This window comes from Pseudomonas sp. GL_091 (assembly GCF_057837725.1).
Genome location: NZ_CM174451.1, coordinates 2,884,845 through 3,346,217, shown reverse-complemented (window position 1 = coordinate 3,346,217; position 461,373 = coordinate 2,884,845). Strand labels below are relative to the sequence as shown.

The window sequence follows — 461,373 nt, the reverse complement described above, 5'->3', positions numbered from 1 at the left end:
CCCTGGAAATGTTGCGGCGCGGACGCGAACTGCCCCTTGAACAATGTTTCGCCCTTGAGCTGCATCTGGACCGCCAGTGGTTCGAGCGCGGCGACCTGATCGAAGGCGTGCGCGCCTTGCTGATCGACAAAGACAAGACACCACGCTGGAACCCGCCCACCCTTGAGGCGCTGGACGCCGAACACGTGGCGAGCTTCTTCAGCGAGTTTGACCAGAGCGAGAGCTGAGCCATGCACGATATCGAATTGAGCGAAGAGCAAGTCATGATCCGCGACATGGCCCGGGATTTTGCCCGCGGCGAAATCGCGCCCCATGCCCAGGCCTGGGAAAAGGCCGGCTGGATCGACGACGGTCTGGTGGCGAAGATGGGCGAATTGGGCTTGCTGGGCATGGTGGTCCCCGAGGAATGGGGTGGCACCTATGTCGACTACGTGGCCTACGCCTTGGCGGTAGAAGAGATTTCCGCCGGCGACGGTGCTACCGGCGCCTTCATGAGTATCCACAACTCCGTGGGCTGCGGGCCGGTACTCAACTACGGCAGCGAAGAACAGAAACAGAAGTGGTTGGCGGACCTGGCCAGCGGCCAGGTCATCGGCTGCTTCTGCCTGACCGAGCCCCAGGCCGGTTCCGAGGCGCACAACCTGCGCACCCGCGCCGAACTGCGCGACGGCCAGTGGGTGATCAACGGCGCCAAGCAATTCGTCAGCAATGGCAAGCGCGCCAAGCTGGCGATTGTGTTTGCCGTGACCGATCCGGACCTGGGCAAACGTGGCATCTCGGCGTTCCTGGTGCCGACCGACACTGCCGGTTTTATCGTCGACCGCACTGAACACAAGATGGGCATCCGTGCTTCCGACACCTGCGCGGTGACCCTGAACAACTGCACCATTCCCGAAGCCAATCTGTTAGGTGAGCGCGGCAAGGGTCTTGCCATTGCCCTGTCCAACCTCGAAGGCGGCCGAATCGGCATCGCAGCTCAGGCGCTGGGCATCGCCCGCGCTGCGTTTGAAGCGGCGCTGGCCTACTCCCGTGATCGTGTGCAGTTTGGCAAAACGATCAATGAGCACCAGAGCATCGCCAATTTGCTGGCCGACATGCACATGCAATTGAACGCCGCTCGGTTGATGATCCTGCACGCCGCACGCCTGCGCACGGCCGGCAAACCCTGCCTGTCGGAGGCGTCACAAGCCAAGCTGTTTGCGTCGGAAATGGCGGAAAAGGTCTGCTCGTCCGCCATTCAGATTCATGGCGGGTATGGGTACCTGGAAGACTATCCGGTGGAGAAGTATTACCGGGATGCGCGGATCACACAGATCTACGAAGGGTCGAGCGAGATTCAGCGGATGGTGATTGCCCGCGAACTCAAAAACTACCTGGTGTGAAGCCCTGTAGGAGCGAGCTTGCTCGCGATGGAGGTCAACGATGACGCGGGGCACCTGAATCAACCCGGTGCCCTCAGGTTTTTCGTCGGATCGCCGCCCGGAGCAAGCTCGCTCCTACAGGAGCAGGCTTGCTCAAAATGGCGTTAACATCACTTGCCTTGGAACTCGGCCTCACGCTTGGCAATAAACGCCGCCATCCCTTCCTTCTGATCCTGCGTCGCAAATGCCGCATGGAACACCCGGCGCTCAAAGCGCACACCTTCGGCCAGGCTCACTTCAAAGGCACGGTTGACGCTTTCCTTGACCATCATCGCAATCGGCAACGACTTCTTGGCGATCAGCGCCGCGACTTTCAGCGCTTCGTCCAGCAGCTCATCGCTCGGCACGATACGCGCCACGATGCCGCAACGCTCCGCTTCCACGGCATCGATCAGACGACCGCTCAGGCACATTTCCATGGCCTTGGCCTTGCCCACGGCGCGGGTCAGGCGTTGGGTGCCGCCCATGCCCGGCAGCACGCCGAGGTTGATTTCCGGCTGGCCGAATCTGGCGTTGTCACCGGCCAGGATGAAGTCGCACATCAGCGCCAGTTCGCAGCCACCGCCCAAAGCGAAACCATTGACCGCCGCGATGATCGGCTTGCGGCGGTTGGCCACGCGATCGCTGTCGCTGAACAGGTCGTCGATGTAGATCTGCGGATAGGTCAGCTCGGCCATTTCCTTGATGTCGGCACCGGCGGCGAAGGCTTTTTTCGAACCGGTCAGGACAATGCAGCCGATGTTCGAGTCAGCCTCGAAGCCATCGAGGGCCTGGTTCAGTTCGCTGACGATCTGCGCATTCAACGCGTTCAACGCTTGTGGACGGTTGAGAGTGATCAGGCCAACGCGGCCGTGGGTTTCCAGCAAAATCGTTTCATAGCTCACAGGGGACTCCTTCTTATAGATTGCGCGAAATAACCATGCGCTGAATATCGCTGGTGCCTTCGTAGATCTGGCAGACCCGCACGTCGCGGTAGATCCGCTCCAGCGGGAAGTCGTTGAGGTAACCGTAACCGCCCAGGGTTTGCAGCGCCGAGGAGCATACCTTCTCGGCCATTTCCGAGGCGAACAGTTTGGCCATCGACGCTTCGACCAGCGCTGGCTTGCCGCTGTCACGCAGGGCGGCGGCGTAGTGCACCATTTGCCGCGCCACGGCGATCTGGGTCGCCATATCCGCCAGACGGAAGGCCACAGCCTGGTGCTCGATGATCGGCTTGCCGAAGCTCTCGCGTTCGCGGGCGTAGTCGCGAGCCGCTTCGAATGCGGCGCGGGCCATGCCCACCGATTGCGAAGCGATGCCGACGCGGCCGCCTTCAAGGTTGGCCAGGGCAATCCTGTAGCCTTCGCCCTCCTCGCCCAAACGGTTGGCCAGCGGCACCTTCACGTCTTCGAAGAGGATCTGGCAGGTGTCGGACGCATGCTGACCGAGCTTGTCTTCGACCCGCGCAACGGTGTAGCCCTGCGATTCGGTCGGCACGATAAAGGCGCTGATGCCGCGTTTTCCAGCGCTCGGATCGGTCACCGCAAACACGATCACCACCCCGGCATTCTGCCCGGAGGTGATGAATTGCTTGCAGCCGTTGAGCACGTAATGATCGCCTTCCAGGCGCGCACGGGTTTTCAGGCCACTGGCGTCGGAACCGGCCTGGGGTTCAGTCAGGGCGAAAGCGCCGAGCATCGCACCGCTGGCCAGCGGTTTGAGAAAGCGCTCTTTCTGCTCATCGGTGCCGTAGTTGAGGATCGGCACACAGCCCACGGAGTTGTGCACGCTCATGATGGTCGAGCAGGCGCCATCGCCGGCGGCGATTTCTTCCAGCGCCATGGCATAGGCCAGGTAACCGGTGTCGCATCCGCCCCACTGCTCCGGCACCAGCATGCCGAAGAAGCCCAACCCGGCCATCTCGCCGATGGCTTCCTTGGGAAAGCGATGCTCGCGATCCCACTCGGCGGCGAACGGTTTCAGCCGTTCCTGGGCAAAGTCCCGGGCCATGTCGCGGATTTGTTGTTGGTCGTCATTGGGGATCATGGTGAATCCTTGAAGTTTAATTGCCCCCCTGTAGGAGCGAGCTTGCTCGCGAAGGGCCTGAGAGCGCCGCATTCATCCAGGCAGCCCTCGTCATCGTTGACGTCCTTCGCGAGCAAGCTCGCTCCTACAGGGGGGCGCTGGCCTTAATAGAGGCATTCCACGGCCATGGCCGTCGCTTCACCGCCGCCGATACAAATCGCTGCAACGCCGCGTTTCAGGCCTTTCTGGCGCAGGGCCGAAAGCAGGGTCACCAGAATCCGCGCACCGGACGCCCCGATCGGGTGACCAAGGGCGCAAGCACCGCCGTGCACGTTGAGTTTCTCGTGGGGAATTTCCAGATGAGTCATCGCGGCCATGCCGACCACGGCGAAGGCTTCATTGACTTCCACCAGATCGACGTCGTTGAGCGACCAGCCGGTTTTTTTCATCAACTTCTTGATTGCGCCAATCGGTGCCACCGGGAACAGGCCCGGGGTGTCGGCGAACGCGGCGTGACCATGAATCACCGCCAACGGCTTCAGGCCTTGTTTCTGTGCCTGCGACTGGCGCATCAGCACCAACGCGGCGGCACCGTCGGAGATCGAACTGGAGTTGGCCGCCGTCACCGTACCGCCTTCGCGGAACGCCGGTTTCAACGAAGAGATCTTGTCCAGCCTGGCTTTTGGCGGCTGCTCGTCATTGCTGATCACCACCTGCTCTTTGCCGAGCGTCACGGTCAGCGGGACAATTTCGTCCTTGAAGCTGCCGTCCTTGATCGCCTGCTGCGCGCGAGTGGTCGAGGCAATGGCGAACGCGTCCTGGGCTTCACGGCTGAAGCTGTTGGTTTCGGCGCATTCTTCGGCGAAGGTGCCCATCAGGCGGCCCTTGTCGTAGGCGTCTTCGAGGCCGTCGAGGAACATCGAGTCCTGCACCCGGCCATGGCCCATGCGGTAGCCGGCACGGGCGCGGTCCAGCAGGTAAGGCGCGTTGGACATGCTTTCCATGCCACCGGCGACCACGACGTCGGCACTGCCCGCCACCAGCATGTCATGGGCCAGAATCGCCGCTTCCATGCCGGAACCGCACATCTTGTTCAGGGTGGTGCAGCGAGTCGATTTATCCAGCCCCGCGCCCAGCGCCGCCTGACGCGCAGGGGCCTGGCCAAGGCCTGCCGGCAGCACGCAGCCGAACAACACTTCGTCGACAGAGTCGCTGGCAACGCCAGCGCGTTCCACCGCTGCTTTGATGGCCGCCGCGCCGAGTTGCGGCGCGGTCAGGCTTTTCAGTTCGCCCTGGAAACCACCCATCGGGGTGCGGACGGCGCTGACGATAACAATTGGATCGTTGGACAGGGTCATGACAAATCCTCCTTACTTGGCGGCCATGCGCAAGGCACCGTCGAGACGGATTACCTCGCCGTTGAGCATGCTGTTTTCAATAATATGCTTGACCAGCCCGGCATACTCGCCCGGTTTGCCCAGGCGCGGCGGGAATGGCACGCCAGCGGCCAGGGAATCGCGGACTTCCTGGGTCATGCCGGCCATCATCGGCGTCTCGAAGATGCCGGGGGCGATCGTCATGACACGGATGCCGAAGCGCGCCAGCTCACGGGCCGCCGGCAAGGTCAGGCTGACGATCGCGCCCTTGGACGCCGAGTAAGCGGCCTGACCGATCTGACCGTCATAGGCCGCAGCAGACGCGGTGTTGATGATCACGCCGCGCTCGCCGTCGGCATCCGCTTCGGTCTCGGCAATCGCTGCGGCGGCGAGGCGCAACATGTTGAAGCTGCCGATCAGGTTGACGTTGATCACCTGGCTGAAACTGGCCAGTGCGTGTGGACCATTCTTGCCGAGAATCTTCTCGCCACGCACGATGCCGGCGCAGTTGACCAGACCATTGAGGCCGCCAAAGGCTTTGACCGTCGCCTGCACCGCGGCTTCGGCCGCCGCTTCGTTGCTGATGTCCGCCACCACGCTTTGCGCGCCAAGGCGCTGGGCCTGGGCTGCAACGGCTTCGGCGTTCATGTCCACCAGCATCACTTTCGCGCCAGCGGCGACCAGCACCTCGGCGGTGGCGGCACCGAGGCCGGACGCGCCACCGGTGACGATAAAAATCTTGTTCTGGATCTGCATCATTGTTTCCCTGGATTCAAGCTGGAAGGTTCTTCGCCGCGGCCTCTTGAGCCTTGGCGATTTCCTGGTTGCGCAAGATAAAGCGCTGCAATTTGCCACTGGGGGTTTTCGGCAACTCGCTGACAAATTCGATTTCACGGGGGTACGAGTGCGCCGCCAGACGCTTGCGCACGTGTTGGCGCAGCTCTTCGGCCAACTCGGGGGCGGCGCGGTATTGCGGGCTGAGCACGACGAAGGCCTTGACCAGTTCGGTACGCTCCGGATCGGGCTTGCCGACCACTGCAGCCTCGACCACGGCCGGGTGTTCGATCAGCGCACTTTCCACGTCGAACGGACCGACCCGGTAGCCAGAGGTGGTGATCACGTCATCACTGCGACCGACGAAGCTGATGCTGCCGTCCGGGTTCCACTCGACGGTGTCGCCACTCAGGTAATAGTTGCCGACAAAGGCCTTGGTCGGCCCGCCTTCGTAACCGGCGAACCAGCACATCGGCGACTGGCTGCGGTCGATGGCCAGGATGCCGGGCTGGCCAACGCCGAGTTCCTTGTATTCGTCGTCCAGTACCACGATACGGTGGCCCGGCGAGGCAAAACCGGCGGCACCCATGTGAATCGGATGTTCCAGGCCGTGGTGGTTGCACAGCACCATGCCCAGTTCGGTCTGGCCGTAGTGGTCGTGGATGACCACGCCGAGGTTGTCGGCGAACCAGCGGATCACTTCCGGGTTCAGCGGCTCGCCGGCGCTGCTGACGATACGCAGCTTGCCCTTGATCGATCTGGCGAATTCATCGCCGCCGGCAATCAGCAAACGGTAGGCCGTCGGCGAACCGGTGAGGTTGGTGATCCCGTACTTGTTGATTACCCGGCAGGTGCTTTCGAGGGTGAACGGGCCATCGTAAAAGGTGATCGGATGCCCCATGGACATTGGCCCGGTGACACCGAAATAAATACCGTAGGCCCAACCCGGGTCGGCGACGTTCCAGAACGCGTCTTCCGGGCGCAGATCCACCGCATCGCGGGTGTAGCTCTGGAACGCAACGATGGCCTTGAGCGGCACCGACAGTGCTTTCGACGGGCCGGTGGTGCCCGAGGTGAACATCAGCAGGAACGGATCTTCGCCGGTCAGCAGCACCGGTTCACAGTCGGCGGAATAATTGGCCAGTTCGGCCCAGAAACTGAAATCGCCACGAACCAGCCCCTGCCCTTTGGCGCCGGTGACGGTCACCGTGGTCGGGCAATCGACGACTTCGGCGAGCTTCGGCCGGTTCACTGCATCGGTCACCACCACTTTGGCGCCAGAGCTGTTAAGGCGATGCTCGATGGCCTTGGGGCCGAACGCGGTAAACAGCGGTTGATACACCGCGCCGATGCGCCAGGTGGCGAATACGGTGATCAACAGTTCGATATTGCGTGGCAACAGGCCGGCGACCTTGTCGCCTTTCTTCACGCCCTGGGCCAGCAGGTAGTTGGCGAAACGCGCGGCCTTGTCCTGCAAGTCGGTGAAGGTGTACGTCGCACCGGTGCCGTCGCGTCCTTCCCAGAACAGCGCGATGCGACCCGGCAAGGCGTGCCGGTCACAGCATTCGACACAGGCGTTGAGGGCCGTCAGATCGCCCGCGAGTGCGGCATCGACGGTGTGCTGAAAGTTGAACTGAGAAGTAGCAGACAAGTAATCGCGCATTGCCAGAATCCCTCTGTGTTTTTATTAGGTTGGGGGGAACCGTAATCAACAGGGAAATACTCGCTCTGCGCGGGGTGGCGGGCAATGGTCAAAGCTATCAAGTTGTCTGACTGCTTTGGCCAAAGCCCGCAGGGTATCAAGCGATGAAGCGCACCCCGGGTTTGGCCCGTTCGTCCACGGTCAGTTCGAACACATCCGGGCGGGCGTAATGCCCGACCACGTCATAGTCGTAGCGGGCGCGTACCAGGTCGTCGGTGTCGATTTGCGCGGTGAGCAGCCCGGCGCTGTCGCGCAGAGGTCCTGCGAGGATGTCGCCCATGGGACCGACGATCACGCTGCCGCCGGCGATCAACGGCCGATCCGCCGGCCAGTTGGCGATGTCCACACCCAAGGCCTGGGGCGATGCCTGGACCTGGCAGGCGCTGACCACGAAGCAGCGCCCCTCATGGGCAATGTGACGCATGCTGACCTGCCACATCTCCCGCTCGTCCACAGTCGGCGCGCACCACACTTCTACGCCCTTGGCGTACATCGCCGTGCGCAGCAGCGGCATCATGTTTTCCCAGCACACCAGCGCACCGACGCGCCCGACCTGGCTGTCGATCACCGGAAGCGTCGAACCATCGCCCTTGCCCCAGATCAGCCGTTCGGTGCCAGTGGGCATTAGCTTGCGGTGTTTGGCCACCAGCCCGGCCTGCGGATCAAAGTACAGCGCGGTGCAGTACAAGGTGCTGCCCGCGCGCTCGATCACGCCTATCACCAGATTCGCTGCGGTGCGTGCGGACAGCGCGGCCAGCGCCTCGGTCTCCACGCCGGGTACGTTGATGGCATTGGCAAAATAGCGAGCAAAGGCTTCGCGCCCTTGCGGCAGGCGATAGCCCAATTGGGTGCCAAAGCCCTCGCCTTTGGGATAACCGCCCAGCAGCGCTTCCGGCATCACCACCAACCCGGCGCCGGACGAGATGATCGCGTTTTCATAGGACAGGATCTGTTCCAGGGTTTCAGCCTTGCCACCGGGCAAGGCGCCGATTTGCAGGGCCGCAACGATTGATTTGGGCATCTTGGAAACTCCATTCGCATCAGGTGTTGCTCATTCTCCGGCGTCACGTGATCATCAATAAAGACCGATTCACTGCTGAATGATATGAACCAAATGAATATCACCGACGTCGACCTCAACCTGCTCAAAGTCTTCGAAGCACTGCACGAAGAGTCCAGCGCCAGCCGTGCCGCACTGCGCCTGGGCGTGACGCAATCGGCTGTCAGCGCGGCCTTGCGTCGCTTGCGTGAGGTGTATGGCGATCAGCTGTTCGTGCGCACCGGACGTGGCCTGGCCCCCTCGCTCAAGGCCAACCAGCTCAAACCGGTGGTCAGCGATGCCCTGAACAAATGCCGGCAGAGCCTGGCGATGGTCGATCCGGCAGCGCAACAGTACGAAGGTCGCTCGGTCACCGTGGGAATGTCGGATGATTTCGAGATTGCCTACGGCCGGCGGCTGATCGAAGAAATCGCCCGGTGTGCGCCGAAACTGCGGCTGATTTTCCGCCAGACCCATAGCCAGATCGTCGCCCAGGCGTTGATGGAGCGCAGCATTGACCTGGCGATTGCCGCGGGCGGGTTCGCCGAGCGGCTGCTCAGCCGTCAGGTGCTGGGGGAAGGCGGCTATCTGTGCCTGGCGGACCCGTCGAGCCTGGTCGAGGGCCAGCAGAGCATCAGTCTCGAGGAGTTTGTGGCCCGCGAACACATTCTGGTGTCGTCCGGCGGTTTTATCGGGATTACCGATGAGGGATTGGCGGCGCTGGGGCTGAGCCGGAGGGTGTGCGCCTCGACCACGCATTTTGCCGCGTTGCCGCATTTGCTCAAAGGCAGCCGGGCCGTGGCGACCATTCCGGCCCATGCCGCCCAAAGCATCGCAACGCTCAGCGGGCTGGCGCTGCTGCCCTGCCCCCTGGCCTTGCCGCGCTACCCGATCGAACTGGGCTGGCGGACCAGTACCCAGCTCGACCCGGTGGTGTTGAAAGTACGTGAGGCGATCATCGCGAGCTTCGCCTGACGGCCGATGTTATTTGTTGGCCGCCATCAGACGATTGACTTCACTGCGCACCATGTTGGCGAATTCCGGGGGCGACATGCCGTCCAACTCGGCGCGCACCCATTCCGCCCACTTGCCTTTGCGCTTGGCCCGTTCGCCGAACAACCGCGCGGCCTCACCCTTGGCTTTGCCCAGGTTGTTTTGCCAGAGTTCGAACAGACGGGATTTCTCGTCTTCAAGCGCAGCGCGCTCGGCGAGGGGTTTGTCGGCCAGATTGAAGCTCATGGGAATTTCCTGCTGCGTAAAATAGGCGACATCTTACACTGTAGGACGAAATGTCCTGCGCCGGTTTTTCAGCAAGATGACCTCCCCGGGCAAATAGCTGCAACTTTTCCGACGACGGCTGACTCCATTGTTCACTGTCCACTTACCTGCAAGGAGTACTTCAATGGCCCGCAAAACCGCCCTGCAAGCCGCCGAAGATCAAATCAAGGATCAAGCGTTCAGCGAGCTTCAATCGCTGATCGAAGAGTCGGAAAAGCTGCTGAAAAGCAGCGCCTCGCTGGTCGGGGAAGAAGCAGAGACCCTTCGCGGACAAATCGCCCTGAAACTCCAGCAGGCCAGGGATTCGGTGAGTAGCGTACGCGACCGCACCCTGCCCGCGGTTGAGGCCACTGAAACCTATATCGGCGGGCATCCATGGCAAACCGTGGCGATTTCCGCAGGGTTTGGCCTGGTGGTGGGGTTGTTGTTGGGGCGTCGCTAAGCATTCCGATCAAACACCGCGAAAAACCCTGTGGGAGCGAGCCTGCTCGCGAAGAGGTCGTGTCAGTCAAAATCCATGTTGATTGATACACCGCCTTCGCGAGCAGGCTCGCTCCCACAGGTTCTACAGCGCCTGCTGACAGAATCAGCCCCCTGCCAACTCCCGCAAGTTCGCCAGCGTCCGGGCATCCAGTTCAATGCCATTGGCCAGCGACTTCGCGCGCTGATGATGACGCCGGTCACCCGGCAAACGCTTCAAGCCGACACCGTGCATTTGCCGCACCAGTTCCTGGCTGCGTTCGGCAAAGCTTTGCCCCGCCGCTTTGCTCGGGTCGATCACGATAATCAATTGGCCAGTCCAGGGCGTCTTGGCGCCGGGGTGGTTCTTCCAGTCGAATTCGAAGGAAAAATTGCCGCCGGTCAATGCCGCCGCGAGCAACTCGACCATCATCGACAACGCCGAGCCCTTGTGCCCGCCGAAAGGCAGCAACGCGCCGCCCTCAAGAATCGCTTTCGGGTCTGTGGTCGGCTGGCCGAGGCTGTCCACGCCCATCCCTGCCGGCAAGCGTTCACCCTCGCGGGCGGCAATTTGCACATCGCCATGGGCAATGGCACTGGTGGCCAGGTCGAAGACAATCGGTGCGCCATCGGCCCGCGGCGCAGCGAAGGCAATCGGGTTGGTGCCGAACAGCGGCCGGTCGGCGCCGTGGGGCACCACGCAGGTCATGCTGTTGACCACGCTCAATGCCACGAGGCCTTCATCCGCGAAGGGTTCGACATCCGGCCATAGGGCAGCGAAATGGTGCGAGTTACGGATCGCCAGCACCGCAATGCCGGCACTTCGGGCCTTCTGCACCAGTAACTCGCGTGCCGCCGCCAGGGCCGGTTGCGCAAAACCGTTATTGGCATCGACCCGCACAAACCCTGAAGCCACATCTTCGACCACCGGAACGGCCTGGCCATTGACCCAGCCGCTTTGCAGCGTCGAAACATAACCTGGAATGCGGAATACCCCGTGACTGTGCGCGCCGTCGCGCTCGGCACCGGCGCAGTTTTGCGCCAGCACCCGGGCAACCTCGGCCGATGTGCCGTGATGCAGAAAAATTTTCTCTAGCAAAGCGCTCAGCGCTTCGAGTGACAGGTGTGACGAGACCGCAGTAGACGCGTGATCGTGTGGCGCAGACATCTGAAGCTCCAGACTAATTATTGGAGGGAACAACAGCGTACAAAGACCCGCCGATTAACAACGCGCGGCGAGCAACCTGTCAACCTTTCGCTCAGGGTCGATGAGGTATATCCCTGTCACGAATGCCCGCGGTCCGTGCGTTATCTATTTACCACCCGTGTCAACGCACCGGCTTTTAGTCTCGATGCTCAATCCACAGGCGCCTTTGAGCGGCACCTTGAACGAGACTCGACGATGTCTACACCAGTAACTCCGCTGTTTTTCCCCGAGGCGCTGACGTTGCGCGGCAGCTGGCGTGAACTTGGCAAAACCCACGGGCTGACGCAAAGGGACTTCGAATGGTTCAGCCATATCGAACTGGCCAGCCAGGCACTGCGCGATGGGCAGACGCCGCCCATGCTGGCGAAGAAAATCCTGCTGAAAATCCCGGACCGGGAAGCCGTGGTTCTCGCCGGCAGTTTTTTGCTGACCGCGACACCCGATGACAACGGCTTGATTCTCTACACCCCGTACACCGGAATAAAAAAGTTCTCCAGCCGTACGGACCTGACCGAACAACTGGTGACGCAACTCAAGGCGGCCAGCGAAGACGATGACCTGCTGGCCTTCATGGCGCTGTCTCAACGCAAGGCCGTGGTGGACGCCGCCGACATTGAGCTGAACTTTCAAACCATTGACGGCGACGTGTTCGAAGACCAGCGCAACACCCTCTCCACCCATCAGCAACTCAACGACCAGGCCCTGCTCGACGAATTGAAAGCACTGCCGTCCCTGACATCGCTGCTCGACGCATTGCTCAATGAACAGCTGGCAGCGGCTTTCCCCGGTCTGGATCAGGGCCGGACCCAAGTGAACTTCTACCAGGCAACAACGCCAGAGAACGCTGACGAAAGCCATCCGGCGCGACGCTGGGTCAACTCCCTGTCCCTGAGTGAGGCCGTCCTCCTGCACTATCGCCATCAGCGTTGGCCGTCCGGGTCTTCCCCTGAGTTTTCCCATCCGAAAAAGTCCCCGGCAAAAGCCGACCAGCCACTCTGGGAGGCAGGCGTCACGACGATCTCGCGCCAACTGATCAGCCTGCTGGTCGGGCAGCTCGAAAGTTTCTGGGATGCGGCGAGCGCCGATGGCGCATCACGTCGCCAGTTCTTCAGCCAGGCCATTGCCGATCAGGCCCGAGTGCAACTGCTGCTCAAGCGCGAATCCGGGATCATCACCCCGGAGCAAAGCCAGGATTTGCACACGTTGATCTCGACGGCCAGCCGGACGAACGAAGCTATGACGGTCGAAACCGTGCGCCTGTGGGAGTACCAGGCCAATTATGTGGAGTTGGCCGGCTCACTGATGATCAGCGCCGGCAATGCGTTTCTCTACACGCCCACCGCAGGCCTGCAGGTGCTCGAGGACTATCAGGACTTGCGCGATACGGTGCTGAGCAAGTTCAGCGCGGCCGGTCACGAGGATGAGCTCTATGGCCTGCTGAGCCTGGAGGAGCGCCAGCGTTTCATTGGTTTTGACCGGCCGAATGTGACCGGGGAAGTGATTTCCGGCGCGATCTTCCCCAGGCTCTTCGACGGGATCATCAGCAAGCAACGGCAGAACATCGAATATGCCCTGCAGGTGTTCCGTCACAGTGACGGCAGCGTGGACATCCACGCCCTGTTCGACAAGGCGCTGGATATCCGCTCGATGATCAGCGAGCGACTGCTGACGCTGGCTACCTACGGACGCTGGAGCACGCGCCCGGTGTTATCCGGCAATCAGCATCCCTCTATGGTACTGGCCGATACGGCGGCCGCTTTCGTCAAGACCTTCAGCGACATAGAAACACTGATCAACACAGACTTTGCAGCACAACCGTTTGCTACTCTGGCCTTGCAACAGGACTATCTGCAAAACATCAAACCCCGCCTGGCCCATGCACTTTCCGTTGGCCTGCGTGGCGAGGCCAGCCTGCGGGTACTCGGCGCGACACTGCGGGATGCGGATCGGGCCATTGTCGAAACGGTCTTCAACCCGGACCTGCCCGACCGGAAAAACCGCCTGTCACTCAAGGGCTTTCGCCCCGATGCCTACTCGTTGACGCTGGAGCGCTCTGGCCAGGAGGATGTCCTGCCGTTGGCCCATTGTCTGCTGTTGACCGAGCGTGGCGGACTCGATCCCTCACATTCCGGCCGAACGATCCTGTGGACACCCGCCGAGGGCCTGGAAGTCTTTGACACCATCACTCATGCAAGGCTGGAACTGAACCGTCGCCTGCTCGAACCGCAACAACGCCTGGCGTTGCTGGAAAACCTCACCCCGGCCCAGCGCGCCTTTCACCAACGCTACTCACTCGGTCCTTTACGGCTGATAGAAGGGTCTGTATTGGAACGGGTCGCGCAATCGACCATCGAGCACTTTCTGGCTCGCTGCGAACACGTACGCACGTTCGACCTTAGCGACACTAAGCAGAAAAAAGCCCTTGAAGACCTGACCACAACGGTGCTCGACACCAACCTGCGAAGAGCCACGTCGATTGCCCGGGCGATCAGCCAGCAGCAGTCCCTGCCCGCCTGGCTGGGAATGGCTCCGCTGCAAGAGCAGCGACTGCACCTTGAACTGCTGGAGCAGTACCGCAACAGCGTTGATGAGGACAAAGACTATTTACACGCAATAAAACCTCTCAAGTCGTATGTGCATGAAACACTGAAATCGTTGCTCGCCAGCCGCTTCCCCGCAACAGCGCTGGACCCTGACAATATTGAAATCACCCCGAACCTGGCCTTGGTCGGCCCCGCCCGGAGCCTCACCGAGTTCGCCTTGCACCACGTCAACATTGCGCAAGGCACCGGGTTCAAAATCAGCTCGGCAACCACCCAAGCCTTGCCCGAGGGGCTGGACCAGGCGGCTATCCGCCAACTGCTGCTGTCATTGGACATTGCGCGAAACTACGCCAGACAGGTCTCGGACAGCTTGACGAAACAAGCGGCCGACGCCGAAAGCCGGTTGTTGCGCTTCGTCAAACAACTGCCCTGGCAGTTGCTGCAACACGCCCACGAACTCAAGTTGCAGCAGCGACTGTCCGATAGCGCCTTCGATTTGCTTCGGCAAGTGCTGGACATGCCGGACGCCATCGCCCGGGCGACCGTAGGAGGTGCTCACGCCATTGCCCGACCATTGGAACTGATCAAGACAACCGGTGCCACCGCCGTCAAAGCGCTGGGCCTGTACCTGATGGGTCCCGGCGAAGGCAAGACAGGCCCGCAAATCCTCTATGCCCCTTACCACCCCGGTGGTTCACCGTTCGTAGAGTTCGACAATGAGGCCAGCGTTGTCTCGGCGTTCAACACACCGGGGCCATTGCAGGACATGTTGATACGTCGCCTGCCGGACAGTCAGCAAACGGTGTTTCGCAACCTGTTCAAGTCCACCGCCGGCCAGTCGAGCGAAATCACCCTTGCGTCCAACCCCATCGACGGCAACCTGCTCACCCAATTGTTCCATGACAACACCCAACTGCTGGTGAAGATGCTCGGCAGCCAGGCAAACGCTACCGCTCAGTCTGACTGGGAGGCCGTCAAACACCTGATCGCCTCCGGCATAGAGCGCGTTTCAGGCCTGCTGCCGGGCAAGCTCGCGTATGTGCAGTTTCTTTGGAAGGCCTACAAGGACGCCCTGAACTCAGCCGAAGCCCTGCAGGACCATCACTGGACAAGCGCATTGCGCGACTTTATTGCCGGCGCGGCACAAATCCTGTCATTGGGTCGGTTGTCCCTTGAAGGATGGGCCGAAAGCGCCCAAGCAACCGGCGAAGCCGCTGCTCCTCCGGTTGTCACCCCCGTGATCGCGCAACCCTGGTCGCAGGTCCGGTCGACTGCCCCGTTGCGCACGCAGCTGCAGCCGTTCGAAACCACGGTCGAGCTCAAGGACCTGACGAAGAGCCGCACGGACGGCACCTATCTCGAAGCGGGCAGCCAGAAAACCTTCGCCGCCATTGCCGGCAAGGTGTACGGCGTGAACAAGATCGGGGCGGTCTGGAAAATAATCAAAGGGGAAGAAGAAGGCCCCGTGTTACAGGCGGCATCCGACAAGCAACTGGTGATCGATCCGGACACCCATACCGTCCACTTCGGCAAAGCCGTCTCGAAAATGCACAACCAGTTTGCCTATGCCCATGCCGCCCAGGAGGTGCTGAACATCGAGGCCCGGGGGATGGAAGAAATCCGCGCAAAACATCCCGAAAAAGCCCACATGATCGTGCAGGCCATCGACATGGCTCGCTATTACGCGTTCAACAGCCTGCACAACCTGGTGCAACTGCGCAAACTTCTCCCGGGCACACGACTGGATACGTTCCTCAAAAGCTTCTTTGGTGTTGATCAGGTCGACAAAGGGCTGATCGACAAAATCAAGCAGGCCATCGTCCCCATCTGCAATGCGCTGGTCGACCCCGATGATGACTGGATGAACTCGCAACGCTTTATCGTGGGTTCAAACCGGAATCCGAAGGACAACCTCGTTGCGTTTGTCCTGGACAAGGATCAACAGCGCAATGTGCATTTCACCGAAAGATTCTTCGATCAACAACTCGACTGGTACAAATCCTGTCTGTCACAACCCTTCAATGTCGACAGCCATAGCCAGGCCGCCACGTTGATACACGAATTCGCCCATTTGTTTTCCGGGGCCGTGGACATTGCATACCTTGAGGCCAGGCGGCCGTTCAGCGATCTGATATCGCCGATCACCGCCTATGGCGCAGCCATGAAACAGTCCCAACTGGATTTCCAGCGAGTAGCCTTGTCGATGGAAACGCCCAAGGAAGAATTGTTCGCACGCTGGAACAGCGGGCTGCGAACGTGGATCAGCCTGGATTCGATACCGGGTTCTTATCACATCGGCAAGACCGTCCTGCGGCTGACGGGGAGCAAGACCATGGATAAGGCACGGGAAGCTTTTTTAAACGTGCAGGATTCGAAATTCCGAACCGACGTCATTTTGCACAATGCCGACTCGATCGCCTTTCTGATCTGCGAAATGGGCCGACAACTGGACCCGGTGCCCGTCGCTTCGACCTCTGAAACCTGATCCCGACGTAATAACGCGCAGATCCCCGGATCTGCGCGCCACAATGGTGCTAGTTTTGATCTTTTTTTCACGCCCCCTATGGATACTGCTACCCGACAGCAGGTGCTCCAGAGGCGAGGCGCTGAAAAAAACTACCCATTGATGGTTAAATGCCATGACTGATGTTCTCGCAAACTTCCCCCAAGGTTAGAATGCAGAAAATCAGGATGGGCCAATGACCGACCACACGCTCTCAGAAGCCGAATACGATGCCATCACCGATGCCGCTGCGCATTGGTGCATGCGTCTGCACGCCAATGACTGTACCGAGCAAGAGCGCCACGCGTTCGAGCAATGGCGTGATGCGCATCCGCTCCATGCCTTCGAGTACGAAGCGATGCTGGAGATCTGGGATGTCGCCGGCGACTTGCCCCGTGCCGAACCTGTGGTGCCGCTGGTTCGCACCCAACCCGTAAACCCGTGGCGCCGCCTGGCTATTGCAGCGGCGGTGTGTGCCCTGGCACTGCCTTTGGCCGGTTATGGTGGCTGGCACCTGGGCTGGGTACCGAACGCGTACCAGAATTTCGAAGCGACCGACAATGTCCGAACGGTCACCTTGAAGGACGGCAGCCAGGTGGAACTGAACCTGGGCAGCGAGCTAACCTACAGCAACTACAAGGATCAGCGGCAAGTCACGCTGAAAAAAGGCGAAGCCTTCTTCAGTGTCAGCCATGACACCCGTCACCCTTTCGTGGTCAAGGCCGCCGAAGGCCGGATTCGCGTGACCGGGACCCAATTCAACGTCTGGATGTATGAAGACCAGGTCAAGGTCAATCTGGTCGAGGGTTCGGTACTGGTCAGCAGCAACGCCAACCTGCAAGGCGACGGTTTGCGTCTTGGCCCGGCGATGCAGGCCAGTTATCGCCACGGCGACTTCATCCCCCGTATCAGCCAGACCTATGACAATGACAGTTCGCTGGCCTGGCGCCAGGGCAAGCTGGTGCTCGACGATCTGGCCCTGAGCGATGCGCTGCCATTGATCAATCGCTACCTGGACAAACCGTTGATGGTGGCTGACAACAGCACCGGCTCGATCCATATCGGCGGCATCTACAACATCAAAGAGATCAACGGCCTGGTGAAGTCCTTGCCGCGGGTCCTGCCGGTCTACCTGACCCGCAACCAGAACGGCAATCTGGTGGTCAACGCGATTCCGCAAACATCCCCGAAAAGCTGAAAAGGCCGCCACCCTTGCGGGGTGCGGCCTTCAGCGTTCATGCAAAACGCCACTTCCTTATTGCTCGGCCACCTTGGCAGCCTTTGCATCCTGCTGACGAATCGTCTGCACCTGATAGTCCGGGTCGGACAGGATCTGTTGCTCGGTGAAGGGCAGCACGCTCCATTGCTTCCTGGCAAAAGCCTGCGTCTGGTCCCGTGAATACTTCGAGGCCGGGTCGCTGGGCAACGAGAACGCCAGCAGCCCGTTGGCCTGCGGTCCGTTTTCGTCAAAGGTCACCACTTGCAGGTAACTCGTGCCGCTGACCACTTCGCGCTTGCCATCGCTGCGCGGCACGCTCTGGATGGCGTTGTATACCCCCAGCGTCCCCGGCCCGCCGTGGATCGGCGTCTGTTGTCCGCCGCTGCTGACCACCTGGATATCGCCCCAACGGCTGTCCGGCTTGAGGCCTGCCGCCTTGACCTGTTCAGCCGAAGCCAGCATCGCTGCCCGTAGCGCCTTCGCCACCTCCGGGTGATCGACTGCCAGTCCCCGCGGCGTATGTTGCGGATTCTGCGGATCGAGTGCCACACGCCATACGTCCGGCACTGGCTCCAGCGCCTCCATGACATTCTGGAAGTGCACAAAGCCCAGACCGCTGCTCAGGTTGGCGTTGCGGTCCCAGGCCTTGAGGCTGGCGCACATTGGCGTGAGCGTTTTTGCATCGGCACCGAGATCCGCCACGCAGAATTGCAGCAGGTCCGGCATCACTTGATCCGCCTGATAAACCTGATCGTCCATGACCATGCGTTGCAAGTCCGCGGCCCCGACCTTGCCGGCCTTGGTCAGTGTAGTCAAACGGTCCAGGGCAAAGCGTGAGCGCAGCCCCAATGGCTGGCTGTCCTGACTGATCAATGGCGAGTAACCGGTCAGCGGTTGCGCCGGGTTGGTCATCCTTGCCGAGTCGTTGGCGTGCTGGACAAAATCCTTGCGCAGCAATTGCGGCAACTTGTCCGCTGCATAGATACCCTGTTGGGGCGCCTGCGGGTCGATGTCCCAGGCACAGGCGCTGTTGGAACCGTCGAGAATGATCATCTGCAAGCCCACTCGCGGATCGCTGCATTGCGCCAGCTTGTCGACGCTGACGTTGGGCACCACCGAGAGGTTCATGTACAGCGTCTGCCCCTGATCGTCCGCCGCCAGCGTGTTGACCCACGGTATACCCTGGATCCTGTGCACCGAGGCCTGGAAATCCTTGAGGTTTTCCGCGCGGTTCATCGCGTACCACTGCTGCAGAACGCGGTCGTTATCCAGATTGGCGTCGCGCAGGCTGAAGGCGTACTGACGATCCCAATCCAGTTTTCCAGGCCATTGCACGATCGGAGCGAATTTCGAGCTGTAGACCACATGTGAAATCGCCTGGACCTGCCCGTCCGCCTGCCTGCCTGACGTTGACGGTCACGGTCTGCCTGTCCATCGGCAAGGACTGGCCGTCGAGCAGGTAACGGGTCGAATCCTTGGGATCGAGTTGCAGGCGATACAGCGTGAAATGCCTGGACGAATCCACGGTGTGGGTCCAGGCCAGATGTTGATTGAAGCCGATGTTGATCAGCGGCAGGCCGGGCAACGCCGCGCCCATCACGTCCAGTTTGCCGGGAATGGTCAGGTGCATCTGATAAAAACGCATGCCACCCACCCACGGAAAGTGCGGATTGGCCAGCAACATGCCGCGTCCGTTGAAGCAACGCTCGCTGCCCACCGCGACAGCGTTGCTGCCCCGGTCCAGGGCAAAGCGCTGCATCCGCGTGGCGGCCACCTGGAACGCGGCCTGTGCACTCGACGTCTGGGCCACGGCCTGGGGTGGCGTGGCACCGGCCAGGGCTTCGGCAAACTGGCCGACGCCACCTTCGACCAACAGGCGCCGGGTCCGCCGCAAGGCTCAGCCCCAGGCTCAACCCCAGAGTCACACCCGCCAGGCTCAACCTGGTTAACTGGCTGGAAATAATCACGCTCGCTCCTGATCGAAAAAACGATGGCCACAGGTGCGCATATCCACGCACGCCGTGTCTCCCTGTAGGGACGAAGCTCACCACAAAAATTTAGGGATTTACTGCGCAACGGCCCATGGACTGACAGGTTGATCACGCGATGGCGACAAATTTTCTACATTTGAGCCTTCATGATTCGGGCTGCTCATACGTCTAGTCCTGTAAGAGCGCCCACTTTTTCCTGATCAGGCTCTGAAAAGGAGTTTTTGCAATGTACAACTCGCAACTGCCAACGGACGGTAGCAATGCGCCAAAGGGTACTTCCATGGGAGTCAGCGCATTCGAGCCGCGTACCGATCGCCACCGCAACGAGCGGATCAGGATCCTGCTCAAAAGCTTTGGCCTTCGAACCAGTCTGATCCGCCTGAAAGTCATCGACGCCCTGCTGACGGCCGCCGAAAGCGACCGCAGCCTTGGCGTGCGCGGCGTGCACAGCCAATTGCTGGACCTGGATGTTCCCCTGTCCTTTCTCAGCGTGCGTGAAGTGCTAAAGCGCTTGTGCAGCGAAGGCGTGATTGTCCTCAACCCCGACAAAAGCTACAGCCTGCATCCCCAGTCTGCTGCCATTCTGCGCAACCGATGATCGAATGATCAGGGCTTGACCTTGCGGCGCATCACGCCATTGACGACCACCACGATCACTGCCACACCGATGGCGATGTACTGGAACATTTTTTCGCTGATGACGCCGGTGTTCTGCAACCAGGAAAGGCCAAACATGATCCCCAGCACCACCAGGGAGATCAGAATCGAGTATTTCAAACGTTGCGACTGAGTCATTGCGGGTTCCTGAATCTGAAAATGTATCCGGTTTGTATCGACTCGCATGCCAAGCGCTTACCCGGTTTCGGGGATAAGCCGCTACAAGCGGGGTCTCATGTTACAGCCGATGAAGAGTTTTAGCTTCATTGCGGCGATAACCATGAGGACTTTCAAATGTTGCGTCGAATCACACTGCTGATTCCCCTGCTTGCCATCCTGACCCTGAGCGGTTGCATTGTTTTCCCCCACGGGGGCTGGCACCACGATCACTATGACAACCATGGCGGACCAGGTTACTACCAGCATCGTTAACCATTACTCAATGCCCTGAATCCTTGCGGTAAAAGTCATTGCCCGGCTGGGCACACAGTTCCACCAGCCAATCGACAAACACACGCACCCGCCGGGATAACTGGCGGTGCGGCGGATAAAGCGCCGTCATCGGCATGCCCGGTGGCGGCACTTCCTTCAGCACTTCACACAAACGTCCCTCCTCCAGTTGCCGCGCCACGTGATAATACGGCGTCTGCACCAGGCCATATCCCGCCTCGCACGCCGCCAGATAGCCATCGGCACTGTTGACCGCCACCTGCTTGGGCAGGTCGACCGACCGCACCTGGCCATCCACGACAAACTCCAGCCCATAGCGTTTGCCACTGTTGCTGGCGACATACTCGACCATCTGGTGCCCGCACAGGTCATCCAGGGTATGGGGCGCTGCATGTCGCTGCAGGTAGTCGGGGCTGGCACAGGTCACCTGATCCATCATCACCAGCGGCCGCGCCACCAGCGAATCGTCCAGCGGCGAGCCTCCACGCAACACACAATCGACGCCTTCGCGTATCAGGTCCACCGGCCGGTCGTTCAGACCGATTTCCAGTTCGATCAACGGATAGCGGGCGGTGAATTGCGGCAGCGCCGGAATCACCACCAGGCGCCCCACTCCCGCCGGCATGTCTACGCGCAACAACCCCTTGGGATTGTGCCGTGCAGCACTGAACACCGCTTCGGTCTCTTCCAGATCCGCCAGCAAGCGCACACAACGCGGGTAATAGGCCGCACCGTCGAGCGTCAGACTGATCTGCCGCGTGGTGCGTTGCAGCAGTTGCACTCCCAGATGCGCCTCCAGCTGCTTGATCAGAATGGTTACCGAGGCCCGGGGCAATTGCAGGCTGTCGGCAGCCCTGGCAAAGCCACCCAACTCGACGATTCGGGTAAAGACGCGCATGGCGTTGAAACGGTCCATTGCTGGCTCCACCGGCTGATTATTTAGATTTAACGAATAGTGATAGCCGTTTTAGCCGGTTTATCTTGTTTCTGTCGAGGTGAACAATGCCGGCTCACCTAACAGGGAGCTGATTTCATGCACGCACGTCAATTGGGAAAAAACGGTCCGCCGGTTTCGGCCATCGGCCTGGGCTGCATGGGCATGACCGACTTCTACACCACCGGCACCGACACCCGCGAAGCCACGGCCACCCTGCACCGCGCGCTGGAACTGGGCGTCAACCTGCTCGATACCGCCGACATGTACGGCCCGCACACCAATGAAGAACTGATCGGCAAAGCCATTGCCGGCAAGCGCGATCAAGTGTTCCTGGCCAGCAAGTTCGGGATCGTCCGCGACCCGGCCAACCCCACCGCCCGTGGCGTCAACGGTCGCCCGGAATACATTCGCCAGTCCATCGACGGCAGCTTGAAACGCTTGGGCGTGGACACCCTCGACCTGTATTACCAGCACCGAATCGACCCGCAGGTGGCCATCGAAGAAACCGTCGGCGCCATGGCTGAACTGGTCAGTGCCGGCAAGGTGCGTTATCTGGGATTGAGCGAGGCCTCGGCGGCGACCCTGGAACGGGCGCACAAGGTTCATCCGATCAGTGCGTTGCAAAGTGAGTATTCGTTGTGGAGTCGCGATCAGGAAGAAAACGGTTGCCTGGCAGCCTGCCAACGCCTGGGCGTCGCCTTTGTGCCTTATAGCCCGTTGGGCCGAGGGTTTCTGACCGGCGCATTGAAAAGCCCGGATGATTTCGCGGCAGACGATTATCGCCGTTTCAGCCCGCGCTTCCAGGGCGAAAACTTCGCGAAAAACCTGCTGCTGGTACAACAGGTACAAGCGCTGGCGGCAGAAAAAGGCGTGACGGCGGGCCAACTGGCGCTGGCGTGGGTGCTGGCCCAGGGCGACTACCTGATTCCGATTCCGGGCACCAAGCAACGCAAATATCTGGAAGAAAACGTGGCCGCTCTGGAGGTGACGCTGAACGCCGAAGAACTGCACGCGCTGGAAGCGATATTTCCGGCGAATGCCACCGCAGGCCTGCGTTATCCGGAAGAAGTCATGAAACTGCTCGACCGGTAAGGGCCGCCGGCCCGCTCAATGAACCGGGCGGGCCGGGCAACATGGCGTCAAGCCTCTTCCGAGAGAATACTGCCTGGCCTCACCATGGGGCCGTTGTTCTTGCCGTAAGTTTCCAGGTTTTGCAGCACGTAGATCGCTTTTTTGAACTCGGGAACCAGGTAGTTGGCGTACTTGTTACCCTTCAGATTGTTATTCTGGATGTTCTCCAGTTGCGTGGCGAAATATTCCAGCGCATTGAACTTCGCGTCAGGGTCCTTGATGCCAAACCGGTCGAACTTGTCACCGGCATTGCTCAGCGTGACCGCCGTCACATCACTGATCAGGCCACGCTCTTTCAAAAAGACACTGAGACTGCCCATGGATTTGACTGAAATATCAGTAGGATCAAAACCCTTCATCTGCTTGCGCAATTTCATCTTGTCCATCTTGACTGTATCCAGCTCAACTGGATTGTTGCCCACCAGGTCAAGCATCTGCCTGACCTTGACGCTCTGGGGAACAGGCTTTGATCTGCTGGCGGTATCTCGAACCAGCAGGCCCGCTTTCGCGGTCCAGGCGCCGGTATATCCGATAGTCATTGAAAACTCCTTGCTTTACCAAGTTAGGTGGCCAGAAGTATCGGCCTGAGCACTGACGCCACCAAACTTTAATTAAGAGCTTTAACAATTCTCATACAATTAAGATACACATTGTAAAACTTCTTGTTTATTGAGTCTCGACACTTCAATGAATGGTCTTTCAGACTTTTCTTACATGGCGACTAGTTGGCTTCCATCAACACCGACATTTACCCTCGCATTTCAACCTTACGATTTTGTAATGTGCCCTTCATCTGCCTGACAGCATTGATCTTCTACAATCGAACAACGGATCTTTGTAGTAATTCGAAACACTCCTTGAATGCCTGATCAAAAAAAATGGTCAGAATGCGTTTTTTTGCCCATTAGCCGAGACGAATCCCATGCGAAACCCTCTGCGTCTGATCGCCCTGAGCGCCCTGTTCATGTCCTCCCTGGCCCAGGCCGCCGACCTCATTCCGATCGAGGTTCATCGCGACGCCAACTGTGGCTGCTGCAAAAAATGGATCACTCATCTGGAGGCCAATGGCTTCAAGGTCGAAGACCACGTCGAAGCCAACATGAGTGAGTTCAAGCAACAGCACGGCGTGCCGCCGCGCCTGGCGTCGTGCCACACCGCGTTGATCAACGGCAAATTCGTCGAAGGTCATGTCCCGGCCGACCAGGTCCTGGCCTTGAGCAAGCGCGACGATCTGTTGGGCGTCGCTGCCCCCGGCATGCCCATGGGTTCGCCTGGCATGGAAATGGACGGCATGAGCGATGCCTATCAGGTCATAGGCCTGAAAAAGGACGGCACTGACGTGGTGGTTGCGGACTACCCCGCCCATTGATGTCCGGCGCGTACCTCGGGCTGTTTTTCGCGGCATTCGGTGCCGCCACGCTGCTGCCGTTGCAATCCGAAGCGGTGCTGGTCGGATTGCTGCTCAGCGATCGGTACTGGCTCTGGGCGCTGCTGGCGGTGGCAACGTTCGGCAACGTTCTGGGGTCGCTGCTTAACTGGTGGCTGGGGCGCGGGATCGAGCGGTTCGGCGACCGACGCTGGTTTCCGGTGAGCCCCCGGCACCTGGAGAAAGCCCGGTTTCATTACCAACGCTACGGCCATTGGTCATTGCTGCTCAGTTGGCTGCCGGTGATCGGCGATCCGCTGACGCTGGTCGCCGGGGTCATGCGCGAGCCGCTGGGGCGCTTCCTGCTGATCGTCACCCTGGCCAAAGGCGCCCGTTACGGCGTGCTGGCCGTGGCGACTTTGGGCTGGATGGGTTGAACCATCAAGGGCGGCGGTTGCCTGTGTTTAATGCCGCCCTAATCGAGCCGATCCAGCATCGGCGGATTTTCCATGGAGCTCTCCCATGTCGCGTCCCTTCTCCCGCTGGTTACCCGGTCTGCTGTTGACCACCGCCCTGCCCGTCATCGCCCACGCCGAAGGAGCGGAATACGGCCCTGAGTTGCAAGGTTTCGACTACCCCTACACCCTCAAGCACTTCGCCTTTGAATCCCAGGGCCAATCCCTGCAAATGGGTTACATGGACGTCGCTGCCCACGGCAAGGCCAATGGTCGCAGCGTGGTGCTTATGCACGGCAAGAATTTCTGCGGCGCCACCTGGGACAGCTCGATCAAAGCCCTCAGCGACGCCGGCTATCGGGTCATCGCCCCGGACCAGATCGGCTTCTGCACCTCCAGCAAACCGGCGCACTATCAGTACAGCTTCCAGCAACTGGCGACGAACACCCAGCAATTGCTCAAGGCCCTGGGCATCCAGAAAGCCACCCTGCTGGGGCATTCCACCGGCGGCATGCTCGCCACTCGCTATGCCTTGCAATACCCCGAACAGGTCGAGCAACTGGCGCTGGTCAACCCCATCGGCCTGGAAGACTGGAAAGCCCTCGGCGTGCCTTACCGCACGGTTGACCAATGGTACGAACGCGAACTCAAACTCAGCGCCGACGGTATCCGCAACTATGAACGCAGCACCTATTACGGCGGCCGCTGGAAACCGGAATTCGATCGCTGGGTCGACATGCTCGCCGGCCTGAACAAAGGCCCGGGACATACGCAAGTCGCGTGGAACTCGGCGCTGATCTACGACATGATCTTCACCCAACCGGTGTACTACGAATTCCAGAACCTGAAGATGCCAACCCTGCTGTTGATCGGTACGTCCGACACCACCGCCATCGGCAGTGACATCGCCCCGCCCGAGGTCAAGGCGAAGATCGGGCACTACGACGTCCTCGGCAAACAAGTGGCCAGGCTGATTCCCCAGTCCACGCTGGTCGAATTCCCGGGCATGGGCCACGCGCCACAGATGGAAGAACCGGCACAATTCCACCAGGCCCTGCTCGCCTGGTTGAACAAGACCAACCCCGTGCGTTGAAGAGGAAAGGCTGATGCCTGTGCAGATTGCAGTGATTGATGATTGGCAGGATGTGGCCCGGGATGTGGTGGACTGGTCGGCACTGGACAGCGTCGGCCAGGTGAGTTTTCTCCATGACTACCCCTCCGATACCCCAGCCTTGGCCGAGCGCCTGGCCGGGTTCGAGGTGATCTGCGTGATGCGCGAACGCACCCGGTTCGATGAAGACCTGCTGCGGCGCCTGCCGAAACTCAAACTGCTGGTGACCGGCGGCATGCGCAACGCCGCCCTGGACCTGAAAGCCGCTGCCGCGCTGGGCATTCAGGTCAGCGGTACCGACAGCTACAAACACGCCGCACCGGAACTGACCTGGGCGCTGATCATGGCCGCAACCCGCAACCTGGTGGTCGAAGCCAATGCCCTGCGTGCCGGCCAGTGGCAACAAGGCCTGGGCGGCGACTTGCATGGCAAGACGCTGGCCATCCTGGGTCTTGGCAGCATCGGCCAGCGAGTCGCGCAGTTCGGTCAGGTGTTCGGCATGCGCGTCATCGCCTGGAGTGAAAACCTCACGGCCGAGCGTGCGGCGCAGGTCGGTGTGACCTATGTCGGAAAACAGGAACTGTTCGAACAGGCCGACGTGCTGTCGGTGCACCTGGTGCTCAGCGAGCGCAGTCGCGGTCTGGTGGACGCGCAAGCCCTTGGCTGGATGAAACCCACGGCATTGCTGGTGAACACCGCTCGCGGCCCCATTGTCGATGAAGCGGCGCTGATCAAGGCGCTGCAGAAACAACGGCTGGCCGGTGCCGCCCTGGACGTCTTCGAGCAGGAACCGCTGCCCGCCCACCATCCGTTCCGGACCCTGGACAATGTGCTGGCAACACCTCATGTCGGTACGTGAGCCAACAGAACTACCAGCTGTTTTTCTCGCAAATGATCGAGGACATACAGGCCTGGTCGACGGGTGCTCCGATTCGTCTGCTGGGTTGATACCGCGTCATCATGCTTCGTCGGACCGCCGCCCATGTTGTGTTCGACGAAAATCCTATGTGGGATCGTCAGCGCACACACTGTGTAAGGCACAAAACCATGCCTGCGCCCCGATATGAGCTTTCCTTGAAAACACCGCCAGAACGTAATGAATAATTGTTCATGCTGCGGTGTTCTCAAGACATCAACCCTGAACATGAGGTTGCCGGGGCAGCAGGCCCCTTCAATTGTTCAAGCCGTTGGCTGTCTCAACCATGCGCTGCATCTGGCAGGGCGCGACCTGATCCGAAACCCATGAACCTATGGAGCAACGCCCATGAATATTCGTTTTGCTGTTCTGATGACCCCGTTGTTGCTGACCGCTGCGTTGTCCGGCTCCCTCGCCCTGGCCAACGGTGGTGGCGGCGGTGACGACATGCCCACCAGGCCCAGCTGCCCGAAAGGTCAGGTGCTGGATACCAGATCGCATCGGTGCGTCAGGCAGACCAGCAACCTGGTGCCGGACGAAGACCGCACCAACTATGCCTATCAACTGGCCAAGGCCGGGCGTTATGAAGAAGCCCTGGCCCTGCTCGACACGCTGAAACAGCCAAACACGGCAAAAGCGTTGAACTATCGCGGTTACGCCACGCGTAAACTGGGACGTACCGACGAAGGCATCGGCTATTACCTGCAATCGGTGAAACTCGACCCGCAGTACGCACAGGTCCGCGAATACCTCGGCGAAGCCTATGTGGTCAAAGGCCGGCTGGATCTTGCGCAGGAGCAACTGCAGCAGATCAAATCCATCTGTGGCAGCACCCAGTGCGAGGAGTACCAGGACCTGGCCGAAGCCATCAACGGTTCATCGAAAACCTGACAACCCGAGCGGACGGAGGTCGCCATCGCCAGCGATCAGGCAATACGAACGGAACTGAACCAGCATCTGGCGCGTTTATGGCGCTACGGCCTGCTGCTGTCCCGGCAACGGCATGTCGCCGATGACCTGGTGCAGGCCACTTGCGTGCGAGCGCTGGAACGGGCCGGGCAATTCATGCCGGGAACGCGCATGGACCGCTGGCTGCTGAGCATTCTGCATTCGATCTGGCTCAACGAAGTCCGCGCCCAACGGGTGCGCCAGGGTCAGGGCTGGGTGGATGCCGATCAGGCCTTGTCGTTCGATGGTGAATCCGTGGCCCAGACCCACGTGTTGGCGGCGCAGGTCATCCGTCGCGTCGATGCGTTGCCCGAGACCCAACGCGAAACGGTGTTTCTCGCCTATGTCGAAGGCTTGTCCTACCGAGAAGTCGCTGAAGTGTTGCAAGTGCCCATCGGCACGGTCATGAGTCGCCTGGCCACCGCTCGGGCGAAACTGGCCGAATATCCACCGTTGCACACGGTGCCCAACCCTAACCGAGGAGAACATTGATGAACGCGATACCCTCGGACGAACAACTGGTGGCTTACCTCGACAACCAACTCGATACCGAGCAGCGCTCGCGCATCGACGCGGCCATCATCGCCGACCCGATGCTCGGCCTGCGCCTGCAATGGCTGGATCGCAGCAGCCTGCCGTTCAAGGACGCCTACGATGAACTGGCCCGGCAGGCGCCGGTGGATCGCCTGCAAGCCATGCTCGCCACGCTGCCTTCACCCGCCCGCCCCGGGCTCAGTCGACGCTGGTTCCTGGCCGCCGCGGCCGGGCTTTTGGCCGGCGGCGTGCTGACGGACCGTTTGTTCCTCGGCTGGCAAGCAAGTCAGCAGACACACAACTGGCGCGGCCTGGTGGCCGATTACATGGCGCTCTACGTGCCAGAAACCCTGGATCATTTACCCGCCGATGAAGCCGCCCAACGGGCACAACTGCGAACCATCGATGCGCGCTTGGGCCTCGATCTCGCGCCGGCAAAACTGAGCCTGCCCCGTGCCGAGTTCAAGCGTGCGCAAATCCTCGAGTACGACGGTGCGCCCATCGCCCAGATCACCTACCTCGATCCGGCGCACGGCCCCATGGCGCTGTGCGTCACCCGCTCCAACAACGGCAGCCGCCAAATCGCCCGGGAACAGCGGCGCGAGCTGAACATCGTGTATTGGGCTGACATGGAACACGCCTGGATGCTGATCGGGCATCAGCCGATGGCAGATCTGGAAGAGATGGCCAAGTTGTTGCGCAGTCGACTGAGTGCCTGAGCAGCGCTATCCCGAGCGCCAGTCAAGCCGAAGCCGGCAACCATAAGCGAAAGCGCGCCCCGCCCAGCGGCGAGGCTTCCACCGTCAGCGTGCCGCCCTGGGCCTCCAGCGCGCGGCGGCTGATCGCCAGACCCAGGCCGAAACCACCCGTGGCGCGGTCGCGACTGCGGTCGAGGCGGTAGAAGGGTTCGAAGATCCGCTCGCGCTCGTCATCCGGAATGCCGATGCCGTCATCGTCGACCCAGATTTCACAGCCGCCGGCATAGACCTGCACACCGATCTGAATACGCTTCTCGCAGTAGCGCATGGCGTTGCGCAGCAGGTTTTGCAAGGCGCGGGCGGTCAGGCGCGGGTCCAGGCTGAAGCGTTCGAACTGGCCGTGGAGCAGCACGTCGATGACGATTTCCGGGGACTCCATTTCCTCGTCGACGCTGCCGAGAATGCTGTCGATGAATTCATCCAGCGACACTTCGACCTGCTCCGGTAGCCGCGCCGGGTTTTGCAGGCGACTGTAGGACAGCAGTTCCAGTACCAATTCATCGAGTTCACGAATGTGCGCCACCAGGCTTTGCAGGCGCTCGCGGCTGGCCGCCGGCAAGTCGTCGGACAGGGCCAGCGCCAAGCCGAAATCCAGGCGCGTCAGCGGCGTGCGCAACTCGTGGGACACCGCATTGAGCAAGTCCCGCTGCTGGTTGAGCAGGTTCTCGATGTCGCCGGCCATGGTGTCGAACACACCGGCCAGGCTGCCGATGTTGGAGCTCGGGGAGATTTGCGTGCGCTCGCCCAGGTGGCCCTTGCCAAAGCGTTCGGCCGCGCCCTTGAGGCGTTCCAGATCACGCCAGTGCGGGCGCAGCCACAGCAACAGGCACGCGAGCATGGTCGCGCCGATCAGGACGTTGATGCTCCAGTACAACAGGTTGACGTCCAGCGGGTCCGGTGGCACGACCATTTGCACCACGGTGCGCTCATTCAGCGGCGCAACCGCCAGCGTGCGCCAGCCCCAGTCGCCCACGCGCACGACGTTCTCGCCGCGGCGCAAGCGCTGCTGCTCATCAGGTGTCAGGCTGCTGTCGTCATTGTCACTGAGCACGATGTGCAGTGGATTGAAGTCCTTGTCCATTTCAGCGGCCAGGGCCGGCCACTGTTCGGCCGGTGCCGCGTGAAACTGTTTGACGATCAGCGTTTGCAGCCCGCGGGAATAATCGAGGTTGTAGGTGACAAAGCGCTCGTGGAACACCTTGACCACCAGATCCGGCACCAGGTAAATCGCGGCGCTGAACGAGACGATGGTCACCAGGTACAAACGAAAGAGGATTCTGAACATCGGCTCAGCATTCCCACTCGGATCGACTGAACAGGTAACCCTTGCCCCACACGGTCTTGATCTTGCGCGCCTCGCCGGCGTGGTCGTCGAATTTGCGCCGCAGCTTGGAAATCGCCACGTCCACCGAACGGTCGGTGCCGTTGAATTCGATGCCGCGCAGGCGTTGCAGGATCTGGTCGCGGCTCAACACTTCGCCGGCATGCCGGGCCAGCACCACCAGCAGGTTGTACTCACCGCTGGACAGCTCCACCAATTGCTCGCGCCAGGTCACGGTGCGTTCGGACAAGTCGATGCACAGGTTGCCCATCAGAATGCGGTCGTTGGCGGCCTGCGGCTCGCTGAGGCTGCTGCGGCGGAGCAAGGTCCGCACCCGGGCCAGCAGCACCCGCGGCTCGCAGGGTTTGGTGACGTAGTCGTCGGCACCCATTTCCAGGCCCAGGACCTGGTCGTGGCTGTCGTCGCGGGCAGTGAGCATCAGGATCGGCAAGGTCGCAGAATCGGCGCGCAACAGGCGACAGACTTGCAAGCCGTCGAGTCCCGGCAGCATCAGGTCGAGGATCACCAGGTCCGGCGGATTGAGCCGCGCACGTTCGCGCACATGGTCACCGCGACCGATCACGCTGACGGAATAACCGTTGCGTTCCAGGTAGCTGGCAATCAGTTCGGCGAGGGCGGTGTCGTCTTCGACCAGGAGGATGTTGGGCATTGGGTGTTTCCAGAAAGAGCTGTGGCGTCTGATCCGGCCTCTTCGCGGGCAAGCCCGCTCCCACAGGGATTTGAGGTGAACACAAATGATATGAACACCACCGATCACTGTGGGAGCGGACTTGCCCGCGAAAGCGATCTGTCGGGCGCAATAAAATTCAAGGACTGAAGGATATACGCCCTCACGCACACCTGAGTAAAACCCTTACACAATTTCACACAGCACCAACAAAGCTTCACCGCTACCCTCGCCGTCGCCCAGTAGGATGCTGGGGGTCTTTATTGGGGTATTACATGTCGAAGAATCTGCTTGCCAGGCTCAGCCTGATTGCACTGGCGTTGACACTGGGCGCGTGTGACAAGTCCTCGAACGCCGAGGAACAGGCGCCGCTGGCCACGGTTCGCATCGAGACCATCGAAGCGCGGCCACTGAGCATCAGCAGCGAACTGAGCGGGCGGATTGCCGCACCGCGCATGGCCGAAGTGCGTGCCCGCGTGGCTGGCGTGGTCTTGCAGCGCACCTTCCGCGAAGGCAGTGACGTGAAACAGGGCGATGTATTGTTCCGCATCGACCCTGCGCCGTTCAAGGCTGACCTGGACAGCGCCGAAGCGGCGTTGCGCAAGGCCGAAGCCAATGCGTTCCAGGCCAGATTGCAGGAGCAACGCTACGCCCGGTTGATCGACGACAAGGCCATCAGCGGCCAGGACTACGACAACGCCCGGGCCAACGCACGGCAGACCGCCGCCGACGTCGCTGGCAACAAGGCTGCGGTGGAACGCGCCCGGCTGAACCTCGGTTACGCCACCGTCACCGCGCCGATTTCCGGGCGTATCGGTCGCGCGCTGGTCACCGAAGGCGCGCTGGTCGGGCAGAACGAAACCACGCCGCTGGCACTGATTCAGCAACTGAACCCGATTCACGCCGACCTGACCCAGTCGACCCGCGAACTCAACGAACTGCGCCGCGCCTTCCGTTCCGGTCAGTTGCAGCAGGTCGGCCAGGACCAGGCCAAGGCCACGCTGATTCAGGATGACGGCAGCCTCTACCCGCTGCCGGGCAAAATGCTGTTCAGCGACATCACCGTCGACCCGGGCACTGGCCAGATCATCCTGCGCAGCGAGTTCCCCAACCCCGACCTCGACTTGCTGCCCGGCAGTTTCGTGCGCGTGCGCCTGGAGCAAGCGGTCAACCAACAGGGTATCAGCGTGCCGCAACGGGCCATCCAACGAGACAGCGCCGGCATCGCCCAGGTGCTGCTGCTCGACGCCGAACAGCGGGTCGGGCAGCAACCGGTCGAGCTGGGCGCCGTGCAGAACGATCGCTGGATCGTCACCAGCGGCCTGAAAGCAGGCGACCGCATCGTCATCGAGGGCCTGCAGCACGCCCGCCCCGGCGAGAAAGTGCAGATCGACGACACCCCTCTTCCACTTGCCCAGGCGACTGGTCAGTAAGCAGGACGCTTTTCTATGCCGCAGTTCTTTATCGATCGCCCGGTATTCGCCTGGGTGGTTGCCCTGTTCATCCTCTTGGCCGGTGCGCTGGCCATTCCGCAACTGCCGGTGGCGCAATACCCTGATGTGGCGCCGCCACAAATCGAAATCTACGCCGTGTACCCGGGCGCTTCGGCGCAAACCGTGGACGAGAGCGTGGTCAGCCTGATCGAGGAAGAGCTCAACGGCGCCGATCACCTGTTGTATTTCGAATCCCAGAGCAGCCTGGGCAGCGCCACCATCAAGGCCACCTTCCAGCCCGGCACCAACCCGGAACTGGCCCAGGTGGATGTGCAGAACCGCCTGAAAGCCGTGGAGTCACGCCTGCCGCAAGCAGTCATCCAGCAAGGTTTGCAGGTGGAGAAAGTCTCCTCCGGTTTCTTGCTGCTGATCACCCTGACCTCCAGCGACGGCAAGCTCGACGACGTGGCGCTCAGCGATTACCTGGCGCGCAACGTGATGAACGAGATCAAGCGTCTGGACGGCGTCGGCAAGGCGCAGTTGTACGGCGCCGAACGGGCGATGCGGATCTGGATCGACCCGCAGAAACTGCTCGCCTTCAACCTGACGCCGGCGGACGTCAACACCGCCATCGTCGCGCAAAACGCCCAGGTGTCGGCGGGCAGCATCGGCGATCTGCCGACCCGCACCACCCAGGAAATCACCGCGACCATTCTGGTCAAGGGTCAGTTGTCGACCCCCGAAGAGTTTGCCGACATCGTCCTCAAGGCCAATCCGGACGGCTCGACCGTGCGCATCAGCGATGTGGCGCGGGTCGAGATCGGTAGCCAGGAATACCAGTTTTCCACGCGCCTGAACGGCAAGCCGTCCACCGCCGTCGCCGTGCAGTTGTCGCCCGGTGCCAACGCCCTGAACACCGCGACCCTGGTGCGGGCGAAGATGGACGAACTCAAGCGCTATTTCCCGGCGAACGTCGAGTACTCGATCCCGTACGACACCTCGCCTTTCGTCAAGGTTTCGATCACCAAGGTGGTCTACACCCTCGGCGAGGCCATGCTGCTGGTGTTCGCGGTGATGTTCCTGTTCCTGCAGAACATCCGCTATACGCTGATTCCGACCCTGGTGGTGCCGGTGGCGTTGATGGGCACTTTTGCGACGATGCTGGCGCTGGGGTTTTCGATCAACGTGCTGACCATGTTCGGCATGGTGCTGGCCATCGGCATTCTGGTGGACGACGCCATCGTGGTGGTGGAGAACGTCGAGCGCATCATGGCCACCGAGGGCTTGTCGCCCAAGGAAGCCACGCGCAAGGCCATGCAGCAGATCACCGGGGCCATCATCGGCATCACCCTGGTGCTGGTCGCGGTGTTCATTCCGATGGCGTTCATGCAGGGCTCGGTCGGGGTGATTTACCAGCAGTTCTCGCTGTCGATGGCCACCTCGATCCTGTTCTCGGCCTTCCTCGCCCTGACCTTGACCCCGGCCCTGTGCGCGACATTGCTCAAGCCGATTGCCAAAGGCGAGCACCATGAAAAGTCCGGATTCTTCGGCTGGTTCAACCGTCGCTTCGAACAACTGACCGAGCGCTATCAGGCTTGGGTGGCCTACGCGTTGAAACGCACTGGGCGCTACTTGCTGATCTACGGCGTGCTGCTGATCGGTCTGGGCCTGGCCTTCAGTCACCTGCCCTCCTCGTTCCTGCCTGTGGAAGACCAGGGTTACACCATCACCGACATCCAGTTGCCACCGGGCGCGAGCAAGAATCGCACGGTGCAGGTGGCCGAGCAGGTTGAAGCGCACAACGCCGGTGAACCGGGCATTCGCGACAGCGTGGTGATTCTGGGTTTCAGCTTTTCCGGCAGCGGGCAGAATGCGGCGCTGGCGTTCAGCACACTCAAAGACTGGTCCGAGCGCGGCAGCGACGATTCGGCGGCTTCGATTGCCGACCGGGCCAACGTCGCCCTCAGCCAGATCAAGGACGCGGTGACGTTTGCCGTACTGCCGCCGCCCGTGGATGGCCTGGGTACGTCCAGCGGATTCGAGTTCCGCCTGCAGGATCGCGGTGGTCTCGGCCATGAGAGGTTGATGGAAGCCCGCACCGAGTTACTCGCGGCGGCGGAAAAAAGCCCGATCCTGATGAACGTGCGCGAAAGCGCCCTGGCCGAGGCGCCGCAGGTGCAACTGGTGGTCGACCGCAAGCAGGCCAACGCGCTGGGGGTGTCCTTTGCCGACGTCGGCAACGTGCTGTCCACGGCCGTTGGCTCGGCCTACATCAACGACTTCCCCAATCAGGGGCGGATGCAGCGCGTCGTGGTGCAGGCCGAAGGCGATCAGCGCAGCCAGGTGGAAGACCTGCTGAAGATCCACGTGCGCAACACCCAAGGAAAAATGGTGCCCTTGTCGGTCTTCGTGCAGGCCAAATGGACTCAGGGCCCGGCGCAGTTGACTCGCTACAACGGCTACCCGGCGATCAGCATTTCCGGTGAACCGACGCCGGGCCACAGCACCGGTGAGGCCATGGCCGAGATCGAGCGGCTGGTGGCGCAGGGCCCGGCCGGCCTGGGCCAGGAATGGACCGGGTTGTCGTTGCAGGAACGTTTGTCCGGCAGCCAGGCGCCGATCCTGCTGGGGTTGTCGCTGTTGATCGTGTTCCTGTGCCTGGCGGCGTTGTATGAGAGCTGGTCGATCCCGACCTCGGTGCTGCTGGTGGTTCCGCTGGGCGTACTCGGCGCGGTGCTGGCCGTGACCTTGCGCGGGATGCCCAACGACGTGTTCTTCAAGGTCGGGCTGATCACCATCATCGGCCTGTCGGCGAAGAACGCGATCCTGATCATCGAGTTCGCCAAGAGCCTGTACGACGAAGGCCACGACCTGATCGACGCCACCCTGCAAGCGGCACGCCTGCGGTTGCGGCCGATTGTCATGACCTCCCTGGCATTCATCCTTGGCGTGGTGCCGTTGGCCATTGCCACCGGCGCCAGTTCGGCGAGCCAGCAGGCCATCGGCACCGGGGTGATCGGCGGGATGATCACGGCGACCTTGGCCGTGGTGTTCGTGCCGGTGTTTTTTGTGGTGGTGATGAAGCTGGTGCGCAAGCGACACAAGCGTCCCTGACCCACACACCACCCTGTAGGAGCGAGCTTGCTCGCGATGGACTCCCAGGCACCGCGTTTATCCAGCAGACACGCGTTATCGTTAACGACCATCGCGAGCAATCGAGCGTCGACCGGCTGCTCCTACAAGGGGTGCGTTGATTTCAAGATTGCAGGCACCTGGGCTAAGGTGACTGCAAAGCCCCGAACCATCGAGCCTCCATGTCCTTCCTCACCCGCACCCATCCTCGCCTGTCCGCCGCCATCCTGTTGGGCATCGCGGTGGGCATTCTGGCGCCAGCCGATTCGCTGATCAGCAAGATCCTCTTCGGCTGGAATGCCGGCGTCTGGACCTACCTGATTCTGATGTCCTGGCTCACCGTGCGTTCGAAAGCGACTGACGTGAAACGCATCGCCGAAAAAGAGGACGAAAACGCCGGGCTGGTACTGGCGTTGGTGTGCATTGCGGCACTGGCCAGCCTGGCGACCATCACCTTCGAACTGGCCGGCAGCAAAGACCTGGAAACCACCCGCAAGCTCCTGCATTACGGCTTCACCGCGCTGACGGTGATCGGTTCGTGGCTGCTGATCGGGGTGATTTTCAGCGTGCACTACGCGCGCCTGTTTTACACCTGGGAAGGCAAAGAGCCGGCGCTGCGTTTTGCTGAAGGCCTGACGACGCCCAATTACTGGGACTTCCTGTACTTCTCGTTCACCGTCGGCGTGGCGGTGCAAACCTCGGATGTCGGCGTGGCCACCCGGGACATGCGCAAGATCGTGCTCGCGCAGTCGTTGATCGGTTTTGTGTTCAACACCGCCATTCTCGGGTTCTCGATCAACATCGCCGCCGGCCTGTTCGGCTGATGACTGCACAAACGTTCTAGTCATCGCCTTCGGTCCAGGCGTTAAATAGCCCGGCAACCCGTTTCGCAGGTGCCCCATGAGCGCTCACAACTGGATCGACCTGGCCCAGGATGCCGACACCGGCATCGAGACTCTGCGCGCGCATTTCGAAGGCCACGCCTACGACCCGCATTGGCATGACAGCTATCTGGTGGGCGTCACCGAGCAAGGGGTCCAGCAATTCAATTGCCGACGGGCCAGGCACCAGAGCACGCCGGGCAAGGTGTTTCTGCTTGAACCGGGTGACATCCATGACGGCGAAGCGCCGACCGCCGACGGTTTTACCTACCGCATGCTGTACCTCGACCCGCAGTGGTTGCAGCGCGAACTCGGCGCCGTGTTCGATCATGCCCCCGACAACAGCCAGCTGAGCTTCGCCGCCACCCTGGCCAGCGATGCGCGTCTGGCCCAGGCCACCAGCCTGGCGTTTGAAACCCTGCATCGCGGTGAACTGAAGATTGTCCGCCAGACCGCCCTCGACGGTTTGCTCGAACGCCTGACCAGCCACTTGCACTGGCGCGCCCGCGATGGCCAGGACCCGCGTCTGCCGCGAGTGGCGCACAAAGCCCGGGAATACCTGCATGCCAACGCGCAATACGACATCGGCCTCGATCAACTGGCAGCCGTCACCGGCGTCGACCGCTTCCGCCTGACCCGCGCGTTCAAGGCTGCCTATGGCATGGCACCCCACGCGTATCTGGTGCAACTCCGCCTGGCAACCGCCCGACGCCTGCTGGCCCGTGGCGAACAACCGGCGGCAGTAGCCATGGAGTTGGGCTTTGCCGATCAGAGCCATCTGGGGCGCTGGTTCATGCGCGCCTACGGCCTGACGCCAGCGCTGTACCGCAAACGCTGCTCAAATCTTCCAGACAGATAAGCCCGGGATTGTGAAGATCGACTTCACTGATCTTCACCGGAGTTTACCCGCGATGCTGCCCTCTTTCCCGACGTTACTGCCGTTCTTGCTGTTCGCCTTTGTGGCCTCGATCACCCCCGGCCCGACCAATATTCTGGTGCTGAGCAACAGCGCTCGATACGGCTTGGTCGCGGCAGTGCCGATCATCGTCGGCGCCTGCGCCAGCGCTGCGACCCTTGTGTTGCTGGTGGGCACCGGTATCGGTTCATCATTGACCGCGTGGCCCGCCGTGCAAAGCGTCATGCAATGGGCCGGCGTGGCGTGGCTGAGTTATCTGGCCTGGCAGATTTTCAGCGCCCCGGCGACGGCCATTGCCGCCAGCAACAGCGAAGCGCGCCTCGGATGGATGGGCGCCGCCAGCCTGCAACTGGTCAACCCGAAAACCTGGATGATGGCGCTGGCGGTGGTCAGCGTATTCGCCGGGGGTGGTGAGCATCGCGCAGTGCAGGTGGTGTATTTGTCCCTGGTGTTTTTTCTGGTTTCCCTGCCATGTCTCGCGGTCTGGGCGATGCTCGGTGCCGGTTCAAGTCGCTGGTTGCGCTCACCCCGTGCCATGCAACGCTTCAATCGCTGCATGGCGCTATTGCTGCTGGGTTCGGCATGGTTGAGTGTGCTGGCCTGACGGCCACTAGTCGGTCATTGTTCGACAATCAACCATTAGGGGCTTGACGGCGAATTGGCTTTTGGTGTCTTCTGAAACCGGTTTCAGTGCTATCTCACGAAGCACTCGACCTTATAAATCCAATAAGAAGGTTTCAGACCGTGAATGATTTCTCCGCCGCTCAGCGCAGCCGCGTGACCATGCTCGACGTGGCCGAATACGCCAAGGTCTCCAAGGCCAGCGTTTCGCGGTTCATTGGCGATGATCGTGCCCTGCTCTCCGATGCCATTGCCCAGCGCATCGAACAGGCAATTGCCGAACTCGGCTATCGCCCGAACCAGATGGCCCGCGGCCTGAAACGCGGGCGCACCCGCCTGATCGGCATGCTGGTGGCCGATATCCGCAACCCTTATTCAATTGCCGTGATGCACGGGGTGGAAACCGCCTGCCGTCAGCACGGCTATAGCCTGGTGGTGTGCAACACCGACCGCGACGACGAGCAAGAGCGCCAGCACCTGGCCCTGCTGCGCTCGTACAACATCGAAGGCCTGATCGTGAACACCCTCGGTCATCATCGTGACGAATTGCACGAACTGCATCGGGAAATGCCCCTGGTACTGGTGGATCGCAAGGTGGAGAACCTTGAAAGCGATATGGTCGGGCTGAACAACCCGCAAGCCATCGACATGGCCCTTAACCACCTTGAAGAACGCGGTTATTGCGATGTGTTGCTGGTGACTGAGCCGCTTGATGGCACCAGTTCGCGGATTGAGCGGGTCAGCAGCTTCAAGGCGCAAATCGAGCAACGCCCGGCGCTTCGCGGCACGCACATCGAAACCGGCAGCGAACTGACCGCACAATTGAAATCCTTCCTCGACACGCCTGGCCCCGGCCCGAAGGCGCTGTTTTGCGCGAACGGGATTGCAGCGCTAGCCAGCACCCATGCATTGCGTGAACTCAAGTGCAACCTGTTCGATGACGTGGGCTTGATCGCCCTCGATGACCTGGATTGGTACCCGTTGGTGGGCAGCGGCATTACCGCCCTCGCGCAGCCGACCACCGAGATGGGCGCCAGTGCGTTTGAGTGTCTGCTCAAGCGGCTGCGTGGGGATGACGGGGCGGTGCGGACACTGGATTTTTCCGCGCGTCTGGTTGTGCGGGGGTCGACCCTTGGAAATTTGCGTTGAATGTTAAGGCCCCTTCGCGAGCAGGCTCGCTCCCACAGCGGATTTGCGAATACAGGCCCATCGTGGGAGCGAGCCTGCTCGCGAAGAGGCCCCAAGTAGCACTGAAAATTTTTTTGAACAAAAATGAAACCGGTTTCAGAGGTAGAAAAACAATGAACAAACCAGCCGTTTCCATCAGCCTGTCCAGCTACGGCGCCGACCTTGTGCGTCAACGCGGCCAGGGCAGCTTCATCGAGATTCTCGCCGCCGCCGGCGCCACGCGCATTGAGTGGCGCGAAGAGTTGCTGACCATCGAGGACCCCGCTCAACTGGCCGATGCCACTCAAGCAGAGGGCCTGCAGAGCGTGTATTCGTCACCCATGGAGCTATGGCTGGCCGGGCAATCCAAACCCAATCCCGAACTTATCACGGCCTTGCAACGCGCCCAGGCGTTCGGCGCCAAATGGCTGAAGGTGTCGCTGGGCTATTTCACCGACAACAGCGATCTGCAAACCCTCGCCCGAGTGCTTGGCGAAAGCGCCGTGCAGTTGCTGGTGGAAAACGACCAGACCCTGCACGGCGGCCGCATTGAACCCTTCCAGCGTTTTTTCGCGGACGTCGAGCAGCACAAGTTGCCGATCAAAATGACCTTCGATATCGGCAATTGGCACTGGCAGGACCAGTCCGCCGCCAGCGCCGCGCGCTTGCTCGGACGTCACGTCGGTTACGTGCACTGCAAAGCGGTGACCCGCCGCGCCGACGGCAAACTGGTCGCTATCCCACCCGCCGTCAGTGACCTGCAACAGTGGGAACACCTGCTGCGGCACATGGCCCAAGGCGTTATGCGGGCCGCGGAATATCCGCTGCAAGGCGATGACCTGGTGCAACTGACCACCGAGCACGTTACCGCCCTCGCCCACCTCGGCCAGTCGCAGCTGGAGAGCGCTCATGTCTGAGATCGATATTCTGTCCTTCGGCGAGACCATGGCGATGTTCGTCGCCGAACAGGCGGGTGACCTGGCCAGCGTCGGCGCTTTCCACAAACGCATTGCCGGGGCTGACAGCAACGTCGCCATTGGTCTTTCCCGTCTGGGATTCAACGTGGCATGGCTGAGCCGTGTCGGTGCCGATTCGTTGGGCCGGTTCGTGGTCGACACCCTGGAAAAACAAGGCCTGGATTGCCGCCACGTCGACATCGACACCGCCCACCCGACCGGTTTTCAACTCAAGTCCCGCACCGACGACGGCAGCGATCCGGTGGTCGAGTACTTCCGCCGTGGTTCGGCGGCCAGCCACCTGTCGCCGCACTCGATCGTGCCCGAATTGCTCAAGGCCCGACACCTGCACGCCACCGGCATTCCCCCGGCGCTGTCGGAGTCGGCGCGGCAGATGTCGTTCGAGTTGATGACCCGCATGCGCGAGGCCGGGCGCAGTGTGTCCTTCGACCCGAACCTGCGCCCGAGCCTGTGGGCCAGCGAACGACAAATGATCACCGAGATCAACCGCCTCGCCGCCCTCGCCCATTGGGTGCTGCCGGGGTTGAGCGAAGGTCGCTTGTTGAGCGGGTTCGAAGACCCGGCCGACATCGCCGCCTTCTACCTTGACCAGGGCGCCGAAGCCGTGGCGATCAAGCTTGGCCCACACGGGGCTTACTACCGCACACATCTTGATCAAGGTTTCGTGGCTGGCGTACCGGTGCAAACAGTGGTCGATACGGTGGGCGCCGGCGATGGTTTTGCCGTGGGCATGATCAGCGCGCTGTTGGAAAACCAAAGCGTTGTCGAGGCCGTGAAACGCGCCAACTGGATTGGCAGCCGGGCGGTGCAGAGCCGGGGGGATATGGAGGGGTTGCCTACCCGATCCGAAATGGTCAGCGAATTTGAGGCCGCCATCGCGAGCAGGCTCGCTCCTACACGGGATTTATGTCGACCTTAGATCCAATGTAGGCGCGAGCCTGCTCGCGATGAGGCCAGTAAAGGCACCGAAGATTTAAACCGTTACCTGCTGCGACAAAAACAACAAGCTCAGGAGCACCACCATGAAAACCGCAACGCTCGCCACCCGCCGCTGGTGGTACATCATGCCCATCGTGTTCATTACCTATAGCCTGGCGTATCTGGATCGCGCCAACTATGGGTTCGCCGCCGCGTCCGGCATGGCGGCAGACCTGATGATCACACCAGGCCTGTCGTCGATGCTCGGCGCGCTGTTCTTCCTCGGCTACTTTTTCTTCCAGGTACCCGGCGCGATCTACGCGCAGAAACACAGTGTGAAGAAGCTGATTTTCGTCAGCCTGATCCTCTGGGGCAGCCTGGCGACGTTGACCGGGATTGTCTCCAATGCCTACTGGCTGATCGTCATCCGCTTCATGCTCGGCGTGGTCGAAGCGGCAGTGATGCCGGCGATGCTGATCTACCTGTGCCACTGGTTCACCCGCGCCGAACGCTCGCGAGCCAACACCTTCCTGATCCTCGGCAACCCGGTGACCATGCTCTGGATGTCGGTGGTCTCGGGCTATCTGGTGCAGCATTACAGCTGGCGCTGGATGTTCATCGTCGAAGGTTTGCCAGCGGTGTTGTGGGCATTCATCTGGTGGCGTCTGGCCGATGATCGTCCATCACAAGCCAAGTGGCTCAACGATCAGGAAAAACAGGACCTGGAAAGCGCACTGGCCGCAGAACAGGTCGGCATCAAGGCCGTGAAGAACTACGCCGAAGCGTTCCGCTCACCCAAAGTGATCATCCTGGCACTGCAGTTTTTCTGCTGGAGCATTGGCGTGTACGGCTTCGTGTTGTGGCTGCCGTCGATCCTCAAGGCCGGTGCGCAGATGGACATGGTCCAGGCCGGCTGGCTGTCGGCGCTGCCGTACCTGGCGGCGGTGATCGGCATGCTGCTGGTGTCCTGGGGTTCGGACAAGCTGCAAAAACGTAAACGTTTCGTCTGGCCGCCACTGCTGATTGCCTCGATTGCTTTCTATGGTTCCTACGCCTTGGGTGCCGAACACTTCTGGTGGTCCTACACCCTGCTGGTGATTGCCGGTGCCTGCATGTACGCGCCTTACGGACCGTTCTTCGCAATCATTCCGGAGATCCTCCCGGCCAACGTCGCGGGCGGCGCCATGGCGCTGATCAACAGCATGGGCGCCCTCGGTTCCTTTGGCGGCTCCTATCTGGTCGGTTACCTGAACAGCTCCACCGGCTCGCCCGGCGCCTCGTACCTTTTGATGAGCGGCGCACTGATGTGCTCGGTGCTGCTGACCATTTTCCTCAAGCCCGGCGCCAGCGATCGGGAGCGGCCCACGGCCACAGTAACGCGCACTGCCACGGCACATTCCTGAATTGAAGTTGAGATCTCAAAGATGAAAAAGCAGGTCGTCCTGTACAAGAAACTCTCGCCGCTGTTGATGGCTCGCCTGCACGAGCAGGCCGAAGTGACGCAGATCGAAAACCTTGATGCCCGGGGCCTGGCCAAACTGCGCGATGCCCTGCCCCGCGCCCACGGTTTGCTGGGTGCCAGCCTGAAGCTGGATGCCGAACTGCTCGATCTGGCACCCAACCTTCAAGCCATTGCCAGCGTCTCAGTGGGAGTCGATAACTACGACATCGACTACCTGACCGAGCGGCACATCCTGCTCAGCAACACACCGGATGTATTGACAGAAACTACCGCTGACACCGGTTTCGCGCTGATCCTGGCAACAGCCCGGCGCGTAGTGGAATTGGCAAACATGATTCGCGAAGGCAATTGGACCCGCAACATCGGCCCCACGCATTTCGGCAGCGACGTGCATGGTAAAACCCTGGGCATCATTGGCATGGGCCGCATTGGTGAGGCCCTCGCGCAGCGCGGGCATTTCGGGTTTGGCATGCCGGTGATCTATCACAGCCAGTCACCGAAACCGGCGGTGGAACAGCGGTTCAATGCGCACTATCGAAGCCTGCCGGAGCTGTTGCAACAGGCCGATTTCGTTTGCCTGACGTTGCCGCTGACCGCGCAAACCGAAGGGCTGATCGGCGCAGAACAGTTCGCCCTGATGCGTCCCGAGACCATCTTCATCAATATTTCACGGGGTAAAGTGGTGGACGAAGCAGCACTGATTGAAGCCTTGCGTGCGGGTCAGATTCGCGCGGCCGGGCTGGATGTATTCGAACGCGAACCGTTGAATCAGGACTCGCCGTTGTTGCAGTTGAACAACGTGGTGGCGACACCGCACATCGGCTCGGCCACCCATGAAACACGGGAAGCCATGGCCAGATGCGCGGTGGACAACCTGTTGGCGGCGCTGGCGGGTGAACGGCCGGCCAATTTAGTCAACGCTCAAGCGTGGAAGGCTTGAGGGATCTGGGGTTTGCCTCATAGCTATCGTCGGAACGCCGCCCGGAGCGAGCTTGCTCCGGGCGGCGTTCCGACGACGGGGCCCGCACACGCAACACAACGACCTCAGGCCCGCCGCACCTCCAGCAAATCCGTCGCACACAAAGCAATCCGCCGGCATGCATCAGCCAGCTTCATCTGATCCACCACCAACCCGATCCGGATATGCCCCGCCGCACTCGGCCCGAAAGCTTCACCGGCCAGCACCGCCACGCCATAGTCTTCCAGCAGGCGTTCGGCGAAGCGCTGGGCCGACAACCCGGTCTGGCCTACATCGACCATCACGAACATCCCGCCATCCGGGCGAATCGGCCTGAGGCCCGGACACTGGCTCAGACTTGCACACACCAGGTCTCGGCGCTGGCGATACTCTTCGCGCATCGAGGCCACTTCCGGCAAGTCCCGGTCCAGCGCCAACTGCGCAGCGTTCTGCACGAAATCCGGAATGCCGAACAACATGCTCAGCGACAAATTGACCAGGTGCCCGGCCATGGGTTTGGGCCCGATCACCCAACCCACCCGCCAACCGCTCATGGCATGAGACTTGGACAGGCTGTTGATTGTCGCCGTACGTTCGGCCATGCCCGGCAGACTCGCCGGGCTGATGTGCTCACCCTCATACAGCAGATCGCTGTAGACCTCATCGCTGATCAGCCACAAATCGTGGCGAATGCACAGCGCTGCCAATTCCTGCCAGATCGGCAACGACAGACTGGCGCCGGATGGATTGTTCGGACTGTTGAGCAGGATGGCGCGTGTTTTGGGTGTGATCCGCGCCGCGACATCCGCCGGGTCAACGCGAAACCCGTTCTGCGGGCACACTGGCACCGGGACCACTGTGGCCGCGCAAGCGCCGATCACGCCCTCATACGTCACATACATCGGCTCGGCGACTATCACTTCATCGCCCGGATCGAGCAGGCATTGCGCCACCGAATACACCGCGCACTGCGCACCCGGAAAGACGATCACATGCTCGTCATCCACCACCTGGCCACTGCGTTGCCGGTGCCGGCGGGCGATGCTGTCGCGCAGCCCTCGACTGCCGCGCACTTCAGGATAGTGCGTATCACCGGCCAACAGGCTGGCGATGGCGGCCTGGACGATGGGTTGCGGCGTATCGAAATCGGGATCGCCAATTGACAGCAGCACGACATCGACGCCCTGTTCGCGCAATTGCAGCGCTCGATCGTGAATCTGCCAAGCCGCCGCTCCGTCACCGGCGATTCGTTGGGTCAAGGCTGAATAGCGCATGTCGGTCTCCTGTCGCGCGGGTGCTCCCAGCCACAACCCTATCTCAAATCACGAAGCACGCCACCATGGCGTTCAAATCCACTGCCAAAACTGCCATCGGGGCTTTTGTGAAAAACCCTCAGCCGCAGCGGACAGCCATCCGCCAGACACGAGCGATATCGGTTGCCCGCTCACGCAGCAAGCGCGGCGCCTCGGCACAGGCCTGGTCCAGGGTCATCGGCCCGCTCGCCAGGGCAAACGCAGCGTCGACGCCATGCTCATAAAGCGCCTGATAACCGTCGCCCAAGGTGCCGGCGATGACGATGACCGGCACGCCATGTTCCCGGGCGACCCGCGCCACACCAAACGGCGTCTTGCCGCGCAGGGTTTGCGCATCGAAACGCCCTTCACCGGTGATCACCAGATCGGCGCCTGCAACGGCGTCGGCCAGGCCCACGAGTTCGGCTACCACTTCAACACCCGCCTTGAATTGCGCACCGAGGAACGCCTTGGCGGCAAACCCCAGGCCGCCCGCCGCGCCACTGCCCGGCTCGTCGCGTACGTCGTTGTTCAAGGCAGTCGCGCAATGGTCGGCAAAGTGCCCCAAGGCCCGGTCCAGTTGCTCGACCTGCACGGGCGAGGCGCCTTTTTGCGGGCCGAAAATCGCCGAGGCACCGTGGGGGCCGCACAACGGGTTGTTGACGTCGGCGGCGATGTCGAAGCGCACCTGTGCCAGACGCGGATCAATGTCGCTCAGGTCGACGCGGGCCAATTGCGCAAGGGCGAGGCCGCCCGGTGACAGCGTCTGCCCCTGGGCGTCGAGCAATTTCACGCCCAAGGCCTGCATGGCACCGGCGCCGCCGTCATTGGTCGCACTGCCGCCAATCGCCAGGATCACCCGTTGCGCACCGGCATCCAGTGCGGCGCGGATCAATTGCCCGGTACCGAAGGTGCTGCTGATGCACGCATCCCGTTGCACCACCGGGACCAACTGCAAACCGCTGGCCTCGGCCATTTCGATGATCGCGGTGTGGCTCTGCGGCAACCAGCCCCAGGCGGCTTCCACCGTGGCCCCCAGCGGCCCGCGAACCACGGTGCGGCGCTGTTCGCCTTCGCACGCGGCCAGGATCGACTCGACAGTCCCTTCCCCACCGTCGGCCATCGGGCATTTGATCAGTTGGGCATCAGGCCAGACCTGCGCCAATCCCAATGCAATGGCATCGGCCACGCCTTGAGCGCTGAGGCTGTCCTTGAACGAATCGGGGGCGATCACGATTTTCATGGGAATTCTCCAGTTCCAATGTCCACATGCTGCCAGCCGCCATGAACAATAACGCCGGTCCGCTGCACAAGCGCCGATGAGGATTATTGTTCATTTCCACAAAGCCCGTGGCAGACGCGTTACCGGGTGGGAGCGGGCTTGCTCCCACAGGGAATGTGTATGGTTCAGGGGTTCCCGTCTGTCTGGGGGAGCAGTTGCACGCCGAGGTACAACGCGAGCATGCCGTCCAATCTTAGTGGATCAACCCCGCTCAGCTCGGCAATCCGCTCCATGCGATAGCGCAGGCTGTTGCGATGGATGCCCAACGCATCGGCGCAGGCCTGGCTCTGGCCGTCGTGTTCGCACCAGCTGCGCAGGGTTGCCAGCAACTGGCCGTTGTTGTCCTTGGCAATGACCTTGCGTAGCGGATTGAGCAACTCATCGAGTGCGTCGTCGTTGCGGTGGCGCCAGAGCATCACCGGCAGCCGATAGCGGTTCAGCGTCAGCAATCGGGAGCGCGGCAACACCTCGCGCCCGTAGGCCAGCAAGTCACCGACCCGGCGATAGCAGCGCCGCAAGCCCGAAAGGCCATCGGCCTGCCCACCCACGGCAATGCGCAGGATGTTCCAGCCCAGGCCGTTGAGTTTGTCCAGCAAGCGCTCGTTCTCGACCGTCTGGCTCGCAGGTCGGCACCAGAGCAACGAAGTCTTGGCCGAGCTCACGCACCAACTGTCGGGATGACGGGTGGTCAACCAGGCGCTGAGTGCCTCGACGGTTTGCCCTGGCGCGTGTTCCAGGCCCAGTTCGAACAGGTATGGCACCCGGGTCATCTGTGGCTTGAGGCCCAACTGCTGCGCTTCATCGACCAGTCGCGGAGCATCCCCGGCTTCGCTGAGCAACAACGCCAGCAGATCATCGCAACGCTGGCGCCGCCATTGCTGTTCGGCCTGCTGGTTGCGCTGGCCCACCAGCATTTCGGCGGTCATGCGCACCAGCTCGGCGTAGGTGCGCAGTTGCTCCGGTTCGCCGGTGATGCCCAATACGCCGATCAGGCGCTGGTCCAGCATCAGCGGCAGGTTGATGCCCGGCTGCACGCCCTTGAGATGAATCGCCGTCTGCGCATCGATCTCCACCACCCGACCATTGGCCAGGACCAGTTGCGCGCCTTCATGCCGGGTGTTGACCCGCTCTGGTTCGCCGCTGCCCAGGATCAAGCCCTGGCTGTCCATGACGTTGACGTTGTACGGCAGGATGGCCATCGCCCGGTCGACGATGTCCTGGGCCAGGTCGTGATCGAGTTCGAACATGCAAGTGATCCTTGAAGACAGTGATGGAACGGGTTGTTCACCCGCACAGGCCTTGGTTGCAAACCCTGTGCTCAGGCACAAAGACAGCCGCCCTGAGGGTGGTCGAGACTCTCTGGGCGATCAACGTTACCCTTTGCATCGCAAAAAATCATAATAAAGAGAGAGCCGCCATGACACAGAGCGCCGTAGCGTCCGACGCCATCGCTGACGACAAAAACGCCGTCTACAAGCGCATTACCCTGCGTTTGATCCCCTTCATTTTCATCTGCTACCTGTTCAACTACCTCGACCGGGTGAACGTTGGGTTTGCCAAACTGCAGATGCTCGACGCGCTGAAGTTCAGCGAGACCGTGTACGGCCTCGGTGCCGGCATCTTCTTTATCGGTTACGTGCTGTGCGGTGTGCCAAGCAACCTGGCCCTGACCAAATTCGGCCCGCGGCGCTGGATCGCACTGATGATGATTACCTGGGGAAGCCTGTCGACCTGCCTGCTGTTCGTCACCACGCCGACCGAGTTCTATACCCTGCGCCTGTTCACCGGCGCGGCCGAAGCCGGGTTCTTCCCGGGCGTGGTGTTGTACCTCTCGCAGTGGTTCCCGACCTTCCGCCGTGGCCGCATCATGGCGCTGTTCATGTCGGCGATCCCGGTATCCGGCCTGCTCGGCAGTCCGTTCTCCGGCTGGATTCTCAACCACTTCGCGACAGGCCAGGGCGGCCTGGCCGGCTGGCAATGGATGTTCCTGCTGCAAGGCATTCCCACCGTCATCCTCGGGGCGCTGGCTTACTTCCTGCTCAGCGACAGCTACGCCAACGCCAAGTGGCTGACCCCGTTCGAGCGCTCGGTGCTGGAAGCCGACCACGCCGAAGATCTGGCGAACAAGCCGAAAACCACGACTGATTCGCTGCTGGCGGTGTTCAAGAACCCGGCGATCTGGGCCTTCGGCCTGATCTATTTCTGCATCCAGAGTGGCGTGTACGCGATCAACTTCTGGCTGCCGTCGATCATCAAGAACCTGGGCTTCAGCGATAACCTGGTGATCGGCTGGCTCAGTGCGATTCCATACCTGCTGGCCGCGGTGTTCATGCTGATGGTTGGCCGTTCGGCGGACCTGCGCCAAGAACGTCGCTGGCATTTGGTGGTGCCGATGCTGATGGGGGCACTAGGGCTGCTGATCGCTGTGAACTTCGCCGCCAACCCGGCCATCGCGATTCTCGGCCTGACCATCGCCACCATGGGCGCCCTCACCGGCCTGCCGATGTTCTGGCCGGTGCCGACCGCACTGCTTAGTGCTGGCGCCGCGGCTGGCGGCCTGGCGCTGATCAACTCGATGGGACAAATGGCCGGCTTCCTCAGCCCGTACCTGGTGGGTTGGGTCAAGGACAGTACCGGCTCGACCGATGCGGCGTTGTACCTGTTGGCGGGCGTGATTGTCTGCGGCAGTTTGCTGGCGTTGCGCATGACCCGTAACCTGCGCGCCTGATCACCACCATCCCCTTGTGGGAGCGAGCCTGCTCGCTCCCACAAGGGTTTCAGCGTTGGCTCGATAATTCGGTTTGCCCCGCAGAGCGATTCTGGTATCTGATTGAACCTTTCCCACTGGTAAAAGGATTTGCTCATGAGCTACCGCATGCTGGGCCATTCGGGTCTGCAGGTGTCCACCCTGACCCTGGGCACCATGATGTTCGGCGAACAGACCAGCGCCGAAGATTCCTTGCGAATCATCGACAAGGCCTGGGACCAGGGCATCAACTTCATCGACACCGCCGACGTCTACACCAACGGCCGTTCCGAGGAAATCGTCGGCGAGGCCATCGCCAGCCGCCGCCATGAATGGGTGCTGGCCACCAAGGTCGGCTTCGGCCCCGTGGACGGTGTCCCCAACCGCAGCGGCCTGAGCCGCAAGCACCTGTTCAACGGCATCGATGCCAGCCTGACGCGCCTGGGCACCGACTACCTCGACATCTATTACCTGCACCGCGAAGACCACAACACGCCGCTGGAGGTCACTGTATCGGCCATCGGCGACTTGATCCGCCAGGGCAAAATCCGCTATTGGGGCCTGTCCAACTACCGCGGCTGGCGCATCGCCGAAGTCATCCGCGTGGCCGACAAGCTTGGCGTTGACCGGCCGGTGATCAGCCAGCCGCTGTACAACATCGTCAACCGCCAGGCTGAAACCGAGCAGATCACGGCGGCGCAAAACTACGGTCTGGGCGTGGTGCCCTACAGCCCGCTGGCGCGCGGGGTGCTCAGCGGCAAATACGCGCCGGATGTGAAACCGGACGCCAACAGCCGTGCCGGACGCCAGGACAAACGCATCCTGGAAACCGAATGGCGCGTCGAGTCCCTGCGCATCGCCCAGCAAATCCAGCAATTCACCCAGGAGCGCGGCGTGGGCATCGTCGAGTTCGCGATTGCCTGGGTGCTGAACAACAGCGCCGTTACCTCGGCCATTGTCGGGCCGCGTACCGAAGCGCAGTGGGACGCCTACACTAAGGCGCAGGCGGTGAAGATCACGGCCGAGGACGAGGCGTTCATCGATTCGCTGGTGACCCCGGGACATGCGTCGACACCGGGGTTCAATGATGTGAGCCATTTTGTGTCGGGGCGTACACCGCGCACCAACTGAATCAACCCATAACCCAGTGTAGGAGCGAGCAGGCTCGCTCCTACAATTGGACCGTGTTGATCGATTGGACAATATTCAGCACAAAAACCACGTATCCTCCGCCCCCCGTTTCACCTTCAACCTCGCGAGGACAGCTTGTCTAAAGGTATCGCTCTATCGGTTTCAGCCTCGGTGCTGTTTGCCGTCATGTATTACTACACGTCGCTGCTCACCCCCTTGAGCGGCGTGGAAATCTTCGGTTGGCGCATGCTGCTGACCGTCCCGTGCATGACCGTGTTCATGGTGGTGTCCGGGGAGTGGAAGCGCGTGCTGGAGATTGTTCGGCGCGCCATGGCCAATCCGAAACTGATTGGCGCGCTGATCGCCTCCTCTGCCCTGCTCGGCGTGCAATTGTGGCTGTTCATGTGGGCGCCACTCAACGGCTACAGCCTCGACGTATCACTCGGCTATTTCCTGTTGCCGCTGACCATGGTCTTGACCGGCCGCCTGGCCTACGGCGAACGCCTGTCCTATCTGCAAAAAGTTGCCGTGGTGTTCGCCTGCCTGGGCGTGATCAACGAGGTGTATCAGGTTGGTGGTTTTTCCTGGGCAACCTTGCTGGTCTGCATTGGCTATCCAACCTACTTTATCCTGCGCAAACGGCTGGCGGCGGACAACCTCGGCGGTTTGTGGCTGGACATGGCATTGACGCTGCCGGTGGCCTTCTGGTTCGTGCAGAGCGGCGCGCAAGGTTTCGGTGTGTTTGACCAGCATCCATGGTTGTCGCTGTTGATCCCGATGCTCGGCGTGATCAGCGCGTCGGCTCTGGTGGTCTACATCATTGCCAGTCGCCTGCTGCCGTTCAGCCTGTTCGGCTTGTTGAGCTATGTCGAGCCGGTGTTGCTGCTGGGCGTGGCGTTGCTGCTTGGGGAGAGCATCAAGGCCGGCGAATGGCTGACCTACATCCCGATCTGGATGGCTGTGCTTGTGCTGGTGTTTGAAGGGTTCAAGCATCTGGTCCGGCAGAAGCGCAAACCGATGTAACCGAAACCAAAAAGCCCGATCATCTGATCGGGCTTTTTTTACATCCGCTACGGTTTAGTCGGTGGACAACACACCACGACGCACCTGGTCACGCTCGATGGATTCGAACAGCGCCTTGAAGTTGCCTTCGCCGAAACCGTCGTCGCCCTTGCGCTGGATGAACTCGAAGAACACCGGCCCCATCAGGGTTTCCGAGAAAATCTGCAGCAGCAGGCGCTTGTCGCCCGATTCGGACGAACCGTCCAGCAAAATGCCCCGCGCTTGCAGTTCGCCCACCGGCTCGCCGTGGTTCGGCAAACGGCCTTCGAGCATTTCGTAGTAGGTCTCCGGCGGCGCGGTCATGAAGCGCATGCCGATGCTTTTCAGGTGGTCCCAGGTCTTGATCAGGTCATCGGACAGGAACGCAACGTGCTGGATGCCCTCGCCGTTGAACTGCATCAGGAACTCTTCGATCTGCCCGGCACCCTTGGACGACTCTTCATTCAACGGAATGCGGATCATGCCATCGGGTGCGGTCATGGCCTTGGAGGTCAGGCCGGTGTACTCGCCCTTGATGTCGAAGTAGCGGATTTCGCGGAAGTTGAACAGCTTCTCGTAGAAGTTGGCCCAGTAGGCCATGCGACCGCGATACACGTTGTGGGTCAGGTGATCGATGATCTTCAGGCCGGCACCGACCGGATGGCGGTCCACACCTTCGATGAACACGAAGTCGATGTCATAGATCGAGCTGCCTTCGCCGAAACGGTCGATCAGGTACAGCGGCGCACCGCCGATGCCTTTGATCGCCGGCAGGTTCAGCTCCATCGGGCCGGTTTCGATGTGAATCGGCTGGGCGCCGAGTTCCAGGGCACGCTTGTAGGCTTTTTGCGAATCCTTGACGCGAAACGCCATGCCGCACACCGACGGACCGTGCTCGGCCGCGAAGTACGAGGCCACGCTGTGGGGTTCGTTGTTGAGGATCAGGTTGATCGCGCCCTGGCGATACAGGTGCACGTCCTTGGAACGGTGGGTCGCCACCTTGGTGAAGCCCATGATCTCGAAGATCGGCTCCAGGGTGTTCGGGGTCGGCGATGCGAGCTCGATGAATTCAAAGCCCATCAGGCCCATTGGGTTTTCGTATAAATCTGCCATGGTCGGCGCCTCATCATGCTTTTAGAATTAACAGCTGAAATTAACAAATGTTAGTTGCTAGCAATGCTGAGACCGGTGGGTGGCGCACAGGAGATGCCCCGCACACTGCGGGCGAGAAAGTCACCGTAGATCAGTTGAAACCCGAATATCTTCATTGTCGACCCAAGGCTCTTGCGGGCGAGGCTTCTGCTGCCAGAAGACGATTATTATTGTATGCGTAAACCGATTCTACACAGCGTAAATCAGTTTGTCCGCCTTCTGTATCAAATCCCCTTTTTCCTTGCCCGCGCAAGGGGTTTGTTGCAGAGGAAAATCCCCGCCAGTATCAGCCCACCGCCCAGGCACATGGCCAGCGTCAGCGGCTCGTCCAGCAGCAGCGCGCCAAGGATCACCGCTGTCAACGGGTTCAAGGCAATGAACACCCCGGAACGGGTCGCGCCGATTTTGCGAATGCCGTCGTAGTAGCCAACGTACGCCAGCGCCGATCCCAGCACCCCCAGGTACAAAAGGCTCAACCATTGCTGCGCACCCAGATGGGCGATCGCGGCGACACTCACCTCACCGCGCACGATGCAGGCCATCCAGAGCATGACGGTGCCCAGCACAATCGAATACGTCACCGTTTGCACCGGTCCCAGGGTCTGGTTCAGCTCTCTGGAGAACAGCGAGTAGACACCCCAGCCGAGGACGCACCCGAAAATCAGCAGATCGCCGAGCCAGACATCGGCACCGCCGGCCAGTAATTGCGGGTCGCGACTGACGATCACCATGCTCGCGCCCGCCATGCAGATCGCAATACCGACGACTTTGGCCCGGTTCAAACGCTCCTTGAACAGCAGCCAGGAAGCCAGGCCGATCACCGCCGGATTCAGCGCCACGATCAAGGATGCCCGTGAAGCGTTGATGTAATGCAGGCCATAAAAGAAGCATAGGTTGTAAAAAAAGATCCCGAAAAAGCCAAGCAATGACAATTGCAGCCATTGCCGGGGGCTGGGCCGGACCAGCGGTGTCCGCGCCATGCGTACAAACAGCAGCAACGCCACGCTGGCCAGCAGAAACCGCAGACTGGCCGCCAGTAGCGGACTGAGGCCGCCGGCCAGATAGCGCCCGGCGACGAAGGTGCCACCCCACACCATGGTGACCGCCGCCAGTTTCAGATACACCGGCAGATCCGAGGGTTTTGACAGGCTTTGCTCGCAGATCGTCATAAGAATCCAGGACCGGATGTCGGAGAGATGACGTATCATTCGACTAATACCCAGTCATCGTAAAATGAGCAAACACTCATGACCCTCACTCAACTGGAGATTTTCTCCCTCGTGGCCGAACTCCACGGCTTCACGGCAGCGGCCAATCGCCTGGGTATTTCCCAATCGGCGGTGTCCCATGCCTTGAAGTCCCTGGAGCTGGAGTTGGGGGTCGAGTTGTTGCGCCGCCATCAATCCCAGGTCGAGTTGAGCGACATTGGCCAGCAGCTGTTGCTGCGCGCCCGAGCGATGCTCGGCCTGGCCAACACCCTGCGCCAGGAAGCCGCCGATGCAAGGGGCATGAAACGCGGCACGCTGCGCATCGGCTCCTTCGGCCCGACCTCATCGATCAAATTGCTGCCGTTGATTCTGCAGCAGTACCGCGCCGCCCATCCCGGCATAGAAGTGCATATTGACGAAGGCCCCGACCGCCAGGTGCTCCAGTGGCTGGAGGAGCGACGGATCGACATCGGCTTTGTGGTATTGCCCGAGGAGCGTTTCGACACGGTCACGCTGATCGAAGACCAAATGGTCGCTCTGCTGCCCGCCGCCCACCCGCTGGCGGTTCACGACAGCCTGAGCCTGAAGGATCTATGCGATTTCCCGTTCGTGCTGACCGAGGCCGGTTCTTCGGAGCTGGTTTCACGCCTGTTCACAGTGGCCCGACTGACGCCCAATATCCGTTATCGCTGCTCGCAGTTGATCAGCACCCTGGATGTCGTAGCTCGTGGCGACGGGGTGACGGTCGTTGCCGAAGGTTCATTGCCCAATCAAATTGACCGCCGCTGTGTGAAAAAACCGCTGTCGCCGGCAGTATTGCGCCAGGTCGGCCTGGCGGTGCTCGACCGACGCCAGGCATCACCCGCGACGCTGGCCTTTATCAGCCTGGCCGAAAGCCTTGACTTGCGTTGAGCGGCATAACCGCCAACGGCCAACTATCATGGCCCATACCCGAACTCTGCATGGGAGGCGTTTTGCCCTGCCATCATTTGAGAGCCTTACTTCTTCGTGACAGGATTCGCGAATGCCGTTGAAAGCCAAAACCCGCAGTCGCAGCACAAGAATTGCTGTCACTCTGATCAGTGGATTGCTCCCGGTGCTGTTGGGGGCCGCCATTCTTTACATGCAAGCAGGAAGTGCGCTCAAACAAGACACCGAACAAACTGCCGAAGAAGCGATTCGCCAGTTCGACCTGATGCTCGACAACACCGCCCAGGCCGCTCGTGAACTGCTGCCGCTGGCGGGCCAACGTTGCGCTGACGTCAGTCTGGCCCTGCGCGAACAGGTCACTCGCCGCCCTTTCGTGAGCTCAACCAATCTGGTGTGGGACAACAACCTCTATTGCAGCTCCCTGTTCGGCGACTACCAGGAGAATGTCAGCCCCGGTGACTACACCCAGGGCGCCTTATGGCTCATGAGCGGCAATCCGGTAACGCCCGACACCGCCTTGCTGGTATACCGCCTGAGCGAAGGAAAAAAAGGTGCACTGACGACCCTCTATGGTCATCACTTGAGCAATATCCTGCGCCTGATAAGCCGCAAGACATTGCTATTGCTGCAAGTTGGCCCGGACTGGATATCCGCCGACGGCAAGGTTCACAGGGGCGCTGCGCCTGACCTGCCCGTTGCGCAAAGTCGATTGACCTCCGAGCACTATGCTTTTGCCGTGGAAGCGGGTTTCCCCAAAGGCGAAACCTGGCGATACATGAGCAGCGAATATCCACCATTGTTCAGCCTGCTGATTTTCTTCGGTGTGATTGCCGGGGCAATTGGTCACTTCCTGCAAAAGCGCTCATCGGCACCCACCCAGGAAATGCAACGGGCACTGGAAGCTGCAGAATTCATTCCGTATTTCCAGCCCGTGGTGCATGGCGACAGCAAAAGCTGGTCCGGCGCTGAAGTGCTGATGCGCTGGAAACATCCGAAGGAAGGCCTGGTGCGTCCGGACCTGTTCATCCCGTTTGCCGAGCACTGCGGGCTGATCGTGCCAATGACCCGCTCGCTGATGCGACAAACCGCCGCCCTGCTCGCGCCGCACTCCGCCAGATTCAACAAGCCGTTTCACATTGGTATCAACATCACCGCCAGCCATTGCCAGGACCTGGAGCTGGTCAAGGATTGCCGCGAGTTTCTCGATGCGTTCGAACCAGGCTCGATCCATCTGGTACTGGAACTGACCGAGCGCGAACTGATCGAGCCCACGGCCATCACCCTGCAACTGTTCGAACAACTTCGCGAACTGGGCGTGAAAATCGCCATCGACGACTTCGGCACGGGCCACTCAAGCCTTGGCTACCTGCGGCAGTTCAATGTCGATTTTCTGAAAATCGACCAGAGTTTTGTCGCCATGATCGGCATCGACACACTCTCCAGCCACATCCTGGACAGCATCATCGAACTGGCGGTCAAACTCGACCTTGCCCTGGTGGCCGAAGGTGTCGAAACCCGTGAACAGAGTGATTACCTGAGCGCTCATCAGGTCAACTTCCTGCAAGGTTATCTGTTCGGCAAACCCATGCCCGGCGCGGAGTTCATTAGTGCATTAAGCAACCATTAACTAGCGGATTTAACCGAGAAAACAACGACTACACGCACCAATTTGAATCAAAACACTACTGCCGTTACATGAAAAAAAAGACAGGATTTACTCTTGGCCAATTAACTACTACAATTTTACATGCCTGTGCTAAATTGGCAGGTGAGCCACTATCACCGAGTCGCTTCAAGGCTCTTGGCTTATAGCTTTGTTTGCGGTTGGTATCAGCCAAACACACTATTGGAGTAAAGATATTGTCCAGACTCGCTGAATTCCGTGCAGCCGAAAAGGCTCTTCAAGAACAGCTCAAGCAGCTGGAATCCCTGAAGAACGATGCCGGGCTCAAGAAAGAAATCGAATTCGAAGAAAAGCTCCAGGGCTTGATGAAAACCTATGGCAAGAGCCTGCGCGACATCATCGCCATTCTCGACCCTAACCCGGCAAAATCCGGCCTGCAGCAGGCAGCAGCACCTAAAACCCGCCGCGCCCGTGTGGTCAAGGTTTATCAGAACCCGCACACCGGCGAGCTGATTGAAACCAAGGGCGGCAACCACCGCGGCCTGAAAGCCTGGAAAGAACAGTACGGTGCAGCCACCGTTGATTCCTGGCTGCGTGGCTAACTCTCGCGGCGACAAAAAAGCCCTGCTTATGCAGGGCTTTTTCATGGGTTATCTAAATGCCCGGGGCGGATACCAGACAACTACCTGACTGCCAACAACTTTGTGCTTAATCCATTTGGATATCTAAAATTTTCTTCATGCATCGAAAAAGCACTGTCGCTTACTAAAGTTTCAAGCTGTTACGGGCAGCGTCTATTTCATCCTGGCTCGCCTTATATGCCTCGGCCTGCCCCGCGTAGGAAAGAACATAGGCCTTATCGGCATCCACCGCGGCCACCAATGTTTGAGAAAGCACATGCCTGCCGTTTTGCGTGATGGTGCAGGTTGTTTCCAGCGCGGCCAATCGACTCAACGTAGTCGAATGAATGCGCGTGCAGACACTTTGATACCCGCCCTGAAAGAAGTCTTTTTGAACCGACTTGCGCATCTCCAGCAATACGCCTTCGAGGTTTACCTGGTGATCGCTTTGCACCGAGCTCATGGTCAATTCCATCACCATAAGCGGCGATCCATTCTGATCATTTTTCACCGCCCGCTGACGACTTACCCCAGACGCCGATTCAGGCACGACTTCGACCTGCCAGCCTTCCGGCCAGGTCACCACTGGCGCATCGGCGCGAGCAGCACCAGCCAGCGAAAGCACGTTTAGCAGGATGAACAGCACTTTACGGAATCGAATCATTGCAATGGGCACTCACGGATCAAGCCGTAAAGTCTGGGCCCAGGCCGGCTGTCAGGCAATAGCCGACTGTTTGGGTTTGGTGATGTCCGAACCCTTGCGTATCATTGTCGCCATTCGTTAGCCCACATATTTCCCGGAGGGCCCATGAGCCTGCACGAATTGAACACCTTCCCCGGCGTCACCGCCCAACCGGACGCCGCTACGCAGAAATTTGTCTTCAACCACACCATGCTGCGGGTCAAGGACATCACCAAGTCCCTGGACTTCTACACACGCATTCTGGGTTTTACCCTGGTGGAAAAACGCGACTTCCCGGAAGCCGAGTTCAGCCTGTATTTCCTCGCGCTGGTCGACAAAAACCAGATCCCGGCCGATGCCGCCGCGCGCACCGAGTGGATGAAATCGATCCCGGGCATTCTGGAGCTGACCCACAACCACGGCACCGAGAACGATGCGGATTTCGCCTACCACAATGGCAACACCGACCCCCGCGGTTTCGGCCACATCTGCATTTCGGTGCCAGACATCGTCGCCGCCTGCGAGCGCTTTGAAGCACTGGGCTGCGATTTCCAGAAACGCTTGAGCAACGGCCGCATGAAGAGCCTGGCATTCATCAAGGACCCGGACGCCTACTGGGTCGAGATCATTCAGCCAGCTCCACTGTAGGAGCGAGCTTGCTCGCGATAAACCTGAGAACACCACGGGGCACCTGCCAACCAGCGTTATCGTTGACGACCATCGCGAGCAAGCCAGCTCCTACATGAGTAATGTGCAATCCACAAAAAACCCCATGATCACTCATGGGGTTTTTTGTTTTCAGCGCCGGCGCCGATGCCCCCCTCGTAGGAGCGAGCTTGCTCGCGATAAACCTGAGAACACCGCGGGGCACCTGCCAACCAGCGTTATCGTTGACGACCATCGCGAGCGAGCTCGCTCCTACAGGGTTTTGTGTTTTCAGCGCCGGGGTTTATGCCGGGGCGGACGTACGGATCAAGTGATCGAAAGCGCTCAGTGAAGCCTTGGCACCCTCGCCCACCGCGATCACGATCTGCTTGTACGGCACGGTGGTCACGTCGCCCGCAGCGAACACACCCGGCACCGACGTTTCACCCCGCGCATCGACGATGATTTCGCCACGCGGTGACAACTCGATCGTGCCCTTGAGCCAATCGGTATTCGGCAACAGACCGATCTGCACAAAGATCCCTTCCAGCTCCACGCTGCGCAATTCGTCGTTCTGACGATCCTTGTAGCGCAGGCCGTTGACCTTCTGGCCGTCGCCGGTGACTTCAGTGGTTTGCGCACTGGTGATCACGGTGACGTTCGGCAGGCTGTGCAACTTGCGTTGCAATACCGCATCGGCACGCAACTGCACATCGAACTCCAGCAGCGTGACATGGGACACGATACCGGCCAGGTCGATGGCCGCTTCGACGCCGGAGTTGCCGCCGCCAATCACCGCCACGCGCTTGCCCTTGAACAGCGGGCCGTCGCAGTGCGGGCAGTATGCCACGCCTTTGTTGCGGTATTGCTGCTCGCCCGGAACGTTCATTTCACGCCACCGCGCGCCAGTTGCGAGGATCACGGTCTTGGCCTTGAGCTTCGCGCCGCTGGCGAAGTGGACTTCGTGCAACTCACCTTCTTTGCCAGTGATCAATTTGTCTGCGCGTTGCAGATTCATGATATCCACGTCGTACTGCTTGACGTGTTCTTCCAGCGCCACGGCCAGTTTCGGCCCTTCGGTTTCCTGCACGGAAATGAAGTTTTCGATGGCCATGGTGTCGAGCACCTGACCACCAAAACGCTCTGCCGCGACGCCGGTGCGAATACCTTTGCGAGCCGCATAGATCGCCGCCGAAGCACCGGCCGGGCCACCGCCGACCACCAGCACATCAAAGGCTTCTTTGGCGCTGATCTTCTCAGCCTGGCGTTCGATGCCGCTGGTGTCGATTTTGGCGAGGATTTCTTCCAGACCCATGCGGCCTTGACCGAAGTTCACACCGTTCAGGTAGATGCTTGGGACCGCCATGATCTGGCGCTCATCGACTTCAGCCTGGAACAGCGCGCCGTCGATGGCGACGTGGCGAATGTTCGGGTTCAGTACCGCCATCAGGTTCAGCGCCTGGACCACGTCCGGGCAGTTCTGGCAGGACAGCGAGAAGTAAGTCTCGAAGTTGAAATCGCCCTTGAGCGAGCGGATCTGTTCGATCACTTCGACACTGGCCTTCGAAGGGTGACCGCCGACTTGCAGCAAGGCCAGCACCAAGGACGTGAATTCGTGGCCCATCGGGATGCCGGCGAAACGCAGGCTGATATCAGCTCCCGGGCGATTGATCGAGAACGACGGCTTGCGTGCATCATCGCCGTTGTCGAGCAAAGTAATCTGGGTGGAAAGACTGGCAACGTCTTTCAGCAGTTCGAGCATTTCCTGGGATTTCGCACCGTCGTCGAGGGAAGCAACGATCTCGATCGGCTGGGTGACCCGTTCCAGGTACGATTTCAACTGGGCTTTAAGATTGGTGTCCAACATACGGGCGATTTCCTTTTTGCTGTTTCATATAAAGCAGGCATAAAAAAACGCCCGAGCGAATCTCGCCCGGGCGTTTTTATTGGGCGGTGCAGCTTACCGAGTAGGTGCGGAGTTCCGCCCTGATGGTGCGATCACAGACTTAGATCTTGCCGACCAGGTCCAGGGACGGCGCCAGAGTGGCCTCGCCTTCTTTCCACTTGGCTGGGCAAACCTGGCCTGGGTGAGCAGCGACGTACTGGGCAGCCTTGATTTTGCGCAGCAGTTCGGAAGCGTCACGGCCTACACCGCCGTCGTTCAGTTCAACGATCTTGATCTGGCCTTCAGGGTTGATCACGAAGGTGCCACGATCAGCCAGGCCAGCCTCTTCGATCAGCACGTCGAAGTTACGGGAGATGGTGTGGGTCGGGTCGCCGATCATGGTGTACTGGATCTTGCCGATGGCTGGCGAAGTGTTGTGCCAGGCAGCGTGGGCGAAATGGGTGTCGGTGGAAACGCTGTAGATCTCGACGCCCAGCTTCTGGAACGCGTCGTAGTTGTCGGCCAGGTCTTCCAGCTCGGTCGGGCAGACGAAGGTGAAGTCGGCCGGGTAGAAGAACACCACAGACCACTTGCCTTTCAGGTCAGCGTCCGAGACTTTTACGAAGTCGCCATTTTTGAATGCGTCAGCTTTGAACGGTTTAACTTGGCTGTTGATGATAGGCATCGTTGACTCTCCGTCAGGGATTAAGAAGTTGATGGAGAGAACTTTACCCACTCGACGGACGGTTGGCTCATTGGCAAACCTGATGCTGCTGATTGGCTTTCGCTATTAGCCAGCGGTATTAATAGAAGAAAACGGTATCTAGGGTGACACGGGCTTTTCCGTGATGCGCGCCATGCCAAGGAACGGACTGGCTTCGATGTAACGCATGGCCGACTTCATGTCCTTCCAGCCCACATAGCTCATCAGCGACTTCAAATCCCAACCACTTTGATGCGCCCAGGTCGCAAAGCCACGGCGCAACGAATGACTGGTGTAGAGTTCGGCCGCAATGCCTGCGCGCTCTAGCGCCTGGCGCAATAACGGAATCACACTGTTGGCGTGCAATCCCTCCTCGCCCAAATGCCCCCAGCGGTCGATGCCACGGAATACCGGCCCACGCACCAGTGCTGCCTCGGTAATCCAGTCGATATAGGCCTGCACCGGACACAAGCGTTGCAAGGCCGGTGTCTGATAGGTCTTGCCGAGGTTGTCGCGATCACTCTTGCTGCGCGGCAGATAGAGACTGATGCCGGAACCGGCGCTGGCCTGCACGTGTTCCACCTGAAGCCGGCACAACTCATCACTGCGAAAGCCGCGCCAGAAGCCCAGCAGGATCAAGGCCATGTCGCGCCTGGCCCGCAGTAAACCCGCTCGATCGCCTTCGGCCCTGGCGGTTTGCACTTCTTGCTCCAGACAACTGACCACCTGCTCCAGATGCTGAAGCTGCAAGGGTTCGGCTTGCTTTTCCTGGGCCGGGTGCAGCGCGCGAATGCCCTTGAACACCTTGCGCACCACCGGCGCCTTGGTGGGATCGGCAAACCCCTGGCTGTTGTGCCATTGCGCCAATGCCGACAAACGCAGTTTTAGCGTGTTGATCGACAACACCCCGGCATGGGCCACCAGGTAACGCGCCACGCTGTCGCCGGTTGCTGGCAGAAAACCGCCCCACGTGACTTCGAAGTGTTCGATGGCCGCCCTATAGCTGCGACGGGTGTTGTCGCGCGTCGCCGCTTGCAGGTAACGATCCAGCTCAGTCATGGGGGTCAACTCTTGAATTCATACCGCTTTGACGGGTCAAAAACCGGTACTGGGTGTATCACACGGGGTAATACCAGTATATCCCGTGTCAGTAATATTCAGCATTTAACTTTATTAATTGAATGGTACAATGTGTATTTACGTGGTACGTACCACATCATCAAAACCCGGGAGATCTCATGGCACGCGGCGGTGTAAATAAAGCGGTGGTTCAAGCCGCTCGGTTGGCGATCCTCGCCCGCGGCGAAAACCCCAGCATCGATGCCGTACGCATCGAGATGGGCAATACCGGCTCGAAAACCACGATCCATCGCTACCTCAAGGAACTCGATGACAGGATCGAACCTGTCGAGGCACCGGCGGAACCGATTGACGACGAACTGATGGCGCTGGTGGCGCGGCTTGCACAACGACTCAAGGAGCAGGCGCAGGAACCCATCGACCAGGCGCGCGCGCAGTACGAAGAACAACGCAAGGCGCTGGATAACCAGCTCGGCAAAGCGCAAGAGGCCAACAGCGAACTGCACCAGCAATACGAATTTCAAAGCCTGGCGCTGACCCAGGAATCCGAGGCCCTGCAAGAAACCCGCGCCATTCTGCAAACGGAGCAAACCCGCAACGCCGGGTTGAACCAGGCGCTGACCGATTTCGAATTGCGCTTGAAAGACAAGGACGAGCAGATCCGCTCCCTTGAAGAAAAGCACCTGCACACTCGCGACGCGCTGGAGCACTACCGCAATGCGGTCAAGGAACAGCGCGAACAGGAAATGAGTCGCCATGAAGGCCAGGTGCAACAACTACAGATGGAACTGCGCCAGGCACAACAAAGCGCACTGGTGCGTCAGGATGAAATCACCCAGTTGCACCGTGACAATGAACGCTTGCTGACTGAAAACCGCGGCACGCTGCGAGAGCTGAGCCTGCTGCAAGAACAGCTCAAGCAAAGCAATACCCGCCAGGATCAGTTGCTGGAACAGGCCAACCGCGTCGACGGCGAGCGCACCCTCCTCCAGGAACGCCTGCGCGTCGCCCTGCTGGAAAGTCAGGCACTCAAACAGAACGTCGATGAGCAGTCGCAGCTCAACAGGTCACTGGAAATGGATTTGGCCAAGACCCGGGCGGATCTGGAAGAACGCGTGCGTCTGGCCGCGACCCTTGCGGCAGCGGCAGACGCAGCGAAGGACGCTTAACCGGCGACCGGCGTACGCATGGTGACGAACTCTTCGGCGGCCGTCGGGTGCACCCCAATGGTTTCGTCGAAGTCGCGCTTGGTGGCGCCGGCCTTCAAGGCAATCGCCAGGCCCTGGACGATTTCACCGGCGTCCGGGCCGACCATGTGGCAACCCAAGACCTTGTCGGTCCCGGCGTCCACCACCAGCTTCATCAGCGTGCGCTCCTGGCATTCGGTCAGGGTCAGCTTCATCGGCCGGAAGCGGCTTTCGAAGATCTGCACGTCGTGGCCGGCTTCGCGAGCCTCTTCCTCGGTCAAACCGACGGTGCCGATGTTCGGCAGGCTGAACACCGCCGTCGGGATCATCTTGTAATCCACCGGGCGATACTGCTCTGGCTTGAACAGGCGCCGTGCAACCGCCATGCCTTCAGCCAGGGCCACCGGAGTCAGCTGAACACGGCCGATCACATCGCCCAGCGCCAGAATCGACGGCTCGGCGGTTTGATACAGCTCATCGACCTCGACAAAGCCTTTCCTGTCGAGTTTGACCCCAGTGTTTTCCAGCCCGAGATTGTCCAGCATCGGACGACGACCCGTAGCGTAGAACACGCAATCGGCTTCCAGTTGGCGACCATCCTTGAGCGTGACTTTCAGGCTGCCATCGGCCTGTTTGTCGATGCGCTCGATGTCCGCGTTGAATTGCAGATCCATGCCGCGCTTGGTCAACTCTTCCTGCAAATGCTTGCGCACGGAACCGTCGAAGCCGCGCAGGAACAATTCGCCGCGATACAGCAGCGTGGTCTCGGCACCCAAGCCGTGGAAGATCCCGGCGAACTCGACCGCAATGTAACCACCTCCCACCACCAAAACGCGCTTGGGCAGCTCTTTGAGGAAGAACGCCTGGTTGGAACTGATGGCATGCTCGTGCCCCGGAATCTCCGGAATCTGCGGCCAGCCGCCGGTAGCGATCAGGATGTTTTTGGCGCTAAAGCGCTCGCCATTGATCTCGACCTGATGTGGGTCGACGATCTTCGCGTGACCTTCATGCAAGGTCACGCCACTGTTGACCAGCAGGTTGCGATAAATGCCATTGAGGCGATTGATCTCGCGGTCCTTGTTGGCGATCAAAGTCGGCCAGTCGAACTGAGCTTCATCCAGACCCCAGCCAAAACCGGAAGCCTGCTCGAAGTCTTCGGCGAAGTGCGCACCGTAGACCAGCAGTTTTTTCGGCACGCAGCCGACATTCACACAGGTCCCGCCCAGGTAGCGGCTCTCGGCCACGGCCACTTTCGCGCCAAACCCGGCGGCAAACCGCGCAGCCCGCACACCGCCGGAACCGGCACCAATCACATAAAGGTCAAAATCGTAGGCCATTTTCAATCTCCTCGGCAGGCCAACAGCATACCTGCGGACGGCCGCTGAGCAAGCATTGTGCTGAAATGCGCGGCCCAATCTTCGTTTTCGATCAATGCCCCTCTGCAGATTGCGTTTTCGATGTCCGCAGAGTGCGCCAAGCAATCAAAATCGCCATGAGTGCCAAGCCGAACGTCACCCACGAAACCAAACCGATTCCACCTTCGAATGCCCTTCCCGCCTGCGCCATCAATTCCCTTGCTTGATCACCCGACAAGTCTGCCGCCACATGACAGGCGCCAGACAGCGTCTCACTCGCCAGCATCATCTGCACTTCGCTCAGGAACCCCGGAAGCTGCAATGCACCGCGATAGTAGGCGGTGACGACACCGCCGAGCACTGCCGTCCCCAAAACTACACCCACTTCATAGGCTGTTTCGCTAATGGAAGACGCGGCGCCCGCCTTTGCCGGTGGTGCGGCTGACAAAATCACATCATTGGACACCGTCGCGATCGCGCCCACGCCAATGTTCAGCAAGGCAAAAGCCACCACTAGAACGGTCAGGCTACTGCCCATGCTGGCGACCAGCAAAAACGCCGCTCCAGCAAACGCCATCAAAATCGGTATCAGCACATGCACCTGTAATCGCTGTGCGACAGGCACGACCGCCATCCCCACTACAATCGCCATGACCTGACCAGGAATCAACGCGAGGCTAGCACTTAAGGGCGACATCTGAAGAACGATCTGCAGGAACTGAGTGGTAAAGAATACGAAGCCGACGAGAAACGCGAGACTCATCAAATTGATCGCGACAGAGCCGCCAAAGGTGCCACTGCGGAACAGACTCAGGTCCATCAACGGCACTGGCAGACGTAACTGTCGACGCACAAACATCCAGCCCGCAACTGCGCCTACTGCAAACGCTGTCAGCGTCATCCAGTCGATACCATTACTGGCGCTGTGTTTAATGCCATAAACAATGGCACCAAGGGCTACCATCGATTGCAGGATGCTAATTGGATCCAACGGTCCTGAAGCATCTCGCTCGGATTCGGGCAACAACAGTGGCACCAACACCAGCAGTGGCACCAACACGGGCACCGCCAACAGGAAAATCGACCCCCAACTGAAGAATTCCAGCAACACCCCACCCGCCAAAGGACCGAGTGCCGAGCCGACCGTCAACGTCGTTGCCCAGATCGCGACAGCTAGTCTGCGTTCTTCTCGGTCCTCGAACACCGAACGTATCAACGCCAACGTTGAGGGCATCAGCATTGCACCGAAAACGCCCATACAAGCTCGCCCGGCAATCAGTTGCGTGGCGGTATCGGAATACGCGGTTAGCACCGACACAATCGCAAAACCCAAGGACCCGGCCAGCAACAACTTACGATGACCGACTCGATCCCCCAGACTACCCATCGACACCAGCAACCCCGCCAATACCAGCGAATAAGCATCGATCATCCACAACTGCTGGCTAGCGCTTGGACGCAGCGCTTCGGCGATCTTGGGCAACGCGAATCCAAGTACCGTATTGTCAACTGTTACCAGCAATACAGGCAGCATCAGCACGCTTAGGCCTAACCAACGTTTTGATCTGCGTTGCGTCTCACCTCCTGTTAACGCCATCTACGAAATTCCTTTTACTCATAAAAAAACAAGGCAGCTTCCTTGCCCCGAGAGTCGATCTCTACGCACATTCGGGCAAATATTTTTGGGGATCTCACTGGATTGGAGGTCACTTCATTTTCGACTCGGACGCGGTCTTTTGTAGGAGCTGGCTTGCCAGCGATGGTCGTTAACGATAATGCGCGTGAACTGGATAAGCGCGGCGCACTTGAGTCCATCGCCAGCAAGCCGGCTCCTACAGGTATTGCGTTATCTGTGTTTCCCGGGATTGCGTAAAGAACCAAATATTTGGCCAGTAAAGCAACGCACCTACTGACCATCACATTAAATACAAACGTTACCAGGAAGCCGCAAACTCCTTTTTCCACTGCAACCAGACAATCAGGATTTTCTCTCGAAAACTCTGGCGATGGATGTCAGACAATACTTACTTTCCGTTAGTTTGAGCGGGTTCAGCCCGCACAAAAGCAAACGCCCCGAACAAGTCGGGGCGTTTGCCTGGACCTTCTTCAGCGTGTTTTCACACAGTCTGCGAAGGTGGTTTCTCTACAACAGGTCGCTGGCTATCAGTACGCCTTGCCCGTCTTGTAGAAGTTCTCGAAGCAGAAGTTGGTCGCGTCGATGTAGCCTTCAGCGCCACCGCAGTCGAAACGCTTGCCCTTGAACTTGTAGGCAATCACGCAACCATCCTGCGCCTGTTTCATCAGGGCGTCAGTGATCTGGATCTCGCCACCTTTGCCTGGCTCGGTTTGTTCGATCAGGCTGAAGATGTCCGGCGTCATGATGTAACGACCGATGATCGCCAGGTTCGACGGGGCATCTTCCGGCTTTGGCTTCTCGACCATGTTACGCACGCGGTACAGGTCGTCACCAATCAGGTCGCCGGCAATCACACCGTACTTGCTGGTTTCTTGCGGGTCGACTTCCATGATCGCGACGATGGTGCAGCGATACTGCTTGTACAGCTTGACCATCTGCTTCAGTACGCCGTCACCTTCCAGGTTGACGCACAGGTCATCCGCCAACACCACGGCGAACGGCTCGTCGCCGATCAGTGGACGACCGGTCAGGATCGCATGACCCAAACCTTTCATTTCAGTCTGGCGAGTGTAGGAGAACGAGCACTCATCCAACAGGCGGCGGATGCCGACCAGGTATTTTTCCTTGTCGGTGCCCTTGATCTGGTTTTCCAGCTCGTAGCTGATGTCGAAGTGGTCTTCCAGGGCGCGCTTGCCGCGACCGGTGACGATGGAGATTTCGTTCAAGCCAGCGTCCAGTGCTTCTTCAACGCCGTACTGGATCAGTGGCTTGTTCACCACCGGCAGCATTTCTTTGGGCATGGCTTTAGTCGCTGGCAGGAAGCGAGTACCGTAACCGGCTGCTGGGAACAAGCATTTCTTGATCATATAAGTCCTTGTAAGGGCTGTGCGTGTACGAGTTTCGGCGCAGTCTAATCAGGCGGCGTGCACCTTACAATGCCCCCGCGCTGGCTAACCGATGCCAACATAGAGAAATAAACTTGCCGATAGTTCCCTGCGGGAGTGCGCAGGTCACTGCGCAAGCCCTTATGCATAGCAGAGACTTGCGCAATTGCACGGCTTTCAACCGCCAGGAACGAACCACCATACGCCCATCGACACCCGTTGAGTGCGTTTGGCGGTATCATGGCGCGATTGAACCAGACAACGAGGCAAATAGATGTCGGCAGTAAAAAGCGTCAACGGATTCCTGATCAATCAGGAGAAAGACGGTCAATGGTGGGTGGCCAGTGTCGCCGGTGAAAATATCGCCGGACCTTTCCCTTCCGAAGCCCTGGCAATCGAAGTGGCTTCGGTGCTGGAGCTTGAGCACCCGGAACCCAAGCGACGCGGCAAGGACAAGAACTGATCGACGCCCCATGCGAAAAGCCCTGCCATTGCGCAGGGCTTTTTTATGAATGCATGCAATAACGTGGCGTTTGGCTATAACCTTTTGCCTGCGGCGCTGTCTCAGCCTTAGCCCCCCCTGACGATGATCAAGCCATGAATAAAATTTTGCCTTTGCTAACGGTATTGGCCCTGAGCGGCTGCGCAACGTCGGAACAAACCTACCTGGCCAATGGAGAGCAAGGTCTGTCGATCGATTGCTCCGGGGAAGCCAACTCCTGGGCGGCGTGCTACGAAAAGGCCGATGCGTCCTGCGCGGGCAGCGGCTACAAGATTGTCGGAACCGATGGCACCCCCGCGCTCAAGGAGAGCGAAAAGACCCTCGGCGCCGACGTCGGCAACTTCAAGAGCCGCAGCGTCGTGGTGATCTGCAGGTAAGGCACCACGCCCTACATATGGATTTCGGCGAATTTGATACCGAGCCCGCGCACGGTATCGATCAGATCATCAAGGCGGCTGAAGGATTCGACCTCATCGTTATCATCCACCAGGAAATAGCTGCGCCCGGCGCTTTTCTTGAAAAACACGATCCACTCCCCCAGCTCCGCCGGATTCTGAATCACATGAGTGGCAGAGATTAAACCCTCTGCATGGCGCTCCCGGACCTGCTCTCGCTTCATATTCGACTCCAGAAATAACGATGCCGCCAAAGCAGGGCTTTGGCGGCATCGGTGCTGATGGTCGATAGTCTATCAGCCGGAAATGCACTCGTTGGCAGCATTCTGTACGTCCATTGGCCGCACCGGGACATTGGACATGCTCTCGTGCAGCTTGATGCTGCTGCCGCCAGAGCGTTCTTCAATGTCAAACACGGCAGACGGCCCCGAGGAGAATTTGAGCGGCACGATCACACGCAAGCCATCCTTGTTCGGCTGGATCTGCAAGGCGCCACGGCTATCGGCCAGCTTTTCGCTCAGGCATTGCGCGTATTCATGGGGCTTCTTGCCGGAAATCACGTTCATCGTCGGCAAGGACTCGTTGATTTGCGAGACGTTCGCGCAACCACTGATCGTCAATGCCATCGGCAACAACCACAAACCCCACTTCATACTAAACCTCCGATAAAGACCCTCGGACAGCGCAACTGCGATTTTTCTCCGAGACAAACTGCTTTATCGCTCATCAAATGTGAAATAAGCGTTTTTAATTGTCTAAGCGGCCGGATAATAAGGCGTTCGGGCTGATAAACTGCGCCATTCGCCCATGCTATCGTTTTGATTTTGTAGAAAAAGCCCTTCTGGAGGCGCCTCATGAAATTTATCCATCAGCGCGAGCACCTCAATGAAGACGACATCGTCGTCATTCAATGCTCCCAAATGTGCAACATCCGCTTGATGAACGACGCCAACTTCCGCAGCTTCAAGAATGGCGGCCGTCACACCTATCACGGCGGTGCATTCGACACGTTTCCGGCCCGCATCACGGCCCCTAGCACCGGTTTCTGGAACATCACGATCGACACCGTCAACCACCGCGCTATCAGCGTGACGCGCAAACCCACCCTGACGCACTCGATCAAAATCATTCGCCGCTCCAGCACGAAACTGAGCTGATCAGCGAACCCGATACACAAGACAGGCAGATACAACCGTGGCCCAAACGACCAAGTACGTCATCAAATACAAACTCAACGGTGAGCGCCGCTTCGAGTTTGCCCAGCTTGAAAACGGCACCCCGGAGGAAGCCAAAGCGGCGCTGGATGCCATTCATGGGCAGGACGACGTCATCAGCGAAATCAACGTCAGCAAAGCGCTGTAACACGATCCGGAGCGACAATGGACGTCAGCTCCCACTCGCAGTTCGACCGCAAGCACCGGAGTGCCAGCTTCATCCTTGCCTTGCAGACTGGCCACCTCAACAACAAGAGGCCCGGCAATGAGCGAGCAATATCTGGACAGGCTGGACTGGCCCCGGCTGGAACAGCAACTTGATCAGGACGGTTGCGCCGTCATCCCGTCACTGTTGAGCCACAAGGCTTGCGGGCAAATCAGCGCCTTGTACCCTCGAACCGAGCTGTTTCGCTCCCACGTGGTGATGGCTCGTCACGGGTTCGGCCGAGGCGAGTACAAGTATTTCAGCTACCCGTTGCCGGAACTTGTGGCCCGCTTGCGCGGCGCGCTCTACCCACGACTGGTGCCCATCGCCAATCGCTGGCATGAACAGATGGGCTTGCCGGTCCGCTTTCCTGAAACCCTTCCAGCCTTCCTCGAACGCTGTCATGCCGCTGGTCAGAACCGTCCGACCCCCTTGTTGCTGCAATATGGTCCCCAGGACTACAACTGTTTGCATCAGGATTTATACGGTGAGCACGTTTTCCCACTGCAAGTGGCGATTCTGCTGTCAGACCCCGATCAAGACTTCACCGGCGGCGAATTTGTCCTGACTGAACAACGCCCGCGAATGCAGTCACGCCCGATGGTCATCGGCCTGAAGAAAGGTGACGGGTTGATCTTTGCGGTCAACCAGCGGCCGGTCAAAGGAACTCGCGGTTACTACCGTGTGACCCTGCGTCACGGTGTGAGTCGCCTGCACTGCGGCAAACGGCATACCCTTGGAATCATCTTTCACGATGCGTCATGAACCCATGAACCCGCTGACTTTCGATCTGTTTGCCGACATAGAACCCGAGCAACAGCCCAGGCGCGAGCAGATTGGCGAACAGTCCTACGTGCTTAGAGGCTTCGCCCTGCCCTGGCTGGAACGCTTACTACCCGCCCTGGAGGCGGTGCTGGTGGCCGCGCCATTTCGGCAGATGGTCACACCCGGCGGTTTCACCATGTCGGTCGCCCTGAGCAGTTGTGGCCAATTCGGCTGGACCACGGACCGTAGCGGTTATCAGTACACCCGCGACGATCCACAGACCGGCCGGCCCTGGCCAATGATGCCCGAGGTGTTTTTCCAACTGGCACAAGCGGCGGCGCAGGCAGCGGGTTTCACCGATTTTGCACCGGATTCCTGCCTGATCAACCGCTACATCCCCGGGGCAAAAATGTCATTGCATCAAGACAAAGACGAACATTCCTACACAGCCCCCATCGTTTCGGTATCCCTGGGTTTGCCGGCGATGTTCCTGTTTGGGGGTTTTGCACGCAGCGACAAAAGTCAGCGCGTTCCCCTGTTCCATGGTGACATCGTGGTCTGGGGTGGAGTGGATCGCCTGCGTTATCACGGCGTGTTGCCGATCAAGGACGGCCATCATCCGAAGCTGGGCGAGCAACGCATCAACTTCACCTTCCGTACCGCCGGATAAAGACTTCGAATTTGACCGCAAGCACCGGAGTGTGTGGGAATTGCCCCATGGTTAATGTGCAGGCAACCCCTCAATGGACGTGACGCCATGACAACCCAATCGACCAAGATCACCATCGAAAACGATCCGCGCTGGGCCGCCGTGGTCGCGCGCGATCCCAAGGCTGACGGGCAGTTTGTCTATGCCGTGAAGACCACTGGCATCTACTGTAATCCCAGCAGCCTCGCGCGCTTGCCCAAACCACACAATGTCGAATTCTTCGATAGCGCCGAACAGGCCCGGGCCGCGGGTTATCGTCCGAGCAAGCGCGCGACAAAAGATCAAAGCGAACTCGCCGCGCAACATGCCGCCACCGTGGCCGCCGCGTGCCGCCAGATCGAAAACGCGCAAACGCTGCCTGCCCTGGGCGAATTGGCCGAGGCGGCGGGCCTGAGCAGCTTCCACTTCCATCGTGTGTTCAAAGCCGTCACCGGCCTGACGCCCAAGGGCTACGCCGATGCTCATCGCTCACGCAAGGTGCGCGAGCGGCTGGCAACCGGCGGCTCGGTGACCGATGCCCTGTATGACGCCGGCTTCAACTCCAACAGCCGGTTTTACGAAGCGGCAGACCAGCTGCTCGGAATGAAACCCGGGGACTACCGCGCGGCCGGTCAAAACAACGACATTCGTTTTGCCGTCGGCCAGTGTTCGCTGGGCGCGATTCTGGTGGCGCAGAGTGAGCGCGGGGTCTGTGCGATCCTGCTGGGCGATGATCCGCACCAACTGGTCTGCGATCTGCAAGACAAATTCCGGCGTGCCAACCTGATGGGTGCCGATCATGAATTCGAGCAATTGATTGCCAGGGTCGTCGGCTTTATCGAGGCGCCGGCCATTGGCCTTGATTTGCCGCTGGACGTACGCGGTACAGCGTTTCAGGAGCGTGTCTGGCAAGCGCTGCGGGAGATTCCCGTGGGCAGCACTGCCAGCTACGCCGATGTCGCCCAGCGCATCGGTCAACCAAAAGCCGTTCGCGCCGTGGCTCAGGCCTGCGGCGCGAACAGCCTGGCCGTGGCGATCCCTTGCCATCGCGTGGTGCGCAGCGATGGCAATCTGTCGGGCTATCGCTGGGGTGTCGAGCGCAAACGGCAGTTGCTGGAACGCGAGTCGCAGTGATCAGCGATTCACATCCACCACCACGCGCCCACGCAACTGCCCGGCCAGCAAGCGCGGCGCGGCTTCGATGGCTTCGCTCAAGCCGATTTCGTGACTGATCAGCGGCAACAGATTGAAGTCCAGATCCTGGGCCAGGCGATTCCAGGCCTCCACGCGTTTGGCTTTGGGCTGGGTCACGCTGTTGATGCCGGCCAGGGTTACGCCGCGCAAAATAAACGGTGCAACGGATGCCGGAAAGTCCATGCCCTGGGCCAAACCGCAGGCCGCGACGGTGCCATTGGCCTTGGTGCTGGCGCATGCGTTGGCCAGGGTGTGGCTACCGACCGAGTCGATGACGGCCGCCCAGCGCTCCTTGGCCAAAGGTTTGCCCGGCTCGGACAAGGTGGCGCGATCAATGATTTCGCCAGCACCCAGTTGCTTCAGGTAGTCGTGCTCCGAGGTGCGTCCGGTGGACGCGACCACCCGGTAGCCGAGCCTGCTCAGCAAGGCGATGGCGAAGCTGCCGACGCCACCGTTGGCGCCGGTCACCAGGATTTCGCCCTGCTCGGGCGTCACGCCGTTGTGTTCCAGCGCCAGGATGCACAGCATGGCCGTGTAGCCCGCCGTACCAATGGCCATCGCCTGGGCAGCGGTAAACGCCTTGGGCAGCGGAATCAGCCAGTCACCGTTCAGACGAGCCTTTTGCGCCAATCCCCCCCAATGCCCTTCACCCACACCCCAGCCATTGAGCAAGACCTGGTCTCCGACGTTGTAGTCCGGATGCCCGCTGGTTTCGACGACACCGACCAGGTCGATGCCCGGCACCATCGGGAATTTGCGCACCACCGGACTGCTGCCGGTAATCGCCAGGCCATCCTTGAAATTCAGCGTGCTGTAGGCAACACGCACCGTGACATCGCCCTCGGGTAACTGATCGTCCTGGATCTCTTGCAGTGTGGCCCGGTAACCGCTGTCGTCTTTGTCGATCAAAATGCCTTTGAACATTACGGCCTCTCAATGGAATCAGTCTGGTGGTGGAGCCATTGAAATAACACATGGCAACAGATTGCCGTACCCGACTTTAAGCCAATCAGGCAAACCGCCGAGCGTTTTCAATGACGACGACTATGCTTTTTCGCAACCTTGAAATGCCGCAAGAAACTGTCTTGTCGATGGAGCTGACAATGCCTCAACTGCGTTTATTCAGCGTTTTACTGATGCTCTGCCTGGTTCCGCTCAGCGGCGCTCAGGCAGCACCGGAGCAGCCCGCCCAACCTCCCGCGAATCAGGCGACCGCCTCCCCCAGCTGGCCACAGGTGCTGGCTGCCGGCGACACCAAGTTGACCATCTACCAACCGCAACTGGACAGTTGGGACGGCTACACCCTGAACGCGCGGACTGCCGTGGAGGCCACGGGCACCGATGGCAAATCCACCTACGGCATCGTGCAATTCAGCGCCCACACCCTGTGTCGACAAGGCCACCCGCTGGGTGGCGCTCGATCAGTACACCATCACCAAGGCCGATTTCCCCGATAGCGCAACCAAGGCTGACAGCTGGGTCGCTGCGGTGAAGCAAGACGCCGAGAACCGCACGAAAACCATTTCCCTCGACCAACTCGAAGCCGCGCTCGGCGTCATCGCCGCCGAGCGAAAGTCCGGCAGCGAGCCGCTGGAAAATACCCCGCCGACCATTATTTCGTCCGAGGTACCCGCGCTGCTGGTGTACGTCGATGGCGAACCGGCCTATCGCCCCGTTGATGGCACCTCGCTGCAGCGGGTGATCGACACCCGACCGCTGCTGCTCAAGGATGCGAAGGGCAAACATTACCTGCACGTGTTCGATGGCTGGATGGTGGCGGACAACCTGGGCGGGCAATATGCGCCACTGCACCCGCCTTCAGCCGAGCTGGAGAAGGCCAAGAAAGCTGCGATCCAGGGTCGCCAGGTAGACCTGCTGACGGGCCAGAGCGATCCGAAGGACAAAATACCGACGCTGGCCAAGCCGCCGATTCCGCAAATTTATATCGCCACGGTGCAGACCGAGCTGATCGTCACTGACGGCCCACCGCAATGGCAGCCGATCCAGAACACCAAGCTGCTGTATGTGACCAACACCACCGGGCATATTTTCAAGGAGATCGCTGACCAGGACAGCTACGTGCTGATCTCGGGTCGCTGGTTCCGCGCCGGTGACATGAAAGGCCCCTGGACCTTTGTGGGGGCAGACAAGTTGCCGGCAGACTTCGCCAACATTCCCGATGACAGCCCCAAGGAAAACGTAAAAGCCTCGGTAGCCGGCACGCCGCAAGCCAGGGAAGCGGCGATTGCAGCGACCATTGCGCAGACCTCGGCGATCAAGAAAAGCCAGGTGAAAATGAGCAAGCCGGCATTTGACGGCGAACCGCAACTCAAGGCCATCAAAGGCACGCCCCTGCAATACGTGGTCAACAGCCCGATGCCGATCATCATGGTCGATGCACAAAGCTGGTACGCGGTGGAGAACGGTGTCTGGTTCGTGGCCACGGCGGTGCAAGGCCCCTGGACGGTCGCCTCTTCGGTGCCGGCGGTGATTTATTCGATTCCGCCCAGTTCACCGATGCACTACGTCACTTACGTGAAAGTCTACGAAGCCAGTGGCGATACGGTCGTCGTCGGTTACACGCCGGGGTATCAAGGTTCGACGCTGGACCCGGACAGCGGTGTGGTGGTGTATGGCACCGGTTATCCGTATACGCCGTGGGTGGGCAGTGTCTGGTACGGCCCGCCGGTGACTTACGGATTTGGCGTGGCGATTCGCTACACACCCTGGACGGGCTGGACGTTCGGCTTCGGTTTCGGCTGGAGTTGGGGCGGCAGTACGGTCGCCGTGGGTTGGGGCTGGGGCGCCTATCCGTGGTGGGGCAATTACGGTTGGGGTTACGCCTGGGGGCCGCATCTGTACCCTGCGCCAATGCCCTGGGGCGGGGCCGCTTACGGCTATCATGGCGGCGCCGTCGCCTGGGGCCCCGGTGGCTGGGCCGGCACGACCGGCAACATCTACCGCCAGTGGGGCGACCGCGCTTCGGTCAGCCGCTACGGCGGCGGTTACAACGCCTGGACCGGCAATCGCTGGGCCGGTCAAGTTGGAGCCTCCTACAACTCGCGCACCGGCATCGCCGCGGCCGGCCAGCGTGGCGCGGTACACAACGTCTACACCGGCAACTATGCCGCTGGCCGCAGCGGTGTGGCCGTCGGCCCCGACGACGGGGCCATTACCGGCCAGCATGTGACCGCCGGCAACGTCCGCACCGGCACCCAGGTCTCCGCCAATCGCGGTGCCGTCTACAACCCCAATACCGGCAACACCACCCAGTACGGTGGTATCCATGATCGCAACGGCGGCGTGGCGCATGTCGGCGACAACGTGTACGCCGGCCATGATGGCAACGTTTACAAGAGGACCGATAGCGGCTGGCAATCGATGGTCCAGGGCGGTGCAACCCATCTCGATTCGACCAACACTGCCCAGGTCCAGAATCTCAACCGAGAATACGATGCGCGCTCCTTCGGTAATGATCGCTTCAACAATTTTCACGACTCTTCCGGGTTTATGAATCACTCCTTCGGGGGTGGGGGTGGAGGCTTCCACCGACGCTGAAAAAAGCCTGACCCTCTGAAATGACGACTGGCCTTGCGCCAGTCGTTGCGTTACAAATCCTGTTCTACCGTCCCTGCCCGGATTCAACGTCGGAGAACACAGCACATGAACCAATGGCCAGATACCCGCATTCTTGACCTGCTCGGGATCGAACTGCCGATCATTCAGGGGCCGATGGCCGGTGCCACCAACTCGTCCATGGTGATTGCAACCTGCAATGCCGGCGGCCTGGGCTCGATGCCAGCGGCAATGCTCAGCACGGATCAACTGCGCGAAGAGCTGAAAACCATCCGCCAACACACCCAGCGCCCGATCAACGTCAACTTCTTCTGCCATCAGCCTCCAGCCCCTGACGAGCAACGCGCGCAGGACTGGAAAAACCTGCTGCAACCCTACTATCAGGAGCTCGGCATCGACTTCGATGCGCCGACGCCGATGTCCAACCGGGCGCCATTCGATAACGCTGCCTGCGAAGTGGTCGAAGCGTTTCGCCCTGAAGTGGTGAGTTTTCACTTTGGTCTGCCGGAAAAATCCCTGCTCGACCGGGTCAAAGCCACCGGTGCGAAGGTACTGTCCTCGGCTACCACCGTCGCAGAAGCGGTGTGGCTTGAGCAGCATGGCTGCGATGCAATCATTGCCATGGGCTACGAGGCCGGAGGCCATCGCGGGATGTTTCTCAGCGATGACCTGAGCAGTCAGGTGGGGACTTTCGCCCTGGTGCCACAAGTCGTCGATGCAGTGAAAGTGCCGGTGATTGCCGCTGGCGGCATCGCTGATGCACGAGGCGTCGCAGCCGCCTTCATGCTGGGCGCTTCGGCGGTACAGGTGGGTACGGCGTACCTGTTCACGCCAGAGGCCAAGGTCAGTCCTTCCCATCACAAAGCCTTGCGCACCGCCAGGGAAAGCGAGACGGCCGTCACCAATGTGTTCACCGGTCGCCCGGCCCGTGGCATCCTCAATCGGGTGATGCGTGAACTGGGGCCCATGAGCGCCAAGGCCCCGGCCTTTCCCCTTGCCGGTGGCGCGCTGATGCCGTTGCGGGCCAAAGGTGAAGCGGACTTCAGCAACCTCTGGGCGGGTCAGGCATTTACCCTCGGCGTCGATTTGACCACCGAGGCACTGACTCGAAAGCTGGCTGAAGAAGGATTAGCGAGACTGCTAGGTCGCCCCTGAGCATCACTTTCGTTAAAATTGTATACAATTCTGTGGCAACACATTCCGTTCAAAGGCAATTCGCTATATATTTATGTACATAACGATTTACCCCTGCCGCAATTGCCTTTAACGGAGCCGTTTCATGACCATTCGTGCCTCACGTTTTGCCCCTGCCTGCCTGACAAGCCTTCTCGCCGTATTCGCCTTCGGCTCAGCCCAGGCGGACGAAGTCCAGGTGGCTGTCGCTGCCAACTTCACCGCGCCTATCCAGGCCATCGCCGCTGATTTCGAGAAAGACACCGGGCATAAGCTGGTCACCTCCTTTGGCGCCACCGGCCAGTTCTACACCCAGATCAAAAACGGCGCGCCGTTCGAAGTGTTCCTCTCGGCAGACGACAGCACCCCGAAAAAACTTGAAGCCGAAGGCGATACCGTCAAGGGTTCGCGCTTCACCTATGCGGTCGGTACCCTGGCGCTGTGGTCGGCCAAGGAAAGCTACGTCGATGCCAAGGGCGATGTGCTGAAAAAGAACGAGTACCAGCACCTGTCCATCGCCAACCCGAAAGCCGCGCCTTATGGCCTGGCGGCTACCCAGGTGCTGGCCAAGGAGGGTCTGACCGACAAGGTCAAGGACAAGATCGTTGAAGGCCAGAACATCACCCAGGCCTACCAGTTCGTCTCCACCGGCAACGCCGAGCTGGGTTTTGTCGCCCTGTCGCAGATCTACAAGGACGGCAAGATCACCAGCGGTTCGGCCTGGATCGTTCCCGCCAGCCTGCACGACCCTATCAAGCAAGACGCGGTGATTCTCAACAAGGGCAAGGACAACCCGGCCGCCAAGGCACTGGTTGACTACCTCAAGGGGCCGAAAGCGGCAGCTGTCATCAAGTCCTACGGTTACGAAATCTAAATGTCGCTATCGAGTGCCGATCTTTCCGCCATCTGGCTGACCCTGAAACTGGCGTCCCTGACGACCGTCATCCTGCTGATTGTCGGCACTCCAATTGCGTTATGGCTGTCGCGCACCCGCTCCTGGTTGCGCGGCCCGGTCGGGGCGATTGTCGCCCTGCCCCTGGTGCTGCCACCGACGGTGATTGGTTTCTATCTGTTGCTGGCCCTCGGCCCTCACGGGTTCTTTGGCCAGCTCACTCAGTCACTCGGCCTTGGTACCCTCACTTTCAGTTTTGCGGGGCTGGTTATCGGTTCGGTGTTGTATTCGATGCCGTTTGTGGTCCAGCCACTGCAAAACGCTTTTTCCGCGATCGGTACGCGCCCGCTCGAAGTGGCCGCGACCTTGCGGGCCAATCCCTGGGACACCTTTTTCAGCGTGACACTGCCCCTGGCCCGCCCCGGCTTCATTACCGCGGCCATTCTCGGTTTCGCCCACACCGTCGGCGAGTTCGGCGTGGTGCTGATGATCGGCGGCAACATTCCCGAGAAGACCCGTGTGGTCTCGGTGCAGATCTACGATCACGTCGAAGCCATGGAATATGCCCAGGCCCATTGGCTGGCCGGGGCGATGCTGGTGTTCTCGTTCGTCGTTTTGCTGGCGCTGTATTCCAGCCGTAAAACCAAAGCGGGCTGGAGCTGATCGATGATTCAAATGCGTCTGAAACTACGTTACTCGGGCTTCGCCCTGGACGTCGACCTGCAGCTGCCGGGCCGTGGCGTCACTGCGCTTTACGGCCACTCTGGCTCGGGCAAGACCACTTGCCTGCGCTGCATCGCCGGCCTGGAGCGGGCCGATCAAGGCTTTATCCAGGTCAACGATGAAGTCTGGCAGGACAGCGAACACAAGATCTTCGTCGCGCCGCACAAGCGCGCGCTGGGCTACGTGTTCCAGGAAGCCAGCCTGTTTCCTCATCTGTCGGTGCTGGCCAACCTGGAGTTCGGCCTCAAGCGCATCCCCAAGCCGCAGCGTCGGGTCGACATGGCCCACGCCACCGAGTTGCTGGGCATCAGCCATTTGCTGGACCGGCACCCACAACACCTTTCAGGCGGAGAGCGACAGCGCGTCGGCATCGCCCGCGCCTTGCTCACCAGCCCGAAACTGTTGTTGATGGATGAGCCTCTGGCCGCGCTGGATGCCCAGCGCAAAAGTGAAATCCTGCCGTATTTGCAACGTCTGCACGACGAACTCGACATCCCGGTGCTGTACGTCAGCCACTCCCAGGATGAAGTCGCGCGGCTGGCCGACCATATCGTGTTGCTCAGCAACGGCAAGGCGCTGGCCAGCGGCCCGATCGGCCAGACCCTGGCACGCCTCGATTTGCCGCTGGCAATGGGGGATGACGCCGGTGTGGTGATCGAAGGTCGCGTCAGCGCCTATGACGCCGACTATCAATTGCTCAGCCTGCAACTGCCCGACACCACCCTCGACATTCGCGTGCCGCATACGCCAATGGACGTGGGTCAGGCACTGCGCTGCAAGGTCCAGGCGCGGGATGTGAGCCTGAGCCTGCACAATGCCGGGCAAAGCAGCATTCTCAATCGCCTGCCGGTCACTGTGGTCAGTGAAATGAACGCCGACAACGCCGCCCACGTGCTGATTCGCCTGGACGCTGCGGGCACGCCGCTGCTGGCGCGGATCACGCGTTATTCCCGTGATCAACTGAACGTCCATCCTGGCCAACAACTCTGGGCACAAATAAAAGCGGTCGCGGTGCTGGCGTAAATCCGCCGGCACGGCTGCACCGGACAGAGGTCACTGCCTGAACCGACGAATTAACTTGTCTATTTTTTGCACGATCACCAATGGCTTCTATAGTTGAACTGAACACGAAACAGCTGCGGAGACGCCATGGAAGACATTTTCGTCGTGAAGCGTTGCAACAAGATCATCATCCATGGCCGCCGTGAGGGTGAAATTGACCACCTGCCACCGGATGCCGCAGTCTGGTACCGCATCGCCGATACCCGCACCCAAGGCTTTATCGGTGATGGCTACGAAGTTGAAGAGGACGCTGTGCGTGTTTGCCGTCAGTTGAACGCTAAATCACAAGTGACAGCCCGACAAAGTTGACGGCTCGTCACCATTTTTTAACGGGGCTATACTGAAATAGTTGAAGGATCAGTAACCCTTTCGGCAGAAAGCTCGCTCCAGGCGGGCTTTTTGCTGCCACACCCAGGTTTCTTGAACGGAGGTGTCTCCCATGTCCGAAAAAGAGTCCATCACCACCCTGCTCACCTTGCTGGACTCGCGTCAGGCTCGCTTGGCCGCCGCCTGCAAGGAAATCGCCGACTGGGTCGATCATCAAGGCGGACACCCCACCGCCCTCAGAATTCGTGATCGCCTGAACGACATCGAGAAGGACACGCCGCTGATCCGGCATACGCTGTCGTCTCTCAAACCTGTCGACCGGCCTCTGCCTAGGTTCAGATGATCCGTCACGGATTTGCGGTACGAGGACAGGCCCGATTCGGGCAGCATGATCGGTGACAGTGACGTCTCCGAACGTTTGGCTGCCTGCTGGATTTCCATCCTTTCTCACAACCCGACCTGGTGTCGGGATTTTTGTTGCCCAAAACCAATCGAGAGACCTCATTACTTGTCGACGCCCTTGCGCGCGGGCTCCATGACCTCGCGCAGGGACATGCGTTTGAACGCCTCGACCAGTGCGCGCCCTTCCTCTGGCGCACAAGTAACCGCCAGGCGCATGGTCGCCTCGCCCAGGTGCCAGATCAAAAACGCGGATTCCTGAACCTGTAGCTCATCGCTTTCCGGAAATACACGAAGCATGGCCTGGGCCAGCAGCGCTCCGGCAATCCGGCTCTCCCCCAACTCCAGCTGCAATAACTGCTTGTCGGCCTGCATGCCGGACCAGATGTCACGCATCACCGGTGTCGCCATCACGATCTCGTAATACTGATCGAGCAGCTGCGTATAGGCGGCGCGCAAATCCTTGGCATCTTCGACAGCCTCCATTGCCTCTGCAATGCAACGACGGCTCTGCGCGTTGTAACGCTCGGCCAGCGTACGGATCACGGAACTCTTGTCGGGGAAATACTGATAAAGGGAACCGATCGAGATCTCGGAGCGCTCGGCGATTTCACTCATCTTGAGTTGGTCGCTGCCCTTGTCCGCAATCAATTGAGTGGCCATGGCCAGAATCCGCTCCTGACGATCGCGACTGCGTTGTTGCGTGGGATTACGTCGAACCGCTTGCGCAGCAGGCTGTTCGAGGGTTTCAGAGGGCTTTTTGCGCACGAGCGAATTCCCGATCAATAACGTGACATGTACTCACCTTAGCATCGACGCTCCCTACGCCCAATAACAGATGTCCACACGTCGGGGAATTCGCTTTGGCGGGTTGACGGCAAAACGTGAGCATCTATCATCTTTTAAACGTGAGCATAACTCACATTAACCGATGGAGATGAACGCGATGAAAACGGCTCAACCAATCACGCTGGTCCTCGGCGCCACCGGCAAAACCGGACGGCGAATCACACAACGACTCGAAGCGGCCGGCTTGCCCGTACGCCGGGGTTCCCGCGACGCCAATCCCCCCTTCGACTGGGAAGATCGATCAACCTGGGACGCCGTGATAGATGGCGTTCATTGCGTCTACATTTCTTTTCAACCTGATCTCGCCGTTCCGGGTGCCCTTGAAACCATCAAGGCCTTCACCGACCTGGCAGTGAAAAGCGGAGTCCGCAAACTGGTTTTGTTATCCGGGCGCGGCGAAGTTGAAGCGGAACAGGCCGAACGCGTCGTACAGGACAGCGGGATTGACTGGACGATTCTACGGGCCAGCTGGTTTTGCCAGAATTTCAGCGAGGCACACTTTCTTGAACCCATTGTGCAAGGTGAACTCGCACTCCCCGTCGGCCAGGTCGCCGAACCCTTTGTCGATGCAGAAGACATCGCCGAGTGTGCCGTCGCGGCACTGACCCAACCCGGACACACCGACCAGCTCTATGAGTTGACCGGCCCTCGGGCGTTGACCTTTGCTCAAGCCGTGACCGAGATTGCCCGCACCACCCGGCGCAACATCGAATTCGTGGCCGTACCGCCGGACGCCTATCGACAGGCAATGGAACAGGAACAACTTCCCCCGGAGTTTATCGATCTGGTGTTGTATCTGTTCACGACTGTGCTGGACGGTCGCAACACACCCGTGGCCGATGGCGTGCAGCGGGCACTGGGTCGGCCGGCCCGCGACTTTAGCGACTACGTACAGCGCACTGCCGCTACGGGAATCTGGGGAAATGGAAGTCCGATGTAAAGCAGTGGCGAGAACCTGCTTCGTCGACTAGGGTTTTTGCGTATCGAACTGCGGCGCCTTTATTGGCAGGAGCCTGATCAAGGAGGTACCCATGTCACCCAATCGTAGTGCTGAACAAACCTACCGCCAGTGGTCCAGCCCGATCCTGTTGGAACTCAAGGAGCGAGAACATCAAATGAACCCGTCAGACCGCCAGGCCTTGGAAAACGTACTGCTGGAAAGAAGGCTGATCGATACCGGCAACCCAACCGGCAGCGATCGCCGCAAGGCAGACCCGGCATCCTGAAAAACATCAGGCGACCACTATCAAGATAGAAATAATGGAGCAGAAACAAACAAGGGCTTGCATCCGCTTTCGCTTGCAAGCCCTTGGTTTTATGTGGTGCCCGACACTGGAATCGAACCGGCACACCCTTTCGAGCGGTAAATTTTAATTCCTGAGGGGAAATCAATCAGACTGTACTCTCCAATAGTTTGGCAAGTCGCATGCATTTCAAACAGGCTAGATACATACTCCCTACTACCCGACCATCAAATTCACTGGCGCTTTAACTTCCTTTACGACAAAGGAGGTGCAAACGTCTTTGACACCTGGAAAACCATTTATATTTTTTCTGGCAAACTCACTGAATCCAGCCAAATCAGTTGCCAAGACCGTTAACTGGTAATCATAAACACCTGAAATGCAGTGGCAGGCTATAACCTGCTCAAAAGAAGTTATCGACTCCTCGAAAGCATTCATATGGGTAGTATCCTTTTGATCCAGGGATACCTGTACAAAGGCAGTAATAGCGTACCCAAGCATTTCGGTATTAATGCTGGCATGGTAGCCTCGCACCAGACCTATTTCTTCAAGTCTTTTGACCCGTCTCCAACATGGAGATGCGCTCAGTGATACCAGCTCAGCAAGCTCCGCACTCGACAGCCTTGCATCCCGCTGGAGCGCCGCCAATATGCGGCGATCCGTAGAGTCTATCTTAACCTTTGGCATGATCATTTCAAAAACCCCAAAAATACAGAATATACATTCCATATCCTTTCAATAGAGCAAGGGATTTTAGCATAAGTTTTTTTCAAGACGGCCGTAGTGTCTTCCCACCGGTTCGCATACTGCGCTGGGCTGGGCTGGGAGCCCGCTGCCTTGAAGCGACCCCACAAGGGACTAGTTCTCGGTTAAGCAATAATATCAGTTTAAGCCCGAGGCGCGGCAAAGGTTAAATTTGCTAAAAATCCAAAATCCTGACATACAATTAATTTCATTCAGTGGCACCCCAAGCTCCCGGACTAACTTACGAACTGATGGTGAAGCGAACGGCAAAATTTCATTGGAAACTACTTTCTTAATGTTTGCCTGACAGCGTTATTGGGAATAATGGGCGAAAGCAATTTCGATGCCCCCTCACAAATTCACATCAACATTCCCAAGGGGCTGTTTCGTCAAATCCAATGTCGTATTTTTCAATTGCACGAGAACAGATTTCAGCACTAAGTTGCCCTTCGTGCACCAAGCCCCACAGGGCGCTAAGGACTATCTGATGACGGTCGACTTCAAAAAATTTGCGTAAAGCTGTGCGGGTATCGCTGCGACCAAAACCATCGGTACCCAGAACGACATAGTGATCCTCAACATAGGAACCAATAAGTTGCGCAAGCGCGCGCACGTAATCGGTCGCAGCAATGATTGGAGTCCCCTTCGGCAAACACTCACTCACATGGCTAGTCTTCTGATCGCCTTCAGGATGATGCCGGTTCCAGCGCTCTACTCCCCTGGCGTCCCTGGCGAGCTCTGTAAAACTCGTGACACTCCACACCTCGGAATCGACCTGCCAATCTGCGCTCAGGAGTTCTGCTGCAGCCATCACTTCGCGCAAGATGGTTCCTGATCCTAGCAGCCGAACTTTGTTCGATTCCGTTCCACACTTTTGTTCTGAGAAGAGGTACATGCCTTTGATGATGTCTTTCTCAACATCAGTCGGCAGGCTAGGCTGAGCGTAGTTCTCGTTCATAAGGGTGACGTAGTAGAACTCATCAACCTGCTCCTCCAGCATCTGACGCATGCCATGGTCCAGAATTACGGCGAATTCACCAGCGAATGCGGGGTCATAAGCTCTGCAATTTGGCACCAGAGCAGCCATCAAATGACTACTGCCATCTTGATGCTGCAGACCTTCCCCGCCCAAGGTTGTACGGCCTGCCGTGGCTCCGAGCAGAAAGCCTCTAGCCCTCTGATCAGCTGCCGCCCAAATGAGATCGCCGACTCGCTGAAAACCGAACATTGAGTAATAGATGTAGAACGGCAGCATGGGCAGACCATGGGTGGCATAGCTGGTTGCCGCTGCCACCCAGGAGCTGATGGCACTCGCTTCGCTGATACCCTCTTCGAGTATTTGACCATCCAGCGCCTCCCGATAGCTCAGAATCGAGCCAATGTCCTCTGGCTCATAATGCTGACCGACGCTGGAATAGATACCGATTTGCTTGAACAGATTCGCCATCCCGAACGTCCGGGCTTCATCTGCCACAATGGGAACCACACGCCGTCCCAAAACAGGATCTTTCAGCAAGCTGCTGAGCATCCTGACAAAAGCCATAGTCGTGGACATTTCCTTGCCTTGCGCTTTGGTGGCAAAGCTTGCATACACATCCAACCCGGGTACCGCAACCACAGGAACATTCGTTTGCCGGCTTGGCGTAAAGCCCCCAAGGCTTTGCCGACGCTCAAGGAGATAGCGAATGTCACGACTATCATCGGCAGGCTTGTAGAACGAGAGAGTCTCAACCTGCTCATCAGTCAAAGGAAGATTGAATCGATTTCTAAAGCCAATAAGGGTTTCGCGATCAAGCTTCTTTTGCTGATGAGTCGTCATTTTCCCTTGGCCGGCTTCGCCCATCCCATAACCTTTTTTGGTCTGGGCAAGAACCACAGTAGGCTGGCCCTTATGAACAGAAGCAGCGTGGTAGGCGGCATAGATCTTCACCATATCGTGGCCGCCACGTTTCAGCCGATCGATTTGTTCGTCTGTGAAACCTTGGGCAAGCTTTGCCAATGCTTCGTTTTGACCAAAGAAATGATCCCTGCTGTAACGTCCGTCTTTCGCCGCAAAAGTCTGGAACTGCCCATCAACGGTTTCCGAAAGGGCCCGCACCAGGCTTCCGTCAGTGTCACGGGCGAAAAGTCCGTCCCAATCAGACCCCCAAACCAGTTTTATGACGTTCCAGCCAGCCCCGACAAACAATGCTTCCAGCTCGTCGATGATTCGCCCATTGCCTCGCACCGGCCCATCCAACCGCTGAAGATTGCAATTGACTACCCAGATCAGGTTATCCAGCCCCTCCCTTGCAGCCAAAGTAAGAGCTGACATACTTTCCGGCTCATCCATCTCACCGTCACCGAAAACGCCCCACACTTTTCGCTCAGATGTGTTTAACAGGCCACGGTTGTGAAGATACCGCATGAATCGGGCCTGGAAGATCGAACTAATCGGGCCGATGCCCATCGATCCTGTCGGAAATTGCCAGAAGTCCGGCATTAACCAAGGGTGTGGATAGCTGGACAAGCCCTGTACCCCGTGGCTGGAAGCGGTGATCTCCTGTCGGTAATGCTGAAGGTTCTCTTCTCCCAGCCGCCCCTCAAGAAAGGCTCGCGCGTAAACTCCGGGTGCCGAATGAGGTTGATAGAAGACCAAATCGCCACCAAAAGAGTCGCTCCTCGCTCTGAAGAAATGGTTAAAACCAACCTCGAACAAATCAGCCGCACTCGCGTAGCTGGCGATATGACCACCCAAGTCCCCATATGCCTGGTTAGCACGTACGACCATGGCTAGAGCATTCCACCGAATTATCGATGACAGGCGCTCCTCGATTGCCAAATCGCCTGGGAATGCAGGCTGCTTTGTCACGTGGATGGTGTTGATGTAGGGCGTAACCAGCGTAGGTTTCCAGCCAATGCCGGGATCACGGACCAGACTGACCAGCTCATCGATGATTTCGCGAGCCCTCTCAGGGCCGCTATTTTTAATCAAGGAAAGTAGCGCATCACGCCACTCTGCAGACTCCTGCGTGTCGCTTTCGCTGGTGGAAAACTCCAAATTTTCAGGAGTACCGTGCCGGGAACTATTCATGGTTATCTCACCTCACATCAAGAAGTCTAGCCACCATTAGGAATGGTTGACTGTGGCTCCAGCAATAGCCGCGACATCCTGGTCACCCGACCATCAAACATAGGTCAACCAATGAGCGTACTTTTCATTAGTTCCATGTACTGCGCAAAAGTAGACCTCTTGAAGCTGCTGAGTGATAGGGCCTCGCGAGCCCGCGCCGATTGTCCGACCATCGAGCTCACGAATAGGTGTTACTTCAGCAGCGGTACCTGTAAAGAACGCCTCATCGCAGCAATACAGTTCGTCGCGAGTGATCCGTTTCTCCCGAATTTCGAAGCCCAAATCCCGAGCAATTAGCATAACCGAGTCACGGGTTATGCCATCAAGGCAAGACGCCAAATCGGGAGTGTAAATAACCCCGTCTCGAACCATGAAAATATTCTCGCCAGCACCCTCACTCACATAACCCTCGGTATCCAGTAATAGCGCCTCGTCAAATCCGAGCGAAGTAACCTCTCGGTTAGCCAGGATCGAGTTGATGTAATAGCCACAAGCTTTTGCACGCACCATGGAAACGTTGACGTGGTGGCGGGTGAAAGACGATGTTTTTACTCGAATGCCTTTTTCCATGCCCTCCTCCCCTAAGTAAGATCCCATGGGCCATGCAGCTATGGCGGCATGAATTGTGTTGTTTGTTGCTGCGATACTCAGAAAGTCTGAACCGACCCAAACCAAAGGACGTAGATAGCAAGCGTCGTACTTGTTTGCTCGAATGACTTCTTCGCACGAGTTACGAATAGTTTCTTCATCAAACGGAACTTCCAGCTGAAAAATTTTAGCCGAGTTAAAAAGACGACGAACATGCTCTTTCAATCGGAAGATTGCAGGGCCACGTGCAGTTTCGTATGCGCGCACACCCTCGAACACGCCCATGCCATAATGAAGTGTATGGGTCAAGATGTGAGTTTTGGCCTCACGCCACTCAATTAACTCGCCATCTTTCCAGATTTTCCCATCACGATCTGACATCGACATTTACAACCTCCAATACAAACCATAAAAACAATAAATACTCATCGATACCACTCGATGTTCAATTCGGTATTATCTTTTTAAGTTGAAAGCATCCAAGGCGTCTGTCGCCCCCTTGGCCAACCAACCTGTATCAGAGTGAAGTGCGATAAAGGTCACGCCCTTTTCCCTGTACTGGCGCGCTTCCTCCACCGAGGTCGCAAAGATTCCCACTGCTTTGGAATGCTTGCGGGCAGCTGTCAAGACTCTCTCTACCGCAACCTTGACATCATCGTGCCGGGTCTGCCCCAGTAGCCCCATGCTTGCAGACAAATCAGCCGTACCAATGAACAGGCAGTCAACGCCCTCGACTTCAGCTATAGAGTCGACGTTCTCTAGCCCTTCCACTGACTCGATCAGGACAATCGCACAAGCCTGGTTGTTTGCGGATTTGACATAGTTATTGTCCAGCCCATACGCCCCCGCTCTGACCATTCCAGCGACGCCCCTGACACCACTTTGATCTGGTAGTGGGAATAACATCGATGCCACTGCGGCTTGCGCGTCAGCCGCACCATTGATGTTCGGGAAGACAATAGTCTGTGCCCCACAATCCATGGCGCGCTTGACCAAAGAAGGATCATTGGCGGTTACTCGTACTGCACCTACGGCTCTTGCCCCATTAAAACCCGCCGCATCAATGGCTCTAAGTTGAGCAGCAATATCCTGGGTATCACTAGGGCCGTGCTCGGCATCGATGACCAACCAATCAAAACCACAATGAGCAATCAGTTCAGCGACCACAGGGCTCGCGAGCGTCAGCCAACAACCGAGGGTTGGTTTAGCGTTTTTTAAACTGTGCTTGATTGGATTTACAAAGCCCATGGCAGATCTCCTGGCATCGTGATGCGGCGGTAATCGATGGCTCATGTTAGGCAAATACCAGGGGTATTTTTTGCGCATTTTCATAAACAGAAACGACATGCGACAGAACATTCATTCCACTTTTTTGGCATCCGCGAAATCGTCATGCTGCTGTCGGTGAGTTTCAGTGGAATGCCGCCGAAGCCGAACTCACGCCCAAACTCACATAGACGTTTTCAGTTCACCGACATGCCAAAACCATTGAGTACATCTGGGTTATTTGTAACTACAGAAATCGTTGAATCGAGAGATCTTGGCTGTGAAGGTCAGATCGACGCACCCGGTCGAGTCGCCAAATTTTACGTCGGGTTAATCACCCATCTGCCACGCTAGAACCACCCACTCCGATCATCTTCCAGTTCCTGGCGGCATTGCTTGAATTGCGCGCTGTAAATTTCTGACTGCTTTTGCACTTTCTGGGCAACCTGCATCAGCCACGGTTTACTGCGATAGGAATTGCGCCTAAAGCCCCCACGCCCCTCGTGGTAAGCCAGGTACTGATAGTAGGTGTCCCATTGGGAGATTCCGAGCTGACGTTGGGTGCCGGTGGCGTACCAACCGATAAACATGATCGCGTCATCGAAGCTGTCACGCGAACCACCGTTATCAGTATCGTCCTTGTACTCACCCCACACCGGATCTTGAGCCTGCGCATAACCGTAAGCCGAGCTGACTCGCCCCCAAGGGATCACCCAGAGCAGGTAGTCACGAGGTGGCAATGCGTCCGCCACGTAGCTGCTTTCCTGCTTCATGATCGCCATGGCCACATGCAGAGGCGTTCCATATTCACTCTGCATTTGCAGTGAGTCCTCATACCAGTCGGGATACTCACGGTAAATACTGCAGAGATTGCTTTGATCTTTTGGTGGCATAGTCGTGCAACCTGTCAAAAACATAAACAACAAAGCCAACAACAAAACTTGTCCTTGTTTCATACATCATCCTCAAAAATCAGGGCATAAGGTGCCCTCCGTTTACTGCAAGGAGCCAGAGTCAGGCAGGTGCAGGTAAAATCGTCAGAAGCGGCCTTTCTCGAACCGTTAAATCCACGTCGCCTCAGGGCAAGCAGCCCCTACCAAAAGCGGTCGGTGAAACAGGGTCGCTACTATCTCCATAAATGGGGCATTACACCCACCCAATCGGGCGTTTATCACCTAATTTGAGGAATGCACCCCCCCTTCACCCTTTCCCTCGCTTGTAACACTCCAAATCAGCCTGTTAATTAATTTGAGCTTTTTCTTCGCCCTATTGAAATGGCTCATTAGTTGCACCACCCCCTGGTACCCGCAACAGCTGTCGTCCCGGACATCATGGATGACGGCGGGGCTCGCCAGATTCGGCATGACGCGAGGGGTGAGAAATGAAACGTGCGACACCACCATGCAGCTCCATCGCCTTGCTGCTCAGGTCAAGCCCGCCCTGTGCGATGCTCCTTACCGACCCCAAGGCCGCGCCGGCCGTTTTTGTTCACCCTGGTGCTGATGTTCCTCGCTTACATCGGCCTGGCACTGAGCATCTGGCCGAACATCATCCCGCCATCCGTCAGCCTGTGGTCGGCGGCGTCACCGGCCTCCAATCGGCTGTTCGCCCTGATCGGCGCGCTGTTCATCCTGCAGGTGATCCTGATGTACGCCTTCTGGAGCTATTAGGTGTTCCGCGGAAAAGTGAGAATTGATGATGGCTTCCTCTGATAAATCAATTGCTCGAATCACGAAAAGACCGATGCCCCTTTATAAGCAGGTCGCTCAGTTGGGCCTAATGTTTATCGCGTTGCTGATGATGCTGGCGTTGTCTGCTGCACTGGCGATGGAGTTGACCTTTGGAACGCTCTGACAAGTCCGGTAAAAAAAGCAAATCATCCTCTTGGTACCGGCCTTCGGGATGCGATGGATCTTGCCTGCTTGACCGGTCAGTGGGTGACTGACACACGACTTATGGACGAGCGAGACATTCGAGATGGGCAAATTTTGGTGCTACAGGGGAAAACAAACACCAAGTGGCGGATTGAGATCACGAGAGAACTGAAGATTTTGATTGATCGAATCATGTCCGGAAAGTCGGAACACAAGGTCCGCTCATTCGGCTGATCGTTACGGAGGTCGGCACACTGATGTCGGTGGCGATTTCGCGAGGACGGTTTGATGCGGCCACGATCAAAATTGCGACCCAGAAATCAACAAGGGTTTGCATTAGCTTTCGCCCGCAAACCCTTGATTTTAGATAGTGCCGAAGCCGGAATCGAACCGGCACCCCCTTACGAGCGGGGGATTTCAAGCCCCAAGAGAAAATCAATCAGGCCGCACCTTTCAATAGTTTTTTCGGGTCGCAATCACGCCTTTTTGGCTGCCATCCAGGCCAATGTTTCCGCATACCTTTCAGAGATTGCGGACCGGAAAAACCACCCATTTCAGAGCCAAAGTATGTTCTCGCTCCGAAGCGAACTACACCACAGATATGCCGATCACGCATACCATAGCGTTTCGCTGTGTGGTTCTCGGCCCCTAGCACCCCATGCTTGAAATGGCCATAAAGCCCAGCATTTGCTGACTCTTCTACTGGCGCACCGGAGTGAGCACGCAAGGGTAGCAATCGGCCGATTCTGTTGAAAAAGTCGGTGATCCAAAACTGCCTGATCATTGATCGGTGAAAACGCCTTTTTTTGCACGCTACTGCGTGAAATCTGCGTCTGCAAACCTCTGCCGAAAGTAAAGATTTCAATCTCGGACGCGTACTGTTCTGATGGGCAAACCGTGGCCGACTTTTTCAACAGAATCGGCCAGGAACGGACGTCTATAGATACGAGCACTTAACCCAGTGCCAGCTGAGATGCTTGTTCGCAACTAGGCTGGGTTCGCTGATGGGTTACGCTGCCGTTGGTCGGCGCCTTGCGCAGCAGTGCGATAGAAAACTGTAGGAATAAACACTCGTGCCGATATCAGTGAGGCAAGGCCTGCGCGCGCCTGAACTTGAACCTGAGCGAACGAGCACATTGATGAGTGACAAATCTTTGGAAGAAAAAGCGGCAGTGATGGTCGACCCACATGAAACGATGGCCAGTATCGGACAGATCACTGCCGGGCGCGATGCCCTGCAACAGCGCCTGGACAAGGCTGATCGCGCGGCTCAGGAGCTTCAGAAGCAACTGGACTTGGCAAAGACGCTGATGACCCGTCTGCTGGCGGCGAGTTTTGCGTCGACCGGCAAACCTTCCGCGCCCCTGACAAATTGGGGGCTAAATGAGATCGACGTTGTCGAACGGGAGATGGCCTGCTATTTGAATCCTACCAATGAGGCGAGTGCCGCTTGATAGGTCGCGCACTGAATGCCTACAGGCCGCGTAGATATTGGCTCCAAGCAGAATGCCGCTGTTGGGTTACCACAGCGGTTACCCATCGTGGTGTACCCAACCTGACTGGGCCTGCATGATCGCAGGCCCTTGGCGTTTCGGGTTGGGGTTACTCATGGGTTACCCCTTGACCAGTGACCGCCGCACCCGTATCAATGGATGCAGGATTCAGTTCGGTTGATTCCGGTCCGCTTGAACGAAGGGTTAGGCCTCATGCTGCAACATTACTTTGGTGGGAAGCGACTAGCTATCAATTCAGCTAGCTCGCCAAACCCGAGTGCCACTGCGATCAAGACCAACAGTGCCGTGATTGCTGCGAGGAAGAGTCTGTACCACCGTGCATCGTAAGCGCGTCGGACGGGCAGTACCGCGTACACGAGAGCTATGGATCCGAGGCACAGTTCAACGATGGCTCCTACTAGCAGACCGGTACGAGACAACGACTGACCCTGAATGAGCCAAATCATGCTCACGACGATATGGGTGAAGAGAACTTGCGTACCCTGTACATGCTTCTGCGTAAAATACGGATTTCAATCTCAGGCACGTGCTTTTCTGCCGTAGAAATCGAAGTCGACTTTTTCAACAGAATCGGCCGATTTCTGCCTTGGCCAACGACAGCTTTTGGATTTCAGCCCTTCGTGACAGGCAGCAATCGGCCAAAAACAGCCATTTACCAAGAATAGCGCAAACAACTACATTGAGAGCGACCCAGGCGCTGCGGTAGTTTCTGTCGGAACACACTGCCAACGCCCATCTAAACTGACCTCTGCTGACGGATCAGCCCCCATCCTTTTTGTTCGACCCCTTCTAAGCCCGCCCATGCGGGATTTTTTCGCCTACTGCTTACAGTGGACGCACCTCTTGGGTTACGCTTTTCTTGTTCATGGAGGAACCGCGATGCCAAATGATCTTAGCCCCACCCCGTTCAATCCTTCCGCTGAAAGCTTTATTGCTCACGGACATACTATCGATGAGGTTACTGCCTGGATCGACCAGTACGGCTCTTCGTCTGTATCTGATCGTATCAATAGGCCAAAGTTACAAACTTGGGCATTCAACAAACCCCAACGCCTACTTTCTAACAACCTAACGTCTATCAAGTTAACTCGCATGGAGTGCGTTTTGCTTGACTTATTAACAAGCAGCGAGAAGCGCGTTATTAGCAACGAGGAAATCCTTATAAAGTTAAACTGCCCATGTGTCTCAGTAGGCTGCAAGCGAAATTCAAGAAGCTCACTAAAGGCGACAGCCTCCTCCGCTCAGTAAGAAATCGTGGTTACTGCCTTACCCAAACAATAAATCCTGAATGAGTTTTAAGCCTCTGGTTCATGGCTGAGACCTCTTTCACGAAGCAATGGCACGCGATCAAGGCGATCAGTCCTTAATCACCGTCGCCAGTGATAGCGCCAATTCTTTGAGCTCACGCCAGTCCGTCCCTAGTTACTCAGCTTGGGCTGCAGGATCACCCGAGCCAGCATCACCAGAATGCCTAGAACGCCGTAGGCTGCAGGAGGCAGTACCGCCTGCAGCTGAGGCAGCATCTGCTCAGCAATACCCAGCGCTGCAATCGCACCGCCAGCCTGAACGCTGGACATCTTCAAAGCATCTTTCCAATTACTAATCAGTTGCATATTTTGTTGCCTCGGGTGCTGGGAAAGGTTCAGGTAAGCGCCTTCTGCGCGACCTGGTAAAACGCAAACTGGCGGACTCGCTATGAGCAAGAGAAAGCCCAACAACATGCGGGCGCGGATAGAGCGATCGTGCCGAGCACTGCTGAGTACCAACCATGTCGTGGTGGTGAAAATCGATCCCAGTGGCCACCAGGGCATGATCAACTGGAAGAGCTGCAAGAGTATCCGACCAGGCCAACGCCTCGCGGACGCGGTCTGCGACTTTGCTCACCGCTGGACGATCTTTCTCAGCGTCCAGTGCCGCGATCAACACGGGCACCGCTACACCAAATCAATAGAGGTAGCGCCACAAGGCAACTATCTGGCCGCGCACCTCGAAGACGTGATCGAGGAAACCTACAAAGACCTGGTCGCGGAGAGCAATCCGAATCATCGGGTCGCTTCGGGCTGGATCGCCATCCCCGCCGAGATATCGCTGACTGAAGAGCAGGCCGCAAGGGTGTTCGACGCCGTGGGTGTCTGGAATCAGCAGAGGGCAGCATGAAACGCATCAGCAACCAAGTGCGGCAGCGCCGACGACAGACATGGCTGGATCTACCGGCCCACGGAATTGAAGAGGCAGGCCATGGCCGAGGAACAGCAGGAGCCGACGGCGGAAGCCATCAAGCAGCGCAAGAAGGAAGCAGCCAAGAACGCCGCGCTGGGCATCAAGAAGTTCACGATTGAGGTGGCCGGGGTGTTTAAGCCGGACCTCAAGCGAGTGATGGATCAGCACGGCATCAACAACCAGCAGGACGTTCACCAGCGGCTGCTGCGAAACCTGATCGCTGCCGACATTGAGACTCAGGTCTGGATGCTGCGGAATGTCACGACACCTTATGAGCCAAGCGAAAAGGTGTTGCGACAGTTGTGGGCCGCCGGTCTCCAGCACCTTGTGAAAGACCCGGGCGAGCCTGAAGACGAGATCATCGAGCCCAGCTGAAAAGCAAAACCCCGGACATGCCGGGGTTCAGGGGTGTCTGGCGAGGTGCCTCCGAAGTCGATACCAACTCCACGTTGTTGGCGTTAGAACACTCAACCTGCTCGCTTCGATGAATCGAATCTAATCGATAAGCCCCGTAATCACAACCTGTCGCATCCGGTCACGGACGGCGGCGCCTACGACCCTACGTGCGAAAGCTCTTCATCAATGATTTGCTCTGCATTCTTCGCAGCGGTTGTCGCAAACTCGTAACAGACCCAGTAGTCCTGCTCTGTTACGGATGCAGATCCCTGCAAGTTCTCTAGGCAGCGCGTTAATGCATGCTTTATCAAGCCATTATTTAGAGCATTGCGGGCTGCCTCTTCACCTTCAACCGCTCGAATGGCAGCTTCAATTTCTTCGATCTGCTCAATCTTTGCCGCCAGCGCGACCTTGGCGAACTCATCTCGCTCGATGATTTTGGTCCAAGAGTGATCAACTATCAGCGTTTTCATTAGTAGCTCCCAGTCTTCCTGGCTCATTCCGGGTTATCAACCAATAGCCCACAAACTCACATCTCGCAACCGCATCCGGTCACGGAGGGCGGCGCCTACCCGATTAACGCTGCAAATTCAGCAAAGCTGTTTGCCACCGCCTGCATGCTCCCCTCTGGGTCTACACCATCGAAGGCAACTATCGGCCAGGGAGCCGCCACCCGCAGATTGAAAGCAAACATCTGACTACCGCCATCGCCTCCAAAAACAAATAGACCAGGAGCAGTTTTCGCATGCTGTATTCCAGCAACTGGTAGTACTCGTAGGGTAGTTCTCGGGGCGCTGCAGCACGAAGAGTGTCCAAAGCCCCAGCAGAGGCCCCCTCGTTACCGCTCCAGCTTGAATTGATTTTCACTGATAGGCCTACTTGTTCCGGCCCCGTGCCGGGCCGAACACAAATACCCCACATCAACGAATGACGCCAGCCGGCGAGGCTGGCGTCTGCCTGGAGATAGCCATGAGCACATTTGCAGTATTCGGAATGAATGAGCACTTCGCCCGCGAAGAAGCGAAGCGCAAGGTTCGGGACTTCAAGATCGAGAAAGGTAAGCGGATCGATATTTCCATGAGCCAGTGGCTCCAGGCTGTCGAAGAGCGCGTGATCAAGATCATGGACGGAAAGCGGGTTGCCCAACTCAGCAGCATGTTTGATGCCCCCCAGTACGCCGCCGAGTATGCGGAGCGCATCCGTAAGCTGGGGCGGTGCCGCGACGTGATCATCAGGGCGAAGATCAAGCTGCCGCAGAACGATGCAAAGCGGAAGTCGGCGACTGTCGAATCAATCTTTTCGACGATTCGGGAATCCGTCAGTGATAAGCCGTTGGCCTACCGTAGCAGCACAGGAAGGATGCATAGAAATAGTCTTTATTGTCCGTGCGTACGCATAGCCATCGTATCTAACGACTGCGTTCTCTATCGCTTTTCCGCACTCAAAGCAAAGGTCAGCAGGCGTAAGGCTTTCAAATAGCGGCGCGTTTTTTTGAGCGTCTACGTGATAGGTCATCTCAAGCTCCGTGATCCGGCTCCATGCCGGGCCGAACACCATTACCTCACTTCAACGAATCACGCCAGCCGGCGAGGTAATCGGCTGTCTAGAGCAATTATGAATCCCTACCTGATCGCGGGCCCTGCCCAAATCGGCCCCAATGTGCGCCGCTTACCACAGCCTGTCATCTGACCGTCCATACTTAGCCATCCAAGTTAAAAACTCATTACCTGTAAAAGTAATTCGAATCTTGCCATCCACTATAACAATAAGCTCCTTAGCAACAAGAAAATCTAAATATGGCTGCATCTGCCATTCATCCATAGCTGGTTTGAATTTCTCTTTGTGCACCTCCCACTCACGCTCCACCTCAGCTAAGGACATCCCAATGACACCGCGAGTATTTAGCAGTTGGAGCAGCTTAATTTGACCACCATAAATGTATGAATAAATACCTTCAAAATAGCAAAGCACTCGCCAGCCCGCATCATTAGCAATGAAGGTATTGCACCGCATCGGCGTCATTCTTTCCGTCGACTTCATTTTTAACGAGTTCTAAAGCAAGTCCAAATGTATGAGGAAAATCACCAATCGGTATATCTTTGAAGTCACCATCTTTGGTTGACGGTTGAACCGGAGGCGCTTGTGATTCAACCTCAAATCCATCCGCACCGATTTTCTTGATTCGAGGGATAACGCTTTTAATCTCTCCTTTGAAGTAGTAAACCCCAATACAGAACATAATCAGAACTGCGTGAGGCCAGCCCAATTCGCTCCACAGCGCTGCGAACACTCGCTCAATCCATTCCCACACAGCAATCACACCAAGAATAAAGCCAGGCCAGTCACAACTGGTGCCAGGTAATCCGCTCAAAACTCCTACTCCCCTTACCGGTCATACGCCAGATCATCAATCAATAGCCCACAAACCCAAATCACGCCACCGCCCGGCCATGACCCGGCATGGGACGCCCCATGCCCACAGAAAACAAAATCCCGGTCATCTACGTGGCCGGGCCGTACCGCGCTTCTACTCGCGAACTGATCACCGAGAACATCGCGGTAGCTCGATCGGTGGCGGTCAGCACCGCCCGCCTAGACTGGTTCCCGATTTGCCCTCACACCAACACCGCGCATTTTGACGATGACCTGCCGAATCAGGATCAGTTCTTCCTCGATGGCACCCTGGCACTGATGGAGCGATGCGATGCTGTGGTGCTGATTAACGGATGGCGTTACAGCGCCGGCACTTTGGGCGAGATTCATCGAGCGCGCGAGCTTGGCATCCCGATCTATGCATGCCTCGCCGACTTGCCGCCAGCCGCTGAATTCAACGGCATGACGGTTGTGAATGCCCATGATCTGGTATCGATGGGGTGACTGTCGGTCTCACCTTTTGTCGTAAGTCGATTGACTGACAGGGACCTTTGGAGCCCAGTAATCAGCTGGCTAAACCTGATCAGAAGAGAAACACCATGTCGAAGATAACGGTGATATCCGGTGACTTTCTGGCAGGTGATGCTGAATTTCAATCTGGACTGTTCATTTTAAAATCCGCAGTAAAGCCTTCTCTTGAAATAAAGATACCCATTTCAAAACTAGAAACTTTAGAAACAGCAACCGAGGAAATAGTTAATAAGAAAGGGAGCGTTATTCGATGGAGTCTGGCTGGAGCATTGCTTTTAGGTCCGGTTGGACTAGTTGCGGGCTGGTGGCTATGTGATAAAGAAAAGGAAATAACTTTTTACGCAAAATTCAAAGATGGCCGCAGCCTTCTTGCCACAACTGATATCAACACTTACTCCAAATTCTCTACCTCTCCCCACAAGTAACACCATTTTCCCCTTCAACGTCAGCCGCTATAGCGGCAAGGACGAGGTCATGCCTGAAGAAATCGTTTTGATCCAGCCAGCCCCTGTCGTCCGCGATAAGAATGGCAAGCCCCGACATAGGACGCCCCATGCCCACAGAAAACCAAACCTGTCGCGCCGCCATAGGATAAGCGCACGACGGTGATGAAGCCGGCAATCACCGCCGTGCAGCATGCACTTCGCCAGATCGAAGCAAGAACTTCTATCTAATCTGAAGTTACCGACTTTCTAGAACGATTCCGCAGGCTTGTAGATCTCTCTTCTGCATCCCGATGCAGTAAGGAAACGTTGTAATCGTAGGTCGATATCAATGGCAAAGGCTCCTCATTCCGGGACATATCAAGCCATCGCCTTGTGCGTTCGATGTCGAAGGATTCCTTCTTGAACTTCATCTTCGCAACAAGGTTCGCTGAAACCCTGAAGTGTCCACAACCAGCTGAGCATTTGACCTCTGACCAGTCTCCAGGCGCTTGAACAATCCCGGCAGCAGCCTGACAGATTAAGCACTTCATATTCGATCTCCATATCAGTGACCTATCAACTGTAGCCGATCATCGGCGAAGGACATCCCATGCCCACAGAAAACCGATTCACCCGGTTTCACCCGGACCCGCAAGACGCTGATTAGCATCAGTGCAACAGCCGCCGACTTGGCGCCTTCAGCAAACGAACTGCCACCTCCACTCACCCACCTTCTGCCGCCACCCGCGGCATGGAGACGCTTATGAACATTCAGTTTCTTTCCCACACGGAGGTCTGCGAGCTCACCGGCGCGCGGACCAAGGCAGGCCAGATCCTCAACCTCAAGAAAAACGGCATCAGGCACACCATCAAGGTGAATGGCTGGCCAAGCGTCAGGGCGATGGCCGTGACCGCGGTCGGTATGTTTGAGCCAGAGAAACCCGCATGGACACCACGCAAGGCTAGTTGACATGGGACGACGACCAAGCAACCCCGGATCAATTGCCCGGCTGAGAGAGCGCAAGAAAGCCAGCGGCCGGGTTTTCTATTATTACGACACCGGCGGCAAGGACCGCAAAGAGATCCCGCTCGGCAGCGATTACGGTCTGGCGATCATGGAGTACGCGAAACTTGAGCGCGATCGCACCGCCACCGACCTGGTGACCAAGGTGATCACCTTCCGTTACGTGGCCGAGAAGTATTTGGTCGACGTGGTGCCATCAAAGAAACCAGCAACGCAAAAGGACAACGTCAGGGAGTTGAAAAACCTGATGTCATTCTTCGACGACCCCCCGGCCCCGCTAGAAACAATCCAGCCCCTGCACGTCCGCCAATACCTGACGTGGCGCAAGGCCGCGCCGGTGCGCGCCAACAGGGAGAAGGCCCTGCTCAGTGCAATCTGGAACTTCGCCCGGGATATCGGCTATACGGCGCTCGCCAACCCTTGCGCAGAAATCAAGGGAAACAAGGAGACGAGGCGGGACATCTACATCGAGGACGCACTGTTCAAGCGCGTGTACGAGAAAGCGGACGCCGGCCTACGGGATGCCATGGACCTTGCCTATTTGACTGGCCAACGGGTGACCGACACTCGATTGATGGATGAGCGCGACGTCCGAGAGGGTCAGATATGGGTGCTGCAAGGCAAGACAAACGCCAAGCGCCGAATCGAAATCACTGGAGAGCTGAAGGTTTTGATTGATCGAATCATGTCCCGAAAGTCAGAACACAAGGTCCGCTCAACGCGGCTGATCGTTACCGAGGATGCCACACCAATGTCGGTGGCGATGTTGCGGGGAAGGTTTGACTTGGCCAGAGAAGCAGCCGGGGTTGCAAAATCCGAGTTCCAGATGCGCGATTTGCGCGCCAAAGCCGGCACGGAAAAGGCGGAGTCAAGCGGCGATATTTTGCAGGCCAGAGATCAACTTGGGCATACGACCGTCGTAATGACCGAGCAGTACATCCGCAATCGAAAGGGGAAAAAGGTCTCTCCAACGAAGTGAATTGCGGACCAGATCAATAATTGCGGACCAGTAACGAACAAGGGTTTGCATTAGCTTTCGCCCGCAAACCCTTGATTTTAAATGGTGCCGAAGCCGGAATCGAACCTTTCTCTTTGTTATTGAAAATAAAGGGAAATTTTTAGTTCGAAATTTTTTCTACCTCTATGTGTACCCTCAGTCTGCGAGCAGACTCAGTATTGAGCGTTGCTACCGGTTTCCACCGACAAGTAAAAACGACGAAGGGGCAAACACTGACCGTCCAGGATCTGGCCAAGGCGTGGCTGTTGGATGGTGTTGCACGCAAAGACGGTAACGCCGAACTACAACGCCGTTTTAACAAGGACCTTTTTCCGGCCCTCGGCAAGACAGCGGTGAACAATGTGTCCGAACACGATATTCGGGCGCTGATTCGCACCGTGGTCAACCGCGGCGCTCACCGGCAAGCCATCAGCTTCTTCGCCGATCTCATCCAGATGTTCAGTTGGGCCAGAAAGCGTCAGCCCTGGCGGGCCTTACTGCTCGAGGGTGATCCGACGGAACTGGTCGACATATCACCTCTCATCCCTGCCGACTACGAGGCCGAACGAAGCCGCATCCTTTCCCCGGCTGAGCTGTTGGAACTGCACAACCGCTTCCAGCAAATGACCGCCGATTACAACGCCCTGCCCGCCGGGCAAAAATACGACGGCATACGGCCGCTAAAGAAAGAAACCCAACTCGCACTCTGGATCAGTCTGGGCACGTTGTGCCGGATTGGCGAGTTGCTACAGGCCGAATGGAAAAATGTCGATCTGGACCGGCAGACCTGGTTCCTCCCCAGTGAAAACGTCAAAGGCACCCGGGGCAAGAAACAGGACCACCATGTCTTCCTCTCGCCCTTTGCGCTGCATTTTTTTCAGGAACTCAAGACCCTTACAGGAGACTCCCTGTGGTGCTTTCCGAACAAACAGGATGATGGCCATGTGGATGTGAAAGTGGTGAGCAAACAAGTGGGTGATCGCCAGGCCCGGTTCAAAAACCGCAAGGCCCTTTCCAGACGGCGTAACGACGATACCTTGGTCCTTGCCGACGGCCAGAACGGTGACTGGACGCCGCATGATCTGCGCCGCACGGGCGCGACCATGATGCAAGCCTTAGGCGTTAGCTTGGACGTCATCGATCGCTGCCAAAACCATGTACTGGCCGGCTCCCGAGTGAGGCGCCACTACTTGCATCACGACTATGCCGACGAGAAGAAAAACGCCTGGAACTTGTTGGGCGACCGACTGAGTGCCGTGCTGTCCTCGACCTACGAGCATTCTCCGGCCGAATCGATGATGTCTTTTCCTGCGTATACCGCGACTGGATCACTACCGTCTTTATAGGCCAGATTCATCGTTGCCTAAGCCCGCGTCAATCAAACCATCACTTACCGTTTTGCCAACTGCAGTAAGCGACGCCGATCTTCCGCTAGAGTTCTCTGCACATTATCCAGACTTCTGTGATCCGCACGTTTATTAAAGGCATCCTCCTGCAAGCTTTCAGCACAAGACGCCATCCGCTTATGCCCGATCAACCCAGCCAGCCGGTCAACTCATTATTAAAGAAAGGATACGCTCCATGTAAACCGAGATGAACCGCTACTGCGCGCAGTTCAGTCAGACAAATGACATCCGCGAGATCCTCATCAAAGGTCATCAATCGATCCAGGCAGAAATCTATCTACACCCTTCAAGTGCTGAGGATTTGACAGCGACTCGATGATCCTGAGTATGTACAAATCCAAGGAACAGTTATTGATGATCCGCAGAGGATCCTCCTTGTCCAGAACGGAGTTCTGTTTCTTCGAAAGCGTCGTTTTTTGGGTGTGAAAGAGAATATGGGCGCAAACAATCAGTTCGCGCAGCATGAAGGTTTGCAGCTCATCGTGCATGAAGTTGAGCAACGCCTCCATCTTCGCTTCCGGAATCTGAATACGTTCGGCTTTATAGATGAGGCGGCTATCGGAGCCACCATTACGTAGCTGCTATCCAACGAACTTTACGACAGTAGTTGAGTCGTCAAAGATTGGTGACCGACTGTGTCCTTACCTATTTACGACTCTTCACTACTGAAACCGACCTATTCAGGGAATGGTCTGTTGACCTATCGGGTGGATTCTATTAAGTACTATTTATCCGCATTAATAGGATAAATAGAAAAGATGCTCAATCGCCCGATCCGCCGCAAACGCCAGAAGCTTTCCGATGTGATTGTCGAGTCGGTCAAGCGCTCCATCGTCACCGACGCGCTGCGTCCGGGCGACCGTTTGCCCACCGAGCGTGAGTTGATGGAAAGCTTCCAGTGCTCCAAGGGCTCGGCGCGTGAAGCGCTCAAGGCCCTTGAGGTCGAAGGGCTGGTCAACACTCGCACCGGCCCCAGCGGCGGCGCGTACCTGAATGAAGCCGGCACCGAACCGGCCAGCCGTGCCTTGCGCAACTACCTGCACTTCCAGCACCTGGACGGCGAGCAGGTGTACCAACTGCGCAAAGTCATCGAGGTCGAACTGGCGGTGTCGGTGATCGGCCGCCTCAGCGCGGCTGACTTCAAAGCCCTGCAAGACAACGTGGATTTTTGCAGCGCACCGGAAGACAGCGAAGCCGGCCAGCGCGAACAGCGCCTGGCGGAACTGGAGTTCCACAACCTGCTGGCCCGTGCCTGCCCCAATCCGCTGCTGGCGTTCATGGCGCAATTTCTCAACGACCTGCTGCGCGATCTGGTAGTGCTGAAAAAAGCCTACAAACCCAAACGCAAGCAGTTCGACGCCGCCAACCTCGACTACCACAAACGCCTGCTGAACGCCTTGCAAGCCGAGGACGAAATCAGCGTGCGGCAATTGATGCATGAACACATGTGCGATGCCGAGCACCACATGAGTGCCCTCGAAGGGGAAGTCACCCGCCACTTTTTACTGGAGTTCGATCACACCCACTGAAGTCCGCTCCGACCTCCAATAAAAGGCCTGCCCACAGGCCGTGATGCGCCGTTTTGTCATTGCCACTCCTGCCAATAATTAAACCAGGGAGTTACCCCATGCAGCGTCGTACGTTGTTGAAAGCCAGTCTGACCGTAGCCGGAGCCCTCAGCCTTCCGCTGGGTGTGCGTCATGCGTTTGCCGCCGAGCCCTTTACTTTTTATGGGCTCAAATCGATGTCCGGCGCGTTCGCCAGTTACGGCAAGTTCGCCGACATGGGCTCACGCCTGGCGGTGGAGCAGTATCCGACCTTGCTCGGCCGGCCCCTGAACTACAAGGTAATCGACACCGAAGGCAACGCCGGCAAGGCAGTGCGCAAAGTCCAGGAGGCGATTGCCCAGGATGGCGCGCGTTTTTTCCAGGGATGTACCCTGTCGTCTTCGGCACTGGCGGTGGCCAAGGAAGTGGGCAAGGTTGGCGGTGTGTTCATGACGCCGGTGGGTGCCGATGAGGTCACCGGCAAGGACTGCAACGCCTCGACCTTTCGCTGGTCGGTGCCGACTTACGGTGCCATTCGCGAAACCATGGTGCCGCTGATCAAGCTGCTGCCCAACGCCAAGCGCTGGTACACCATCACTCCACAATACGTGTTCGGCGAAGCGCTGCTCGCCGGGGCGAAACAGGTGTGCGCCGAACATGGCATCGAACACATCGGCAACAGCTATCACTCGTTGCAGGAGCAGGAATTCTCCGGCTACCTGACCAACGCCATCGCCGCCCAGCCTGACGTGCTGGTGCTGCTCAACTTCGGCAGCCAGTCCTCCAACGCCCTGCGCCAAGCGGTCAACTTCGGCATCAAGGAGCGCATGAAAGTGCTGCTGGTGTGGTCCGCCGGGCTCGACCAGTTCCAGGAACTGGGCAGCGACGTGCTCGAAGGCGTCTACCTCGGTGCGCAGTATTGGCACCAGGTCGATACCCCGCTCAACCGCGAGCTGGTGAAAATCACCCAGGCCAAATACGGGATCAATCCCACCTACCCACTGGCGGCCGATTACATCGGCACCAAAATCATGCTCGATAGCATCATTGCCACCGGCAGCTTCGACGGCCCGACCGTGTCGAAGGCCATGCAGGGCTTGAGTTACGAAGGGCCGACCGGCCAGGAATCGATCCGCGCGGTCGATCATCAGGTGATCAAGGATTACTACTTGCTGGTGGGCAAGGCCACTGCCGACATGCGCGACAAGGATGACCTGGCGCAAGTCGTCAGCTCAGGCCGCTCGTTCCCGTCGGCAGACGCGACCGGCTGCGTTCTCGCCTGACCTGAGAAACCTTTCTACCGCTTGCCACAGGCAGCGGGCCGGGTGACGCCTTTGTCAGCCGGCTCCCTGCAGAGGGTTCCTGCATGCTCAATCTTTACCTGTTCCAGATCCTCAATGGCCTTGGCCTAGGGATGATCTACTTCCTGATCGCGGTCGGCCTGACGATCATTTTCGGCCTGCTGAACTTCGTCAACTTCGCCCACGGCGCGTTTTTCGTGCTCGGCGCCTACATCTGCTACACCGTCGTCAGCCTGAGCGGAAGCTTTTGGCTGGCACTGCTCCTGGCACCGTTGGTGGTGGCCGCCCTCGCCTGGGCCATCGAGCGATTATTGATCCAGAGGATCTACCACCTACCCCACACCTTCCAGATTCTGGTGACCCTTGGCATCGCGCTGATTATCCAGGAAGCCAGCGTGCTGATCTGGGGCCCGGTGGGCAAGAGCGTGGCGGTGCCGGAACTGCTGCGCGGCGTGTTGATCATCGGTGACTTCGTGTACCCCTACTACCGCTTGTTCCTGATCGTCTTTTCCGGACTGATCGGGCTGACATTGTGGCTGCTGCTGGAATGCACGCGTTTCGGCGCGTTGGTGCGGGCCGGCAGTGAAAGCACTGAAACCGTGTCACTCCTGGGCACCAACATCTTCCGCTTGTTCTCCATGACCTTCGCCCTCGGCGTTGCCCTGGCAGGTGTCGCCGGGGTGCTGTTTGCGCCCTTGCGCGGCGCCCAACCCTTTGTCGGCCCGGAGATTCTCGGGGTCGCGTTCGTGGTGGTGGTGATCGGCGGCATGGGCTCGTTCAGCGGTGCGCTGGTTGGCGGTTTGCTGGTCGGCGTGGTGCAAAGCCTGATGACCACCATCTGGCCCCAAGGCGCCAGCCTAATGATTTACGGCGCCATGGCGGCAGTCATTCTGGTCCGTCCCTACGGCCTGTTCGGGAGAGCATGATCATGAGCGAGAAAAATCCCCTGCCCTTTACCAAGACTCAGTCGCGCTCCATGCTGCTGTTGGTGATTGCGGTGCTGATCGGCCTGCCGCTGGTGTTGCCATCCGCGACCCTGGCCACAGAAATCCTGATCTTCGCCCTGGCGGCGCTGGCCTGTAACCTGCTGTTGGGCTACACCGGGCTGCTGTCATTCGGCCAAGGCATCTTCTTCGGCGCAGGTGCCTACTGCGCGGCGCTGTTGATGATTCACCTGCAACTGGGGTTGATCAGCGCCTTGCTCGGTGCCGCACTGGCCGGCGCGGTGCTGGCGTTACTGGTAGGCGCCCTGGCGATTCGTCGCACCGGCATCTATTTCGTGATGCTGACCCTGGCGTTCAGCCAGATGGCCTACTTCATCGCCTACACCCTGAGCGACTGGACTGGCGGCGACAACGGCCTGCTCAGCGTGCCGCGTCCGGAAATCCGCATCGGCGACACGGTACTGCTGTCGCTGAGCGACGCCCGTTACTTCTATGGGTTCGTCGCGGTGCTGTTCCTGCTGATCTTCATCGGCGCCCGCCGGGTGATTACCTCGCCCTTCGGCAGCACGCTGATGGCGATCCGCGAGAACGAAACCCGCGCCGCCGCCATCGGCTACGACACCCGGCATTTCAAGATCCTGGTGTTCATGCTGTCCGGCGCCGTGACCGGAATCGCCGGGGCGCTGTACGCGATGCTCCTGCATTTCGTGCCGCTGTCGAACATCGACCTGGCGATGTCGGAAAACATCCTGATCATGACCATCGTCGGCGGCACCGGCTCGCTGTTCGGCTCCTTGCTGGGAGCCGGCTCGATCGTGCTGCTCGGCGAGTTCCTCTCCGATCTCTGGCCACGCTGGCTGATGCTCCTGGGGATCATCCTGATCCTGGTGGTGGTGTTCATGCGCGGCGGGTTGTGGGGCGGACTCTCCAGTCTGGTTGAACGCCTCAAGGGTCAGCGCAAAACGATCGTGCCGGCCGAGGAGAAACTCTCATGAACAGCCCTGCACAGTACTTGCTGGAAACCCGCGACCTGGAACTGGCCTACGGCGCCTTCCACGCGGTCAATGGCGTCAACCTGAAGGTCGAGGCCGGCACCATCCACACCATTATCGGCCCCAATGGCGCAGGCAAGACCAGCCTGTTCCACTGCCTGACCGGTGAGCGCCAGGCCACCGCCGGGGCCATCCTGTTCAACGGCAAAAACATCATCAAGAAACCGGCTCACAGCCGGGTGGGCCTGGGCATGGCTCGTTCGTTCCAGTTGACCAGCCTGTTCCAGAACCTCAACGTACGGGAGAACCTGCGCCTGGCCGCCCAGGGCCGCGATGGCCTGGCGGCGCTGAACTTCTGGCGTCATGTCGACAGCCGCCGCGAACACCTGGAGATGGCCGATCAGGTACTCGAACGCCTGCAACTGACGACACGCGCCGACACCCTCGCCGGCGAACTGTCCCACGGCCAGCAGCGGGTGCTGGAAGTCGGCATGTCGATCTGTTCCAAACCAAAGTTGCTGATGCTCGATGAGCCCACCTCGGGCATGGGCATCGACGACATCCCGATCATGACCCAACTGATCAGCGACCTGGGCCGCGATCACACCGTGCTGCTGATCGAACACAACATGAGCATCGTCATGTCGATCAGCCAACGCATCACCGTCATGAGTCACGGCCAGATCCTGGTCGAGGGCACACCGGAATTCGTCCGCGCCGACGAGCGCGTACGCATCGCCTATTTGGGAGAAGCCGCCTGATGCTGACCGTCGAGAATATCCATTCCTACTACGACAAGAGCCACGTCCTCGAAGGTGTCTCGCTGCAGGTCAACGCCGGTGAACTGGTGACCCTGCTGGGACGCAACGGTGCGGGCAAGACCACGACCCTGCGCAGCATCCTTGGGATCATCTGCCCGCGTCAGGGGAAAATCCGTTTCAACGGTAAAGAACTGGTCGGCCAGAAAATCTTCGAGATCGCCCGCCAGGGTTTGGCGCTGGTGCCGGAACACCGTGGCATTTTCCGTTTGCTCAGCGTCGAGGAAAACCTGCGGATCGCCCAGCGCAAGACCAGCCGCTGGCAGCTGGAGGATGTCTACGCGATGTTTCCGCGCCTCAAGGAGCGGCGTAAAAACGCCGGCCACGCGCTTTCCGGCGGCGAACAGCAAATGCTGGCCATCGCCCGTGCCCTGCTCAATGACCCAAAGCTGCTGATCCTCGATGAACCCACCGAAGGCCTGGCCCCGGTGATCGTCGATGAGCTGGTGAAGATCCTGCGCAAGATCAAGGACGACGGCCTGCCGGTGCTGCTGGTGGAACAGAACCTGATGGTCTGCGACAAGCTCGCCGACCGCCATTACGTCCTCGAACAGGGCCGTGTGGTTTACGAAGGCAGCGCCGCTGACTTCCGCGCCGACCCGACCATCAAGAACCGCTACCTGGCCCTGAGCGCCTGACGGGAGAGATGAAATGAACCACCCGATAGTGTCTGCACCTCAGTTGCAAAACAACGCCCCGCTGATCAACCGCGAACGTCTCTGGCAGTCGCTGATGGACCTGGCGCAGCTAGGCGCCACCGTCAAGGGCGGCGTCTGTCGTCTGGCCCTGACCGACCTTGACCGGCAGGCCCGCGACCTGTTCGTGCGCTGGTGCGAGGAAGCCGGTTGCAGCGTCAGCATCGACGGCATCGGCAATATTTTCGCCCGCCGTGCCGGACGCGATCCCGAGCGCGCACCGGTGATGACCGGCAGCCATATCGACACCCAGCCTACGGGCGGCAAGTTCGATGGCTGCTACGGGGTGATGGCCGGGCTGGAGGTGATCCGCACCCTCAATGACCTCGGCGTGCAGACCGAGGCGCCGATCGAAGTCGTGGTCTGGACCAACGAAGAAGGCTCACGATTCCCGCCGTGCATGATGGGCTCGGGGGTGTTCGCCGGTAAATTCGATCTTCAGGACACCCTGAGTAAACAGGATGATCAGGGGTTGTCGGTGGGCAGCGAGTTGCAGCGCATCGGCTATGCCGGATCGCGGGCGGTGCTCGGCCATCCGGTGGGGGCGTATTTCGAGGCACACATCGAACAGGGCCCGGTACTGGAAGACCGCGAGACCACCATCGGCGTGGTCATGGGCTGCCTCGGGCAGAAATGGTTCGACCTGACCCTGACCGGGGTCGAGGCTCATGCCGGGCCGACGCCGATGCACCTGCGCAAGGATGCCCTGGTCGGCGCGGCGCAGGTGGTCAGTGCAGTGAACCGCATCGCCCATGCGCAACAGCCTCACGCTTGCGGCACGGTTGGTTGCCTGACCCTGCACCCGGGTTCGCGAAATGTAATTCCCGGTCAGGTGCACATGACCATCGACCTGCGTCACCTGCACGCCGACAAGCTGCAAGCCATGGTCGATGAAGTGCGCCAGGTGATCGAAGACACCTGCCAGCAGCACGGTTTGAGTTTCGAGCTGACCCCGACCGCCGACTTCCCGCCGCTGGATTTTGACCCCGCCTGTGTCGCCGCCGTGCGCCAGGGCGCCGAACAGTTGGGCTTGAGCCACATGGACATCGTCAGCGGCGCCGGACACGACGCAATCTTCGTCGCTGAGTTGGGCCCGGCCGGGATGATCTTCGTACCGTGCGAGGGTGGCGTCAGCCACAACGAAATCGAAAACGCCGCACCCCAGGACCTGGCCGACGGTTGCGCTGTGTTGCTGCGGGCCATGGTCAATGCGGCACAAGGGCAAGGAGGACATGCGGCATGAAGCAACACAGCGAAATCGCCGAGATGAGTGGCGTCGAACTACTGGCTCATTACCGTGACAAGCGCCTGTCGCCGGTGGAAGTGACCGAGGACGCCCTGGCGCGCATCGAGCGCTTCAATCCGCAGGTCAACGCCTATTGCCATGTTGATCAGCAAGGTGCGATGGACGCGGCGCGGGCCTCCGAACAACGCTGGCTCAAGGGCCAGCCGTGCGGTGCACTGGATGGTTTGCCGGCGTCGATCAAGGACTTGACCCTGACCCGTGGCATGCCCACGCGCAAGGGTTCGAAAACTACGTCGGGCACGGGTCCATGGGATGTGGATGCGCCCTTCCCGGCTTTTATGCGCAATGCCGGCGCGGTGCTGCTGGGCAAGACCACCACCCCGGAATTCGGCTGGAAAGGCGTGACCGACAATCCGTTGTACGGCATCACCCGCAACCCCTGGGACACGCGCATGACCGCCGGCGGTTCCTCCGGTGGTGCGGCCGCCGCCGCATCGCTGAACCTCGGCGTATTGCACCAGGGCAGCGATGCCGGCGGCTCGATCCGCATTCCCTGTGCGTTCACCGGCACTTTTGGAATCAAGCCGACCTTCGGTTACGTGCCACAGTGGCCGGCCAGCGCCATGACCCTGCTCTCGCATTTGGGACCGATGACCCGCACCGTCGACGATGCGGTGCTGATGCTACAAACCGTCGCGCAACCGGATGTCCGGGACGGTTTCGCCGGAGCCCCACGCAGCACGCCTTGGCTGGCTGAGAGCAATGATCTCAAAGGTATGCGCATCGCCTACAGCCCAGACTTCGGTTATGTGAAGGTCGATCCGCAGGTGGCCAAGGTGGTGGCCCAGGCGGTGGAACGCCTGGCACAATTGGGCGCGCATGTCGAACCGGTCGACCCTGGCTTCAGTGATCCGCTGGAGTTGTTCAACACCCTGTGGTTCGCCGGTGCCGCACGGCTGGCCGGACAACTGAGCCCGGCGCAACGCGCACAACTCGATCCGGGGCTGCTGCGCATTGCCGAACAGGGGGAGCGCATCAGCCTCCACGACTACACCCTGGCCCTGGAAGCCCGCGCCGCGCTGGTGGCCCATATGGCTGAGTTCCACAGTCGCTATGACCTGCTGGTGTCGCCGATGCTGCCGATCACCGCCTTCGCCGCCGGGCACAACGTTCCGCCGGACTCTGGTCTGGGCGAATGGATGGAATGGACGCCCTTCAGCTACCCCTTCAACCTGACCCAGCAACCAGCCGCATCCATGCCTTGCGGCCTCACGGAAGACGGATTGCCAGTAGGCCTACATGTGGTCGGCCCGCGATTTGCCGATGACCAAGTCTTGCGAGTATGTAAGGCCTACACGAAGAACTTCCCCACTCTGCATCCACGAACTCCGGTTGGGCACATTAGATGACCTCGTGCTACTGCCTAGAATCTCTAATAATGACTATGGCTGCATAAAAGCCCGTAGGTTTTAAATCTATGGCATGAACAGTGAAAATATAAAAGCAGCCCTATTACTTACGTAAGGGGGCTGCTAATTTCACTAGTTGGGGACAACCTAGTCTAATCGAGCCTCGAATAACCTAGGTCATGCGCTCTCTACTGGTAGTCGAGCACCACTTTATAACCCGCAAGACTACCGACCTGTCTGTCGAGCAATCCGAGCGCGACGCACGAATTAGGCCTGTCCGGACTTGCATTGAGGACGAGTCAAACTGCGCATCGTCGTCGCCCTCCCCTTAAAAGATGTAGTCGGTGGTCAAGAAGTTAGACTCTCGACGGCGGATGATCTCGCTGATCAACTGTTTGTTGTCGTCCTGAAACTTCGCCGCCACCAGTGTGCGGATCGAGAACACGCGCAACGCGTCATGCACCGATAAGGTACCTTCAGCAGAGTTTTTGCGCCCATTGAACGGGTAGCTGTCCGGGCCACGCTGGCACTGCGCGTTGAGATTGATCCGGCCAACCTGGTTGGCAAAGGCATCGACCAGTTTGCCGACTTGTGCCGGATCGGAGCCGAAGATGCTCAACTGCTGCCCGAAATCTGAGTCCAGCACATAGTCGATCACGGTCTGCAGATCGCGGTAAGGTACCACCGGAACAACGGGTCCAAACTGCTCTTCCTGATAGACGCGCATCGACGGATTGACCGGGTAAAGCACAGCTGGGTAGAAGAAGGTGTCCCGCATCTCACCGCCGCGCGGATTTACCACCTCAGCGCCTTTGGCAATCGCATCGGCCACTAGCCCACTCAGGAAATCGGACTTGCCGGGTTCCGGCAGTGGCGTCAGCGTCACACCCGGCTCCCAAGGCATGCCAGACTTGAGGCTGGCGAGCTTGTGGTTGAACTTCTCCAAAAAGCTGTCGACGACGTCTTCATGTACAAAGAGGATCTTCAACGCGGTGCAGCGTTGTCCGTTGAACGACAGCGATCCGGTGACGGCCTCGTTCACGGCATTGTCCAGATCAACCTCGGGCAGGACAATGCCCGGATTCTTCGCATCCAATCCCAAAATCGCACGCAAGCGATGGGGGCGCGGATGCAGTTTCTTCAGGGCGCTGGCCCCTTTGTGGGTGCCGATGAAGGCGAATACGTCGATCTTGCCACTGGCCATCAGCGCACTAACTGTTTCCCGCCCGCTGCCATAAATCACATTGATCACCCCGGCCGGGAAGCTGTCACGGAAGGCTTCGAGCAACGGACGGATCAGCAGTACGCCGAACTTGGCCGGTTTAAACACCACAGTGTTGCCCATGATCAGGGCCGGAATCAGCGTAGTGAAGGTTTCGTTCAGCGGGTAGTTGTAGGGGCCCATGCACAGAGTCACACCCAACGGCACGCGACGGATTTGACCCAGCGTGTCTTGCTCGAGGTCGAAGCGGCTGGAGCGACGATCCAGTTCCTTGAGCGCGGTGATGGTGTCGACGATGTAGTCGCAGGTGCGATCGAACTCTTTTTCCGAGTCCTTGAGGTTTTTGCCGATTTCCCACATCAGCAGTTTGACCACCGCGCTGCGTTGCTCGCGCATGCGCGCTAGAAAGGCTTCAACGTGCTGGATGCGCTCGGCCACACGCATGGTCGGCCATAAGCCCTGGCCCCGATCATAGGCGCGGACGGCGGCGTCGAGAGCGACCAGCGCCGCCCCCGCGTCAAGCAGTGGCGTGCTACCGAGAACCGCTTGCTGATCGCCTTCTGCGGTGCTGAGAAACACCGGGCTGCGCACGGGGGCCAGCGGGCCGTTCCAGATATGCAGTTGGCCGTCGACCAAATACTCGCGCTGTTCTATCGGAGCACCGAGGCGATACTGTTCTGGGATGTCAGAGAGAGTAGGAAACAAAGACTCAAGGCAATAAGTGGACATGAAAACAACCTCTTTTAATTGTCAGTAGCAAAATAGCTGAGCGACGGATCTGGACTGAGCACCGCACGGGGTGGGGGTTAGGGCCGAGCAGCCCGACAGATCGCCGCGAACGAGGCGGCGTCCAGCGAAGCACCGCCAATCAGTTCCCCCATCAATATCCGGCTGAGCAGTCCGGTTTGACGCTGCCGCCATAGTGAATCGACGTGGTTGCCCCGCCAGGATGCAATCCTGTTCTACCAGCAGTGCACGGTTTTTTCGGTGTACCGCTCGGGTCTGCGCCGATGACCCGTTTGCATTTCATCGAAATCCTTCCAGGCGCCCTTCCAGCAACGCGACTGCACTGTAAGGCGCACGGTCCTGCAGTGCGTCTTCGATACGCAACAACTGGTTGTACTTGCCCACCCGATCAGAACGACAGAGCGAACCGGTCTTGATCTGACCGGCACAAGTGGCTACGGCCAGATCGGCAATGCTGGTGTCTTCCGTTTCGCCCGAACGGTGGGAAATCACCGCGGTGTATCCCGCGTTCTGGGCCATGCGAATGGCGTCGAAAGTTTCGCTGAGACTGCCGATCTGGTTGTACTTGATCAAAATTGAGTTACCGATGCCACGCTCAATACCTTCCTTGAGAATGCGCGTGTTGGTGACAAACAAGTCGTCGCCGACCAGTTGCACACGCTTGCCCAGCTTCTCGGTCAGATACGCCCAGCCGTCCCAATCGCTCTCATCCATGCCATCCTCAATCGAAACGATCGGGTAGCGTTGGCACAGCCCGGCCAAGTAGTCGGCAAAACCTTTGGAATCGAAGTCCTTGCCCTCGCCTGCCAACACGTAACGCCCGTCGCGATAGAACTCGGAGGCCGCACAGTCCAGGGCCAGGGTGATGTCCTGACCCAGCACATAGCCGCTACGGGCTACCGCCTCCTCGATCACAACCAGCGCTTGTTCATTGGACGCCAGCGAAGGAGCGAAGCCGCCTTCGTCACCGACTGCAGTGCTCAAACCACGTTCGGCGAGTACTTTTTTGAGGGTGTGAAACACCTCCGCGCCCATGCGCAAGGCTTCCTTGAAGGAGCCTGCACTGACCGGCTGGATCATGAACTCTTGAATGTCGACGTTGTTATCCGCGTGTTCGCCACCGTTGAGAATGTTCATCATCGGTACCGGCATGCTGAAGACGCCAGAACTGCCGTACAACTCAGAAAAATGCTCGTACAGTGCAATATTCAGGGACGCCGCCGCCGCTTTGGCCGTGGCCAGGGACACCGCCAGAATCGCATTGGCCCCCAAGGTGCTTTTGCTCTCAGTACCGTCCAGGGCAATCATTGCACCGTCAACCTCACGCTGGTTCAGCGCATCCAGCCCCACGATGCGCTCGCGTATCGCGCCATTGACGTTAGCGACCGCGCGCTCGACCCCTTTGCCATGGTAACGGACAGTGCAGTCACGCAACTCCAGAGCTTCGCGGCTGCCAGTGGAGGCACCGGACGGCACACTGGCCGATCCCACAGCACCACCACTTAGCGTGACCACCGCTTCGACAGTCGGATTACCTCGCGAGTCAAGGATTTCCCGTGCGTAAACTTGTTGGATCAGAGTGTTGTTATTCATCTGTGTCAGCACCACAAAGAGGGGTTGAGACGACGTTCTGAGCGTCATACATATCGAGCAGTTCTTGCTGTTCGGCACGAGCCTGGGAGAAATCGAAATCACGCGGCCAAGACTGTTCTTCGTCCGCCGCCGGATCTAACCTGGCTACTTGATTTTTTGAGTCAATCACAGCCATCACCTCACTCAGTAAACTTGATCACCCACACGAATCACGCGCAAACAGTTAGTGCCCCCTTGAGCGCCAGCGTGATCGCCTCGCGATATCAGGACATGATCGCCCTGCACCACCACACCACGGCGTTGCAACTCGTCCACGGCCCGGCTATTGACCTCAGCAATCGGAAAGGCATCGCTATCGAATGGAACAGTTTGAACACCCCGGAAAAGGGCAACACGATGCTGCGTACGCCCGTTGCGGGAAAACGCGTAAATGGGCAAGTGTGAGCGAATCCGTGACATCAACCTTGGCGTGTCGCCGCTTTCGGTCATACAGATAATGGCCTTCACTCCGTGCAAGTGATTGGCCGTATACATCGCTGCCATGGCGATTGACTCATCGATATTGTGAAACACCTCATCCATGCGATGCCTGGAGCGATGCGCCAGCGGATGTTTCTCTGCACCAACGATCACCCTGCACATGGCTTCTACGGTTTCGACCGGATAAGCGCCGCTGGCGGTCTCGGCCGAGAGCATCACCGCATCGGTACCATCAAGCACTGCGTTAGCCACATCGAACACTTCGGCACGGGTTGGCATCGATTGGCTGATCATGGACTCCATCATCTGCGTCGCTGTAATCACCACCCGATTCAAGGTACGTGCCCGCTCGATGATCAACTTCTGCACGGCAACCAATTCAGCATCGCCAATCTCCACCCCCAGATCGCCACGCGCCACCATCACCCCGTCGGAAGCCTCGATAATGGCATCCAGTACCTGCAGGTCATTGACGGTCTCAGCCCGTTCGATCTTAGCAATCAGCCCTGCCTCGCCACCTGCCTCGCGCATCAAGCGGCGCGCCAGATGCATGTCGGCGGCATCCCGCGGAAAGGACACGGCCAAGTAGTCGACCTGCATGTGTGCGGCAGTCTTGATGTCGATGCAATCCTTCTCGGTCAGCGCCGCCGCCGAAAGCCCACCGCCCTTGCGATTGATGCCTTTGTTGTTCGATAGCGGCCCACCGATCACGACCTCGCAGAACAACTGGTTGGCCTCGACGTTCAACACCTTGAGTTCGATACGCCCGTCATCCAGTAACAAGATGTCGTCGGGGCGGCTGTCGCTGATCAGTGCCTCGTAATCAATGCCGACGCGCCGCTCGTCGCCGGCGTGTTTATCCATCCTGGCATCCAGGACGAACGTCTGTCCTTTATGTAACTGCACCCTGCCTTGGGCGAAGCGCGCGATGCGAATTTTCGGCCCTTGCAGGTCCGCCAGCACCGCGACGAAACGTCCGTGCCTAGCGGCTAGTTCACGTACCAGCAGAGCGCGGGCGATGTGCTCTTGCGCACTGCCATGGGAGAAATTCAGTCGTACAACATCCACCCCGGCACGGATCAACCCTTCAATAGCTTCTGGGCTTTCTGTGGCCGGGCCTAGCGTTGCTATAATTTTTGTTCTACGCATCATGATGTTTTTCCATTCTCATGCCGAAACTACCGGCGCAACACGGAGCTCAGGGATATGGGCAACACCAAGCCCGGAGATTTAAAGAAATCTCCGCGAGGCATTGCTGTTGACCATGACGAAACGACGGTCGAATTCGGCGCCAGCAGGCGAACAACACGCTAAGTTTGTTCACTTGCTTTTTCTTTACCGATTCAACCGCGATGACGTCTGCGGAAGTAGTCGACTAGGCCCTGAGTCGAACAGTCGTCGGCGGGCGGTGGATCGAATCCCGTTAAGCTGCCGTAGACACTAGTCCCCAGCTCTTTGCCCAACTCCACCCCCCACTGATCGAAGGAGTTGATTCCCCAGACCACTCCCTGCACAAAAACTTTGTGCTCATACAGCGCGATCAATGCGCCGAGTCGCCGTGGGTCGAGGGTTTCCATCACCAGGGTATTGCTTGGACGGTTGCCGGGGATCACCTTATGCGGTGCCAAGCGCTGGACATTCGCTTTCGACAATCCCTTGGCCCGCAACTCGACTTCAGCCTCCCTTAGACTCTTGCCTCGCATCAGCGCCTGACTTTGCGACAAACAGTTGGCGTACAACCATTGATGGTGGTCAGCCACTGGCTTGTGACTGACAACCGGGACGATAAAGTCCGCAGGGATCAACGCGGTCCCCTGGTGCAGCAATTGGTGATACGCATGTTGGCCATTGCAGCCGACGCCACCCCAAATTACCGGCCCGGTACCGCAGGAAACCGCCGAGCCATCCTGGCGAATGCTCTTGCCGCTGGACTCCATATCCATCTGCTGCAAGTGCTTTACGAAGTTTCGCAAGTAATGATCGTAGGGCAGAAAAGCGTATGCCTGGGCATCCCAGAAGTTGCGATACCAAATGCCAAGCATCGCCAGAAGCACCGGCATGTTGCTTTCGAACGGCTCATTGAGGAAATGGCAGTCCATGGCGTAGGCACCGGAGAGCAACTCCTTGAAATTGGTCATGCCGATAGCCAGGGCAATTGGCAAACCTATCGCCGACCATAACGAGTAACGGCCACCGACCCAGTCCCACATTGGGAAGATGTTCTTCTCGCGAATGCCAAAATCGATGGCCGCCTGATTGTTGCTGGTGACGGCAATAAAATGCAGGTGCAGTTGCTGCTCATTGCCGCCACTGCTCAGAAACCAAGCTCGGGCCGCCTGGGCGTTTTTCAGCGTTTCCAAGGTTACAAAAGTCTTGCTGGAAACGATAAACAACGTAGTTTCGGCGTTCAGGCGAGCGGTCAATTCATGGAATTCACTACCATCGATGTTCGCCAGGTAATGGCAGCGCACCCCAGAGGGGTGGCTGTAGGGTAAGAGCGCCTCGGACACCAGTTCCGGCCCCAGGAAGGACCCACCAATGCCAATATTGACCACGTCCGTTATCGCTTTGTCGCTATAGCCACGCCATAACTTGTTATGGATGCGGTCCACGATTTCAGTCATTTTCCCGAGGGTATCGTGGACGTCGCGCATCAGGTTACGCCCGTCGACGGTCAGGCGATCCCCTAGCGGACGGCGCAACGCCGTGTGCAACGCAGGTCGTTTCTCCGAGGCATTCACCTGCTCGCCACCAAACATCGCCTGGATCGCCTCGCCGACTCCCGACTCCCGAGCCAGCTGAATCAGAAGATCACGAGTTTCTCCAGTGATCAGATTTTTCGAGTAGTCTAAGAAAAGACCACAACTGGAAGCTGAGAACTCCTTGAAACGCCCTGTGTCAGACTCGAATGCTTCGCGCATGTTGAAGCGCTGCATAGCCTCACGGTGCTTTTGCAGTGCTCGCCAGGAAACCAGGTCGGTGGCATCAAGCGGTTGCAGATAATGTTTAGCGGGAGACTTCCGGCCAGAAGCTGCCCCGCCCTTCGACTTCGACTTTTGCAGGAGTGGCGTCACGCTAGAGCGCAGCGCCTCAATATCAACATCTGCCTGCATGACTATTCCTCCACCGCCGACTTAGTCAGCAGGGTCTGCGCCGTATCAAGCACGCTTTCGAGGGTAATCCCGAAGTGCTCGTACAACGCCGAAGCAGGCGCCGACTCGCCGTAGGTGGTCATGCCAATCACGCGACCTTCCAGGCCCACGTACTTGTACCAGTAGTCCGCGTGGGCAGCTTCGATGGCGATACGGGCGCTGACCTGCAACGGCAGGACCGATTGCTTGTAGCCGGCGCCCTGGGCATCGAACACGCTGGTACACGGCATGGAAACCACGCGAACCTTGCGGCCCTGCTCGGTCAGTTTGTCGAAGGCTTGAACAGCCAGGCCGACTTCCGAACCGGTAGCGATCAGGATCAGTTCAGGCTCGCCGGCGCAGTCCTTCAACACGTAACCGCCACGGGCGATGTCAGCGATCTGCCGCGTGCTGCGCTCCTGATGTTGCAGGTTCTGACGCGAGAAAATCAGCGCCGAAGGACCATCCTTGCGTTCGATGGCCTTTTTCCAGCACACCGCCGACTCAACCGCATCGGCCGGGCGCCAGGTGTCGAGGTTCGGCGTGCTGCGCAGGCTGGTCAGTTGCTCGATTGGCTGGTGCGTCGGGCCGTCTTCGCCCAGACCGATGGAGTCGTGGGTGAACACGTAGATGATGCGTTTCTTCATCAACGCCGACATGCGCACCGCGTTGCGCGCGTATTCCATAAACATCAGGAAGGTCGCGCCGTAAGGCACCAGGCCGCCGTGCAGGGCCACGCCGTTCATGATCGCGCTCATGCCGAACTCGCGCACGCCGTAGTACATGTAGTTGCCGCTGGCGTCTTCGGCGGTGACGCCTTTGCAACCTTTCCACAGGGTCAGGTTGGAACCGGCCAGGTCAGCCGAACCGCCGAGGAGTTCCGGTAGCAGCGGGCCGAACGCGTTCAGGGCGTTCTGGCTGGCTTTACGGCTGGCGATGGTTTCGCCCCTGGCGGCCACTTCAGCGATATAAGCCGAGGCATTTTCCGCGAAGTCCGCCGGCAGGTCGCCGCTCAGACGACGGACCAGTTCGTTGGCTTCAGTCGGGAAAGCGGCGGAGTAAGCCGCGAAACGCTGGTCCCACTCGGCTTCCACGGCGCGACCGGCTTCCTTGGCATCCCACTGGGCATAGATCTCTGCCGGGATTTCGAACGGACCGTGGTTCCACTTCAGCGCCGCACGGGTCAACTCGATTTCCGCGTCACCCAGTGGGGCGCCGTGGCAGTCTTCCTTGCCTTGCTTGTTCGGCGAACCGAAACCGATGGTGGTCTTGCAGCAGATCAGGGTCGGCTGGGCGCTTTTGCGGGCGGTCTCGATCGCGGTCTTGATCTCTTCCGGGTCGTGACCGTCGACATTGCGGATCACTTGCCAGCTGTAGGACTCAAAACGCTTCGGCGTGTCGTCGGTGAACCAGCCTTCGACTTCGCCATCGATGGAGATGCCGTTGTCATCGTAGAAGGCGATCAGTTTGCCCAGGCCCAGGGTACCGGCCAGGGAAGCGACTTCGTGGGAAATGCCTTCCATCATGCAGCCATCACCCAGGAATACGTAGGTGTGGTGGTCGACAATGTTGTGGCCAGGACGGTTGAACTGCGCCGCCATGACTTTTTCCGCCAGGGCAAAACCCACGGCGTTGGCCAGGCCCTGGCCCAATGGACCGGTGGTGGTTTCAACACCCGGCGTGTAGCCGAACTCCGGGTGACCCGGGGTACGGCTGTGCAGTTGGCGGAACTGCTTCAGGTCGTCGATCGACAGGTCGTAGCCGGTCAGGTGCAGCAGCGAGTAGATCAGCATCGAGCCGTGGCCGTTGGACAGCACGAAGCGGTCGCGGTCGGCGAACGATGGATTGCTCGGGTTGTGCTTGAGGTAGTCGCGCCAAAGTACCTCGGCGATATCCGCCATACCCATTGGGGCACCGGGATGGCCGCTGTTGGCTTTTTGCACGGCATCCATGCTGAGGGCACGAATGGCGTTGGCCAAGGTCCGCTGGTTTGACGTCACACTCTGTTCAGGCAGGTTCAAGCTACACCTCCGGAAAGTTTCTTGCGCAGCAACGCTTCAAGTTTCAACTGATCCGCTTCAAAACCCCGGATGCCTTCGGCCAATTTCTCGGTCGCCATTGCATCCTCATTCATTTGCCAACGAAATTCGGCTTCGGTCAGTTGCTTTGGTAGAGAGCGATCTTGATCGGCACTATTAATTTGCACAGGCGTCAATGAACCTTTCAGACCGTCAAGCACCTCTAGCAAAACCGGACTAATGGTCAGGCGGTCGCAACCGGCCAGCGCCTGTATTTCTCCCACATTACGAAAGCTCGCCCCCATGACCACGGTCGAATATTGATGTTGGCGAAAGTACTGCAGGATGCGTTTCACCGATTGCACACCCGGTTCTTCACTAGGTGCATAAACAACTTCTGGGTTGGCTCTTCCATACCAATCGAGAATGCGCCCCACAAAAGGCGAAATCAGGTAAGCCCCTGCTTCAGCGCAGGCGCGCGCTTGAACAAAGTTAAAGATCAGCGTCAGGTTGCATTGGATACCCTCAGCCTCCAGCGCTTGTGCAGCACGCACCCCTTCCCAGGTCGCAGCCAGTTTGATCAGGATGCGATCACGCCCAATACCAGACTGCTCATACAGTTCAACCAAGCGGCGAGCCTTGGAAATACTTGCCTCGCTATCAAATGAGAGTCGTGCACTCACTTCGGTCGATACTCGCCCGGGCACGAACTCAAGAATCTGTTGGCCCATGGCGACCACCAAGCGGTCGCAAACTTCATCTATCGCGTCTTCGACGCTCAACTCAAGACCCCGCACACCATCCAGAATCCGATCGACCAGAGAGTCGTATTGACCGGACTGGACTGCCTTCAAAATCAATGAAGGGTTGGTCGTAGCATCCTGAGGCGCGAAGCGGCGGATCGCGTCGAGGTCACCGGTATCGGCCACTACAACGCTGTGTTGTCGCAATTGTTCAAGCAGGTTGGACATTTTTTGGGCTCTTGTTGATTTGTGTTTCAGTCCCTGGCGCTTAACCTGACCAGACTTGGGGCACCGTAAATCCCCGTTTATTTTTCAGGCAGTTCCCTGTTCGCCTTCTCCACCGCCGCGATCCGCTCGACCTTCGAACCGGAACGTTCAGCTTCGAACTCAGACTCAAGAAAGATTTTGACAATGCTCTTGGCCAGCTCAGGACCGATCACGCGCGCACCGATGGATATAACCTGCGCGTCGTTGCTTTTGCGTGCTCGCTCGGCCGAGTACGTGTCATGGGCCTGCGCGGCACGAATGCCTTTGATTTTGTTGGCGGAAATAGCCATGCCGATGCCGGTGCCACAAACCAACACGCCCAAACGATGTTCGCCTGCGCTGACTGCCGTCGCCACTGCCGCAGCAATATCTGGATAAAGCACCGGGCTAGTCGAATAGCAGCCAAAGTCCTGAAGCCTATAGCCCAAGCCTTCTATGTGGAGCTTAAGCAGCTCCTTGAGCTCGTAGCCCGCCTCATCGCTACCGATGGCCACAGAAAACGCTTTGTTTACAGCCATGAATTTCCTCCAATGTCACTAGAAGTGACCAGTCTGAACATATGTTCATCTTGTGAACGAATGAACATTCATTACGACGCTCAAAACACACCTTCGTCAAGCGATTTTTTGGAGAAAACCTAGGAAATCCGCACAACAAAACAAAACGAGCAAAAAAAACAACCTCAAACCATTGACACACTCAGCGACCAGGAATAAACATATGATCACTCGCCGATCATATGATCAGCGTGACCTAACAATAAAATCAGCAAGAGGTCACATCAATGGCTACGCCATTACTGCTCCAGGCTGAACATGTCGCGAAAGCCTATGCAGGGATCCCCGCCCTGCGTGACGGGCGCCTCTCCCTCCGGTCCGGCAGCGTGCACGCCTTGTGCGGCGGCAACGGTGCAGGAAAGTCGACATTTCTCAGCATCCTCATGGGCATCACACAGCGCGACGCGGGCAACATTTTGCTCAACGGCAAACCGGTGCAGTTCGACCGCCCCAGCGACGCCCTGGCTGCAGGAGTGGCCATGATCACGCAGGAGCTCGAACCCATCCCCTACATGACAGTCGCCGAGAACATATGGTTGGGCCGCGAACCACGGCGTGCCGGCTGCATTGTTGATAGCAAGGAGCTAAACCGGCGAACTCGCGAACTCCTGCAAAGTCTGGAATTCGACGTGGACGCCACCAGTCCGATGCATCGCCTGAGCGTGGCGCAAATCCAACTGGTAGAGATCGCTAAAGCATTCAGTCATGACTGCCAAGTGATGATCATGGATGAGCCGACCTCAGCCATCGGCGAGCGCGAAGCGGAAACCCTGTTCAAGGCTATCCGCCGCCTGACCGCCCGTGGTGCCGGCATCATCTATGTGTCCCACCGCCTCAGTGAACTGGCGCAGATTGCCGACGAATACACCATCTTTCGCGACGGCGCTTTCGTCGAAAGCGGGCGAATGGCCGATATCGATCGCGCACATCTGGTGCGCGGAATCGTAGGTCAAGAATTGAAACGCATTGACCATAAAGTGGGTCGCGAATGCGCCGCTGACAATTGCCTGAGCGTCACCGGTCTGAGCCGTGAGGGCGAGTTCCAGGACATCAGCCTGCAACTGCGCCAGGGAGAAATACTCGGCATCTACGGCTTGATGGGCTCGGGTCGCAGCGAATTCCTCAACTGTTTATATGGTCTCACTGAACCCGATTCCGGGAGCGTCACACTCCAGGGCCATCCCCTGCCGATCGGTTTGCCAGCCGCTACGATTCGCGCCGGCATGTCGCTGGTGACAGAGGACCGCAAGGACAGCGGCCTGGTGCTCAGTGGCAGCATCATGTCCAACATCGCGCTCTCCGCTTACAAACAGCTGTCGAGCTGGTCAGTGATCAATGCACGCAAGGAAAACGAACTGGCCCAGAGCATGGTCAAGCGCCTGCAAATCAAGGTCTCGTCCCTCGACCTGCCAGTGGAGTCCATGAGTGGCGGCAACCAGCAGAAGGTCGTGCTTGCCAAGTGCCTATCGACTCAGCCGATCTGCCTGCTCTGTGACGAGCCGACCCGCGGCATCGATGAAGGCGCCAAGCAGGAAATTTATCACCTGCTGGACGAATTCGTACGCGCCGGCGGCGCGGCTATCGTGGTCTCGTCCGAAGCCCCGGAACTGCTCCATCTGAGTGATCGTATCGCGGTATTCAAAGGCGGCCGACTGGTCACCGTCAGCACCGATACCGCCCTTTCCCAGGAAGCCTTGTTGAGTCTCGCCTCATGAACACCAAAATTCTTGCCACACCTGCCCCCACCGCTGCCTCCCCAACCACCAGCCCACGCGCTCGCTTGCGCACAGCCTTGGACCGCTTTGGCCTGCCGCTGGTATTCATTCTGCTGTGTCTGGTGATGGCCTTCGCCAGCGAATACTTCATGACCTGGCGCAACTGGATGGACATCCTGCGCCAGACCTCGATCAATGGGATTCTTGCCGTCGGCATGACCTACGTGATCCTGACCAAGGGTATCGACCTGTCGGTAGGCTCGATCCTGGCCTTCGCCGGTTTATGCAGCGCGCTGGTGGCCACTCAGGGTTATGGCTTGCTGGCAGCCGTCAGTGCCGGCATGTTCGCCGGCGCAATGCTCGGCGTGGTCAACGGTTTCATGGTCGCCAACCTGTCGATCCCGCCCTTTGTCGCCACCCTCGGCATGCTCAGCGTGGCCCGTGGCATGACCTTCATCCTCAACGACGGCAGCCCGGTCACCGACCTGCCCGAAAGCTACCTGGCCCTGGGCATCGGCAAATTCGGCCCGATCGGTATTCCCATCCTTATCTTTGCCGTGGTCGCACTGATTTTCTGGATGGTCCTGCGTTACACCACCTATGGACGCTACGTGTATGCCGTGGGCGGCAACGAAAAAAGCGCCCGCACCTCCGGGATCGGCGTACGCAAAGTGACGTTCTCGGTCTACGTGATCTCGGGCCTGCTGGCCGGCCTCGCCGGTGTGGTGCTCGCAGCCCGTACCACCTCGGCCCTGCCCCAGGCCGGTGGCTCTTATGAACTGGATGCCATCGCCGCCGTGGTAATCGGCGGCACCAGCCTCTCCGGCGGTACCGGCAGCATCGTCGGCACTCTGTTCGGTGCCCTGTTGATCGGCGTGATCAACAACGGCTTGAACCTGCTCGGGGTGTCCTCGTATTACCAGCAAGTTGCCAAGGGTTTGATCATCGTGCTCGCGGTGCTCATCGATGTCTGGCGCAAGAAAAAACGCTAAGCCTTTTCACTGAACCTTACGACTAAAACAATAAAGGAGTTCCTCATGAAAATGTCCACCAAGAAGATCGGCCAGACCCTCGCCGCCGTAGCGACTGTATCCCTGCTCTCCAGCAGCATCGCCTTTGCCGAGGGCAAGACCTACAAGATCGGCGCTGCGGTGTACGGCCTCAAGGGCCAGTACATGCAGAACTGGGTACGCGAAATCAAGGAGCACCCAGCGGTAAAGGACGGCACCGTACAACTGACCGTGTTCGACGGCAACTATGACGCCATGACCCAGAACAACCAGATCGAAACCATGGTCACCCAGCATTTCGACGCGATCATCTTCGTGCCGATCGACACCAAGGCCGGTGTCGCTACCGTGACCCAGGCCCAGATCAGCGGTGTCCCGGTGATCGCCTCCAACACCAAGGTCGCCGGCGCCAACGTTCCGTTCATCGGTAACGACGACGTCGAAGGTGGCCGTCTTCAGGCCCAGGCCATGGTTGATAAGCTCAATGGCAAAGGCAACGTAGCGATTATCCAGGGGCCGATTGGCCAGTCGGCGCAGATCGATCGGCAAAAAGGCGAGATGGAAGTCCTGCTGAAAAACCCGCAGATCAAGATCATTGAGATGAAGACCGCCAACTGGTCTCGCGCCGAAGCCCTGACACTGACCGAAGACTGGCTGAACGCTCACCCCAACGGCGGCATCAACGGCATCATCGCGCAAAACGACGACATGGCCCTCGGTGCCTTGCAGGCTGTGAAGTCCCGTGGTCTGTCGCCAGACGATGTACCGGTGACCGCCATCGACGGCATGCCCGACGCCATCCAGGCCGCCAAAAAAGGCGAAGTCACCACCTTCCTGCAAGATGCCCAGGCGCAATCCCAAGGCGCTCTCGATATTGCCCTGCGCACCCTGGCAGGCAAGGACTACAAACCCCAGTCGAAAATCTGGGACCACTATGCCAACGACGTGAAATGGGGCGAAGGTACGGACAAGGTGTACATCCTGCCGTGGGTGCCGGTCACCGGCAGCAACGCCGATGCCTTGTACTCGCAGGTCACCGGAATCAAGTAAGCGTTTGCCCAACCTGAAAACCCGGGCCGGATACGGCCCGCATGGAGTGTATGCAATGTCCAATTTCTGGAACCAGGCGTTCGACCTCAACGGCCGCTGCGCCGTGATCACCGGCGGTGCCGCCGGTATCGGTCTGGCCTGCGCCAGCCTGCTGGTGGAGCGCGGCGCCAGGGTCGCCCTGCTGGATCGCGATCCAACAGTGGTCGAAGTGGCCGCCAGCCTCGGCGCCGAGCACGTGGGCCTGGCCGTCGACCTGCGCCAACTCGATCAGGTAACCGCTGCGGTCGACCAGGCCGCCGAGCAGCTCGGTCGTCTTGATTTCCTGGTCAACAGCGCTGGCGTCGCCTTGCTGGACAAGGCGCTGGACGTCAGCGAAAGCGCGTGGGACACCACGTTGGATATCAACCTCAAGGCCAGTTTTTTCGTGGCCCAGGCCTGCGCCCGGCACATGATCCAGCAAGGCAACGGACGTATCGTCAACCTCGCCTCCCAAGCCGCAGTGATCGGTCTAGACCGGCACGTGGCCTATTGCGCGAGCAAGGCCGCCGTGGTCGGCATGACCAAAGTCCTGGCCATGGAGTGGGCGTCACACGGAATCAACGTCAACGCCGTCTCGCCAACCATCGTTGAAACCGCTCTGGGCAAGAAAGCCTGGGCAGGAGAACTGGGTGAACGAGCAAAATTGCAGATCCCGATCGGACGCTTCGCCCAACCCGAGGAAATCGCCGGCCTGGTGCTTTACCTGCTCAGCGACGCGGCCAAGATGATCACTGGCGAAAACGTGGTCATCGACGGCGGCTACAGCATTCAGTAATCAGCTTCCACATTACAAGAACAAGGAAACACTTCATGAATCGAGTCATAAACGATCCGGATCAAGTGGTTGAAGACATGCTGCAAGGTATCCTTGTAGCTCATCCGGAGCTTGCCCAATACGAGGCCAATCCACGGGTCATTCGCAAACGTAAAACCTCGCCTGCAGGCCAAGTGGGTATCGTCACCGGTGGCGGCTCCGGCCACGAGCCGGCATTTCTCGGCTATGTCGGTCCCGGCCTGATTGATGCCGTGGCCGTCGGCGAAATTTTCTCCTCGCCCACTGCCAAGAGCTTCTTCGATGCCTTCCGTGCCGCCGATCAGGGCGCGGGGGTTGCGTGCCTGTACGGCAACTACGCCGGCGACAATATGAACGTGAAGCTGGCGATGAAAATGGCCGCCAGCAAAGAGATGAACATCCGTACCGTCGTGGCCAACGATGATGTGGCCTCCGCTCCCCCACAAGACATTGCCAAGCGCCGTGGCGTCGCGGGTGAGATTTTCATGTGGAAAGTTGGCGGCGCGGCAGCGGCCCAAGGCTATGATCTGGACGGCGTGATTCGCGTCGCGCAGAAGGCCGTCGACCAGTGCCGCTCCATCGGTGTCGGCCTTACCTCGTGCATCATTCCGGCGGTAGGCAAGTCGAACTTTCAGATCGCCGACGGCATGATGGAACTGGGTATCGGCCACCATGGCGAGCCGGGGATCGAAGTCATCCCGGTTGAATCCGCAGTAGTCATGGCTGAACGCATGATCGCGCCGATTCTCGCCGACCGCGATTTCAGTCAAGATCAAAGTGTCGTGGTGCTGGTCTCCGGCCTTGGCGCCACCCCGGTGATGGAGTTATACATTTTCTACGCAGAAGTTGAACGCCAACTCACAGCCAAGGGCCTGCGAGTTCATCGTTGCTATGTTGGCAACTATTTCACGTCGCTGGAAATGATGGGCGTGACCCTGACATTGCTCGGGCTCGACGCTGAACTGACAACCTTGATCGATCAACCTTGCCGCTCCATCGGCATGTCGCAGGCGGAGTGAACCATGAACCAGCATTTCTCGAGTAGCAACGGTAGCACCATCGTAACCAACCTGGTTTCGATCATCGTCGCCAACCGCGAATACCTCAGCGAAGTCGACGGCGCTATTGGTGACGGCGACCACGGCATTAATATGGCCAAGGGATTCACCCGCTGCGGTAAAAGCCTCGAAGGTCGCCAGCTATCCCTGGCCGAAGCGCTTGACGAGCTGACCTTGGCACTCATGGAAGGTATCGGCGGCTCAATGGGTCCGCTGTACGGCAGCCTGTTCATCGGCATGGCCGACGAAGTGCGTGGCCGCGAAGAAATCGATACGGCGAGTTTCGCCAGATTGTTGCGCGGCGGACTTACGTCGCTGCAAGACATCACTAGTGCGGGCGTCGGTGACAAGTGCCTAATGGATACATTGATTCCGTCGGTCGAAGCCTTTGAGCAAGCACAAGCAAGTGGTGCTTCCTTCAGCGAAGCCTTGAGCCAGATGAAAAGCGCAGCGTCCAAAGGTCGGGACTCCACCCGAGACTTGGTCGCGAAAATTGGTCGAGCCAGTCGACTGGGTGAACGCTCCCTGGGGGTACTGGATGCCGGCGCGGTGTCTTGCTGCCTGATCCTCACCAATCTTGCCGAGTCGATTGAGGCGCAACTGCAGAGTTAATGGCGCCCCCTCCATCCGGTACGTATTTCAACGACCGGATGGAGGGACCTCTCCCCTGGTCGATGGCTCTATTTGCGGGTTGCATCGTCCAGCGCGAGTATCGTGTAGGCATTCGACACCGTCGTCGCCAATGTATTGATCACGCCGGAGCGCAATGCCCCCAACGTAGCCGCCGCCTTGGTGTTCTCGCTGGCAATCGCCACCACATCAGGAATGCGCCCCAGCTCCTGCACTGTCAATCCGATCACCCGCCCTTGCATGGCGTTCACCGCCGGCCGACCGTGGATATCTATAAAGTCATACCCCATCATGTCGCCGACCGTACCGGACACACGGGCCTCGGCAATTTCCTGAGGCGAGAACCACCCCATCCGTACCATGTTGCTGTTCTCGCTCATGTCGCCAATACCGATCAACGCAATATCCGCGCGGCGGGCACGATCAAGGGTCGATCGTACGGTGTCGTTATTGATCAAAACACCGCGCAACTCCGGATTAGCCACTAGGGCTGGTGCATACAGCGTTTCGCTCTCCGCCCCGAAGCGCAAGGCCAGGCGACGACAAATATGGTCCGGATTCATGTACTCGCCAGCCTTCAGAGAGCCGCCGATGGCGCAGACAAATGTACAGTTACGCGTTATCGGCAAGAACACATTTTCGGCCACCGCCCCGACATTGCGGCCCATGCCGACAGCGACAATCATCCCATCGCTCAAGGTCTTGTTCAGGTAATTGGCGACTAGGCTGGCCACCGCCGAGCGTTGGGTATCAGGGTCTCCATGATCGACCGCAATCAGCGCCCGGTCCAGCTGGAAGCGCTCGACCAATGCCTGCTCCAGCTCAGTGTTCAACGCAGGATGCTGCAGTACACGCACCTCGACCACACCTTCATCACGTGCACGCTTAAGCAGCCGACTGACCTTCACCCGGGACAAGTCAAAGCGCTTGGCAATCGCTTCTTGAGTGATGTTGTCGAGATAATAAAGCATGGCAACTTCAGTCATCAGATCGATGTCGCTGGCTGCACGCTGTGTACTGTCAGTCATGTGAGCTTCCCATTTCGCAACAAAGAAGCATTGTCCCTATTCGGTACGGGTTAAGTCCAGTGTCTAATAAGCTTCGCCGTAGTACAGAACTGACCGTTGATAAGCCCCCAATTTCGAACTCGACCTGGGCATGACCTACCTGTCTGACGGGCGACTGAATGAATTCCAGACACTGCCACTGTTCTTTGATCAGCAGCTCATGTAGGCAAGCCCATTGAGGTCTTTGACCAGCCCAAAAGCTCAACATTGGTGACGATGAAAACCCTGGCGTGCGAATAGCCGTGGATCGAGCCATCTACGAAGGTGTTGAGCACCATGTCTTCGACAGCGATTTGGGCGTGATCCTGCACGCTTATACCATCACGGTTCACAAGAGCCAGGGCAGGCATTCAGGCGGGTGATCGTGCCGGTACGCAAGTCGCGAGTGCTGGATCGTACCTTCATCTACGCCGCTACCTCACGGGCAGCGGTCTAGGTGATCCCAGTCGGGAGCATCGATGCAGTGAAGGAAGCTGTTGGGCTGCCGCTGAAGGCATTTGGTCGGCAGGTTGGGCTCGACGAGATGCTGATTGCCGGAAAATAAAAACTCCCAGTGGCTATCGCCGACCGGGAGTAGTACAACCAATAGTACATGTGCCAAAAACTAGATAGCACCAGAGGCCACGCACTCACACACAGCGAATTAGTACATTTTGGTGCTGTTAAGAGGTCAAAGAGGTGTTCCTTCACGATTGCTGAGCACGGTAACCGCGAGTTTGTTTACGCTTCTGGCGCTCCAGCCTTGACCTCATGATGCTTTGGCGAATACATCCCCCAACCAGTCCACAAACACCCGAACCCGTGGCGACATGTGACGGTTATGCGGGTACAGCACCGACACCGGCATGGGCGGTGGCGGTGTGTCGGTGAGGATTTCCTTCACCAGTCCTTGGGCGATTTGCGCTTCCATTCGGTAGTGCGGGCACTGGATCAGGCCAAGTCCGGCAATGGCCGACGCGGCATAGATCTCGGCGCCAAAGACCGAGACGGCGCCGTTGATGGCGACTTCCTTCAGTTCGCCATCGAGCATGAATTCGAATGGAAACAACTTGGCAGTGGTGCGCGAGACGTAGTTCACCGCGCGATGATGTTTCAGGTCGTCGAGATGCTTCGGCTCGCCATATTTGCGCAGGTAAGCCGGACTGGCGCAGGTGATCTGGCGCAGGTTGGCGACGCGACGGCCGATCAGTGCGGAGTCGCCTAGCATGCCGGCGCGCAGCACGCAGTCGACGCCCTCGGCAATCAGGTCGACAAAGCGGTCGGCCTCGCTGATGGACAACTCAATATCCGGGTAGCGCGCCATAAACTGCGGCAATGCCGGGATCACGAAGTGCTTGGCCAACGTGCCGTGCAGATCGACACGTAACCGCCCTTTCGGCGCCACGCCGCGAAATGCCAGTTCGGCTTCTTCCAACTCTGCCAGCAATTGCACGCAACGCTGGTAGTACGCCTCGCCATCCAGCGTAGGACGCACTTTGCGAGTGCTTCGCTCCAATAAACGTGTGCCGAGCCAGGCTTCGAACTGATTCAGAGTGTGAGTCAGCGTCGCCCGCGGCAGGTTCAGGTCGTCGGCAGCCAACGTGAAGCTGCTGCGCTCGTAGATCCGCACGAAAACCTTCATCGCTTTGACTTGATCCACGCGGGTCTCCTGGCGGTCGATTGTTGGCGATTATTGAACAGTCAAGGCAACTTTCGCGCATTTATCGCATTGAGTAAACATGTGAATCTGGCTTCACACCGAGCAACAACTCACGACTCAAAAGGAATCACCGCCATGACTACTCAAACCTCAAAAGTTGCCATCGTAACCGGCGCCTCTCGCGGCATCGGCGCCGTGATCGCCAAACAACTGGCCAACCAGGGTTTCGCCGTCGCCGTCAACTACGCCAACAGCGCCACCGAAGCCTCGGCGCTGGTTGCTGAACTGCATCAGGCCGGCCGCCAGGCCATATCGATCAAGGCGGATGTGTCGAGCGCTGAGGACGTGCGCCGGCTGTTCGATGAGACCGAAGCGCAACTGGGCAAGGTCGACGTGCTGGTGAACAACGCCGGCATTCTCAAGGTGCTGCCACTGGCGCAACACAGTGATGAACTGTTCGACCAGAACTTCAACATCCACGCTCGCGGCACCTTCAACACCCTGCGCGAAGCCGCCACTCGCCTGAACAGCGGTGGCCGGATCATCAACTTCTCCAGCAGCACCGTCGGCATGAACCTGCCGGGTTATGCGGTGTACATCGCCAGCAAAGCGGCGGTGGAGTCCCTGACCCAGGTGTTCGCCAAGGAAATGCGCGGTCGCAACATCACCGTCAACGCCGTGGCACCTGGTCCCGTGGCCACCGACCTGTTCCTGCACGGCAAGAGCGAAGAACAAATCCAGACCTTCGCCAAGATGGCGCCGCTGGAACGACTGGCTCAGCCAGAAGACATCTCCCGCGTTGTGTCCTTCCTGGTCGGCCCGGATTCGGCCTGGGTCAACGGGCAAATCCTGCGCGTCAACGGCGGCCTCGTCTGAGCCGCTTCCCCCCAAGCAGCATGATTGAAGGAGATCTGATCATGAGCCATCCAGCCAACACCCCCACCCCCACCCCCACCCGCACCCGCACCCGCACCCGCACCGGGCAATCGAAACTGATGTTCACGCTGTTCACCGCGGTGGCGGCTGCCAGCGCCGCACTGGCAGCAGGCTCCAGCCTGCTACTGACCTTGCCGATCTGGGCGATGTTTGTCGGCTGGGTGGCGTTCTTCAGCCGCGGCCTGACCCTGCGTGACGGCCTGGTGAACCTCGGCTGTGTGCTGATGGGCATCGTGTTCGGCATGGGTGCGGCGCTGAGCATCGGCGTACTGACCCCAAGTCTTGGAATGTTTGCCTTGCCGGTCGTGGTGTTTGTGGTGGCGATGATCGTGGTGTCGCTGCGGGCCTTGCCGGTGATGAACAACATCGTCGCCTACTTCCTCGGCCTGATCGCCTACTTCGCCGCGCACCTGGAACCGTCCCTGGCAAGCTTCACCGAGCTGGGCGGTGCCGGGGCTCTCGGCTCCTTCGCCGGCTGGTTGTCCCACGCCGTGCAACAACGTCTTCCCCGTCCTGCCTGAAACCATCATCACTTTGCAGAGGTTAATGTCATGAAATCCGTCATTCTGATTACCGGTGCCTCCAGTGGTTTCGGTGCACTGACCGCCCGTGCCCTCGCCGACGCCGGCCACACCGTCTACGCCAGCATGCGCGAAACTCTGGGCCGCAATGCGCCACAGGTGGCGCAAGTGCAACACTACGCCGACCAGCATCAGGTCGACCTGCGCAGCGTCGAACTGGACGTCGCGTCGAGCGAATCGGTCGAGGCTGGTGTCGCGAAGATTATCGAGGATTGCGGTCGTCTGGACGTAATTATCCATAACGCCGGGCACATGTCCTTCGGCCCCGCCGAGGCCTTTACGCCCGAGCAGTTCGCCCAGCTCTACGACATCAACGTATTGAGCACTCAGCGGGTCAACCGCGCCGCACTGCCGCAGTTGCGCAAACAGGGTCAAGGACTGGTGCTGTGGGTGTCATCCAGCAGCGCACGCGGCGGCACTCCGCCGTACCTGGCACCCTACTTTGCCGCCAAGGCGGCGATGGATTCCCTCGCGGTGTCCTACGCAGGTGAGTTGGCGCGCTGGGGTGTGGAAACCTCGATCATCGTGCCGGGCGCGTTCACCAAGGGCACCAACCACTTCGTGCATTCCGGCTCGCCCGCCGACCAGGCCCGCGCCGCCGAATACAACAAAGGCCCTTACGCCGGTGTACCGGATCAGGCACTCAAAGGGCTGGCAGCCCTGGAACCGGCCGACGCCGATGTCGGTGAGGTAGCCAACGCCATCGTCGAGATCGTCGACATGCCTTTCGGCACCCGCCCGTTCCGGTGTCATATCGACCCGTCCCAGGACGGTGCCGAAATCGTCAACGCCATGGCCGACCGGGTGCGGGCCGAGATGTTCCGCCGCATTGGCCTGGAAGACCTGCTCAAGGCGGCTATTCGCTGAGGCAGTCCTCCCTACAAAGCGGCCCAAGGAATTCCTTGGGCCGTCTTCGTCACCGAAAGATTGATGATCGAGCAGCACACGCTCAAGCAACAGACCAATCTCTCCACGCAGTCTTTCGTCGACTCGGTGAGCCGTTATTTCTACCCTGCCTCAGTAATGTCCAAATACATGATGTCAGGGGAGGATTCGACCTTAAACGCGCTCCAGCACCAACGCCACTCCCTGTCCTACTCCGACACACATCGTTGCCAGAGCCTTATGCCCGGAGCACTTTTCCAGTTGATGCACCGCCGTCATCACCAGGCGTGCACCCGATGCACCGAGGGGATGACCTAAGGCGATCGCACCGCCGTTGGGATTGACCCGAATGTCGTCATCCGCCAGCCCAAGTTGGCGGAGCACCGCCAAGCTCTGGCTGGCGAAGGCTTCATTGAGCTCGATGGTGTCGAAATCGGTGATGACCAAGCCCAGGTGCTGCAGCAACTTGCGCACCGCCGGAACCGGCCCCATGCCCATGATTCGCGGGGCAACGCCGGCACTGGCCATGCCCAGGACTTTGGCCCGCGGCGTCAACCCGTGTCGTTGCACCGCGACGGCCGAGGCCAGGATGAGCGCCACTGCGCCGTCGTTGACCCCGGAAGCGTTGCCCGCGGTGACCGTGTTATCACCGCCATTGACCGGCTTGAGCCGAGCCAGTGCCTCCAGAGTTGTTTGCGGGCGCGGGTGTTCGTCCTGATCCACCACCAGGTCGCCCTTTTTGCCCCTGATCAGTACCGGGACAATTTCCTCGGCGAAAAACCCCAGGTCCTGGGCACACATGGCACGCTGCTGGCTGCGCCAGGCGAACGCGTCCTGGTCAGCCCGAGAAACCTGCTGTTCATTGGCCACGTTGTCTGCTGTTTGCGGCATGGCGTCGACGCCATATTGCGCCTGCATCAAGGGGTTGATGAAGCGCCAGCCAATGGTGGTGTCTTCGATGGCCTGGCCGCGACCAAACGCACTGTCGGACTTGCCCATCACATAGGGCGCCCGTGACATCGACTCGACGCCACCCGCCACGGCCAATTCCATTTCGCCACTGGCAATCGCTCGAAACGCCGTGCCGACCGCGTCCATGCCCGAGGCACACAGGCGATTGATCGTCACCCCCGGCACACTCTCAGGCAGACCCGCCAGCAACAGCGCCATACGCGCGACGTTGCGGTTGTCTTCGCCGGCCTGGTTGGCGCAGCCGAGAAACACTTCATCGAGTTGCAGCCAATCCACCCCGGGGTTTCGCGCGACCAACGCCTTTAGCGTTACCGCTGCCAGATCGTCGGCCCGCACCGTCGCCAGACTGCCACCGAAACGCCCGATAGGGGTGCGAATGGCGTCGCAGATATACACATCACGACTCATGCCTTTTCCTCTTTTTTGCGCACGTAGAAGTACTCTCCCCTGGCTTGAGCAACAGGTGAAAGTTCGCATTGATTGAGTTCAAACGTTGTTGGAACAACTGCCCGTTGAATCAGTTGCCTTAATCCGGCAAGAACCGGTGTACTCATCCAGCCCCTAGAACAACGGCAGGCTGTAACTGATGATCAGCCGGTTCTCATCGACCCCTCGGGTAAAGTTGGAACGGTAAGTACTGTTACGCCAGCGGACGCCGACATTTTTTAGTACGCCGCTCTGGACGCTATAGCCAATTTCGCTATTGCGCTCCCACTCGCTGCCATTGCCGTCATGGGTCAAAACGTCTGCGTCATTGCCAGCAATGTAACGGGTCATCACTGTCAGCCCAGGAAGGCCGACGGTAGCGAAATCGAAGTCATAACGCAGTTGCCAGGTCCGTTCGTTGCGCTCGACAAAATCGCCGACCAGGGCGAAGTTACTGGTGTACACATCCGCCCCTCCTACATAGGGCATCGCCGTGCGGCCGGTCAGACTCTGGTAGGACACACCCAACGCGTGACCTTGCAGACTGTAGGTAAGAATGCCGTTAAAGGATCGGTTGTCGATATCACCGGCATTGGCTGCGCCACTCTTGTCGCTGATGAAGTAACGCAAATCGGTTTTCAGTTTTCCCGGCCCCAACGGCAAGGTGTGCACCAGACCCAGATAGTGCTGCCGGTAGATATCTTCCAGTTCTGCCGCTTGGTACGTCAGATTCAGCGTCGGGCTGAACGCATAATCCACCCCGCCAAAACGGAAGTGATCGGCTTGCGGCGTTGCGACGAAACGGCGATTGCGGTTGGTCAATGTCAGCGCATCGTTATCGGTGGAATCCCGTGCCACGGCACGGTTGATCGAGCCTGCGGTAAAGGTGAAATGATCCAGCTCTTTGGAGTCGATGACCCCACCCTGAAAAGTCTGCGGCAAGATGCGTCCGGTGTTGCCCACCAACAATGGCATTTTGAATTGCAAGGTTCCGACCTTCAGCTCGGACCTCGACACCTTCATTTTCCCGGTCAGTCCCAGCTTGCTGTATTCGCCAGCCGCCCTGCCGTCATCATGGACGGGCAATAATCCGGAGCCTGTCCGGTCAGGACTGGAGTCCAGACGAACCCCCAGCATGCCCAGTGCATCCAGACCGAAACCGACAGTGCCTTGGGTATATCCGGAGCGCAGATCGAGCATGAAACCCTGTGCCCACTCTTCTCGTTTCGACTGTCCTGCGCCGTCGCGAAAGTCTCGACTGTAGTAAAAATTGCTGGTCTGGAAAGTCCCGTGAGCATCGTCGATAAAACCGGCGGCCTGGCTCGCAGAGGCAAACATCATCGACGTCAGCAAGCCATTTCCCAACACGACAGAACCGCTCAGGATCTTTTTATTGTTATTCATCGCTGCTCCAGAATACGACCCGCCACAGGCGGGTCCGAGTCATTATTTTTATGGGGTATCAATAGGTAAAACAGGGCATTGCTGTGTTTTTCAGCTGGGCTCGCGCCCCTTAGCGACGCTCGATCAGTTTGATCATCACCGGGTAATAAGCATCGCCATGACCCGCCGCCGACGCCCGTTCCAGCAAAGCGGCGGTGGATTGCGCAGAGATCGCGTCGATGCCACCACTGGCTGCCAATTCCAGCGCCAGGCGGATGTCCTTGAGGGCGTAATCGACAGGAAAGGTTTTCACCGGAAACTCATCGGGCAGCAGCGAACTCATGCCTGGCACCCTCAACGCAAAGCTGTCGGCGGAACCCTTGGACAGTGCGTCGAACAACAACGCCGGCTCGACCCCGGCACGGCGCCCGATGGCTAGCGCCTCGGCCAGTGCGTTGACCGTCATCAGCACCACCATGTTGTTCATGATCTTGATCACTTGTCCGCAGCCGACCGGACCGCAATGCAGCACATCCGTGCCCATGCTGCCGAGCAGCGGATTCAAGGTGGCGAACTCCTCTGGCGTCGAACCTACGGAGATCATCAACGTGCCCTGACCCGCCGCTTCCCTTGAGCGCGCCACCGGCGCATCGACAAACCCGATACCCTTGTCGCGCAAGGTGCTGGCCAGGCTGCGTGAGCGCTCTACATCACTGGTGCTGGTGTCGACAATCAGTTTCAGGCGCCCCGCTGTTTCGGCGAGTCCACCCTTCCCCAGGCAGACCTTTTCGACTTGGTCGATGCCTGGCAAGGACAGGAAAACCACATCGACCCCAGCCGCCAGTTCGGCCAGGCTCCCACAACCATGAGCACCCTGTGCCTGCAAACGATTGACCGCCTGTGCATCCAGATCAAAGACATGCACTGGCACGTCACCTTTGCGTGTCAGGTTGATGCACATCGGCTCGCCCATGACACCCAAGCCGACAAACCCCACCACATCGATTGGTTTTTGCATGGTATTAACCTCATTTTTATTGTTCAGATCGTTGCGCCGAGCACGGCCATGACCTGTTCCACACTCGCCACCGGAATGCCCTGACTGGCCATGGTCAAGGCCCGTAACGAAGTGCCAAGCCACTGCGGGTCTTGGCGACGCGCCCAGAACAGTGGGCCGCCTTCCCAGCGTGGAAAGCCGTAACCGTTGACCAACACCAGATCGATATCACCAGCCTGTTGCGCGACCTTTTGCGCCAGTAGCAAAACGGCTTCGCTGACCATGCTGCTCAGCAGCCGTTGTTGAATTTCAGCGTCGGAGAATGTCTGGGGGACGAGGCCTTTTTTCTCGCGCTCCTGCGCAATCAACGTCTCGACAAACGGATCGACCAGACGCGTCTCATCGGCATAGCGGTAATAGCCGGCCCCCGTCTTGCGGCCCAGACGTCCGGCTTCGCAGAGTCGATCCGCAATCGCGACGTAACGCACACGCGGATCACGATCCACCGCTGCGGCGTTGCGCATACGCCAAGCGATGTCCAGTCCGGACAGATCAGCCACCGCGAACGGCCCCATGGCAAATCCGAACGCCTGCATCGCGGCATCTATCTGCTGCGGTGAGGCGCCATCTTCCAGCAGGTACTCGCATTGCCGGCGGTAGGCGGCGTAGATCCGATTGCCGATAAAGCCGAAGGCATTCGCCGCGATCACCGGCACCTTGCCCAGACGCTTGCCTACCGCCAATGCAGTGGCCAGTGTTTGCGAGGTGGTCGCGGCACCACGGACAACTTCCAGCAGTGGCATGACATTGGCCGGACTGAAGAAATGCAGCCCGCAGACCTTGCCAGGCCTGGCACTGGCGGCGGCGATGACATCCAGATCCAGATACGACGTGTTGCTGGCAATGATCGTCTCGGCCGGCAGCACCGCCTCGAGCCGCGTCATCAGCTCACGCTTCACCGCCATGTCTTCGAACACGGCCTCCACCACTAATTGGCACGCAACCAACGCCTCGAAGGCACAGGACGGATGCAAGCGCTGCAATCGCTCGTGAATGTCCTTCTCAGTCAGTTTTTTACTGTGCAATTGTCTGGCGTAGACCGCTTCGATGCGCTCCAGCCCGGCGGCCAGCGCCGCGGGTGATTGCTCAATCAAGGTCACACTGAAACCACCGTCGAGAAACGCCACGGCGATACCGGCCCCCATGGTGCCAGCGCCGATGATTCCGACCTGCTCGACGTCAATCGATCGGGCTCTATCAGCCTCCGACAGACGTCCCGCGCCCCGTTCGGCGAAGAACAGATGACGCAACGCTGCCGCTTCCGGGCTCAGCCGCAACCGTTGAAAGGCTTCACGTTCGTTGCTCAATGCCTGTGCGGCAGGTAGCCGCGCAGCATCGAGCACCGCCTCGATGGCCGCCTGAACCGCCGGGCGGCCGCGCCCTTTACGCAATGCCGTGGCGCAGGCCGCCTCCAGCTTCTTGGGAGTTTCTTCAGGAATCGGCATCGCCAATACCGGGCGCTTGCGCGCCTGGCGAGCAAAACGCACCGCCACCGTACGTAGATCGTCGTCGGCAATGGCATCGATCATTCCCGACCTCAGCGCATCGACAGCGTTAACCCGCATGCCTGAGCAAATCAACTCGATGGCTGCAGCCATTCCCACCAGACGCGGCAAACGTTGCGTACCGCCAGCACCGGGAATGATGCCCAGCGTGACTTCAGGCAGCCCCAGCAGACAGGTCTGGCTGGCGATTCGTACATCGCAGCCCATGGCCAATTCAAAACCACCCCCTAGCGCCGCGCCGTGTAGCGCGGCAACCACTGGTTTGGCACACGCCTCAATCGCGGCAATCACCTCCGGCAATTGCGGGTCCTGCAACGGCTGACCGAATTCGCGCAAATCGGAGCCGGCGATAAATCCTCGCCCCTGCCCGATGATCACTGCTGCACGCAGGTTGTCGTCACCGCTTACCCACTCGATGGCCAACAGCAATTCCCGGCGAACTTGCGCAGAGGCGGCGTTGATTGGCGGGTTGTCGATAATCAACACTGCAACGTCGCCGTCCTGCTCCACATGCACCACTGGCGCGAGGGTCATGGATTCAGCACCGCGACGCCGTCGGCGGCAATCACACCCTGGCCTTGCGGCAAGACAAACAGCGGGTTGATTTCAGCCTCCTCAAGGCGCTCGCCCAACTGCGCTGCCATGTTCGAGAACGCGACGATGGCCGACACCAATGCTGAAACGTCAGCTTGCGGACGTCCACGAAAGCCATCCAGCAGCGGCCAGGTTTTCAGTTCCTGAATCATGGCCAGTGCTTGCTCGCGATCCAGTCCGGCACCGGGCACCAGCATACGAAGGCTGGTGTCGTTGAACAGCTCGGCGGTGACGCCGCCCATGCCCAACAACACGGCAATACCCAACGGGTCACGGCGCAGTCCGAGAATCAATTCAACGCCACCCGGCACCATTTCCTGAACGATGAAATGCCCCACGGTTTCTCCGGTGTTGGCCTTGACCTCTTCTCGCATACGCTCCAGTCGTGGACCGACGTCGAGCGCGTAAAGGTTGACCGCGACGCCGCCGACTTCACTTTTGTGGGTGATGTGACTGGACAGCAATTTGAGCACCACGCGCCCGCCCAGTTCGCGGGTCGCTTCCTGCGCTTCGTCCGCGTTGGCAACGACGATTTCCCGTGCCACGGGCACACCGAAACGGGCAAACAATTGCTTGGCCTGCACTTCATTCAGCGTGCCATGCCCGAGGTCTGCCAGGTCCACCGATGTCTGAGTCATCGCCGTTGACGTTACAACAGCAGGACGCGACGCTTTGTCGAACATCGCAGCCAGTACCGAGGTGCAGCTTTCCGGCGTGGTAAACGCCGGCACCCCATAAGCATTGAGTACGCTGGTCGCTTCCGGCGCATGCGGGCTGACATAGGCCAGCACCGGTTTGTCGCTGGTAGGCAGACACTCCTTGATGGCGTTGGCCATCAACTCCGGCATTGCCAGGCCCGACGAACCGACAATCACCACGACCGCGTCGTAGTTAGGGCTGTCCAACAGAATACGAATAGCGCCTCGCAACAGATCCGGTTGCAGGCCGGCGAGGGTCACATCGATGGGGTTACGATCCAGCGCGGCCGGGCCACCTTGCTGCAAGTCACGCAGACGCGCTGCAGTGCTTTCATCGGGGGCTGGCGTATCGAAACCGGCCATCCCCAGACTGTCGGCAACCAACGTGCCGGCCCCCCCTGTCGAGGTGAGGATGGCCACTCGCTTGCCACGCAACTGACGGGCCGATGACAGCGCAAGCGGCAGATCGAGCAAGTCGGCAAAGGTCTGGGCCCGGATGATGCCCAGTTGCTGGAACAGCGCGTCATACATCCGGTCGGCGCCAGCCATCGCGCCAGTATGGGATACCGCCGAGCGCGCACCGGACTCGGAGCGTCCAATCTTGAACACCACGATCGGTTTGCCGGCACGCGCGGCTTTAAGGGCAGCCTTGCGGAATTTTTCCGGGTTACGCAGGCCTTCCATGTACAGCGCGATCACTGAGGTCGCGTCGTCGTCGACCAGGTAGTCGACGAAGTCCGCCAAGTCCAGATCCGCCTCGTTGCTAGTGGAAATCAGTTTGGACAGACCGATGCCCCGCGACGCAGCGCGCGACAGCAATGCGCCAAGAATGCCCCCGCTCTGTGAGACAACAGCGATGCCACCGACGGGAAAATGCTCCATTTCCAGAGCACCACTCGCTGACAGGGTAATACCGTCGGTGAGGTTCACCAGGCCGATGGTGTTGGGTCCCAGCAAACGCATGCTGCCTGCCGCTTCCAGTAGCGCTTGCTGGCGCTTTCCACCCTCACCGTCCAGTTCGGTGTAACCGCTGGCCAGGACGATCGCCGCGGCTGTGCCACGTAACGCCAGGGCCCGTACCGCTTCGTGGGCTTTTTCAGCGCCGAGCAGGACGATGCCCACGTCCGGCGCTTCCGGGAGCGCTGCAATGTCGGCGTAACACGGCAGGCCGGCAATTTCCTGATATCGCGGATTGACCGGGTAAATCGTCCCGTCAAAACCATGTTTTTTCAGATACGCGATCGGGCGGCCAGCGGTTTTGCTCGGATCCGACGACGCGCCAATGACGGCGACGCTGCGCGGACGCAACAGACGAGAAATAGCGTTCATCGGGTTATTCCTTACGCGAGGCGGCATTCAAAAAATCAGTTACGGCATCACGGTGCGCGCTGGTGCTGTAACACACCGCTTGCGCCTGACTCCCCTGAGCAAACACTTGTGCCGCAGAGAGCTCGAAGCTTTGATCCAGAATTGATTTGCCCAGCGCCAGCGCGGCGGCCGACCCTTGGCACAACTCCATCGCCCAGGCCTGTGCGTCGGCCAGCAAGGAGTCCGCCGGGCTCAAGCGGTCGGCGATACCCAGCGTCAATGCCTCGGCTGCGGCCACCGGTCGCCCGCTGAAAATCAGCTCTTTGGCCCGTGCCAGGCCCACCCGTCGTGGCAGGAAATACAAACCTCCACCGTCCGGAATCAAGCCGCGCTTGATATAGCTCCAGGTAAAACTGGCCGCCTGCGAGGCGATGACAAAATCACAGCTCAAGGCCATGTCCGCCCCCAACCCGGTGGCGGCGCCATTCACGGCGGCAATCGTTGGCTTGGGCATCTTGTGTAACAACGAAACCGTGTGATGCACGCGCTGCTGTCGACTCCAGCCGTTAAACGCCACTTCGCCTGCCGGTGCCTGCATGCGTTTGCTCATGCCACTGATATCACCGCCTGCACAAAAGCCTTTGCCGTTACCCGTCAAAACAACAGCACGTACCGAACTTTCCTGTGCCAGGTATTCCAGCGCGACAATCAATTCACTGCGCATTGCGTCACTGATTGCATTGCGTTTTTCGGGACGATTAAGTACCAAGGTTGCAATGCCCGACTCAATACGCAAGTCGATAAGTTGTAATGCTTCCATATAAGAAACCTTAAAAATTTTGAATGGAACTTCAATCAACCCAACTAACAGAAGGGTCTAGCCAACCACATTTAAACCGTGAAGATTAGTGCGAGTACACTCAATCAACTGATGAGCTTGGGTTTCTCACCCAACAACTTTCCTGGCACGAAAACCATCAGCATTACAGCGCCCAGGGTGATAACACCGGCATAGATCTGGAATCCAAGATCGAAACTTCCCGACAAGTCCTTGATCAACCCCAGTAAAGAGGGGGCCACCGCACCGCCGATCGAGCCCAGGGTGGTAATCAATGCGATACCCGCCGCGGCACCGCCGCCCGTCATGTAGCTGGACGGCATGGAAAAGATCGTCGGCAAGGACGAGTAATGTCCGGTAGCAATCATCGACAACAAGACAATGGACATGATCGGATCGTTACGAAACTCCGGCAGCAACGCCAACCCGATCGCCGCGCACAGCACAGGAATCACGGTGTGCAGGCGTCGCTCCATCTTGCGGTCGGAATGCCAGCCGACAATCAACATCCCGATGATGCCCATGAACGGTGGAATGGCCGCCAGGAATCCAACGTTGAGTATTTCGGCAATTCCGGAGTTTCTGATGATGGTCGGCGTCCAGAACGTGAGGGTGTTGGCACAGATGAAACTGGCAAACATGACGTAACTGATGACATAGACGCGAGGGTCACGCAGCACGCTCCATAACGAGCTGTGGCTACGATCGGACTTATTGCGGTGCTCTGCGCTCATGGCATCGGCAACGATGGCTTTCTGCGAAGGCGTCAGCCATTTGGCTTTCTCCGGGCGATCCGCCAGCAAGCTATAGGCGACGACACCCATGATGATCGAGGGCAGACCTTCAAGGATGAACATCCACTGCCAGCCGTGCATGCCCATGTAGGCCTGGAAGTTCTGCATGATCCAGCCCGACAACGGACTGCCGAAAATACCGGACATGGGAATGGCGATAAAGAACATCGCGGTGATGCGGCCGCGACGCTGTGCCGGGAACCAATAGCTCAAATACAAAACGATACCTGGCAGGAACCCGGCTTCGGCACAACCGAGCAAAATACGCGCGATGTAGAACTCGGTCGGTGTACGCATGAAGGCGGTCAGGCACGTCACCAGCCCCCAGCAAACCATGATACGCAACAACGTCTTGCGTGCACCGAGTTTGTCCAGCATCAACGTACTGGGGATTTCGAACAGGATGAAGCCTACATAAAACAAACCGGCGCCCAGACCATAAGCCGCATCACTAAAACCCAGATCGGATTTCAACTGAAGTTGGGCAATGCCAATATTGGTGCGGTCCAGATAGTTGAAAAAATAGCAAATAAACAAAACCGGCAACAATCTGAAGGCAATCGTTTTGTATGTGTTTTGTTTATCGATATCCGAGGATGCATTCGCAATGAGTGGCGTATCCAAAGTTCCGGTGTTCATGACTGTCTCCTTGTTAGGCAGTCGTTTATTTTTATTTTCACACTGCACGCGCTGATGTGCTGTTAAACACGACGGTGCCGATGAATTCTTTACTCGGACAGACATTGACGCAAATGAGTAATGGTTATAGTTTGGCCAACAAAATGTTAGCCATCGTCGAGTACATTTTATGAGGCGTCACCTGCCCCCGCTAAACCCCCTCAAAGCATTTGAAGCCGCTGCTCGCCACCTGAGCCTGACTCAGGCCGCGAATGAATTGCACGTCACCCAGGTTGCGATCAGCCGACAAGTGCGGCTGCTGGAGGAGAACCTCGGCGTGCAGTTGTTCCACCGTGGCCACCGCTCCATCAGTCTGACGCCGCAAGGGATACAACTGCAAAACGGCATCACCCACGCCTTCGATGAAATTGAAACCGTGACAAAAGCCATCAGCGTCCGTGGTCGGCGCGACATCCTGTCGATCCAGGCTTACACCACCTTTGCCCAGCGCTGGCTGATACCGTTGCTGTCACGCTTCCATCAGGACTTTCCCAATATCGAAGTGCGGCTGACAGCCTCGTTGAACCCGGTGGATTTCGAACGGCAAAATATCGATGCGGCCATCCGCTCCGGTATGCCCAAGGACTGGCCTACCCTCAGCGCCGATTTCGTCGCCCCACTGGAGTTGATGCCGGTCATCAGCCCTCGCCTGCTCGAAAACGGTCCACCGTTATCGAGCCCCGCGGACTTGAGCAAACACACCTTGCTGCACTCCATCGCCCGCTCTGAGGACTGGACCTCATGGCTGCAAGCCAGCGGTGCGCACGCACTCAATGGTCATGGAGGTATCAAATTCGAAAACTCCGCCATGGCTTATGAAGCGGCTATCCAGGGGATGGGGATTGCCATTGGCATACGGGTATTGGTCACCCAATACCTGGCCAGCGGCGCATTGGTCACACCCTTCAAAGATTCGGTACGGCTGCCGACCGGTTACTACCTGGTGAGACCTAACAATCGCCCTGAATCACAGGCGCTGAGGGTCTTCCGTCAGTACCTGATGGAAGACCTGCAACGCGCGGGCGCGATTTGAGCGCCAGGGTCAGCCAAGGCCCAGGTAAATGGTCTTGGCTTCCTGGTAGACGCGAATGCCGTAAAAACCCTTCTCCCGACCGATGCCGCTGTCTTTGAAGCCACCAAACGGCGTGGCAACACTCAAGGCTTTGTAGGTGTTGATCCAGACCGTACCAGACTCAATTGCCCGGCCAACGCGCCAGGCTTTTTTGAACGACTCGGTCCAGATGCCGCAGCCCAAACCATAAACGGTGCCATTGGCCTGGTCGATCAGATCGGCTTCGTCATCAAACGGCAGCACACACAGCACAGGGCCGAAAATCTCTTCCTGACACACCGTCGCCGTACTCGGCAGACCGGCAATGATCGTCGGCTCGTAATACGCACCCTTCTCCAGTTCTGGTGCATCCGGACGTTTACCGCCTACTAGAATCTGACCACCCTCCTCCAACGCTGAGGCGACGTAACGTTCAACCCGTTCGCGGTGAATAAAGGACGACAGTGACGCCACTTGGCTCTGTGGCGCGTCAGGTGGCCCGACACGCAGTGCACGAGTACGCTCCACGACACGCCCCAGGAACTCGTCGTAGATTGAGCGTTCGATGAACAACCGCGAACCGGCAATACACGACTGTCCGGAGGAACTGAAAATACCCATCACCACCGCATCGAGCGCCGCGTCGAGATCGGCGTCGGCGAAGATGATGTGTGGCGACTTTCCGCCCAGTTCCAGCGCTGTCGGCACCAGGCGCTCACCGGCGATTTTGGCTATCGTCCGCCCCGTGGCGGTGCCACCCGTGAACGAGATCATGCGCACATCTGGATGTTGTACCAGTGCCAGTCCGGCCTCTGGGCCGGACCCGGTCACAACGTTGAGAATGCCAGGCGGAAAACCGGCATCGATAAAAATTCGGCCCAACTCCAGCGCCAGGGTCGGCGTGAATTCGGAAGGCTTGAGCACCACAGCATTACCGGCAGCGACAGCTGCAGCGACTTTCTGAGCTTCCAGGGTCAAGGGCGAGTTCCAGGGCGTAATCGCTGCCACAACACCAAAGGGTTCGTAAACTACGGTCGACAGGTATTGCCCGCGTGATGGCGCAACTTCCGAAACCATGGTTTCGCAGATGCCCGCAAAATAGCGAAAGGCACCGGCAGCCGCAGCCGCCTGAAAGGAGCATTCGCTGAGCAGTTTGCCGTTTTCGCGCATTTGCTGAGCCGACAGCTGCGGGCCACGTTCGATGATCAACTCGGCGACCCGGTACAACAGACGTGCACGTTCGTGAGGGAGCATGTTGCGCCAGGAGGGCTGCCGTTGCGCCTGCAATGCGTTAGTCACTGCGTGATCGACGTCAGCGGCGCTAGCCGATCCCATGTAACCGTTAAGCTCACCGGTTGCAGGGTTGACGGATTCGATGGGCACAGCATTGCCCTTGATCCATTCGCCGCCAATCAAAAAAGGCTGGATAGACATTCAAAACACTCCACTTCAGATCATTGTTATTCGAAAAACGAACTCTTGTGGCTCGACTCTAGCGGTCCAGACAACCTTCACTCAAATGACTTAATGGCACTGCAAGCCCAACATTAAGTTGGGCTTGAGTACATGCCCCGTGCTGATCTCGCCAGCTGTTTTGGTGGCGGATTGTGGTAGCTGCAGCGATATAAGCTCATTCACACCCATTTGGCCCACACCTTAATAAAAGTGTGTAACGCATCTGTAGCATTCGAGTCACCTCCTTACGGCCGCACTATCGTTTATGAAGTTTTTCTTCATAGGGCATAGCCATTCAGAGGGGTTATCCATCGCACGACCCGCTCCTACCATGAAGCGCCCCTTACCAAACAATGATGTTTTGAGGGCGTTCAGGAGCGATAAACAGACAATGTCAGGCCAAACTGCACTTGTATCGGGCTTAGCGTCACGACGCCGTAACACCCACTATGGCATTGCCTTCGGATCGATAGCGGCGGTTATCTGGGGCGCATTTCTTGCCGTTTCCCGCCACGGGATTGGTGCCGGACTGCACGCCAGTGACCTTGCGTTCATTCGCTATGTCGTCGCCGGTGCAGTTCTGTTGCCGTGGGTGCTGATCCATTCACCTCGCACCCTGGCGGGTATCGGCTGGCGACGCGGCATCGTTCTGTCGTTGTTGGCCGGTCCGCTCTTTGTACTGATTGGCGCAAGCGGCTACCTGTTCGCCCCCCTCGCCCACGGCGCAGTCATTCAGCTCGGCGTCCTGACACTCATGAGCGTCTGCCTTGGCGCCCTGCTGCTTCGCGAACACCTGAGAGCATCACGGATCATCGGGCTCGGCGTCATCATCACCGGGCTGGTGACGATTGCAGGCCCAGGGATCCTGGATGGCCAGTCCCAAGCCTGGATCGGGGATTTGCTGTTTGCTGCCGCAGGGTCGATGTTCGCTGTGTTCACGGTGCTGGTGCGCCGCTGGAAGCTGGATGCCTTTGCCACAACCGCTGTCGTGTCGGCTCTCAGCGGTGTCCTTTATTCCCCTCTGTATTTGGCAGTGACGGGCACCCAGCGCCTGACCACAGCGCCGATCGCCCTGCTCATCGAGCAAGGCGTTGTTCAAGGCCTTCTCTCGGGCATCGTTGCGCTCTTCACGTTCGCCCGCGCCGTGCATTACCTCGGCGCCGGTCGAGCCGCCCTCTTTCCTGCACTGGCTCCCGCCGTCGCGATTTTGCTCGGCGTGCCGTTAGTGGGGGAACTACCCACCATTGGCCAGTGGTGCGGCCTGGTCGTCTGTACGTTCGGATTGCTGATCGCATTGCGCAGTGGCGCCACCCGAGCTCGCTGAACCGCCTTCCTTCGTTGCTTACCTGAATATTAAGGAACTCCCATGACTGAATCATTGATGTCGGGCATCAAGACGCCCCCTGCGCCCTACACGTTCGACGGACTGTTTATTAACGGAAAATGGCGCGCAGGCCTCGCAGGCTCCGTACTGGAAGTCAACAATCCCTATTCAAATGAACGCCTTGTCGAGATACATCAGGCCAATCTGGACGATGTTGACCGGGCCTGCCACGCGGCTGAATCAGCGCAATCACAATGGGAGCAAACCTTACCGGGAGAGCGCGCGGCCATCTTGCGCAGAGCCGTCGAAATCCTCGATACACGCCATGCCGAAGTCGTTGACTGGCTGATTCGCGAATCCGGCAGTACCCGCATGAAGGCTGAAATGGAATGGGGGGCCGCCCGCGCCATCATGCTTGATGCCTCTACGCTCCCGGCCCAGGTGTACGGTCGAATCATCGCCGGCGACATACCCGGCAAAGAAAACCGCATCTATCGCAACCCGGTCGGGGTCGTCGCGGTCATCAGCCCGTGGAATTGGCCACTGCACCTGACGTGTCGCACGCTCGCGCCAGCGATTGCCCTGGGCAACGCCGTCGTGGTCAAGCCTGCGAGTGAAACGCCGATCACGGGCGGATTGCTGATCGCCCGGATCCTTGAAGAAGCCGGGCTGCCGGCGGGTGTCCTCAATGTCGTGGTCGGTGATCCTGCGGTGATTGGCGACGGCTTTGTTCAACACCCTATACCTCGGGTCATATCATTCACCGGGTCGCTGGCCGTGGGTCGGCGTATTGCGAGCAACATCGCGACCAGCCCGCGACTGAAGAAAATGATGCTGGAGCTCGGTGGTAATGCGCCGCTGGTGGTGCTTGACGATGCCGATCTCGAGTTGGCCGTACAGGCGGCGGTGGTCAGCAAGTTCCTGCATCAGGGCCAAATCTGCGTCATTGCCAACCGAATACTGGTGCATGCAAAGCTCTACGACGAGTTCGTCGAACGTTATGTCGCCCGCGTCCAGAACTTGAAAGTAGGCAACCCTGATGAGCCGGATACCGTCATCGGCCCATTGATCAGCCAAAAGCAATTGCTCAACGTGCAACGTTCAATCGCGGCCGCCCATGCAGAAGGCGCTCGGCAACGCTTGGGTGGCCCGGCGGACGGCCTGATCGTGCCGCCTCACGTGTTCGATCGCATTACCCCGCAAATGGCGCTGGGTCGCAGCGAACTGTTTGGCCCCGTCGCGCCGATCCTTTCTTTCGCCAATGACGCCCAAGCGCTGCACATGGCCAACGACACCGAGTTTGGTCTTTCCAGTGCGGTCTTCTCCCGTGACACCTACCGGGCAGAGCGCTTTGCTGCCGGTCTGAAAACAGGCATGACGCATATCAACGACATCACCGCCGTTGACTTGCCCAACATGCCGTTCGGTGGGGAAAAGAACTCCGGTCTGGGCCGCTTCGGTAGCGAAGGCCTGATTCATGAGTTAACGACTGAACACTGGATGTCGGTGCAGCACACGCCGCGCCAATACCCGTTCTGATCTCACCGTCCCCTTCAGCACTGCGCACCCGGCCTCAAGCCGAGTGCGCAGCGTTTTTCAGCAGGGTGTCTTCAACTCAAACACTCGCCAATTGACTGGCATCGATTGGCAGCTTGCGCAGTCGCTTGCCCGTCGCCGCAAACACCGCGTTCACCACCGCCGGCGCAATCGTCACCGTGGACACTTCACCGATCCCGCCAGGGGTTTCATTGCTGTCGAGCAGGTGGGTTTCGATGAGGGGCGTCTCGTTCATCCGCAACACGCGATAGGTGTCGAAATTGCCCTGTTCGACTCGCCCGTCCTTGAACGTGATGTTGCCGAACAACGCGGCACTCAGACCAAAAATGGCCCCGCCCTGCATCTGCGCCACAACACTGTCGGGAACGATGGATCGACCGCAATCCACCACGCACGTCACCTTGTGCACGCTGACCTGCCCACGTTGATCGACACTCACCTCTGCCACTTGAGCGGCATAGGTACCGAAGCAGAACGTCAGCGCGACACCCCGGCCATGACCCTTTTCCAAGGGCGTTCCCCACCCTGACTTTTGCGCGACAGCCTCCAGCACTTTGCGCGCCCGAGGGTGCTTGTCCAGCAGTGCAAGGCGATAGGCCACGGGGTCTTGGTCGGCACTGGCGGCCAGTTCATCGATGAACCCTTCGACCATGAACACGTTTTGCGTATGCCCAACGCCCCGCCAGAAACCGGTGGTGATGCCTGCGGGCGGCTCATGCCGGATGTAGCTGACACCGATGTTGGGGAAATCGTAGGGGCCGCTCGGATCGCGCGTGGCATCGCCATCGACACCGTTGGCGAAACGCGCCGGCAACCAGCGGGCGAGGATCGAGGAGCCGGTGACTTTGTGCGTCCACGCAATCGGCCGCCCCTGCGCATCCAGCCCGGCACTCAGGTGATTGAAATGATAAGGGCGCAACGTGCTGTGACGGGTGTCTTCCTCCCGGGACCAAATGACCTTGAGCGGGAACGTGACCTGATTGGCAAACGCCACCGCCTGGGCGACAAAATCCACGTCCAGTCGACGGCCAAAGCCACCGCCCAACAGGTGGTTGTACACCTGAACCTTGGCCTCGACCAACCCAGTCAGTTGCGCGGCCACGGCTTGCGCGCGAGCCGGCACTTGAGTCCCCAGCCACAGGTCGCAACCCTGGGCGCGAACATGCACCGTGCAGTTCATCGGCTCCATGCAGGCATGGGCCAAAAATGGCACCTGATAGACCGCCTCGAATTTTTTATCGGCTTGCGCCAGCGCCTGCCCGGCATTGCCAACGTTGCGCACCACCGTGCCGGCCGGCTGCGACGCCTGTTCGATCGCCGTCAGCATTTGCGCCGTGGAATATTGCGCATTGGCGCCTTCGTTCCATTTGATATCAAGCAGGGCCAGCGCCTTGCGCGCCGCGCCCATATGCTCGGCAACCACCGCCACCGCGTTCTCGATCCGAATCACCCGCAGCACGCCTTTGACCGCCATGGCGGCACGCTCATCGACACTGGCGAGGGTGCCGCCGATGACCGGGCAAGCCATGACCGCCGCGACCTTGACCCCGTCCGGGTGGGCATCAATGCCATACAAAGCGCTACCGTTGACCTTGCCCGGCGAATCGGTGCGCTTGCTCGTGAGCCCGATCAACTGGAAGTGCTCCGGGGTTTTCAGCTCAACCTTTTCCGGGACCGGCAACGTCGCGGCCTTCTCTGCCAACTCGCCATAGGCAAGGGTGCGTTTACTGGCCTCGTGATGGACAACGCCTTCGCGGGCCACACACCTGCTGGGGGCAACCCCCCATTGCAGCGCTGCCGCTTGAATCAACAGCGTGCGGGCAGTCGCGCCAGCCTGACGCAATGGCTCCCAGGCGCTACGGATCGACGTCGACCCGCCAGTGACTTGAAACCCCAGCAACGGATTGGCGTAACGACTGTTATCGGCCGGGGCGTGCTCGATCACCACTTGATCGAGCCGCACCGCCAGCTCTTCAGCGATTAACACCGGGATCGAGGTGTAAGTCCCCTGCCCCATCTCTACCTGCGCGATGGTGAAGGTTACCTTGCCCTGGCGGTCAACCCGGATGAATGCATTGGGCTCGAACGCCTGGGCAGCGTCGGCGAAGCTGTCACCGATTGCCCCTGGCAACGCAAGACTCAGCAGCAAACCGCCACCGCTGGCGGCACCGATTTTCAGAAATCCTCGGCGCGAGACTGTGGCTGGATCGACCTTCATGCTCATGCTCCCACCTTGACGAACGTCGCCTGACCGGCGGCCTGTTTAATCGCGGCGTGAATTCGCACATAGGTGCCGCAACGACAGATATTGCCCGACATGGCGTTATCGATATCGCTATCACTCGGGCTGGGGTTGCTCGCCAGCAAAGCGCTGGCGGACATGATCTGCCCCGACTGGCAGTAACCGCATTGCACAACCTCCAGCGCCTGCCAGGCGTCCTGGATTTTCTTGCCGGCGGGGGTTTCGCCGATCGCCTCGATCGTCGTGATGTCGGCCTGGGCGGCCGCACTCACCGGCAATACGCAAGAGCGCACCGCCACACCATTCATATGCACCGTGCACGCACCGCACAAGGCCATGCCGCAACCGAATTTCGTGCCCGTCATGCCGAGCACATCTCGCAACACCCACAGCAACGGCGTGTCGTCATCGACATCGACATCGGTCGTGTGCACGGTGCCATTTATCTTCAACGTCTGAGCCATGTTCACCTCTTGCCAGTCAATGGGGTAGCGGCTCGGCAGACTCCGCCACTGATCAAAACGCTACCGGCCATCCTAGGACCAACTCGGCCCTCAGAGAATTTACACAGCCTTCATAGGCTTTGAAGTCCGACTAACAAGAGTGATCAAACATGGATGACTAATGACGGGGGCCCGCATGAACGATGGCAACAGACTGTATTCAGCCTTTAAAGAATTCGCAGCGACTCCGATGGGCGCAATGGCGGCGCCTCGGAAAAATGCCCCCCCGAAGGATCACGCAAGAAGTCGATGAGCGCTCGGAGCTTGCGGGTCACCCGGCGGCGATCGGAGTAATACAGCGTGAACCCGGGGAGTTCCGGCCCCCAGTCTTCGAACAGGCTGACCAACTCGCCACGCTCGATGAACCGGTCGATGTAGCCGCTGATCATGTAACCGATACCGTTGCCGTCCAGTGCGCTTTGCACCAGGGCGGCCGAATCATTGACGATCAGTCGGCCGCGCACGGGCAGTTGCAGGGTTTCCTTGCCCTTGGCCATATCCCAGCGCTCGATCACGCCGCCGGAGGATCGAAAGCAAATGCAGTTGTGATTGAGCAGGTCGGTGGGATGCTCGGGCGTGCCGTGACGCGCCAGATAGGCGGGAGAAGCAATAATGCGCATGCGCACTTTGGGGCCGACCTTGATGGCAACCATGTCGCGCTCGACAAAATCGCCAAAGCGAATGCCGGCGTCAAAGCCCAGCCGAACGATATCGACGAACGCATTCTCCATGCTGATTTCCAGATCGATCTGCGGATACGTCTCTAAAAAGGACGACAACATGGGTTGCAGAATCGACATGTAGGCTGAGCGAGGGACGTTCAAGCGCAGCAGCCCGGAGGGCGATCCCGTCGTGTCGCCCAGTTCCAGCGCCGCTGAGGTCAACACGTTCACGGCGGGCTGTACTTTGGCCAAAAATCCGATGCCGGCCTCGGTCAGCCCCACGCTACGGGTGGTGCGATTGAACAACGCGGTTCCCAGACGCCGCTCAAGATTGCGGATGACCTGGCTGACGGCCGAAGGTGAAACACCCAGCCTGATCGCCGCTGCGGAGAAACTGGAATGCTCGGCGACACAGACAAAGGTCACGAGCCCATCAAGTTGGTCCTGGCGCATGATCGCCCCCCGAAAAATCGATTTTTATACCACATGCATTATGAAGATTGACTTCAAGGCCTGAGTCAAATCCGGCGTATTGCCCGTCCCGAGGGAACCCTGAAGAATCTTCTGCATCATCAGAGGAATCATCATGGCTACCGAAAACGAGACTCAACAACCACAAAAAACCTGGCTGATCACCGGCGTCAGCTCCGGCTTTGGCAAGGCGCTGGCCACGACCCTGCTGTCGGTCGGCCAGCGAGTCGTCGGCACGTTGCGCACCGAGGCATCGCGCCAGGCATTCGATCAACTGAAACCGGGTCACTCGTTTGGACGACTGCTGGACGTCACTCATAGTGCCTCGATTCCCGGCGCGATAGCCGAGATCGAAAGCACTGTTGGCGCCATCGATGTACTGGTCAATAACGCCGGCTACGGTTATGAGGGTTTGATCGAAGAATCATCGCTGGAAGATTTTCGCCAGCAATTCGAGGTCAACGTGTTCGGTGCCGTGGCCATGATCAAGGCTGTGCTGCCGTTTATGCGTGAGCGTCGCAGCGGGCACATCCTGAACATTACCTCGATGGGCGGATTGACCACATTCCCAGGACTTGGGGTTTATCACGGCAGTAAATTTGCGCTGGAAGGGATTTCCGAAACCTTGGGCAAAGAGGTCAAGCCCTTCGGTATCGCGGTCACCGCTATTGAACCCGGCGCCTTTCGCACGGATTGGGCCGGCCGCTCCATGGTCCGGGCAGAACGCTTCATCGGCGACTACGACGCGACTTTCGACAGCCAGCGCCAGGCACGACTGGAACGCAGCGGCCAGCAAGCCGGCGATCCGCTCAAGGCGGCCCTGGCCATCATGCAGGTCGTGGCCTCGCCGACGCCTCCTGCCCACCTGCTGCTAGGTCGCGACGCGCTGCAATTCGTGAAAGAAAAGCTCGCGACGCTGCAGGCGGAGATAGCGCAATGGGAAACGGTTTCCCAGAGAACCGATTTCGCCTGATGGCAAAGCATTTGTTCGACGAATCAGATGTCACTCGACGCATCCCAATACGGCGGAGAACCGAAACGCTCGACAAGGAAGTCGACAAATGCACGGACCGTCTTCGAGGCGCGACGATTAGGCTGGTACACCGCGTAAATGGCGCCACCATCGCCCCCGAGCCCTACCTCCCATTCAGGTAGAACGACGCGCAGGCGCCCGGCCTCGATATCGGCTCCGACGAGCCAGCTAGGCAGCAGAACCAGGCCCATGCCACCAATTGCCGCTTCTCGAAGCACCTCGGAATTGTTCGTGCGCAGACTGCCGCTGACGCGGACGGACTCCTGGGAACGTCCCGAAAACCGCCAGAGGCTGTGGCCTCGGGTGTAGGAGAAGGTCAGGCAATTGTGGCTGGCAAGATCGGCGGGCGATCGAGGCGCTCCCCACTGATCGCAGTACTCCGGACTCGCACATACCAGCCGGCGATGAGGTGCAATCTTGCGCGCGACAACGCTTGAAGTTTCGACGCTGCCAAGGCGGATGGCCAGGTCAAGCCGCTCCCCCACCAGATCGACAACGTCGTCCGACAACGTCAGATCCAGCCGAATCTCTGGATACAACCTGGCAAAGGCCGGGATGGCAGGAGCGATATGCAGGCGCGCGAACGTCACAGGCAGGCTCACCCTCAACAACCCACGCGGCGGGCCTGCCGCCTCGCTGACCTCAAGGTTGGCGTTTTCCAGGTCTCCCAGAATACGTACCGCATGCTCGAAATAGCTCTCACCCATGCCGGTCAAGGTCACGCTGCGTGTCGATCGGTTGAGCAGCTGTGTCCCGAGGCTTCTCTCCAAGGCGTCGACTTGGCGTGTCACCGACGAAGTGGCGACCCCCATCTGCCGCCCGGCGGGCGCGAAACCGCCGCTCTCGATAACCGCGACAAAGGCCTTCAGCGCTGCGAATGTGTCCATGAACCACCTTTGCGTTTTGTGCAATGAGCCTCGCCGATTCTGCCCAATTATCAAGCCTGCCGCTACGACCTAAAGTGACATCCAAGCGAGGTGCAATCATGCCAACTTTGATCGATGTCACATCAACGTTCATTTTTCCCCAGTACTTTTTTAGCCGCGAAAGCGATCGTCGGAGCGTGACCCCATGAAGACGCCTGGACTGTCTCATCGACGGGCACTGATCATCGGCGGATCGCTCGGCGGCCTGTTCACGGGCAACTTGCTGCGACGTGCCGGGTGGGAGGTCGATATTTATGAGCGCTCGCCGCACAACCTCGACAGCCGTGGCGGAGGCATTGTTCTTCAACCCGAAGTCATCGAGGTTTTCCGTCAGACCGGTGTAGATCTCCAGGCGCTTGAGCTCGGCGTCCAGTCCCGGACACGCACTGTGTTCAGGCCTGACGGCTCGATCCAGAGCAAGCATGTTGCGCCCCAGACCCAAACATCGTGGTCGCTCATCTATTCGACAATGAGGGCGGCTTTCGGTGAGGAACATTATCACCAGGGCCGCAAACTGAATGGCGTCAGCCAAACGCCGGACCACCGCGTGACGGCGCTGTTCGAGGACGGAACCCAGGAGACGGCTGACCTTCTGGTGGGTGCCGATGGCAGCAACTCCACCGTGCGCCATCTGCGGTGGCCCGATGAGCAATCGACCTACGCCGGTTATCTGGCCTGGCGTGGCCTGGTCCGCGAAGACGAAATGCCGGCCGTCGCCCGTGAAGCCTTATTGGGTGATTTCAGTTTCGCCAGCAACGTGCGCTCGCACATCCTCGGCTATCTCGTTCCCGGTGATGACAACGATACGCGCCCTGGACACCGGCTCTACAACTGGGTCTGGTATCGCGTCGCCGATAACGCGCAATTGCACGACATCATGACCGACGCAGAGGGTCGCGATCGTGGCTATTCGATTCCCGAGGGAAAGCTCGCGTCCCGTTGGCGCGAACACCTTTATCGCGAGGCCGATGCGCTGCTGCCGGCGCCGTTGCGTGCCGTGGTCCGCGCCACCACGCAACCCTTTGCCCAGGCGATCCGGGATCTGGCGGTCGATCACATGGTCGACGGTCGCGTCATTCTGCTCGGCGATGCCGCCTCCATTCCAAGGCCTCACACCGCGGCAAGCACATCGAAGGCCGCTGCCAACGCCCTCTCGTTGCTGACGGCCCTGGAAACCTTTCCAGACGATCCCGACCAGGCGCTCATCCACTGGGAACCCCAGCAACTGGCGCTCGGCAGGTATCTGCGCGACCAGGGCAGCCGCATCGGCAATCACCTTTTGTTCCAGACGTCACGCTCAGTCGCCACCCGATAAACGCAATCGCTTTTCTTTCGCCAAGCCCTAGGAGTACGTCCATGAAATTCCTGTTTGAAGACGAATCTTTTTCTTTCGAAACCCTGCGCACGGCCGGTTTCGCCAACTACGGCGGCGCCGACCTCGGTGAGGTCCTGGTAACGGCACGCGCCATTCCTGAAGGCGATGAAAACGCCTGGTTGAAACAGTGGGAAGCCACGGCCGATCGCGTGGCGAAAATCGGCGAGAAATCACTTGCCGCAGGCCATCACGTCAGTGCGCGCCAAGCCTTCTTTCGCGCCTCGAATTACTACCGCACGGCAGAGTTCTTCAAGCGAGTCAGTCCGGTCAACGATGCCGATGTAGCCCGGTTATCCGGTCGCTCAACGCAGACCTTCATTCAGGCCGCCCAACTGCTCGATACGCCTTTCGAGATCGTCGAGATCCCCTACGAGAATACGACGCTGCCCGGCTATCTGTTCCTGGCCGACCGCACCGGCGAACCCAAACCGACCATCATCTACAACAACGGCTTCGATTCGACCCAAGAGGAATCGTATGTCGCCATCGGTGCGGCAGCCTTGAGTCGTGGCTACAACGTGCTCGCGTTCGACGGCCCTGGCCAGGGTGCGGCCATCCGCGAGTCGAAACTGACGTTCCGTCATGACTGGGAAAAAGTGATCACGCCGGTCATCGATTTCGCCCTGACCCGCAAGGAAGTGGCACCAGACAAGATCGCTTTGTTCGGCTACAGCCTGGGCAGCTACCTTGTCGCCCGTGCCGCCGCCTTCGATCACCGGCCTGCGGCAATCATCCTCGACGACGGCATTTTGGACTTCCATGCCGCCTTCGAACACATGCTGCCGCCGTACCTGGTGTCGTGGATACATGCGCAGAAAGACGACGAGGCCGATTCGGTGCTGCGAATGATCATGGCCCTCAAAACCGGCCCGCGCTGGGCCATGCAGAACGGTATGTGGACCTTCGGCACCTCCTCACCCAGCGAGTTCGTCCGTAAGAACAAGCTCTACACACTGGCCGGCATCGCCGGCGATATCACCGCGGCGACGCTGGTGCTCGATGCCGAGAACGACCAGTTCCTCAAAGGCCAGCCTCAGGCAATCCACGCCGCGCTGAATTCAGCGAAACAGCTGGTAACGCTGACCGAGGCAGAAGGTGCCGGTGAGCATTGCCATATGGGCGCGATGTTTCGCGCGCACCAGACCATCTTCGACTGGCTGGACGAAACCCTGGCCGGCTTCTGACCACCCAGCGCGCTTTGCCGATGGCCCATGCCCGGCCGAGCGCCTTTCTTACCTCACGCAAAACGTGACCACTTTTCCAAGGAGTAACACCTTGAGCACTCATCTTTTTCAACCGATCGCGCTGGGCGCTTCCACCTTGCAACACCGGGTGGCCATGGCCCCACTGACACGCTCCCGTGCCGGCCAACCTGGCGATGTACCGACCGAAATGAATATTGAGTATTACCGGCAACGCGCCGGCGCGGCCTTCATCGTCACCGAGGCCACGCAGATCTCTCGACAAGGCCAGGGCTACGCCTGGACCCCGGGCATCTACAGCGAAGAACAGGTCCGGGCCTGGCAAGCGGTCAGCGAGGCCGTTCACAGCCGCGCCGGCACGATCTTCATGCAGTTGTGGCATGTCGGTCGCGTCTCCCATCCGACCTTCCAGCCCGATGGCGCACTGCCGGTCGCGCCGAGCGCACTGCCGGTTCCCGGTAAGACCTTCATTGTCGATGATCAGGGCAATGGCATCTGGGGTGATGTTCCAGTCCCTCAGGAACTGACCTTCGAGGGCATCCAGGCGATCATCGGCGACTATCGCCGCGCGGCACGTAACGCCATCCGCGCGGGCATGGACGGGGTCGAAATTCACGCCGGTAACGGCTACCTGCTCGACCAGTTCATCAACAGCAACAGTAATCATCGCCAGGATAGCTACGGCGGCAACATTGAAAACCGCGCCCGTCTGCTGCTGGAAGTGGTCGAGGCCGTTGTCGACGAAGTGGGGGCTGAACGGGTCGGGGTGCGCTTGACACCGATGGGCCGATTCATGGGCATGGGGGATGAAACACCGCAAGCCACCTTCGGCCATATCGTCAGCCGGCTCAACGACTGGAACCTGGCCTATCTGCACCTGGTGGAACCGGCCGTTGTCGGGACCGTGAAGGATGAAAATTTCGACCCGCGCTGGGATGAAATCATCCACCAGCTCAGAACTCTGCACCGTGGCGTGCTGATGTTGGCCGGCGGCTACACCGGCGAAAGCGCTGAGCAGGCGTTGGCAAAGGGTCGAGCCGACATCATCGCGTTCGGACGGCCGTTTATTGCCAATCCGGACCTGCCCGTACGCCTGCGAGACAACCTACCGTTGAACGAACCCGACCCCGCGACCTTTTTCGGTGGCGACAGCCGCGGTTATATCGACTATCCAGCCCATTCTTGAGACGGCACGGCGTTGCCGGTCAGCCGCCCGCTTCCAGTGCCAGTTCCGAGCTGATGGTGTCAATCAATGCCCGGACACGGCGCGGCAGGACACGAACCGGTGGATACACAATCTGCAGCGCCGTTTGGCCGGGCGAATAATCAGGCAGAACTTCCACCAGTCGTCCAGCGGCGAGATCGGCCTGGACATCCCAAACGGATTTGTTGCAGATGCCGTGCCCGTCCAGGCACCACTGCCTGACCAGCCCCCCGTTATTCGCCACCCTCCGCCCCCTGACCACTACGCGATAAGCCTCGCTCGCGACCCGGAACGTCCAGACCCGATCGATGTTGGCGCCAAAGCGCATGACGATGCAGTCATGCTTCGCCAGATCGTCCGGGTGTTCCGGGGTGCCATTGCGCTCAAGGTATTGAGGTGCCGCGCAGATCACGCGCCGGTTCTCGCCAATCGGCTTGGACCGTAGCGTGCTGTCTGCCAATAGCCCGTAACGCACAGCAAAGTCGATCCCTTGACTGACCAGGTCGACGAAACCATCGGTGAGATTGAGGTCGATTGTCACCGAGGGATGCTCGGCCAGAAACCGGTCAAGGATCGGCACAATCTGCGATTGCCCGAGATCGACCGGCGCGCTTAGACGAATGAGCCCGGAGATTTTTTGCGTCCCCAAGCGGATGCTGCTTTCCAGTTCATCGGCTTCGGCCAGCAGGCGGCGGGCCCCATCGGCCAGCAGTCGACCTTCGTCAGTCAGGCTGATAGAGCGTGTTGTGCGGGTGAGCAAACTTGCACCGTAATAGCCCTCGAGCATCGCCAGACGCTCGGAGACTGAAGCGGGAGACAGCCCCAGCTCCCGGCCGGCGGCAGAGAGGCCGCCCTTCTCGACGATCATCAGGAACAGCGCCAGGTTATCCAGGGTCATCTTTCGGAATCTCCGAAATATAATTTCGAATCCTAAGCAATTATCAAATTACTTCGCAATGTCTATCTTCGCCACAACAACCGGCAGGAGATAGCCATGCACCTTGATCACGTCACCATCAGGACCCGCGACATCGCTGGCACCCGCGATTTCTTTCGTACCGTATTCGATTTGCAGGACGGCGAACGCCCGCAAGCCATCAAACGAATTCCCGGGCACTGGCTGTACACCGATGGCCAGCCACTGGTTCACATCATCGGCACCCAAGGCTATGGCATCGACCACGCCGCCGAAGCGATTGACCACGTGGGTTTTCGCATCGAAGGGTACGGCGCATTCCGGCAGAAGCTTGAGCGTCTGGGCATTCGTTACTCAACGATGGACCTGGAAGAATTGCAGGAACGTCGCCTGTTCTTCCGCGCCCCTGGCGGGCCTCTTCTCGAAGCCGTCTTTTCCGAACCCGTTCCACAGGAGACTCACCATGACTTTCACTGAAAACACCGTCTCTGTCGTCATCGGCGGTAACAGCGGGATCGGCCAGGCAGTGGTCACCGCACTGGCCGCGCGACCTGGCCAGGTCAATAGCGCCAGTCGCCGCACCGGGCTGGACATCAGCGACGAACAATCCGTGGAGCATTACTTCGCCGCCCTCGGCCCGGTCGATCACGTCGTCTTCACGGCCGGTTCACAGGCCCCCGGCGGCAAAGTGACGGACGTCAACATGAGTGAGGCCAAAGCCGCTTTCGACGTCAAGTTCTGGGGCTCGCTCGCCGTCGCCAAGGCGGCCGCCAAACATATCCGCCCTGGCGGCACGCTGACGCTGACCTCAGGCTTTCTGGCTCGCAGAACCGTACCCGGCACCTTCGTCAAGACCGCCGTGAACGCGGCGCTTGAAGCCGTGGCCAAGATCCTAGCGCGGGAGCTCAGCCCCATTCGCGTCAACGTCATCAGCCCTGGCCTGACGGATACCGAGGCTTACCAGGCGATGAACAGCGAGGCTCGCCACGCCATGCTCGAACGCGCCGCCGCCAGTTTGCCGGCGGGCCGGTTCGGTCGTGCGCAAGACCTTGCCATGGGCTACCTGAGCGTTATCGACAATCCCTTTATCACTGGCGCCGTCATCGATATCGATGGCGGTGCGCTGATCAACTGACTTTTACGAAAGGAGAGCTTTCATGTCACTGACTTCAAGAATGCCGATTCAGATCTGGATCCTGACCCTTTCCGCCTTCGCGATCGGCACCGCCGAATTTCTCATCGCGGGCATCCTGCCCCAGGTGGCCGACAGCCTGAAAATCAGCACCGGACAAGCAGGCAACCTGATCACCGCCTATGCCCTCGCCATTGTGATCGGCGGCCCCCTCCTGACGTTGTGGCTGGCACGCTTCGAAAAGCGCAATGTGCTGATCGTGCTCATGGGGCTGTTTGTCGCCGGTAACCTGATTGCCGCCTTCAGCACCGACTACACGACGCTGATTATCAGCCGCGTGGTGGCGGGCCTGACCCAAGGCCCCTTCTACGGGATCGGCGCGGTCGTCGCGACACGCATGGTGGCCGACAATATGGCCGGCAGAGCGGTTGGCCAGATGTTCGGCGGCCTGACCCTCGCCAACGTGCTGGGCGTACCAGCGGGTGCCTGGATCGGCAATGCCTTCGACTGGCACAGCACGTTTCTCGTCGTCGCAGTCATGGGGGTCGTCGCGATGCTGATGATCGCTGTCACGATCCAACGCAGCCCCGAAGACAAACCGGCCTCGGTACTGACCCAGCTCTCGGTTATTCGTGACCGCAACCTTCTGGCCAGCCTGGCCTTCACCATGCTCGGCTGGGTCGGCTTCATGACGCTGTACGGGTACATCGCGCCGGTTGCCGAACAGATCGCCGGATTTGACCGCAGTGCAATCACGTGGGTGCTGGTGGTGGTCGGTGCCGGCCTGGTCGTCGGCAACAGCATCGGCGGCCGCACCGCTGACGCCAACCTTCACCGCTCGCTGATCGTCTGGCCGATCGCAATGATCGCCGCGCTGGTGCTGGTCGGCTTCCTGGCCCCTTACAAATGGTTGTTCCTGATCGCGGCCTTCATCTACGGCGTGACGACGTTTGCCAACCTGCCGCCGATGCAAATGCGAGTGATGAAGTACGGTTCAAAGGCGCCTGAACTGGCGGCGACGGCGAACATTTCGGCCTTCAACATCGCCAATGCCCTGGGCGGTTTCATCGGTGGCGCCGTGATCGACAGCCACCTGGGCGCCGCCGCCATCCCGTTCGCTGCAGCGATCATCCCGGTGCTCGGTCTGCTGTTCATTTTGTCGCAAGAATCACGGTCGTCGAAAACACCCACGGTGGCTGCGGCCTGTGCAGCGCCTGGAAATTGATGCCGAGTATCACGTAGTCGATCCATCGTATTCGCCAATGCGCCTTGAATCGCATTGGCGAATACCACCCTGCACTCGTTTGACCAACACCGGTTTTCGGAACCTGTACCTGCCCCTTTCCCCGCCACTCTCCCTGCGCATGCCCGCTCGCCCCTCGACGACTTTTCATCCCTCCAGCAGCCACAATTCCCCCCTACAGCAATATTTTCTCAAAATCCCACAATACGAAATAATTGTTAAATCTCTATTTACAGAATTTTTGATCGGCGCTAGATTGACTCCATGGCCCACCTGCCGAAAAACGGGCCGCTAAAACAAAAAGAAGAGTCCATGCCATGCAAACCGTGCCTGAAACAGAAAACGTCCTGAGTGACGTGATCGACCCACGTCCCATGGGGCGTCTGCAGCTTGAATTGATCGGCCTGTGCGTGATCCTTGCCGCCATCGACGGCTTCGATACGCAAGTCATGGGCTTTCTGGTCGGCCCGATGGCTGAATCGTTGGGCTTGCAACCGGCCAGTTTCGGCCCGGTGTTCGCCAGTACCCTGCTGGGACTGATGGTGGGTGCGTTGAGCCTGGCGCCCTTGGCTGATCACATCGGCCGCAAAAAAGTCCTGCTGGGTTGCGTCGTGACCTTCAGTGTGTTCTCGCTGTTCACCGCCGTGACCCAGAACTACGAACAATTGTTGCTAGCGCGATTTCTCACTGGCCTGGGCTTGGGCGGCGCCATCCCTAATCTGATTGCCCTGGTCTGCGAATACACCCCAAAACGTCATGCTCGCAGTGCGGTCACGCTGGTGTTTTGCGGCATGCCACTGGGGGCTATGGCGGCTGGCTTGATTGCCGAACAACTGTTGCCGGCCCTGGGTTGGCGGGCAGTATTTATCTGCGGTGCACTGCTGCCACTGATCATCGCCGACCTGTTGTGGCGCAGTCTGCCGGAGTCGGTGGAGTTCCTGTCGCGTACACCGGCCAACCGCGATCACGTGCTCAGAATCGTTTCACGGTTGGCACCGAATCTGAAAACCCTTCCCGATGCGCTGTTTAATCGCCCATTGACGACTGCGCCGCGTGTTTCGCCACGCCGCCTGTTCGAGCAAGGCATGTGGCGTCGTACCCTGCTGCTGTGGCTGCCCTATGCCATGAACCTGCTGATTTTGTACTCGATCATGAGCTGGGTGCCGACGGTATTGAGCAGCGCCCAACTTCCCGCCCACACCGGCATCCAGGCCATCGTGCTGTTCAGCCTGGGGGGTGTCATCGGCTCCCTGGTGCAAGGCAAGTTGATGGATGCACTCGGCGCCCATCGTGTGCTGATTGCGCAGTTTCTGGCCTATCAGGTGCTGGTTCTGCTGCTGGTGATGTTGCCGCTCCAGGCCGCCAGTTTCCTGACCATTCTGTTTTTGATGGGCGTGCTGGTTCAGGGCGCTCAGGCCGGGCTGAACGCCTTGGCCGCCGAACTCTATCCACAAGAAATTCGCTCCACCGGTATCGGCTGGGCGCTGGGTGTCGGCCGGATCGGATCGATCCTCGGCCCGTTGCTCGGCGGCCTGATGGTCGGCCTTGGCTGGCATGTCCAGCAGGTTTTCATGGCGGCACTGATTCCCAGCCTGATTGCCTTGTGCGCGCTGCTGGCGATTCATTTCAGCCAGCGCCGCTACAACGCTTCTCACCCTACCCCGACTTATTAATCCTTTCAGGAGACACACCATGAAAATTGCCAGTTTCTTCAATCAGGGAATCCCGAGCTACGGCATTGTCGAAGGCGACCAGGTCATTGACTTGCAACCGCTCAAGGCCGACCTGGGCTACGACTTGAAAGCCGCGATCACCCACGGTCTGCTGAACAGCCTGACCCCGGCCAGCCTTGCCGCACTGCCACGGGTGGCCCTGAACGACGTCACCTTCATGCCGGTGATCCCCAACCCAGACAAAGTGCTGTGCATCGGCATCAACTACGCCACCCACGTCCGCGAAACCGGCCGGGACATGCCGACCTACCCGATGATCTTCACCCGCTTCGCCGACAGCCAGACCGCGCACCTGCAATCCATCCTGCGCCCAAAGGCTTCGCACAAGCTGGACTTCGAAGGTGAGCTGGCGATCGTCATCGGCAAGAAAGCGCGCTATGTCAAAGCCGAAAACGCCCTCGACTATGTGGCCGGTTACGCCTGCTACAACGATGGCAGCGTGCGTGACTGGCAGAAACATACGATTCAGTTCGTGCCCGGCAAAAACTTCCCGCAAACCGGTGGTTTCGGTCCATGGCTGGTGACCGCCGATGAAATCCCCGATCCGCAGGCGCTGGAACTGACCACCCGGCTCAACGGCGAAATCATGCAGCACACCAACACCAGCGACATGATTTTCGACGTGTGCAAACTCATCGAGTACTGCACCACCTTCACTGAACTGGCACCCGGCGACGTGATCGTCAGCGGCACCACCGGCGGCGTCGGCGCGTTCCGCGAACCGCCGGTGTGGATGAAACCGGGCGACGTGGTCGAAGTGGAAATTTCCGGCCTCGGCATTCTTCGCAACACCATCACGGACGAGATTTGAACCATGACTGACGCCAACAAACCCGCTGCGGCCCAAGCGCTGGCCGAGGCAACAGAAAGCGCCGCCGATACCAAGGGTTCTAGCCTGGAGCGCATGCTCAAAGTGCTGGACCTGTTCACCGAGCACCAACCGGTGTGGACCGTCGACGACCTGGGCGCTGCCATGGGCTTCACCCGCTCGACGATCTACCGCTATGTGCGTGAACTGGCCGACGTGGACTTGCTGTTCCAGGTTGAAGCCGGCCGCTATGCACTCGGTGCACGGATCATCACCTGGGATCGGCAACTGCGGGTCAGCGATCCGCTGGTGCGCGCCGCCAATCAGCTGGAGCGCGAGTTCCCGCAATGGAGTGAAGAACAAGTCTGGTTAACCTGCCGGCTGTTCAAGGACCAAGTGGTCTGCGTGCACCAGAGCGGCAGTCTCGCCAGTGAAGTCAGCTACACCCGAGGCTCGCCCCGCCCGCTGTTCCTCGGCGCGACTTCCAAGGCCATTCTCGCCAACCTCGGTTCGCGCCAGCACAACCGTCTGTACCTGGAGAAACACGAAGAGGTCCGGTTGAGCAATCTGGGGCAGAACTGGGAAGAGTTTCGCCGCTCGATGCAGCGCCTGCGCAAGAAAGGCTATGTCGTATCGCGGGCCGAAGTGGACAGCGGCATTTGCGGGGTCGCGGCACCGATTCTCGACAGCGACGGCAAGGCCATTGGCAGCATCAGTTGTGTACGCCCGGACCGTGAATGCGACCCCGCGCGCGATGACGAGTACGGACAGCAAGTCGTGGAACTGGCGCAGAAGCTCTCGCAACTCATGCAGGCCTTTTCCGGACGTCCCCGGCCGTTGGACTAAACAGCATCGGTATCGAAAATGACCACTTCCAAGATTATCAACACCGGCGTGCTCATCAGCGGCGCCGGCCCCACCGGCCTGACGCTGGCCAACTACCTGGGCGAAGCCGGTGTGGAGACGTTCATCATCGATCGCAAACAGAGCACTGTGGGCGAACCACGGGCGGTGTCGATCGACGATGAGTCCTTGCGCACCATGCAGGCCGTGGGCATGGATCAAGCCGTGCTCAAAGATGTCGTGCCCGGCTACGGCGTGCATTACTACACTCGTCCGGGCGGCCGTTGCTTCGGCAAGGTCGAGCCGACCTCGACCCTGTATGGCTTCCCCAAACGCAACGCATTTCGCCAGCCACTGTTCGAAGCCACCTTGCATGAAGGCATGCATCGCTTCGACAACCTGCGCGTGGGCTTCGGCCATGAATTGCTGGATGTCGAGCAGGACGCGACGGGCGTTACCGCCAGCGTGCGCGATGCCAATGGAGAAACTCTGACCGTCAAGGCGCGGTATCTGGTGGCCTGCGACGGCGGCCGCAGCCCGGTGCGTAAACAGCTGGGTATCAACATGGTCGGTTCGAGCTTCCAGTCGCGCTGGCTGGTGGTGGACACCGACCAGGACGACGATCCGTTCTGGCAATGCCGGATGTATTGCGACGCGCGCCGTCCGACTGTGGATGTTCCAGGGCCCCATCGCACCCGGCGCTACGAGTTCATGCTCAAGGCCGATGAAAGCGACGAAGAGATGCTCGACGAAGAGCGGATCAAAGACCTGGTCAAACCCTTTCGTGGTGACAAACCGATCTCCATCGTGCGCAAGACCGTCTACACCTTCCACGCCCGGGTGGCCGAGCGTTGGCGCGAAGGCCGGATCTTCCTGGCCGGTGACGCCGCGCACCTGACCCCGCCCTACGCTGGGCAAGGCATGAATAGCGGTGTGCGTGATGCCCACAACCTGGGCTGGAAACTGGCCGGTGTGTTCAAGGGACACCTGAGCAGCGATGCGCTGGACAGCTATGAAACCGAACGCCGTGATCATGCCTGGGCGTTGATCAAACTGGCCCTGGGCCTGGGTGTGGTCATGGCACCTTCCAGTGTCTGGCGGGCGAACCTGATCAGCGCGGCCTTCCGAGTGATCGGCCTGCTGCCACCGCTGCGCGATTACTTCTTGCAAATGCGCTTCAAGCCCAAGCCGCGCTTCACTCAGGGCCTGGTGATCGGCAACGGCAGCGCCGGCCAGTTGAGCTGCGGGCAGATGTTCCCGCAACCGACGGTCGAGGACGCGGCGGGCAATTCGGTGCTGCTGGATAAAGTCCTCGGCACCGGTTTCGCCCTGCTGCAATACGCGCCCCTCGCCGACAGTCGATTGAGTGCCCTGAAACACCCGTTGTGGGAACGCCTTGAAGCACGGCGAATCCTGGTTCTGCCCAAGGGCAGCCTGGTTGATTCGACCCGCACCGAGCACGTCTGGGTCGACCGCGACGGCGCCCTCGCGACCTTGCTCGGCGAGCCTTCGGGACAACTGTTGCTGCTGCGCCCGGACCGCTATGTCGCGGCGATTTTCCCCCTCGCCGAGGAGCAAATCATCGCCAATGGTTTTGCCATCCTGCTGGGTATTCATCAGATCCCGGCCAGTGCCGCGATTGACCCGCGCGGCACCCTCGTCGACACCCTGACTCCGTAATCACCGCCAAGGAGACCGTCATGCATACGTTGCAGACTCAAACCCCCGCGCGCCTGTTATACCTGCACCTCTCCAGCAAAGAGCCGCAGCGCCAGGTCGATTTCTACTCACGCATGCTCGATTTGCAGGGCTACCGACAAGCCGATGGCACCTGGGTGTTGACCGGGCCGCAGCGCGCGGTCTTGATCAGCCCGGCCGACAGCAACGGCTTTCTCGCCGCCGCCTATGGTGTCGCCGACCAGGCCAGCCTCAGCCGTTTGCGCATCAACCTGCAGGCTCGCGATTGCCAGACCGAGGACGTCCGTTCGCCGTTGCTGGAAGACAACGCCTTCAGCATCCGCGACCCCCAGGGCCGGCAATTGCTGTTCGGCGTTGGCCGGGACATTCCCGACGCCAGCCACCCCGGCATGCCCGGCCGTTTGCAGCACGTAGTGTTCCAGACCACCGAGCTGGAAGCGGTGCTGGACTTCTACATCAACAAGGTCGGTTTCACCGTGTCTGACGATGTCGTCGATGAGGCCAACGGCGCACTCATGACCCGTTTCATGCGCTCGGATAACGAACACCATTCGCTGGCGTTCTTCCGCGGATCCAGGAACGAACTGGATCACCACTGCTACGAGACCAACGAGTGGAACGACATTCGCGACTGGGGTGATCGCTTCGCCGCAGAGCGCATCACGATCTTCTTCGGCCCCGGCCGCCATGGTCCCGGCAACAATTTGTTCTTCATGGTGGTGGATGCCGACCGCAACCGTCTGGAGATCTCCAGCGAACTGGAAGTGACCGGTCCGGAGCGCGAAGCCGGTGTCTGGCCGCACTGCGAATACTCACTCAACTCCTGGGGCAAGGCCTGGATCAGAACCTAAGCAGCGCCCCCTCTCAATCAACTCGACAAAAACAACAGACAGGTGACCTATGAGCGCTTCATTCACTCAGCAACTGCAAGGTGGCTGGACCCGTTTCATGCATGGCGAATTCGAATGCACGGTAATTACCGACGGCCCCTTGCACATGGGCGCCCCGCATCCGACCTTCATCGGGGCTGATCCGAAGGAAATCGACCAGTTACTGGAAGACAACTTTCTGCCCAAAGACCGGATGTCACTCAACCAGAACATCCTGATCGTCAACACCGGCAGCCAACTGGTGCTGTTCGATACCGGCTCCGGGGTCAACGCCGAGTTCGGCATCAAGACCTTCGGCGCGCAAACCGGCCAGGCCATCACTAACCTTCGTGCCGCGGGTATCGACCCGACGGACATCGACATCGTCGCGCTGACCCACGCCCACCCCGACCACTGCTGGGGCCTGGTGGACGATGACGGTCAGTTGCTCTACCCCAATGCGCGGATCGCCATCGACCCACGGGAGTTGGATTACTGGACCGACCTGAGCATCCTTTCGACGCCCAAGGGCGAAGCGATGAACCCGCACATGCGCGACCACTTCCTGGGTGCGCACAAGAACCTCACACCGTATGTGGAGCTGGAACGCATCATCCTGATCGGTGACGGTTTCGAGCTGCTGCCAGGCATCACCGCCGTCAGCACCCCCGGCCACAGCCCGGGCCACACCGTGTACAAAATCAAAAGCCAGGCACAGACGCTCGTACTCTGGGGCGATCTGTGTCACCACCAGATCCTGCTGTTGCAGCGGCCACAATGGGGCTTCTTGTTCGACTATGACAACGCGGCGGCAGCCCAAACCCGGATGCAAGTCCTCGAAGAAGTAGCACGCAAACGCTACGCCGTTTTGTCCTATCACTTCCCCTTCCCCGGGCATGGCCATCTGGTCAAACGCGATGGCAGCTACCGCTGGTTGCCGATCGAATTGCAATTGTATTGAGTCGAGGATTACCCATGTCCCTGCCAACCGATTCGACATCGCGCTGTCACTGCGGCCTGATCGATGTTCATGCCCATTGCCTGTCACCGACCTATAAGGCCGCGCTGACCAAGGCCGGCTTGCTGACCCTGGACGGCGGTTATCCGGTGCCGGAATGGTCACCGGAGAAAGCCCTCGCGGTGATGGACGCCGGCAATATCGACACGATGATCCTGTCCGTGTCGTCGCCCAGCGTAGGCTTTCTCAAGGAAAAACATGAACGCGTGGCCCTGGCCCGTGCGATCAACGAAGACACCGCCGCAGTGATTCAGCAACACCCCGGCCGTTTCGGCGGTTTCGCCACATTGCCGCTGCCCCACGTTCAAGAATCGCTGGCGGAAATCGCCTACGCCTTCGATGAATTGAAATTCGACGGTGTGGTGATCGAAACCAACGCCGACGGCAAGTACCTGGGCAGTGAAGACCTGGCACCGATTTTCGATGAGCTGAACCGTCGTCAGGCCACGGTGTTTCTGCACCCGACCTCACCGCAATGCTTCGACGCGGTCGGCCTGGGTCGTCCTGCTCCGTTGTTCGAATTCCCGGTGGACACCGCACGGACAGTAATCGACCTGGTGTTTTCCAACACCTTCAAGCGCTGCCCGGACCTGAACCTGATCCTGCCCCACGCTGGCGGTGTGTTGCCCTCGATTGCCCGACGCATCGCGCTGTTGTCCGGCATGCCGGCGATGAAGCCGGCCCCCAAGCCGGGGACCGAAGTGATCGAGGAACTGCAACGGCTGTACTACGACGTGGCGATGTCGGCCAACCAGCCGACCTTCGACGGATTACGCACGCTGGCGCCGCTGTCGCAAATCCTGTTCGGCACAGACTTTCCGTTCCAGCCGGCCGCCAATGTTGCAGCCAACGTGAACAACTTCCGCGCCCTCGAAGGCTTGAGCACCAGCGAGCACGAAGCGATTGCCCGAGGCAATGCGCTGCGCCTGTTCCCGCGTTTGCGCCGAGGCTGAGAACGCCCATGAGCGCCTGGCGCTCGCCCCCTATAGAGAGCGAAGATCATGATCACCAGTCATTACACCGGTTTTGCCGGCCAATACATCGACGGGGAGCAACGCAGCGGCGGCAGCGGTCGCCCGTTGCTGGACACCAACCCGTACAACGGCGACGTGATCGCCGAACTGCAACTGGCCGACCTCACCGACCTTGAGCACGCCTGCCAGGCCGCTCAAACCGCACAGGTACGCTGGGCACAGGCGCTGCCCGCCGAACGCAGTGCGGTATTCCACCGGGCGGTGCAGATCATGCAGACCCGCCGCGAGGAAATCGTCAGCTGGCTGATCCGAGAAAGCGGCAGCACCCGCACCAAAGCCAACATGGAATGGGCCGCCGTGCGCGACGGCATGCTGGAAGCGTCAACCTTCCCCAACCGGGTTGTGGGGCGGATCCCGCCGATCGATATCGCCGACAAGGAAAGCCGCGTCTATCGCAAACCGCTCGGGGTGATCGGAGTGATCAGCCCTTGGAACTGGCCAATGCACCTGTCACACCGCTCCATCGCCCCGGCGCTGGCCCTCGGCAACGCCGTGGTGGTAAAGCCATCGCAGGAAACCCCGATCACCGGCGGTCTGCTGCTGGCGCGGATCTACGAAGAAGCCGGGCTGCCGGCCGGACTGTTGAATGTCGTGGTCGGCCAGAACAGTGAGATTGGCGATGCGTTCGTTCAACATCCCGCGTTGCGCTTTATCTCCTTTACCGGCTCGAACAACGTCGGTCGCCATATCAATGCGCAGATCGCCGCCGCCAGCACCCTCAAGCATGTCGCGCTGGAACTGGGCGGCAACGCGCCGCTGGTGGTCCTTGATGACGCCGATCTGGAGCATGCGGTGCATGCCGCGGTGGTCGGGCGCTTCCTTCACCAGGGTCAGATCTGCATGAGCACCAACCGGATCATTGTTGATCGGTCGCTCTACAGCGACTTTGTCGAGCGGTTCGTCGAACGGGTGTCGCGTTTGAAGTTTGGCGACCCGGACGCCGCCGACACCGTGATCGGCCCGCTGATCAATCGACGTCAGATGGACGGTGCGTTGGCGCACATCGCCCAGGCCCGCGCCGACGGCCTGCCGCAACTGCTCGGCGGCGAGCCACAGGGGCTGGTGTTGCCGCCGCATGTGTTCGGTCCGGTCAGCAATGACTCGGCGCTGGCCCAGGCCGAGCTGTTCAGCCCGATTGCGCAGATCATCCGCGCCGACAACGAAATCCACGCCTTGAACATGGCCAACGACACCGAGTATGGCTTGAGCAGCGCGGTATTCACCCGCGACGAAGGCCGTGGCCTGCGCTTTGCCCAGCAGCTTCAGGCAGGGATGGCGCACATCAATGACATTCCGGCCAACGACAGCCCCAACAGTATGTTCGGCGGAGTGAAAAACAGCGGATTGGGACGTTTCAACGGTGACTGGATCATCGAAGCCTTCACCACCGACCACTGGATCAGCGTGCAGCACGCGCCACGTCCTTATCCATTCTGACCCGAGGAGTGATTGCTCATGCAACAGCCACAGTCAAACCTGCGCCGCGCCAAAGCAGCGGTGATCCGGGAAAAAGGCGGTCGCTTCCTGATGGAAGAGATTCAACTGCAAGCGCCACGCGCCGATGAGGTGCTGGTCCGGGTGGTGGCCTGCGGGGTGTGCCATACCGACCTGATCGTGCGCGACCAATACTTCCCTTGCCCGTTGCCGATGGTTCTCGGCCACGAAGGCTCGGGGGTGATCGAGGCGATTGGTGCCGATATGAAGGACTTCAGCATCGGCGACCACGTGGTGATGACCTACCTCTCCTGCGGCCACTGCGAACCTTGCAGCACCGGCGAGGCGACGTATTGCACGCACACATTCGCGTTGAATTTTGGGGGCAGTCGCCTTGACAGCAGCGGTTCGACCCAGGATAGCCACGGGCATGCGATCCACGATCACTTCTTTGGTCAGTCATCGTTTGCCACTTACTCGATTGCCAACCGCCGCAACATCGTCAAGGTCGACAAGGACTTGCCGCTGGAGATGCTCGGCCCATTGGGTTGCGGTGTGCAAACCGGAGCCGGGGCAGTGCTGAATGTCTTGCAACCGAAGGCCGGGACGTCATTTGCGGTATTCGGTGCCGGTGCCGTTGGCTTGAGCGCGCTGATGGCGGCGCGCATTGCCGGGGCGACCACGCTGATTGCGGTGGACATCACCCCCGGGCGCCTGGAACTGGCCAAGTCGCTGGGGGCCACCCACGTGATCAACAGCAAGGAAGTCGATCCGGTGCAGGAGGTCCGGCGCATCACCGGTGGCGGCGCTCACAGCACCCTGGAAACCAGCGGTCGCCCGGCGGTGCTGCGTCAGGCCATCGATGCGCTGCGCACCCGCGGAACCTGCGCCATTGTCGGAGCTCCGCCAGCCGGCACCGAAGCCAGTTTCGACGTCAATGACGTGATGACCCAGGGCCGGACGATTCGTGGGGTGATCGAGGGCGAAAGCATTCCCTCGGTCTTCATTCCGCGCTTGCTGGAGTTGTATCGCCAGGGCCGATTCCCCTTCGACAAACTGGTGCGTTTCTACGACTTCGATGACATCAACCAGGCCGTTGCCGACGCGCAGAGCGGCCTGACTGTCAAACCGATCCTGCGTATGGGTTAAACCCGACGCAAGCAACAGGCTGCCCTCCTGTCTTCAGGTCATCGCCTGAACCGGGCGGGCAGTGAATTCGCCTACCTACAAAAACAAGAGAAAAGGCAATGCATACCATCAAGATCACTCAGCTTGGTGCGGTTCTGGCCGCCTGCGTAACGCTAAACGTCCATGCTGCACCGTCCGAAGATCGGGGCGAAGGCGCCCTGTTTACCTCGATTTTTGGTGACAGCCTGGAGAAAGAAACCGGGATCATCGTCTCGGGCCTTTCAGAAACCACCTTCTCCCGGAACAACCGCTCCACGGCGGATGAACGCGAGGGTGGCATGACTAACTTCCCACTAATCGGTGCCGGCGATGAAGGCCTGGAGTTCGGCTCACTACGGCTGTTCATCGACAAACCGCTGGCGTCGAACGTGATTCCTCGGGTCACACCGCTACCCGGCCCGACACCCGAGAACTTTTCGTTCGGCTTCACATTCGAGGGTAACTACGGGCGCAATGCCCAGTTCGCCCGCACCTTCGGCTGGGACATGCATTGGGGTGTGAACTCCCCGGGCGACGATGACCCGGCCAAGGCCCAGCGCGACAAACAACGGTTCCTGGCCGTACCCAACCTGGCCGCCACCGCCTACCTGCCGATCGGCACTGGCCTGACCGTCATGGCCGGGATCTTTGGCCCGGGGATCGGCTATGAAATCCCGCCGGACATTCGCGAGGCGCGCAACGCCTTCGCCACCAAGACTTACGCCCTGGTCTCGGAGCCGGGAACGTTCTCCGGTGTGTTGATGGGCACTCGCCTGATGAGCAACGCCAGCGGCGTGCTGGGTGTCGAGTGGGGCGTGGTGCAAGGCTGGAACAACCTGCGTGACAACAACGACAGCAAATCGCTGACTGGCGCCGTGCGCTGGCGCACGCCAGACATGAAAACCTGGGTCGATTATGAGTTCGTCGTCGGTAATGAGGAGAACTCCAGCACCGACGATGTGCAGGCACCGATCCAACGGCTGATTTCACCGGACGGCCAACTCAAGCAACAGCACTCGGTGAACGGCTGGCATGCGTTCGATGAGCATTGGTCGATGGGCGCGGAAGTGGTCTACGGCCATCAGGCGGGCGACGGCAAACAGAGCACTGTCGACATCGTCAACGGTCCGGGTTTTGACGGCGCCAAGTGGTGGGGAGCGAACGCCGTGGTGACCTATCGCTATCGCAAAGACCTGGCCTTCTCAGTGCGTGGAGAGCACTTCAGTGACCCGGATGGTTTCGTCCTGTTCCCGGTCAGCGCCGCTCACGGCGACTTCAATGCCGTCACCGCCGGCTTTCGCTATGACTTCAACCGCTACCTCTCGCTGCGCCCGGAACTTCGTTACGACTGGTTCGATGGCAACAGTGAGGATCACCCCTTTGGAAACGGCCGCGACCGCAATCAGCTGACCGCCAGCATGGACGCGTTGATCTACTTCTAAACCGCTGTTTCTAAGCCGCACCTGGCCCCGGAATGCCTGGGCCATGGGCTCGTCTCATCCCTTAATCTGGAAACCCGAACCATGAACAACAACAAACCTGCATGGGATTCGCGTTACGAATGGAAAGCCGTCCTGCTCCTGGCATTCGGTTTTGGCCTGGTCGGCCTGGACCGCTTTATCATCCTGCCGCTGTTCCCGGCGATCATGAAAGACCTGGCGCTGGACTATCAGGACCTGGGCAACATTTCAGCAGTACTGGCGCTGGCCTGGGCGCTGTCGTCCATCCTGATCGGTCGTATCTCGGACACGTTCGGCAGACGCAAAGTGCTGATCCCTTCGCTGATCATCTTTTCACTGTTGGCCGGCGTCTCGGGGCTGGCCTCGGGTATCGCCTCGCTGCTGATGATCCGGGCCGTAATGGGGGTTGCCGAGGGTGCGTTCACCACCACCTCGATCGCCACCAACGCCGAAGTTTCTCATCCGCTGCGGCGCGGTCGAAACATGGGCATCCAACTGGGGTTCTTCCCCCTGCTTGGGCTCGGGCTGGCGCCGATCATTGCAACACAATTGCTCGCCGTGGTGCCGTCGTGGCGTTGGGTGTTTGCGATCGTGGCGCTGCCGGGGTTCGTGCTGGCCTGGTTGATCTACCGCAACCTTAAGGAAACCCGGCCGCAGACCACCAAAGCGACCACCACCACGGCCGACCCTGTCGAGAAACACAGTTGGCTGACCGTTCTGCGTCATCGCAACATGCCGCTGAACATCATCTGCATGTGTTGCGCGCTGACCTGCCTGTTCGTGGTCAGCGTGATGACGGCCAACTACCTGACCGATTACCTGCACCTGAGCATTCCACAAATGGGCTTCGTCATGTCGGCCATCGGCTTCGGCGGGTTCACCGGGGACATGATCATGCCCTCGCTGTCGGATCGCTTCGGACGCAAACCGGTGCTGCTGATTTCATTCGTGGCCACAGCGCTGTTCCTCTGGCTGCTGACCAACACCGGTGCAGAACCGCTGAAGTTGTTCGGCCTGTTGTTTATGACGACCTTCTTTAACTTCAGCATGATTTGCGTGATCAACGGACCGTTGACCAGCGAGTCGGTGACGCCTTCGCAGATCGCCACCGCGACCGGGCTGGTGGTGGGCGCGGCGGAGTTGTTCGGTGGTGCTGTGGCTCCCGCACTGGCAGGCTTCATCGCCCAGCACTACGGCATCGAGAAAACCCTGTTGCTGGCGCTGGGCAGTCTGGGAATCGGCCTGGTGGTGAGCCTGTTCTTGAAGGAAACCCTGCTGAGCAAGCGCAAGTCGCAGTCGGACCAAGGGTTCCCGGCCTCTGGACTGGGCATGAGCAACATCAAACCTGACTGATCTCGCTTCCCGTTGCGGCTTACCGGTCGCAACGGGTCACTCACATCAAGGCAGTGACCACGGCGCAACAGGATTGAAGGCCCCAACCAGGAAATCGATCATCACTCGAACCTTCGCCGGCGGCATGCGATCGGACGAACGCACCAGGTGAATGCCCCCCAGATCGGCGGACAGGGCGTCAAGCGTGACCCGTTCAAGCGCCCCCTGGCGAATGGCATCGGCGACGATGAACTCCGGCTCGTAGAGCACGCCCAGACCTGCGGCGGCCGCCGCTACCAGCGCATCGCCGTTGTTGGTGCGCAAGCTGCCTTTTACCGCCACACGCTTGTCGGCGTCTTTGCCAAATCGCCACTCGTCAGGACGCGACAGGCTCGACAAGGAAAAACTCAGGCAATTATGCGTGTGCAAATCAGCCCAGCGTTCGGGACGTCCATGCCGATTCCAGTAGTCGGGCGCGGCACACACGACCATCGCGCTGTCAGCCAGTTTGCGCGATACCAGACGGCTGTCTTTCAACGGCCCCACCCGAATAGTCAGGTCCCATCCCTCCTCCATCAGATCCACGACGCGATCATTTAACCCCAGATCAACGGTGACCCCCGGGTGCTTGCGATTGAACGCAGGCAGCAACGGCGCGACGAAGCGCACACCGAAAGACAGCGGTGTATTGAGCCGAAGCAACCCGCTCGCCTCCACACGCTGTGAGGCGATCATGGCTTCCACATCCTCCAGGTCCGGCAGTATCCGGCTGCACGCGTCCAGATACTGCTGCCCCGCTTCCGTCAGCGTGAGCTTGCGCGTGCTTCGATGAAACAGGCGCACACCCAACCGCACCTCCAGTGCATCCACATGTTTTGTCGCCATCGCCGGCGACACCCCCATCTGCCGAGCGCTGGCCGAGAGGCTGCCCAGATGGGCGGCTTGCGAAAAAATCTGCATTCCGGTAATGCGATCAAGCATTTTTATTTCTCGCTCTCATTAAAAACTGAATCACCAGATCGCTGGATTATCACCCTCGGAGTGAAGATATAGAGTGTGGCCCAAGTCGTCACCATGCTTGAGACAGGAATCAGTAATGGAGTCCACAACGCTTCAAAACGCGGCAGACACCAAAGAATTTTCCCGGCGCCAACTGCTCGTCACCGCTTCGGTGGGCGGGCTGGGCATAACGCTCGCCGGTCCCCTCTCCAATGCCTTGGCGGCAGCCCCGACATGGAATCGGATCAAGGCGCTGGACGAGGTGATCTTCAACGCAGTGAACAGCGGCCAGATTGTCGGCGCGACCGTTATTGCCGCGAAAAACGGCGACGTCGTCTACCAGCGTGCAGCGGGTTTCGCCGATCGGGAAAGCCGACGTCCCATGAACGAAGACGAAGTCTGTCGTTTGGCCTCGATGACCAAACCCATCGTGGGCGTAACGGCGCTGGCGCTGATCGACCGGGGCCAACTCGGTCTGGAAGATCCGCTGACCCGCTGGCTCCCGGACTTTCGTCCGAAGCTCGCGGACGGCCGCGAGCCGGTCATCACCGTGCGCCATCTGCTGACCCATACGGCGGGCCTGTCCTACGGTTTTCTTGAGGCGCCGGACGGCGCTTACCATCGGCTCGGCGTCTCCGACGGGTTGGATGCGTCCGGCCTGACCCTGGATGAGAATCTGCGACGCATCGCCTCCGCACCGCTGCTTTTCGAGCCGGGTACCGGTTGGCACTACTCGGTGGCCATCGATGTGCTCGGCGCGGTCATCGAGCGGGTGACCGGCCTGACATTACCCGAGGCGGTACGCACCCTCGTGACCGCCCCTCTAGGCCTTTCCAGCCTCACATTCGTCGCCGCCCCCGACACCGTTCTGGCCACGCCTTATGGCGATGCGGCGCCTCAGCCCAGGCGCATGACCGATCCCTTTTCACTCGGGTTCGGACCCAGCGCGATTGTCTATTCGCCCGTCCGCGCCTTCGACAGTAGCGCCTTCCCCTCGGGCGGCGTCGGCATGGTCGGTACTGCCAGGGACTATCTGCGGTTCATCGAAGCGATCCGCACGGGCGGTGCCGGGATCATTCACCCCGACACGGTGGCGGCCATGACCCGCAACGTCATCGGCGATCTGCCGGTCTCCGCAGCAGGCCCGGGCTTCGGCTGGGGGCTCGGAGTGGCGGTGCTCAAAGATTCGCAGGCGGCGAAATTGCCGCTGCGGGCCGGTAGCTGGAACTGGGCCGGGGTCTATGGCACGAACTTCTGGGTCGATCCCGCTGAAGGCCTGAGCGTCGTCGCGCTGACGAATACCGCGGTCGCCGGAATGAGCGGAGATTTTCCGACCGCACTGCGCCGGGCCGCCTACGCAGACTGACCCGTAGCAATGGTTCGTGCTCCGCAAACCCGGTTCTTTGAATCGATCACGTTACCTACGTCAAGGAAGCAAACATGAAGGCTTATCAAATCTTGGCCGGTACCGGCATCGCCGGACTCGAACCTGTCGAGCGTCCCAATCGCACACTCGACGCCCACGAAATCAAAGTGCGCATCGATGCGACCTCACTCAACCACCGCGATCTAAGCTTCGCGCGGGGGCAGTTTTATAACCCGCCGGGCTATCCGATCATCCCTCTGGTCGATGGCTGCGGGGAAATCATTGCGGTGGGCCGCGCGGTCAGCCGCTTCAAAGTCGGTGATCGGGTCATCACCAGCTATTACCCACGCTGGGTGGATGGCGCACTGTCGCTGGACAACACCGCTGTTTCGTTCGGAGCTCAATTCGACGGCACCCTCGCCGAGGAAATCGTGGCGAGCGAGGAGTTTTTTGCGCGGGCTCCCGCCAGCCTGACAGCGGCCGAGGCTTCGACCTTGTCCTGTGCCGGGGTCACGGCCTGGAACGCGTTGTTCGTCGCCGGCGCGGTCAAACCGGGTTCCAGCGTCCTCATTCTGGGCACCGGCGGCGTATCGCTGTGGGCACTGCAACTGGCCAAGGCGGCGGGTCTCTTTGCGATCGTGACCTCGTCGCAGGACGAAAAACTCGAACGGGTAAAAGCCCTCGGTGCCGATGCGACGATCAACTATCGCACCACGCCGCAATGGCAGGATGAAGTCCTGCGGCTGACCGCCGGTGCCGGGGTCGATCTGGTCGTCGAAGTCGGTGGCGAAGGCACATTGGCCCGCTCACTCAAATCCGCTGGTCCTGGCGCAACCGTCGTGGTCATTGGCCGGGTCAGTGGTGGCGGCGGCGTCTCGATCGAGCCCGGCATGCTCATCGGTGGTGCCAAACGGCTGGTTGGGGTCACCGCCGGTAGCCGGGCCATGCTCGAAGACCTCGTGCGCTTCGTCGACGTCAACCGGATTGTGCCGACCATCGACAAGGTCTTCCCGTTCGATGAAGCCGTCGCCGCTTACGAATATCTGCAATCGGGTCAGCATTTCGGCAAGATCGTGATCAAAACCCGATAAACACACAAATCCCACAATATTGGATTTGTGTTGAATAATCCCGTTGATATCAGCATTCTTTACCCCCCTTTATCACTTCAAAGGTCTTCACATGGGTCAGCTAGCAAAGCACTGGATCAATGGCGAGTGGATGGACAGCGGGCAACTGCGCGACAGCATCAACCCGGCCACCGGAGAGGCTTTCGCCTCGTTTTACGACGGGGGCGTGGCTGAGGCGAAAAAGGCTGTGGCCGCCGCTAGGCAAGTCTTTCTCGACAGCGACTGGAAAGTCGACGCGATGCGGCGGGCGACCGCACTCAGCCACCTCGCGGATGCCTACGAACAACGCTCGCAAGAAGTGATTGATTGCCTGACCACCGAGAACGGCAAGTTGAAAATCGAAGCCGGTTTCGAGGTCATGCAAATCGTCCGCGCCTTGCGTTTTGCCTCCGGCCTGGCGCTGCACACCTTCGGTCGCGTGGCCGAACCGCGCCCTGGCACACAATCCATGGCGCTGCGTCAGGCCGTCGGCGTAGCGGGCCTGATCGTGCCGTGGAACTCACCCGCGTTTCTGCTGATTCGCGCACTGGCACCAGCGCTTGCCGCCGGGTGTACTGCCGTCATCAAGCTACCGGCACAAGCCGCTCAGGCAGCCCGGTTGTCCGCGCAGATACTGGCCAGCGTTCCGGAGCTCCCCAAGGGCGCGGTCAACATTTTTATCGAGAGCGGCGCCGACGGCGCTAAGTTCCTGGTCGACTCCCCTGACGTACCGGTAATCAGCTTCACAGGCAGCACCTCGACGGGCCGCATGATCGCCCTCGCCGGCGCTGCGCAGTTCAAGCGTATCGGCCTGGAATTGGGCGGAAAGACACCGCACTTGGTGTTTGATGATGCCGACCTCGAGGCGGCAGTGCCGGCCATCGCTGCGTCATCGACAGTATTCGCAGGCCAGTTCTGTGTGACCGGCAGCCGAATTCTTGTGCAGCGTGGTATCGCGGAAAAACTCAAGGGGCAGCTCGGGCAACAACTGTCGTCCGTGCAACCTGGGCCTGCGGCAGACCCTGCCAGCCAAATGGGCCCGCTGATCGACCGTCAGGCGGCCGAGCGTGTCGACCAGATGGTGAAAGCAGCGCTCGACGATGGCGCGACAGCGATTGTCCGTGGCGGCCTGATCAGTGAAGGACCACTGGCCGGTGGCGCGTTCTACCGCCCCGCGCTGCTGGAGGTTCCGGCCTCGGGGCTGGCGATTTCGCGTGAGGAGGTGTTTGGCCCGGTCCAGACGTTACAAGTGTTCGACACCGAGGATGAAGCGATCGCCATGGCGAACGACAGCGAATATGGGCTGAGTGCCTGTATCTGGAGTCGCGATGTCAACCGGCCGATTCGCGTCGCCCGGCAACTCGATGCCGGTCATATCTGCATCAACGACTGGGCCAGCATGCAGGTCGAGTTCGAAGAAGGCGGCTTCAAGAACAGCGGACAGGGTCGGCTCGGTGGCCTGGCCTGCCTGGATGACTTCCTGGAGTACAAACAGATTCTTCAGGTTTTCCGTCAAGGGTAACGGCAAGTCGGCAATGGGCGGCGCACAAACAAGCCGCCGCCCAGATGCTCACTCAACGCCAGTGCTCACGAAGTTCCCCGTCACATCAGTGAAGACAGGAGCAGAAGATGCCGCCTATGGATCGTCGCGATTTTCTCAAAGCAGCGGCCGTTATTCCGGTCGCACTGTCAGGTCTTGCAGGCATGGCCCCTGCCGATGCGGCCGATACTGGGCAGGCATTCGTAAAACGAGCTCAACCGCCGTCTGAGCATTTCAACTACGTGATTGCCGGTGCTGGCCATAACGGCCTGGTCTGCGCGGCGTATCTGGCAAAAGCGGGTTACCGGGTACTGGTACTTGAAGGTGATTCCGTCATCGGCGGTGGCTGCAAGACGACCGAGCCACTGCTGCCAGGCTTCAAAGAGGATCTGTGTTCCAGCGCCCACGGCGCGATTCTCGCTAACCCGCTGATACGTGACCATGAACTGGACCTGGCGCAGTACGGCTATGAGCTCCTGTATCCAGACGTGGTGTTGCACTATCCATTCCTCGATGGCGCGTCGTTCACCGTCTTTCGCAATGATGTCGAGCGCACCGCCGCGACCATCGAACAGGTATCAAAAAAGGATGCACAGACTTTCAGGCGCATGGCTGCAGCCCGTGCAAACCTGTCCTTAATGACGCCCGAAACAGCGGCCACCACCCGTGACGGCCTCTACCTGCGACGACTGGGCGAGATGACGGGGTTCACGGCGGCCCAAGCGGTTTGGGAGAGCCCGCAGATGCGCGCGGCCGCCCTTTCCGGCGGGCGGTTTTTTGGCCCCCTCGGCAGCGACTACGGCACGGGGAAACAGGCGTTCTCGATGCTCGACCACCTGAAAGGTCGGCCCATTCCCAAGGGCGGTTCCGGGATGTTGAGTGTGGCGCTTGGGCGCTTTATCGAAGCGCACGACGGGGTGATTCTAACCCGCAAGCCGATTGTCCAACTGATCATCGAGAGTGGCGCGTGCAAGGGTGTCGAGTGCGCCGATGGCACGCAATACCGGGCTGACAAGGGCGTGATATCAAGCATCCACGTCAAGCACCTGATCGACATGGCGCCTCGCGAGCTGTTTGGTGATGCCGTTCTCGATGGGGTCAGCCTCATGCAACCGGAACTGGCCATGTTCCAGTTCCATTTTGCATTTACGCAAGAGCCCGAGTACCCGTTGGCCTCAGGCGGAACCCTTGCCAGTTGCGAAGCCTCGCTGATGGAAGAGCCCGCGAGTATTTTCACGCTGGCCCCGGACGACGTGCGCGGCGAGCTGAACATTGCGGACTACCCGCTTCAGGTCTGTCACCCGTCGGTGTTCGACAAATCCCGCGTGCTGGCAGGCCAGGGCCTGCTGAAAATTGAAGGATGCATGCCCTACAACCTCAAGGGCGGGCCGCAACACTGGGATGCCATCAAGGCTCAGGTCGCCGACGCTGTTTTAACGCGTTACATGCGTTACACGACCAACCTGACCAAAGACAAGCTTCTCGCCAGCTACCTGTTAAGCCCTCTGGATATTGAACGGATGAACCCTTCGATGTGGCGAGGCAGCGCGCACCACTTCGACAATCGCGGCAGCAACTTCGCCCCCTGCCGCATGGGCATTCCCGGCCTCTATCAAACGGGTGCCTGCACGGCACCGGGCGGATCAATCAGCGGTCTGCCGGGACGTAATACGGCACAAGCCGTATTGCAGGATCAAGGACGCACCCTGAAAGAAGTGGTTGCTTCAAACGCACTCGGTCGTCGAGCCACGACAGCGTAGCGATTGCTGTTTCCGTGCTTTCACTTGAGCCGGAACATTGCTGGACATCGCACGCGATTGTTGAGGTAAATGGAATTGTATAGTCAATTTTTGCGTCATTATCTTCGCCGAAAAACAGTCCATCATTCCTCGCTATCTGCCCCACACCCAGGCGCGAGGCATGTCCGACCGCCCTCTCGCAGGACTGTGATGAATTTCAATTTGAGTAACAGCGCGGCACCGCTACGCACGTGCCTGCAGATTGCAACCCTGGCGCTATTCACAACGATGGGGCTTGTGGCGTGTGGTGCTCAGCGTACGCCCGATGCCAAGCAGGAAATGACCATGAAACCTTCGATCACGTATTTGCATTTTCTGCGGCACACACCGTTTTTCACATCGCTGTCGACAGAGCAATTGCGCTGGGTCATCGACCATTCCCGGGAATGGGAAACCGAGGCGGGTTCGGTCATCGCCAAGGTCGATCAGACTGGTGCATCGGCGACGGATTACTGGGTCTTGCTCGACGGCGGATGGCGGGTTCACTACGACGGCAGCACCTTTCCCAGCAGACACGCAGCCCCGGGCAAGTGGTTCAACATTCGCGTAGCCCAAGGTGCAAACTGCGCGCTGATCACGACCGAACACAGCTATGTGATGCGCATTACCGAGGCCGACATGAACACCATGCTGGAGAAAGGCTTTGCGTTTGGCCACCACCTGGATGATGGCCGCCTTTATTACGGCTCGATGTTCCACAGCAATTCCCAGCCATTGGGGCCTTCGGGCCATTGAAGGAAGAGACAACGACAATGAAGGTATTGATTCTCGGCGCGACGGGACAGGTTGGGCGCAACGTACTTCAGCAAGCGCTGAAAGATGAGCGTATCGGACAGATTATCGCGCCCACCCGCCGTGCCCTCCCCGCACACCCCAAACTCAGTAATCCGGTGTCAGAGGATCTACGGCGTGCCCTTCCGGATGTCGCCAAGCGGTCAATCGATGCCATGATCTGCGCGATGGGAACAACGATCGCGAAGGCGGGTTCAAAACAGGCGTTTCGACAGGTCGATTACGTGTTGCCGATCAAGTTTGCAGAACTTGCTTTGTCGCTGGGAGCCAAGGCTTGCGCAGTGATCTCTTCGCCCGGGGCCTCTTTGTCCATTCCGCTTTACTATTGCCGGATCAAAGGTGAGCTCGAGCGGGATATTCAGAGCATCGGGTTCCCCTCGATGACGATTATCCGACCAGGCATGATCGGTGGCAGTCGTGAGGAGTTTCGTCCTGCCGAGCGCTTGATACTTCCATTGGCCGCCCTGCTTCGGCCGATATTGCCGCGAGGCCTGTGGATCAATCCCCCAGCCAATATTGCCAGGGTGATGATCGATGCCGTGCTGTCCAGGGCAGATGGCATTCACATGTTCACCTCCAGAGACCTTGTGTGAATGCCCGGTCAACTTGACGAACAGCCCGTGGGATTTACCTGTCACTCACCGGGATGACATTGCCGATGACTGCGGCCGTCGCGGCACCTCGGCTGTTGACGCCCAGCTTTGTGAAAATCGTCTTCAGATGCTGCTTGACCGTTTCCGGTGAAACGCCCAGTTCACGGCTGATCCTTTTGGTCGCCAGCCCCTGCACCAGCCAGTACATGACATCGCGTTCGCGGACGGTCAGTTGCACATTGCACTCGATTCTTCGACGTATCGCGGCCAGTCGGCCATCACGAATCCGGTGCTTCAATCCGATGATCGCCGTCGGCTCGTCGTCCCCTTGGGCTTCGAGCCAGGCGATGTCCACCAACTCATCTACGAACGGTTGAGAGATGCAGCCCTCAGCGGCGATGGCAAGTGCCGATTGCCACATCCTCCGTGCCCCGCACTCATCACCGATGGCGATCAGAACACGCATGTACAACAACCTGGCGGCGATCACCGCAGGACGCTCCTCCATCTGCTCTGCCAGTATCTGGAGTCGATCGGCATAAAGGCTGGCGTACTTCAAATCACCACGCGCCAACGCAAACCGAATGGCGGCACGACCGACGGCTTCTACGTCCGCCCACGGCAACTTGCGGATACCGCAAGCGTCCTTCCACAGACCTTTGAGATTGATCTGCATCGCCAACACTTCCATTTCGTCGTTGCGCCCCTCGTCGGCCAGCCAGACCAGCCTGGTGCAGGCGGCCAACACGCCAAGATGCGGCAACGTTTCGGCGTCGGCGAGCCGTTGTGCAGCGTCCAGTTGAGCCATCGCGGCCACCGAATCGCCAAGGGCGTACAAACAACGCGCGCGCTCGATGTAGACCGCGGCGGTCACCTCGAACAGAAGTCCGGCAGAGTGCGCTTCGATCCCCTCAAGAATGGCCAGGGCTTTTTCCAGTTCGCCGCTCAGGTTCGCAACGCGCGCGCGCAAGGCGGCCACCATGTTGCGGAACGACGTTTGCTCGAAGCGGATGACCGCATGACTTGAATCGATCGCCTTGAGCAGAATGTCTTCGGCCTGATCCAGGTGCCCGGACCCCACACATTCGCGCGCCCGATTAAAACGCACCCACTGGATGTTGTAATCGCTGTTTTCGGAGCGGTACATCAATTCGATCCGGGCGATGTAGCGAGCCGCCCCCGACAAGGGGCCATAGCGGTGCAAAAAGAGTATTTGCAGGGGCAGCAACAGACCGAGTATTCGCCAGTCATCGCAGAACTGGACCATCGCCAGGCGCGTGACCCGATCTAGTTGTGCCCAAGGTGAAATGATGAGTTCGTGCTCGGCCCGATTCAGCAGGACCAGGCAATCGACCAACGAGACTTCGAGCTGAAAATTTTCATCGGCAGCCAGCCGCGCAAATGGGCTGCCAGGCTCCGCCAGCTGCAGTTCGCGCTGCAATCGCTCCATGTCCCAGCACGCTTCACGGGCGTTGTTTTCAGCCAGCAGATGCGCGATGTACAGCAGACGCAGCCTGGGATGGGCCTGCCTGACCGCCGATGGCAGGCGTGAAAGCAGGACGTGGGTTCTGCCGATACCGGCATCGGCTATCAACCGTACGGCACCGTTGTGCTCGACAATTCGGGCCGCTGTTTCCGGCTCCCCGGCCTGTATGGCCTGGTCCACCGCCCGGATCAAATCCTGATGGGCCGCGTAGGCGTTCGCCGCTCGCAAGTGCCGACGCGCAATCACGTTATCCCCGCTGAGGCGAGCGTGCCAGATCAGGGATTCGCGCAGCCAGGGGTTCACATGAACCGACGTCGCATCAGTCCGATGTTTGATCAACGGAGCCAGCCCCGCGAACCAGGCGATATGATTTGCACTGTCAGAGCGTTCAAGCACTGCATTGGCAATGTCGACTGTCACCTCATCCAGTATCGATGTATCCAGCAGGAAGCGGCGCTCCTCGTCGGGCAATGGCGCCAGGATCTGCGAAGCAACGTAATCATGGGACTCCACCAGCGCGGCGGCCATCGGATTGAAATTGACGAATGATGCCTCCCTGTCCCCCGGTGATCTGAAGGCATGATGGTGCGCCATCAACTGCATCGCCGCGGGCCAGCCTTCACTGCGAGTCCAGGCCTGCGTCAATGCCTCGGTCGGCACACCGTCGGTGAACAGGCTCGCGGCCTCTTCGAACGTAAAGGCAAGATGCTCCGGACCGATCAGGCGGACGTAGCCTCCCAGTAGATACTGACTTAACCTCGCCTCTTGTCGACGCCGGCCGGCCAGGTAGCAACTCACGCCATCCGGCAGTTCTCTGGCCAATTCGATCAGTTGGGCATCTGCTTCCGTATCCAGCCATTCATCGTTATCAATGAATAATGCAAAGCGCCCGACACGCTCACTGACCTGGGCGAGCAGCTCGGTGATTCGCACGCAGGATCGGAATCCGCAAAGCCCCGAATGATGCAGCGCCTCAGACAACACATCAGACAGGGATGACATCCGGTCCTGAGATTGAGCATTCATCCATATCGTTGTAATGCCCGACGCCTTTAATTGCCGCGAATGCTGTGCGTAGAGCGTGGTTTTTCCAAAGCCGGCAGGCGCTCGAAGGATGGTCATTGACGCGCTGGCAACAGAGGTTCCATCCAGTTGCAGTAACAGTCGCTCACGCACTAACGCAGCATCGATTCGCACGTCCGGCATGAAGCGGGAAACGGCTTTGGATCGAACATTGGGTTCCACACACACTCTCCAATCAGAGGGGTTTGACGCCACCTTCCATGGCGGCAAAGCCAGCCCCGATTGACACGCTCAGGCCTGCCCGATTTTTTACGCCTCGGCGGCCTCAGAAGGACTTTACCAACAAGAAATTCAAAGAAGTGGTACGCGGTACGCCTTGATGGTGGTAATCGAAATCAAGCGTTCCTGCCAAGTAGAAATTATCCTTGGCGAATCCTAGGTAAGTGAAGGTCGGTCCAATCATCCCCTCCGAGGCGCGAGCATAATCCGAATCGCCAATGTTGTAGATATTGTAAGCATGGTGCAGCCCGACAATCAGGTCGTCCTTGACCTGATAACCCGCGGCGACATCCGCCAGGCTGACACTCAATGCGCCACGCATTTTCACGCTTTGCCCATCCTCCAGATCGGTCGAGTTACGGTTTTTAAACAGATACACCAGCGACACCGGCGCAAAGGTCGCGTGCCAGCGGCCATAAGCAACGTAGTTATTGACCGTGGTAGCAATCGACCATTGGTTACCACCCGCGCCAAACCCCGTGGTCTTGTCACTGCCATTCGGACCGTTGAACATCAGCTCGGGACTGACCCACCAGCTCCTGTACTCATCGCTGCCAAACGCTGCGCTACCTGGCTGGACGACCTGATAGTAATACTCGAACCCCAGTTCCGGCATCGTGACACCCCAGCTCGAATCCCTGGAGCCTTCGGGTGTGTCCTGGTACCCACCATAAAATCCCAGCCATGCCTCGAATTGGTCACGGGTGGTGCCGGTGAACCCCGTCTCGCTGTAGTAGGCCAGTTCCGAAAACATTTTCCCCGTATTGGTGTCAGGTTGTGAATGGGAAACCGAAGGCATCAGCAAGACACCGAAGGTGCCAGGTACACCCGGTTGAGCGAGGCCAATAAAGTTGCCCGCGCTGGACGTCGTCGCCCAGAGCAATGCGATGACAAAGACGGCAAACGAGCAAGCCACAGACTGGATAAACACTCCAGGGCGAGCGACGGCCAAACGTGAATTTTTCATATCAATGTCCCATTAATTATTGTGGGTAGCTTGTAGGGGCAGAAATTGAGCAAAAGCCTGGAGAACCCCTTCTTTCGAAGGGGCGAAAAGATCGTTCTTGTTTTGGGTTGCCGTGGGGAACCGACGTCGGCCAATCAGACCGTTAGGGTCGATCGATTCCTTGTATGTCCAGCAGCCAGTTCTTCGAGCGATATGTAATTGCTGTCAAAACCAAAGTGGCGCGGCCCGGCGAGTTCCAGGCCTGCCGGTGTACGCCAGGCTGTGTGGCTGGGCAGGCCCATGAGGGTGACACGCAGCCCGTATCGCATGGCCTCACTGGTGATCGGCTCGCCGGACTGGGAGTCCAGGCAACAGATAAGGTCGGGGGTCATCGCGATCACCTGGTCGTCGACACTCGCGTAGAGAAATTCGTTCTGCAGATCGAGCCTTGCTGTGCTGTCGGCAAACGCGTCGAGGCCCTGGAGAGTGACGACACCCCGCTGCCATCCACCTTCCAGACGCCGGTCGACACCGACGACCTTGCCTTGGAACAACCTGAAACCACCCAGCGCTTCGAGCAGACTTTGGACTGCGTCAGCGCCGCTGCGGCGGGCATCGAGCACCACCTGGCCAGCCCGTTGCAAGGAGCGAATCGATCCTCGAATCACGGCTTTTTTCGCTTGTGCACCAGTCATCGGGTACAAGGCACAGGCACACGAGCCGCCCATTTCCATCAGCGTACTGCGGGTGATTCGTTCGGCGAAGCTGTTGCCTCCCGACTGAATCATCAGCACGTTGAGACGATCATCAACCACCGCCATCGGCGTCGCCGTGATGTTGTTGAGGGTACAGGTGGTCATCTGCAACTCCGGAAATGCACGCCCCATGGTGTCCCCGTCAATCAGCGGAATGCCGAGACGGCTGGCGATCGAGAACGGGATGGTCGAGTTGTATCCTCCGGCCTCCAGACACAGGGTGGCGTCAGCCTTTCTACCGAGGTGTTTTTCCAGCGCCTGCAACGCGACGATAAGGGGCTCGACGCTAGGCAGCTTTTCCGTGAGAACCACGGGCGCTCCCGCGCCGGCCACCGGGATCACCAAGGCATCGTCCGACAGCGACAACACGTCGATCAAACTGACCGGGCCGGACTCTCGCAAGATGCGTTGGGCCAGCAGCTTGCCCAGATAGGGATCGCCACCGCCACCGGTGCCATAGATGGCGCTACCCAGGGCAATCGCTTCCATTTGCTCGGCATCGATGTACGACATGTCATGTTCTCTGGAGGTTGTGCAAGGTGAGCCGTTCATAGCTGGAGGTCTCCAACCATCTTCACGCGGATGCGCGTGGCCTTTCCCGGCAAATAAGCCAAGGGGGTGTCTTCGATGTCGATGGTTTCAACCGTATCGGCCACGCCGCCTTCGTCGATGACCTTCTGCCGACAACGCGCAGTGGCATCAGCAATGGCCTCATCGCGACTGATGTCCGAAAAGCGATAGACGTGGTCGATCTCTGCGCCAATCTGGGCGATGGCCGCACCGACCGCATTGGCCACCTCAAACGAAGGCGGTCGAACAGTGGGCAAGCGATCGATGTCGCCAGAGAGCAGGACACTCCCGCCACCCACCACCAGCACCGGTATCGGCGCATCGGACACGCGCATGCGATCGACAGCGGTCGCCACCATGTCTTGCATGCGAGAAACTGCCCGGCGAACCGCCGAAGCATCCAGATGGGCAACGAGCGCTGCCTCACCGAACCTGGCGATGCCGGCGGCCACTGCAATATCACTGGCGGTCAGGACATCGCCCCCAAAGACCAGTGCTTTCTCGTAGAGTCGATAGCCGACACTGCGCGGGCCGAACGTGCAGGCATTGAGGTCGACGTGCGAGCCGCCACCCAAACCAATGCAATGCACATCAGGCATCCGGAAGTTAGTGCGCACACCGCCGACTTCGACCGCCACCCCCGACATCCTCGGGAAGCCTTTCTGCAACAACCCCACATCGGAGGTGGTGCCGCCGATATCCACGACGATCGCATCTTGGGTGCCAGACAGGAAAGCCGCGCCACGCATGGAGTTCGTAGGACCGGAGGCGACCGTCAGGATCGGAAAGTCCGCGACCCGTTCTGCCGCAATCAAGGTGCCATCGTTCTGCGTAAGAAAAAAGGGCGCGACGACCCCAGTGGTTCGCATCGCTTCGGCAAAGGAACGACTGATGCGCTTGCCCAGGTCAACCAGGGCGGCATTGAGAATGCTGGCATTCTCACGCTCGAGCAGCCCTAGATTCCCGAGAGAAGACGAAAGCGTGATGTGGGCATCCGGCAAGACCTTGCGAATGATGTCGGCCGCCTCAAGTTCCTGGTGGGGCACCAGTGGAGAAAAGACGCCAGATATGGCGATGTAATGAATGCCGGCCTTCGCACACTCCTCGGAAAACTGGACTACGGACGAGGTGTCGATGCCAGAAATTTCCCGCCCATCGAACTCATACCCTCCAGCGCTCAACCGCACCAGAGGGTTGATGGCCTCTACAAGGTCCGCCGGCCATCCCGACAACGGAGGTATATCGGAACTCGCAGGAAGCGCCAGGCGAAGTACTCCGACCCTGGACAGTTCACGCCGCTCGACGACGGCATTGGTGAAATGTGTCGTGCCGATCATGACGGCGCCAAGATCGGCGGGTGTCACCCCGGACTCACGCAACACCCGAGAAAGGGCTTCGAGTACACCACCCGTCACGTCATGAGTCGTTGCCGTTTTAGTGCCGCAGATAACTTCACGACCTCGCATCATTACGGCATCGGTATTAGTACCGCCCACGTCAATTCCTACACGATACATATAATCCTCTTTTTATATAAATGAGGCGCTGGAGCATTAAAACTCCGAAAAATCGAAACCTGACATAGAGATGAACCGCCAGGAATCAGACTCAACCACAGCACAACACAGATAGGCCTTACAGGCAGGGTTTGTTATATAAACCGTATACAGAAACCCATCTGTCACAAGCCCTTAGTAAAGTTCGCGTATCGACTGAACTCTTCCGGATTCTATGGACAGACTTCGTAAAATAGGAAGGCGCTTGATGGGGTAGCCTCATATGCATTTTGGGGGATAAGGCTCTAGTTCGGCCATCGACATGGCATCACCTTAGCGATTAGCACGATTCCAGGTACACCCCCTAGCCAATCTGCCGATAACGGGACGAGTGACCAGGGATCAAACTCCATAACCATCACCTCGTGCCCTCCCCCACATTGACGTATTCCCTCCCCCATATTAGTTGTGCATGCACTATCTATATCGCCATACGATCAGCTGCACGGTACTCGTAGCGCTATACCCAATTAATGCAACCTTTGAAATATCGCGCACTAACATCCGCCTACGGATACCCAAACAACACCCAACCCACCTGACAAGAAGTCACAACCCTATAAAAGAAACTTAGTAACACCCAGACGAGGCAAAATAATAAACACCCCAACAAAGTTGATAACAACACCTCATTTTTCTTCAGCAGGTATATGTACATGAGCCGTTTAATCAAGACCGCAAACCCTCAGAATTCGATGAAATATCGTCAGAGGAACGCCGCAGAAACACACCTCATCGGCGGTATAAGAATTGCTTTGGTCCTGCTCGGCGTAATGATCGCCCTGCCAGCGTTCATGATGGGGGCAAGCATCAGTCGAGCGCTGGGTGTAATGGGGGGGATTCAGGCCAGCCTGATCGGTGGGCTCGTTCTGGCCCTGGTCGCACTGCCGGCCGCCATCGCCGGCGCACAAAGTCGAAAAAACAGCTATCAACTGATTCAACAGGCCTTTGGTGAACGAGGAGGATTGCTCGTCAATGTCGTCGTCGTGATCGCCATACTGGGCTGGTTCGGCGTCATCGCCATGATGTTCGGTCGGGCATTCCAACCGACGCTGCCGACAACGCTGGCAACGATCCCGGTGAGTTGGCTGGCGTTTTTCGGCTGCACACTGATGACACTACTGACCATTTTCGGCTTTCGCGCACTCGACCTTCTCAGCGTGTTGGCATCACCCTTCAAGATCGTTGTATTGCTCTGGACGCTCATTGCAGCGCTGGCGAACGTCAAATGGTCAACGGTACTGGACACGCTCCCGACACACGATTTTTCCATGACCACCGGCATCTCAATGGTGGTGGGCGGCATCATGACCGGGGCCATGCTCGCGCCCGACATCTCACGTTTCGCACGAACCCCGAAACAAGCAGCCTTTGCCTGCGCACTCGCCTATGGCGTCGGCTTCCCTCTCGTGCTGATCTTGTCTGGCATACCCAGTGTTGCGACCGGCCAGATGGACATCGTGACCATCATGCTTTCCCTCGGGTTGGGCATTCCGGCAATGATTGCGGTGCTCCTGATCGCTCTGACCACCAACGCCTACAACCTGTACGCGTCCACTCTGATCCTCTCGACCCTCACGCCTCTTCGCCCGAAGTGGCAATTGGCGCTCGCAGCCGCTGGAGTCGGCACGACGGCCGGACTCATGGGCATCAGTGAGGGGTTCGTCCCTTATCTGATCCTGCTGAGCATTTCTATTCCACCCATCGCTGGTGTCTACCTGACCAACTACTATCTGGGCGCCAGACTCGCGCTAACCGGCGAAGGCACGCAATGGCGAACAGAGGCTTTCCTGGCCTGGATCGCCGGTAGTGGATTCGCCTATGCGGCCAATCACATCCACTTTGTGGTCACGTCCATTCCTCCACTTGATTCACTGCTGGTGTCGAGCCTCACTTACGTGTGCCTTCGATACCTGATGGCACGTGCCCAAGTGGCAAGACTCGAACGGCAAGACTCCTGATTTCCCGATAGCAAAGATGCCCACACTTGCGGCCAGCACCGTCGCCACACTCTCAATCGATGCGATATCCCCATGACCAAAGCCAACCACCCCCAGGAACAAACGATTAGCCACACCCATCTGGAAGACATCATTGCGATGGTCATCGGCACCACGCTCATAGCCATGGGCTTGAACCTGTACAAGGATGCCGGGTTATTGAGTGGTGGCCTCGCCGGAGTGGCCTTCATCCTTCACTATGCATTGAAGGTCCCGCTGGGACTTTCCTTCTTCCTGCTGAATATCCCTTTCTACCTCCTGGCGATAAAGCGCATGGGCATTGCGTTTACGCTGAAAACATTCAGCGCGGTCACCCTGCTTTCACTCATGACAACCCTGATCCCCATGACGGTCACTATCGGCTGGGTACACCCGGCGCACGCCAGTATCAACGGCGGGATTCTTTTGGGGATCGGTACATTGGTACTGTTTCGCCACAGGACCAGTCTTGGTGGTATTGGCATCGCCGTTCTCTACCTGCAAAACAAATTCGGCTGGCGTGCCGGAAACATCCAGATGTTGGCAGACAGCTCAATCGTGCTTTGCGCGCTTTTATTTATCGAACCCAGCCGTGTGATGTGGTCCGTACTGAGCGCCATCACACTCAATCTCATTCTTTCCATAAACCACAGAGAGGGTCGTTACCAGGGAGAATAACTGTCAGGGCGTGACGGTGACCGTGATATCGACCTGCGCAGAGTATTGCCTATCGATTTGGCGGCGCAGTTGATACAGCGTGTCGAGACACTCGACCAGCAAGTCGAGACGATGGGCAAGACGGTCGACACCATGGGCAGAAAGATCCACCGCGATCAAACCATCATCGAGCAGCTGACCCACGAGATCGCCATCCTCAAGCGGCACAGGTTTGCCAAGCGCAGCGAGCAGATCAGCCCTGAGCAAGGCAACTTGCTCGACGACCTGCTCAATACAGATCTTGAGGCTATCGACGCCGAGTTGAAGGCCCTCCGACCAGCTCCCGCTCCAGAAGAGAAACGCCAGCAACCCAAGCGCGAGCCGCTGCCACCGCAGTTTCCACGCACCGTAATTCATCACGAACCGGAAAACACCCAGTGCGTCTGCGGCTGCCAACTTCAGCGCATCGGCGAGGACGTCAGCGAGAAGCTGGATTACACGCCGGGCGTGTTCACCGTTGAACAGCATGTGCGTGGAAAGTAGTCCTGCCGGCAGTGCGAAACGCTGATCCAGGCACCGGTACCGTCCCAGGTGATCGACAAGAGAATTCCAACCGCAGGCCTGTTGGCTCATGTGATGGTGGCGAAGTTCGCCGACCACTTGCCGCTGTACCGGCAGGAGAAAATCTTTGGCCGAGCCGGCTTGGCCATCGCGCGTTCAACTCTCGCGCAATGGGTTGGGCAGACCGGTGTACAGCTTCAGCCATTGGTTGATGCCTTGCGAGAAGCCGTCCTCGCCCAGCAAGTTGTCCACGCCGACGAAACTCCGGTGCAGACGCTTGCGCCCGGAGAGAAGAAAACTCACCGTGCTTATGTCTAGGCTTACTGCACTACGCCGTTCTCGGCGCTTAAGGCCGTGGTCTACGATTTCAGCCCGAGCCGCGCCGGTGAGCATGCGCGCAACTTCCTCGGTTCCTGGAATGGCAAGCTGGTATGTGACGCCTTCGCTGGCTACAAAGCTGGCTTCGAGAAAGGCATGACCGAAATCGGCTGCATGGCTCACGCCCGCCGCAAGTTTTTCGATCTGCACGTGGCGAATAAAAGTCAGTTGGCAGAACAGGCGCTGCAATCGATTGGCGGCTTGTACGAAGTTGAACGCCAAGCGCGGGACATGAGTGATGAGGATCGCTGGAGGACGGCAAGAAAAAGCGGCGCCGTTAATGAAAGCACTGCACGACTGGATGTTGACCCAGCGCGATCTTGTGCCCAACGGATCAGCGACGGCCAAAGCCTTGGATTACAGCCTTAAACGCTGGGTAGCGCTGACGCGCTACCTGGAAGATGGGGCTGTACCAATCGACAACAATCCTGTCGAAAATCAGATCAGACCGTGGGCTCTTGGACGCTCGAATTGGTTGTTTGCCGGGTCGCTCCGCAGCGGTAAACGGGCGGCGGCGATCATGAGTTTGATCCAGCCGGCGCGCATGAATGGGCACGATCCATATGCCTATCTCAAAGATGCGCTGACGCGGTTGCCAACGCAGTGGGCAAGTGAAATTGACCAGTTGCTGCCACATAGGTGGCAGCATTCATGAAGAGACCACGAGCCTACGCCGGAATCGCTGCCTCCAAGCGCAAAACGGTTGCGGGGCCAGTCCTAAAGCTAGGACTGCGCGCGTCTGCTGCAATCATGTGACTTGTCGCATCATGAGCTTCCAGCGCTGAATCTGACGCCCACCGTTCAACCAAAACGAACCGATCTTCATCGCCGGCAACTCTGTGAAGATCGTATTGCAAACACCCTTCTTCATTTTTCACAAGCGGAGCTAACTTTTCAAAGGCATCAATTTGCTCCTGCCCTCGTCCTGCCTGCGTTGTAATTAAAATTACTAGCCTTACTTCATTAGGCATACATGCTCCATGCTGGTGTTCAGAGGTGGGGCACACCTGACTTCAGGCGGCCGATGCGATGACCATGGCAGGGAAGCACAATTTTACTCGACACATCAAGCTTGAGCGGCCGTTCACCTGGCAAGGTGACTTCGCCGGACGCTTACGAACAACGAAGCTTTAGAATCGACCCTTTCCGTAAATCCGAATCGGTAGATTTTATTTGTGTCCGAATGATGACCGTTTCGGTATGGAAGATTCCCGCCCCCCCCCAGCCGACCAGCTTGCCCAGGATCAAGCTGGATCAAATTGTGGCGCTCGGCGATCTCTCGCCACAATTCGACTTTTTCGTTCATGTGGCGTGCAAGCGCCAACGAAATCGGCGACGCTGTTTCCATCCCTAAATGTTTGGCCGTGTCTTGCCACATACGCCCCCAAAGGCAAATGTCGCCGCCGGCCACATTGAAAGCCTCGCCACGGACTCGCTGAGCGCAGCCCAAACACTGGCCCATGCCCGCAACCCGGCGCCCGTGAATTGCAGTAGCTGGCCGTAGGCCTTATCGGTGCAGGGGAATCGCATCGGGATATTTAGCGCACGGGACAGCTCGGCGAAGACAGCGATGACCAACGCAATATTCATCGGGTTGCCGTAGATATCCCGGACCACGAGATCAGGATGCAACGCCACATAATCCCAACCGCTATGCTCGCCACGCTTTCTGAGTTGGGCTTCCTGAGCGACGTACAGGTTCGGTGGCGTATGCCCCGCATCGCTCTCCAGTGGAGGCGTGCGAACCTTGGCCCCAAAGGAGGGAGCAGTAAATTTTGAAGCTCTAATAGATGACCACGCGCCGCAACGCAGAATTGGCTTGCTCGAGTCCGTCGAGCACGTTGGCCAACATGGCGGCGTTGCGACTGGCTTCCACCACCAGATTCTCTCCGACTGCCTGATGAGCTATCAACCAGGTCCATCTCCCCCTCCATCACCAAACTTCCTGGGTGGGCATTGGCACACCGAAATCTTGCGTCCATCTCCTTCCCTAGAGGTGAGGATTCCACCAAAAGCCAACCGTTCTGTAGGGGTAAAAACGACAAAAAATAAAAAGGGGTCGCAAGACAAAATCTCGCAACCCCTTGAATTATATGGTCGTGACGGAGTGATTCGAACACTCGACCCCTAGCACCCCATGCTTAAACGTACTATTGGTCTAATCGTGTTCACCCTGCTAGCCGGCTGTCAGACCGCACAGAAAAAGGAATATCTGGCAGCTTGCCAGCGCGCAGAGGTCCCATTTTCATGTGAGATCGATATGAATCGGCCCTGCTGTGGGCCGATAAGCCTTAAGGTGGAAACTTGCTCTCGATTCATCGAAAAGGCGATGACTGCAGAGGAAATTCAGCAAGCCCGGGCTAAGGGATTCGACAACACCCGGTATCAGAACCCCGGGGCCCCGAAGATCTTGCTGGGCATGAAAGATCTGACCACTACCCAGGTTCCTGTCTACCTTGATTCCACCAGCTTGGAATCCTACGTGCGCTCACTGGACCTGGCAAAGATCCTGCTCGCTTCCAAGACGGCAAAATATACTGCAGCGGCGCAGTCATACCTGGAACAGTCGGCTGCGGGCAAGACGGGTGACGTGAAGGCCATGGAAGCTGCAATTTCCGATATCCAGAAGCTGAAAGTTCCTCTTGAACAGGCCGCGGCGGCCGGCGCCCCAATCTCCCGGTTCTACGCTGCCCTGCCTCCATTCTATTACCGAATTGAGGTGAACAAGCTCAGCAACCAGTTGGAGTATCGGAACGAAGTTCTGATCTACGGTGGCCAGCGCGCCATTAGCCGTCAGCAAGCATCGTTTCCCTACCCTTCGACAATCTTGGCGGATGTAGCCGTCGCTCAGTTCGGCACCATGGCCGACGAGGTGGACAAGGCCTGGCCTTCAAAGCTCACACAGGATATGGCCCGTGGTAAGACTTTGGCTGCAGCCTATGTGCGGCAGAAGGCCAGAATAGCAGCAGCACAACAACGAGAGCGGCAGTACCACCAGATGTACCAGGCAGCGCCGGAACCTCGGAAGTCAAATGGGTACAGCGATGGAGATTGCTCGTGCAGCGGGAGGAATGTTTGCTACGGGCCGCGAGACGGCCGCTATTGCATAACTTCAGGCGGGAACAAGCGTTACGGCATCTGATCTCTACCGCCAAGTGAGTCTTGAAGATCATGGCCTGCAGCAGTTCACAGACAACCGAGATGATCAGGGCGGCTAATAGCGCGCCCTCGATTCGCTTGAAAAAGGCTGGGATGAACGTAGGTTCCGCTCATCGAGCGAACGCAGGATGTTTAGTATCGCTGACAGCAAATGGTCATGTGGTAATGAAAGATGCAGAACCCCATACTTGCTTAAGAGAACAACTGAAACGGCGGGGTTTGAGCTCCGTGTCATTCCCAATGATGTCGCCGGATTTTCGAGTTCAATCGTGGTTTTGCCATCCCGACGCAATGATCATTTTGCGGAGGGGGGTAGGCGCCTCGCTGCTTTATCTGAATTTTGCACTACCGTTGTACCTACTGAACAGCGCAGTAAGCCGCCTGACTAATCCTTCGCTCAATTAGAGGGCAATGCCATGTCTGTCACCGTCCAATCTATTGTTGCTGCTGCGCTCAAGGAGTGGGATCACTGGGGAAACTCAACGTGGAGTGTCTCCCAAGGCCAAAAGGAAATTGGCCACACGGATGATGAATACGATTTTGCTCAGTATGTAATTGACACCTATTGCTCCATTGGTGGCGGCAATCCGACCCATTGGGCTATCCAGAATGACGACTACTTTTGGTCGGCAGTCGGGATGAGCGCTTTCATGTCGATGGGAGGGTTTAAGAAGGGCCAGTTTCCCTTCTCCCAAAGCCACTCCACCTTCATTCGAAGGTTCGTCGCCGCACGTAAAGAAAATGACAGCGCCTCTCCATTTTGGGGCTACCGCGTTGGAGAGATAGGCTTCTCCCCCGAAGTGGGTGATTTGGTCGCCTATGCTAGGGGCGACGGAATAACGGCAAATAAAGCTGCAACCTACTACGACAGAACGTCTTCCTACTCGAGCCATTCAGACCTAGTGGTTGCCAAGCGGGACGGTGAGATAGACGTCATTGGGGCTAATGTCCTTGACTCGGTGACAATGAAGACGCTGTCACTGGATGAAAATGGCCACATAGTAGATCCGCATCACTACTGGTTTGCCGTGGTCAAGCATCGTTTCTAGAAAATCGGGTATATGAACACCGCACACGCGTCGAACTAGACGTGCAGGATGCTCGCTGCCAACGTTACATGCCGCCATCGGCCAACAGCGGACATTAATTAGGACGCTTCGTTGAAGACTGGCACAAACCATTTGGGAATCTACAATCCACTCACGCGCGCCTTTGACAATGTAACGAAGCCATTTGCTCACCAGAACAAGCTGTTCGATTCGTAACATCCTCAGCGCCTATCAGCCAAATCGGTAACGACTTGGCAAGCCTAGGAACCGCTTACAAAAGGAAAAATCGAATGCCAAGACTTATTCTGGGACACACAACGGACACTTCCGCCAAGGTCTGGGTCAGAGCGTCATCCCGTTGGCCAGTGGCTTTCGTTCAGTTAATCAATCCTGCCAACAACAAGAAATTGGCTGAATTCTCTATATCCACCCAAGAGTCCGAGTTCTTTACCGCTGTTCATGAGTTCACCGCATTGGCTGCCGACACTGATTACAAGATCAAGGTAGCCTTTGGAAAAACACTCAAAGACCCGGTTGATGCACGTGTGAGGGAAGCCTATGCCGAAGGCCGATTCAAAACGTTCCCGAAAACCAACAAGCAGCCTTTCACCTTTTTGCTCGGTTCCTGCAACCTGCACTCACTCGGCATCCTGGAGCGGCCAGACCAATCTTGGATAACTATCTCCAGAGTCGCGGCAAAAACCCAGGCGCGCTTCATGATCCATGCCGGCGACCAGATATATGCCGATATTCCGCTCAAACCTGAGGCCAGTCTGGAACATTATCGGGACAAGTATTTGGACGCCTGGGATGACTGCATCCCGGCCAAAAAAGCACTGACCGAGTTGCCCCATTACATGATCCTGGATGACCACGAGATCATTAATAATTACGAAAATGGTCGCGGGGGACTCGGGAGTACCTTGCCACGCATAGCACTCAAAGCTTATTGGGAATTCCAACACTCGCACAACCCGGTCACACTGGGCACCCCCGACCAGTACTACTACGCCTTCAGCTATGGCGACGTTCAGTTCTTCGTGCTGGATACGCGCACTTCACGCATATCCGGACTTAAGCAGATGATCGACGACAAGCAACTTCAAAGCCTGCTCGCCTGGATGAGTCAGCACAAGAACAACACCAAGTTCATCGTTACCAGCGTTCCCTTCGTTGGAGCAGTGAAGAACCCGGAGCAGGACAAATGGTGTGACCCAGCCTTCATGGTTCAACGAGAAAAGATCCTGGAACACATTCTGAAGAAAGGCATTAGCGATGTTGTATTCCTGACCGGCGACATGCACACCTCGTACTGCGCCGACATGGAAATATCTGATAGCTCAGGAAACAAGACCGTTATCCACGAACTCATGTCCAGCCCTATCAACCAATTCACACCCAGTCTTCCTCTGGAGTTCTACTACGAGTCGCCCAAGACAGAGACTAGTGATGGACTTCAATACAAGTCCACGATCAGGAAAAACACTTTCTATGGCGCACACTCGAACGTCATGAGCATCACTGTCGCCAGCGGCCAGCCGATCGAATTCAGCATCTTCAGAACGACGGAGGATTCGATCAAACCTGCGCTCAAAGGGAAGATCTGAGCCCGGTTCAACGATGGCTCAATGTTGTGTAGCGTCCAGGCATTCCCCGTGAGGGGATGTGCCTCATCTCCCCATCCGAGGGCTGGCACCATGACGATATTCAGGCTCAATCCAAAACTTATGGCGATCGGCGACTCGCTGCCCCAAGGCTGCAGAAGCCTGACCGTGAAGGCAGAGTACTGTGCGCAATCCTGGCCGGCCAGAATCGCTGCCGAACAAGGCTGGAGCTTCGTATCCCCCGATCACCCACGACCGGTGTTGTTCGACCTTGAGGAAGAGCTCAGGCGCCTGGATCCCGTGCTGCTATCCCCCAAGACGCTGGCTCTGGCAGCCGGCCTGCCTGCGCGACTGACAAACAACCTCAAGCAGTGGCGCACGCAAGCGCCGCAATCAAGGAGCCAGTCCTTCGATAACCTTGCCATCGCCGGAAGCGAGGTTCACGACTTGTATAGTCGCACCGCCAGTCTCTATGAAAGCGACATCAGCGAGCGCGCCCGAGGCAATATTCTGGAGCACCTCGACAACATTCCCGATCTGCACGTCGCCATCAACGGCAAGTACGTTCTGAACCCGCAAAACCACCCCAATTTCAATGATTTTTCCCCGTTGGATTGGGTCGAGGCCCGGCAGCCGGAAATCCTCCTGATTCAATCAGGGCACAATCACGGACTGTTCGAGTTCGGCTTCCAAGGGAAACCCGGACTTGGCATTACTCAAGGACAGGACCGAGAAGGCCGCGATTACTTTGAACAATGGGAAGTGGTGGCGCAGCGCATCGCGAAGTTGCCCGCAGGGACACGCCAAATTGTGGTCATGCTACTGCCGAAGGTCAGTGGAGTCGCGGCCCTGCTGCCGACGTCCAACGACCGCCAAGAGGGCTATGCCGAGGCTTATTTTCCCCGGTTGCTGCCCGGCGCAGCCAGGCTTGCCGGCACTCTCGTAGCCAGCGTCGACCGGAAGGTGGCGGAGGTGAACCAGCGCATCCATCAGACCTTCCTTGAGGCTGCGGCCGCTACCCACACCGAAGACCGACTGCACTTCATCAACAGCTACAAACAGCTGGACGAGATCGACTACAAGAATTACCTGGATCCGCACCTGCGCATACGGGCGAACTCCGAGCAATTCGTCGACAACCGTTACCTGGACGGCAAGCTGGACTTTTCTTCACCCCAGCTGACCCGCCTGAAGGCCGGCGGTTACCTGAGCGTGGACGGCATGCACCCAAGCGGTTTCGGTTATGCCGATATTGCTTCCAAGGTGATGACCGAGCTCAACTTACCCCATGACCGCCAGCGCCTTTTAGCGAGAGCGTTCCAGGAAGACGGACTGCTCTGCAACTACCCTTTGGAGCTGGATGCAGTAACCCGCTACATCGACATGCTCAGGTCGTTCAGTCTGGCCAACTGGTTCGTCCCCGAAGCTACTCCCACACTTCGTGACGATACCCATTTGATCCAGACCCTCGACCTGTTCTCGAGGCCATTCTTCAGATGAGCCGACGCCGGGAGCGCCAATAACAGCGACATCGGAGAACCCCAAGCATGCGCAGGCCCCTATTACTTGTTCTGCTGATGCTCACGGCTTGCACCCATGCTCCCGAACGCATGGGGTTACCGGTGTCGGATCTGCACGACTTGACAGAGCCGAAAATCGAGTTCCTCGGTGTTGGCGGTTGGCTGTTGTACTGGAAAGGAGAAGGCCTGCTGTTGGCACCGTCCTTCAGTAACCCGGCGACCTTGGGTATCGTGGGGCTTCCTCCACTAACGGTAGAATCCGATTCGGAGAGAATCGACCGGCATATGCCTGACGCAAAGAAAGTGACCATGCTGCTGGTCGGCCATGCTCATTATGATCACTTGCTGGACGTTGCCCATGGGGTGAGTGTTCAGGCGCCAAATGCGGTGGTCTAACCGCCCGTGAATCGGTCCATGCAGCGCCTCCTCTAAAATCAAGCGGTCGGAACGTTTACAACAAACCCCATCGGGCGTCCATGAAAGATGCGCCAGCCTTCTCGGCGGTAGGCCTTCGTCACGGGCACGCAGGACGGTGGCAGTAGCGAGGCTGCCTCCCGCCGACCACGGAGCGATCCGCACCCTGAGCGGGAGGTGGTCACTACCAGGATGCAAACCCGCCCTTCCATCGTTAATAGTGTTCGATAGACCCGAGTAGCTCAGCCAGTGCAATCTTTTGTTCAGGCTCAACTTCCATATGCCATTGTTTTAAAAGCTTATGCAGTTGATCGATAAAAACCTTATCGGGCAAATTAGAGAACTGATAAGCCGCTACCTCGATCTCCAATGACCGTCTCACGGAGTCATTCTGAACAGCTAATAGTCGATCAACCAGCGTACTACAAATATCACGCGAACGACCGTACCATTGGTGAGCTAAACCGATGACTATCTCACCCCGATCTTTCAAATCGTGTCGCCTTGATGCCAAACTTGCCAAGCGTTCGGGGATGTCATTGTCCAAAAGGTTTACCTGTGCCGCCCTTGCAAGCGCTACTGTTGCCGCGTCCCCATTTACAGAAATTATGGTTGCTCCGCGGTAGTCCGTGGCTACAGAAGGAAACCTGGATACCGCTGAAAGACGGGAGACAAGCATATTGATAATTGAAGCAGGAAGCATTTCATTCTTCGCAAGGAAGCCTAGCGCCTCATGGATATTTTCATCGTATTCGGACTCTGGAGAAACAACTTCGAGCCATTCACGAAGCCGCTTTTTATGAGCAGTATCAAGGTACTTATAATTTCTCGATAAAATTTTTGCCGCCACATCGCCCTCATAGGTTTTTGTAGCCACAGGTAAAGTCAGTACATTAAATAGCGAATCAATAGTATCGGGATCCAGTTCCTGAAACGACGCAATCGATGTTAGGAGTTCCACTGCCGCCATAGAGTCTGAAACAATTTGTCCGTTTTTTTCGGCTACCTGCCGCGCAGTCATTATCGTTGAGAGGCTAAGCTTTCGTCTCTTGGATATTTCACCGAGACTTAAAATTGCGTTCTTTTGATCGGTACTCAGGAGATCCCCTTGGGTCGACCTGTCGTAACCTTTCAAAATGGACAGTAATTCCACCTCAGCTTTAACACTATCGGCTTCATCGCCCAAAACACCCTTTACCAGGCTGGCATGCAAAGAACACCAGGTTCCTTGCATTTCATGCAGGTGCGGTCCCAAATCATCAAAAACTTTGGACTTATTCGAAGCTTTAGAGAGTCGTTCGACAACTGCGACAAAACTATGAAACTCAGCGATTCGCTTGTCCCAATCATCTTCGTAATAGCTTCTGTAAGCAGCCACCTTAATTAACTGTTTTAACATGGCTGCTTGTGCGTAAGAAGAGTCAGAGGCAGTTTGCGCAATCCAGTCCATATCCCTGGCAAATACTGCCGAACCGGGAAGCATTAATTCAAAATTCATTATATGGTCAATACTGCTCTGACAGGGCGTTTCCTGAATCAACTTAACCGGATACGCCTGAGCGCCCAACTCGGAGATTGACCTTTGCAAAACAAGCGAAAGAAAACGTACGGCACGTGTAGGGGGCTCATCTTTGTCTGGATCTAAAACAGGCAGATCTCCATTCGTTAAAGCGCGAAGCTCGACCACTTTATGTGATACCAAACTCGGGAGCAACTTCGCTAACCAAGGCTTAAGTCCAGAAGAGTCACGGTGTGTTGCCACCCCCCACAATGATCCAGTTGAAAGTGCTGAGAGAAAATCATTATCGCGGGGATTCAAATCAAACACCATCAAGTTCGTATCGACGGTTCGAGTAAGATGCACAGGAAGAAGATTATAGGTAGTTGCAAAACCAGGACGCACTAACAGTTTACCGTTACTATCAACCACAAAATGATAGATCAGCAAATCGAAACATATCAAGCTTATGACAGCGACACAAACCGCTGCAATGACGACGCGTCTGACACCGGCCCTTATCGTTTCAGCTATCGTCAACGGACGCCCAAGAGAACGACCGGAAATAACAGGCAGCAGGATAGTATTGGCTAAAAATCCGTTAGTAACGATGGTCTGTTCTGCTCCCCGTTTTAACGCTGACGCTGCCATAGGAACTTGCTGGCGAAGATAAGGAATGAGTTTCCCCTCGACATCCACCAGCCCCTGCCCATCAGAAAGTTCAGTGCCAGAAGAAAGCCCCCTGAGCAATACATCTGAGAAAATCGAACGCTGTAGGCTTTCAACCTCCCATGCTTTTTGATTGTATCGAGCGGACGCGATTAACAACCCGCCCTGTCGAGGTGTACCGACATTGAAAAAATGGCAGCCTGAAGAAATAGCTTCGGCGTGGCAGCAATCAATAAACACCAACACGTAGTTGGCTTTAATTTGCCGCAGTAGAGAATCTAGCGCCTTAGAATTTAAACTAGGCTTACCCGGCACCGCATCCCATAGACAAAACCAGCCGTCACCACCTTCGTTAATCTCGCCATGCCCACTCAGGTATAGAAAAAATACATCAAAAGTCCTCGAAAGGCCTTGCAGTTCATTAACTGAGTTTGCAATCGCTTCCAGAGTGGCCTCCTGATCCACTAGTACAACATGGTTTTCCGGATGATCAGGCCACGCTTGGCAAACATATTTATAAAATGCTTGGGCATCACTCACTGCGTAATTCAGGCGCATGATGTCTGAATACTGCATATTCAAATAATTCACAACTCCGAGAGAAACCGATGCACAGAGCATTTGAGTCACCAGTTAAGAAATGAACCCAAGGATATATTGCTGCCCCTCCCCCCAGGTATCGCAGACGTTGTAGTTGTCAGTTTCTGTATGAGCAACGGCGTGGACAGACCAATATGAAAGGTCATTATCGCCTCTGCCTGAGAACCGAAATATAACAACGCCATCCCGCCGCCTGACAAAATCATGACCAGCGTCACAATCCAGTAGAAAGGTCGACTGGCATAAGCGGGAAGTTTCGCCGCCTGGCGAATGTTGTACCAATGCAACATCTCCAGAGTTGCGCCACCCGCCAGCCCAACAGCAAAGACTTCCATAGAAGTAGAAAGCATTTCCCTGCCCCTCATTACGATGTGTACATTAAGTTGCTTTCAAAGCAACAATTCAAATCCCCCCTATATTACATCGGCCGCTTCCCAGCTTTCGCCTCGGAAACTGAAATTCCGCTCGGCTGGACATGAGTAGGATCCCAACCAACTTTGATGTTGGCATCCCACTTTTCATCATGAATTGCTTGATCAATGGCTTTGACGAACTTTACGGGCACACCCCAGCGAATACCTGTTTCCAGCCCCACCTTTTTTGCAGCAGCGGCCAGTTGCAGTAGATACCGCCTCCCTGGGTCCAGCGGAGAATCGTCGTCAAGGAGATCCACAGCCAATGACTCCGGTGTTCCGTCCTTTGCAGTAACGTTGTGAAATCCGAACAGCAATTTAGAGTGGCCATCATCAAAGACCTTTTTTTGATCGGCAGGAGACCTCCAGGCATCTTGGATTCGAGGGCGAAGGTGTTTCTCCTCAAGAAGATTAATCAAATTTTCTAACCGAGCGCGAAACGATGGATATAACTGAATCAGTCGTTCGGTGTTACGTTTTTTTCGATCTGACTCGTTCATCATGCCGTCCTTTTCCACGAAGGAATTCTCAAGAAATGGATGCGTTACTCAACTAAAAAATATCTGCTGATGATCGTTGCTTCACTATAGGTGAAGCTAATACTCGCTCCTGGCCAACTAAAAAACTTCGAATACCTGAGGCAACCCTCCTACAGAAATACAGCAATCGCTGTGTTCACCAGAATCGTTACCACTCCCGTTATAAACAAATCCCACCGGGCTTGCGCCAGACCGGCCTGTTTAAGCGCATGGAGCCTACCAAGACTTCTTTCACCTTTAATCAAGGATTTGAATTCATCGGCGTTTATTTTTTTCTCCGTTAGCAGCACGGCCCACCTTGAAATATTTTCTCTAGCCTGTTTCAAAAAGTCATTTACATCCTTTTCCGCAGCACTATTAAAATCAGAAAAATTGTCCTTTGCAAATTTAACCAAAGGATCTTTTAACGCACCCAGATAATCATCAAAATTAGCCATAACAGCTCCAGAATGCTATTTTTTGTTCTTCCCACCTTCCAACCCGATTATCTGATCGAAGCTGGAAGCTATTTGCTTTTTCTTTTCATCAACAGCACTCGCATTTAGTATTTTTTTGCGTTTCCACAACTCCAAAGTCGAATACAAATTGCCATTATCATTGGCTACCCATTGCTTTTTATCCACGCGATAGACGTACCCTCTTATTTCATTCCACAGTCCCACTACAACCTCGTTCTTTGGAATGCCGTTGGCATACTCATAAGCTTTTTCGACTTCCAGTCTCAGTTTCTCTACTTCTTTTATATGAGTATTGTAGGGGTCAGATGCCTTATCCAAAACAGCAAGTGCTTCTGCCTTGGTAGATGTCGTCAGCTCGTAAGATTTTTGGTTATAGGGAGCTATTGTAGGTCAACCCGTCAACCCAATAAATCCAAATGCAAGAACCAGAAACTTTAGCCTGCTGTTTATTTGCATTGCTCTCTTCCCCTCTAAAGCAGATCAATCCATAAGGCCTTTGGACAATTGCGCTCAATGAGCACTTCGCGTTCGATTTCTGCCGATGAAATGTAAGTATCGAACAGCGCACACGAGGAAAGCATCAACAGCACTGGCAACACCGCAACAGGCGTTCTGTTCATAGTGACCACCCCTGATTGCATTACGTGCGAACGATGCAAGCTGGTCTACAGGCCGTGATGACGTCGAGGTGCGCGGGCTAATTCAGGATGAACAGGTCCCCTTCTACATCTGTATCGCCGTGTTTACGCCTCTTCGCCGAGGAGTCGTAAAGGATCAACAGAACCTCCCCAAGTTGCTCTCCCGATTCGAAGAGACACATGCCCTCAGCGTGATCGTTGCCTTGCCCGAAAGGCACCTCCAGCACCCTCTCCAATTGATCCGTAAAGACCACACGTTCCTCGTCGGAGGCGAAACCGCCGCGCCACCGGTAGACCGTAACCGGACCGTCCTGGTCCATGGTGGGACCCGCCAGGATCAGCAGATCGTCACCGCTAGTGCACAGGTCACGCACGCCGAGGCCGTTTAGAGCGAAGAAGTGCTTGCGGTAGCGGCGCCCATCCGGGCCGATCTTCTTGAGCACCAGCGTGTCAGTCGAGGCGTCGTTCAGCTCGGTCTCGATCTCCAGCAACACAGCCCAGCCGCGAAGGACCGGTCCACGCAGCCCCAGCAAAAGGCGCGAGCCGATCACCGCCAACCCTTCAATATCGAAGCCGTTGTCTTTACCCGGGATACGCAGGAAGTCGCGTAGCTGATGATCTTCAGCAATTGCCGCGGTCAGGTCGTTACCGACTTTGTTGCCATTTAGCTGCGCTGCCGTACGTCCATCGGCGTCCACCTTTCTGGCGAGTGCATAGCCGTCGCTCTGCTGTACCACAGGTATGCGGGCCAGCAGAAAGCGATTGCCGTCCGCCTCTACCGTCGATAGGCGATTGATATTCTTCTGTGCAGGATTGCCAGCCTCGGCCTTCTTTCGCTTCAGGCTATGGGAGCCCACCACCCAGAGGTAACCACTGTCCTGGGCATAGGCCAAGCCCTCAATATCGATCTCGGCGTCTTGATTCGGTACGGGCAGGACCAGATACTCCAAGAGCTGGAACGATTGGTGCTCATCGCACCTCACGACGTCACCGGGCGCAGGAACCTGGATTTTCAGGCGTTCCAGGCTCGTGGTTTCGTCGTTGGCCACCCAAAGTGAATCGCCAATCTGCTGAGAGACCGAAAGGCCATCGCGCAACGACGCAAACGCCGGATCAAATCTCAACATCGCTGCATTGCTTCGGTCGCTCATGAGCGCTCTCCTGTCTACATGGTGTTGCGTGCCGGTCATTCAGAGCCAGATTTTTCGCGTCTTCTTCGTCCAGTCCTTGCGCTCGTCCAAGCCTACCGTTCCACCGTTGATAGCTTCGGTCACTTCAGTGACACTGTCCCGATCTGCGTACTTGTTGCAACCGCTTGCTTTCCATTTCGCCGCGGCAACGTGCAGGCACCAATCAGGGCTGAGCACCGCGTCCGGATCGATAACGAAATCCGGGGCAGCCGGCAGCCACTGGTGCAGCCAGATCGTGATATCGCGGTAGCCTTCTTTTCCAGTGAGTTGCAGCAGCCCCCGCCCGCGGTACTTGAAACCGTCGCCGGGCTGATCGTTACCCAGCCGTCCGCCGTATACCGCATCGCCCAGTTTCTCTTCGTTGTAGGCGTAATCCTTGGGCTCGAGCATCCCTTTTGGTTTGAAACGCTTGGGCCATACTTCCGGGAGGCGTTTGGGTGTGTAGTAGAGCGATTCCCATTGGATCTTCAGGGCACCGCATTCGTGGAGCACTTGAGCCATGAAGTGGACGACTCGCAGCGGGTTATCGCTGATCTCGTAGTGATCCAGGATCGGTTGCCCCACATCAAAAGCTGTGCTGTAGCTGGAGCGAACGTTCGGCGCCAGTTTACGGATCTGAGCCAGGGTGACGGTGACGGTCATCGATGCCTTCCGAATTTTCCCAGTAGTGAAGAACCTGTTGTCGAGGCTAGTGGCTGCCCGACGACAATCAAGGCCATTTGCTAGTACGTTTTCTCACAGTCAATAGAGCGATGAGAAATAACTTGAAAGGCGGCCTGAGCCGTAGATGTAGATCTTCAGTAGGATCGCGAGGTGGTAAGCAAGCCGGCCAGTATCGTCTGGAACGATGCCTTCAAAATCCAGATTGGCCAGGTCGAGTTCATCGACGGATGACGTAGTCGTCAAGGCTTCCGGGAAGCAAGGAGCTTTGACCTCGATGTGGCTCTTCCTGGGCGATCCCTGCGATGAATCCTCAGAACCATAGTAAGGATTCGCGGAGGCGTTTTTACACACTTTGGGCCGATTTCAGCCCTTCGTGACAGGCAGAAATCGGCCGATTCTGTTGAAAAAGTCGGTCTGCCCAAACTGTCTGATCATTGACTGGTGAAAGCGCCTTTTTTTCACGCTGCTACGTGAAATCCGAATCCAGATGCCTCTGCCAAAAGTAAAGATTTCAATCTCGGACGCGTACTTTTCTGATGCGCAAACCATGGCCGACTTTTTCAACAAAATCGGCCACAAGCGGATAATTAACGTCTCACGCACATTCATCGCACCCCAAACCTTTGCGCCTGCATCTCGCGCTATAGAGGCGGATGTCTATGTCCAGGGCGTGAGATCGCAGTAGCGCCGTAGGGCTTCGGCATCATAGATTATGTCGGCCAATAGCCATTGACAGCGTTTGCCAGGACGACCGCGCAGACTGCAAATGTAGGCTTTATCCAGCAACGGTTGGGCATACGAGATGTAACTGGCTTGTCCGCCCGAAAGCAGAAAGCGCAGCAGTATGCCGTTGGCATTGCACAGCATATGGATCTTGGTCGTCAGCCCGGGACTTCGCCTAGCGCATGATCTGAGGGTTCAAACCGTTGGTAGACCGTTGACCAGGGCCCGAAACGCTCAGGCATGTCGCGCCAGGCAGCGCCTGAGCACAGAAAACATCCCCGCCGAAGCGGGGAAAAGAAGAAGCACTGATAAAACCATCCCGCGATGCTCTGTTAGGCCTAGGCACATCCGGTGTTGGCGTCGCGATGTTGATGCCGCGCTTTATTTGCCTACAAATGTGCAAACATAGACGAATTCGCCACCGGCGCCTCTGTTCAAATCTCCCGGCACCTTGTCGTAACCATAGGGCGCATTGATATCGGCGTTGCCGCCGCCGATAACGGTGACTTTGTTGACCGCGTTGTTGGTGTCGTAGGTGTCGGCTTTGTAGCAGAGATACACATCATCACCGCCTGCGCCTTTGTTCAGGTCTTGAGGCAATTTGATATAGCCTACCGGTGTCTCCTCCCGGTTATAAATGATCTGGATTGCAGTCACGGCCGGTTTAAGGTTGTCAGGCTCCCACGCTTGCTCGTGGTAGCAAAGGTAGATGAAATCGCCGCCGGCACCAGTATTGAGGTCGTAGGGAACCTTGGCATAACCAGCAGGCGGTTCGATGGTCGAACTACCGCCGGTAATCACCACCAGTTGGTCGATGTAGTTCGGCTTGAGCCGGTATTTCTCCGATTGCGCGGGCGCCCATATCGTTTCGTAATGCAATTTCATCGCGTCAGCTTGTTCGTCGGTTTTGCACAGGCTCCAGATTTCCTGCATCGGAATTGTCGGCACGAAGTCTACGAAGTCGGGCGATGCACCAACGCTGTCGACCCATGCCTGGAAGCCTTCCTGGCCGTTGAACACGCCATGCGCTTTGGTGCCATCGCCACCGCGGACTTCCTGGTGGGTATTGGAGTTCTGGGTGAAGCTGCTGATGGATTCGCCGTACTTGGCCTTGGCTTCTGCACTCAACTGACCGGTCAAACCTTCGTAACTGGCTTTGGCGACGACCGAAATTGAGTAGTCGCGTTTGACCGTCAGCTTGTTCGTCGATGAGGCGAGTATGGCCCGTCCTCCCATCACGATGCCGGTCAGAAAGTGGCTGCCCACATGATCAAAATACTTGCTGACGGCCTCCGGCTTCGTTACATCCAGCTCGTCCAACTGCTCCCGCATGTGCGGCAGCATGAGGTCGCGTAGTAACTTCACCGATGGCAGTCGCAGCGACCAGAGACTAATCGACTGCTGGATGCGGCTAAACTCGCTTTCGGCATTGCGCAACGAGTTTTCTTCGTAGTCGGTGGACAGCGATCCGCTAAAGAAGTTGTACTTCCCTTCAATGGCCACGCTGGTTGCAAGGTTTTTCTGGTACTCGGAAATAGTGCTACCACTGATGTTTGTGTAGCTTGCACTATCATTCTGCTGAACGTCGACGATTTCAGGGACGACAAAACCCGGCTTGAACGACACATTTTTCTTCTTCGCACCGTACCAGTCGAAGAGTTGGACGGCTCCGCTGTCCACACTTGCATAGCTAAGGAACGGGTTGTAGCTCAGTCCAATGGCTTCTACGCCCGGAAGCACATCTTCGCTTAGGCCTGCCTTGAAGCGTAACAACTGCAGGTGGTGATTAGCGGAGAAGTTGACGCGTCCCTTCGGTAAGTCGACGATCTGCATGACGATTTCCTTATGAGTGAAATTGATGTGCAACCGACTTATGCTGTCTGCATAAGCAGGAAATCAGCATAGACGCTTTCATACATGACATAGGCGGGGTAAGGCGAAATATAAAATCGTTTTATATCAGTCACATACAGTCTTTACATCCTGGCTTTCCATTAATTTGGCATAAAGGCGCACATCGGGGCCGACGTCGAATCGGGCCTGGTACATCAAGTCCATGCCACGGCCGTCAATGAGGCCGACGTGGCGGAAGTCGCTGAATTGCGCCATGGCGAATATAACGTCGTGTGTGCCGACGCGGGTTATATCGGCGTGGAAATACATCTTGAGCATGAGGGGCGAGACGTGATTAGGCAGATTGCAGCCCGCTATCACGCTCTGAACATACCCGATAACTGAACGTGTTTACCGTCCGTCAGCACCATTGCGAATCCGTCAAAATAACGGCAAAACGCGTTACAAAACGCTGATGCCACCCCTTGTAGAATGTGGCCTCCAGCGGAGCCAAAAAATGATCTGTTTAGAATGAAAACAAGCTACAGGCCACGAATTACGGGCGTTTGTACCTCGGACTTGAAAACCGTCGACTGTCCATGAGTTCGCATCCCATCGCCTCCGCCATCTTTATACGACAAAGCCCTGATTTTTCAGGGCTTTGTCGTTTCTGACTTTTGGTAAAGTTTCCCAGCCCACACTTCAGCCCACACCTTGGATGAAGTCTAGCTTTTCGACTAACGGCTAATTTTTGAATGATCTCTCGCCAGCATCTGTAATCCTAAGGAACGGGATTGAAACAGCTTTTTCAGAAAATGCCGGACCGGAGCTAGAGATCGTGGCCTCTCTTTGTTGCAGCCGAACAAATTGCATGCAGCCGTAAACGCCGCTCAGTAAGCGGCGCTTTTTTTGTGTCCGGATCGAAAAACGATACTCACGACCAGCGTCCGGCCCTTCGAAATCCAAGAGTTCTTTTACTCATGAAACGGGGGTGAACTCGATTCTGAATCTGTATTGGGTCGGTTTCCTCCTACTTCGCCGTAATCACTGACAACTTGGTAATTCCCGCCCGCTCGATGGACGCCATGGCGCGGGCCACTTCGCCATAGTTCACCCCATTGTCCGCCTGAAGCTGTACCCGCACTTTGGCGTCTTTGGTCTTGGCGGCCTTGAGGTTGGTTTCCAGCAAGTCAGGCTGGATTTCGTCCTTGTTGATGAACACCTTGCCCTTGTCGTCGATGCTCACCACCAGCGGATCTTTCTGCTCCACTGGCGCCACCGCTTCGGTCTTTGGCAGGTTGATCGGTATGGCGTTGGTCAGCAGCGGCGCGGTGACGATGAACACCACCAGCAGCACCAACATGACGTCCACCAGGGGCGTGACGTTGATCTCGCTGAGCACTTCATCGCTGTCTTGGGTTGAGAAGGCCATATCAGGAGGCCTTCTTGACTATCTGGCCAGCGACCGTGGCGCCGGATTTGCTCAATACCGGGTGCAACAGCACGCGGAACGAGTGCTTCTGCGCCAGGCTGTAGAAGTCGTGGGCGAAGTCATCCAGGTCGGCGGCAGTCAGCTTAAGGCGACGCAGGAAGTAGTTGTAAACCAGCACCGCCGGTACCGCGACGGCGATGCCTACACCCGTGGCGACCAGTGCCGCACCGATCGGCCCGGCGACGGTTTCCAGGCTCGCCGAGCCCGCCGCACTGATACCTTTGAGCGCCGACATAATTCCCCACACAGTCCCGAACAGTCCGATAAAGGGCGACGTGCTGCCAATGCTGGCGAGGATGGCCAGGCCGCTTTCCAGCGAACGCCGTTCACGCACGATCTGCTGGCGTAAGGCACGTTCGAGACGGTCCTGGTGGTTGATCGACTGACTGAGATCGGTGCTCTGGTTGTCGCTGACCTGAATGGCCGCATATCCCGCCAGCGCCACGCGGGCCGCCGCGCCAGGCTGGTTATGGGCGAGTTCGGCGGCCGAATCCAGGCTGGAAGCGGCCCAGAATTGTTTATGGAATTTTCGGTCTTGTGTCTTCAGGCGGATGAACTGCAAACCCTTGAGCAAGGCCAGGCCCCAGGTCGCGACGGAAAAGAGGATCAACAGCCAGATGACGGCGTGTTCGATGGATTCGAAAGGGGATGCGATTAGGTTCATGGTCAGGCTCTCCAGCAAGGCATTGGATCGGTTGTAGCGATGCGCCTTGTGTCAGGTAGCCCGCGGTGTTTAGCGATTGAGTTGAACTATTTGATTTTGAAGTCGATCGGCACGCTGACCCAGCCGTCCTGGGCGATATCGCCCTGCTTGGCCGGCACAAAACTCCAGCGTTTGACCGCTGCCAGCGCCGCGTCATCGAGTTGATCGCGGCCACTGCTTTTCTGGATCTGGATGTCACCCGGTTTGCCGCTGGCCAATACATGCACCCGCAGCAACACCGTGCCTTCCCAGCCACGACGCATCGCCAGCGACGGATACTCCGGTGCCGGATTGCGCAAGTAAGCGGCGCTAGCCGAGGCCGGCGTCACCGGTTTTGATGCAGGCGGTGCCGGAGGAGCTGGCGCGGCGATCGGTTGTGGCGGTGCAGGCGGCTGTTCCACAGGTTTTGCCACGGGTTTAGGCACAGGCTTGACTACCGGTTTTGGTTTGGGGACCGGTTTGGGTGGCGGTGGTTTCACGGCCAGTTCATCTTCCACCGGCGGTGGCGGTTCGACCACCGGCTGCGGGATCGGCTCGGGCGGCGGTACCACCACCGGTGGTGCCGGTTGCGAGAACTCGATGGTCATCGGCGGAATCTGCGGCGGCACCACGGGCAGCTGAGGCGCAGGTGCCTGGTTGATCCAGACAATGACCGCACCATGCAACACCAGCGCGAGCACACCCAACAAGACCACTTCGCGACGACTCAACACGCGCTTGGGCGTACTGTGCAGCCGCGACAACGCCAGGGGTTCGCGAAAAACCCGGCCAAGGTCGAGCAGTTCGCCGCCGGGTAGCGGGTGTCGGAACACCTCTACGGCACTTGAGGCGCTCTGGACATTGCCCATTGATAGACTCCTGTAATTCATCAAATTGAACTTGCGCCGCGACCCGGACTACCGCGCCGACTCTGACTGCGTCACCGTCAACGGTGCCGCGGAAAACACCGCAGTGTCCGTGAGCTTCTCCACGTCGACGCGATGGGGAAAGATGTTCTTTTCCACGAGCAAATCATCGACTTGCTGCAAGGCCTGGACATCCCGCGACTCGACCGGCAATAGCGACTCGTCGCCCCAACTGCGCAGGCGTTGCGAGACATCCAGCGGTATGTCGTTGACCTTGGCGAAGACCCGGGCGTACTCGTCAGGGTTCTGCCGGGCCCACTCGAACGCCTTGGCGAAACGCTGCAGCACGTCACTGAGCGCTTTGCGCTTGAGCGGGTCATTGAGGACTTCATCCGAGGCGGTAATGAAAGTCAGCCCGGTGTTGATGCCCTCGCCGCTGATCAACACCCGTGCGCCCTGCTGCTCGGCAAACGCCTGATAGATACCGAACGTGGCCCACGCTTCGATCTTGCCGGCATTGAATGCCGCCAGCGCGTCGGTCGGCAGGACGAAGCCGACATTGACGTCTTTCTCGTCAACCCCGGCATTAGCCAGTGCGCGAATCAACAGGTATTGGGAAATGCTGCCTCGGGCCGAAGACACCACGACATTTCTGCCTTTCAGATCCGCCACGTCATGAATGGACGAATCGGCGGGTACCAGGATCGCAATCCCTCTTGATTGACTGCGCCGAACGGCGACGATGCGCAACGGTGTCCCGCCGGTGGCGGCCGCAAGCACTGGCGTATCACCGGCCGGGGCCAGATCGACGGCGCTGGCGCGCAGGGCTTCGAACAAGGGCGCCGCGCCCTGGAAGTTCGCCCACTCGACCTTGTAGTCGATGCCCTCCAGCGCATTCGCTGCCTCGACCACAGTGCGCAAGCCTTTGGCTTGATCGCCCAGCACCAGCGTCACACCAGACAAGTCAGACTGGACAGCGGATGCCGTTTTGTTGTCGACCGTTTCACCGCAACCGCTGAGCAGCAGAGCGGCTCCCGAGAGCAACACAGCTGCAGATTTCCATACGCGTAACGACATGGCGGACCTTCCCTGAATCAATAGACTGGAAGCGAAATCAGCCATGGGCGAAACGCCGGACCGAAGTGTTGGGTGCCCGGCGCTCAGCGACGGTAGCGGTTTCCACTTCAACGCCCAACAGACCCAGCAACCGCGCGCGGATGGCTTGAAAACCTTCCTGGCCGGAGTCTCGGGCCCGGGGCAGATCGATGGTCAATTGGTCGGCGATCTTGCCATTGGCCAGCACGATGACCCGGTCAGCCAACAGGATGGCTTCATCCACATCGTGGGTCACCAGCAACACCGCCGGCGTGTGTTTACGCCACAACTCGATGATCAGCCGATGCATGCGAATCCGGGTCAACGCATCGAGTGCAGCGAACGGTTCATCCAGCAGCAACAGTTTGGGTTCGCGGACCAAACCACGAGCCAGGGCCACGCGTTGCGCTTCGCCGCCGGAGAGCGTGGCCGGATAGGCTTCGAGCCGATGAGCCAGCCCCACTTCGGTCAACGCCTGCACTGCGCGAGCCTTGGCGTCCGGGATGTGCAGGCCGAGAATCACGTTTTTCCAGGCGCGCTTCCAGGGCATCAGGCGCGGCTCCTGAAACACCGCCGCCCTCGCCTTCGGCACCAGCAACTGACCACTGTCGATGCTGTCGAGCCCGGCCAGGCTGCGCAGCAATGTGGTCTTGCCCGAACCGCTGGCCCCGAGCAACGCGACGAATTCGCCGGGAGCGATATCCAGATCCAGGCCATCGATGACCCGTTGCTGGCCAAACTGGCGCACCACATTGCGCAGTTGTACCGGTGCTGCCGAATGTATTGCTTTGGACGCGTCCAGAAGATCGATGCTCGACATATCAATTCCTCACAAAAGTTGGGCGCCAGGCCAGGGCGAAACGCTCCAGCGTGCGGATCAGTCCGTCGATCAACAGACCGAGGACGCTGTAAATCAGCAGGCAAATGACGATCACGTCGGTGCGCATGAAGTCCCGCGCATCACTGGCCAGGAAGCCGATGCCGGCGGTGGTATTGATTTGTTCGACGAACACCAGCGCCAACCAGGAAATCCCCAGGGAGTAGCGCAGGCCGACAAAGAATGAGGGCAAGGAACCCGGCAGAATCACGTGCCAGATCAACTCGCGGCGGCTCAGGCCCAGGGTGTTGGCGGCCTCGATCAGTTTGGGGTCGATGTTGCGAATCCCGGCGAACAGGTTCAGGTACACCGGGAAGGTCGTGCCGGTCACGATCAGCGCAATCTTGGTGAATTCGCCGATACCGAACCAGAGAATGAACAGCGGCACCAACGCCAGCGAAGGAATGGTGCGCAGCATTTGCAGCGGTGAATCGAGTATCACCTCGCCGCGCTTGGACAGCCCGCTGATCAAGGCCGCGACCACACCAACACTGACGCCGATACTCAAGCCCACCAGCGCCCGTTGCAGTGACACCAGCAAGTGCTTGCCCAGTTCGCCGGACGCGATCATGGCCCAGAGTGTCCCGCCGATCTGCGAGGGCGCCGCGATGACACGCTGCGGAATCAGCCCCGCTTGCGACGCCAGTTCCCATAACAGCAACAGCGCGATCGGGCTGAGCAAACGCAGCAACACTTCTGGTGTCCGCCAGTTGCGCAGCCAATTGGGGAGCAGCTTCGACGCGCCCTGCAACTCACCTGTGTGGCGAGCAGCCTTGGTGACGGAAAACGAGCTGCTGGCGCTCGATGTATCGAAGGTCTTTTCAGTCATCAGGCTTCCTTCCTCATAAAGAACATGGCCAGAGGTGCCATGCGTGAGCTTCGGTTTTCATGCTATTCGCATAAAAAACCTCAGTGAAATTCTTTTTGGGAATAACCTAATATGATTAAAAATCAGATAGCAGGCCAACCTGATAAATTGTTTGCATGATAAGTACAGCCGCTGCGGGCTGCATGGAAGGCGCCGCTTAAAATGCGCGTTACTCATACACGACAATTTCAGTCATTCATTATTTTAATAATTAACTTAGAACCAAACGGCATTTCACAGCCACACCCTGCTACGCCTATTTTTGGCTCTACAGACCGACCCCAATGCCAGGTGGAGGCTTGAATCACATCTATTCAATGAAAAGGAACTCCCCATGACGATTGAATTCATCGGCTACATCGGCGGTCACCATTCTTCGGAAATCCACCCTCGCAGCGGCCCCACCCTGCAGCCCGAGTACGTGGAGAAAGTTGCACGCGCCCATGACGAGGCCGGGTTCGATCGAGCCTTGATAGCCTTCCACTCCAACAGCCCGGACAGCACGCTGATTGCCTCACACGCCGCCAGCGTGACGAAAAATCTCAAGTTCCTGATTGCCCATCGCCCGGGTTTTGCCGCGCCGACCCTGGCCGCACGGCAGTTCACCACCCTTGACGTCTTCAATGGCGGGCGCACCGCCGTCCACATCATCACCGGCGGCGATGATCGGGAACTGCGCGCCGATGGCAGCTACATCGACAAGGACGAGCGCTATGCGCGCACCGACGAATACCTCGATGTGCTGCGGCAGGAATGGACCAGCGAAAAACCCTTCGACTATAAGGGCAAGTATTACCAGGTCGAGGGTGCGCACTCAGCCGTGAAGTCACCGCAACAGCCGCACATTCCCTTGTATTTCGGCGGTTCATCGACGGCGGCCATTGAAGTGGCGGGCAAGCATGCGGACGTGTATGCGTTGTGGGGCGAAACCTACGAACAGGTGCGCGACGTGGTGAAACAAGTGCGCGCCGAGGCCGCCAAACATGGTCGCAGCATTCGTTTCAGTTTGTCGCTGCGCCCGATTCTGGCAGACACCGAAGATCAGGCCTGGGAACGCGCCGAGCGCATCCTGCAACAGGCCTCCGCGCTGGCCGAGCAGAACGGATTTGTGCGCCGCGACCCACCCAACGAAGGCTCTCGCCGCCTGCTCGCCGCTGCCGCCCAGGGCTCGCGTCTGGACAAGCGACTGTGGACCGGTATCGCTGGACTGCTTGGCGCGCAAGGGAACTCGACCTCACTGGTCGGCACTGCGCAACAAGTGGCCGAAGCGTTGCTCGACTACTACGACCTGGGCATCACCACGTTCCTCATTCGTGGCTTCGATCCGCTTGAAGACGCCATCGACTACGGCAAGCGCCTGATCCCGCTGACCCGCAAACTGGTGGCCGAACGTGAGCGGCAAGCGGCGGAAAAAGTCGCCTGATCCCAAGCAAATGCAACGGTATGAAAAAGGGGCTTACCTCACGGTAAGCCCCTTTTTCAATACTGAATCCTGATCACTCTTTATAAGTCGTATCGCTACGCTCCAGCTGACGGATCAGCGCATCCCAGTGCCGCGCCACGCCCGGCCCGTCGCCGCTCTTGAATACCTCGGCCTGTTTCTCGACCTTGGCCACCACTTCGGCTGGCGGGAAGATCAACTCGGCGTTGCCAGCAGCCTGTGCCGCGATCTGGATATTGCAGGCCCGCTCCAGACCGTGCAGCTGTTGAAACGCATGCTCGACGCTGATGCCCGCAGTGAGCAAGCCGTGATTGCGCAGGATCAACACACTCTTGTCGCCCAGGTCCGCCACCAGGCGCTCACGTTCGTCCAGATCCAGCGCCACGCCCTCGTAACCGTGATAAGCCACTCGCCCGGAAAAACCGATCGAATGCTGGGAGATCGGCAACAATCCGTCGCGCTGAGCGGACACTGCAATGCCGTCGCGCGTATGGGTATGCAGGACTGCTTGCAGGTCTGGCCGTGCCGCGTGAATCGCACTGTGGATCACATAACCGGCAGGGTTGATGCCGAGCCCGCTGGGGTCGTCGACGATGGTGCCGTCGATGTCGACCTTGACCAGATTCGAGGCGCTGATTTCGTCGAACAACAACCCGAAGGCGTTGATCAGGAAATGTTCGTCCGGCCCCGGCACCCGTGCGGAAAAATGCGTGTAAATGTGATCGGTCCACTTGAACAGGGCCGCCAGCCGATAGGCCGCAGCCAGTTTTACACGCACTTCCCATTCTTCGGGACTGACCCGTTGGCGAACATTTTTCGAGACGCTGGATAACGGACTGACGCTACTCATGGCAAAACTTCCTGGATGGCCTTAAGGATCTCCAGCAAGCCTATGGGAAGGCAAAAAATAATAAAAAGCACATTTTAATCTAAGCTAATTATTATTTTTTTTTATTATATTTCTGCCCGAGCATCACGCTGCACGCTTGATCTTCTGCAGTGATCCGGCGACCAGTTTGCCAAAGGCATTGACCGGCCCTTGCAGATTGCCCAGGAAATGCGGATAGATCAGCCACAGGTCCATCACCGGCTTGAAGTCCTTGAGCGGCATCACCGCCAACTGTTCGAAATGAGCACTGCGCTCCAGCAACGGACGTGGCACCAACCCCAGTCCCATGCCATCGGCGACCAGGCCCAGTTGCAGTTCGGTGCCGAAGGTTTCCAGATTGACCCGCAAGGCCAGGCCTTGGTCCGAGAGGGTTCGCTGCAACCCGGCGCGGAAGCCGCAGCCATCGGGATTGAGAATCCAGCCACTCTGGTAAACGTCGGCGAGCTTGCACGGACGCTTGGGCAACTGGGACTTGGCACACACCACCACCAGCTCCATCTTGCCAATCGACTCGCCGACAATGTTGTCCGGGAAAATCTTGCCGGCCGGGAACAGCGCCGCCGCTGCGTCCAGCTCACCTCGCTCGATCTTTGCGACCAATTGACTGCCCCAGCCCGTGGCCACCTGAGCCCGCAGCTCGGGGTACTCGATGCGCAAATGCTTGAGCGCATCAAGCAGCACCACATCGCCAATGGTTTGCGGAACGCCCAGGCGTAACAACCCGGTGGGCGGTGCGTCGGTGGCAACCAGCTCGCGCAGCGCATCCATTTCCCGCAGGATCAAACGGCACTGTTCATACACCCGCGTACCGATCAGCGTGGGCTTGAGCGGTTTGGTGTTGCGATCGAACAACTCCACGCCCAACGCCTGCTCAAAGTTCTGCACGCGCCGCGTGATGGCCGGCTGAGTCAACTGCAACGACTCGGCGGCATGGCTGATGGACTGGCAACGAATCACTTCGACAAAGGCGTCGATATCATCAATTTTCATTTGGCCCGCACATAGAGAACAGTCATTAAGATGTCCGAAAAGCATAGTTCCATTGTCAAGAGAAGGATAGCCCGCCCCACGCCGGGCGACCGATCAATAGCTTCTGGCGCTATGCGATAGGGTTATAAATTCTTTTCAGCTATAACCTAATCATTAAACAATCGCATATTGATATAAAACATTATGCTTAAATCCAAGGGTCAACTTTCACAACGAACGATGGAATCGCCATGACCCAGGCCCGACACCCGGAGAGACTCAGAGCATTCATAGGCGCCTTGGCGGAATTGATCGACAGCAACCCTCGCGAGGGTGATCTGTTGCATCGTGGCGGCAAACTCCTCAGTCAACTGGTCAGCCATGATGACTGGCTGCCCGAAGACTTTGCCCAGCCGAATCCGGAGCGCTATCAGCAATTTCTGTTGCACGCCGATTCACGGCAGCGCTTCAGTATCGTCAGTTTTGTCTGGGGGCCGGGGCAAAGCACGCCGATCCATGACCATCGGGTCTGGGGGTTGATCGGCATGTTGCGCGGCGCAGAGTATTCGCAAGGTTTCCAGCGCAGCAGCGACGGTGCCTTGATCACCGACGGTGGTCGGGTGCAGCTGCGGCCAGGTCAGGTCGAAGCGGTGTCGCCAAAAATCGGAGACATTCACCAGGTCAGCAACGCCTTCGATGACCAGGTCTCGATCAGCATCCATGTCTACGGCGCCAACATCGGGGCCGTGCGCCGTGCGGTGTACCAGGCCGACGGCAGCGAGAAGCTGTTCATCTCCGGTTACTCCAACGCCTTTCTCCCCAACATCTGGGATCTGTCCAAAGAGAGCCAAGCCCTATGAGCACTGCACTCACCCGCTCCTACGCTGAAATACGCCAGGCCCTGCTGAACCGAGAAGAACTGGCGCTGGTGGATGTGCGCGAAGAAGCGCCCTTCGCCGAATCACACCCACTGTTCGCGGCCAACATTCCATTGTCAAAGCTTGAGCTAGAGGTGTACTCACGGATTCCACGGCGCGATACCCAGGTGACCGTCTACGACAATGGTGAAGGGCTGGCGACCATCGCCGCTCAGCGTTTGCAGGACTTGGGCTACATCAACGTCAGCCTGCTCGAAGGTGGACTGGACGGTTGGCGCCGCGCCGGTGGCGAGTTGTTCATCGACGTCAATGTGCCGAGCAAAGCCTTCGGCGAACTGGTGGAAAGCCAGCGCCACACGCCGTCGCTGGCGGCGGAAGAAGTCCAGGCACTGCTCGACAGCGAGGCCGACGTGGTGGTGCTCGATGCCCGGCGTTTCGATGAATACCAGACCATGAGCATTCCCACCGGCATCAGCGTACCGGGGGCCGAGCTGGTGCTGCGTGCCCGGGAACTGGCACCGGACCCGGCCACGCGCATCATCGTCAACTGCGCCGGCCGCACCCGCAGCATTATCGGCACTCAATCGCTGATCAACGCCGGCATCGCCAACCCGGTTTCGGCCTTGCGCAACGGCACCATCGGCTGGACCCTGGCTGGACAGAAACTGCAGCACGGGCAGTCGCGCCAATTCGCGCCGACCAGCGAAAAGCATCGGCAAACTGCCGCCCGCGATGCCCGTCGCGTCGCCGACAAAGCGTTGGTGGGTCGTGCCACGCTGGCAGACTTGCAACGCTGGCAACAGGAGCCGACCCGCAGTACCTATCTGTTCGACGTGCGCACTCCGGAAGAATTCGCAGCCGGCCACCTGCCCGCCGCCCGCTCGACACCCGGCGGCCAATTGGTGCAGGAAACCGACCACTTCGCCAGTGTGCGCGGCGCACGCCTGGTGCTGGTCGACGACGATGGCGTGCGAGCCAACATGTCGGCTTCCTGGCTCGCGCAACTGGGTTGGCAAGTGCATGTGCTCGATGACGTGCAGCCTGCGCACTTCAGCGAGAAAGGTGCGTGGCAGGCGCCCGTTCCCGCGCCACGACAGGCCGAGGAAATCAGCCCGCAGACACTGGCGCAATGGTTGAGCCATGGCGATAGCGCGGTGCTGGATTTCACCAGCAGCGCCAACTACGTCAAGCGCCATATCCCGGGTGCGTGGTGGGCCTTGCGCGGGCAACTGCGCGAAGCCTTGGCCAAGGTGCCGTCAGCCGAGCGCTACGTGCTGACCTGCGGCAGCAGTCAGCTGGCTCGACTGGCGGTGGCAGAGGTCGAGGCGTTGACCGGCAAGGCGGTGTTTCTACTCAAGGGCGGCACGGCCAACTGGATCGCTGCGCAACTACCCCTGGAGGAAGGCGAAACCCGGCTGGCCTCACCGCGTATCGATCGCTATCGCCGCCCTTATGAAGGCACCGACAACCCGCGCGAAGCGATGCAGGCCTACCTGGACTGGGAGTTCGGACTGGTCGACCAACTGGCTCGCGACGGCACCCATGGCTTTTTCGTGATCTGAAGCTCCCCCTCGCTTCCTGTGTTCTTTGCAAGGCACAGGAAGCCCTCCTGCTCCGCACCTCCCCTTCTTTACTCAGGGCTCGCCTGCATGGTCGCGGCCTACAAAATACATATAGAGCATATTAACAATTAATATAATTACTTTTTTTAATAATTAATATATAACCAAAAAGAATTTCACAGACAATTCTTATAGGAATAACGTTAAAGCCAGACCGACCCCTTCTCCAGGCGGAGGTGACCCATCTCAGCAAGATCCGCCTGGAGTACGCCGTCATGAGCTTTACCCTGCCCGTCAAACGATTGTTGATCGCCGGCGCCCTCACCTTCTGTGCGACCACCCACGCCGCAGACCTTCAGCCACTGCTGGTGGCCAATCAGAAATCCACGATCAAAGTGCTGCTGGAAGTCTCCGGCGAGCTGAAGAACGTGCCCTACGACATCCAGTTCTCAGAGTTTCCGGCCGCCGCACCGCTCGGCGAAGCGCTGAATGCCGGTGCGGTGGACATCGGTGCCCTGGGCGATGCGCCTTACGTGTTCGCTCTCGGAGCCGGAGCGCCGATCAAAGTGGTCAGCATCGTACATGCCGAGGGTCGCTACACCACGGCCATCCTCGCGCCCAAGGATTCACCGCTCAACAACGCCAGCGATCTCAAGGGCAAGCGAGTCGTCACCACCCGCGGCTCCATCGGCCACTTCCTGGCGATCAAAGCCTTGCGCAATGCCGGCCTGAGTACCCACGACGTGCAGTTCATCTACCTGCTGCCGAGCGAGTCGCGAATCCTGCTGGATAACGGCAGCGCGGACGCCTGGTCGACGTGGGATCCCTACACCACCATTTCCACCACCCAAAGCCAGGCCAAAGTGTTGGTCAGCGGCGAAACCTTGCTGACCAATCATTTGTACTTCGCCGCCACCAGCCAGGCGATCACCGGCAAACGCCAGCAACTGGACGATTTCATCGCCCGGGTCGATCGCGCCTACCGCTGGACCAACGCCCATCCCGAGGAATATGCCGCCGCCCAGGCGCGCGTCACCGGCCTGCCGCTGGATGTGCACATCGCCGTGGCCAAGGGCACGCACATGCAACCGGTGCAGATTGACGACCAGGTCATCGGCGGTCTGCAAACCACCGCCGACATCTATCAGGAAGAAGGCATTCTCGGCAAACACATCGACGTATCCCAAGGCTTCGACAAGAGCTTCAACGCCAAGCGCGCCCCACTCAACCAGGCATCCCGCTAACGATGCGACGGATAAAGGAGTAACACCATGAGCAATCAACGCCAACTGAAACTCGGTGCAATGGTCCATGGCGTCGGTCACGGATGGGGCGAATGGCGCCACCCGCAGGCCCAGCCCAACGCCAGCGTGAACTTCGATTTCTATAAGCAACAGGCACATCTGGCCGAAGCGGCCAAGTTCGATTTCGTGTTCATCGCCGACAGCCTGCACATCCACGAGAAGTCCAGCCCGCACTACCTCAACCGCTTCGAGCCGTTGACCATTCTCTCGGCGCTAGCGGCCACAACGCACAACATCGGTTTGGTTGCGACCGTCACGGTCAGCTACACCGAGCCGTTCCAGGTCGCCCGCCAGTTCGCTTCGCTGGATCACATCAGCGGCGGTCGCGCCGGCTGGAACGTGGTGACGTCGTGGCTCAGCGGCACCGCCGACAACTTCGGCAAGACCGAGCACCCGCCGCACGCCGTGCGCTACCGCATCGCCAAAGAGCATGTGAATGTGGTCAAGGGCCTGTGGGATTCCTGGGAAGACGATGCCTTTGCCTACGACAAGCAAAGCGGCGAATTCTTTACCCCCGGCAAACTGCATGCCCTGGAACACAAGGGCGAGTTTTTCTCAGTGAAAGGCCCGCTCAACATTTCCCGTTCGCAGCAAGGCCAGCCGGTGATTTTCCAGGCCGGGACTTCTGAGGCCGGACGCAATTTCGCCGCGGAAAACTCCGATGCGATTTTCGTCAGCCCCGAAGGTTTCGACGATGCGCACGCCTACTATCAGGACCTGAAAAAGCGCGCTGCCCATTTCGGACGCGATCCGCAGAAGCTGTCGATCCTGCCGGGCATCCGCCCGATCGTTGGCCGCGATGAGGCCGAAGTGGAAAGCCGCTATCAGCAAGCCGTTGAGCTGGTGACGATCGAAGACGCCATTGTCGCCCTAGGCCGGCCATTCAATGACCATGACTTCAGCCAGTACCCACTGGATGCGCCGTTCCCCGAGCTGGGCGATCTGGGCTCCAACAGCCAGAAAGGCGGGTCGGACCGGATCAAGCAGCTTGCTCGGGAGGGAGGCCTGACCTTGCGTGAAGTCGCCCTGCGCTTCTCCCGGCCGCGCCGCGATTTCGTTGGTACTCCAGAGCAAGTCGCCGACGCGCTGCAGAAGTGGTTCGAACAGGGTGCAGCGGACGGCTTCATCATCAATTCATTGTTGCCGGACGGCTTGCAGTATTTCACCGAACTGGTGGTACCGGTGCTGCAACAACGCGGCCTGTTCCGCGATGAGTACAGCGGCAACACCCTGCGCGACAACCTGGGCCTGCAAGTCCCCGTCAATCGTTACGCGCGCCTCGCCGTCAAGGCGCAGGTAAAAAGCGAGGCACTGGCATGAGCGAATCCCTCAACCAGCTGCTGGCGGACTTGCACGCACAACGCGTGGCGACCTGGGAACCGGCAGCCCTGCAGGTCAACATCGATCAGCGCCAACGCCTGGTGGATGAAACCAAGGCCGAAGACTTCGTCAAGGTCGGCGACTCCCTTGAGCCCTTCACATTATTGAAGGTCGAAGGCGGCAGCCTGAGCCGTGACGAATTGCTGGCCAAGGGGCCGGCGGTGCTGATTTTCTTCCGATTCGCCGGTTGCCCGGCCTGCAACATCACCCTGCCCTGGTACCAGCGTCAGCTCTATGCGCAACTGCACGCACTGGGCGTACCGCTGGTGGCGGTCAGCCCGCAGGTGCCTGAACGCCTGGTGGACATCAAGACCCGCCACAACCTTGAGCTGCAAGTGGCCAGCGACCCGGACAATCACCTGGGTCGACGCTTGGGCATTCTCTACAGCTTCGATGAAGCCTCACGTAACGCCGCGCTGGCCAAAGGCAACAGCATCGGTGAAACCACCGGCACTGGCACCTGGGAGTTGCCGCAGCCGACCGTCGTGGTCATCGCCCGGGACGGCACGGTGGCCTTCGCCGAGGTCAGCCCGGACTGGTTGGTGCGCACCGAAGCCGCTCCGATATTGCGTGCGGTCGAACAACTGCTCGGACAAACGCCCGTGCAAATTGCCATCTGACAAGGGCCTGACCATGACGAAAAAGATCACACAGGGACAGTTCAATCGTCGCGGCTTTCTCACGGCCAGCTCGATCGCCCTTGGCGCGTTGGGGCTGTCCTCACTGGGACTGGCCTCCCGTGCGTTCGCCAAAGCAAACAGCCTCGCGGACCTGACCCTGGGCGTCGCCACTTATCGCGGCCAGGACTCGTACTTCACCGAAGACGCCGGTACCGCCAATACCCCTTACAAAGTTGAATACGCGGAATTCGCCGGCGGCAACCTGATCGTCGAAGCATTGGCCTCGGGGAGTCTGGACGTTGGCGGGATGAGTGAAATCCCGCCGATTTTCTCGATCCAGAGTCACCGTCAACCGAGACTGATCGCGGTGCTGCAAGGCGACGTGAACAACCAGGTGTTCCTGATACCCAAGGACTCGAACATCGAATCGGTCGGGCAGTTGCGCGGCAAGCGGGTCGGCTACGTGCGCTCCACCACCTCGCACTACTTCCTGATCAAGGCACTGAAAGAACAAGGCCTGACCATGAAGGACATCACCGCCGTGGCGCTCACGCCTCAAGATGGCTTCAGCGCGTTCCAGAGCGAACAGCTCGATGCCTGGGTGATTTATGGCGTGTTCATCCAGTTGGCGAAATTCCGCAGTGGCGCCCGCGTGCTGAAAACCGCGCTGGGGTATTTGTCCGGCAACTACCTGATCGCCGCGCGCCCCGCCGCGCTGGAAGACCCGCTGCGCAAGCAGGCCATTCAGGACTATCTGCAACGACAAGCCCGCACGTTGGAGTGGATCAACAACAACCCCGAGCCCTGGGCCGCCAAATCGGCGCAACTGTTGGGTGTCGATAAAACCGTGTTCCTCGACATGTACAACAACCGCAGCCAGGCCTCGAGAATCATCGAAGTGAACGATCAGGCCATCGCCTCGCAGCAAGAAGTGGCAGACCTGTTCTTCAACGCGGGAGTGTTGAGCGAACGGCTCGATGTCAGCCCGCTTTGGGACCGACAGTTCAAGCTGCTTGCGCTATGAGCCGGCTCTCACCTTTTTTGATCGAGTGAAATCACAATGAGTCTTCCATCCCAACACCCACCCGTACTGCGCTCGGTCGAAGTGGCCAATTTCGAAGCCTTGCTTGAACGCATCAGCGAACAGCTGGGCGCCACTGCCCACGTTTATGACGAAAGCGGCGCTTTCCCCCATGACAACTTCAAGCTGTTGCATGAGCACGACCTGGTTGCGCTGACCGTGCCCAAAGCCCTGGGTGGTGGCGGCGCGAACCTGACGCAGGCGCGCAAAGCCATCAGCGCAATCGCCAAAGGCGAGCCTTCGACGGCGTTGATCCTGGTGATGCAGTACCTCCAGCACTCACGCCTGCAAGACAATCGAAACTGGCCCGAAGCGTTGCGCCTGCAAGTGGCCCGGAACGCCGTCGAGCAAGGCGCGCTGATCAACGCCTTGCGCGTCGAACCCGATCTCGGCACTCCCGCGCGCGGCGGTCTGCCGGCAACCGTCGCAAGACGCACTTCGGCTGGCTGGCGGATCAGCGGCCGAAAAATCTACTCCACCGGCAGCCATGGCCTGAGCTGGTTCAGCGTCTGGGCGCGCAGTAGCGATGAAGATCCGCTAGTCGGTGCCTGGCTCGTACACAAGGACACGCCGGGCATCAGCATCATCGAAAACTGGGATCATCTGGGCATGCGCGCCACGTGCAGCCATGAAGTGGTGTTCGACAACGTGCTGGTGCCGCTGGATCACGCGGTCAGCGTCAGCCGCTGGAGCGCGCCGCAACCCGAACTCGATGGTGATGGTTTTCTGTGGATGTCGGTGTTGCTGTCATCGGTCTACGACGGCGTTGCCCAAGCCGCCCGCGACTGGTTGGTGCAATGGCTGGAAACCCGAGCGCCGTCCAACCTCGGCGCAGCGTTGTCGACCCTGCCGCGCTTTCAGGAAACCGTCGGCCACATAGACACTTTGCTGTTCGCCAACCGTAGTTTGCTCGATGCCGCCGCCGAGGGCCACACGCCGGCCAACAATGCGGCACAGCTGAAATACCTGGTGACCGGCAATGCGATTCGTGCCGTCGAGCTGGCCATCGAGGCGTCCGGCAATTCGGGCCTGTCACGTAATAATCCGCTGCAACGGCATTACCGCGACGTGCTGTGCAGCCGCGTCCACACCCCGCAAAACGACGCCATTCTGCAAGGCGTCGGTAAAGCCGTATTCGCCCAGCGCCAGATTAAGGAGCGCCCATGAGCCAGCTTGTCATCGCCAGCCAACTGGATGAAGATTTCAATGAAGTGATCCGCCAGCGTCTCAGTCAATCTCATCCCGAGGCCCGCGTCATCGGCGTGCCGGCCGGGGTGCCTAGCGATCTGCCGGCGGAAGTCGGCATTCTGCTGGCACGGCCAATCAATGTGCGTGGCTATCAGGCCCCGGACACACCGCCACCGGGCTGGCCCTATGGACTGCAATGGATTCAAGTGGTGTCGTCAGGCATCGACTTCTACCCGCAATGGCTGTTCAACGGCCCGCCGGTGAGCACCTCGCGGGGCAGCGCCGCCGATAACATCGCCGAGTTCGCCCTGGCCGCGATTTTCGCCGCGGCCAAGCGTCTGCCTGATATCTGGGTGCATGATTCGCAATGGAATTTCACGGCGCTGACCCCGCTCAAGGGCACCACGCTGGGGATTCTCGGCTTTGGCGCCATTGGCCGCAGCCTGGCGACCAAGGCCCACGCCCTGGGCATCAAGGTACTGGCGCTGCGTCAGAGTCAGACGCCGTTCGAGGTTGAAGGTGTCGAAGCGGCGCGGGACATCCATGAGCTGTTTGCGCGCTCCGATCATCTGGTGCTGGCCGCACCGTTGACCGACGCCACTCGGCATATCGTAGATAGTGCGGTGCTCGCCAACGCCAAACCTGGCTTGCACTTGATCAATATCGCCCGTGGTTGCCTGCTCGACCATCAAGCGTTGCTGGAAGCACTGGACACCGGACGCATCGGCCTGGCGTCGCTGGACGTCACCGAACCCGAACCCTTGCCGGACGGTCACCCGCTCTACGCCCATCCGCGGGTGCGTTTGTCACCCCATACCTCGGCGATTTCCAGCAACAGCCGCCATGAAATCGCCGACAGTTTCCTGGGCAATCTCGAGCGGTTTCTCAATGGTCTGGCGTTGGAGAATCAGGCGAACGTGCAACGCGGGTATTGAGTTTCTACCGAACTGACGTCATCGCGGGCAAGCCACGCTCCCACAGGTTTTGCATTATCTGTGGGAGCGTGGCTTGCCCGCGATTTCGTTTTTGCGGCCAACACACAACATCAGACTTACGCATTTTGATTAACGACTTAATGCCTATTTTTTATAATTAACTTATAACTAATCGGACTTTTACAGCCGCCACTTATATAAATATTGTTACAACCATCACCGACCCCTGACCAGGTGGAGGCCCACGGAACTACCGCTTTTCCGGCCGACACCACTCCACGGTCAACCGCTGCATCCAAACCAGAAACCGGCTCAAGCCACCGCTGCCATGGTCCTCAAACCACGGCCCCGGCAACGCTTTGCCCAAAGAAATACAACAACGCCAACGCAGCACTTACACACCCGGGGTTCACCATGCACAACACTTTCCGCTCAAACCGTCTGACGCTGGCCGTGTCGCTGGCGATATTCGGCTTGTCGGCTCACGCCGAAGAAAACACCAAGGATGGTGCCCTCCCTGTCGTTACCGTCACCGCCGAACACCACACAGAAGACCTGCAAAAGACCCCGCTGGCAATTTCCGCATTCGACGAAAAGGCCCTCGAGGACAAGCAGATCAAAAGCATTCGCGACCTCTCCGGACAGGTGCCGAACCTGACCCTCAGCCGCCAGTCGATCTCCTACAGCGCGCAGACTTACGGGATTCGTGGCATCGGTGAAACCGACCCGATCCAGGAGTCGGCCGTCGCGGTCTACGCCGATGACCTGTACATCCCACGAGCCATTTCCTCGATGCTCGACTTCAACGACGTCGAACGCGTCGAAGTGCTGCGCGGCCCGCAAGGCACGCTGTATGGGCGTAACAGCAGCGCCGGTGCGATCCGCGTAATCACCCGCGATCCGACCCAGGAAACCCGTGGTTTCTTCGAACTCGGCGCCGGTGACTACAACGCGCAGAACGGCCGCCTGCTGATCAGCGGTCCGCTGGTAGACAACGCATTGTTCGGCAGCTTCTCGGCGATTCGCCTGACCCGTGACGGCACCGTCTCCGACCCGACACGCCACACGGATGTGAACAACATCGACATCCAGTCCTATCGCGGCAAGCTGCGCTACAACCCCGACGATTCACCCTGGGATGTGCAGCTGACCCTGGCCGGTACGTTCGACCGTGGCGATACCACCAGTTACACGCCGTTCGATGCCAACGGTCACTTCGACAAATTCAAGAGCTACAGCAGCCTAAATCCGAAAAACCGACTCGACCAGGGCAGCTCGGTGCTGCGCGCGATCTACACGATTGACGACCATCTGAACGTCAAATCAGTGACTGCCTACTCCGCATTCAACCAACCGGTGGACTACGACAACTCGGGGCAGGCAGCCCTGATTCAGAACAACCTGATCAACTACAACCAGGACTACACCACCCAGGAATTGCAGCTCAACGGCGACTACGACGATTTCAGCTTCAGCACCGGCCTGTACCTGTACCACGAAAGTTTCGACGCCGAGCGCGACAACCTGACCTTTTCCATCGCGCGCAACCGGGTGATCGGTCAGGGCCAATACAGCACAACCAATACCGAGAGCTACGCCCTCTATGGCCAGGGCAGTTACAACATCACGCCACAGCTGGCGCTGATCGCCGGACTGCGGTTTACCCGCGAGCACAAGAATTTCGATTACACCAACTACGCCATCACCACCAGCCGACAGATCACAGGGACCAACTTCAGCGCCGACTCAAGCAAGTCGTGGCAGTCCACCAGCCCGAAACTCGGCTTCGAGTACGCCTGGACCCCGCACCTGAACCAGTACGCCTACGTGGCCAAGGGATTCAAGGCCGGTGGCTACGATAACCGCGCGCCGACCAAGGCCGCCGCCGAACAGGCGTTTTCACCGGAAGACGTGACCACCTGGGAAACCGGCTTCAAGGGTGACTTCTTCGACCGTCGTCTGCGCGCCAACCTCGCGCTGTTCTATAACGACTACAAAGACCTGCAGACCAACGCCTATGACCCGGCACTGGGCGTCAGCCTGCGGACCAACGTCGGCAAGGCGCACACCTACGGCGTCGAGCTGGAAACCCTGACCGCACTGACCAACGACCTGCAATTGACCGCCAATGTCGGTTACCTGGAAAGCCAGTACGACGACTTCCAAAACGCCGGTGGCGCGGGTGTCGACGCCAATGGCAAGCATCTGGTGTTTTCACCGCGCTGGAACGCCAGCGTCGGCCTGAATTACACCATCCCGGCTGGATTGCCTGGCGCCTGGCTGGCGGGCACTGATGCCCAGTTCCAGACCAAGTCCTTCGCCAACGCTCTGAACGACGACATCCAGGAAATCCCCCAGCAGACCTTCTGGAACGCCAACACCCGCTACATCTCCGGCGACGGCCACTGGACTACCACGCTGTCGGTGAAAAACCTGCTCGATCGCGCGTACCCGCAATCGGTCGGCTTCGTACCGTCCAGCGGCGCCCGCTATTACGCGATCAACGACCCGCGAACCCTCTTGTTGTCCGTGCGCTACGACCTTTAACCCCCATACAGACAAGCATGCCAAGGAGCACTTTTATGGCTTTCACCCGCAGGGAACTGATTTCCCGCATTGCCGCCGTCGGTGGCTATTCTGCCGCTGTCAGCGCCCTCGGTGCACTGGGGCTGACGCCCCAGGCCGTGGCATCGACGTTCAATCCGCTGCAACTGGGCAGCAGTGGCAAAGGCAAGCATGTGGTGGTGGTCGGTGCCGGTATTTCCGGGCTGGTCAGCGCCTACGAGCTGCGCAAGGCCGGTTTCAGCGTGACCATTCTTGAAGCCCGCGAGCGCGTGGGTGGACGCAACTGGACCTTGCGCCGCGGTACCAAAGTCGATTTCGACGATGGCGTCAGCCAGACCGTCGACTTCGATGACGGGCAGTTCTTCAACGCAGGCCCTGCGCGCATCCCCAGCCACCACCAGACCATCCTCGGCTACTGCCGTGAGTTGGGCGTAGAGCTGCAAGTGCTGGTCAACAGCAGCCGCAACGCACTGGCCTTGCCGGACCCGAAACAACCGGCATTCCAGTTGCGCCAGGCGGTCAACGACACTCGTGGGCAACTGTCCGAGTTGCTGGCGCGAACCGTCAGCCGCAAGGCTCTGGACCAGGACTTGAGCGCCGACGACCGCAAGGCGCTGCTGAGTTTCCTCAAGGTCTATGGCGACCTGAATGCCGACCTTCAATACAAAGGTTCGGTGCGTTCGGGGTACACACGGGTGCCCGGCGCGGGTGATCAAACCGGTATCACCCGCGCCCCACTGGAACTGCAAACTCTGCTCAATCCCAAGCTCTGGGGCGCGTTGGTATTCGATGAGATACCGGAGTTTTCCTCGACCATGTTCCAGCCGGTCGGTGGCATGGACCGCATTCCCTATGCGTTCTACGAAAAACTCAAGGATGCGGTGCGCTTCAATGCCGAAGTCAGTGACATCCAGACTTCCGAGCAAGGCAGCCGCATCGCCTACCGCGATCGCAAGACCGGTACCACCCAGACCCTGACCGCTGATTACGCCATCGTCACCGTGCCGCTGCCGCTGCTGGCGAAGTTACCGAGCAACTTCAGCCAACCGTTCAAGCAAGCGATTGAGACCGCACAAAGCGATCAGGCGAACAAGGTCGCCTGGCAGTCGCCGCGGTTCTGGGAAACCGACTTCAACATCTACGGTGGCCTTTCTTACCTGGACCATGAAGTCAAAGGCTTGTGGTACCCCAGCGATCGCCTCAATAGCGCCCAAGGAATTCTGGTCGCGGCCTACAACACCAGCGAATCGGCCCAGGCCTTCAGCAAGAAATCCCTCGCCGAACAATTCGCCTCCTCCCGGCAAGCCGTGGAACTGCTGCACCCCGGACACAGCACCAAGCTGCAAAAACCGGTGGCCATCAACTGGGCCAAGGTGCCGTTCAGCAAAGGCCCGTGGATCGTCAACGACGAGGTCGGCGAGAACGCCTACCACCTCCTCAACCAACCCCAGGGCCGCACCTATCTGGCCAGCGATGCCCTGGCCCATGGCGGCGTCGGCATCTGGCAGAACAGCGCCGCCGACTCGGCGCGGCGCATCGTTTCGCTGATCGGCCGACATGCCGAACGCAATCAACCGGGCGTGGCCGCCTGACTCACTCAATAAAAGGATTGAACGATGAAAACCATCACTTTGCTGACAGGACTGCTCATGACCGCGACCACCCTTGGCAGCCACGCCGACGAGATCAAACGTATCGCCCTGCCCAACTCGAACTTTCCGATTTCGCTGGCGGTGTCCGTGCCGGCACAAACCGACCTGCTGTTCGTCAGTGGCCTGCTGGCCGACCTGCACGACCCGAAAGCGCCCAAGGATTCCTTTGCCGCCTATGGCGACACCGCGACCCAGACCACTTCGATCCTCAACAAGCTCAAGGGCGTGTTGGAGGGCCAGGGTCTGGGGCTCGGGGATGTGGTGCAACTGCGGGTGTTCCTGGTGGGAGACCCGGCCAAGGGCGGCAAGCTGGATTTTGCCGGACTGCAAGAAGGCTATACGCCGTTTTTCGGCAGCGCCGCGCAACCGAACAAACCGGCACGTACTGCCATTCAAGTGGTGGCCCTGCCGCTGCCCGGCGGCCTGGTCGAAATCGAAGCCGTCGCCGCTCGCAAGAAGTGACACGGAATTCACCAGCCATTCAGGAGTTTCACCTTCATGCTCAACTGCCCGGTGCGCCGAACGGCGCCTTCCTTTCGTCCCTTGTTAGTCCCGTTGTCGTTTGCCTGCGGCCTTGCCTCGTTCAACATCGAGGCCGCCGACACCAGCTCGCCGACCCTCAACACCGTGGTTGTCACCGGCAACCGTGGCACCGAGCAACGCACCGTCACCACCAGCCCGACACCGATTGACGTGGTGACCGGCGATCAACTGCGCGCCGTCGGCAAACCAAGCCTGCTGGAGGCGCTGAGTAAATTCATTCCGTCGTTCAACCTGCCCGACCGGGCGGGCTGGGATGCCAGCGGCGTAGTTCGTTCGGCCACTCTGCGTGGCCTGACCGCTTCCCACGTGCTGGTACTGGTCAACGGCAAGCGCCGGCATACCAGTGCGACGCTGAACATCAATGGCATCAACAGCGGTGCGGCACCCAGCGATCTCGACCTGATTCCGGTGGCCGCCATCGATCATATCGAGGTGCTGCGTGACGGCGCGGCCGCCCAATACGGTTCCGATGCCATCTCCGGGGTTATCAACATCATCCTCAAGCAGACCACCGGCGGCAGCTCGGACACGATCCTGGGCCAGAACTACGACGGTAAGCGCGGTACAGGGCAAGAAGCGCTCAACTATGGCTTCGAAGTCGGGGACGCCGGCGTGTTCAATGTCTCGCTCGATACCCGCTACCAGGAGCGTGACAACAAGGCCGGCAGCAATGGTTACAGCTCACATTACTATCCATTGGCGGACGGTTCGCCCGACCCGCGCGAGGCCACGGCCAGCCATCACACTTACAAAGGCTACGGCTTGCCGCGCAGCCAGTTGGCGGATGCTGCCTACAACCTCGACCTGCCGCTGAACGATGCCGTCACGCTGTACTCGTTTTCGACACTGGCCACCCGCGAAAACAACGACGGCCAGAATTTCCGCCTGCCCAGCGGCCGCAACACCATCACCACCGGTCCCAACGGTTTCCCCGACGGCTACAGCCCTTACTGGTTGATCAACGAGACCGACTTCCAGTCAGCCTTCGGCGCCCGAGGTGATGATCTCGGCGGTTGGGCCTGGGACCTGAGCAGCACCTACGGGCGCAACTACGCCAAGCAGCGCACCTATGACAACCAGAATCCGTCACTGGGGGAAAACACCCCGAACAAATTCACCTCCGGCATCTTCATCGCCGATCAGTGGACCAGTAACCTGGACCTGAAAAACAGCTACGACATCGGCCTGACCAAGCCACTGGATGTCGCCTTCGGTTTCGAGCATCGACGCGATGGCTACGAGACCCGGGCGGGCTCCGAAGCCTCTTACATTGACGGCGGCTACGTGTTCCCGGCCGGCCATCCGCGCGCCGGACAACGCCCCGATCCTGGCGCGCAGGTCACCAACGGCATCAGCCCTGACGACGAGCAAAAAGTCAGCCGCAACAACGTCGCCAGCTACATCGACCTGGGCTTCTACCCCGTCGAGCAGTGGTACCTGGGCGTTGCGGCGCGCTACGAGCATTACAACGAAGGCGTGGGCAGTACACGCAGCGGCAAGCTCAGTACCCGCTACGAGTTCAACCCGGTGTTTTCGGTGCGCGGCAGCATCAGCAATGGCTTTCGCGCGCCGTCGCTGGCCAACGAGGTCTTCACCGCACGCTCGACCGGGTTCGACACCATCAATGGCGTCTACCAGTCCTACAACTACGTGATCCTCCCGGTGGACTCGGCGGGCGCCCAGGCACTCGGGGCCGAGTCCCTGAAGCCCGAGCGCTCCACCAACTTCAGCCTCGGCTTCGCCCTGACGCCTAGCGAAGACCTGAGCCTGACCGTGGACGGCTACGTGATCAACCTGCGCGATCGCCTGGTACTCAGCGAACGCTTCCAGGGGCCAGGCGTCGCCGCCTTGCTCGACAGCATCGGCGTGCCGGCCACCGCCGGGGCGCAATTCTTCACCAACGGCGCCAGCACTCGCACTTCAGGGGTCGATGTGGTGGGTAATTACTGGCAGAACCTGAACAGCTTCGGTTCGGTGAGATGGACCGCGGCGCTGAACTACAACCACACGCAAATCCTCAGCGTCAACGATACCCCGTCGCAACTCACGGCCCTGAACAGCAGCTTTCAACTGCTCGGTCGCCAGGCCCGTGCGCTGATCACCAAGACCTCCCCCAGTAGCAAGGCGATTTTCTCCGCCGACTGGGCGATCCACGACTTCGACGTCAACCTGCGCCTGACCCGTTTCGGCACCTACACCGAGGTCAACAGCTCCGCCGATCCGAGCCTGGACCGCGAATACTCCGCCAAGTGGATCACTGACCTCGATGTCGCGTACGCACTGACCAAACAGCTGACCGTCGCCGTCGGCGCGCAGAACCTGTTCGACAAATACCCCGATCATATCGGTGTACCCAACTCTTCGTTCGGCGACAACTGGGGCAGCTTTTCACCGTTCGGCTTCACGGGCGGGTACTACTACACCCGTTTGCAGTACGCGTTCTGACGGAAGAAAACCCCACTAAGCTAATTCTTAAAAAGTATTTATAAAGTATTTTTTATAACCATATTATTCAGGCCAGTTGAACCTTTCTTTTCCTGATATCGAGCGTGCCATGTCGAAATCCACCCCATACACTGAAGCAAAACTCCGTCGTCCCGTGCTGGCCGGTCTGGTCGTTGCGCTGGCCTTGACGCTCTCCCTGCCGTCCCAGGCGCGGGAAACGCTGCGGATCGGCTACCAGAAGTCATCGACCCTCATCACCCTGTTGAAGACTCAAGGCACCCTGGATAAAACCCTCGCGCAGCAGAACATCGACGTGAGCTGGCATGAGTTTCCAAGCGGCCTGCCTCTGCTGGAGGCGCTGAATGTCGGCAATGTCGACATCAGCGCCGACGTGGCGGACACCGTGCCGATCTTCGCCCAGGCCGCGCAGGCCAGACTGACCTACTTTGCCCAGGAAGCGCCCTCGCCTTCGGCCCAGGCAATCGTCGTGCACAAGGACTCGTCCCTGCATCAATTAGCGGATTTGAAAGGCAAGAAAGTGGCCGTCACCAAAGCCGCCGGCAGCCACTATTTGCTGATCGCCGCCCTGACAAAAGCCGGCCTGGCGTTTTCGGACATTCAACCGGCCTACCTGTCGCCCGCCGATGGCCGTGCCGCCTTCGAGAACAACAAGGTCGACGCCTGGGTCACCTGGGAACCCTTCCTCACCAGCGCCCAACGGCAACTGCCGACCCGCACGCTGGCTGACGGCGCAGGCCTGGCCAACTACAAACGCTACTACCTGACCAGCACCCGCTATGCCGAGGAGCACCCGCAAGTACTCAAGGTGGTCTACGACCAACTGGAAAAAACCGGTAGCTGGGTAAAAACCAATCCCCGTGAAGCCGCTCAGGTGTTGAGTCCGTTGTGGGGCAACCTTGGCCTGGATACGGTCGAGACCGCCAATAGCCATCGCAGCTATCAGGTACAGCCGGTGAAAAGCGATGAGTTGGGTGAACAACAGAAAATCGCCGATGCTTTTTTTGCCGCCGGCTTGTTGCCCAAGGTGGTGGATGCGCAGGATGTCGGGATCTGGCGGCCGTGAGGCGTGGATGATAACGATGTTTTGCATTCAAAGAGAGCCCGGCCAAATGCCGGGCTTTTTTGCAATGGCGACGTTTTTCATCATTCCTTCGAATTGAAGTCGGCTGTGGATCCAGGTTGTTCCAAGCAGAAGACTCAACTCACGCTTTGGATCAGCCTGGGTACGCTGTGCCGGATTGGCGAGTTGCTGCAGGCCGAATGGAAAAGTGTCGATCTGGACCGACAGACGTGGTTCCTCCCCAGTGAAAACGTCAAAGGCACCCGCAGCAAGAAACAAGACCACCATGTCTTCCTCTCGCCCTTTGCCCTGCATTTCATTCAGGAACTCAAAAACCTCACGGGAGATTCTCAGTGGTGCTTTCCGAACAAGCAGGATGATCAGCATGTGGACATGAAGGTAGTGAGCAAACAGGTCGGTGACCGCCAGGCCCGCTTCAAAAACCGCAAGGCCCTTTCCAGACGGCGTCATGACGATACGCTGGTCCTTGACGACGGCCAGAACGGCGACTGGACGTCATCGACCGCTGCCAAAACCATGTGCTGGCCGGCTCCCGGGTAAGACGGCACTACCTGCATCACGACTATGCCGAAGAGAAGAAACGCGCCTGGAACCTGTTGGGCGACCGACTCAGTGCCGTGCTGTCCTCAACCTATGAGCACCCTCCGGCCGAGTCAATGATGTCTTTTCCTGCGTACGCGGCGACGGAGACGCGGTCCCCCACATAAAGTCGGACTGCGTTCAGCCATTGACGACAGGCAGGAGCCGGCCGAGACCGTGTAAAAAAGATTTGGATTGACGCCTCTGCCTGAGACCATGAGGAAAATCGCGTTCCTACGTAAATTTCAGGTCTGTGAGTAGCGGGTCTTCACCTGATTCCACGTAGGAACGCAGACTTCGAAACCACGAGTGCGTTTTTACACACCCAGGGCCACAAGCGGACCTAGTTCGAATGTCCGTTTGTGGCTGTGGATTCAACCGGTCAACTGTAACAGGTCCATGAGTTCGAACCCCATCGCCTCCGCCATCTTTATACGACAAAGCCCTGATTTTTCAGGGCTTTGTCGTTTCTGGCTTTTGATAAAACTCCACAGCCCACACCCCAGCCCACACCGAGGGTGAAGTCTTGCTTTTCGACAGGCGGCTAGTTTTTCGAATGGCCTGTTACCTGCACTTACCTCCTTGAGAAACGGGCTCAGGGATAGTTTTCGCAGAAAGCGGCGGAACGAATGTAGAGTTCGCGATCTTTTCCTCGGCACAGCCCAGCAAATCACACACAAACAAAAACGCCACTCAGCACAGACTGTGTGCAAACGCAGCCTGCCAAGGCCAAAAACAAATGCCCCGACTTGTCGGGGCATTTGTTTTTCTGAGGAGCGCAGGAAAAAAGGACCTTTCAGCCCATCAATGCCATCAATTGACTCGCTCCCATTACCTTCGCTCTTTCCAAGTTATAGGCCTGCACCGCCAGTGCAGGAAATTGGCGTTCGACTCAGCCGCTCAATACTGCTTTGAGTAACGGATCATTCAGGTACGCGACATTCAATCTCGTCCATGGATTTATACGCGATTGCTCCGGTGAAAAAATGTGTCCCGGAGCGATCATGAAACCCTTCGGAAGTAGTCGACGGGTTAGCTCCCTTGCATCGTCAATGTGAGGAAACCTGGCCCACAAATATAGACTTTGCTCTGGACGAACGAATACTTCGGCGCCAATTTCATCCAGCATCTGCAAACCTGCCGCGGTGGCACTTTTTAAGCGTTCTTGTAAGCGGATTAGATGTCGGAGGAAATGCCCCTCCGTCAGAATGACATCAACGGTTCGCTCACAAAGCTCCGAGGTGCTGGTATGCAGCAGCATTTTCAGATCACCCAGTTCATCTATGATGTCTTTACTGCCTGCGATAAACCCAACCCTCAATGCCGCAGAAACCGATTTGGAAAAGCTCCCCACGTACAGTGAGCGTCGCAACTGATCCAGTGCAGACACCTTGATTGCCGATGCCGGTTTGAAATCTGCCAAAGCGTCGTCGTCCACCAGGATGAAGTTGTGCTCTTGCGCTAACTGAACCAACCGATGGGCTTTGCCGGGTGAAATGTCGGAGCCCGTCGGGTTGTGCCCAACAGACTGCATGAAAAATAATTTTGGCTTATGCAGAAGCAGATGCTGCTCCAGCACCTCCATGTCCGGCCCATCCGGCAATCTGGGTACGGATAGCATCCGGGCTCCTTGTAATTGCAGCTTGCCGAACAGCGGGTAATAGCCTGGATCCTCGACAAAAACGTAATCCCCCGGGGCAATAAAGCGGCGGATTATCAGGTCCAGTGCGTGATTGGCCCCATGGGTGGTGACGATCTGGCGAGGGCTTGCAGCAATTGAGTAGGTAGCCAGTTTTTGCACCAGGTGTTGACGAAGAGCGGCATTCCCCAGCCGGTTGCCGTATCGGAAAAGCGTCGTTACACCAATACGCATGATCTGCCGAGTGAACTTGTCCAGGCGCAAATCCATCAGCCACTCTACGGGCGGAAAACCTTCACCGAGTGGCGAGTGACCGGGTTCACGGACAAACTGCTGTCGCATGAGCCAGATGGTGTCCATCGCCCGGGTGAAAGGTAGCGGTTCTTCCGGTTCGTTGCTGCTCGGCGCTCCTTGTTTGACGAAAAAGCCCTGCCCATGGCGCGCTTCGACAAGTCCTTGGGAGGCTAGCGATTCATAAGCATTAATCACTGTGTTTTTCGAATGGCCAAACAGGCGCATGCACTCGCGCAGTGATGGCAACCGGTCACCGACCCGGTAGGTGCCATTGCCGATTTGCTCGACTAATGATGCCGTCAGTTGCTGGGCAAGTGTCAGCCGCGCCATCGCATAAAACCCCTGAATGAATTAATCGCTGAGGGTACAGCTTAGGTACTGTCTGTCCAAACTGTACCTTTTTTACTCAGACACATACGAATAGGGTGACAGCCACTCAACAACAATAACTGCACCAGGACTCTTCACATGAGTATCGACTCCCGCCTCCCTATGTTTCGCAGCATGTCGCCGGCCGAACGCCTGGGTCACTTGCAAGAACTGCTCGAGCTTCCAGAAGCTGATGTTGCCCTGCTACGCGATGCCGGCGCCCTGCCCTTGGAAATCGCCGACGGCATGATCGAGAACGTAATTGGCAAGTTCGAATTACCCTACGCTGTCGCAAGCAACTTCCAGATTAATGGTCGCGACGTCATCGTGCCGTTGGTGGTTGAAGAACCTTCGGTCGTCGCGGCAGCCTCGTTCATGGCGAAACTGGCACGTGAGGCTGGTGGTTTCCAGACATCCAGTTCTCTGCCGCTAATGCGCGCCCAGGTGCAGATTGTCGACATCGAAGATCCCTTCAATGCACGTCTGAGCCTTTTGCGCCGCAAAGACGAAATCATCGAACTCGCCAACCGCAAGGATCAACTGCTTAACAAGTTGGGCGGAGGTTGTCGCGACATTGAAGTGCATACCTTCGCGCAGAGCCCTCGTGGGCCGATGCTGGTAGCCCACCTTATCGTGGACGTGCGGGACGCCATGGGTGCCAACACCGTGAACACAATGGCTGAAGCAGTAGCCCCGCTGATGGAAGAAATTACCGGAGGCAAGGTACGACTGCGCATTCTGTCCAACCTGGCCGACCTGCGTCTTGCCCGCGCCCAGATCCGCATTGCTCCTGAGCTGCTGACGACCGCAGCCTACAAAGGCGAAGACGTCATTGAAGGGATCCTCGACGCTTACAACTTTGCCGTCGTCGATCCCTATCGGGCAGCCACTCACAACAAGGGCATTATGAATGGCATCGACCCACTTATCGTCGCCACGGGTAACGACTGGCGCGCGGTGGAAGCCGGTGCACACGCCTATGCCTGCCGTAACGGACATTACGGTTCGCTGACCACTTGGGAAAAAGATGGCAAGGGTCATCTAGTGGGAACCCTGGAAATGCCCATGCCTGTCGGACTGGTCGGCGGCGCGACCAAGACTCACCCACTGGCACAACTGTCGCTACGCATCCTGGGGGTGAAGACGGCGCAGGATCTCGCCGAAATCGCTGTGGCCGTCGGGCTGGCACAAAACCTGGGCGCGCTGCGTGCTCTGTCTACTGAAGGAATACAACGCGGCCACATGGCTTTGCATGCGCGCAACATTGCGCTTTCCGCTGGAGCCAAAGCTGAAGAGGTCAACTGGCTGGTCAAGCAGATGGTCGAGGCTCGTGATGTGCGTTCAGACAAAGCGGCTGAACTACTTAAGCAAAAGCGAGCGCTGTAATGATTATGGCCGACGATCCTGTCCGGTTGGTTGAGGTAGGTGCAAGAGACGGCTTGCAGAATGAGAAGCGGACACTACCGCCGCAGATCAGAGTGCAGTTACTGGAAAGGCTGGCAGATGCGGGCTTGCGGACTTTGGAAGCCGGAGCATTTGTTTCGTCACGCTGGGTACCGCAGATGTCGAGATCTGACGAAGTGCTCAAAGCGCTCACACCGCGCGCCGGCGTAACCTGGACAGCGCTGGTTCCCAACGTAAAAGGACTGGAAGCAGCCATAGAGGCAGGTTGCCGAGAGGTCGCGATATTCGCGTCCGCCTCCGAGGCGTTCTCACAAAAGAATATCAACTGCTCTGTTGCGCAAAGCCTGCGCCGCTATCAGGAAGTGATGGTGCGCGCGCGCGATGCCGGCGTCAGGGTCAGAGGCTACGTCTCGTGCGCCATGGGTTGTCCTTTCACAGGCCACGTCGAACCCGAGGCCGTCGCAGCGGTCAGCGCTTCGCTCTTCGGGATGGGATGTTATGAGGTCAGTCTGGGCGACACCATTGGCGCGGGTACACCTGCGGCAACGAAAACATTGATCGATGCCTGTCGCCAGGTTGTTCCCGTCAGCGCTCTCGCCGGACATTTTCATGACACCTATGGCATGGCCATCGCCAATATCCATGCTGCGTTGGAGGCCGATGTCCGGATCTTCGACAGCTCAGTTGCTGGCCTGGGCGGCTGCCCGTATTCGCCAGGGGCCACCGGCAATGTTGCCACCGAAGATGTGATTTACCTGCTGAACGGCCTGGGCATGAACCATGGCATCGATCTGGATGCATTGATCGAAGTGGGTGAGTTCATCAATGCCGAACTCGGGCGAAAAACTGCATCCCGAGTGTCCCGTGCCCTGCTCGCGAAGCGAGGTCTTGTAGAAACGAATTAAGCCGCATCTCTTCACGTTCATAACAATAAAAGCCCGCAGGGGCGGTGGGAGAACCCTTATGAAACCCGAACTGTTTGAAGTATGGGGCGACACGGTTGACGGTCGCCACTTGATCTACTCCATCGGCATTGGCGCAATCGTCAGCCTCGGCGCTTTCTTCCTGGCGCAGTACCTGTTTGTCGGCTGGGTAGAGTCAATGCAGATGGCGCGTGCATACGCGATGCTGGTGGGTATTGTTGGCTGCCTGGCAGGAGGAGCCATCAGTGCGGCGATGTTCAAACCCAAGCGTAATGTCGTAGAACATCTGACCGATCCGGCATGGCGCTCAAAAATCCTGATTGAGTTGCAAAATGAATATGGCCCACTCGGCAGTCTGAGTGACCTGCCGCCTGCCACGATAGCGGAACTGCGTGAAATGGATCTTTATGATCTGTTCGCGGATTACGAGAAATGTCTTCTCTATCCGGCGGAAAGCCTCGATGCCGCCCCTGTCGTACCCGTCGCTGCGGCGGGCATCAATGGAGGCCGGTCATGATCGAACCACTCCTGGATCAGATATTGATAGCGTTGGGCATGGGTATCCTGGGGGCGGTGATTTTTGCCGGGATCGGACTCATCTCCGGCAGCGATGAAACCACTACACTCGCCCCGCTGACGTTGCTGGTCGTTCTGCTGGGCGTTCCTGCCGCCGGTGTGCTGACATTCTTCCTGGCGGGCGCCGTGGCCAAACATATGACCCATGCCGTACCGACGGCGCTTCTGGGCATTCCGGGCGACACCATGGCGACGCCCCTCATGCGCGAAGCCAATTTCTTGCGCAATCTAGGCGTACCTCACATTGCACTGCGCAAGATGATCTCGGGGGCGGTCATTGCTGCCTTGATTGCTGTTCCGATGGCCGTCCTGTTCGCCGTGATGCTCGCGCCGTTCGGTGACATGATCAAGCATGCCGCACCTTGGGTTTTCCTGCTTGCAGCGGTCGCTATCGCATGGTTTTCCAAAGGCCGCTTGGCCGCGGTGCTGACGCTGATCCCCTTCGTCATGGTGATTGTCGGCCTGCAAAGCATCACCGGCCAGTATGGGGTCAAGCTCAGTGTCAGTTACTTCCTTGGCATCGCCATCGGCCCGCTGATCGCCGCGCTGTTCTCCCTGCTTGCCCCTGCCGAGCGAGAAACAATGCGACGCCAGGAAGTGCGCACTTTTTCCTTGTCTCCTGACGTAAAAAGCTGGGGCGGATTTTTCCCTAATCCACTCAGGGTATTGGATAGCAAACAGAGCATGTGGACGGCCGTCACCGCCGTCGTCTCCAGCGCTACCTTCGTCTTCAGCCCGGTTGCCATGACCGTCATCATGGGCGAAGTCGTCGGCTCGAGGGTCAAGCACGTTTACCACCGCTTGACCACAGTCATAACCGCTCGAAACGGGGTCACCGAATCAACCTACCTCGCCGAAGCGTTGATTCCGCTGATCGCTTTTGGCCTGCCACTGAGCCCTGTTGCAGCAGGCCCGGCAGCGCCACTCTTCAATGCGCCCCCGCGCTTTAGCGTCGACACAGCGACGGGGCAGGTGCACAACTTGCACTCGCTGCTCAGCACTTGGGAATTTCTTGGGTATGGCATGTTGGCAGTGGTCATTGCCATTCTGATTGCTTACCCATTCACCATGAATTACGCGCACAGAGCGGCATCCTATGTGTCGCGCAAAATCAGCCACGAAGCCGTGATCTCGACGTTTGTTGGCCTGATCCTGGTGATTGGCATCTGGGAAGGCGGCCTCCTGGGTTTGCTGGTCATCATCACCATCGGACTGCTGGGAGGATTTCTCTCGCGCTTCTTGGGTTTCAACATTGGCGTGCAGTTCATGGGCTATTACACCGCTGTACTCACTGTCCCTGCCCTCGTCGCCCTGATACACGCATGATTTCCAACAAACATAACAACAATATCCAGGTAACCATCATGCATAAAAATGTCCTCGCATCCCTGCTGTTAGTGTTGAGCACGACGGCGTTCATTACTGATGCTGCAGAGTCAATTCCTGCCCTCGCTTATCCCGCAGGCGACAAACAACTGCATGCCATTCCGGCCTCAGAAAAAGACTTTCCGACAGTTACTGCACAGCGCTGGATCAAAGTTTCGGACAAAGGAATGCAGCTGGAAGGACCGTCGTTCGATCGAGAGGGTAATTTGCTCTTTGTGGAGGTGTTCGGTGGCCAGGTACTCAAAGTCGACCCGCAAGGAAAGCTCAGTGTTGTCGTGCAGAAAAACGCTTTGGGTTCGGCAGGATTGGCCATACATAAGGATGGACGCCTGTTTGTAGCCGGTCTTGGAAACTTCAAGAACACAGGTAATCTTACGGTCTATAAATCGGACGGCTCGGGGAAGAAAGAGCTCATTTCGGGTAGCAAAAACTATCTGGTCGATGATCTGGTGTTCGACAGCACCGGGGGCTTTTACTTCACCGACTTCAAGGGCACGTCTACCGAGCCAACGGGCGGTGTTTATTACGTGCCCGCGGACGGTCAGTCTATCGTTCCGATCCTGCCCAAGCTGGCAATAGCCAACGGTATCGCCCTCTCCCCCGACGGAAAAACCTTGTGGGTCACGGAGTTTGCCACCGGCCTGCTTCATCGAATTGAACTCAAAGACGCTCAGACCATAGCGCCTTTTGGCGAGGCGGTGGTCTATCGATTCAATGGCCCCGCCCCCGATTCGATGCGCGTTGATCAGGACGGCAACTTATACGTGGCCATGTACAGCCAAGGACGTGTCCTGGTACTCAACCCAAACGGCCTTCCCATTGGCCAGATTCTGATCCCGGGACGCGAAAACGGCCACTTTCTGCGTTCGACCAGTCTGGCGCTCAAGCCAGATACAAACGAGGTTTACCTTGTCGCCAGTGACGGTGATCTAGGCGAAGGCAGTGCCATTTTCAAAGCCAAAGGCTTTGCCAAGGCATTGAAGCTCTACTCGCATGACTGACCGGGCGCGTTGGCTGAGCTCTACGGAGTAAGCATTTAGGCGTTTCACCCAATAACACTTTGGCGCAGACGTCCTTCTTCGCCAGCCATATCCAGAAAACCGTATTTTTTGCAGTCTTTCACTGCGAGGGAAGACTGCGCTCAAAAAAAAGGAAATAACAATAATGAAAATCCTTTCACGCAACAAAACACCGAGACTTACCACCCTCTTGAGGCCATTAGCAGTGGGCGTTATGAGTTCTACTGCGTCAATCGGGGTGTCAGCTGCAGGCTTGATAGACGACACAACGGGCGCTCTCAATCTCCGTAACTTTTATCAAAACCGAAACTTTGTAGACCCTTCCTATCCTCAGGGAAAGGCTGAAGAATGGACTCAAAGTTTCATTTTAGATGTGCGCTCAGGCTACACCACTGGCGCGGTGGGCCTCGGAGTAGACCTGCTGGGACTCTACTCAATCAAGCTCGATGGTGGACGGGGAACAGCAGGTACTCAACTTCTTCCGGTGCACGATAATGGCAGGCCGGCTGACGACTTTGGTCGCCTGGGTGTCGCGGTGAAAGCCAGATACTCCGCCACCGAACTGAAAATAGGTGAATGGATGCCCCTACTCCCGATCTTGCGCTCAGATGATGGCCGTTCATTACCGCAGACCTTTCGCGGTGCACAAGTTACGTCACGGGAAGTTGAAAATCTCACGCTCTACACGGGCCAGTTCCGGGGCAACAGCCCTCGTAATGACGCCAGCATGGATGACATGTTCATGACTGGACGCCCGGGAGCAACCTCGGATCGATTCAACTTCGCCGGGGGCGAGTACCTGTTCAATGACAAGGCCACACAGATGGGCCTTTGGTACGCCCAGCTTGAAGACATCTATCAACAGCAATACTTGAATGTGATCCATAACCAAAGTGTTGGCTCATGGAAGTTAGGAGCAAATCTTGGGCTCTTTCTTGGCGACGAAGACGGATCAGCAAAAGCAGGCCAGATGGATAACAAAACTGCTTCGCTGATGCTTTCAGCCAAAACAGGCGCTCATACTTTTTACCTGGGCTTACAACGGGTGTATGGGGAGACGGGCTGGATGCGAGTCAACGGCACGGCTGGCTACCCGCTAGCAAACGATACCTTTACTTCAAGCTATGACAACGCCCAGGAACGCTCTTGGCAACTTCGTCACGACTTTGACTTCGCAGCGCTAGGGCTGCCCGGACTGACGATGATGAATCGGTACCTCAGCGGTGATCATGTCCAGACCAGCGCCACTGACCATGGAAAGGAATGGGGGCGAGAATCCGAACTGGCCTACGTCATTCAAAGCGGCCCGTTGAAGGACATGTCGGTGCGTTGGCGCAATTCAACGCTGCGCCGAGATTTCAGCAGTTACGACATCGATGAAAACCGTCTGATCATCAATTATCCGATCAAGTTTCTTTAGCGACCATGTGTTCAACTCACAGACCTGAATTTTAGAAGGTGTGAAAACAATCGGCGTGATGAACTTGGACAGGCGCTTTTGAATGATCATCACTTGTCGCCAGGAGGCCAAATAACCAAGGAAATCTGAATCTGGCCTCCGCGCCGTCATTCGAGTAGTGATGGCGCTGACCGCTTATGCCCTGGCCCCGGACACTCCCCAGGGCCCTGAGTCATAGAGGTCTCAAAGTTCCTTGAACCGGTGCCGGGGAACGCCGGGGATCGGCAGTCGGATGCAGTAGATATTCCGGATTCGGGGAAGTCCGCCTGCTCGGCGGGCGACATACTGAATTTGGCGCTGGTGATGAATAGCGTGCGCATGTCCGCCCCGCCGAAGCAACTTCTTCCAGTCAGGGGCAGCTGCATTTTCCCGTCGGTTTTGGCGTGGTCAGCGGTCAACCGGATTTGTGGTGTACCTATGCCGCCATTCGCAGCCTGGCCTGGGTCGATCAATTGCACAGCGCCGACCAACCGCAGATACGCCGCTACATCCAGTCCCGGTACAACCGCGACGGCGGCTACGCATGGAGCAAAGGCATGCCTTCGGATGCCTGGGCGACGTTTTATTGCACCGAAAGCCGCGCTGGTCCTGGGGCGCTGGGCGCCCGGGGTCACCGACATCCTGTCGTTCGCCCCCAGTGATCACAGTTACGGAATGATCCTGGGGCAGGTCGGCGCTGACCCGATGCGCGCCGGACGCGCGTTGTCGCTGGTGTGGACCGGGCTGACCCTGTTCATTGCCTTCGGCGTGCCTATGGGGACGTTCTTCGGCAGCTTCTGGTCATGGCGAGTGGTATTCCTGGCCATCGGCGTATTGGGCCACATCAGCACCTTGGGCCTGGTAGTGCTGATGCCAAAACAACCGCCGCCCACTCCCCATGAAACCCCAAAGGCCATGCAAGGCCTCAAAGCGATCATGCACCATCAACTACTCATGGCCGCGACGATTGTGATGCTGGTGAGCGTGGCGACGTTTTCGTTCTTCACGTTTATCTCACCGTTCATGCTCGACATCACGCAGCTCAGCGTGCAGACGTTAAGCCTGGCCATGCTGCTGTTTGGCGGCTGCTCCATTCTGAGTAATTTGCTGGGCGGTCATCTTGTGGACACCTTCGACACCGACCGATGCCTGCTTGGCGCATTGATCGCTCTGGTGCTGAATTTGCTCGGGCTGTATCTGTGGGGCACTTCGCCGGTGGTGACACTGACGCTGATCGGTCTTCTGGGGGTGATTTTCTTTGCCATCGTGACCATGTCGACCCTGCGCCTGCTACGCCTGGCCAACCAATATATTCCGCAATCCAGCGCCGTCGCCGCCGGCCTCAACATCGCCTCCTTCAACTTCGGCACGGCCCTAGGCGGGGTCAGCGGAGGGCTCATGATAACCTACGCAGGGCTGGCCTACGTACCCATTGGCGGCATTAATTGCCATTGGCACACTCTGGTTTCAAATGAGCTCGCGCTGCGCCTAAACACTCTTCTTCCCAGAGTTCTCTGACGACTCCGGTGAGTCCCCTGAGTAGTCGGTGATGGCAGCGAACTCACGCGAGTAGCGTGGCAGCGATCGCCTCCGCCATATTTGTACATCAAGGCACTGATTATTTGAGGGGCGTTTCTTTCAATTAGTAAAATCTCCCAACTAACAAGGCGCAAAGGTCTTGATCTCTGGTGACACTCAACATTCCGGGCGGGACAGCGTGGGCAACGCTCTAAGGTTTGGATTCAGGAGGATTGTGAGTGGCCGTTCTCAATTCCGGCGCAGGAGTGTATGAGGTGCCACACCAAAGGTCTTGCGAAAAGCGTGACTGTAATGGGAGAAATCGGAGAAACCAAAATCCAGTGCGGTTTGAGAAATGCTGCGTACCTGGCCGCGCTCTATTGCCTCGCGACTGGCGAGCAAGAGTTCTTTCCAGATCTCCGCGACCGGCGATTTCTGGTAACGGGCGAAAGCGCGCGTGACCGTTCGCGTGGACACATAATGCACTTGAGCGATGCGCTCGATCGACAGGTCCGGATCGGTCAGATTCTGGTGGATGTAGTTCATGATCCGACCAGTCGCTGATTTCATCCCACTCGGTTGAAAAAGTCTTGTGATGCTGCTGTATCGGCTTGCCGCTGACATCGGTTAACAAGGCATGCTCGAGAAGCATAGAGACACCTGTTTTTTATGGCTGGGTTAATGCGTTCACTGTCTTGAGACCATCAGGAGCCTGTACTCCTTTGCAAAGGGCATTTTTTAATGTCGCGGTGGATCATATCGGCAGGCTACGAATTTAGGTTCGGTGGCGAGCCAAATCGAGTCGATGCGAATCATCGTGTTAATCCGCGCACGAACCGGAAAAACCTCGGGATCGGTATCAGGCCAATGCACAGTCAGCGCTGCTTGCTCGTAGGGGACGTTGATGATGGATGTCTCGGGACTAGCCTGAATGTTCGGCTCGAGCTTCAGAGCTATGAAAGCCGGCAAGAGCTCGAAGGTTTATCGCGGGAAAACGGTAACCATTTGCGTATCAGGCTGAAGCTAAAAAGTCTGAGCCCTATTGAGTACAGGCTCAGGCCGGTAGGGGCTAGAAAATCGTCCAACTTTTCAGGGTTAGATCAAGCAGTGCACCGGTAAGCCCCTGGAGTGCTACCTGTCCATCCCCGAAACGCGCGATGGAAAACTGCGTTGGAGTCAAAGCCTAACCCCAGGGCAATTTGGGTAATCGAAAGTGTCGTGTGAATCAGTTGCTGCACGGCGATATCTCGACGTAAGGCGTCCTTGACTAGCTGGTAGCTAGTACCTTCATCCTTAAGCCTGCGGGTCAATGTGCGAGTGGACATGAGCAGCGCGACGGCAGCGCCCTGCAAACTGTCATCATGCTTCAGGTTCGACATTAAGTATTGGCGCACCTGCTGAGCCACCAATCGCTCCTTCAACGTGGTAAACAACCAGTAGCGCGGGGCGACCTCAAGAAAGGGCAGTAGCTCGGCCTTATTTCGGCGAAATTTCCGAGCCCCCCATTCAGCGTCAAAACAGAGTGTTGTACAGGGTTGCTCGAAGCTAATCGGTGCCGGGAACATGTGCATGTATTCCGAGGCGTACACGGGCCGAGGAAAGGAAAACATAACACTGCACAGAGGAATTTCCTGCCCGATCAACCATGACGCCACACCATGAGCCAGCTTCATCATTAACTCATGGCCGAAGCGTTGTAGCTTGGCGGAACTGTCACGTGCTTCGAGGGAAATCACAATCTTGCCCGAGTCTTCGGCGTAACCGAGCTGGTAGTCATCAAGCAACAAGTTCCAAAATCGAGTGAAACGGTACATGGCGTTGGAAAGGGAACTAGCGTCAAGAAGGCTCAAGCACAAGTACTTGAGTGTGCCACTACGAATACGCCTGGACCATAACCCCATCATTTCGTCGCCACTGCCCACGGCCACTTGCTGGTACAAGCGCACAAACTGATCGTAGGTCACCCGCGCGTCAGGCGCTCCAAGCAAGTGTTCGGCTATACCTGCTGCCGTGACAAAGCCCTGTATCTCGGTTCGACTACAGATATTAGTAGCCCCCTCTAACAGTCCCTGGACGAAGGTCATAGATAAGGTGTTATCCACCGAATGGTCCACGCGTCGCCACTCCTCTGCGCATCGCCAGACTGGCGTGATATGCAATTAATTCGGCGTATCGGGCTATTTCAAGCCCGATAAGTAGCTAGTTAAGCTAAGGCTCAATCGATACCGAGCGCAGCCCCGCCCCAGAGCCATATCAAAACACAAGTGAGACGTAATACAAGTCGATCACGAACAACCGCGCCCCATTCGGGGCCATTCAAAAAGCAGTCCTTAGCAATTCGTCAGGTAGTAAGCATTTGCCAGTTTCACGACTGCTTCCGCAGCCGAACTGGAGCAAACGCTCTCGCCAAAATTTCTGCACCCGACGCGTCTTTTACAAGTACTACCCCGAACATCGAGCCGTGAAGCCCGATGCGGGAACCCATTAATCCAGAATAATAATCAAGGGGTTTCACCATGGACCGTCACACCTGCACCCTCGCTACCCGACTGCTGCTGGCCGGCGGCGTCATCAGCCTCTCGGCACCCGCCGCTGCTGATTTTATCCAGGACAGCAAGGCCAACCTGGAACTGCGCAACTTCTACTTCAACCGCGACTATCGCCAAACCAACGCCCCACAATCCAAGCAAGAAGAGTGGGCGCAGGGCTTCCTGTTGCGCTACGAATCGGGTTTCACTGAAGGCTTGATCGGTGTCGGTTTCGATGCCATCGGCCTGCTCGGCGTAAAACTTGATTCCAGCCCCGACCGCGCAGGCTCAGGCTTGCTCAAACGCTACAGCGATACCAGCAAAGGTGCCCATGACGAGTATGGCGAACTGGGCCTGACAGCCAAAGTGCGCGCCTCCAAAAGCACCCTGAAACTCGGCACGCTGCTGCCGAAAGTGCCGACGGTGCTGGCCAACGATTCACGGCTGTTGCCGCAAACCTTCGAGGGCGGTCAGTTAACGTCACTGGAAATCGAAGGCCTGACCGTGGATGCCGGGCGGCTGACACAGGTCAACCAGCGTGACTCCTCGGACTACGAGGACATGGGCATCACCCGCACCGGTGCCAAAGGCATTACTACGGGACATGTGGATAGCGACAGCTTCGATTTCGCCAGCCTGAATTACAAATGGACCAGCAACCTCGCCACCGGTTACAGCTACGGTCGCCTCGACAACTTCTACAGCCAGCACCTGGTGAACCTGACTTATGTATTGCCGGTGACCACGGGCCAGTCATTCAAGACTGATCTGCGCTTCGCCCGCTCCACGGATGATGGCGGTAGCAACATTGACAACCGCGCTCTGGGCGCGATGTTCACCTACACCCTCGGCGGGCATGCGTTAGGCCTGGGCTATCAAGCCATGAGCGGCGACACCGGCTACGCCTACATCAACGGCAGCGATGCGTTCCTGGTGAACTTCGTACAGATCGGCGACTTCGCCAGCAAAGACGAAAAGTCCTGGCAAGCGCGCTACGACTACAACTTCGCGGCCATTGGCGTGCCTGGTCTGACCTTCATGACCCGCTACATCAATGGCTCGAACATTGATCTGGGCAGCAATCGTCCTGAGGGCAAGGAATGGGAGCGCGATACCGACATCGGCTATGTCATACAGGGCGGCCCGCTGAAAAACGTCGGCGTGAAATGGCGTAATGCGACAGTGCGCTCGACCAACTTCGGTAGCGACCTCGACGAGAACCGTCTGATCCTTAGCTATACACACGCACTCTGGTAAGCATCCCGGCAAAGAGGGTGCAGCAGCGCCCTTCCCCTCGCCGACCGACCGGCCCGTATCCGTTTTTTGCGCAAATTATCACCATGATCGATGGAGACTCCAATGAACAGCAACTGCCAACTCTTCCTCGCGGCTCGGGACTTCCTACTGATCCAACGTACCGGGTGCCAGACCTTCAGCCTGCAAGGTAATGGCGGCCTAGACTTCTCCACCATCATTAATCTGTTCCGTGGGGAAGCCTGAGCATGAGCGAGCAGCAATCCCCGGTGCTGGCGAGTGTACGCAACCGCGTCGGCCACTTGACGCTGAATCGACCGAGCGCGTTGAACACCCTGGACCTGCCCATGGTATGCCTGCTGTGCCGGCACCTGTGGGTCTGGGAACAGGACCCGGAGATCGTCGCCATGACCATCCGTGGCGCCGGGGAAAAGGCCTTCTGTGCGGGTGGCGACATTCGCATGCTGTACGACAGCCACAAGGCCGGCGACAACATGCACGAACTGTTACTCGAGGAGGAGTACGCCCTTGACGAGTATCTGCATGGCTACTCCAAACCGGTGCTGGCGATGAGCAAGGTTTTTTCCATGCCTTGCTGGGTATCTTCAATGCTATTGCCCCTGCTGCCTCCCACGCGCTGGCGGCATTGGCCAAAGGCGACATGGCGTGGTATCACGCACTTCTCGACCCTACCGTGCCATTGGGGCGATTAATTTTCAGCAACCCGACCCAGTACTACAAAACCGGCGTGGTGTTCCTGGCCTATCTCAACGGCCACCAAGGACACTTCATCATGCTCGGTGGCCAGCAAGCCGTGCGTCCCCTGCCCTACTTCTGCGAGATTTTCCGCCTCGCCGATCAGGCAGGATTGCTGAGTAATCCCCCAATGCGCTACATGGCGACTCCTCGCTCAAAATGACTCGCCTGAATCGAGCCTCTGTGAAGCGAAGTCTAAGAAGGATTCATTGTTCCGATAAGTTATCCCTTGGCGTATGAAGTATCGGTATTTTCAGGACAATCCATGCACAGAACAGGAATGACCGAGCAGGAAGTGGTTCTGGCCGTTGCGCGCCGCTGCAGCTTTCGTGGCGCGGCACAGGAACTGGGGATGTCCACCACCGCCGTGAGCAGCGCGGTGGCCGGCCTGGAAGCGCGCCTGAAGGTGCGCCTGTACAATCGCTCCACGCGTAGCGTTGCCCTCACCGACATCGGGCAACTCTATGTGGAGCGCATCGCCCCTGCCTTGGCGCAGATCAAAAGTGCCGACGAAGAGGCCAGTGACCTAGCGGCACACTGCGCATCAATGCACCGCATGGCGCGGCCTACCTGCTGCTGGATCCGCTGTTCAAGCAGTACGCTGAGCGCTATCCCGAGGTGCGCATCGACATCGTCAGCGAATCAAGCCTGGTCGACATCGTCGCCGGAGGCTTCGACGCCGAGGTTCGCCTGGCAGAGTCCGTACCGCAAGACATGATTGCCGTGGCGTTGTCTGAAGACATCCGGATGCTCGTGTTGGCAACGCGCGAGTACCTCGAACGCCACGGCGTGCCCGAGCACCCGCGAGACCTGCTCACCCACCAGAGCATCGGCATGCGCATGCCCCATGGTGGCCTCTACCATTGGGAATTGGAGCAAGACGGCCAGAAACTGCAGATGGAGCTGCCGGTGCGCTTCGCCTCCAACGAGTTGCTGGCCATCAAACAGGCCGTGTTGTCGGGCCTTGGCATCGGTTTCATTTCCGAGTGGTTCATTCAGGAAGAACTGGCACGCGGTGCCCTGATAGCGGAGCTAATGCCGTGGTGTCCGTCGTTTGCTGGGTTGAGGCTTTACTACTCGGGTCATCGCTTCGTGCCGGCACCATTGTACGGAGCCGACCAAATTGCTCCTGGAGATTGGCACAGGCTCTCAGCGTTGACTGCAGGTTCTCAACACAGGCCTCGTTGAGCAGGTTCAGTTCACTGATGTCACAGTTGATGGTTTCAACCACGGCGCTCTGTTCCTCGGTTGCCGTCGCTACCGATTGGTTCATCAAGTCAATCTCACTGATTTTTTGGGTCACTGCACTTAGTCGCTGGCCAGCTTGGTTAGCTCTGTCAACGCTGTGAGCGCTGTGTTGTTGGCTCCGACTCATGGTACCCACAACCATCTGGGCGCCAGCCTGGAGTTCTTCGATAAGCGTATGGATTTGCTGGGCCGACTCCTGGGTACGGTGGGATAGATTTCGCACCTCGTCAGCAACGACCGCGAACCCACGCCCAACCTCCCCTGCACGAGCGGCCTCAATGGCCGCGTTTAGCGCAAGCAGGTTGGTTTGCTGAGACATCGCCGTGATGACCTCAAGAATCTGACCTATATCACCTGTCTTGCCGTTCAGGACTTCAAGATCGGCGCTCGAAGCTTGGATCAGATCAGAAAGACGGGTTGTGGCCTCGATATTCCGCCCAACAACCTCCATTCCTTCATCGCTCTGGATGCGCGCAGCACTCGCATGATCCGACGCAGAAGCTGCGTTGCCAGCGATCTCATTAGACGCCGCTCCCAACTCGTTAATGGCTGCTGCAACACTGGCAGTACGCGTACTCTGTATCTGCGAACTGTCGATAGCGGCCTTGGTCGCCTCGATGACTCCACATGCAACTTCATCGACCTGTCAAGTAGCACGGGCGACTTCCCCTAAAGAATGGTGCATGCGTTCAACGAAGCGGTTGAAGGCACTAGCCAGTACGCCAAGTTCATCGCGGCTGCTAATCGTGATGCGCTTGGTAAGATCCCCGTCACCTTCGGCGATATCCTCCATCGCACGAATCATTGCATTTAGTGGGCGCAGCAAAATGCGGATAACAACTCCAAGGAGACTGACCAACCCCATCACGGCTACCAATGTGGCCAGCGAAGCCGAAAGCCGAAAGCCGAAACGCATTAAGCATTCCGAAAGCACTGTTCCTGTCGATAGAGATGCCCACGTACCACTTCGAATCTGGTAACCCCTGAACTGGCATGAAGGTGACGATACGATCGCCCTCAATGGAGGCCGCCTCTGTCAGCGTTCCATCTTCCACCTCTGGCTGCATGGCCGGGAATAGTTTCTGTAATGGCTGCATCATGAGTGAACGATCTGGATGGACAAGGATCTTGCCTTCACCATTTACCAAGAACGCATACCCGCTCCCGTCGAAATTCACGGAATTGAGCAGGCTGATCATTGCTTGGAGATTCAAGTCCGCCCCCACAACCCCAACACCCTTTACAGGCGTCGCGATGGTCATGATCAATTGCCAAGTGTTGGCATCGATGTAGGGTTCAGTCAGTTTACTCTTTCCAGCACCACTGGCAGCGGAATACCAAGGGCGGGCACGAGGGTCGTAGCCGACTGGCATTGACGTGGTCGGGTATATATCGAAGCGGCGTTGATCGCTGCCAAAAAAGATAAAATCGACAGCCTTGGTCAGTGTCTGCTACTGAAGTAACGACGCCCTAGATCCCGAGTCGCCAGTACGAGATAAAACATCAGCCAGACTCTTGAGCCGTGTGATACGTCCTCCCAACCAGTTCTCGATGTTTTCGGCGGTGATGTGCGAGATGTTGTGCAGGTTACGTTGCAGATCACCGCGTATTACTTGTCTTTGCTGATAATCATTGTATAGCGTAAAGAGTACAAAAGCGCTGAAAACCAAACAGGACGCCACAATCAGGATTTTGTGACTAAAACCGAGCTACTTAATCATACCCCCAGCACTACAAAATGCAAGTGTGCCATCTTACTAACTCGAACTTACATCGTCTATCAGCATAGCTGACCGACAGCACTACATGTATGCAAACACATATAATTCGTGCGCAACACTCGCTGCGCTGCGTGTAAAAACGGAAATCAAATAGACTATGGAATGGCGTTTAAATTTACTCGGAAACCTTGGGCTTACGAAACCGCAACGAGTTCGCCAGCAAAATCATCAACGACAACACAATCGGAGGGAATGCTATCTCGCAAACTACGACCCACCCATAGTGTGACAGAACGCCACCCGATGAAAGCGATGCAATGACCATCGAGCCGAATATCAAAAAGTCATTCAATGCTTGAACCTTATTTTTCTCCTCCGGCCGATGTGTTTCTAGCACCATGGCAGAAGCGCCGATGAACCCAAAGTTCCATCCCACCCCGAGTAATATTAAAGACCACCAGAAGTGATTTACGCTTAGGCCAGCCAAGCCTACGGCAGCCGCAGCACCGATCAAAATAATGCCTATGAATACAATAAAGCGGGCACCATATCGATTGATCAAAGCCCCGGTAAACAAGCTCGGTGCGTACATACCTATGACATGCCACTGCAATCCGGTATTAGATGATTCCTGAGTGTGGCCGTGCATATGCATTGCAAGCGGAGCAGAGGTCATCAGCAGGTTCATCAGGCTGTAACTCACCACGCCACATGTAACTGCGATCAAGAACGCAGGTTTGAGGGCAATCTCAGACAGAGGTCGGCCCTTGGAAATAAATTCTGTCTTCGTGACTCTGGGAATCTTGATACCACTCAATATACATGCGCTCAGAGCCGCTACACCTGCTTGGAACAGATACGTAGCAGAAAAAATATGCTCTTCATATAGGCCCATGGTGAAATTCACCATTTGCGGCCCTAACACACCCGCAGCGACACCCCCAACCATGACGGCAGAGAGTGCCTGTGCTTTATGGTTTGCCGGGACACATTCAGCTGCGGCAAATCGAAATGTAAGAACGACAGCCGCGTAAATCCCCCCGAACATCATCGCCAAGCAAAAGAGCCAGAAACTGGAGACCCATATCGCCAAGGCAGATAGCAGTCCGGCCGCTATACCGCAAGCATTCCCGGTCAAAAACGAAGCTCTACGCCCAAATCTGTTAGCTATTAGTCCTGTAGGTAGAGTGCTCAACGCCATACCTATTACAAAGGTAGTAATGGGCAAGGTCGAAAGGGTTGGATCAGGTGCCAGAGCGTTGCCTATGATAGCTGCAGTTGCGTAAATAACCGTAGTATTCGCCCCCGCTAGCGCTTGGGCAATTACTAGCCTCATCACATTCCCATTTCGTAATGTTTGGATCATTTTTTATTTCCTAACTACGTAAATTGATAATGCTTTCTTAGAACCTTTGTGATTTTCTTAGATTGGCAAATTACCCGACCTTTTGACTTCCCTGAGGGAAAAACCGGTATTCATGGCCTTGACGTAGCTTAACGACTGAATGCGCTTCATCACGACTTCTTGAAAATCCTCAAAATCCCTGGCAACAACCTGAAGGAGATAGTCATATTTTCCGCTTATATTGTGACAGGCAAGAACATTCCTAAGATCCAAGATTTCTTTTTCAAATTGCTGCGCGGCATCAGTAGAGTGCGAGCACAATGTGATACTAATAAACGCAAATACATTTAAACCCAAAGCTTTTCTTTTCAAGCTGGCGTGGTAGCCCTCGATCACATCGTGCTCAAGGCGCTTCAATCTTTTCCAGCATGCGGGCGGAGAAAGATTAATGCGCGAAGCGACTTCAGCATTCGTCAGTCGCCCGCTCTGCTGGAGAAGTTCTAAAATAGCGCGATCGGTACTACTCAGCTCAACCATCATTTTTCCTATTCATTAAAGCGACGCATCATTTCGGCAGCCCCAGAGGCATCGAACAAACCTGAAAACAGGAAATTTTCTTCGCAACACAATGACACCACCGCTATGCAGAAAACACATATCTAGCGCCAAGAATATTCAATATGGATGTGAAATCCGCTTAAGTAAGTCCACTTAGAAAAGCTCATAAACCGTCGCTTATACGGGAGGCGTCAAGCACGGCGATGCCTCCTAAAACTCAAATGGATGCTTTATCAAAATCGCCCTCAGCCGCTCCGGAGTAGTGTTACTTCGGCTTGCTCCTGTCATCACCAACGGCTTACCACTCAATCGAAAGCAACACCAACAGCGCTCAGGAAATTGCCTCTCCGCTGGCCTGTCGATCAGCGTGATAAGAAGATCGAACAAGTGGCCCAGAGGCGACGTTCTTGAATCCCAATTTAGATCCCTCCTGCGCGAGCCACTCGAACGTATCTGGATGAACGAACCGCTGCACAGGAATGTGGTGCTTTGAAGGCTGCAAATACTGGCCCAACGTGAGCATGTCGATGTCGTGCTCACGCATCCTGTGCATTACCTCGATAACCTCTTCATCCGTTTCTCCTAGCCCGAGCATAAGACCCGATTTCGTAGGCACGCCGGGAACGAATTTCTTGAAACGCTCCAACAGATCTAATGACCATTCGAAGTCGGAGCCAGGACGAGACGATCGATAAAGGCGCGGAACCGTCTCGAGGTTGTGGTTGAACACATCCGGTGGCTCGATAGCGGTGATCTCCAGTGCAGCATCCATCCGCCCCCGATAGTCAGGTACCAGGGTTTCAAGCTTGACCGCTGGGCTGAGCTTGCGAATTTCACGAAGACAGTCGACAAAGTGTTGTGCGCCACCATCACGCAAGTCATCCCGGTCGACGGAGGTGATTACCACATACTTTAGCCTTAGCTCAGCGATTGCAGTCGCTAGGCTGACGGGCTCATCTAGATCGAGGGGCTTGGGTCGACCATGGGCCACGTCACAGAAAGGACAACGCCGAGTACAAATATCCCCCATGATCATGAAGGTCGCTGTTCCGCCCGAGAAGCATTCTGCGAGATTGGGACAGGACGCTTCTTCACATACGCTGTGAAGTCGGTGCTCGCGCAGAAGCCCTTTTATGCGCTCTACCTCCGGTGATACTGAAAGCCGCACCCGAATCCAGTCTGGCTTCGTGAGCAGGACTTCTGTCGGGATGATCTTTACCGGAATACGTGCAACCTTTTCAGCACCACGTTGCTTGATGCCAATTTTCTCTACGTCTTGAACACTGCTCACAAGCTGTATCCCCTTGCGTCTAATTGCTGGGGCAATCGGCTTGGAAAAATTGCTCCGTCCAAGCCGATCACCTTCTTCAACATCTACTTCCGGGGAGGCAGATCTGTACAGGTGCCCAAGGAGGCTTCCGCAGCCAAACCGACTGACTCGCACAAGGTTGGATGCGGGTGAATGGTTTTGCCGATGTCCACGCCATCGGCGCCCATTTCAATTGCCAAGCAAACTTCGCCGATGAGGTCGCCGGCATGTGTGCCTACGATCCCACCCCCAATGATTTGTTTGGTTGCTTTGTCGAACAGTAGCTTCGAGAAGCCCTCCTCTCGACCATTCGCAATTGCCCGGCCTGACGCCGCCCATGGGAACAGCCCTTTTTCATAAGCAATGCCCTGTGACTTGCACTGCTCTTCGGTCAAACCTGCCCATGCCACTTCAGGGTCGGTATAGGCCACCGACGGAATTACACGGGCATCGAAGAATGCCTTCTCTCCGTGTGCAACCTCAGCTGCAATATGCGCCTCATGGACAGCTTTGTGAGCCAGCATTGGTTGGCCGACAATGTCGCCGATGGCGAAAATATGCGGCACATTCGTACGCATTTGCTTATCCACCGGAATAAAGCCCCGCTCATTGACCAATACTCCCGCTTTGTCAGCCGAGATCATCAATCCATTGGGCGCACGCCCTGCTGCTACCAGCACCATGTCATAGCACTGTGCGTCTGCCGGCGCCTCATTCCCCTCGAAGGTGACCCAGATACCGTCGGGCTTAGGCTCCACCGCAACCGTTTTGGTCTTGAGCATGACACGGTCGAAACGGTGTTGATTCTTGCCGAACCATACCTTCACCAGATCGCGATCAGCCCCTAGCATCAGTCCTTCAAGCATCTCTACGACTTCAAGACGTGCGCCAAGAGCCGAGTAGACAGTACCCATTTCCAGACCGATGATGCCGCCACCAATGATCAGCATGCGCTTGGGTACAAACGGAAGTTCAAGGGCGCCAGTGGAATCCACGATTCTTGGGTCTTGTGGAATGAATGGCAACTTCGTGACGCGAGAACCAGCAGCAATGATTGCCTGTTTGAACCGAACGATTCGTTTAACGTCAGCATCGCTAGCCTGTACTTCAAGATGGTGAGCGTCGATAAATCTGCCGCTGCCCCGGACGACTTCGACCTTGCGTACTTTGGCCATGCCCGCCAGGCCACCTGTCAGTTTGCCGACGACCTCCTCCTTGTAACCTCGCAACCGGGAGATTTCGATCACGGGATCACCAAAGACGATCCCACTGTCCGCCAGGTGTTTCGCCTCTTCCAGCACAGCAACATTGTGCAGGAGGGCCTTGGAAGGAATACAACCGACATTCAGGCACACACCGCCCAACGTGTCGTAACGTTCCACGAGAACGGTTTTCATGCCCAAGTCAGCGCAACGGAAGGCTGCGGAGTAGCCGCCAGGCCCTGCTCCTAATACCAGCACGTCACATTCAATATCAGCTTGAGACTGTATCTTGGTGGTAGAGGAACTATCTGCCAGCGCAGGTTCAACGGGAGGATTGGGATCTACAGCAGAAGCGTAGACAGCATCACTTGCCTCTGCCTCTAGCACAAGGATCCTGGTTCCTCGTGAGACCTTGTCACCCAGCTGGATGCACAGCTCCTTAACAACCCCTGAGGACGACGCGGGCACTTCCATAGCCGCCTTATCAGTCTCCAGCATGATCAACGAATCATTTTCGTTGACCCGATCACCGGGCTTTACGAGAATTTCAATAACTTCGACGTCTTTGAAGTCGCCGATATCTGGAACCGTTATTTCAATTTGATTGCCCATACTGCCGTTGTTCCCATCGTGAATTTACATCAAAGCGCAAGCGTGGGAGAAAGCCCCTTGTGCTCGCCTCATGACTAAATTGCGACCCGCCGAAAATCGCTCAACAGCTTGCCGAAGAATGTGAGGAATCGAGCAGCTTCCGCCCCATCAATCACACGATGATCCCAAGACAAGCTCAGAGGTATCGTCAGTCTTGGCTCGAATTCCTTTCCGTTCCAATGAGGCTTCATGTAGGCACGACCAGCCCCAAGGATGGCCACTTCTGGAGCATTGATGATTGGTGTGAACGTTGTTCCGCCAATTCCACCAAGGCTGGAGATCGTGAAGCATCCACCCTGCATGTGTTCCGATTTGAGTTTGGATTCACGCGCCAGGGCTGCGAGCTCACCCATTTCCTTGGCAATCTGCACCACACCTTTCTGATCCGCGTCACGCACTACAGGAACAACCAGACCGTTTGGTGTGTCAGCCGCGAACCCCAGGTGGCAATAACCTTTCAACACCAACTGCTCGCCTTCAAGTGAGGCATTGAAAGTAGGGAATTTCCTCAGAGCGACAGCCACAGCTTTCAACATGAAAGCAAGCATCGTCACCTTCACTCCGCCCTTCTCATTCTCTTTGTTTAGTTGAACTCGCAATTCTTCCAGGGTGGTGACATCGACCTCGTCATTGTTAGTGACGTGGGGAATCATTACCCAATTGCGATGCAGGTTCGCTCCGGAGATTTTCTTCAATCGACTAAGCGGTGAGCGCTCAACGGGGCCAAACTTCTCAAAATCAACTTTCGGCCATGCAAGCAAATCGACGCCGCCAATACCCGATGCTGTTCCAGCCGGCGTGCTTCCCGCTGCGAGCTTGGTTTTCACGTATTGTTCGATGTCCTCCTTGCGTATCCTATCGCGGGGGCCTGTACCCTTGATCTGAATGAGATCTACGCCCAGCGATCGAGCAAATTTGCGAACGGAAGGGCTGGCATGGACTTGCGAATAATCGTGCTTGTCGCCATAGGATGCTGTCGGGAGTCTAGGTGCCGGGGCTTCAGCATTCGGTGTGCTTAATACCGGCGAAACGGCCGCCTCGATAAGCGCCGGCGCTACAATCTCCTGAGCAGCCTGAGCTACCACTTTGGTATCCCCGGAGGAACCCGCTTCGAGCACAAGAATAAGGCTTCCTTCAGAAACCTGGTCACCCACCTTAACTTTCAGTTCTTTGATTTTTCCTGAGATGGAGGCAGGCACTTCCATTGCAGCCTTATCTGTCTCCAATACAATCAGAGAGTCATTAATTACTACTGAGTCGCCAACCTTGACCAAAACTTCAATAACGCTAACTTGCTTATAGTCCCCAATATTTGGAACCGCAATCTCAAAAAAGTTACTCACTTCCATTTTCCTCAATGTACTCGGAACAATAGTCCCCTATTGAACCTCGTATGACTCGAGATTCTTTCAAGCAAATTTAGAAAGTCTGGAGGGGCATAGTCGGATAGACCACACCACCTTCAGACACCAATTCAGGATGCTTTTGGCAAGGAGTTGGCGAACGGCGAACGGATATCTGACAGGAACCGCTGAGCGCGGGGATGTGCTGGCTGAGTGAAGAAAGTATCTGGTTCTGCACTCTCCAATATCCGTCCTTGATCCATGAACACCACACGATCAGCAACGTCTCGGGCAAAGCCCATTTCATGGGTAACGCAAACCATCGTCATACCCTCTTTGGCCAGTGACTTCATTGCCAACAGCACTTCACCGACCATTTCGGGGTCGAGGGCAGACGTAGGTTCATCAAACAACATTACGGGAGGCTTCATCGCCAGCGCACGAGCAATAGCCACACGTTGCAGCTGACCTCCAGACAACTCGGATGCATAAGCGCAAGCCTTGTGCGCCAAGCCAACTCGCTCGAGGAGACTCATCGCTAGTCCCTCAGCTTCCTTCTTCGGCATTTTTCGAATTCGGATCGGGGCCAATGTACAGTTCTGTAATACCGTCAAGTGAGGGAAAAGATTGAACTGCTGGAAAACAAAACCAATGTGACTACGCAGCTCATTAACCTTGGTTTTCCGATCGTGAACATCCACTCCATTGATATAGATGTTTCCACCCTGGATTTCCTCCAGCCGATTGAGCGTACGGATCATGGTTGATTTACCAGACCCTGAAGGCCCACAGACAACGACAACCTCACCTTTGGCGACTGTCAGGCTAACGTCGGCCAGTGCGTGATATTCACCGTACCACTTGTTTACCTTATCAAGCTTAATCATTGTAGTTATACCTTTATGATACGAACGGCAAGGCGTCTTTCAAGCCAGTAAGCGAACCGGGAAAGGCTGAAACACATCACAAAGTAAGTGAAGCCAAGCACTGCATAAACTTCACCAGGCTTCGTCGGCACCATTGTGTTGATCTGAGAAGCAATGAATGACACTTCTGACAAACTAATGATGTAGCCAAGCGATGTTTCTTTTACTGTTGACACAAATTGATTCACCAGCGACGGGAGCATATTCCTGAATGCTTGAGGCAGAACAACAAGAAGCATGGCCCAAACATAGGAGAAGCCGAGTGAACGAGCACATTCCATTTGTCCCTTCGGCAGCCCAAGGATGCCCGCACGAATAATCTCAGCAAGATAAACCGCATCGAAAATTACCAGCGCTGCCAACATCGTACTGAATTGATCCGTTCGCTCTCCGGTGATCGTGGGCAATAAGAAATATGCCCAGAAGATGATCATCAGCAGCGGTGTGCCACGGATCAGGTAGGTGATACCCGTCACTGGCACCCGCAAGTACGCGAAAGGACTGATGCGGCAGAGCGCTAAGACCACCCCGACAGGAAACGCCAGCACCAGTGCAGCCAGCGCAAGAAGCAGCGTGAGCAGCAAACCTCCAAGCGGGCCGTTGGGATACTGACCGATAAGGTAGTAGAGACCGTATGTTTGGAATACGTCGATCATGGTCAGACACTCCTTACCGGATAGCGCTGCTGGTAGAGGTACGAGATTGCGTAAATGATCAAGGAAACCATGATGTATCCAGCAGTCGCGAAGGCAAATGATTCAAAACCACGGAACGTGGAGCTTTCCACTTGTTGAGCCTGGTACATCAACTCCGCGACCCCAATCACCATTGCGATACTGGTGTTCTTCCACAAATTCAGCGTCTGGTTGATCAGTGGCGGTACGGTCACCCTGAGCGACTGCGGAAGAATCACAAGCTGCATGGTCTTCATGAATCCGAAGCCCAGCGTTCTTCCCGCTTCCATTTGCTCTTTGGGAATAGAGCGCAGGCCACTGCGAATATCCTCTGACATAAAGGCCGCCGTGTAGAGTACCAAGGCAATGACAGCGCTAGCCGCTTCAAAGTTATGGTCATAAAGCCACTCCTTGATTCCCTCAGGCAAGAACTCAGGAGCGCCGAAGTACCAGAACAACATGTGAGCCAGTAACGGAACGTTGCGGATGGCCTCGACATACGAAATCGCCACGCCTCTAAGTACGGCATAAGGCGCCATTCTCAACGTAGCAATTATTATTGCCAGAGGTACTGCGAAAATCAGAGTTATTACAGCCAGTTGTACCGAAAGCAAGACACCGCTGACCAGCCATTCATGATACTGCCCAGACAACAGCATCGACAGATCGAAATTTTTCATGATCAAGTCCGTGGCCCGGCCGAAGCCGGGCTGCTGTCATATATCAGTTAGTGCTTTGTTCAAATTTGAACGCGCGACTCGCATACTTCATTTTTGTTGCTGGGCCAAACCACTTCATAAACAACTTTTCAGCGTCACCGGAAGTCTCCATGTCGAGCAAGACTTTATCGACTTGCGCTTTGAATGCAGGCTCATTCTTTCTGATACCAAGAGCCAGATTCTCGGTAGACAGATTTTGCGTGAGAATCGTGTAATTACCCGAATCGTCACCAAGCTCTGCATAGTGTTTCACAAGGGTTGCTTCGTCGGTAGCAAACCCGACACCTTTCCCTTGCTTCAGCGCGAGAAGTGCTTGAGGGCCAGTGTCAAACGAAATCACCTTGGCGGAAGGCACCGCAGTCCGAATGTTTTGTTCCATGGTGGTGCCTTTGATAGTCAACACACGCTTGTCGGCGAGTTGGCTAATGGCATCGATCCCACTCGACGTTTTGACCATGACTTTTGCACCGGTAACAAAGGTTGCCGTGGAAAAGTCGATCTGCTCTTCACGCTCTTTCGTGTGCGTGAGCGTCGCTGCCAGGATATCAACACGCCCTTGCTGCAACTCCGGAATACGAGCAGCTACCGACAACTGTTTGATCTCAAGCTTCACGCCCAGGCTGTCCGCAACGGCTTTACATAGATCCACGTCATACCCAACAACCTGACGGTTAGCCGGGTCGCCAATGAAACTGAACGGCTCGTCTGTTCCGAGAACACCGCACACCATCTCACCGCGTGATTTGATATCGCTCAACTGATCCGCTGACGCCCAAGTACTAATGCTCAATGCAATAACAGTGGCCGCAATTTTGAAACTAGCTTTGAAACTATTATTGTGTTTCATATTTTTATCCTTATTGGATTGAAAGCACGACAGAATTTAAGCTCAAGAATTTTCTATTAATGTTCTTTCACACGCGCCCTGCTTTTCAGCGATTAGCCTCTCGCAGCCTCCCAAATGCGAGATTAAGATCCGCAATCAAATCCTTTGGATTTTCAAGTCCGATATGCAGCCTGATTAATGGCCCAGTTGCTTTCCATGAAGTTGCAGTACGAATAGCCGAAGGGTTCGCTGGGATAATCAGACTTTCAAAACCACCCCAGCTGTATCCCATGCCGAATATCTGCAAGCCATCGAGCATTGCACTCATGGCTGCATCCGAGGCCGGTTTCAACAACACGCCAAACAGTCCGTTAGAACCCGTGAAGTCACGCTTCCAGATTTCGTGGCCCTGATTGCCAGGCAGAACGGGCGACAGGATCTGGTCGACCTCCGGCTGGGCCTTCAGCCAATCCATTACCGCCGCCGCACTGCTTTGATGCCGATCGAGACGAGCAGCAAGTGTGCGCATACCGCGCAGCGCCAGGTACGCATCGTCACCGCTAACAGATACACCCAATTGCTTGTAGAACGTTCTGACTTTGGGATACAGAGCCTCTGTGGTCATGATGACCCCCATCAGCACATCAGAATGCCCCACGATGTATTTGGTCGCAGCATGAACCGAAATATCGGCACCATACTTGAACGATGCAAAATTGACAGGTGTCCCCCAGGTATTGTCGATAATCACAATCGCATGATGTGCGTGTGCGACCTCGGAAATGGCTGGAACATCTTGCACTTCAAATGTCAGAGATCCTGGCGTTTCCAGGAATACAACTTTGGTATTCGGCTTCATCAATTCGGCAATTCCCGCTCCGATCGTTGGATCGTAGTAGGTCGTCTCTATGCCGAAACGTGCCAAGGTCTCATTGCAAAAGGCCCGAGTCGGATCGTAGACCGAATCGGTCATCAGCAAATGATCACCTGGGCTGAGATTGGCCAGCAATGCCGTGGTGACAGCGCTGAGACCGCTCGGGGTAAGCATTGCTCCCCCAGCGCCTTCCAGATCACAAAGAGCACGCTCTAATGACCGAGTAGTCGGACTGCCATGGCGACCGTAGGTATTCAGCGTACCTTGCACGGACTGCAAAGCACTCACAGATGGGAACAGGAGAGTGGACGCCCGGTAAACCGGTGTATTCACAGTTCCGCCTATCTGATCGTGCTCCCGACCCGAATGAGTCAGGAGCGTTTCCGCATGGAGCTTGAGCTTGTCCATTCACAACTCCTCAAATCAGCAATCAACAAACATCTACCCGGTTAACGATTCCAAGGGGCAGCCATGCCCGTGTCGATTCCCAACCGCTGAATTGCATCAGCCAACAGTGAGCGATCCACGGTGCCCTCTGCTGCCAGAGCGTCGAGCGCAGCCAGTACAATGCTGTTGCTATCCACTTCGAAGAATTCACGGAGCTCACTGCGGGTGTCACTGCGGCCGAAGCCGTCAGTACCGAGGGCGATATAGCGGCCATCGATATAGCTAGAAATCAGCTGAGGAAGTGCACGCACGTAGTCTGTCGCGGCGACAACAGGCAACTGACCCTGCAGGCAACTCTGGACATGAGACATTTGTTGCTCTGCCTCAGGGTGAAGGCGATTTCCACGCTCTACCTCACGGGCATTGCGAGCCAACTCACTAAAGCTGGTGACGCTCCACAGCTCACTCTCGATCTGCCATTCGCGCGCCAGGATCTCAGCGGCCTTCTGAACTTCGAGGAAAATTGCACCCGAACCAAGCAGTCGCACACGCCCCTTGGGCTGCTCGAGCTTCTGCTCGTTGAATAGGTACATGCCCTTGATGACTCCCTCACGCGCAGAATCTGGCAGTGTTGGCTGGGCGTAGTTCTCATTCATCACCGTCAGGTAATAGAAGACGTCCTCTTGTCGATCCAGCATCTGGCGCATGCCATAGTCCATGATCACAGCGAGTTCGCCGGCGAATGCAGGATCGTAGGCGCGGCAATTCGGAATCGTAGCCGCCATCATGTGGCTCGAACCATCCTGGTGCTGCAACCCTTCACCACCAAGCGTCGTGCGACCCGCCGTTGCGCCAAACAGGAAGCCTCGAGCACGCTGGTCTGCGGCCGCCCAGATCAGATCGCCTACTCGTTGGAAACCGAACATTGAGTAGTAGATGTAAATCGGCAGCATCGAGACGCCGTGGACACTGTAGGAAGTAGCAGCAGCAGTCCACGAGGACATCGCGCCCGCCTCAGTGATTCCCTCCTCCAACAGCTGACCGTCTTTCGCCTCGCGATAACACAGCATGGATCCAGCATCTTCTGGCTCATACAGTTGACCAGACGGAGAGTAGATACCGATCTGACGGAACATGTTCGCCATACCGAAGGTACGCGCTTCATCCGCAACGATCGGCACCATACGCGGGCCAAGTTTGGAGTCCTTGAGGATGTTCCCGAAAATTCGCACTGCCGCCATGGTGGTCGACATCTCTTTGCCTTCCGCATCAAGAGCAAATTTGGCATAGCTCTCGATTACTGGAATCGGCAAAGAATCCCCACGTGGACGACGAGCTGGCAGCGAGCCACCAAGCTTTTCACGTTGTTTCTGCAGGTACTGCATTTCGAGGCTGCCGTCAGCAGGCTTCAAGAATTGCAAAGAGGCTACAGCTTCATCATTGAGCGGAAGCTTGAAGCGGTCACGGAAAGCCTTCAGGGTATCTAGGTCGAGCTTCTTGGCCTGGTGCGAGGTCATGCGAGATTCGCCGGCGCCGCCCATGCCATAACCTTTCTTGGTCTTGGCAAGAATGACGGTTGGCCGCCCCTTGTGAGCCTTCGCTGCTGCGAATGCCGCGTGAAGCTTCTTGAAGTCGTGACCACCACGCTCCAAACCATCAATTTCTTCGGGGGTCATGTGAGCAACAAGCGCTCTGACCTGAGGATCCTGTTCGAAGAAATGCGTGATGTTGAATGCACCATCATTCGCACCCAGGGTCTGGTATTGGCCATCGACCGTCGCGGCAAGATGGCGCAGCAGAACGTGGTCGGTATCTCTGGCAAACAGCGCGTCCCAATCAGAACCCCAAAGTACCTTGATTACGTTCCAGCCTGCCCCTGCGAACAGAGATTCCAGCTCCTGGATGATCTGGCCATTACCGCGAACAGGGCCATCCAAACGCTGCAGATTGCAGTTGATGATCATGGTCAGGTTGTCGAGCTTTTCCCTGGCCGCAAGCGTGAGCGCGCCGATAGATTCTGGCTCGTCCATTTCACCGTCACCGAACACACCCCAAACGTGGCGTCCGCTCGTCTCGGCCAAGCCACGGTGCTCCAGATATCGCATAAAGCGAGCCTGGTAGATCGAGCTCATCGGGCCGATGCCCATCGACCCCGTAGGAAACTGCCAAAAGTCTGGCATCAACCATGGATGCGGATAAGAGCATAAGCCGCCGCCATTTACCTCTTGGCGATAACGAGATAGCTGTTCTTCGCTCAGCCTCCCCTCAAGGAAAGCTCGCGAATAGATACCCGGAGCTGAGTGCGGCTGGAAGTACACCAAGTCACCACCACCCGGTGCGTCCGGGCCTTTGAAGAAGTGCTGGAAGCCCACTTCAAAGATTTCGGCTGCAGATGCGTAGCTGGCGATATGTCCGCCGAGATCGCCATAGGCCTGGTTAGCGCGAACCACCATAGCCAACGCGTTCCAGCGCAAGATAGCAGTCAAACGCTCCTCGACCGCCAAATCGCCCGGATAGCCACCCTGAGACTCCAGGGAAATGCTATTCCGGTAGGCCGAATATGGCCCCTGAGGGGTGGTTACACCCAACTCTTGGGCATGGATTTCGATCTTTTTGAGTAGGAACTGGACACGCTCGTGCCCGTTTGCCCTCACCAACCCGTCAAGCGCCTCCAACCACTCCTGCGTTTCGGAAGGATCAATATCACCGGAGTAGTGCAATGGAAGCACCCCTTTTGACACGCTGTTCATCTCTCACCTCGCTACTTGATGGCCTTAGCAGTTACGCAGAGCATTTTCTAGGTCGGCAATCAGATCCGACTCGTGCTCAAGACCAATCGATACGCGAATCAGACCTTCAGACACACCAACTTTGGCGCGTAGCTCGGCCGGCACACCTGATTGGGTAGTCGAAGCTGGGTGGCAAACCAGCGATTCGGTACCACCGAGGCTAACTGCAGACTTGAACAGGCTCAGCGCGTTGATGAACTTGAAGGCACGCTCGCGACCACCATCGAGAATGAAAGAAAAAGTCGAACCTGGCCCAGTGCACTGGCGCTCGTAAACCGCCTGATATGCTTTGTCCTGAATCAGCTCTGGATGCAGAACTTCGATTTTCTGGTGGGGGTTCTTGGCGAGCCACTGGGCAATCGTACTGCCACTGCGAGCAGCCTGCTTCATGCGCAGAACCAGCGTTTCCATCGAGCGTGAAATCATCCAGGAGGAATGGGGATCAAGCTGCGAACCAAAGGCGCTGCGAATGCCGCGAACCTTGGCGATGAGCTCCTTGCTACCGGTAATACCGCCGGCAACCAGATCACTATGACCACCCACATATTTGGTCAACGAGTAGACACACATGTCTATGCCGTGCTGAATCGGCTTCTGGAAGATCGGGCCGAGCAGTGTGTTATCGCAAACAACCAGCGGGCGATAGCCATGGCGGCCGGTGAACTCAAAAATCTCTGCCTTGATGGCCTCAAAATCAACCAGTGTATTGGTTGGGTTTGCGGGGGTTTCAATGTAGCAAATACGAGCCGTACCTTGCCGAGCCGCTGCTTCCAGCGCTTCTCGAATCGATTCACGCGAGAGGCCATCTCCGATTGCGTGAGAACCGATACCCCATTCTGGAAGGATTTTGGCGATCAGTGTCTCGGTACCACCATAGAGCGGCGCCGACTGAACGATCTGGTCACCCGGACGCAGGAACGCGAGCAGAACTGCAGCAATTGCAGCCATACCACTCGAAGTTACAGCTGCGGCTTCCGCACCATCCAGCACGGCCAGACGATCTTCTACGATCTCCAGGTTGGGGTGGTTGAATCGGCTGTACACCAGGCCTGCGGCCTCTCCCTCAGGGAGAGGCTTGCGACCGGAAACGACGTCAAAGAACTCTGCGCCATCTTCAGCGGTGCGGAAGGCGAACGTAGAGGTCAGAAATACCGGCGGCTTGACTGCCCCCTCGGACAGAAACGGATCGTAACCGTACGACATCATCAATGTTTCTGGATGCAGTTCTTGATCGGCAATTTTCTTCTTGTGATAGCTGGAGTAAGACATTTCCGCCTCTTCTTTTGTTTTGGAATCGAGAACCCACGCGCCTCTCGATCGCCCTAAGGGCGACGGTTCGGACTCGCTGTGGACGAAATCAGTGTATCGAGAACCCTCAAAAAGATTCTTTCCATTTTTGTCACGAAAGTCATAGTATGAGAAAGATCCTTCTACACAGGTTGCAATTCATGAAATCTCCATACGCTAAAATTGAACTTGACGAAACAGATATAAAAATCCTACGAATCCTTCAGGATGACGGCCGACTCAGCAACGCTGAATTAGCTGAGCGAGTCGCGCTCTCGCCGTCCCCATGCTGGAAACGCCTTAAACGCCTGGAGTCGATCGGTGTGATCAAGGGCTATCAAGCGGTGCTGGACAGGCACCTAATGGGCCTGGGGGTTGTCGTCTTCGTGAGCATCCTTCTGGACAATCACACCGAATCGACATGCCGCACCTTCGAGAAATGGGTTCTAGAGATGCCCGAAGTGATGGCTTGCCATAACATTTCTGGCCAGCACGACTACTTGCTTCAGGTACTCGCAGAAGACCTTGAAACCTTCTCGAAATTTGCATTGAATCGCTTGCGCACCATTCCGGGAGTTAAGGAAATGCAATCGAGTTTTTCACTTCTTGAACTGAAATCCTCCAGTAGAATTTGCGTTCGTTGATTCCGGTCAAATGAACCATCGCCACTAGCGATCTTTGTTCAGGACGCACTTACAAACTACCTGCTACTTTCAGACCCGTCTCCTCTGAAAGCACACATCACTTGATGTCGAGTTCTTCCAATGAAAAATTTCGCTTCGCTGACACAAATAACTATTTTTTCGCGAATAGCTGAGTTGGGTAGTCTTTCGTCGGCGGCCAGGGAACTCAGTCTGTCTCCTTCCGCAGTAAGTAAAAGCCTGTCACTGTTGGAAGAGCGCCTAGGCGTTCTCTTGATCAAGCGATCAACCCGTAGTCTGGTGCTCACCGAGCATGGTCGTATCATCCTCGAACGCGCGAACGCCATTCTTTCAGATGTAGAGAACACGCTTGATGTAGCACGGCAGTTCGTAAAGCCAGAAGGCAATCTCCGAATTTCAAGCTCTATTGCGTTCGGCTCTAAACAGGCTTCTCTCTTCTTAAGCAAGTATTTGGATGCATATCCAAAAGTTAACGCCAATTTACTGCTAGATGACCGTCTAATAAATTTGGCCGAGGAAGACGTAGACGTTGTATTGCGCATCACGTCCGACACCACGTGGACTTATGCCGCGAGAAAACTGGCACCCATTCGCTGGATTTATTGTGCTTCCCCAACCTACCTTGCCTCAAAACCTAGAATTCAGAGTCCTGAGCAAATAGACCAACTGGAATGCTTAGTCTATCCAGCAATGACGAAAGATGGCGCATGGTCGTTTCTTAAAGCTGGTAAACCCATCAACATCAGACCTTCTCCTCGTCTTTCATCGAACTCAAGCATCGCACTCCGTGAAGCAGCTGTGGCCGGCCAAGGTATCGCCTGCTTACCGACTTACTTGGTATCTGGAGACATCATCAACGGTCAGCTGTCAATCGTACTGCCAGACTATGAGCCAGTAATTCATCACACTCTGTACGCTATGTATTACCGATCAAAATATTCTAACCCTATGGTGCGGAGCTTCATTGATCACTTGGTAGTAGAGTTCGGTGAAACACCACCCTGGGATAAGGAGATCGAGAATTTCCGTAATAATACAGGCGTCAATTAACCAAGACTCAGATGACACCCCACAATATTTAGCAATTTAATTCTCTAAAAACATCATCAAAGGAACGACCAGCAACGCAACCCCGAACACCATCGTGTAGGTATTTTTGAAGCCCTTGAATTCTTGTAGCGCCGGCACCTTTAACACCAGATACGCAGGAACAATGCAGGCAACAAGACCATAAATTGGAACAGTGATCTGGATCAGCAACATCGCCGACACACCGAAAGCTACCCAAGCCCCCATCAGCGCAATTGAAGTCCAAACGACGACATACCCCTGAATTCGCTTGAAACCTTGCGCTTTATCGCCAAAACGCCCCATGACGTTCGAAAGAATGCCTTTTAGCGCATCTTGAAAGCCTAAGTAAATTCCGAAAAATGCCGTAAAGATAGCTACAACGTTCAGGACAGTTGACAACACTCGAACAAAATCACCGGGCATTACTTGAGCGGCAAGGGCCAGTGCCGAAATTTTTGCTGAAACAGCCTCAGTCGCCTGCTGATGATTAATCGACAGCATGAACGAAAGTGCGTAAAAACCGACACCTACAAGCAATATCACCAACGCTACGCGGTGAACACGAAGAGCTCTGTATGTAGCGACTTCAGGATCTTTTTCAATTTTCCTAAACGCTACGTTCATCGGGTTAAGGATTTGGCCGTAGAAAATTGAAAACATGGCAAATGGCAGCGTTAGCAGCACATCAACTAGCAAAGTAGAGAAGCTTGGAAAGACATGCAGACCTAAGTTGTTAATATTCCAGTATGGAATCATCGATAGACCAAGGAACATAACGATCGAAATCTTCACAACAATCATTGGCCCTGAAACCTTAAACAGGAATCGCTCGCCCCTGGACGCTATTGCAACCATCGCAGCAATGAAGCTGAATATATACCAAGGAGAGTTCGCAACAGACCCAGAGGTAATATGAAAGGTTTGAAGGTAAGAAGCGCTATCCCTCACGATTGCAGACGAGTATGAAAGCATACCGTTAAGCATGATTAGAAAATACAATATACTTAGAACGATACCCCAGTTCCTGCCAATGTACTGACTGACAATATTATTATAATCCTCACAGGCTTTACTTTTAGAAAGAGACCGAATATAGATCTCCTGCATAAAATGCACTGCCGGGTATGCAATGAGCAGCGAAATCAAAGAGACCCAGACTCCTTTTACACCCATCTGAATAGGCATAAAAATTACACCAGAGCCAATGGCCATCCCTATACACAAAACCACCCAACCCATATCATAGCTTGTAAACGGCACGGTTTTTCGAGACGCATAACCGCCCAAATACGCCTGTTGTTTTACGCCTTCCATACACTTACCTTACTGCCAATTAATTATTGTTAGTTAGCCGACTTGCCATCAGTACATCAAATACAAGCCTAAAGCAGAATATTTGGTTGAAGCGCGGGCTCTTTGGCCTCGTTATTTCATTTCTATAGTTCGTGAGCTTTTGCTCAGTTAGGTCTTCCGCAAATGGCGTCAGATCCAGAGAAAAGTCTGCACTAGCGCATCCTAAGCTAGCCCCTCGTCGGCATGCCCATTCTTAGCGATTCATCGCACTTTAAAAAGTGGGATTTAGGCGAGAGTTTCGTGAATTTTTGGCACAAATGAACTCAAAGCAGTTGGCACGCCTCTTCCCAGGCCTCTTGCACAGCAGAGGCTCGCAGGCGTGCGAATTCGGAGATAATGCGTGCGCCATAGCCCTCTCCACCACCGCACTTACAGCCCAATCCAGCCCACACCAAGGATGCAGGAGAGCGGTAATAACGGAGGTGGGTCAGAGCTTATCGTCAGAGACAGTCAACCACGAGGGCCTTCTTGGGCCGCCAGCAGAAAATATCGCATGTGTGGTGCCTCCAACGAATCGAGAGACAGGACTGCGTTGAGCGTTACATGCAAACCGTCCATTCCCAGCGATTTGAAAACCAGGCGACCTTGAGAGCAAACCCCACGAATAACCCAATCTGGCAGGCAACAAACAGCCCTACCAGTTGAGACCTGGTGGGAAACTGACATCAACGCGTCAGACGACCGATGCCGCGCCGGTTCAACACCGGCAGCCCCTAAAAACTGCTCGAAAATGGGCTGCTTGGAGCGCTCGGCGGATGAGGTGATTAACGTCTCCGTGGCTAGGTCTTCCGGGGTGATGAAGACTTTGCTAGCTAGAGGGTGAGTATTCGCCACCCCCAGCAGCAGCTCGTAAGTGAACAACGGCACGCTGATCACCCCAGGTGCCTTCACAGCACTGGCGCAAAGCAGCAGATCGACATCCATGGCACTGACAGCGTCACCAGGATTGCGCGGAAATTGAGTCACCATATCCAGCTCAACCTCAGGCCACTCTTCTCGAAATCGGTTGATTAACGGGATGAGCCAATGAGCCCACTCGCTACTTTCTACTGCCATCGTGATCCGGCCTGCGGCCGTTTCAGCCAAGTCGACCAGATCGCACTCAACCGAGCGCAGCTGTGGCAACAATGAGTCTGCTAGCTTGAGAATCCGTCGTCCGATACGGGTGAACTGTACCGGCCGTGTTCTGCGCTCAAAAAGCGACGAGCCGAGGTGCTTTTCCAATCCCGAAAATTGATGTGATAGAGCCGATTGAGTGACGTGTAACTTTTTTGCGGCCTCATGCAGGCTGCCGGTCTCCCGCAGCATGTGAATACCCATTAGATGACGAATTTCCAGCATGGGGCTCTCTCGCTCTTTGTGTCATAGAAAACGAGCCCGGGAACGCAGGCTATGGGCTCATATCTACAGCGGTTAATGCCGAGAAAGCCTATACCTCAGGGGGAAAAATTACTTTTCAAATAATGCCGCGCTTTCTTCGCATGGCAGCATATTTTCAATCAAAATAGACTAGGCAGGGAAACAAATGACCACAAACAGTAAAATTCAAGAACTCGCCATGTTTACCGAATCACCTTGGCAAACTGTGCAGCCTCTCCTGGCAGCGAATTAAGTGCCACCAGCCGTGGCCGCTCCGCAGTCGCAACATGTTCTTTGAACAAGGCGGAGTGCAAGCCCTCCAGAACTCTCAGCACCCTCAGGTCGGAAATGCTATAAAAAATCGACCTAGATTCCCGGCGCGTTTTGACGAGATTATTTTGCCTCAGCTCTGATAGCTGCTGAGATAGCCCTGGCTGACGCACTCCCAACTCTCTTTCAAGCTCAGCTACGGAACATTCGCCCTGGGCCAGGTGGCAAAGCAGCAGCAGCCTTGTCGGGGTACCTATCAGGCGCACTAGGTCAGCGGCGGCGACAGCTTCTGACTTGAGTGACTCAAGGGCTTCCTGCGTCAGGGACATCAGAGCTTCCTCCAGCGAAAGTACCATGCCTCATCAGCACGAGGCTCCACGAGCAAAACTTCGGATGCACTCAATGCCACGGGCTCAAGCATGGCGCCCCCCTTGACCCACCCTTCCGGAGTCGAGGCGCCACTGGCATCACAGGCCTGCAAGGCGGTAACCAATCGAATCAACTCGTCGACCGAACGCCCGATATTCATCGGGTACCAACTCATGGCACGAATAATCCCCTCGGGGTCGATTACATAAGTCACTCGAGCCGTGGAGCTATCAGCGGCATCAGGGCCAACCATGCCATATCCACGAGCGATCGCCATGGAGGGATCTTCAATGATAGGGAAATTGATCTCCACACCAAAACGGTCACGAATGTCCCGAATCCATGCCAAGTGAGAGAACAAGCCATCGACAGACAATCCCAACAGCTCGCAACCCATTTCATCAAAGTGCGGTTTGGCCTTGGCGAAGGCGATGAATTCGCTTGTGCAGACGGGTGTGAAATCCGCCGGATGGGAAAACAAGAGTAGCCAGCGACCACGGTAGTCGCTTAGCGACACGTCTCCCAAAGTTGTTCTCGCTGTGAATTCAGGCGCCCTCTCACCTTGCCGTAGCGGGGGCATAAATAGCTCGTCAGCGGGCTTGGCATCCAACGTCATACAGTCCTCTCCAGAATCAGCCCCCAATCGTAACCTGCATGGGCATCAGCGTCGACGAAGCCTTAAAAGCACCAGACAATTGCATACTTATCTAAATAGTGTAATCGTAAAAGAGTAAGTCTTCCAGGAGTGCCCTGATGCCTGATTTAAGCAATGACATCTCGCTGAATGTAGCCAGCCAGATCGTCGAGCGGGCAACCGCCAATGACTCGTGTCGCCCAATCGTCCACTCTTTTTTTGACCCCGAAACATTTACGGTCAGTCACGTGGTCAGGGGGCCGGATAGCAACGAATGCGCAATTATTGACAGCGTGCTGGATTTCGATGCCGCAAGCGGCAAAACAAGGGATTCCTCAGCTCTGGCAGTGATGAAGTACGTAGAGGAAAACAACCTGAGGGTTGGCTGGCTGCTTGAAACCCATGTGCATGCCGACCACCTTTCAGCCGCTCCTCTCATACAGTCCCGGTTGGGTGGACAAATTGCGATCGGGTCGGACATAAAAGTCGTCCAAGAAACGTTCGGAAAGCTGTTCAACGCGGGCAGCCCGTTCGCCCGAGACGGAAGTCAGTTCGATCATCTTTTCGTCGATGGCGAAAGTTTTACGGTGAGCGGACTAGAAGCAATTGCGCTTCATGTTCCAGGCCATACCCCCGCTTGCATCGCGTACGTGATTGGCGACGCGGTGTTCCCCGGTGACACGCTATTCATGCCCGACTACGGTACTGCCCGGTGCGATTTTCCAGGCGGCGACAGCACGACGCTGTTCAAGTCAATGCAGAGGCTCCTGCACTTGCCAGCTGAAGCACGAGTTTTCCTGTGCCATGACTACAAGGCGCCGGGCCGAGATCATTTTGAGTGGGAAACCACAATCGAAGCGCAACGTCAGTCAAACATCCATGTAGGCAATGGAGTATCTCAGGAAAGCTTTGTTGCGATGCGAGATGCAAGAGACGCCACCCTCTCTACTCCGCGATTAATGCTGCCTTCTGTCCAGATAAACATGCGCGGAGGGAGCTTTCCTGAGCCCGAGGACAACGGTATCCGCTATCTGAAAATCCCCCTGAACCTGCTTTGAAATAGCAGGGCAGGTCAGGTCAGGTCGCGGCACTGCCCTATCCGCTTAAGCGCGACCGCTAAAAAAGAGAGTCCTTGCATGCAAATAATCAACCTTGCAGATGGTATTTCTGTCTCACGACAGATCACTCCTGAAGATATTCCAGACCTGGTGAATGCCGGTATTCGCACAGTCATCTGCAATCGACATGACAATGAATCTGCGGATCAACCATCGAGCGAATCCATCGCGGCGGCAGTTCGGAATGCCGGCATCCAGTTTATATATTTGCCGGTTACAAGCGGATCCATTTCAAGCACCGATATTTCCGCTTTCGCCGTGGCCCTGAAACTAAACAACGATCCGATTTTGGCTTTTTGCAGAACCGGTACGCGCTCCACCCAGCTTTGGGCATTGGCCAAAGCGTCTTCGCGCCCGGCAACAGAGCTGATAGCTCAAGCGGCCCGGGCTGGCTTTGACATTTCATCGTTACAACCAAGTTTGATGGAAATGCAAAACCGAGCAGGCATTTCGGAAGAGCTCTATGACGTAGTCATCATTGGTGCTGGGGCCGCAGGCTTGGCATCCTGCGCAAGCTTGCTCAAGCGCCGTAAAAATTTGAAGATTTGTATTGTCGACCCGGCCACCAAACATTTTTACCAGCCAGGATGGACGATGGTAGGTGGAGGCATATTCACGCCTGATCAAACTGTTCGCCCTATGGCCTCTCTTATTCCCGACAGCGTGATCTGGGAGCGTGCTGCCGCCAGCCACTTTGAGCCAGAAGAAAATCGAGTTTACTTGAGCAGTGGTTCGAGCTTGAAATATCGAGCGCTGATCGTCGCTCCGGGTCTGAAATTGGATTGGGCAGCAATTCCTGGTCTTGAGGAGTCACTTGGCAAGAACGGGGTGACGTCTAACTACCGCTTTGATCTGGCGCCATATACCTGGAAGCTGGTTCAAGAACTGCAGAATGGACGCGCCCTGTTTACTCAACCTCCCATGCCCATTAAATGTGCCGGAGCGCCTCAGAAAGCCATGTACCTCTCCGCCGACCACTGGCGACGAGAGGGGTTGCTGAATCGCATCCAGTTCCATACCGCAGGTAATGCACTGTTCGGTGTACCGGACTACGTTCCAGCGCTGATGGAATACATCGATCGCTATCAGATCGACCTGAACTTTGGCTCCACACTGGTTGAAGTCGACGGTGATGCCCGAACGGCAAAGTTCGCTCGCCTGCAAACCGACGGCACCAAGGTGTTCGAAACCCTTGAATTCGACATGATTCATGTGTGCCCTCCCCAGACCGCTCCTGACTTCATCAGATCAAGCCCACTGGCAGGCAGTGGCGGATGGGTAGAGGTCGATCCTGTCACCCTCAGGCATGTTCGCTACACCAACATCTTTGGCCTCGGAGACGCCACCGACACGCCGAACGCAAAAACGGCAGCAGCTGCGAGGCAACAGGCACCTGTCGTCGCCGAGAATGTCCTCGCTTGCCTCGAAGAGGGGCCACTCACAGCAGGGTATGACGGCTATGGTTCATGCCCCCTGACCGTTGAGCGAGGAAAAATTGTACTGGCCGAATTCTGCTACGGCGGCAAGTTGAAACCTACCTTCCCCTCCTGGCTCATTGATGGACGGCGACCTTCTCGCCTCGCTTGGCACTTGAAGTCTTATGCCCTTCCAAGCATCTATTGGAACGCAATGCTCAAGGGAAGGGAGTGGCTCTGCTCGACTCGTCAAATCAATATCGCCACACTCTCGTGAGGGTATGTGATGCTCACGTTAAGTTTCTCGCAATACGCACTTGGTGGAGTTGCCGGTTCGGTAGTGGGCCTGACACTAGGTTTGGTGGGCGGGGGCGGATCAATACTGGCCGTACCCTTAATGGTTTACTTCGTTGGGGTAGATCAACCTCATGTAGCCATTGGCACGAGCGCAATCGCTGTTGCAGCCAATGCCGCCACCAATCTTGCCAACCATGCCAGACGCGGAAATGTGAAATGGCCCTGTGCAATGATTTTTACAGCTGTCGGTATGCTCGGTGCAGCTGTTGGCTCGACTATCGGCAAAGCCATCGACGGTCATAAGCTTCTCGCATTGTTTGCGATGCTGATGCTCGTAGTCTCCGCTCTCATGCTGAAGAATCGAAGCTCAGCCACTTCAGCCGAAACAGTGCGATGCAGTGAACATGCCCCAAGGTTGGCCCTCATGGGCGGCCTCGCTGGGACGCTCTCCGGGGTCTTCGGCATCGGTGGTGGATTTCTGGTCGTTCCAGGACTAATCGCTGCTACCAAGATGCCTATCCTTCTGGCAGTGGGAACTTCGTTGGTTGCTGTCACCGCATTTGGACTGACAACCGCTGCAAGCTACGCCCTGTCTGGTTATGTGGATTGGCCTCTGGCGGGCACGTTCATACTTGGTGGATTTGGAGGTGGAATGGTTGGCGCTTGCCTGGCATCGCGATTATCCAATAGCCGAGGAGCACTCAACATTGTGTCAGCCGCGACCATTGCAGCTACAGCCATGTTCGTGCTCTATCGCTCCCTGTGATCCACTTTGCCCGAGCATGCTGAAGCGGCCAAGCGACTGCCCGTAGTTTCTCTGCTTGAACCCGCATGCAGAATCGCATACTGACGGACAACAGTTGCTATTCCTGCGGTTTGGTCACCCTCGGTTGCGGGTTCGGCAGTTTGCTTTCGGAGTGATCCGAAAGCTTTTTTTTCAGTGGGTGCGAAAACACTTAGCGGCGGTAAAGCTATGGCAGAAATCGCAGCCTCTAATGGGTCAGTTTTCAGTCAGCAGCAACAGTTTAGGTTTGCTCAGTGTTTTTTACGCCTACTACCGTCCGTGGCGATTCACTGTCCCGTCCATCCGCGACTAGCAAATGGTTAAGACTCTCGCCCAAGCGCCTGCGAAAGACATTATTATTGATCGCGGTGTCGCTGAGAGCATTCACCTGGCCGCTTAGGTTCAGCGACTACAACTTAGCCTCAGCGGTGACCATGTTCAAACCAACGCCACTGACCATGGAAAAGAATGGGGGCGAGAATCCGAACTGGCCTACGTCATTCAAAGCGGCCCGTTGAAAGACATGTCGGTGCGTTGGCGCAATTCAACGCTACGCCGAGATTTCAGCAGTTACGACATCGATGAAAACCGTCTCATCATCAATTATCCGATCAAGTTTCTTTAGCGACAGACCTAAATTTTAGAAGGCCGCGTCTCGAAGCCAAGTGCCAGCGCAACATCCAGATTTTCGGCAAATCGTGTACCGGTGAACTGGCCATTGCTGCCTCGCAAAATTTGACTGGTCCCCGGTCACACCCCACATTCTGGTGAGGCAAAGGTCGTGATCCTGATGACACTCAACATTGCGCGCGGGACGGCGTGGGCAACGCTTTGCGGTTTGGATTCGAGGGGATTGTGAGTGGCCTTGCTCAATTCCGACGCAGGAGTGTGTGAGGAGCCACACCAAAGGCCTTGCGAAAAGCGTGACTGTAATGGGAAAAATCGGAGAAACCGAAATCCAGTGCAGCTTGAGAAATGCTGCGTACCTGCCCGCGTTCTATTGCCTCGCGACTCGCGATCAGGCGTTCTTTCCAGATCTCCGCGACCGGCGTTTTCTGGTAACGGGCGAAAGCGCGTGTGACGGTTCGCGTGGACACATAATGCACTTGAGCGATGCGCTCGATCGACAGGTCCGGATCGGTCAAATGCTGGTGGATGTAGTTCATGATCCGACCATAAAGATCCAATTCTTCATGGGTCGTCTTGAGGTCCTGGAGTTCCAGGCTGATCGCCAGAAGATCCAGCAAGGTGTTGGAGAAGCGGTTGGATAACCCCTCATCCTGAAAGTTCGCAGGAATGCTCGCCGCTTGATGCAACATCTCGCGCAACGGAATCACCCCTGGACGGCGATCGTCCAAAACCACGGCGGTGCAACCTGCTACGCCTGGCAACCGTTGGCTGAGCAACTGTCGCGGAATGCGAACCAGGTGGTTCTCGGTACCACCCAGACTGAATCGGAACGTTTGGGATGCGTCATAAAGAAACAAACTATCCGCCGCTAGCGTTGCCTTGCGCCCTGCCTGTTCCAGTTCACCATAGCCTCGCCGGGTGAAACCCAGCCACAGATCCTCATCCGGACCGCTGCGCAAGTGCCGGGGCGCGCGCTCCCAATAATGCAGTGGCGAGGACAGCGTACAGATGTCCAGCGGGCCCATGCCGTGCACCTCCAGCGCCCCGTCGAAATCGCTCTGCGCCAACGGTTTGCTGTCCGCCGCCAGGCAATGACGGCACACCACTTCTTTCCAGTAATCAAAGCGACGTGGAGCCGCAACGGCGAGGGTTGAATACTGATTGCTATGGCTCATGGCATTCACCTCGCGGCGGCGACTGAACAATAAGGGTGACGGTAACGTTGATTCCCTACTTAGCAAATAGCAGGCCACTCCCCTTTCGGGTTGCCAACGTTATGTGCGCCTGAAATGCCAGACGCTCGCACGCTCGGGATAGAGGCTGCGTGAGCGAATCCCGCTAACACTTCACACGGATTACTCCTGCCCGTTATCGATACATGCATTCGCCGCCTGACGGAGTGCGCGCACCAATTCAGCTCATCGTATTCCTGTTTTCAGAGCCTGTCCTTTCTAGCCAAACGGTTGTCCGTACGAGCCAAGCGTACTGCGCCGTCCCCGCCTAACTTCTACCCCACACCGTGCCCCTCCAACCACAACTGATGAGGTGTCCCATGCAACTGCCAGAGCAGCAGCGACAGTCCGATTCATCCTGGCTTTTGCAGATGCGCGACTTGGCACCTGAAGAGTTCGCCACCTACCTGTTAGAGCTGGGGACTCTGGTGCTGCGGCGTCGACTGGTTGCGCCAACCTCCAGGTACCCGCGCCCGTCGAAACGTTGAACAGATAACCGCATACCAAAAATAAAACCAAGGAGCCCACCATGGAATCTGCGATCGATAAGCACCTCAAATGCCCGCGGACGTTGTCTCGTCGCGTCCCCGATGAATACCAGCCCCCCTTCCCCATGTGGGTCGGACGCGCCGATGAGCGAGTAGAACAAGTAGTGATGGGGTATTGGGGTGTGCAATACCGCGGGGAGGACCAGCGTGAAGCGGCTCTGCACGCGATGCGCCACATTGCCGCCAGCCTGAGTTTGCCCGATGGCCCTCTGAGCCATGACCTGACCCACCACACCGACAACAGCGGTTACGACAACCTGATGATCGTCGGTTACTGGAAAGACCCCGCCGCGTATTGTCGTTGGCTGCGCACGCCTGAGGTAATCGAATGGTGGTCCTCGGAGGATCGCCTGAGCGACAGTCTCGGTTACTTTCGGGAAATTGTCGCGCCGCGGGCCGAGCAGTTCGAGACGCTGTATGGCTTTCGCGATGAGTTGCCCGGCGTTGGCGCCGTGATGGACACCATCAGTGACGACATCGAAGAACACGGTTACTGGGGATCGATGCGTGACCGCTTCCCGATTTCCCAGACCGACTGGATGGCTCCTTCCGGTGAACTTACGGTCATCGCCGGCGACCCGGCCACAGGTGGGCGCGTGGTCGTGCAAGGCCACGACAATGTCGCGCTGATCCGCTCCGGCCAGGACTGGGCGGATGCCGGCGAAGAAGAACGATCGCTCTATCTCAACGAAATTCTGCCGACGCTGCAGGCGGGTATGGACTTCCTGCGCGACAGTGGCAAAGACCTGGGTTGCTACAGCAATCGCTTCGTGAACTACATCGACCTGGACGGCAATTTTCTGAACCTGAGCTACAACATCGGTCACTGGCGCTCCCTGGAAAAACTCGAGCGCTGGGCCGAATCCCATCCGACCCATCTGCGGATTTTCGTGACTTTCTTTCGGGTCGCCACCAGCCTGTCGAAGCTACGGCTCTATCACGAAGTCTCGGTATCCGACGCCAAGGATCAAGTGTTCGAGTACATCAACTGCCACCCGCAGACCGGCATGTTGCGTGACGCGGTGATCCCTAAAACCTGACGTCTGACGCTACCCGGCGTCCACGGGCGGTCTTGATCCGAATTCCGCCCTGACACAGACCTCCCAAACATCTTTTGGCCCCCCATCTCTAGCGCATGGGGTTGGGGGCCCTTTTGTCAGGAAATCGATCATGAAGTTGAGTCACTCTTTACTCGTGCTGTGCATGCTGCCCTTTGTCAAAAGCCAGGCCATCGAGGTAGCTCCCGGTGATTTCGAACCATTGCCGGCCGGCGCCAACGCCTTGCTGCTCTACTACCAGCACGCCGACCGCTCGGATCTGTACCAGAACGGCCACAAGGTCTCCGACGACGCCAGACTCAGTTCGGACATCGGCATCCTGCGGTATGTGCACGCCATCGGCCTGTCAGAAAACCTCTCATGGGAACCGCAGATTTTGTTGCCTTTCGGTCAACTGAACGCCTCGGGAGATGTCGGCGCCTTGGGCGATACCCGAGGCATCGGCGACCCGATCATCACAGCGCCACTGAAGTGGACGCTGCCCACCGCGAACAAGGACATCTTCGCTTTGGCACCCTACCTGTCCTTTCCGGTGGGGAGCTACGATAAAAACGATGCCCTGAACCTCGGCGAGAACCGCTGGCGCGCCACGCTACAGGCGGCGTACATCCACCATTTCTCCCCGAAATGGGCGCTGGACACTGTGGCTGAAGCCTCATGGGTGTCGGACAACAATGACTTCGGCTCGACCGGGGCGAAGCTGGAAGAAAACACCCGTTACGAGTACCAGACCGCCGTGCGCTACAACTGGACGCCGAGCACCACCTTCGCCGTTGGCGGCGGCTACATCACTGGCTCGGCGACCACCGTCAACGGGGTCGATCAGCACGACGGGGTCTCCACCTCCTATGGGCGTTTCACCGTCACGCACTTCATCGAGCCCACGCTGCAGATTCAGGCCCAGATCGGCACCGACATCGAGGTCGAACAAGGCTTCAAGGAAGGCGCACGCCTGAACCTGCGCGTCTTGAAAGTGTTCTGAACGCGCCACGCGTAGCAGGTTGTCCTTTTCAACCAAGTGGCTGTCCTTCTCAGCCAAGCAAATGCCGAGAGGGATGCCTAACTTGAGCCCTGTTACCCACATCGATTGATGTCGCTCCAGGTACCAGGCGCGAGGTGTTTTGCGAACACCGTCGAACGCTCCCGTACTGACTGACCCGTCGTCGATCACAGACAAAAAGAATAGGAAAATCATGGCCATTGTTCGCCCTACCCTCGACCAACTGCAGGAAATTGCTGGCCGGCTGAATATGCAGCTGACCCACGAGCAGGCAGCGGAATACCTGGTACTTATGCAGCCAAGTTTCGACGCATATGACCTGGTCGACGAGTTGCCGGATTTCACCCCGCCAGTGCGCTACGACCGCAGTTCGGGCTACCGCCCGTCAAACCCGCAAAACCTGCTCAATGCCTGGTATTACAGGACTGAGGTGAATGGCGCCCGTGAGGGCAAACTTGCTGGCAAGACTGTTGCACTCAAGGACAACATCTCCCTGGCTGGCGTCCCAATGATGAACGGCGCCGCCCCACTGGAAGGCTTCGTACCGCAGTTCGACGCTACCGTGGTGACCCGTTTGCTGGACGACGGGGTCACCATTCTGGGCAAGGCGACCTGTGAACACTACTGCCTCTCCGGTGGCAGCCACACGTCTGATCCGGCGCCCGTACATAACCCGTATCGGCATGGTTTCGCCGCTGGCGGCTCCTCCTCCGGCAGCGCTGCGTTGGTAGCAGCCGGCGAGGTGGACCTGGCGGTTGGCGGTGATCAGGGCGGCTCGATCCGCATCCCTTCAGCGTTCTGCGGCACCTATGGCATGAAGCCGACTCACGGATTGGTGCCTTACACCGGCATCATGGCGATCGAAGCCACGATCGATCATGCCGGTCCCATCACCCGCAACGTGCGTGACAACGCGCTGATGCTGGAAGTCATGGCCGGTGCCGACGGACTCGATCCTCGCCAGGCCGCTCCTCAGGTCGACGCCTACTGCGATTATCTGGAGCGAGGTGTGAGCGGGCTGCGGATCGGCATCCTGCAGGAAGGCTTTCAGCTGGCCAATCAGGATCCACGTGTTGCCGACAAGGTGCGCAGCGCCATCGCCCGGCTTGAGGTCTTGGGCGCTCGCGTCGAGGAAGTCTCCGTCCCCGAGCACAACCTGGCGGGTTCGCTGTGGCACCCCATCGGCTGCGAAGGCCTGACCATGCAGATGATGCATGGCAATGGCGCAGGCTTTAACTGGAAGGGCCTCTACGACGTCGGCCTGCTGGATAAACAGGCCGGCTGGCGCGAACAAGCGGACGCATTGTCTGCGTCGCTCAAGCTGTGCATGTTCGTCGGCCAGTACGGCCTGGAACGTTACAACGGTCGCTTCTACGCCAAGGCTCAGAACATCGCACGCTTCGCCCGGGCCGGTTACGACAAGGCACTGGAGACCTATGACCTTCTGGTCATGCCGACCGTGCCGATCATTGCCCAGCCTCACCCAGAACCCGATTGTTCGATCACCGAGTACGTGGCCCGTGCGCTGGAAATGATCGGCAACACCGCGCCGCAGGACATTACCGGCCATCCGGCCATGTCGATCCCGTGTGGTCTGGTGGACGGCCTGCCCGTGGGGCTGATGTTCGTTGGCAAGCACTATGCCGAAGGCACGATTTACCAGGCGGCGGCAGCGTTCGAGGCCGCTGTCGACTGGAAGACGTTGTAAACCCACCTCACCCAACCTCCCGGACATCAATAAAAAACCGGGGAGCTGTTCTTCACTTTTTTGACCGTGTTAAACCGATGAGGAGTTACACCATGAGCGCCACTGTATCCCCAGCACCCACTTCGACGCCCAGCGAGCGAGCCTGGGCCTTGTTCAAGGTTATGAAAGACAAGGAACTGATTCCAGAGGGCTATATCGAGCAGCTAACCGAATTGATGGTGCACCAATGGAGCCCGGAAAACGGCGCCCGTGTAGTCGCCAAGGCGTGGGTCGATCCGCAGTTCCGGGAGCTGTTGCTCAAAGACGGCACCGCAGCGTGTGCGCAGTTCGGTTTCACCGGTCCGCAAGGCGAATACATCGTGGCCCTGGAGGATTTGCCCCAGCTGAAAAACGTCATCGTCTGCAGCCTGTGCTCCTGCACCAACTGGCCGGTCCTGGGGTTGCCGCCGGAGTGGTACAAGGGTTTTGAGTTCCGTGCACGTCTGGTTCGTGAAGGACGCACCGTGCTGCGTGAGATGGGCACAGAGTTACCAAGCGATGTGGTCGTCAAAGTCTGGGATACCAGCGCAGAAAGCCGCTACCTGGTCCTGCCCTTGAGGCCCGAAGGCTCCGAGCACATGAGTGAAGAAGAGCTTCAGAAACTGGTGACCAAGGATGTGCTGATCGGGGTTGCCCTGCCCCGCGTACGTTGACCCAAAAGACTCTTCATCTTCTAATTTTCGGAGATTTTTATTATGGATGGCTTTCACGATCTCGGCGGTTTTCAAGGCTTTGGCAAGGTTCCCCATGTCATCAATAGCCAGGATTACAAGCAAGTATTCAAACAGGAATGGGAGCACCTGGCTTATAGCCTGATGTTTATCGGCGCCGACCAGTTGAAAAAATTCAGCGTCGACGAAATCCGTCACGCCGTCGAACGACTTGATGTCCGCCAGCACGTTGGCACGCAATATTACGAACGCTACATCATTGCCACGGCCACCTTGCTGGTCGAAACCGGCGTTATTACTCAGGACGAACTCGATCAGGCGCTGGGTTCACCCTTCAAATTGGCCAACCCTTCCCACGACAAGGGCCGCCCCGCCATCACCGGCCGCCCGCCATTTGAAGTTGGCGACCGGGTAGTGGTTCGCGACGAATACGTGGCCGGCCACATACGCATGCCGGCCTATGTACGCGGCAAGGAAGGCATCGTCCGACACCGCACCGCGGAAAAATGGCTGTTCCCGGATGCCATCGGTCACGGCGATTTGAGCGCGGCGCACCAGCCGACCTATCACGTTGAATTCCAGGTAAAGGATCTGTGGGGTGATGCCGCGGACGATGGCTTCGTGGTCGTCGACCTGTTCGAAAGCTACCTGGACAAGGCCGTCGACGCGAAAACGGTGGCCGCATGATTGACGGGGCCCTGTCGGGCCGGTTGCCGGTGACGGTCCTTTCAGGCTTCCTCGGCTCCGGCAAGACGACCCTGCTCAACCACATCCTGCGCAACCGCGCGGGCATGCGGGTGGCGGTCATCGTCAACGACATGAGTGAAGTCAACATCGACGCCGAGGACGTGGCACGCAACGTGTCCCTGCACCGTGGCAGCGATGAACTGGTCGAGATGAGCAACGGCTGCATCTGCTGCACGCTACGCGCTGATCTGCTTGAGCAGATCAGCCTGCTGGCGCGTCAGCAGCGCTTCGATTACCTGCTGATCGAGTCCACCGGGATCTCCGAACCGATGCCGGTCGCCGAGACTTTCGCCTTCCTCGATTCGCAAGGCTTCAGCCTGAGCGAATTGGCGCGGCTCGACACCTTGGTCACCGTTATCGATGGCAGCAACTTCCAGGCGCTGCTGGCCTCGCGGGACACGGTCGGCGACGAGGACGAAACGGGCATGCCATTACGCCACTTGTCCGACCTGCTGATCGAACAGGTGGAGTACGCCAACGTCATCCTCGTCAGCCGGCTGGACCTGATTGGCGAGAAAGGCTTTCTGGAACTGAGCGCCGTTCTCGCGGGCCTCAATCCGCAGGCCGAAATCCTGCCCATGGCCTACGGTGCCGTCGATCTGTCGAAGATCCTCGACACCGGTCGCTTCGATTTGCCGAGTCTGGTGCAGTCACCCGGCTGGATGAAAAGCCTGGAATCGAGTGACGATCGTCCTCCCGAGTCGGACACCTATGGAATTGCTTCGTGGGTGTATCAGGAGCGTGCGCCATTCCATCCGCAACGTCTGCTGGAGTTCCTGCAGCGGCCGTGGCAAAACGGGCGGCTACTGCGTTGCAAAGGCTACTTCTGGGTTGCCAGTCGGCATCTGGACATTGGCATGCTGGTGCAAAGTGGCGGGCAATTTCGTTGGGACTATGTCGGGCGCTGGTGGACATTCATTGCGCAATCGCAATGGCCTCAGGATGACTATCGCCGCGAAGGGATAATGGCCAAATGGGACGAGATCACCGGGGATTGCCGACAGGAAATAGTCTTCATCGGCCAGGGTATCGACCTGGATACTTTGAAGCGGCAACTGGACGCCTGCCTGCTGACCCCGCAAGAGATCATGACCGGTCCGCAGGCTTGGTCAACCTTGCCGGGCGCAACATCCTTCGACCTCCAGGCATTGTCGCGCTGACCGCTCGGCAACCAGCCTTTCAATTCACCCACTTTAGCGAGGCCGGGCAAGCCTCGTTATGACCTTTAACTTCAATATCACGGACTGAGAGGAGCTGTATGTTGTTCTTCAGCAGAACTACCCATTGGGCACTGGTCTCACTCGCCGACAGGCTGGATCGACCCGGAATCTCTGGTTCATCGATCTCTTCGGCCGATCCGATGTTGCGGCGGATCCTGACAGGGGTAGAGTGCCTCCTCAACGAGAGGCGAGATCTGCGGGCGCGAGAGGAGGACCTGACCCAAAATCTGGAGCAAATCACCTCACGGCTCACCGATCGCGACTTTCAGTTGCAACAGCTAGAGACTCGCTGGGAACTCGTAGCTCAAGGGACGGGTGACCTGTTCTGGGAACTGGAGCTCGGCGCTACCACACAATCAGATACCGGTAGCGCACTGCTGTGGTCGGGGTCCTGGCCGATCCAGCCACCGATGCCTTACCAGTTCAATCTCTGGTGCGAGCGGCTGCACTCGGATGACCGCCAGCGCAACCACGATGCCTTGTCGAAGCATCTCGCAGATCGCAGCGGCCGAACCTCCTATGCCCTGGACGTTCGAAGGTGAATATCGCTGGTGCCGCATCCGCGGAGAATCCCGCCGCGACGCCCAAGGCATGCCCGCGGCCATCGCCAGAGTTTTGCGCGACATCCATGCACAACGTTTGCAGGACGAGGCGCTTTCGCTGGCTGCCACCCGTTTCGAGATTTCCCGGGAAATGCTCCACGACTGGCTCTGGAACATCGAGGTAGTGGCGGGCGATCCGGCCAATCCGAAGAACACCATCTGGTGGTCTTCACAGATGCGTCGCCTGCTCGGCCACACAACGACCGAAGAGTTTCCCAATACCCTGGAGGCCTGGTCATCACGCCTGCATCCCGAGGACAGCCAATGCGCTGTAGGCGCCTTCGTCGCACACTTCGACGACCGTACCGGAAAGCCCCCGTTCGACGTCGACTACGGGTTCAGACATAAAAACGGTGAATACCGTTGGTTCCGCGGCCGTCGCCAGACCCGATGCGCGGCTGACGGTTCGCCGCTGTGGGTGGTAGGCGTTATCACCGACATTCACGCGAGTCACGAGCAAAGCCAGTTGCGCGAAACCCAGGAACAACAACACCAGGCCATGCAGGGAAACCTCACCAACCTGACGCAGATCGTTGCCGCGATTCAGGGCATCGCCAACCAGACTAACCTGTTGGTGCTGAACGCAGCAATCGAAGCCGCCCGCACAGGCGAGGTCGGACGCGGCTTCGTCGTGGTCGCCGACGAAGTCCGCAAACTCGCCACTCGCACCAGCCAGGCGACCCAACAGGCAGCTGACATGATCGAGGGCTACTGACTCGCCCCTGAATACCCGTCCTTTATTTGCCATAACGCCTGCCGCCGGCGTGTTGCTCGGCCACTGTCGCGCTCAAATGGGGCCATGCCTCGCCCCGGACGACATAGGCGGGATGGCCACTGAGGTCTAAGGAAAATGAAGCCTTGCATGAGCAGTGAGAACATCGAGAAACTGGTTCACGCTGCTCTTTTGCTCCACTCCCTGGCGGGTAATGCAATGAAAGGCAGAACGATAAGCCAACCGCTGCGGCATGATCGATCGAAGCCTGCCGCTCTCGACCCAGCTCGCAGCATAGTGGGTGGGCAGATAACCGATGTAGGTATCCGAAAGTATCAGCAACGCGATCGCTTCCATGGAAAAGGCACTGACCGCGCTGGCGAACCGGAGCTCGCAGGGGCGTTTGTTCTCGGCAACATAGCCTCTATCGACATAGTCGGCCGTGCTTAATTCTTCAAATGTCAGGTCCTGATCCGCACGCAGGAAAAACGGGTGGCCGCTGCCGCAATACAGGTGCTGCTCTTCGTCGAACAAAGCCTGATAGTGCAGCCCGGACAAACGATGATGGAATGCGCCGATGGCGACCTGAATACGCTCTTCGAGTACCGCCTGCTCCAGCTCGTCGGGACGCATGACTTGCAGATCGATATGAACGCCCGGCTGTACCGCGCGCAACCGGGCAATAGCGGGCGGTACGGGGCTGTGTTCAAGGGTGATCAGGCTATCGACCGTGCCGATGCGCAACAAGTCCCGATGGCGACCGCTGAGCACCGCCGTGCGCTGTCGAAAATGCCCGATATTGGAGAACAACTCCTGAGCCGCGGCGTAGGTTTCCTCACCTTCCGCGGTCAACTGGAAGCCACTTTTCCCGCGTTTGCACAACGAGTATCCGAGTCTGACCTCAAGGTCGCGCACTAGCACGCTGAGGCGCGACAGGCTGGTGTTCAACGGCACCTGTGCGGCGGTAAAACCTCCGGCATCCACGATCGAGCAGAAAATCCGCAGCATGCGCAGATCCACATCGGTCAAATTCACCAGCATGCAGGCACCTCTCCGTTATTGTCGTCTCAACTGCAATCAGCCGTTCATCACGCCACCGCCATTGACGCCCAGGATCTGCCCGGTCATGAAACTGGCCTGCTGCGACGCGAGGAACACCACCGCGGCTGCAACCTCTTCTGCTGTGCCCAGCCGCTGCATCGGGTAGCGCAAAGCCTCTTCGCGAATGTAAGCTTCACCCAGGCGTTCGACCATCGGCGTCAATGTGCCGCCGGGGGCGACCCCGTTCACTCGTACGCCATGGACAGCCAGTTCCCGCGCCAATGACTTGGTCAGCGCAATGATTCCACCCTTGGCAGCTGAATAGTGGCAGAGATTTGCGCACCCCAGTTGCCCAAGGTCAGAGGCTATATTGACGATGGCCCCCCTGCCCTGACGTGTCATCAAGGCCGCCGCCGGCTTGCAGAACAGGAACGCGCCATACAGATGCACGCGGATCATCCGGTCCCAGGCCTGCAAATCCAGTTCGGCAAGCGGGGCTTCCTGCAAGAAACCGGCGTTGTTGACCAGGACATCCAGGCGTTCCAGCCCGGCAAATGCCCGTTGCGCCGTCGCCGGGTCTGCCACATCGCCCACCGCAAGGCGCACTTCCATGCCCCGCTCCCGCAATTCATCGGCCAAGGCCAGCAGCGCCGGGCTTTCCTGCAAATCATTGAGCACGGCAAGACTGCCTCGCTCCCCGAGTGCGATCGCAACCGCGCGGCCAATGCCCTGGGCCGCGCCGGTGACCAAAAAAGTTTTCATCAATGACCTCTGCTTTCCGGCGATTCAGTAAGGATGCTGTTCCAGCCACTGCGCATACATGGCAATGCCTTCGTGCAGATCGAACCGCGGGCGGTAGCCCAGTTGTTCGTCAGCCGCCGAAATATCAAAGCGCGCATTTTCATCCAGTACATTCAAGGTACCGGGGCCGATGCTGAATTGGGCACTGGGGTAAACCTTGCGCACCCGGGCCGCGACCGCCCGATAGCTGTCTTGCTCGCCGGCCGTGACATTGAATACCCGCTGGCGCAACTGCTCCTCCTCGACGGTGGCGGCCAGCAGGCAGGCGTGGGCGACGTCTACGACGTGCACATACTGAAAGCAGTAATCGCCACCCTCCTCCTCATGCCACGGCTGGTTGTCGATCGCGCTCCTGAGCAGGCTCTTGAGGTAACACTGCATGAACTGGCCAGGCCCATAGATCCAGCCCGGGCGCAGGGACACCACGCTGACTTGGTACAGATCGCTGTAGACCTGGCCGAGCTTTTCGGTGAACACCTTGGTACAGCCATAGGGCGTGGTCGGTTCAAGGGAGGCTCGCTCATCGATCACACCCAGTTGCCGATTCGGCCCATAGGCGCATTCGGAACTGAGGTTGACCACCCGAGGGATACCACTGAGCCTGGCGCATTCAAAGACATGGGTGGTACCCAGTGCATTGGTCAGCACCGTCTGCAGGGGAATACGCCGTGAATCGACCGGATGCGAGATCGCCGCGGCATGAACGATGGCATCTATGGGACGGCCCCGACAGCTCTCCAACAGACTCGCCAGGTCAGCCAGATCACCTTGAACGTATCGATAGGCAGCATGCTCGACAGCGCACACCTGGCTGCGGTCGTAGCCCACCACTTCGTCACCCCGGGCCAGCCACTGACGCACCACTTCCTGGCCAAGAAATCCGTTGGCCCCGGTTACCAGTATCTTCATGATCCGTCCTCAGTAAGGGTGCAGCGGCAGCGTCAAGTCACCTGCCTGCCAACGTGAATAGACCTCCTGCGGCGTACAGATCCAGGCATCGTCATAGCTTTGGATCTGTTGGATCAGCCGCTCGAGCATCGCAATGCGCGACGCCCGGCCGATCAATTGCGGGTGCATGGTCAGAATGAAATGACTGCCGTAGTGGCGCATGCCTTCGAGCTCCGTCGACCAGAGTCGATAGACCTTGTCCGGGTCCTCGATGACACTGCCCACCGCGGGTTCCGCCGAATAGGCAAACTGCTCCCAGTCGTCGAGCAACCAACTAACGGGCAATTCCAATAGACCCTGTCCGCTGATACCTACGCGATACGGCCTGTCATCGCCCATCAGGCTGCTGTCGGTGTGAAAGCCCAGGGCGAGGAGCGACTCGACGACATCCGGCGTCAGCTCCCACAGCGGCGCACGGTAGTCGGTAACGGGCCGATCGATGGTGGCCTCCAGAAGTGCCTTCGAGTCCTTGAGGATTTGCAGGTTCTGCTCGGGAGTCTGCTCATCGACACGCTCATGGTAGTAACCGTGGCAACCGATGCCATGGCCGGCGGCGGCGATGCTGCGCACCACTTCGGGGTCGATCTCGGCCACCCGGGCCGGGATATAGAATTGCGCCCGAATCCCGTAACGAGCCAGCAGTTGTAGCAGGCGCGGCACCCCGACACGGCGACCGTAGGCGCCCATCGACAGGAGGGAAAGCCGGCGCCCGCCTAGGCTGGAGGGCTCCCAGGCGGTTTCTGCATCGAGGTCGAAACTCAAGGTCACAGCAAAGCGTTTGTTTCCAGGCCAGGCAGTCATCAATAGGACTCCTTCGGCGTGCGGCGCTTGATCGAGTCGGCGAGGATGCACAGCAACTCGAACATCATGGTCGCGCCCACCAGCGAGGTCGCCCCGCCCACGTCGAAGGGCGGGGACACCTCGACCACATCGGCACCGACCAGATTCAGGCCCTGCAGGCCGCGGATCAGTTGCTGCGCCTGCAACGTGGTAATGCCACCGATCTCGGGGGTGCCGGTACCAGGGGCAAACGCCGGGTCCATGACATCGACATCGAAGGTCACGTAGGTCGGTCCGTCACCGACGATACGGCGTGCCTCGGCAAGAGTCGCGGCGACGCCGATGTCGGCGAACTCCTCCATGTGGATCACACGGATACCGCAATCCTTGGCAAAGTCTTCGTCTTCTGCCGAATAGATCGAGCCGCGAATGCCGATCTGTACTGTGCGTTTCGGGTCCAGCAACCCTTCCTCGATCGCTCGGCGAAAAGGCGTGCCATGGGTGTAGAGGTTGTCGCCGAAGTAACGATCATTGGTGTCGGAGTGAGCATCGAAATGGACCATGCCAATGGGCCGGTCCCGGGCGATGGCGCGCATGATCGGCAGTGTCACCAGGTGGTCGCCACCGACGGACAACGGCACCGTACCGACCTCATGAATCTGCCGATAGAAGCCTTCGATGCGCTTGAGCGAATCAAGCAGGTCAATCGGGTTGACCGGTGCATCGCCCAAGTCGCCGACCCGCACCAGGTCATAGGGGGCGATATGGCTGACGTGGTGAACCTTACGCATCATGCTCGACTGGTTGCGCACTTCCCGTGGCCCATGTCGGGCTCCTGCGCGGTTGGTGGTGCCACCGTCCCAAGGCACGCCCACCAGGGCTATTTGTACGTCTGCCGGGTCGGTAAATATGGGCAGGCGCATGAAACTTGGCATGCCGGCGAAACGCGGTATGACGGCGGCGTCCAGTGGTTGCGGGAAATCATTGGCCATCGAGATTGCTCCTGGCTATTGGCAGATGAACTGAGGAAAAAAAGAAGGGGGTCAGGCCTTCGCCGGCATCGCGCCAGCACTGCGGCGACGGCGTTTGCCCGAGAGCACGATCAGCACCCCGCTGACCAGCGATGCCGCGCCCAGGTACCAGGCGGTGTAGAGATCATCCGGGGAGACCGGATTGGCCCCAGCGGTGTAACCGATGTAGCCGAGCACCAGCAGCGCCAGCAACGCCGGGATCGACAGTAGTGTGGCGGTGAAGGCCTGGTGTTGCTTCCAGGTCATGACCATGAACGCCATCAACGCCGAGATGTAGGACATCACCAGGGTGATGGTGATGACGTCGTAGTACCAGACGAGCTTGTCCAGGGGTTTCCACCAGAGCAAGGCGATGCCGGCGAGCGACACCAGGCCCAGGGCGAACCAGGGTGCCTTGAAGCGGTTGACTGCGTGAAAGGCACCCGGCAGATGTCCCTCTTCACTCATGCGGTACAGGGTCCGTGCCGACGAGTTCGACGAAATCTGCAGGCCGGCGCACGCCGAGGTAATCACCACGAACAGCGCCAGCCAGGCCATGGCCGGCGGCAGGTACACATTGGCGACAGCGGCGATGGGACCGCCATTGCCATTTTCGACAATGGCTGCCAGTTGCTCCACTGGAACCGCGTATTGCCAGCCGATGGCGGCCAGGCTGTAGATCACGAAGGCCGAGGTCAGTACGATCAACAACGAACGCTGCACGGTGCGCACCGGCACGCGCGCCTCTTCGATGTAGTTGATGGCCGAATCGAAGTTCGCCAGCATCCACACACCAAACAACACACCCGGTCCGATCGCGGCCAGGCCACCGGCGTCTTCCAGTGAATACATCGAGGCGAACGACAGGCTCTCGACCTGGGGCTGGATCAGCCCCATGAAACCCAGCCCGGCGACCACGGCAATTTCAAAGATCAGAAAGGTACTGGCGAGCTTGGCGGTGACGCCGACACCGCGCACCGACACTGCGAAGAAGGTTACGATCAACAAAGTACCGATAATCTTCGCGTTGAGTTCGCCAGCGAGCGAAGGTATCAGCGCCTGGATGTACTCGGAACCGATCAATGCACACATGGGCGTGACCGCGATACAGGCCACCGCGTAGGTCCAGCCGAGGATGCAGCCGATATCCGGATGCAGGAAACGCGAGCAAAAGGTGAAAATGCCCCCCGCCGACGGCGCCTGGCGCGTCAGCGAAACCATGCACACCGCCAGCACCAGCATGGGAAAGAAGAATGCGATCAGGATCGCCAAGGGTGCCTGGTGGCCCGAGATCGAATAAAGGATCGACATCGAAGAAGCTGCCACCCAGGCCGGTGCGTTGAACCCCAACGCAGAAAAACTGACGTCCTTGGTACCGAGCTTGCCTTTGCTGAGCGCAGTATCGAGCTCGCTGACGGTACCGTGGCGGTCGTAACCGAAAAGTTCGTAGAGTTTCATGATGATTCCCAGGCTCGTTTTTTATTGGCAGTTAGCGAAAACGCTTCTTGTAGGACAGAGCTCTTGAGCAATACCCGATGCGTGCCGGGCATTTACGCCGACTCAAGATAGAGGGCCGGGGACGCGACACCAATTACCAAAGACGAAAGCTGACTTTCGCAAAACCACACGGATGCCGTCGGCAGGATTAACGGGCAAAAAAAAGCCGAAGCCCTTAATAGGCTTCGGCTGTTGTTATCGGTCTATTGTCGACCCGGTGATCTCAAGGGTTCGAAGATGCCTGGGCATTACCCGCCACCCCGTCCAGCGGGCTTTGACGGACCAGCAGTTGCTCCTTCGGCACGCGCAACGTCCATAGCAGGTAAACCCCTACCAGCCCGGCTGCCGACAGCGACAACATCCCTGCCCGAGGATCGGTGAACCAGACCTCCATATTGGCCTTGAGCATCGGCGCGACGAAGCCACCGATGTTGCCCATGGAACCGATCAGGGCAATACCGCCCGCAGCGGCGACCCCTCCGAGGTAACCGGTCGGCAGCGTCCAGAACAGAGGTTGAACAGTCACGAAACCCGCCGCTGCAAAACAGAAGGCCAGCAGCACCGGGGCAAAGCTGTTGAGCAAGGCCGAGGCGGCAATACCGAGGGCCGCCATGCCGAGCATGCACATCGCCATTTTCAGATGAGCCCCACGCCGGTCGGCATAGCGAGTCACGAAGTACATGGCGACGGCGGCGCACAACCATGGCAGCGAAATGAACATCCCCACCTTTAACCCGACCGTAGTACCCAACAGCTCGGCGATTCGCGTCGGCAGGTAGAAGATCACCCCGTACACACTGACCTGAACACTGAAGTAGATCAGAATGAACTTGAGCACGCGCTTGTTGCGCACCAGGCCCAACAGGTTGTTCGGGCCATGGGCCAACTTGAGTTTGTCTTCGGCTTCCAGCTCCTGGCTCAGGGCGGCCTTCTCTTCGCGGGTCAGCCAAGGGGCGTCCTGTGGCTTACTCTTGAGGTAGAACAGCGCAATGATCCCCACGACAACCGCCGCCAGGCCCTCCACCAGGAACATCCACTGCCAATTGGTCAGATTGAACATGTCGTGCATTTCCAGCAACCAGCCCGACAGTGGACTGCCCAGCATCAAGGCCATTGGCAAGCCAAAATAGTAGATACCGATGGCCTGGCCGCGACGCTGGGCCGGAAACCAATAGGTCAGGTACAGGATCACGCCCGGGGAAAAACCTGCTTCAGCCACGCCGAGCAGAAAACGCAGCACGTAAAACGTTGTTTCATCCCGGGTGAACATCATGGCGGCAGACACCAGCCCCCAAGTGATCATGATCCGGCTCAGCCAAAGCCGTGCGCCGACCCGGTGCAACATCAGGTTGCTGGGGACTTCAAAGATCGCATAACCGATAAAGAAAATACCCGCGCCCAGGGCGAAGGCGGCATTGCTCAAGCCGACATCGGTCTGCAACGCCGCCTTGGCGAAGCCGACATTGGAACGATCGATCATTGCCAACGCGAACATCAATGCCAGGAACGGCAACAGTTTCCATCGGCATTTGGCGATGGCGCTCTCGATAGCGGCCGCGTGCTCCGCGCTTGTTGTTTTTTTGCTCATCATTTGTGTGCCTTATTGTTATTGTCCAGCGACCACTGCTTCTAACTGCCAGGAACCTGCGGCAGACAAATCAGTGGATTGATTTACCTGCCATCAGGCCGCGAAGCGCCAGGTTGCCCATCAATGCGCGCAGGCCGTACGTCCATGGCGTTGCCTGATTGCTGTAGGTGACGCGATTGTGCAGGGTGCCCAGCAACGGACTGCCGATGCTGACGCTATCGCCCTGCTTGTGGGTGAAGCCACTGCCCTGCTCTTCCCGATCCTGAGTCGGCGCAAACAGAGTGCCGAGGAACAGCATGAATCCGTCCGGGTACTGGTGATTGCCGCCTATGGTCTGGGCCACCAGTTCCAGTGGGTCGCGGCTGATTTGCGCCATCGAACTGCTACCGCGCAGGACGAAACCGTCATCGCCTTCGACCACCAGGTCGACCACGCACTGGCGCACATCATCCAGAGAAAAGCCTTCATCGAACAGGCGAATGAACGGGCCGATCGCGCAGGACGCATTGTTGTCCTTGGCCTTGCTCAGCAACAAGGCGCTGCGGCCTTCGAAGTCACGCAGATTGACGTCGTTGCCCAAGGTGGCGCCCAGTATCCGTCCATGGCTGTTCACGGCGAGGACGATTTCCGGCTCGGGGTTGTTCCATCTCGATTGCGGATGAATACCCACCTCGTTGCCGCTGCCCACCGAAGCGAGAACCGGCGCCTTGGTGAAGATCTCAGCATCAGGGCCGATCCCCACTTCCAGGTATTGCGACCACAGGCCCTGCTCGATCAAAACGGCCTTTAGCCGGGCGGCTTCGCTCGAGCCCGGCTTGATCGAGCGCAGGTTATCACCGATGGCGGCCTTGACCACGCTGCGCACGCTCTCGGCCTTGACCGCATCGCCCCCGGCCTGCTCTTCAATCACCCGTTCGATCATGCTGGAGGCGAAGGTCACGCCGGCAGCCTTGATCACCTGCAGGTCAGCCGGAGGCAGCAGAAAAGCCTTGTCGGGATCGCAGCCTGTTCCCGTATTGGCCAGCAATGCCTCGACACTGCAAATGTATTGACCGCGAGCGCCGCGAACGGCCTCAAGCGGCGAGGCGCTCTCCAGCAGGTCGCTCAAGGTCGGGAATTCCCGGGACAGATCAAACACGCCATCGGCGCGCAGCACCACCGGCGAAGGTCCGGCGGCCTCTCCCGGGACCCAGGCACGACCGATCAGGGTGCCTTGCAGTCCATCGCTCGGGAGGGTGTTGTCTGGGGTCAATTTCAGTTCGGGCATATGCAGATCCAGGTCAGATTCGATGACGACCGGGCAAAACTAGTGCACGCTGCTGATAAATCCCAATGACATATATTCAGCATTTGATATCGTTTCGTTATCAACCAGACTTGAGCGCCCTATGGAAAACGACGAGATTTCTTACGCCAGCGTCAGCAAATGGCTGAAAATCAAGCACCTGGTGCTGGTCGATACGCTGGCCCGGACCCGCAACATGCACACGACTGCCGAGTTGATGAACCTGACCCAGCCGGCCATCAGCAAGATGTTGCGCGACATCGAACTGTTGCTCGGCTTTGCCCTGTTCGAACGGCAAACCCGCAGCATGGTCCTGACCGAGCTCGGCGAGTTTGTGGTTCGCTATGCGCGGATGACCCTGGACGACACGCAATCTTTCGTCGATCAGTTGAACAAGCTGCGCAAGGGTGGACATGGCCATTTGAAAGTCGGTGCAATTTTCGCTGCGACCTCGGTCGTGCTGCCCGAGGCCATCACCCGGATCAAGCTGGACCGGCCGATGCTGTCCATCGAAGTGATAGAGCAAACCAGCAATCAACTGCTGGAAATGCTCGAGCATAAAAAGCTCGACCTGATCATTGCCCGCTTCACCGACGAACGTTATCAGCAGCCCTTCGAGTTTCGTGCGCTTGGGCCCGAGCCCTTTTGCCTGGTGGTCAACAGTCGCCATCCCCTGGCGCAGTTCGATGAAGTGGCGACCGATCAGCTCGGCGATTGGCCCTGGGTCATGTATCCCTTCAATGCCCCCATACGGCGACGGATGGAAAGTGCCTTCACCGAGTTCAACGTACGTACGCCTACCAACACGGTCGAGACCATCTCGATGCCAACCTTTTTGCAACTGCTGCAATCGGGCCCCATGCTCGCGATGTTGCCCGAGTCGATGGTCCAGCCCCAGGTCCAGAGCGGTTTGCTCAAGGTGCTCAACACGCCGTTCAAGGTCGAACCCCAGGACTACGGCATCATCACACGCAAGGACGAACCGCTGAGCGAAGCCGCCCGGGAGTTCGCCGATACCTTGCTGGAATTCGCCCGGCTGCGACGGGAAGCCGACGACCGTTGAGCGATGTTTAACTCAAAAAACCTCGAACCAATGAAAAAAGGTTATCGATCAATCCAAAGGTCTCATTAGGCAGCCACCTGCGGCGGCTCTTATAGTGCGGCAACAAAGGTAAGGCGCGGCCCGTTCGCCGGCGACCTCCCACGCTTCATAGCCAGAGAGTTTGCGATGCAATTGATCATGAAAACCGGTGCAGCCGCCGTACTGCGCCTCAATCCTCTGGACGATGTATTGATCGCCCGTCGGCCGTTGCTGGCGGGTGAAGTACTCGAGCAGGAAGGCGTGACCGTGCGCCAGCCAGTGCCCGCGGGCCACAAGATCGCCGCACGCCGAGTCGAAGCCGGCCAGCCCTTGCGTCGTTACGGACAGATCATCGGTTTTTCCACCGGGGTTATCGAAGCCGGTGAACACGTACATGTGCACAACCTGACCATGGGCGATTTCTCCCGTGACTACGCCTTTAGTGTCGACGTGAAATCCAACAGCCCGTTGAACGTCGAACCGGAGTTCATGGGCATCGTACGAGCGGACGGTCGAGTGGCGACGCGCAACTACATCGGCATTCTGACCTCGGTCAATTGCTCGGCCACTGTAGCCCGCGCCATTGCCGACCACTTCCGCAGGGACATCAACCCTGCCGCGCTACTGGCGTACCCCAATGTCGATGGCGTGGTCGCCCTGACCCACTCCGCCGGTTGCGCCGTGGACCCCGACGGCGAAGGCCTGGCCCTGCTGCGCCGGACGTTGGCCGGCTACGCCACTCATGCCAACTTCGCCGCCGTGCTGGTGATCGGGCTGGGCTGCGAAACCAACCAGATCGACGGGTTGCTCAACACTCAAGGGTTGAGCCGCAGCGCTACCCTGCGCACCTTCAGCATCCAGGACAGCGGCGGCACTTCCAGGGCAGTCGCCAGCGGCATCGCCCAGGTCAAGGCATTGCTTGAGGAGGCCAACCAGGTCAAGCGTGAACCGGTTAGTGCCAGGCATCTGGTCATAGGCCTGCAATGTGGCGGCTCGGACGGGTATTCCGGCATCACGGCCAACCCCGCTCTGGGCAATGCCGTGGACCGTCTGGTGGCTTGTGGCGGTACGGCCATCCTTTCCGAAACGCCGGAGATTTATGGTGCCGAACACCTGCTGACCCGTCGAGCCGTCAACCGCGCCGTGGGCGAAAAGCTCATCGCCAGGATCCATTGGTGGGAGGCGTATTGCCAACGCATGGGGGCAGAGCTGAACAACAATCCTTCGGCCGGCAACAAGGCCGGCGGCTTGACCACCATCCTGGAAAAATCCCTGGGTGCCGTGGCCAAGGCAGGCTCCAGCAACCTGGTTGAGGTGTATGAATATGCCCAGTTGGTCAAGGCCAAAGGCCTGGTGTTCATGGACACCCCGGGCTACGACCCGGTATCGGCCACGGGTCAGGTCGCTGGTGGCGCCAACCTGATCGCCTTTACCACCGGACGTGGTTCGGCCTACGGCTGCACGCCCACGCCGTCGATCAAACTGGCGACCAACAGCGCCCTGTGGAACCGCCAGCGCGAAGACATGGACATCAACTGCGGCGAGATTGCCGAAGACACCCTGACCATCGAAGAGTGCGGTGAGGCGATTTTCAAGCTCATGCTGCGCATCGCTTCGGGCGAACGCAGCATGAGCGAGCAGCACGGTTACGGGCAGAACGAATTCGTGCCCTGGCAGATCGGCGCAGTCACCTGAACCCCTGCTCTTCGCCCCCCATTGCCCTGAAATCCCCGCAAAGGGGATTCGAACATTCTTTTCTGGAGTCAGAAATGCCATTGATCATCGGCCACAACTACATCGCCGGTCAGCGTAGTGCTGCCGGCAATATCATCGTCAACAGCGTTGATGCCAGCACGGGCGAAGCGCTGCCTCACGATTTTTACCAGGCCACTCCGGAAGAAGTCGATGCTGCGGCCAAGGCTGCCGCCGCCGCTTACCCGGCCTATCGCAGCCTGAGTGCGGAACGCCGGGCGCAATTTCTCGATGGGATTGCCGACGAACTCGACGCCCTGGGCGATGAGTTCGTCGCCCTGGTCTGCCGCGAAACCGCGCTGCCAGCGGCACGGATTCAAGGCGAGCGCGGTCGCACCAGCGGCCAGATGCGCCTGTTCGCCAAGGTGCTGCGACGTGGTGATTTCTACGGTGCGCGGATCGATCTGGCCTTGCCGGAGCGCAAGCCCTTGCCGCGTCCTGACCTGCGTCAGTACCGCATCGGCCTCGGGCCGGTCGCGGTGTTTGGTGCGAGCAACTTTCCCCTGGCGTTTTCCACCGCCGGCGGCGATACCGCCTCGGCGCTGGCCGCCGGGTGCCCGGTGGTGTTCAAGGCCCACAGCGGGCACATGGCCACGGCCGAACTGGTGGCCGACGCGATCATCCGCGCCGCGGAAAAAACCGCGATGCCGGCCGGGGTGTTCAACATGATCTACGGCGGCGGTGTCGGTGAGGCGCTGGTCAAGCACCCGGCAATCCAGGCGGTGGGCTTTACCGGTTCGCTCAAGGGTGGTCGAGCGCTGTGTGACATGGCCGCTGCCCGTCCTCAGCCAATTCCGGTGTTTGCCGAAATGTCGAGCATCAACCCGGTGATCCTGTTGCCCCAGGCCCTGGCAGTGCGCGCCGAAAGCGTGGCCCGTGACCTGACCGCGTCGGTGGTACAAGGCTGTGGCCAGTTCTGCACCAACCCAGGCTTGGTGATCGGTATTCGCTCGCCGCAGTTCAGCGCGTTCGTGCAGCAGGTGGCTGGACTTATGGGTGATCAGCCAGCGCAAACCATGCTCAATGCTGGCACCTTGAGTAGCTATGGCAAGGGTCTGCAAAAGCTGCTCGCTCATCCGGGCATCGAGCACCTCGCCGGCAGTCCGCAGCAAGGCAATCAGGCCCAGCCGCAGCTGTTCAAGGCCGACGTCAGTCTGTTGCTCGACGGCGATGAAGTCTTGCAGGAAGAAGTCTTCGGCCCGACCACCGTGTTCGTCGAAGTCGCTGACCAGGCACAACTCAGTGCTGCGTTGAACGCGCTGCACGGGCAGTTGACGGCGACCATCATCGGCGAACCGGCGGATTTCGAGCAGTTCGGCGAGCTGACGGCATTGTTGGAACAGAAGGTCGGACGGATCCTGCTCAACGGTTATCCGACGGGCGTGGAAGTCTGCGATTCGATGGTCCATGGCGGGCCGTACCCGGCGACTTCGGATGCGCGCGGAACGTCGGTGGGCACCCTGGCGATCGATCGTTTCCTGCGCCCGGTGTGCTTCCAGAACTACCCCGACAGCCTGTTGCCCGAGGTCTTGAAAGCTGCCAACCCTTTGGGCATCTCTCGCCTGGTCAATGGCCAAGCCACCCGCGAAGCTCAGTAACACTCGCGGTTTCATCCACGAGGAGCCGGCCAGTGGCTCCTCGTTTCAAGGGTGTAGTCGAACCCCGATGCCAAACATCCGACATCATCAAACTTTCCTTCCCAACACCACTGCTACCTTCACAAAAAACGCTTTATCCAGGACTGAACTCTTGCAGGGAAAGCACTGCTGACTGCCTTCATGCGCATGGCATGGCGTGGTGAATCAGTGTCACAGCCAAACGCTGCAAAGCGTCGTCGCGACATTTGCAGAAAGATCTGGGGGCGCTGTAACCTGAAACCGTCACCACTCTTCAGCGGTGGCGAAGTACATGCTGAAGTCCACAGCACCTGTATCGACAATTGTCGAAGTCTGTTCTCCCGAGCAACTTGCATCAGCCTCGCGTCAAGTTACCGCAACAGACCACGTGCAACTTCAGCAAAAACACTTCCTGTTTCAGTGACTGTCATGGTCTTCAGCACGTGGAGGTATCAATTGGATCTCATCACCCGCCGTACCCGGGAGGTGGTCACTCGTTATCACAAAGCTTGGATCGAACGTGACCTCGAGAGCATCCTGCAGCTGTATCACCCGGAGCTCGAATACTATGACTTCTTCAACAATCTGCGGCTCTCCTATGCCGATATGCAAGATTACGTCCGAACCGGAATGCCTAGAAGTGCCGAGCAGCATATAGAGCATATCGATCAAATACGTGTGGACGGGGACACCGCCTTCATCCAGTACTGTTCACGCCTTTCTCTCAGGCGAAGTAGCCGGTTGGCCTCGTTTCGCGCAAGCGAGGCTGTCACTGTCAAGGACGACCTCATCTGGCGTGTCCACGAATATGCCACCATGGTTCGTGACGTGCCGTTGGAGAGCCAAGGCAAGGTGCAACGTCTGGGCCTGTCAAAGCAGCAATTAAGCGTCATGCTGCTGGACCTGGAGCAGTTCTTTAGCACCCGTACGACGTACTTGGAACCCGACTTCGACCTGACTCGGCTGGCCGATTTAATTGGTTACACACGCAACCAGATGTCCCACCTGCTGAATCAGGTGCTAGGGCAAAGCTTCTATCAGTATCTTAGCCAGGCACGCATTGCCTGGCTGCTTGAGCGGCTGAAGGAGAACCCTGATCTGCGCCCTGACGATCTTGCTTTTATGGCCGGATTCAACTCTCTGTCGGTGTTCTACCGCTGCTTTCGCGAGTGCACAGCAATGTCGCCCAAAGCCTATGTGAGGCAGCTGGTCAGTAAAAATTCCTGACGTGCACGGAAGAAAGACACCGGACTGCCACTCCTCCTAACCTCCGTCATGCACGTTGATTAGGAGTCGCACATGAAGACTTTGAAACACATCAGTCTCTGGATGGATGAGCTCGACCATAAGGTCATCGCTCGTCCATGCCTGGATCGGGATCGCGATGTGGATGTCGCCATCATAGGCGCCGGCTTCACCGGTTTGTGGACTGCCTATTACCTCAAGCAGCAGGCTCCCCAACTAAACATCGTTATCCTCGAGGCGCAGACCAGCGGTTTCGGCGCCTCTGGTCGAAACGGCGGCTGGCTGATGGGTGGCATGCTCGGTGAGTCACGTGCACTGAGCAGCCTTAGCCCCGAACGCCGTAAAGTGGCTTATCAACTGCTACACGCCATTCCGGACGACGTCCACGCAGTTCTGCTTCGAGAAGGCATCGATTGTCACTACCGCAAGGCGGGGGTTCTAAACTGCGCGGCGCGCTACCCGGAACAGGCGACTCGCCTGCGCCATGAGCTGCAGGCGCTGTACGCAGAAGGACACGATGAAAACGATTACCAGTGGTTGAATTCGCAACAACTGGCAGACCACGTTCGTATTCCCGGCGCCTATGGAGCGATCTATTCGCCGCATTGCGCCACTATCAGCCCTGCCCGACTGGTCCGCGGTCTTGCTGACGCAGTCGAACGCCTGGGCGTGACCATCCATGACCACAGCCCGGTAAAGAGCTGGTGCAAACGCGAAGTCCGCACCGACAAGGCATGCGTCCGTGCTCAGTGGGTGGTGCCCGCCGTAGAGGGTTACGCCGCGGATTTCGCTTCGCTCAGGAAGATCCAGATCCCTGTTCAAAGCATGCTCGTCGCCACCGAGCCCCTACCGGCAGAACTCTGGGCGCGGATCGGTCTCAATCAAGGCCAGGCCTTGTCCGAGCACAGTCGCCAGGTGACCTACGCCCAGAGAACCCTTGATGATCGCCTGGTGTTTGGAGCACGAGGCGGTTATCGATTTGGGGGGCGTCTGCGTTCTGACTTCCAACTGACCGAGAATGAAATAGGTCTACGTCGCATGCTCATGGAATCTCTGTTCCCAGCACTGCGTGGCGTGCGCCTGAGCCATGCCTGGGGCGGAAATCTGGGGATGGCCAGACGCTTTCGTCCACACATGCTGTGCGACAAACAGCAGGGCATCGCTCTCGCCGGTGGATTCGGTGGCGAGGGTGTAGGCGCCACGCATCTGGCAGGCCAAACCCTGGCCGACCTCATCCTTGAGCGCGAGACATGCCGCGTCGAGCAGCCATGGGTGTTGCGGGAGAAATCGCTGAGCACACTGGCGACCTGGGAACCAGAGCCCTGCCGCTGGATTGCCTACAAAGGAATCATGTCGGCATTCGCCAATGAAGATCGCGTGTTGGCAGATCCTTACACGACACCTTGGCGCAGGACGCTGGCCAGCAAAATTGCCACGAGCCTCGAGCGCCTGATGCGCTGAAGGAAGCTGAATCACCTACAAGAAATGGTCTTACAAGCAACACGTCACAACACTTGCCAACTGCCTAGAACACTTCGTTACGTCGGAACGCACTTGCGTGCCGACCGCGAACCGTTCAGTCCAATACCAATAATGAAAGGAGTTGATCATGTCCATGCAATGCACATTCACCACACCACAGTTCGAGAAATCCGCAATCGGCATCGCCAGGTTCTTGCGCCCAATCGCAGCGCTGGTGCTTGCTGGGTCGCTGGCCTTCGCCAGCAGCGTCCAGGCACAAACCTACAAGGTCGGCACCACCACGTCGGGCATGCCATTCACCTTCCTTGATCTGGGATCGGAAAAAATTCAAGGCTTCATTCCGGATCTCATGCAGGCTCTGGCAGACGAACAGAACTTCACTTTTGAGCTGGTGCCCAGTCGCTTCGATTCGCTGATTCCTGCCATCGGCGCAGGCAAGATCCAGATCATCGCAGCCCCCATGTACATCACTGAAGAAAGACAAAAAATCGTCGACTTTACCCACCCCATCTACACCTACGGTGAGGGACTTTTACAGAAGGCTGGCGATAAAACTGACTACCGAAGCCTTGATGATCTGAAGGGCAAGGTCGTCGGCGTCGAAACCGGCACCACCTTCATCGAAATCCTGCAAAAGCGTGGCGACATCAAGGAAATCAAAACCTATGGTTCATCAGCGGACCTGATGCGCGATGTGGCTCTGGGGCGTGCGGATGTTGGTCTGTGGGATGCTCCGATTCTAGCTTTCCAATTGAAAAAGGACGTGAATACCAAGTTGAAGTTGGCGCCCGATTACACTGCGCAAATGTCTGGCAGCATTGGTTTCTCCGTCAAAAATGGCAACGGCGAGGTGTTGAAGAAACTCGACGACGGTCTCGATGCGCTCAAGAAGGATGGACGTCTTAACGCACTGTTGAAGAAGTGGTCGCTCGAGTGATTGGGCCTCTTGAGTTGAAGGCTCCTTTAACGCTTTGAAGAGATCGTCTAGTCATGATGGATAACGTTTATCAGTTCCTTCCACTTTTGCTGGCGGCATCAGTGGTGACGGTGAAAGTTTCACTACTCGCTCTCATCGTCAGCAGCGGTTTGGGACTCGTTCTGGCGCTACTGAAGCTTTCCCCCAACCGGGTGCTTTCCTATCCGGCAGGCGCGATGATCAACATCATCCGGGGGCTGCCAATCCTGATCGTGCTGTTCTACATGTACTTCGTCCTGCCGGAGTTGGGCATAGATCTCACCGCCTTCGAGGCCGGCGTGCTCGGCCTTGGGGTCGGCTATGCGGGCTACCAAGCGGAAATTTTCCGTGCAGGCATTCAGGCGGTTGATCAGGGACAGGTCGAAGCGGCCAAGGCTATCGGCATGAAATCCGGTATGACCATGCGTCGTGTCTTGCTGCCGCAAGCTCTACGCATCAGTCTGCCGCCATACGCCAACACCTTCACCATGATCCTCAAGGATTCGTCGCTGGTATCAACCATCACGGTGGCTGAGATGACTCATGCCGGCCAGTTGATTGCCTCTTCAACGTTCCAAAATATGACGGTCTATACCCTGACCGCCTTGCTTTACCTCGCAATGAGTCTGCCTCTGCTGTTCCTGGTCAGTTGGCTGGAACGGCGCATGCGCGGTTAAGGGGAGAGATATCAATGATCAAATTATCTAATGTGCGAAAACACTACGGTAGCCTCGAGGTGCTCAAAGGCGTCAGCCTTGAAGTAGCCTGCGGCGAAGTGGTTTGCCTCATCGGGCCATCAGGCTCCGGCAAGTCGACTCTTCTTCGTTGCATTAATGCGCTGGAGACTTACAGCAGTGGAGATATTCACATTGAAAGTCGGCGCGTCGATGCAACAAGCAAGGACATACATGAGCTACGCGCCAAAGTCGGAATGGTGTTCCAGCGTTTCAATCTATTCCCCCATCGCACCGTGCTGGAAAACGTCATAGAAGGCTCCGTACAGGTGCGTCGCGAGAGCAAAGCGGCGGCTATCGACTATGCCATGGAGCTGTTGACCAAGGTCGGTCTGCAGAGCAAACGAGACTGCAAGCCACAACAGCTTTCGGGCGGCCAGCAGCAGCGTGTGGCAATTGCGCGAGCCTTGGCGATGCGACCTGCAGCATTACTGTTTGACGAGCCCACCTCCGCGCTCGACCCGGAGTTGGTCGGAGAAGTGCTTGGTGTCATGCGAGAACTGGCGAATGAAGGGATGACCATGGTCGTGGTCACCCATGAAATGGGCTTCGCCCGAGAAGTCGCGGACAAGGTCTGCTTTCTCTACGACGGCGTCATCGCCGAGTGCGGGCCGGCAGCCCAGCTACTTGAGACCCCGCAACATCCGCGAACCCAGGATTTCCTGCGGCGCGTTCATCAAAACGCACATATCAGCACTATCAATTCCGCAGAGACTGTTTCATGACAACAATCAAACGAATCCAGCCCTACGCCGGGCTACTAAGTCATGCATCCATATACAACGGTGTGGTCTATGTAACCGGCCAGGTAGCAGACGACTGCAGCCAAAATGTTCATGGTCAGACTCAACAAGTATTGGCTCGCCTGGATGCCTTGTTGGCCGATGCCGGCTCTGACAAGTCCCACATACTCTTCGCCCAGGTATGGCTCAAACACGCCGTCACGGATTTCGAGGAAATGAACAGGGCCTGGCGTGCCTGGGCGCCACAGCATTCATTACCTTGTCGCGCCACCGTCGAAGCCAATATGGCCGGCGAGGACATCCTTGTAGAGATCGCAATCCAGGCGGCGCTCAAGGACTGAGTTTTTTTTACCAATCATCATTTGAGACCGGGTTTGTCCCCCGTTCTTTGGAGCAACCATGACGAAAAGAATTCCTCACCTGATCAACGATACTCATATGGTCAGTGCCGGGCGAAGCGCTGATGTCTATAACCCCTCCACCGGAGAAATCATCGCCCAGGTTGGTCTGGCGGATGCCGATGTACTGCGTCTGGCAATCGATGCTGCCAGCGCAGCCTACCCGGCATGGCGCAAAACTCCGCCGTCCAAGCGCGCCCAGATCATGTTCCGTTTCAAGCAACTGTTGGAGAAACACGAGACGGTCATCGCCCATCTGATCAGTGAAGAACACGGCAAGACCCTTGAAGACGCCACAGGCGAACTCAAGCGAGGCATAGAAAACGTCGAGTTTGCCTGTGCGGCACCGGAGTTGCTAAAGGGAGAGTACAACCGCAACGTCGGTCCCGACATCGACGCCTGGAGCGACTTCCAACCGATTGGCGTGGTGGCCGGGATCACCCCTTTCAACTTTCCTGCGATGGTGCCTCTCTGGATGTACCCACTGGCGATCGTCTGCGGCAATTGTTTTATCCTCAAACCCTCCGAGCGTACTCCCAGCGCCACCCTGTATATAGCTGAGTTGCTCAATGAAGCGGGCTTGCCCAAGGGCGTACTGAACGTCGTCCAAGGCGACAAACAGGCCGTTGACGCACTGATCGAAGCGCCGGAAGTCAAAGCCCTGAGTTTCGTCGGTTCCACCCCGATTGCCGAGTACATCTACAGCGAAGGCACCAAGCGTGGCAAACGAGTACAGGCCCTCGGCGGTGCGAAAAATCATGCCGTGGTGTTACCGGATGCGGACCTCGACAACACCGTGAACGCACTGATGGGCGCCGCTTACGGCTCCTGCGGCGAACGGTGTATGGCGATCTCCGTGGTGGTTGCTGTGGGTGATCAGGTCGCCGACAACCTGATCGAAAAACTGCTGCCAAAAATCCGCGCGCTGAAGATCGGTGCTGGTACTTCTGTTGGTCTGGACATGGGGCCACTGGTCACCGCGATGGCGCGGGACAAGGTCGAGGGCTACATTGCCACTGGCGTCGAACAGGGAGCCAAACTGCTGGTGGATGGGCGCGAACTGAAGGTCCCTGGCAATGAGGCGGGATTCTTCCTCGGCGGCACGATCTTCGATCATGTCACGCCATGGATGACGATCTACCAGGAAGAAATCTTCGGCCCTGTACTTTGCCTCATCAGAGTCGAGTGCCTTGAAGAAGCGATGGCGCTTATCAACGCCCACGAGTACGGCAACGGTACCTGCATCTTCACCCGTGACGGAGAAGCGGCGCGACTGTTCTGCGACGAGATTGAGGTGGGTATGGTCGGTGTCAACGTGCCGTTACCGGTGCCGGTGGCCTATCATAGTTTTGGTGGCTGGAAGCGATCGCTGTTCGGCGACCTGCATGCCTACGGTCCGGATTGCGTGCGCTTCTATACCAAGCGCAAATCCATCACTCAGCGCTGGACCAAGCGCAAGAGTCACGAAGCGGCTCAGTTCGCATTTCCTAGCAACAATTAACCGTTGGACCTTTAGTCCAAGCTCCCCTTTGGTCGACTGAACTCAGTCGACCTTTTTGCAGGGCGCAGGGGATGCAAGCATAGTGAAATCTGTATTGCGGTAACGGGCTTGTTGCCTTGTATGCCTTTGAATCAGATGCCGTCATGCCTGCAATAACAATCGAGTGAATACTCTCAGACGCTTCCGGCTTGTTTGACAATCCAATCAACGAACAACTTCACCTCGGGAGCAGCACTGCGCTCTTCATTAAAAATGCAAAAGTAATCCATCTCCGCTGGAACCTTGAGTGGGAAAGGTTGCACAAGTGTCCCCTCACGCAGATCCCGCGATGAGTTGATTTCGTCGCTCAGTGCCACCCCAAATCCGTCTCTGGCAGCTTGTAGTGCCATTGCGATCCATCATCCTCGTGCAGTAGCCGATGATGAATAAGGTCTGCAGGTTGCTTCAGTCGCGAAGCTCTGGCGTAGATTCGCAACTTGATGGTCGAAATCTTTCAGACTCTCCTCGGCCAGGGCTTGCTTGTCCAGCGCAAGCGCATAAAGGCCAAACGAGGCTCGCCAGTCATCCAGGCTGCCCACTTTCGGAATCACCGTCGGTGCAATAAGGCTGAGCTGGTCAAAGAGTTGCCTGGATAAATGTTCCCTGCCTTTTCCTGAAGATACTCCGGCACCTGGCTACCGCCCCGAGCCGCCAACGCTCCCAGGGGATGAGTATCCAGCGTCAAACTGGCGTCGAGCGCAGTTTCCCCCAGTCTTACCGCTCGCTTGGGCACGCCGTTGATTCTGAGCATCCCATAGGTGCAATCCAAAGTCCGCTCTGCCGCTGTCGCGACATGGCACAACAGGCCAAGTGAAACGACTGCGGCCGTGAGATACCGAGCAAACGCGAAGCGTGAAGATACCAGCATGAAATCCAATGAAAAGTCCGAAGCAGAGCATGTGGGAGACGGACGCCATTCTAAAACCGCGGGGGCTGATTCGCCGCTCGGAAACCTTTAAGCAGCTATCGATTTTGGTTATCGATCACTATTAACAAGTGATGTGCGAGGTTGCCTAGATATCGCACTCAATAGAAGCGTCAGCGTAGCGGTACCTACTTGCTGCAATCCTCAGCTGTCGACGCTTACGCTTAATCTTGAACACCTTCGGAACGTCTTGAACGGGATAGTTTTGGTCCGATTGAAGTCCACGAGCCCTCTGTGAAATCTCAACTCAAACCGAAGATGGTCGGGACGCGAAACCTAAGGCAGCAGTATTCTAGCAACTGGAATCCCCTCAGATCATCCAAGGGGCTACCGCGTAATTGGCAGGTCTCCAATGCAATGAGCTAAACGCTACTGAGCAGCGGCTTTGATGGCCGAATACATCTGCTTGCCAGCTTTGCTCGGGTCGGCACTCTTGTCGCTCATGAAATTGCTGACCACATCGAAGATTGCCCCCTGCACTGCCTGGGAAGTGGACATGTTGAACGCCATACTTGGTTCCAACGTACCAGCCTCTTCGGCTTCGGCGAAATCTTTGGCGGAAGCTTGAGCACAGCTATCAAACTTGCTCATGTCCAGGCCCTTGATAACCGGTATTGAGCCTTTGTTCTGATTGAAGACGTACTGGAATTCCGGTTCCAGAGCGACCTTGGCCAAGTCGTCGCGCGCCGCATTGTTGCCGGGCGTATCCTTCTTCTTGGACAATTTGAACATGACCAGTGAATCAATCGTGTAGGTATAGCTCCCTTGCGAACCTGGGAAAGGTACACACTCGTAATCCGTACCGGCATTCTTACCGGCCGCCGTCCACTCGCTTTTGACCCAGTCCCCCATGATTTGCATGCCTGCCTTGCCATTGATGACCTTTGCCGCTTCCAGGTTCCAGTCCTGACCGGTTCCATCAGAATCCATGTAAGACTGCAGCTTACGAAGAGCGGCAAATACCTCGGTCATTTTCGAACCGGTAAGTGCTTTTTCATCATTATCAATAAAGGCCTTCTTGTAGCCGTCTGCTCCCATGATGCTTAGAACCAGATCTTCAAATACCGTGGTGTCTTGCCATGGTTGACCACCGTGAGCAATTGCAACAAAGCCAGCAGCCTTAAGCTTGTCGCCAGCAGCATAGAGCTCTTCCAAGGTTGTCGGGGCTTTAGCGATGCCAGCTTTCTTGAGCACCTCAGGGTTGATCCACAACCAGTTGATGCGATGGATGTTCACCGGTACCGCCACATAGAGGCCATCGTATTTCATGATGTCGGCAACGGTCTGAGGCAGCAGACTGTCCCAATTGTTTGCCTTGGCCACGTCATCGACGCTGATTAATAAGTCCAACTTGCCCCACTCCTGGATATCCGGCCCTTTTATCTGTGCGGCAGAAGGTGGGTTACCGGAGATGGCGCGGGTTTTGAGCACCGTCATGGCAGCAGCACCTCCACCACCCGCCACAGCGCTGTCTTGCCAAGTAAAGCCATCCTTCTCGACAATCTGTTTAAGCGCGTTCACAGATTTGGCTTCCCCCGCTGATGTCCACCAGTGAACGACTTCGACAGTGCCCTTGCTATCAGCAGCATGCACAACGAGAGGAAAAAAAGTGGCCAAGGAAATGACAGTGGCGAGGCGATTAATCGCGTTCATCTTTGTACCTTTTTTTGTTGTTATAACGGGCAAACGTCGCGCTTGCCGTGTGAGGAGTTCATCCAGCAATTGAGCAATACAACAAGGACAGCAGCTTGCTATCAGGAGATACCTAACCCGTTACGACCGATGGCATTCAACTGCTCCAACTTGAATCGGTCTTTCCATGCCGTTTCGTAGTGTTCTGGCGGAAAATCATCCGGCGACTCGCCTGCCTCAAAAGCTCTGCATACATCCTTTGCATATTTGATATTTTTTGGGCACATCGGAGCAGCCGGCACGTACATTACGTTGCCCCAGCCCTCTTGGTTCTCAACAGGGGCGACACTATGGATAACATCGCAGTGCCACCAAACTGAGTCTCCTGCATGCACGTTGGGAATGGGTGTCATCCCTTGAACCAAAAGCGGATGCCATTTTTGCGAAACCGGAAGTACCTTGCCCGGGGCAACACCACACAATTCATCTTCTGGAACGTCACTGAGCAGCGGACGCAGAAGCATGTAGGCCATAGCTTTGGGGATAGGCAATGTATGCAGCACTCCTTGATCGGCTTTCATGTCGGACAATGCAGTCCATCCTTGAAAGGTTCTAAACGCTGAGCACTTCACTGTGTCTTTGTAAGCATACTCATCGACCTCCGTGCGATGCGCCGCATCCCAAGGGTCGTAAGACTTGAAATCATTGTTGTAGATTTTGTCGAACACCTTCAAATAGGCAGGATGCAGCCATCGCTCCAAAGCACCGGAGTCTGTGTGTGGCCCTAGCCCTTTAGAAGTGGTACCTGGTGGACGGCGGCGCACGCGGTCAGGGTAAAGCGCGTTGACATCCGGGTTGAACCAGTCCTGACCATGGGAATGAATTTTCCATAGCCGATTCAGAAATGATTGCGCTGCGCCCATGCGCTCATCCTGACGCAGTTGCATCTGTGAGTTCGACCAATAAATCGGAAAAATCTCAGGCCGCGAAGCGTCAAGGTTTCCAAAAAACTGATCGACAGGCCCACGATAGATCCTGTCAAAATCGTTCCTATCGAGATACTCCAATAGGTTCTTGTCCCACGCCAAGACTTGCTCTTTAGGGAAGTGGTTTCTAATGACCAGGCAACCGCGACGTTTGATTTCCGCTAATTGCGCCGGCGTCACTTTTCCTCTGGCTATGGCGTCGAATTCGAGAACAGGCCACCCCGAGCCGGTCAGAGCCTGCTGCTCTTTGAGCGATGCGATTTCGGCCGCAATGAATTCGCTGACCTCGGCAAAAAGGGATTCCACATCGCCTATCTGCGCGCGCAACGCCTTTTTCATTTTGACGATGCTGTCTTTGTAATTTTCGGGAAGGGCAGCACTTTCGAAAGCTTGATACTTGCTCATGACACACCTGAATTCTTGTTTTTTCATACACGAATGAAAACACTGCAACAGGGTTTACAGCAGTCTCTTTACTAGCGTTGAACAATACGATTCTGGCGTTTTTATCTGTGTTTCCAGAACGATCGAGCCAGTGCTAGTGCTCGACCAACGGCTTTCTCACTCACAACGATGCACGTGCTGTCGAAAAAACACCGCATTGCCAGAATCAATTAGCGTGGAAAAGATTCAGGCAATGACGGTGAAAAGTGACCGCGGAGAGCTAACGCCACATCCAAAATCGTCAGCACGAGGGCTGCAGCATGGACAATCATCTGCAATTTTTCAGGCTCGGCCTCGCTGTTTGATGCCATAGGCCGCTACAACAAGAAAGCACAACAGAGGAACAAAAAATGCCAGAGAAGTGCCGTATGAATCTGCGATTGTTCCCATGCAGTAAGGAGCAATGGCACCACCAACAAGGGTCATCACCAAAAATGACCCTGCTTTCTTGGTGTGCCCACCCAGGTTTTTGACACCCATTGCAAAAATGCTGGGGTACATGATGGACATGAAAAAAAACACTCCAATCAACGCGTAGACGGAGAATTCCTCAATGCCAGCGACGGCAACAGCGCACAAGACAGCATTGATGCATCCATACCCGATCAACATCGCCGCTGCGGGCAGATAGCGCATCAACCAGGTGCTGATGAATCGACCGACCATGAAGCTGAGCATTGCTATGGAAAGCAGGTAGGACGCTTTTTGCGTCGTCATACCGTTCCAGTGCTCCATGGCATAGTTGATGAAAAACGCTCCAACGCCGACCTGTGCTGCGATGTAGAAAAACTGCGCAACCAGTGCCCCGGTAAAGTTTCGATACGACCAAAGGGAGCGAGTAATACCAGCCTTATCGGAGTCAGAGCGTTGCACTTGTATTTCAGGCAGTGGAGTAACGGCGAATACCCCCATCATCAGAATGACGACGAAACCGAGACAGGCATACGTCAGCATCACCGGATCGAACGAGAAGCCAACAAGAGTAACTGGTGGGGCAAAGAACAGCGACCCACCAATCAGCGGCCCTACAAACACACCAAGACCGTTGAATGATTGGGCAAAGTTGAGCCGTCGCTCTGCAGTTTCAGGGGCACCTAACACCGAAGCGTATAGGTTCGCCGCCGTTTCCAGACAACCCAGTCCACAGGCCAGAACGAACAGTGCACCCACGAATGCAGCAAAGGTACCCATCTGGGTTGCCGGGATGAATAGCAATGCGCCCAAGGCGAAAAGTGCCAGGCCAACCAGAATCCCCGCTTTGTAACCGCATCGATTCATGAACGCACCGACGGGTAACGCCACAATGAAGTAAGCGCCGAAGTAAGCAGCCTGAATGAAACCTGACTGCGCCTTGCTGACATGCAGAGAATCCTGGAAATGCTTGTTCAGCACATCCAACAAACCGTGTGAAAGGCCCCACATAAAAAACAGGCTGGTCACTAAAATGAAGACGATTTTGGTCGCCGACGGTGCAGTTGCCTGCACCGATATTTCAAGTTGAACGTTCATACGAGCCTCGTGTTACTGGATGGTGTTGCCTACCCAAGGATCAAACATTTATGTCTGAACCGCGTGTTTCGGGTGCAAAGAACGTTGCAACAAACGAGATACCCGCCAGCACCACGACGTAGGTCGCTACGGGCCAATAATGGTTACCAGACCAACTCAGGAGTGCCGCCGCAACGAAGGGCGCAATACCGCCAGATGCTAGTGCTGCAAACTCCTTGCTGACAGCGATACCGGTATAGCGATATCGGGCATCAAACAGTTCTGGAAAATAAGCGGCCTGCACGGAATACATGCCGAAGGCGCCCAGACTGATGGCTACAACCATGCTCAACACAATCAACGTTGAGTCCATGGAGTTGAACAGCCAGAACGCTGGAAATGCCCAGAGCGCGGCGATCAGAGAAGTGACGCGATACATGATCCGACGGCCCAGACGGTCGGACAAATAACCAATGAACGGAATGGTAAACACTGACAATGCTGCGGCTGTAATCAGCCCAATCGTGCCGACAGACTTATCGACCATTAGTACTTTTGCGAGGTAGCTGAGGGCGAACACCTGGTACAAGTAAGAGGTGCCGTTTTCTCCAATTCGCAGGCAGCACGCTACAACCAGATTCTTACGGGAGTAGCGCAGGAGGTCTTTGACCGGCTGTTTGCTTGCGAGCTTCTTGCGTTTGATTTCCTCAAACACAGGACTTTCCTTCACCTGAAGCCTGATCACGATGCCGACTGCGATCACGACCACGCTGAATAGAAAAGGAATGCGCCAGCCCCAGGACATGAAATCTTCCTGGGGCAGTTGCTGAACGGCCCAGAACATTCCCGCCGCCATAAGGATCCCGATGATGATCCCGGCAAATGGAAGAGAGGCATAAAAACCTCGTGTTTCTTTGGGTGCGAACTCCGCAACGATCAACGAGGCGCCCGCTTGCTCAGCTCCAGAACCAAATCCTTGAAGCAGTCGTAATAGCACCAGGAGACCAGTCGCCCAGACACCTATGTCCGCATAGGTCGGCAGCAAGCCGATGAGCAGTGTCGAAATACCCATCAACAGGACAGTGGATACCAGCACAAACTTGCGACCTTTGCGGTCGCCAACCCTACCGAAGAACAGGCCACCAAAGGGCCTTGCGACGAACCCAACAGCGTAAGTCGCGAAGATCGCCAAAAGTGCAGATGCCTTATCCATTCCTGGAAAAAACAACTCCGAAAAAACCAGTGCGGACGCCGTCCCGTAGATGGAGAAGTCATACCACTCCATCGCGCTACCTGCGACGCTCGCCATAATGACCCGATGAAGGTCTTTCTTCTTAACCACCGCAGTGGATGTTGTTGGAACACTGCTAGCCATGGTGCTCATGGTGAACCTCTTATTATTGTTGTGGTGCACAGCGAGACCCACACAGGTGAGCCTCACCATCAAATAAAGCCGCTATCTCTATCCAGTTATCCCACCACAGACAGATGCCAGTCCCTTCATGCGCTCCACAGCAAGCTCAGGCTGAATCAGCACGCCTGCTTGATCCGCAAGGCGGAAGACCTCGCTGTAGTGCGATAGGGAGCGTGCAGACTGCATGCCACCCAACATGCTGAAGTGATCCTGGTGACCATTGAGCCAAGCCAGCAATACAACGCCAGCCTTGTAATAGCGCGTCGGCGCTTTGAAGATCTCGCGTGATAGCGCTACGGTCGGGTTCATCAGCGCTTGATAGCGGGCCACGTCGCCATCGGTCAGAGCTGCCAAGGCATGGGCAGCCACTGGAGCGATAGGGTCGAAAATCCCCAGAAGCGCGTGGGAATGGTGAGTCGCATCGCCAGCAATCAATTCACCAAAGTTGAAGTCATCGCCGGTATACAACTTCACGCCTTCAGGCAGACGACGGCGCAATTCAACTTCCCACTCGGCTTCCAGCAGCGAGATCTTAATGCCGTCGACTTTGTCGACGTTGGATTCAATGATCGACAGCACGGTGTTCATGGCAGTGGGTACATCGGTACTGCCCCAATAACCGCGCAGGTTGGCGTCAAACATCTCGCCCAGCCAATGAAGGACAACCTTTTGGCGTGCCTCGCCCAGCAGGATTGAATAGACCTTTTCATAGTCCTCCCCACTCTTGGCTACTGCACAGAGTGCGCGGCTGGCCATCAGGATGGCGCTGCCGCCGACACTATCGACGACCTCAAACTGCTCCCGATAAGCGCCCAGAACGTCATCCATGGTTGTCGACGGCGTAACGACCAACTGATCTGTGCCCACACCACAGCTCAATTCAGCGCCTTCGATTTGCCGGGCGTGAGTCACGCTACGACGAATCAGCTCGGCAGAATCCTTCCAGCCCAAGCCCATGCCGCGCTGGGCAGTGTCCATAGCCTCAGCAACCTTGAAGCCAAGGCTCCACAGGTACTCTCGAAAGCCCATAGTTTTGTCCCAGTCAATGGCGACTGTTTCGTCCCATGGATTGGCTGGACGGGCAGGATCAACCACAACATGCGCAGCGGCGTAAGCAATGCGGCTCAAAGGGCGCTTTTGAAAGGTTGCGTAAGGTGCATCCGCATTTTGCAGCGAGTAGCGTTCAACACGGCCATCAAGCGTAGGCAGCAGAATTTTCATGAGACTTTTCCTCTGATTGGGGGGCTTTGCCAAGAATGAGATCTGCCGCTTTCTCGGCGATCATGATGGTCGGAGCATTGGTGTTGCTGCTGTTGAGACGAGGCATGATCGACGCATCAACCACGCGCAACCTGTCGATGCCATGCACCTTCAGCTCGGTGGAAACTACGGCGTCTTCACCGTTACCCATGCGGCAAGTACCGGCTGGGTGGTGGTCGGTCTTGGCGTTGGCACAGGCGTATTCAAAAAGCTGCTCGTCACTGAACACATCCAGGCCTGGCAAGCGCTCTGCCAGCACAAAGCGCTGGAGCGCCGGCTGCGCAAGAATCTGACGTGCCAGACGCAACCCTTTAATGGACATCTCACGGTCATAAGGATCGGAGAAGTAGTTAGGGTCGATCAGCGGTGCATCGGATGGGTTGGCACTCGCCAAACGCACCGTACCGCGAGAGCGAGGCCGCAGGTAGGCCGAGTTCAACGTTACGCCTGGGTTTTTCATCTGAGCGACGCCAGCCTCAATGCCGGAACCAAGCCCGAGATGGAACTGGATATCCGGCGACCGCGCTTGCGAGTCGGCGTACCAGAAGCCACCGGTCTCGAACAGACTGGACGCTACCGGCCCCTTCTTCAGCAACAGGTATTGGAGCCCCGCCCATGCCGCCATGTGTGGTTTGCCATAGGGGTCGTAGGTGTGATTACCGGTGCATTCCGCGATAGCAAAAAGATCGAGGTGATCCTGCAGATTGGAGCCGACACCTGGGAGTGCGTGTTCAAGCGTAATGCCGACTTCGCTCAAATGGTCTGCCGGGCCAATACCTGATTGCATCAGCAGCTTGGGAGAGCCGATTGCACCGCTGCTGACGATGACTTCGCGGTCTGCATAGTAAGGCGTCGATTCGCTCGCGCCTTTGGGCACCACTTCGACGCCAATGGCACGCTTGTCCTTGATAATCACGCGCCGAGTAAATGCGCCCAGCATGACTGTCAGGTTGGATCGCCCCATCGCTGGACGCAGATACGCTGCCGACGTAGATGAGCGCTTGGCATTCAACTGGGTGAGTTGGTAGTAGCCCAACCCATCCTGAGCAGCCCCGTTAAAGTCCGGGTTGTAAGGAATCCCCATCTCTTGTCCGGCCTGGAAAAAAGCTTCACAGATCGGCAGAGGGCTGATTGGGTTTGAGACCCCCAATGGCCCTTGATACCCGTGATACTGATTGGCATAGCGCTGGTTATTTTCAGCACGTTTGAAGTAAGGCAAAACGTCCTTGTACGCCCAGCCTTCAGCGCCGCATTCGCTCGCCCACTCGTCGTAGTCCGCCGCCGCACCCCGTGTGTAGATCTGCGCATTGATAGAAGACCCGCCACCGATAACCTTGGCTTGGGTGTATCGCAATACGCGGTTCTTCAGGTGCTTCTGCGGCACGGTCGACCAGCCCCAGGAGCCTCTGCCCTTGGTCATCTTCGCAAAGCCTGCCGGCATGCTGAAGAGAGGGTGGCTATCGCCGCCACCGGCCTCTAGGAGCAGCACCTTGTTGCTTGGATTTGCGCTGAGTCGATTGGCGAGCACACACCCCGCCGAGCCACCACCAACGATGATGAAGTCGTATCTCATGACAGCACTCACAGGCGTGGGATGGCGAGCCCGCCATCGGCATGAATGACAGAGCCAGTCGCGAAACCGAACTGCCCGGAAGCCAAAGAGCTGACTATCGAAGCAATATCACTGGTTTCACCCCAACGGCCCATTGGTACCAAACCGTCCTTGAAGCGCTGCTCGTACTTGTCGGCGACGCCGGCTGTCATGTCGGTACGAATGACCCCAGGACGGACTTCAAACACACCAATGTTTTCTGGTGCCAGGCGTAAAGCGAAAAGCTTTGTCGCCATGCCGAGACCCGCTTTCGACATACAGTATTCGCCACGCTCAGGTGACGCCATTTCCACGCTGACACTGGAAACGTTGATGATGCTGCGCGGCTGCTCAGAAGACGCCTGGATCATCTGTTTTGCGACCTGTTGCGTCAGGAAAAATGTCCCCCGCAAGTTGGTTTCCAGTACCTGGTCAAAGGCTACCGGTTTCATGTCCAGCAGATCGCCGCGAACCGGTGAACCAATCCCAGCATTGTTCACCAGGCAGTCAACTACACCGCCCCATACCTGCACGCGCTCAAGCAACTGAGCATGTGCCTCAAGACTTTGTAGCTCGCTCGCAACCGCCAGGCCACGTCCGCCTAAGGTTTCAATCTCCGCACACAACTGCTGTGCAACTTCATCTTCATTACGACAGGTAAAGGCAACGTCAAAACCGTCACGAGCCAACCGCAGGACGATTGCGGCACCAATACCGCGACGTCCTCCGGTGACCAATGCTACTGGGCGTTTTGTAATTTTGTTGTTATTTGTCATGGCTTCATTCTCAACATTTGGAACGTTCCAATTTTTATACAAATGAGCGCGAAAATTACTTCGGCAACCACCAGTTCGTACGCTCGCCAATGTGCAATTGGACAGTTTTCTGCTCGGTGTAGTCTTCGACTGCGTGACGGCCCAGTTCCCGACCCAATCCGGAGTCACGGAAGCCACCGAAAGGTAATTCAGCGAAACCATCGAGGAAGGTGTTTACCCATACGGTGCCAGCGTCAATTTTCCGAGCAGCCTTCAGGCAGACATCGATGTCTTTGCTCCACACTGCAGCCGAGAGGCCGTAGCAGGTGTCGTTGGCCAGCGCGATAGCTTCGTCTGCCGATTCGAAAGTCAATACCGACAGAACAGGGCCAAAGACCTCTTCCCGGGCAATGGTCATGTCAGGGGTGACACCGGTGACGATGGTCGGTTGAATGTAGAGCCCACGTTCCGTGCCGTGACGTTCGCCACCCAAGCTGATGGTCGCACCGGCCTCTCTGGCCTCATCAATGGCAGCTTGGATACCGCCCATTTGCATTTCGCTAATGATTGCGCCGACCTTCACGTCTGGATGCAGCGGGTCACCCACCGGAACCTGGCGGGTACGCTCGATTACGGCTTGGGTAAAGCGTTCAGCGATATCTTTGTGCACCAGGATGCGACTGCCGCTATTGCAGCATTCGCCAGCGTTGAAATAGACGCCAAATACAACGGCATCCACGGCAGCGTCCCAATCACAATCTGGGAAAATGATCTGCGGGTTTTTGCCGCCCAGTTCCAGGGAAACTTTTTTCAGTGCGGCGCCGGCTTCGGCTGCAACCAGGCGCCCTACTCGCGTGGAGCCAGTGAACGAGACCATGTCGACTTTCGGGTGGCCGACCAACGGCTGACCCACGGCAGGGCCAAGGCCAGTCACGATGTTTACGACGCCTTTTGGCAAGCCCGCTTCAAGGAGGATTTCGCCCAGCATCAGGGTAGTGCCATTCGTGAGTTCACTTGGTTTGATCACAGCGGTGCAACCCGCAGCCAAAGCGAAGGGCAGTTTCTGACTCAGAATCCAGATCGGAAAATTCCACGGGGTGATCATCGATACCACGCCGACCGGTTGACGCAACACAACCCCCAGGTGCGACTCGCCCAAGGTGTTGTAGCTCTCACCGTGAAGGTTGCGTGCAAGAGACGCCGCATATTTCCACAGGTCAACGCAGCCACTGACTTCGCCACGAGCCTGGGTCAACGGTTTGCCGGTTTCCAGACATTCGATGAGTGCCATCTCTTCCACTCGGGCAGAAATACCGTCGGCCACTTTGAGCAACACATCGGCCCGCTCACGTGCAGACATGTTTGGCCAGGTGCCTTCATCAAAGGCTGCTCGGGCAGCATCAATGGCCCGTTCGGCATCAGCACGTGCAGCGTTAGGGTAGATGCCAACCACTACGTCATGAGCCGGGCTACGGCGTTCCGCCTGATCGCCACTCTGCGCATCACACAGTTCGCCATTGATCAGCATGCGGCCTTTGTACGGGGCCCCAATAATCTCGGCGCTGTTATCTACGGTCAAAAACTTCATTTCAAACTCCTTGGTAATCGGCTGGTCGACGTTCGTTGAAGCTGACTAAGCCTTCTTGTGCGTCGTTGGTGGTGGCGGCCAGTGCTCCAGCCATCCCCTCAAGCACGGCAGCTACATTGGTGCCAGTGCCCGCGTCGATGAGTTGTTTCGTGAGTTGCACCGAGATCGGCGCCTGCTTACTGATTTGATGTGCCAGCTCCAGGGCATGGGCCACAACATTTCCAGGCTCGGTGATGTCTTGAACCAATCCAACGCGCTGAGCTTCAGCTGCATCGATACGTCGCCCCGTTAAAGCCATCAGCTTCACCTGACTGGGGCCAATCAACTTGACCAAGCGCTGTGTTCCCGACCAGCCTGGGCAAGTCGCGATACCCGCCTCAGGCAATGCAAAGGTGGCGTTCGGTGCAGACACACGAATATCGGCGGTTGCCAGCAACTCAAGCCCACCACCAAATGCGTGACCGTTGATCGCTGCAATGACAGGCAGGCGCAGATTTGCCCAAGCATCGAATACACGATGCCCGTCTCGCACCCACTGTCGCCACATATCCAGAGGCTGCAGACCTGACCACACTTGAATATCGGCGCCCACGCAGAAGGCACGGTCACCGGTGGCGCTCAGTACCACTGCCCGTAGATCTGTGCGTTTATCCAAATCAAGCGCAATCTGACCTAACTGGGCAATCATTTCTGGAGTTAGCGCATGGAGCTTGCCTGGGCGCTCAAGTCGAACGACTGCAACCGTTTTTTGAATTTCTAGTGATACAAAACCTTCTACTGAGCTCATGCTTGGTGCTCCTTCATTTGCAGCCCCATCAGCGCATCAGTAAAAAGTCGAGGGCTCATAACTCGTACTTCGTCTGCTACAAGCAGCGGGAACTCTGCTTGGGCGAGAACATCTTTTTCCAAGTCCAGGCCAGGTGCGATTTCAGTCACCATTAGGCCATTGGTGGTCAGTTTCATCACGCAACGCTCAGTGACATAGGTGACGTCCTGCCCACGTTCCAATGCCATGCGACCACTGAAGGTCACGTGATCCACGTCCTCGACCAACTTGCGGGATTTACCGTCTTGCAAGATATTCAGACGCCCGTCATCCACAGACAGTTTGGCGCCGGCAGTGAAGAAGCCGGAGAACACAATGCGCTTGGCGTGGGTAGTGATGTCGACAAAGCCGCCGCAGCCAGCAGTGAGGTAAGGCTTTCCTGGCAGCTTCGAAACGTTGACGTTGCCGAACCGGTCGATCTGCAGGAAAGACAGCAAGGTCAGATCGAAGCCACCGCCTTGAAAATAGGTGAATTGAGCTGAAGACGGCATGATTGCGTCCGCGTTTGCTGCACAACCGAATGCGAAGCCCAGCAGCGGCATTCCGCCGACGGCGCCTTGCTCAATGACCCAGGTAGCGGCGCCGTGGTAACCCTCTTCCAACAGGATCCTAGGCACGTTTGCCGAGATGCCAAAACCCAAATTCACAGCCATACCCTTCTCAACTTGCATGGCGGCGCGACGAGCGATGACCTTTTCGGCGCCCCAGGGCGCAAACTCAAATGCTGATTCCGGCTGTTGGATTTCACCGCTGATGGCAGGGTCGTAAACAACTTGAGTGGTCTGCATTTGACCCGGCGCCACGACGATATGGTCAACCAGGTTGCAGGGAACATGTACATCGTGAGGCTTCAACGAACCGGCACGCACGACTCGTTTCACCTGAGCGATGACGATGCCGCCGTTATTGCGAACGGCCAAGGCCTGATCAAGAGCACCGAGTAAACCGCCTTCGTGTTCGTAAGAAAGGTTGCCGCGCTCGTCAGCGGTGGTCGCACGAATGATCGCGACCTTTGGAATGACGGTTGGGAAAAATAACCACTGCTCGCCCGCAAACAACACCTTCTCAACGATAGGCATCTCGGCAGCCAAAGCATTCATCGCACAGCCCTGGCGAGCTGGGTCAGCGAAGGTATCCAGCCCCACTTTGGTCAACACACCAGGACGCTTGGCCGCTGCGTCCTTGTGCAGATCAAACAAGATGCCGCTTGGCACGTTGTACGCTGCGATCTCGTTATCAGTGATCATCCGCCAGATCTCTGGCATCGGCATCGAAGAAGGGCCACTTGGATATGAGCCAGCCATCACTTTGCTGATCAGACCTGGTTGTGCCAGATGCTCAATGCCTTTGATGCCGTACATATCACCAGCGGCAATGGGGTGCAGCATTGTCAGACCTGCAGGGTGTGCAGAATTGCGATAACGCTCCCCTACAGCAGCTAACACTGCGTCGGGGCATGCAAGGCCACTGGATGAGCTGACGGTGACGGTATCTCCGTCGTGGATCAGGCTCGCAGCCTGCTCAGCAGTAATGAGCTTTTTCATAAATATTTTCGCCATATTGAAATCGTAATGGCAGCGCTGATGAAGCGACTGTCGTCTCAGTGTCTAGGACTAAAACCAGCGAGGTTTGCGCTTACGGCCAACCCCAAGGCACCAGCGAAGGCATCCGCGCTTTCTTGACGGAATGCGATCGTTTCGGATTGGGACTGGGAACAGGAAAAAGAGGAAAAGAAGAAACCGATACGAGTACGTAAACGCGAGCAGAGCACTGGGAGCGGAGAAAACACGTTCATCAGGAGTCACCAATTTTTGTTATTAAATCGTTCCAATGTATTATTGGAACGTTCCAAAAATGTAAATTGAGTATAGAGCCCTGTCAACACCATTTGTCGTTCAGAGCAAAGAAGCGAAGGAGCTGCTTTCTCGTAACGACAGGTTCAGGATGTTCTGGCTAGCAGACCGACCGCAAAAAAAGGTAATTTGGAACGTTCCGGCTTCGGTCGATATCCGCCTCCAACCGAGATTTTTACGTTGACCGATCATCATTTGCCCGAAGAGAAGGCCACCATCAACGACATCGCCAGGGTTAGCGGGGTATCCAAATCCACGGTGTCGCTTGTGCTGAATAACAGCCCCCTGATACGTCCGGCGACCGCAGAAAAAGTGCGCGCTGCCGCCGAACAATTGGGGTACGTCTACAATCGCAGTGCCGCGAACCTTCGACAGGGTGTCAGCAACGTTATCGGTATGGTTGTCAACGACCTGAGCAACTCATTCTTCGTTGAGTTGCTGATCGGCGCTGAGCGCAAAATGCTGGAATCGAACTACATCACCCTCCTCGCGCACACAGCCGAAGATCAGAATGTTCAACGCCAAGTTCTTGCATCAATGCGTGAACACAAGGCTGCCGGATTGATCATTTGCCCAACGTTTGAGACACCTATCGAACTGGTGACCTCACTTAGGCAATGGGGCTTGCCTTTTGTGACCGTCATGCGTGCGCTGGGTGGTGACGACACTGACTTTGTAGGTTGCGATAACTACCTTGGCATACAGATTGCGACAAAGCACCTGATCGACCTCGGGCACAAAGATATCGCCTTCATCGGACGAAACAGTACCTATTCGGTGAGCATGGAAAGGTTGAAGGGGTACAGCGATTGCTTGGAGAGTAATGGGATTACCCCTAACACTGACTGGATGATCGAGACACCGATCAGTTTGGCTGGGGGTAAAGATGGAATGAGTCGCTTGCTGGATCAGCAGCACCGTCCAACTGGAGTGATTTGTTACAACGATCTCATCGCCACAGGCGCGCTGAGCGAACTGAACAATCGGGGGCTTCGTGCAGGTAGGGACATCGCGATTATCGGTAGTGATGGTGTAGCCGCATCAGCCTATTGCAGCCCTCCCCTCACGACACTGGCGCTGGAGCCAGAACACCTCGGCGAGGTGGCGAGTGAAATGCTTTTAGCTAGATTGAAGAACCCCGATGCGCCTCCTATGAGATTTTTACTCAAGCCAACGCTGATCGTACGAGACACGTGCGGAGCCAATCTCCCTAAACGCTGAGTTGATGCTGCAATGCGAACGGAAATTATCTCGATGACGGCCTTGGAAGAAATGCTGGCCGGGGCCGACGCCCTGATTTTTGATTGTGACGGAACATTGGTAAACAGTTGTCCCGTTTATTCGGTTGCCTGGTCTGCCGGGTTCGCGCTGTCCGGAGCTACAACGGATGTGGACTGGTACGAAGCCCGTAATGGTCTTTCTGAACACGTCCTGATGGATCAATTCGAACATGAACATCATGTCGTTCTCGATCGCGAAAATGTTGTCGGAACCATGAGGCGATGCTATCTGGATCACCTGACAGCCAACCTCCAGGAGATAGCAGTAGTAACCGAGATTGTCAGACGATTCGCTGGCAAGCTGCCTATGGCCGTGGCTTCGGGTGGATCACGTGAAATTGTTACCAGCTCTCTAGATGCGCTCAGCCTCACGAAACACTTCGATAAACTCATCACTATCGACGATGTAGGCGCTCCTAAACCTGAGCCTGATCTATTTCTTGCCGCGGCTAAATATCTTGGAATAGCCCCTGAAAGATGCCTGGTATTCGAAGACAGCCCCCAAGGCATAGAAGCAGCTAGACGCGCATCCATGCCAGTTATAGATGTGGCACATCTTCTTATGAACCCCTCGCGCTTGTTTACGTCAAGTTGCGGATTTCACTTGAAATGATGGCCGTGCTGACGCCGAAACTCAGTCGGTGTCATACCCTTTAGAGCCTTGAACTGTCGATTGAAAAAAGCGACCGAGGGATATCCAACTTCCTCGGAGATCAAGGAAACTACAGTTCCACTTTCCATCAACAACGCGCAGGCACGGCCGATTCTCAACTTGGCAATATAGTCAAAAGCCGTACTGCGCGTGTGTCGTTTGAACATCCGATGAAAGGCAGAAACACTAACGCAAGCCATCTCAGCAAGATCTGGGATCATCAAAGCAGAGGCATAATTCGCGTGTATATGATCTAGAACGCGGTGAATACGTGCGTCCTCGTAAATAATTTCAGGCACGAACGCGGGTTCTGGTGGAATGATGCGTTGAGCTGCAGTGTCCTGGGTCAGTTTAATCAGGATGTGCAGCAGAGAAACCAGACGTTGCGGTTCGTCCCGGTGAACCATGTCTTCAATTTTAGGACGTAGCTCACGAGCTATTTCACTACTGAATGACACCGCGCACTGGGCAGCCGAAAGCAGGGTGCGAATCTGCCCCATCTCCGGAAATAGGGTGACCAGTGACGTTGCCCACGCCTCCGAAAACCAGATAACCAATGCAACATGGGGCTTCCCGGTATCGATCAGTTCGCGGGAACACCAGCTGTGTGGCACATTTGGGCCAACAAGCGTCAGATCACAATCGTCGTATAGCTGCACATCACTACCGATGTAGCGATGTCCTCGGCTGTTGAGGGTAAGGGTCAACTCGTACTCGGGATGATGATGCCACTCGAATGGAATCTCGTCAGACAAACGCCTGTTCAGCATCGTCCATGAAGCGTTGGCCTCACTGGGAACCTTCTCAAAACTCGGCTTCATGACAATCCTATCCCATCCATTCGATCGGTACAGACGCCATAATCGTATCACTCAACGCCCGTTACGACACTCCCCTTTTCATCGGAATCGAGGCATCCTGAACCTCACCAGTTTGTAAAAATAATAACTACCAATAGGTATTCAAATGGTTAATCCGCCGCGATACAAAGAGCTCAATCTGTCCCACCAACCAGACAATTTGTTAGCTCCTACGTAATCAGAATCTGCGTCTGATCGTTTCAAAATAAATTTTTCATGGGAAGTGCTTTAGGGCCTCTGAACGATCAGAGTTCCTGACTACGCACAACCGAAATTTCCTTTCCTACTACAAGAAAATATAGGGAGTGGATATTATGCAAGGCGTATATGTAGCAAAAAAAGAGTCCGGAACGTTTGCCAATAGCAACGTACAAAGACTGAGCTTTTTCGTTTTTACTCTCTTTTTCATATTCGGCAGCATCACCAGCTTAAATGATGTATTGATTCCAAAACTTAAAAGTCTTTTTAGCCTGAGTTACGCCGAGGCGATGCTCGTACAGTCGTCCTTCTTTCTCGCCTACTTTATTGCATCAATCCCTGCAGGACTGCTTATAGCCAAGATTGGTTACATGCGAGCTGCCTTTGTTGGGTTGCTCACGATGGCAGCAGGTTGCTTGCTATTTATCCCTGCGACCCAGGCTGGCATCTTCGGCGCCTTTCTAGGTGCGTTGTTTATTCTGGCAATTGGAGTGACTGTGGTACAGGTTGTCTCCAACCCGCTTATTAGCCTGCTCGGGCCCGCGAAGACTGCGCACAGTAGAGTCACGTTTGCTCACGCATTCAACTCGCTGGGTACCACAGTCGCTCCGTATTTGGGCGCCATTTTGATCCTGGGTACTCTCAACGAAGTGGACGCTTCCGCATTATCTCCAGCGGCGCTCTCTGAGTTCTTGGCCAAAGAAGCAGAAGTAATCAGCAGCACTTACGCTGGCATTGCCATTGCCCTCTTCATCGTCGCGATGATTGTCTGGCATCAACGCAAGCAGATTCCGGCGAGCACAAGCCCTCAACGCTCCAATCCGATTGCAGCCTTGAACCTTCTCAAGCAACCTCGTTTCGCATTCGGAGCTGCCTGCCTTTTCTTTTATGTAGGCGCGGAAGTTGCAATCGGAAGTCTGCTAACGAACTTCCTGATGCAAGAATCGACCTTCGGTTTCGACGCAGAGCTAGCAGGTAAACACGTTACTTATTACTGGGGCGGCGCCATGGTTGGTCGCTTTATTGGTGCCGCGCTCCTCCGTCACTTTGCCCCTGGCAAGATCCTCGCAGCCGCCGCAGCAGTGGTAATTGCCCTGATCACTGTCGCCGCTAACACCAATGGCTCTACCGCAGGTTGGGCAATCCTTGCCATCGGTCTTTTCAACTCAGTCATGTTTCCCACGATTTTCGCTCTTGCATCCGAGGGCCTGGGCTCACGCGCCGCTGAAGGTTCAGGACTGATCTGCTGCGCCATTGTTGGAGGTGCCATCGTACCGCCGCTGACAGGATTGACTGCCGACATGACCAGTCTCTCCTTCTCACTGGTTGTTCCTGCAATCTGCTACACCGCCATTGCCTTGTACGGCTGTTACGCCCGTCGAGCTGTGCGCTGAATCTCTCAAGATCACATTTAACAACTACAAGAGGAATAAACGATGAAATGGGGACTAATCGGTGCAAGCACCATCGCCAAAGAATGGGTAATTTCGGCTATCCGCGCAGTCGGAGATGATGTGATTGCAGTCGTTAGCGCTGACGATCAGCGAGCGAAGGAATTTGCACAAAGCAACGAAATCGTCCAATACAGCAGTGACATCAATGCACTGCTGGAGAATCCCGATGTGGACTCGGTATATATCTCCACAAAAAATCATCTCCATAAAGAGCAAGCGTTGCTCGCAATACGCGCAGGCAAGCACGTGATGTGCGAGAAACCTTTGGCGCTAAGCCTTGAAGACGCACATGAGATGGTTAAAGCGGCGGAAGACGCTGGATTGGTATTTGCTACCAATCACCACCTGCGCAATGCAGCTAGTCATACCGCAATGCGGCAAGCCGTCCAAAGTGGACTGATCGGTAAACCGCTGGCAGCACGAGTGTTTCACGCAGTATCTCTTCCACCTCACTTGCAAGGCTGGCGGATTGCTGAAGGAGCCGAGGGTGGTGGGGTCATCCTGGACATCACTGTTCATGATGCGGACACCTTACGCTACATCCTGAATGATGATCCTGTAGAGGTCACAGCCTTCACTCAAACGGGCGTCCTGAGCAAAACAGGATTAGCCGACTCTGTCATGGGTGTCATGCGCTTCAAGTCAGGCTTGATCGCTCAGTTTCATGACTCATTCACCGCTAAGCACGCAGACACCGGGTTGGAAATTATTGGCACCGAGGGAACCTTGGTAGCTCGTAATGTGATGACTCAACAACCAGTGGGTGAAGTCTCGCTGATTAACGCCCAAGGCACACGCAAGCTGATTCTGGAGCACGTCAATCTTTATGAGTCCGGGTTCCGCCAATTCAGTGAGGCTGTGGCCGGGTGCGCGCAACCTGCAGCGACAGGGAACGACGGCATTTGGTCATTGGCCACCGGCATAGCGGTCGTTCAGGCCGCACAATCTGGCCGAGCTACTCCAGTAGCTCACGGCTGAACCGTCGGAGGCAGCATGAAAGAGTGCCCTGATATCATCATCATCGGATCTGGCATTGGAGGGGCGACAGTAGCCGCCGGGCTTGCCCCCTCAGGTGCCCGCATCACAATTCTGGAGGCTGGCGAACACTTGATTGGCTGTCCTGAGCAAATAGACCAACAAGCTATTTTCCAGGAGCAATTCTTCCGTCCAAAAGAGGTTTGGTACGAGGAGAACGGCAAAGCATTCAGTCCTGGCAACTACTACAACGTTGGGGGCAACTCGAAGTTCTACGGCGCCGTGTTAGCCAGGTACCGAAAAGAAGACTTTGAGGAAATGGAACATCAGGAGGGGGTATCTCCGGCGTGGCCGTTCAGTTATGAGGAGTTGGAGCCCTGGTATAGCCGCGCAGAATCACTCTACAAAGTTCGGGGAGCGCTTCACCAGAATCCAACTGAGCCGTTCCACTCGCGCCCATATGATTACCCTCCCGTACCTGATGAGCCATCAATCTCTGAAGTTCGGCACCGACTGACAGCCAATGGTCTTCACCCCTATTCGTTGCCCCTCGGCGTAGACATTGATCGCTGGATAGCAAATCGGGCCACCCCATGGGACGCCCACCCTCATTGCAACGAGGGGAGAATGGATGCTGAAACTGCTGCACTCAGTACTGCGCTCGGGTACGAGAACGTCAGCCTTATAACGGGTGCAGCTGTCGTTGCACTGAAGGCATCTACAAAAAATGGCCCAATCACTGCCGTCGAATATCGAAAGGATGGCGCTGTTCATCAGATGAAAGCCAAACTGGTCATCCTTAGCGCCGGAGCAGTTCAGTCGGCTTCTTTGCTCCTAAGGTCAGCGGATGGCAATCACCCTGCAGGTCTTGCAAATAGCTCTGACCAAGTCGGCCGAAATTTTATGAATCATAATGCTTCAGCTGTGATTGGTTTTAGCCCGAGCTTCGTGAACAGCTCGGTCTATCAGAAATCATTTGGCATTGACGATTTCTACCTTTCCGACGGCAATGGTGGATATCCCCTGGGGAACATTCAGCTCTTAGGCAGGATTTCCGGTGCGATTCTGAAAGGAAGCATGCCGCTTGTCCCGGAATGGATACTGAATAAATTTAGCCGTCACTGCGTGGACTTTTACGCAATGAGTGAGGATCTCCCCTCACCCACCAACCGGGTGACTGTTGAAGGCGACCGCACTGTTCTTACCTGGGAGCGTACCAACTGGAATGCCCACCTAACGCTCGTCAACACGTTCAAAAAAGTCCTCAAAGAAGCCGGATTTCCTATCGTACTCACGCGTCCGTTTGACAAACGCACTCCTTCGCACCAGTGCGGAACCATCCGAATGGGCAATGATTCTGCCAGCGCACCGCTGGACATCTACTGCCGCTCATACGACCACCAGAACCTGTTTGTCGTCGATGCCAGCTTCATGCCGACCTCTGCCGCAGTGAACCCCTCGCTAACGATTGCAGCTCAGGCTCTAAGAGTGGCGGAACACATATCACTTGTAGACTTGAAGGCTGTTACTGACCTCAAATCACAAGCATTAATGTCCTGAAAAAGCGCAAGATAGCCTTTGAGTGTCAATGGCTATCGGCATGTCCTGCGAAGCCCTCCGCCAAAGAGCGTCTTCGCCTCTCATGGTAAGCCGGCAGCTGTCGCTAATTTTCCAATCGATGAAATGGCAGAACCTGAAGAAGTCGCTTAGCTCGTAGCATTTGTCTTGCGTAAATCGCGGGCTTCGCTGAATGGCGCGACATTGGACGTTAATGGAGGGAGTTACATCCGATGAAACCAAAGGCGATCCAACCCATTGGGGGCCCTTGTACTGATGGAGGTACTGCAATGAATTTGAAGGAAGAACTCGCATTATTGGTTCGGCAGGAAGAAGCGCTCCAGTTCAGTCGTTTCGATGAAAACACTGCGTGGCAGCTAGGCTCGCTGCTGCACGAACGGGCAGTAAATGAGGAATTGCCAATTGTGATCGACGTAAGACGATTCGACCGTGCATTATTTTTTGCGGCCAGGCCCGGGGTGACTTCGGATAATCACGACTGGGTACGGCGAAAAACGAACACCGTGCAGCGCTTCCTCCGCAGCTCTTATCGAGTCGCCCACCAGCTCGCTATTGAGGAGCAAGACATTCTGCAGCGCCACCATATTTCCCCTACTGATTTCGCCAGCTGTGGTGGGGGCTTTCCAATCATTGTTCAAGGAGCTGGGGTTATCGGCAGCGTGACTGTTTCGGGTCTGCCTGACCGTCAGGATCATCAAATCATCGTTGAAGTACTTTGCAATCTGCTCGGACATGACCAAGCAGAGTTTGCTTTATCAGATAAAGACTTCGCTTAGAAAGAGTTGCCGCAGAGGAAGCCCGCCTCTTGCGGGGAGTTAATGGTAAACCTATATAAAATCACCAGTGAACATTCAAAAAAACTAAACGATGCAGCACCCCACCTCCCCTTTGGATTCAAGGAAATATTCGACATCAGCAAACTTTCGCCACCAAACGCTCCTTACACCTTCACGACAGCAAGAAGCCCCCGGATGATCAGGACTCCTACCCTCTCAGTTCAAGGAGCTATACATGCTGGATCAACTGTCTCAGGAAATTGTCAGTCGCGCGGTGTCGCTGGCAAACGAGCAAGGCTTTGCAGTCTGTATCAGCGTGGTTGATGACGCCGGACTCTTGCGAGCCTTTCTGCGAATGGACGACGCCCTGCCCGGTGCCATAGAAGTCGCAACCAAGAAGGCCCGCACCGCTGCGTTGTTCCGTACTGATAGCGCCGAACTCGGTGTTCGGGCTCAGCCGGGAGGTGATATTTACTCCCTGGAAGGCACCAACGGCGGGCTGATCAGCTTCGGTGGCGGCATTGTTCTGCACGACCGCCAGGGCAAGGTCATAGGAGGGCTCGGGATATCGGGTGCAACAGTCGAGGCGGATCAAGTCATCGCACTGGGAGCCGGACGCCCACAGCTCTGACCACATTGAACTTTAATCAGCTACCTACTTGAGGATTGACTCATGCAGCCGTCTACAAAAAGAAAACTCGGCCGAGTGAACCTGGATGTCAGCAATTTTGCCTTTGGGACCTCCCCCGTCGGCAACCTGTTTCGTCCCACCGACGAAGCCACTTCGGATGCCATGTTCCAACGCGCCTGGGAAGGTGGTGTCCGCCTCTTCGACACTGCCCCAATGTATGGACACGGCCTCGCCGAACTACGCACCGGGCACTCGCTGCGCTGGAAGAATCGCGATGAGTTCGTGATTTCTTCCAAGGTAGGACGTGTTCTCAAGGCCAAGCCCCGTTCGCAAATCGATTTCAGTCCCTGGAGCAACGCCGCCCCAAACGAAATGACCTTCGACTACAGCTATGACGGCGTCATGCGCTCGTTCGAAGACTCTCTGCAACGATTGGCGCTGGAGCGGATAGACATCTGCTTCATCCATGACATCGACGTCTTTACCCGTGGATCGGAACAACCGCAGGTATTCAAACAAGCCATGGACGGTGCCTGGCGAGCCCTCTCACAACTGCGTGACGAAGGCGTGGTGAAGGCAATCGGTGTCGGAGTGAACGAATGGCAGGTCTGCCATGAAGCCCTGAAGCAACGGGATTTCGACTGCTTTCTACTCGCCGGTCGCTACACGCTGCTCGAGCAGGACTCCCTCGACGAATTCTTGCCACTGTGCGAGGAACGGGGAGCTGCCGTACTCATCGGAGGGGGGTTCAATTCAGGAATACTGGCCACCGGCGCCATTGATGGGGCTCGCTACAACTATGCCCCGGCCCCTGCACATATCCTGGAGCGGGTACGGGCCATTGAAGTCGTCTGCAAGGCCTATGGCGTACCGCTGCCGGCTGCTGCCATGCAGTTCGTTGTAGCGCACCCGGCGATTCCCTCGTTCGTTGCCGGCACTCGAACCCTGGAGCAACTGGAGAAGAACCTTGAGTGGTTCAGCCACCCGATTCCTGCCGAGTTCTGGCAGGCATTGAAACGTCACGGGCTTCTGCGCGAAGACGCGCCAACCCCTGACTGATAGGCGCTGCGTAAGGGATGCAAGGTCTGGTGCGTTTATCCTGACCTTGCATTTATGTCACAAGAAGCGACTTGAGCGTTCTCTTTACCAAAATGAACAAGGCACCTGAAAAAAAGCCACGACGTGCTGTCGTGGCTTTGCAGTAATGAGCTGAAGGTTCAGGTCGTAACGTTAAAACCTGCTTTGGATTTTTACCCCCGTCACCCAGGCATTATCAACCTCGCTGACGCCTCCCGGATTATGTACGTACTGAATGTTGGGCCGGATGATCAACCACTTCGTCGCGTGGACACCATAATACAACTCAGCGTCATACTCGTTACCCTGCACCGGCTGATATGCCCGGTTGTTGTAGTCCGTTTGGTTGTTGGCCTGGTTGATCGCTTTTTGATTGTTGCGATAACGCGAGTTGGTACTGATGCGCGCCACGCCAAACCCCAGATCATCCTGGGGACGGGCATCGAACAAGCCTTTGTAGGTTAACCCTGCCTGAATGAAGTGTCCGACCTGACTGGTTTTCCGGTCCTGCACCGTGACGTTGGCAAACAGCGATAAGCCGCGGCTGAGATCCCCCTCATGCGCAGTGACCTGCTGCTGAGCAACCAGCCAGTACCCATGCTTGCTGTCGCGTGAAACCGGATTGCTGGCAACGTCACCCGGCACTTCACGGCTTTCTACGTCGTCGGCATCGGCCGTACTGTAATAGGCACCCACGCGGTACTCGCCGGGCAACGAGTTCACCGTCGGCGTCCAAATCAGCTCCACCGGCAGGATCAAACCTTCCCCGCCACTCATGTTGAGTTTGAAGCCGTTGTTGTCCTCCAGCAGCGACGGGTTGTGTTCGTAGGCCCCTACCTGGACAAACACTTGCGATGCCAACTCGTACTTGATGCGCCCGGCCCACTGCGAGATCGGCCAGTTGAACCAAATTCCGCTACCGGCCCAGTTGCCCATCTGCGAACCGCACATCGCCAGGTTCTGGAAGTCGCAGGGGAAGCTGTTGAAGTCTTCACCTTCACCAAAGCGCCCGAACTTGAGGTTGAGTTTCTGATCCAGGTACGACTGGCTGATCCACATCTGCGTCAGCCGCCACGTCTGCCCTCGCCCCCAGACTTCCTGGTTCGAGGAGTACATCGGTGCGCGCGGATCACTGATCCGGTCATTACTGATATTGCGGCCTTCACGCTCGGTAATAGCCAACTTGAACGTTGCATCCTGCCAACCGAAGATTTTTTGCAAGTCCAACTGTGCGCCGAGGGTGAACTGCCCGGCCCAGCGCGCCGTTCGATCCTGGTCATAACCGCCATGGGCGTTGTAACCCAGCTCGCCGACATAATCGAGAGTGAAGTCATAACCCTGCTGCAGAAGTTCGTTGCGTGTCCCGCCCCAATCGCCGGTCATGCCCACAGCATCTTTGTCGAAAGGCCCCGCCGCCATGACCGGGTTAACTCCACAGAGCACCGAACCGATAGCGATCAAACCGGTAAATAGCGCGCAGGATTGCCTCCCGCGCAATTGAGCGTTAATCATTGTGTGGCCACCTCTGTTGTTATTGATATGAGTCTTGAGCGCACAACCCATCGCCCGCGGCCTGTTGGAGAACAGGCCACGTCGATGTCACTGACAGCGTTTACTTCAAATGCTTAACTAACGTTCTGCGGCCCTTACAGCGAAGACTGAAGTTCCGGCAGTACTTCAAACAAGTCCGCCACCAGGCCGTAATCGGCCACCTGGAAGATCGGCGCTTCTTCGTCCTTGTTGATCGCAACGATCACTTTGGAGTCTTTCATGCCGGCCAGGTGCTGGATCGCGCCGGAGATACCGACGGCGATGTACAGCTGAGGAGCAACGATCTTGCCGGTCTGACCGACCTGCATGTCGTTCGGAACAAAACCTGCGTCGACCGCGGCGCGCGATGCACCGACGGCAGCGCCCAGCTTGTCGGCCAGGGCGTATAGGTGTTTGAAGTTGTCGCCGTTCTGCATGCCGCGCCCGCCGGAAACGACGATCTTGGCAGCGGTCAGTTCCGGACGATCGGACTTGGCCAGTTCTTCGCCGACGAAGCTTGCGATGCCCGCGTCGTGGGCAGCGCCAACCGCTTCAACGGCAGCGGAACCACCAACAGCTGCAACCGGGTCGAAACCGGTGGCACGTACGGTGATCACCTTGACCGCAGCGTTCGACTGAACGGTAGCGATGGCGTTACCGGCGTAGATCGGACGCTTGAAGGTGTCGGCGCTTTCTACCGAGATGATCTCGGAGATCTGGTCAACGTCCAGGGCAGCGGCAACGCGCGGCAGGATGTTTTTGCCGTTGGAAGTGGCGGCAGCCAGGATGTGGCTGTAGCCCGCAGCCCCCGCCTCTTGAACGAGAGCAGCGACCAGAGGAGCGACGTTTTCCGGCAGCTGGTGCGCGTAGGCAGCGTTATCGGCTACCAGCACTTTAGCCACGCCAGCCACTTTCGCAGCGGCTTCAGCCACGGCGCCAGCGCCCTGGCCTGCAACCAGAACGTGGATGTCGCCACCGATTTTGGCAGCGGCAGCAACGGTGTTCAGCGTGGCCGGGGCCAGCACTTTGTTGTCCTGCTGGTCGGTTGAAAAGTCAGCAATAACCAGGATAGCCATTCAGATTACCTTCGCTTCGTTCTTGAGTTTCTCGACCAGTTCAGCCACCGACTTGACCTTGATACCCGCGCTACGTGCAGCCGGCGCTTCGACTTTCAAGGTTGTGTTGGTGGAGGCGGTGGAAACGCCCAAAGCGTCCGCAGTCAGCACTTCGAGAGGCTTCTTCTTGGCTTTCATGATGTTTGGCAGAGACGCGTAGCGCGGCTCGTTCAAACGCAGGTCGGTGGTGACGATGGCCGGCAGTTTCAGGGAAACTGTCTGCGCGCCGCCGTCGATTTCGCGAGTCACGGCAACGCTGTCACCGCTGATTTCGACTTTCGAAGCGAACGTGCCCTGACCGTAACCGCTCAATGCAGCAAGCATCTGGCCAGTCTGGTTGTTGTCGCTGTCGATGGCCTGTTTGCCAAGGATCACCAGCTGAGGCTGTTCCTTGTCGACAACAGCTTTCAACAGTTTGGCAACAGCCAGGGAAGTCAGGTCTTCGGCGGACTCGACGAGGATGGCGCGGTCGGCACCCAGAGCCAGCGCGGTGCGCAGTTGCTCTTGAGCGGCGGACGGGCCGACGGAGACGACGACGATTTCAGTCGCAACACCCTTCTCTTTCAGGCGTACGGCTTCTTCCACGGCGATTTCGCAGAACGGGTTCATCGACATCTTGACGTTGGCAAGATCGACGCCGGAATTGTCTGCCTTGACGCGGACTTTGACGTTGTAGTCGACCACCCGTTTGATTGACACAAGGAGTTTCATTGCTGTTTTTCCACCGTTTTACACATGATTGGTTTCAAGGCCGGATACAGTCGCAAAATCCACGAACATCCGGTCGTACCAGGCGACGCTGGCCTCACTTCACTGCCCAGGTTTCAAAAGGACCTTGATCGACTTGACCGAGTTGGCCAGGGCAAAGGCTTCCTCCCAGTTTTCCAGCGGGAAGTCATGGGTGACGATGCCCTTTGAGGTCACCAGGCCACGAGCGAACAAGTCGATTGCCACCGGGTAGCAATACGGTCCGAGGTGCGCTCCCCGCACATCCAGTTCCTTGCGGTCGCCGATGATCGACCAGTCGGCACTGATTTCGCTGCCGAACACACTGAACTCGACAAAACGACCGAGCTTGCGGATCAGGTCCAGCCCCTGGGTCACCCCCACCGGAACTCCGGTGGTCTCAATGTAAACGTCACAGCCATAATTGTCGGTGAGGCCATTGATGATCGCCCTGGCGTCTTCACGGGACGGGTTGATCACCACATCAGCGCCGAACTGTCTGGCCAGTTCCAGGCGCTCGTCGACCATGTCGATTACCACCAGTTTTTTCGGCGTCTTGAGTGCGGCCACTTGCACCATGCACAAGCCCAAGGTGCCGGCTCCGGCGATTACCAGCACATCATCGAGCTGGATTTCGCCACGGTTGATCGCGTGGATCGCGCAGGCCATCGGCTCGATCATTGCGGAGTCTTCAAGGGATACCGACTCAGGGATCTTGTGCACGATAGCGGTCTTGGGGATGCGCATGTACTGCGCCATGCCGCCTTCGGCCACTTCGCGCTGGAAACCGAAGATGTTGTGCACTTCGCACATCCAGTACTTGCCTGACTTGCAGAAGCGGCATTTGTCGCACGGCACGATCTGTTCGGCGATGACCTTGTCACCCACCTTCACATCGAAATGCGCCTCGGCACCCTCACCGGCTTCGACCACGTAGCCAAAAAACTCGTGACCCGGTACCACAGGTGCCTTGACCCACGGGTTGTCGCCGCCCCAGAACATGGCTGCGCCCGAATGGCATTTGCAGTCACTGGCGCAAATACCACAGGCGGCGATGTGGATCACCAGTTCGTCAAACCTGGCTTTGGGCTTGCCGATCCGCCCGAGACGGTAGTCATTCGGGCCGTGGCAAACGATGGCTTGCATGTCGTGCACAGTGTTTTTTTCCATGGTGATTCAACCTTTCAAGTCATGTCGGGATCCGCCACGACCCTCACGAGCCGCAGTGGAAACTGGTTTTCTTGATGCTGGGCGATACGCCCAACGGGATGTCTTACTTGACGACCGGAAGCTTCGAACGATCGATGGTGAACGCTACGGCGATAATCAGAATCACGCCGAAAACGATCTGTTGGGCAAATACGCTGACACCCACGAATGTCATGCCGATCCGCACCACGGAAACCAACAGTGCGCCGATCAGTGTTCGCCAAACGCCCCCCACACCACCGGTCAATGCCGTGCCCCCCACCAGTACCGCCGCGATTGCTGGGAGCAGGAATTCATTGGCCAACGTGGGCGAACCGCTGGACAGCCGTCCGGCCATGATGATTCCGGACAAGGCCGCCAGACCGGCCGAGATGGCGAAGGTCATGATCTTGATGCGATTGACGTTGATACCCGACGCCCAGGCAGCCGGCTCACCAGCGCCAATGGCGTTGCCGAACCGACCGAAAGGCGTCTTGCGGTGCAGGAATATGCACAACATGAACACTACAAAGGCCACGCAGACTTCATTGGGAATTCCGCCAGTATGGCCAGTAACCCAGCCAAACCAGGCATTGCGCTCTGCGGCATCAATATTGATCGACCGGTTGTTCGACGCGAGCATGGTGACGCTGGTAACGACGCCGCCGACCGCCAGGGTGACGATGAACGAGGGAAGCCGCAGCCACGTATGCAACAACCCACTGAGTGCGCCGGTCGCGATGCCCAGGCCGAGGCCAATCGGAAAAGCCCAGAATCCGTAGGCCGGCAACAACAGCGCGACAATCACGCTGGCCATCGATGCCACGGCCTGGGAAGACAGGTCGATACCGCCGATCAGCAATACAAAAGTAATGCCGGTCGCCATCACAAACAGTGTCGAGGTGTCGGCGAGCAGGCCAAGAACAGCACCGGGATGAATGAAACCAGGGTCATATCCGCCGATCAGGGCAACCAGGACAATCAAGGCCAGCAATGGCGCCTGACTGCGAAATCCGCTTAGGGAAATGGGCATTTTTGTGTTCTCTCAAACCATGTACTTGATCAGGTCTACTTGCTGCGGCTTGGCGCCGGGCAGGCAGTCGAAGGACTGAGCAACTTCACCATCACGCATGACCAGAATCCGGTGACTGAGCCCAATCATTTCCTCCAGGGTATCGGCGGTCAAAATCACCGAGACCCCCTGGCGAGTGATCTCGCGGATCAACTGGTAAACGTCTTCCTTGGCGCCCACATCCAGCCCGCGAGTCGGATGATCCAGAATCAGAATCGTCGAGCCGGCATTGCGCCACTTGGCCAAGACCACCTTTTGCTGGTTGCCACCACTGAGGTTGAGCAGCAATGCATCCGGCCCCGGGGTTTTAATGCTCAGGCGCTTGATCCAGTCTTCGGCAATCGAACGCTCTTTTCGCTCATCAAGCAGCCCGAGCGAGGTCACTTGACCGATGCGCGCCAGCGTCATGTTCTGCGCCACGCTAAGCATCGAAACGATGCCTTCAACTTTGCGTTCGCGGGGGATATAGCCGATCCCGGCACGAATCGCCGCCCCTGGACCTCCAGCGTCCAGGCGCCGGCCTTGTACCTGGATCTCACCGCGGCTTTTAGGCATCAAACCGGCCAACACCCGACACAACTCCTCGCGGCCCGAGCCGATGACCCCGGCAATACCGAGCACTTCTCCACGATGCAAATCGAAATTCAGACTAGAAAAGCTGCCGTCGAGCGCCAGCTCGCGGGCCGACATCACCACCTCGGATAAACACGGCTGCTGGAGTGATTCACGATAAAACTCAGCATGCAGCGACCGCCCGACCATCAAGGTGTGCAAACGGTCTTTTGACGCCTGGGCAGCGTCCATTTGCGCCACCACTTCCCCGTCTTTCATGACATAGACCCGGTCACTGAGGTCGAGTAATTCGTCCAGCCGATGGGAGACAAAGATGAACGAAGCGCGGGACTTGAGTTGCCGCACCAGGCGGAACAAGGTATCGATTTCCTTTTGTTCGAGTGCCGAGGTCGGCTCATCCAGCAGGATAACCAAATGACCGTCTGTACGCTCTTCCAGCGCCAGGGCTTTGGCCAGTTCAATCATCTGGCGCTGACCGAAACTCAACTCACTGCACAACACACCCGGGTCGATATCCAGATTGACTTTGGCCAGTTGCAGGCGAGCAGCCTTGTGCAGTTTTTTCCAGTTCAGGCAGCCAAAGCGCGAGAACTCATCCTCGCGCCCCATGAACAGGTTTTCAGCGACCGACAGGTTGAGCAAGATCGATTGCTCCTGGTACACCATCGCGATGCCGTTGGCGGTTGCTCCGCGCGGGCCATCGAGCAGGATTGGCGAACCGTCGAGTTCCAGATGACCTTCATCCGGTTGGTAAACACCGGTGAGGATCTTCATCAACGTCGATTTGCCTGCACCGTTTTCGCCGATCAGCCCGACGACTTCGTGCTTGCGCACTTCAAGCGAAATGTTCTTCAGCACCGTGATGCCGTTGAATCGTTTACTGACATTATTGAGCGTGAGCATGGGACCTCCTCACTTGACGACGCGTGCTTTCGCACGGTCGAGGGCGATGGCTACAGCGGCAATGATCAGCACGCCCTGCACGCCTTGCTGGACGTAAGGTGCGACACCCATCAACACCATGCCGTTACTGACGACCACCACGATCAGTACCCCCAGCAATGTGCCCAACGGACTGCCATTGCCACCGGCCAATGAGGCGCCGCCAACGACAATCGCGGTGATCGCCGTGAACAGTTGGCCTTGCGCAATCAATGCATGCCCTTGCCCGAACTGCGCCACGGCGAGAATCGCCGCCAGCCCGTAAAAGGCGCCAGCCAAGGCGAAAATGGTAATTCGCGTACGGTTGACATTGATGCCATTGAGCCGCGCCAGATCCTCCCCGCCGCCAATGGCCAACGCGTGCCGCCCCAGAATCGTGTGCCGGGAAATAAAGTGAGCGACACCCAGCGCCAGCACCACGATCCAGACTGATAGCGGCAATCCCATCAAACGATGCAAGGCAATCGCCCGGATGTTCATATCGAGCACCCGTACAGTGTTGCCTTCAAGTAAAGCGGTCGCCAGGCCAATACCGATGAAGCCGACGCCCAGCGTGGCCATGAACGAAGGGATGCGCATTTTGACTTGCAGCAACCCGTTGATGAGACCGGTCAGTGCGCCAACCAGAATCGCTATCGGCAGCGCCCAAAAACCAATGGCATGGGCATTCACGGTGTTGCCGATAAGCAAGGCGAGACAAACCGCCGAGACCGCTACAACCCCTTCAACGGAAAGATCGATACTTCCCATCTGAATAACGAACAACCCACCCAATGCCATCAGCAGTGGTATTGACGATGTGGTGGCGATTCGAGCCAGGTTCATTGGGTCAAAAAAAACCGGATTGACCGAACCGATAAGCAAGCCGATGAGCAGCAGGACAATAAGCGATGAAAACCGTCGCAGGCGGACCATGACGATAACTCCGGAAACAGGCATTGAATAAGCGTTCATGCACCACTGCACCAACGGATCGAGGGCGCAGCAGAAACACGAAAGACCGCGACTGAAGGGTTACGAGTTGTAGCGAATAGGCCCGGCAATTCGACCCCAGAAATCGCTGACATCCAGTGCCGGCGTCGCCTTGAAGTTCGCCGCGTAAAACGTTTCGACGTTCTTCTTCGTGATCAACTGCGGACGAACATAAAATTCGCGATGTTCGTGAGGCTCTTTAGCCGGATCGAACTGGCCGGTCTTGGCCGCATGCGCCAATGCCAATCCCATGCTGCCCAGCCAGTACGGATCCAGGTTGGAGGTAGCGACATATTCACCGGTACGAATGGCATCGACTGCCTGTTCGATAGCATCGATTCCCACCACCGGAATCGCACCCGCCAACCCTTCGCCACGCAACGCTTCCAGTGCGCCCATGCCCATGTCGTCGTTGGCGCACCAGATGCCTTTGATTTCGCTGCCGAAACGCGTCAGCCAGGACTGCACAATCGGGAATGCCTTGTTTGCACTCCAGTCGGCCGCCTGGAAATCCAGCAGCTTGATTTCGGGATATTTTTTCAAGGCAGCATCAAGACCGCTGCGGCGCCCGATCGAGGCAACGTTACTGAAAATACCGCCCAAGCCGACGATGCCGCCCTTGCCACCCATTGCTTCGAACAGTTCAGTGGCCACCGCTTCACCCACGGCCTGGCCATCCTCGGCCATGTGAGCCACCCAATAGGGGCTGTAGTCCCAGGGGTGCATGTCATCCGGTTTGTTCCAGATGGTCGTGACGTACACGCCAGCCTTGACGCATTGCTCGATGATTACCCGAGCATCGGCGGAGTCGTTCGGTTCAACGTTGAGGATCAGGTTACCGTCAGTCTTGGCGATCAATGCGCGAATGTCGGCAATGCCCTTCTGGCTGTTGCCTTCGGTCACCAGCGGCGAGTAAGGCAGCTTCTGGTTGGCGGCATAGGCTTCGCCACCCCGATTGAAAATCGCGTGGTAGGGATTGGTCAGCGAACGGAAGGAGTTGGAGAAAGTCAGCGTTGTCTGTGCCCACAGCATCGTGGGAAACAAGCCCGCCACTGCACCGGCACCGGCCAGGCTGGCGGCACCCAACAGCAGCTTGCGTCGGCTCATTTCCAGGAGCCGAACTGGATCATTTTCATTGTTGTTATTCATGTGACCTCCGGGCGCGCCTCACCGGGTGATAAGCGCTTTATTGTATTTGTAGTAACCAACTAGTTATTTATAAATCTAATGCAGCGAGGATGCAATCGTTAGAGATTGGGGGAGGTTAAAAATTCTCAAACGGTTGATAGCCAACAAGCTCCCGCGCATCAGAAGTCGTCATCAATGCGCAGGAACCCGAGCTTTATATGATTTGATCCTGGGACTGAAGACCGATTCTGGTCTGTACCTCAGACGGCGTCATTGTGCGCCCCAGCAGAAGGTCAGCGCCCTTCTCGGCAATCATGATCGAAGGTGCATTGGTGTTGGCACTGATCAGTCGTGGCATCACTGAAGAGTCGATGACGCGTAGCCGCTGCACACCGCGCACACGCAGTTGCGGGTCGACCACAGCGAGTTCGTCTACCCCCATTTTGCATGTCCCGACGGGGTGATAGCCGGTTCGCCCACAGCGTCGTGCGTAGTCCTCGTAATCCGCCTGGGTGCGCGCGCTACCGCCGGGAAAATGCTCGGATTTGAGGTAACGGCTCAAGGAGTGCTGGGCCATGATTTCCCGGCTCAACTTGATGCCTTCTACTGAGACATGCAGGTCATACGGGTCGCTGACGTAATTGGGATCGATCGACGGCGGCTGCAATGGATCAGCGCTACGCAACTTGACACTACCGCGACTGCGAGGACGCAGGAAGTACGAGTTGAGCGTGCAGCCCGCCCCTGAAGGAACGGGAGGAATACCCGCTTCGACGCCTGCTCCCGGCAAAAAATGAAACTGTAGATCAGGTGTAGTGGACCGTGAGTCGCCATACCAGAAAGCACCGGCTTCAGCGATGTTCGAAGTCACGGGGCCTTTGTTGAACAGCTTATATTCCAGGCCCGCCATCAGCATCATGTGCGGTTTGGCGTACTTGTCCAGGCTTTGCGAACCCTTGAGCTCATAGACGATGTCGATATCAAAATGGTCTTGCAGGTTCTGGCCTACACCAGGCAAGTCCTGCTTGACTGCGATCCCCAGACCGGCCAGTTCTTCGGCCGGACCGACACCCGACAGCATCAGAATTTTGGGTGAGCCGATTGCACCTGCCGCCACCACGACTTCGCGCTCGGCTGCGGCGAATTTCACCTCGCGTGAACCGCTGCCCTGAACATATTCCACACCGGTGGCCTGGCCGTTCTCGATACGAATCCGAGTGACCAGGCACTCGGTCTGAATGGTCAGATTGGGTCGATTGCGAATCTTGCTCAAATAGCCTTGAGCCGCGCTGCAACGACGTCCACCGCGTTGCGTGACTTGATAGGTGCCACAGCCTTCTTGTTTGGCACCATTGAAGTCAGCGTTGTACGGAATCCCCGCTTCCTGGGCAGACCGCACGAACGCCTTCGTCAGCTCGTTGACAGTGATCAGGTCGGAGACACCCAAGGGGCCTTCGGTGCCATGGTACTCATTGGAGAACCGTTCGTTGTCCTCGGCCTTGCGAAAATAAGGCAGTACGTCACGATAAGACCAGCCGCGACAACCTTCCTCCTGCTCCCAATCGTCATAATCCTTGGCGTTGCCTCGGGTATAGACCATCGCGTTGATTGAGCCGCCTCCGCCCAAAACCCGCCCCTGAGGAAAGAGAATCGAGCGATTCTGGATGTCCCCCTGCGCCACCGTGTCATAACCCCACGTGAGCGGGCCACCGGTCATTTTGAAAAAGCCCACCGGCATATGAATGTAAGGGTTGGTGTCGGCAGGCCCGGCTTCGAGCAGCAGTACTCGAACATCAGCCGGTTCGCTCAACCGGGCGGCCAGTACGCAACCGGCCGAGCCTCCGCCGATAATGACGAAATCGTACATTTTGTTGTCTCCAGTCTTATTTTTGTACTGAGGCAGTTCAGACTTCAACCCAGCGGGGGCGCTCACCCAACTGCACATGGACAGATTTGAGTTCAGTGTATTCCTCAACCCCATAGCGACCGGTTTCACGTCCGATGCCCGATTGCTTGAAACCACCAGAAGGCAATTCCGGACCGCCGGCTATGGTGGTGTTGACCCACACCCGACCGGCCTTGATTTGCCGCATCGCTTGCAATGAAGTTTCCAGGTCGCGACTCCAGATACTCGCCGCCAAGCCGAACGGCGTGTCGTTGGCCAGGCGCATGGCTTGGTCGAATTCGTCAAACGCGGTAATGGTCAGCACCGGGCCAAAGATCTCTTCGCGGGCAATGACCATGTCCGCAGTCACCTGACTGAAGACCGTCGGTTGCAGATAAAGCCCCTGCGCGGATTCGATCCGGCTACCGCCATGAACGAGTACGGCACCCTCTTTGCGGCCTTGCTCGATGTAACCCAGGATTCTCTCCAGATGCCGTTGCTCGGTAATCGAACCGACTTGCGTCGACTCTTCCAGCGGGTCGCCGATGCGCACTTTGGCGATCAGCGAGACTATTTTTTCGGTCAACAGCTGTTCAACGGAATGATGGACCACCACGCGGCTGCCACTGACGCAACATTGCCCGGCGTTGAAGCAAATACCAAAGACAATGGCATCGGCCGCCGCGTCCAGATCAGCGTCGGCGAAAACGATCTGCGGATTCTTGCCGCCGAGCTCCAGACCAATTTTTTTCATGTTGCCAGCGGCGGCAGCCATGGTCAGGCGTCCAACTTCCGTGGAGCCGGTGAAGGACACCATATCGATGTCGGCGTGTTCAGAAATCGCCTGCCCTACCACCGAGCCCGGTCCGGTCAGCACGTTAACGACGCCGTCGGGCAAACCGGCCTGTTTCAGCAGGCCTGCCAGCATCAACGTGGTGCCGGAAGTCAGCTCGCTGGGCTTTACAACCACAGTACAACCGGAAGCGAGAATGAAGGGCAACCGCTCCGCAAGGATGAAGAATGGGAAATTCCACGGGGTAATCAAACCCACCACACCCACCGGCTCACGGGTCACCAACCCAAGCAGGTTATCGCCCAGATTGTTGAACGAATCACCGTGCAATGCCCTGGCCTGCCCTGCGGCATATTCCCAGATACCCGCGGCACCGAGTACTTCACCGCGAGACTGATTGATCGGTTTTCCGGTTTCGAGCGTTTCGCAAAGCGCCAGTTCTTCACTGTTCTGGCGAATCAATGCCGCTGTTTTCAACAGCACCGTGGCACGAAAATCCGACCCGGACTTGGTCCAAAGCCCATGATCGAACGCCCGGCGAGCGGCTGCCACCGCCTGATCGACATCGGCCACACCACCCGATGGGTACTGACTCACCGGCACATTATGCGCCGGACTCATGCGCGTTACCTGCTTGAGTGCCGAGCCCTGCGTCCATTGCCCGTCAATGAACATGTCAAAGTGGCGCGGTTGAGCTGGCAGTTGATGAATCCGGGTGTTGCCATTGTTGTTATTCACAAAAACGTCCTCTGTACAGCGTTCGATTCAGGCAGTTCATGCTCAAAAAACGGAGCAGATAAACCGCCAGCCAAATATATATAACTAACCAGTTGTTTACATACAAGCCTCAGGCTAAGCTTTATTTGTCAGCCCCATGGCCCTACGGCTAAGCTCATCGCCCTGCCGCGTGGCACGCCATATCCGCGTAATGAGTAACAACACCTATGCTCTGGAGAGCGTTTTAAATGTCCACGAAAACTACCGACGACACGTCGGCGCGCCCTACTCGCGATTCCGATGCCACGCGCCTGAGAATTCTGAACGCAGCTAAAATCGAATTTGCCAAGTTGGGGCTTGGCGGTGCCCGCATTGACAGCATCGCGCTGAGAGCAAAATCCAATAAACGAATGATTTACGAGTACTACGGCAATAAAGAAGGTTTGTTCGAAGCCGTACTTGAACTGGCTTATCAAGACATTCGCCAAGCGGAACGCAAACTCAAACTGGAAGAACTGGAACCGGTCGAAGCGATCAGCAAACTGGTGAGCTTCACCTGGAAGTACTACCTGAAAAACCCTCATTTCCTGACCCTGGTCAACAGTGAGAACCTGCACAAAGCCGCGCATTTGAAACGGTCCCGGGAAAAGATGCATGACATGCATGCGCCGATGGTTTCGATGGTCGCCGAGATTCTGGCTCGAGGCGTTGCACAAGGCGTGTTCCGTGAAGGTATTGATCCAATCCAACTGAACATCACGATTGCCGCGATCAATTACTACTACCTCAACAACCGTTTTACCGGCGAGATCATCTACGGCTTCGATCTGATGTCTCCGGAAGCGCTGCAAGCCCGTATCGACTTCAATATTCAGACGATCCTCGGCATGCTGCGCCCCGACTGAAAGTGCCACACTCGATCGCCCCTTTTCGCTCGAGCGCAAGCCAAAAGGGGCCAACATCACACCAGCTCCGCCACTTTGACGTCGCGAATGATCGGCACGAATGCCATGCGATCCAGCACGTCACGCTCGATATCGACGCCTTGTGCGACCTCGATCAACTCAATGCCTTCAGGTAAAAGCCTGAACACCGCGCGCTCCGTGACATAGAGCACCTCTTGTCCGGCAAGCACGGCTTGCGGACCGCTGAAGGTGATATGACGAACCTTCTCTACCAGCTTGGGAACCTCACCGAGCCGGTTGAGCTGCAACTCGCCACCGACCTTCGCCACCTCCAGGCCCTTTGCCTCGAACGCCCCGCAGAACACCACTTTGCGAGCGCCCTGCGTAATGTCGATAAACCCACCGGGACCGACCAGCGTGCCACCGAGGCTGGAAACGTTGACGTTGCCCTGGCTGTCCATTTCACCCATGCCGAGAAAAGCCAGGTCCACCCCGCCACCACTGTAAAAATCAAACTGGTCAAGCGAGGTGACAATCGCTTGCGGATAGCGCGCTGCGCCAAACATCGCGCCGCCCATCATCCGGCCGTTGTGAATGCCCTGTTCGATGCTGCCCCAATAGCTGTCTTGCAAACCGCGCTCGGCCAGCAATGAAGGAATGCCACCCGGGATGCCAAACCCGAAATTCAAAGACATGCCGGGCATGAACTCGTCAGCGGCGCGTTGCGCAATGATTCGACGGATGTCGTCGGGAATGGCGTTTTCAATCTCCGCCGATTGCGCAAGGCATTCGCCACTGATGGCCGGGTCATAATCGGCCGCCACACATTGCCGCTGCTCGGGCACGACGACCACTTCATCGACCAGCACGCCGGGAATACGCACCAGCCGCGCCGGAACAAAAGCACTGTCGCTCAATTCACGGACCTGCGCGTAAACCTTGCCGCCACTGTTATGAGCGGCCAACGCCAGCGCATAGGCATCCAGATCCGCCGCTTCGTGACACAAGGAAATATTGCCGCTCGGATCGGCCAGGCTGCCGCGAACAATCGCCACATCGACCTTGAACGGCTTGTAGCGCAAGTAGGTTTTGCCATCGATGTCCAGACGCTCAACGATCGCCTCAGTCGCCCGGGCGTTGCATTTGCCACCTGCGACCAGTGGATCGGCGAAGGTGCCCAGGCCGATATGCGTGATCAGGCCCGGACGCGCCGCGCCGATCTCACGCATCAGGCTCATGATCACCCCGGCAGGCAAGCTGTACGCCTCGATTGCATTGTTGCGCGCCAACGCCTGCATCTTGGCCGACCAGCTCCAATGCCCGCCAATGACCTTCTTCACCAAGCCTTCGTGAGCGAGTCGCTCTAGGCCGCTGCCTTGCCCATCACCAATGCCCAGGGCGTGGACCACAGTCAGCCCACAGGGATGGCCTGTACGCAAAAACGACTCTTCGATCGCCGCAAGCAGCGCGTCAGGTTCCAGCAGAGTGCCGGAACCACACACCGCGATCGTGGCCCCGTCACCAATCCTGGTGACCACTTCTGACGCTGATGAACAGCTTCTTTTCATTGTTGTTTCCTCATCAATACGTTTGCCGCAATCGAATCCGAGAATTTTCAGAGAGCGCTTGACGCCTTCCGAAAGGACGCATTAAATAAATAACCAGTTGGTTACTTAAATCCACTTTAATCCAGCTGAAAAAAGAACACAACCCAAGCGATGAAGGTCATTCCCGTCGCGCAACAGAAAGGAAAAAAACAATGCAGCTTTCTGAAACCCACGTGCAGATCCGTGATCTGGCCCGTCGATTCGCCGACCAGGCGATCCGTCCGCTGGCTGAAAAGCTCGATCACGACGAAAGCTTCCCTGCCGCGCTGTACCGTCAGATGGGTGAACTGGGCCTGTTCGGTATCACCGTTCCGGAGGCGTTTGGTGGTGCCGGCCTGGATACCAGCGCCTACGCCTTGGTGATGGAAGAGTTGTCGCGAGGCTATGCCTCGATAGCGGACCAATGCGGTCTGCTGGAACTCATCGGCACTTTACTTTCGGTGCACGGCAGCGCCGAACAGCGTGAACGTTTTCTGCCGTCTCTGCTGAGCGCACAAAAGCACCCAGCGTACTGCATCACCGAAGCCGAGGCTGGCTCGGATGTGTCGGGTATTCGCACCACCGCTGTTCGTACCGAGAACGGTTGGCTGCTGAACGGTTCGAAACTGTGGATTCATAACGCACCGGTGGCTGACCTGGCGTTTGTGTTGGCGCGCACCGACCCGGCGGCGGGCAAACGCGGGATGAGTATCTTCATCGTCGATTGCCATTTGCCCGGCGTGTCCAAAGGCCCTAAAGAACACAAGATGGGACAACGCGCGTCGCAGGTCGGCGGTTTGAATTTCGACAACGTCGAACTCGCTTCCGATGCCCTGCTCGGCCAGGAAGGCCGTGGCTTTCACATTATGATGAGCGCCCTGGACAAAGGCCGGATCGGTATCGCCTCGCTGGCGGTGGGCATTGCCCAGGCCGGTCTCGAGGCGGCGCTCGAGTACGTGCCGCAACGCAAACAGTTTGGCAAACCCATCGCTGACAACCAGGGGCTGCAGTGGATTCTGGCGGACATGGCCAAAGACATTCGTGCCGCGCGCTTGTTGGTACTCGATGCCGCGGATCGCCTGGACCGCGCTGACAACGCCACCATTGCCTGCTCGATGGCCAAGTGTTTCGCCGCAGACATCGCCGTGACGCACACCGCCAATGCCGTGCAGTTGTTCGGTGGCAGCGGATTCATCCGTGGTTTCGAAGTCGAGCGTCTGTACCGCGACGCCAAGATCACCCAGATCTACGAAGGCACCAACCAGATCCAGCGCACGATTATTGCCCGTGAACTGCTCAACCACGGGGCACGGTCATGATTGCGCGTCCAACCGCGCTGGTTACCGGCGCACGCGGGGGTATCGGCCGCGCCATTGCGGTGGGCCTGGCGCAAGCCGGTTTCGATCTGGCCGTGGTGGATTTGCAGGTCGATGAGGCGCTGCAGGAAACCGTACGGCTCACCACAGAGGCAGGCGCACACGCCGTTGCACTGGCCGGTGACATCGCGGCCATCGAGCAACATGAAACGCTGCTCAATGCTGCACAGGCAGCACTCGGCCCGCTGACATGCCTGGTCAACAATGCCGGGGTGTCGGTGCTATCACGGGGCGACTTGCTTGACGTCACCCGGCAGAGCTTCGATCGATGCCATCAGGTCAACACCCGCGGCACGTTCTTTCTGACCCAGGCGTTTGCCCGGCGCCTGAAGTTGCAAACGCCGAGCGAACGTCATCGCTGCATCATCACCATCACCTCCTCCAACGTGCATGCGGTGTCGACCTTGCGAGGCGAATACGGCATTTCCAAGGCTGGCTTGTCCATGGCCTCGCGCTTGTTCGCGGTGCGTCTGGCCGATGAAGGCATTGGGGTCTACGAGGTGCAACCAGGGCTGATCGCCACCGAGATGACGGCACCGTCCAAGGCCCGCTACGACGCGGAAATCGAACATGGCCTGACCGCCATCAAGCGCTGGGGACTGCCCGAAGATGTCGCGCGTGTCGTGATCACCATGGCTACCGGCGGTTTGCCCTACACCGTCGGCCAGGCAGTGCCGGTGGACGGCGGCCTACTGATTCCAAAGTTCTAATTTGCCAAGAGACAAGCACATGCCTTTAACCATTGATTTGTTGACCACTGACGCGGCCCGCCCGCTGCAGAAATACTCGTTGACTGGCGAACCTCTTTTGCCGCCGGCCAGACCGTTGCCCAATAACCGAATCGCCTTGTCTGCCGCACACGTCGTCGCCGATCCGTTCAGTGCCAACCAGCCCGGCAGCACCGCCGCCATCGATTGGGACAAAACCCTTCAGTATCGGCGCTATCTCCTGCAACAGGGCCTGGGCATTGCAGAGGCAATGGACACAGCCCAGCGTGGCATGGGCCTCGATTGGCCGACCGCACTGGAGCTGATCAAGCGCACGCTCGAAGACACGCGCGACATCAAGCATGCGGTGATTTTTTCCGGCTGCGGGACTGATCAATTGGCGGTAAATGACGCCAGTAGTCTTGATGATGTTCTCAAGGCGTATGACGAACAACACAGCGCCATCGACAAGCTCGACGGGCGCATCATCCTCATGGCCAGCCGCGCCCTGGCGCGTGTCGCCAAAAGTGCCCAGGACTACAAGCGGGTTTACCGCAAGGTATTGGCGGATGCCCGGCAACCGGTGATTTTGCATTGGCTGGGTGACATGTTCGATCCGGCCTTGACCGGGTACTGGGGCAGTCAGACGTTTGAGCACGCACTGGATACCTGTCTTGAGATCATTCACGAAAACCCTGCCAAGGTCGACGGGATCAAGATTTCGCTGCTCGACAAGGAAAAGGAAATCCTCCTGCGACGCCGGCTGCCGGAATCGGTGAAGATGTACACCGGTGACGACTTCAACTATCCGGAACTGATCGCCGGTGATGAACAGGGTTTTTCCCACGCCCTACTGGGTATTTTCGATGCCATCGCACCGGCGGCCTCTCACGCACTGGCGGCTTTGGCAGAGGGGGATGTGGCGCGTTACCACGCCCTGCTCGATCCTACCGTGCCACTGGCACGCCTGATTTTCAGCAGTCCGACTCAGTACTACAAAACCGGTGTGGTGTTCCTGGCGTACCTCAATGGTCATCAGGATCACTTCATTATGCTCGGCGGCCAGCAAGCCATGCGTCCCCTGCCCTACTTCTGCGAGATCTTCCGCCTCGCCGACCAGGCCGGGCTGCTCAGCGACCCGACATTGGCCGTGGCCAGAATGAAAGCCTTCCTCGGTCTCTATGGCGTAGACGCTTAACGAGTTACGCGGAGCGCCGCCTGTGCCGCGCTCCGTGATGGGACCACCTGCATTCGTGGAGAATTGAATGATATTGCGCACGCTGGAAAACCGGCTCGACCTCTGCTCGATCAACACCGCCACGCTAGGCCATCGTCTGCCCATCGAGCAGACCCTGGACCTTATTGCCCGCGCGGGATTCGGTTACGTCGCCCCATGGCGCAAGGATATGCAAGGCCGCACGCTCAGACAGGTTCGCCGGCAGTTACAGGACAGCGGGCTCAAGGTAAACGCCTATTGTCGCTCGACCTACATCCCGCAAGCCACGCGTCAGGACTTCGACGCCGCCATTGCCGATAACCTCAAAGCCATCGAAGAAGCCGCCGAGTTGCAAGCGCAATGTTTCGTCATGGTGGTCGGTGGCTTGCCCGCAGGCTCCCGGGATCTGGCGGCAGCACGCGAGCAGGTAGCTGAAGGCTTGGCCTTGTTACTTGAACACGCCAGACAGCATCACGTATCACTGGCTCTGGAACCCCTGCACCCGATGTATGCGGCGGACCGTTCCTGTTTGTCGACGCTGGAGCAGGTATTGGACTTATGCGAAGTGCTCGAGCCTGGAAACTACCAACATCTGGGCGTTGCCGTGGACGTCTATCACTGTTGGTGGGACCCCAAACTGCACGAGCAGATACAACGCGCCGGCGCACAACACCGGATATTGGGCCTGCACCTGTCCGACTGGCTGGTGCCTACCCAGGACTTGCTGCTGGATCGCGGCATGATGGGCGACGGCGTCATCGATTTGCGTGGCATTCGCCAACAGGTTGAAACGGCCGGTTATGAGGGCGCTGTCGAAGTCGAAATCTTTTCCCGGGACAATTGGTGGAAGCGCGACGAAGCCGAGGTTTTGCGCGTGTGCGCCGAACGTTTGCAGCGCTGTTGTTAACTGCCGTGTCCCCACAAGATCACAAGAACAATAAGAAGCGAGATGCCCAAATGTCACATCAATACCGCTGGCAAATCTGTGCGCTGCTGTTTTTCGCCACCACTATCAACTATCTCGACCGACAGGTGCTTGGCCTGCTCAAGCCACTTCTGGAACAACAGTTTCACTGGAGCGAGACGGACTACAGCTATCTGGTCATTGTCTTTCAAGCAAGCTACGCAGGTGGCTTGCTGGTCTTCGGCAAACTGATCGACCGTCTGGGCACCAAGCTCGGTTATGGCTTGTGCATCACGGTCTGGAGCATCGCGGCGATCGGCCATGCCGCGGCGCACTCCACCTTGAGTTTCATGTACATGCGGGCGCTGCTGGGACTTGGGGAATCCGGCAACTTCCCGGCGGCGATCAAAGCCGTCTCAGAATGGTTCCCGAAAAAAGAACGTGCCCTGGCCGTTGGCATTCTCACTGCCGGGACCAGTGTCGGTGCGATTCTGGCGCCGGCCTGTGTGCCCTGGCTCGCAGCAACGTATGGCTGGGAGTCAGCATTTGTAATTACCGGCCTGACCGGATTTGTCTGGCTGGTGTTCTGGAAGTTGTATTACCACACCCCTGCCGCCCATCCACGGATCAGTGCCGGCGAACTGAGCTACATCAATCAGGATGCGCACGTTGAGCCCGTCGACAAGGTCAAATGGGCCGATCTGCTAAAGCTGCGCTCAACCTGGGTGTTTGTCACCGGCAAGTTCCTCACCGACCCGATCTGGTGGTTCATGCTGTTCTGGTTGCCGTCCTACTTCTCCAGTCGCTTCGAACTCGACCTCAAGCACCTGGGCCTGCCGCTGATGATTGTCTACTGCGCGACCTCCATCGGCAGCATCGGCGGTGGCTGGCTTTCGTCGCGAATGATCAGTGCTGGCTGGTCGACAACAAAAGCCCGCAATAGCGCGATGTTGATCATGGCGATAATGGTTTTGCCTATCGGGTTCTCCAGCTACGTCGACAACATGTGGGTCATGGTCGGTCTGCTGAGCCTGGCGGCGGCTGCGCATCAGGGATGGTCGGCCAACCTGTTCACCACCGTTGCAGACAATTTCCCGCGCTCGCAAGTCGCCTCGGTCATGGGCATTGGCGGCACGGCGGGCTCAATGGGCGGGATGATCTTTCCATTCATCGTCGGCCTGGTTCTGGAACACTACAAAACAATGGAGAATCTCACCCTCGGCTATAACCTGATTTTCATGGTGTGCGCGAGTTCTTACCTGACCGCATGGATAATCATGCGGCTCATGGGCAGTCGTGGCGCGTCCGTGCTTCAAGAACCTGTGACAACCTGATATCCGGGCTTTCGCCGAACCACGAGGCACTGCGCCTCGTGGACCTCAGACTCATTACAGGCCAACGAACGTCCCTCACATGATCAACGAGAACAAAGGCATACAGTCCGTCGAACGCGCGATGATGATTCTTGAAACCATCGCGGCGGCAGGTGGCGAAATCCGCCTGGTAGACCTTGCGGCGCAGTCGGGCTTGCACAAAAGCACCTTGCACGGTTTGCTCAATACCCTGGCCGCCATGGGCTACATCGCCCGTCGCGGCACGCACTACGCCCTGGGCTTGCGTCTGCGGGAGATAGCGCAGCCGTTGAGCGATGCGGATGCACACTTGCGTGAAACCTTCGCCCCTGCCCTGCGTACACTGGCCGAACGCAGTGGCGAAACCTGTTTTCTCGCGGCACCTTGCGGCACCCGCGAATACTTCTATATGGACGCCCTTGAAGGCACCGGCAGCCTGCGCGTTGCCAGCCCGCGTGGGCGCCGCGCGGGCCTGACCACCTCGGCCATCGGCAAGATATTCCTGGCCTTCGACGAAGACTTGCGCCGCAGTTTGTGCCGTGCGCAATTGCTACCTGTGGAACTGGAGAATGAATTGGCAAGCATCGTCACAGATGGCTATGCATTGGACCTTGAAGAAGCCGAGGCCGGGCTCAATTGCGTAGCGCTGCCCCTGCGCTTGCAAGGTCGGGTAGTCGCGGCACTCGGCGTCGCGGCACCGGCGTCTCGCTTGCCCAAAAACGCGTTGCACAAGCTGGCGACCCAGGCCATGCGGGAAATGTTCGACATGCTCAAACTTTAGTCGCCAATGACCGGGGGTATATTCCCCTGGAAAGCAATCATCGGGATCATCGGGACTCTGTCGTTTTACTCAATGGAGCCCCAAATGTTTGAGCAACTGTCCCTGCAAGTGATCAACCGTGCAAAAGCGCTGGCGCGTGATCAAGGCTTTGCCGTTTGCATCAGCGTGGTCGACGATGCCGGACTTCTGCGCCAATTCGTCCGTATGGATGACGCCGTGCCAGGCGCCATTGATGTTTCGCTGAAGAAAGCGCGCACTGCAGCATTGTTTCGCACCGACAGTGCCGAACTGGGTGTGCAGGCGCAACCGGGTGGGCCTATCTACTCGCTGGAAGCCACCAATGGTGGGCTGATCAGCTTTGGTGGAGGCGTGGTGTTGCACGATGACCTGGGCAAGGTCATCGGCGCCGTAGGCGTCGCCGGTGCCACCGTCGAGGCTGATCAGGTGATCGCTCTGCAGGCGGCAGGCCGTCCATGAGTCAGGCCATGCAACGCATTCATCCAGGCGTACTGGCATTGGCGGTGACAGCCTTCGCTATCGGTATGGCCGAGTTCATTGTCGTGGGTATCCTTCCAGCTATCGCCTCTGACCTCGACATACCACTGGCGCGTGCGGGCAGCCTGGTCGGGCTGTACGCACTGGCGCTGGCCATAGGTACGCCATTGACGGTTCTGGCTTTGGCACGTCTGCCGCGAAAACCGGTGTTGTTGACGCTGATTGCGATATTTCTGGGCGGGAACCTGCTGGCCGCACTGTCCACCGATTACCGCTCGCTGTTGGCAGGACGCGTTGTGACAGCACTCGCGCATGGCAGTTTTTTTGCTATCGGTGCCACCGTCGCCGCCAGCCTGGCGCCGAAGGGACAATCAAGTAAAGCCATCGCAGCGATGTTCGCCGGCCTGACGCTAGCAATGGTTGTCGGTGTACCGCTTGGCAGTTTCCTGGGCAACGGCATGGGCTGGCGACTGCCGTTTTATGCCGTCGCGTTGTTGGCCGCAGTGGCCCTGGTGGCTACCGCACTATGGTTGCCTAACGTGCCAACGCCACCCTCGGGAAAGGCGTTGACTCAACTGGCGGCACTCGGGCATCCAGCCATTCTGGCGATGATGGCAGTGACCGTATTGGGCTTCGGTGCAAGCTTCGCCGCGTTCACCTTTATCACGCCGATCCTCACCGACATCAGCGGTTTTTCCACCGAAACCGCCAATCTGCTGTTGGTCGTATTCGGCATCGCGACACTGGCGGGCAATCTCGGCGGGGGCCGGCTAGCGGCCGCAATTGGCTGGCAACCTGCACTGCGCATTATCTTCGTAATGCTGGCATTGGTACTGGCCGCTGTCGCGCTGTTGCTGCCCTATCAAATGCCGATTGTGGTGATGCTGTTTTTCTGGGGAGCACTGGCTTTCGGCCTGTCACCCGCAGCGCAGGCGGGGATGCTGGCCACCGCTGAGCGTTTCACCCCACAAGCCATAGCGTTCGCCTCGGCACTGAACATCTCGGCATTCAACCTAGGCATCGCCCTGGGAGAAACCAGCGGCAGTGCCCTGGTCAACAACGGGCAGATGGCCCTCACACCGTGGGCGGGCGTTGTGACGGTCATCGTTGCGCAGTTGCCGCTGGTTTGGCTGGTGTCGCGCAATCGTAGAGATCAGCGCCATGTACGCCGGAGTTCGACTGTCGGTTGAGGCAATTTTTTGAAGCTGCCAGACAGACAGACAGTAGTGGCCTGATTCACTTTTCAGATGATCAGCTCCACCCACCTTTGATGGGGGCGTCAGTCATCCATCAAATCCCTCTCTTACAAAGGTGAAATACATGAATGAAGTCCGCGTCTCAATTGCCATTGAACGTCCCATCGAACAAGTCTGGTCACTTCTGGGCGGCTTTGATTGGCTGCCCCGTTGGCTCAGTGTCATCGTGAGCAGCACCCTCAGCGACGGAGGGCGCCTACGCCATCTGAAAACGGCTGACGGCGCAATCATTGTTGAGCGCTTGCTAACGTTTGACGAAGATCAAAAACAATACACCTACGCCCTTCTTGAGGGCCCATCACCGGTCATTGATTACGTTGGCACGATGTCGGCCAAGGATGATGGCCAAGGCGGCACACTGGTTTCTTGGTCCAGTACCTTTTTGGTCAAGGATGCAGATGAGGCTGAGGTCACTCGGCTTTTTGAGGACTTGTACTGCGAAGGTCTGGAACACCTGAAAAACATCATCGAGTCCACGAACTGACGATGGCGACTGGGGTGATGTCTGCACCGGCGAGTTGCAGGAAATCACCCCGGGCTGGGTTGGATCTACGATACCCAATCCATTTCCGGTCATAGACTACCGTTGAGTTTTCGCTCGCCATACTGCGATCCGAGTTACACGATATTCAGATTTCGACTTGCCATCGGGGAGTGCCGATTTAAGCTCGTAAAATATCCAAACTCACAATAGGTTTTTTGCCTTTATCCATTTTCGAATACGGACGCGCGCATTCGCGTAGGGCGAAGATGTGTTGAACTGGATCATGCGTCCCATCGTCCACTTCTCATACCAAGAACGGCCGTAGAGATCGTCGTTGCTGCGGGCCTCTATCGAACAATTCGAGCCTTAGCGGCTTCCAGTCGCTCAACAAGCTGCGGGAACGGCACGTCTTCATAATCGCTATAGAACTTCTCCGCGAGCCGACCTAGCTCATTCCATTTGAAGCCTTTTTCGGGAAAGTCAATCGCTTCGCCGGCGACGCTCCGGTCGAGCCATTTCAAGACCAGTTCATTCCATCCGACTAAGTAGGCTGTGAGATTGGCAATGCTCATCTGTGTTCCCTGAGCGTGCCCCTCTATGCAGTATTCATCAACCGTCGACAACGGGACGCTGCGCAGGTCTTTCAAAAGCTTGTCGAAATTCAAGTTTATCGCGGTAAGAAGTTCGTCTTTGTTTTGAGGGATCATGCTCTTCTGCTCATATGAGTTACCAACAAAGGCCATACACGCTCGCAATCCTAAACAAGCAGTGACTGGCACAACTCACGAACATAGCCTCCTACGACTCTGGCCGCTTTGGACAACGGGTGTTGGTGAGTGAATGCCAAGGCAATCGTTCTTTTAATCTCCGGCTTGTCTATCCTCACCGCGTCAAGCAATCCGCGTTCGACATCGTCCTGTACTGCCAGAAAAGGCAGAATCGTGAACGCCCCCCCAACAGCCGCGACATCCTTCATTGCGTTCAACGTGTCGACCTCGATAGCCACGTTCAAAGAGACCTGATGTTTACGCGCCAATTGGTCGAGTGTTGTCCGCAAGCCATTTGGCCGAGAGGGCAAAATCAATGGAAAACCCGACAACGCAGTAAACGCAATCGGCTCTCCATTTCCAGCAAGGCTTCCGGCCTTGCCCACCAGGTAAGTATCAACAACTCCCAATGTCTCTTCGTCACGGGCGGTGGATATGCCATACCGGTTCACGACAATCAGGTCCAGGGAACCTGCCGCCAATTGCTCATCAAGATCACCACTGAACCCCTCCACCACATGCAAGCGCACCCCTGGAGCATGGGTTTGCAGCTCAGTGAAAAGCATCGGCAGCAACTTGCGCGACATCGATGGCAGGACGCCGATATGCACAGTTCCCGCCGGTACGCCCGAGGACTCTCTGACCAATGTTTCCAGGCGCTCAGCCTGCGCGAGCAACAAACGGATTTCTGGCAGCACAAGTCGCCCGAAGTCCGACAGCACCAGGCCTCGCCCGGTGCGCACGAACAACTGATCGCCCCACTCAGTCTCCAGTTGCGCCAGTTGGCGACTGACCAGCGACTGGGCGGTGCCTAGCGCAACCGCTGTTCGGGAAATAGACCCGAGCTCCTCCATCAGCAGCACGCTTTGCAGTTGTTTGAGATTCATCAGTCTCGTCCTCGTCGCCCCGGTTCCAGAGGTCGAAACATAAACGACACACGCAGCTCCAGCCATCATTTTTTGTTGTATCTGATATCGCCTATATGACTCTTCCGGATGCCACCCCCTCTCCCTAGACTCGATTCAGACCTGAAGCCAACCCTCAGAATCGAGAGCCCTCATGGCACATAACAAGAAAATCGGTTCAACAGCGCTGTCGCTGTTTGACCCTTCAAGCGTCGCCATCATTGGCGCGTCGGACGATCCCAACAAAGTGGGTGGCCGGCCCATTCACTACATGCGCAAGTTCGGTTACGCCGGCCGCATTCTGCCGATCAATCCCAAGCGCGAGTCGGTTCAAGGATTGCGCTGCTATGCCGATCTGGCCGCACTCGACGTTGTTCCGCAGGCGGCCATTATCGCGGTGTCGGGTCTGGCGGCCGTAGAAGCCATCAAGGCCTGCGCAAAGCTCGGCGTCGCAACCGCTGTGGTCATGGCCTCAGGCTTTGCCGAGACGGGCGAGAGCGGTCGCCAATTGCAAAATGAACTGGTGGAATTCGCCCGCCTGCATGGCATGCGCCTGATCGGTCCCAACGCTCAGGGCTTCGCCAACTTTGCCAACGGTGCGGTGTTGAATTTCAGCACCATGTTCATGGAAGTGCCTCCGGCGGACGGGCCTATTGCAATTGTCAGTCAAAGTGGCGCGGCGAGTGTCATGCCTTACGCGATGTTGCGTGAACAGGGTTACGGCGTGCGCTACCTGGCCGCCACCGGCAATGACGCGGACCTGGGTGTTTCGGAGCTGACCCGGCTACTGGTGGATGACCCGCACATCCGCCTGATTCTGGTGTACGTGGAAACCGTTTCGAATCCGATGCTGCTCGCCGAAGCCGCACACATAGCCCGTCAAAACGGCACTCACATTGTGCTGCTCAAAGGTGGCGTGAGTCACAAGGGCGCCGCCGCAGCCGCCTCTCACACCGGAGCCATGGTGGGCCAGGACGGCGCCCTCGATGCCTTCCTCGAAAAGCACGGCATCTGGCGTGCCCATGATATTCACGAGCTGGTAAACGCAGCACCTCTGTATCTGAGCGGCTTTGCTGCCGGTGCGGGGCGGACGGTAGTGATGAGTCACAGTGGCGCAGTGGGCGTGCTTTGCGCCGATGCCGCTGAACGGGTCGGACTGCCACTGACCGAGCTGGCCCCGCCGACCACTGAGCGCTTGAAAGGCCTGATTCCTGACTTTGCCAGCGCTGCAAACCCGCTGGATCTCACCGCCGCGCTGCTCGGCAACGGAGACATGTTTCCTGCCGTTCTGAAAACCCTTGGCAATGACCCGCAGGCGGACATGTTTCTTATCGGGATCCCTGTGGCAGGACCGGGCTACGACGTGCCGGGACTGGCTGAAACCTCAGCACGGTTCATGCACCAGACTGGCAAGCCCGTGGTTATGACCGCGCCGCAGGCCGATGTTCGAGCTCATTTCCAGCAAGCGGGTGTTCCGAGCTTTCGCAACGAAAGCGACGCAGTGGCGGCGCTTCGTCAGTATGCCCGGCATTGCCAATGGCAAAGTTCTCCCCTGCCCGCCCCGTCTGCCGCGACGCCGAGCACGCATGTCGGCCTGCAGGACGAGGCTGTCAGTTTGAAATTGCTGGCGGATGCCGGTGTTCCGGTGGTCGAGCACCTGGTGTGCCATGACCCTGAAAGCGCCGCACGCATCGCCGCCGATTTCGGTGGGCGTGTCGTCATCAAGGGGTGTGCAGCGCAGGTCCCTCACAAGAGTGAACACGGCCTCGTTCATCTGAACCTTGCTGATCCGCAAGCAGCACAGGAGGCGGCGCGTCTGTGCCTGGGCGCATTGGACAAACTGGATGTCCCCCATGGACAGCTGATCGTCGCCCGTTCGGTCAAGGGCCTGCATGAATTCATGCTCGGCGTTGTCGTCGATCCCTTGTTCGGCCCGCTGGTGGTCATTGGTGAAGGTGGAACCCTGGTCGAGATTCGCAAGGACACCGTTTCGTTGCTGGCCCCGTTCACACAGGCACAGGCACTGGAAGCGATCAGCCGACTGCGCATTGCCCCGGTGCTCAAGGGCGCTCGCGGTCAGCCGGCACTCGATGTCGATGCCCTGGCAAAAGCTGCGGTGGCACTGGGCAATTTCGCCCTGCAACACCAGGCCAATCTGCTGAGCGTGGACGTCAATCCGCTCATGGTGCTGGCCGAAGGCGTGGTGGCTGTCGACGCCGTTATCGAATACAGGGAGGCACCATGAACATCAGTCATCTCGATAACCAACGCAGCGTCCTGGTGGATATCAAGGATCACGTCGCACTGGTCACGCTCAATCGCCCTGCCAATCTGAACGCCGTCAACCAACACCTGCGCAGTGCATTGATCGCCACGTTGGAGCAGCTCAATCAGGATCCGGGCGTCAAAGCGCTCGTCCTGGCGGGCGCCGGTGACCGGGCGTTTTGTGCCGGGCAGGATCTGGAGGAAGCATGCGCAGTCGACTGGAAGCAGATTGCTCCGTGGCTGAACGCGCAACGTGCCATGTATCAGGCCGTACGCGATCTGGACAAACCCTGCGTGATCGCCATCAATGGCGTCGCCGCTGGTGCCGGCATGCAACTGGCGCTCTGTGGCGACTGGCGTATTGCCGCGCCGGATGCCCGGATTGGTCAACCGGAAGTGAAAGCCGGTCTGGCCAGCATCGTCGGCTCCTATTTGTTGTCATTGCACGTCAGCCTGACCCACAACACGCAGCTGTCGTTGTCCGGTGAACTCGTCAGCGGGCAACGGGCTTATGAGATGGGCCTGGTCAGCGAGCTTGATTCCTCGGACGTGATTGGCGCTGCGTTGGCACGTGCCCGCACGTTGGCGCAACTCCCCCAAACAGCTATCCGCTTATCCAAACAACGCTTTCGCGCGCTGACCCAACCGGGCTTTGACGATGCCTGCACGGCAGGCATTCGCGCCCAGCTTGAGTGCTACGCCAGCGGCGAGCCTCAAACCTTGATGAGCGCGTTTCTAGACGCGCGTGCACGTAAAGGAACCCAACAATGACTGCCTATCAACATCACCTGATCAATGGAATCTGGACGCCGGCGCAATCAGCCAGCACCACCACAATCCACGATTCCGCAAGCGCAGCTGAGCTGGGAAAAGTCAGCCACGGCACGAGCGAAGAAATCGACCTCGCCGTTCGGGCGGCAAAAAACGCCTTTGCAGCCTGGTCGACGTTGCCTGTCAGCACCCGCGCGGACTATGTGCGCGGTATCGCCAATCAATTGGAAGAACAGGTCGAGCCGTTAGCGCGAGGCGTCGCGGCGGAGGTCGGCATGCCGCTCAAGTTGTCTCAGCGGATACAGGTGCAGGCGCCGATTCTCGCCTGGCGCGCAACGGCTGATCTGGCGGTCGAGTGTCTGGCGAACGTCTCGCTTGGTCACTCCACCATTAACCACGTCCCGGTAGGCGTCGTCGGTGCGATCACGCCGTGGAACTACCCGTTGCACCAGATTACTGCCAAGGTCGCCGCGGCCTTGGTCGCCGGGTGCACCGTGGTACTCAAGCCTTCCGAGCTGGCACCCTGTACCGCTCGTGCATTGGGTGAAGCTGCGCTCGCCGCAGGCTTGCCCAATGGCGTACTTAACATTGTCCTGGGGGATGCCACCACCGGCCAGGCGCTGGTCGATCATCCGGATGTCGCCTTACTGTCTTTCACCGGTTCGACCGCCGTGGGCCGACGTATTGCCGCCTCGGCAGGCCAGGCCTTGAAGCGTGTTTCCCTGGAACTGGGGGGTAAATCAGCCTGCATCGCCACCGCGGATGCCCCCGCTGAAACTGTGGTGCGCCAGGTAGTCGGGTCGTGCTTTCTGAACTCGGGCCAATCGTGCAACTCGCTGACCCGTTTACTCGTGCCCATCGAGTTGTATGCCACCTATCGCGCCTTGCTCGCTGACGCCGTCACTCGCCTGACGTTAGGCGACCCCCTGGATCCAGCCACGCGCATGGGCCCCCTGGTGTCAGCAGCGCATCGCGATCGCGTTCACGCGATGATCGTCGAGGGTGAGTCTCAAGGCCTGGACCTGATTGCCGGTGGCAGCCAGGCGCAGGTGCCTGCGAACGGATACTTCATTGCCCCGACGATTTTCGGTCGCGTCCCGCCTCAGTCAACGCTGGCGCAACAGGAAGTGTTTGGTCCGGTGCTCAGTGTCATCACCTACGAGAGCGAACAGCAAGCCCTGGAAATTGCCAATGGCACGGCCTATGGCCTGGCCGCTGCCGTATGGGCAGGTCAGATCGATCATGCGTTGATGCTCGCCGGTCAATTGCGCGCAGGACAAGTCGACGTCAATGGCGCGCCGTATAACCCGGCGGCCCCCTTCGGTGGCTTCGGTGACTCCGGTCTGGGCCGTGAAGGCGGGAAGTACGGCATCGAGGAGTTTGTGGAGATACGCGCCATCCAAATGCCCGTCAGCAGTGGGAGGGAAAAATCATGAATTTCAAGCAAATCGAACTCAGCCGCTTCGGTGCTCAAGAGCACGTGGCCGTGGTGACACTGATGCGCACCGATAAAATGAATGCGCTGACCAAGGTGATGGAGGCTGAACTACGTGAAGCTTTCACTCAGCTGGATCGCGACGACAGCGTTCGGGTCATCGTGTTGACCGGCAACGGTCGGGCATTCTGCGCCGGCATGGACATTGATGAACTCGAGGTGCTACCACCTGACGACATCAGTGAAATGACCTGGATGCGTGCCTACGACATGAACCGTCGAGCCGACTATCAAAGCCGTTACTCGTATTTTCCTGGCGTACGAAAACCCATCATCAGTGCGATCAATGGCGCAGCCGCGGGGCTGGGGTTGGTATTGGCCCTGTACAGCGACATGCGTTTTGCCAGTGATACGGCGGTGTTTTCCACGGCTTTCGCCAAGCGCGGGCTGATTGCCGAACACGGCATTGCCTGGTTGCTGCCACGTATTGTCGGGCCAGGCCACGCCGCCGACTTGCTGCTCTCTTCACGCAAGGTAACGGCGCAGGAGGCATTGAGCATGGGTCTGGTCAACAGGCTGTTTTCGCCAGACAGTCTGTTGGAGCAAACACTGAAATACGCCGAAGATCTGGCAATCAATGTCTCGCCCCGCTCTGTGCGAGTCATCAAGCAGCAGTTAGGTGAATCGCCTTTTCAGACACTCACAGAATCCATCGCGCAGGCTAACCGGGAGATGTTCCTGAGCATCCAGAGCGACGACTTCAAAGAAGGCGTGGCGCACTTCATGGAGCGACGACCGGCGCGTTTCAGCGGCACCTGATTATCCCGAATCACTGCAGAGCTGCGACAATCGTCAGCGGAGCATAGCTTCGACTGTTGCGCTGACGATTACACGGCATTTGATATCACGAGCACTCCATAACAATAACAAGGAGTCAGCGATGACTACTCTCAATACAGCGCAGCAACACACCGGCGTGCAGGTCCCTACCCTAGCCGACTCAACGTTCAAGAAGGTCATGTGGCGATTCATGCCATTGTTGTTCCTTTGCTATGTCGTCAGTTACCTGGACCGGATCAACGTCGGCTTCGCCAAGCTGACCATGCTCAACGATCTGTCCTTCAGCAACGCGGTGTATGGCCTGGGTGCCGGTGTGTTCTTCATTGGCTATTTCTTCGCTGAAGTGCCCAGCAACATGATCCTGCACCGGGTCGGAGCGCGACGCTGGATCGCTCGCATCATGATCACCTGGTCGCTGATCTCGGCGGCGACCGCGCTGGTGCAGACGCCGATGCAGTTCTACATCGCGCGATTCTTCCTGGGTATTGCCGAAGCAGGCTTTTTCCCGGGCATCGTGCTCTATCTCACCCTTTGGTTTCCTGCTCATCGTCGGGGCAAGATGGTTGCGTTCCTGATGGCGGGCAATCCAGTCTCCGGCATCCTCAGCGGCCTGGTATCGGGCTATATCCTGCATACCATGAACGATGTGCACGGCCTGGCGGGGTGGCAATGGTTATTCATCATCGAAGCTGCGCCGGCACTGATACTCGGTTTCGTGGTGATGTTCTTTCTGACCGATAAAGTCGCCGACGCCAAATGGCTGAGCGAAGAGGAAAGAACACTGATAGCCGAAGAGATCAGCAACGACAACAGCACCAAGACACACAGTTCGGTACGCCAGGGCCTGCTTGGCGGCAGAGTGTGGTTGATGTGCGGGATTCTGTTTTTACTGGTCATGGGGACCAGCACCATCGGCTTCTGGCAGCCCAGCATCATCAGCAACTCGGGCATCACTGATCCGAGGATGATCGGAATCATTTCGGCAGTGCCCTATCTGGCAGCACTGCTGGGCATGTACCTGGCCGGCAAAAGCTCCGACCGCCACCGTGAGCGTCGTTGGCATGCGGTGATTCCATTGCTGGTGGCAGTACCGGGTTTTCTGATCTGCGCGTTCTTCCCGTTGACACCTTGGCTGGCCATTACCGGCCTGGTCATCGCCACGGCCGGGATCATCACCTCGTTGCCCATGTTCTGGGCTTTGCCGACGTCCTTCCTGGGTGGTGCAGGAGCGGCAGCCGGCATTGCGCTGATCAACTCCACCGGCAACCTGGCAAGTTTCGCCGGCCCCGCGCTGCTTGGCGCCCTCAGAGACCTGACTCAATCGATGACTACGGGCCTGGTAATCGTCGCTGGCTGCGTGTTCCTGTCGGCCGTGATCATCCTGGTGTTCGTGCCAGCCAAAATGGTCAACCGATGAATCAGCAACCTCTGTAAGTAACCCGTCGCAGCTTCCGGGCTCAATCCAGCAGAAGCTGCGCTCACTTCTCATCCCGCACGGGCGTTGTTGCTCATGCGGATGTCCAGCCAGAGATGATCATGAACAGCCAACTCAACCCCGATGCATTTGACGTAGTGCGGGCAAACGAACGGGAAGCCGAGTACTTCGAGTACAGCAAGGCCGCGAACCCGATCAGCGCCAACCTCATTAGCCGAATTCCATACCATAGCTTTGCGGCGACACTCTATGACACTGGACCAACGCGGGTCGTACCGCTGGACCTGAGTGACGCCCTGGGCTGTGAAGGTCCCGCAACAGGGCCGGGCCTATGCGCAAACTTCATCCGTCTCAATGCGGGTGACAGCCTTACGCTCCAACCCAATGCGACCTCACAGGTTTTTTATGTGATTGCCGGCGCAGGCAAAGTGATTCAGGGTGAACACGTCATTGAATGGTCTAAAGGCTGCTTCATTGCGCTGCCAGGTCTTCTGGATGCCTGTTTCAGTGCCACTGAGGATGCTCGCCTCTACTATGTGCATGACGAGCCTCTGCTGCGTTATCTGGGTGTCACCGGCAGCACCGATCGGTTTGCGCCTACGTTGTATCCGGCGCAGACCGCCAACGCGAAGCTGCGTGAAGCTGCTGATGACCCGCGCGCTCAAGATCGCAGCCGTATCAGCATCTTGTTAGGCAATCGTAATTTTCCACAAACCAGAACTGTGACCCACGTGCTCTGGGCCATGTACGGGATTCTCCCTGCTGGTTCGATCCAGAAGCCGCACCGGCACCAGTCCATTGCGCTGGATTTCATCATCGACTGCCCAACGGGTTGCTATTCATTGGTTGGGCCTGAACTGGATGCTGACGGCCAAATACGCAATCCTGTTCGGGTGGATTGGGCTCCTGGGTTGGCATTTGTGACCCCACCGGGCTACTGGCACGCTCATTTCAACGAGTCGGATCAAGAAGCGTTTTTGATCCCCATTCAGGATGCCGGGTTGCAGACGCATCTTCGCACACTGGACATTCGTTTCAGTTGAGCCTGGCTGGCACCGGATCGCTCTCGGCACGCGCGCTAGCCGATGTGACGAGCCCTGCTGGCCAGATTGCCCACGACGTGGGCAGTTCGCCTCCGGCTATCAGGATTGATAAGGCAAAGTTATCGGATTATTAAAACCTTCTAAGGTGCCGTGACGAATCCAATCCCTGGCTCAAGGCGCCACGATAAACATCAAGGCGAACATGCGTGCAAAGCGTCCTGTGAATGGCTGCTTTGGGTTGTGGATTCAACCGGTCGACGCAACAGACAGCAATCGGCCGATTCTGTTGAAAAAGTCAGTCATCCCAAACTACCTAATCATTGACTGGTGAAAACGCCTCCTTTGCACGCTGCTGCGTGAAATCTGCGTCTGGAAGCCTCGACCGAAAGTAAAGATTTCAATCTCGGACGCGTACTTTTCACCTGCGAAAACCATGGCCGACTTTTTCAACAGAATCGGCCAAAAACAGACGTTCCCGATTGGCTACTTACGACTGTGGATTCAATCGGCGAGCAAAAGCTTAGCCTCTAAAAATTCCGCGAACGTAATGCTCCTGACTTGGCGTGTTAGATTTTTTAGTGCGATATTCAATTTCAACAATAAACTTTGTGGCAGCAGCGATCACAATTGCATCTTGCATCTTGCATCTTGCATCTTGCATCTTGCATCTTGCATCTTGATGTTTGGCGTTTCAGTGCTACCATGACCAGATAGCGGCATTGTATTCCTAAGACCGTATATTTTGCCAACAACATCCTTTACATCACTCGGGGAGTGATGATTCTTTTTTGTATCTCTCAATGAAACCACCCAGTGTTTGATTGTTTATGCTGTCACTTTTGATTATGTCCTTAGCTGTTGTTTCAAGTATATTTGCTGCGGCATGCAAAACTCCTGCAGGGTCATTATTTTCAAGACATTGTTCCATCCTGCCTATCAAGACCACAACGTTAGAATGAGCCAGCCTGTCAAATTTACCTATGCCTTTTGAATTGAACTCATGAACTTGGCTATAAACGCTACAGTCTAAATAGTGGCATGCTGAAATATATCCCCATTCATACCTCCAGTCGCCCGGAATATTTTCCCTTTCCGCAATCCTATGCCCGCAATCCTTATCAATTTCATCCACGTACCTGCCTAGATAGTTTGCGTAATAACGAAAATAAGCAAAAATCACTTCAGGACAAAAATTCGAAAATGAACTCGGCTTTCCATTAGACCCGCTTATGCTGGTATCGTCTTCGCCAATAACTGGTAACAGCCTTGAGTCTTCCCAGAATGCATCCAAAGCTTCTTTTTTATCAGCATTAATAGAGGTGATCATCCTAGCCTCGCCAGCATATATATACTTGCATAGTACCTTGGGCACTTATGTACATTCGCATAAGGGCACGAAGAAGGAGCACCCCTCTCAGAACTCTTGTTTCTATACCAGGAGGAATCAGGAATAGTGATAGGCATCGCTATTACTCCTTAAAAGTTTAACTGCTATTAGACGGCACGCCATGCCATGCCGGATGGCCTATCATATAACGCGCATTACCGCTGTTCTTTCTGACTTTGGGTCGGTCGCGCCATCCCACCCAGCCAATAGAACCCTACTCAAATCTGTCACGCCCTCTACTTCAACTCAGGGCTGAGATCACGGGAACGTACCTTTGCAAAAATCCGCAATGACACCAGAGATAGTCACACTCTTAGGAAAATCGAAGAAGTAGCGTTTTGCGCCGGCTGACACTTTGTAACGACGCCCTCCGAAATCGATTTTCAGCTTTTGATCTGCCAAATAGCCATGCTTATCAGAGAGTTTATCTTCTAACTTAACAAGATACTCCACCTCATTTCGAGACCTTTCTTGCGGTCTCGGAAGAGTTAAGTTTCACACGCGCCGCGAGACGGCTGCACTTGAGCCAGCCGCCATTGAGCCTGCGCATCAAGGAACTGGAAAGCGAGCTGCAAGTCACGCTGTTCGAACGATCCACTCGCAACGTCGCACTAACGCCGGCCGGACAGGTGTTTCTCGACAAGCTGAATGAGGCCATGCAAATGCTGGCAGGAGCCGTGGAGGCGAGTCGACAGGTAGAACGAGGCATCGTTGGCAAGTTGCGAATTGGCTACACAGGCCTGGCCAGCGATCTAGTACTGCCACGCCTGATCCGCGAATTCCGGGACCAGCATCCTGCCATCGGACTCGACATCGTGGGTCCATCGCCATCCGGGGCGATGGAACTGGCGCTGCTCAATAAGGAAATAGATGTAGCGCTGTGTTTCCTGCCTCTGCACCATGTCGACCTTGAGTCGCGGACACTGATCACCAGTGAACTCGCGGTCGTTCTGCCCTATCGGCACCCGCTCGCCGAGTTGACGAGTGTGCCGGTAAAGCAACTGGCCGATGAAGCATTCGTCGCATACCCGGCAAACGAGGGGTTTCATCTTCGCGAAGCGGTCGATATCGAGTGCTTCCGTGCCGGCTTTCGCGCACGGATCGTCAAGGAATCTGCGGCCTCCCAGACACTGTTGTGTCATGTGGCTGCCGGTAATGGCGTAGCCATCATGCCACTTGAGAATCAAGCGCGCGGCATCGAAGGCGTGACCTTCCGCCCTCTCTCGCCCAAGGAAGCGCCGCTGCTCCACGGAATGGCATGGCGCCGGTCAGATCAGAGCGCCACGCTCAGTCAGTTTCTCGCGGTAGCCGCTGAAGTGTTCCCTTGACGTGTCTTCGTCACCCTCTATGACCGCGCCGCTTCACATCTGCTAATTCAGTATTCAGATCAGAAAATGAGTGGTTTGTAGAAATAGAGGTTTTTTCAGAATGAGATGAGATCCACTCGCGGGCGTGCGCTGATCCCGATGGCGAGTCAGCAAGAGCCCCAAGTGGAATTGCTTAGGGCTTTCCTGGACGGCGACGCGGGATATAAAACGCTGCTGCTAGCACTCCGCGCCCTCGGCGTCGGACCGCTGATCGCCCTGCAGCTCAATGAAATCGTCCCGGCAAAAAGCAAGGTACACAGTGATGTGCAACTGCCAGACAACGACTCAGTGTTGATCGACAGCAAACATGAATAATCAGTGGTACCTAGAATTACGTCGAGTCAATTGATGATTCCTGATCACAACTCCTTTGCGTAATTCAACGTTCTCCCCATGGATGCCTGAAGGGATACTACCGGCCTTAAGTGTGGCGCACCCATGACCACTCGAAGCCTGTTACCAGATTGAAATAGCTTCAATCCGACCTTTCATGAGGACTCCCGATGCACGCTGATTTCGCCGCCTGGTCCTGGACCGCTGGTCAAGGTATCCACGGATTACAACTGATCCGCAAACCCCTTGTGCAACCTGGCCCGGGTGAGGTTCTGATTGCCAACCGAGCGCTGGCGCTTAACCCGGTGGACTGGAAAATCATCGAATGGGGTCACCCCGCGTGGAACACCGGCCACGTGCCTGGCGTGGATGGCATGGGCGTTGTGGTTGCCTGCGGTGCCGGAGTCCCAATCAAACCAGGGACTCGCGTGGCATATCACCAGTCACTGGAACGCGATGGCAGTTTTGCCGAGTTCTGTTTGCTCGATTCCGCGACCGTAATGACGGTGCCGGCCGCGCTCGATGACGCCATCGCCGCGTCGCTCCCCTGCCCCGGCCTTACCGCCTGGCAAGCATTGGACAAAGTACCGGTTAGCGGGCCGAGCGATATGTTGGTGGTCGGTGCCGGTGGCGCGGTGGGCCTGCTATTGGTACAACTGGCAGTGCAACGTGGTTGCCGAGTGTGGGCCACGGCGGGCACAAAGCATCAGGCGAACTTGAAAGCGCTGGGTGCCGTTGGCGTATTCGACTACCAGGACCGCAACTGGCAGCAAAACCTTCAAGCTAGCCTGGGTGAGCGTCGCCTCAAGGTTGTTTTCGATACTGTCAGTGGCGCGCATGCAGCGGCGCTGGCACCTCTGCTGGGTTATAACGGTCATCTGGTGTGCATTCAGGATCGGCAGGAAACTGCACCGCTGCCGGCCTTCAGCACCGCGATTTCCTTGCATGAGGTTGCGCTCAACAGCTTCCATTCCTACGCAAGCCTGAGCGATCGACAACTGCTTCGAGACGCTGGCGAACACCTTCTCGAAAGCATGCTGGGCGGTCGCCTGACAATACCTGAACGTCGAATCTTTGATTTTCGTAACCTTCCTGAAGCCCTGCTGGCTCTCAAGCAAGGTGGCGAAGGTGGAAAATGGATTGCCCTGTTGAACGAGTCAGGCGTCACGCCTTCCGGACAGCCGTAAAAAGAAATCGCCCGAGGCTCTTTTAGGGAGCACTCGGGCGACAGATCAGCATGACCGAACGGAGGCGCTCTGGTTATACCTCCGCGAGATTTTCCTTTTTCTCCAACCAATCGATCATCAGCTCACCCCAAGCGATGTCCGCTTGCAGCGCGTCTTTGGCCTTGGTCGAGTCTCGGGTGCGCAAACCTTCCAGTACTTCGAAATGCTTGTGTTTGGCACTGGCCAGCTCCCGCTTGGGGACCTCGGCGTGAAACCGGCTCAGCAGCGGCCCCATGATAACCCACATATTTTCGAGTGTTTTCGACACCACGGGCATGCGTGCTGCAGAGATCAACCCGAAGTGAAACTCCCGGTTGAGCAACGCTGCTTGTTTGTAATCGACCGTTACCGCTTTCTGGAACGCATCCTGAATGGCTTCGAGTTTCTCCAGTTCAGGTCGGGTGATCCGCTGGGCCGCTACACCCGCCGCCTCGCCTTCCAGCAAATGGCGGATCAGCTGGATTTCACGCAACTGGCTGACCGTCAGCTCCGGCACATAAATCGAGGTCGCGGCTTTCATGTCTAGCGCATGGTCGCTGACCAGACGGAAAATAGCTTCCCGCACGGGGGTGATCGAAACACCGAATTCTTCGGCCAATGTACTGATGCGCAATCGATCCCCGGGCTGGTATTGCCCGTCCATCAACGCGGTGCGGATGATGGAATACACCTGTTCGCTCAAGTTGCCTTTATCAATGGGCTTATGCACAGTCACTGTTACTCGATCTCCATGGTCGATTACTGTGCGTCGGGCGACAGACTTGTGAATCTGCCGACCTGAAACGTCGATAACGCATCATACATCATCAACTTGCGCCTGCCACTCCGGCTGACGACTTGCTTATATGCGTGCATCGCGCCGACCGACGCCTTGCAACAACACCGCGATGACGATAATCGCGCCTTTGATGATCTGTTGTGGATAGGCCGGCACACTCAGCAAGTTCATGATGTTGCCGATCAACCCCAACACCAGCACACCCACGACGGTGTAGAAAATCGTGCCTTTGCCACCGGACAGCAGTGCCCCTCCGATCACGCAAGCGGCGATGGCGTCCAGTTCCAGGGCCATGCCGGCGCTGGGTGTGGCTACACCTGAGCGCGAAGCAATCACCACCCCAGCCAATGCTGCCAGGCCGCCGCAAATACCATAGGCGGCGAGTTTGTAGCGCTCCACCGGAATACCCGCCAGGCGCACAGCGGTTTCATTGCTGCCACTGGCGATGGTCAGGCGGCCATAGGCGTTGTAGCGCAGGATCAAGGCAAATACCACCGTCACCAGCCCCGCCAGCCACACCGGCCACGGGATCCCCAGCACGCCGTCGGCCAACCGGCCGAAATCACGTAACAACTGGGCACTGACCAGTCTGTCATCCAGCCGTTGTGGCTGACCGTTGGACAGGATGAACGCAAGGCCACGAGCAACCGTCATCATGGCCAGGGTCGCGATAAAAGGGGCCATGCGGAAGTACGCGATAAAGGTGCCTGTCACCAGTCCCATCAGGACACCGGCCGCCACCGCAATCGCCACAGCCAGCAGCAACCCGAAACCACCTTCAACCGGAAGCACATTGAGGGTCATCGCAACCACGATTCCACCCACGGCAGCGACCGAGGCAACGGACAAATCGATGCCCGCTGTCAGGATCACAATCAACATACCGATGCTGACCAGCAGCAACGGCGTCAATTGGCGCAACAGGTTGCCGAGGTTCTGATACGTGAAGAAGTCCGCCGAGAGCACGCTGGCGACGACGGCCAGTACCACCAGCATCACCAGCGCGTTGTGTTCCAGAAACAGACGCTGCAACGAACGTCGGCCTGCCCGGCTTTCTCGAGCGTGATTGTTTTCCTGCAAAAGCTCGGCCGTGGCCAGCTTGGAATTAGGGTTACTCATGGTGCTCGACTCCCATTGCCAGGCAAATCATTTCTTGTTCTTTAATGCGCTCGCCCACCAGTTCGCCGGCGATCGCGCCTTCGCGCATTACCAGCACGCGATCACACATGCCGATGATTTCAATCATTTCCGAAGAGACCATGATGATCGCCACGCCCTGTTCAGCGAGGTCATTGATGACCCGGTAGATTTCCGTTTTCGCGCCCACATCCACGCCACGGGTAGGCTCGTCGAGAATCAGCACGCGGGAGCCCGCATCGACCCATTTCATCAGGGCGACTTTCTGTTGATTACCCCCTGACAGGTCACCGACCAACTGCTCGATCGAATGCGTCTTGACCGCCAGTTGCTGGCGCAAGGCTTCGATACCCTGGGTCTCCCGGCCACTAGCAATCCAGCCCATACTCCCGGTATAGGGGCTGTTAGGACGAAGCGCGCCGTTGACCCGTATAGACATCTCCAGCAACACGCCTTGTTGCTTGCGGTCCTCGGGCAACAGGCCGATGCCATTGGTAATGGCTTCCCGTGGTGTTCGGTTGTGGATCTCCCGGCCATCGAGGTACAGCGCGCCGGAGGTTTTTCGATCAGCCCCGAAGATCGCGCGCATGGTTTCGGTCCGTCCGGCACCGACCAGCCCACAAAAGCCGAGGACTTCTCCCGCCCGTACCTCAAAGCTCACATCGCGCACCAGACGTCCCGCGCACAGGTGCTCGACCTTCAGCAACACCTCGCCGATGCATGGAGTGCGCGGCGGGAACAGGTCACTCAGCTCGCGACCAATCATCATCTCGATCAAGCCACGCTCGGTAATGTCAGCCAGTTCCAGTGTGCCGACCGTCTTGCCGTCCTTGAGCACCGTGGCGCGATCGCAGATCCGGAAAATTTCATCCATGCGGTGCGAGACGTAAACGATGCACGCGCCTTTGCGGCGCAATTCATCAAGGATTTTGAACAGCTTCTCGGCCTCATGGGAGGTGAGCACTGCCGTCGGCTCATCGAAGACCAGCACCGACGAGTTACGCGACAGTGCCTTGCAGATCTCCACCGCTTGCTGGTACGCCACCGGCAAACTGCCGACCGGCTGGCGTACATCGATCTCGCTGAAACCCAGTTCATCGAGAATCGCCCGGGCTTTTTTGCGCATGGCGGCCCACTGGACAAACCCCTTGCTCTTGCCCAGATCGTCGATGCAGATGTTCTCGGCCACCGATAAATGCGGGGCCAGGGCAAACTCCTGGTAGATGATCGAAATACCCAGCTTGAGCGCATCGCCGGGTTTGCGAATATCGACTTTCTCGCCGTTCAGACTGACCCCGCCGGCATCGCGCACGTAGGCCCCGGAAAGGATCTTCATCAAGGTTGATTTGCCAGCACCGTTCTCGCCCATCAGTGCGTGGATTTCTCCCGCACGGGCCGAAAAACTCGCGCTGTTCAGGGCACTGATACCTCCGAACTTCTTCGAGATGTCGAGCATCTCTACGGCAGGTTTGTGCATCGCGTTCATTGTGTTCACCGTCTATAAACTGTTGCCATTCGAGCTGTGGCCGCCGTCAAACACAGCGGTCACAGGCCGGTTAACCGTGCGTAATCACTTCATCGCGGTTTTGATCTGCTCGATGGAGCGGAACGGCGGGACGGTTTCAGTGGACGGCGGCAAGCTGTCGGCCTTGATGTAGGTGTCGACGTTGTCCGGTGTGATCAGCGTGACCGGGAAGTAGGACGCCAGCGGCAAGTTGTTGGCATCCAGTCCCTTGTCGAGAATCTGGTGGATCAACTCGATAGCGGCCACACCGGTTTCCGAACCGCTGTTGGTGGCACTTACCAGCAACTTGCCTTGCTTGATCAAGTCCAGCGCCACGCTAAAGCTGCCGGCGGCGGAAGCGACCATGACGCTGTTTTTCTTACCGGCATTTTCCAGGGCATTGATCGCGCCAATGGCAATGAAGTCGTTCTCTGCCAAGACCAGATTGAGTTTGTCACCCTGGGACGAAAGGATGTCTTCCGTGGCCGCCAGACCACCCTCTTCGGTCCAGTCACCACGACCCCAGGCGAGTACGTTGAAGCCACCTTCCTGCCAGCTGAAGCTGCCCTTGGCCTTGACCTGCTGGAACAGCTTGAAGCCCTTGAGCATTGCGTCTTCTTTGGAAAGGCCCAGCTTCCGCTCTTGCGAGCGCGCATAAACGATCCCGGAGATCATGCCGTTGAGTCGGCTTTCGGACGTCGAGTTGCCCATCACCCCAATGACCATGGCCGCGTTGATCACCTTGGCCGGATCGGTCTTGGCCGCAACGTAACGCCCTGCCTCGAATCCACTGCCGTACGGGTTGCCGGTGCTGGTGGTGATCACCGGCGCGCGGGCGTCCGGGGCGGTGCCGACGGTGATCACCGGAATACCGGCGGCCACTGCCCGCTCGACATCCGACACCGAACCGAGGACATCGGTCGGATCGATCACGATCAGATCGACGCCCAGGGTAATGAAGTTATCGACCTGGGCACTCTGCTTGGCGACATCGCTGTCAGCCACTTGCAGCTCAATATCGTAGTTGTACTTTTTCGCGATGGTTTTCGAGTCGTCGATCATCTTGTAGATCAGATCGCGCTTGCTGCGCGGCAACTTCTTGACCACGCTCTTCGCCGAGGCCCTGACGGCGTCGTCTGTCCCATGGATACGTGCTGCGAGCAGAAGCACGAGCGTGGCGTCAGTGAGGTTCATGGCAAGACCCAAAAAATATGCACCGCAGTGTACCGACTCTTTTCTTTTTCGTACCAGCCCCCTAACAAAACGATGTCTAGCAGTATCCATATTCCGATTGCCGCACAAAGGGACACGAGCCAAAAGGACGGGTAAGGGTTGGAAGGGAATGGGGACTCAAGGGTAAGAGCCCTATCCGAAAAGGCTAAAAGGCCACTGACCCAGCGACTTCCCGGAGGTCACGATGCTCAGTCTGTTTCGCCACAAAAGGCAGAAGCCCCCTCCGCCACCGACCGTCAACGTCGCCGAAGGTTACTTACCTGTTGAGTCAGCCCACAGCTTGTTGGCGGCGGAGCATCGCCGCCAGTTGCTCGATCGCATCTGGCAATACACCGCCCTCTCTCACGCACAATTCACCCAACTCTATTTAAATCCGATCCATCGCTATGCCGAACTGGTCCAGCAACTCCCGGCCAGCGAGACACACCACCATGCGTATCTCGGCGGCATGCTCGACCATGGCCTGGAGCTGGTCGCTTGCAGTTTGAAATTGCGTCAGTCGTATCTGCTGCCCACCGGCGCCGCACCCGAAGACCAGGCCGCCCAAACTGACGCCTGGTCGGCGGGCATTGCTTATGGCGCCCTGCTGCATGACATCGGAAAGATCGCCGTGGACCTGCAGGTCGAACGCCAGGATGGCCGGCTTTGGCATCCTTGGCAGGGTCCCCTGGATCAGCCCTACCGTTTTCGTTACCTCAAAGGTCGTGACTACCATCTGCACGGTGCCGCCGCAGGCTTGCTCTACACCCAGATTCTCGACCGGCCGATCCTCGATTGGCTCATTGGTTTTCCGGCGCTGTGGGCCAGCCTGCTGTATGTCCTGGCGGGCCAATACGAACGTGCCGGCGTGCTGGGCGAATTGGTCATTCAGGCCGACCGCGTCTCTACCGCGCAGAATATCGGCGGGAATCCAAATAAGGCGCTGCAAGCGCCGATTCATTCGCTGCAACATCACCTGATCAGCGGGCTGCGTCATCTGGTTCAGCACGAGTTGAAACTCAACCAGCCAGGCGCCGCGGGCTGGCTGACACACGACGCCCTGTGGCTAGTCAGCAAGGCAGTCACAGACAAGCTACGAGCTTATTTGCTTTCACAAGCGATTGAAGGCATTCCCTCATCCAACATTGCCGTGTTCGACGAACTCCAATCGCATGGATTGGTTGAGTCCACGCCGGAAGGCAAAGCCATCTGGACTGCGCTAGTGGCACAGGGAGACTGGCAGCAGAGCTTTACCTTTCTGCGCCTTCAACCGGCGTTGATCTGGGGGAACGAAGATCGGCCTGAGGCTTTCAGCGGAACGGTGAGCATTGCAACTGATGGTCACTCGAATGACGCTTCGGCATCACCACCAGTGCCTAAGACTGTCAGTACAGGATCGCGTCAGAGCTCTTCGCCGACAGATCCCATAGCGATGGAAGATGCCGACTATCTCGGGACGCTACTGGATATGTTCGACTCGGCAGAACCTGAGGTTCGTGAAGAACCGTCAGAAAGCGCTCTCGGAATTTCAAATCCCACTTCGGACAACCCTGGCCAGGCATTCCTGAATTGGGTCAAGGAAGGCATCCTAAGCCACAAGGTGATCATCAACGACAGCAAGGCCAAGGTGCACACCGTGAGCGGTTTGGTGTTTCTGGTAACACCTGGTCTCTTCCAACGCTACGCCCAGGAGTTTCCCGGCGTCTCACAGGGTGCCAATCAAAAGATTGAAGAATGGCGCTGGGTGCAGAAGCAGTTCGAGAAACTGAATGTCCACAGGAAGCGTGAAAATGGTTTGAACATCTGGACTTGCCAAATCGAAGGTCCGCGGAAGAGAGCGACACTCAAAGGCTATTTACTTGAAGAATCAAAACTGCTGTTCGAATCGATACCATCCGATAATCCCTTTCTTAAAATCGACAAACTTCCAATGACATAGCGCCAAATAGGCCAGGCGCATAGTTCGGTGGGGCACCGCGACTTACCTGGGCACGGACGGGGCCGTCACATACATCGTCTTACTAAGCTCATGGTTGGCGAAGGACAGTGGCATCTACATTGACAGCATTATGTCTTTTAGCCACTAATACAAATAGATGGAAATCATCAATGGCCACCGGCTCTGCGATCAAGAAGATCACAAGGGAACCCACATGACATCGCTTACCAAGGTAAAGGCCCCCAAGGGTTCACTTAAGACCCTACTGGAGCAATGGACGGCGATGGTGGAGCGTTACGCGGCGATCCATAAGTATGTCGATAACTGCTGGTGGTACAACGAGCGTGCCACTCTTAGCTCGCTGGCCGGCGCCGCCTGGTCCATGGAAAACTGGGTGGCCTTGGAGGAGTTCTCCACGGGCAAGCGCCACAAAGTTAAAGCCGATGGCGTGGAATCGGGCGACCTGCGCCCGGGACGATGTGATCTCTATGTCACCAATCGCAAGGTTTGCTTCGGTTTCGAGGCTAAGCAAGCTTGGCAACGGGTCGGGCCACGCTCCAACCCAACACGCAATGTGCACAAGGGCTTGCAGGCTGCCTGGAAGGACAGCGGGCATCTGGCTAACGATACAGACCACCGTTTCGCCGCCACCTTCATCGTGCCTTCGCTGCCACTAAACGCCGTCACCGACGAATTAGGGAATGTGGATCCGGAACAAGTCATGGCGCTGCTAAATACCTGGCTAGAGGAGCAGCGGGGATTTGTACGTCCCGGAGGCAAGGAAACCAGTTATGCCTACACCTTTCCACACCTCGGTCATGAAGGCTTCATTTCCGGTCCCAGGTATTACCCAGGTGTGGTGCTGGTGCTCGAAGAGAGGTTCAGGGCGGCTAAGTTGTTGGATGGGGAGAACTGAGTTTCGGTGCAATGCAACGTTGCCGGATTAGCACCTTTGGTACGGGATCGCCTGACACCATTACCTGCCTTGCTCACTCGATACATACGCCTTGATCAGCGCCCAAACATTACTCCACCTCAGTATCTAATTGTATCGACACGACTAACGCTCGACGATAACGTAAAGGCGATGCATGAAAATCAACGACCAGCACGTGAGGGGCAACGGATACCAATGTTTTCATCCGTTCCACAGGAACTGAGACGTAGACCGAGAGCAATCGACCATTTGCGCTCATCGAACCAATACTTGGAGTAATACTCTCATTTTGGATCAAGGTAACACGTTCCACCAATTGAATTTCTATCTCCGGATACTTAAATTCCTCTGGATAAACCACAGTACCTTTGAAAGTGAGGACAGCGAACTCTTGGATAGAGTCCTCCCCAGACGATACTTCGCGTCGGGTAGCCATTCGAAATGACCACGAAAAGCCCCAAGAAGTAATCTTCGCCTGGTACCATTTCAGAGAATATGGTGAGCGAGTCTGAGCACGCCTAGCACTTTTACCTCGACCGTTGTTAGGCTTGACCATATCCACCTCCCTACAGGGTCGAGTGCCGAACCTGGCAAGGAAATTAACCACTAAACTCAACAATCAAAGCCTAGACCTATCCGGTGAATTACACACTGTGCATAGCTCTACTTTCTTTACACGAGAGTGGCTACACCACCGGCCCTCTATAAATACATCCACTTGTACATGTCTCGTGAATACGTACTGCGGATAGTTCCGGAAGTAATGGCTTTAGTTCCTGCCAAACCCAAACGGCTAAAACCTCGCTCGTCGGATTTTCCAGTCCGGGTATTTCATTAAGATAATTGTGATCTAAGCGTTCATACAGAGGCGCGAAAATCTCCTTTATCTCGGAAAAATCCCTGACCCAACCCGACGTTCTATCGACTGGGCCATCAATATGAATTGCAATACGAAAGGAGTGACCGTGCAGACGCCCACACTTGTGCCCTTCTGGGACATTGGGCAGTCGATGAGCGGCCTCAAAAACGAACTCTTTAAAAATCTCCACTGATTCCTCCCGTATCCCACGCGACAAAAAACCAAACAGCTAAACTAAACCTTCCAAGATTCAAGGTCGACGCATAACGATTCAAACAAAAACTCTACAACTTTGGCTCGCCCCTCACCCAGCGCTGACGCAAGGGTGATCACGGAAACCAAAATGGAGTTAACAGTGCGCAAATCGGTTACATCACTCAAACAATTCAATATTTCTTCGAATTTCCCCAACATAGCGGCTTGGGAAAAATTTAATGCCTGCACCACATGGGTAGATGGCGTTAGGTAGAGAATATTCGCACGCGTCCGCAAACCGTAGGCTTCAGTCAGCATGCCATACCCTTCCGAAGGGAAAGCTTCGTCCTGCCCTGAAAGCCTTCTCAATGCCTCCTGAAAAGCCATGGATAGATGAAGAATGACTTCAGAGAACTCTTTTACACTGGCGTCACTGGCCAGGGCTGGAGACAGATCCGAGGAAACCAAAGTAGTCATAATGCCTCCTAATTATTAGTCATGAGCACCAGTTAGCTAGGTACGAGTTCCGAACTTCGAACCACCCTGGTCAAATGATCAGTCAAAAGATGAATATCACCATGTAAATTCTGAACTCCATTCCATGGCCGGTTGCCTGTTTTGAAGGACCACTCTCCCGAATCGAGCGTCCAAGCTGTATATCCTTGTAGCTTTCTAAGGCCTAACTTGAATACTGGGGCCAGTGGCGCTCCTGTAGCACACAACTGCTCCATGACGAACCCCATGGAAATAATCCCCGCGCTATGGACGAGACGAGAGCTTTTAGGGGTATGACCATGCCAAGCATTTCCAAACACCTCCTGGACCGCCTGGAAAAACTCACTGATAGCCAAGAAACACCGATCCTCACCTCCCGACAACTCAATCACCTCCCGACAGTAACCGTCGGATAGGGAATTCATTACCAGTTTCTGGAGCGACGTATCGCCGATGACTCCTGAGGGGTTGGTATGCTGCTTGATCTGTCCTTGCAAAGAAGATCGATCGTCATAATTCAGCATTTCCACGATGCGGGCTGCGCGGGCGCGGGAAGTCATTCTGAAAGGAAGGCCGCTGACAGACGGGAGCAGCTCATATACCAGCGACTTCGGTAATGGACTGGTGTTGTTGACGAGAATGAATTGCCGGCGAAGCTCTTCCTGATTTTCACACACAAGAGCAGACACCAATAGCTGGAACGAACTCCCCTCGAGCCCAGCTAACGCAGATAGGCGCTGCTGACCATCCACAACGAACCCAGGAGGGCCGGATGAAATATCCACCTCAATTTCTGCATAGGCTCCATTTCCTTCCACCACCCGGACTCCACTGGTAAACGCTAACACCACAGCATTGGGCATTACCGCATCGGGACGGGAGAGGTAGTCGCGGATCTCTCGTATGTGCTTGGACACCTGTGGCCGCTGAAAGCCATGAAGGGCGCCACGATCATCACGCTTGACTCGGTCGATGCTAGCGATCGCCAAAATCTGCTCAACGGTAGCCGCAAACGATACCACTTGGTGGGTTGGGCTCTGTAACGCCTTGATTGCGCTGAACTTAAGCAATGAGTCTCTTCCTTCATCGAACGGCCACCCAGAAAGAGGGGTAGCAGCAGTATTGAGGCTCTTATACCAACCCTTCCGCATAAAAACTAGCCTAAGCGCATTGGCCCATACAGTTATTAAATGGTAAATTGTCAGCCTCAGATAAATGCAACACCCGTCAAAAACAGGCCTACAGTTTTACCATGAGAACCGTCATCATCACCAACTGCACCAATCGAAAACGTCTCGACGGCCTGCCGCCGGTGGTGCTGAACGACGAGTGTTATTCATCGATTGCAGCCATGGCAAAGGCGTGGAAGGGGCAAATAGACCAACGTCCCACCACTCTGATGGCATCTTCACTTTACGTGGGCAGAAGCGTTTCTGACGCGAGGCGCGTAGCAACGAAGTTGGACGCGAAGCTAATGTTTGCGTCGACCGGCTTAGGGTTAATTGAAGGCGATCAGAGATGTCCACCGTACAACCTGACGGTGGCTCAGGATCCGAATTCTATCATCCCACGCCTCGAAAAATTGGGTGTGCGCGCCTCAGATTGGTGGGAAGCCGTGAATGTCACCCAATCAAAGGGAAGCGCCCTAGCAGACCTCGTCAGCCAACCCGACGTCGGCTTGGTGCTCATTGCCCTCTCTTCAAACTATGTCCAGTTGATAGGCGAAGACCTTGGAAAAATCAGGGACACGCAGATCGACAAGCTCAGAATATTCACTTCGCGCCCAGGCATCGAGATGCTTCCCAGCCATTTACGACGCATCGCGATGCCTTATGACGAACGCCTTGAAACCTCAACACTACCAGGCACTCGCAACGATTTCCCTCAGAGAGCCCTGCGTCATTTCATTGAGATTCTTGAACTGTCGAGTGCTCCTGCTGAGATCGCTCGAAAGAGCGTCAGCGCGGCGATGGATCTTTTATCCCTAGCAAAAACGACCATCCGGCGGCGCGCATCGGACAGTGAAATTGCCTACATGCTTGAGTGTGTGTGGGCTGACTACCAAGGCAGTTCCACCCGATTGTTACGCTACTTAAGGGATGACGCCCTGGTGTCGTGCGAGCAGTCGCGCTTTCGGAGGATCTGGCAGGACATCAAAGGTCAAGACAGCATAGAGAGCAAAGCATGACGAGCGAAGATGCGATTGTGGTGCGTGCACTACGCACCACGCAAGGCGACAACCTTGATGTGTATGCATTATTCATCAGGGGATCTGACCTGGTCCGAATTGCCGACATCAGCCGCCTGTCGCGCGAAGACAGCAGTCCCCTCAAGGGTTTTCAGCGCCCCGAGATTAAGAGCCATGTCAAAGGGATCACTGAGTACCTCAATCAGGGAAATGTACTTTTTCCCAATGCAATTATCTTAGCGCTGTCTCCTGACCTGCGTTTTGTTGCTGCACGCGGAAGCAAGCCGACAGGCGACGCGGGGCTTTCGCAAGCGGGTACGCTGACAATCCCTATCAGGGAGGAAGGAATGAGGTCTGCCTGGATCGTGGACGGGCAACAGCGCTCATTGGCGTTGGCGAAAGCGGCCAATTCGGATCTTCCTGTACCCGTGATCGGCTTTGTGTCCGACAGCCTGACCACCCAGCGCGAACAATTCATTTTGGTCAACAAAGCCAAACCGTTGCCCACTCGACTGATCAACGAACTACTGCCGGAGACAGGCAGCATCCTTTTGCCCCGCGAACTGAGTGCTCGCAAAGCACCAGCTGAGTTGTGCGGGCTGCTTAGTCGTGACCCCAACTCCCCTTTCCACAAACTTATAAAGCGGTCGTCCGAGCAAAATAGCAAAGCAGTGATCACTGACACCGCTGTAATAACGATGATCCGCAACAGCATCGGTAATCCGTTGGGAGCGTTGGCCCCCTATACCTCCAGCATCGACGGAGCAGCGAACGTTGAGTCAATGTACAACCTACTGACGACCTTCTGGCGGGCAGTGCGTGATACGTTTCCTGAGGCATGGGCACTTGAATCCAAGAACAGTCGACTCATGCACTCAGCGGGGATCATCGCCATGGGCGTGCTTATGGATCGGATCTACGCCAAAATCGGTGGTCAGCGCGAAACCTACGAAGCCGTGTTACAAGAACTGGCCAGAGTCGCCCCTTACTGCGCATGGACAACAGGTCAGTGGCCGATGATTAATGTCCAGTGGAATGAAATCCAAAGCACCCCTCAAGATATCAAGGCGCTGCAAGAAACCTTGATCCGCCTCTATATGACCAGCGCTCACCAATGAAATTTTTATACGCCGACACCCAAGACTACGTAGACCCGGACTACGATTTCATCAACGATCGAAATGCGCCGGGCCGGAAGAGATACTGGGATGACCAGTATGCGCACGAAATGATGACGCCCGTCCCTTATGACGGGCTCTTGGTCTCGATGAGCGCAGTGCGACCGGCAAATGGCGTCGCTAATTCAAAGGTTCGGTACTCGACTTCCGAGCAGCAGCGCTTCTTGAGAGAAGGCGCACGCAAATTTCTACGACTCGATGGCATTCAGTTCAAAGATACGATGGTCCTAGGGGACTGCGGGGCTTTCGCCTATGTAGAGCACCCTACCCCTGCGTATAGCCCAAGCGAAGTAGTAGAGTTCTACTCAGATGCGGGATTCACCCACGGTTGCTCGCCGGACCACATCATATTCAACTGCGACTCCAGCAATCCTCCAGCATTGAGCCAGTCGGAAGATGTGCTGTTTCGGTACGAAATTACGCTCACAAATGCAAAAGAGTTTCTGCGTTTAGTGAAGGAGGCGGAATGGCCTTTCGAACCTCTTGGAGCGGTACAGGGCTGGTCTCCTCAAAGCATGGCGAACGCTGCAAAACAACTCGAAGACATGGGTTATCGCTACTTGGCGATCGGAGGTCTAGTACCTTTGAAAGTCGATCAAATCCATGAGGTTCTGAAAGAGCTTCGAGCGGTCCTTAAGCCCGAGACAAATATTCATCTGCTGGGTTTTGCTAAAGCTGAGAACATCCATGAATTCACTGGATATGGCATTACCAGTTTTGACTCAACCTCCCCCCTTATACGCGCATTTAAAGATGCGAAGTGTAATTACTACATGGGCAACAATACAAGTAAACTGGATTACTACACAGCTATCCGCATTCCTCAGGCGATTGAAAATCCACGCCTGATGCAAGGAATAAAAAAAGGCACTCTGAGCGCAGAAGAGTTACAAATCAAAGAAAAAGCGGCGTTGCTAGCGATCCGCGACTACGATAAAAACCTGCTCGACTTTGATTCAACTTTAGCTGTGTTAATAGACTACCTGCGACTGACTCTTTCCGGTTCAATATCGTCATCATTAGAAATGGAAAAAGAAATCGCCAAGCATGTCCGACTAATCTCACCCACGCTGAGAGATAAACCGTGGCAAAAATGCCAATGCTCGATTTGTCAGTCAGCGGGTATCGAAACTATTATCTTTCGAGCCAGCAATCGAAACAAAAGACGCGGATTTCATAATTTAGGTGTGTACCACCGCCACCTTCAGAAAACTCTGGAGCTTTCGAAACAATGATCTATCGATTTAAGGGTCTGCGCGCCCAACAGGCCTCCGGGCATGATGTATTTACGTTTGCGGCCACTCCAAATGAAATTTTAGAGTTTTCTGAAATTGAGAGAGTCGGCCGCGATGAAGAAGGTCACCTCAAAGGCTTTCAGCGACATCAAGTCGCGTCGCACATCAGAGATATTCGTGACTATCTTCAGCGCGACGATGCATTGCTCCCTAACGCAATTATCTTGGCCTTTCTGGATGGGGTAACGATTAAAGACCTCGGCGAGGGTATTGTAGAAATCACTATTGATTCTACCGAATCCAAACCAGGCTTCGTGGTCGATGGACAACAACGACTCAGCGCCCTTGCGACGATGGAGAAACCTGGGTTCCAGGTGTTCGTATCTGCATTGATTTGTAAAGACTACAACGAACTGCGGCAGCAGTTTGTGCTCGTTAACAATACGCGACCGCTGCCCAAATCGCTGATCTATGAGCTTTTACCGACGGTTGACGGCCTGCCAGAACGGTTCACCAGTCGTAAATTTGCTGCTCGCATTATTGATTTGTTGAATTTTTTGCCTAACTCCTCTCTATTTGGCGAGATCAAGCAACATACGAATCCTAAAGGAGTACTAAGCGACATGGCGATGCAGAAGTTCGTGATGAACTCTGCAAATGATGGCGCGATCCGTAGCTTCATGAAGTTTGATGACTTTGAGGGACGCAGCATCGAACTTATCAACAACTTCTTCCATGCAGTGCGAGTAGTTTTCAAATCAGAATGGGAAGGACTAGCGCCCAGGAACTCACGCTTGAAGCATGGAGCGGGCTTGGTTTCTTTGAGCTTCGTTATGGAGTTGCTTTACTCCGATCAAGGCACAACCAGCAAGGATGGTTTTATCAAAGGTCTAAAACTTTTGAAACCGCATACGGCATGGACAAGTGGCGATTGGCACATTTCTGAAACCGACCGACGCCCCTGGAATGGTATCCAAAACACGCCCACTGATATCGGATTGCTCACTAAGTATCTGACCGAAAAACTCAAGCAAGAACTGAAACGGCGCTAAATCAGACCCAGTTCCGAGGAGAGCAGTATGCACAGCAAAGCCTTAGTTCTTTTTTCTGGCGGACAAGATTCAACCACCTGCCTCGCCTGGGCGCTGGAACGTTACGAGCACGTCGAGACCATTGGCTTTGATTATGGCCAGAGGCATAGAATCGAACTCGAATGTCGGTTGAGTATCTTGCAGGAGGTACGTAACAGATTTCCGAACTGGGCCAAGCGACTCGGTGAAGATCACGTACTTGACCTCAAATTACTCGGCCAGATCAGCGATACAGCGATGACCGCTGAGAAGACTATAGAGTTTGAAAAGAATGGACTTCCCAATACGTTTGTACCCGGGAGGAATCTGCTGTTCTTGACGTTCGCAGCCACGATTGCCTACCGACGGGGCCTCACTGTGTTGGTTGGGGGAATGTGCGAAACCGACTACTCAGGCTACCCAGACTGCCGGGACAACACCCTTAAAGCCACCCAGGTGGCCTTGAGCCTCGGGATGGACGCTCCGGTAATCATTGAAACACCCCTGATGTGGCTCAACAAAGCGCAGACCTGGCGTTTGGCTGAAGACCTAGGTAATCGAGATTTTGTCAGCCTGATTCAAGAAGAGTCCCACACCTGCTACCTCGGGACTCGACAGAAGAAACATGAATGGGGCTACGGATGTGGAACGTGCCCAGCTTGTGAACTACGCAAAACTGGATATGAGCAGTACATTCAAGAACGAGATTGACGATGGTTCAGCGGTGGCGGATCAAAGCACTCGCCACCCATTTGAATCAGGTGAGTAAACAAAATGACTTACAGTATCAAAGAAATGTTTTACACCCTTCAAGGGGAAGGCAACCAAGCGGGTCGACCCGCGGTATTCTGCCGATTTTCAGGATGCAACCTCTGGTCGGGACGGGAACAGGACAGGGCTAGCGCGATTTGTACTTTTTGCGACACGGAATTTGTTGGAACGGACGGGTTGGGTGGTGGAAAGTTCAAGGATGCGAATGGCCTTGCGCTCGCAATAAATTCATTATGGCCTATCTCCCATCAAGGTCATAAGTATGTGGTATTGACCGGAGGAGAACCCCTGCTACAGGTAGATGATGCTTTAGTAGAAGCGCTGCACAAACATAGTTTTACTGTGGCATTGGAAACCAATGGCACAATAACACCACCAAGCGGGATTGACTGGCTTTGCGTCAGTCCTAAATCCACAGCCGAATTAAAGATTACTCAAGGCGATGAATTAAAATTAGTTTTTCCACAAACTGAAGCGCAACCAGAAAAATTTGAACACCTCACCTTCAACCATTTCTATCTCCAACCAATGGATGGACCAGAAGCCCACCTAAACACGGAATTGACCATAAAATATTGCAAGGCTCATCCAAAGTGGAAGCTCGGCCTACAAATGCACAAAGTGCTGATGATCCCTTAGAACAGGTCCATCTGAGATATCAGTTCACACCAACCCCTAAATAGCCTTCCGCTTTAATCCTTCTATAAACTCACGAACTATGCTTGAAGCACCTTTACCATACGGGTAGATAATATCACTTCTTACATTTATCACCGGATAGAATGCTTGATGCTTTGAACTACGAGAAGAGAACACAAAATAATCGGCCGTTTTGGCCAGATGGCACAAGGCTGGAGTAGCGGTATGATCACTGTTGATCTCGACCTTCAGTCCTGTGAAAACCATTTCCAGTACGTCCCGAGCGCGGCGCGCGGCACCTTCTGTGAGAGTGTAAATACCCAACAACTTCCCTTGTAAATCAGGGATTAATTCTATCACTGAATCGATATCTGATTCAGACTCTTTATTATTGCTAAAATCTGGGACTAGCTCACCAACTTCAAGAATTTCCTGCATTAATACAAAGGTCAACTCGCGTATCGCTGGATCTTTAATTTGTCTCCAATGCTTTGTCGCAAAATCCTGTAGTGATTGCCAGACTTGACGACGCAATGGCTCTGCTGGGCAGGGTGCGTCCAGCAGTACATCCACCAACTCAAGCATGCCGGTATACGCTTCAGGCCCTTTATTGACCTCCCAGAGCATCAATATAGAGTCGACCAACCGCGTATACTCATCGATTGCGAACGGTTGCTCCAACATCAGTTGCGTCAATTGTGCAGCCAGCGACAGCAGTGCTGGATTGACTATAGAATCAAGAGCAAGCAATTCCAACAATTCTAACCAGACAACTCCTTGGCAAGCCACATCGCGCTCTTCCAACCAATCTAGCAACAACGGTAGCGTGTTACGAAGAATCGTCTGCCCCACAGGGGATCCGGTCTTAATGCACTTAAGCAATCTGTCTGAATTAAAGGACTCAACTGTCCAATTTTCGCAATACTCTTGTGCATCTCTCTCCAGTACACCAGTCGGTAACTCAGTATCAACCAAGCGCTGAAACCAACTATCCCAACCACCCAACTGCTCTCTAGAATAGCGTTTTTGCAAGTCTTGCAAAATCGCAGTCATCATAGGTAATGATTTCAGTGGTTCAAACCACGACGTAGGCATGGCCTGTAATTGCTGCCACAATTGCTGCAACTCAACTAATGGAACATCCAGCGAGCGTTGCAGTAACGCTTGCACCGCCCCTGGTCCCTCCTTCTGATCTTCTGACTTACCAACAACCGATTCTATTTCAGCTTCAGATTGATTTACCGCAACCAAATCCGCCCAATGAAGTAGCTTTCGAAACCAGTCCGAGTCGAGAAATTCAGGTATTTTCTGCTGAGCCTGTGCACACCTCAATGTAACAGCGCCGGCAACCCACAACTGCCAATCTTGTTTAAAGCTTTCGTGAGCTTCAAACAACGGAACAGTCATAAAAAGTGGGCTCAACGGGCGGCACAAATCGGCCAATTCGTCCCTACGCGCCTCACCTATGGCCTCAGTAATTAGTAGTCGATTAAGCCCCAACTGCCCTAGTGCTCGAAGCAATACGCGAACTAGTCGTAACGGAATACGGCCGCCGAGCAGACTGGGCAACCGTGGATGATTAACGATGTCCTGCCAACGATCCCCTGAAGCTAAAGCCTGCAACTCCAACGACAGCAGGTTAGGTGGAGTGAAGCCTCCCGAGTTCTTAAGCTCTCCGTAAAAACGCCAAGCATCCTCACCATCATGTAATCGGTAGGCCAACATAAAATCACGTAACACTCGACCTATTGGCCGCTTGGCTAACGACGTAAGCGCAGGACGTTGTCGATACAACTGCAGCACGTTAGCTAGCACTGTAAAGACCCGGTATTTTTGCTGTTCGTCCACCTCGTCAAGTAAATCAATACGCAATAATCCGGCTGGGGCATGCGCTAGCAACGCACTCTGTCCCTCATTACTTGGAGTGATGATCAGGCCATAATCAAAACAAGTATCCACTGTTCCCAAAAACGCCGCCAATACCTGGCGTAGCTCTTCCAGAGCGCGGCCATCCTCCGCAGCTGCGTAGAAACATAATCCCGGCGGACGACTGTATGGCAACAGTAAAGGCCACTGCCCCGCACAGGCACTTTGCACCAAAGGCTCCAACAAATTCTGATACGGCTGCGGGTATTTCCCGGCAAACACTTTGTCCGGATCGATCTGGTTATCGATCGCAAAAAAGGACTGCAACCATGTCGGTATCGTGTTCATGAATGCGCCTCGAAGCGATACTGTTCTTCAAACTCCAGTAATGCTTCAGAAATTATCTGAGAATTACTGGTCAGCATGACATGTTCATCATTACGGTTTGTTCCACTCCAGGTGTAATTCATTGAGCCCTTCAAAAAACAACTGTGGGTAAGTAGACCTTTGGTATGAACTTGTTCACTGAACTGGCAAGAAAAATCAAGACCGGCAATTAGGCGACCGCTCAACTGCTGGACAAACCGACGACTGTACGCGTCGTCACGGGTCACTACCCGCAACCGGCACCCGCCATTAACCGCCTTCGCTAGCACTTCATTAAAACTAACCTCTCTACTGCCCCAACCTGGTTCTATTGCATCCCACTGCCCTGAACAGTTGTCCAATAGGGGGAAGTCACTCAGCCAGGGCGATACCAACCAAATAGGCTCAGGGTTAAGCAATAAGCCGGCCATTAGCCCACCTAGTACCTCGCGAAATTGCCGACGACCTAGGGGACCGTGTAGAAAAATTTGCCGCTGTTCATTCATAGTAAAACTCTTATTGAATGGCCTCGGCCAGTTCGACCCTCAATACCATGCTATCTTGGAACCGCCTCATAGCCCCTATGCGTGGATATAACCATAGCCCGGAGTGATCAACCGGATTTAGCTGAATCTCGGCTATTAGTTTTGAGATTGAGGCAATCTGCGTACGCGGTATTAAAAGATCCACCCGTCCTACTCGTTTTAACACGTGATGTAGTTCAGCCAAATAATCAACTGTTAACTGGACATACGACTCTTGCTCCGCAAATAGAAGGCTACCTAGCAGCCGTTCAGTCGTGGCGACACCCGTTTGGAAAGGGTTGTAGTAGCTCATTTCAGACTGACGGATGGCGTTACCACGCGGCCACAACAACCCTTGATTACGACAAAGTCCCTGGAACACTTCAACAGTAGACGCCTGAGCACCGAGATCTTTGGCGGATAAAGCATGGGCGGCAATATTTAAACCCCACTCCAAGCCGCTAAAACTTTCTAAGTGTCGCCACTGCTCCAGCAAGTTCAGAAGGTACTTATCGGTGTTGGTATTGCTGCCTGGCCTGAGGACCCTTGAGTGCAAAACACTTAAAAAACTGTGGCTAAGGGCAAAGCCTTCACGAAGCAGAACACGGTGCAACTCTGCGTTGGCATCACGCCGTTGTTGCAAATCACTGCATCCGCGCACCTCAGCAAACGAGCCAGCCAGCCCCCCCCCTTTCACTACCAGGCCAAGCAACTGAAAGAGATCAAAGTCGATTTGCTCATAGTCACTTGGCTGCAGGCTGCGCGCGAAGACATTAAGTACGCGCAATGGATCCTGAAAATATGCCAGTTCTAAACGAGTGATGATGCCATTACCACCCGCCTCTGCCTCACTCAACCAGACCTCTAAGCAGCCCTCACGCCACAACGCATCAGCCAAGACAACCCGTTCATCAACATCGGGCAGCAACACACACATGGATTGCTGAGCTGCCGCGGCCAGAGTATTGGCCAACAAAGCGCGCGTCCATTGGCCCAATCCCGGTAGTACATGCACATCAGACCAAAGGGCATTTGCGCACACTTTTAGGCTGCAAAGTAGATCATCTCGATCTAGTAACTCCCGAAGATCTGCCTGTAACTTTTGCTCTTGCACTGAATCAAGTTGCTCATCAGGCTGAAATAAACTCTGTGGAATGCTGCGCAATCGCTCAATACCCGCATTCGAGTGCAACCGAGTCAACGCACTGATTAGTGGTTGCGGATCGATTGGATTCAAATCTAGCAATTCACCCGCGACTGCAGCCAGATAGCACTCAGCTATCCAATTAGCCTTAAATGGGTCACCACCAAAGAGATCCAACTGATCCACAAGATGCCGGAAGTAGATCGGGCGCAATCCTTGTAAAACCTGCGGATTTTCTAACATACCAGCTATTACCTGATCATTGATAGCAAAGCGCAGTCGCATGCCATCAACCCACTGCCGGGCACCAATAGCAACGGATTCGCCATTACGCTGCCAGTCAAATCGAATTTTGGTAGTTGCTCCTTTACTAAACCGTAAAGTGGCATCTGCGGCGGTACTAAAGCGCAGCACCTCAAGAGGTGTCATTTGCTGATGCAAGCAAAAAGTCACATCGGCCAAATGCTGGCCCCAACTGCCAACTGGGGGGTTGTGCACCTCAGTTAGTGCTGGAGCGCGAAATTCGGACTGCCATATAAGTCGCGCGTTACTTTTCTCAGAAAGGCCTAACTTTGGTTCTAGACGCCTGGTATATATGGAGTTAGGGCGCAGTACCGTCAAAGTTTTATCCGCATCACCAGAAACCAAGCCTTCATCGCGTAACTGCTCGCCAAAAGCCTCACAGACATCAAACCCGCGTTGCTGAATGGTATCCGGCTCAGCTACAAAATTTGCAGGCACTAACCAGTCTGAATCAAGGTTACTGTCAATGGCATATCGCTTAGAAATTCGCCCCGGGGCAAACTCACGCAGGGCTTGAAAAATTGGTAAATCCGTCCATTCGATACGCTCCTCCGCCCCCCGTACCAAAGCAACAAACACACTCGGCAAACTAAGTTCGGCAAATAGCGCCTCAGGAATAAACTCCGAGAGCGGTGAACTTCCTTTTACCACATCCGCCCAGGGTTGGCCGTTAGCACTCCAGTCTGTCACCAGTTTGCGCTGCAACGTAGGCAACACTTCAAGCATTACCGAACGCGGCGGCGCCCAGAGAATGCGCTTCAGCGTATCGTCATCGACCTGCAGGGCATCTTTCAAATAAGTTTTGAACTGCTCTTGCTGACTACCTGGTCGTAGCAACTGCTCGACTAAGATCAGTAGTTTCTTGCAGTAGTTCTTATTAATTTTCGGTTTGCGTAGAATCGTCCACACGGCACCACTACCTAACTGCGCACTGAGCCAGTCAAGCAGCGCCATAGTTGCCTGCATTTTTTGAATATGGCTGTTGTGCAGTGGCAGACCTTGCCGCTTAATTTCGGGGCTAAGCAACTCTTCATAGCGTTGAAATGCGACTCGATCACGACCGAACTCGGAGAGAACTACAAGCATCCACGGACGCATGGTGCGCAAGCGACCGGCACGGCCCTTGCGCTGCAAATAGGATGCAACATCACGCGGCGCCTTGTGTTGCAGCACAGCCCCCACTGCCGGATCATTGAAGCCCACCTCAAGAGACGCCGTGGCAACGACAATCTCTGCGTCAGCATCCACCCCAGCGTCCTGGCTTGAGGTGCGCCCGATTACCGCACGATCATCCTCATCCAGCGAATGGCCTATATCTGTACCCGCTCGCCAGTCTTGTCCCAGACGAATACGTTCGAGCGGATTGACTGCATCTTGCCCGCCATCATCCTGCCCGTCCCTTGGACCACGCAGACTAGCAAGCGAGGGATGATGAGGCTTAAGCCCCCATTTACTAGTGCGCCAACCTTCTGCATCTGCTAATTGATGATAAAGACGGTTGTTGGCATCCAAATCGTCGGTAAAGACAAAGGTTTTACTACCCCAGGTACCCTGTGAGCGGCTCTTGCGGACATCCAAAATACGCCTAGTTAGCATGCAGGCTTGAATGGTCGTCGACAGCAACGCAGTCTGGGAAACTGGGTCGCCGCGAAGCACCATTAGGTACTCCGCACCCTCATCAATCATTTCATCAGGCAGCGCCTCGACCAATTCAACATGCTCTTGGCGTGCTCCGACCAACTCGGCAAAAAAACGTTCAGCATCTGTCAGGGTTGCAGACAGCCCCACAAAGTGCGGGCGGCATTGAGCGTGCTTCATCCAGCGCCTAAGTAAGTAAGCAACCTGAGCTCCGCTGCTGCCACCGTATGTGTGCACTTCATCGAGTAGCACCAACATCGGACCTGCCTGCTGGCCCACACCAAATAGGTGGTTACAACTGAAGTCACCAAGTCTACGATTGAGCATCTCGGTGGTGGTAAACAGAATATCCGGAGGTAAGTCTGTCTGACAACTACGGGTCAGCGCCACCTCATCATCCGTAACACGGTGTCCGCAGCGACTGCACTTAACCTCTTTAAGATTAGCATGCCACTCCATCTGACCAGTACAACTGCCACTGGTGCAGCGCAGTAGGTCAAACTCTGGCTTTTGTTTCCCCGTTTTATAATCCTTCCCGGCCATACCCCAATTGTAAGGTGTATCACCATACAGAGCACCAATGCGAATTTTTCGACCCACTCCTGACTGCATCAGTCCATCGAGCTTTCGGCACTGCCCCCAAGCTTCCATGAACTGATCTTTGAGCAGTTCATTACGCGGGTAGATTGCAAGAATTCGTACTCTCGGCGAGGGATCAATTAATAGATCCGCCGCTAGTGAAGCGAGTCCTGGCAGATAAAACGACAGCGTTTTGCCGCTGCCCGTTCCCGCACAGACAATGGTGCCAGAAGCTTGGCTACTACCGCCGCGCTGCTCGCTGTAGGCCTGTAAGATGCGCGCAGTTGCTCGCGCCTGAAAACCAGCCAAATGCAGGTTACTGTTCAGGCCAAGCAACAGTTCAATTGCTGTTTTCAACTGCTGAATATTACCAAGCTTCGGTATTTTTAACCACTGAGGCAGTAACTTTCCTATAAACTGATCACGCATAGGGTAACTGCGTGGGCGTCGAATAAAACGAAAATCCGATACCAAAGTACGAGAACGATCAAGCGCTTGACCTAAGAACCATTGACGCAGATTGCGGTATAAGTACGCAGCCTCACCCATGCGCGTGCGATACACATTGGTCAGACCCTCAGGGTGCGGTGCTTCAATAAGCATCGCATTCTCGGTTAACTCCATCAGCACATCGTAAGGATCATGATCGGGAAGCACATCTTCCAATATCGTGAGAACCTCATTTTCACTAAAAAAACCGTCAGCATCGCCCCAAACCAGCAAGCGTGTTTCCTGCTCCTCTAACTTGTCCAAGCATGCATGCAACTGCTCCAGCATAATGGTCATCAGTAAGCTTTCCGACTAACCACAAACTGCGCGAGCAGATCGTGATCTTGAAGCCACTGGAAAGTTTCCACTGTCATCATGGACAACGGCCCTCGCCCTAGACTTCCAACCTGGTTAAGTTGATTAAAAAAAATACTAACATCTGCTGGCAGATCAAAATCCATCTGATCCCTCACCTGTCGCATACTCGCGGCCAATCTTTCTAGTTTTTGAATCGCCCAAACATTCGTCGGAAGTTGTTTGGCCTCGACCATGAACTGTTTACGCAGAACGACATAGTCCGTATAGAAACGTTCGACACCGGGAATACCTTGTTGGGTATCAAGCATCAGTTGCTCTACCCGGCATGAACTTTCGAGTTGCGCAGTCCAGGCGTTCCAACAAGACACAACTTTTGCCTCTAACTGAGCCACCAACTCCCTGAGCGCTGCGTGGGTATTATCAAGTGCATCATCCTCGCGGGCAGAGGACTTCTTCTGTTGCCAAACACCAGAAAAAACTTTCAGACTCGCAATTGCCTTGGTGCGTTGCTCCAGTATTTCGGCACTAAGTTGCATCGACTCTGGCGCATCTTCCGGCAAGTCCTGGAGCACTGCAACGTTAACCACGATAGCTTTTAGGCTACTGGCTATATCTTGGAGGCGATCGTAAATATGTTTACAGTCCTCAATATCCTCATGGTGCTGTTCTGCAGATTGGCTTAATAACTGCTCCGTACGAAGAAGTTTTATCTGTTGTTCAAGCACACTCATTTCGTGCCTCCTGCAGGTCAGTCACAGATTTAGTTAATTCATCAAGTAGACCGGTCACGCTGCCCTGAGACTGCTTCAATCTATCCCCCCCCCACTTCTGATTTTCCGACTCCAACCGGGGTAGTACGTACCCGTTAAAGGCTTTCCAATCCTTCAGCACCCTCACCACCTGCTCCAACTGCAAACCGTCTATTTTGTTGACGCGGTGAAAAAACTTAGTGACGTCGATCTCATCACGGAGTGCAAGTAGGTCTTTGACCACAACCCAACTCTCACTACCTTTCAAAGCAACCAATGCAGTTTGCATTTTTTTGCTGCCGGGAATGTCTGGAGGATAATGTTTCCCTTCTAAACTGATGTCCCGAACCAAACCCGCCATATCATCAAGTAAGGCACAGAAGGTATCTTGTCGCGTGCACCCATCTAACACTTCAACGACGCTGATTGACGCTTTCAACGCCTGACTTATTGTGCTAGAAAACTTAACCATTTGAGAATCCGGATTGCTTTTGGCGACCTTAAACGCCTTGAGTGCTAGATCACCATCCATCCCGTGATCATTGTAGGACACCAATTTCAACCAGACCTCACGCTGAGCATCCCAACATTCAAGCGCTTGCGCACGCACCTGCTTTAATTCAGGAACAACCGCGGCTATCTCGACTGCTCGAATTTCCTCCGCACCTCTGAGTAATTGATTTAAACGCTGACGATCACTATTACTGTCCCCCAGCAATCCCAACGCCATGGCTGACTGCAGTTGCTTACTGATCAAGTCAGGTAGGATTTGCCGCGCCTCGATCATCAATGTTTGCGAGACATCCGGCACCCACCGTGCTGCGAAATTCTGATAGAGAAGATAGTCCTCAAAACCGTTGGAATATTCCCAACCGACGACGCGAACAAACTTCGGATTGAAATTTTCGTAACGTAGCATTGCAAGTGCTACACCTTGCAGAAATGCTGCTTTCTGCGGGTTCTTAAAGTCCGCCTCCAAACAAAACTTCACCTTGCTCCCGGCCATGTTACCCACGGCATAAGGGAGTTCTATATTCACAAAATTCCCGCTTTTCAGAGACGGCCTTTCCTTCACGCCGAGCCAATCTAGATGTGTATATTGCTCATATATACCAAAAAGCCCTGTTCGCAGAATACGCGCCTCATCCTGTCCTAGTTTTTGCTTACCCTGAAACCACAAGGTGACCGTCTCCTCCAACTGGTGCAGTTTTTCTTGGTCAGGGTCAACTTTTATCAGAGATGCAACTAGTTCAGTGCTTGGGTTTCTTTTTATTGAAACACCAGAAACAGCGATCACACTTGAAGCAGTAAAAGCCACTCCGCCTTTGAGTATCGCTGTCAGTCCGTCTAGGCCAAAGGCCTTGGCAACCCGCCGATCCAACTTACCTTGCAGGTGCTCGATTGAGGGACTGTCATATCCCCAGATCGCCGCGACTGTTTTGCATCGCTCTGGCTTTTCAAGTTTCTGTAAATCACCCAATAACCCAGCCCTAACCTTAATTCCGGCAAAGTCTGCCGGAGGAAACTCCTGCGCTTTGCACGTTTGCCGATAATCACGTAGGGTGCGCAACAAAATCTCGTTCAATACTTGCCGCGGATTAAACTTGAGTTGTTCATCCCCTTTGCGACAAAAGTTATCTGCCAGAGCGGCAATGGCATTACGGTTAAAAGGAAACAGCGGCGTCCCACACTGCGCAAATCCGAACGCTTTTATATCTTCGCCATCATCATCTGGATCAGACCAAACCGGCGGCCATGCCCCTTCCCCTCGAGTCGACCAAGAAAACTTCAACGCGTCACTTCCATAACGGGCAGCATTGATGTAGCGTCCGCAAAAATCTGTAATCCGTCCTAGAGTTTGCTCACGATCCTGCCCCAGTTCGCGAATATGCCATTCATACTGCGCACGAGTTTTAATCGTGTCCTGACGGCGTAAATAACCCTGATAGCCATCGGTTACTGCAATGGCCGAGCGCAGTGTGCACAACTCCTTCTCACCATCACGCACAGCCTCTTCCAACAGACTGTCAATCAGCACATCTTCAATCGCGGATATGGCTGCCATATCCTCTACAAGCACCACCAGAGTGCGGTCCTGCTGCTTTAACGAGCGACGGATTTCCTTGAATAGGTCTTGGAAACTTCCACCATTGAACTGAAAAAGATATCCAAAAACTGTGCGCGTAGATTGACCAAGAACTTCGTTTAGTACACGGGCCGCGCCCTCGCGAGCAGAAGGATTAGTATTCAGTTGCGTCTTACTAACGCAGTCGCGCGCGCTTGCGCACAAGTCGTCAAGATTGAAACTAAAATCTAGATCACTGTCTTTTATTTGATAGTCGTTGCGATTCAGTTCATGATCACTCGCGCCCTGCGTCAAACGACTGGCAAACTGGTATATGCAGTGTTGTGGATTAAGCAGACTCTTTTTGAAGTTGGGATCAGTTATTAACTCTGAAAGGCCACTCCCCGGTAGCGTATAAGTTTGAATATCGAGCAAACGCTGCTTTTCTTCAAGTTTCAACTGCTGCCGTGCTTCTGGGTGCTCACGGTAATATGCCTGCTTGTGAACCACATCCTGGCGCAGTTCATTCAGCTTTTGTGACATGAACGTCAGCAACAGATCCGCAACCGCCTCTGTCTTTAGTTGTTCACCAACAAAACTAATCCGACTACGAGCCTGCTCGAAATCATCCCCATCGAGTCCAGCCAACAAGATTTCCAGCACCTGTCGTAAACTGGCATTTTTTGGAATGCGCACGACGTGCCAATTCGTGTAATCAGGGTGCAACTTGAGTTGGGCATGCAACCAGCGAATCAGATGGGACTTACCGACCCCGGAACGTCCGATTATCGGAATCGGCCGCTCCACTGCTAGGAAGTGCTCAAGCAGATTTTCCTCATTGCACAGTTGATCCTCGCCAACCCCCACGCGTAACAGTTGCATAGGTTCATGAACCGCCAGCAATACATGCTCTGCAAGCTCTTCTGCCTCAGTACGAATGCATTGGCTGATATATTCAGGCTGCGGCCAGTAATTTATCAGGTTCATAAGGTCACCTCAGGAACGTAAACAACCTCACTGACAAGGCGAAAAACTCCGTTAGGCAGTTGTAATTGCATACTAAAGGTGTCGTCGGAGGCCTTGTCCAATCGCAAACGAAATGCACCCTCCAAACGCAGCAGTGCGTGACTTAGTGCCGGGCTGACTTGATGAGCCTCCCTCGGATGCCAGCCTAATTCCTGCATCGAGGGTTCGAGTAGACTACGGAAACGCCCACCGTCCAACAGTGGTATTTGGGCAGCCAATCTTTCAATAAAGACCTTCAGCGGCAATTTTTCTTCACCGGCAAACGCACCTTCCAAATACGGTTCAATGGCGCGTGTTGGATCGACGAAATAACCTGAGCCGAATGGTTCAAGGAATCCAAGAAAATCGCCGTACTGTAAAAAAATAGACAACTCGTTACTTAGGTTCAGGCCTCGCTCGCCAGGCAGCCAGTTATTGACCGCTTCTTGTGCATTACCATTTATGCCAGGAGACACCACGTCCCCCCCCATAAACGTATAACTCTGTTGCGCCAATAGACAGGTCATCGCTCGTAAAAACGGCTCTACCCGCTTCTCATCTAGAAGGGCTTGATCTGTACTTTCCTTAGTATTACCGATTATTAATGCTAATACTCTTTGCGCTAGATTTCGATCGTTCGCCCCACCCGGCACCGAGATCATGTTAGTGTCATCTTGCAGCCAAAGACCCTCCTTTAGCCAAAAATCTAGATTTCCTTCAAAACGCCATTTGGCATTCTCTGTTTTAGGTAGTTGATCTGGCCGAAAGGTCTCCAGAATCTCGGAACGAGATATAGATTTGCCTTTTCGTACTAGCGCTCGATCAATCAAATTTAGCAACACCAAACTGCTGCCTGGATGAGCATTATTCACCATCGACATTATTTAAATTCCTGCTCAAAGCTTTCCAGCACCATGCTGGTGGGACTGCACTCCCACCAGGTGCGATGAGGCAAAAGCGCGTCAGCCAATCCTTCCGGCGCGACTATCACTCGGGGGGGAGGGTCAATATCCGATTGTGGCAAATGAGTTTCCCCCGGCATCAAAAGTACCAATTCTGACCAAAGTCCAGCGCTGTCTTCAGGCTCAAGCGAACACCAGAATGGTAGCGTTTTCAGAGATTCGTCTTGGCGCATCTGCTCCAGTACGGTCCGACTGGCACGCACAGCCTGAACTTGCTTAGTACGTAACAAACCCTGCAACCAGTAACGCCACCTGTGTAGCATAGCTTTGGACGTAACTCTGGCGCTCGACTCAGGTCGGTAGCGTACCTTCAGCAACTGCGAAGGTGGCATCCAGTTAGCTACATGCGGCGACTGCACTCCGCGCAGTTCGGAACATACTCCCAGAGTAGGTGTGAAAGCTTTGCGACCCTGATCACGACAGCCAGGACAACCGCCACAACTGTACTCAGGAACGACGCCATTAGGCCGATATACATCGGCCAACAGCCAACACAACCGCTGGCGCGGATCCTTTAGCCAACTGGTTAAACGAGCAAAGCCAGCAGTCCTTGTCTGCTTTTCCTGATTGCGTCGTTTGCCTACCTGCTGTTGCCACACCTCAGGAGTCAAATGAGCGTCACTTAAAATTTCTACGCCGATCCGGTTGTAATAAGCCTCAAAGTACTGTGTTCGTTGTTTCTCATTCTCTGTCGTCAACTCGACTTCAAACTCGGGCGGTTCGGGTGGGGCAAAAAACAGACGAATCAACCCCGCACGCTGCATCAATTGCAGGGTGCGTAAATTCCATTTCTCATTACGCTCGCTGTGCCGTGGCAAACCCCGGTGTAGGGCCGACCGCGAAATAGTGAAGTGCTCACCGCAGGTCTCTCGGCTTTTCAGCAACATTTTCCAACGTTCCAACCCCAGTTCCGTAGAGATCAACCTTTCCTGCGATATGCTTTGCGCAATATTCAATTGCCCTGGGTGGTAGATCAACCAAGACCAGCAGGCCGTACCGTCACGCCCACCACGACCGGCCTCCTGATAGAACCGATCCAGACTTTCTGGCACGGCCGCATGCAGCACGGAACGCACGCCGGATTTATCCATACCGACGCCGAAGGCGGAAGTTGCAACCATGATGTCTAGTTCGTCATTCCCCCACTGGAGAATCAAGTCGTCGCGTTGATTCGCAGGGGTTGCACCATGGAACACCCCCACTCTAGTGAACCCTTGCTCAAGCAGTATTTGTCTCCAGAGTTCAGCCTCTTTTTGCTTGGTGGTGTACAGAATAAGAGGCCGAGGCAAAAATCTAAGAAACTCCAGTACTGCGAATTGATGCTCTTCTGCACTCGAAGTTTTCAAAACATTGTAATTCGGTTCTGGCCGTAAAAAGCTGCCGTGAATCTCTATAGCTTGTTCGCCTTCAAGGACAAACGAGTTTTTAAGGAACTGCAGAGTCGGTTCACTGAACGTTGCAGACATTAAGACTATTCGAATGGCTCTTGACGAGTGCTCCTTTAGTGAGAGAAACAGTGGGGCTAACAACTGGAATTCTGGACGAAACTCCGCACCCCACTGATCGACAATATGTGCCTCGTCAATAACCAGAGCTTCCAACTGCCCCTGTTGGGCCAACCGAAACAGCGCCGGCCGCAACTTGCCAATAGCTATCTCAGGCGAGCAGAACAAAATACGCTGAGTGCCGCCGCTTATCCGCTCGAGTACTTGCTGACTCTCATCATCATTCTGCCCCCCATACAAGGCATAACTACCTCCATGACCACTGTCCGCGCGGTCAAGCACCTCAGCGGCACGGCTTGCTTGCTCCAGCGCCAACCCCACTGTTGGCACAATGACCAGCACCAGTTTCTGCTTGCCTGCAAAAAGGCTAATCGCATGAATCACCAGCGTTTTTCCGCAACCGGTTGGCAAGTTGATAATCAGTGTGCTGTCTGGCGGAGAGGTAAGAACAGTGCGTATCGCTGCTTGTTGGCCAAGACCCTGGTATGTATTAAATTCATCATTTTTAAGTTTCTGCTGCAACGCCACATCCATTGGCACCGTCTTCAAATGACGGCGACGGCGATGTCCATAAACAGCAAGCTCATCATCATCCAGTACGTTTTCCATACGCACGTCGCCGGTCATAGCATCCCGGGCTAAGCCGACACATAAAAGATACAAGTCATCAACTGCGCCAGCAGGTAGTCGCAATATAGGTTCGATGATGCCGTGCGCCAATGCACAACCCAGGGCATCCCGACACATTGCAGCGCGGTCAGCCGGACCTGAAGTTCGATCACGAAAAACCGTTAGCAACCGAAGAAAAAAAGACTCAGACAGCGCACCAGCCTCGCTAACTAAACTCGGGTTCAATAATGCAGCTTGTAGTGCATTCCACTGTGCTTGCATCAAGCCCCCTTCAGCATCTTGTTCGTGCACACCACTACCGCATGCATCGATAGCAGATGCAGTTGCGGCTCAAACGAAAAGATCTGCGCCTGGGGCAAGTCAGCCAAAATCTGTTGGCGACTTCTAGAGGCGATCTCCAAGATCATTCGTTTCCAATGCTCTGAAGGTAACAAAGACTCCAACTCAGGCCAAACGCCACTACGCAGATTAAAATCTTGAAAGCTGGGATTAGTTTTGTCATAAGGCCACTCCAAAGACCTCAACATGCTCTCAGCAACCACCAGACTGCCATCCTCCGCCAGCCAATGGCTCTGCACTGAAGGCATCAACATCTCATCGCCACGGAGTTGCTCCAGGCGACTAGCCCCAAGCTTTGTAGCGGTTATCAACCAATTAAGGCGGAAGAATATTTTCGGTGAGCTAAAACTGCCCTTTTCGAGTACGCGCAGAAACGCACTGGTTGCTCCTCGGGAATCAACCGTAACTAAATTATAAATTGAGTCTACAAACGGCTGACCATATCGAAATGGATACACACCGGACTGACCAGCAACCTGAGCTCTAGAAACACTCATTGGTGCAGTTGCCGGGGGATTGCCACTGTCGGGATCGATACCGGTTAGGCAGGTAGCAACAAAGGTTTGGACGTCCACTAACGTCTTGGCACCCTCACGTGATCCCTCTACGGCGAACCGGAGTCTAAATGGACTTTGCAAATTACCCTCAAAATTGAAGTGCAGCCCCTTAGTCATCCATGCGCACATCCGCTTGGCTTGCTCTTCAGCTGAGTCGTCGGCATCAGCTATTTGCTCGGCAAAGTCCTTAGCCTCGCTAACCTCATCATCTAGCGCCAGCAATTCTTCCTGTACCTTCACGCGACGTCGTTCACGTACAAGCAAGCCATCATCGCCACTCAGGCCTGCGGCGCTCCGAAGCAGCGCCTCATCACCCGACAAGGCTACTGTTTTCCAGGCCATCTCAAGATGCTCCTCCAGGACATATTGCAAGCTGGCTACCGTATTGTTGAACAAGCCTACTGACAGATCCAGAACATCAATCCAGCGGCGGATTAATCCGTCATGCTCAGGAAGTAGCGCCAAACTTTCTACCGGACGTACCCCGACCAAGTTGGCGCTGTAACGATTGAGTCGACCAAGTCGTTGCTCAATGCGGCTGAAGGAGCGCGGCAAACTGTAATGCACCGCAATTCGCTGACCACCGTGCAAGTTAAGGCCGTCCTCACCACGCTGATCACAAACCAAAACTCTGATAGAACTCTCGGGGCGGGTGAACCGTAACTCTCGCTCAGGGATATAACGTTCAACCGCCACGTCTAATTCGCGAGCCAGTAAAGTGAATATATGCTGTGCCACCTCCTCAACACTACAGAATACCACCGCCTTGCCTTTTTTATGCGCAGCAAGCCAATTGTGCAAGTTTTCAACCAAACAACTGTCTTTGTCTATCTGTTCGCGATGGGCCTGCTGGGAAATATCATTAAGCAACTCCTGTTCAGCCTGCTTCAGCGAACCAGACAGACGTTGAATGGCCTGATGAGCGCGCCGCCCAACTAGCAAAGGGCTGACCAATAGATCATCTACCCATTGCAAGTACACCTCGGCGCTCATCGCTTGGAAATCATCAGGGTCACGACTTGCTTGACTGCGATACTCCTCAAGCAACAAATCTAAAGACGGCATTTGCTCTGTCAATGGCCAATAATTGCGTTTTAAGCCAGCAAGCCCTGGAAACAGCCATGCCAGTTGGTGCGACTCGCGCCGGTTTCGCAACATGCGCTGATGCAACCGGTAGTGTTCTCCGATATAACACCTTAAGGTTTGGACTGCCTGCGTTCTCAGATCACCAATTTGTTCAGCAAAAAAGTCTACTAGTGGAAGGGTCTCATTGACCAAAGATTGCAGAGACTTATCATCAGGGAATTTACTCACAAAAGTTTGAAGTATCTGCTCCAAAGCAGCGTTGGAGTTACTTGGCGTTAGGGCGCTGTACCAACCACCGACTAATTCCCGCTCAGCAACCTGGGCAGTAAAACGATGCACACCCTCCTCTGACAGTTCATAAGCCTCAGGGCTAAGGCAGTGCAGCATTGCCAGAAAATTCTTCTCATTTCCGTTTAGCGGAGTACCAGAAAGAAGCAGTACAACCGAGGCCACCTGACAGCCTTCAGCCAAGGTACGGAAACGCTCACGCACGGCAGATTGCTGATCCCATGCCCAAGGTGCAATTTGGTGAGCCTCATCGACCACCAGTAAGGTAGGCAACCACCCCTTGATGACACTATTTACGTGTTCATGCGAGCAAATTCGAATCAATCGCTTCGGCTCTGCCTGGCTTGCCAACAGTTCACCAAGGTGAAAGCGCCCAGACAACTCATCTCGCCATTGCTCGATAAGTGCCGCAGGCACCGTGATAAGCACTCTTGAATCGTGTTTGTTCTCTAGCACATGCTCACGAATGATCATGCCCGCCTCAATGGTTTTGCCTAGGCCTACTTCATCTGCCAAGAGGTATTTAGGTACTGGATCTTGTAGAACTCGACGCACTACAGCAATCTGATGCGGTTCCAACTCAACACTACTGCTGGGAATTGACGAAATTGAACGACAGGCTGCACGCTGCTCGATATAAGCGCTCAAAAAATCATGCCGTAAGGAGCAGAAATACGGTGCGTCATTTGACCGTGCAGCCAAAAACGCCGCAGGATCCAGCAGTTCTCCCGGCCCTATATTCAGGCAATTAAGTTGATCAATGTCGACCTCTTGCTGATCTCCATCAGCCCGAAATATCACTAGATGCCTGTTACCAGGGCGAGGACCAGCGTACCTACCTCGCCTCCAAATACCGCTTGCACGATCCTGACAATACACAATCGACTCTTCGTACAACTGCACACTCTCAAGTGAAGCAACATCTACAGTTTTCAGTCGACACTCAGAATTAATGGGCGACTCAAAGAATCCCACCACACCCTCATTGCTCTTGTGATCCACACTCAGCAATTTTCCTATACCGGAAAAATTACTGGAACACACGAGATCGCCAACCCTTAATCCACTCATTCCATTCCCTAAATGTTCGTCATATAGCGATATTTGAGTGCAACAAAACCACAACCACTATGGGCACGGACAGACAGCAGCAAACAGAGATGATCCAGGTCAGGCGTGTCGATTGCTTCGAACCGCTTTTGGAGGGCCATCCTTGGAGAACTGTGACCTGCCTTGCATGAACTAAACGTCACATTACCCATGTCACCAACAGGTGGTAAAGCAAACCAGGTAAGCCAATGGTATTTTTTCGTATTGCTAGTCACCTTATTCATCCCACTTGCCATCCTTTTCTTGGTAGCAATCCGTATTGCCGTGATCCTGATCCCAACTGCGTTCATTAATCGAGATCACGATCTGTGCCGCCTTTGTCGTGGCCCCATCAGCGGTCGTTACCCAGATCGCATTCAGGTGCCACCTTATTGTAGTCCCACTTACCATCGTTGTTCATGTCACTATCCTGAGCCTGAATGCTGACGCATGCCGGCATGACCAGCGAAGTCAAAATCAAGCTGCAGACCCGCAAGGCAGCACCTTTGCTTTGGTTTGAACGCTGTGTTGATTGCATCGCAGCCTTCTTTCGCCCACTCAAAAACTCACTGTCACGCCAGCTAGGTAATCTGTGAGCAAACCTTGGATCAGCCGAACTTTGCGCTGCAACTGCTCCACATGCGCACGTTCCGCTCGTAGTGCCGTGTACGTCTCCCAATATTCCTGCGCCGGTTTCTTGTTGGCTGCCTGTTGGCGAGTCAAGGCGTCGGCCCGTAGCGCATGAGCATCCTGGATAGCAAGCAGGAGCAACACGCCATCATCAGCGTGATGATGACCAAGTCTGCCCCACCCAAAATTGCCCACACCAACTCCATGCCTTCCATCTCGTTCGCCCTCCCAACACTCGCGGTCAATCTTGAACCGCAATCGAAGAATATGTAGCCTTTGACGACAGGTCTACAATGTAGGCATATACAGGTAAAGTTTCCGCACAGATGGAGGCGTCATGAAACGCGAGCAGTCGGTTGAGCAAGTACGCTGGGATCTAGCCTTACGCTATCGCCTGATCGAGACCATTGTCTGGTGGGAGGGCCGCCTGACCACAGGGCACCTGATGCAGAGCTTTGGCATCAGTCGGCAGCAGGCGTCGAAGGACATTAACGGTTACATCAATGAACATGCGCCTAAAAACCTTACATATAGCAAATCGCTGAAGGGCTATGTGCCGAGCAAAGCATTCAAGCCACTGTTCATTGATGACAGTGCCAGCGCCTATCTACATCTGCTCAACCAGAATCACGAACGCGCGCCGCACATCGACGGCCTAGCTCTGGCCTATGCCCATACTGAAGTACTGCATGTACCGGACCGCTCGATCCGCCCAGAGGTGCTGCGACCGCTACTTAAGGCCTGCCGTGAAGGCCTCCGACTGGAAACCGAGTACGTATCATTTACCACGCCGATTTCAGAAATCCGACTGATTGCTCCGCACACGCTCATCTACACCGGCATGCGCTGGCATGCACGCGCTTACTGCGAGAAGAATGGAGCGTACCGCGACTTCGTTCTCAGTCGCTTGCGGGGTGAACCGGAAGTATTGGACACCTCGGCATTTAGCCGCGAGGCAGATACAGCTTGGAACACCCTGGTTGATGTAATCATCGAACCTGACCAACGCCTGACACCCGAACAAAAGAACATCATTGAGATCGACTACGGCATGCAAAACGGCCAACTCATCGTCCCTAGCCGTGGTGCTCTGGTGCAGTACGTATTGCAGCGATTTCAGATTGATGCGAACAAAGTGGAATCCAAGGCCAGCGCGCAGCAAATCGTGGTAACCAATCTCGACGCGCTACAGCCCTGGCTGTATCACTGAACAGCAGAATACGTGTGAGCTGCGACTGCGCCCGCGTAAGTTGCTTCAATTCCGCTGCCAGCCATAGGCTGAAACAGCAGACACCGGCATAAGTATGTGGCTGCCAAGCAGCGCTATTTGCCCCCCGCTCCCAGAACTCCCCCCGAGCAGGACGTATACGATGATGGCGAGCACCAGATACGTTGCCTGCTGAAGACTGGCGATTGCCTACGGCACTACGCCAACCTATCCGCATCCAGATTGGGGGACGCGCAGAGATATGCTCGAGTTTCAGAATGGTAGTTGCCTAATAGATCCTGTCAGAGAGTGACGGGAATCGAACCTTTACAGACGCTGACTGACCGAAAACGGCTAAATTACAGAAGGGTGCTAACGGAATTCTTAACACCAAAGACCCTGCAAAATTCGCCAGTCAGAAGCATTCTTGCCAGTGAAAAATATCTCGCACGCTTACAACAAGGCAACATCACGACTAATGGTCGAAAAATCTGTGGGGGTAAATGTGGGGGTATTTTTCAGACATGAAAAAGCCCAACCTTTTCAGATTGGGCTAAGTCATTGAAAAATATAGTCGGGACGGAGTGATTCGAACACTCGACCCCTAGCACCCCAGAGGGTAGAGAAATATTTAAATTTTTCTGCCGGCTGTGGCTGGCTTGTAAATAAAAAACCCGACACGAAGGCCGGGCTACCCACCCTCTCCGAGACGCAGCCCCCAAATGAGAGGGATGGAGAGCCGGCAAGAGAGCGTGGGGGCGAGATATTGCCAAATGGTGCTCTCCTGCGCAATAAAAAATCCGACTCAAGGGCAGCATATCGTGATCAATAGCCCGTAGAAATCAGATGCTGGCCGTCATTTTTCGAGTTTCTCCCGATGCCTCAGGTGGCATGTGAAGTCCAGCCCTCCAGTGGCAACTCGAAGAACAACAAACGCCCATCAGAAGCACTCAACTGTAACGGTAACATCCTTTGCCACCGCTCGAAGTTAATACCTCAGCTTGAGCCCAGGGCACTGCACACGAACCCCGTGGTCACGTCGAAATTATCCGGAGTGAGGACATCAATTGGCGAACGACCTTTTAATCGCCACCCCAACGAAGCATTACCGGTACGCCTACTTCATTGCGCCACGTTTTATTTTTAACCGAGTGACATTCTCGTCGGCCTGATTCGCAAACTCGTGAGGGGTGACATGCTCCTGAAGATTGGCCTCAAGGTACCGGCTCCACCAGTTCATGATCAGCCTGCGCTCTTCAATGAACTCTGCCTTGTGAATGTAGGCGGCACGAACGCTGTTCCGCTCTCGATGGCTCATCTGTCTTTCAATAGCCGTCTCTGACCACAGCCCTGACTCAACCAGTGCGCTGCATGCCATTGAGCGGAAGCCGTGACCACAGATCTCGGTCTTGGTTTCGTACCCCATAGTGCGCAACGCTTTGTTCACGGTGTTTTCTGACATCGGCTTCCAGGCCCTAGCATCACCGGCAAATACCAGGTCGAATTTGCCAGTGAGGGTGTGGATCTGTTCAAGCACGGCCACAACTTGCGGCGATAAAGGCACAAGATGAACATCGCCCGCCATTTTCGTCCCCCGCGTTGAATGGCGTACGTCCTCCAGTTCCGGCCGAGTATCCGGGATCTCCCATACGCCACGCTTGAGGTCGAACTCACACCAGCGAGCGAAACGTAATTCACTCGAGCGAACAAACACGTGCAGCGACAGCATGAGCGTTAGCCGGGTCAGCTCTCGGCCCTTGTAGGTATTGATTCGTGCCAGCAATTCAGGCAGGCGTGATAGGGGCAATGCAGGCCGATGGGAGACTCGCGGCGCTTTGATCAAGCCCTGAAGATCGTACGCAGGGTTTATCGGAATAAGACGAAGGCGTTTTGCCTCACGCATAATACTTTGCAGGTATCTTTGTACCCTTAAGGCGACGTCAATCGTTCCTCGTTTTCTGATCGCCTCCAAAGGTTGCATCAGATCATAAGTATCGAGATCAGCAATCGCGCGGGCACCGATAAACGGGAAAACATAGTTATTCAGACGGTTCAACACATTCTTGGAATGATCGGGTGTCCATCTCGCCGACATGTTCTTGTGCCAGTCCAACGCAACGCTTTCAAAGGTACGGCCGTTGACAGCATCTTCCGCTTTGGCTTTACGCTTGTTCTCAACGGGATCAATGCCGTCTGCGAGCATCCGCTTCGCATCTAAACGCTTCTGGCGCGCATCGGCAAGGCCAATCACAGGATAGCTGCCGAGGGAGGTCAACCCCTCCCGGCCGTCAGGCTTTACGTACCTGAGACGCCAGCCTTTACGGCCATTGGGTTGGATTAGGAGATAGAGACCGTCGCCGTCGAAAAGCTTGTAGGGACGGTCTGTTGGCTTGGCTAAACGGCAAGCAGCATCGGTAAGCGGAGCAGTTGTGCGCGACATAAGGGTACTATCCTTAATCGAACCAAAGACTACCCCTAATTTTAGGTTCTTCACGGAATCCCGGGAAACACAGAAACAAGAACGCCGATTTGATTGATGATGTTCGTGCGAGCAAACACATCTAACAAACCGGCGTTCTTATGCGTGATATTAATACTTTCCTTCCCTTTTGGGAGGGCTTTTCTGTCGTCACGATCAAGCCCGATGGCGATGATCTACAAATCGACCTGACGCCCCACGCCACCCGATTTCCTTCCTGTGGCGGCTGCCAAAAACCGTGCTCAACCACGCATGAGTACTGCCAGCGGGTCATTCGTGATTTGCCCATTCTCGGCCGTGCGGTGCGCCTCAGCGTGTTGCTTCGACGTGTCGGTTGTCGCGACTGTGGCAAATGCATGGAATCCGTCAGTTGGCTGGATCGCTATGCCCGCATGACGCGCCGCCTGGCCGAGGCCGTCATTCAAGCCTGCGAACGCCTGCCCACGCTGCATGTGGCTCAACTGTTCGGGCTGCATTGGGACAGCGTTCGGTTGCTGGAGCGTCGAGCCTTGCAAGCGGCGTTGAGTGTTTTGCCAAAGGCGCAGCCACGGCGCTTGGTCATGGACGAATTCGCGCTGTTCAAAGGTCATCGCTACGCCAGCGTGGTGCTGGACGCCGATACCCGGCGAGTGCTGTGGATTGGCGAAGGTCGCAGCCGTGCGGCGATCAGGCCATTCTTCGAAGAGCTGGGGCCAGAGGGTTGCGCTCGCATCGAAGCGGTGGCGATGGACATGAACACCGCCTTTGACCTGGAGGTTCGTCAGCACTGCCCAAAAGCGCGCGTGGTCTACGACCTCTTCCATGTGGTGGCCAAATATGGCCGAGAGGTGATTGATCGAGTCCGCGTCGACGAAGCGAACCGGCTTCGCCATGACAAACCTGCCCGAAAGGTCATCAAGCAAGCGCGATGGCTGTTGCTGCGCAACCCGCAGAACCTGAAAACGCCGGAGCAACAGGTCCGTTTGGAGGATCTGCTGGCGGCCAACCAAGCGTTGATGACGGTCTATTTGATGAAGGCTGAACTCAAAACGCTTTGGACACCGAGCACCGCCTGGGGCTGGCGATCAGCCTGGCAGCAATGGCTGCGCCATGCGCATGAAAGCGAGATACCGGCCCTGATCCAGTTTGCCAAACGACTGAAGGGTTACTGGCGGGGCATCGTCAGCCGTGTTCGCTGGCCGATGCATACGGGCCAGTTGGAAGGCATAAACAATCGAATAAAGGTCATCAAACGGATGGCGTACGGTTACCGGGATAGCGAATTCTTTTTCATGAAGATCAAGAGCGTCTTTCCCGGTAATCCGTGAAGAACCTAATTTTACCCTCTAAATGACCGGATTCCAGAAGAATGGACAAGCATCCGACGGAATGCTAAAACGAAAAAACCCGCCGGAAGGCAGGTTTTTCAAGGCCTCCAAAGAACTCAAAAGCGCTCTGTGGAATGCAAGATGGTGCCCGAAGCCGGAATCGAACCGGCACGCCCTTACGAGCGGGGGATTTTAAGTCCCATGCGTCTACCAGTTTCGCCATTCGGGCGGTAGCGCGGTGATGCGTCCAGGTTTTGCCAAATAACGATCTGGCAGTTCTGACGCTTGTGCAGCAGAGGTGGAAATATATACATCCCGTCCCGGTGAAGCAAGTTCGCAAATGCCCTTTTCAAGACTAAATCTTGCAGGCTATTGCAAATAAAAAAGCTCCGTAAATCATAGATCTACGGAGCTTGTTTATTAGTGGAGGCCGAGGTCGGAATCGAACCGGCGTAGGCGGATTTGCAATCCGCTGCATAACCATTTTGCTACTCGGCCTCAAAACATTTGGTGTCAGTAGCACGACATCAAATGCGTACAAACTTGGAGCGGGAAACGAGACTCGAACTCGCGACCCCGACCTTGGCAAGGTCGTGCTCTACCAACTGAGCTATTCCCGCGTCTTGGTGTGGCGCATTCTATAGAATCCAGAAGCCCCGTCAACCCTTTGATTCAAAAAAGTTTTATTTCTTTTCAACGTCGGTCTTCAGATGTGGCCAGGCAGCCCGCAGGTACTGGACCATCGACCACAAAGTCAGGCCAGCCGACACCATCAGCAAGGTGTAGCCCAGCAAGACCCAGAAACTGAAATCCTTGGGATTGGCCAGCAGGATCACCAACGCCAGCATTTGCGCGGCGGTTTTCCATTTGCCAAGGTTCGACACGGCAACGTGGGCACGAGCGCCCAGTTCGGCCATCCATTCGCGCAGTGCCGAGACGACAATCTCGCGACCGATGATCACGGCAGCTGGCAGCGTGAGCCACAGGTTTCCGTGTTCCTGTACCAACAGCACCAATGCAACCGCAACCATCAGCTTGTCGGCAACCGGATCGAGAAAAGCCCCGAACGGTGTGCTTTGTTCCAGACGGCGGGCCAGGTACCCGTCCAGCCAGTCGGTGGCGGCAGCGAATGCGAAGACCGAGGCGGAGGCCAGGTAACTCCATTGGTAAGGCAGGTAGAACAGCAAAATAAAGATTGGTATGAGCAGAACGCGTAGAACGGTAATCAGATTAGGGATATTCATCGGCACAACTGGCTACGAGGTGAGGGGGCATTCTACTCGCTGTGCAGATTTGCATAAATCAACTCTGCGAGCTTTTTACTGATCCCGGGGGCTTTGGCAATTTCTTCGATGCTTGCACGAGACAGCTCCTGCAATCCACCAAAATGTTTCAGCAAATCCCGCCGACGTGTGGGTCCGACGCCAGCGACGCCTTCCAGTGTAGACGTCCGACGGGTTTTTCCACGCCGGGCGCGGTGCCCGGTAATGGCAAATCGGTGGGCTTCGTCGCGAATCTGCTGAATCAGGTGCAGCGCGGGAGAATCGCCGCGCAACGTGAACTCATGTGCAGCGTCATTCAGGTACAGGGTTTCGAAACCGGCCTTGCGCGTCGCGCCTTTTGCCACGCCCAGCAGAATCAGGTCAGGCACGGCCAATTCATCGAGCACATTGCGGGCCATGGACAACTGACCTTTACCGCCGTCCACCAGCAGGATATCCGGCAGCTTGCCCTCCCCGTCCTTCAGTTTGCTGAAGCGTCGGGTCAACGCCTGGTGCATCGCCGCGTAGTCATCGCCGGCCGTAACGCCCTCAATGTTGTACCGGCGGTAATCGGCCTTGATCGGGCCTTCGGGGCCGAAGACCACGCAGGACGCCACCGTCGCCTCGCCACTGGAATGACTGATGTCGTAGCACTCAAGTCGTTGAGGAGGCTCATCCAGCTTCAGCACCTCGGCCAGCGCATCGAAGCGTGCAGTAATGTGCTGACGATTCGCCAGGCGAGCACTCAGTGCCTGCTCGGCATTGGTCACCGCCAATTGCTGCCAGCGCGCCCGCGTACCCCGCACGCGATGGCTGATGGTCAGTTCACGACCGCGCAACTCGTCGATGGCGGCGATCAGTGTTGGAAAGTCATCGTGGACCACATTGACGATCAGCTCACTTGGCAAGTCGCGTTCAGGACTGCTGATGAAGTACTGGCCAAGAAACGCGGCCATGACTTCAGAAACGTCTTCTTCAATACCGACTTGAGGGAAGAAGTTCTTGCTTCCCAGTACCCGCCCGCCCCGCACGCTGATCAAGTGGACACAGGCACCGCCCGGGTTGACGAAGGCGGCAATCACATCGACGTCCCCGGTCCCGCCTTCCATGCTCTGTTGATCCTGGACCCGGCGCAGTAATGCAATCTGGTCCCGCAACTCGGCTGCTCGTTCAAATTCGAGATTGATCGCCGCTTCTTCCATCCCGGCGGACAACTCGTCAGTCAGCGCATTGCTGCGCCCTTCAAGAAACATCACCGAATGGCGCACATCTTCGGCGTACACCTGGGGCTCCACCAGCCCGACGCAAGGCGCCTTGCAGCGCTTGATCTGGTATTGCAGGCATGGACGTGTGCGGTTCTTGTAATAACTGTCTTCGCATTGCCGAACGAAAAATGTCTTTTGCAGCAGACTCAGGCTTTCGCGGATCGCACCGGCGCTCGGGTAAGGCCCGAAATATTTGCCCTTGGCCTTTTTCGCGCCGCGATGAATGCTCAGGCGCGGAAACTCTCCGTCGGAGAGATAGACGTAGGGGTAGGATTTATCGTCGCGCAGCAGGATGTTATAGGGCGGGCGCCATTCCTTGATCAGCGTCTGCTCAAGCAACAAGGCTTCGGTTTCGTTGGCGGTGATCGTCGTTTCGACCTGGGCGATACGCGCTACCAGTGCGGCGGTCTTGGGGGCAAGCCCGGTCTTGCGAAAGTAACTCGACAGGCGATTCTTGAGGTTTTTCGCCTTGCCGACGTAGAGCAACCGCGCTTCGCTGTCGAACATGCGGTACACGCCGGGGCGCCCGCTAACGGTCGACAGAAAGGCGCTCGGATCAAAGGTGTCGGTCATTTTCAGAGGCTGGCGTCGACCATGCCATGACGAACCGCCAACAGCGTCAACTCGACATCACTGCTGATCGAAAGCTTCTCGAAGATGCGGTAACGGTAGGTATTCACGGTTTTCGGGGACAGGCACAACTTGTCGGAAATGATCTGTACTTTCTGGCAGCCGACGATCATCAGCGCGATCTGGATTTCCCGCTCCGACAAGGCATCGAAAGGCGAATCGTTGGTGGGCTGGAAGGACTTGATCGCCAACTGCTGGGCAATTTGCGGGCTGATGTAGCGTTGCCCGGCGAACACCAGACGGATGGCCTGGACCATTTCCGGCAAACCTGCCCCCTTGGTCAGGTAGCCTGCCGCACCGGCTTGCAACAGCCGCGTAGGAAACGGGTCCTCTTCACACACGGTCACCGCGACGACTTTGATATCCGGATGACTGCGCAATAACTTGCGAGTGGCTTCAAGACCGCCGATACCCGGCATTTTGACGTCCATCAACACCACATCGGGTTTCAGCTCACGCGCCTTGAGCAGGGATTCCTCACCCGACTCGGCCTGGCCGACTACTTGCAGGCCATCGATGTCAGCCAGCATTCGTGTAATGCCTGTACGAACGAGATCATGGTCATCGACTACTAGCACCCTAATCAAGCAGACACCTCGCGATATGGTCTTATTGGGTTATCAGACACCTTAGCAAAAAGCATCTGGCAGACCTAGCGGAAAGCGTCAGATTAAAAGTTTCAATTCATCTTGAAAGGCTTGTCGCAAGCGTGTTGCAGCAATTACGGTCCGGGATATCCAGCTGCATCCTCAAGAAACATTCGTCCTTGACCACCACCCTCAATCCCTTGCGCTCGTACAACGCTCGCGCCGGGTTGTTTTCGAAAACCGTCAGGCGCAACGCCGGACGCCGCTCCTGGCGCGCCAGAGCCAGTGCCTGATCGATCGCCCAGGACCCAGTGCCCTGCCCACGAAACGCTTCGACGATATGCAATTCGCGGATATACAAGGCTCTGGCATCACGGCTCAGGCTGACATAACCCGGGACATTGTCGCCCCGCGCAATCAAGCGGTTGTCTCGCCCGGCCCAGGCCACCTCAAACGCTTCGTCCTGCCACAACAGGTCATGCTCAATGTAGTAACGCAGCATGCCCTTACAGGTCAGTTCGCAGGCGAATCCCAGGTCATCAGGTGTTGCCGGACGCCATTGGCGCTCCATCATTCCAGCTCCACTGCCAATACCTTCCCGGTCCAGCCCGCGGGATTACGCCGGGCAACGACCATCTGGTTGCCGGTACCGGCGGCGGCCGCAATCAGCGAACCGTCCGGCGCCCACACCGCGCTACGTCCTGCCGACTCCCAGCCACCCGTTGCGCCGCCATGGTTGGCCATCAACACCACCATTGAATGGCCAGCGGCATAACCCTGCAATAACGCGGTATCCGGGTCGTAGCCTTTTGCTGTGATCAACACACCAGCGACATATATGCCTGCGCCTTTCAGTGCGGCCATAGCCGCATGATCGGCATGGTTGAAATCCGCGCACACGGCCAACGCAATCGTGTCGGTGCCGATTGTCAGCGGCTCGCCCCCCGCTCCCGGCGCAAACGCCTCCTCCTCCCCCGGATGCAGATGCTGTTTGCTGTAGACCGCGAGAGAACCATCGGCACCCAAAGTCAGCGCGCCAATCAGCACGGGCGATGTGTCCGTCAGCCGAATCGGCATGCCGACGACGGCCGTCACGCCGACTTCCTTGGCAAAATCACGCAGCGGCTGCAGTACGGCCGCGTCCGGCGCAATAGCCAATTGCGCCGCAAGCCCCCGTTCATAGCCGGTCAGCGACAATTCAGGGAACACCAGCAATTGCACGCCCTGCTCCGCAGCCAGCTGCATGAAACGTTGATGTCTGGCGATATTGCCGGCGAGATCTCCGGCGATGGAGATCGATTGAGCCGCGGCGATAGTCAGTGCCGTCATGATGCGTCCTTGTGACGATGTGTTTTTTGTTGAGGGGCAGAGTGTGTCACAACCTTCAGGGCGCTCAAGCGATAGAACGCGTGGTCGTTGGCCGATAGCATTTTCTGATTGAATCTGCGTACCGGCCTCTAGTAAGCTCGACCCATCCATCGGAGACAGACCATGTTCAACACCCTCTTACAGCTTCGTACCGCCAGCGCCCTGCGCTCGGTTGCGGCTGCCCGGGTGAACGACGGTTGTGCTCCGGTCAGCTTTTATTTTGGGTATTGGTTTAGCCACTGGCGCGCCTGATACCCACACGGCGCCCACTTTAAACGGGTCGCCACCAGAGAATTCTCAACCCCCGGTCGGCCTCCCGACCGGGGGTTTTGTTTTTTCAGCCCCAACACTTTTAGCGACACACCAGACATTCAGAGGATTCAGAACATGAACTACGCCACTTATTACCGTTACGACAGTTTTACCGCCTGGCGATTTACCACCCTCCGCTCGGGACAGCCTGCCGCCTCCGATCGGTCACCCACAGGTGGCAAGCACACACACGCAGCCAATTTGGCCAATTGTCGAACACCCCAGTAGGGCCGAGCGCGCGGGCACGAACCCGCCACCAGCCCAGGAAGCCTTGAATATGAACTCGTCCGTCTCTGCACTGCCGCTGCCCACCTTGAGCCCTGCCAATGAAGCGCTGACCCTGCGTCTGCCCAGCTCATTGCAACTCAAACAGCAATTGCCCCTCAGCAACGCCCTGTCCCGGCAAGTCACCGCCCACCGCCAGGCGGTTCGCGCGATCCTCAACGGTGAAGATTCCCGTCTGCTGGTCATCGTCGGCCCATGCTCGATACACGATCCGAAATCAGCCCTCGAATACGCTGGCAACCTTGCCCGCCTCGCCGCCGAAGTCAGCGACGAAATGCTGCTGGTGATGCGCGCCTACGTCGAAAAACCCCGTACCACGGTTGGCTGGAAAGGCCTGGCCTACGACCCGCACCTGGATGGCAGCGATGATATGGCCGCTGGCCTGACGCTGTCCCGCGAGCTGATGTGCGAAATGCTCCGTCTGGGTCTTCCTGTTGCCACTGAACTGTTGCAACCAATGGCAGCCGGCTACTTCGACGATCTGTTGAGCTGGGTCGCGATTGGCGCCCGGACCACGGAGTCGCAGATCCACCGGGAAATGGCCAGCGGCCTGGGAATGCCGGTCGGCTTCAAGAACGGGACTGATGGCGGTGTCGGTGTCGCCAGCGACGCCATGCGTTCCGCCGCCCATCCCCATCGCCATTTCGGTGTCGATAGCCAGGGACATCCGGCGATCATTCAAACCCCGGGCAATGCGGACACTCACCTGGTATTGCGCGGCGGCCATCGCGGGCCGAACTACGACAGCGCCAGCGTCGCCCAGGTAAACAGCGACCTGACCAGACTCAAAATTCCGGCTCGAATCATGGTCGATTGTAGTCACGCCAATAGCGGCAAAGACCCGTTGCGCCAGCCAGCAGTGTTCAAGGATGTACTTGAACAGCGTCTGCAAGGTGATCGTTCGCTAATCGGCATGATGATCGAGAGTCATTTGTTCGAAGGCTGCCAGCCGCTAGGTTCGACGCTGAAGTATGGCGTGTCGGTTACGGATGGTTGCCTCGGCTGGGCCGGGACAGAACAACTGTTGCTTGAAGCGGCAGATCGGCTGCGAGTGGAAAACAACGCCCAATAATCAGCATCATCCGTCCGCCCTCCGGCCTTCATGCGAAGACTGGAGGGCAAATGGCAATTAATGCCCCATCAGGGACTGCACCTGAACCGGCGTCACCCCGGATTGCTGGAGTGTGCCGTCACGGCGCTCGACTGAATAGGAAACACGGATCGCAGAATCTCGATGTTCCCTCCAGAACCGGTAGGGAACGATGAACACCAACGGCTCGCCGGCGGTGTCTCCGGTTACTTCGCGGTCGTCACGGTGATCGAATTTCTCTCCGTCGCATTTCAGGCATATCAGCTCCCCTTTTTCAGCCCTGGTGTTTTCGATGACGACGGTCACGCCATCCTGCGCATCATGCAGATCCACCCACCCTTCGTCGGCTTCCAACACAGTGGGAGCTGGCAATGGTCCCCGCTCCATCCTGCCAATCATCAGTGTCGTCAGTTCAGAGTAACGAGGACCGTTCCCTGCTTGCTTGACGCAATAATCGACGGAAATGGAGGAACCCAGATTGGGCGCAATGCACTCCGGGCTGACCCAAAACGACAGTTCGCCCCCCACAGCAAAGGACTCGACCTTGAGTGCATCACTGAAACTTCCTTCGACCGAAACGCCCGCCCAGGTCAGCAACACCCAGTCGCCCGCCGCCATGCGCGCATAGGGTTTGATCGTAACGATCGCCCCTTCTTTCACTCGATCCGGATCAAGCGTTCTACCCACCGCATCGTTCACCGTCGCAGGCAACAGGTCGGATTGCACGTCACCGACACTCAGCTGCAATCGATGGGAATGCACGGGCTCGGCAAAACGGGTACTCGTGAGTGAGTAACTGATTTCGAGTGAACCACCGTCAAGCGCCGCGATGTGTGCGCTACCCACGGCAAAGATTATCTCCTCGCCGACCCGGTCCTCACTGACAAAACGCGCCACCTGATGATTGCAGGCGAGGCCATCGGCATCCAGACCCGCCCAATTCAACAGTAATTTGTCGCCGCAGGTCATGTCTGGATAAGGCTGGACCCTGATGACGGCTTTTTTGTCAGAGGGACTCAGAACGCCGTTTTGCGCCTGCTCAAGTATGGGAGGTGGTAATGGTTGCTGCGCGAGATTCAAGGTATCGGGTTCATAAACAGTCATTCATTCGCTCCAGTCCTTGGAATAAACACCGAACGGGTGGCCGGCTTTGGATGACGCCTATTTAATCTCACGGCAAACAGCCGTGATGTCGGCCACTTACTCCGGATCGCTCGGAAAATCGATACACACGAAGTAGGTCTTTGTTCAGCAGCAAGCTGATTGCCGTGAAAAGTCCTCAATCTGTTCCGATTAAGGCCTCAGCCACTCTTTAGTATTCGCACCTGTTCTATTCCGTTATCCGCAAGCTTCGGCGGACTTTTCATACACCGCGCCAACCTCGAGTGTTTTAGAGTGAAGTGCCATGCAGTCCCAACGAATTACTGTGCAAAGGTATGAACATGCAAAGGAATGCAAGCACTTGTTACCCAATACTGCTGGTCCATGGCCTTTTCGGCTTCGATAGAATCGGCAAGTTCGAGCTCTTTCACGACATCAGGCAGGCGCTGAGGAACGCCGGAGCAAGGGTGTTCGTTCCCCACCTGTCGGCCACCCACGACAACGAAGCACGCGGTGGCCAATTGCTCTCGCAGATCGAACGGGTACTGGAAGGAACCGGTGCACGCAAAGTCAACCTCATAGGCCATAGCCAGGGCGCACTGACCGCACGTTATGCCGCAGCGATTGCGCCACACAGTGTGGCGTCGGTGACCTCCGTCAGCGGGCCGAACCATGGCTCGGAACTGGCCGATTTCCTGCGCAAGGCATTGATACCAGGCTGCCTGCCGGAACAGGTGGCCGAGACGGTGGTGACCCTGTTCGCCGACTTCCTCGCGACATTAAGCGACAATCAGTACCAACCGAAGAACGCCATTGCGGCCCTCAATGCACTGACCACCGAAGGCGTAGGCGCATTCAACGACAAATACCCGCAAGGGCTGCCCACTACCTGGGGTGGCAAGGGGCGCGAACGGGTCAACGGTGTTCGTTACTACTCGTGGAGCGGCGTGCTGCCGTTGAATGTTCTCGAGGCCGGGCTCAATGCGTTCGATCCGCTCAACGCCTTCTGCCGGGCCCTTTCCGGTTATTTCGTCACGGAAAGCGAGCAGAACGACGGGTTGGTCGGTCGCTTCAGCTCCCATCTGGGCACGGTTATCCGTTCCGACTATGCGCTGGATCATCTGGACACCATTGGCCAACCGACCGGCCAGTTGCGCACAGGCGTCGATCCGATTGAGCTATATGTTCAGCACGCCGAGCGCTTGAGAGACGCCGGCCTTTGAGGTACTACCTGCCGTGGATCCCGCGTGGAGCGGAACTTTGAGGAGAAATAGCTCACTGAATCCGGTAGGCTCAGCACTTTATCGAGTATTGAAAGGAGTATTTTTCCATGGCTAAAGCCACTGCCCGTCACATCCTTGTTGCCTCCGAAGCCAAGTGCAACGAACTCAAAGCCCAAATCGAGGCTGGCGCCGATTTCGCCGAAGTTGCCAAGGCAAACTCCACCTGCCCTTCCAGCCGCCAGGGCGGTGACCTGGGTTCGTTTGGTCCGGGCCAGATGGTCAAGGAGTTTGACACCGTGGTCTTCAGCGCACCGCTCAACGTGGTCCAGGGCCCGGTCAAGACCCAGTTCGGTTTCCACCTGCTGGAAGTGACCAGCCGTCAGGACTGATCGACGCTTGAGCTATTCACACAACGGCCCGCCTTTTGGTGGGCCGTTGTGTTTGCGATGCGTAATACGGCTGGCGAGGGACGCGCCGCTAGCGTACAAATTGTCGTTAACGACCACCCGGCTCCAAGGCTGACAATGCGACTGGCTTTCCCTACCTTGTTGTTCACTGCCGCGGCCCTGCTGATGGGTGCCACGGGTGTGAATGCGGCACCGCAACCGGCAATGACCGTGTACGGCGAACCGGCGAAATACCCTGCCGGCTTCAGTCATTTCGCCTACACCAACCCGCAGGCCCCCAAAGGCGGCACGATGCGGCGCTCGGCGATCGAGATCGGTCAGTTCGACCATGTTTTGCCTTACATCGACAAAGGCATCGGCGTCACACAGATCGACGGTTTGCTCTATTCACCACTGGCCCAACGCTCGCTGGACGAGCCTTACACCGTGTACGGCCTGGTGGCAGAGAAGATGGAGCGCTCTGAGGACGGCCTGTCCCTGCGCTTTTACCTCAACCCCAAGGCGCGTTTTGCCGATGGCAAACCGATTACCGCCGAAGACGTGCGTTACACCTTCGACCTGCTGATGACGCAGGGTAGCCTGCGTTACCGTACCCAGTTCGCCGACGTCAAAAGCGTCGAAGTGGAATCGCCGCTGACCGTGCGCTTTGATTTCAAGAACAACGAAAATCGCACCCTGCCCCTGGATATCGCGACCTTGCCGGTGTTTCCCGAACACTGGTGGAAGAGCCGCGATTTCGCCGGTGGCGGCGGCTATGAAGCGCCGCTGGGCAGCGGTCCCTATAAAGTCGGCAAGATCGATTCCGGACGCAGCATCACCTTCGAGCGCAATCCCGATTGGTGGGGCAAGGATCTGCCGGTCAGCCGTGGCCTGTACAACTTCGATCATTTCAGCATCGAGTACTTCGGCGATACCGACGTGGCGCGCCAGGTCCTGCGCGGCGGCGCCTTTGACTACAACCGCGAATTTTCCGCCACCGGCTATTCCATCGGCTACGACAGCCCGGCCCTGAGCGACGGTCGCCTGCAAAAGGCTCACCTCGCCACAGAGGCACCGCAGCCGGCCCAGGGTTTTGTGTTCAATCTGCAAAAGCCCATGTTCCAGGACCGTCGCGTGCGCCAGGCGCTGGTGATGTTGTGGGACTTCGAGTGGAGCAACCGGCAGATGATGCGTGACATGTACATCCGCCAGCAGAGCTTTTTTTCCAATACCGATCTCGCGGCCCGGCAACTGCCGGATGCCGGTGAGCTGGCGATTCTCGAACCGCTGCGCGGGCAGGTTCCCGACGAAGTCTTCACCCAGGTGTTCGAAGCGCCGAAGACCGATGGCAGCGGCGTGATTCGCGACAAGCAGCTGCAAGCCCTGGACTTGCTCGAACAGGCCGGCTGGAAACCCGATGGCGACCAACTGGTCAATGCCGACGGCGAGCCGCTGAGTTTCACCTTCCTGGTCAGTCAGAACGGCATGGACCGCCTGCTGCTGCCCTATAAACGCACCTTGAAACAGATCGGCATCGACCTGAACATCCGCCGTATCGACTCGTCCCAATACGTCAATCGCCTGATGAGCCGCGACTACGACATGATCGTCACCGGCTACCCGGTCACCACTTCTCCGGGAAACGAACTGCTCAACTATTTCGGTTCGGCGGCGGCCACCGATCCTGGCTCCAACAACTACATGGTGTTGAAGAACCCGGCCGTGGACACCCTGATCACCGGGCTGATCCGCGCCAATACCCAGGCTGACATGCTGCACTACGCCCATGCCCTGGACCGGGTGCTGCAATGGAATTACTACTGGATTCCCAACTATTACCCGCCGGGCACCTCGACAGTGTGGTGGAACCGCTTTGGCATCCCGAACGTACAAGCGAGCAATGACGAAGCCATCGAGAGCTGGTGGGAGATGAGTACCACGCCATTGACCAACCAACAGATGACGGCCGAGCGTATCAGCCGTGGCAAACCCGGAGGGCCGCACTGATGTGGGCTTACATATTGCGGCGCCTGTTGCTGATCATTCCGACGCTGGTGATCATTCTCCTGGTCAACTTTGTCATCGTCCAGGCCGCGCCGGGCGGGCCGGTCGAACAGGCCATCGCACACCTGCAAGGCATTGGCGGTGCCGCGGTTGGCGGTGGTTCCGGCGAAGCCATGAGCGGCAAGTCCCGGGCCAGTCGCGGGCTTGATCCGCAGCTGATCAAGGACATTGAAAAACAATACGGCTTCGACAAACCGGCACACGAACGCCTCTGGCTGATGCTCACCAGCTACGCGCGCCTGGACTTCGGCAAGAGTTTCTTCCGAGGCGCCACCGTCACTGACCTGATCCTCGAAAAAATGCCGGTGACCATTTCCCTCGGGCTCTGGGCGACGCTGATCACCTACCTGGTGTCGATTCCCCTGGGCATCCGCAAGGCCGTGCACCATGGCAGCCATTTCGACATCTGGAGCAGTACCGCAATCATCATCGGCTATGCCATGCCGGCGTTCCTGTTTGCGATGTTCCTGATCGTGGTGTTTGCCGGTGGCACTTCGCTGAACTGGTTTCCGGTTCGCGGGTTGGTCTCGGACAACTTCGAATCGCTGTCGACCCTTGGCAAGGTGGCCGACTACTTCTGGCATCTGGTGTTGCCGGTGACCTCCCTGGTGATCGGTGGCTTCGCCACGCTGACCATCCTGACCAAGAACTCGTTCCTCAATGAAATCACCCGCCAGTACGTGGTCACCGCCAGGGCCAAGGGACTGAGTGAACGACGGGTGCTGTATGGGCACGTGTTCCGCAACGCCATGCTGCTGGTGGTATCGGGCATTCCCCAGGCGTTCATCAGTGTGTTTTTTGCCGGCTCACTGCTGATCGAGGTGATCTTCTCCCTCGACGGCCTGGGCCGCATGAGCTACGAAGCGGCGGTATCCCGGGACTATCCGGTGGTGTTCGGCTCGCTGTTCATCTTCACCCTGTTTGGCCTTCTGATAAAACTGGTCGGCGACCTCTGCTACACCCTGGTCGACCCGCGTATCGACTTCGCCGCGAGGAACGCCTGATGCTCAAGCTTTCACCGCTGGCCCGTCGCCGCTTCGAGCGTTTCAAGAAAAACCGTCGGGGCTGGTGGTCGCTCTGGCTGTTTGTCGGCCTGTTCCTGATGACCCTGGGCGGCGAACTGATCGCCAACGACAAACCGCTGATGGTCAGCTATCAGGGCCAGTGGTACTTCCCGGTCTTCAAACGCCACACCGAACAGGCGTTCGGCGGGCAACTGCCGTTCCAGGCCGACTACCGCAGCGACTACGTGCAGCAACTGATCAAGAAGGATGGCGGCTGGTTGCTGTTTCCGCCGATTCCGTTCAGTGACGACACACCGAACTATGACCTGAATAAACCCGCACCCAGCCCGCCCTCCAGCGTCAATTGGCTGGGCACCGACGACCAGTCACGGGACGTACTGGCCCGGGTGATCTTCGGCGCCCGGGTATCGATCCTGTTTGCCTTGATGCTGACGTTTGTCAGTGCCCTGATCGGCATCGCCGCCGGGGCACTGCAAGGTTATTACGGCGGCTGGGTGGATTTGCTCGGCCAGCGTCTGCTGGAAGTGTGGTCCGGGTTGCCGGTGCTGTACCTGCTGATCATCCTGTCGGGCTTCGTCGAGCCGAATTTCTGGTGGCTGCTGGGGATCATGGCGCTGTTTTCATGGCTGGCTCTGGTGGACGTGGTGCGGGCCGAGTTCCTGCGCGGGCGCAACCTGGAATACGTCAAGGCCGCGCGCGCGCTGGGCCTGACCGACCGCAAGGTCATCGTGCGGCACATTCTGCCCAACGCCATGAACGCGACCTTGAGCTACTTGCCGTTCATTCTCACCGGGGCGATTTCCACCCTGACGGCGCTGGACTTCCTCGGCTTCGGCATGCCTGCCGGCAGCGCTTCCCTGGGCGAGCTGATCGGCCAGGGCAAGCAGAACCTGCAAGCGCCGTGGCTGGGGCTGACGGCGTTCTTCACCCTGGCGCTGATTCTTTCTTTACTGGTGTTCATTGGCGAAGCGCTGCGCGACGCTTTTGATCCTCGATCTTGATTCGGAATGCAGAGATGACCAACCTGATCGAAATCCGTGACCTCAGCGTGGCCTTCAGCGGCCAGACCGTGGTGCGCAAACTGTGCCTGGACATCCGCCCCGGCGAATGCCTGGCGCTGGTGGGCGAATCCGGATCGGGCAAGTCGGTGACGGCCCACTCGATCCTGCAACTGCTGCCACATACCGATACCGAGACGACGGGCAGCATCCGCTATCGCGGCCAGGAACTGGTGGGCGCCGATGCCGGCAAGTTGCGACAACTGCGCGGCAATCGCATCGCGATGATCTTCCAGGAGCCGATGACCTCCCTCAACCCGCTGCACAGCATCGAAAAACAGATCGGTGAAACCTTGCTGGTGCACAAAGGCCTGGCGGGCAAAGCGGCGCAAGCGCGAATTCTCGAATTGCTGCACCTGGTGGGCATCCAGAAACCCGAGGAACGCCTCAAGGCCTATCCCCATCAATTGTCTGGCGGGCAGCGCCAGCGGGTGATGATCGCCATGGCCCTGGCGTGCGAACCGGAACTGCTGATTGCCGACGAACCGACCACCGCGCTGGATGTGACGGTGCAGCGCAAGATCCTGCTGCTGCTCAAGTCCCTGCAGCAGCGGCTGGGCATGTCGCTGCTGCTGATCAGCCATGACCTCAATCTGGTGCGCAGCATCGCCCAGCGCGTGTGCGTGATGAAGGCCGGGGAAATTGTCGAGCAGGCGCCTTGCGAAGTCCTTTTCACCGAACCGAAGCACCCTTACAGCTGCGTATTGCTGCACGCCGAACCTGAGGGCGAAGCCTTGCCCCTGGACGAGCGAGAAAACGTACTGGAGGTGGACAACCTGCAGGTGCGGTTTCCCGTCGGTGGCGGCCTGTTTCAGCGCAAGACCTGGCTGCGGGCCGTCGATGGCATCAGCCTGAACATTCAACGCGGCAAGACCCTGGGCATCGTCGGCGAATCCGGTTCGGGCAAGTCCACCCTGGGTCAGGCGATCCTGCGTTTGCTCGACTCCGAAGGCGGTATCCGCTTTCAGGGCCAGGCGCTGGACGGCCTGACGCAAAAACAGCTACGACCGTGGCGCAAGAAGATGCAGGTGGTGTTCCAGGACCCCTTCGGCAGCCTCAGCCCGCGAATGTCGGTCGCGCAGATCATCAGCGAAGGCCTGGAAGTGCACAGCCAGTTGAGCACTGAAGAGTGCAACGCCGAAGTGATCCGGGCTCTGAGCGAAGTCGGCCTCGACCCCCGAAGTCGCCATCGCTATCCCCACGAGTTCTCCGGTGGCCAACGTCAGCGCATTGCCATCGCCCGGGCGCTGGTGCTGAAGCCGGCGCTGATCCTGCTCGACGAACCGACCTCGGCGCTGGACCGCACGGTGCAGAAACAAGTGGTCGCCCTGCTCCGCCAGCTTCAGGAAAAATACGGTTTGACCTATCTGTTCATCAGCCATGACCTTGCAGTGGTGCGCGCCCTGGCCCACGACATGATCGTGATCAAGGACGGCAAAGTGGTGGAGCGCGGCGCCAGCCATGAGGTGTTCGATTCGCCGCAGCATCCGTATACCAAGGAGCTGTTGGCGGCGGCGATGTTGGGGCAGGCATAATCTGGCCGTTAGACCGCATCGCGGCCTTCGCGAGCAGGCTCGCTCCCACAGTTGATCTGTGTCGTTCACAAATTCCCTGTGGGAGCGAGCCTGCTCGCGAAGAGGCCAGCACAGGCAAAACATAATCAGGATCAGCCCATGAACACCACCGAAAGCCTCAAGGACTACCAGCGCGTTCGCTTGCTGGCGATCCGTTCGTTGTTCGAAATCATCGAGCAATCGAGTGAAGGCACGGTAATTGTCGACCGCGATGCCAACATCGTCTGGATGAATGAACGCTATGCCCGGCGCTTCGGCCTGCAATCGGCGCAAGGCGCGATCGGCAAGCCCTGCGAAAGCGTGATCCCCGGCAGCCTGCTGCGTGAGGTGGTGCGCACCGGCCGGCCGATTTTGCTGGATATGCAAGACACCCCCAAAGAGCCGTTGGTGGTCATGCGCCTGCCGATTCACGACGATGCCGGCGTAGTCATCGGCGCCATCGGTTTCGCCCTGTTCGACGAATTGCGCAGCCTGTCGCCTATGCTCAAGCGCTACATGAGCATGCAGGAAGAACTGGCCTCCACCCGCTCGCTGCTGCGCGCGCGGCAGACCAAATACAACTTCGCCCACTTCATCGGCACCAGCGCCGCCAGCCTGGAAGTCAAACGTCGCGCCCGGCGCAGTGCGAGTACCGAATCGCCGGTATTGCTGCTCGGCGAAACCGGCACCGGCAAGGAGTTGCTGGCCCAGGCGATCCACAATGCCTCGCCCCGCGCGCACAAGGCGTTTGTCAGCATCAACAGCGCGGCGATTCCCGAATCGCTGCTGGAGGCCGAATTCTTCGGCACCGCCCCCGGCGCGTTTACCGGAGCCGACCGCAAGGGCCGCGCCGGCAAATTGCAGATCGCCCAGGGCGGCACGCTGTTCCTCGACGAAATCGGCGACATGCCGCTGCCCCTGCAAAGCAAACTGCTACGGGTGTTGCAGGAAAAGGAATTCGAGCCGGTGGGCTCCAACGAAGTGATCCAGAGCGATGTGCGGGTGATCGCCGCGACCTCCACGGATCTGGAAGCCGCGATCAAACGCGGCGAATTCCGCGCCGACTTGTACTACCGGCTCAACGTGCTGCCGATCCAGGTTCCGCCCCTGCGCGACCGCCTGGATGACGTGCCGGCACTCAGTGAAGCGATTCTTGAGGAACTGCGCAGCCAGCATGAACTGCACCACGAAGCCCTGGAACTGTTGGGCCAACACGCCTGGCCGGGGAACATCCGGGAACTGCGCAATGTGCTGGAGCGGGCCGCGTTGCTCAGTGATGACTTGCGCCTGACGACAGCGGATATCCGCGCGGCTATTGGTACATTCACACCGGTGGAACGCGTGGCGCCCTTGACCATCGAACCGCTTGCCCATGAGACGTTCAGTGCGGCGCGAGAGCGATTTGACCGACAACTGATCGAAACGACCCTCGCGCAATGCGGGGGCAAGGTGATTGAAGCAGCAGCACGATTGGGCCTCGGGCGGTCGACGTTGTACAAGAAGATGGTGGCGCTGGGGATCGCAGAGTCTCCATAAAGAGATATGCATCTCCATTGTTAGACAGATCTTCGCGAGCAGGCTCGCTCCCACAGGGAGACAGAGTAGTTCGGGAGAACACGGTCTACTGTGGGAGCGAGCCTGCTCGCGATGAGGCCGGCACTATCGCCATAAGTCTCCGATTAGAGACAAAGCATTTGAATCCCGCCCACAAAAGTAAAATATACCCTTATATTTCAACAGCTTAAGCATCTGGCACAAAACTCGCTATACGCCTCTCCTACCAGGCTTCACCCAACAAAAATAACAACCCAGGAGACACACCATGAGTGTGATCATTGCCTTGGCAGCCCTCGCGCTGCTGATGCTGGCTGCCTACCGTGGCTACAGCGTTATCCTTTTTGCCCCGATTGCCGCCCTCGGCGCTGTCCTGCTGACCGACCCGTCTGCCGTCGCCCCCGCTTTCACCGGGGTGTTCATGGAAAAAATGGTCGGTTTCATCAAGCTGTATTTCCCGGTATTCCTGCTCGGCGCGGTGTTTGGCAAGCTGATCGAACTGTCCGGCTTCTCGCGTTCCATCGTCGCGGCGGCGATTCGCCTGCTCGGCACCCGCCAGGCGATGCTGGTGATCGTGCTGGTCTGCGCCCTGTTGACCTACGGCGGCGTATCGTTGTTTGTGGTGGTGTTCGCGGTCTATCCGTTTGCCGCTGAAATGTTCCGCCAGAGCAACATCCCCAAGCGGCTGATCCCGGCGACCATTGCCCTGGGCGCCTTCTCGTTCACCATGGACGCCCTGCCCGGCACGCCACAAATCCAGAACATCATCCCCAGCACCTTCTTCAACACCACCGCCTGGGCGGCGCCGTGGCTGGGTGTGATCGGCACGATCTTCGTGTTCTGCGCCGGCATGCTGTTTCTCCAGCGCCAGCGCAACAAGGCCCAGCGCTCCGGTGAAGGCTATGGTTCGGACCTGCGCAACGAGCCGGAAACCGCCGCCGACCTCAAGCTGCCCAACCCGTGGCTGGCGCTGTCGCCACTTCTGGCGGTGGGCATCATGAACCTTTTGTTCACCCAGTGGATTCCGCAGGTGTACGGCAAGACCCACAGTCTCGCGCTGCCGGGCATGACTGCGCCGGTGACCACGGAAATCGCCAAGCTTACGGCGATCTGGGCCGTACAGGCAGCCTTGCTGGTCGGCATCCTCATGGTGCTGGTGTTCGGCTACAAGGCGATCAGCCGCAAGCTTGCCGAAGGCAGTAAAAGTGCGGTCAGCGGTGCCTTGCTGGCGGCAATGAACACGGCCTCGGAATACGGTTTCGGCGCGGTGATCGCGTCCCTGCCAGGTTTCCTGGTACTGGCCGACTGGCTCAAGAGCATTCCCAACCCACTGGTCAACGAAGCGATTACCGTGACCCTGCTGGCCGGCATCACCGGTTCCGCCTCGGGTGGCATGAGCATCGCGCTGGCGGCGATGTCCGAGCAGTTCATCAGCGCCGCCCATGCTGCGAACATTCCGCTGGAAGTGCTGCACCGGGTCGCCGCGATGGCCAGCGGCGGCATGGACACCCTGCCGCACAACGGCGCGGTGATTACCCTGCTGGCGGTCACCGGGCTGACCCACCGCGAGGCTTACAAAGACATTTTCTGTATTACGCTGATCAAGACCCTGGCGGTTTTCGTGGTGATCGGCACCTTCTACGCCACTGGCATTGTGTGAGGTATTCATGACGACTCTTTCGGGCAAGACCGCACTGGTCACCGGTTCCACCAGCGGCATCGGCCTGGGCATCGCCCTATGTCTGGCCAAGGCCGGGGCCAACCTGATCCTCAACGGCTTCGGCGATGCGTCCAAGGTGATTGCCGAAGTAGAACAATTTGGCGGCAAGGTCGGCCACCATCCGGCCGATGTCAGCGACCCTGCGCAGATTGCCGACATGATTGCCTACGCCGAGCATGAATTTGGCGGCGTCGATATTCTGGTCAACAACGCCGGCATCCAGCATGTGGCGCCGGTGGACGAGTTCCCGGTGGAGCGCTGGGATTCGATAATTGCGATCAACCTGTCGTCGGTGTTCCACAGCACCCGTTTGAGCCTGCCGGGCATGCGCGCCAAGGGTTGGGGCCGGGTGATCAACATTGCCTCGGTGCATGGACTGGTCGGTTCGGTGGGCAAGTCAGCCTATGTCGCCGCCAAGCACGGGGTGATCGGCTTGACCAAAGTGGTCGCGCTGGAAACCGCGACCACCCAGGTCACCTGCAACGCGATTTGCCCAGGCTGGGTATTGACGCCGCTGGTGCAGAAGCAGATTGATGATCGTGCCGCGAACGGGATTGATCCGCAGCAGGCGCAGCATGATTTGCTCGCCGAAAAGCAGCCATCGCTGGAATTCGTGACACCGCCGCAACTGGGTGAACTGGTGTTATTTTTGTGCAGCGAAGCCGGCAGCCAGGTGCGGGGCGCGGCGTGGAATGTTGATGGTGGGTGGTTGGCGCAGTAACTGTCGTTTGCTTTTGTGGCGAGGGAGCTTGCTCCCGCTGGGTGGCGAAGCCGCCCCATAAGTCTCACAGACAAAAACCGGTTGGCTGGATTTGCGACTGCTACGCAGCCGAGCGGGAGCAAGCTCCCTCGCCACAAGAACCTGCTCCACATCAGCCTGTGTGAAGGCATAAAAAAGAAGAGGCAAACCATGTCCGACATCCTCTGGCAACCCGACGCCAAACGCATTGGCAAGACCCGCATGGAGGCCTTTCGGCGCTTCATCAATCAGCGGCACCACCTCAAGATCGACGACTACCCTGCCCTGCACCAGTGGTCCATCGATCAACGCCCGGAATTTTGGCAGGCCATTGTCGATTTCTTCGACATCCGCTTCCACGAGCAACCCGACGCCGTGCTGCTCGAAGGCCCGCAGATGCCCAGCGCCCAGTGGTTCCCCGGCGCAACGCTGAACTTTGCCGAACACCTGCTACTGCGTCGCGATGATGCGATCGCCGTGATAGCCGTCGGCGAAAACGGTCAGCGTGAACATTTGACCTGGGCCGAACTGGCCGAACAGGTCGCCGGTTTTCAAAATGGCTTGATCGCTGCTGGCGTCGGTGTGGGTGACCGGGTCGCCGCCTGCATGCCCAACACCTGGCAGACACTGGTGGCCATGCTCGCCACCACCAGCCTTGGTGCAATCTGGTCCTGCTCTTCGCCGGACTTCGGCACCCAAGGGGTGGTTGACCGTTTCGGCCAGATCGAACCGAAAGTGCTGGTGACTTGCGCCGGCTATCGCTATGCCGGCAAAGAAATCAACCAGACAGCCAAGGTCAACGAAATCCTCGAGCGCCTGCCTTCGCTGCAACAGTTGATCGTCGTGCCTTACGCCCGCCCACAGGCGCACATAGAAGAATTCCGTACCCAGGCCAACGTGACGCTGTGGGATGACTTCTATACGCCCGGCGGCGAACCGGATTTCGTCCCGGTGCCCTTCGCCCATCCGCTGTACATCCTCTACTCCAGCGGCACCACCGGCGTGCCAAAATGCATCATCCACAGCACCGGCGGCGTGTTGCTGCAACACGTCAAGGAACACGGCCTGCATGGCGATCTCGGCCCCGGTGAACGGCTGTTCTACTACACCACCTGCGGCTGGATGATGTGGAACTGGCTGGTGTCGGCGCTGGCGACAGGCAGCTCCGTGGTGCTGTACGATGGCTCACCGTTCCAGCCCGAGCCGCAACGCCTGATCGACCTGATCGACGACGAACGCATCAGCGTCTTCGGCACCAGCCCCAAATACCTCGCGACCCTGGAAAGCAGCGGTATCAAGCCGCGTGAAAGTCATGACCTGGACAGCCTCAAGACGTTGCTCTGCACCGGCTCGGCACTTTCGCCGCAGAGTTACGACTTCGTCTATCGCGACTTCAAGGCTGACGTGTGCCTGGCTTCGATGTCCGGCGGCACCGACATCGTCTCGTGCTTCGTCAACGGCAACCCGATGTCGCCCGTGCGGCGTGGCGAAATCATGGGCAAGAGCCTGGGCATGGCCGTCGAAGTGTGGAACGACGCCAGCCATCCAGTGATCGGTAAAAAAGGCGAGCTGGTCTGCACCCGCCATTTTCCGGCGATGCCCATTGGCCTGTGGAACGATCCCGATGGCGAAAAACTGCGCGAATCCTATTTCAGCCTATTCCCCGGCGTCTGGGCCCAAGGTGATTACGCCGAACAACTGCCCCATGGCGGGATGATGATCCACGGTCGCTCCGATGCCGTGCTCAATCCCGGCGGCGTGCGCATCGGCACGGCGGAAATCTATCGTCAGGTGGAAAAAATCCCCCAGGTACTCGACAGCGTGGCCATCGGTCAGCAGTGGCAAGATGACGTGCGGGTGGTGCTGTTCGTACGCTTGCGCGACGGGCTCGAACTGGACGAGACACTGCAACAGCAGATCCGCGAGACGATTCGCGCCAACACCACGCCGCGTCATGTGCCGGCGAAAATTGTCGCAGTGACGGACATCCCCCGGACCATCAGCGGCAAAGTCGTCGAGTTGGCAGTGCGCAATGTGGTGCATGGGCAGAAGGTGAAGAACACTGATGCACTGGCCAATCCCGAAGCGCTTGAACAGTACCGAAACAGGCCCGAACTCCTGGATTGAAAAAGGGTTACCTGTGCAAGAATAGACGCCTGCTAAATCGACTCAGGCGCAGGACTCCCAGATGAACGCAACACCAACCGCCAGCGATGCCCAGGCCTTGATCGCCCGAATCGACTGGGCAAGCAGCCCGTTGAGCGCGGCAAGGGTGTCGACAGCACGGCAGAGCCCAACAGCGAGAGCGCTGTAGCCAGCAACGCGAATTTGCGTAATGCCGGCGGGCGGCAGATACCCACACCCATGGCAGGCTCACTCATAGACCTTCCCCCATTATTATTGTTAGGTCGTTCAACCTTTCTGGGCGCCGCAAGGGTGCGTGTCTGGACCGGCTGTTTCAGAGCATAGTCCTGAAACCCGCAATCCAGAGCCCCTTTGGAAGCTGGCTTATCCTATCGGTGTTTTTGAAGGGCTGACAGTCGACGGCACGTTATGTTTTGTTAACCGGGGATGGATGCGTCCCGGGTGAATGGTCAGGTATTGCTGAGGCTGATCGAGTTGTCCATGGACGGTCTATGCTCGCGTTCGGCTTATTCATGCAGCCAGGCGAATTGTAACCATGAGCGTTTTTTGTCAGAACCCGACTTGCCACCCCTCCTATGGTGGTGCGCATCGATTACCCATGGACGACAAGAAATGTTTCGACCCACAAGCGGCGCAAGCGTCCCCTTATCCAGCCTCACTCCCGCAAACGATAACCCTCCAAAAGGCCACACACCCGTTGCAAAAGCGTTGAAATCCGCTCGCCAGGGACAAGCGAAATTAGAGTCGCCCGTGCAATCGGCGGGACTGAAGCCGCTGGGGGGTGTCCGCAAGATGACAGTCGCCGCGATGAAGGAGCAAAAGCAGCAGCGCATCGCAGAGCTAAATCGGAATTACGAGAAGTTCGAGGAGGTGCAACTGATACAAATGCAAAAAAACGTTGATAGCACGTACGAAGACATGCTGAGCAAAGAAGAGGATCCGTCATGCTCCGAAGAAGTACGCGCGCAGTGCAGGCAACGTTACTTCGCCGCACTGGCCGCTCAAAGCACAAGCTATGTCACGCTGCTGCCCGAGACCATGGAATTGATTACCTTGGGGGGTGATCCTCGCGCTATTCGACGACAGTGCGACCTACTGGTAAGTCTTGTCAATAATGCTCGCGCGCAAATCGCGGTAGCGATCGAGGATGCCAACGCCGTTATGCGCAAGTGCCCCCTTTCCAAGAGTAATGCGGAGCAGATCGGCATAGCCCTGCAAACCGAAGGCACTGTCGTAGTGGAAGATGTTTTGAAATTCATGGGCGAGAACTCCAAGATCTACGGGACTATGATCAAGCTCCATACCGATGTGGGGAGCTGGCTTGACCAACTTAAAAAGATGTCGCACCAGGGGGCCAATGACTTGAAGCAATTAACCAGCAACAGGCCCGATAATGAAGTGGAAGTGCTGGATTCCAAGTTCAGGCAACTGGCCACTTTGCCCTTCCTCAGTGCAACGAAGCCTTTCAGCGACACGTCGGCAGCACTGAACAGCGCTATGAATCCTCTGCTGTTGGTGTCCAAGTCCCATATTGAGCTTCAAGTCTCACAGCACTATGAAAGCGGCGATCGTATCGCCGTCTTGGACAACCTGGTCAAACACTACGGCAAAGCATTGCACCATTTCACCAGTATTCGCATCTTCCGCGCCGATGAATTGCAGCTAGCCCCGTTCAACCGTCTGTATGAAATCGTCGGACAATTGCACGATGATGCCAAGCGCCGTCTGGTTGATGAGCTGCAGAACCTGGCGGACTCTGAAAAGTCCTCCCCGAAATCGACAGCGGACCAATTTCCCGTCAACCGCGCCTCTTCATCGCCCTCCCGCAAGCGGGTCATCCACACTGTCAAAGGCGCATTGATCGGTGAAGTTCGGCCGCGAGTTGCCAATCAGGGCGCAAACATTGTCGACATCAAAAGCCCTTTCGAAGACAAACCACTGGCCTCTTTTCACGAACATGAGCCGAATGCCTGGATAGAAACCGTCGAAGCCAGAACACCCGCACCGAAAGCGCGCGTCACTCCTTTCCCGCAACTCAAGGGCGATGCTCGAAAGGCGCTGGCAAAAATCGCTGAACAGATGCAAAAATTCGAGGGCTACGCACAAGGGACGAGCCATCCAAAGGGAATCGAAGAGAGCTTGCAGAACACGGCACAGAATCTGATCGACTATGCGGACCGCCTGGAAAGCCATGAAAACGCACCGTCAAACTCGCAGAATGATGCCGTCCTCATCACTGGGCTACGGGCCCAAGCGCAATCTATCAACGACAAGGCAACGCAGCTACGCATCCAAATGTCCCTGGCCCAAGCCCCTACCAGCGAAGCCGTGGAGTATTTGTTGAGTCGCGAGGAAATTCATCCGCAAAAAATCGGCGAGCGCAAACAACTGAAAACCGGACGCAAGGATTTTTTGCAGGAATACGTCCTGTTGAACCGTGACAATCGGCCGTTGTGGTTTGCACACTTTCATTACAAAAAATTAAATGATGCCACGGCCGATTACACCGCTGCCAGCCTGAAAACCAAAGAACAGCGCTTCGCTACCAATGCCACGGCACTGGCCGAGGCACAAAACCCTCTCCAGAAAATTGACATCTATCGCGGCCACATCGACAAGGAACTGGCCACGAAGTTTTTCTTGCTGCCGTAACCTGTTCGCCGCGTAGTGACTGGCACTGCGCGGCATCAGGATCAGGCCAGGCTTTTGCTGACCACCTCAAACACATCGCTGGACAATTGACCCGAAGCCCGAATCCGCTCCAGCTCGCCTTTCATTAGCGCCTGACGAGCATCGTCATACTTGCGCCAGCGAGTCAAAGGCGCCAACTGGCGAGAAGCAATCTGCGGATTGAAGCCATTCAACTCGATCACCAGATCCGCGAGGAAGCGATACCCGGAACCGTCAGCGGCATGGAAGTTGATCAGGTTCTGCCCGGCAAACGCACCGACCAATGCCCGCACCTTGTTCGGGTTCTTGATGTTGAACGCCGGGTGCTGCATCAACGCCTCAACCCGTGCCAGGCCGCCGGGCAACACGCTGCCCGCCTGGACGCTGAACCACTGGTCCATCACCAGCGGGTTGTCCTTGAAGTGCTCGGCGAAGCTGGCCAGCGCCTTGGCCTTCTCGGCTTCAAACGGCGAGTTGACCAGCACGGCGAGCGCGGTCAGGCGCTCGGTCATGTTGTCGCATGCGTCGAACTGCTCCAGGGTTGCCGCCACAACTTCCGGCTTGCCGCTGAGCATCAGGTACGACAGCGCGATGTTCTGCAAGGCACGACGGGCAAAATGCTCGGCTTCGGCCACGTACGGCGTCTGCTTCGACAACTCGCGGTTGGCCTGATAACGCAGCCACAGGCCTTCGAACAACGCATCGGCCAATTGCTTGCGGGCAAATTCACGCGCCGTGTGAATCGCTTCGACGTCCGCCACTTCGCTGATCTCGGTCAGGTACGCCTCGCTTGGCAGCGACAACATTTCGGCGACCATAGCCTGATCCAGCGACTCATCCGAGAGCACCGTGCGCAGCGCCGACACCAGACGCTGATCGAGTACCAGCGCTTCGCCCTTCTGCTGCTGTCCGATCAACTCTTGCAGCACCTGCACCGACAGTTGCTGGCCGGCATCCCAGCGGTTGAAGCCGTCGCTGTCGTGCTGCATCAGGAACATCAACTGGTCGCGGTTGTACGGGAAGCTCAGCTTCACCGGTGCCGAGAAGCCGCGCAGCAACGACGGCAGCGGCTGTTCGGCGATGTCGACGAAGGTGAAGGTCTGCTCGGCTTCGGTCACGGAAATGACCCGCGAGGTGCCTTGCGCGGTGGCTTCACCGGACAGACGCAGGGCAATCGCTGCCCCTTTGGAATCCAGCAGCCCCAGTTCGACCGGGATCACGAACGGCAGTTTTTCAACCTTGTCCGGGGTTTCCGGGCAGCTCTGACGGAAGGTCAGGCTGTAGGTTTTCGCCGCCGCATCAAAGGACTCGCTCACCGCCAGGCGCGGTGTGCCAGCCTGGCTGTACCAGCGTTTGAACTGGGTCAGGTCAACGCCATTGGCATCTTCCATGGCCTTGATGAAGTCATCGCAGGTCACGGCCTGGCCGTCGTGGCGTTCGAAGTACAGGTCGCTGCCTTTGCGGAAGCCTTCGGCGCCGAGCAAGGTGTGGATCATGCCGACCACTTCCGAGCCCTTTTCGTACACGGTCAGGGTGTAGAAGTTGGAAATCTCGATGAAGCTGTCCGGGCGCACGGCGTGGGCCATGGGGCCGGCGTCTTCGGCGAACTGGTGGGTACGCAGGTACGCCACGTCCTGGATGCGCTTGACCGTGGCCGAGTTCATGTCCGAGGAGAAACCGGCATCGCGGAACACCGTGAAGCCTTCCTTGAGCGACAGCTGGAACCAGTCGCGGCAGGTCACGCGGTTGCCCGACCAGTTGTGGAAGTATTCGTGGGCGACGATCGCCTCGACCCGCTGGTGTGCGGCATCGGTGGCGGTTTCCGCTTTGGCCAGCACGGCACTGGAGTTGAAGATGTTGAGGCCCTTGTTCTCCATGGCGCCCATGTTGAAGTCATTCACGGCGACGATCATGAAGATGTCCAGGTCGTACTCGCGACCGTAGACCTCTTCGTCCCAGCGCATGGATTTCTTCAGGCTGTTCATGGCGTGCTGGCACTTGTCGATGTTTTCCGGCTCGACGTAAATGCGCAGCGCCACGTTGCGCTCGCTCAGGGTGGTGAAGGTGTCTTCGACGCACCACAGGTCACCGGCCACCAGCGCAAACAGGTACGCCGGTTTCTTGAACGGGTCTTCCCAGGTCGCCCAGTGCCGGCCGTCTTCACCGGGACCGGAGGCAATCGGGTTGCCGTTGGACAGCAGCACCGGGTAGCTGTGTTGCTCGGCGACGACCGTGGTGGTGAAGGTACTCATCACGTCCGGGCGGTCGAGGTAATAGGTGATCTTGCGAAAGCCTTCGGCCTCGCACTGGGTGCAGAACATCGTGCCGGACTTGTACAGGCCTTCCAGCGCGGTGTTGGTTTCCGGGTGGATCCGGACGCTGGTGTCGACCGTGAAGGTGGTGCTGGTCGGGTGCAGGGTCAGGTGATTCTCGGTCAGCTGATACTGCGCCTCGGAAAGCTCCTGGTCGGCCAACGTCACCGCCAACAGCTCAAGCTGCTGGCCGTCCAGCACCAGCGGCGGCAGGCCCGGGCCACGCTCGGGGTTGCGGCGCATCACCAGTTGCGCATGGACCAGGCTGTGGTCCTCGTACAACTCGAAGGTCAGGTGCGTTTCGTCGATCAGGTACTCGGGCGCCTGATAGTCCTTGAGGTAGATCATCTTCGGTTGTTCGGTGCGCATGCTGGAGTCCTTACTGATGCACGGCGAGCTGGTAAGCCGTGTATTTACGAATATTGATCACGCCGGTGTCGAAGATCAGGTATTGGCCCTTGATCCCCATCAGCGTGCCTTCGGCAATCGGGTTCTTGTCCAGGTTGAAGCTGACGATCTTCGCTGGGTACTGCTCGACCGGGTAGCGGATTTCCAGCGGTTCGACATCGGTCACCGGCTGGATCGCCTGCAAGCCAAATCGCTGCTGCAACCCGAGCAAGCCTTCAGCGCAGCTGTCGAACAGTTGATCGCGGACCTCGGCCAGGTTCACCGCCGCCGCATCGCCCTTGAGCAAAGCACGCCAGTTAGTCTTGTCGGCCACCTGGCTGCGGAACAGATCCTCGACGAAACCGGACTGCTGGCGGGTCGATACGCGCATGATCGGCAAGGCCTGGCTCGCACCCTGGTCGAGCCAACGGGTCGGCAGTTGGGTGGCGCGGGTAATCCCGACTTTCACCCCCGACGAGTTGGCCAGGTACACCACGTGGTCAGTCATGCAGAACTTCTCGCCCCACTCGGGTTCCCGGCAGGTGCCGGCCTCGAAGTGGCAGCGCTCCGGGCTCATGATGCACACGTCGCACTGGGCCAGTTTGGTCATGCACGGGTAGCAGTAGCCCTGGCTGAAACTGGTCTTGGTCTTGCGTCCGCAATGGATGCAGTGGATCGCCCCCAGGTATTCCAGGCGCACCGTGGTACCGATCAACGGATTGACCGGGACCTCGGTTTCGCCCAGACGAAATGCATATTGCACGTTCGGCCCGTCCAGGCGCGCCGACATTTTGCTGATTGCACCGCGGCCAATCTCGATCAATGGATGGCATCCGACTTGAACAGGATATTCGGCACTTGAATCGACTTCGAGCTGCATTCCTGCGGGCCCATGTAGCCGGTGCGCTGGTCCTCGGGCAGGTTCTGGATTTCCCAGGCGATCATCGCCTGCAGCGACAGCTCGCGTTGTTCGGCGGTGAGCTTGCCGCCGTCGGACCATTTGCCGATTTCCACGGCCAGTTTCAGGCTCTCGTAGATATCGTGGGTGATGTTGTTGATCATTTCGTTAAAAGAGGACATTGGGTCTCCGTCTCTTTATTGCATGTTCTTAAATTAGGCGGCCAGTTTACGGCGGTTATACAAACCGCCCAACAAACCGGTGAAGCATCCGATGAGTAACCCGCTGACGTGGGCCGCGTTGGCGATTTCGCCGAAGCCGATCATCGAGACCAGCCCGGACAGACACAGCAGCAACCACACCAGCATCATCACCAGCACACCACGGGGCAGGCGATAGGCCGGGTTCGGCGCCAGCAACTGGAAGATCCAGCAATGCCCGAGCAGGCCGTACAGTACGCCGGACAAACCGCCGAACAAGGTCGGGCCGCTGAAGAAATACTGGGCGAAGTTGGACACCAGGCTGAACAGCAGGGTCAGGCCGATCAGGTTGATGCTGCCCTGACGCGACTCGATGCGCCGCCCGAGCTCCCAATACCACATGCCGTTCATCGCCAGGTGCAGAATGCCGAAGTGGATCAGCATCGGCGTGACCAGGCGCCACCACTGCCCCGCAGCCAGGCTGTCGGCCAGTGGCGTGAAGTGGAGGTACTCGCCGACCACGCGGAATTCGAGGAAGGTCAGCCAACGCATCGTTTCAAGGTTGTCGCCCAGTAACGTGATCGCGCCGACGATCATGCTCAGCAGCAATACCAGCGCGGTGGCCTTGGCGTATTTCAGCTGCTCGACGAACCCCGGACGCTTGACGGTTTGCGCCACTGGAATGTCCAGCTGTTGGTCGGGATCGCCCGCCGGAAAACGTTCGTACAGCGCACGCACGTCTTCACTGATGTTGTCCGGCACCCACAACACCTGCTCGCCAGCTTCCTCGCTGACCCGGTGGGGCACTTGCATGCGCTTGAGCAGGGTGACGAACCCGCTCAAGTCCACCGCCAAGGGCAGACGCAATACCGCTACAGCACTCATTGCAGCACCTCCGGCCGCTCGACATCGACCCAGACGAATTTTTGCGGATCCAGGCGGGTTTCCTGATCCAGTCGGTAGGCAACCAGTTTGCCGTACAGCACCGCGCTGTAATCCAGACAGGCCAGGTTCGGCCGGATCGGTGCCGGCTTGCCGCTGCGCCAGTAATGACCGACGAACAACAGCGGCTCATCGATGCCATAACGCAGCAAACTGTTCTTTTCGGTAGATGTCAGCGGCGTCCGGGCAACGGGTTCGGGCAGTGCATCCGGCTGGAACACGATGTCGCCGTAGGTTTTCGGATCGTCTTCCCAGAACTTGGTCCGGAAGAACGAACGCACCAGGCCGTCGCCGCTGGTCATGGTCAGGCCATGGGGCAAGCGCATGTCCGTGCCGCGCAACAGCCGATCGAATACGGTGCATGCAAAAGAGCCCGATTCCGCCGACGCCTGGAGAAAATGCTCATCGACGCAACCGTTGGGGAACAACGCCCGCAGCGGCTCGATCAGCCCGGCGTCCCAGCAGGCGTGGACCACGCGAAAACGCCCGGCATCGACGAACAATGGCAACTTGTAGAACCATTGCTGGAAGTCGTGCCAGTCACCCGGATGGTGTTCGAACTGGGTCAGGGTTTCGTGCAGCAGGCGGGCATGGCGCGGCGTGTGCTCGCGCACGAACTGCTTGCCGCTGCCGGGCAGCGCCGGCGTGGCCCAGCCCAGCGCATTGAACTCGTGGTTGCCCATGATGCACAGAGCCTGACCGGCCTCGACCATGTCGTGGACGATATGCAGAGCCTCGCGAATCCGCGGGCCGCGGTCGATGATATCGCCAACGAACACCGCCATGCGCGAGGCATGCCGCCAGACGCCACCCTGCTTGTGATAACCGAGTCGGTCGAGCAAGTGCTCCAGGGTCAGAGCGCAACCGTGCACGTCACCGATCAGGTCGTAGCTACGCGCGGGATCGAGCATCAGTCGCCTCCACCCCCCAACTTGCTGCCCCAGCCGAGCTTGGTCCGGCAGACTTCATAGTAGTTGTGGTCAAGCGGGTGAATCAGCCGCAGTTTCTGGGCTTTCTTGCTGACGGTAATGGTGTCGCCGGGCGCGCAGGTGAAGTGGTTCTGCCCGTCACACGAGACTTGCGGGTAAATCTGCATATCCTTGGACACGACGATTTTCAGCTCACTGTTGCCATCGACCACAATCGGCCTACCCGACAAGGTATGGGGGTACATCGGCACAATCACAATAGCGTCGAGCTTGGGATGCATGATCGGCCCGCCGGCGGACAGCGCATAGGCGGTGGAACCGGTCGGCGTCGCGACGATCAGGCCGTCGGCCTTCTGGCTGCAGACGAACTGGCCGTCGATGTACAGCTCGAATTCGATCATTCGCGTGGACTTGCCAGGGTGCAGCACCACATCGTTCAGTGCATCGCCCTGGCCGATGGCCTCGCCGTGGCGGCGGACTTCGGCCTGCAACAGGAAGCGGTTTTCCACCAGATAGTGGCCGTCCAGCACTTCGGCGACCTTGGTTTCCAGCTCATCGGGACGGATGTCGGTGAGGAAACCCAGGCTGCCGCGGTTGATACCGAGCACCGGGATATTGTGCTTGGCCAGCGCCCGGGCGGCACCGAGCAGGCTGCCGTCACCACCGACCACTATGACCATGTCGCAGACTTCGCCGAGCATCTTGCGCGATGAGGTTTGCAAGCCGTGCCCTGGCAGCACTTCGGCGATGGTGTCTTCGAGGATCACGTGCAGGTGACGATCGAGCAGAAACCGTTTCAGTCGGCGGACGGTATCCAGCACCTGGGAACTGCCCAGGCGACCGATGATGCCGATATTGCGAAATTGCTCCATGGGGCTCCTGCGGGGATCTGCGTGGCGGCGAAAACCACGATTATGGGCGAAAGCCTCCCGTAGACAAAATCCTTTCAGCTTCAAGGGTGTGCCCGGGTTTCAGGCTATGCTCGCAAGATGATGCTATTTCCTGATTTGCTCCACCTGCCCCATCAGTTACGCCATCCCGAAGTGCGTGACCTGGCGTGGGTCATCCTCGCACCGCCCATGCTGGACGACACCCCGTGGCCGCAGCGCCACCCGCTGGCCGGCAGCGATTGGGTGCAGGCACCGGATCGACTGGAGCATTGGCTGCGGCAGCTGGATCGGGACAGTTATGGCCTGTTGCACTGGCTGGCCCAGGCCCGCACCCGGCGCCTGGGCTTGTACTACGAACGCCTCTGGCAATTCGCCGTGCAACATGCACCCGGCATCGAACTGATTGCCGCCAACCTGCCGATTCGCCGCGAGGGGCACACCCTGGGTGAACTGGACATGCTGCTGCGCGACCGCGACGGCGTGCATCACCTGGAACTGGCAATCAAGCTCTACCTCGGCCCGCAATCCGGCGACGGTCATGACACTGCCCAGTGGCTGGGCCCGGGCTGCCACGACCGGCTCGACCGCAAACTGGCGCACCTGAGCCAGCATCAATTGCCGATTTCCGCGCGCCCCGAGAGCCGTGAAGTGCTGGCGGCGCTGGATATCCAGGCGTTCAGCGCCCATTTGTGGCTGGGGGGGTATTTGCTGTACCCGTGGCCCGGACAGGCTGCCCCGCCGTCGGGTGCCCATCCCCAGCATTTGCGCGGTCGCTGGTTGCATCAAAAGGATTGGCCGGCGTTGTTGGCCCAGAGCCCGCCCGGTCGCTGGCAACCCCTGCCCCGCCACGCCTGGCTGGCGCCGGCGCATTATTCGGCGGAGCACACCTGGAACCCCGGACAGATGCAGACGTGGCTGGATGACCTGGACCCGTTGGCGCCGGCACAATTGCTGGTGCGCCTGACGGAAAATGCCAGCGGCGACTGGGAAGAAGACGAGCGATTGTTTCTGGTGGCGGACCTTTGGCCGAATGTGCCGGGACAGGGTTGAGTCTTGTGTTGCCTGAGGCGGCCCCTTTCGCGAGCAAGCCCGCTCCCACATTGGGCCTCAGCCGAACACAAGTATTGTATCCACTGAAGATCCCTGTGGGAGCGAGCCTGCTCGCGATAAGGCCAACCCGGTCTAAAGAGATAACCGCATCGCCGGTTATCCAGCGCCTGGCAGGACAAAACTCTGGCCAATGACCATCAAACTTTCTTGTGCTGTTCGACCCATTGCCCATAGGCATTGATGAATTTTTGCAGGAACGGCTTGACCGACTCGGACAACTTGCCCGCCTCGTCGAACGCCGAACCGGCGTTCCCCAGATAGGCCTCCGGTTGCTGCATCAGCGGCACATTGAGAAAGACCATGGATTGACGCAGGTTGTGATTGGCACCAAACCCGCCGACGGCCCCCGGCGAAACGCTGATAATGGCGCCCGGTTTACCATTCCAGGCACTTTTTCCGTATGGACGCGAGCCCACGTCAATCGCATTTTTCAACGGTGCCGGCACCGAACGGTTGTATTCCGGGGTCACGAACAACACCGCGTCGGATGAGCTCACCTGTTGTCGGAAAGTGCTGTAGGCTGCCGGCGGTGAAGCACCATCGATGTCTTCGTTATAGAGCGGCAGATCGCCAATTTCGACGATGTTGAGCTTGAGATTGGCCGGTGCCAGTTCCACCAGGGCCCGTGCGACCTTGCGGTTGATCGATTCCTTTCTCAAGCTGCCGACCACGACGGCGATCGTATAGACGTTGCTCATGGGAGTTTCTCGACTGTCCGATAGGAAGAGCTTGTAGTTATAGATGACGATTCAAGCAGCGGGCGACCGAAAACGCCGTCCCTGACTATTTTTTTCCTGTAGGAAAACTTACCTCGCCCAAGCACGGTCTACAGTGCCGCAAATTGAGTGATTTATCTCCAGAGGTTCTAAGCAGATGGCAGCAGTACTCGTCGGTCAGTTCCATGCAAGAGATGCGGAAGGCCGTATTTATTCGGTGCACGAGTTCCAGGACTCCACCCCGGCGGTAGACGGTTCAGGCCCTGTCACCACCTACAAGCTGGCCATTGGCGACCGTGTCAACAAGGTCGACGACAATGAATTCATGCTGGTGCAAACCGGCGTGACCATTACCCGCGAACCGCAAACCGCAAGCGTTTCATAACCCGTCGTTATGAGCAGAAGTCATATGCGCGGACTTGGGGTAGGATTCAGCCACTGACTCCTCCACCTGCTGAACATGGACTTCACGCATGCGTTTACGCCATATCGAAGTGATCCAGGCGCTCCTGCAGACCGGTCACCTGGGCACCGCCGCCGAATGGCTGCAGTTGCCGGTGGCCGAAGTCGAGCGTTTGCTGCGCGACGCCGAGGATCAGTTGGGTTTCATGCTGTTCGCCAGCGTGCGCGGGCGATTGCAGGCCACCCGCGAAGCGCGGGAATTGCAGGTGGAAATTGCCCGGGTCTACGATGCGCTCGAACCGGTGCAGCGCCTGGCCAACAGCCTCAGGCAATACCTGGCGCCGCCGCTGCGCATCGTCTGCACTCCGCCTCTGGCCAACCAATTGTTGCCACACAGCATCGCGGCCCTGCGCCGACGCCTGCCCGATGCGCCTTGCACACTGCTGTGCCAGCCCACCCGCGACATCGTCAGAAGCCTGCTGCTGCGTGAAAGCGATCTGGGCCTGAGCCTGCATGACCCCGATCACGCCGACCTCGATTGCCAAGTGATTGCCCAGGGCAAACTTCAGTTGCTCGCCCCCCATGGCTGGCTGCAACCGAAACAGAAATACATTTCACTGCAGGATCTGGCCGGTCAATCAATGATCGGCCTGGAGGGGCACGACCCATTGAGCCCTGCGCTGGAAAACAAACTGCACGGCTTGCGCCCTGCCCCGGTGATTCAGACCCGGGTCCAGACGCATCAGATGATGCGCAGCATGGTCGAGGCCGGCGAAGGCCTGGCCATCGTCGACCCCTTCACCGCCCTCGGCGCCAAAACCTCGGGACTGGACGCCTGCCCGCTGGCGCCGGCGGTCCCGATCAGTCTCTACGCCCTGACCCTGAAAAACGCCGAACCCTCTGCGGCGGTTCAGGCACTGTTGACCATCGTCACGGAACAAGCCGCGGCGATGCTGACGAACTGAACGGGTTTTCCAGCGGGTTTTCGAACAGTCGATACCAGAACAGTGCCACTTCGGCGGTATTCGGATCGATGCCGCGATAGCGCAGGTGGTCAATCCCGCCAATCACGTAACCGCAGCGTTCATAGAGCCGGCAGGCCCCCAGGTTGTTGTTCTGGGTTTCGAGCATGATGCCCGGGAGCTTTTTCTTGCGGCTCCAGAACTGCGCCACATCCAGCAGGGCCTTGGCCACACCATGCCTCCGGGCCGGTGCGTGCACCGCCAGTTCGTCGATATGGGCAAAGCCGTTCCAGTTGGTACTGACCACCAGGTGCCCCACGGGCTGGTCATCCAGATACGCCATGAAAATCGCGCTGTCGGCGCCATCGCGAAAGCTGCTGAATTCCTCGGGGTCGATGCCGTAGCACTTGCGATAAGGCGTGATCGGGGTGACCGGCCACTGTGCCACCGGCTTGCCTATTTCGGCCGCACCGTAGGCCGCGACTTCAAAACTGAAATCACTGCCCCAGATATAGGCGGCAAAACCCTCGTCGGCAACCCGTACCGACAACCCTGGGACATTCGGATTTATAACCGGCTGCATACTGGGAAAGGTCCTCACTCCTTGATGCAATCGACGGTGTAACACCGTCCACTGCCCTGATCTTCGTGTTGCAATCCGTGCACATCAGCAACGAACCCCGGGAAACTGCTATCGAACGTGCGGGCAAACGCCAGGTAATCGATGATCGAGCGGGTCGACTCGGTAAAACGCTCGCCCGGCATGATCAGCGGAATGCCGGGTGGGTACGGCACCAGCATCACCGCGGCGATCCGCCCGTCCAGCGCATCGATCGACACGGCTTCGACTTCACCTCGCACCAATTGATCATAGGCGTCCGCCGGCTTCATCGCGACTTCCGGCAGTACGGTGTACATGCGCTTGAGGTGCCTGGCGGTGGCGTTGCTGCGATAACAGGCATGCAACTGATCGCACAGATCACGCAGCCCCATGCCCTGATAGCGCGCGACATTCTCTTGCGCCACACAGGGCAGGCAACTGGCCAGACTGACGTTGGCGTCGTAGCTGCGCTTGAACTCCAGCAGTTCGGTGAGCAGCGTACTCCACTTGCCCTTGGTGATGCCCATGGAGAACAACACCAGGAACGAATACAGCCCGGTTTTCTCGACCACCAGGCCACGCTCCCAAAGGAACTTGCTGACCACTGCCGCCGGAATTCCGCGCGCGCTGAGGGTGCCACCGGCCGTCAATCCCGGCATCACCAGCGTGACCTTGATCGGGTCGAGCAGCACATAATCGTCGGTCACGCCGCTAAAGCCGTGCCAGTCGGCATCGGGCTGCAGCAACCAGTCCTCGGTGACGACCCGCTCGATGCCTTCCGCCGACGGCGGTTGCCAGATCGAAAACCACCAATCATCCGCGGCAATGTGCTGGCGCAAGTTAGCCAGCGCCCGCCGAAAACTCAGGGCCTCATCGAACATTTCCTGCAACAGCGAACGCCCGGCCGGCCCTTCCATCATCGCCGAAGCCACATCCAGCGAGGCAATGATGCCGTACTGCGGCGAGGTCGAGATGTGCATCATGAATGCTTCGTTGAAGCGATCCCGGTCCAGTTGCCGCGCACCGCCATCGCGCACGTGAATCATCGACGCCTGGCTGAAGGCCGCCAGCAACTTGTGGGTGGAATGGGTGGTGAACACCAACGGGCTGTCTTCATCACGGGAGGTGCCCATGCCGTAGCGCCCGGCAAAAAACTCATGAAACGCCGCATAGGCGTACCAGGCCTCGTCGAAGTGCAACACCTCAACGCTATTGCCCAGTTGCTGCCTGATCAGCTCGGCGTTGTAGCAGAGGCCGTCATAGGTCGAATTGGTCACCACCGCGAGCTTGACCTTCGGTGAACGACCCTTGGTCAGCGGACTGGCGTCGATCTTGGCCTGGATCGATTCGCGGCTGAACTCACTCAGGGGAATCGGGCCGATGATCCCCAGTTCATTACGCTCCGGACACAAGTACAGCGGGATCGCGCCGGTCATGATGATCGAGTGCAGCACCGACTTGTGGCAATTACGATCCACCAGCACCAGGTCGTCGCGAGCGACCACCGAGTGCCAGACAATCTTGTTGGCCGTGGACGTGCCATTGATCACGAAAAAGGTGTGATCGGCGCCGAAATTGCGTGCGGCACGGGCCTCGGCTTCAGCCAGGGGACCGGTGTGATCGAGTAAAGAGCCGAGCTCCGGCACCGACACCGAAAGGTCCGAGCGCAGGGTGTTTTCACCGAAAAACTGGTGAAACGCCTGCCCGACCGGACTTTTGTGATACGCCACACCACCGCCGTGACCGGGGGTGTGCCAGGAGTAGTTGGAGTCCGCCGTGTGCTGCACCAACGCCTTGAAAAATGGTGGCAGCAGGCCATCGAGATATTTGCGCGCGGCGCGGGCCACCTGCCGGGCGAGAAAGGGCACGGTGTCTTCAAACAGGTAAAGAATGCCGCGCAACTGATTGAGCTCGGCCATGGCGTCGGCGGGCGCGTTTTCCAGGGTCACTTTTTCGCCCAAGGCGAAGATCGGCAGATCCGGCGCACGCACCCGCGCCAGTCCGATCAGTTCGGCCATATTTTGCAACAAATGGGAATGGGTGCTGGCGTCTTCAGAGGCAATCAGCATGCAGGACAGGCCATGGTAGGTCGACGCCACCAGTCGCCCTTCGGTGTAGTCCACTGCCGAAACGACGCTGAACCCTTCCTGCTCCAGCTCCCGGGCAATCCCCCGCACGCGGTCACCGGCGACGCTGTCGGCCTTGATGTCGCGATGGACAATCAGGACCGGGAATTTCAAGTCTTTATACATGAGGCTCAGTGTCCTGAGGCGGCAGACCAGAGCCTGCCAATCACCTCAGGGTAGAGTGTTGCAGAGGATGTGGCGAGCGAGATGCACCAACTTGTGGCGAGGGGGCTTGCCCCCGTTGGGTCGCGAAGCGGCCCTTCATTCTTTCAGACAGGCCACCTTAGATGGATTTACGACTGCTTCGCAGCCCAACGGGGCGGTGCGGCGTTCCGACAAGCCCCCTCGCCACAAAAAGCAGTGTCTGCCAAATAGGGTGTTATGCCTGCGCTTCAGCCTCAGCCAGCTGCACCCACAACGCCGGAGCGCCAGCGGATTTGCCGATGATTTCCAGGCGCGCCGCGTGGCGGGCCAGGTCGTCTTCGCTGGCGCGGATGATACGCGTTGGCTGGCGGTCCGCTGGCAAACGGCGAATCTCGGTGGCCGAATTGTCCGCCCCTTCACCGGAGCCATTGCCATCGGAGGCATTGCCGGCCAGGGACAGACTGGTCTGCCCCCCGGTCATGGTCAGGTAGACGTCGGCGAGAATCTCGGAGTCGAGCAAGGCGCCGTGCAGTTCACGGCCGGAGTTGTCGACGCCATAGCGTTTGCACAAGGCGTCGAGGCTGTTGCGCTGCCCCGGGTGACGTTCCCGGGCCATCATCAGGGTGTCGAGGATCGAGCAGTGCTGCGTGATGTCCGCGCGGTCCTGCTGGCCCATCAGGGCGAATTCGTTGTTGATGAAGCCAACGTCGAACGCCGCGTTATGGATGATCAGCTGCGCGCCCTTGATGAACTCGAAGAACTCTTCGGCCACCTCGGCAAAACGCGGCTTGCCCACGAGGAATTCGTTGGTGATGCCGTGGACGCCGATCGCGCCCTCATCACTTTCGCGATCCGGTTGCAGGTACACGTGAAAGTGCCGGCCTGTCAGGCGTCGGCCGATCAACTCGACACAACCGATTTCGATAATCCGGTGGCCGTCGGTCACCGGCATGCCGGTGGTTTCGGTGTCGAGTACAACGGATCTGGTGGCCATCAGTGCTCAGCTCTCAATCGGTCAATCGTGCAAAAGCGCGAATCTTAACATGCTCACCGTACGGGAGGTTGATCAGCCCTGTTTGTACCCACGCACTTCATCCACGCCACGGTTGGCCAGCTGGTCGGCCCGTTCGTTGCCGTGATGGCCAATGTGTCCGCGCACCCATTTCCAGGTGACCTTGTGGCGGTTGACCTGCTCGTCGAGCAGCTTCCACAGGTCAGCGTTTTTCACCGGTTCCTTCGCCGCGGTTTTCCAGCCGCGCTTCTTCCAGTTGTCCATCCACTCGTTGATGCCTTTCATCACGTACTGGGAGTCGGTCACCAGCAGCACCTCGCAGGGACGCTTGAGCTCTTCCAGGCCACGGATCGCACCCATCAGTTCCATGCGGTTGTTGGTGGTATTGGCTTCGCCGCCCCAGAGTTCCTTTTCGACGCCCTTGCACACCAGCAGTGCGCCCCAGCCGCCAGGGCCGGGGTTGCCTTTGCAGGCGCCGTCGGTGAACAGTTCTACGCTATCGCTCATGCCAATCTATCCAGAAAATGCGCTGGCCCGCCGATCGCTGATCGACGACGGCCGAAGCCGGGACAGGCCCGGCCGCAAATAAAAAGTGTGTATTACGGTTCGATGTTGCGCCGGTTGACCTTGGCCATCGGCAACGGGATCAGCTTGCCCATCGGCTCGCGCCGCTCCTGACGGACCGGCCGCAAACCCACCACGATCTTGCGCGCCACCAATAAATAGAAGCCGCCGCCCGACAGTTGCCAGTCACCGGCCTTGCGCTCCCAACCGGCCAGGCGGGTCTGCCACGCCGGTGACGCAAGCGGCGGACGATAGCACCCGAAGCGGCGTTTCTCCAGCGCGAAGCCCAGCAGGTTCAGCCAGTCCGCGACCCGTGACGGCGAAATGCAGCGCGCCTTGCGCAGCGCATCCTGGGCAAACACATGCCGCAGCCCCCAACTGCTCCAAGGATTGATGCCAATGATCAGCAAATGCCCGCCGGGGCGTACGCTGCTCGCCGCCTCGCGAAGCAAACCGTGGGGCGACAGACAGAAATCCAGGCCATGCTGCAGCACCACCACATCGGCGGCATGCTCGCTCAGTGGCCAGGCCTGCTCCTCACAAACGATCTCGACCCCCGGCAACGGCGCGCCAAGGCGCACGTTGCGCTGCACCTGCGGGGCCGACGGCGGGGTTTGGGCCGAGGGACCGTAATGCACCAGATAGCCACCAAAGAACCGCCCGAGCTCGTCTTCGAGCATGCGCCGCTCTTCGTCCAGCAGAAATTGCCCGAGGGGACCGGCCAGCCATTCACGGGCCGCGCTGATCAACGCCAGCCAGTCAGGATCGGCCTGTGCGAACGCTTTATCAGTCATTGCATTCTCCAACGCGCCAGGAAGTTCTAAGATGCGCCATTGTTTTCCGCTTGGCGAATCCGACGATGATACAGATCACTGCCCTGCCCGCCTTCACCGACAACTACATCTGGTTGTTACAAGACCACGACAGCAAGCGCTGCGCGGTCGTCGACCCGGGTGATGCCGGCCCCGTACAAGCCTGGCTCGCGGCCAATCCGGGCTGGGTACTGAGTGATATTCTGATCACTCATCACCATCATGACCACGTCGGCGGCGTCGAACAGCTGAAAAAAGCGACGGACGCGAAAGTCTATGGTCCGGCCAGCGAAACGATCCCGGCGCGGGACATTGCGCTCAAGGACAACGACAAGGTCAGTGTGCTCGGCTGCGACTTCGACGTCCTCGCGGTCCCTGGTCACACCCTGGGGCACATCGCCTATTACCATCACGGCTTGCTGTTCTGCGGCGACACACTGTTTGCCGCCGGCTGCGGACGCTTGTTCGAAGGCACGCCACAGCAAATGTACAGCTCGCTGACACGCCTGGCCGGGTTGCCGGATGACACGCAGGTGTACTGCACCCACGAGTACACCCTCAGCAACCTGAAGTTTGCCGCGGCCGTCGAACCGAACAATCCGCACACCGCCGAACGCCTGGCCAAAGTCACCCGCCAACGGGAATCCGGGATCATGACGCTGCCGTCGACACTGGCACTGGAAAAGCTCACAAACCCGTTTTTGCGCTCCGGTGAAACATCCGTTAAAGAAAAAGCGGACGAACGGACCGGCACCGATAACTCGGCGCCCGATATGGTTTTTGCTGCGCTTCGAGCGTGGAAAGACAGGTTCTAAAGGGGCTTCTCAAGATTGCAACAATTCTGAAAGGTTGACCGCGCAGGGTGCGCTTTCTAGAATCGCCCGACATTTTTGCCCGGAACTTACTTCCAGCCAATGTCGTCACCTATTCGCAAAGCCATCAGTTCAGACGCATTGACCCGCTTGGCTCAAGCCATAGCGGTGGCTGTGTCCGCCACCCTGGCGGGCTGTTCCAGCCATGCGCCGCAGACCGATGCGGCGCACACGCAGAACATCGCCGCGCGCGCCAAGCAGAAGCCGATCTGGCTCAGCGAAAAACCCAGCCCGCAAATCCCCCAGGACGTCTGGGAGCGCATGCGCCAGGGCTTCCAGTTGCAGGACGGGCTGGGCGTCAACCCGCGCATCGAGCAACAGCGCCTGTGGTTCGCCAGCAATCCATCTTTCCTCGAAAACGCCGGCGAGCGTGGCAGCCTCTACATTCACTACATCGTCGAACGCCTTGAAGAACGCAACATGCCGCTGGAACTGGCCCTGCTGCCAGTGATTGAAAGTGCCTACAACCCGATGGCCTACTCCCGGGCCGACGCGGTGGGCCTTTGGCAGTTCATCCCGTCCACCGGGCGTTATTTCAACCTGCGTCAAACCCGTTTCTATGATGGCCGTCGTGACATCACCGCGTCGACCACCGCCGCGCTGGATTACCTGACCCGCCTGCATGACATGTTCAACGGCGACTGGATGCTGGCCCTGGCGGCCTACAACGCCGGCGAAGGCACCGTCAGCCGGGCCATCGAGCGCAACGAACGTCTCGGCCTGCCAACCGACTACTGGAACCTGCCACTGCCCGCCGAAACCCAGGCTTATGTGCCGAAGTTGCTGGCACTGTCGCAAGTGGTGATGGCGCCGGATGCCTACGGCGTGAACCTCAACCCGATCGCCAACGAACCTTACTTCAAGGTCGTCGAAATCAACCAGCGCATGGACCTGTCCAAGGTCGCTGAAGTCGCCAACATCGACGAAGACGAACTGTTCCAGCTCAACCCGGCCTTCAAGCAGCGCACCACCATCGACGGCCCGCAGCACCTGCTGGTGCCGACCTCCAAGGCACAACTGCTGACCAGCAGCCTGCAGACCATGCGTCCTGAAGAACTGATCAGCAAGAAATCGCTCAAACCGGTCTTCGAAGGTGCCGACGACACCCAGGTCGCCAGCGTCAAGCGTTCCTACCGGGTCAAACGGGGTGACAACCTCGGTTCCATTGCCAAGGCCAACAACGTTGACGTGAAGGACCTGCAAAGCTGGAACAATCTGACTGGCAAGAACCTCAAGCCAGGCCAGACCCTGGTCATGCAGGACACCGGCAAACGCAGCTCCGGGCGCGTCAACACCGTGATTGCAGCCAATACCAAGAAGCAGCAGACCACGTACAAGGTCCAGCAAGGCGACTCGCTGTACATCGTGGCCAAGCGCTTCAACGTAGAGATGCAGCACCTCAAGCGCTGGAACCCGCGTGTCGGCCAGGCGCTGAAGCCTGGTCAGATGCTGACGGTGGCCAATCCGCATTAAAAAACAGCCCCTGAATCCAGGGGCTAATGAGATGGTCACCCCCACACCCTGCGAGGGCTACGCTTTCGCAGGGTGTTTTGTTTTCGGAGGCCATCATCATGATCCAGTCAGCACTGATCGGTATCGATCTCGGCAAACATAATTTCCACCTTCACGGCCAGGATAAATCAGGCCGCGAGGTGTTTCGCAAGAAGCTCTCTCGGGCGCAGATGATGCAGCTTTTCGGCAACGTGCCGAGTTGTATCGTGGTGATGGAAGCCTGTGCGGGGGCGCATTTTGTTGCTCGTCAGCTAGCGGCAATGGGACACACGGCCAAGCTGATTTCCCCGCAGTTCGTTAAGCCCTTCGTCAAGGGCAACAAAAATGATTTCGTCGATGCTGAAGCGATCTGTGAAGCGGCTTCCCGTCCATCTATGCGCTTTGTGACGCCTAAGACCGAGTCCCAGCAAACCCTGTCTGTTCTGCATCGGATGCGCGAATCGTTGGTGCATGACCGCACAAAAACGGCTAATCAGATGCACGGTTTTCTACTGGAGTTTGGCGTCAGCTTGCCCAGAGGCTTGGCCATCATGAAGCGTCTAGCAGTTGTTTTGGCTGGGCATGAGTTTCCCGTTCGTTTGACGGTGTTGTTGCAACGTCTGCACGATCACTTCGTCTACCTGGATGAGCAAATCAAGGCGCTGGACAAAGAGCTGGCGAGCCAACTGGCCGACGATGATCTAGGTAGTCGTTTACTGAGCATGCCGTGTGTCGGCCCGATCACCGCCAGCCTGCTGGCTGTGGAGATGGGCGATGCTAAGCAGTACCGACGCAGTCGCGATTTTGCCGCCTCAGTGGGACTGGTGCCCAGGCAGTACAGTACGGGTGGTAAGGCGAATTTGCTCGGGATCAGCAAGCGGGGTGACAAGCACCTGCGACAACTGTTGGTGCAATGTTCCAGGGTCTATATGCAGAGGCTGGATCACCAAAAAGGGGCCTTGGCTGACTGGGTACGAGCCTTGCTCAGTCGACGACATTCGAATGTCGTGGCCTGTGCCCTCGCTAACAAACTGGCGCGTATCGCCTGGGCGATCGCGACTCACCATACGCAATATGAAGCAGGGGCAGACGCCTTGAACGCCTGACCCTGCGGTTGTTGCAGTACCACGATTCACCCTTCAGGTTTTGCGATAGCTGAACAACAGATGACGTGAACGGCCTACCGGCCTGGCGAAGATCCTGGCATAAAAATCGGCTTTAAGAAGCCGATGGGCTTTTTAGGATCGTCAGGCGCGATTCTCATCGTGGCGCTGGGGCATGCCCCAAACAGACGCCGGATAGATTTAAGCAAGCCAACCACACCACCCGTTAATCAGTATTGCAAAAATGGGGGCGACCATAGATTTTTTATGCCTGCGCAGTTTTTGTGGCGAGCACAAAACCTGTAGGAGCTGGCTTGCCGGCGAAGGCGCCGGCACAATCAACATCCATTTCGTCTGTCAGGCCGCCTTCGCGAGCAAGCTCGCTCCTACAGGATTGTGGCCCGGCCGATATTGCGCATTAACCCCCCGTCTTTTTCCTGTCCATACAAGCTGTTACTGTACGGTCCACAAAGCCCAAGCCGCCTGGATCGGATCCCCTATTTGAAGCGTCCCCTGCCCCTGCTCCTGATCAGCCTGGCCTTGAGCTCCACCGCAAGCGCGACGATCAGCGAAAGCCATGGTTATGCGCAGTTCGGCACGCTCAAGTACCCAGCCCGATTTACCCACTTCGACTGGGTCAACCCGCAAGCGCCCAAGGGCGGTACGTTGCGGGTCATGGCGTTTGGCACCTTCGATACGCTCAACCCCTACACCTTCAAAGGCACCAGCCCGGTCACCACGCCGAACTTCCTGCAATACGGTATCAACGAGCTCAACGAGCCGCTGATGGTCGGTACCGGACAGTACGCGCCTTCGGGTGACGAGCCCGCGTCCAGCTATGGCCTGATCGCCCAGTCGGTGGAATACAGCGAGAACCGCAGCTGGGTGGTGTTCAACCTGCGTCCTGAAGCACGCTTCCATGACGGCACGCCGATCACCGCCTACGACGTCGCGTTCTCCTATCGCGTGTTGCTCAAGGAAGGCCATCCGCTGTACCGCACCAGCCTTCAGGAAGTGTCGCGGGTCGACATCCTCAACCCGCAGCGCATCCGCTTCGTGTTCAAGCGCGCCGGCAATCCGCTGCTGATCCTGCGCCTGGGCGAAATGCCGGTGCTGGCGCAGCACTACTGGAAAGGCCGCGACTTCAAGGCCACCACTTTCGAGCCGCCGCTGGGCAGCGGGCCGTATCGCATCACCTCGGTCACGCCGGGACGACAGATCGTCTTCGAACGGGTCAAGGACTACTGGGGCAAAGACCTGCCGGTCAATCGCGGCAAGTACAACTTCGACCGCATGGAAGTTGAGTTCTACCGCGACAGCGACGTGGCGTTCGAGGCGTTCAAGGCCGGTGAATTCGATATCTACATCGAGCATCAGGCGAAGAACTGGGACACCGGCTACAACTTCCCCGCCATACGCCGCGGCGAGGTGATCAGGGCACAGATTCCCCACCAGATCCCGACCCAGACCCAGGGCCTGTTCATGAACAGCCGCCGTCCGGCTTTCTCGGACGCCAAGGTCCGTGAAGCGCTGGGGCTGATGTTCAACTTTGAATGGACCAACCGCACGCTGTTCGGCGGCGCCTACCAACGCGCCATGAGTTACTACCCCAACAGCGAGTTCTCGGCCAGCGGGTTGCCGGTCGGGCATGAATGGCTGTTGCTCAAGCCCTATCGCGAGCAACTGCCGGCCAGGCTCTTTACCGAGCCGTTCAGCCTGCCGCAGACCGACGGCAGTGGCATCCCCCGGGAGACTCTGCGCAAAGCCCTCGGCCTGCTCGCCGAAGCTGGCTGGAAGCTCAATGGCCAGCGTCTGCAAAACGCCGCCGGGCAGCTTTTGCGCCTGGAACTGCTGCTGGTCAACCCGAACCTGGAACGCATCCTCCAGCCTTACATCGAGAACCTCGCCAGCATCGGCATCGATGCGCGGCTGCGCACGGTCGATCGCGCGCAATACAAGCAGCGCCTCGACCAGTTCGATTTCGACATGATTCTGATGACCCTCAACCAGACGCTCAGCCCCGGCCTGGAACAATGGCAGTACTTTCACTCCAGCCAGGCCGGGGTCAAGGGCAGCAAGAACTTCGCCGGCATTGCCAACCCGGTGGTCGACCATTTGCTCGAACAGTTGCTGGCCGCCCAGACCCGCGATGAACAAGTCGCCGCCGGCAAGGCCCTCGACCGCGTGCTGCTGTGGCAGCACTACATCGTTCCCAACTGGTACCTCAATTATCACCGTCTGGCGTACCGCAACCGGCTCGCCTTCGTCACCACGCCGCCTTACACCCTGGCCCTGAACGCGTGGTGGCTGAAATCTTCGGAGAAAGATCAATGAAACCCATCCGTGCCCTGCTCCTGCAGGCCAGCGGTCTGCTATTCGCCGGGCTGGCCTGCGCCGCCCCGCAACATGCCGTGACCCTGTACAACGAGCCGCCGAAATACCCGGCCGATTTCAAACACTTCGACTACGTCAATCCGGACGCGCCCAAGGGCGGGATTTTCCGTCAGGCCGGTTTCGGTGGCTTCGACAGTCTCAACCCGTTCATCAGCAAAGGCGTGCCGGCGGACGATATCGGCAACATCTACGACACCCTGGCCAAGCAAGGCCTGGACGAGCCGTTCACCGAGTACGGCTTGATTGCCCGGCTGATCGAGAAAGCTCCGGACAACGCCTGGGTGCGCTTCTACCTGCGCCCCGAAGCACGCTTCCATGACGGCCATCCGATACGCGCCGAGGACGTGGTATTCAGCTTCCAGATGCTGACCAAGGATGGCGCGCCGATGTACCGCGGCTACTACAACGACGTGGCCGAAGTGGTCGCCGAAGACCCGCTCACCGTACTGTTCAAGTTCAAGCACACCAACAACCGCGAACTGCCGCTGATCCTCGGCCAGTTGCCGGTGCTGCCCAAGCACTGGTGGGCCGACCGCGACTTCAACAAGGGCAACCTGGAAATCCCGCTGGGCAGCGGCCCGTACAAGGTCAGCGAAGTGAAGGCGGGACGCTCGGTGCGTTACGAGCGGGTCAAGGACTACTGGGGCAAGGACCTGCCGGTCAATCGGGGGTTTTACAACTTCGACGTAATGACCACCGATTACTACCGCGACAACACGGTGGCTCTGGAAGCGCTCAAGGCCGGGCAGTTTGACTACTGGCTGGAAATGACCGCGAAAAACTGGGCCAATGCCTACAACACTCCGGCGGTCACCGAAGGTCGACTGGTCAAGGAACAGATTCCCAACGGCAATCCGACCGGCATGCAAGGGTTCGTCTTCAACCTGCGCCGCCCGGTGTTCCAGGATGTGCGCGTGCGTCAGGCCTTGTCGCTGCTGCTGGACTTCGAATGGACCAACAAGCAACTGTTCAACGGTGCCTATGCGCGTACCCGCAGTTACTTCGAAAACTCGGAAATGGCCGCCACCGGCCTGCCTGATGCCGATCAAGTGGCGATCCTCGAGCCGTTCCGCGGCAAGCTGCCACCGCAGGTGTTCAGCGAAGCCTTCCAGAACCCGACCACCGACGGCAGCGGCATGATCCGCGCCCAGCAACGGCAAGCCTATCAACTGCTGCAAGAGGCCGGCTGGCGCATCGTCGATGACAAAATGGTCGATGCCACCGGCAAACCGGTGGTCATCGAATTCCTGTTGGCCCAGACCGAATTCGAACGGGTGCTGCTGCCGTTCAAGCGCAACCTGAGTGACCTGGGCATTGATCTGGTGATCCGCCGGGTCGACGTCTCGCAATACATCAACCGCGTGCGTTCCCGGGACTTCGACATGATCGTCGGCAGCTTCCCGCAATCCAACTCGCCGGGTAATGAACAACGGGAATTCTGGATGTCGGCCGCTGCCGACAAACCCGGCAGCCGCAATTCCATGGGGCTGAAAGATCCGGTGGTCGATCAACTGGTCGAGCAACTGATCAACGCCGATTCGCGCAACAGCCTGGTGGCCCACGCCCGGGCGCTGGACCGGGTGCTGCAATGGGGCTATTACGTAATACCCAACTGGCACATCAAGACCTGGCGCGTGGCGTACTGGAACCACATCGGCCATCCAAAGGTCTCGCCTAAATATGACATCGGCACGGCGACCTGGTGGGTCAAGCCCGACATCAAGCCGGCGATAGAAGTCGAAACCACACTGCAGGCCGATCCTGCGGGCACGGAGTAATCAGATGCTGGCGTACATTTTTCGGCGACTGTTGCTGATCATTCCGACCCTGTTCGGCATCTTGCTGATCAACTTCGTGATCATCCAGGCCGCCCCGGGCGGGCCGGTGGAGCAGATGATCGCCAAGCTCGAAGGCTTCGAAGGCGCCACCAGCCGCATCGCTGGCGGCGGTGCCGAAGTCTCGGTGGCAGGCTCGGCCTATCGCGGCGCCCAGGGCCTGGACCCGGCGCTGATCAAGGAAATCGAGCACATGTACGGCTTTGACAAATCGGCGCCGGAACGCTTGTGGATCATGGTCAAGAACTATGCGTCCCTGGATTTCGGCGACAGCTTCTTCCGCGACGCCAAGGTCATCGACCTGATCAAGGAAAAGATGCCGGTGTCGATCTCCCTCGGACTATGGAGCACGCTGATCATGTACCTGGTGTCGATCCCGCTGGGGATCGCCAAGGCCAAGCGGCACGGCAGCCACTTCGACGTCTGGACCAGTTCGGCGATCATCGTCGGCTACGCGATCCCGGCATTCCTGTTCGCCATCCTGCTGATCGTGGTGTTCGCCGGCGGCAGTTACCTGGACTGGTTCCCGTTGCGCGGGCTGACCTCGAACAACTTCGACGAGTTGAGCATGGGCGGCAAGATCCTCGACTACTTCTGGCACCTGGCGCTGCCAGTGACCGCGCTGGTCATCGGCAACTTCGCAACCATGACCCTGTTGACCAAGAACAGCTTCCTCGACGAGATCAACAAACAGTACGTGATCACCGCCAGGGCCAAAGGCCTGACCAACCGCCGCGTGCTGTACGGCCATGTGTTCCGCAACGCCATGCTGCTGGTGATCGCCGGTTTCCCCTCGGCCCTCATCGGCATCTTCTTCACCGGTTCGTTGCTGGTGGAGGTGATCTTCTCCCTCGACGGCCTCGGCCTGATGAGTTTCGAAGCGGCGATCAACCGCGATTACCCGGTGGTGTTCGGCACGCTGTTCATCTTCACCCTGCTCGGACTGGTGGTTAAACTGATCGGCGACCTCACCTATACCTTTGTCGATCCGCGCATCGACTTCGAAAGCCGGGAGCATTGAGATGAACCTGTCCCCTCTCAATCGCCGACGCTACGAACTGTTCAAGGCCAACAAGCGTGGCTGGTGGTCGCTGTGGCTGTTTCTGATCATGTTCGGCGCCAGCCTGGGCGCCGAGTTGATCGCCAACGACAAGCCGCTGGTGGTGCACTACGACAACAACTGGTACTTCCCGGCGCTCAAGCGCTACCCGGAAACCACCTTCGGCGGCGAATTTCCGCTGGAGGCCAACTACAAGAGCCCGTACATCCGCGAACTGCTCAAGGCCAAGGACGCCTGGGTGCTGTGGGCGCCGATTCCCTACAGCTACCAGAGCATCAACTACGACCTGAAAGTCCCGGCCCCGGCCCCGCCCTCGACGGATAACCTGCTGGGCACCGACGATCAGGGCCGCGACGTGTTGGCCCGGGTGATCTACGGTTTCCGCATTTCGGTGCTGTTCGCCCTGACCCTGACCGTGCTCAGCTCGATCATCGGCGTGATCGCCGGGGCCTTGCAGGGTTTCTACGGGGGCTGGGTGGACCTGGCCGGGCAGCGGTTCCTGGAGATCTGGTCCGGACTGCCGGTGCTGTACCTGCTGATCATCCTTGCCAGTTTCGTGCAGCCCAACTTCTGGTGGTTATTGGGGATCATGCTGCTGTTCTCGTGGATGAGCCTGGTGGACGTGGTGCGCGCCGAATTCCTGCGCGGGCGCAATCTGGAATACGTGCGCGCCGCCCGCGCCCTGGGCATGCAGAACGGTGCGATCATGTTCCGCCATATCCTGCCCAACGCGATGGTCTCGACCATGACCTTCATGCCGTTCATCCTCACCGGCGCCATCGGTACGCTGACCGCCCTGGACTTCCTTGGTTTCGGCCTGCCGGCGGGTAGCCCGTCCCTGGGTGAACTGGTGGCCCAGGGCAAATCCAACCTGCAGGCGCCGTGGCTGGGCATCAGCGCCTTTGCCGTGCTGGCCTTGATGTTGAGTTTGCTGGTGTTCATCGGCGAGTCCGCTCGCGATGCCTTCGACCCGAGGAAGTGAAATGAATCAGAACAATCTGATCGAAGTGCGCGACCTGTCCGTCGATTTTGTCGTCGGCAATCGCTGCCAGCTGGCGGTCGAAGGTGTCAGCTTCGACATCAAGCGCGGTGAAACCCTGGCTTTGGTCGGCGAGAGCGGTTCCGGCAAATCGGTCACCGCACACTCGATCCTGCGCCTGCTGCCCTACCCGCTCGCGCGGCATCCGTCCGGCACCATCTTGTATTCCGGGCAGAACCTGCTGGACCTGAAAGAAAAAACCATTCGCCACATTCGCGGTAACCGGATTGCGATGATCTTTCAGGAGCCGATGACTTCGCTCAATCCGCTGCACTCGATCGAGAAGCAGATCAACGAAGTGCTGGGCATCCACAAGGGCCTGACCGGCAAGGTCGCGACCAAACGCACCCTGGAGCTGCTGGAGATGGTTGGCATCCCCGAGCCGCACAAGCGCCTCAAGGCCCTACCCCACGAATTGTCCGGCGGTCAGCGCCAGCGGGTGATGATCGCCATGGCCCTGGCCAACGAGCCGGAACTGTTGATCGCCGACGAGCCCACCACCGCGCTGGACGTGACCGTCCAGCTGAAAATCCTCGAATTGCTCAAGGAACTGCAGGCCCGCCTGGGCATGGCGCTACTGCTGATCAGCCACGATTTGAACCTTGTGCGAAGAATTGCGCATCGCGTATGTGTCATGCAGCAAGGTTGCATCGTCGAACAGGCATCGTGCGAAGAATTGTTCCGCGCGCCGCAGCATCCGTACACTCGGGAACTGCTGGCAGCGGAGCCCGGCGGCAAGCCTGCAAGCAACGTGATCGGCCCGCCCTTGCTGGCGGTCGAGGACCTGAAAGTCTGGTTTCCGATCAAGAAAGGCCTGCTCAAGCGCACGGTGGATTACGTCAAGGCGGTCGACGGCATCAACTTCAGCCTGCCCCAGGGCCAGACCCTGGGGATCGTGGGTGAAAGCGGTTCCGGCAAATCGACACTGGGCCTGGCGATTTTGCGGTTGATCGCCAGCAAAGGCGCCATTCGTTTTGAAGGACAGCAGCTAGACTGCCTGACGCAGCAACAGGTCAGGCCGCTGCGGCGGGAGATGCAGGTGGTGTTTCAGGACCCGTTCGGCAGCCTGAGCCCGCGGATGTGCGTGAATGACATCGTTGGCGAAGGCCTGCGGATCCACAAGATGGGCACCGCGGCGGAACAGGAACAAGCGATCATTGCAGCACTCAAGGAGGTAGGCCTGGATCCGGAAACCCGGCACCGCTACCCCCACGAATTTTCCGGCGGGCAACGGCAGAGAGTCGCCATTGCCCGGGCATTGGTGTTAAAACCGGCGTTGATTTTGCTGGACGAGCCGACTTCGGCCCTCGACCGCACGGTACAACGCCAGGTAGTGGAGCTTTTACGTTCACTGCAAACCAAGTACAACCTGACGTATCTGTTTATCAGCCATGACCTGGCTGTGGTGAAAGCGCTGAGCCACCAGTTGATGGTGGTCAAGCATGGCCAAGTGGTCGAACAGGGGGACGCGCAAAGCATTTTTGCCGCCCCCCAACATCCGTATACACAGCAGTTGCTGGAAGCCGCTTTTCTGGCTCCGGCCACTGCGCAATAACCTGAAAGAGGAGCAACACATGGGTTTTCTCGCCGGTAAGCGCGTACTGATCGTCGGTGTCGCCAGCAAGCTGTCCATCGCATCCGGCATCGCTGCCGCCATGCATCGCGAGGGCGCTGAGCTTGCCTTCACTTATCAGAACGACAAACTCAAGGGTCGTGTCGAAGAGTTCGCACAAGGCTGGGGTTCGAGCCCTGAGCTGTGCTTCCCGTGCGACGTGGCCAGCGATGAAGAAATCGCCAAGGTCTTCGAAGAGCTGAGCAAGAAGTGGGACGGCCTGGACTGCATCGTGCACTCCGTAGGCTTCGCCCCGGGCGACCAACTGGACGGCGACTTCACTGAAGCCACCACCCGTGAAGGTTTCCGCATCTCGCACGACATCAGCGCCTACAGCTTCGTGGCCCTGGCCAAGGCTGGCCGCGAAATGATGAAAGGCCGCAACGGCAGCCTGCTGACCCTGTCGTACCTGGGCGCCGAGCGCACCATGCCCAACTACAACGTGATGGGCATGGCCAAGGCTTCCCTGGAAGCTGGCGTACGTTACCTGGCCGGCTCCCTGGGCCCGGACGGTACTCGCGTCAACTGTGTATCGGCTGGCCCGATCCGCACCCTCGCCGCTTCCGGTATCAAGAACTTCCGCAAGATGCTGGCCGCCAACGAGGCGCAAACCCCGCTGCGCCGCAACGTCACCATCGAAGAAGTCGGCAACGCCGGCGCCTTCCTGTGCTCGGACCTGGCGTCCGGCATCAGCGGTGAAATCATGTACGTGGACGGTGGTTTCAACACCACGGCCATGGGCAGCCTCGAAGAGTAATCTTCGGTCAGCCAAAAAAACCCGCCTCTTTTGGCGGGTTTTTTATGCCTGCGATTTCCCCGGGCGATGCAGCCCCCCTGTAGGAGCGAGCTTGCTCCGGGCGGCGTTCCGACGAAAAACCCGGGCACGCCGCGTTCATCCAGACTGCGCGCGTTATCGTTGACGACCTTCGCGAGCAAGCTCGCTCCTACAGGGTTAGTGTTGTGTCAGACATTGCGCAAACAACTGCTGAATCGGCTGCATCCGCTGGCTGTAGCGCTGCAACAACACAATCTCTCGATA

399 protein-coding genes, 3 tRNA genes and 19 pseudogenes (2 of these 421 running past the window's edge) are annotated in these 461,373 nt (G+C 57.4%); 235 read left to right on the top strand and 186 right to left on the bottom strand.

Annotation, left to right across the window (positions count from 1 at the left end; genetic code table 11):
* Together AC3ITY_RS15325 and AC3ITY_RS15320 are read left to right on the top strand one after the other, a co-directional pair.
* On the top strand, positions 1-227 hold the 3' portion of the coding sequence (locus AC3ITY_RS15325; protein ID WP_489310407.1) for an enoyl-CoA hydratase/isomerase family protein. The gene continues 880 nt to the left of window position 1, outside the view; the window shows 227 of its 1,107 coding nt (coding positions 881-1,107); the start codon falls outside the window, past its left edge; the stop codon is at positions 225-227.
* Between the two features lie 3 nt (positions 228-230).
* The gene (locus tag AC3ITY_RS15320; protein ID WP_489310405.1) at positions 231-1,382 is read left to right on the top strand and encodes an acyl-CoA dehydrogenase family protein; all 1,152 of its coding nucleotides are present in this window, start codon (positions 231-233) and stop codon (positions 1,380-1,382) included.
* Positions 1,383-1,531: 149 nt separating this feature from the next.
* Here AC3ITY_RS15320 and AC3ITY_RS15315 read toward each other — a convergent pair whose 3' ends face one another.
* The 6 genes from AC3ITY_RS15315 to AC3ITY_RS15290 form a co-directional block, all read right to left on the bottom strand.
* On the bottom strand, positions 1,532-2,305 hold the full coding sequence (locus tag AC3ITY_RS15315) for an enoyl-CoA hydratase (RefSeq protein WP_057714717.1): 774 nt from the start codon (positions 2,303-2,305) through the stop codon (positions 1,532-1,534).
* A gap of 13 nt (positions 2,306-2,318) precedes the next feature.
* Positions 2,319-3,446 (bottom strand): acyl-CoA dehydrogenase, encoded by a 1,128-nt coding sequence (locus AC3ITY_RS15310; protein WP_489310403.1) that lies wholly within the window; start codon positions 3,444-3,446, stop codon positions 2,319-2,321.
* A gap of 143 nt (positions 3,447-3,589) precedes the next feature.
* Positions 3,590-4,783 (bottom strand): acetyl-CoA C-acyltransferase, encoded by a 1,194-nt coding sequence (locus AC3ITY_RS15305; RefSeq protein WP_489310401.1) that lies wholly within the window; start codon positions 4,781-4,783, stop codon positions 3,590-3,592.
* Between the two features lie 12 nt (positions 4,784-4,795).
* The gene (locus tag AC3ITY_RS15300) at positions 4,796-5,557 is read right to left on the bottom strand and encodes an SDR family NAD(P)-dependent oxidoreductase (protein WP_489310879.1); all 762 of its coding nucleotides are present in this window, start codon (positions 5,555-5,557) and stop codon (positions 4,796-4,798) included.
* Between the two features lie 16 nt (positions 5,558-5,573).
* Complete coding sequence (locus AC3ITY_RS15295; protein ID WP_489310399.1) at positions 5,574-7,238, bottom strand: AMP-binding protein; 1,665 nt, start codon at positions 7,236-7,238, stop codon at positions 5,574-5,576.
* A gap of 136 nt (positions 7,239-7,374) precedes the next feature.
* Positions 7,375-8,298: a carbon-nitrogen hydrolase family protein gene (locus AC3ITY_RS15290; RefSeq protein ID WP_489310397.1), complete on the bottom strand. Its 924-nt coding sequence runs from the start codon at positions 8,296-8,298 to the stop codon at positions 7,375-7,377.
* An 84-nt stretch (positions 8,299-8,382) separates the two neighbouring features.
* On the opposite strand from AC3ITY_RS15290, the gene AC3ITY_RS15285 reads away from it, so the two are divergent.
* A complete protein-coding gene (locus tag AC3ITY_RS15285) occupies positions 8,383-9,291 on the top strand; it encodes a LysR family transcriptional regulator (RefSeq protein WP_489310395.1) in 909 nt (302 codons plus the stop codon).
* Positions 9,292-9,300: 9 nt separating this feature from the next.
* Here the strand turns inward: AC3ITY_RS15285 and AC3ITY_RS15280 are convergent, their stop codons facing one another.
* Positions 9,301-9,555 carry a hypothetical protein gene (locus AC3ITY_RS15280; RefSeq protein WP_057400121.1) on the bottom strand — a complete coding sequence of 85 codons (255 nt, stop codon included), beginning with the start codon at positions 9,553-9,555 and terminating at the stop codon, positions 9,301-9,303.
* A 163-nt stretch (positions 9,556-9,718) separates the two neighbouring features.
* Between AC3ITY_RS15280 and AC3ITY_RS15275 the strand changes: the two genes are divergently transcribed.
* The gene (locus AC3ITY_RS15275) at positions 9,719-10,036 is read left to right on the top strand and encodes an ElaB/YgaM/YqjD family protein (protein WP_489310393.1); all 318 of its coding nucleotides are present in this window, start codon (positions 9,719-9,721) and stop codon (positions 10,034-10,036) included.
* A 144-nt stretch (positions 10,037-10,180) separates the two neighbouring features.
* Here AC3ITY_RS15275 and AC3ITY_RS15270 read toward each other — a convergent pair whose 3' ends face one another.
* On the bottom strand, positions 10,181-11,221 hold the full coding sequence (locus AC3ITY_RS15270; RefSeq protein WP_489310391.1) for an Ldh family oxidoreductase: 1,041 nt from the start codon (positions 11,219-11,221) through the stop codon (positions 10,181-10,183).
* 234 nt (positions 11,222-11,455) lie between these two features.
* On the opposite strand from AC3ITY_RS15270, the gene AC3ITY_RS15265 reads away from it, so the two are divergent.
* Complete coding sequence (locus AC3ITY_RS15265; RefSeq protein WP_489310389.1) at positions 11,456-16,288, top strand: dermonecrotic toxin domain-containing protein; 4,833 nt, start codon at positions 11,456-11,458, stop codon at positions 16,286-16,288.
* Positions 16,289-16,502: 214 nt separating this feature from the next.
* Entirely contained in the window at positions 16,503-17,504 is a 1,002-nt protein-coding gene (locus AC3ITY_RS15260; RefSeq protein WP_489310387.1) for a FecR family protein, read from the top strand.
* Positions 17,505-17,561: 57 nt separating this feature from the next.
* Here AC3ITY_RS15260 and pvdQ read toward each other — a convergent pair.
* Positions 17,562-19,419 (bottom strand): annotated as a pseudogene (gene pvdQ / locus AC3ITY_RS15255) (bifunctional acylase PvdQ); the annotation flags it as partial.
* 323 nt (positions 19,420-19,742) lie between these two features.
* Between pvdQ and AC3ITY_RS15250 the strand changes: the two are divergent.
* The gene (locus tag AC3ITY_RS15250; RefSeq protein WP_489310385.1) at positions 19,743-20,114 is read left to right on the top strand and encodes a fe2+ zn2+ uptake regulation protein; all 372 of its coding nucleotides are present in this window, start codon (positions 19,743-19,745) and stop codon (positions 20,112-20,114) included.
* 8 nt (positions 20,115-20,122) lie between these two features.
* Here AC3ITY_RS15250 and AC3ITY_RS15245 read toward each other — a convergent pair whose 3' ends face one another.
* Entirely contained in the window at positions 20,123-20,311 is a 189-nt protein-coding gene (locus AC3ITY_RS15245) for a hypothetical protein (RefSeq protein ID WP_007983579.1), read from the bottom strand.
* Between the two features lie 156 nt (positions 20,312-20,467).
* On the opposite strand from AC3ITY_RS15245, the gene AC3ITY_RS15240 reads away from it, so the two are divergent.
* Positions 20,468-20,605 (top strand): hypothetical protein, encoded by a 138-nt coding sequence (locus AC3ITY_RS15240; protein WP_008054152.1) that lies wholly within the window; start codon positions 20,468-20,470, stop codon positions 20,603-20,605.
* Between the two features lie 7 nt (positions 20,606-20,612).
* On the opposite strand, the gene AC3ITY_RS15235 is transcribed toward AC3ITY_RS15240, so the two are convergent.
* On the bottom strand, positions 20,613-21,539 hold the full coding sequence (locus AC3ITY_RS15235) for a LysR family transcriptional regulator (protein ID WP_489310383.1): 927 nt from the start codon (positions 21,537-21,539) through the stop codon (positions 20,613-20,615).
* 117 nt (positions 21,540-21,656) lie between these two features.
* On the opposite strand from AC3ITY_RS15235, the gene AC3ITY_RS15230 reads away from it, so the two are divergent.
* On the top strand, positions 21,657-22,652 hold the full coding sequence (locus AC3ITY_RS15230) for an aldo/keto reductase (protein ID WP_489310381.1): 996 nt from the start codon (positions 21,657-21,659) through the stop codon (positions 22,650-22,652).
* A 47-nt stretch (positions 22,653-22,699) separates the two neighbouring features.
* On the opposite strand, the gene AC3ITY_RS15225 is transcribed toward AC3ITY_RS15230, so the two are convergent.
* Positions 22,700-23,230, bottom strand: coding sequence for a hypothetical protein (locus AC3ITY_RS15225; protein WP_489310379.1), 531 nt, complete (start codon positions 23,228-23,230; stop codon positions 22,700-22,702).
* 383 nt (positions 23,231-23,613) lie between these two features.
* Here AC3ITY_RS15225 and AC3ITY_RS15220 point away from each other — a divergent pair, with 383 nt between their 5' ends.
* From AC3ITY_RS15220 to AC3ITY_RS15190, 7 genes and pseudogenes are all read left to right on the top strand, one after another.
* The gene (locus AC3ITY_RS15220) at positions 23,614-24,060 is read left to right on the top strand and encodes a DUF411 domain-containing protein (RefSeq protein ID WP_150753558.1); all 447 of its coding nucleotides are present in this window, start codon (positions 23,614-23,616) and stop codon (positions 24,058-24,060) included.
* Positions 24,060-24,494 carry a YqaA family protein gene (locus AC3ITY_RS15215; RefSeq protein WP_489310377.1) on the top strand — a complete coding sequence of 145 codons (435 nt, stop codon included), beginning with the start codon at positions 24,060-24,062 and terminating at the stop codon, positions 24,492-24,494. The genes AC3ITY_RS15220 and AC3ITY_RS15215 overlap by 1 nt, the downstream gene beginning before the upstream one ends.
* An 85-nt stretch (positions 24,495-24,579) precedes the next feature.
* Positions 24,580-25,605 (top strand): alpha/beta fold hydrolase, encoded by a 1,026-nt coding sequence (locus AC3ITY_RS15210; RefSeq protein ID WP_489310375.1) that lies wholly within the window; start codon positions 24,580-24,582, stop codon positions 25,603-25,605.
* Between the two features lie 13 nt (positions 25,606-25,618).
* Positions 25,619-26,571, top strand: a pseudogene (locus tag AC3ITY_RS15205) (D-2-hydroxyacid dehydrogenase family protein).
* 316 nt (positions 26,572-26,887) lie between these two features.
* Complete coding sequence (locus AC3ITY_RS15200; protein ID WP_489310373.1) at positions 26,888-27,430, top strand: tetratricopeptide repeat protein; 543 nt, start codon at positions 26,888-26,890, stop codon at positions 27,428-27,430.
* Between the two features lie 66 nt (positions 27,431-27,496).
* Positions 27,497-27,979, top strand: a complete 483-nt coding sequence (locus AC3ITY_RS15195) for an RNA polymerase sigma factor (RefSeq protein ID WP_411741647.1) — start codon at positions 27,497-27,499, stop codon at positions 27,977-27,979.
* On the top strand, positions 27,979-28,740 hold the full coding sequence (locus AC3ITY_RS15190) for an anti-sigma factor (protein WP_489310371.1): 762 nt from the start codon (positions 27,979-27,981) through the stop codon (positions 28,738-28,740). The genes AC3ITY_RS15195 and AC3ITY_RS15190 overlap by 1 nt, the downstream gene beginning before the upstream one ends.
* Positions 28,741-28,762: 22 nt before the next feature.
* Here AC3ITY_RS15190 and AC3ITY_RS15185 read toward each other — a convergent pair whose 3' ends face one another.
* Both AC3ITY_RS15185 and AC3ITY_RS15180 read right to left on the bottom strand, forming a co-directional pair.
* Positions 28,763-30,064: an ATP-binding protein gene (locus AC3ITY_RS15185; protein ID WP_489310369.1), complete on the bottom strand. Its 1,302-nt coding sequence runs from the start codon at positions 30,062-30,064 to the stop codon at positions 28,763-28,765.
* 4 nt (positions 30,065-30,068) lie between these two features.
* Positions 30,069-30,770 carry a response regulator gene (locus AC3ITY_RS15180; protein WP_489310367.1) on the bottom strand — a complete coding sequence of 234 codons (702 nt, stop codon included), beginning with the start codon at positions 30,768-30,770 and terminating at the stop codon, positions 30,069-30,071.
* A gap of 293 nt (positions 30,771-31,063) precedes the next feature.
* Here AC3ITY_RS15180 and AC3ITY_RS15175 point away from each other — a divergent pair, with 293 nt between their 5' ends.
* The 10 genes from AC3ITY_RS15175 (at position 31,064) to AC3ITY_RS15130 (ending at position 43,235) form a co-directional block, all read left to right on the top strand.
* Positions 31,064-32,221, top strand: a complete 1,158-nt coding sequence (locus tag AC3ITY_RS15175) for an efflux RND transporter periplasmic adaptor subunit (protein WP_489310365.1) — start codon at positions 31,064-31,066, stop codon at positions 32,219-32,221.
* A 15-nt stretch (positions 32,222-32,236) separates the two neighbouring features.
* Positions 32,237-35,335, top strand: coding sequence for a multidrug efflux RND transporter permease subunit (locus AC3ITY_RS15170; protein WP_489310363.1), 3,099 nt, complete (start codon positions 32,237-32,239; stop codon positions 35,333-35,335).
* A 200-nt stretch (positions 35,336-35,535) separates the two neighbouring features.
* Positions 35,536-36,177 (top strand): DUF1345 domain-containing protein, encoded by a 642-nt coding sequence (locus AC3ITY_RS15165; RefSeq protein ID WP_489310361.1) that lies wholly within the window; start codon positions 35,536-35,538, stop codon positions 36,175-36,177.
* A 76-nt stretch (positions 36,178-36,253) separates the two neighbouring features.
* Entirely contained in the window at positions 36,254-37,093 is an 840-nt protein-coding gene (locus AC3ITY_RS15160; RefSeq protein WP_489310359.1) for an AraC family transcriptional regulator, read from the top strand.
* Between the two features lie 52 nt (positions 37,094-37,145).
* Complete coding sequence (locus AC3ITY_RS15155; RefSeq protein ID WP_489310357.1) at positions 37,146-37,754, top strand: LysE family translocator; 609 nt, start codon at positions 37,146-37,148, stop codon at positions 37,752-37,754.
* 140 nt (positions 37,755-37,894) lie between these two features.
* The gene (locus AC3ITY_RS15150) at positions 37,895-38,920 is read left to right on the top strand and encodes a LacI family DNA-binding transcriptional regulator (protein ID WP_489310355.1); all 1,026 of its coding nucleotides are present in this window, start codon (positions 37,895-37,897) and stop codon (positions 38,918-38,920) included.
* Between the two features lie 152 nt (positions 38,921-39,072).
* Positions 39,073-39,855: a sugar phosphate isomerase/epimerase family protein gene (locus AC3ITY_RS15145; protein ID WP_489310353.1), complete on the top strand. Its 783-nt coding sequence runs from the start codon at positions 39,073-39,075 to the stop codon at positions 39,853-39,855.
* Complete coding sequence (locus AC3ITY_RS15140; RefSeq protein ID WP_489310351.1) at positions 39,848-40,834, top strand: sugar kinase; 987 nt, start codon at positions 39,848-39,850, stop codon at positions 40,832-40,834. The genes AC3ITY_RS15145 and AC3ITY_RS15140 overlap by 8 nt, the downstream gene beginning before the upstream one ends.
* A gap of 103 nt (positions 40,835-40,937) precedes the next feature.
* Positions 40,938-42,236: an MFS transporter gene (locus tag AC3ITY_RS15135; protein ID WP_489310349.1), complete on the top strand. Its 1,299-nt coding sequence runs from the start codon at positions 40,938-40,940 to the stop codon at positions 42,234-42,236.
* Between the two features lie 21 nt (positions 42,237-42,257).
* Complete coding sequence (locus tag AC3ITY_RS15130) at positions 42,258-43,235, top strand: 2-hydroxyacid dehydrogenase (protein ID WP_489310347.1); 978 nt, start codon at positions 42,258-42,260, stop codon at positions 43,233-43,235.
* A gap of 104 nt (positions 43,236-43,339) precedes the next feature.
* On the opposite strand, the gene AC3ITY_RS15125 is transcribed toward AC3ITY_RS15130, so the two are convergent.
* The 3 genes from AC3ITY_RS15125 to AC3ITY_RS15115 form a co-directional block, all read right to left on the bottom strand.
* Positions 43,340-44,527 (bottom strand): pyridoxal phosphate-dependent aminotransferase, encoded by a 1,188-nt coding sequence (locus AC3ITY_RS15125; protein ID WP_489310345.1) that lies wholly within the window; start codon positions 44,525-44,527, stop codon positions 43,340-43,342.
* Between the two features lie 118 nt (positions 44,528-44,645).
* Positions 44,646-45,788, bottom strand: coding sequence for a glycerate kinase (locus AC3ITY_RS15120; RefSeq protein WP_489310343.1), 1,143 nt, complete (start codon positions 45,786-45,788; stop codon positions 44,646-44,648).
* Positions 45,789-45,952: 164 nt separating this feature from the next.
* Entirely contained in the window at positions 45,953-47,074 is a 1,122-nt protein-coding gene (locus tag AC3ITY_RS15115) for a sugar diacid recognition domain-containing protein (RefSeq protein ID WP_489310341.1), read from the bottom strand.
* A gap of 170 nt (positions 47,075-47,244) precedes the next feature.
* On the opposite strand from AC3ITY_RS15115, the gene AC3ITY_RS15110 reads away from it, so the two are divergent.
* The 3 genes from AC3ITY_RS15110 to rarD all read left to right on the top strand — a co-directional run bounded on the left by AC3ITY_RS15110 (position 47,245) and on the right by rarD (position 50,727).
* Positions 47,245-48,555, top strand: coding sequence for an MFS transporter (locus tag AC3ITY_RS15110; protein WP_489310339.1), 1,311 nt, complete (start codon positions 47,245-47,247; stop codon positions 48,553-48,555).
* A gap of 135 nt (positions 48,556-48,690) precedes the next feature.
* A complete protein-coding gene (locus AC3ITY_RS15105; protein ID WP_489310337.1) occupies positions 48,691-49,704 on the top strand; it encodes an aldo/keto reductase in 1,014 nt (337 codons plus the stop codon).
* Between the two features lie 135 nt (positions 49,705-49,839).
* Positions 49,840-50,727 carry an EamA family transporter RarD gene (gene rarD / locus AC3ITY_RS15100; protein WP_489310335.1) on the top strand — a complete coding sequence of 296 codons (888 nt, stop codon included), beginning with the start codon at positions 49,840-49,842 and terminating at the stop codon, positions 50,725-50,727.
* A gap of 54 nt (positions 50,728-50,781) precedes the next feature.
* Here rarD and hppD read toward each other — a convergent pair whose 3' ends face one another.
* Both hppD and AC3ITY_RS15090 read right to left on the bottom strand, forming a co-directional pair.
* Positions 50,782-51,858, bottom strand: coding sequence for a 4-hydroxyphenylpyruvate dioxygenase (hppD, locus tag AC3ITY_RS15095; RefSeq protein WP_095966635.1), 1,077 nt, complete (start codon positions 51,856-51,858; stop codon positions 50,782-50,784).
* 263 nt (positions 51,859-52,121) lie between these two features.
* Positions 52,122-53,066 (bottom strand): DMT family transporter, encoded by a 945-nt coding sequence (locus AC3ITY_RS15090; protein ID WP_489310333.1) that lies wholly within the window; start codon positions 53,064-53,066, stop codon positions 52,122-52,124.
* A gap of 78 nt (positions 53,067-53,144) precedes the next feature.
* Here AC3ITY_RS15090 and AC3ITY_RS15085 point away from each other — a divergent pair, with 78 nt between their 5' ends.
* From AC3ITY_RS15085 to AC3ITY_RS15075, 3 genes are all read left to right on the top strand, one after another.
* A complete protein-coding gene (locus tag AC3ITY_RS15085) occupies positions 53,145-54,017 on the top strand; it encodes a LysR family transcriptional regulator (protein WP_489310331.1) in 873 nt (290 codons plus the stop codon).
* A gap of 112 nt (positions 54,018-54,129) precedes the next feature.
* Entirely contained in the window at positions 54,130-55,662 is a 1,533-nt protein-coding gene (locus AC3ITY_RS15080; RefSeq protein ID WP_489310329.1) for an EAL domain-containing protein, read from the top strand.
* A gap of 233 nt (positions 55,663-55,895) precedes the next feature.
* Positions 55,896-56,261 carry a histone-like nucleoid-structuring protein, MvaT/MvaU family gene (locus AC3ITY_RS15075; protein WP_008075430.1) on the top strand — a complete coding sequence of 122 codons (366 nt, stop codon included), beginning with the start codon at positions 55,896-55,898 and terminating at the stop codon, positions 56,259-56,261.
* Between the two features lie 163 nt (positions 56,262-56,424).
* Here the strand turns inward: AC3ITY_RS15075 and AC3ITY_RS15070 are convergent, their stop codons facing one another.
* On the bottom strand, positions 56,425-56,943 hold the full coding sequence (locus AC3ITY_RS15070; protein ID WP_489310326.1) for a DUF4946 domain-containing protein: 519 nt from the start codon (positions 56,941-56,943) through the stop codon (positions 56,425-56,427).
* A 144-nt stretch (positions 56,944-57,087) separates the two neighbouring features.
* On the opposite strand from AC3ITY_RS15070, the gene gloA reads away from it, so the two are divergent.
* Positions 57,088-57,609: a lactoylglutathione lyase gene (gene gloA, locus AC3ITY_RS15065; protein ID WP_489310324.1), complete on the top strand. Its 522-nt coding sequence runs from the start codon at positions 57,088-57,090 to the stop codon at positions 57,607-57,609.
* Between the two features lie 301 nt (positions 57,610-57,910).
* On the opposite strand, the gene ahpF is transcribed toward gloA, so the two are convergent.
* The 3 genes from ahpF to AC3ITY_RS15050 form a co-directional block, all read right to left on the bottom strand.
* Positions 57,911-59,473, bottom strand: coding sequence for an alkyl hydroperoxide reductase subunit F (gene ahpF / locus AC3ITY_RS15060; RefSeq protein WP_489310322.1), 1,563 nt, complete (start codon positions 59,471-59,473; stop codon positions 57,911-57,913).
* Positions 59,474-59,612: 139 nt separating this feature from the next.
* Positions 59,613-60,176, bottom strand: coding sequence for an alkyl hydroperoxide reductase subunit C (gene ahpC, locus AC3ITY_RS15055; protein WP_489310320.1), 564 nt, complete (start codon positions 60,174-60,176; stop codon positions 59,613-59,615).
* A gap of 138 nt (positions 60,177-60,314) precedes the next feature.
* Positions 60,315-61,253, bottom strand: coding sequence for a site-specific integrase (locus AC3ITY_RS15050; protein WP_489310318.1), 939 nt, complete (start codon positions 61,251-61,253; stop codon positions 60,315-60,317).
* 179 nt (positions 61,254-61,432) lie between these two features.
* Here AC3ITY_RS15050 and AC3ITY_RS15045 point away from each other — a divergent pair, with 179 nt between their 5' ends.
* On the top strand, positions 61,433-62,443 hold the full coding sequence (locus AC3ITY_RS15045) for a DNA-binding protein (protein ID WP_489310316.1): 1,011 nt from the start codon (positions 61,433-61,435) through the stop codon (positions 62,441-62,443).
* Here AC3ITY_RS15045 and gorA read toward each other — a convergent pair.
* The 3 genes from gorA to galU all read right to left on the bottom strand — a co-directional run bounded on the left by gorA (position 62,440) and on the right by galU (position 66,819).
* On the bottom strand, positions 62,440-63,798 hold the full coding sequence (gene gorA, locus AC3ITY_RS15040; RefSeq protein ID WP_489310314.1) for a glutathione-disulfide reductase: 1,359 nt from the start codon (positions 63,796-63,798) through the stop codon (positions 62,440-62,442). The two genes, AC3ITY_RS15045 and gorA, sit on opposite strands and share 4 nt — an antisense overlap.
* Positions 63,799-63,889: 91 nt before the next feature.
* Entirely contained in the window at positions 63,890-65,413 is a 1,524-nt protein-coding gene (locus AC3ITY_RS15035; protein ID WP_489310312.1) for an MFS transporter, read from the bottom strand.
* 566 nt (positions 65,414-65,979) lie between these two features.
* Positions 65,980-66,819, bottom strand: a complete 840-nt coding sequence (galU, locus tag AC3ITY_RS15030) for a UTP--glucose-1-phosphate uridylyltransferase GalU (protein WP_007975949.1) — start codon at positions 66,817-66,819, stop codon at positions 65,980-65,982.
* Positions 66,820-67,111: 292 nt separating this feature from the next.
* Between galU and AC3ITY_RS15025 the strand changes: the two genes are divergently transcribed.
* A complete protein-coding gene (locus AC3ITY_RS15025) occupies positions 67,112-67,300 on the top strand; it encodes a hypothetical protein (protein WP_489310310.1) in 189 nt (62 codons plus the stop codon).
* A 134-nt stretch (positions 67,301-67,434) separates the two neighbouring features.
* Positions 67,435-67,716: a hypothetical protein gene (locus AC3ITY_RS15020; protein ID WP_489310308.1), complete on the top strand. Its 282-nt coding sequence runs from the start codon at positions 67,435-67,437 to the stop codon at positions 67,714-67,716.
* A gap of 11 nt (positions 67,717-67,727) precedes the next feature.
* Here the strand turns inward: AC3ITY_RS15020 and AC3ITY_RS15015 are convergent, their stop codons facing one another.
* Both AC3ITY_RS15015 and AC3ITY_RS15010 read right to left on the bottom strand, forming a co-directional pair.
* The gene (locus AC3ITY_RS15015) at positions 67,728-67,958 is read right to left on the bottom strand and encodes a hypothetical protein (protein WP_008053025.1); all 231 of its coding nucleotides are present in this window, start codon (positions 67,956-67,958) and stop codon (positions 67,728-67,730) included.
* Between the two features lie 72 nt (positions 67,959-68,030).
* Complete coding sequence (locus tag AC3ITY_RS15010) at positions 68,031-68,387, bottom strand: hypothetical protein (protein WP_489310306.1); 357 nt, start codon at positions 68,385-68,387, stop codon at positions 68,031-68,033.
* A gap of 201 nt (positions 68,388-68,588) precedes the next feature.
* Here AC3ITY_RS15010 and AC3ITY_RS15005 point away from each other — a divergent pair, with 201 nt between their 5' ends.
* The 5 genes from AC3ITY_RS15005 to ada all read left to right on the top strand — a co-directional run bounded on the left by AC3ITY_RS15005 (position 68,589) and on the right by ada (position 71,740).
* Positions 68,589-68,891 (top strand): DUF1883 domain-containing protein, encoded by a 303-nt coding sequence (locus AC3ITY_RS15005; protein ID WP_046038396.1) that lies wholly within the window; start codon positions 68,589-68,591, stop codon positions 68,889-68,891.
* Between the two features lie 37 nt (positions 68,892-68,928).
* Complete coding sequence (locus AC3ITY_RS15000) at positions 68,929-69,096, top strand: hypothetical protein (RefSeq protein ID WP_489310304.1); 168 nt, start codon at positions 68,929-68,931, stop codon at positions 69,094-69,096.
* Positions 69,097-69,213: 117 nt separating this feature from the next.
* A complete protein-coding gene (locus AC3ITY_RS14995; protein ID WP_489310302.1) occupies positions 69,214-69,918 on the top strand; it encodes a 2OG-Fe(II) oxygenase in 705 nt (234 codons plus the stop codon).
* A complete protein-coding gene (alkB, locus tag AC3ITY_RS14990) occupies positions 69,908-70,588 on the top strand; it encodes a DNA oxidative demethylase AlkB (protein ID WP_489310300.1) in 681 nt (226 codons plus the stop codon). The genes AC3ITY_RS14995 and alkB overlap by 11 nt, the downstream gene beginning before the upstream one ends.
* A gap of 87 nt (positions 70,589-70,675) precedes the next feature.
* Positions 70,676-71,740, top strand: a complete 1,065-nt coding sequence (gene ada, locus AC3ITY_RS14985) for a bifunctional DNA-binding transcriptional regulator/O6-methylguanine-DNA methyltransferase Ada (protein WP_489310298.1) — start codon at positions 70,676-70,678, stop codon at positions 71,738-71,740.
* Here ada and acuI read toward each other — a convergent pair whose 3' ends face one another.
* Positions 71,741-72,724: an acrylyl-CoA reductase (NADPH) gene (gene acuI / locus AC3ITY_RS14980; protein ID WP_489310296.1), complete on the bottom strand. Its 984-nt coding sequence runs from the start codon at positions 72,722-72,724 to the stop codon at positions 71,741-71,743.
* A 179-nt stretch (positions 72,725-72,903) separates the two neighbouring features.
* On the opposite strand from acuI, the gene AC3ITY_RS14975 reads away from it, so the two are divergent.
* From AC3ITY_RS14975 to AC3ITY_RS14940, 8 genes are all read left to right on the top strand, one after another.
* Complete coding sequence (locus AC3ITY_RS14975) at positions 72,904-73,257, top strand: hypothetical protein (RefSeq protein ID WP_489310294.1); 354 nt, start codon at positions 72,904-72,906, stop codon at positions 73,255-73,257.
* Positions 73,211-75,358 carry an autotransporter gene (locus tag AC3ITY_RS14970; RefSeq protein ID WP_489310292.1) on the top strand — a complete coding sequence of 716 codons (2,148 nt, stop codon included), beginning with the start codon at positions 73,211-73,213 and terminating at the stop codon, positions 75,356-75,358. Before AC3ITY_RS14975 ends, AC3ITY_RS14970 begins: the two co-directional genes overlap by 47 nt.
* 105 nt (positions 75,359-75,463) lie before the next feature.
* The gene (locus AC3ITY_RS14965; protein WP_489310290.1) at positions 75,464-76,531 is read left to right on the top strand and encodes an NAD(P)H-dependent flavin oxidoreductase; all 1,068 of its coding nucleotides are present in this window, start codon (positions 75,464-75,466) and stop codon (positions 76,529-76,531) included.
* Positions 76,532-76,655: 124 nt separating this feature from the next.
* Complete coding sequence (modA, locus tag AC3ITY_RS14960; protein ID WP_489310288.1) at positions 76,656-77,423, top strand: molybdate ABC transporter substrate-binding protein; 768 nt, start codon at positions 76,656-76,658, stop codon at positions 77,421-77,423.
* Positions 77,424-78,104 carry a molybdate ABC transporter permease subunit gene (gene modB, locus AC3ITY_RS14955; RefSeq protein ID WP_489310286.1) on the top strand — a complete coding sequence of 227 codons (681 nt, stop codon included), beginning with the start codon at positions 77,424-77,426 and terminating at the stop codon, positions 78,102-78,104. It abuts the gene before it with no gap.
* A gap of 3 nt (positions 78,105-78,107) precedes the next feature.
* Positions 78,108-79,187: a molybdenum ABC transporter ATP-binding protein gene (gene modC / locus AC3ITY_RS14950; RefSeq protein ID WP_489310284.1), complete on the top strand. Its 1,080-nt coding sequence runs from the start codon at positions 78,108-78,110 to the stop codon at positions 79,185-79,187.
* 126 nt (positions 79,188-79,313) lie between these two features.
* Complete coding sequence (locus AC3ITY_RS14945) at positions 79,314-79,535, top strand: hypothetical protein (RefSeq protein ID WP_223460652.1); 222 nt, start codon at positions 79,314-79,316, stop codon at positions 79,533-79,535.
* A gap of 130 nt (positions 79,536-79,665) precedes the next feature.
* Positions 79,666-79,896 carry a hypothetical protein gene (locus tag AC3ITY_RS14940; protein WP_057714650.1) on the top strand — a complete coding sequence of 77 codons (231 nt, stop codon included), beginning with the start codon at positions 79,666-79,668 and terminating at the stop codon, positions 79,894-79,896.
* 161 nt (positions 79,897-80,057) lie between these two features.
* On the opposite strand, the gene AC3ITY_RS14935 is transcribed toward AC3ITY_RS14940, so the two are convergent.
* Positions 80,058-80,720 carry a TetR/AcrR family transcriptional regulator gene (locus tag AC3ITY_RS14935; RefSeq protein WP_489310281.1) on the bottom strand — a complete coding sequence of 221 codons (663 nt, stop codon included), beginning with the start codon at positions 80,718-80,720 and terminating at the stop codon, positions 80,058-80,060.
* A gap of 178 nt (positions 80,721-80,898) precedes the next feature.
* Between AC3ITY_RS14935 and AC3ITY_RS14930 the strand changes: the two genes are divergently transcribed.
* Positions 80,899-81,741: an NAD(P)H-binding protein gene (locus AC3ITY_RS14930; RefSeq protein ID WP_489310279.1), complete on the top strand. Its 843-nt coding sequence runs from the start codon at positions 80,899-80,901 to the stop codon at positions 81,739-81,741.
* A 91-nt stretch (positions 81,742-81,832) separates the two neighbouring features.
* Positions 81,833-82,027 (top strand): hypothetical protein, encoded by a 195-nt coding sequence (locus tag AC3ITY_RS14925; RefSeq protein WP_223460657.1) that lies wholly within the window; start codon positions 81,833-81,835, stop codon positions 82,025-82,027.
* 234 nt (positions 82,028-82,261) lie between these two features.
* Here the strand turns inward: AC3ITY_RS14925 and AC3ITY_RS14920 are convergent, their stop codons facing one another.
* From AC3ITY_RS14920 to AC3ITY_RS14895, 6 genes are all read right to left on the bottom strand, one after another.
* Entirely contained in the window at positions 82,262-82,774 is a 513-nt protein-coding gene (locus tag AC3ITY_RS14920; RefSeq protein WP_489310277.1) for an Lrp/AsnC family transcriptional regulator, read from the bottom strand.
* 153 nt (positions 82,775-82,927) lie between these two features.
* Positions 82,928-83,059, bottom strand: coding sequence for an E3 binding domain-containing protein (locus AC3ITY_RS14915; protein WP_489310275.1), 132 nt, complete (start codon positions 83,057-83,059; stop codon positions 82,928-82,930).
* 94 nt (positions 83,060-83,153) lie between these two features.
* Complete coding sequence (mdeB, locus tag AC3ITY_RS14910; protein WP_489310273.1) at positions 83,154-85,862, bottom strand: alpha-ketoglutarate dehydrogenase; 2,709 nt, start codon at positions 85,860-85,862, stop codon at positions 83,154-83,156.
* 93 nt (positions 85,863-85,955) lie between these two features.
* Entirely contained in the window at positions 85,956-86,876 is a 921-nt protein-coding gene (locus AC3ITY_RS14905) for a branched-chain amino acid transaminase (protein WP_489310271.1), read from the bottom strand.
* A gap of 69 nt (positions 86,877-86,945) precedes the next feature.
* A complete protein-coding gene (locus AC3ITY_RS14900) occupies positions 86,946-87,836 on the bottom strand; it encodes an HpcH/HpaI aldolase family protein (protein WP_489310269.1) in 891 nt (296 codons plus the stop codon).
* 269 nt (positions 87,837-88,105) lie between these two features.
* Entirely contained in the window at positions 88,106-88,711 is a 606-nt protein-coding gene (locus tag AC3ITY_RS14895) for a transglycosylase SLT domain-containing protein (protein ID WP_489310267.1), read from the bottom strand.
* A gap of 522 nt (positions 88,712-89,233) precedes the next feature.
* Between AC3ITY_RS14895 and AC3ITY_RS14890 the strand changes: the two are divergent.
* The 3 genes and pseudogenes from AC3ITY_RS14890 to AC3ITY_RS14880 form a co-directional block, all read left to right on the top strand.
* Positions 89,234-89,425, top strand: a pseudogene (locus AC3ITY_RS14890) (cytochrome d ubiquinol oxidase subunit II); the annotation flags it as partial.
* A gap of 25 nt (positions 89,426-89,450) precedes the next feature.
* A complete protein-coding gene (locus AC3ITY_RS14885) occupies positions 89,451-89,609 on the top strand; it encodes a hypothetical protein (protein WP_489310265.1) in 159 nt (52 codons plus the stop codon).
* A gap of 1,159 nt (positions 89,610-90,768) precedes the next feature.
* On the top strand, positions 90,769-91,083 hold the full coding sequence (locus tag AC3ITY_RS14880; protein ID WP_223543907.1) for a hypothetical protein: 315 nt from the start codon (positions 90,769-90,771) through the stop codon (positions 91,081-91,083).
* A gap of 1,478 nt (positions 91,084-92,561) precedes the next feature.
* On the opposite strand, the gene AC3ITY_RS14875 is transcribed toward AC3ITY_RS14880, so the two are convergent.
* Complete coding sequence (locus tag AC3ITY_RS14875) at positions 92,562-92,756, bottom strand: DUF7940 domain-containing protein (RefSeq protein WP_429560163.1); 195 nt, start codon at positions 92,754-92,756, stop codon at positions 92,562-92,564.
* An 82-nt stretch (positions 92,757-92,838) separates the two neighbouring features.
* Between AC3ITY_RS14875 and AC3ITY_RS14870 the strand changes: the two genes are divergently transcribed.
* A complete protein-coding gene (locus tag AC3ITY_RS14870) occupies positions 92,839-93,300 on the top strand; it encodes a hypothetical protein (protein ID WP_489310262.1) in 462 nt (153 codons plus the stop codon).
* A gap of 81 nt (positions 93,301-93,381) precedes the next feature.
* Positions 93,382-93,738, top strand: coding sequence for a hypothetical protein (locus AC3ITY_RS14865; protein ID WP_489310260.1), 357 nt, complete (start codon positions 93,382-93,384; stop codon positions 93,736-93,738).
* A 176-nt stretch (positions 93,739-93,914) separates the two neighbouring features.
* Here the strand turns inward: AC3ITY_RS14865 and AC3ITY_RS14860 are convergent, their stop codons facing one another.
* Positions 93,915-94,232 (bottom strand): hypothetical protein, encoded by a 318-nt coding sequence (locus tag AC3ITY_RS14860; protein WP_489310258.1) that lies wholly within the window; start codon positions 94,230-94,232, stop codon positions 93,915-93,917.
* A gap of 496 nt (positions 94,233-94,728) precedes the next feature.
* Here AC3ITY_RS14860 and AC3ITY_RS14855 point away from each other — a divergent pair, with 496 nt between their 5' ends.
* On the top strand, positions 94,729-95,238 hold the full coding sequence (locus tag AC3ITY_RS14855) for a hypothetical protein (RefSeq protein WP_489310256.1): 510 nt from the start codon (positions 94,729-94,731) through the stop codon (positions 95,236-95,238).
* Between the two features lie 189 nt (positions 95,239-95,427).
* On the opposite strand, the gene AC3ITY_RS14850 is transcribed toward AC3ITY_RS14855, so the two are convergent.
* Both AC3ITY_RS14850 and AC3ITY_RS14845 read right to left on the bottom strand, forming a co-directional pair.
* Complete coding sequence (locus AC3ITY_RS14850; protein WP_489310254.1) at positions 95,428-95,772, bottom strand: hypothetical protein; 345 nt, start codon at positions 95,770-95,772, stop codon at positions 95,428-95,430.
* Positions 95,747-96,130 carry a hypothetical protein gene (locus AC3ITY_RS14845; RefSeq protein WP_489310252.1) on the bottom strand — a complete coding sequence of 128 codons (384 nt, stop codon included), beginning with the start codon at positions 96,128-96,130 and terminating at the stop codon, positions 95,747-95,749. The genes AC3ITY_RS14850 and AC3ITY_RS14845 overlap by 26 nt, the downstream gene beginning before the upstream one ends.
* A 101-nt stretch (positions 96,131-96,231) precedes the next feature.
* On the opposite strand from AC3ITY_RS14845, the gene AC3ITY_RS14840 reads away from it, so the two are divergent.
* The 5 genes from AC3ITY_RS14840 to AC3ITY_RS14820 all read left to right on the top strand — a co-directional run bounded on the left by AC3ITY_RS14840 (position 96,232) and on the right by AC3ITY_RS14820 (position 100,455).
* Entirely contained in the window at positions 96,232-96,636 is a 405-nt protein-coding gene (locus tag AC3ITY_RS14840) for a DUF7768 domain-containing protein (protein WP_489310250.1), read from the top strand.
* Positions 96,637-96,731: 95 nt separating this feature from the next.
* Positions 96,732-97,088: a hypothetical protein gene (locus AC3ITY_RS14835; protein WP_489310248.1), complete on the top strand. Its 357-nt coding sequence runs from the start codon at positions 96,732-96,734 to the stop codon at positions 97,086-97,088.
* A 763-nt stretch (positions 97,089-97,851) separates the two neighbouring features.
* Positions 97,852-98,058 (top strand): DUF4224 domain-containing protein, encoded by a 207-nt coding sequence (locus AC3ITY_RS14830; protein WP_489310246.1) that lies wholly within the window; start codon positions 97,852-97,854, stop codon positions 98,056-98,058.
* A 1-nt stretch (position 98,059) separates the two neighbouring features.
* Positions 98,060-99,091 carry a tyrosine-type recombinase/integrase gene (locus AC3ITY_RS14825; protein ID WP_489310244.1) on the top strand — a complete coding sequence of 344 codons (1,032 nt, stop codon included), beginning with the start codon at positions 98,060-98,062 and terminating at the stop codon, positions 99,089-99,091.
* Between the two features lie 197 nt (positions 99,092-99,288).
* Complete coding sequence (locus AC3ITY_RS14820; protein WP_489310242.1) at positions 99,289-100,455, top strand: tyrosine-type recombinase/integrase; 1,167 nt, start codon at positions 99,289-99,291, stop codon at positions 100,453-100,455.
* A 187-nt stretch (positions 100,456-100,642) separates the two neighbouring features.
* On the opposite strand, the gene AC3ITY_RS14815 is transcribed toward AC3ITY_RS14820, so the two are convergent.
* Together AC3ITY_RS14815 and AC3ITY_RS14810 are read right to left on the bottom strand one after the other, a co-directional pair.
* The gene (locus AC3ITY_RS14815) at positions 100,643-100,768 is read right to left on the bottom strand and encodes a hypothetical protein (RefSeq protein WP_489310240.1); all 126 of its coding nucleotides are present in this window, start codon (positions 100,766-100,768) and stop codon (positions 100,643-100,645) included.
* Positions 100,758-101,024 (bottom strand): hypothetical protein, encoded by a 267-nt coding sequence (locus AC3ITY_RS14810; protein WP_489310238.1) that lies wholly within the window; start codon positions 101,022-101,024, stop codon positions 100,758-100,760. Before AC3ITY_RS14810 ends, AC3ITY_RS14815 begins: the two co-directional genes overlap by 11 nt.
* A 249-nt stretch (positions 101,025-101,273) precedes the next feature.
* Between AC3ITY_RS14810 and AC3ITY_RS14805 the strand changes: the two genes are divergently transcribed.
* The 8 genes from AC3ITY_RS14805 to AC3ITY_RS14770 all read left to right on the top strand — a co-directional run bounded on the left by AC3ITY_RS14805 (position 101,274) and on the right by AC3ITY_RS14770 (position 109,467).
* A complete protein-coding gene (locus tag AC3ITY_RS14805) occupies positions 101,274-102,044 on the top strand; it encodes a FadR/GntR family transcriptional regulator (RefSeq protein WP_489310236.1) in 771 nt (256 codons plus the stop codon).
* A gap of 98 nt (positions 102,045-102,142) precedes the next feature.
* On the top strand, positions 102,143-103,345 hold the full coding sequence (locus AC3ITY_RS14800) for an ABC transporter substrate-binding protein (RefSeq protein ID WP_489310234.1): 1,203 nt from the start codon (positions 102,143-102,145) through the stop codon (positions 103,343-103,345).
* A gap of 83 nt (positions 103,346-103,428) precedes the next feature.
* Entirely contained in the window at positions 103,429-104,289 is an 861-nt protein-coding gene (locus AC3ITY_RS14795) for a branched-chain amino acid ABC transporter permease (protein WP_128871041.1), read from the top strand.
* Between the two features lie 2 nt (positions 104,290-104,291).
* Positions 104,292-105,302, top strand: a complete 1,011-nt coding sequence (locus tag AC3ITY_RS14790; RefSeq protein WP_489310231.1) for a branched-chain amino acid ABC transporter permease — start codon at positions 104,292-104,294, stop codon at positions 105,300-105,302.
* Complete coding sequence (locus AC3ITY_RS14785; protein WP_489310229.1) at positions 105,299-106,060, top strand: ABC transporter ATP-binding protein; 762 nt, start codon at positions 105,299-105,301, stop codon at positions 106,058-106,060. Before AC3ITY_RS14790 ends, AC3ITY_RS14785 begins: the two co-directional genes overlap by 4 nt.
* A complete protein-coding gene (locus AC3ITY_RS14780; RefSeq protein WP_489310227.1) occupies positions 106,060-106,755 on the top strand; it encodes an ABC transporter ATP-binding protein in 696 nt (231 codons plus the stop codon). Before AC3ITY_RS14785 ends, AC3ITY_RS14780 begins: the two co-directional genes overlap by 1 nt.
* A 13-nt stretch (positions 106,756-106,768) precedes the next feature.
* The gene (locus AC3ITY_RS14775) at positions 106,769-108,055 is read left to right on the top strand and encodes a Zn-dependent hydrolase (RefSeq protein WP_489310225.1); all 1,287 of its coding nucleotides are present in this window, start codon (positions 106,769-106,771) and stop codon (positions 108,053-108,055) included.
* Positions 108,052-109,467, top strand: coding sequence for an amidase (locus AC3ITY_RS14770; protein WP_489310223.1), 1,416 nt, complete (start codon positions 108,052-108,054; stop codon positions 109,465-109,467). The genes AC3ITY_RS14775 and AC3ITY_RS14770 overlap by 4 nt, the downstream gene beginning before the upstream one ends.
* 328 nt (positions 109,468-109,795) lie before the next feature.
* Here the strand turns inward: AC3ITY_RS14770 and AC3ITY_RS14765 are convergent, their stop codons facing one another.
* The 9 genes and pseudogenes from AC3ITY_RS14765 to rpiB all read right to left on the bottom strand — a co-directional run bounded on the left by AC3ITY_RS14765 (position 109,796) and on the right by rpiB (position 120,186).
* Positions 109,796-111,418: an NADP-dependent glyceraldehyde-3-phosphate dehydrogenase gene (locus tag AC3ITY_RS14765; RefSeq protein ID WP_489310221.1), complete on the bottom strand. Its 1,623-nt coding sequence runs from the start codon at positions 111,416-111,418 to the stop codon at positions 109,796-109,798.
* A 77-nt stretch (positions 111,419-111,495) separates the two neighbouring features.
* Positions 111,496-111,583 (bottom strand): annotated as a pseudogene (locus tag AC3ITY_RS14760) (triose-phosphate isomerase); the annotation flags it as partial.
* A gap of 132 nt (positions 111,584-111,715) precedes the next feature.
* The gene (gene eno, locus AC3ITY_RS14755) at positions 111,716-113,029 is read right to left on the bottom strand and encodes a phosphopyruvate hydratase (protein ID WP_489310219.1); all 1,314 of its coding nucleotides are present in this window, start codon (positions 113,027-113,029) and stop codon (positions 111,716-111,718) included.
* Complete coding sequence (locus AC3ITY_RS14750) at positions 113,022-113,204, bottom strand: hypothetical protein (protein WP_489310217.1); 183 nt, start codon at positions 113,202-113,204, stop codon at positions 113,022-113,024. Before AC3ITY_RS14750 ends, eno begins: the two co-directional genes overlap by 8 nt.
* 8 nt (positions 113,205-113,212) lie before the next feature.
* Positions 113,213-114,661, bottom strand: coding sequence for a pyruvate kinase (gene pyk, locus AC3ITY_RS14745; RefSeq protein WP_489310215.1), 1,449 nt, complete (start codon positions 114,659-114,661; stop codon positions 113,213-113,215).
* A gap of 191 nt (positions 114,662-114,852) precedes the next feature.
* Positions 114,853-116,622, bottom strand: a complete 1,770-nt coding sequence (gene pgi / locus AC3ITY_RS14740; protein ID WP_489310213.1) for a glucose-6-phosphate isomerase — start codon at positions 116,620-116,622, stop codon at positions 114,853-114,855.
* Positions 116,623-116,624: 2 nt separating this feature from the next.
* A complete protein-coding gene (tkt, locus tag AC3ITY_RS14735; RefSeq protein WP_489310876.1) occupies positions 116,625-118,640 on the bottom strand; it encodes a transketolase in 2,016 nt (671 codons plus the stop codon).
* 17 nt (positions 118,641-118,657) lie between these two features.
* Positions 118,658-119,629, bottom strand: coding sequence for a transaldolase (gene tal, locus AC3ITY_RS14730; RefSeq protein ID WP_489310211.1), 972 nt, complete (start codon positions 119,627-119,629; stop codon positions 118,658-118,660).
* A 77-nt stretch (positions 119,630-119,706) separates the two neighbouring features.
* Positions 119,707-120,186: a ribose 5-phosphate isomerase B gene (rpiB, locus tag AC3ITY_RS14725; RefSeq protein ID WP_489310209.1), complete on the bottom strand. Its 480-nt coding sequence runs from the start codon at positions 120,184-120,186 to the stop codon at positions 119,707-119,709.
* Between the two features lie 266 nt (positions 120,187-120,452).
* Here rpiB and AC3ITY_RS14720 point away from each other — a divergent pair, with 266 nt between their 5' ends.
* Genes AC3ITY_RS14720 through dhaL form a run of 6 tightly spaced genes read left to right on the top strand, consistent with a single transcriptional unit; the run spans position 120,453 to position 126,502 of the window.
* Entirely contained in the window at positions 120,453-121,940 is a 1,488-nt protein-coding gene (locus tag AC3ITY_RS14720; RefSeq protein WP_489310207.1) for a sugar ABC transporter ATP-binding protein, read from the top strand.
* Positions 121,937-122,932 carry an ABC transporter permease gene (locus AC3ITY_RS14715; RefSeq protein WP_489310205.1) on the top strand — a complete coding sequence of 332 codons (996 nt, stop codon included), beginning with the start codon at positions 121,937-121,939 and terminating at the stop codon, positions 122,930-122,932. Before AC3ITY_RS14720 ends, AC3ITY_RS14715 begins: the two co-directional genes overlap by 4 nt.
* 45 nt (positions 122,933-122,977) lie before the next feature.
* Positions 122,978-124,000 carry a substrate-binding domain-containing protein gene (locus tag AC3ITY_RS14710; protein ID WP_489310203.1) on the top strand — a complete coding sequence of 341 codons (1,023 nt, stop codon included), beginning with the start codon at positions 122,978-122,980 and terminating at the stop codon, positions 123,998-124,000.
* Positions 124,001-124,055: 55 nt separating this feature from the next.
* A complete protein-coding gene (locus AC3ITY_RS14705; RefSeq protein ID WP_489310201.1) occupies positions 124,056-124,814 on the top strand; it encodes an SDR family oxidoreductase in 759 nt (252 codons plus the stop codon).
* A 35-nt stretch (positions 124,815-124,849) separates the two neighbouring features.
* Entirely contained in the window at positions 124,850-125,851 is a 1,002-nt protein-coding gene (locus tag AC3ITY_RS14700) for a dihydroxyacetone kinase subunit DhaK (RefSeq protein WP_489310199.1), read from the top strand.
* Positions 125,852-125,854: 3 nt separating this feature from the next.
* Entirely contained in the window at positions 125,855-126,502 is a 648-nt protein-coding gene (dhaL, locus tag AC3ITY_RS14695; protein ID WP_489310197.1) for a dihydroxyacetone kinase subunit DhaL, read from the top strand.
* A 68-nt stretch (positions 126,503-126,570) separates the two neighbouring features.
* Here dhaL and AC3ITY_RS14690 read toward each other — a convergent pair whose 3' ends face one another.
* The 3 genes from AC3ITY_RS14690 to AC3ITY_RS14680 form a co-directional block, all read right to left on the bottom strand.
* A complete protein-coding gene (locus AC3ITY_RS14690) occupies positions 126,571-127,548 on the bottom strand; it encodes a sugar-binding transcriptional regulator (protein WP_489310195.1) in 978 nt (325 codons plus the stop codon).
* Between the two features lie 197 nt (positions 127,549-127,745).
* Complete coding sequence (locus AC3ITY_RS14685) at positions 127,746-127,937, bottom strand: hypothetical protein (protein WP_489310193.1); 192 nt, start codon at positions 127,935-127,937, stop codon at positions 127,746-127,748.
* Between the two features lie 398 nt (positions 127,938-128,335).
* On the bottom strand, positions 128,336-129,226 hold the full coding sequence (locus AC3ITY_RS14680) for a LysR family transcriptional regulator (RefSeq protein ID WP_008031952.1): 891 nt from the start codon (positions 129,224-129,226) through the stop codon (positions 128,336-128,338).
* Positions 129,227-129,361: 135 nt separating this feature from the next.
* On the opposite strand from AC3ITY_RS14680, the gene AC3ITY_RS14675 reads away from it, so the two are divergent.
* Genes AC3ITY_RS14675 through AC3ITY_RS14665 form a run of 3 tightly spaced genes read left to right on the top strand, consistent with a single transcriptional unit; the run spans position 129,362 to position 131,610 of the window.
* On the top strand, positions 129,362-130,102 hold the full coding sequence (locus AC3ITY_RS14675; protein ID WP_489310190.1) for an SDR family oxidoreductase: 741 nt from the start codon (positions 129,362-129,364) through the stop codon (positions 130,100-130,102).
* 41 nt (positions 130,103-130,143) lie between these two features.
* Positions 130,144-130,683, top strand: coding sequence for a DUF1097 domain-containing protein (locus AC3ITY_RS14670; RefSeq protein ID WP_489310188.1), 540 nt, complete (start codon positions 130,144-130,146; stop codon positions 130,681-130,683).
* A 30-nt stretch (positions 130,684-130,713) separates the two neighbouring features.
* Positions 130,714-131,610, top strand: a complete 897-nt coding sequence (locus AC3ITY_RS14665) for an SDR family oxidoreductase (RefSeq protein WP_489310186.1) — start codon at positions 130,714-130,716, stop codon at positions 131,608-131,610.
* 192 nt (positions 131,611-131,802) lie between these two features.
* Here the strand turns inward: AC3ITY_RS14665 and pcaF are convergent, their stop codons facing one another.
* The 7 genes from pcaF to AC3ITY_RS14630 form a co-directional block, all read right to left on the bottom strand.
* Positions 131,803-133,008 (bottom strand): 3-oxoadipyl-CoA thiolase, encoded by a 1,206-nt coding sequence (gene pcaF / locus AC3ITY_RS14660; RefSeq protein WP_489310184.1) that lies wholly within the window; start codon positions 133,006-133,008, stop codon positions 131,803-131,805.
* Positions 133,009-133,161: 153 nt separating this feature from the next.
* On the bottom strand, positions 133,162-134,430 hold the full coding sequence (locus tag AC3ITY_RS14655; protein WP_489310182.1) for an OprD family porin: 1,269 nt from the start codon (positions 134,428-134,430) through the stop codon (positions 133,162-133,164).
* Positions 134,431-134,539: 109 nt separating this feature from the next.
* Positions 134,540-135,427 (bottom strand): NAD(P)-dependent oxidoreductase, encoded by an 888-nt coding sequence (locus AC3ITY_RS14650; RefSeq protein WP_489310180.1) that lies wholly within the window; start codon positions 135,425-135,427, stop codon positions 134,540-134,542.
* A 23-nt stretch (positions 135,428-135,450) separates the two neighbouring features.
* Positions 135,451-137,505, bottom strand: coding sequence for a 3-hydroxyacyl-CoA dehydrogenase NAD-binding domain-containing protein (locus AC3ITY_RS14645; protein ID WP_489310178.1), 2,055 nt, complete (start codon positions 137,503-137,505; stop codon positions 135,451-135,453).
* Positions 137,502-139,592, bottom strand: a complete 2,091-nt coding sequence (locus tag AC3ITY_RS14640; protein WP_489310176.1) for an acetate--CoA ligase family protein — start codon at positions 139,590-139,592, stop codon at positions 137,502-137,504. Before AC3ITY_RS14640 ends, AC3ITY_RS14645 begins: the two co-directional genes overlap by 4 nt.
* Positions 139,593-139,596: 4 nt before the next feature.
* Positions 139,597-140,391 carry an enoyl-CoA hydratase/isomerase family protein gene (locus AC3ITY_RS14635; protein ID WP_489310174.1) on the bottom strand — a complete coding sequence of 265 codons (795 nt, stop codon included), beginning with the start codon at positions 140,389-140,391 and terminating at the stop codon, positions 139,597-139,599.
* Positions 140,392-140,495: 104 nt separating this feature from the next.
* Positions 140,496-141,842: an MFS transporter gene (locus AC3ITY_RS14630; RefSeq protein ID WP_489310172.1), complete on the bottom strand. Its 1,347-nt coding sequence runs from the start codon at positions 141,840-141,842 to the stop codon at positions 140,496-140,498.
* 169 nt (positions 141,843-142,011) lie between these two features.
* On the opposite strand from AC3ITY_RS14630, the gene gcvA reads away from it, so the two are divergent.
* Positions 142,012-142,914 (top strand): transcriptional regulator GcvA, encoded by a 903-nt coding sequence (gcvA, locus tag AC3ITY_RS14625; RefSeq protein WP_008024054.1) that lies wholly within the window; start codon positions 142,012-142,014, stop codon positions 142,912-142,914.
* 9 nt (positions 142,915-142,923) lie between these two features.
* Here gcvA and AC3ITY_RS14620 read toward each other — a convergent pair whose 3' ends face one another.
* A complete protein-coding gene (locus AC3ITY_RS14620) occupies positions 142,924-144,366 on the bottom strand; it encodes an aldehyde dehydrogenase (RefSeq protein WP_489310169.1) in 1,443 nt (480 codons plus the stop codon).
* A gap of 412 nt (positions 144,367-144,778) precedes the next feature.
* On the opposite strand from AC3ITY_RS14620, the gene AC3ITY_RS14615 reads away from it, so the two are divergent.
* Both AC3ITY_RS14615 and AC3ITY_RS14610 read left to right on the top strand, forming a co-directional pair.
* Entirely contained in the window at positions 144,779-145,711 is a 933-nt protein-coding gene (locus tag AC3ITY_RS14615; protein ID WP_489310167.1) for a DMT family transporter, read from the top strand.
* 57 nt (positions 145,712-145,768) lie between these two features.
* On the top strand, positions 145,769-147,250 hold the full coding sequence (locus AC3ITY_RS14610) for an aldehyde dehydrogenase family protein (RefSeq protein WP_489310874.1): 1,482 nt from the start codon (positions 145,769-145,771) through the stop codon (positions 147,248-147,250).
* A gap of 76 nt (positions 147,251-147,326) precedes the next feature.
* Here AC3ITY_RS14610 and AC3ITY_RS14605 read toward each other — a convergent pair whose 3' ends face one another.
* The 3 genes from AC3ITY_RS14605 to AC3ITY_RS14595 form a co-directional block, all read right to left on the bottom strand.
* Positions 147,327-149,492 (bottom strand): xanthine dehydrogenase family protein molybdopterin-binding subunit, encoded by a 2,166-nt coding sequence (locus tag AC3ITY_RS14605; protein ID WP_489310165.1) that lies wholly within the window; start codon positions 149,490-149,492, stop codon positions 147,327-147,329.
* Entirely contained in the window at positions 149,489-149,974 is a 486-nt protein-coding gene (locus tag AC3ITY_RS14600; RefSeq protein ID WP_489310163.1) for a (2Fe-2S)-binding protein, read from the bottom strand. Before AC3ITY_RS14600 ends, AC3ITY_RS14605 begins: the two co-directional genes overlap by 4 nt.
* Positions 149,975-150,180: 206 nt before the next feature.
* Complete coding sequence (locus AC3ITY_RS14595; RefSeq protein WP_489310161.1) at positions 150,181-151,128, bottom strand: LysR family transcriptional regulator; 948 nt, start codon at positions 151,126-151,128, stop codon at positions 150,181-150,183.
* Between the two features lie 133 nt (positions 151,129-151,261).
* Between AC3ITY_RS14595 and AC3ITY_RS14590 the strand changes: the two genes are divergently transcribed.
* Positions 151,262-152,119: an oxidoreductase gene (locus AC3ITY_RS14590; protein WP_489310159.1), complete on the top strand. Its 858-nt coding sequence runs from the start codon at positions 151,262-151,264 to the stop codon at positions 152,117-152,119.
* Between the two features lie 23 nt (positions 152,120-152,142).
* Here AC3ITY_RS14590 and AC3ITY_RS14585 read toward each other — a convergent pair whose 3' ends face one another.
* Positions 152,143-153,066 (bottom strand): LysR family transcriptional regulator, encoded by a 924-nt coding sequence (locus AC3ITY_RS14585; RefSeq protein WP_489310157.1) that lies wholly within the window; start codon positions 153,064-153,066, stop codon positions 152,143-152,145.
* A gap of 184 nt (positions 153,067-153,250) precedes the next feature.
* Here AC3ITY_RS14585 and AC3ITY_RS14580 point away from each other — a divergent pair, with 184 nt between their 5' ends.
* The 3 genes from AC3ITY_RS14580 (at position 153,251) to AC3ITY_RS14570 (ending at position 156,868) form a co-directional block, all read left to right on the top strand.
* Positions 153,251-154,420: an FAD binding domain-containing protein gene (locus AC3ITY_RS14580; protein ID WP_489310155.1), complete on the top strand. Its 1,170-nt coding sequence runs from the start codon at positions 153,251-153,253 to the stop codon at positions 154,418-154,420.
* A gap of 41 nt (positions 154,421-154,461) precedes the next feature.
* Positions 154,462-155,664, top strand: coding sequence for an alpha/beta hydrolase family protein (locus AC3ITY_RS14575; protein WP_489310153.1), 1,203 nt, complete (start codon positions 154,462-154,464; stop codon positions 155,662-155,664).
* Between the two features lie 91 nt (positions 155,665-155,755).
* Positions 155,756-156,868 (top strand): alkene reductase, encoded by a 1,113-nt coding sequence (locus tag AC3ITY_RS14570; protein WP_489310151.1) that lies wholly within the window; start codon positions 155,756-155,758, stop codon positions 156,866-156,868.
* A 19-nt stretch (positions 156,869-156,887) separates the two neighbouring features.
* Here the strand turns inward: AC3ITY_RS14570 and AC3ITY_RS14565 are convergent, their stop codons facing one another.
* A complete protein-coding gene (locus tag AC3ITY_RS14565; RefSeq protein WP_489310149.1) occupies positions 156,888-157,784 on the bottom strand; it encodes a LysR family transcriptional regulator in 897 nt (298 codons plus the stop codon).
* Positions 157,785-157,880: 96 nt separating this feature from the next.
* Between AC3ITY_RS14565 and AC3ITY_RS14560 the strand changes: the two genes are divergently transcribed.
* From AC3ITY_RS14560 to AC3ITY_RS14495, 14 genes are all read left to right on the top strand, one after another.
* Positions 157,881-158,279 (top strand): VOC family protein, encoded by a 399-nt coding sequence (locus tag AC3ITY_RS14560; RefSeq protein ID WP_489310147.1) that lies wholly within the window; start codon positions 157,881-157,883, stop codon positions 158,277-158,279.
* Positions 158,266-158,937, top strand: coding sequence for an SDR family oxidoreductase (locus AC3ITY_RS14555; protein WP_489310145.1), 672 nt, complete (start codon positions 158,266-158,268; stop codon positions 158,935-158,937). Before AC3ITY_RS14560 ends, AC3ITY_RS14555 begins: the two co-directional genes overlap by 14 nt.
* Positions 158,938-158,977: 40 nt before the next feature.
* Positions 158,978-160,159, top strand: coding sequence for an MFS transporter (locus AC3ITY_RS14550; protein WP_489310143.1), 1,182 nt, complete (start codon positions 158,978-158,980; stop codon positions 160,157-160,159).
* A gap of 335 nt (positions 160,160-160,494) precedes the next feature.
* A complete protein-coding gene (locus AC3ITY_RS14545) occupies positions 160,495-161,850 on the top strand; it encodes an MFS transporter (protein ID WP_489310141.1) in 1,356 nt (451 codons plus the stop codon).
* A gap of 19 nt (positions 161,851-161,869) precedes the next feature.
* Positions 161,870-162,721, top strand: coding sequence for a fumarylacetoacetate hydrolase family protein (locus AC3ITY_RS14540; protein ID WP_489310139.1), 852 nt, complete (start codon positions 161,870-161,872; stop codon positions 162,719-162,721).
* A gap of 3 nt (positions 162,722-162,724) precedes the next feature.
* Entirely contained in the window at positions 162,725-163,564 is an 840-nt protein-coding gene (locus AC3ITY_RS14535; protein WP_489310137.1) for an IclR family transcriptional regulator, read from the top strand.
* Between the two features lie 18 nt (positions 163,565-163,582).
* Complete coding sequence (locus tag AC3ITY_RS14530) at positions 163,583-165,241, top strand: bifunctional 3-(3-hydroxy-phenyl)propionate/3-hydroxycinnamic acid hydroxylase (protein ID WP_489310135.1); 1,659 nt, start codon at positions 163,583-163,585, stop codon at positions 165,239-165,241.
* 20 nt (positions 165,242-165,261) lie between these two features.
* Positions 165,262-166,110: a VOC family protein gene (locus tag AC3ITY_RS14525; RefSeq protein ID WP_489310133.1), complete on the top strand. Its 849-nt coding sequence runs from the start codon at positions 165,262-165,264 to the stop codon at positions 166,108-166,110.
* Positions 166,111-166,159: 49 nt separating this feature from the next.
* Positions 166,160-167,089: an MBL fold metallo-hydrolase gene (locus AC3ITY_RS14520; protein WP_489310131.1), complete on the top strand. Its 930-nt coding sequence runs from the start codon at positions 166,160-166,162 to the stop codon at positions 167,087-167,089.
* Positions 167,090-167,103: 14 nt separating this feature from the next.
* Complete coding sequence (locus AC3ITY_RS14515) at positions 167,104-168,099, top strand: amidohydrolase family protein (RefSeq protein ID WP_489310129.1); 996 nt, start codon at positions 167,104-167,106, stop codon at positions 168,097-168,099.
* 48 nt (positions 168,100-168,147) lie between these two features.
* Positions 168,148-169,617, top strand: coding sequence for an aldehyde dehydrogenase family protein (locus AC3ITY_RS14510; protein WP_489310127.1), 1,470 nt, complete (start codon positions 168,148-168,150; stop codon positions 169,615-169,617).
* Positions 169,618-169,635: 18 nt separating this feature from the next.
* Positions 169,636-170,763 carry an NAD(P)-dependent alcohol dehydrogenase gene (locus tag AC3ITY_RS14505; protein WP_489310125.1) on the top strand — a complete coding sequence of 376 codons (1,128 nt, stop codon included), beginning with the start codon at positions 169,636-169,638 and terminating at the stop codon, positions 170,761-170,763.
* A 98-nt stretch (positions 170,764-170,861) separates the two neighbouring features.
* Complete coding sequence (locus AC3ITY_RS14500; RefSeq protein ID WP_489310123.1) at positions 170,862-172,223, top strand: outer membrane beta-barrel protein; 1,362 nt, start codon at positions 170,862-170,864, stop codon at positions 172,221-172,223.
* Between the two features lie 81 nt (positions 172,224-172,304).
* The gene (locus AC3ITY_RS14495) at positions 172,305-173,594 is read left to right on the top strand and encodes an MFS transporter (protein WP_489310121.1); all 1,290 of its coding nucleotides are present in this window, start codon (positions 172,305-172,307) and stop codon (positions 173,592-173,594) included.
* A gap of 45 nt (positions 173,595-173,639) precedes the next feature.
* Here AC3ITY_RS14495 and AC3ITY_RS14490 read toward each other — a convergent pair whose 3' ends face one another.
* Complete coding sequence (locus tag AC3ITY_RS14490; protein ID WP_489310119.1) at positions 173,640-174,554, bottom strand: LysR family transcriptional regulator; 915 nt, start codon at positions 174,552-174,554, stop codon at positions 173,640-173,642.
* 115 nt (positions 174,555-174,669) lie between these two features.
* On the opposite strand from AC3ITY_RS14490, the gene AC3ITY_RS14485 reads away from it, so the two are divergent.
* From AC3ITY_RS14485 to AC3ITY_RS14460, 6 genes are all read left to right on the top strand, one after another.
* Positions 174,670-175,938 (top strand): serine hydrolase domain-containing protein, encoded by a 1,269-nt coding sequence (locus tag AC3ITY_RS14485; protein ID WP_489310117.1) that lies wholly within the window; start codon positions 174,670-174,672, stop codon positions 175,936-175,938.
* Between the two features lie 74 nt (positions 175,939-176,012).
* A complete protein-coding gene (locus AC3ITY_RS14480) occupies positions 176,013-177,029 on the top strand; it encodes a zinc-dependent alcohol dehydrogenase family protein (RefSeq protein ID WP_489310115.1) in 1,017 nt (338 codons plus the stop codon).
* A gap of 91 nt (positions 177,030-177,120) precedes the next feature.
* Positions 177,121-178,569, top strand: a complete 1,449-nt coding sequence (locus tag AC3ITY_RS14475) for an aldehyde dehydrogenase family protein (RefSeq protein ID WP_489310113.1) — start codon at positions 177,121-177,123, stop codon at positions 178,567-178,569.
* Positions 178,570-178,676: 107 nt separating this feature from the next.
* Entirely contained in the window at positions 178,677-180,347 is a 1,671-nt protein-coding gene (locus AC3ITY_RS14470; RefSeq protein WP_489310111.1) for a phytoene desaturase family protein, read from the top strand.
* 324 nt (positions 180,348-180,671) lie between these two features.
* Entirely contained in the window at positions 180,672-181,121 is a 450-nt protein-coding gene (locus AC3ITY_RS14465; protein ID WP_489310109.1) for a cyclic nucleotide-binding domain-containing protein, read from the top strand.
* Positions 181,122-181,138: 17 nt separating this feature from the next.
* A complete protein-coding gene (locus tag AC3ITY_RS14460) occupies positions 181,139-181,771 on the top strand; it encodes a Rossmann-fold NAD(P)-binding domain-containing protein (protein WP_489310107.1) in 633 nt (210 codons plus the stop codon).
* A 34-nt stretch (positions 181,772-181,805) separates the two neighbouring features.
* Here AC3ITY_RS14460 and AC3ITY_RS14455 read toward each other — a convergent pair whose 3' ends face one another.
* The 4 genes from AC3ITY_RS14455 to AC3ITY_RS14440 form a co-directional block, all read right to left on the bottom strand.
* Positions 181,806-184,502 (bottom strand): helix-turn-helix transcriptional regulator, encoded by a 2,697-nt coding sequence (locus AC3ITY_RS14455; RefSeq protein WP_489310105.1) that lies wholly within the window; start codon positions 184,500-184,502, stop codon positions 181,806-181,808.
* Between the two features lie 103 nt (positions 184,503-184,605).
* On the bottom strand, positions 184,606-185,526 hold the full coding sequence (locus AC3ITY_RS14450) for a hypothetical protein (protein WP_489310103.1): 921 nt from the start codon (positions 185,524-185,526) through the stop codon (positions 184,606-184,608).
* Positions 185,527-185,660: 134 nt separating this feature from the next.
* The gene (locus AC3ITY_RS14445; RefSeq protein ID WP_489310101.1) at positions 185,661-186,773 is read right to left on the bottom strand and encodes an S-methyl thiohydantoin desulfurase family protein; all 1,113 of its coding nucleotides are present in this window, start codon (positions 186,771-186,773) and stop codon (positions 185,661-185,663) included.
* Positions 186,774-186,808: 35 nt separating this feature from the next.
* Positions 186,809-188,347: a hydantoinase/oxoprolinase N-terminal domain-containing protein gene (locus AC3ITY_RS14440; protein ID WP_489310099.1), complete on the bottom strand. Its 1,539-nt coding sequence runs from the start codon at positions 188,345-188,347 to the stop codon at positions 186,809-186,811.
* Between the two features lie 695 nt (positions 188,348-189,042).
* Here AC3ITY_RS14440 and AC3ITY_RS14435 point away from each other — a divergent pair.
* From AC3ITY_RS14435 to tnpC, 3 genes and pseudogenes are all read left to right on the top strand, one after another.
* Positions 189,043-190,347 (top strand): cytosine permease, encoded by a 1,305-nt coding sequence (locus AC3ITY_RS14435; RefSeq protein ID WP_489310097.1) that lies wholly within the window; start codon positions 189,043-189,045, stop codon positions 190,345-190,347.
* Between the two features lie 72 nt (positions 190,348-190,419).
* Positions 190,420-191,043, top strand: a complete 624-nt coding sequence (locus AC3ITY_RS14430; protein WP_489310094.1) for a YitT family protein — start codon at positions 190,420-190,422, stop codon at positions 191,041-191,043.
* Between the two features lie 69 nt (positions 191,044-191,112).
* Positions 191,113-192,616: pseudogene (tnpC, locus tag AC3ITY_RS14425) on the top strand (IS66 family transposase).
* Positions 192,617-192,629: 13 nt separating this feature from the next.
* Here tnpC and AC3ITY_RS14420 read toward each other — a convergent pair.
* Entirely contained in the window at positions 192,630-192,932 is a 303-nt protein-coding gene (locus AC3ITY_RS14420; RefSeq protein ID WP_489310092.1) for a putative quinol monooxygenase, read from the bottom strand.
* A gap of 1,358 nt (positions 192,933-194,290) precedes the next feature.
* Here AC3ITY_RS14420 and AC3ITY_RS14415 point away from each other — a divergent pair.
* The 5 genes from AC3ITY_RS14415 to AC3ITY_RS14395 all read left to right on the top strand — a co-directional run bounded on the left by AC3ITY_RS14415 (position 194,291) and on the right by AC3ITY_RS14395 (position 199,689).
* Positions 194,291-195,103, top strand: coding sequence for a hypothetical protein (locus tag AC3ITY_RS14415; protein WP_489310090.1), 813 nt, complete (start codon positions 194,291-194,293; stop codon positions 195,101-195,103).
* 433 nt (positions 195,104-195,536) lie between these two features.
* Positions 195,537-196,169 carry a DUF2272 domain-containing protein gene (locus AC3ITY_RS14410; protein WP_489310088.1) on the top strand — a complete coding sequence of 211 codons (633 nt, stop codon included), beginning with the start codon at positions 195,537-195,539 and terminating at the stop codon, positions 196,167-196,169.
* A gap of 290 nt (positions 196,170-196,459) precedes the next feature.
* Complete coding sequence (locus AC3ITY_RS14405) at positions 196,460-197,776, top strand: alkaline phosphatase D family protein (RefSeq protein WP_489310086.1); 1,317 nt, start codon at positions 196,460-196,462, stop codon at positions 197,774-197,776.
* A 90-nt stretch (positions 197,777-197,866) separates the two neighbouring features.
* On the top strand, positions 197,867-199,273 hold the full coding sequence (locus AC3ITY_RS14400; protein WP_489310084.1) for a hypothetical protein: 1,407 nt from the start codon (positions 197,867-197,869) through the stop codon (positions 199,271-199,273).
* A 47-nt stretch (positions 199,274-199,320) separates the two neighbouring features.
* Entirely contained in the window at positions 199,321-199,689 is a 369-nt protein-coding gene (locus AC3ITY_RS14395; protein ID WP_489310082.1) for a hypothetical protein, read from the top strand.
* Positions 199,690-199,921: 232 nt separating this feature from the next.
* Here AC3ITY_RS14395 and AC3ITY_RS14390 read toward each other — a convergent pair whose 3' ends face one another.
* The 10 genes and pseudogenes from AC3ITY_RS14390 to AC3ITY_RS14345 all read right to left on the bottom strand — a co-directional run bounded on the left by AC3ITY_RS14390 (position 199,922) and on the right by AC3ITY_RS14345 (position 208,931).
* Positions 199,922-202,495: a caspase family protein gene (locus AC3ITY_RS14390; RefSeq protein WP_489310080.1), complete on the bottom strand. Its 2,574-nt coding sequence runs from the start codon at positions 202,493-202,495 to the stop codon at positions 199,922-199,924.
* A gap of 5 nt (positions 202,496-202,500) precedes the next feature.
* On the bottom strand, positions 202,501-202,824 hold the full coding sequence (locus AC3ITY_RS14385; RefSeq protein WP_489310078.1) for a hypothetical protein: 324 nt from the start codon (positions 202,822-202,824) through the stop codon (positions 202,501-202,503).
* A 68-nt stretch (positions 202,825-202,892) separates the two neighbouring features.
* On the bottom strand, positions 202,893-203,405 hold the full coding sequence (locus AC3ITY_RS14380; protein ID WP_489310076.1) for a M15 family metallopeptidase domain-containing protein: 513 nt from the start codon (positions 203,403-203,405) through the stop codon (positions 202,893-202,895).
* 131 nt (positions 203,406-203,536) lie between these two features.
* Complete coding sequence (locus tag AC3ITY_RS14375; protein WP_489310074.1) at positions 203,537-203,863, bottom strand: hypothetical protein; 327 nt, start codon at positions 203,861-203,863, stop codon at positions 203,537-203,539.
* Positions 203,864-203,878: 15 nt separating this feature from the next.
* Positions 203,879-204,202: a hypothetical protein gene (locus tag AC3ITY_RS14370; protein ID WP_489310072.1), complete on the bottom strand. Its 324-nt coding sequence runs from the start codon at positions 204,200-204,202 to the stop codon at positions 203,879-203,881.
* Positions 204,203-204,581: 379 nt separating this feature from the next.
* The gene (locus AC3ITY_RS14365; RefSeq protein ID WP_489310070.1) at positions 204,582-205,673 is read right to left on the bottom strand and encodes a DUF3616 domain-containing protein; all 1,092 of its coding nucleotides are present in this window, start codon (positions 205,671-205,673) and stop codon (positions 204,582-204,584) included.
* A gap of 39 nt (positions 205,674-205,712) precedes the next feature.
* Positions 205,713-206,354: a glycoside hydrolase family 19 protein gene (locus tag AC3ITY_RS14360; RefSeq protein ID WP_489310068.1), complete on the bottom strand. Its 642-nt coding sequence runs from the start codon at positions 206,352-206,354 to the stop codon at positions 205,713-205,715.
* 138 nt (positions 206,355-206,492) lie between these two features.
* Positions 206,493-206,670 (bottom strand): annotated as a pseudogene (locus tag AC3ITY_RS14355) (IS5/IS1182 family transposase); the annotation flags it as partial.
* 380 nt (positions 206,671-207,050) lie between these two features.
* A pseudogene (locus AC3ITY_RS14350) lies at positions 207,051-207,367 on the bottom strand (transposase family protein); the annotation flags it as partial.
* A 112-nt stretch (positions 207,368-207,479) separates the two neighbouring features.
* Positions 207,480-208,931 carry an MAC/perforin domain-containing protein gene (locus tag AC3ITY_RS14345; RefSeq protein ID WP_489310066.1) on the bottom strand — a complete coding sequence of 484 codons (1,452 nt, stop codon included), beginning with the start codon at positions 208,929-208,931 and terminating at the stop codon, positions 207,480-207,482.
* Positions 208,932-209,096: 165 nt separating this feature from the next.
* Between AC3ITY_RS14345 and AC3ITY_RS14340 the strand changes: the two are divergent.
* Positions 209,097-209,306, top strand: a pseudogene (locus AC3ITY_RS14340) (transposase); the annotation flags it as partial.
* Between the two features lie 655 nt (positions 209,307-209,961).
* On the opposite strand, the gene AC3ITY_RS14335 reads toward AC3ITY_RS14340, so the two are convergent.
* From AC3ITY_RS14335 to AC3ITY_RS14310, 6 genes are all read right to left on the bottom strand, one after another.
* Complete coding sequence (locus tag AC3ITY_RS14335) at positions 209,962-210,363, bottom strand: ExbD/TolR family protein (protein WP_489310064.1); 402 nt, start codon at positions 210,361-210,363, stop codon at positions 209,962-209,964.
* A gap of 1 nt (position 210,364) precedes the next feature.
* The gene (locus AC3ITY_RS14330; protein ID WP_489310062.1) at positions 210,365-211,087 is read right to left on the bottom strand and encodes a MotA/TolQ/ExbB proton channel family protein; all 723 of its coding nucleotides are present in this window, start codon (positions 211,085-211,087) and stop codon (positions 210,365-210,367) included.
* A gap of 86 nt (positions 211,088-211,173) precedes the next feature.
* Positions 211,174-211,974 carry an energy transducer TonB gene (locus AC3ITY_RS14325; protein ID WP_489310060.1) on the bottom strand — a complete coding sequence of 267 codons (801 nt, stop codon included), beginning with the start codon at positions 211,972-211,974 and terminating at the stop codon, positions 211,174-211,176.
* A gap of 48 nt (positions 211,975-212,022) precedes the next feature.
* Positions 212,023-213,048 carry an ABC transporter substrate-binding protein gene (locus tag AC3ITY_RS14320; RefSeq protein WP_489310058.1) on the bottom strand — a complete coding sequence of 342 codons (1,026 nt, stop codon included), beginning with the start codon at positions 213,046-213,048 and terminating at the stop codon, positions 212,023-212,025.
* Between the two features lie 37 nt (positions 213,049-213,085).
* Positions 213,086-213,886 (bottom strand): ABC transporter ATP-binding protein, encoded by an 801-nt coding sequence (locus tag AC3ITY_RS14315; RefSeq protein ID WP_489310056.1) that lies wholly within the window; start codon positions 213,884-213,886, stop codon positions 213,086-213,088.
* A gap of 1 nt (position 213,887) precedes the next feature.
* The gene (locus tag AC3ITY_RS14310) at positions 213,888-214,772 is read right to left on the bottom strand and encodes an ABC transporter permease (protein ID WP_489310054.1); all 885 of its coding nucleotides are present in this window, start codon (positions 214,770-214,772) and stop codon (positions 213,888-213,890) included.
* Between the two features lie 373 nt (positions 214,773-215,145).
* On the opposite strand from AC3ITY_RS14310, the gene AC3ITY_RS14305 reads away from it, so the two are divergent.
* A complete protein-coding gene (locus tag AC3ITY_RS14305) occupies positions 215,146-216,234 on the top strand; it encodes an LLM class flavin-dependent oxidoreductase (protein WP_489310052.1) in 1,089 nt (362 codons plus the stop codon).
* A 73-nt stretch (positions 216,235-216,307) separates the two neighbouring features.
* Here AC3ITY_RS14305 and AC3ITY_RS14300 read toward each other — a convergent pair whose 3' ends face one another.
* The gene (locus AC3ITY_RS14300; RefSeq protein WP_489310050.1) at positions 216,308-217,102 is read right to left on the bottom strand and encodes a class II aldolase/adducin family protein; all 795 of its coding nucleotides are present in this window, start codon (positions 217,100-217,102) and stop codon (positions 216,308-216,310) included.
* A gap of 123 nt (positions 217,103-217,225) precedes the next feature.
* A complete protein-coding gene (locus AC3ITY_RS14295; RefSeq protein ID WP_489310048.1) occupies positions 217,226-218,131 on the bottom strand; it encodes a LysR family transcriptional regulator in 906 nt (301 codons plus the stop codon).
* Positions 218,132-218,361: 230 nt separating this feature from the next.
* Here AC3ITY_RS14295 and AC3ITY_RS14290 point away from each other — a divergent pair, with 230 nt between their 5' ends.
* The 14 genes and pseudogenes from AC3ITY_RS14290 to AC3ITY_RS14225 all read left to right on the top strand — a co-directional run.
* On the top strand, positions 218,362-218,970 hold the full coding sequence (locus tag AC3ITY_RS14290) for a cysteine dioxygenase family protein (protein ID WP_489310046.1): 609 nt from the start codon (positions 218,362-218,364) through the stop codon (positions 218,968-218,970).
* Positions 218,967-220,550, top strand: a complete 1,584-nt coding sequence (locus AC3ITY_RS14285; RefSeq protein WP_489310044.1) for a rhodanese-related sulfurtransferase — start codon at positions 218,967-218,969, stop codon at positions 220,548-220,550. Before AC3ITY_RS14290 ends, AC3ITY_RS14285 begins: the two co-directional genes overlap by 4 nt.
* Positions 220,551-220,825: 275 nt before the next feature.
* The gene (locus AC3ITY_RS14280) at positions 220,826-221,794 is read left to right on the top strand and encodes an ABC transporter substrate-binding protein (protein WP_489310042.1); all 969 of its coding nucleotides are present in this window, start codon (positions 220,826-220,828) and stop codon (positions 221,792-221,794) included.
* Positions 221,795-221,821: 27 nt separating this feature from the next.
* A complete protein-coding gene (locus tag AC3ITY_RS14275; RefSeq protein ID WP_489310040.1) occupies positions 221,822-223,174 on the top strand; it encodes an LLM class flavin-dependent oxidoreductase in 1,353 nt (450 codons plus the stop codon).
* Complete coding sequence (locus tag AC3ITY_RS14270; RefSeq protein WP_489310038.1) at positions 223,171-223,854, top strand: peroxiredoxin-like family protein; 684 nt, start codon at positions 223,171-223,173, stop codon at positions 223,852-223,854. The genes AC3ITY_RS14275 and AC3ITY_RS14270 overlap by 4 nt, the downstream gene beginning before the upstream one ends.
* 13 nt (positions 223,855-223,867) lie before the next feature.
* The gene (locus AC3ITY_RS14265; RefSeq protein WP_489310036.1) at positions 223,868-224,878 is read left to right on the top strand and encodes an ABC transporter substrate-binding protein; all 1,011 of its coding nucleotides are present in this window, start codon (positions 223,868-223,870) and stop codon (positions 224,876-224,878) included.
* Positions 224,879-224,914: 36 nt separating this feature from the next.
* Positions 224,915-226,102, top strand: coding sequence for an acyl-CoA dehydrogenase family protein (locus AC3ITY_RS14260; protein ID WP_489310034.1), 1,188 nt, complete (start codon positions 224,915-224,917; stop codon positions 226,100-226,102).
* Positions 226,099-227,058: a D-isomer specific 2-hydroxyacid dehydrogenase family protein gene (locus AC3ITY_RS14255; RefSeq protein WP_489310032.1), complete on the top strand. Its 960-nt coding sequence runs from the start codon at positions 226,099-226,101 to the stop codon at positions 227,056-227,058. Before AC3ITY_RS14260 ends, AC3ITY_RS14255 begins: the two co-directional genes overlap by 4 nt.
* Before the next feature lie 414 nt (positions 227,059-227,472).
* Positions 227,473-229,605 (top strand): TonB-dependent receptor, encoded by a 2,133-nt coding sequence (locus tag AC3ITY_RS14250; protein WP_489310030.1) that lies wholly within the window; start codon positions 227,473-227,475, stop codon positions 229,603-229,605.
* Between the two features lie 35 nt (positions 229,606-229,640).
* Entirely contained in the window at positions 229,641-231,215 is a 1,575-nt protein-coding gene (locus AC3ITY_RS14245) for a flavin monoamine oxidase family protein (RefSeq protein WP_489310028.1), read from the top strand.
* A gap of 24 nt (positions 231,216-231,239) precedes the next feature.
* Entirely contained in the window at positions 231,240-231,737 is a 498-nt protein-coding gene (locus tag AC3ITY_RS14240; RefSeq protein WP_489310026.1) for a RidA family protein, read from the top strand.
* A 36-nt stretch (positions 231,738-231,773) separates the two neighbouring features.
* Positions 231,774-234,263 carry a TonB-dependent receptor plug domain-containing protein gene (locus AC3ITY_RS14235; protein WP_489310024.1) on the top strand — a complete coding sequence of 830 codons (2,490 nt, stop codon included), beginning with the start codon at positions 231,774-231,776 and terminating at the stop codon, positions 234,261-234,263.
* Positions 234,264-234,372: 109 nt separating this feature from the next.
* Positions 234,373-235,347 (top strand): aliphatic sulfonate ABC transporter substrate-binding protein, encoded by a 975-nt coding sequence (locus tag AC3ITY_RS14230; protein WP_489310022.1) that lies wholly within the window; start codon positions 234,373-234,375, stop codon positions 235,345-235,347.
* Positions 235,348-235,470: 123 nt separating this feature from the next.
* Positions 235,471-236,072: pseudogene (locus AC3ITY_RS14225) on the top strand (tyrosine-type recombinase/integrase); the annotation flags it as partial.
* A 764-nt stretch (positions 236,073-236,836) separates the two neighbouring features.
* Here AC3ITY_RS14225 and AC3ITY_RS14220 read toward each other — a convergent pair.
* Positions 236,837-238,207 carry an aminotransferase-like domain-containing protein gene (locus tag AC3ITY_RS14220; RefSeq protein ID WP_489310020.1) on the bottom strand — a complete coding sequence of 457 codons (1,371 nt, stop codon included), beginning with the start codon at positions 238,205-238,207 and terminating at the stop codon, positions 236,837-236,839.
* A 138-nt stretch (positions 238,208-238,345) separates the two neighbouring features.
* Here AC3ITY_RS14220 and AC3ITY_RS14215 point away from each other — a divergent pair, with 138 nt between their 5' ends.
* The 8 genes from AC3ITY_RS14215 (at position 238,346) to AC3ITY_RS14180 (ending at position 246,510) form a co-directional block, all read left to right on the top strand.
* A complete protein-coding gene (locus AC3ITY_RS14215; RefSeq protein WP_489310018.1) occupies positions 238,346-239,632 on the top strand; it encodes a hydroxymethylglutaryl-CoA reductase, degradative in 1,287 nt (428 codons plus the stop codon).
* 5 nt (positions 239,633-239,637) lie between these two features.
* Entirely contained in the window at positions 239,638-240,555 is a 918-nt protein-coding gene (locus tag AC3ITY_RS14210; RefSeq protein ID WP_489310871.1) for a hydroxymethylglutaryl-CoA lyase, read from the top strand.
* A gap of 58 nt (positions 240,556-240,613) precedes the next feature.
* Positions 240,614-241,090 carry a hypothetical protein gene (locus tag AC3ITY_RS14205; RefSeq protein ID WP_489310016.1) on the top strand — a complete coding sequence of 159 codons (477 nt, stop codon included), beginning with the start codon at positions 240,614-240,616 and terminating at the stop codon, positions 241,088-241,090.
* Positions 241,087-242,475: a tripartite tricarboxylate transporter permease gene (locus tag AC3ITY_RS14200; protein WP_489310014.1), complete on the top strand. Its 1,389-nt coding sequence runs from the start codon at positions 241,087-241,089 to the stop codon at positions 242,473-242,475. Before AC3ITY_RS14205 ends, AC3ITY_RS14200 begins: the two co-directional genes overlap by 4 nt.
* A complete protein-coding gene (locus tag AC3ITY_RS14195) occupies positions 242,472-243,536 on the top strand; it encodes an SMP-30/gluconolactonase/LRE family protein (protein WP_489310012.1) in 1,065 nt (354 codons plus the stop codon). The genes AC3ITY_RS14200 and AC3ITY_RS14195 overlap by 4 nt, the downstream gene beginning before the upstream one ends.
* Positions 243,537-243,768: 232 nt before the next feature.
* Positions 243,769-244,974 (top strand): OprD family porin, encoded by a 1,206-nt coding sequence (locus AC3ITY_RS14190; protein WP_489310869.1) that lies wholly within the window; start codon positions 243,769-243,771, stop codon positions 244,972-244,974.
* A gap of 422 nt (positions 244,975-245,396) precedes the next feature.
* The gene (locus AC3ITY_RS14185; RefSeq protein WP_489310010.1) at positions 245,397-245,654 is read left to right on the top strand and encodes a hypothetical protein; all 258 of its coding nucleotides are present in this window, start codon (positions 245,397-245,399) and stop codon (positions 245,652-245,654) included.
* A gap of 13 nt (positions 245,655-245,667) precedes the next feature.
* Positions 245,668-246,510 carry an MFS transporter gene (locus AC3ITY_RS14180; protein WP_489310008.1) on the top strand — a complete coding sequence of 281 codons (843 nt, stop codon included), beginning with the start codon at positions 245,668-245,670 and terminating at the stop codon, positions 246,508-246,510.
* Positions 246,511-246,759: 249 nt separating this feature from the next.
* Here AC3ITY_RS14180 and AC3ITY_RS14175 read toward each other — a convergent pair.
* Positions 246,760-247,065: pseudogene (locus tag AC3ITY_RS14175) on the bottom strand (helix-turn-helix domain-containing protein); the annotation flags it as partial.
* A 545-nt stretch (positions 247,066-247,610) separates the two neighbouring features.
* Entirely contained in the window at positions 247,611-248,624 is a 1,014-nt protein-coding gene (locus AC3ITY_RS14170) for an AraC family transcriptional regulator (RefSeq protein WP_489310006.1), read from the bottom strand.
* 402 nt (positions 248,625-249,026) lie between these two features.
* On the opposite strand from AC3ITY_RS14170, the gene AC3ITY_RS14165 reads away from it, so the two are divergent.
* The 6 genes and pseudogenes from AC3ITY_RS14165 to AC3ITY_RS14140 all read left to right on the top strand — a co-directional run bounded on the left by AC3ITY_RS14165 (position 249,027) and on the right by AC3ITY_RS14140 (position 252,236).
* Positions 249,027-250,295: an OprD family porin gene (locus AC3ITY_RS14165; protein WP_489310004.1), complete on the top strand. Its 1,269-nt coding sequence runs from the start codon at positions 249,027-249,029 to the stop codon at positions 250,293-250,295.
* 102 nt (positions 250,296-250,397) lie between these two features.
* Positions 250,398-250,538, top strand: coding sequence for a hypothetical protein (locus AC3ITY_RS14160; RefSeq protein WP_489311071.1), 141 nt, complete (start codon positions 250,398-250,400; stop codon positions 250,536-250,538).
* A gap of 2 nt (positions 250,539-250,540) precedes the next feature.
* Positions 250,541-250,864, top strand: a pseudogene (locus AC3ITY_RS14155) (enoyl-CoA hydratase/isomerase family protein); the annotation flags it as partial.
* Between the two features lie 20 nt (positions 250,865-250,884).
* On the top strand, positions 250,885-251,211 hold the full coding sequence (locus AC3ITY_RS14150; protein WP_489310002.1) for a DUF993 family protein: 327 nt from the start codon (positions 250,885-250,887) through the stop codon (positions 251,209-251,211).
* A gap of 102 nt (positions 251,212-251,313) precedes the next feature.
* Positions 251,314-251,448 (top strand): annotated as a pseudogene (locus AC3ITY_RS14145) (helix-turn-helix domain-containing protein); the annotation flags it as partial.
* A 137-nt stretch (positions 251,449-251,585) separates the two neighbouring features.
* Positions 251,586-252,236 (top strand): LysR substrate-binding domain-containing protein, encoded by a 651-nt coding sequence (locus AC3ITY_RS14140; protein WP_489310867.1) that lies wholly within the window; start codon positions 251,586-251,588, stop codon positions 252,234-252,236.
* Here AC3ITY_RS14140 and AC3ITY_RS14135 read toward each other — a convergent pair.
* The 13 genes and pseudogenes from AC3ITY_RS14135 to AC3ITY_RS14075 form a co-directional block, all read right to left on the bottom strand.
* Positions 252,148-253,987: pseudogene (locus AC3ITY_RS14135) on the bottom strand (methyl-accepting chemotaxis protein); the annotation flags it as partial. The gene AC3ITY_RS14140 and the pseudogene AC3ITY_RS14135 overlap by 89 nt on opposite strands.
* 205 nt (positions 253,988-254,192) lie before the next feature.
* Positions 254,193-255,383, bottom strand: coding sequence for an MFS transporter (locus AC3ITY_RS14130; RefSeq protein WP_489310000.1), 1,191 nt, complete (start codon positions 255,381-255,383; stop codon positions 254,193-254,195).
* Positions 255,384-255,440: 57 nt separating this feature from the next.
* On the bottom strand, positions 255,441-255,902 hold the full coding sequence (locus tag AC3ITY_RS14125; RefSeq protein WP_489309998.1) for an Lrp/AsnC family transcriptional regulator: 462 nt from the start codon (positions 255,900-255,902) through the stop codon (positions 255,441-255,443).
* A 349-nt stretch (positions 255,903-256,251) separates the two neighbouring features.
* Entirely contained in the window at positions 256,252-257,235 is a 984-nt protein-coding gene (lipA, locus tag AC3ITY_RS14120) for a lipoyl synthase (RefSeq protein WP_489310865.1), read from the bottom strand.
* Positions 257,236-257,294: 59 nt separating this feature from the next.
* Positions 257,295-259,043, bottom strand: a complete 1,749-nt coding sequence (gene lpdA, locus AC3ITY_RS14115) for a dihydrolipoyl dehydrogenase (protein ID WP_489309996.1) — start codon at positions 259,041-259,043, stop codon at positions 257,295-257,297.
* Positions 259,044-259,117: 74 nt separating this feature from the next.
* Positions 259,118-260,431, bottom strand: coding sequence for a dihydrolipoyllysine-residue acetyltransferase (gene aceF / locus AC3ITY_RS14110; RefSeq protein WP_489309994.1), 1,314 nt, complete (start codon positions 260,429-260,431; stop codon positions 259,118-259,120).
* Between the two features lie 125 nt (positions 260,432-260,556).
* Complete coding sequence (locus tag AC3ITY_RS14105) at positions 260,557-261,312, bottom strand: amino acid ABC transporter ATP-binding protein (RefSeq protein WP_489309992.1); 756 nt, start codon at positions 261,310-261,312, stop codon at positions 260,557-260,559.
* A 5-nt stretch (positions 261,313-261,317) separates the two neighbouring features.
* Entirely contained in the window at positions 261,318-262,007 is a 690-nt protein-coding gene (locus AC3ITY_RS14100) for an amino acid ABC transporter permease (RefSeq protein ID WP_489309990.1), read from the bottom strand.
* Between the two features lie 2 nt (positions 262,008-262,009).
* Positions 262,010-262,705, bottom strand: coding sequence for an amino acid ABC transporter permease (locus AC3ITY_RS14095; RefSeq protein WP_489309988.1), 696 nt, complete (start codon positions 262,703-262,705; stop codon positions 262,010-262,012).
* A gap of 43 nt (positions 262,706-262,748) precedes the next feature.
* On the bottom strand, positions 262,749-263,591 hold the full coding sequence (locus AC3ITY_RS14090) for an ABC transporter substrate-binding protein (RefSeq protein ID WP_489309986.1): 843 nt from the start codon (positions 263,589-263,591) through the stop codon (positions 262,749-262,751).
* Between the two features lie 85 nt (positions 263,592-263,676).
* Positions 263,677-264,852, bottom strand: coding sequence for a cystathionine beta-lyase (gene metC, locus AC3ITY_RS14085; RefSeq protein ID WP_489309984.1), 1,176 nt, complete (start codon positions 264,850-264,852; stop codon positions 263,677-263,679).
* A 41-nt stretch (positions 264,853-264,893) separates the two neighbouring features.
* The gene (mdeB, locus tag AC3ITY_RS14080) at positions 264,894-267,581 is read right to left on the bottom strand and encodes an alpha-ketoglutarate dehydrogenase (protein ID WP_489309982.1); all 2,688 of its coding nucleotides are present in this window, start codon (positions 267,579-267,581) and stop codon (positions 264,894-264,896) included.
* Between the two features lie 24 nt (positions 267,582-267,605).
* Positions 267,606-268,889, bottom strand: coding sequence for a cystathionine gamma-synthase family protein (locus AC3ITY_RS14075; protein WP_489309980.1), 1,284 nt, complete (start codon positions 268,887-268,889; stop codon positions 267,606-267,608).
* A 179-nt stretch (positions 268,890-269,068) separates the two neighbouring features.
* Here AC3ITY_RS14075 and AC3ITY_RS14070 point away from each other — a divergent pair, with 179 nt between their 5' ends.
* Both AC3ITY_RS14070 and AC3ITY_RS14065 read left to right on the top strand, forming a co-directional pair.
* Positions 269,069-269,551, top strand: a complete 483-nt coding sequence (locus AC3ITY_RS14070; RefSeq protein ID WP_489309978.1) for an Lrp/AsnC family transcriptional regulator — start codon at positions 269,069-269,071, stop codon at positions 269,549-269,551.
* A gap of 120 nt (positions 269,552-269,671) precedes the next feature.
* Positions 269,672-270,619, top strand: a complete 948-nt coding sequence (locus tag AC3ITY_RS14065; protein WP_489309976.1) for a LysR family transcriptional regulator — start codon at positions 269,672-269,674, stop codon at positions 270,617-270,619.
* Positions 270,620-270,655: 36 nt separating this feature from the next.
* On the opposite strand, the gene AC3ITY_RS14060 is transcribed toward AC3ITY_RS14065, so the two are convergent.
* The 4 genes from AC3ITY_RS14060 to AC3ITY_RS14045 form a co-directional block, all read right to left on the bottom strand.
* Complete coding sequence (locus AC3ITY_RS14060; protein ID WP_489309974.1) at positions 270,656-271,954, bottom strand: SLC5/6 family protein; 1,299 nt, start codon at positions 271,952-271,954, stop codon at positions 270,656-270,658.
* Between the two features lie 489 nt (positions 271,955-272,443).
* Positions 272,444-273,334: a LysR substrate-binding domain-containing protein gene (locus tag AC3ITY_RS14055; protein WP_489309972.1), complete on the bottom strand. Its 891-nt coding sequence runs from the start codon at positions 273,332-273,334 to the stop codon at positions 272,444-272,446.
* A gap of 221 nt (positions 273,335-273,555) precedes the next feature.
* Entirely contained in the window at positions 273,556-273,951 is a 396-nt protein-coding gene (locus AC3ITY_RS14050) for an ArsR/SmtB family transcription factor (RefSeq protein ID WP_489309970.1), read from the bottom strand.
* Entirely contained in the window at positions 273,951-274,607 is a 657-nt protein-coding gene (locus AC3ITY_RS14045) for a peroxiredoxin (RefSeq protein ID WP_489309968.1), read from the bottom strand. The genes AC3ITY_RS14050 and AC3ITY_RS14045 overlap by 1 nt, the downstream gene beginning before the upstream one ends.
* Before the next feature lie 137 nt (positions 274,608-274,744).
* Here AC3ITY_RS14045 and AC3ITY_RS14040 point away from each other — a divergent pair, with 137 nt between their 5' ends.
* The 4 genes and pseudogenes from AC3ITY_RS14040 to AC3ITY_RS14025 form a co-directional block, all read left to right on the top strand.
* Positions 274,745-275,683: an MBL fold metallo-hydrolase gene (locus AC3ITY_RS14040; RefSeq protein ID WP_489309966.1), complete on the top strand. Its 939-nt coding sequence runs from the start codon at positions 274,745-274,747 to the stop codon at positions 275,681-275,683.
* 78 nt (positions 275,684-275,761) lie between these two features.
* A complete protein-coding gene (locus AC3ITY_RS14035; RefSeq protein ID WP_489309964.1) occupies positions 275,762-277,435 on the top strand; it encodes a bifunctional protein tyrosine phosphatase family protein/NAD(P)/FAD-dependent oxidoreductase in 1,674 nt (557 codons plus the stop codon).
* A gap of 9 nt (positions 277,436-277,444) precedes the next feature.
* Complete coding sequence (locus tag AC3ITY_RS14030; protein ID WP_489309962.1) at positions 277,445-278,221, top strand: sulfite exporter TauE/SafE family protein; 777 nt, start codon at positions 277,445-277,447, stop codon at positions 278,219-278,221.
* A 439-nt stretch (positions 278,222-278,660) separates the two neighbouring features.
* Positions 278,661-278,864, top strand: a pseudogene (locus tag AC3ITY_RS14025) (OprD family outer membrane porin); the annotation flags it as partial.
* 244 nt (positions 278,865-279,108) lie between these two features.
* Here the strand turns inward: AC3ITY_RS14025 and AC3ITY_RS14020 are convergent.
* Positions 279,109-280,044 (bottom strand): AraC-like ligand-binding domain-containing protein, encoded by a 936-nt coding sequence (locus AC3ITY_RS14020; protein WP_489309960.1) that lies wholly within the window; start codon positions 280,042-280,044, stop codon positions 279,109-279,111.
* A gap of 377 nt (positions 280,045-280,421) precedes the next feature.
* On the opposite strand from AC3ITY_RS14020, the gene AC3ITY_RS14015 reads away from it, so the two are divergent.
* The 10 genes and pseudogenes from AC3ITY_RS14015 to AC3ITY_RS13970 all read left to right on the top strand — a co-directional run.
* Positions 280,422-280,589 carry a hypothetical protein gene (locus AC3ITY_RS14015; protein WP_489309958.1) on the top strand — a complete coding sequence of 56 codons (168 nt, stop codon included), beginning with the start codon at positions 280,422-280,424 and terminating at the stop codon, positions 280,587-280,589.
* A gap of 41 nt (positions 280,590-280,630) precedes the next feature.
* The gene (gene oxdA / locus AC3ITY_RS14010; RefSeq protein WP_489309956.1) at positions 280,631-281,689 is read left to right on the top strand and encodes an aliphatic aldoxime dehydratase; all 1,059 of its coding nucleotides are present in this window, start codon (positions 280,631-280,633) and stop codon (positions 281,687-281,689) included.
* A gap of 130 nt (positions 281,690-281,819) precedes the next feature.
* Positions 281,820-282,689 carry a transporter gene (locus AC3ITY_RS14005; RefSeq protein ID WP_489309954.1) on the top strand — a complete coding sequence of 290 codons (870 nt, stop codon included), beginning with the start codon at positions 281,820-281,822 and terminating at the stop codon, positions 282,687-282,689.
* A gap of 211 nt (positions 282,690-282,900) precedes the next feature.
* Positions 282,901-284,415: an amidase gene (locus AC3ITY_RS14000; protein ID WP_489309952.1), complete on the top strand. Its 1,515-nt coding sequence runs from the start codon at positions 282,901-282,903 to the stop codon at positions 284,413-284,415.
* A gap of 92 nt (positions 284,416-284,507) precedes the next feature.
* Complete coding sequence (nthA, locus tag AC3ITY_RS13995) at positions 284,508-285,107, top strand: nitrile hydratase subunit alpha (protein ID WP_489309950.1); 600 nt, start codon at positions 284,508-284,510, stop codon at positions 285,105-285,107.
* 42 nt (positions 285,108-285,149) lie between these two features.
* Positions 285,150-285,812, top strand: coding sequence for a nitrile hydratase subunit beta (gene nthB, locus AC3ITY_RS13990; RefSeq protein WP_489309948.1), 663 nt, complete (start codon positions 285,150-285,152; stop codon positions 285,810-285,812).
* Positions 285,809-287,032, top strand: coding sequence for a GTP-binding protein (locus AC3ITY_RS13985; RefSeq protein WP_489309946.1), 1,224 nt, complete (start codon positions 285,809-285,811; stop codon positions 287,030-287,032). Before nthB ends, AC3ITY_RS13985 begins: the two co-directional genes overlap by 4 nt.
* Before the next feature lie 98 nt (positions 287,033-287,130).
* Entirely contained in the window at positions 287,131-287,634 is a 504-nt protein-coding gene (locus AC3ITY_RS13980; RefSeq protein WP_489309944.1) for a hypothetical protein, read from the top strand.
* Positions 287,546-288,067, top strand: a pseudogene (locus AC3ITY_RS13975) (PAS domain-containing protein); the annotation flags it as partial. The gene AC3ITY_RS13980 and the pseudogene AC3ITY_RS13975, both read left to right, overlap by 89 nt.
* A 45-nt stretch (positions 288,068-288,112) precedes the next feature.
* A pseudogene (locus AC3ITY_RS13970) lies at positions 288,113-288,370 on the top strand (methyl-accepting chemotaxis protein); the annotation flags it as partial.
* 165 nt (positions 288,371-288,535) lie between these two features.
* Here AC3ITY_RS13970 and AC3ITY_RS13965 read toward each other — a convergent pair.
* The 8 genes from AC3ITY_RS13965 to AC3ITY_RS13930 form a co-directional block, all read right to left on the bottom strand.
* The gene (locus tag AC3ITY_RS13965; RefSeq protein ID WP_489309942.1) at positions 288,536-289,447 is read right to left on the bottom strand and encodes a LysR family transcriptional regulator; all 912 of its coding nucleotides are present in this window, start codon (positions 289,445-289,447) and stop codon (positions 288,536-288,538) included.
* A gap of 36 nt (positions 289,448-289,483) precedes the next feature.
* Positions 289,484-290,209 carry an SDR family NAD(P)-dependent oxidoreductase gene (locus AC3ITY_RS13960; RefSeq protein ID WP_489309940.1) on the bottom strand — a complete coding sequence of 242 codons (726 nt, stop codon included), beginning with the start codon at positions 290,207-290,209 and terminating at the stop codon, positions 289,484-289,486.
* 24 nt (positions 290,210-290,233) lie between these two features.
* The gene (locus AC3ITY_RS13955) at positions 290,234-291,157 is read right to left on the bottom strand and encodes an NAD-dependent epimerase/dehydratase family protein (protein WP_489309938.1); all 924 of its coding nucleotides are present in this window, start codon (positions 291,155-291,157) and stop codon (positions 290,234-290,236) included.
* A 9-nt stretch (positions 291,158-291,166) separates the two neighbouring features.
* Complete coding sequence (locus AC3ITY_RS13950; protein WP_489309936.1) at positions 291,167-291,997, bottom strand: polysaccharide deacetylase family protein; 831 nt, start codon at positions 291,995-291,997, stop codon at positions 291,167-291,169.
* Entirely contained in the window at positions 291,997-292,968 is a 972-nt protein-coding gene (speB, locus tag AC3ITY_RS13945) for an agmatinase (protein WP_489309934.1), read from the bottom strand. The genes AC3ITY_RS13950 and speB overlap by 1 nt, the downstream gene beginning before the upstream one ends.
* 51 nt (positions 292,969-293,019) lie before the next feature.
* On the bottom strand, positions 293,020-294,444 hold the full coding sequence (locus AC3ITY_RS13940; protein WP_458369828.1) for an APC family permease: 1,425 nt from the start codon (positions 294,442-294,444) through the stop codon (positions 293,020-293,022).
* Between the two features lie 262 nt (positions 294,445-294,706).
* Positions 294,707-296,074 (bottom strand): MFS transporter, encoded by a 1,368-nt coding sequence (locus tag AC3ITY_RS13935; RefSeq protein ID WP_489309932.1) that lies wholly within the window; start codon positions 296,072-296,074, stop codon positions 294,707-294,709.
* Between the two features lie 67 nt (positions 296,075-296,141).
* Positions 296,142-297,338, bottom strand: coding sequence for a fumarylacetoacetate hydrolase family protein (locus AC3ITY_RS13930; RefSeq protein ID WP_489309930.1), 1,197 nt, complete (start codon positions 297,336-297,338; stop codon positions 296,142-296,144).
* 121 nt (positions 297,339-297,459) lie between these two features.
* Here AC3ITY_RS13930 and AC3ITY_RS13925 point away from each other — a divergent pair, with 121 nt between their 5' ends.
* From AC3ITY_RS13925 to AC3ITY_RS13880, 10 genes are all read left to right on the top strand, one after another.
* Positions 297,460-298,419, top strand: a complete 960-nt coding sequence (locus AC3ITY_RS13925) for a LysR family transcriptional regulator (protein WP_223533476.1) — start codon at positions 297,460-297,462, stop codon at positions 298,417-298,419.
* A 165-nt stretch (positions 298,420-298,584) separates the two neighbouring features.
* Positions 298,585-300,132, top strand: a complete 1,548-nt coding sequence (locus AC3ITY_RS13920; RefSeq protein ID WP_489309927.1) for a UxaA family hydrolase — start codon at positions 298,585-298,587, stop codon at positions 300,130-300,132.
* A 74-nt stretch (positions 300,133-300,206) separates the two neighbouring features.
* Positions 300,207-301,787, top strand: coding sequence for an aldehyde dehydrogenase (NADP(+)) (locus AC3ITY_RS13915; RefSeq protein ID WP_489309925.1), 1,581 nt, complete (start codon positions 300,207-300,209; stop codon positions 301,785-301,787).
* A gap of 474 nt (positions 301,788-302,261) precedes the next feature.
* Positions 302,262-303,032: an AraC family transcriptional regulator gene (locus AC3ITY_RS13910; RefSeq protein WP_458369822.1), complete on the top strand. Its 771-nt coding sequence runs from the start codon at positions 302,262-302,264 to the stop codon at positions 303,030-303,032.
* Positions 303,033-303,104: 72 nt separating this feature from the next.
* A complete protein-coding gene (locus tag AC3ITY_RS13905) occupies positions 303,105-304,511 on the top strand; it encodes an NAD(P)/FAD-dependent oxidoreductase (protein ID WP_458369821.1) in 1,407 nt (468 codons plus the stop codon).
* 148 nt (positions 304,512-304,659) lie between these two features.
* Positions 304,660-305,469, top strand: coding sequence for an ABC transporter substrate-binding protein (locus AC3ITY_RS13900; protein WP_458369820.1), 810 nt, complete (start codon positions 304,660-304,662; stop codon positions 305,467-305,469).
* 53 nt (positions 305,470-305,522) lie between these two features.
* Positions 305,523-306,164, top strand: a complete 642-nt coding sequence (locus AC3ITY_RS13895) for an amino acid ABC transporter permease (RefSeq protein ID WP_458369819.1) — start codon at positions 305,523-305,525, stop codon at positions 306,162-306,164.
* A gap of 14 nt (positions 306,165-306,178) precedes the next feature.
* Positions 306,179-306,946: an amino acid ABC transporter ATP-binding protein gene (locus AC3ITY_RS13890; protein ID WP_458369818.1), complete on the top strand. Its 768-nt coding sequence runs from the start codon at positions 306,179-306,181 to the stop codon at positions 306,944-306,946.
* Positions 306,943-307,305, top strand: coding sequence for a RidA family protein (locus tag AC3ITY_RS13885; RefSeq protein ID WP_458369817.1), 363 nt, complete (start codon positions 306,943-306,945; stop codon positions 307,303-307,305). Before AC3ITY_RS13890 ends, AC3ITY_RS13885 begins: the two co-directional genes overlap by 4 nt.
* A gap of 58 nt (positions 307,306-307,363) precedes the next feature.
* Complete coding sequence (locus AC3ITY_RS13880) at positions 307,364-308,863, top strand: CoA-acylating methylmalonate-semialdehyde dehydrogenase (RefSeq protein ID WP_489309919.1); 1,500 nt, start codon at positions 307,364-307,366, stop codon at positions 308,861-308,863.
* A gap of 173 nt (positions 308,864-309,036) precedes the next feature.
* On the opposite strand, the gene AC3ITY_RS13875 is transcribed toward AC3ITY_RS13880, so the two are convergent.
* From AC3ITY_RS13875 to AC3ITY_RS13825, 11 genes are all read right to left on the bottom strand, one after another.
* The gene (locus AC3ITY_RS13875) at positions 309,037-309,252 is read right to left on the bottom strand and encodes a LysR substrate-binding domain-containing protein (protein ID WP_458369815.1); all 216 of its coding nucleotides are present in this window, start codon (positions 309,250-309,252) and stop codon (positions 309,037-309,039) included.
* A 944-nt stretch (positions 309,253-310,196) separates the two neighbouring features.
* Positions 310,197-311,480, bottom strand: a complete 1,284-nt coding sequence (locus AC3ITY_RS13870) for an ABC transporter substrate-binding protein (protein ID WP_458369814.1) — start codon at positions 311,478-311,480, stop codon at positions 310,197-310,199.
* Positions 311,481-311,581: 101 nt separating this feature from the next.
* On the bottom strand, positions 311,582-312,850 hold the full coding sequence (locus AC3ITY_RS13865) for a DUF1479 domain-containing protein (protein WP_489309917.1): 1,269 nt from the start codon (positions 312,848-312,850) through the stop codon (positions 311,582-311,584).
* A gap of 321 nt (positions 312,851-313,171) precedes the next feature.
* Positions 313,172-314,398, bottom strand: coding sequence for a sugar MFS transporter (locus AC3ITY_RS13860; RefSeq protein WP_458369812.1), 1,227 nt, complete (start codon positions 314,396-314,398; stop codon positions 313,172-313,174).
* A gap of 40 nt (positions 314,399-314,438) precedes the next feature.
* A complete protein-coding gene (locus tag AC3ITY_RS13855) occupies positions 314,439-315,761 on the bottom strand; it encodes an MFS transporter (RefSeq protein WP_458369811.1) in 1,323 nt (440 codons plus the stop codon).
* A gap of 78 nt (positions 315,762-315,839) precedes the next feature.
* Positions 315,840-317,012, bottom strand: coding sequence for a dihydrodipicolinate synthase family protein (locus tag AC3ITY_RS13850; RefSeq protein WP_458369810.1), 1,173 nt, complete (start codon positions 317,010-317,012; stop codon positions 315,840-315,842).
* Positions 316,987-318,624: a GMC family oxidoreductase gene (locus AC3ITY_RS13845; RefSeq protein WP_458369809.1), complete on the bottom strand. Its 1,638-nt coding sequence runs from the start codon at positions 318,622-318,624 to the stop codon at positions 316,987-316,989. The genes AC3ITY_RS13850 and AC3ITY_RS13845 overlap by 26 nt, the downstream gene beginning before the upstream one ends.
* Before the next feature lie 8 nt (positions 318,625-318,632).
* Positions 318,633-319,418, bottom strand: coding sequence for a 3-ketoacyl-ACP reductase (locus AC3ITY_RS13840; protein ID WP_458369808.1), 786 nt, complete (start codon positions 319,416-319,418; stop codon positions 318,633-318,635).
* Positions 319,419-319,473: 55 nt separating this feature from the next.
* On the bottom strand, positions 319,474-320,985 hold the full coding sequence (locus AC3ITY_RS13835; protein ID WP_458369807.1) for an aldehyde dehydrogenase family protein: 1,512 nt from the start codon (positions 320,983-320,985) through the stop codon (positions 319,474-319,476).
* 1 nt (position 320,986) lies between these two features.
* Positions 320,987-321,772 carry an enoyl-CoA hydratase/isomerase family protein gene (locus tag AC3ITY_RS13830; protein ID WP_458369806.1) on the bottom strand — a complete coding sequence of 262 codons (786 nt, stop codon included), beginning with the start codon at positions 321,770-321,772 and terminating at the stop codon, positions 320,987-320,989.
* Positions 321,769-323,370 (bottom strand): acyl CoA:acetate/3-ketoacid CoA transferase, encoded by a 1,602-nt coding sequence (locus AC3ITY_RS13825; RefSeq protein WP_489309913.1) that lies wholly within the window; start codon positions 323,368-323,370, stop codon positions 321,769-321,771. The genes AC3ITY_RS13830 and AC3ITY_RS13825 overlap by 4 nt, the downstream gene beginning before the upstream one ends.
* A 474-nt stretch (positions 323,371-323,844) precedes the next feature.
* Between AC3ITY_RS13825 and AC3ITY_RS13820 the strand changes: the two genes are divergently transcribed.
* Complete coding sequence (locus AC3ITY_RS13820; protein WP_489309911.1) at positions 323,845-324,885, top strand: LacI family DNA-binding transcriptional regulator; 1,041 nt, start codon at positions 323,845-323,847, stop codon at positions 324,883-324,885.
* 33 nt (positions 324,886-324,918) lie between these two features.
* Positions 324,919-325,557, top strand: a complete 639-nt coding sequence (locus tag AC3ITY_RS13815) for an HAD family hydrolase (RefSeq protein WP_489309908.1) — start codon at positions 324,919-324,921, stop codon at positions 325,555-325,557.
* Here the strand turns inward: AC3ITY_RS13815 and AC3ITY_RS13810 are convergent.
* Complete coding sequence (locus AC3ITY_RS13810) at positions 325,545-326,417, bottom strand: helix-turn-helix domain-containing protein (RefSeq protein ID WP_489309906.1); 873 nt, start codon at positions 326,415-326,417, stop codon at positions 325,545-325,547. The two genes, AC3ITY_RS13815 and AC3ITY_RS13810, sit on opposite strands and share 13 nt — an antisense overlap.
* A 353-nt stretch (positions 326,418-326,770) precedes the next feature.
* On the opposite strand from AC3ITY_RS13810, the gene AC3ITY_RS13805 reads away from it, so the two are divergent.
* The 6 genes from AC3ITY_RS13805 (at position 326,771) to AC3ITY_RS13780 (ending at position 333,127) form a co-directional block, all read left to right on the top strand.
* A complete protein-coding gene (locus AC3ITY_RS13805; RefSeq protein ID WP_489309904.1) occupies positions 326,771-328,048 on the top strand; it encodes a sugar MFS transporter in 1,278 nt (425 codons plus the stop codon).
* A 42-nt stretch (positions 328,049-328,090) separates the two neighbouring features.
* Positions 328,091-329,086 carry a Gfo/Idh/MocA family protein gene (locus AC3ITY_RS13800; protein ID WP_489309902.1) on the top strand — a complete coding sequence of 332 codons (996 nt, stop codon included), beginning with the start codon at positions 328,091-328,093 and terminating at the stop codon, positions 329,084-329,086.
* 15 nt (positions 329,087-329,101) lie between these two features.
* A complete protein-coding gene (locus tag AC3ITY_RS13795) occupies positions 329,102-330,643 on the top strand; it encodes a GMC oxidoreductase (RefSeq protein WP_489309900.1) in 1,542 nt (513 codons plus the stop codon).
* Between the two features lie 287 nt (positions 330,644-330,930).
* Positions 330,931-331,437: a heme-degrading domain-containing protein gene (locus AC3ITY_RS13790; RefSeq protein ID WP_489309898.1), complete on the top strand. Its 507-nt coding sequence runs from the start codon at positions 330,931-330,933 to the stop codon at positions 331,435-331,437.
* A 235-nt stretch (positions 331,438-331,672) separates the two neighbouring features.
* On the top strand, positions 331,673-332,068 hold the full coding sequence (locus tag AC3ITY_RS13785; protein ID WP_489309896.1) for a GlcG/HbpS family heme-binding protein: 396 nt from the start codon (positions 331,673-331,675) through the stop codon (positions 332,066-332,068).
* Positions 332,069-332,110: 42 nt separating this feature from the next.
* Positions 332,111-333,127 (top strand): aldo/keto reductase, encoded by a 1,017-nt coding sequence (locus AC3ITY_RS13780; RefSeq protein WP_489309894.1) that lies wholly within the window; start codon positions 332,111-332,113, stop codon positions 333,125-333,127.
* A 171-nt stretch (positions 333,128-333,298) separates the two neighbouring features.
* On the opposite strand, the gene AC3ITY_RS13775 is transcribed toward AC3ITY_RS13780, so the two are convergent.
* The 10 genes from AC3ITY_RS13775 to AC3ITY_RS13730 form a co-directional block, all read right to left on the bottom strand.
* Positions 333,299-334,657, bottom strand: coding sequence for a carbohydrate porin (locus AC3ITY_RS13775; RefSeq protein ID WP_489309892.1), 1,359 nt, complete (start codon positions 334,655-334,657; stop codon positions 333,299-333,301).
* A 134-nt stretch (positions 334,658-334,791) separates the two neighbouring features.
* On the bottom strand, positions 334,792-335,751 hold the full coding sequence (locus AC3ITY_RS13770) for an electron transfer flavoprotein subunit alpha/FixB family protein (protein WP_489309890.1): 960 nt from the start codon (positions 335,749-335,751) through the stop codon (positions 334,792-334,794).
* Positions 335,752-336,501, bottom strand: a complete 750-nt coding sequence (locus AC3ITY_RS13765) for an electron transfer flavoprotein subunit beta/FixA family protein (protein ID WP_489309888.1) — start codon at positions 336,499-336,501, stop codon at positions 335,752-335,754.
* A gap of 99 nt (positions 336,502-336,600) precedes the next feature.
* Positions 336,601-337,686 (bottom strand): alcohol dehydrogenase catalytic domain-containing protein, encoded by a 1,086-nt coding sequence (locus AC3ITY_RS13760; RefSeq protein WP_489309886.1) that lies wholly within the window; start codon positions 337,684-337,686, stop codon positions 336,601-336,603.
* Positions 337,687-337,789: 103 nt separating this feature from the next.
* A complete protein-coding gene (locus AC3ITY_RS13755) occupies positions 337,790-338,737 on the bottom strand; it encodes an ABC transporter permease (RefSeq protein WP_489309884.1) in 948 nt (315 codons plus the stop codon).
* Between the two features lie 12 nt (positions 338,738-338,749).
* Complete coding sequence (locus tag AC3ITY_RS13750) at positions 338,750-340,252, bottom strand: sugar ABC transporter ATP-binding protein (RefSeq protein ID WP_489309882.1); 1,503 nt, start codon at positions 340,250-340,252, stop codon at positions 338,750-338,752.
* A 9-nt stretch (positions 340,253-340,261) separates the two neighbouring features.
* Positions 340,262-341,257, bottom strand: a complete 996-nt coding sequence (locus tag AC3ITY_RS13745; protein WP_489309880.1) for an ABC transporter permease — start codon at positions 341,255-341,257, stop codon at positions 340,262-340,264.
* A gap of 48 nt (positions 341,258-341,305) precedes the next feature.
* Positions 341,306-342,412, bottom strand: a complete 1,107-nt coding sequence (locus AC3ITY_RS13740) for a sugar ABC transporter substrate-binding protein (RefSeq protein WP_489309878.1) — start codon at positions 342,410-342,412, stop codon at positions 341,306-341,308.
* A 193-nt stretch (positions 342,413-342,605) separates the two neighbouring features.
* Entirely contained in the window at positions 342,606-344,258 is a 1,653-nt protein-coding gene (locus AC3ITY_RS13735; protein ID WP_489309876.1) for a GMC family oxidoreductase, read from the bottom strand.
* Between the two features lie 37 nt (positions 344,259-344,295).
* Positions 344,296-345,807, bottom strand: coding sequence for an aldehyde dehydrogenase family protein (locus tag AC3ITY_RS13730; RefSeq protein ID WP_489309874.1), 1,512 nt, complete (start codon positions 345,805-345,807; stop codon positions 344,296-344,298).
* A 227-nt stretch (positions 345,808-346,034) separates the two neighbouring features.
* Here AC3ITY_RS13730 and AC3ITY_RS13725 point away from each other — a divergent pair, with 227 nt between their 5' ends.
* Entirely contained in the window at positions 346,035-346,691 is a 657-nt protein-coding gene (locus tag AC3ITY_RS13725) for a TetR/AcrR family transcriptional regulator (protein ID WP_489309872.1), read from the top strand.
* 56 nt (positions 346,692-346,747) lie between these two features.
* Here the strand turns inward: AC3ITY_RS13725 and AC3ITY_RS13720 are convergent, their stop codons facing one another.
* Positions 346,748-348,259 carry a CoA-transferase gene (locus AC3ITY_RS13720; protein ID WP_489309870.1) on the bottom strand — a complete coding sequence of 504 codons (1,512 nt, stop codon included), beginning with the start codon at positions 348,257-348,259 and terminating at the stop codon, positions 346,748-346,750.
* Between the two features lie 191 nt (positions 348,260-348,450).
* On the opposite strand from AC3ITY_RS13720, the gene AC3ITY_RS13715 reads away from it, so the two are divergent.
* From AC3ITY_RS13715 to AC3ITY_RS13675, 9 genes are all read left to right on the top strand, one after another.
* Positions 348,451-349,596, top strand: a complete 1,146-nt coding sequence (locus AC3ITY_RS13715; protein ID WP_150758470.1) for an acyl-CoA dehydrogenase family protein — start codon at positions 348,451-348,453, stop codon at positions 349,594-349,596.
* Positions 349,593-350,363, top strand: a complete 771-nt coding sequence (locus AC3ITY_RS13710) for a 3-ketoacyl-ACP reductase (protein WP_489309868.1) — start codon at positions 349,593-349,595, stop codon at positions 350,361-350,363. Before AC3ITY_RS13715 ends, AC3ITY_RS13710 begins: the two co-directional genes overlap by 4 nt.
* 19 nt (positions 350,364-350,382) lie before the next feature.
* Entirely contained in the window at positions 350,383-351,558 is a 1,176-nt protein-coding gene (locus tag AC3ITY_RS13705; protein WP_489309866.1) for a dihydrodipicolinate synthase family protein, read from the top strand.
* Between the two features lie 67 nt (positions 351,559-351,625).
* Positions 351,626-352,483: a sugar phosphate isomerase/epimerase family protein gene (locus AC3ITY_RS13700; RefSeq protein ID WP_489309864.1), complete on the top strand. Its 858-nt coding sequence runs from the start codon at positions 351,626-351,628 to the stop codon at positions 352,481-352,483.
* Positions 352,484-352,533: 50 nt separating this feature from the next.
* Positions 352,534-353,814: an MFS transporter gene (locus AC3ITY_RS13695; protein ID WP_489309862.1), complete on the top strand. Its 1,281-nt coding sequence runs from the start codon at positions 352,534-352,536 to the stop codon at positions 353,812-353,814.
* 79 nt (positions 353,815-353,893) lie between these two features.
* On the top strand, positions 353,894-354,613 hold the full coding sequence (locus tag AC3ITY_RS13690; RefSeq protein WP_489309860.1) for an IclR family transcriptional regulator: 720 nt from the start codon (positions 353,894-353,896) through the stop codon (positions 354,611-354,613).
* Between the two features lie 84 nt (positions 354,614-354,697).
* A complete protein-coding gene (locus AC3ITY_RS13685; RefSeq protein ID WP_489309858.1) occupies positions 354,698-355,090 on the top strand; it encodes a GlcG/HbpS family heme-binding protein in 393 nt (130 codons plus the stop codon).
* A gap of 8 nt (positions 355,091-355,098) precedes the next feature.
* Positions 355,099-356,298: an MFS transporter gene (locus AC3ITY_RS13680; RefSeq protein ID WP_489309856.1), complete on the top strand. Its 1,200-nt coding sequence runs from the start codon at positions 355,099-355,101 to the stop codon at positions 356,296-356,298.
* A gap of 130 nt (positions 356,299-356,428) precedes the next feature.
* Positions 356,429-356,848 (top strand): SRPBCC family protein, encoded by a 420-nt coding sequence (locus tag AC3ITY_RS13675; protein WP_489309854.1) that lies wholly within the window; start codon positions 356,429-356,431, stop codon positions 356,846-356,848.
* Between the two features lie 201 nt (positions 356,849-357,049).
* Here AC3ITY_RS13675 and AC3ITY_RS13670 read toward each other — a convergent pair.
* A pseudogene (locus AC3ITY_RS13670) lies at positions 357,050-357,555 on the bottom strand (ClbS/DfsB family four-helix bundle protein).
* Positions 357,556-357,605: 50 nt separating this feature from the next.
* On the bottom strand, positions 357,606-358,502 hold the full coding sequence (locus AC3ITY_RS13665) for a LysR family transcriptional regulator (protein WP_489309852.1): 897 nt from the start codon (positions 358,500-358,502) through the stop codon (positions 357,606-357,608).
* A 172-nt stretch (positions 358,503-358,674) separates the two neighbouring features.
* On the opposite strand from AC3ITY_RS13665, the gene AC3ITY_RS13660 reads away from it, so the two are divergent.
* The 6 genes from AC3ITY_RS13660 (at position 358,675) to AC3ITY_RS13635 (ending at position 366,309) form a co-directional block, all read left to right on the top strand.
* The gene (locus AC3ITY_RS13660) at positions 358,675-360,765 is read left to right on the top strand and encodes an acetate--CoA ligase family protein (RefSeq protein WP_489309850.1); all 2,091 of its coding nucleotides are present in this window, start codon (positions 358,675-358,677) and stop codon (positions 360,763-360,765) included.
* Positions 360,762-361,556, top strand: coding sequence for an enoyl-CoA hydratase/isomerase family protein (locus AC3ITY_RS13655; RefSeq protein WP_489309848.1), 795 nt, complete (start codon positions 360,762-360,764; stop codon positions 361,554-361,556). The genes AC3ITY_RS13660 and AC3ITY_RS13655 overlap by 4 nt, the downstream gene beginning before the upstream one ends.
* Complete coding sequence (locus AC3ITY_RS13650) at positions 361,553-362,992, top strand: aldehyde dehydrogenase family protein (RefSeq protein WP_489309846.1); 1,440 nt, start codon at positions 361,553-361,555, stop codon at positions 362,990-362,992. The genes AC3ITY_RS13655 and AC3ITY_RS13650 overlap by 4 nt, the downstream gene beginning before the upstream one ends.
* Entirely contained in the window at positions 362,989-363,810 is an 822-nt protein-coding gene (locus AC3ITY_RS13645) for an enoyl-CoA hydratase (RefSeq protein WP_489309844.1), read from the top strand. Before AC3ITY_RS13650 ends, AC3ITY_RS13645 begins: the two co-directional genes overlap by 4 nt.
* 121 nt (positions 363,811-363,931) lie before the next feature.
* Positions 363,932-365,248 (top strand): MFS transporter, encoded by a 1,317-nt coding sequence (locus AC3ITY_RS13640; RefSeq protein ID WP_489309842.1) that lies wholly within the window; start codon positions 363,932-363,934, stop codon positions 365,246-365,248.
* A 119-nt stretch (positions 365,249-365,367) separates the two neighbouring features.
* Complete coding sequence (locus tag AC3ITY_RS13635) at positions 365,368-366,309, top strand: cupin (RefSeq protein ID WP_489309840.1); 942 nt, start codon at positions 365,368-365,370, stop codon at positions 366,307-366,309.
* A 763-nt stretch (positions 366,310-367,072) separates the two neighbouring features.
* Here AC3ITY_RS13635 and AC3ITY_RS13630 read toward each other — a convergent pair.
* Positions 367,073-367,636 (bottom strand): hypothetical protein, encoded by a 564-nt coding sequence (locus AC3ITY_RS13630; protein WP_489309838.1) that lies wholly within the window; start codon positions 367,634-367,636, stop codon positions 367,073-367,075.
* A gap of 527 nt (positions 367,637-368,163) precedes the next feature.
* Between AC3ITY_RS13630 and AC3ITY_RS13625 the strand changes: the two are divergent.
* The 4 genes and pseudogenes from AC3ITY_RS13625 to AC3ITY_RS13610 form a co-directional block, all read left to right on the top strand.
* Positions 368,164-368,313, top strand: a pseudogene (locus tag AC3ITY_RS13625) (LysR family transcriptional regulator); the annotation flags it as partial.
* 39 nt (positions 368,314-368,352) lie between these two features.
* Complete coding sequence (locus AC3ITY_RS13620) at positions 368,353-369,024, top strand: LysR family substrate-binding domain-containing protein (RefSeq protein WP_489310863.1); 672 nt, start codon at positions 368,353-368,355, stop codon at positions 369,022-369,024.
* Positions 369,025-369,186: 162 nt separating this feature from the next.
* Positions 369,187-369,378 carry a hypothetical protein gene (locus tag AC3ITY_RS13615; protein WP_489309836.1) on the top strand — a complete coding sequence of 64 codons (192 nt, stop codon included), beginning with the start codon at positions 369,187-369,189 and terminating at the stop codon, positions 369,376-369,378.
* A 188-nt stretch (positions 369,379-369,566) separates the two neighbouring features.
* Positions 369,567-370,583 (top strand): zinc-binding dehydrogenase, encoded by a 1,017-nt coding sequence (locus tag AC3ITY_RS13610; protein WP_489309834.1) that lies wholly within the window; start codon positions 369,567-369,569, stop codon positions 370,581-370,583.
* A 73-nt stretch (positions 370,584-370,656) separates the two neighbouring features.
* Here AC3ITY_RS13610 and AC3ITY_RS13605 read toward each other — a convergent pair whose 3' ends face one another.
* The 5 genes and pseudogenes from AC3ITY_RS13605 to AC3ITY_RS13585 all read right to left on the bottom strand — a co-directional run.
* Positions 370,657-371,337: a GntR family transcriptional regulator gene (locus AC3ITY_RS13605; protein WP_489309832.1), complete on the bottom strand. Its 681-nt coding sequence runs from the start codon at positions 371,335-371,337 to the stop codon at positions 370,657-370,659.
* Positions 371,338-371,463: 126 nt separating this feature from the next.
* Entirely contained in the window at positions 371,464-372,519 is a 1,056-nt protein-coding gene (locus tag AC3ITY_RS13600) for an ABC transporter permease (RefSeq protein ID WP_169369562.1), read from the bottom strand.
* A complete protein-coding gene (locus AC3ITY_RS13595; protein WP_489309830.1) occupies positions 372,512-374,023 on the bottom strand; it encodes a sugar ABC transporter ATP-binding protein in 1,512 nt (503 codons plus the stop codon). The genes AC3ITY_RS13600 and AC3ITY_RS13595 overlap by 8 nt, the downstream gene beginning before the upstream one ends.
* Positions 374,024-374,107: 84 nt before the next feature.
* Complete coding sequence (locus AC3ITY_RS13590; protein ID WP_489310861.1) at positions 374,108-375,103, bottom strand: sugar ABC transporter substrate-binding protein; 996 nt, start codon at positions 375,101-375,103, stop codon at positions 374,108-374,110.
* Positions 375,095-375,235, bottom strand: a pseudogene (locus tag AC3ITY_RS13585) (DUF7740 domain-containing protein); the annotation flags it as partial. The gene AC3ITY_RS13590 and the pseudogene AC3ITY_RS13585, both read right to left, overlap by 9 nt.
* A 223-nt stretch (positions 375,236-375,458) precedes the next feature.
* On the opposite strand from AC3ITY_RS13585, the gene mobH reads away from it, so the two are divergent.
* A complete protein-coding gene (mobH, locus tag AC3ITY_RS13580; protein ID WP_489309828.1) occupies positions 375,459-377,192 on the top strand; it encodes a MobH family relaxase in 1,734 nt (577 codons plus the stop codon).
* A 157-nt stretch (positions 377,193-377,349) separates the two neighbouring features.
* On the top strand, positions 377,350-378,108 hold the full coding sequence (locus AC3ITY_RS13575) for a hypothetical protein (protein ID WP_489309826.1): 759 nt from the start codon (positions 377,350-377,352) through the stop codon (positions 378,106-378,108).
* Positions 378,109-378,217: 109 nt separating this feature from the next.
* Here AC3ITY_RS13575 and AC3ITY_RS13570 read toward each other — a convergent pair whose 3' ends face one another.
* From AC3ITY_RS13570 to dbpB (AC3ITY_RS13555), 4 genes are all read right to left on the bottom strand, one after another.
* A complete protein-coding gene (locus AC3ITY_RS13570; RefSeq protein WP_489309824.1) occupies positions 378,218-378,685 on the bottom strand; it encodes a hypothetical protein in 468 nt (155 codons plus the stop codon).
* A gap of 130 nt (positions 378,686-378,815) precedes the next feature.
* Complete coding sequence (gene queD / locus AC3ITY_RS13565) at positions 378,816-379,178, bottom strand: 6-carboxytetrahydropterin synthase QueD (protein WP_489309822.1); 363 nt, start codon at positions 379,176-379,178, stop codon at positions 378,816-378,818.
* A gap of 44 nt (positions 379,179-379,222) precedes the next feature.
* Entirely contained in the window at positions 379,223-379,660 is a 438-nt protein-coding gene (locus tag AC3ITY_RS13560; protein WP_489309820.1) for a hypothetical protein, read from the bottom strand.
* Between the two features lie 32 nt (positions 379,661-379,692).
* Entirely contained in the window at positions 379,693-380,748 is a 1,056-nt protein-coding gene (dbpB, locus tag AC3ITY_RS13555; protein WP_095974524.1) for a DGQHR domain-containing protein DpdB, read from the bottom strand.
* 182 nt (positions 380,749-380,930) lie between these two features.
* On the opposite strand from dbpB (AC3ITY_RS13555), the gene AC3ITY_RS13550 reads away from it, so the two are divergent.
* The 6 genes from AC3ITY_RS13550 to queE all read left to right on the top strand — a co-directional run bounded on the left by AC3ITY_RS13550 (position 380,931) and on the right by queE (position 386,759).
* Complete coding sequence (locus tag AC3ITY_RS13550) at positions 380,931-381,866, top strand: hypothetical protein (RefSeq protein WP_489309817.1); 936 nt, start codon at positions 380,931-380,933, stop codon at positions 381,864-381,866.
* The gene (gene dbpB / locus AC3ITY_RS13545) at positions 381,863-382,984 is read left to right on the top strand and encodes a DGQHR domain-containing protein DpdB (RefSeq protein ID WP_489309815.1); all 1,122 of its coding nucleotides are present in this window, start codon (positions 381,863-381,865) and stop codon (positions 382,982-382,984) included. Before AC3ITY_RS13550 ends, dbpB (AC3ITY_RS13545) begins: the two co-directional genes overlap by 4 nt.
* On the top strand, positions 382,981-384,279 hold the full coding sequence (dpdA, locus tag AC3ITY_RS13540; RefSeq protein ID WP_489309812.1) for a tRNA-guanine transglycosylase DpdA: 1,299 nt from the start codon (positions 382,981-382,983) through the stop codon (positions 384,277-384,279). The genes dbpB (AC3ITY_RS13545) and dpdA overlap by 4 nt, the downstream gene beginning before the upstream one ends.
* Entirely contained in the window at positions 384,276-385,331 is a 1,056-nt protein-coding gene (dbpB, locus tag AC3ITY_RS13535) for a DGQHR domain-containing protein DpdB (RefSeq protein ID WP_489309810.1), read from the top strand. Before dpdA ends, dbpB (AC3ITY_RS13535) begins: the two co-directional genes overlap by 4 nt.
* Before the next feature lie 27 nt (positions 385,332-385,358).
* On the top strand, positions 385,359-386,060 hold the full coding sequence (gene queC, locus AC3ITY_RS13530) for a 7-cyano-7-deazaguanine synthase QueC (protein WP_489309808.1): 702 nt from the start codon (positions 385,359-385,361) through the stop codon (positions 386,058-386,060).
* Positions 386,061-386,123: 63 nt separating this feature from the next.
* On the top strand, positions 386,124-386,759 hold the full coding sequence (gene queE, locus AC3ITY_RS13525) for a 7-carboxy-7-deazaguanine synthase (protein ID WP_489309806.1): 636 nt from the start codon (positions 386,124-386,126) through the stop codon (positions 386,757-386,759).
* 36 nt (positions 386,760-386,795) lie between these two features.
* On the opposite strand, the gene dpdD is transcribed toward queE, so the two are convergent.
* The 8 genes from dpdD to dpdE are packed head-to-tail and all read right to left on the bottom strand — an operon-like array spanning position 386,796 to position 404,243.
* Complete coding sequence (gene dpdD / locus AC3ITY_RS13520) at positions 386,796-388,973, bottom strand: protein DpdD (RefSeq protein ID WP_489309804.1); 2,178 nt, start codon at positions 388,971-388,973, stop codon at positions 386,796-386,798.
* On the bottom strand, positions 388,970-389,497 hold the full coding sequence (dpdK, locus tag AC3ITY_RS13515) for a phospholipase D-like domain-containing protein DpdK (protein WP_489309802.1): 528 nt from the start codon (positions 389,495-389,497) through the stop codon (positions 388,970-388,972). The genes dpdD and dpdK overlap by 4 nt, the downstream gene beginning before the upstream one ends.
* Positions 389,498-389,507: 10 nt before the next feature.
* Complete coding sequence (dpdJ, locus tag AC3ITY_RS13510; protein WP_489309800.1) at positions 389,508-393,965, bottom strand: protein DpdJ; 4,458 nt, start codon at positions 393,963-393,965, stop codon at positions 389,508-389,510.
* A complete protein-coding gene (locus AC3ITY_RS13505; RefSeq protein WP_489309798.1) occupies positions 393,965-394,717 on the bottom strand; it encodes a hypothetical protein in 753 nt (250 codons plus the stop codon). The genes dpdJ and AC3ITY_RS13505 overlap by 1 nt, the downstream gene beginning before the upstream one ends.
* The gene (dpdH, locus tag AC3ITY_RS13500; protein ID WP_489309796.1) at positions 394,704-397,787 is read right to left on the bottom strand and encodes a protein DpdH; all 3,084 of its coding nucleotides are present in this window, start codon (positions 397,785-397,787) and stop codon (positions 394,704-394,706) included. The genes AC3ITY_RS13505 and dpdH overlap by 14 nt, the downstream gene beginning before the upstream one ends.
* Positions 397,784-398,686 carry a protein DpdG gene (dpdG, locus tag AC3ITY_RS13495; protein WP_489309794.1) on the bottom strand — a complete coding sequence of 301 codons (903 nt, stop codon included), beginning with the start codon at positions 398,684-398,686 and terminating at the stop codon, positions 397,784-397,786. The genes dpdH and dpdG overlap by 4 nt, the downstream gene beginning before the upstream one ends.
* Positions 398,686-401,193, bottom strand: a complete 2,508-nt coding sequence (gene dpdF / locus AC3ITY_RS13490) for a protein DpdF (protein ID WP_489309792.1) — start codon at positions 401,191-401,193, stop codon at positions 398,686-398,688. The genes dpdG and dpdF overlap by 1 nt, the downstream gene beginning before the upstream one ends.
* Complete coding sequence (gene dpdE, locus AC3ITY_RS13485; RefSeq protein ID WP_489309790.1) at positions 401,163-404,243, bottom strand: protein DpdE; 3,081 nt, start codon at positions 404,241-404,243, stop codon at positions 401,163-401,165. Before dpdE ends, dpdF begins: the two co-directional genes overlap by 31 nt.
* Positions 404,244-404,701: 458 nt before the next feature.
* Between dpdE and AC3ITY_RS13480 the strand changes: the two genes are divergently transcribed.
* The 3 genes from AC3ITY_RS13480 to AC3ITY_RS13470 all read left to right on the top strand — a co-directional run bounded on the left by AC3ITY_RS13480 (position 404,702) and on the right by AC3ITY_RS13470 (position 406,101).
* Positions 404,702-404,857 (top strand): hypothetical protein, encoded by a 156-nt coding sequence (locus AC3ITY_RS13480; protein WP_489309788.1) that lies wholly within the window; start codon positions 404,702-404,704, stop codon positions 404,855-404,857.
* 145 nt (positions 404,858-405,002) lie between these two features.
* Entirely contained in the window at positions 405,003-405,164 is a 162-nt protein-coding gene (locus tag AC3ITY_RS13475) for a hypothetical protein (RefSeq protein ID WP_489309786.1), read from the top strand.
* A 64-nt stretch (positions 405,165-405,228) separates the two neighbouring features.
* The gene (locus tag AC3ITY_RS13470; RefSeq protein ID WP_489309784.1) at positions 405,229-406,101 is read left to right on the top strand and encodes a BrxR family helix-turn-helix transcriptional regulator; all 873 of its coding nucleotides are present in this window, start codon (positions 405,229-405,231) and stop codon (positions 406,099-406,101) included.
* A gap of 1,114 nt (positions 406,102-407,215) precedes the next feature.
* Here the strand turns inward: AC3ITY_RS13470 and AC3ITY_RS13465 are convergent.
* Positions 407,216-408,538, bottom strand: a complete 1,323-nt coding sequence (locus tag AC3ITY_RS13465; RefSeq protein WP_489309782.1) for a tyrosine-type recombinase/integrase — start codon at positions 408,536-408,538, stop codon at positions 407,216-407,218.
* Positions 408,539-408,678: 140 nt separating this feature from the next.
* On the opposite strand from AC3ITY_RS13465, the gene AC3ITY_RS13460 reads away from it, so the two are divergent.
* On the top strand, positions 408,679-409,884 hold the full coding sequence (locus AC3ITY_RS13460; RefSeq protein WP_489307308.1) for an ISL3 family transposase: 1,206 nt from the start codon (positions 408,679-408,681) through the stop codon (positions 409,882-409,884).
* A gap of 142 nt (positions 409,885-410,026) precedes the next feature.
* Here the strand turns inward: AC3ITY_RS13460 and AC3ITY_RS13455 are convergent.
* The 8 genes from AC3ITY_RS13455 to AC3ITY_RS13420 form a co-directional block, all read right to left on the bottom strand.
* Positions 410,027-410,113, bottom strand: a tRNA-Leu gene (locus AC3ITY_RS13455).
* Between the two features lie 195 nt (positions 410,114-410,308).
* Positions 410,309-410,382, bottom strand: a tRNA-Cys gene (locus tag AC3ITY_RS13450).
* Positions 410,383-410,428: 46 nt separating this feature from the next.
* A tRNA-Gly gene (locus tag AC3ITY_RS13445) sits at positions 410,429-410,504 on the bottom strand.
* A 63-nt stretch (positions 410,505-410,567) separates the two neighbouring features.
* The gene (gene pgsA, locus AC3ITY_RS13440) at positions 410,568-411,128 is read right to left on the bottom strand and encodes a CDP-diacylglycerol--glycerol-3-phosphate 3-phosphatidyltransferase (RefSeq protein ID WP_007992985.1); all 561 of its coding nucleotides are present in this window, start codon (positions 411,126-411,128) and stop codon (positions 410,568-410,570) included.
* 32 nt (positions 411,129-411,160) lie between these two features.
* Positions 411,161-412,984, bottom strand: coding sequence for an excinuclease ABC subunit UvrC (uvrC, locus tag AC3ITY_RS13435; protein WP_223531845.1), 1,824 nt, complete (start codon positions 412,982-412,984; stop codon positions 411,161-411,163).
* A gap of 2 nt (positions 412,985-412,986) precedes the next feature.
* A complete protein-coding gene (gene gacA, locus AC3ITY_RS13430) occupies positions 412,987-413,628 on the bottom strand; it encodes a response regulator transcription factor GacA (protein ID WP_008015884.1) in 642 nt (213 codons plus the stop codon).
* A 97-nt stretch (positions 413,629-413,725) separates the two neighbouring features.
* A complete protein-coding gene (locus AC3ITY_RS13425) occupies positions 413,726-414,199 on the bottom strand; it encodes a GNAT family N-acetyltransferase (RefSeq protein ID WP_489310859.1) in 474 nt (157 codons plus the stop codon).
* Positions 414,199-414,957, bottom strand: coding sequence for a carbon-nitrogen hydrolase family protein (locus AC3ITY_RS13420; protein ID WP_489309779.1), 759 nt, complete (start codon positions 414,955-414,957; stop codon positions 414,199-414,201). Before AC3ITY_RS13420 ends, AC3ITY_RS13425 begins: the two co-directional genes overlap by 1 nt.
* Positions 414,958-415,119: 162 nt before the next feature.
* Between AC3ITY_RS13420 and AC3ITY_RS13415 the strand changes: the two genes are divergently transcribed.
* Together AC3ITY_RS13415 and AC3ITY_RS13410 are read left to right on the top strand one after the other, a co-directional pair.
* Positions 415,120-415,248: a hypothetical protein gene (locus tag AC3ITY_RS13415; RefSeq protein WP_259674428.1), complete on the top strand. Its 129-nt coding sequence runs from the start codon at positions 415,120-415,122 to the stop codon at positions 415,246-415,248.
* Between the two features lie 337 nt (positions 415,249-415,585).
* Positions 415,586-416,665 carry a 3-deoxy-7-phosphoheptulonate synthase gene (locus tag AC3ITY_RS13410; protein ID WP_489309776.1) on the top strand — a complete coding sequence of 360 codons (1,080 nt, stop codon included), beginning with the start codon at positions 415,586-415,588 and terminating at the stop codon, positions 416,663-416,665.
* Between the two features lie 57 nt (positions 416,666-416,722).
* Here the strand turns inward: AC3ITY_RS13410 and AC3ITY_RS13405 are convergent, their stop codons facing one another.
* On the bottom strand, positions 416,723-417,787 hold the full coding sequence (locus AC3ITY_RS13405) for a hypothetical protein (RefSeq protein ID WP_489309774.1): 1,065 nt from the start codon (positions 417,785-417,787) through the stop codon (positions 416,723-416,725).
* A 338-nt stretch (positions 417,788-418,125) separates the two neighbouring features.
* On the opposite strand from AC3ITY_RS13405, the gene AC3ITY_RS13400 reads away from it, so the two are divergent.
* The 11 genes from AC3ITY_RS13400 to AC3ITY_RS13350 all read left to right on the top strand — a co-directional run bounded on the left by AC3ITY_RS13400 (position 418,126) and on the right by AC3ITY_RS13350 (position 433,903).
* A complete protein-coding gene (locus tag AC3ITY_RS13400; RefSeq protein ID WP_489309772.1) occupies positions 418,126-419,007 on the top strand; it encodes an esterase/lipase family protein in 882 nt (293 codons plus the stop codon).
* 107 nt (positions 419,008-419,114) lie between these two features.
* Positions 419,115-419,396 carry a peptidylprolyl isomerase gene (locus tag AC3ITY_RS13395; RefSeq protein WP_008051985.1) on the top strand — a complete coding sequence of 94 codons (282 nt, stop codon included), beginning with the start codon at positions 419,115-419,117 and terminating at the stop codon, positions 419,394-419,396.
* A gap of 135 nt (positions 419,397-419,531) precedes the next feature.
* The gene (locus tag AC3ITY_RS13390; protein WP_489309770.1) at positions 419,532-421,400 is read left to right on the top strand and encodes an extracellular solute-binding protein; all 1,869 of its coding nucleotides are present in this window, start codon (positions 419,532-419,534) and stop codon (positions 421,398-421,400) included.
* Entirely contained in the window at positions 421,400-422,461 is a 1,062-nt protein-coding gene (locus AC3ITY_RS13385; RefSeq protein WP_046038450.1) for a microcin C ABC transporter permease YejB, read from the top strand. Before AC3ITY_RS13390 ends, AC3ITY_RS13385 begins: the two co-directional genes overlap by 1 nt.
* On the top strand, positions 422,461-423,483 hold the full coding sequence (locus AC3ITY_RS13380; protein WP_489309767.1) for an ABC transporter permease: 1,023 nt from the start codon (positions 422,461-422,463) through the stop codon (positions 423,481-423,483). Before AC3ITY_RS13385 ends, AC3ITY_RS13380 begins: the two co-directional genes overlap by 1 nt.
* Before the next feature lie 14 nt (positions 423,484-423,497).
* Positions 423,498-425,075 carry an ABC transporter ATP-binding protein gene (locus AC3ITY_RS13375; protein ID WP_489309765.1) on the top strand — a complete coding sequence of 526 codons (1,578 nt, stop codon included), beginning with the start codon at positions 423,498-423,500 and terminating at the stop codon, positions 425,073-425,075.
* A gap of 138 nt (positions 425,076-425,213) precedes the next feature.
* On the top strand, positions 425,214-426,629 hold the full coding sequence (locus AC3ITY_RS13370; RefSeq protein ID WP_489309763.1) for a sigma-54 interaction domain-containing protein: 1,416 nt from the start codon (positions 425,214-425,216) through the stop codon (positions 426,627-426,629).
* Positions 426,630-426,915: 286 nt separating this feature from the next.
* The gene (locus AC3ITY_RS13365; protein WP_489309761.1) at positions 426,916-428,307 is read left to right on the top strand and encodes a GntP family permease; all 1,392 of its coding nucleotides are present in this window, start codon (positions 426,916-426,918) and stop codon (positions 428,305-428,307) included.
* A gap of 7 nt (positions 428,308-428,314) precedes the next feature.
* Entirely contained in the window at positions 428,315-429,088 is a 774-nt protein-coding gene (locus AC3ITY_RS13360; RefSeq protein ID WP_489309759.1) for a 3-hydroxybutyrate dehydrogenase, read from the top strand.
* Positions 429,089-429,277: 189 nt separating this feature from the next.
* A complete protein-coding gene (locus tag AC3ITY_RS13355; protein ID WP_489309757.1) occupies positions 429,278-431,233 on the top strand; it encodes an acetoacetate--CoA ligase in 1,956 nt (651 codons plus the stop codon).
* A 630-nt stretch (positions 431,234-431,863) separates the two neighbouring features.
* Positions 431,864-433,903, top strand: a complete 2,040-nt coding sequence (locus AC3ITY_RS13350) for a hypothetical protein (RefSeq protein ID WP_489309755.1) — start codon at positions 431,864-431,866, stop codon at positions 433,901-433,903.
* A gap of 41 nt (positions 433,904-433,944) precedes the next feature.
* Here the strand turns inward: AC3ITY_RS13350 and pepN are convergent, their stop codons facing one another.
* Genes pepN through AC3ITY_RS13320 form a run of 6 tightly spaced genes read right to left on the bottom strand, consistent with a single transcriptional unit; the run spans position 433,945 to position 440,461 of the window.
* Positions 433,945-436,602, bottom strand: coding sequence for an aminopeptidase N (gene pepN, locus AC3ITY_RS13345; RefSeq protein ID WP_489309753.1), 2,658 nt, complete (start codon positions 436,600-436,602; stop codon positions 433,945-433,947).
* Positions 436,603-436,612: 10 nt separating this feature from the next.
* Positions 436,613-437,443, bottom strand: a complete 831-nt coding sequence (locus AC3ITY_RS13340; RefSeq protein ID WP_489309751.1) for a DUF2797 domain-containing protein — start codon at positions 437,441-437,443, stop codon at positions 436,613-436,615.
* Positions 437,440-437,700: a YeaC family protein gene (locus AC3ITY_RS13335; protein WP_489309749.1), complete on the bottom strand. Its 261-nt coding sequence runs from the start codon at positions 437,698-437,700 to the stop codon at positions 437,440-437,442. The genes AC3ITY_RS13340 and AC3ITY_RS13335 overlap by 4 nt, the downstream gene beginning before the upstream one ends.
* Positions 437,701-437,733: 33 nt before the next feature.
* The gene (locus AC3ITY_RS13330) at positions 437,734-438,603 is read right to left on the bottom strand and encodes a rhomboid family intramembrane serine protease (protein ID WP_489309747.1); all 870 of its coding nucleotides are present in this window, start codon (positions 438,601-438,603) and stop codon (positions 437,734-437,736) included.
* Positions 438,600-439,571, bottom strand: a complete 972-nt coding sequence (locus tag AC3ITY_RS13325) for a metallophosphoesterase (protein WP_489309745.1) — start codon at positions 439,569-439,571, stop codon at positions 438,600-438,602. The genes AC3ITY_RS13330 and AC3ITY_RS13325 overlap by 4 nt, the downstream gene beginning before the upstream one ends.
* Positions 439,571-440,461, bottom strand: coding sequence for an NAD(+) kinase (locus AC3ITY_RS13320; RefSeq protein WP_008016128.1), 891 nt, complete (start codon positions 440,459-440,461; stop codon positions 439,571-439,573). The genes AC3ITY_RS13325 and AC3ITY_RS13320 overlap by 1 nt, the downstream gene beginning before the upstream one ends.
* 117 nt (positions 440,462-440,578) lie before the next feature.
* On the opposite strand from AC3ITY_RS13320, the gene AC3ITY_RS13315 reads away from it, so the two are divergent.
* Positions 440,579-441,529 (top strand): DUF1853 family protein, encoded by a 951-nt coding sequence (locus AC3ITY_RS13315; protein ID WP_489309743.1) that lies wholly within the window; start codon positions 440,579-440,581, stop codon positions 441,527-441,529.
* Between the two features lie 197 nt (positions 441,530-441,726).
* Here the strand turns inward: AC3ITY_RS13315 and AC3ITY_RS13310 are convergent, their stop codons facing one another.
* The gene (locus AC3ITY_RS13310; RefSeq protein ID WP_489309741.1) at positions 441,727-442,287 is read right to left on the bottom strand and encodes an NADPH-dependent FMN reductase; all 561 of its coding nucleotides are present in this window, start codon (positions 442,285-442,287) and stop codon (positions 441,727-441,729) included.
* Between the two features lie 175 nt (positions 442,288-442,462).
* Here AC3ITY_RS13310 and AC3ITY_RS13305 point away from each other — a divergent pair, with 175 nt between their 5' ends.
* Together AC3ITY_RS13305 and AC3ITY_RS13300 are read left to right on the top strand one after the other, a co-directional pair.
* Entirely contained in the window at positions 442,463-442,690 is a 228-nt protein-coding gene (locus tag AC3ITY_RS13305; protein WP_008051885.1) for a hypothetical protein, read from the top strand.
* An 88-nt stretch (positions 442,691-442,778) separates the two neighbouring features.
* Positions 442,779-443,672 carry a LysR family transcriptional regulator gene (locus AC3ITY_RS13300; protein WP_489309738.1) on the top strand — a complete coding sequence of 298 codons (894 nt, stop codon included), beginning with the start codon at positions 442,779-442,781 and terminating at the stop codon, positions 443,670-443,672.
* On the opposite strand, the gene AC3ITY_RS13295 is transcribed toward AC3ITY_RS13300, so the two are convergent.
* The 5 genes from AC3ITY_RS13295 to AC3ITY_RS13275 form a co-directional block, all read right to left on the bottom strand.
* Positions 443,638-444,252, bottom strand: coding sequence for a GNAT family N-acetyltransferase (locus AC3ITY_RS13295; protein ID WP_489309736.1), 615 nt, complete (start codon positions 444,250-444,252; stop codon positions 443,638-443,640). The genes AC3ITY_RS13300 and AC3ITY_RS13295 overlap by 35 nt on opposite strands.
* A gap of 14 nt (positions 444,253-444,266) precedes the next feature.
* Entirely contained in the window at positions 444,267-446,522 is a 2,256-nt protein-coding gene (locus AC3ITY_RS13290; protein ID WP_489309734.1) for an Orn/Lys/Arg family decarboxylase, read from the bottom strand.
* A 253-nt stretch (positions 446,523-446,775) separates the two neighbouring features.
* Positions 446,776-447,534 (bottom strand): DNA polymerase III subunit epsilon, encoded by a 759-nt coding sequence (dnaQ, locus tag AC3ITY_RS13285; RefSeq protein WP_046037200.1) that lies wholly within the window; start codon positions 447,532-447,534, stop codon positions 446,776-446,778.
* A 72-nt stretch (positions 447,535-447,606) separates the two neighbouring features.
* Positions 447,607-448,059, bottom strand: a complete 453-nt coding sequence (rnhA, locus tag AC3ITY_RS13280) for a ribonuclease HI (protein ID WP_007979123.1) — start codon at positions 448,057-448,059, stop codon at positions 447,607-447,609.
* Positions 448,060-448,151: 92 nt separating this feature from the next.
* Entirely contained in the window at positions 448,152-448,910 is a 759-nt protein-coding gene (locus AC3ITY_RS13275; RefSeq protein WP_007988453.1) for a class I SAM-dependent methyltransferase, read from the bottom strand.
* A gap of 65 nt (positions 448,911-448,975) precedes the next feature.
* On the opposite strand from AC3ITY_RS13275, the gene gloB reads away from it, so the two are divergent.
* From gloB to fabI, 9 genes are all read left to right on the top strand, one after another.
* Positions 448,976-449,743, top strand: a complete 768-nt coding sequence (gloB, locus tag AC3ITY_RS13270; RefSeq protein ID WP_489309731.1) for a hydroxyacylglutathione hydrolase — start codon at positions 448,976-448,978, stop codon at positions 449,741-449,743.
* A gap of 99 nt (positions 449,744-449,842) precedes the next feature.
* Positions 449,843-451,273: a transglycosylase SLT domain-containing protein gene (locus AC3ITY_RS13265; protein WP_489309729.1), complete on the top strand. Its 1,431-nt coding sequence runs from the start codon at positions 449,843-449,845 to the stop codon at positions 451,271-451,273.
* Positions 451,274-451,371: 98 nt separating this feature from the next.
* Positions 451,372-452,397 carry an IS110 family RNA-guided transposase gene (locus tag AC3ITY_RS13260; protein ID WP_477788767.1) on the top strand — a complete coding sequence of 342 codons (1,026 nt, stop codon included), beginning with the start codon at positions 451,372-451,374 and terminating at the stop codon, positions 452,395-452,397.
* A gap of 510 nt (positions 452,398-452,907) precedes the next feature.
* Positions 452,908-454,728 carry an extracellular solute-binding protein gene (locus tag AC3ITY_RS13255; RefSeq protein WP_489310857.1) on the top strand — a complete coding sequence of 607 codons (1,821 nt, stop codon included), beginning with the start codon at positions 452,908-452,910 and terminating at the stop codon, positions 454,726-454,728.
* Entirely contained in the window at positions 454,725-456,566 is a 1,842-nt protein-coding gene (locus AC3ITY_RS13250) for an extracellular solute-binding protein (RefSeq protein WP_489309727.1), read from the top strand. The genes AC3ITY_RS13255 and AC3ITY_RS13250 overlap by 4 nt, the downstream gene beginning before the upstream one ends.
* 4 nt (positions 456,567-456,570) lie before the next feature.
* On the top strand, positions 456,571-457,644 hold the full coding sequence (locus tag AC3ITY_RS13245) for a microcin C ABC transporter permease YejB (protein WP_489309725.1): 1,074 nt from the start codon (positions 456,571-456,573) through the stop codon (positions 457,642-457,644).
* 1 nt (position 457,645) lies between these two features.
* Positions 457,646-458,665 carry an ABC transporter permease gene (locus tag AC3ITY_RS13240; RefSeq protein ID WP_223459471.1) on the top strand — a complete coding sequence of 340 codons (1,020 nt, stop codon included), beginning with the start codon at positions 457,646-457,648 and terminating at the stop codon, positions 458,663-458,665.
* A 1-nt stretch (position 458,666) separates the two neighbouring features.
* Positions 458,667-460,277, top strand: coding sequence for an ABC transporter ATP-binding protein (locus tag AC3ITY_RS13235; protein ID WP_489309723.1), 1,611 nt, complete (start codon positions 458,667-458,669; stop codon positions 460,275-460,277).
* 19 nt (positions 460,278-460,296) lie between these two features.
* Entirely contained in the window at positions 460,297-461,091 is a 795-nt protein-coding gene (fabI, locus tag AC3ITY_RS13230) for an enoyl-ACP reductase FabI (protein WP_057398455.1), read from the top strand.
* 195 nt (positions 461,092-461,286) lie between these two features.
* Here the strand turns inward: fabI and AC3ITY_RS13225 are convergent, their stop codons facing one another.
* Positions 461,287-461,373, bottom strand: partial view of a LysR family transcriptional regulator gene (locus tag AC3ITY_RS13225; protein ID WP_489309720.1) — the final stretch only. 774 nt of this gene lie beyond the right edge of the window; 87 of the gene's 861 nt are visible here — the last part of the coding sequence; its start codon lies off the right edge, out of view; its stop codon occupies positions 461,287-461,289.

Excerpts from the sequence above, each read along its gene's own strand:
- AC3ITY_RS14775 (WP_489310225.1), top strand. The coding sequence starts at position 106,769 with ATGAACCACCCGATAGTGTCTGCACCTCAGTTGCAAAACAACGCCCCG.
- AC3ITY_RS14510 (WP_489310127.1), top strand. The coding sequence starts at position 168,148 with ATGATCACCAGTCATTACACCGGTTTTGCCGGCCAATACATCGACGGG.
- AC3ITY_RS14515 (WP_489310129.1), top strand. The coding sequence starts at position 167,104 with ATGTCCCTGCCAACCGATTCGACATCGCGCTGTCACTGCGGCCTGATC.
- AC3ITY_RS14615 (WP_489310167.1), top strand. The coding sequence starts at position 144,779 with ATGTCAGGCCAAACTGCACTTGTATCGGGCTTAGCGTCACGACGCCGT.
- AC3ITY_RS14220 (WP_489310020.1), bottom strand. The coding sequence starts at position 238,207 with ATGGCGCGGCTGACACTTGCCCAGCAACTGACGGCATCATTAGTCGAG.
- AC3ITY_RS14310 (WP_489310054.1), bottom strand. The coding sequence starts at position 214,772 with ATGACTGAAAAGACCTTCGATACATCGAGCGCCAGCAGCTCGTTTTCC.
- AC3ITY_RS13780 (WP_489309894.1), top strand. The coding sequence starts at position 332,111 with ATGCAGCCGTCTACAAAAAGAAAACTCGGCCGAGTGAACCTGGATGTC.
- dpdD (WP_489309804.1), bottom strand. The coding sequence starts at position 388,973 with ATGAACACGATACCGACATGGTTGCAGTCCTTTTTTGCGATCGATAAC.
- AC3ITY_RS13395 (WP_008051985.1), top strand. The coding sequence starts at position 419,115 with ATGGCTAAAGCCACTGCCCGTCACATCCTTGTTGCCTCCGAAGCCAAG.
- AC3ITY_RS15180 (WP_489310367.1), bottom strand. The coding sequence starts at position 30,770 with ATGCCCAACATCCTCCTGGTCGAAGACGACACCGCCCTCGCCGAACTG.
- AC3ITY_RS15245 (WP_007983579.1), bottom strand. The coding sequence starts at position 20,311 with ATGACTCAGTCGCAACGTTTGAAATACTCGATTCTGATCTCCCTGGTG.
- AC3ITY_RS14795 (WP_128871041.1), top strand. The coding sequence starts at position 103,429 with ATGCTCAATCTTTACCTGTTCCAGATCCTCAATGGCCTTGGCCTAGGG.
- AC3ITY_RS15265 (WP_489310389.1), top strand. The coding sequence starts at position 11,456 with ATGTCTACACCAGTAACTCCGCTGTTTTTCCCCGAGGCGCTGACGTTG.
- AC3ITY_RS14435 (WP_489310097.1), top strand. The coding sequence starts at position 189,043 with ATGAGCCGTTTAATCAAGACCGCAAACCCTCAGAATTCGATGAAATAT.
- AC3ITY_RS13825 (WP_489309913.1), bottom strand. The coding sequence starts at position 323,370 with ATGGCGAAAATATTTATGAAAAAGCTCATTACTGCTGAGCAGGCTGCG.
- AC3ITY_RS14045 (WP_489309968.1), bottom strand. The coding sequence starts at position 274,607 with ATGACGTTGGATGCCAAGCCCGCTGACGAGCTATTTATGCCCCCGCTA.
- AC3ITY_RS13815 (WP_489309908.1), top strand. The coding sequence starts at position 324,919 with ATGACGGCCTTGGAAGAAATGCTGGCCGGGGCCGACGCCCTGATTTTT.
- AC3ITY_RS13940 (WP_458369828.1), bottom strand. The coding sequence starts at position 294,444 with ATGAAACTCTACGAACTTTTCGGTTACGACCGCCACGGTACCGTCAGC.
- AC3ITY_RS13635 (WP_489309840.1), top strand. The coding sequence starts at position 365,368 with ATGAACAGCCAACTCAACCCCGATGCATTTGACGTAGTGCGGGCAAAC.
- AC3ITY_RS13685 (WP_489309858.1), top strand. The coding sequence starts at position 354,698 with ATGTTTGAGCAACTGTCCCTGCAAGTGATCAACCGTGCAAAAGCGCTG.
- gorA (WP_489310314.1), bottom strand. The coding sequence starts at position 63,798 with ATGGCCTACGATTTTGACCTTTATGTGATTGGTGCCGGTTCCGGCGGT.
- AC3ITY_RS15090 (WP_489310333.1), bottom strand. The coding sequence starts at position 53,066 with ATGACGATCTGCGAGCAAAGCCTGTCAAAACCCTCGGATCTGCCGGTG.
- queC (WP_489309808.1), top strand. The coding sequence starts at position 385,359 with ATGCACAGCAAAGCCTTAGTTCTTTTTTCTGGCGGACAAGATTCAACC.
- AC3ITY_RS13695 (WP_489309862.1), top strand. The coding sequence starts at position 352,534 with ATGTCACATCAATACCGCTGGCAAATCTGTGCGCTGCTGTTTTTCGCC.
- AC3ITY_RS15270 (WP_489310391.1), bottom strand. The coding sequence starts at position 11,221 with ATGTCTGCGCCACACGATCACGCGTCTACTGCGGTCTCGTCACACCTG.
- AC3ITY_RS14400 (WP_489310084.1), top strand. The coding sequence starts at position 197,867 with ATGACGATATTCAGGCTCAATCCAAAACTTATGGCGATCGGCGACTCG.
- AC3ITY_RS15145 (WP_489310353.1), top strand. The coding sequence starts at position 39,073 with ATGAACAAACCAGCCGTTTCCATCAGCCTGTCCAGCTACGGCGCCGAC.
- AC3ITY_RS14600 (WP_489310163.1), bottom strand. The coding sequence starts at position 149,974 with ATGGCTCAGACGTTGAAGATAAATGGCACCGTGCACACGACCGATGTC.
- AC3ITY_RS13905 (WP_458369821.1), top strand. The coding sequence starts at position 303,105 with ATGAAGACTTTGAAACACATCAGTCTCTGGATGGATGAGCTCGACCAT.
- AC3ITY_RS13725 (WP_489309872.1), top strand. The coding sequence starts at position 346,035 with ATGTCCACGAAAACTACCGACGACACGTCGGCGCGCCCTACTCGCGAT.
- AC3ITY_RS13505 (WP_489309798.1), bottom strand. The coding sequence starts at position 394,717 with ATGAGTGTGCTTGAACAACAGATAAAACTTCTTCGTACGGAGCAGTTA.
- AC3ITY_RS14675 (WP_489310190.1), top strand. The coding sequence starts at position 129,362 with ATGACTACTCAAACCTCAAAAGTTGCCATCGTAACCGGCGCCTCTCGC.
- AC3ITY_RS14470 (WP_489310111.1), top strand. The coding sequence starts at position 178,677 with ATGCCGCCTATGGATCGTCGCGATTTTCTCAAAGCAGCGGCCGTTATT.
- AC3ITY_RS13410 (WP_489309776.1), top strand. The coding sequence starts at position 415,586 with ATGAACTCGTCCGTCTCTGCACTGCCGCTGCCCACCTTGAGCCCTGCC.
- AC3ITY_RS14530 (WP_489310135.1), top strand. The coding sequence starts at position 163,583 with ATGACCACTTCCAAGATTATCAACACCGGCGTGCTCATCAGCGGCGCC.
- AC3ITY_RS13265 (WP_489309729.1), top strand. The coding sequence starts at position 449,843 with ATGTCGTCACCTATTCGCAAAGCCATCAGTTCAGACGCATTGACCCGC.
- AC3ITY_RS14560 (WP_489310147.1), top strand. The coding sequence starts at position 157,881 with ATGCACCTTGATCACGTCACCATCAGGACCCGCGACATCGCTGGCACC.
- AC3ITY_RS14160 (WP_489311071.1), top strand. The coding sequence starts at position 250,398 with ATGAACAGCAACTGCCAACTCTTCCTCGCGGCTCGGGACTTCCTACTG.
- AC3ITY_RS14630 (WP_489310172.1), bottom strand. The coding sequence starts at position 141,842 with ATGAACACCGGAACTTTGGATACGCCACTCATTGCGAATGCATCCTCG.
- AC3ITY_RS15135 (WP_489310349.1), top strand. The coding sequence starts at position 40,938 with ATGAAAACCGCAACGCTCGCCACCCGCCGCTGGTGGTACATCATGCCC.
- AC3ITY_RS14945 (WP_223460652.1), top strand. The coding sequence starts at position 79,314 with ATGGAAGACATTTTCGTCGTGAAGCGTTGCAACAAGATCATCATCCAT.
- AC3ITY_RS14250 (WP_489310030.1), top strand. The coding sequence starts at position 227,473 with ATGCACAACACTTTCCGCTCAAACCGTCTGACGCTGGCCGTGTCGCTG.
- AC3ITY_RS14540 (WP_489310139.1), top strand. The coding sequence starts at position 161,870 with ATGAAAATTGCCAGTTTCTTCAATCAGGGAATCCCGAGCTACGGCATT.
- AC3ITY_RS14060 (WP_489309974.1), bottom strand. The coding sequence starts at position 271,954 with ATGGAAGGCGTAAAACAACAGGCGTATTTGGGCGGTTATGCGTCTCGA.
- AC3ITY_RS14665 (WP_489310186.1), top strand. The coding sequence starts at position 130,714 with ATGAAATCCGTCATTCTGATTACCGGTGCCTCCAGTGGTTTCGGTGCA.
- dpdA (WP_489309812.1), top strand. The coding sequence starts at position 382,981 with ATGAAATTTTTATACGCCGACACCCAAGACTACGTAGACCCGGACTAC.
- mdeB (WP_489310273.1), bottom strand. The coding sequence starts at position 85,862 with ATGAATAGTTCCCGGCACGGTACTCCTGAAAATTTGGAGTTTTCCACC.
- AC3ITY_RS14065 (WP_489309976.1), top strand. The coding sequence starts at position 269,672 with ATGAAAAATTTCGCTTCGCTGACACAAATAACTATTTTTTCGCGAATA.
- AC3ITY_RS13645 (WP_489309844.1), top strand. The coding sequence starts at position 362,989 with ATGAATTTCAAGCAAATCGAACTCAGCCGCTTCGGTGCTCAAGAGCAC.
- AC3ITY_RS14770 (WP_489310223.1), top strand. The coding sequence starts at position 108,052 with ATGAAGCAACACAGCGAAATCGCCGAGATGAGTGGCGTCGAACTACTG.
- AC3ITY_RS13660 (WP_489309850.1), top strand. The coding sequence starts at position 358,675 with ATGGCACATAACAAGAAAATCGGTTCAACAGCGCTGTCGCTGTTTGAC.
- AC3ITY_RS14555 (WP_489310145.1), top strand. The coding sequence starts at position 158,266 with ATGACTTTCACTGAAAACACCGTCTCTGTCGTCATCGGCGGTAACAGC.
- AC3ITY_RS13655 (WP_489309848.1), top strand. The coding sequence starts at position 360,762 with ATGAACATCAGTCATCTCGATAACCAACGCAGCGTCCTGGTGGATATC.
- AC3ITY_RS14200 (WP_489310014.1), top strand. The coding sequence starts at position 241,087 with ATGATCGAACCACTCCTGGATCAGATATTGATAGCGTTGGGCATGGGT.
- AC3ITY_RS13370 (WP_489309763.1), top strand. The coding sequence starts at position 425,214 with ATGAACACCACCGAAAGCCTCAAGGACTACCAGCGCGTTCGCTTGCTG.
- AC3ITY_RS14520 (WP_489310131.1), top strand. The coding sequence starts at position 166,160 with ATGAGCGCTTCATTCACTCAGCAACTGCAAGGTGGCTGGACCCGTTTC.
- fabI (WP_057398455.1), top strand. The coding sequence starts at position 460,297 with ATGGGTTTTCTCGCCGGTAAGCGCGTACTGATCGTCGGTGTCGCCAGC.
- AC3ITY_RS13930 (WP_489309930.1), bottom strand. The coding sequence starts at position 297,338 with ATGCCCGAACTGAAATTGACCCCAGACAACACCCTCCCGAGCGATGGA.
- AC3ITY_RS14940 (WP_057714650.1), top strand. The coding sequence starts at position 79,666 with ATGTCCGAAAAAGAGTCCATCACCACCCTGCTCACCTTGCTGGACTCG.
- AC3ITY_RS15125 (WP_489310345.1), bottom strand. The coding sequence starts at position 44,527 with ATGCGCTATTCAGCCTTGACCCAACGAATCGCCGGTGACGGAGCGGCG.
- AC3ITY_RS14965 (WP_489310290.1), top strand. The coding sequence starts at position 75,464 with ATGAACCAATGGCCAGATACCCGCATTCTTGACCTGCTCGGGATCGAA.
- AC3ITY_RS15050 (WP_489310318.1), bottom strand. The coding sequence starts at position 61,253 with ATGACTGAGCTGGATCGTTACCTGCAAGCGGCGACGCGCGACAACACC.
- AC3ITY_RS15160 (WP_489310359.1), top strand. The coding sequence starts at position 36,254 with ATGAGCGCTCACAACTGGATCGACCTGGCCCAGGATGCCGACACCGGC.
- AC3ITY_RS13935 (WP_489309932.1), bottom strand. The coding sequence starts at position 296,074 with ATGATGAGCAAAAAAACAACAAGCGCGGAGCACGCGGCCGCTATCGAG.
- AC3ITY_RS13880 (WP_489309919.1), top strand. The coding sequence starts at position 307,364 with ATGACGAAAAGAATTCCTCACCTGATCAACGATACTCATATGGTCAGT.
- AC3ITY_RS15005 (WP_046038396.1), top strand. The coding sequence starts at position 68,589 with ATGAAATTTATCCATCAGCGCGAGCACCTCAATGAAGACGACATCGTC.
- AC3ITY_RS15225 (WP_489310379.1), bottom strand. The coding sequence starts at position 23,230 with ATGACTATCGGATATACCGGCGCCTGGACCGCGAAAGCGGGCCTGCTG.
- AC3ITY_RS13805 (WP_489309904.1), top strand. The coding sequence starts at position 326,771 with ATGCAAGGCGTATATGTAGCAAAAAAAGAGTCCGGAACGTTTGCCAAT.
- AC3ITY_RS14765 (WP_489310221.1), bottom strand. The coding sequence starts at position 111,418 with ATGTCCACTTATTGCCTTGAGTCTTTGTTTCCTACTCTCTCTGACATC.
- oxdA (WP_489309956.1), top strand. The coding sequence starts at position 280,631 with ATGGAATCTGCGATCGATAAGCACCTCAAATGCCCGCGGACGTTGTCT.
- AC3ITY_RS14840 (WP_489310250.1), top strand. The coding sequence starts at position 96,232 with ATGCCCACAGAAAACAAAATCCCGGTCATCTACGTGGCCGGGCCGTAC.
- AC3ITY_RS14235 (WP_489310024.1), top strand. The coding sequence starts at position 231,774 with ATGCTCAACTGCCCGGTGCGCCGAACGGCGCCTTCCTTTCGTCCCTTG.
- AC3ITY_RS15165 (WP_489310361.1), top strand. The coding sequence starts at position 35,536 with ATGTCCTTCCTCACCCGCACCCATCCTCGCCTGTCCGCCGCCATCCTG.
- AC3ITY_RS15175 (WP_489310365.1), top strand. The coding sequence starts at position 31,064 with ATGTCGAAGAATCTGCTTGCCAGGCTCAGCCTGATTGCACTGGCGTTG.
- AC3ITY_RS15140 (WP_489310351.1), top strand. The coding sequence starts at position 39,848 with ATGTCTGAGATCGATATTCTGTCCTTCGGCGAGACCATGGCGATGTTC.
- AC3ITY_RS14430 (WP_489310094.1), top strand. The coding sequence starts at position 190,420 with ATGACCAAAGCCAACCACCCCCAGGAACAAACGATTAGCCACACCCAT.
- AC3ITY_RS13800 (WP_489309902.1), top strand. The coding sequence starts at position 328,091 with ATGAAATGGGGACTAATCGGTGCAAGCACCATCGCCAAAGAATGGGTA.
- AC3ITY_RS13315 (WP_489309743.1), top strand. The coding sequence starts at position 440,579 with ATGATGCTATTTCCTGATTTGCTCCACCTGCCCCATCAGTTACGCCAT.
- AC3ITY_RS13885 (WP_458369817.1), top strand. The coding sequence starts at position 306,943 with ATGACAACAATCAAACGAATCCAGCCCTACGCCGGGCTACTAAGTCAT.
- galU (WP_007975949.1), bottom strand. The coding sequence starts at position 66,819 with ATGATCAAGAAATGCTTGTTCCCAGCAGCCGGTTACGGTACTCGCTTC.
- AC3ITY_RS14700 (WP_489310199.1), top strand. The coding sequence starts at position 124,850 with ATGAATCGAGTCATAAACGATCCGGATCAAGTGGTTGAAGACATGCTG.
- AC3ITY_RS14480 (WP_489310115.1), top strand. The coding sequence starts at position 176,013 with ATGAAGGCTTATCAAATCTTGGCCGGTACCGGCATCGCCGGACTCGAA.
- AC3ITY_RS15280 (WP_057400121.1), bottom strand. The coding sequence starts at position 9,555 with ATGAGCTTCAATCTGGCCGACAAACCCCTCGCCGAGCGCGCTGCGCTT.
- AC3ITY_RS14000 (WP_489309952.1), top strand. The coding sequence starts at position 282,901 with ATGGCCATTGTTCGCCCTACCCTCGACCAACTGCAGGAAATTGCTGGC.
- AC3ITY_RS14640 (WP_489310176.1), bottom strand. The coding sequence starts at position 139,592 with ATGAACGCTATTTCTCGTCTGTTGCGTCCGCGCAGCGTCGCCGTCATT.
- AC3ITY_RS14685 (WP_489310193.1), bottom strand. The coding sequence starts at position 127,937 with ATGCCTGCCCTGGCTCTTGTGAACCGTGATGGTATAAGCGTGCAGGAT.
- AC3ITY_RS14450 (WP_489310103.1), bottom strand. The coding sequence starts at position 185,526 with ATGAAAAATTCACGTTTGGCCGTCGCTCGCCCTGGAGTGTTTATCCAG.
- AC3ITY_RS14590 (WP_489310159.1), top strand. The coding sequence starts at position 151,262 with ATGGCTACCGAAAACGAGACTCAACAACCACAAAAAACCTGGCTGATC.
- AC3ITY_RS13575 (WP_489309826.1), top strand. The coding sequence starts at position 377,350 with ATGGAAATCATCAATGGCCACCGGCTCTGCGATCAAGAAGATCACAAG.
- AC3ITY_RS15110 (WP_489310339.1), top strand. The coding sequence starts at position 47,245 with ATGACACAGAGCGCCGTAGCGTCCGACGCCATCGCTGACGACAAAAAC.
- AC3ITY_RS13915 (WP_489309925.1), top strand. The coding sequence starts at position 300,207 with ATGCCATTGATCATCGGCCACAACTACATCGCCGGTCAGCGTAGTGCT.
- AC3ITY_RS14785 (WP_489310229.1), top strand. The coding sequence starts at position 105,299 with ATGAACAGCCCTGCACAGTACTTGCTGGAAACCCGCGACCTGGAACTG.
- nthB (WP_489309948.1), top strand. The coding sequence starts at position 285,150 with ATGGATGGCTTTCACGATCTCGGCGGTTTTCAAGGCTTTGGCAAGGTT.
- queE (WP_489309806.1), top strand. The coding sequence starts at position 386,124 with ATGACTTACAGTATCAAAGAAATGTTTTACACCCTTCAAGGGGAAGGC.
- AC3ITY_RS15310 (WP_489310403.1), bottom strand. The coding sequence starts at position 3,446 with ATGATCCCCAATGACGACCAACAACAAATCCGCGACATGGCCCGGGAC.
- ada (WP_489310298.1), top strand. The coding sequence starts at position 70,676 with ATGACAACCCAATCGACCAAGATCACCATCGAAAACGATCCGCGCTGG.
- AC3ITY_RS14525 (WP_489310133.1), top strand. The coding sequence starts at position 165,262 with ATGCATACGTTGCAGACTCAAACCCCCGCGCGCCTGTTATACCTGCAC.
- AC3ITY_RS13385 (WP_046038450.1), top strand. The coding sequence starts at position 421,400 with ATGTGGGCTTACATATTGCGGCGCCTGTTGCTGATCATTCCGACGCTG.
- AC3ITY_RS14920 (WP_489310277.1), bottom strand. The coding sequence starts at position 82,774 with ATGGAATGTATATTCTGTATTTTTGGGGTTTTTGAAATGATCATGCCA.
- AC3ITY_RS14715 (WP_489310205.1), top strand. The coding sequence starts at position 121,937 with ATGAACACCAAAATTCTTGCCACACCTGCCCCCACCGCTGCCTCCCCA.
- AC3ITY_RS13320 (WP_008016128.1), bottom strand. The coding sequence starts at position 440,461 with ATGGAGCAATTTCGCAATATCGGCATCATCGGTCGCCTGGGCAGTTCC.
- AC3ITY_RS14320 (WP_489310058.1), bottom strand. The coding sequence starts at position 213,048 with ATGTCGTTACGCGTATGGAAATCTGCAGCTGTGTTGCTCTCGGGAGCC.
- AC3ITY_RS14035 (WP_489309964.1), top strand. The coding sequence starts at position 275,762 with ATGCAAATAATCAACCTTGCAGATGGTATTTCTGTCTCACGACAGATC.
- dpdJ (WP_489309800.1), bottom strand. The coding sequence starts at position 393,965 with ATGACCATTATGCTGGAGCAGTTGCATGCATGCTTGGACAAGTTAGAG.
- AC3ITY_RS13650 (WP_489309846.1), top strand. The coding sequence starts at position 361,553 with ATGACTGCCTATCAACATCACCTGATCAATGGAATCTGGACGCCGGCG.
- AC3ITY_RS15105 (WP_489310337.1), top strand. The coding sequence starts at position 48,691 with ATGAGCTACCGCATGCTGGGCCATTCGGGTCTGCAGGTGTCCACCCTG.
- AC3ITY_RS15240 (WP_008054152.1), top strand. The coding sequence starts at position 20,468 with ATGTTGCGTCGAATCACACTGCTGATTCCCCTGCTTGCCATCCTGACC.
- AC3ITY_RS15115 (WP_489310341.1), bottom strand. The coding sequence starts at position 47,074 with ATGTTCGAACTCGATCACGACCTGGCCCAGGACATCGTCGACCGGGCG.
- dpdG (WP_489309794.1), bottom strand. The coding sequence starts at position 398,686 with ATGTCGATGGTGAATAATGCTCATCCAGGCAGCAGTTTGGTGTTGCTA.
- AC3ITY_RS14300 (WP_489310050.1), bottom strand. The coding sequence starts at position 217,102 with ATGAGTAGCGTCAGTCCGTTATCCAGCGTCTCGAAAAATGTTCGCCAA.
- AC3ITY_RS13920 (WP_489309927.1), top strand. The coding sequence starts at position 298,585 with ATGCAATTGATCATGAAAACCGGTGCAGCCGCCGTACTGCGCCTCAAT.
- AC3ITY_RS15080 (WP_489310329.1), top strand. The coding sequence starts at position 54,130 with ATGCCGTTGAAAGCCAAAACCCGCAGTCGCAGCACAAGAATTGCTGTC.
- tal (WP_489310211.1), bottom strand. The coding sequence starts at position 119,629 with ATGTCCAACCTGCTTGAACAATTGCGACAACACAGCGTTGTAGTGGCC.
- AC3ITY_RS13380 (WP_489309767.1), top strand. The coding sequence starts at position 422,461 with ATGCTCAAGCTTTCACCGCTGGCCCGTCGCCGCTTCGAGCGTTTCAAG.
- AC3ITY_RS14290 (WP_489310046.1), top strand. The coding sequence starts at position 218,362 with ATGACCCAGGCCCGACACCCGGAGAGACTCAGAGCATTCATAGGCGCC.
- AC3ITY_RS14790 (WP_489310231.1), top strand. The coding sequence starts at position 104,292 with ATGAGCGAGAAAAATCCCCTGCCCTTTACCAAGACTCAGTCGCGCTCC.
- AC3ITY_RS13875 (WP_458369815.1), bottom strand. The coding sequence starts at position 309,252 with ATGGCACTACAAGCTGCCAGAGACGGATTTGGGGTGGCACTGAGCGAC.
- AC3ITY_RS14230 (WP_489310022.1), top strand. The coding sequence starts at position 234,373 with ATGTCGAAATCCACCCCATACACTGAAGCAAAACTCCGTCGTCCCGTG.
- AC3ITY_RS13240 (WP_223459471.1), top strand. The coding sequence starts at position 457,646 with ATGAACCTGTCCCCTCTCAATCGCCGACGCTACGAACTGTTCAAGGCC.
- AC3ITY_RS14285 (WP_489310044.1), top strand. The coding sequence starts at position 218,967 with ATGAGCACTGCACTCACCCGCTCCTACGCTGAAATACGCCAGGCCCTG.
- AC3ITY_RS14895 (WP_489310267.1), bottom strand. The coding sequence starts at position 88,711 with ATGAAACAAGGACAAGTTTTGTTGTTGGCTTTGTTGTTTATGTTTTTG.
- AC3ITY_RS14475 (WP_489310113.1), top strand. The coding sequence starts at position 177,121 with ATGGGTCAGCTAGCAAAGCACTGGATCAATGGCGAGTGGATGGACAGC.
- AC3ITY_RS13595 (WP_489309830.1), bottom strand. The coding sequence starts at position 374,023 with ATGAACGCGATGCACAAACCTGCCGTAGAGATGCTCGACATCTCGAAG.
- modB (WP_489310286.1), top strand. The coding sequence starts at position 77,424 with ATGTCGCTATCGAGTGCCGATCTTTCCGCCATCTGGCTGACCCTGAAA.
- mobH (WP_489309828.1), top strand. The coding sequence starts at position 375,459 with ATGCTCAGTCTGTTTCGCCACAAAAGGCAGAAGCCCCCTCCGCCACCG.
- AC3ITY_RS13965 (WP_489309942.1), bottom strand. The coding sequence starts at position 289,447 with ATGCTGGTGAATTTGACCGATGTGGATCTGCGCATGCTGCGGATTTTC.
- AC3ITY_RS14860 (WP_489310258.1), bottom strand. The coding sequence starts at position 94,232 with ATGAAAACGCTGATAGTTGATCACTCTTGGACCAAAATCATCGAGCGA.
- dnaQ (WP_046037200.1), bottom strand. The coding sequence starts at position 447,534 with ATGGCCACCAGATCCGTTGTACTCGACACCGAAACCACCGGCATGCCG.
- AC3ITY_RS15130 (WP_489310347.1), top strand. The coding sequence starts at position 42,258 with ATGAAAAAGCAGGTCGTCCTGTACAAGAAACTCTCGCCGCTGTTGATG.
- AC3ITY_RS14275 (WP_489310040.1), top strand. The coding sequence starts at position 221,822 with ATGAGCAATCAACGCCAACTGAAACTCGGTGCAATGGTCCATGGCGTC.
- AC3ITY_RS14265 (WP_489310036.1), top strand. The coding sequence starts at position 223,868 with ATGACGAAAAAGATCACACAGGGACAGTTCAATCGTCGCGGCTTTCTC.
- AC3ITY_RS14095 (WP_489309988.1), bottom strand. The coding sequence starts at position 262,705 with ATGAAAAATTTCGATCTGTCGATGCTGTTGTCTGGGCAGTATCATGAA.
- AC3ITY_RS14410 (WP_489310088.1), top strand. The coding sequence starts at position 195,537 with ATGTCTGTCACCGTCCAATCTATTGTTGCTGCTGCGCTCAAGGAGTGG.
- AC3ITY_RS15305 (WP_489310401.1), bottom strand. The coding sequence starts at position 4,783 with ATGACCCTGTCCAACGATCCAATTGTTATCGTCAGCGCCGTCCGCACC.
- AC3ITY_RS13850 (WP_458369810.1), bottom strand. The coding sequence starts at position 317,012 with ATGAAAATTCTGCTGCCTACGCTTGATGGCCGTGTTGAACGCTACTCG.
- AC3ITY_RS15045 (WP_489310316.1), top strand. The coding sequence starts at position 61,433 with ATGGCACGCGGCGGTGTAAATAAAGCGGTGGTTCAAGCCGCTCGGTTG.
- AC3ITY_RS14040 (WP_489309966.1), top strand. The coding sequence starts at position 274,745 with ATGCCTGATTTAAGCAATGACATCTCGCTGAATGTAGCCAGCCAGATC.
- rnhA (WP_007979123.1), bottom strand. The coding sequence starts at position 448,059 with ATGAGCGATAGCGTAGAACTGTTCACCGACGGCGCCTGCAAAGGCAAC.
- AC3ITY_RS13405 (WP_489309774.1), bottom strand. The coding sequence starts at position 417,787 with ATGACTGTTTATGAACCCGATACCTTGAATCTCGCGCAGCAACCATTA.
- AC3ITY_RS14005 (WP_489309954.1), top strand. The coding sequence starts at position 281,820 with ATGAAGTTGAGTCACTCTTTACTCGTGCTGTGCATGCTGCCCTTTGTC.
- AC3ITY_RS14195 (WP_489310012.1), top strand. The coding sequence starts at position 242,472 with ATGATTTCCAACAAACATAACAACAATATCCAGGTAACCATCATGCAT.
- dhaL (WP_489310197.1), top strand. The coding sequence starts at position 125,855 with ATGAACCAGCATTTCTCGAGTAGCAACGGTAGCACCATCGTAACCAAC.
- AC3ITY_RS13590 (WP_489310861.1), bottom strand. The coding sequence starts at position 375,103 with ATGATCGACGACTCGAAAACCATCGCGAAAAAGTACAACTACGATATT.
- AC3ITY_RS13720 (WP_489309870.1), bottom strand. The coding sequence starts at position 348,259 with ATGAAAAGAAGCTGTTCATCAGCGTCAGAAGTGGTCACCAGGATTGGT.
- AC3ITY_RS14335 (WP_489310064.1), bottom strand. The coding sequence starts at position 210,363 with ATGGCCTTCTCAACCCAAGACAGCGATGAAGTGCTCAGCGAGATCAAC.
- AC3ITY_RS14995 (WP_489310302.1), top strand. The coding sequence starts at position 69,214 with ATGAGCGAGCAATATCTGGACAGGCTGGACTGGCCCCGGCTGGAACAG.
- AC3ITY_RS14690 (WP_489310195.1), bottom strand. The coding sequence starts at position 127,548 with ATGACTGACAGTACACAGCGTGCAGCCAGCGACATCGATCTGATGACT.
- AC3ITY_RS15285 (WP_489310395.1), top strand. The coding sequence starts at position 8,383 with ATGAACCAAATGAATATCACCGACGTCGACCTCAACCTGCTCAAAGTC.
- AC3ITY_RS14050 (WP_489309970.1), bottom strand. The coding sequence starts at position 273,951 with ATGTCCCTGACGCAGGAAGCCCTTGAGTCACTCAAGTCAGAAGCTGTC.
- AC3ITY_RS14575 (WP_489310153.1), top strand. The coding sequence starts at position 154,462 with ATGAAATTCCTGTTTGAAGACGAATCTTTTTCTTTCGAAACCCTGCGC.
- AC3ITY_RS14130 (WP_489310000.1), bottom strand. The coding sequence starts at position 255,383 with ATGATCCAAACATTACGAAATGGGAATGTGATGAGGCTAGTAATTGCC.
- AC3ITY_RS13895 (WP_458369819.1), top strand. The coding sequence starts at position 305,523 with ATGATGGATAACGTTTATCAGTTCCTTCCACTTTTGCTGGCGGCATCA.
- AC3ITY_RS14875 (WP_429560163.1), bottom strand. The coding sequence starts at position 92,756 with ATGCAACTGATTAGTAATTGGAAAGATGCTTTGAAGATGTCCAGCGTT.
- AC3ITY_RS13710 (WP_489309868.1), top strand. The coding sequence starts at position 349,593 with ATGATTGCGCGTCCAACCGCGCTGGTTACCGGCGCACGCGGGGGTATC.
- dpdK (WP_489309802.1), bottom strand. The coding sequence starts at position 389,497 with ATGAATGAACAGCGGCAAATTTTTCTACACGGTCCCCTAGGTCGTCGG.
- AC3ITY_RS15260 (WP_489310387.1), top strand. The coding sequence starts at position 16,503 with ATGACCGACCACACGCTCTCAGAAGCCGAATACGATGCCATCACCGAT.
- AC3ITY_RS14100 (WP_489309990.1), bottom strand. The coding sequence starts at position 262,007 with ATGATCGACGTATTCCAAACATACGGTCTCTACTACCTTATCGGTCAG.
- gloA (WP_489310324.1), top strand. The coding sequence starts at position 57,088 with ATGAGCCTGCACGAATTGAACACCTTCCCCGGCGTCACCGCCCAACCG.
- AC3ITY_RS13860 (WP_458369812.1), bottom strand. The coding sequence starts at position 314,398 with ATGAACGTTCAACTTGAAATATCGGTGCAGGCAACTGCACCGTCGGCG.
- AC3ITY_RS13600 (WP_169369562.1), bottom strand. The coding sequence starts at position 372,519 with ATGAGTAACCCTAATTCCAAGCTGGCCACGGCCGAGCTTTTGCAGGAA.
- AC3ITY_RS14415 (WP_489310090.1), top strand. The coding sequence starts at position 194,291 with ATGACTGCAGAGGAAATTCAGCAAGCCCGGGCTAAGGGATTCGACAAC.
- AC3ITY_RS13335 (WP_489309749.1), bottom strand. The coding sequence starts at position 437,700 with ATGTCCTCTTTTAACGAAATGATCAACAACATCACCCACGATATCTAC.
- AC3ITY_RS15070 (WP_489310326.1), bottom strand. The coding sequence starts at position 56,943 with ATGATTCGATTCCGTAAAGTGCTGTTCATCCTGCTAAACGTGCTTTCG.
- AC3ITY_RS13870 (WP_458369814.1), bottom strand. The coding sequence starts at position 311,480 with ATGAACGCGATTAATCGCCTCGCCACTGTCATTTCCTTGGCCACTTTT.
- AC3ITY_RS14215 (WP_489310018.1), top strand. The coding sequence starts at position 238,346 with ATGAGTATCGACTCCCGCCTCCCTATGTTTCGCAGCATGTCGCCGGCC.
- AC3ITY_RS13735 (WP_489309876.1), bottom strand. The coding sequence starts at position 344,258 with ATGTACGATTTCGTCATTATCGGCGGAGGCTCGGCCGGTTGCGTACTG.
- AC3ITY_RS14070 (WP_489309978.1), top strand. The coding sequence starts at position 269,069 with ATGAAATCTCCATACGCTAAAATTGAACTTGACGAAACAGATATAAAA.
- AC3ITY_RS14295 (WP_489310048.1), bottom strand. The coding sequence starts at position 218,131 with ATGAAAATTGATGATATCGACGCCTTTGTCGAAGTGATTCGTTGCCAG.
- AC3ITY_RS13795 (WP_489309900.1), top strand. The coding sequence starts at position 329,102 with ATGAAAGAGTGCCCTGATATCATCATCATCGGATCTGGCATTGGAGGG.
- AC3ITY_RS13765 (WP_489309888.1), bottom strand. The coding sequence starts at position 336,501 with ATGAAACTCCTTGTGTCAATCAAACGGGTGGTCGACTACAACGTCAAA.
- modA (WP_489310288.1), top strand. The coding sequence starts at position 76,656 with ATGACCATTCGTGCCTCACGTTTTGCCCCTGCCTGCCTGACAAGCCTT.
- AC3ITY_RS14325 (WP_489310060.1), bottom strand. The coding sequence starts at position 211,974 with ATGGGCAATGTCCAGAGCGCCTCAAGTGCCGTAGAGGTGTTCCGACAC.
- AC3ITY_RS13550 (WP_489309817.1), top strand. The coding sequence starts at position 380,931 with ATGAGAACCGTCATCATCACCAACTGCACCAATCGAAAACGTCTCGAC.
- AC3ITY_RS14445 (WP_489310101.1), bottom strand. The coding sequence starts at position 186,773 with ATGTCGTACATCGATGCCGAGCAAATGGAAGCGATTGCCCTGGGTAGC.
- AC3ITY_RS13925 (WP_223533476.1), top strand. The coding sequence starts at position 297,460 with ATGGAAAACGACGAGATTTCTTACGCCAGCGTCAGCAAATGGCTGAAA.
- AC3ITY_RS13690 (WP_489309860.1), top strand. The coding sequence starts at position 353,894 with ATGATCAACGAGAACAAAGGCATACAGTCCGTCGAACGCGCGATGATG.
- AC3ITY_RS15085 (WP_489310331.1), top strand. The coding sequence starts at position 53,145 with ATGACCCTCACTCAACTGGAGATTTTCTCCCTCGTGGCCGAACTCCAC.
- aceF (WP_489309994.1), bottom strand. The coding sequence starts at position 260,431 with ATGGAAGTGAGTAACTTTTTTGAGATTGCGGTTCCAAATATTGGGGAC.
- pcaF (WP_489310184.1), bottom strand. The coding sequence starts at position 133,008 with ATGAGTCGTGATGTGTATATCTGCGACGCCATTCGCACCCCTATCGGG.
- AC3ITY_RS13705 (WP_489309866.1), top strand. The coding sequence starts at position 350,383 with ATGCCTTTAACCATTGATTTGTTGACCACTGACGCGGCCCGCCCGCTG.
- AC3ITY_RS13475 (WP_489309786.1), top strand. The coding sequence starts at position 405,003 with ATGAGCATCCTGGATAGCAAGCAGGAGCAACACGCCATCATCAGCGTG.
- AC3ITY_RS14545 (WP_489310141.1), top strand. The coding sequence starts at position 160,495 with ATGCAAACCGTGCCTGAAACAGAAAACGTCCTGAGTGACGTGATCGAC.
- AC3ITY_RS13960 (WP_489309940.1), bottom strand. The coding sequence starts at position 290,209 with ATGAAAACTTTTTTGGTCACCGGCGCGGCCCAGGGCATTGGCCGCGCG.
- AC3ITY_RS14850 (WP_489310254.1), bottom strand. The coding sequence starts at position 95,772 with ATGCGGTGCAATACCTTCATTGCTAATGATGCGGGCTGGCGAGTGCTT.
- alkB (WP_489310300.1), top strand. The coding sequence starts at position 69,908 with ATGCGTCATGAACCCATGAACCCGCTGACTTTCGATCTGTTTGCCGAC.
- AC3ITY_RS15190 (WP_489310371.1), top strand. The coding sequence starts at position 27,979 with ATGAACGCGATACCCTCGGACGAACAACTGGTGGCTTACCTCGACAAC.
- AC3ITY_RS14245 (WP_489310028.1), top strand. The coding sequence starts at position 229,641 with ATGGCTTTCACCCGCAGGGAACTGATTTCCCGCATTGCCGCCGTCGGT.
- AC3ITY_RS14020 (WP_489309960.1), bottom strand. The coding sequence starts at position 280,044 with ATGAGCCATAGCAATCAGTATTCAACCCTCGCCGTTGCGGCTCCACGT.
- pepN (WP_489309753.1), bottom strand. The coding sequence starts at position 436,602 with ATGCGCACCGAACAACCGAAGATGATCTACCTCAAGGACTATCAGGCG.
- AC3ITY_RS14800 (WP_489310234.1), top strand. The coding sequence starts at position 102,143 with ATGCAGCGTCGTACGTTGTTGAAAGCCAGTCTGACCGTAGCCGGAGCC.
- AC3ITY_RS14595 (WP_489310161.1), bottom strand. The coding sequence starts at position 151,128 with ATGCGCCAGGACCAACTTGATGGGCTCGTGACCTTTGTCTGTGTCGCC.
- AC3ITY_RS14165 (WP_489310004.1), top strand. The coding sequence starts at position 249,027 with ATGGACCGTCACACCTGCACCCTCGCTACCCGACTGCTGCTGGCCGGC.
- AC3ITY_RS15320 (WP_489310405.1), top strand. The coding sequence starts at position 231 with ATGCACGATATCGAATTGAGCGAAGAGCAAGTCATGATCCGCGACATG.
- AC3ITY_RS14375 (WP_489310074.1), bottom strand. The coding sequence starts at position 203,863 with ATGGCTAATTTTGATGATTATCTGGGTGCGTTAAAAGATCCTTTGGTT.
- AC3ITY_RS15015 (WP_008053025.1), bottom strand. The coding sequence starts at position 67,958 with ATGAAGCGAGAGCAGGTCCGGGAGCGCCATGCAGAGGGTTTAATCTCT.
- AC3ITY_RS14505 (WP_489310125.1), top strand. The coding sequence starts at position 169,636 with ATGCAACAGCCACAGTCAAACCTGCGCCGCGCCAAAGCAGCGGTGATC.
- AC3ITY_RS15035 (WP_489310312.1), bottom strand. The coding sequence starts at position 65,413 with ATGGCGTTAACAGGAGGTGAGACGCAACGCAGATCAAAACGTTGGTTA.
- AC3ITY_RS13700 (WP_489309864.1), top strand. The coding sequence starts at position 351,626 with ATGATATTGCGCACGCTGGAAAACCGGCTCGACCTCTGCTCGATCAAC.
- AC3ITY_RS14930 (WP_489310279.1), top strand. The coding sequence starts at position 80,899 with ATGAAAACGGCTCAACCAATCACGCTGGTCCTCGGCGCCACCGGCAAA.
- AC3ITY_RS15185 (WP_489310369.1), bottom strand. The coding sequence starts at position 30,064 with ATGTTCAGAATCCTCTTTCGTTTGTACCTGGTGACCATCGTCTCGTTC.
- AC3ITY_RS13245 (WP_489309725.1), top strand. The coding sequence starts at position 456,571 with ATGCTGGCGTACATTTTTCGGCGACTGTTGCTGATCATTCCGACCCTG.
- AC3ITY_RS13375 (WP_489309765.1), top strand. The coding sequence starts at position 423,498 with ATGACCAACCTGATCGAAATCCGTGACCTCAGCGTGGCCTTCAGCGGC.
- AC3ITY_RS13790 (WP_489309898.1), top strand. The coding sequence starts at position 330,931 with ATGAATTTGAAGGAAGAACTCGCATTATTGGTTCGGCAGGAAGAAGCG.
- mdeB (WP_489309982.1), bottom strand. The coding sequence starts at position 267,581 with ATGAACAGCGTGTCAAAAGGGGTGCTTCCATTGCACTACTCCGGTGAT.
- AC3ITY_RS14565 (WP_489310149.1), bottom strand. The coding sequence starts at position 157,784 with ATGACCCTGGATAACCTGGCGCTGTTCCTGATGATCGTCGAGAAGGGC.
- AC3ITY_RS13290 (WP_489309734.1), bottom strand. The coding sequence starts at position 446,522 with ATGTATAAAGACTTGAAATTCCCGGTCCTGATTGTCCATCGCGACATC.
- dbpB (WP_489309815.1), top strand. The coding sequence starts at position 381,863 with ATGACGAGCGAAGATGCGATTGTGGTGCGTGCACTACGCACCACGCAA.
- AC3ITY_RS15025 (WP_489310310.1), top strand. The coding sequence starts at position 67,112 with ATGTCGGCAGTAAAAAGCGTCAACGGATTCCTGATCAATCAGGAGAAA.
- AC3ITY_RS15220 (WP_150753558.1), top strand. The coding sequence starts at position 23,614 with ATGCGAAACCCTCTGCGTCTGATCGCCCTGAGCGCCCTGTTCATGTCC.
- AC3ITY_RS14975 (WP_489310294.1), top strand. The coding sequence starts at position 72,904 with ATGCCTCAACTGCGTTTATTCAGCGTTTTACTGATGCTCTGCCTGGTT.
- AC3ITY_RS14190 (WP_489310869.1), top strand. The coding sequence starts at position 243,769 with ATGAGTTCTACTGCGTCAATCGGGGTGTCAGCTGCAGGCTTGATAGAC.
- AC3ITY_RS15230 (WP_489310381.1), top strand. The coding sequence starts at position 21,657 with ATGCACGCACGTCAATTGGGAAAAAACGGTCCGCCGGTTTCGGCCATC.
- AC3ITY_RS13760 (WP_489309886.1), bottom strand. The coding sequence starts at position 337,686 with ATGGAAAAAAACACTGTGCACGACATGCAAGCCATCGTTTGCCACGGC.
- eno (WP_489310219.1), bottom strand. The coding sequence starts at position 113,029 with ATGAATAACAACACTCTGATCCAACAAGTTTACGCACGGGAAATCCTT.
- AC3ITY_RS15020 (WP_489310308.1), top strand. The coding sequence starts at position 67,435 with ATGAATAAAATTTTGCCTTTGCTAACGGTATTGGCCCTGAGCGGCTGC.
- AC3ITY_RS14610 (WP_489310874.1), top strand. The coding sequence starts at position 145,769 with ATGTCGGGCATCAAGACGCCCCCTGCGCCCTACACGTTCGACGGACTG.
- AC3ITY_RS14645 (WP_489310178.1), bottom strand. The coding sequence starts at position 137,505 with ATGACCCTCGCGCCAGTGGTGCATGTGGAGCAGGACGGCGACGTTGCA.
- AC3ITY_RS14815 (WP_489310240.1), bottom strand. The coding sequence starts at position 100,768 with ATGACCTTTGATGAGGATCTCGCGGATGTCATTTGTCTGACTGAACTG.
- AC3ITY_RS13355 (WP_489309757.1), top strand. The coding sequence starts at position 429,278 with ATGTCCGACATCCTCTGGCAACCCGACGCCAAACGCATTGGCAAGACC.
- AC3ITY_RS13325 (WP_489309745.1), bottom strand. The coding sequence starts at position 439,571 with ATGCTCGATCCCGCGCGTAGCTACGACCTGATCGGTGACGTGCACGGT.
- AC3ITY_RS14670 (WP_489310188.1), top strand. The coding sequence starts at position 130,144 with ATGAGCCATCCAGCCAACACCCCCACCCCCACCCCCACCCGCACCCGC.
- AC3ITY_RS13300 (WP_489309738.1), top strand. The coding sequence starts at position 442,779 with ATGCGTTTACGCCATATCGAAGTGATCCAGGCGCTCCTGCAGACCGGT.
- AC3ITY_RS14210 (WP_489310871.1), top strand. The coding sequence starts at position 239,638 with ATGGCCGACGATCCTGTCCGGTTGGTTGAGGTAGGTGCAAGAGACGGC.
- AC3ITY_RS14620 (WP_489310169.1), bottom strand. The coding sequence starts at position 144,366 with ATGTCTATCCAGCCTTTTTTGATTGGCGGCGAATGGATCAAGGGCAAT.
- ahpF (WP_489310322.1), bottom strand. The coding sequence starts at position 59,473 with ATGTTGGACACCAATCTTAAAGCCCAGTTGAAATCGTACCTGGAACGG.
- AC3ITY_RS14345 (WP_489310066.1), bottom strand. The coding sequence starts at position 208,931 with ATGCAGATCGTCGACTTACCGAAGGGACGCGTCAACTTCTCCGCTAAT.
- AC3ITY_RS14905 (WP_489310271.1), bottom strand. The coding sequence starts at position 86,876 with ATGTCGATGTCAGATCGTGATGGGAAAATCTGGAAAGATGGCGAGTTA.
- AC3ITY_RS15300 (WP_489310879.1), bottom strand. The coding sequence starts at position 5,557 with ATGCAGATCCAGAACAAGATTTTTATCGTCACCGGTGGCGCGTCCGGC.
- AC3ITY_RS14365 (WP_489310070.1), bottom strand. The coding sequence starts at position 205,673 with ATGAGCGACCGAAGCAATGCAGCGATGTTGAGATTTGATCCGGCGTTT.
- AC3ITY_RS14720 (WP_489310207.1), top strand. The coding sequence starts at position 120,453 with ATGGCTACGCCATTACTGCTCCAGGCTGAACATGTCGCGAAAGCCTAT.
- AC3ITY_RS14805 (WP_489310236.1), top strand. The coding sequence starts at position 101,274 with ATGCTCAATCGCCCGATCCGCCGCAAACGCCAGAAGCTTTCCGATGTG.
- AC3ITY_RS13890 (WP_458369818.1), top strand. The coding sequence starts at position 306,179 with ATGATCAAATTATCTAATGTGCGAAAACACTACGGTAGCCTCGAGGTG.
- nthA (WP_489309950.1), top strand. The coding sequence starts at position 284,508 with ATGAGCGCCACTGTATCCCCAGCACCCACTTCGACGCCCAGCGAGCGA.
- AC3ITY_RS13420 (WP_489309779.1), bottom strand. The coding sequence starts at position 414,957 with ATGACGGCACTGACTATCGCCGCGGCTCAATCGATCTCCATCGCCGGA.
- AC3ITY_RS15010 (WP_489310306.1), bottom strand. The coding sequence starts at position 68,387 with ATGAAGTGGGGTTTGTGGTTGTTGCCGATGGCATTGACGATCAGTGGT.
- AC3ITY_RS15120 (WP_489310343.1), bottom strand. The coding sequence starts at position 45,788 with ATGAAAATCGTGATCGCCCCCGATTCGTTCAAGGACAGCCTCAGCGCT.
- AC3ITY_RS13955 (WP_489309938.1), bottom strand. The coding sequence starts at position 291,157 with ATGAAGATACTGGTAACCGGGGCCAACGGATTTCTTGGCCAGGAAGTG.
- AC3ITY_RS14655 (WP_489310182.1), bottom strand. The coding sequence starts at position 134,430 with ATGAATAACAATAAAAAGATCCTGAGCGGTTCTGTCGTGTTGGGAAAT.
- AC3ITY_RS14360 (WP_489310068.1), bottom strand. The coding sequence starts at position 206,354 with ATGACCGTCACCGTCACCCTGGCTCAGATCCGTAAACTGGCGCCGAAC.
- AC3ITY_RS13365 (WP_489309761.1), top strand. The coding sequence starts at position 426,916 with ATGAGTGTGATCATTGCCTTGGCAGCCCTCGCGCTGCTGATGCTGGCT.
- AC3ITY_RS14870 (WP_489310262.1), top strand. The coding sequence starts at position 92,839 with ATGAGCAAGAGAAAGCCCAACAACATGCGGGCGCGGATAGAGCGATCG.
- AC3ITY_RS14750 (WP_489310217.1), bottom strand. The coding sequence starts at position 113,204 with ATGGCTGTGATTGACTCAAAAAATCAAGTAGCCAGGTTAGATCCGGCG.
- AC3ITY_RS13620 (WP_489310863.1), top strand. The coding sequence starts at position 368,353 with ATGCAAATGCTGGCAGGAGCCGTGGAGGCGAGTCGACAGGTAGAACGA.
- AC3ITY_RS14495 (WP_489310121.1), top strand. The coding sequence starts at position 172,305 with ATGAACAACAACAAACCTGCATGGGATTCGCGTTACGAATGGAAAGCC.
- AC3ITY_RS13570 (WP_489309824.1), bottom strand. The coding sequence starts at position 378,685 with ATGGTCAAGCCTAACAACGGTCGAGGTAAAAGTGCTAGGCGTGCTCAG.
- AC3ITY_RS15170 (WP_489310363.1), top strand. The coding sequence starts at position 32,237 with ATGCCGCAGTTCTTTATCGATCGCCCGGTATTCGCCTGGGTGGTTGCC.
- AC3ITY_RS14900 (WP_489310269.1), bottom strand. The coding sequence starts at position 87,836 with ATGTCGTTTCTGTTTATGAAAATGCGCAAAAAATACCCCTGGTATTTG.
- dpdH (WP_489309796.1), bottom strand. The coding sequence starts at position 397,787 with ATGAACCTGATAAATTACTGGCCGCAGCCTGAATATATCAGCCAATGC.
- AC3ITY_RS14710 (WP_489310203.1), top strand. The coding sequence starts at position 122,978 with ATGAAAATGTCCACCAAGAAGATCGGCCAGACCCTCGCCGCCGTAGCG.
- AC3ITY_RS14580 (WP_489310155.1), top strand. The coding sequence starts at position 153,251 with ATGAAGACGCCTGGACTGTCTCATCGACGGGCACTGATCATCGGCGGA.
- AC3ITY_RS15210 (WP_489310375.1), top strand. The coding sequence starts at position 24,580 with ATGTCGCGTCCCTTCTCCCGCTGGTTACCCGGTCTGCTGTTGACCACC.
- AC3ITY_RS14885 (WP_489310265.1), top strand. The coding sequence starts at position 89,451 with ATGATGGCTTCCTCTGATAAATCAATTGCTCGAATCACGAAAAGACCG.
- AC3ITY_RS14420 (WP_489310092.1), bottom strand. The coding sequence starts at position 192,932 with ATGCCTAATGAAGTAAGGCTAGTAATTTTAATTACAACGCAGGCAGGA.
- AC3ITY_RS14440 (WP_489310099.1), bottom strand. The coding sequence starts at position 188,347 with ATGTATCGTGTAGGAATTGACGTGGGCGGTACTAATACCGATGCCGTA.
- AC3ITY_RS13715 (WP_150758470.1), top strand. The coding sequence starts at position 348,451 with ATGCAGCTTTCTGAAACCCACGTGCAGATCCGTGATCTGGCCCGTCGA.
- AC3ITY_RS13235 (WP_489309723.1), top strand. The coding sequence starts at position 458,667 with ATGAATCAGAACAATCTGATCGAAGTGCGCGACCTGTCCGTCGATTTT.
- gcvA (WP_008024054.1), top strand. The coding sequence starts at position 142,012 with ATGAGGCGTCACCTGCCCCCGCTAAACCCCCTCAAAGCATTTGAAGCC.
- AC3ITY_RS14635 (WP_489310174.1), bottom strand. The coding sequence starts at position 140,391 with ATGGAAGCATTACAACTTATCGACTTGCGTATTGAGTCGGGCATTGCA.
- AC3ITY_RS13985 (WP_489309946.1), top strand. The coding sequence starts at position 285,809 with ATGATTGACGGGGCCCTGTCGGGCCGGTTGCCGGTGACGGTCCTTTCA.
- AC3ITY_RS13465 (WP_489309782.1), bottom strand. The coding sequence starts at position 408,538 with ATGTCGCGCACAACTGCTCCGCTTACCGATGCTGCTTGCCGTTTAGCC.
- AC3ITY_RS13755 (WP_489309884.1), bottom strand. The coding sequence starts at position 338,737 with ATGCCCATTTCCCTAAGCGGATTTCGCAGTCAGGCGCCATTGCTGGCC.
- AC3ITY_RS14180 (WP_489310008.1), top strand. The coding sequence starts at position 245,668 with ATGATCCTGGGGCAGGTCGGCGCTGACCCGATGCGCGCCGGACGCGCG.
- AC3ITY_RS14330 (WP_489310062.1), bottom strand. The coding sequence starts at position 211,087 with ATGAACCTAATCGCATCCCCTTTCGAATCCATCGAACACGCCGTCATC.
- AC3ITY_RS14865 (WP_489310260.1), top strand. The coding sequence starts at position 93,382 with ATGGCCGAGGAACAGCAGGAGCCGACGGCGGAAGCCATCAAGCAGCGC.
- AC3ITY_RS14260 (WP_489310034.1), top strand. The coding sequence starts at position 224,915 with ATGAGTCTTCCATCCCAACACCCACCCGTACTGCGCTCGGTCGAAGTG.
- AC3ITY_RS15215 (WP_489310377.1), top strand. The coding sequence starts at position 24,060 with ATGTCCGGCGCGTACCTCGGGCTGTTTTTCGCGGCATTCGGTGCCGCC.
- AC3ITY_RS15200 (WP_489310373.1), top strand. The coding sequence starts at position 26,888 with ATGAATATTCGTTTTGCTGTTCTGATGACCCCGTTGTTGCTGACCGCT.
- AC3ITY_RS14465 (WP_489310109.1), top strand. The coding sequence starts at position 180,672 with ATGAAACCTTCGATCACGTATTTGCATTTTCTGCGGCACACACCGTTT.
- AC3ITY_RS15235 (WP_489310383.1), bottom strand. The coding sequence starts at position 21,539 with ATGGACCGTTTCAACGCCATGCGCGTCTTTACCCGAATCGTCGAGTTG.
- AC3ITY_RS14535 (WP_489310137.1), top strand. The coding sequence starts at position 162,725 with ATGACTGACGCCAACAAACCCGCTGCGGCCCAAGCGCTGGCCGAGGCA.
- uvrC (WP_223531845.1), bottom strand. The coding sequence starts at position 412,984 with ATGACCGACACCTTTGATCCGAGCGCCTTTCTGTCGACCGTTAGCGGG.
- AC3ITY_RS14705 (WP_489310201.1), top strand. The coding sequence starts at position 124,056 with ATGTCCAATTTCTGGAACCAGGCGTTCGACCTCAACGGCCGCTGCGCC.
- AC3ITY_RS13750 (WP_489309882.1), bottom strand. The coding sequence starts at position 340,252 with ATGCTCACGCTCAATAATGTCAGTAAACGATTCAACGGCATCACGGTG.
- AC3ITY_RS13400 (WP_489309772.1), top strand. The coding sequence starts at position 418,126 with ATGCAAAGGAATGCAAGCACTTGTTACCCAATACTGCTGGTCCATGGC.
- AC3ITY_RS13295 (WP_489309736.1), bottom strand. The coding sequence starts at position 444,252 with ATGCAGCCGGTTATAAATCCGAATGTCCCAGGGTTGTCGGTACGGGTT.
- AC3ITY_RS13330 (WP_489309747.1), bottom strand. The coding sequence starts at position 438,603 with ATGAGTGCTGTAGCGGTATTGCGTCTGCCCTTGGCGGTGGACTTGAGC.
- hppD (WP_095966635.1), bottom strand. The coding sequence starts at position 51,858 with ATGGCAGATTTATACGAAAACCCAATGGGCCTGATGGGCTTTGAATTC.
- AC3ITY_RS14015 (WP_489309958.1), top strand. The coding sequence starts at position 280,422 with ATGCAACTGCCAGAGCAGCAGCGACAGTCCGATTCATCCTGGCTTTTG.
- AC3ITY_RS14315 (WP_489310056.1), bottom strand. The coding sequence starts at position 213,886 with ATGTCGAGCATCGATCTTCTGGACGCGTCCAAAGCAATACATTCGGCA.
- AC3ITY_RS14240 (WP_489310026.1), top strand. The coding sequence starts at position 231,240 with ATGAAAACCATCACTTTGCTGACAGGACTGCTCATGACCGCGACCACC.
- AC3ITY_RS14810 (WP_489310238.1), bottom strand. The coding sequence starts at position 101,024 with ATGGAGGCGTTGCTCAACTTCATGCACGATGAGCTGCAAACCTTCATG.
- AC3ITY_RS14105 (WP_489309992.1), bottom strand. The coding sequence starts at position 261,312 with ATGATTAAGCTTGATAAGGTAAACAAGTGGTACGGTGAATATCACGCA.
- pyk (WP_489310215.1), bottom strand. The coding sequence starts at position 114,661 with ATGATGCGTAGAACAAAAATTATAGCAACGCTAGGCCCGGCCACAGAA.
- AC3ITY_RS14780 (WP_489310227.1), top strand. The coding sequence starts at position 106,060 with ATGCTGACCGTCGAGAATATCCATTCCTACTACGACAAGAGCCACGTC.
- AC3ITY_RS13310 (WP_489309741.1), bottom strand. The coding sequence starts at position 442,287 with ATGAGCAACGTCTATACGATCGCCGTCGTGGTCGGCAGCTTGAGAAAG.
- modC (WP_489310284.1), top strand. The coding sequence starts at position 78,108 with ATGATTCAAATGCGTCTGAAACTACGTTACTCGGGCTTCGCCCTGGAC.
- AC3ITY_RS14925 (WP_223460657.1), top strand. The coding sequence starts at position 81,833 with ATGTCACCCAATCGTAGTGCTGAACAAACCTACCGCCAGTGGTCCAGC.
- AC3ITY_RS14055 (WP_489309972.1), bottom strand. The coding sequence starts at position 273,334 with ATGCTGGAAATTCGTCATCTAATGGGTATTCACATGCTGCGGGAGACC.
- AC3ITY_RS14075 (WP_489309980.1), bottom strand. The coding sequence starts at position 268,889 with ATGTCTTACTCCAGCTATCACAAGAAGAAAATTGCCGATCAAGAACTG.
- AC3ITY_RS13425 (WP_489310859.1), bottom strand. The coding sequence starts at position 414,199 with ATGGAGCGCCAATGGCGTCCGGCAACACCTGATGACCTGGGATTCGCC.
- metC (WP_489309984.1), bottom strand. The coding sequence starts at position 264,852 with ATGGACAAGCTCAAGCTCCATGCGGAAACGCTCCTGACTCATTCGGGT.
- AC3ITY_RS13680 (WP_489309856.1), top strand. The coding sequence starts at position 355,099 with ATGCAACGCATTCATCCAGGCGTACTGGCATTGGCGGTGACAGCCTTC.
- AC3ITY_RS14270 (WP_489310038.1), top strand. The coding sequence starts at position 223,171 with ATGAGCGAATCCCTCAACCAGCTGCTGGCGGACTTGCACGCACAACGC.
- AC3ITY_RS13830 (WP_458369806.1), bottom strand. The coding sequence starts at position 321,772 with ATGAGCTCAGTAGAAGGTTTTGTATCACTAGAAATTCAAAAAACGGTT.
- AC3ITY_RS13855 (WP_458369811.1), bottom strand. The coding sequence starts at position 315,761 with ATGAGCACCATGGCTAGCAGTGTTCCAACAACATCCACTGCGGTGGTT.
- AC3ITY_RS14490 (WP_489310119.1), bottom strand. The coding sequence starts at position 174,554 with ATGCTTGATCGCATTACCGGAATGCAGATTTTTTCGCAAGCCGCCCAT.
- AC3ITY_RS13980 (WP_489309944.1), top strand. The coding sequence starts at position 287,131 with ATGTTGTTCTTCAGCAGAACTACCCATTGGGCACTGGTCTCACTCGCC.
- lpdA (WP_489309996.1), bottom strand. The coding sequence starts at position 259,043 with ATGGGCAATCAAATTGAAATAACGGTTCCAGATATCGGCGACTTCAAA.
- AC3ITY_RS14390 (WP_489310080.1), bottom strand. The coding sequence starts at position 202,495 with ATGCTCTGTGCATCGGTTTCTCTCGGAGTTGTGAATTATTTGAATATG.
- AC3ITY_RS13865 (WP_489309917.1), bottom strand. The coding sequence starts at position 312,850 with ATGAGCAAGTATCAAGCTTTCGAAAGTGCTGCCCTTCCCGAAAATTAC.
- AC3ITY_RS13900 (WP_458369820.1), top strand. The coding sequence starts at position 304,660 with ATGTCCATGCAATGCACATTCACCACACCACAGTTCGAGAAATCCGCA.
- ahpC (WP_489310320.1), bottom strand. The coding sequence starts at position 60,176 with ATGCCTATCATCAACAGCCAAGTTAAACCGTTCAAAGCTGACGCATTC.
- rpiB (WP_489310209.1), bottom strand. The coding sequence starts at position 120,186 with ATGGCTGTAAACAAAGCGTTTTCTGTGGCCATCGGTAGCGATGAGGCG.
- AC3ITY_RS14395 (WP_489310082.1), top strand. The coding sequence starts at position 199,321 with ATGCGCAGGCCCCTATTACTTGTTCTGCTGATGCTCACGGCTTGCACC.
- AC3ITY_RS13260 (WP_477788767.1), top strand. The coding sequence starts at position 451,372 with ATGATCCAGTCAGCACTGATCGGTATCGATCTCGGCAAACATAATTTC.
- AC3ITY_RS13415 (WP_259674428.1), top strand. The coding sequence starts at position 415,120 with ATGTTCAACACCCTCTTACAGCTTCGTACCGCCAGCGCCCTGCGCTCG.
- AC3ITY_RS14280 (WP_489310042.1), top strand. The coding sequence starts at position 220,826 with ATGAGCTTTACCCTGCCCGTCAAACGATTGTTGATCGCCGGCGCCCTC.
- acuI (WP_489310296.1), bottom strand. The coding sequence starts at position 72,724 with ATGTTCAAAGGCATTTTGATCGACAAAGACGACAGCGGTTACCGGGCC.
- AC3ITY_RS13845 (WP_458369809.1), bottom strand. The coding sequence starts at position 318,624 with ATGAGATACGACTTCATCATCGTTGGTGGTGGCTCGGCGGGGTGTGTG.
- AC3ITY_RS13610 (WP_489309834.1), top strand. The coding sequence starts at position 369,567 with ATGCACGCTGATTTCGCCGCCTGGTCCTGGACCGCTGGTCAAGGTATC.
- AC3ITY_RS14605 (WP_489310165.1), bottom strand. The coding sequence starts at position 149,492 with ATGAGCATGAAGGTCGATCCAGCCACAGTCTCGCGCCGAGGATTTCTG.
- AC3ITY_RS13360 (WP_489309759.1), top strand. The coding sequence starts at position 428,315 with ATGACGACTCTTTCGGGCAAGACCGCACTGGTCACCGGTTCCACCAGC.
- AC3ITY_RS14830 (WP_489310246.1), top strand. The coding sequence starts at position 97,852 with ATGAACATTCAGTTTCTTTCCCACACGGAGGTCTGCGAGCTCACCGGC.
- AC3ITY_RS13785 (WP_489309896.1), top strand. The coding sequence starts at position 331,673 with ATGCTGGATCAACTGTCTCAGGAAATTGTCAGTCGCGCGGTGTCGCTG.
- AC3ITY_RS13775 (WP_489309892.1), bottom strand. The coding sequence starts at position 334,657 with ATGATTAACGCTCAATTGCGCGGGAGGCAATCCTGCGCGCTATTTACC.
- dpdE (WP_489309790.1), bottom strand. The coding sequence starts at position 404,243 with ATGAGTGGATTAAGGGTTGGCGATCTCGTGTGTTCCAGTAATTTTTCC.
- AC3ITY_RS14460 (WP_489310107.1), top strand. The coding sequence starts at position 181,139 with ATGAAGGTATTGATTCTCGGCGCGACGGGACAGGTTGGGCGCAACGTA.
- AC3ITY_RS14485 (WP_489310117.1), top strand. The coding sequence starts at position 174,670 with ATGGAGTCCACAACGCTTCAAAACGCGGCAGACACCAAAGAATTTTCC.
- AC3ITY_RS13470 (WP_489309784.1), top strand. The coding sequence starts at position 405,229 with ATGAAACGCGAGCAGTCGGTTGAGCAAGTACGCTGGGATCTAGCCTTA.
- AC3ITY_RS13250 (WP_489309727.1), top strand. The coding sequence starts at position 454,725 with ATGAAACCCATCCGTGCCCTGCTCCTGCAGGCCAGCGGTCTGCTATTC.
- pgi (WP_489310213.1), bottom strand. The coding sequence starts at position 116,622 with ATGCAGGCAGATGTTGATATTGAGGCGCTGCGCTCTAGCGTGACGCCA.
- AC3ITY_RS14825 (WP_489310244.1), top strand. The coding sequence starts at position 98,060 with ATGGGACGACGACCAAGCAACCCCGGATCAATTGCCCGGCTGAGAGAG.
- AC3ITY_RS15155 (WP_489310357.1), top strand. The coding sequence starts at position 37,146 with ATGCTGCCCTCTTTCCCGACGTTACTGCCGTTCTTGCTGTTCGCCTTT.
- AC3ITY_RS13390 (WP_489309770.1), top strand. The coding sequence starts at position 419,532 with ATGCGACTGGCTTTCCCTACCTTGTTGTTCACTGCCGCGGCCCTGCTG.
- AC3ITY_RS14405 (WP_489310086.1), top strand. The coding sequence starts at position 196,460 with ATGCCAAGACTTATTCTGGGACACACAACGGACACTTCCGCCAAGGTC.
- AC3ITY_RS13675 (WP_489309854.1), top strand. The coding sequence starts at position 356,429 with ATGAATGAAGTCCGCGTCTCAATTGCCATTGAACGTCCCATCGAACAA.
- AC3ITY_RS13460 (WP_489307308.1), top strand. The coding sequence starts at position 408,679 with ATGCGTGATATTAATACTTTCCTTCCCTTTTGGGAGGGCTTTTCTGTC.
- AC3ITY_RS14500 (WP_489310123.1), top strand. The coding sequence starts at position 170,862 with ATGCATACCATCAAGATCACTCAGCTTGGTGCGGTTCTGGCCGCCTGC.
- AC3ITY_RS14650 (WP_489310180.1), bottom strand. The coding sequence starts at position 135,427 with ATGCAAAAACCAATCGATGTGGTGGGGTTTGTCGGCTTGGGTGTCATG.
- AC3ITY_RS13810 (WP_489309906.1), bottom strand. The coding sequence starts at position 326,417 with ATGAAGCCGAGTTTTGAGAAGGTTCCCAGTGAGGCCAACGCTTCATGG.
- AC3ITY_RS14855 (WP_489310256.1), top strand. The coding sequence starts at position 94,729 with ATGAGCACATTTGCAGTATTCGGAATGAATGAGCACTTCGCCCGCGAA.
- AC3ITY_RS14205 (WP_489310016.1), top strand. The coding sequence starts at position 240,614 with ATGAAACCCGAACTGTTTGAAGTATGGGGCGACACGGTTGACGGTCGC.
- speB (WP_489309934.1), bottom strand. The coding sequence starts at position 292,968 with ATGGCCAATGATTTCCCGCAACCACTGGACGCCGCCGTCATACCGCGT.
- AC3ITY_RS14255 (WP_489310032.1), top strand. The coding sequence starts at position 226,099 with ATGAGCCAGCTTGTCATCGCCAGCCAACTGGATGAAGATTTCAATGAA.
- AC3ITY_RS13740 (WP_489309878.1), bottom strand. The coding sequence starts at position 342,412 with ATGAATAACAACAATGAAAATGATCCAGTTCGGCTCCTGGAAATGAGC.
- dbpB (WP_489309810.1), top strand. The coding sequence starts at position 384,276 with ATGATCTATCGATTTAAGGGTCTGCGCGCCCAACAGGCCTCCGGGCAT.
- AC3ITY_RS14090 (WP_489309986.1), bottom strand. The coding sequence starts at position 263,591 with ATGAAACACAATAATAGTTTCAAAGCTAGTTTCAAAATTGCGGCCACT.
- AC3ITY_RS15275 (WP_489310393.1), top strand. The coding sequence starts at position 9,719 with ATGGCCCGCAAAACCGCCCTGCAAGCCGCCGAAGATCAAATCAAGGAT.
- AC3ITY_RS13950 (WP_489309936.1), bottom strand. The coding sequence starts at position 291,997 with ATGACTGCCTGGCCTGGAAACAAACGCTTTGCTGTGACCTTGAGTTTC.
- pgsA (WP_007992985.1), bottom strand. The coding sequence starts at position 411,128 with ATGAATATCCCTAATCTGATTACCGTTCTACGCGTTCTGCTCATACCA.
- AC3ITY_RS13350 (WP_489309755.1), top strand. The coding sequence starts at position 431,864 with ATGTTTCGACCCACAAGCGGCGCAAGCGTCCCCTTATCCAGCCTCACT.
- AC3ITY_RS13560 (WP_489309820.1), bottom strand. The coding sequence starts at position 379,660 with ATGACTACTTTGGTTTCCTCGGATCTGTCTCCAGCCCTGGCCAGTGAC.
- AC3ITY_RS15295 (WP_489310399.1), bottom strand. The coding sequence starts at position 7,238 with ATGCGCGATTACTTGTCTGCTACTTCTCAGTTCAACTTTCAGCACACC.
- AC3ITY_RS13770 (WP_489309890.1), bottom strand. The coding sequence starts at position 335,751 with ATGGCTATCCTGGTTATTGCTGACTTTTCAACCGACCAGCAGGACAAC.
- AC3ITY_RS14125 (WP_489309998.1), bottom strand. The coding sequence starts at position 255,902 with ATGATGGTTGAGCTGAGTAGTACCGATCGCGCTATTTTAGAACTTCTC.
- AC3ITY_RS13640 (WP_489309842.1), top strand. The coding sequence starts at position 363,932 with ATGACTACTCTCAATACAGCGCAGCAACACACCGGCGTGCAGGTCCCT.
- AC3ITY_RS13840 (WP_458369808.1), bottom strand. The coding sequence starts at position 319,418 with ATGACAAATAACAACAAAATTACAAAACGCCCAGTAGCATTGGTCACC.
- AC3ITY_RS14880 (WP_223543907.1), top strand. The coding sequence starts at position 90,769 with ATGAGTGACAAATCTTTGGAAGAAAAAGCGGCAGTGATGGTCGACCCA.
- AC3ITY_RS15290 (WP_489310397.1), bottom strand. The coding sequence starts at position 8,298 with ATGCCCAAATCAATCGTTGCGGCCCTGCAAATCGGCGCCTTGCCCGGT.
- AC3ITY_RS14585 (WP_489310157.1), bottom strand. The coding sequence starts at position 153,066 with ATGGACACATTCGCAGCGCTGAAGGCCTTTGTCGCGGTTATCGAGAGC.
- AC3ITY_RS14030 (WP_489309962.1), top strand. The coding sequence starts at position 277,445 with ATGCTCACGTTAAGTTTCTCGCAATACGCACTTGGTGGAGTTGCCGGT.
- AC3ITY_RS15250 (WP_489310385.1), top strand. The coding sequence starts at position 19,743 with ATGTACAACTCGCAACTGCCAACGGACGGTAGCAATGCGCCAAAGGGT.
- AC3ITY_RS13480 (WP_489309788.1), top strand. The coding sequence starts at position 404,702 with ATGCTGACGCATGCCGGCATGACCAGCGAAGTCAAAATCAAGCTGCAG.
- AC3ITY_RS13630 (WP_489309838.1), bottom strand. The coding sequence starts at position 367,636 with ATGATCACCTCTATTAATGCTGATAAAAAAGAAGCTTTGGATGCATTC.
- AC3ITY_RS13275 (WP_007988453.1), bottom strand. The coding sequence starts at position 448,910 with ATGACTGATAAAGCGTTCGCACAGGCCGATCCTGACTGGCTGGCGTTG.
- AC3ITY_RS14835 (WP_489310248.1), top strand. The coding sequence starts at position 96,732 with ATGTCGAAGATAACGGTGATATCCGGTGACTTTCTGGCAGGTGATGCT.
- AC3ITY_RS14305 (WP_489310052.1), top strand. The coding sequence starts at position 215,146 with ATGACGATTGAATTCATCGGCTACATCGGCGGTCACCATTCTTCGGAA.
- AC3ITY_RS13835 (WP_458369807.1), bottom strand. The coding sequence starts at position 320,985 with ATGAAGTTTTTGACCGTAGATAACAGCGCCGAGATTATTGGGGCCCCG.
- gloB (WP_489309731.1), top strand. The coding sequence starts at position 448,976 with ATGATACAGATCACTGCCCTGCCCGCCTTCACCGACAACTACATCTGG.
- AC3ITY_RS14385 (WP_489310078.1), bottom strand. The coding sequence starts at position 202,824 with ATGCTTTCTACTTCTATGGAAGTCTTTGCTGTTGGGCTGGCGGGTGGC.
- AC3ITY_RS14550 (WP_489310143.1), top strand. The coding sequence starts at position 158,978 with ATGCCGATTCAGATCTGGATCCTGACCCTTTCCGCCTTCGCGATCGGC.
- AC3ITY_RS13305 (WP_008051885.1), top strand. The coding sequence starts at position 442,463 with ATGGCAGCAGTACTCGTCGGTCAGTTCCATGCAAGAGATGCGGAAGGC.
- AC3ITY_RS13665 (WP_489309852.1), bottom strand. The coding sequence starts at position 358,502 with ATGAATCTCAAACAACTGCAAAGCGTGCTGCTGATGGAGGAGCTCGGG.